This window comes from Lysobacter sp. A289 (assembly GCF_054072675.1).
Genome location: NZ_JBSVRN010000001.1, coordinates 1,485,095 through 1,938,367, shown reverse-complemented (window position 1 = coordinate 1,938,367; position 453,273 = coordinate 1,485,095). Strand labels below are relative to the sequence as shown.

415 protein-coding genes, 15 tRNA genes, 1 other RNA gene, 7 pseudogenes and 2 riboswitches (2 of these 440 only partly in view) are annotated in these 453,273 nt (G+C 65.1%); of the genes and pseudogenes, 292 read left to right on the top strand and 146 right to left on the bottom strand.

Annotated features, from left to right (window positions below; translation table 11 throughout):
* The 3 genes from sucC to ACW5DN_RS08960 all read left to right on the top strand — a co-directional run.
* A protein-coding gene (gene sucC / locus ACW5DN_RS08970) for an ADP-forming succinate--CoA ligase subunit beta (protein ID WP_456962345.1) crosses the window boundary here: on the top strand, positions 1-1,147 show its 3' portion. 17 nt of this gene lie to the left of the window's left edge; only the last 1,147 of its 1,164 coding nucleotides appear in the window; its start codon lies beyond the left edge, outside the window; the stop codon is at positions 1,145-1,147.
* Positions 1,148-1,171: 24 nt separating this feature from the next.
* The gene (gene sucD / locus ACW5DN_RS08965; protein ID WP_456962344.1) at positions 1,172-2,047 is read left to right on the top strand and encodes a succinate--CoA ligase subunit alpha; all 876 of its coding nucleotides are present in this window, start codon (positions 1,172-1,174) and stop codon (positions 2,045-2,047) included.
* Positions 2,048-2,221: 174 nt separating this feature from the next.
* Positions 2,222-3,901 (top strand): NAD+ synthase, encoded by a 1,680-nt coding sequence (locus tag ACW5DN_RS08960; protein ID WP_456962343.1) that lies wholly within the window; start codon positions 2,222-2,224, stop codon positions 3,899-3,901.
* A gap of 11 nt (positions 3,902-3,912) precedes the next feature.
* On the opposite strand, the gene ACW5DN_RS08955 is transcribed toward ACW5DN_RS08960, so the two are convergent.
* The gene (locus tag ACW5DN_RS08955) at positions 3,913-4,755 is read right to left on the bottom strand and encodes an outer membrane protein assembly factor BamD (RefSeq protein WP_456962342.1); all 843 of its coding nucleotides are present in this window, start codon (positions 4,753-4,755) and stop codon (positions 3,913-3,915) included.
* A gap of 81 nt (positions 4,756-4,836) precedes the next feature.
* On the opposite strand from ACW5DN_RS08955, the gene rluD reads away from it, so the two are divergent.
* From rluD to clpB, 3 genes are all read left to right on the top strand, one after another.
* On the top strand, positions 4,837-5,811 hold the full coding sequence (rluD, locus tag ACW5DN_RS08950) for a 23S rRNA pseudouridine(1911/1915/1917) synthase RluD (protein ID WP_456962341.1): 975 nt from the start codon (positions 4,837-4,839) through the stop codon (positions 5,809-5,811).
* A 131-nt stretch (positions 5,812-5,942) separates the two neighbouring features.
* Entirely contained in the window at positions 5,943-6,767 is an 825-nt protein-coding gene (pgeF, locus tag ACW5DN_RS08945) for a peptidoglycan editing factor PgeF (RefSeq protein WP_456962340.1), read from the top strand.
* A 364-nt stretch (positions 6,768-7,131) separates the two neighbouring features.
* Positions 7,132-9,717: an ATP-dependent chaperone ClpB gene (gene clpB / locus ACW5DN_RS08940; protein ID WP_456962339.1), complete on the top strand. Its 2,586-nt coding sequence runs from the start codon at positions 7,132-7,134 to the stop codon at positions 9,715-9,717.
* A 546-nt stretch (positions 9,718-10,263) separates the two neighbouring features.
* On the opposite strand, the gene ACW5DN_RS08935 is transcribed toward clpB, so the two are convergent.
* A complete protein-coding gene (locus tag ACW5DN_RS08935; protein WP_456962338.1) occupies positions 10,264-12,648 on the bottom strand; it encodes a TonB-dependent receptor plug domain-containing protein in 2,385 nt (794 codons plus the stop codon).
* Between the two features lie 157 nt (positions 12,649-12,805).
* Positions 12,806-14,509 carry a YbaL family putative K(+) efflux transporter gene (ybaL, locus tag ACW5DN_RS08930; protein ID WP_456962337.1) on the bottom strand — a complete coding sequence of 568 codons (1,704 nt, stop codon included), beginning with the start codon at positions 14,507-14,509 and terminating at the stop codon, positions 12,806-12,808.
* A gap of 100 nt (positions 14,510-14,609) precedes the next feature.
* Here ybaL and ACW5DN_RS08925 point away from each other — a divergent pair, with 100 nt between their 5' ends.
* Positions 14,610-16,511, top strand: coding sequence for an ABC-F family ATP-binding cassette domain-containing protein (locus ACW5DN_RS08925; RefSeq protein ID WP_456962336.1), 1,902 nt, complete (start codon positions 14,610-14,612; stop codon positions 16,509-16,511).
* A 68-nt stretch (positions 16,512-16,579) separates the two neighbouring features.
* On the opposite strand, the gene ACW5DN_RS08920 is transcribed toward ACW5DN_RS08925, so the two are convergent.
* Positions 16,580-17,290 (bottom strand): SIMPL domain-containing protein, encoded by a 711-nt coding sequence (locus ACW5DN_RS08920; RefSeq protein WP_456962335.1) that lies wholly within the window; start codon positions 17,288-17,290, stop codon positions 16,580-16,582.
* 161 nt (positions 17,291-17,451) lie between these two features.
* On the opposite strand from ACW5DN_RS08920, the gene ACW5DN_RS08915 reads away from it, so the two are divergent.
* From ACW5DN_RS08915 to ACW5DN_RS08810, 22 genes are all read left to right on the top strand, one after another.
* Positions 17,452-18,666 (top strand): cation:proton antiporter, encoded by a 1,215-nt coding sequence (locus tag ACW5DN_RS08915; protein ID WP_456962334.1) that lies wholly within the window; start codon positions 17,452-17,454, stop codon positions 18,664-18,666.
* A gap of 168 nt (positions 18,667-18,834) precedes the next feature.
* On the top strand, positions 18,835-19,173 hold the full coding sequence (locus tag ACW5DN_RS08910; RefSeq protein WP_456962333.1) for an FmdB family zinc ribbon protein: 339 nt from the start codon (positions 18,835-18,837) through the stop codon (positions 19,171-19,173).
* A gap of 133 nt (positions 19,174-19,306) precedes the next feature.
* Positions 19,307-21,103: an aspartate--tRNA ligase gene (aspS, locus tag ACW5DN_RS08905; protein WP_456962332.1), complete on the top strand. Its 1,797-nt coding sequence runs from the start codon at positions 19,307-19,309 to the stop codon at positions 21,101-21,103.
* Positions 21,104-21,652: an N-acetyltransferase family protein gene (locus tag ACW5DN_RS08900; RefSeq protein WP_456962331.1), complete on the top strand. Its 549-nt coding sequence runs from the start codon at positions 21,104-21,106 to the stop codon at positions 21,650-21,652.
* A gap of 158 nt (positions 21,653-21,810) precedes the next feature.
* The gene (locus ACW5DN_RS08895; RefSeq protein WP_456962330.1) at positions 21,811-22,353 is read left to right on the top strand and encodes a DUF3016 domain-containing protein; all 543 of its coding nucleotides are present in this window, start codon (positions 21,811-21,813) and stop codon (positions 22,351-22,353) included.
* Positions 22,353-23,024: an alpha/beta hydrolase gene (locus ACW5DN_RS08890; protein ID WP_456962329.1), complete on the top strand. Its 672-nt coding sequence runs from the start codon at positions 22,353-22,355 to the stop codon at positions 23,022-23,024. Before ACW5DN_RS08895 ends, ACW5DN_RS08890 begins: the two co-directional genes overlap by 1 nt.
* Positions 23,025-23,096: 72 nt before the next feature.
* Positions 23,097-23,828 (top strand): YebC/PmpR family DNA-binding transcriptional regulator, encoded by a 732-nt coding sequence (locus tag ACW5DN_RS08885; RefSeq protein WP_456962328.1) that lies wholly within the window; start codon positions 23,097-23,099, stop codon positions 23,826-23,828.
* A 17-nt stretch (positions 23,829-23,845) separates the two neighbouring features.
* Positions 23,846-24,373, top strand: coding sequence for a crossover junction endodeoxyribonuclease RuvC (ruvC, locus tag ACW5DN_RS08880; RefSeq protein ID WP_456962327.1), 528 nt, complete (start codon positions 23,846-23,848; stop codon positions 24,371-24,373).
* A 13-nt stretch (positions 24,374-24,386) separates the two neighbouring features.
* Positions 24,387-24,983, top strand: coding sequence for a Holliday junction branch migration protein RuvA (ruvA, locus tag ACW5DN_RS08875; protein WP_456962326.1), 597 nt, complete (start codon positions 24,387-24,389; stop codon positions 24,981-24,983).
* Positions 24,984-25,088: 105 nt separating this feature from the next.
* A complete protein-coding gene (locus tag ACW5DN_RS08870) occupies positions 25,089-26,942 on the top strand; it encodes a potassium transporter Kup (protein ID WP_456963011.1) in 1,854 nt (617 codons plus the stop codon).
* A 26-nt stretch (positions 26,943-26,968) separates the two neighbouring features.
* The gene (gene ruvB, locus ACW5DN_RS08865) at positions 26,969-28,021 is read left to right on the top strand and encodes a Holliday junction branch migration DNA helicase RuvB (protein ID WP_456962325.1); all 1,053 of its coding nucleotides are present in this window, start codon (positions 26,969-26,971) and stop codon (positions 28,019-28,021) included.
* A gap of 40 nt (positions 28,022-28,061) precedes the next feature.
* A complete protein-coding gene (gene ybgC / locus ACW5DN_RS08860; RefSeq protein WP_456963010.1) occupies positions 28,062-28,484 on the top strand; it encodes a tol-pal system-associated acyl-CoA thioesterase in 423 nt (140 codons plus the stop codon).
* A 74-nt stretch (positions 28,485-28,558) separates the two neighbouring features.
* Positions 28,559-29,341 (top strand): protein TolQ, encoded by a 783-nt coding sequence (tolQ, locus tag ACW5DN_RS08855; protein WP_456962324.1) that lies wholly within the window; start codon positions 28,559-28,561, stop codon positions 29,339-29,341.
* A 107-nt stretch (positions 29,342-29,448) separates the two neighbouring features.
* Positions 29,449-29,889, top strand: coding sequence for a protein TolR (gene tolR, locus ACW5DN_RS08850; RefSeq protein ID WP_456962323.1), 441 nt, complete (start codon positions 29,449-29,451; stop codon positions 29,887-29,889).
* Positions 29,886-30,866: a cell envelope integrity protein TolA gene (locus tag ACW5DN_RS08845; RefSeq protein ID WP_456962322.1), complete on the top strand. Its 981-nt coding sequence runs from the start codon at positions 29,886-29,888 to the stop codon at positions 30,864-30,866. Before tolR ends, ACW5DN_RS08845 begins: the two co-directional genes overlap by 4 nt.
* A 104-nt stretch (positions 30,867-30,970) precedes the next feature.
* Positions 30,971-32,305 carry a Tol-Pal system beta propeller repeat protein TolB gene (gene tolB / locus ACW5DN_RS08840; RefSeq protein ID WP_456962321.1) on the top strand — a complete coding sequence of 445 codons (1,335 nt, stop codon included), beginning with the start codon at positions 30,971-30,973 and terminating at the stop codon, positions 32,303-32,305.
* Positions 32,306-32,387: 82 nt separating this feature from the next.
* Entirely contained in the window at positions 32,388-32,900 is a 513-nt protein-coding gene (gene pal / locus ACW5DN_RS08835) for a peptidoglycan-associated lipoprotein Pal (RefSeq protein ID WP_456962320.1), read from the top strand.
* A 15-nt stretch (positions 32,901-32,915) separates the two neighbouring features.
* The gene (gene ybgF, locus ACW5DN_RS08830; protein ID WP_456962319.1) at positions 32,916-33,743 is read left to right on the top strand and encodes a tol-pal system protein YbgF; all 828 of its coding nucleotides are present in this window, start codon (positions 32,916-32,918) and stop codon (positions 33,741-33,743) included.
* A 47-nt stretch (positions 33,744-33,790) separates the two neighbouring features.
* Positions 33,791-34,468: a 7-carboxy-7-deazaguanine synthase QueE gene (gene queE / locus ACW5DN_RS08825; RefSeq protein ID WP_456962318.1), complete on the top strand. Its 678-nt coding sequence runs from the start codon at positions 33,791-33,793 to the stop codon at positions 34,466-34,468.
* A 42-nt stretch (positions 34,469-34,510) separates the two neighbouring features.
* On the top strand, positions 34,511-35,188 hold the full coding sequence (gene queC, locus ACW5DN_RS08820; RefSeq protein WP_456962317.1) for a 7-cyano-7-deazaguanine synthase QueC: 678 nt from the start codon (positions 34,511-34,513) through the stop codon (positions 35,186-35,188).
* 75 nt (positions 35,189-35,263) lie between these two features.
* Positions 35,264-35,339, top strand: a tRNA-Lys gene (locus tag ACW5DN_RS08815).
* A gap of 240 nt (positions 35,340-35,579) precedes the next feature.
* Entirely contained in the window at positions 35,580-36,125 is a 546-nt protein-coding gene (locus ACW5DN_RS08810; RefSeq protein WP_456962316.1) for a hypothetical protein, read from the top strand.
* 69 nt (positions 36,126-36,194) lie between these two features.
* Here ACW5DN_RS08810 and recQ read toward each other — a convergent pair whose 3' ends face one another.
* Both recQ and ACW5DN_RS08800 read right to left on the bottom strand, forming a co-directional pair.
* Positions 36,195-38,021, bottom strand: coding sequence for a DNA helicase RecQ (gene recQ / locus ACW5DN_RS08805; RefSeq protein WP_456962315.1), 1,827 nt, complete (start codon positions 38,019-38,021; stop codon positions 36,195-36,197).
* Positions 38,022-38,620: 599 nt separating this feature from the next.
* Positions 38,621-39,190, bottom strand: a complete 570-nt coding sequence (locus ACW5DN_RS08800) for a Dps family protein (protein WP_456962314.1) — start codon at positions 39,188-39,190, stop codon at positions 38,621-38,623.
* A gap of 82 nt (positions 39,191-39,272) precedes the next feature.
* Between ACW5DN_RS08800 and hrpA the strand changes: the two genes are divergently transcribed.
* Complete coding sequence (gene hrpA / locus ACW5DN_RS08795; protein WP_456962313.1) at positions 39,273-43,385, top strand: ATP-dependent RNA helicase HrpA; 4,113 nt, start codon at positions 39,273-39,275, stop codon at positions 43,383-43,385.
* A gap of 42 nt (positions 43,386-43,427) precedes the next feature.
* Here hrpA and ACW5DN_RS08790 read toward each other — a convergent pair whose 3' ends face one another.
* Entirely contained in the window at positions 43,428-43,946 is a 519-nt protein-coding gene (locus ACW5DN_RS08790) for a hypothetical protein (protein WP_456962312.1), read from the bottom strand.
* Between the two features lie 69 nt (positions 43,947-44,015).
* Here ACW5DN_RS08790 and ACW5DN_RS08785 point away from each other — a divergent pair, with 69 nt between their 5' ends.
* Positions 44,016-46,226: a RelA/SpoT family protein gene (locus ACW5DN_RS08785; RefSeq protein ID WP_456962311.1), complete on the top strand. Its 2,211-nt coding sequence runs from the start codon at positions 44,016-44,018 to the stop codon at positions 46,224-46,226.
* 36 nt (positions 46,227-46,262) lie between these two features.
* On the top strand, positions 46,263-47,780 hold the full coding sequence (locus ACW5DN_RS08780) for a hypothetical protein (protein ID WP_456962310.1): 1,518 nt from the start codon (positions 46,263-46,265) through the stop codon (positions 47,778-47,780).
* Here the strand turns inward: ACW5DN_RS08780 and ACW5DN_RS08775 are convergent.
* A complete protein-coding gene (locus ACW5DN_RS08775; RefSeq protein ID WP_456962309.1) occupies positions 47,777-49,879 on the bottom strand; it encodes a glycosyltransferase in 2,103 nt (700 codons plus the stop codon). The two genes, ACW5DN_RS08780 and ACW5DN_RS08775, sit on opposite strands and share 4 nt — an antisense overlap.
* Positions 49,880-50,035: 156 nt before the next feature.
* On the opposite strand from ACW5DN_RS08775, the gene mrcB reads away from it, so the two are divergent.
* Genes mrcB through tsaB form a run of 4 tightly spaced genes read left to right on the top strand, consistent with a single transcriptional unit; the run spans position 50,036 to position 55,823 of the window.
* Positions 50,036-52,462: a penicillin-binding protein 1B gene (mrcB, locus tag ACW5DN_RS08770; protein ID WP_456962307.1), complete on the top strand. Its 2,427-nt coding sequence runs from the start codon at positions 50,036-50,038 to the stop codon at positions 52,460-52,462.
* Positions 52,459-52,968, top strand: a complete 510-nt coding sequence (locus ACW5DN_RS08765; protein WP_456962306.1) for a tetratricopeptide repeat protein — start codon at positions 52,459-52,461, stop codon at positions 52,966-52,968. The genes mrcB and ACW5DN_RS08765 overlap by 4 nt, the downstream gene beginning before the upstream one ends.
* A 3-nt stretch (positions 52,969-52,971) precedes the next feature.
* Positions 52,972-55,059, top strand: coding sequence for an ATP-dependent DNA helicase (locus ACW5DN_RS08760; RefSeq protein WP_456962305.1), 2,088 nt, complete (start codon positions 52,972-52,974; stop codon positions 55,057-55,059).
* A gap of 14 nt (positions 55,060-55,073) precedes the next feature.
* Positions 55,074-55,823: a tRNA (adenosine(37)-N6)-threonylcarbamoyltransferase complex dimerization subunit type 1 TsaB gene (gene tsaB / locus ACW5DN_RS08755; protein WP_456963009.1), complete on the top strand. Its 750-nt coding sequence runs from the start codon at positions 55,074-55,076 to the stop codon at positions 55,821-55,823.
* Here the strand turns inward: tsaB and ACW5DN_RS08750 are convergent.
* Entirely contained in the window at positions 55,820-56,689 is an 870-nt protein-coding gene (locus ACW5DN_RS08750; RefSeq protein ID WP_456962304.1) for an energy transducer TonB, read from the bottom strand. The two genes, tsaB and ACW5DN_RS08750, sit on opposite strands and share 4 nt — an antisense overlap.
* A complete protein-coding gene (gene gshB / locus ACW5DN_RS08745) occupies positions 56,686-57,642 on the bottom strand; it encodes a glutathione synthase (protein WP_456962303.1) in 957 nt (318 codons plus the stop codon). The genes ACW5DN_RS08750 and gshB overlap by 4 nt, the downstream gene beginning before the upstream one ends.
* Positions 57,643-57,839: 197 nt before the next feature.
* On the opposite strand from gshB, the gene pilG reads away from it, so the two are divergent.
* The 5 genes and pseudogenes from pilG to ACW5DN_RS08720 form a co-directional block, all read left to right on the top strand.
* On the top strand, positions 57,840-58,241 hold the full coding sequence (gene pilG, locus ACW5DN_RS08740; protein ID WP_456962302.1) for a twitching motility response regulator PilG: 402 nt from the start codon (positions 57,840-57,842) through the stop codon (positions 58,239-58,241).
* A gap of 19 nt (positions 58,242-58,260) precedes the next feature.
* On the top strand, positions 58,261-58,626 hold the full coding sequence (locus ACW5DN_RS08735; protein ID WP_456962301.1) for a response regulator: 366 nt from the start codon (positions 58,261-58,263) through the stop codon (positions 58,624-58,626).
* Positions 58,623-59,183: pseudogene (locus ACW5DN_RS08730) on the top strand (chemotaxis protein CheW); the annotation flags it as partial. The gene ACW5DN_RS08735 and the pseudogene ACW5DN_RS08730, both read left to right, overlap by 4 nt.
* A gap of 67 nt (positions 59,184-59,250) precedes the next feature.
* Complete coding sequence (locus tag ACW5DN_RS08725) at positions 59,251-61,272, top strand: methyl-accepting chemotaxis protein (RefSeq protein WP_456962300.1); 2,022 nt, start codon at positions 59,251-59,253, stop codon at positions 61,270-61,272.
* An 88-nt stretch (positions 61,273-61,360) separates the two neighbouring features.
* Positions 61,361-64,214: pseudogene (locus tag ACW5DN_RS08720) on the top strand (Hpt domain-containing protein); the annotation flags it as partial.
* A 339-nt stretch (positions 64,215-64,553) separates the two neighbouring features.
* Here the strand turns inward: ACW5DN_RS08720 and ACW5DN_RS08715 are convergent.
* Positions 64,554-64,733, bottom strand: a pseudogene (locus ACW5DN_RS08715) (pentapeptide repeat-containing protein); the annotation flags it as partial.
* On the opposite strand from ACW5DN_RS08715, the gene ACW5DN_RS08710 reads away from it, so the two are divergent.
* The 4 genes and pseudogenes from ACW5DN_RS08710 to ACW5DN_RS08695 all read left to right on the top strand — a co-directional run bounded on the left by ACW5DN_RS08710 (position 64,677) and on the right by ACW5DN_RS08695 (position 69,339).
* Positions 64,677-65,165, top strand: a complete 489-nt coding sequence (locus ACW5DN_RS08710; protein ID WP_456963008.1) for a pentapeptide repeat-containing protein — start codon at positions 64,677-64,679, stop codon at positions 65,163-65,165. The pseudogene ACW5DN_RS08715 and the gene ACW5DN_RS08710 overlap by 57 nt on opposite strands.
* A pseudogene (locus ACW5DN_RS08705) lies at positions 65,117-67,597 on the top strand (response regulator); the annotation flags it as partial. The gene ACW5DN_RS08710 and the pseudogene ACW5DN_RS08705, both read left to right, overlap by 49 nt.
* Positions 67,587-68,807, top strand: coding sequence for a chemotaxis protein CheB (locus tag ACW5DN_RS08700; RefSeq protein ID WP_456962299.1), 1,221 nt, complete (start codon positions 67,587-67,589; stop codon positions 68,805-68,807). The pseudogene ACW5DN_RS08705 and the gene ACW5DN_RS08700, both read left to right, overlap by 11 nt.
* Before the next feature lie 10 nt (positions 68,808-68,817).
* On the top strand, positions 68,818-69,339 hold the full coding sequence (locus tag ACW5DN_RS08695) for a chemotaxis protein CheW (RefSeq protein ID WP_456962298.1): 522 nt from the start codon (positions 68,818-68,820) through the stop codon (positions 69,337-69,339).
* A gap of 30 nt (positions 69,340-69,369) precedes the next feature.
* On the opposite strand, the gene ACW5DN_RS08690 is transcribed toward ACW5DN_RS08695, so the two are convergent.
* Positions 69,370-70,116, bottom strand: coding sequence for a 16S rRNA (uracil(1498)-N(3))-methyltransferase (locus tag ACW5DN_RS08690; RefSeq protein ID WP_456962297.1), 747 nt, complete (start codon positions 70,114-70,116; stop codon positions 69,370-69,372).
* On the bottom strand, positions 70,107-71,522 hold the full coding sequence (bioA, locus tag ACW5DN_RS08685; protein ID WP_456962296.1) for an adenosylmethionine--8-amino-7-oxononanoate transaminase: 1,416 nt from the start codon (positions 71,520-71,522) through the stop codon (positions 70,107-70,109). Before bioA ends, ACW5DN_RS08690 begins: the two co-directional genes overlap by 10 nt.
* Positions 71,523-71,602: 80 nt before the next feature.
* Between bioA and nudE the strand changes: the two genes are divergently transcribed.
* The 13 genes from nudE (at position 71,603) to ACW5DN_RS08620 (ending at position 81,969) form a co-directional block, all read left to right on the top strand.
* A complete protein-coding gene (gene nudE / locus ACW5DN_RS08680) occupies positions 71,603-72,151 on the top strand; it encodes an ADP compounds hydrolase NudE (RefSeq protein ID WP_456962295.1) in 549 nt (182 codons plus the stop codon).
* The gene (gene cysQ / locus ACW5DN_RS08675; protein WP_456962294.1) at positions 72,148-72,954 is read left to right on the top strand and encodes a 3'(2'),5'-bisphosphate nucleotidase CysQ; all 807 of its coding nucleotides are present in this window, start codon (positions 72,148-72,150) and stop codon (positions 72,952-72,954) included. The genes nudE and cysQ overlap by 4 nt, the downstream gene beginning before the upstream one ends.
* A gap of 90 nt (positions 72,955-73,044) precedes the next feature.
* Entirely contained in the window at positions 73,045-73,755 is a 711-nt protein-coding gene (locus tag ACW5DN_RS08670) for a response regulator transcription factor (RefSeq protein WP_456962293.1), read from the top strand.
* Between the two features lies 1 nt (position 73,756).
* A complete protein-coding gene (locus ACW5DN_RS08665) occupies positions 73,757-75,061 on the top strand; it encodes a sensor histidine kinase (RefSeq protein ID WP_456962292.1) in 1,305 nt (434 codons plus the stop codon).
* 106 nt (positions 75,062-75,167) lie between these two features.
* The gene (locus ACW5DN_RS08660) at positions 75,168-76,127 is read left to right on the top strand and encodes an isoaspartyl peptidase/L-asparaginase family protein (protein ID WP_456963007.1); all 960 of its coding nucleotides are present in this window, start codon (positions 75,168-75,170) and stop codon (positions 76,125-76,127) included.
* Between the two features lie 240 nt (positions 76,128-76,367).
* Positions 76,368-76,748: a diacylglycerol kinase gene (locus tag ACW5DN_RS08655; RefSeq protein ID WP_456962291.1), complete on the top strand. Its 381-nt coding sequence runs from the start codon at positions 76,368-76,370 to the stop codon at positions 76,746-76,748.
* Between the two features lie 73 nt (positions 76,749-76,821).
* Positions 76,822-77,547 carry a TerC family protein gene (locus tag ACW5DN_RS08650; RefSeq protein ID WP_456963006.1) on the top strand — a complete coding sequence of 242 codons (726 nt, stop codon included), beginning with the start codon at positions 76,822-76,824 and terminating at the stop codon, positions 77,545-77,547.
* Between the two features lie 84 nt (positions 77,548-77,631).
* Positions 77,632-78,276 carry a LemA family protein gene (locus tag ACW5DN_RS08645; RefSeq protein WP_456962290.1) on the top strand — a complete coding sequence of 215 codons (645 nt, stop codon included), beginning with the start codon at positions 77,632-77,634 and terminating at the stop codon, positions 78,274-78,276.
* The gene (locus ACW5DN_RS08640; protein ID WP_456962289.1) at positions 78,269-79,243 is read left to right on the top strand and encodes a TPM domain-containing protein; all 975 of its coding nucleotides are present in this window, start codon (positions 78,269-78,271) and stop codon (positions 79,241-79,243) included. Before ACW5DN_RS08645 ends, ACW5DN_RS08640 begins: the two co-directional genes overlap by 8 nt.
* 10 nt (positions 79,244-79,253) lie before the next feature.
* Entirely contained in the window at positions 79,254-79,745 is a 492-nt protein-coding gene (locus ACW5DN_RS08635) for a TPM domain-containing protein (RefSeq protein WP_456963005.1), read from the top strand.
* 52 nt (positions 79,746-79,797) lie between these two features.
* A complete protein-coding gene (gene lgt / locus ACW5DN_RS08630) occupies positions 79,798-80,670 on the top strand; it encodes a prolipoprotein diacylglyceryl transferase (RefSeq protein ID WP_456962288.1) in 873 nt (290 codons plus the stop codon).
* A 1-nt stretch (position 80,671) separates the two neighbouring features.
* The gene (locus ACW5DN_RS08625) at positions 80,672-81,466 is read left to right on the top strand and encodes a thymidylate synthase (protein WP_456962287.1); all 795 of its coding nucleotides are present in this window, start codon (positions 80,672-80,674) and stop codon (positions 81,464-81,466) included.
* A complete protein-coding gene (locus ACW5DN_RS08620; protein ID WP_456963004.1) occupies positions 81,466-81,969 on the top strand; it encodes a dihydrofolate reductase in 504 nt (167 codons plus the stop codon). The genes ACW5DN_RS08625 and ACW5DN_RS08620 overlap by 1 nt, the downstream gene beginning before the upstream one ends.
* Before the next feature lie 30 nt (positions 81,970-81,999).
* Here ACW5DN_RS08620 and ACW5DN_RS08615 read toward each other — a convergent pair whose 3' ends face one another.
* The 9 genes from ACW5DN_RS08615 to ACW5DN_RS08575 all read right to left on the bottom strand — a co-directional run bounded on the left by ACW5DN_RS08615 (position 82,000) and on the right by ACW5DN_RS08575 (position 91,109).
* Positions 82,000-82,860, bottom strand: a complete 861-nt coding sequence (locus tag ACW5DN_RS08615) for a symmetrical bis(5'-nucleosyl)-tetraphosphatase (RefSeq protein WP_456962286.1) — start codon at positions 82,858-82,860, stop codon at positions 82,000-82,002.
* Between the two features lie 13 nt (positions 82,861-82,873).
* Positions 82,874-83,257, bottom strand: a complete 384-nt coding sequence (gene apaG / locus ACW5DN_RS08610) for a Co2+/Mg2+ efflux protein ApaG (RefSeq protein ID WP_456962285.1) — start codon at positions 83,255-83,257, stop codon at positions 82,874-82,876.
* Between the two features lie 46 nt (positions 83,258-83,303).
* Positions 83,304-84,170: a 16S rRNA (adenine(1518)-N(6)/adenine(1519)-N(6))-dimethyltransferase RsmA gene (gene rsmA, locus ACW5DN_RS08605; RefSeq protein ID WP_456962284.1), complete on the bottom strand. Its 867-nt coding sequence runs from the start codon at positions 84,168-84,170 to the stop codon at positions 83,304-83,306.
* The gene (gene pdxA, locus ACW5DN_RS08600; RefSeq protein WP_456962283.1) at positions 84,167-85,153 is read right to left on the bottom strand and encodes a 4-hydroxythreonine-4-phosphate dehydrogenase PdxA; all 987 of its coding nucleotides are present in this window, start codon (positions 85,151-85,153) and stop codon (positions 84,167-84,169) included. The genes rsmA and pdxA overlap by 4 nt, the downstream gene beginning before the upstream one ends.
* 1 nt (position 85,154) lies before the next feature.
* Positions 85,155-86,507 carry a peptidylprolyl isomerase gene (locus ACW5DN_RS08595; protein ID WP_456962282.1) on the bottom strand — a complete coding sequence of 451 codons (1,353 nt, stop codon included), beginning with the start codon at positions 86,505-86,507 and terminating at the stop codon, positions 85,155-85,157.
* The gene (gene lptD / locus ACW5DN_RS08590; RefSeq protein ID WP_456962281.1) at positions 86,504-88,864 is read right to left on the bottom strand and encodes an LPS assembly protein LptD; all 2,361 of its coding nucleotides are present in this window, start codon (positions 88,862-88,864) and stop codon (positions 86,504-86,506) included. The genes ACW5DN_RS08595 and lptD overlap by 4 nt, the downstream gene beginning before the upstream one ends.
* Before the next feature lie 147 nt (positions 88,865-89,011).
* The gene (locus tag ACW5DN_RS08585; RefSeq protein ID WP_456963003.1) at positions 89,012-89,935 is read right to left on the bottom strand and encodes a histone deacetylase family protein; all 924 of its coding nucleotides are present in this window, start codon (positions 89,933-89,935) and stop codon (positions 89,012-89,014) included.
* A 31-nt stretch (positions 89,936-89,966) separates the two neighbouring features.
* The gene (locus ACW5DN_RS08580; protein ID WP_456962280.1) at positions 89,967-90,521 is read right to left on the bottom strand and encodes a cob(I)yrinic acid a,c-diamide adenosyltransferase; all 555 of its coding nucleotides are present in this window, start codon (positions 90,519-90,521) and stop codon (positions 89,967-89,969) included.
* A gap of 9 nt (positions 90,522-90,530) precedes the next feature.
* Positions 90,531-91,109, bottom strand: coding sequence for a DUF6580 family putative transport protein (locus ACW5DN_RS08575; protein WP_456962279.1), 579 nt, complete (start codon positions 91,107-91,109; stop codon positions 90,531-90,533).
* Between the two features lie 42 nt (positions 91,110-91,151).
* Here ACW5DN_RS08575 and ubiH point away from each other — a divergent pair, with 42 nt between their 5' ends.
* Both ubiH and ACW5DN_RS08565 read left to right on the top strand, forming a co-directional pair.
* A complete protein-coding gene (gene ubiH, locus ACW5DN_RS08570) occupies positions 91,152-92,453 on the top strand; it encodes a 2-octaprenyl-6-methoxyphenyl hydroxylase (RefSeq protein ID WP_456962278.1) in 1,302 nt (433 codons plus the stop codon).
* The gene (locus ACW5DN_RS08565) at positions 92,450-93,649 is read left to right on the top strand and encodes an FAD-dependent oxidoreductase (RefSeq protein WP_456962277.1); all 1,200 of its coding nucleotides are present in this window, start codon (positions 92,450-92,452) and stop codon (positions 93,647-93,649) included. Before ubiH ends, ACW5DN_RS08565 begins: the two co-directional genes overlap by 4 nt.
* 15 nt (positions 93,650-93,664) lie before the next feature.
* Here ACW5DN_RS08565 and rlmM read toward each other — a convergent pair whose 3' ends face one another.
* From rlmM to ACW5DN_RS08545, 4 genes are read right to left on the bottom strand one after another with little or no spacing between them, the layout of a single operon-like run.
* Positions 93,665-94,735, bottom strand: a complete 1,071-nt coding sequence (gene rlmM / locus ACW5DN_RS08560; RefSeq protein WP_456962276.1) for a 23S rRNA (cytidine(2498)-2'-O)-methyltransferase RlmM — start codon at positions 94,733-94,735, stop codon at positions 93,665-93,667.
* A gap of 1 nt (position 94,736) precedes the next feature.
* Positions 94,737-95,312, bottom strand: a complete 576-nt coding sequence (locus ACW5DN_RS08555; protein WP_456962275.1) for a nucleoside deaminase — start codon at positions 95,310-95,312, stop codon at positions 94,737-94,739.
* A gap of 13 nt (positions 95,313-95,325) precedes the next feature.
* Complete coding sequence (locus tag ACW5DN_RS08550) at positions 95,326-95,673, bottom strand: hypothetical protein (RefSeq protein WP_456963002.1); 348 nt, start codon at positions 95,671-95,673, stop codon at positions 95,326-95,328.
* A 56-nt stretch (positions 95,674-95,729) separates the two neighbouring features.
* The gene (locus ACW5DN_RS08545; RefSeq protein WP_456962274.1) at positions 95,730-97,478 is read right to left on the bottom strand and encodes a glutamine--tRNA ligase/YqeY domain fusion protein; all 1,749 of its coding nucleotides are present in this window, start codon (positions 97,476-97,478) and stop codon (positions 95,730-95,732) included.
* A 151-nt stretch (positions 97,479-97,629) separates the two neighbouring features.
* Here ACW5DN_RS08545 and ACW5DN_RS08540 point away from each other — a divergent pair, with 151 nt between their 5' ends.
* Positions 97,630-97,905 carry a putative signal transducing protein gene (locus tag ACW5DN_RS08540; protein ID WP_456962273.1) on the top strand — a complete coding sequence of 92 codons (276 nt, stop codon included), beginning with the start codon at positions 97,630-97,632 and terminating at the stop codon, positions 97,903-97,905.
* 17 nt (positions 97,906-97,922) lie between these two features.
* On the opposite strand, the gene ACW5DN_RS08535 is transcribed toward ACW5DN_RS08540, so the two are convergent.
* From ACW5DN_RS08535 to ahpC, 3 genes are all read right to left on the bottom strand, one after another.
* Positions 97,923-98,849: a LysR substrate-binding domain-containing protein gene (locus ACW5DN_RS08535; protein ID WP_456962272.1), complete on the bottom strand. Its 927-nt coding sequence runs from the start codon at positions 98,847-98,849 to the stop codon at positions 97,923-97,925.
* Between the two features lie 69 nt (positions 98,850-98,918).
* Positions 98,919-100,523: an alkyl hydroperoxide reductase subunit F gene (gene ahpF, locus ACW5DN_RS08530; protein ID WP_456962271.1), complete on the bottom strand. Its 1,605-nt coding sequence runs from the start codon at positions 100,521-100,523 to the stop codon at positions 98,919-98,921.
* Between the two features lie 452 nt (positions 100,524-100,975).
* Positions 100,976-101,539 (bottom strand): alkyl hydroperoxide reductase subunit C, encoded by a 564-nt coding sequence (gene ahpC / locus ACW5DN_RS08525; RefSeq protein ID WP_456962270.1) that lies wholly within the window; start codon positions 101,537-101,539, stop codon positions 100,976-100,978.
* A 363-nt stretch (positions 101,540-101,902) separates the two neighbouring features.
* On the opposite strand from ahpC, the gene prmC reads away from it, so the two are divergent.
* Positions 101,903-102,727, top strand: a complete 825-nt coding sequence (gene prmC, locus ACW5DN_RS08520) for a peptide chain release factor N(5)-glutamine methyltransferase (protein ID WP_456962269.1) — start codon at positions 101,903-101,905, stop codon at positions 102,725-102,727.
* Positions 102,728-102,833: 106 nt separating this feature from the next.
* The gene (pip, locus tag ACW5DN_RS08515) at positions 102,834-103,775 is read left to right on the top strand and encodes a prolyl aminopeptidase (RefSeq protein WP_456962268.1); all 942 of its coding nucleotides are present in this window, start codon (positions 102,834-102,836) and stop codon (positions 103,773-103,775) included.
* A 7-nt stretch (positions 103,776-103,782) separates the two neighbouring features.
* Here the strand turns inward: pip and ACW5DN_RS08510 are convergent, their stop codons facing one another.
* From ACW5DN_RS08510 to ACW5DN_RS08500, 3 genes are read right to left on the bottom strand one after another with little or no spacing between them, the layout of a single operon-like run.
* Positions 103,783-104,340, bottom strand: a complete 558-nt coding sequence (locus tag ACW5DN_RS08510) for an NUDIX hydrolase (protein WP_456962267.1) — start codon at positions 104,338-104,340, stop codon at positions 103,783-103,785.
* Between the two features lie 44 nt (positions 104,341-104,384).
* Positions 104,385-105,311: a 5'-3' exonuclease gene (locus tag ACW5DN_RS08505; protein WP_456962266.1), complete on the bottom strand. Its 927-nt coding sequence runs from the start codon at positions 105,309-105,311 to the stop codon at positions 104,385-104,387.
* Positions 105,308-105,922: a nitroreductase family protein gene (locus ACW5DN_RS08500; RefSeq protein ID WP_456962265.1), complete on the bottom strand. Its 615-nt coding sequence runs from the start codon at positions 105,920-105,922 to the stop codon at positions 105,308-105,310. The genes ACW5DN_RS08505 and ACW5DN_RS08500 overlap by 4 nt, the downstream gene beginning before the upstream one ends.
* Before the next feature lie 139 nt (positions 105,923-106,061).
* On the opposite strand from ACW5DN_RS08500, the gene ACW5DN_RS08495 reads away from it, so the two are divergent.
* From ACW5DN_RS08495 to ACW5DN_RS08480, 4 genes are all read left to right on the top strand, one after another.
* Positions 106,062-108,437, top strand: a complete 2,376-nt coding sequence (locus ACW5DN_RS08495) for a DUF1631 family protein (RefSeq protein ID WP_456962264.1) — start codon at positions 106,062-106,064, stop codon at positions 108,435-108,437.
* A gap of 90 nt (positions 108,438-108,527) precedes the next feature.
* Positions 108,528-109,637, top strand: a complete 1,110-nt coding sequence (locus ACW5DN_RS08490) for an NAD(P) transhydrogenase subunit alpha (RefSeq protein WP_456962263.1) — start codon at positions 108,528-108,530, stop codon at positions 109,635-109,637.
* Positions 109,638-109,748: 111 nt separating this feature from the next.
* Positions 109,749-110,081, top strand: a complete 333-nt coding sequence (locus ACW5DN_RS08485; RefSeq protein ID WP_456962262.1) for an NAD(P) transhydrogenase subunit alpha — start codon at positions 109,749-109,751, stop codon at positions 110,079-110,081.
* Positions 110,081-111,502 (top strand): NAD(P)(+) transhydrogenase (Re/Si-specific) subunit beta, encoded by a 1,422-nt coding sequence (locus tag ACW5DN_RS08480; protein WP_456962261.1) that lies wholly within the window; start codon positions 110,081-110,083, stop codon positions 111,500-111,502. The genes ACW5DN_RS08485 and ACW5DN_RS08480 overlap by 1 nt, the downstream gene beginning before the upstream one ends.
* Positions 111,503-111,559: 57 nt before the next feature.
* Here ACW5DN_RS08480 and ACW5DN_RS08475 read toward each other — a convergent pair whose 3' ends face one another.
* Positions 111,560-111,994, bottom strand: coding sequence for a hypothetical protein (locus tag ACW5DN_RS08475; RefSeq protein ID WP_456962260.1), 435 nt, complete (start codon positions 111,992-111,994; stop codon positions 111,560-111,562).
* Between the two features lie 110 nt (positions 111,995-112,104).
* Here ACW5DN_RS08475 and sufT point away from each other — a divergent pair, with 110 nt between their 5' ends.
* Together sufT and ACW5DN_RS08465 are read left to right on the top strand one after the other, a co-directional pair.
* Positions 112,105-112,662 (top strand): putative Fe-S cluster assembly protein SufT, encoded by a 558-nt coding sequence (sufT, locus tag ACW5DN_RS08470; RefSeq protein WP_456962259.1) that lies wholly within the window; start codon positions 112,105-112,107, stop codon positions 112,660-112,662.
* A 169-nt stretch (positions 112,663-112,831) separates the two neighbouring features.
* On the top strand, positions 112,832-113,299 hold the full coding sequence (locus ACW5DN_RS08465) for a hypothetical protein (protein ID WP_456962258.1): 468 nt from the start codon (positions 112,832-112,834) through the stop codon (positions 113,297-113,299).
* On the opposite strand, the gene ACW5DN_RS08460 is transcribed toward ACW5DN_RS08465, so the two are convergent.
* From ACW5DN_RS08460 to wrbA, 3 genes are all read right to left on the bottom strand, one after another.
* Entirely contained in the window at positions 113,296-113,781 is a 486-nt protein-coding gene (locus ACW5DN_RS08460) for an asparaginase domain-containing protein (protein ID WP_456962257.1), read from the bottom strand. The two genes, ACW5DN_RS08465 and ACW5DN_RS08460, sit on opposite strands and share 4 nt — an antisense overlap.
* A 61-nt stretch (positions 113,782-113,842) precedes the next feature.
* Positions 113,843-114,214 carry a DUF2069 domain-containing protein gene (locus ACW5DN_RS08455; protein WP_456962256.1) on the bottom strand — a complete coding sequence of 124 codons (372 nt, stop codon included), beginning with the start codon at positions 114,212-114,214 and terminating at the stop codon, positions 113,843-113,845.
* A complete protein-coding gene (wrbA, locus tag ACW5DN_RS08450) occupies positions 114,211-114,801 on the bottom strand; it encodes an NAD(P)H:quinone oxidoreductase (RefSeq protein WP_456962255.1) in 591 nt (196 codons plus the stop codon). The genes ACW5DN_RS08455 and wrbA overlap by 4 nt, the downstream gene beginning before the upstream one ends.
* Before the next feature lie 74 nt (positions 114,802-114,875).
* On the opposite strand from wrbA, the gene ACW5DN_RS08445 reads away from it, so the two are divergent.
* Both ACW5DN_RS08445 and ACW5DN_RS08440 read left to right on the top strand, forming a co-directional pair.
* Positions 114,876-116,138, top strand: coding sequence for a YihY family inner membrane protein (locus ACW5DN_RS08445; protein ID WP_456962254.1), 1,263 nt, complete (start codon positions 114,876-114,878; stop codon positions 116,136-116,138).
* A gap of 3 nt (positions 116,139-116,141) precedes the next feature.
* Entirely contained in the window at positions 116,142-116,738 is a 597-nt protein-coding gene (locus ACW5DN_RS08440) for a TlpA family protein disulfide reductase (RefSeq protein WP_456962253.1), read from the top strand.
* A gap of 28 nt (positions 116,739-116,766) precedes the next feature.
* Here ACW5DN_RS08440 and ACW5DN_RS08435 read toward each other — a convergent pair whose 3' ends face one another.
* The 3 genes from ACW5DN_RS08435 to hemA are packed head-to-tail and all read right to left on the bottom strand — an operon-like array spanning position 116,767 to position 120,862.
* Positions 116,767-118,464, bottom strand: a complete 1,698-nt coding sequence (locus ACW5DN_RS08435; RefSeq protein ID WP_456962252.1) for an O-linked N-acetylglucosamine transferase, SPINDLY family protein — start codon at positions 118,462-118,464, stop codon at positions 116,767-116,769.
* A gap of 17 nt (positions 118,465-118,481) precedes the next feature.
* Positions 118,482-119,567 (bottom strand): peptide chain release factor 1, encoded by a 1,086-nt coding sequence (prfA, locus tag ACW5DN_RS08430; protein ID WP_456962251.1) that lies wholly within the window; start codon positions 119,565-119,567, stop codon positions 118,482-118,484.
* Positions 119,564-120,862 (bottom strand): glutamyl-tRNA reductase, encoded by a 1,299-nt coding sequence (gene hemA, locus ACW5DN_RS08425; RefSeq protein ID WP_456962250.1) that lies wholly within the window; start codon positions 120,860-120,862, stop codon positions 119,564-119,566. The genes prfA and hemA overlap by 4 nt, the downstream gene beginning before the upstream one ends.
* Positions 120,863-120,957: 95 nt before the next feature.
* Here hemA and ACW5DN_RS08420 point away from each other — a divergent pair, with 95 nt between their 5' ends.
* The 54 genes and pseudogenes from ACW5DN_RS08420 (at position 120,958) to ACW5DN_RS08155 (ending at position 163,321) form a co-directional block, all read left to right on the top strand.
* Entirely contained in the window at positions 120,958-122,649 is a 1,692-nt protein-coding gene (locus ACW5DN_RS08420; RefSeq protein ID WP_456962249.1) for a tetratricopeptide repeat protein, read from the top strand.
* Positions 122,646-123,317 (top strand): lipoprotein insertase outer membrane protein LolB, encoded by a 672-nt coding sequence (lolB, locus tag ACW5DN_RS08415; RefSeq protein ID WP_456962248.1) that lies wholly within the window; start codon positions 122,646-122,648, stop codon positions 123,315-123,317. Before ACW5DN_RS08420 ends, lolB begins: the two co-directional genes overlap by 4 nt.
* Positions 123,317-124,186: pseudogene (gene ispE, locus ACW5DN_RS08410) on the top strand (4-(cytidine 5'-diphospho)-2-C-methyl-D-erythritol kinase); the annotation flags it as partial. The gene lolB and the pseudogene ispE, both read left to right, overlap by 1 nt.
* A gap of 107 nt (positions 124,187-124,293) precedes the next feature.
* Positions 124,294-124,370 (top strand) — tRNA-Gln (locus ACW5DN_RS08405).
* Between the two features lie 42 nt (positions 124,371-124,412).
* Positions 124,413-125,378, top strand: a complete 966-nt coding sequence (locus ACW5DN_RS08400) for a ribose-phosphate diphosphokinase (RefSeq protein ID WP_456962247.1) — start codon at positions 124,413-124,415, stop codon at positions 125,376-125,378.
* A 116-nt stretch (positions 125,379-125,494) separates the two neighbouring features.
* Positions 125,495-126,157, top strand: a complete 663-nt coding sequence (locus tag ACW5DN_RS08395) for a 50S ribosomal protein L25/general stress protein Ctc (protein WP_456962246.1) — start codon at positions 125,495-125,497, stop codon at positions 126,155-126,157.
* A gap of 75 nt (positions 126,158-126,232) precedes the next feature.
* Positions 126,233-126,814, top strand: a complete 582-nt coding sequence (pth, locus tag ACW5DN_RS08390; RefSeq protein WP_456962245.1) for an aminoacyl-tRNA hydrolase — start codon at positions 126,233-126,235, stop codon at positions 126,812-126,814.
* A 34-nt stretch (positions 126,815-126,848) separates the two neighbouring features.
* On the top strand, positions 126,849-127,940 hold the full coding sequence (gene ychF, locus ACW5DN_RS08385; protein WP_456962244.1) for a redox-regulated ATPase YchF: 1,092 nt from the start codon (positions 126,849-126,851) through the stop codon (positions 127,938-127,940).
* 69 nt (positions 127,941-128,009) lie between these two features.
* Positions 128,010-128,095: transfer RNA gene (locus tag ACW5DN_RS08380), tRNA-Tyr, on the top strand.
* 62 nt (positions 128,096-128,157) lie between these two features.
* A tRNA-Gly gene (locus ACW5DN_RS08375) sits at positions 128,158-128,231 on the top strand.
* Positions 128,232-128,266: 35 nt separating this feature from the next.
* Positions 128,267-128,342, top strand: a tRNA-Thr gene (locus ACW5DN_RS08370).
* Between the two features lie 45 nt (positions 128,343-128,387).
* A complete protein-coding gene (gene tuf / locus ACW5DN_RS08365; protein WP_456962243.1) occupies positions 128,388-129,578 on the top strand; it encodes an elongation factor Tu in 1,191 nt (396 codons plus the stop codon).
* Positions 129,579-129,685: 107 nt separating this feature from the next.
* A tRNA-Trp gene (locus tag ACW5DN_RS08360) sits at positions 129,686-129,761 on the top strand.
* Positions 129,762-129,776: 15 nt separating this feature from the next.
* Positions 129,777-130,154, top strand: coding sequence for a preprotein translocase subunit SecE (gene secE / locus ACW5DN_RS08355; protein ID WP_456962242.1), 378 nt, complete (start codon positions 129,777-129,779; stop codon positions 130,152-130,154).
* 13 nt (positions 130,155-130,167) lie between these two features.
* The gene (gene nusG, locus ACW5DN_RS08350) at positions 130,168-130,776 is read left to right on the top strand and encodes a transcription termination/antitermination protein NusG (protein ID WP_456962241.1); all 609 of its coding nucleotides are present in this window, start codon (positions 130,168-130,170) and stop codon (positions 130,774-130,776) included.
* 101 nt (positions 130,777-130,877) lie between these two features.
* The gene (gene rplK, locus ACW5DN_RS08345) at positions 130,878-131,306 is read left to right on the top strand and encodes a 50S ribosomal protein L11 (protein WP_456962240.1); all 429 of its coding nucleotides are present in this window, start codon (positions 130,878-130,880) and stop codon (positions 131,304-131,306) included.
* Positions 131,307-131,310: 4 nt separating this feature from the next.
* Positions 131,311-132,009: a 50S ribosomal protein L1 gene (rplA, locus tag ACW5DN_RS08340; RefSeq protein WP_456962239.1), complete on the top strand. Its 699-nt coding sequence runs from the start codon at positions 131,311-131,313 to the stop codon at positions 132,007-132,009.
* Between the two features lie 360 nt (positions 132,010-132,369).
* Positions 132,370-132,894 (top strand): 50S ribosomal protein L10, encoded by a 525-nt coding sequence (gene rplJ / locus ACW5DN_RS08335; protein ID WP_456962238.1) that lies wholly within the window; start codon positions 132,370-132,372, stop codon positions 132,892-132,894.
* 86 nt (positions 132,895-132,980) lie between these two features.
* Positions 132,981-133,355, top strand: coding sequence for a 50S ribosomal protein L7/L12 (gene rplL / locus ACW5DN_RS08330; RefSeq protein ID WP_456962237.1), 375 nt, complete (start codon positions 132,981-132,983; stop codon positions 133,353-133,355).
* Between the two features lie 282 nt (positions 133,356-133,637).
* Positions 133,638-137,801: a DNA-directed RNA polymerase subunit beta gene (gene rpoB, locus ACW5DN_RS08325; RefSeq protein ID WP_456963001.1), complete on the top strand. Its 4,164-nt coding sequence runs from the start codon at positions 133,638-133,640 to the stop codon at positions 137,799-137,801.
* Between the two features lie 97 nt (positions 137,802-137,898).
* Positions 137,899-142,128, top strand: a complete 4,230-nt coding sequence (gene rpoC / locus ACW5DN_RS08320) for a DNA-directed RNA polymerase subunit beta' (protein WP_456962236.1) — start codon at positions 137,899-137,901, stop codon at positions 142,126-142,128.
* A 277-nt stretch (positions 142,129-142,405) separates the two neighbouring features.
* Positions 142,406-142,780 carry a 30S ribosomal protein S12 gene (rpsL, locus tag ACW5DN_RS08315; protein ID WP_036196058.1) on the top strand — a complete coding sequence of 125 codons (375 nt, stop codon included), beginning with the start codon at positions 142,406-142,408 and terminating at the stop codon, positions 142,778-142,780.
* 12 nt (positions 142,781-142,792) lie between these two features.
* Positions 142,793-143,260 (top strand): 30S ribosomal protein S7, encoded by a 468-nt coding sequence (rpsG, locus tag ACW5DN_RS08310; RefSeq protein ID WP_456962235.1) that lies wholly within the window; start codon positions 142,793-142,795, stop codon positions 143,258-143,260.
* 138 nt (positions 143,261-143,398) lie between these two features.
* A complete protein-coding gene (gene fusA, locus ACW5DN_RS08305; RefSeq protein WP_456962234.1) occupies positions 143,399-145,489 on the top strand; it encodes an elongation factor G in 2,091 nt (696 codons plus the stop codon).
* A 69-nt stretch (positions 145,490-145,558) separates the two neighbouring features.
* Positions 145,559-146,749: an elongation factor Tu gene (gene tuf / locus ACW5DN_RS08300; RefSeq protein ID WP_456962233.1), complete on the top strand. Its 1,191-nt coding sequence runs from the start codon at positions 145,559-145,561 to the stop codon at positions 146,747-146,749.
* Between the two features lie 335 nt (positions 146,750-147,084).
* Positions 147,085-147,396, top strand: a complete 312-nt coding sequence (rpsJ, locus tag ACW5DN_RS08295) for a 30S ribosomal protein S10 (RefSeq protein ID WP_036196039.1) — start codon at positions 147,085-147,087, stop codon at positions 147,394-147,396.
* Positions 147,397-147,406: 10 nt separating this feature from the next.
* Positions 147,407-148,063, top strand: a complete 657-nt coding sequence (rplC, locus tag ACW5DN_RS08290; RefSeq protein ID WP_456962232.1) for a 50S ribosomal protein L3 — start codon at positions 147,407-147,409, stop codon at positions 148,061-148,063.
* Positions 148,060-148,671: a 50S ribosomal protein L4 gene (rplD, locus tag ACW5DN_RS08285; protein WP_456962231.1), complete on the top strand. Its 612-nt coding sequence runs from the start codon at positions 148,060-148,062 to the stop codon at positions 148,669-148,671. Before rplC ends, rplD begins: the two co-directional genes overlap by 4 nt.
* The gene (gene rplW / locus ACW5DN_RS08280; RefSeq protein ID WP_036196034.1) at positions 148,668-148,964 is read left to right on the top strand and encodes a 50S ribosomal protein L23; all 297 of its coding nucleotides are present in this window, start codon (positions 148,668-148,670) and stop codon (positions 148,962-148,964) included. The genes rplD and rplW overlap by 4 nt, the downstream gene beginning before the upstream one ends.
* Positions 148,965-148,974: 10 nt before the next feature.
* The gene (rplB, locus tag ACW5DN_RS08275) at positions 148,975-149,802 is read left to right on the top strand and encodes a 50S ribosomal protein L2 (RefSeq protein ID WP_456962230.1); all 828 of its coding nucleotides are present in this window, start codon (positions 148,975-148,977) and stop codon (positions 149,800-149,802) included.
* A 6-nt stretch (positions 149,803-149,808) separates the two neighbouring features.
* Positions 149,809-150,075, top strand: a complete 267-nt coding sequence (gene rpsS / locus ACW5DN_RS08270) for a 30S ribosomal protein S19 (protein ID WP_456962229.1) — start codon at positions 149,809-149,811, stop codon at positions 150,073-150,075.
* A gap of 10 nt (positions 150,076-150,085) precedes the next feature.
* Complete coding sequence (gene rplV, locus ACW5DN_RS08265; RefSeq protein ID WP_456962228.1) at positions 150,086-150,433, top strand: 50S ribosomal protein L22; 348 nt, start codon at positions 150,086-150,088, stop codon at positions 150,431-150,433.
* A gap of 2 nt (positions 150,434-150,435) precedes the next feature.
* A complete protein-coding gene (rpsC, locus tag ACW5DN_RS08260; RefSeq protein WP_456962227.1) occupies positions 150,436-151,161 on the top strand; it encodes a 30S ribosomal protein S3 in 726 nt (241 codons plus the stop codon).
* A 6-nt stretch (positions 151,162-151,167) separates the two neighbouring features.
* A complete protein-coding gene (gene rplP, locus ACW5DN_RS08255; RefSeq protein ID WP_456962226.1) occupies positions 151,168-151,581 on the top strand; it encodes a 50S ribosomal protein L16 in 414 nt (137 codons plus the stop codon).
* On the top strand, positions 151,581-151,796 hold the full coding sequence (rpmC, locus tag ACW5DN_RS08250) for a 50S ribosomal protein L29 (RefSeq protein WP_456962225.1): 216 nt from the start codon (positions 151,581-151,583) through the stop codon (positions 151,794-151,796). The genes rplP and rpmC overlap by 1 nt, the downstream gene beginning before the upstream one ends.
* A gap of 9 nt (positions 151,797-151,805) precedes the next feature.
* Positions 151,806-152,075, top strand: a complete 270-nt coding sequence (gene rpsQ / locus ACW5DN_RS08245; protein WP_456962224.1) for a 30S ribosomal protein S17 — start codon at positions 151,806-151,808, stop codon at positions 152,073-152,075.
* 16 nt (positions 152,076-152,091) lie between these two features.
* Positions 152,092-152,460, top strand: coding sequence for a 50S ribosomal protein L14 (gene rplN / locus ACW5DN_RS08240; RefSeq protein ID WP_193985941.1), 369 nt, complete (start codon positions 152,092-152,094; stop codon positions 152,458-152,460).
* 14 nt (positions 152,461-152,474) lie between these two features.
* Positions 152,475-152,789: a 50S ribosomal protein L24 gene (gene rplX / locus ACW5DN_RS08235; RefSeq protein ID WP_456962223.1), complete on the top strand. Its 315-nt coding sequence runs from the start codon at positions 152,475-152,477 to the stop codon at positions 152,787-152,789.
* An 11-nt stretch (positions 152,790-152,800) separates the two neighbouring features.
* Positions 152,801-153,340 (top strand): 50S ribosomal protein L5, encoded by a 540-nt coding sequence (gene rplE / locus ACW5DN_RS08230; protein WP_456962222.1) that lies wholly within the window; start codon positions 152,801-152,803, stop codon positions 153,338-153,340.
* Between the two features lie 28 nt (positions 153,341-153,368).
* Entirely contained in the window at positions 153,369-153,674 is a 306-nt protein-coding gene (rpsN, locus tag ACW5DN_RS08225) for a 30S ribosomal protein S14 (RefSeq protein WP_456962221.1), read from the top strand.
* Between the two features lie 137 nt (positions 153,675-153,811).
* Positions 153,812-154,210, top strand: coding sequence for a 30S ribosomal protein S8 (rpsH, locus tag ACW5DN_RS08220; RefSeq protein WP_456962220.1), 399 nt, complete (start codon positions 153,812-153,814; stop codon positions 154,208-154,210).
* Positions 154,211-154,223: 13 nt separating this feature from the next.
* On the top strand, positions 154,224-154,751 hold the full coding sequence (gene rplF / locus ACW5DN_RS08215; RefSeq protein ID WP_456962219.1) for a 50S ribosomal protein L6: 528 nt from the start codon (positions 154,224-154,226) through the stop codon (positions 154,749-154,751).
* 94 nt (positions 154,752-154,845) lie between these two features.
* Positions 154,846-155,199: a 50S ribosomal protein L18 gene (gene rplR, locus ACW5DN_RS08210; RefSeq protein ID WP_456962218.1), complete on the top strand. Its 354-nt coding sequence runs from the start codon at positions 154,846-154,848 to the stop codon at positions 155,197-155,199.
* A gap of 140 nt (positions 155,200-155,339) precedes the next feature.
* Entirely contained in the window at positions 155,340-155,870 is a 531-nt protein-coding gene (rpsE, locus tag ACW5DN_RS08205) for a 30S ribosomal protein S5 (protein ID WP_456962217.1), read from the top strand.
* The gene (gene rpmD / locus ACW5DN_RS08200) at positions 155,863-156,078 is read left to right on the top strand and encodes a 50S ribosomal protein L30 (protein WP_456962216.1); all 216 of its coding nucleotides are present in this window, start codon (positions 155,863-155,865) and stop codon (positions 156,076-156,078) included. The genes rpsE and rpmD overlap by 8 nt, the downstream gene beginning before the upstream one ends.
* Positions 156,078-156,521, top strand: a complete 444-nt coding sequence (rplO, locus tag ACW5DN_RS08195) for a 50S ribosomal protein L15 (RefSeq protein ID WP_456963000.1) — start codon at positions 156,078-156,080, stop codon at positions 156,519-156,521. The genes rpmD and rplO overlap by 1 nt, the downstream gene beginning before the upstream one ends.
* 28 nt (positions 156,522-156,549) lie before the next feature.
* Positions 156,550-157,884, top strand: a complete 1,335-nt coding sequence (secY, locus tag ACW5DN_RS08190) for a preprotein translocase subunit SecY (RefSeq protein ID WP_456962999.1) — start codon at positions 156,550-156,552, stop codon at positions 157,882-157,884.
* A 404-nt stretch (positions 157,885-158,288) separates the two neighbouring features.
* Positions 158,289-158,645 carry a 30S ribosomal protein S13 gene (gene rpsM, locus ACW5DN_RS08185; protein WP_456962215.1) on the top strand — a complete coding sequence of 119 codons (357 nt, stop codon included), beginning with the start codon at positions 158,289-158,291 and terminating at the stop codon, positions 158,643-158,645.
* Positions 158,646-158,655: 10 nt separating this feature from the next.
* Complete coding sequence (gene rpsK, locus ACW5DN_RS08180; RefSeq protein WP_456962214.1) at positions 158,656-159,048, top strand: 30S ribosomal protein S11; 393 nt, start codon at positions 158,656-158,658, stop codon at positions 159,046-159,048.
* 14 nt (positions 159,049-159,062) lie between these two features.
* Positions 159,063-159,692 carry a 30S ribosomal protein S4 gene (gene rpsD, locus ACW5DN_RS08175; protein ID WP_456962213.1) on the top strand — a complete coding sequence of 210 codons (630 nt, stop codon included), beginning with the start codon at positions 159,063-159,065 and terminating at the stop codon, positions 159,690-159,692.
* Between the two features lie 57 nt (positions 159,693-159,749).
* Positions 159,750-160,748 (top strand): DNA-directed RNA polymerase subunit alpha, encoded by a 999-nt coding sequence (locus tag ACW5DN_RS08170; RefSeq protein ID WP_456962212.1) that lies wholly within the window; start codon positions 159,750-159,752, stop codon positions 160,746-160,748.
* A gap of 15 nt (positions 160,749-160,763) precedes the next feature.
* Positions 160,764-161,138, top strand: coding sequence for a 50S ribosomal protein L17 (gene rplQ / locus ACW5DN_RS08165; protein ID WP_036196002.1), 375 nt, complete (start codon positions 160,764-160,766; stop codon positions 161,136-161,138).
* Between the two features lie 196 nt (positions 161,139-161,334).
* Positions 161,335-161,838: a disulfide bond formation protein B gene (locus ACW5DN_RS08160; RefSeq protein ID WP_456962998.1), complete on the top strand. Its 504-nt coding sequence runs from the start codon at positions 161,335-161,337 to the stop codon at positions 161,836-161,838.
* 94 nt (positions 161,839-161,932) lie between these two features.
* Positions 161,933-163,321: a class II 3-deoxy-7-phosphoheptulonate synthase gene (locus ACW5DN_RS08155; protein WP_456962211.1), complete on the top strand. Its 1,389-nt coding sequence runs from the start codon at positions 161,933-161,935 to the stop codon at positions 163,319-163,321.
* A 111-nt stretch (positions 163,322-163,432) separates the two neighbouring features.
* Here ACW5DN_RS08155 and typA read toward each other — a convergent pair whose 3' ends face one another.
* Positions 163,433-165,259: a translational GTPase TypA gene (typA, locus tag ACW5DN_RS08150; RefSeq protein WP_456962210.1), complete on the bottom strand. Its 1,827-nt coding sequence runs from the start codon at positions 165,257-165,259 to the stop codon at positions 163,433-163,435.
* A gap of 149 nt (positions 165,260-165,408) precedes the next feature.
* Between typA and ACW5DN_RS08145 the strand changes: the two genes are divergently transcribed.
* The 4 genes from ACW5DN_RS08145 to prpC all read left to right on the top strand — a co-directional run bounded on the left by ACW5DN_RS08145 (position 165,409) and on the right by prpC (position 169,520).
* Positions 165,409-165,909: a peptidylprolyl isomerase gene (locus ACW5DN_RS08145; RefSeq protein ID WP_456962209.1), complete on the top strand. Its 501-nt coding sequence runs from the start codon at positions 165,409-165,411 to the stop codon at positions 165,907-165,909.
* 89 nt (positions 165,910-165,998) lie between these two features.
* Positions 165,999-167,204, top strand: a complete 1,206-nt coding sequence (locus tag ACW5DN_RS08140) for an aminotransferase class I/II-fold pyridoxal phosphate-dependent enzyme (protein WP_456962208.1) — start codon at positions 165,999-166,001, stop codon at positions 167,202-167,204.
* A 78-nt stretch (positions 167,205-167,282) separates the two neighbouring features.
* The gene (locus ACW5DN_RS08135; protein WP_456962207.1) at positions 167,283-168,269 is read left to right on the top strand and encodes a malate dehydrogenase; all 987 of its coding nucleotides are present in this window, start codon (positions 167,283-167,285) and stop codon (positions 168,267-168,269) included.
* 99 nt (positions 168,270-168,368) lie between these two features.
* Entirely contained in the window at positions 168,369-169,520 is a 1,152-nt protein-coding gene (gene prpC, locus ACW5DN_RS08130; RefSeq protein WP_456962206.1) for a bifunctional 2-methylcitrate synthase/citrate synthase, read from the top strand.
* 112 nt (positions 169,521-169,632) lie between these two features.
* On the opposite strand, the gene ACW5DN_RS08125 is transcribed toward prpC, so the two are convergent.
* From ACW5DN_RS08125 to ACW5DN_RS08115, 3 genes are all read right to left on the bottom strand, one after another.
* The gene (locus tag ACW5DN_RS08125; RefSeq protein ID WP_456962205.1) at positions 169,633-170,244 is read right to left on the bottom strand and encodes a glutathione S-transferase N-terminal domain-containing protein; all 612 of its coding nucleotides are present in this window, start codon (positions 170,242-170,244) and stop codon (positions 169,633-169,635) included.
* Between the two features lie 118 nt (positions 170,245-170,362).
* A complete protein-coding gene (locus tag ACW5DN_RS08120; RefSeq protein ID WP_456962204.1) occupies positions 170,363-170,821 on the bottom strand; it encodes a cell wall hydrolase in 459 nt (152 codons plus the stop codon).
* Between the two features lie 381 nt (positions 170,822-171,202).
* Entirely contained in the window at positions 171,203-173,239 is a 2,037-nt protein-coding gene (locus ACW5DN_RS08115) for an oxidoreductase (protein ID WP_456962203.1), read from the bottom strand.
* 183 nt (positions 173,240-173,422) lie between these two features.
* Here ACW5DN_RS08115 and ACW5DN_RS08110 point away from each other — a divergent pair, with 183 nt between their 5' ends.
* From ACW5DN_RS08110 to ACW5DN_RS08095, 4 genes are all read left to right on the top strand, one after another.
* A complete protein-coding gene (locus ACW5DN_RS08110) occupies positions 173,423-174,871 on the top strand; it encodes a bifunctional 2-methylcitrate dehydratase/aconitate hydratase (RefSeq protein WP_456962202.1) in 1,449 nt (482 codons plus the stop codon).
* 182 nt (positions 174,872-175,053) lie between these two features.
* Positions 175,054-176,181: an OmpA family protein gene (locus ACW5DN_RS08105; protein ID WP_456962201.1), complete on the top strand. Its 1,128-nt coding sequence runs from the start codon at positions 175,054-175,056 to the stop codon at positions 176,179-176,181.
* Positions 176,182-176,404: 223 nt separating this feature from the next.
* Positions 176,405-177,493, top strand: a complete 1,089-nt coding sequence (locus ACW5DN_RS08100) for an OmpA family protein (protein ID WP_456962200.1) — start codon at positions 176,405-176,407, stop codon at positions 177,491-177,493.
* Between the two features lie 194 nt (positions 177,494-177,687).
* Positions 177,688-178,467, top strand: a complete 780-nt coding sequence (locus tag ACW5DN_RS08095) for a hypothetical protein (protein ID WP_456962199.1) — start codon at positions 177,688-177,690, stop codon at positions 178,465-178,467.
* Between the two features lie 80 nt (positions 178,468-178,547).
* On the opposite strand, the gene kbl is transcribed toward ACW5DN_RS08095, so the two are convergent.
* On the bottom strand, positions 178,548-179,741 hold the full coding sequence (gene kbl, locus ACW5DN_RS08090; RefSeq protein ID WP_456962198.1) for a glycine C-acetyltransferase: 1,194 nt from the start codon (positions 179,739-179,741) through the stop codon (positions 178,548-178,550).
* A 69-nt stretch (positions 179,742-179,810) separates the two neighbouring features.
* Entirely contained in the window at positions 179,811-180,845 is a 1,035-nt protein-coding gene (gene tdh / locus ACW5DN_RS08085; protein WP_456962997.1) for an L-threonine 3-dehydrogenase, read from the bottom strand.
* 178 nt (positions 180,846-181,023) lie between these two features.
* Between tdh and ACW5DN_RS08080 the strand changes: the two genes are divergently transcribed.
* The 10 genes from ACW5DN_RS08080 (at position 181,024) to ACW5DN_RS08035 (ending at position 194,320) form a co-directional block, all read left to right on the top strand.
* The gene (locus tag ACW5DN_RS08080) at positions 181,024-183,201 is read left to right on the top strand and encodes a S46 family peptidase (protein ID WP_456962197.1); all 2,178 of its coding nucleotides are present in this window, start codon (positions 181,024-181,026) and stop codon (positions 183,199-183,201) included.
* Positions 183,194-185,410 carry a S46 family peptidase gene (locus ACW5DN_RS08075; RefSeq protein WP_456962196.1) on the top strand — a complete coding sequence of 739 codons (2,217 nt, stop codon included), beginning with the start codon at positions 183,194-183,196 and terminating at the stop codon, positions 185,408-185,410. The genes ACW5DN_RS08080 and ACW5DN_RS08075 overlap by 8 nt, the downstream gene beginning before the upstream one ends.
* Positions 185,411-185,545: 135 nt before the next feature.
* Positions 185,546-187,708, top strand: a complete 2,163-nt coding sequence (locus ACW5DN_RS08070) for a S46 family peptidase (protein ID WP_456962195.1) — start codon at positions 185,546-185,548, stop codon at positions 187,706-187,708.
* Between the two features lie 10 nt (positions 187,709-187,718).
* On the top strand, positions 187,719-188,360 hold the full coding sequence (locus ACW5DN_RS08065) for a histidine phosphatase family protein (RefSeq protein ID WP_456962194.1): 642 nt from the start codon (positions 187,719-187,721) through the stop codon (positions 188,358-188,360).
* Between the two features lie 35 nt (positions 188,361-188,395).
* Complete coding sequence (folC, locus tag ACW5DN_RS08060) at positions 188,396-189,739, top strand: bifunctional tetrahydrofolate synthase/dihydrofolate synthase (protein WP_456962996.1); 1,344 nt, start codon at positions 188,396-188,398, stop codon at positions 189,737-189,739.
* Positions 189,740-189,823: 84 nt separating this feature from the next.
* Positions 189,824-190,813: an SPOR domain-containing protein gene (locus ACW5DN_RS08055; protein WP_456962193.1), complete on the top strand. Its 990-nt coding sequence runs from the start codon at positions 189,824-189,826 to the stop codon at positions 190,811-190,813.
* A gap of 19 nt (positions 190,814-190,832) precedes the next feature.
* Positions 190,833-191,423 (top strand): CvpA family protein, encoded by a 591-nt coding sequence (locus ACW5DN_RS08050; protein ID WP_456962192.1) that lies wholly within the window; start codon positions 190,833-190,835, stop codon positions 191,421-191,423.
* Between the two features lie 71 nt (positions 191,424-191,494).
* Positions 191,495-192,964 carry an amidophosphoribosyltransferase gene (gene purF / locus ACW5DN_RS08045; RefSeq protein ID WP_456962191.1) on the top strand — a complete coding sequence of 490 codons (1,470 nt, stop codon included), beginning with the start codon at positions 191,495-191,497 and terminating at the stop codon, positions 192,962-192,964.
* On the top strand, positions 192,961-193,806 hold the full coding sequence (locus ACW5DN_RS08040; protein WP_456962190.1) for a ferritin-like domain-containing protein: 846 nt from the start codon (positions 192,961-192,963) through the stop codon (positions 193,804-193,806). Before purF ends, ACW5DN_RS08040 begins: the two co-directional genes overlap by 4 nt.
* 52 nt (positions 193,807-193,858) lie before the next feature.
* On the top strand, positions 193,859-194,320 hold the full coding sequence (locus ACW5DN_RS08035; RefSeq protein WP_456962189.1) for a COG3650 family protein: 462 nt from the start codon (positions 193,859-193,861) through the stop codon (positions 194,318-194,320).
* Positions 194,321-194,429: 109 nt separating this feature from the next.
* Here ACW5DN_RS08035 and lpxH read toward each other — a convergent pair whose 3' ends face one another.
* Positions 194,430-195,164 (bottom strand): UDP-2,3-diacylglucosamine diphosphatase, encoded by a 735-nt coding sequence (gene lpxH, locus ACW5DN_RS08030; protein ID WP_456962188.1) that lies wholly within the window; start codon positions 195,162-195,164, stop codon positions 194,430-194,432.
* 91 nt (positions 195,165-195,255) lie between these two features.
* On the opposite strand from lpxH, the gene gltX reads away from it, so the two are divergent.
* The gene (gene gltX / locus ACW5DN_RS08025; RefSeq protein WP_456962187.1) at positions 195,256-196,662 is read left to right on the top strand and encodes a glutamate--tRNA ligase; all 1,407 of its coding nucleotides are present in this window, start codon (positions 195,256-195,258) and stop codon (positions 196,660-196,662) included.
* A gap of 37 nt (positions 196,663-196,699) precedes the next feature.
* On the top strand, positions 196,700-197,188 hold the full coding sequence (locus ACW5DN_RS08020; protein WP_456962186.1) for a transcriptional repressor: 489 nt from the start codon (positions 196,700-196,702) through the stop codon (positions 197,186-197,188).
* Between the two features lie 6 nt (positions 197,189-197,194).
* Here ACW5DN_RS08020 and ACW5DN_RS08015 read toward each other — a convergent pair whose 3' ends face one another.
* A complete protein-coding gene (locus ACW5DN_RS08015) occupies positions 197,195-199,411 on the bottom strand; it encodes a TonB-dependent receptor domain-containing protein (protein WP_456962185.1) in 2,217 nt (738 codons plus the stop codon).
* Positions 199,412-199,496: 85 nt separating this feature from the next.
* Here ACW5DN_RS08015 and ACW5DN_RS08010 point away from each other — a divergent pair, with 85 nt between their 5' ends.
* A complete protein-coding gene (locus tag ACW5DN_RS08010) occupies positions 199,497-199,904 on the top strand; it encodes a MerC domain-containing protein (RefSeq protein WP_456962184.1) in 408 nt (135 codons plus the stop codon).
* 138 nt (positions 199,905-200,042) lie between these two features.
* On the top strand, positions 200,043-200,234 hold the full coding sequence (locus ACW5DN_RS08005; RefSeq protein WP_456962183.1) for a 30S ribosomal protein THX: 192 nt from the start codon (positions 200,043-200,045) through the stop codon (positions 200,232-200,234).
* A gap of 80 nt (positions 200,235-200,314) precedes the next feature.
* On the opposite strand, the gene ACW5DN_RS08000 is transcribed toward ACW5DN_RS08005, so the two are convergent.
* The 3 genes from ACW5DN_RS08000 to hutI are packed head-to-tail and all read right to left on the bottom strand — an operon-like array spanning position 200,315 to position 203,344.
* Positions 200,315-201,064 (bottom strand): ABC transporter ATP-binding protein, encoded by a 750-nt coding sequence (locus tag ACW5DN_RS08000; protein ID WP_456962182.1) that lies wholly within the window; start codon positions 201,062-201,064, stop codon positions 200,315-200,317.
* Positions 201,061-202,095, bottom strand: a complete 1,035-nt coding sequence (locus ACW5DN_RS07995; RefSeq protein WP_456962181.1) for a hypothetical protein — start codon at positions 202,093-202,095, stop codon at positions 201,061-201,063. The genes ACW5DN_RS08000 and ACW5DN_RS07995 overlap by 4 nt, the downstream gene beginning before the upstream one ends.
* 55 nt (positions 202,096-202,150) lie before the next feature.
* Entirely contained in the window at positions 202,151-203,344 is a 1,194-nt protein-coding gene (hutI, locus tag ACW5DN_RS07990; RefSeq protein WP_456962995.1) for an imidazolonepropionase, read from the bottom strand.
* A gap of 144 nt (positions 203,345-203,488) precedes the next feature.
* On the opposite strand from hutI, the gene ACW5DN_RS07985 reads away from it, so the two are divergent.
* Positions 203,489-204,835 (top strand): formimidoylglutamate deiminase, encoded by a 1,347-nt coding sequence (locus ACW5DN_RS07985; protein ID WP_456962180.1) that lies wholly within the window; start codon positions 203,489-203,491, stop codon positions 204,833-204,835.
* Positions 204,836-204,856: 21 nt separating this feature from the next.
* Here the strand turns inward: ACW5DN_RS07985 and ACW5DN_RS07980 are convergent, their stop codons facing one another.
* The 3 genes from ACW5DN_RS07980 to ACW5DN_RS07970 are packed head-to-tail and all read right to left on the bottom strand — an operon-like array spanning position 204,857 to position 208,234.
* Positions 204,857-205,360 (bottom strand): methylated-DNA--[protein]-cysteine S-methyltransferase, encoded by a 504-nt coding sequence (locus ACW5DN_RS07980; protein ID WP_456962179.1) that lies wholly within the window; start codon positions 205,358-205,360, stop codon positions 204,857-204,859.
* Complete coding sequence (locus ACW5DN_RS07975) at positions 205,357-206,901, bottom strand: AlkA N-terminal domain-containing protein (protein WP_456962178.1); 1,545 nt, start codon at positions 206,899-206,901, stop codon at positions 205,357-205,359. The genes ACW5DN_RS07980 and ACW5DN_RS07975 overlap by 4 nt, the downstream gene beginning before the upstream one ends.
* Before the next feature lie 49 nt (positions 206,902-206,950).
* The gene (locus ACW5DN_RS07970; protein ID WP_456962177.1) at positions 206,951-208,234 is read right to left on the bottom strand and encodes an alkaline phosphatase family protein; all 1,284 of its coding nucleotides are present in this window, start codon (positions 208,232-208,234) and stop codon (positions 206,951-206,953) included.
* A 149-nt stretch (positions 208,235-208,383) separates the two neighbouring features.
* Between ACW5DN_RS07970 and ACW5DN_RS07965 the strand changes: the two genes are divergently transcribed.
* From ACW5DN_RS07965 to ACW5DN_RS07955, 3 genes are all read left to right on the top strand, one after another.
* Positions 208,384-208,779 carry a hypothetical protein gene (locus ACW5DN_RS07965; RefSeq protein ID WP_456962176.1) on the top strand — a complete coding sequence of 132 codons (396 nt, stop codon included), beginning with the start codon at positions 208,384-208,386 and terminating at the stop codon, positions 208,777-208,779.
* 106 nt (positions 208,780-208,885) lie between these two features.
* A complete protein-coding gene (hutU, locus tag ACW5DN_RS07960) occupies positions 208,886-210,568 on the top strand; it encodes a urocanate hydratase (RefSeq protein ID WP_456962175.1) in 1,683 nt (560 codons plus the stop codon).
* Positions 210,569-210,629: 61 nt separating this feature from the next.
* Positions 210,630-211,067 (top strand): hypothetical protein, encoded by a 438-nt coding sequence (locus ACW5DN_RS07955; protein ID WP_456962174.1) that lies wholly within the window; start codon positions 210,630-210,632, stop codon positions 211,065-211,067.
* Positions 211,068-211,149: 82 nt separating this feature from the next.
* Here ACW5DN_RS07955 and ACW5DN_RS07950 read toward each other — a convergent pair whose 3' ends face one another.
* Positions 211,150-211,512, bottom strand: a complete 363-nt coding sequence (locus ACW5DN_RS07950; protein WP_456962173.1) for a DUF1428 domain-containing protein — start codon at positions 211,510-211,512, stop codon at positions 211,150-211,152.
* A gap of 201 nt (positions 211,513-211,713) precedes the next feature.
* On the opposite strand from ACW5DN_RS07950, the gene ACW5DN_RS07945 reads away from it, so the two are divergent.
* Positions 211,714-212,421 carry a glutathione binding-like protein gene (locus tag ACW5DN_RS07945; protein ID WP_456962172.1) on the top strand — a complete coding sequence of 236 codons (708 nt, stop codon included), beginning with the start codon at positions 211,714-211,716 and terminating at the stop codon, positions 212,419-212,421.
* 31 nt (positions 212,422-212,452) lie between these two features.
* Here ACW5DN_RS07945 and ACW5DN_RS07940 read toward each other — a convergent pair whose 3' ends face one another.
* Genes ACW5DN_RS07940 through ACW5DN_RS07925 form a run of 4 tightly spaced genes read right to left on the bottom strand, consistent with a single transcriptional unit; the run spans position 212,453 to position 215,973 of the window.
* Positions 212,453-212,968, bottom strand: coding sequence for a DUF2894 domain-containing protein (locus tag ACW5DN_RS07940; RefSeq protein WP_456962171.1), 516 nt, complete (start codon positions 212,966-212,968; stop codon positions 212,453-212,455).
* A complete protein-coding gene (locus ACW5DN_RS07935) occupies positions 212,958-213,605 on the bottom strand; it encodes an OmpA family protein (protein WP_456962170.1) in 648 nt (215 codons plus the stop codon). Before ACW5DN_RS07935 ends, ACW5DN_RS07940 begins: the two co-directional genes overlap by 11 nt.
* Before the next feature lie 5 nt (positions 213,606-213,610).
* On the bottom strand, positions 213,611-215,239 hold the full coding sequence (locus ACW5DN_RS07930; RefSeq protein ID WP_456962169.1) for a DUF802 domain-containing protein: 1,629 nt from the start codon (positions 215,237-215,239) through the stop codon (positions 213,611-213,613).
* Between the two features lie 11 nt (positions 215,240-215,250).
* Entirely contained in the window at positions 215,251-215,973 is a 723-nt protein-coding gene (locus tag ACW5DN_RS07925; protein ID WP_456962168.1) for a DUF3348 domain-containing protein, read from the bottom strand.
* A gap of 191 nt (positions 215,974-216,164) precedes the next feature.
* Here ACW5DN_RS07925 and ACW5DN_RS07920 point away from each other — a divergent pair, with 191 nt between their 5' ends.
* Positions 216,165-217,817, top strand: a complete 1,653-nt coding sequence (locus ACW5DN_RS07920) for a M28 family metallopeptidase (protein ID WP_456962167.1) — start codon at positions 216,165-216,167, stop codon at positions 217,815-217,817.
* A 22-nt stretch (positions 217,818-217,839) separates the two neighbouring features.
* Here ACW5DN_RS07920 and ACW5DN_RS07915 read toward each other — a convergent pair whose 3' ends face one another.
* Positions 217,840-219,198 (bottom strand): Gfo/Idh/MocA family protein, encoded by a 1,359-nt coding sequence (locus tag ACW5DN_RS07915; protein WP_456962166.1) that lies wholly within the window; start codon positions 219,196-219,198, stop codon positions 217,840-217,842.
* Positions 219,199-219,361: 163 nt separating this feature from the next.
* Between ACW5DN_RS07915 and ACW5DN_RS07910 the strand changes: the two genes are divergently transcribed.
* On the top strand, positions 219,362-220,069 hold the full coding sequence (locus tag ACW5DN_RS07910; protein WP_456962165.1) for an HAD family hydrolase: 708 nt from the start codon (positions 219,362-219,364) through the stop codon (positions 220,067-220,069).
* A gap of 72 nt (positions 220,070-220,141) precedes the next feature.
* Here ACW5DN_RS07910 and htpG read toward each other — a convergent pair whose 3' ends face one another.
* Positions 220,142-222,046: a molecular chaperone HtpG gene (htpG, locus tag ACW5DN_RS07905; protein ID WP_456962164.1), complete on the bottom strand. Its 1,905-nt coding sequence runs from the start codon at positions 222,044-222,046 to the stop codon at positions 220,142-220,144.
* Between the two features lie 184 nt (positions 222,047-222,230).
* On the opposite strand from htpG, the gene ACW5DN_RS07900 reads away from it, so the two are divergent.
* Both ACW5DN_RS07900 and ACW5DN_RS07895 read left to right on the top strand, forming a co-directional pair.
* Positions 222,231-222,782 (top strand): LemA family protein, encoded by a 552-nt coding sequence (locus tag ACW5DN_RS07900; RefSeq protein WP_456962163.1) that lies wholly within the window; start codon positions 222,231-222,233, stop codon positions 222,780-222,782.
* Positions 222,779-224,509 carry a DUF2207 domain-containing protein gene (locus ACW5DN_RS07895; protein WP_456962162.1) on the top strand — a complete coding sequence of 577 codons (1,731 nt, stop codon included), beginning with the start codon at positions 222,779-222,781 and terminating at the stop codon, positions 224,507-224,509. Before ACW5DN_RS07900 ends, ACW5DN_RS07895 begins: the two co-directional genes overlap by 4 nt.
* A gap of 20 nt (positions 224,510-224,529) precedes the next feature.
* Here the strand turns inward: ACW5DN_RS07895 and upp are convergent, their stop codons facing one another.
* Positions 224,530-225,165: a uracil phosphoribosyltransferase gene (gene upp / locus ACW5DN_RS07890; protein WP_456962161.1), complete on the bottom strand. Its 636-nt coding sequence runs from the start codon at positions 225,163-225,165 to the stop codon at positions 224,530-224,532.
* A gap of 116 nt (positions 225,166-225,281) precedes the next feature.
* On the opposite strand from upp, the gene ACW5DN_RS07885 reads away from it, so the two are divergent.
* On the top strand, positions 225,282-226,775 hold the full coding sequence (locus tag ACW5DN_RS07885; protein ID WP_456962160.1) for an amino acid permease: 1,494 nt from the start codon (positions 225,282-225,284) through the stop codon (positions 226,773-226,775).
* On the opposite strand, the gene ACW5DN_RS07880 is transcribed toward ACW5DN_RS07885, so the two are convergent.
* A complete protein-coding gene (locus ACW5DN_RS07880; protein WP_456962159.1) occupies positions 226,728-227,024 on the bottom strand; it encodes a GIY-YIG nuclease family protein in 297 nt (98 codons plus the stop codon). The two genes, ACW5DN_RS07885 and ACW5DN_RS07880, sit on opposite strands and share 48 nt — an antisense overlap.
* A gap of 114 nt (positions 227,025-227,138) precedes the next feature.
* Here ACW5DN_RS07880 and ACW5DN_RS07875 point away from each other — a divergent pair, with 114 nt between their 5' ends.
* Together ACW5DN_RS07875 and ACW5DN_RS07870 are read left to right on the top strand one after the other, a co-directional pair.
* Positions 227,139-228,227 (top strand): hypothetical protein, encoded by a 1,089-nt coding sequence (locus ACW5DN_RS07875; RefSeq protein ID WP_456962158.1) that lies wholly within the window; start codon positions 227,139-227,141, stop codon positions 228,225-228,227.
* A gap of 125 nt (positions 228,228-228,352) precedes the next feature.
* Positions 228,353-229,141: a BON domain-containing protein gene (locus tag ACW5DN_RS07870; RefSeq protein ID WP_456962157.1), complete on the top strand. Its 789-nt coding sequence runs from the start codon at positions 228,353-228,355 to the stop codon at positions 229,139-229,141.
* A gap of 28 nt (positions 229,142-229,169) precedes the next feature.
* Here the strand turns inward: ACW5DN_RS07870 and ACW5DN_RS07865 are convergent, their stop codons facing one another.
* On the bottom strand, positions 229,170-229,397 hold the full coding sequence (locus ACW5DN_RS07865; RefSeq protein WP_456962156.1) for an RNA-binding S4 domain-containing protein: 228 nt from the start codon (positions 229,395-229,397) through the stop codon (positions 229,170-229,172).
* Between the two features lie 90 nt (positions 229,398-229,487).
* Between ACW5DN_RS07865 and dbpA the strand changes: the two genes are divergently transcribed.
* Positions 229,488-230,882 carry an ATP-dependent RNA helicase DbpA gene (gene dbpA, locus ACW5DN_RS07860; RefSeq protein WP_456962155.1) on the top strand — a complete coding sequence of 465 codons (1,395 nt, stop codon included), beginning with the start codon at positions 229,488-229,490 and terminating at the stop codon, positions 230,880-230,882.
* Positions 230,883-230,894: 12 nt separating this feature from the next.
* On the opposite strand, the gene ACW5DN_RS07855 is transcribed toward dbpA, so the two are convergent.
* Together ACW5DN_RS07855 and ACW5DN_RS07850 are read right to left on the bottom strand one after the other, a co-directional pair.
* Positions 230,895-231,287, bottom strand: coding sequence for a DoxX family protein (locus ACW5DN_RS07855; RefSeq protein WP_456962154.1), 393 nt, complete (start codon positions 231,285-231,287; stop codon positions 230,895-230,897).
* Between the two features lie 60 nt (positions 231,288-231,347).
* Positions 231,348-232,295: a DMT family transporter gene (locus tag ACW5DN_RS07850; protein WP_456962153.1), complete on the bottom strand. Its 948-nt coding sequence runs from the start codon at positions 232,293-232,295 to the stop codon at positions 231,348-231,350.
* Positions 232,296-232,405: 110 nt separating this feature from the next.
* On the opposite strand from ACW5DN_RS07850, the gene ACW5DN_RS07845 reads away from it, so the two are divergent.
* Complete coding sequence (locus ACW5DN_RS07845; RefSeq protein WP_456962152.1) at positions 232,406-233,311, top strand: DMT family transporter; 906 nt, start codon at positions 232,406-232,408, stop codon at positions 233,309-233,311.
* A gap of 21 nt (positions 233,312-233,332) precedes the next feature.
* On the opposite strand, the gene ACW5DN_RS07840 is transcribed toward ACW5DN_RS07845, so the two are convergent.
* Positions 233,333-234,184, bottom strand: a complete 852-nt coding sequence (locus tag ACW5DN_RS07840) for a DUF72 domain-containing protein (protein WP_456962151.1) — start codon at positions 234,182-234,184, stop codon at positions 233,333-233,335.
* Between the two features lie 80 nt (positions 234,185-234,264).
* Positions 234,265-234,564 carry a hypothetical protein gene (locus ACW5DN_RS07835; protein WP_456962150.1) on the bottom strand — a complete coding sequence of 100 codons (300 nt, stop codon included), beginning with the start codon at positions 234,562-234,564 and terminating at the stop codon, positions 234,265-234,267.
* Positions 234,565-234,687: 123 nt separating this feature from the next.
* Between ACW5DN_RS07835 and speG the strand changes: the two genes are divergently transcribed.
* Entirely contained in the window at positions 234,688-235,302 is a 615-nt protein-coding gene (gene speG, locus ACW5DN_RS07830; RefSeq protein WP_456962149.1) for a spermidine N1-acetyltransferase, read from the top strand.
* An 8-nt stretch (positions 235,303-235,310) separates the two neighbouring features.
* On the opposite strand, the gene ACW5DN_RS07825 is transcribed toward speG, so the two are convergent.
* From ACW5DN_RS07825 to ACW5DN_RS07815, 3 genes are all read right to left on the bottom strand, one after another.
* Positions 235,311-236,222 carry a peptidylprolyl isomerase gene (locus tag ACW5DN_RS07825; RefSeq protein ID WP_456962994.1) on the bottom strand — a complete coding sequence of 304 codons (912 nt, stop codon included), beginning with the start codon at positions 236,220-236,222 and terminating at the stop codon, positions 235,311-235,313.
* 128 nt (positions 236,223-236,350) lie between these two features.
* A complete protein-coding gene (locus ACW5DN_RS07820) occupies positions 236,351-237,598 on the bottom strand; it encodes a polyhydroxyalkanoate depolymerase (RefSeq protein ID WP_456962148.1) in 1,248 nt (415 codons plus the stop codon).
* An 85-nt stretch (positions 237,599-237,683) separates the two neighbouring features.
* Positions 237,684-238,292 carry a class I SAM-dependent DNA methyltransferase gene (locus tag ACW5DN_RS07815; RefSeq protein ID WP_456962147.1) on the bottom strand — a complete coding sequence of 203 codons (609 nt, stop codon included), beginning with the start codon at positions 238,290-238,292 and terminating at the stop codon, positions 237,684-237,686.
* Between the two features lie 130 nt (positions 238,293-238,422).
* Between ACW5DN_RS07815 and ACW5DN_RS07810 the strand changes: the two genes are divergently transcribed.
* Complete coding sequence (locus ACW5DN_RS07810) at positions 238,423-238,845, top strand: CopD family protein (protein ID WP_456962146.1); 423 nt, start codon at positions 238,423-238,425, stop codon at positions 238,843-238,845.
* Between the two features lie 22 nt (positions 238,846-238,867).
* On the opposite strand, the gene ACW5DN_RS07805 is transcribed toward ACW5DN_RS07810, so the two are convergent.
* Positions 238,868-240,562 carry an alkaline phosphatase gene (locus ACW5DN_RS07805; RefSeq protein ID WP_456962145.1) on the bottom strand — a complete coding sequence of 565 codons (1,695 nt, stop codon included), beginning with the start codon at positions 240,560-240,562 and terminating at the stop codon, positions 238,868-238,870.
* 60 nt (positions 240,563-240,622) lie between these two features.
* Positions 240,623-241,111, bottom strand: a complete 489-nt coding sequence (locus tag ACW5DN_RS07800; RefSeq protein ID WP_456962144.1) for an NUDIX hydrolase — start codon at positions 241,109-241,111, stop codon at positions 240,623-240,625.
* 311 nt (positions 241,112-241,422) lie between these two features.
* On the opposite strand from ACW5DN_RS07800, the gene ACW5DN_RS07795 reads away from it, so the two are divergent.
* The gene (locus tag ACW5DN_RS07795) at positions 241,423-241,914 is read left to right on the top strand and encodes an acyl-CoA thioesterase (RefSeq protein WP_456962143.1); all 492 of its coding nucleotides are present in this window, start codon (positions 241,423-241,425) and stop codon (positions 241,912-241,914) included.
* Positions 241,915-241,984: 70 nt separating this feature from the next.
* Here the strand turns inward: ACW5DN_RS07795 and ACW5DN_RS07790 are convergent, their stop codons facing one another.
* Both ACW5DN_RS07790 and ACW5DN_RS07785 read right to left on the bottom strand, forming a co-directional pair.
* Positions 241,985-242,644 carry a C40 family peptidase gene (locus ACW5DN_RS07790; RefSeq protein WP_456962142.1) on the bottom strand — a complete coding sequence of 220 codons (660 nt, stop codon included), beginning with the start codon at positions 242,642-242,644 and terminating at the stop codon, positions 241,985-241,987.
* Positions 242,645-242,762: 118 nt separating this feature from the next.
* A complete protein-coding gene (locus tag ACW5DN_RS07785) occupies positions 242,763-243,344 on the bottom strand; it encodes a C40 family peptidase (protein WP_456962141.1) in 582 nt (193 codons plus the stop codon).
* 106 nt (positions 243,345-243,450) lie between these two features.
* Here ACW5DN_RS07785 and ACW5DN_RS07780 point away from each other — a divergent pair, with 106 nt between their 5' ends.
* The 5 genes from ACW5DN_RS07780 to hutG all read left to right on the top strand — a co-directional run bounded on the left by ACW5DN_RS07780 (position 243,451) and on the right by hutG (position 248,726).
* Positions 243,451-243,930 (top strand): FKBP-type peptidyl-prolyl cis-trans isomerase, encoded by a 480-nt coding sequence (locus ACW5DN_RS07780; RefSeq protein WP_456962140.1) that lies wholly within the window; start codon positions 243,451-243,453, stop codon positions 243,928-243,930.
* Positions 243,931-243,969: 39 nt separating this feature from the next.
* A complete protein-coding gene (locus ACW5DN_RS07775) occupies positions 243,970-245,202 on the top strand; it encodes a DUF418 domain-containing protein (RefSeq protein WP_456962139.1) in 1,233 nt (410 codons plus the stop codon).
* A 47-nt stretch (positions 245,203-245,249) separates the two neighbouring features.
* The gene (locus ACW5DN_RS07770; RefSeq protein ID WP_456962138.1) at positions 245,250-246,506 is read left to right on the top strand and encodes an NAD(P)/FAD-dependent oxidoreductase; all 1,257 of its coding nucleotides are present in this window, start codon (positions 245,250-245,252) and stop codon (positions 246,504-246,506) included.
* 73 nt (positions 246,507-246,579) lie between these two features.
* Positions 246,580-247,923 carry a glutathione-disulfide reductase gene (gene gorA, locus ACW5DN_RS07765; protein ID WP_456962137.1) on the top strand — a complete coding sequence of 448 codons (1,344 nt, stop codon included), beginning with the start codon at positions 246,580-246,582 and terminating at the stop codon, positions 247,921-247,923.
* Positions 247,924-247,946: 23 nt separating this feature from the next.
* Positions 247,947-248,726, top strand: coding sequence for an N-formylglutamate deformylase (gene hutG, locus ACW5DN_RS07760; protein WP_456962993.1), 780 nt, complete (start codon positions 247,947-247,949; stop codon positions 248,724-248,726).
* 155 nt (positions 248,727-248,881) lie between these two features.
* On the opposite strand, the gene parE is transcribed toward hutG, so the two are convergent.
* Entirely contained in the window at positions 248,882-250,801 is a 1,920-nt protein-coding gene (gene parE / locus ACW5DN_RS07755; RefSeq protein ID WP_456962136.1) for a DNA topoisomerase IV subunit B, read from the bottom strand.
* A 223-nt stretch (positions 250,802-251,024) separates the two neighbouring features.
* Here parE and ACW5DN_RS07750 point away from each other — a divergent pair, with 223 nt between their 5' ends.
* From ACW5DN_RS07750 to ACW5DN_RS07710, 9 genes are all read left to right on the top strand, one after another.
* Positions 251,025-251,297, top strand: a complete 273-nt coding sequence (locus ACW5DN_RS07750) for a hypothetical protein (RefSeq protein WP_456962135.1) — start codon at positions 251,025-251,027, stop codon at positions 251,295-251,297.
* Between the two features lie 121 nt (positions 251,298-251,418).
* A complete protein-coding gene (locus ACW5DN_RS07745) occupies positions 251,419-253,107 on the top strand; it encodes a CTP synthase (protein WP_456962134.1) in 1,689 nt (562 codons plus the stop codon).
* A complete protein-coding gene (kdsA, locus tag ACW5DN_RS07740) occupies positions 253,104-253,937 on the top strand; it encodes a 3-deoxy-8-phosphooctulonate synthase (protein WP_456962133.1) in 834 nt (277 codons plus the stop codon). Before ACW5DN_RS07745 ends, kdsA begins: the two co-directional genes overlap by 4 nt.
* Before the next feature lie 18 nt (positions 253,938-253,955).
* Positions 253,956-255,242, top strand: coding sequence for a phosphopyruvate hydratase (gene eno / locus ACW5DN_RS07735; protein ID WP_456962132.1), 1,287 nt, complete (start codon positions 253,956-253,958; stop codon positions 255,240-255,242).
* Positions 255,243-255,250: 8 nt separating this feature from the next.
* Positions 255,251-255,568, top strand: coding sequence for a cell division protein FtsB (ftsB, locus tag ACW5DN_RS07730; RefSeq protein ID WP_456962131.1), 318 nt, complete (start codon positions 255,251-255,253; stop codon positions 255,566-255,568).
* Positions 255,569-255,621: 53 nt separating this feature from the next.
* Positions 255,622-256,323 (top strand): 2-C-methyl-D-erythritol 4-phosphate cytidylyltransferase, encoded by a 702-nt coding sequence (gene ispD, locus ACW5DN_RS07725; RefSeq protein WP_456962130.1) that lies wholly within the window; start codon positions 255,622-255,624, stop codon positions 256,321-256,323.
* Positions 256,324-256,345: 22 nt separating this feature from the next.
* Complete coding sequence (gene ispF, locus ACW5DN_RS07720) at positions 256,346-256,849, top strand: 2-C-methyl-D-erythritol 2,4-cyclodiphosphate synthase (protein ID WP_456962129.1); 504 nt, start codon at positions 256,346-256,348, stop codon at positions 256,847-256,849.
* On the top strand, positions 256,846-257,934 hold the full coding sequence (gene truD, locus ACW5DN_RS07715; protein WP_456962128.1) for a tRNA pseudouridine(13) synthase TruD: 1,089 nt from the start codon (positions 256,846-256,848) through the stop codon (positions 257,932-257,934). Before ispF ends, truD begins: the two co-directional genes overlap by 4 nt.
* Before the next feature lie 181 nt (positions 257,935-258,115).
* Positions 258,116-258,343: a hypothetical protein gene (locus ACW5DN_RS07710; protein ID WP_456962127.1), complete on the top strand. Its 228-nt coding sequence runs from the start codon at positions 258,116-258,118 to the stop codon at positions 258,341-258,343.
* Between the two features lie 19 nt (positions 258,344-258,362).
* Here the strand turns inward: ACW5DN_RS07710 and ACW5DN_RS07705 are convergent, their stop codons facing one another.
* Positions 258,363-258,920: a Smr/MutS family protein gene (locus ACW5DN_RS07705; protein ID WP_456962126.1), complete on the bottom strand. Its 558-nt coding sequence runs from the start codon at positions 258,918-258,920 to the stop codon at positions 258,363-258,365.
* A gap of 250 nt (positions 258,921-259,170) precedes the next feature.
* On the opposite strand from ACW5DN_RS07705, the gene surE reads away from it, so the two are divergent.
* The 4 genes from surE (at position 259,171) to ACW5DN_RS07685 (ending at position 262,129) form a co-directional block, all read left to right on the top strand.
* Positions 259,171-259,974, top strand: a complete 804-nt coding sequence (gene surE, locus ACW5DN_RS07700; RefSeq protein ID WP_456962125.1) for a 5'/3'-nucleotidase SurE — start codon at positions 259,171-259,173, stop codon at positions 259,972-259,974.
* On the top strand, positions 259,971-260,648 hold the full coding sequence (locus ACW5DN_RS07695) for a protein-L-isoaspartate(D-aspartate) O-methyltransferase (RefSeq protein WP_456962124.1): 678 nt from the start codon (positions 259,971-259,973) through the stop codon (positions 260,646-260,648). The genes surE and ACW5DN_RS07695 overlap by 4 nt, the downstream gene beginning before the upstream one ends.
* 5 nt (positions 260,649-260,653) lie before the next feature.
* On the top strand, positions 260,654-261,313 hold the full coding sequence (locus tag ACW5DN_RS07690; protein ID WP_456962123.1) for an exopolysaccharide biosynthesis protein: 660 nt from the start codon (positions 260,654-260,656) through the stop codon (positions 261,311-261,313).
* A gap of 84 nt (positions 261,314-261,397) precedes the next feature.
* Complete coding sequence (locus tag ACW5DN_RS07685) at positions 261,398-262,129, top strand: peptidoglycan DD-metalloendopeptidase family protein (RefSeq protein ID WP_456962122.1); 732 nt, start codon at positions 261,398-261,400, stop codon at positions 262,127-262,129.
* Between the two features lie 32 nt (positions 262,130-262,161).
* On the opposite strand, the gene ACW5DN_RS07680 is transcribed toward ACW5DN_RS07685, so the two are convergent.
* Positions 262,162-262,536, bottom strand: coding sequence for an Mth938-like domain-containing protein (locus ACW5DN_RS07680; protein ID WP_456962121.1), 375 nt, complete (start codon positions 262,534-262,536; stop codon positions 262,162-262,164).
* 38 nt (positions 262,537-262,574) lie between these two features.
* Positions 262,575-262,880, bottom strand: a complete 306-nt coding sequence (gene yhbY / locus ACW5DN_RS07675) for a ribosome assembly RNA-binding protein YhbY (protein ID WP_456962120.1) — start codon at positions 262,878-262,880, stop codon at positions 262,575-262,577.
* A gap of 79 nt (positions 262,881-262,959) precedes the next feature.
* Between yhbY and rlmE the strand changes: the two genes are divergently transcribed.
* From rlmE to ACW5DN_RS07630, 9 genes and pseudogenes are all read left to right on the top strand, one after another.
* Entirely contained in the window at positions 262,960-263,592 is a 633-nt protein-coding gene (rlmE, locus tag ACW5DN_RS07670) for a 23S rRNA (uridine(2552)-2'-O)-methyltransferase RlmE (protein WP_456962119.1), read from the top strand.
* Between the two features lie 123 nt (positions 263,593-263,715).
* Positions 263,716-265,575 (top strand): ATP-dependent zinc metalloprotease FtsH, encoded by a 1,860-nt coding sequence (ftsH, locus tag ACW5DN_RS07665; RefSeq protein WP_456962992.1) that lies wholly within the window; start codon positions 263,716-263,718, stop codon positions 265,573-265,575.
* An 80-nt stretch (positions 265,576-265,655) separates the two neighbouring features.
* Positions 265,656-266,510, top strand: coding sequence for a dihydropteroate synthase (folP, locus tag ACW5DN_RS07660; protein WP_456962118.1), 855 nt, complete (start codon positions 265,656-265,658; stop codon positions 266,508-266,510).
* 386 nt (positions 266,511-266,896) lie between these two features.
* Positions 266,897-267,853 (top strand): tRNA (adenosine(37)-N6)-dimethylallyltransferase MiaA, encoded by a 957-nt coding sequence (gene miaA, locus ACW5DN_RS07655; RefSeq protein ID WP_456962117.1) that lies wholly within the window; start codon positions 266,897-266,899, stop codon positions 267,851-267,853.
* Between the two features lie 126 nt (positions 267,854-267,979).
* Positions 267,980-268,261: an RNA chaperone Hfq gene (gene hfq, locus ACW5DN_RS07650; RefSeq protein WP_456962116.1), complete on the top strand. Its 282-nt coding sequence runs from the start codon at positions 267,980-267,982 to the stop codon at positions 268,259-268,261.
* Positions 268,262-268,328: 67 nt separating this feature from the next.
* Positions 268,329-269,529: pseudogene (hflX, locus tag ACW5DN_RS07645) on the top strand (ribosome rescue GTPase HflX); the annotation flags it as partial.
* A gap of 203 nt (positions 269,530-269,732) precedes the next feature.
* Entirely contained in the window at positions 269,733-270,875 is a 1,143-nt protein-coding gene (gene hflK, locus ACW5DN_RS07640; RefSeq protein ID WP_456962115.1) for an FtsH protease activity modulator HflK, read from the top strand.
* Positions 270,872-271,735 (top strand): protease modulator HflC, encoded by an 864-nt coding sequence (gene hflC, locus ACW5DN_RS07635; RefSeq protein WP_456962114.1) that lies wholly within the window; start codon positions 270,872-270,874, stop codon positions 271,733-271,735. Before hflK ends, hflC begins: the two co-directional genes overlap by 4 nt.
* Positions 271,736-271,907: 172 nt before the next feature.
* The gene (locus ACW5DN_RS07630) at positions 271,908-273,200 is read left to right on the top strand and encodes an adenylosuccinate synthase (protein ID WP_456962113.1); all 1,293 of its coding nucleotides are present in this window, start codon (positions 271,908-271,910) and stop codon (positions 273,198-273,200) included.
* 28 nt (positions 273,201-273,228) lie between these two features.
* Here ACW5DN_RS07630 and ACW5DN_RS07625 read toward each other — a convergent pair whose 3' ends face one another.
* Together ACW5DN_RS07625 and ACW5DN_RS07620 are read right to left on the bottom strand one after the other, a co-directional pair.
* Positions 273,229-273,591 (bottom strand): response regulator, encoded by a 363-nt coding sequence (locus tag ACW5DN_RS07625; protein WP_456962112.1) that lies wholly within the window; start codon positions 273,589-273,591, stop codon positions 273,229-273,231.
* The gene (locus tag ACW5DN_RS07620; protein ID WP_456962111.1) at positions 273,588-277,577 is read right to left on the bottom strand and encodes a chemotaxis protein CheB; all 3,990 of its coding nucleotides are present in this window, start codon (positions 277,575-277,577) and stop codon (positions 273,588-273,590) included. Before ACW5DN_RS07620 ends, ACW5DN_RS07625 begins: the two co-directional genes overlap by 4 nt.
* 206 nt (positions 277,578-277,783) lie before the next feature.
* Between ACW5DN_RS07620 and ACW5DN_RS07615 the strand changes: the two genes are divergently transcribed.
* Both ACW5DN_RS07615 and ACW5DN_RS07610 read left to right on the top strand, forming a co-directional pair.
* Positions 277,784-278,890 (top strand): hypothetical protein, encoded by a 1,107-nt coding sequence (locus ACW5DN_RS07615; protein ID WP_456962110.1) that lies wholly within the window; start codon positions 277,784-277,786, stop codon positions 278,888-278,890.
* A gap of 45 nt (positions 278,891-278,935) precedes the next feature.
* Positions 278,936-279,844 carry an HNH endonuclease gene (locus ACW5DN_RS07610; protein ID WP_456962109.1) on the top strand — a complete coding sequence of 303 codons (909 nt, stop codon included), beginning with the start codon at positions 278,936-278,938 and terminating at the stop codon, positions 279,842-279,844.
* Positions 279,845-279,919: 75 nt separating this feature from the next.
* Here the strand turns inward: ACW5DN_RS07610 and ACW5DN_RS07605 are convergent, their stop codons facing one another.
* On the bottom strand, positions 279,920-280,270 hold the full coding sequence (locus tag ACW5DN_RS07605) for a nucleotide pyrophosphohydrolase (protein WP_456962108.1): 351 nt from the start codon (positions 280,268-280,270) through the stop codon (positions 279,920-279,922).
* Between the two features lie 38 nt (positions 280,271-280,308).
* Between ACW5DN_RS07605 and ACW5DN_RS07600 the strand changes: the two genes are divergently transcribed.
* Positions 280,309-280,722, top strand: coding sequence for a VOC family protein (locus tag ACW5DN_RS07600; RefSeq protein WP_456962107.1), 414 nt, complete (start codon positions 280,309-280,311; stop codon positions 280,720-280,722).
* Positions 280,723-280,754: 32 nt separating this feature from the next.
* On the opposite strand, the gene ACW5DN_RS07595 is transcribed toward ACW5DN_RS07600, so the two are convergent.
* Genes ACW5DN_RS07595 through ACW5DN_RS07580 form a run of 4 tightly spaced genes read right to left on the bottom strand, consistent with a single transcriptional unit; the run spans position 280,755 to position 285,665 of the window.
* The gene (locus ACW5DN_RS07595) at positions 280,755-281,765 is read right to left on the bottom strand and encodes a DJ-1/PfpI family protein (protein WP_456962106.1); all 1,011 of its coding nucleotides are present in this window, start codon (positions 281,763-281,765) and stop codon (positions 280,755-280,757) included.
* A gap of 38 nt (positions 281,766-281,803) precedes the next feature.
* Positions 281,804-283,267 (bottom strand): M64 family metallopeptidase, encoded by a 1,464-nt coding sequence (locus tag ACW5DN_RS07590; protein WP_456962105.1) that lies wholly within the window; start codon positions 283,265-283,267, stop codon positions 281,804-281,806.
* 47 nt (positions 283,268-283,314) lie between these two features.
* The gene (locus ACW5DN_RS07585) at positions 283,315-285,186 is read right to left on the bottom strand and encodes an FUSC family protein (protein WP_456962104.1); all 1,872 of its coding nucleotides are present in this window, start codon (positions 285,184-285,186) and stop codon (positions 283,315-283,317) included.
* A 41-nt stretch (positions 285,187-285,227) separates the two neighbouring features.
* Positions 285,228-285,665 (bottom strand): type II toxin-antitoxin system death-on-curing family toxin, encoded by a 438-nt coding sequence (locus ACW5DN_RS07580; protein WP_456962991.1) that lies wholly within the window; start codon positions 285,663-285,665, stop codon positions 285,228-285,230.
* A gap of 71 nt (positions 285,666-285,736) precedes the next feature.
* Between ACW5DN_RS07580 and ACW5DN_RS07575 the strand changes: the two genes are divergently transcribed.
* Both ACW5DN_RS07575 and ACW5DN_RS07570 read left to right on the top strand, forming a co-directional pair.
* Positions 285,737-286,006, top strand: coding sequence for a hypothetical protein (locus tag ACW5DN_RS07575; RefSeq protein ID WP_456962103.1), 270 nt, complete (start codon positions 285,737-285,739; stop codon positions 286,004-286,006).
* 107 nt (positions 286,007-286,113) lie between these two features.
* On the top strand, positions 286,114-288,084 hold the full coding sequence (locus tag ACW5DN_RS07570) for a hypothetical protein (protein ID WP_456962102.1): 1,971 nt from the start codon (positions 286,114-286,116) through the stop codon (positions 288,082-288,084).
* Between the two features lie 96 nt (positions 288,085-288,180).
* On the opposite strand, the gene gcvP is transcribed toward ACW5DN_RS07570, so the two are convergent.
* Positions 288,181-291,111: an aminomethyl-transferring glycine dehydrogenase gene (gene gcvP / locus ACW5DN_RS07565; protein ID WP_456962101.1), complete on the bottom strand. Its 2,931-nt coding sequence runs from the start codon at positions 291,109-291,111 to the stop codon at positions 288,181-288,183.
* A gap of 42 nt (positions 291,112-291,153) precedes the next feature.
* A riboswitch (glycine riboswitch) is annotated at positions 291,154-291,260 on the bottom strand.
* Positions 291,261-291,360, bottom strand: a riboswitch (glycine riboswitch).
* A gap of 119 nt (positions 291,361-291,479) precedes the next feature.
* On the opposite strand from gcvP, the gene ACW5DN_RS07560 reads away from it, so the two are divergent.
* Complete coding sequence (locus ACW5DN_RS07560; RefSeq protein ID WP_456962100.1) at positions 291,480-292,745, top strand: multidrug effflux MFS transporter; 1,266 nt, start codon at positions 291,480-291,482, stop codon at positions 292,743-292,745.
* 99 nt (positions 292,746-292,844) lie between these two features.
* Here the strand turns inward: ACW5DN_RS07560 and ACW5DN_RS07555 are convergent, their stop codons facing one another.
* A complete protein-coding gene (locus tag ACW5DN_RS07555; protein WP_456962099.1) occupies positions 292,845-294,899 on the bottom strand; it encodes a M2 family metallopeptidase in 2,055 nt (684 codons plus the stop codon).
* Between the two features lie 581 nt (positions 294,900-295,480).
* Here ACW5DN_RS07555 and ACW5DN_RS07550 point away from each other — a divergent pair.
* The 6 genes from ACW5DN_RS07550 to ACW5DN_RS07525 all read left to right on the top strand — a co-directional run bounded on the left by ACW5DN_RS07550 (position 295,481) and on the right by ACW5DN_RS07525 (position 300,497).
* Entirely contained in the window at positions 295,481-295,789 is a 309-nt protein-coding gene (locus ACW5DN_RS07550; RefSeq protein WP_456962098.1) for a hypothetical protein, read from the top strand.
* 102 nt (positions 295,790-295,891) lie between these two features.
* Positions 295,892-296,188, top strand: coding sequence for a hypothetical protein (locus ACW5DN_RS07545; protein ID WP_456962097.1), 297 nt, complete (start codon positions 295,892-295,894; stop codon positions 296,186-296,188).
* A 104-nt stretch (positions 296,189-296,292) separates the two neighbouring features.
* Complete coding sequence (locus tag ACW5DN_RS07540) at positions 296,293-296,664, top strand: hypothetical protein (protein ID WP_456962096.1); 372 nt, start codon at positions 296,293-296,295, stop codon at positions 296,662-296,664.
* Between the two features lie 89 nt (positions 296,665-296,753).
* Positions 296,754-298,406 carry a DUF4384 domain-containing protein gene (locus tag ACW5DN_RS07535; RefSeq protein WP_456962095.1) on the top strand — a complete coding sequence of 551 codons (1,653 nt, stop codon included), beginning with the start codon at positions 296,754-296,756 and terminating at the stop codon, positions 298,404-298,406.
* A gap of 28 nt (positions 298,407-298,434) precedes the next feature.
* A complete protein-coding gene (locus tag ACW5DN_RS07530; RefSeq protein WP_456962094.1) occupies positions 298,435-299,673 on the top strand; it encodes a tetratricopeptide repeat protein in 1,239 nt (412 codons plus the stop codon).
* 50 nt (positions 299,674-299,723) lie between these two features.
* Positions 299,724-300,497: a pentapeptide repeat-containing protein gene (locus ACW5DN_RS07525; protein WP_456962093.1), complete on the top strand. Its 774-nt coding sequence runs from the start codon at positions 299,724-299,726 to the stop codon at positions 300,495-300,497.
* A 64-nt stretch (positions 300,498-300,561) separates the two neighbouring features.
* Here the strand turns inward: ACW5DN_RS07525 and ACW5DN_RS07520 are convergent, their stop codons facing one another.
* The 5 genes from ACW5DN_RS07520 to ACW5DN_RS07500 all read right to left on the bottom strand — a co-directional run bounded on the left by ACW5DN_RS07520 (position 300,562) and on the right by ACW5DN_RS07500 (position 303,702).
* Positions 300,562-301,035, bottom strand: a complete 474-nt coding sequence (locus tag ACW5DN_RS07520) for a hypothetical protein (RefSeq protein ID WP_456962092.1) — start codon at positions 301,033-301,035, stop codon at positions 300,562-300,564.
* A 46-nt stretch (positions 301,036-301,081) separates the two neighbouring features.
* A complete protein-coding gene (gene minE, locus ACW5DN_RS07515) occupies positions 301,082-301,357 on the bottom strand; it encodes a cell division topological specificity factor MinE (RefSeq protein WP_456962091.1) in 276 nt (91 codons plus the stop codon).
* Between the two features lie 2 nt (positions 301,358-301,359).
* Entirely contained in the window at positions 301,360-302,169 is an 810-nt protein-coding gene (gene minD, locus ACW5DN_RS07510) for a septum site-determining protein MinD (RefSeq protein WP_456962990.1), read from the bottom strand.
* 136 nt (positions 302,170-302,305) lie between these two features.
* On the bottom strand, positions 302,306-303,100 hold the full coding sequence (gene minC, locus ACW5DN_RS07505; protein WP_456962090.1) for a septum site-determining protein MinC: 795 nt from the start codon (positions 303,098-303,100) through the stop codon (positions 302,306-302,308).
* A complete protein-coding gene (locus ACW5DN_RS07500; RefSeq protein ID WP_456962089.1) occupies positions 303,097-303,702 on the bottom strand; it encodes a GNAT family N-acetyltransferase in 606 nt (201 codons plus the stop codon). The genes minC and ACW5DN_RS07500 overlap by 4 nt, the downstream gene beginning before the upstream one ends.
* Before the next feature lie 169 nt (positions 303,703-303,871).
* On the opposite strand from ACW5DN_RS07500, the gene ACW5DN_RS07495 reads away from it, so the two are divergent.
* From ACW5DN_RS07495 to ACW5DN_RS07475, 5 genes are all read left to right on the top strand, one after another.
* Entirely contained in the window at positions 303,872-305,077 is a 1,206-nt protein-coding gene (locus tag ACW5DN_RS07495; protein WP_456962088.1) for a sensor histidine kinase, read from the top strand.
* Positions 305,074-305,754 (top strand): response regulator, encoded by a 681-nt coding sequence (locus tag ACW5DN_RS07490; RefSeq protein WP_456962087.1) that lies wholly within the window; start codon positions 305,074-305,076, stop codon positions 305,752-305,754. Before ACW5DN_RS07495 ends, ACW5DN_RS07490 begins: the two co-directional genes overlap by 4 nt.
* 119 nt (positions 305,755-305,873) lie before the next feature.
* Entirely contained in the window at positions 305,874-307,046 is a 1,173-nt protein-coding gene (locus tag ACW5DN_RS07485) for a polyketide cyclase (RefSeq protein WP_456962086.1), read from the top strand.
* A 110-nt stretch (positions 307,047-307,156) separates the two neighbouring features.
* On the top strand, positions 307,157-307,534 hold the full coding sequence (locus ACW5DN_RS07480; protein ID WP_456962085.1) for a DUF423 domain-containing protein: 378 nt from the start codon (positions 307,157-307,159) through the stop codon (positions 307,532-307,534).
* A 1-nt stretch (position 307,535) separates the two neighbouring features.
* Positions 307,536-308,210 carry a DNA-3-methyladenine glycosylase family protein gene (locus ACW5DN_RS07475; RefSeq protein WP_456962084.1) on the top strand — a complete coding sequence of 225 codons (675 nt, stop codon included), beginning with the start codon at positions 307,536-307,538 and terminating at the stop codon, positions 308,208-308,210.
* Between the two features lie 16 nt (positions 308,211-308,226).
* Here the strand turns inward: ACW5DN_RS07475 and ACW5DN_RS07470 are convergent, their stop codons facing one another.
* The 5 genes and pseudogenes from ACW5DN_RS07470 to ACW5DN_RS07450 all read right to left on the bottom strand — a co-directional run bounded on the left by ACW5DN_RS07470 (position 308,227) and on the right by ACW5DN_RS07450 (position 311,686).
* Positions 308,227-309,051: a M15 family metallopeptidase gene (locus ACW5DN_RS07470; RefSeq protein ID WP_456962083.1), complete on the bottom strand. Its 825-nt coding sequence runs from the start codon at positions 309,049-309,051 to the stop codon at positions 308,227-308,229.
* Positions 309,052-309,115: 64 nt separating this feature from the next.
* Positions 309,116-310,465: an alpha/beta fold hydrolase gene (locus tag ACW5DN_RS07465; RefSeq protein ID WP_456962082.1), complete on the bottom strand. Its 1,350-nt coding sequence runs from the start codon at positions 310,463-310,465 to the stop codon at positions 309,116-309,118.
* A 1-nt stretch (position 310,466) separates the two neighbouring features.
* Positions 310,467-310,646, bottom strand: coding sequence for a DUF4177 domain-containing protein (locus ACW5DN_RS07460; RefSeq protein ID WP_456963067.1), 180 nt, complete (start codon positions 310,644-310,646; stop codon positions 310,467-310,469).
* A 27-nt stretch (positions 310,647-310,673) separates the two neighbouring features.
* Positions 310,674-310,739: pseudogene (locus tag ACW5DN_RS07455) on the bottom strand (Arc family DNA binding domain-containing protein); the annotation flags it as partial.
* An 11-nt stretch (positions 310,740-310,750) separates the two neighbouring features.
* A complete protein-coding gene (locus tag ACW5DN_RS07450; protein WP_456962081.1) occupies positions 310,751-311,686 on the bottom strand; it encodes a hypothetical protein in 936 nt (311 codons plus the stop codon).
* Positions 311,687-311,806: 120 nt separating this feature from the next.
* On the opposite strand from ACW5DN_RS07450, the gene purT reads away from it, so the two are divergent.
* Together purT and ACW5DN_RS07440 are read left to right on the top strand one after the other, a co-directional pair.
* On the top strand, positions 311,807-313,087 hold the full coding sequence (gene purT / locus ACW5DN_RS07445; RefSeq protein WP_456962080.1) for a formate-dependent phosphoribosylglycinamide formyltransferase: 1,281 nt from the start codon (positions 311,807-311,809) through the stop codon (positions 313,085-313,087).
* Positions 313,088-313,154: 67 nt separating this feature from the next.
* Entirely contained in the window at positions 313,155-313,484 is a 330-nt protein-coding gene (locus ACW5DN_RS07440) for a hypothetical protein (RefSeq protein ID WP_456962079.1), read from the top strand.
* A 29-nt stretch (positions 313,485-313,513) separates the two neighbouring features.
* Here ACW5DN_RS07440 and ACW5DN_RS07435 read toward each other — a convergent pair whose 3' ends face one another.
* Genes ACW5DN_RS07435 through ACW5DN_RS07415 form a run of 5 tightly spaced genes read right to left on the bottom strand, consistent with a single transcriptional unit; the run spans position 313,514 to position 318,015 of the window.
* Positions 313,514-314,791, bottom strand: a complete 1,278-nt coding sequence (locus ACW5DN_RS07435; RefSeq protein WP_456962078.1) for an endonuclease/exonuclease/phosphatase family protein — start codon at positions 314,789-314,791, stop codon at positions 313,514-313,516.
* Positions 314,788-315,543, bottom strand: coding sequence for an arginyltransferase (locus tag ACW5DN_RS07430; protein WP_456962077.1), 756 nt, complete (start codon positions 315,541-315,543; stop codon positions 314,788-314,790). Before ACW5DN_RS07430 ends, ACW5DN_RS07435 begins: the two co-directional genes overlap by 4 nt.
* A 39-nt stretch (positions 315,544-315,582) precedes the next feature.
* Positions 315,583-316,458: a hypothetical protein gene (locus tag ACW5DN_RS07425; protein WP_456962076.1), complete on the bottom strand. Its 876-nt coding sequence runs from the start codon at positions 316,456-316,458 to the stop codon at positions 315,583-315,585.
* A gap of 10 nt (positions 316,459-316,468) precedes the next feature.
* The gene (gene tesB / locus ACW5DN_RS07420; RefSeq protein ID WP_456962075.1) at positions 316,469-317,365 is read right to left on the bottom strand and encodes an acyl-CoA thioesterase II; all 897 of its coding nucleotides are present in this window, start codon (positions 317,363-317,365) and stop codon (positions 316,469-316,471) included.
* Positions 317,366-317,394: 29 nt separating this feature from the next.
* Entirely contained in the window at positions 317,395-318,015 is a 621-nt protein-coding gene (locus ACW5DN_RS07415) for an N-acetylmuramoyl-L-alanine amidase (RefSeq protein ID WP_456962074.1), read from the bottom strand.
* Positions 318,016-318,107: 92 nt separating this feature from the next.
* Here ACW5DN_RS07415 and ACW5DN_RS07410 point away from each other — a divergent pair, with 92 nt between their 5' ends.
* The 3 genes from ACW5DN_RS07410 (at position 318,108) to ACW5DN_RS07400 (ending at position 322,841) form a co-directional block, all read left to right on the top strand.
* Entirely contained in the window at positions 318,108-318,671 is a 564-nt protein-coding gene (locus ACW5DN_RS07410) for a hypothetical protein (protein ID WP_456962073.1), read from the top strand.
* Positions 318,668-320,935, top strand: a complete 2,268-nt coding sequence (gene rlmKL / locus ACW5DN_RS07405) for a bifunctional 23S rRNA (guanine(2069)-N(7))-methyltransferase RlmK/23S rRNA (guanine(2445)-N(2))-methyltransferase RlmL (RefSeq protein WP_456962072.1) — start codon at positions 318,668-318,670, stop codon at positions 320,933-320,935. The genes ACW5DN_RS07410 and rlmKL overlap by 4 nt, the downstream gene beginning before the upstream one ends.
* Before the next feature lie 97 nt (positions 320,936-321,032).
* The gene (locus tag ACW5DN_RS07400; RefSeq protein ID WP_456962071.1) at positions 321,033-322,841 is read left to right on the top strand and encodes an amidohydrolase family protein; all 1,809 of its coding nucleotides are present in this window, start codon (positions 321,033-321,035) and stop codon (positions 322,839-322,841) included.
* Positions 322,842-322,907: 66 nt separating this feature from the next.
* On the opposite strand, the gene aqpZ is transcribed toward ACW5DN_RS07400, so the two are convergent.
* The 4 genes from aqpZ to ACW5DN_RS07380 form a co-directional block, all read right to left on the bottom strand.
* Positions 322,908-323,645 carry an aquaporin Z gene (gene aqpZ, locus ACW5DN_RS07395; protein ID WP_456962070.1) on the bottom strand — a complete coding sequence of 246 codons (738 nt, stop codon included), beginning with the start codon at positions 323,643-323,645 and terminating at the stop codon, positions 322,908-322,910.
* Between the two features lie 58 nt (positions 323,646-323,703).
* A complete protein-coding gene (locus tag ACW5DN_RS07390; RefSeq protein ID WP_456962069.1) occupies positions 323,704-324,138 on the bottom strand; it encodes a hypothetical protein in 435 nt (144 codons plus the stop codon).
* A 176-nt stretch (positions 324,139-324,314) separates the two neighbouring features.
* Positions 324,315-327,839 carry a transcription-repair coupling factor gene (mfd, locus tag ACW5DN_RS07385; protein ID WP_456962068.1) on the bottom strand — a complete coding sequence of 1,175 codons (3,525 nt, stop codon included), beginning with the start codon at positions 327,837-327,839 and terminating at the stop codon, positions 324,315-324,317.
* Positions 327,840-327,923: 84 nt separating this feature from the next.
* Positions 327,924-328,472, bottom strand: coding sequence for a GNAT family N-acetyltransferase (locus ACW5DN_RS07380; RefSeq protein ID WP_456962067.1), 549 nt, complete (start codon positions 328,470-328,472; stop codon positions 327,924-327,926).
* A gap of 149 nt (positions 328,473-328,621) precedes the next feature.
* On the opposite strand from ACW5DN_RS07380, the gene ACW5DN_RS07375 reads away from it, so the two are divergent.
* The gene (locus ACW5DN_RS07375) at positions 328,622-329,542 is read left to right on the top strand and encodes a cation diffusion facilitator family transporter (protein WP_456962066.1); all 921 of its coding nucleotides are present in this window, start codon (positions 328,622-328,624) and stop codon (positions 329,540-329,542) included.
* A 69-nt stretch (positions 329,543-329,611) separates the two neighbouring features.
* Here ACW5DN_RS07375 and ACW5DN_RS07370 read toward each other — a convergent pair whose 3' ends face one another.
* Complete coding sequence (locus ACW5DN_RS07370; protein WP_456962065.1) at positions 329,612-330,469, bottom strand: 23S rRNA (adenine(2030)-N(6))-methyltransferase RlmJ; 858 nt, start codon at positions 330,467-330,469, stop codon at positions 329,612-329,614.
* Positions 330,470-330,552: 83 nt separating this feature from the next.
* Between ACW5DN_RS07370 and creB the strand changes: the two genes are divergently transcribed.
* From creB to ACW5DN_RS07350, 4 genes are all read left to right on the top strand, one after another.
* Complete coding sequence (gene creB / locus ACW5DN_RS07365; protein WP_456962064.1) at positions 330,553-331,227, top strand: two-component system response regulator CreB; 675 nt, start codon at positions 330,553-330,555, stop codon at positions 331,225-331,227.
* A 45-nt stretch (positions 331,228-331,272) separates the two neighbouring features.
* The gene (gene creC / locus ACW5DN_RS07360) at positions 331,273-332,700 is read left to right on the top strand and encodes a two-component system sensor histidine kinase CreC (protein ID WP_456962063.1); all 1,428 of its coding nucleotides are present in this window, start codon (positions 331,273-331,275) and stop codon (positions 332,698-332,700) included.
* Positions 332,701-332,786: 86 nt separating this feature from the next.
* Entirely contained in the window at positions 332,787-334,172 is a 1,386-nt protein-coding gene (creD, locus tag ACW5DN_RS07355) for a cell envelope integrity protein CreD (protein WP_456962062.1), read from the top strand.
* Positions 334,173-334,344: 172 nt separating this feature from the next.
* Entirely contained in the window at positions 334,345-334,953 is a 609-nt protein-coding gene (locus ACW5DN_RS07350; RefSeq protein WP_456962061.1) for a GNAT family N-acetyltransferase, read from the top strand.
* A gap of 55 nt (positions 334,954-335,008) precedes the next feature.
* Here ACW5DN_RS07350 and ACW5DN_RS07345 read toward each other — a convergent pair whose 3' ends face one another.
* Both ACW5DN_RS07345 and ACW5DN_RS07340 read right to left on the bottom strand, forming a co-directional pair.
* The gene (locus ACW5DN_RS07345) at positions 335,009-335,557 is read right to left on the bottom strand and encodes a phosphatase PAP2 family protein (protein WP_456962060.1); all 549 of its coding nucleotides are present in this window, start codon (positions 335,555-335,557) and stop codon (positions 335,009-335,011) included.
* Positions 335,517-336,680: a glycosyltransferase family 4 protein gene (locus ACW5DN_RS07340; RefSeq protein WP_456962059.1), complete on the bottom strand. Its 1,164-nt coding sequence runs from the start codon at positions 336,678-336,680 to the stop codon at positions 335,517-335,519. The genes ACW5DN_RS07345 and ACW5DN_RS07340 overlap by 41 nt, the downstream gene beginning before the upstream one ends.
* 165 nt (positions 336,681-336,845) lie before the next feature.
* Between ACW5DN_RS07340 and ACW5DN_RS07335 the strand changes: the two genes are divergently transcribed.
* Together ACW5DN_RS07335 and mdoH are read left to right on the top strand one after the other, a co-directional pair.
* Positions 336,846-338,396 carry a glucan biosynthesis protein gene (locus tag ACW5DN_RS07335; protein WP_456962058.1) on the top strand — a complete coding sequence of 517 codons (1,551 nt, stop codon included), beginning with the start codon at positions 336,846-336,848 and terminating at the stop codon, positions 338,394-338,396.
* On the top strand, positions 338,393-340,363 hold the full coding sequence (gene mdoH, locus ACW5DN_RS07330; RefSeq protein ID WP_456962057.1) for a glucans biosynthesis glucosyltransferase MdoH: 1,971 nt from the start codon (positions 338,393-338,395) through the stop codon (positions 340,361-340,363). The genes ACW5DN_RS07335 and mdoH overlap by 4 nt, the downstream gene beginning before the upstream one ends.
* A 24-nt stretch (positions 340,364-340,387) precedes the next feature.
* On the opposite strand, the gene ACW5DN_RS07325 is transcribed toward mdoH, so the two are convergent.
* The 5 genes from ACW5DN_RS07325 to ACW5DN_RS07305 form a co-directional block, all read right to left on the bottom strand.
* Complete coding sequence (locus ACW5DN_RS07325; protein ID WP_456962056.1) at positions 340,388-341,917, bottom strand: Ppx/GppA phosphatase family protein; 1,530 nt, start codon at positions 341,915-341,917, stop codon at positions 340,388-340,390.
* Positions 341,918-341,934: 17 nt separating this feature from the next.
* Positions 341,935-344,055, bottom strand: coding sequence for a polyphosphate kinase 1 (gene ppk1, locus ACW5DN_RS07320; protein ID WP_456962989.1), 2,121 nt, complete (start codon positions 344,053-344,055; stop codon positions 341,935-341,937).
* Positions 344,056-344,132: 77 nt separating this feature from the next.
* Positions 344,133-345,533: a phosphate regulon sensor histidine kinase PhoR gene (locus ACW5DN_RS07315; protein WP_456962055.1), complete on the bottom strand. Its 1,401-nt coding sequence runs from the start codon at positions 345,531-345,533 to the stop codon at positions 344,133-344,135.
* A 66-nt stretch (positions 345,534-345,599) separates the two neighbouring features.
* Positions 345,600-346,307 (bottom strand): phosphate regulon transcriptional regulator PhoB, encoded by a 708-nt coding sequence (gene phoB, locus ACW5DN_RS07310; protein ID WP_456962054.1) that lies wholly within the window; start codon positions 346,305-346,307, stop codon positions 345,600-345,602.
* 126 nt (positions 346,308-346,433) lie between these two features.
* Positions 346,434-348,068 carry a M48 family metalloprotease gene (locus tag ACW5DN_RS07305; protein WP_456962053.1) on the bottom strand — a complete coding sequence of 545 codons (1,635 nt, stop codon included), beginning with the start codon at positions 348,066-348,068 and terminating at the stop codon, positions 346,434-346,436.
* Between the two features lie 229 nt (positions 348,069-348,297).
* Between ACW5DN_RS07305 and grxC the strand changes: the two genes are divergently transcribed.
* The 3 genes from grxC to ACW5DN_RS07290 all read left to right on the top strand — a co-directional run bounded on the left by grxC (position 348,298) and on the right by ACW5DN_RS07290 (position 351,253).
* Positions 348,298-348,591, top strand: coding sequence for a glutaredoxin 3 (gene grxC / locus ACW5DN_RS07300; RefSeq protein ID WP_456962052.1), 294 nt, complete (start codon positions 348,298-348,300; stop codon positions 348,589-348,591).
* 135 nt (positions 348,592-348,726) lie between these two features.
* A complete protein-coding gene (locus ACW5DN_RS07295; protein WP_456962051.1) occupies positions 348,727-349,734 on the top strand; it encodes an isocitrate dehydrogenase in 1,008 nt (335 codons plus the stop codon).
* Between the two features lie 187 nt (positions 349,735-349,921).
* Positions 349,922-351,253 (top strand): Na+/H+ antiporter NhaC family protein, encoded by a 1,332-nt coding sequence (locus ACW5DN_RS07290; RefSeq protein WP_456962050.1) that lies wholly within the window; start codon positions 349,922-349,924, stop codon positions 351,251-351,253.
* 77 nt (positions 351,254-351,330) lie between these two features.
* On the opposite strand, the gene ACW5DN_RS07285 is transcribed toward ACW5DN_RS07290, so the two are convergent.
* Positions 351,331-352,086: a Bax inhibitor-1/YccA family protein gene (locus tag ACW5DN_RS07285; protein ID WP_456962049.1), complete on the bottom strand. Its 756-nt coding sequence runs from the start codon at positions 352,084-352,086 to the stop codon at positions 351,331-351,333.
* A gap of 133 nt (positions 352,087-352,219) precedes the next feature.
* On the opposite strand from ACW5DN_RS07285, the gene ACW5DN_RS07280 reads away from it, so the two are divergent.
* From ACW5DN_RS07280 to ACW5DN_RS07220, 13 genes are all read left to right on the top strand, one after another.
* Positions 352,220-352,296: transfer RNA gene (locus tag ACW5DN_RS07280), tRNA-Pro, on the top strand.
* Positions 352,297-352,328: 32 nt separating this feature from the next.
* Positions 352,329-352,405 (top strand) — tRNA-Arg (locus ACW5DN_RS07275).
* 33 nt (positions 352,406-352,438) lie between these two features.
* Positions 352,439-352,515: transfer RNA gene (locus tag ACW5DN_RS07270), tRNA-His, on the top strand.
* A gap of 73 nt (positions 352,516-352,588) precedes the next feature.
* A tRNA-Lys gene (locus ACW5DN_RS07265) sits at positions 352,589-352,664 on the top strand.
* Between the two features lie 52 nt (positions 352,665-352,716).
* Positions 352,717-352,803: transfer RNA gene (locus ACW5DN_RS07260), tRNA-Leu, on the top strand.
* A 173-nt stretch (positions 352,804-352,976) separates the two neighbouring features.
* Positions 352,977-354,272, top strand: coding sequence for a trigger factor (tig, locus tag ACW5DN_RS07255; RefSeq protein WP_456962988.1), 1,296 nt, complete (start codon positions 352,977-352,979; stop codon positions 354,270-354,272).
* Between the two features lie 86 nt (positions 354,273-354,358).
* Positions 354,359-354,985: an ATP-dependent Clp endopeptidase proteolytic subunit ClpP gene (clpP, locus tag ACW5DN_RS07250; protein WP_456962048.1), complete on the top strand. Its 627-nt coding sequence runs from the start codon at positions 354,359-354,361 to the stop codon at positions 354,983-354,985.
* A gap of 205 nt (positions 354,986-355,190) precedes the next feature.
* Entirely contained in the window at positions 355,191-356,483 is a 1,293-nt protein-coding gene (clpX, locus tag ACW5DN_RS07245) for an ATP-dependent Clp protease ATP-binding subunit ClpX (protein ID WP_456962047.1), read from the top strand.
* A 220-nt stretch (positions 356,484-356,703) separates the two neighbouring features.
* On the top strand, positions 356,704-359,148 hold the full coding sequence (gene lon / locus ACW5DN_RS07240; protein ID WP_456962046.1) for an endopeptidase La: 2,445 nt from the start codon (positions 356,704-356,706) through the stop codon (positions 359,146-359,148).
* A 131-nt stretch (positions 359,149-359,279) separates the two neighbouring features.
* Positions 359,280-359,642 (top strand): HU family DNA-binding protein, encoded by a 363-nt coding sequence (locus ACW5DN_RS07235; RefSeq protein ID WP_456962045.1) that lies wholly within the window; start codon positions 359,280-359,282, stop codon positions 359,640-359,642.
* Between the two features lie 47 nt (positions 359,643-359,689).
* Positions 359,690-359,764, top strand: a tRNA-Val gene (locus ACW5DN_RS07230).
* Between the two features lie 28 nt (positions 359,765-359,792).
* A tRNA-Asp gene (locus tag ACW5DN_RS07225) sits at positions 359,793-359,869 on the top strand.
* Between the two features lie 118 nt (positions 359,870-359,987).
* Entirely contained in the window at positions 359,988-361,964 is a 1,977-nt protein-coding gene (locus tag ACW5DN_RS07220; RefSeq protein WP_456962044.1) for a peptidyl-prolyl cis-trans isomerase, read from the top strand.
* A gap of 75 nt (positions 361,965-362,039) precedes the next feature.
* Here ACW5DN_RS07220 and ACW5DN_RS07215 read toward each other — a convergent pair whose 3' ends face one another.
* From ACW5DN_RS07215 to gloB, 3 genes are all read right to left on the bottom strand, one after another.
* Positions 362,040-362,834 (bottom strand): enoyl-ACP reductase FabI, encoded by a 795-nt coding sequence (locus tag ACW5DN_RS07215; protein WP_456962043.1) that lies wholly within the window; start codon positions 362,832-362,834, stop codon positions 362,040-362,042.
* A 73-nt stretch (positions 362,835-362,907) separates the two neighbouring features.
* Positions 362,908-363,897: a lytic transglycosylase domain-containing protein gene (locus tag ACW5DN_RS07210; RefSeq protein ID WP_456962042.1), complete on the bottom strand. Its 990-nt coding sequence runs from the start codon at positions 363,895-363,897 to the stop codon at positions 362,908-362,910.
* The gene (gloB, locus tag ACW5DN_RS07205) at positions 363,894-364,676 is read right to left on the bottom strand and encodes a hydroxyacylglutathione hydrolase (RefSeq protein WP_456962041.1); all 783 of its coding nucleotides are present in this window, start codon (positions 364,674-364,676) and stop codon (positions 363,894-363,896) included. The genes ACW5DN_RS07210 and gloB overlap by 4 nt, the downstream gene beginning before the upstream one ends.
* Before the next feature lie 92 nt (positions 364,677-364,768).
* On the opposite strand from gloB, the gene ACW5DN_RS07200 reads away from it, so the two are divergent.
* The 3 genes from ACW5DN_RS07200 (at position 364,769) to dnaQ (ending at position 366,829) form a co-directional block, all read left to right on the top strand.
* Positions 364,769-365,455 (top strand): hypothetical protein, encoded by a 687-nt coding sequence (locus tag ACW5DN_RS07200; protein WP_456962040.1) that lies wholly within the window; start codon positions 364,769-364,771, stop codon positions 365,453-365,455.
* Between the two features lie 143 nt (positions 365,456-365,598).
* Positions 365,599-366,108 (top strand): ribonuclease HI, encoded by a 510-nt coding sequence (gene rnhA, locus ACW5DN_RS07195; protein WP_456962987.1) that lies wholly within the window; start codon positions 365,599-365,601, stop codon positions 366,106-366,108.
* Positions 366,047-366,829, top strand: coding sequence for a DNA polymerase III subunit epsilon (gene dnaQ, locus ACW5DN_RS07190; protein ID WP_456962986.1), 783 nt, complete (start codon positions 366,047-366,049; stop codon positions 366,827-366,829). Before rnhA ends, dnaQ begins: the two co-directional genes overlap by 62 nt.
* Here dnaQ and ACW5DN_RS07185 read toward each other — a convergent pair.
* Both ACW5DN_RS07185 and ACW5DN_RS07180 read right to left on the bottom strand, forming a co-directional pair.
* Positions 366,826-367,530: a PP2C family protein-serine/threonine phosphatase gene (locus tag ACW5DN_RS07185; protein WP_456962039.1), complete on the bottom strand. Its 705-nt coding sequence runs from the start codon at positions 367,528-367,530 to the stop codon at positions 366,826-366,828. The two genes, dnaQ and ACW5DN_RS07185, sit on opposite strands and share 4 nt — an antisense overlap.
* 172 nt (positions 367,531-367,702) lie before the next feature.
* Positions 367,703-367,793 (bottom strand) — tRNA-Ser (locus ACW5DN_RS07180).
* Positions 367,794-367,920: 127 nt separating this feature from the next.
* Between ACW5DN_RS07180 and ACW5DN_RS07175 the strand changes: the two genes are divergently transcribed.
* The gene (locus ACW5DN_RS07175; RefSeq protein ID WP_456962038.1) at positions 367,921-368,328 is read left to right on the top strand and encodes a DUF6165 family protein; all 408 of its coding nucleotides are present in this window, start codon (positions 367,921-367,923) and stop codon (positions 368,326-368,328) included.
* Here the strand turns inward: ACW5DN_RS07175 and ACW5DN_RS07170 are convergent.
* Complete coding sequence (locus ACW5DN_RS07170) at positions 368,304-369,392, bottom strand: glycosyltransferase family 9 protein (protein WP_456962985.1); 1,089 nt, start codon at positions 369,390-369,392, stop codon at positions 368,304-368,306. The two genes, ACW5DN_RS07175 and ACW5DN_RS07170, sit on opposite strands and share 25 nt — an antisense overlap.
* Positions 369,393-369,414: 22 nt before the next feature.
* Here ACW5DN_RS07170 and ACW5DN_RS07165 point away from each other — a divergent pair, with 22 nt between their 5' ends.
* Positions 369,415-370,164 carry a 3-deoxy-D-manno-octulosonic acid kinase gene (locus ACW5DN_RS07165; RefSeq protein WP_456962037.1) on the top strand — a complete coding sequence of 250 codons (750 nt, stop codon included), beginning with the start codon at positions 369,415-369,417 and terminating at the stop codon, positions 370,162-370,164.
* Position 370,165: 1 nt separating this feature from the next.
* On the top strand, positions 370,166-370,927 hold the full coding sequence (locus ACW5DN_RS07160) for an MBL fold metallo-hydrolase (protein ID WP_456962036.1): 762 nt from the start codon (positions 370,166-370,168) through the stop codon (positions 370,925-370,927).
* 50 nt (positions 370,928-370,977) lie between these two features.
* Here the strand turns inward: ACW5DN_RS07160 and ffs are convergent.
* An RNA gene (gene ffs / locus ACW5DN_RS07155) (signal recognition particle sRNA small type) lies at positions 370,978-371,074 on the bottom strand.
* Between the two features lie 25 nt (positions 371,075-371,099).
* Positions 371,100-371,192 (bottom strand) — tRNA-Ser (locus ACW5DN_RS07150).
* Positions 371,193-371,403: 211 nt separating this feature from the next.
* Between ACW5DN_RS07150 and dnaX the strand changes: the two genes are divergently transcribed.
* The 4 genes from dnaX to ACW5DN_RS07130 all read left to right on the top strand — a co-directional run bounded on the left by dnaX (position 371,404) and on the right by ACW5DN_RS07130 (position 374,637).
* Positions 371,404-373,158 carry a DNA polymerase III subunit gamma/tau gene (dnaX, locus tag ACW5DN_RS07145; RefSeq protein WP_456962035.1) on the top strand — a complete coding sequence of 585 codons (1,755 nt, stop codon included), beginning with the start codon at positions 371,404-371,406 and terminating at the stop codon, positions 373,156-373,158.
* 71 nt (positions 373,159-373,229) lie between these two features.
* Positions 373,230-373,550: a YbaB/EbfC family nucleoid-associated protein gene (locus tag ACW5DN_RS07140; protein WP_456962034.1), complete on the top strand. Its 321-nt coding sequence runs from the start codon at positions 373,230-373,232 to the stop codon at positions 373,548-373,550.
* A 55-nt stretch (positions 373,551-373,605) separates the two neighbouring features.
* The gene (gene recR, locus ACW5DN_RS07135) at positions 373,606-374,202 is read left to right on the top strand and encodes a recombination mediator RecR (protein ID WP_456962033.1); all 597 of its coding nucleotides are present in this window, start codon (positions 373,606-373,608) and stop codon (positions 374,200-374,202) included.
* An 81-nt stretch (positions 374,203-374,283) separates the two neighbouring features.
* Complete coding sequence (locus ACW5DN_RS07130; RefSeq protein WP_456962032.1) at positions 374,284-374,637, top strand: histidine triad nucleotide-binding protein; 354 nt, start codon at positions 374,284-374,286, stop codon at positions 374,635-374,637.
* A gap of 21 nt (positions 374,638-374,658) precedes the next feature.
* On the opposite strand, the gene ACW5DN_RS07125 is transcribed toward ACW5DN_RS07130, so the two are convergent.
* From ACW5DN_RS07125 to ACW5DN_RS07110, 4 genes are read right to left on the bottom strand one after another with little or no spacing between them, the layout of a single operon-like run.
* The gene (locus ACW5DN_RS07125) at positions 374,659-375,144 is read right to left on the bottom strand and encodes a Slp family lipoprotein (RefSeq protein WP_456962031.1); all 486 of its coding nucleotides are present in this window, start codon (positions 375,142-375,144) and stop codon (positions 374,659-374,661) included.
* A gap of 30 nt (positions 375,145-375,174) precedes the next feature.
* The gene (locus ACW5DN_RS07120; protein WP_456962030.1) at positions 375,175-377,163 is read right to left on the bottom strand and encodes a transglutaminase TgpA family protein; all 1,989 of its coding nucleotides are present in this window, start codon (positions 377,161-377,163) and stop codon (positions 375,175-375,177) included.
* Positions 377,156-378,124 carry a DUF58 domain-containing protein gene (locus tag ACW5DN_RS07115; RefSeq protein WP_456962029.1) on the bottom strand — a complete coding sequence of 323 codons (969 nt, stop codon included), beginning with the start codon at positions 378,122-378,124 and terminating at the stop codon, positions 377,156-377,158. The genes ACW5DN_RS07120 and ACW5DN_RS07115 overlap by 8 nt, the downstream gene beginning before the upstream one ends.
* A gap of 21 nt (positions 378,125-378,145) precedes the next feature.
* Complete coding sequence (locus ACW5DN_RS07110; RefSeq protein ID WP_456962028.1) at positions 378,146-379,126, bottom strand: AAA family ATPase; 981 nt, start codon at positions 379,124-379,126, stop codon at positions 378,146-378,148.
* A gap of 117 nt (positions 379,127-379,243) precedes the next feature.
* On the opposite strand from ACW5DN_RS07110, the gene ACW5DN_RS07105 reads away from it, so the two are divergent.
* Complete coding sequence (locus ACW5DN_RS07105) at positions 379,244-381,205, top strand: ArnT family glycosyltransferase (RefSeq protein ID WP_456962027.1); 1,962 nt, start codon at positions 379,244-379,246, stop codon at positions 381,203-381,205.
* Between the two features lie 46 nt (positions 381,206-381,251).
* Here the strand turns inward: ACW5DN_RS07105 and ACW5DN_RS07100 are convergent, their stop codons facing one another.
* Positions 381,252-381,626 (bottom strand): hypothetical protein, encoded by a 375-nt coding sequence (locus ACW5DN_RS07100; RefSeq protein ID WP_456962026.1) that lies wholly within the window; start codon positions 381,624-381,626, stop codon positions 381,252-381,254.
* A gap of 189 nt (positions 381,627-381,815) precedes the next feature.
* On the opposite strand from ACW5DN_RS07100, the gene ACW5DN_RS07095 reads away from it, so the two are divergent.
* The 13 genes from ACW5DN_RS07095 to ACW5DN_RS07035 all read left to right on the top strand — a co-directional run bounded on the left by ACW5DN_RS07095 (position 381,816) and on the right by ACW5DN_RS07035 (position 392,857).
* Positions 381,816-382,352, top strand: a complete 537-nt coding sequence (locus tag ACW5DN_RS07095) for a YceD family protein (RefSeq protein ID WP_456962025.1) — start codon at positions 381,816-381,818, stop codon at positions 382,350-382,352.
* A gap of 58 nt (positions 382,353-382,410) precedes the next feature.
* Positions 382,411-382,605 (top strand): 50S ribosomal protein L32, encoded by a 195-nt coding sequence (gene rpmF, locus ACW5DN_RS07090; protein WP_456962024.1) that lies wholly within the window; start codon positions 382,411-382,413, stop codon positions 382,603-382,605.
* A gap of 69 nt (positions 382,606-382,674) precedes the next feature.
* The gene (locus ACW5DN_RS07085; protein WP_456962023.1) at positions 382,675-383,655 is read left to right on the top strand and encodes a beta-ketoacyl-ACP synthase III; all 981 of its coding nucleotides are present in this window, start codon (positions 382,675-382,677) and stop codon (positions 383,653-383,655) included.
* Positions 383,656-383,808: 153 nt separating this feature from the next.
* Positions 383,809-384,768 (top strand): ACP S-malonyltransferase, encoded by a 960-nt coding sequence (gene fabD, locus ACW5DN_RS07080; RefSeq protein WP_456962022.1) that lies wholly within the window; start codon positions 383,809-383,811, stop codon positions 384,766-384,768.
* 55 nt (positions 384,769-384,823) lie between these two features.
* Positions 384,824-385,570, top strand: a complete 747-nt coding sequence (fabG, locus tag ACW5DN_RS07075; RefSeq protein WP_456962021.1) for a 3-oxoacyl-ACP reductase FabG — start codon at positions 384,824-384,826, stop codon at positions 385,568-385,570.
* Between the two features lie 105 nt (positions 385,571-385,675).
* Positions 385,676-385,915 carry an acyl carrier protein gene (gene acpP / locus ACW5DN_RS07070; protein ID WP_456962020.1) on the top strand — a complete coding sequence of 80 codons (240 nt, stop codon included), beginning with the start codon at positions 385,676-385,678 and terminating at the stop codon, positions 385,913-385,915.
* 159 nt (positions 385,916-386,074) lie between these two features.
* The gene (gene fabF / locus ACW5DN_RS07065; RefSeq protein ID WP_456962019.1) at positions 386,075-387,328 is read left to right on the top strand and encodes a beta-ketoacyl-ACP synthase II; all 1,254 of its coding nucleotides are present in this window, start codon (positions 386,075-386,077) and stop codon (positions 387,326-387,328) included.
* 47 nt (positions 387,329-387,375) lie between these two features.
* Complete coding sequence (locus ACW5DN_RS07060) at positions 387,376-388,806, top strand: aminodeoxychorismate synthase component I (protein WP_456962018.1); 1,431 nt, start codon at positions 387,376-387,378, stop codon at positions 388,804-388,806.
* Positions 388,807-388,928: 122 nt separating this feature from the next.
* A complete protein-coding gene (gene pabC / locus ACW5DN_RS07055) occupies positions 388,929-389,720 on the top strand; it encodes an aminodeoxychorismate lyase (protein ID WP_456962017.1) in 792 nt (263 codons plus the stop codon).
* The gene (gene mltG, locus ACW5DN_RS07050; protein ID WP_456962016.1) at positions 389,717-390,799 is read left to right on the top strand and encodes an endolytic transglycosylase MltG; all 1,083 of its coding nucleotides are present in this window, start codon (positions 389,717-389,719) and stop codon (positions 390,797-390,799) included. The genes pabC and mltG overlap by 4 nt, the downstream gene beginning before the upstream one ends.
* On the top strand, positions 390,796-391,434 hold the full coding sequence (gene tmk, locus ACW5DN_RS07045) for a dTMP kinase (RefSeq protein WP_456962015.1): 639 nt from the start codon (positions 390,796-390,798) through the stop codon (positions 391,432-391,434). Before mltG ends, tmk begins: the two co-directional genes overlap by 4 nt.
* Positions 391,431-392,504 carry a DNA polymerase III subunit delta' gene (locus ACW5DN_RS07040; RefSeq protein ID WP_456962014.1) on the top strand — a complete coding sequence of 358 codons (1,074 nt, stop codon included), beginning with the start codon at positions 391,431-391,433 and terminating at the stop codon, positions 392,502-392,504. The genes tmk and ACW5DN_RS07040 overlap by 4 nt, the downstream gene beginning before the upstream one ends.
* On the top strand, positions 392,501-392,857 hold the full coding sequence (locus ACW5DN_RS07035) for a PilZ domain-containing protein (RefSeq protein ID WP_456962013.1): 357 nt from the start codon (positions 392,501-392,503) through the stop codon (positions 392,855-392,857). The genes ACW5DN_RS07040 and ACW5DN_RS07035 overlap by 4 nt, the downstream gene beginning before the upstream one ends.
* A 29-nt stretch (positions 392,858-392,886) precedes the next feature.
* Here the strand turns inward: ACW5DN_RS07035 and ACW5DN_RS07030 are convergent, their stop codons facing one another.
* On the bottom strand, positions 392,887-394,956 hold the full coding sequence (locus tag ACW5DN_RS07030; RefSeq protein ID WP_456962012.1) for a 3-hydroxyacyl-CoA dehydrogenase NAD-binding domain-containing protein: 2,070 nt from the start codon (positions 394,954-394,956) through the stop codon (positions 392,887-392,889).
* Between the two features lie 221 nt (positions 394,957-395,177).
* Between ACW5DN_RS07030 and rpoE the strand changes: the two genes are divergently transcribed.
* The 9 genes from rpoE (at position 395,178) to recO (ending at position 403,939) form a co-directional block, all read left to right on the top strand.
* Complete coding sequence (gene rpoE / locus ACW5DN_RS07025) at positions 395,178-395,783, top strand: RNA polymerase sigma factor RpoE (RefSeq protein ID WP_456962011.1); 606 nt, start codon at positions 395,178-395,180, stop codon at positions 395,781-395,783.
* The gene (locus ACW5DN_RS07020) at positions 395,783-396,787 is read left to right on the top strand and encodes a sigma-E factor negative regulatory protein (protein WP_456962010.1); all 1,005 of its coding nucleotides are present in this window, start codon (positions 395,783-395,785) and stop codon (positions 396,785-396,787) included. Before rpoE ends, ACW5DN_RS07020 begins: the two co-directional genes overlap by 1 nt.
* A 108-nt stretch (positions 396,788-396,895) precedes the next feature.
* Positions 396,896-398,401: a Do family serine endopeptidase gene (locus ACW5DN_RS07015; RefSeq protein ID WP_456962009.1), complete on the top strand. Its 1,506-nt coding sequence runs from the start codon at positions 396,896-396,898 to the stop codon at positions 398,399-398,401.
* A 118-nt stretch (positions 398,402-398,519) separates the two neighbouring features.
* Positions 398,520-400,313 carry a translation elongation factor 4 gene (gene lepA, locus ACW5DN_RS07010; RefSeq protein ID WP_456962984.1) on the top strand — a complete coding sequence of 598 codons (1,794 nt, stop codon included), beginning with the start codon at positions 398,520-398,522 and terminating at the stop codon, positions 400,311-400,313.
* A gap of 23 nt (positions 400,314-400,336) precedes the next feature.
* Positions 400,337-401,122 carry a signal peptidase I gene (gene lepB, locus ACW5DN_RS07005; protein ID WP_456962008.1) on the top strand — a complete coding sequence of 262 codons (786 nt, stop codon included), beginning with the start codon at positions 400,337-400,339 and terminating at the stop codon, positions 401,120-401,122.
* Between the two features lie 45 nt (positions 401,123-401,167).
* Entirely contained in the window at positions 401,168-401,548 is a 381-nt protein-coding gene (locus ACW5DN_RS07000) for a DUF4845 domain-containing protein (protein ID WP_456962007.1), read from the top strand.
* Positions 401,549-401,558: 10 nt separating this feature from the next.
* Positions 401,559-402,221, top strand: coding sequence for a ribonuclease III (rnc, locus tag ACW5DN_RS06995; protein WP_456962006.1), 663 nt, complete (start codon positions 401,559-401,561; stop codon positions 402,219-402,221).
* A gap of 50 nt (positions 402,222-402,271) precedes the next feature.
* Complete coding sequence (era, locus tag ACW5DN_RS06990) at positions 402,272-403,177, top strand: GTPase Era (RefSeq protein ID WP_456962005.1); 906 nt, start codon at positions 402,272-402,274, stop codon at positions 403,175-403,177.
* Positions 403,178-403,210: 33 nt separating this feature from the next.
* A complete protein-coding gene (recO, locus tag ACW5DN_RS06985; RefSeq protein WP_456962004.1) occupies positions 403,211-403,939 on the top strand; it encodes a DNA repair protein RecO in 729 nt (242 codons plus the stop codon).
* Here the strand turns inward: recO and ACW5DN_RS06980 are convergent.
* A complete protein-coding gene (locus ACW5DN_RS06980; RefSeq protein WP_456962003.1) occupies positions 403,936-404,667 on the bottom strand; it encodes an Hpt domain-containing response regulator in 732 nt (243 codons plus the stop codon). The two genes, recO and ACW5DN_RS06980, sit on opposite strands and share 4 nt — an antisense overlap.
* Positions 404,668-404,722: 55 nt before the next feature.
* Here ACW5DN_RS06980 and ACW5DN_RS06975 point away from each other — a divergent pair, with 55 nt between their 5' ends.
* The 8 genes from ACW5DN_RS06975 to ACW5DN_RS06940 all read left to right on the top strand — a co-directional run bounded on the left by ACW5DN_RS06975 (position 404,723) and on the right by ACW5DN_RS06940 (position 413,660).
* On the top strand, positions 404,723-406,792 hold the full coding sequence (locus tag ACW5DN_RS06975) for a hypothetical protein (RefSeq protein WP_456962002.1): 2,070 nt from the start codon (positions 404,723-404,725) through the stop codon (positions 406,790-406,792).
* A gap of 75 nt (positions 406,793-406,867) precedes the next feature.
* Positions 406,868-407,485: a DUF1318 domain-containing protein gene (locus ACW5DN_RS06970; protein ID WP_456962001.1), complete on the top strand. Its 618-nt coding sequence runs from the start codon at positions 406,868-406,870 to the stop codon at positions 407,483-407,485.
* Positions 407,486-407,549: 64 nt separating this feature from the next.
* Positions 407,550-408,887, top strand: a complete 1,338-nt coding sequence (rlmD, locus tag ACW5DN_RS06965; RefSeq protein ID WP_456962000.1) for a 23S rRNA (uracil(1939)-C(5))-methyltransferase RlmD — start codon at positions 407,550-407,552, stop codon at positions 408,885-408,887.
* 6 nt (positions 408,888-408,893) lie between these two features.
* Positions 408,894-409,421, top strand: coding sequence for a CYTH domain-containing protein (locus ACW5DN_RS06960; RefSeq protein WP_456961999.1), 528 nt, complete (start codon positions 408,894-408,896; stop codon positions 409,419-409,421).
* Between the two features lie 54 nt (positions 409,422-409,475).
* On the top strand, positions 409,476-410,471 hold the full coding sequence (gene nagZ, locus ACW5DN_RS06955) for a beta-N-acetylhexosaminidase (protein ID WP_456961998.1): 996 nt from the start codon (positions 409,476-409,478) through the stop codon (positions 410,469-410,471).
* Positions 410,468-411,067, top strand: a complete 600-nt coding sequence (locus tag ACW5DN_RS06950) for a hypoxanthine-guanine phosphoribosyltransferase (RefSeq protein WP_456961997.1) — start codon at positions 410,468-410,470, stop codon at positions 411,065-411,067. Before nagZ ends, ACW5DN_RS06950 begins: the two co-directional genes overlap by 4 nt.
* Positions 411,068-411,070: 3 nt before the next feature.
* Positions 411,071-411,853, top strand: coding sequence for an S-methyl-5'-thioinosine phosphorylase (locus tag ACW5DN_RS06945; RefSeq protein WP_456961996.1), 783 nt, complete (start codon positions 411,071-411,073; stop codon positions 411,851-411,853).
* A gap of 118 nt (positions 411,854-411,971) precedes the next feature.
* Entirely contained in the window at positions 411,972-413,660 is a 1,689-nt protein-coding gene (locus ACW5DN_RS06940; RefSeq protein ID WP_456961995.1) for an acyl-CoA dehydrogenase family protein, read from the top strand.
* 64 nt (positions 413,661-413,724) lie between these two features.
* Here ACW5DN_RS06940 and ACW5DN_RS06935 read toward each other — a convergent pair whose 3' ends face one another.
* Positions 413,725-415,509, bottom strand: coding sequence for an ABC transporter transmembrane domain-containing protein (locus tag ACW5DN_RS06935; protein WP_456961994.1), 1,785 nt, complete (start codon positions 415,507-415,509; stop codon positions 413,725-413,727).
* 5 nt (positions 415,510-415,514) lie between these two features.
* Complete coding sequence (locus ACW5DN_RS06930; protein ID WP_456961993.1) at positions 415,515-416,159, bottom strand: IMPACT family protein; 645 nt, start codon at positions 416,157-416,159, stop codon at positions 415,515-415,517.
* A 111-nt stretch (positions 416,160-416,270) separates the two neighbouring features.
* On the opposite strand from ACW5DN_RS06930, the gene ACW5DN_RS06925 reads away from it, so the two are divergent.
* On the top strand, positions 416,271-419,222 hold the full coding sequence (locus ACW5DN_RS06925) for a putative bifunctional diguanylate cyclase/phosphodiesterase (RefSeq protein ID WP_456961992.1): 2,952 nt from the start codon (positions 416,271-416,273) through the stop codon (positions 419,220-419,222).
* A gap of 25 nt (positions 419,223-419,247) precedes the next feature.
* Here the strand turns inward: ACW5DN_RS06925 and trxA are convergent, their stop codons facing one another.
* Entirely contained in the window at positions 419,248-420,120 is an 873-nt protein-coding gene (gene trxA / locus ACW5DN_RS06920; protein WP_456961991.1) for a thioredoxin, read from the bottom strand.
* Between the two features lie 136 nt (positions 420,121-420,256).
* Between trxA and ACW5DN_RS06915 the strand changes: the two genes are divergently transcribed.
* Both ACW5DN_RS06915 and ACW5DN_RS06910 read left to right on the top strand, forming a co-directional pair.
* Positions 420,257-420,886, top strand: a complete 630-nt coding sequence (locus tag ACW5DN_RS06915) for a hypothetical protein (protein WP_456961990.1) — start codon at positions 420,257-420,259, stop codon at positions 420,884-420,886.
* Between the two features lie 11 nt (positions 420,887-420,897).
* Positions 420,898-421,116, top strand: coding sequence for a helix-turn-helix transcriptional regulator (locus ACW5DN_RS06910; RefSeq protein ID WP_456961989.1), 219 nt, complete (start codon positions 420,898-420,900; stop codon positions 421,114-421,116).
* Positions 421,117-421,148: 32 nt separating this feature from the next.
* Here ACW5DN_RS06910 and ACW5DN_RS06905 read toward each other — a convergent pair whose 3' ends face one another.
* From ACW5DN_RS06905 to ACW5DN_RS06895, 3 genes are all read right to left on the bottom strand, one after another.
* Positions 421,149-421,631 carry a TlpA family protein disulfide reductase gene (locus ACW5DN_RS06905; protein ID WP_456961988.1) on the bottom strand — a complete coding sequence of 161 codons (483 nt, stop codon included), beginning with the start codon at positions 421,629-421,631 and terminating at the stop codon, positions 421,149-421,151.
* Positions 421,628-422,944 (bottom strand): amidohydrolase family protein, encoded by a 1,317-nt coding sequence (locus ACW5DN_RS06900; protein WP_456961987.1) that lies wholly within the window; start codon positions 422,942-422,944, stop codon positions 421,628-421,630. Before ACW5DN_RS06900 ends, ACW5DN_RS06905 begins: the two co-directional genes overlap by 4 nt.
* A gap of 66 nt (positions 422,945-423,010) precedes the next feature.
* The gene (locus tag ACW5DN_RS06895; RefSeq protein ID WP_456961986.1) at positions 423,011-424,729 is read right to left on the bottom strand and encodes a diguanylate cyclase; all 1,719 of its coding nucleotides are present in this window, start codon (positions 424,727-424,729) and stop codon (positions 423,011-423,013) included.
* A gap of 158 nt (positions 424,730-424,887) precedes the next feature.
* Between ACW5DN_RS06895 and leuS the strand changes: the two genes are divergently transcribed.
* The 6 genes from leuS to rlmH all read left to right on the top strand — a co-directional run bounded on the left by leuS (position 424,888) and on the right by rlmH (position 431,235).
* Positions 424,888-427,677 carry a leucine--tRNA ligase gene (gene leuS, locus ACW5DN_RS06890; RefSeq protein ID WP_456962983.1) on the top strand — a complete coding sequence of 930 codons (2,790 nt, stop codon included), beginning with the start codon at positions 424,888-424,890 and terminating at the stop codon, positions 427,675-427,677.
* 112 nt (positions 427,678-427,789) lie between these two features.
* Complete coding sequence (locus ACW5DN_RS06885) at positions 427,790-428,461, top strand: LPS-assembly lipoprotein LptE (RefSeq protein WP_456961985.1); 672 nt, start codon at positions 427,790-427,792, stop codon at positions 428,459-428,461.
* A 2-nt stretch (positions 428,462-428,463) separates the two neighbouring features.
* Entirely contained in the window at positions 428,464-429,510 is a 1,047-nt protein-coding gene (gene holA / locus ACW5DN_RS06880; protein WP_456961984.1) for a DNA polymerase III subunit delta, read from the top strand.
* A gap of 67 nt (positions 429,511-429,577) precedes the next feature.
* Complete coding sequence (nadD, locus tag ACW5DN_RS06875) at positions 429,578-430,237, top strand: nicotinate-nucleotide adenylyltransferase (protein WP_456961983.1); 660 nt, start codon at positions 429,578-429,580, stop codon at positions 430,235-430,237.
* A 39-nt stretch (positions 430,238-430,276) separates the two neighbouring features.
* Positions 430,277-430,720, top strand: a complete 444-nt coding sequence (gene rsfS, locus ACW5DN_RS06870; protein ID WP_456961982.1) for a ribosome silencing factor — start codon at positions 430,277-430,279, stop codon at positions 430,718-430,720.
* 44 nt (positions 430,721-430,764) lie between these two features.
* Positions 430,765-431,235, top strand: coding sequence for a 23S rRNA (pseudouridine(1915)-N(3))-methyltransferase RlmH (gene rlmH / locus ACW5DN_RS06865; RefSeq protein ID WP_456961981.1), 471 nt, complete (start codon positions 430,765-430,767; stop codon positions 431,233-431,235).
* A gap of 13 nt (positions 431,236-431,248) precedes the next feature.
* Here the strand turns inward: rlmH and ACW5DN_RS06860 are convergent, their stop codons facing one another.
* Together ACW5DN_RS06860 and ACW5DN_RS06855 are read right to left on the bottom strand one after the other, a co-directional pair.
* On the bottom strand, positions 431,249-431,458 hold the full coding sequence (locus tag ACW5DN_RS06860; RefSeq protein ID WP_456961980.1) for a hypothetical protein: 210 nt from the start codon (positions 431,456-431,458) through the stop codon (positions 431,249-431,251).
* A 3-nt stretch (positions 431,459-431,461) separates the two neighbouring features.
* Positions 431,462-432,229 (bottom strand): SIMPL domain-containing protein, encoded by a 768-nt coding sequence (locus ACW5DN_RS06855; protein ID WP_456962982.1) that lies wholly within the window; start codon positions 432,227-432,229, stop codon positions 431,462-431,464.
* 132 nt (positions 432,230-432,361) lie between these two features.
* On the opposite strand from ACW5DN_RS06855, the gene ACW5DN_RS06850 reads away from it, so the two are divergent.
* From ACW5DN_RS06850 to tldD, 4 genes are all read left to right on the top strand, one after another.
* A complete protein-coding gene (locus ACW5DN_RS06850) occupies positions 432,362-432,967 on the top strand; it encodes a Maf family protein (protein WP_456961979.1) in 606 nt (201 codons plus the stop codon).
* The gene (gene rng, locus ACW5DN_RS06845; protein ID WP_456961978.1) at positions 432,964-434,469 is read left to right on the top strand and encodes a ribonuclease G; all 1,506 of its coding nucleotides are present in this window, start codon (positions 432,964-432,966) and stop codon (positions 434,467-434,469) included. The genes ACW5DN_RS06850 and rng overlap by 4 nt, the downstream gene beginning before the upstream one ends.
* A gap of 20 nt (positions 434,470-434,489) precedes the next feature.
* Complete coding sequence (locus ACW5DN_RS06840) at positions 434,490-438,374, top strand: YhdP family protein (RefSeq protein ID WP_456961977.1); 3,885 nt, start codon at positions 434,490-434,492, stop codon at positions 438,372-438,374.
* An 83-nt stretch (positions 438,375-438,457) separates the two neighbouring features.
* Positions 438,458-439,900, top strand: coding sequence for a metalloprotease TldD (tldD, locus tag ACW5DN_RS06835; protein ID WP_456961976.1), 1,443 nt, complete (start codon positions 438,458-438,460; stop codon positions 439,898-439,900).
* A gap of 26 nt (positions 439,901-439,926) precedes the next feature.
* On the opposite strand, the gene yjgA is transcribed toward tldD, so the two are convergent.
* Positions 439,927-440,499, bottom strand: a complete 573-nt coding sequence (yjgA, locus tag ACW5DN_RS06830; RefSeq protein WP_456961975.1) for a ribosome biogenesis factor YjgA — start codon at positions 440,497-440,499, stop codon at positions 439,927-439,929.
* A 112-nt stretch (positions 440,500-440,611) separates the two neighbouring features.
* On the opposite strand from yjgA, the gene pmbA reads away from it, so the two are divergent.
* Entirely contained in the window at positions 440,612-441,922 is a 1,311-nt protein-coding gene (gene pmbA, locus ACW5DN_RS06825) for a metalloprotease PmbA (protein WP_456962981.1), read from the top strand.
* Between the two features lie 159 nt (positions 441,923-442,081).
* Positions 442,082-442,417: a DUF4870 domain-containing protein gene (locus ACW5DN_RS06820; protein ID WP_456962980.1), complete on the top strand. Its 336-nt coding sequence runs from the start codon at positions 442,082-442,084 to the stop codon at positions 442,415-442,417.
* A gap of 111 nt (positions 442,418-442,528) precedes the next feature.
* On the opposite strand, the gene ACW5DN_RS06815 is transcribed toward ACW5DN_RS06820, so the two are convergent.
* The 7 genes from ACW5DN_RS06815 to ACW5DN_RS06785 all read right to left on the bottom strand — a co-directional run.
* Positions 442,529-443,857, bottom strand: a complete 1,329-nt coding sequence (locus ACW5DN_RS06815) for a M48 family metalloprotease (RefSeq protein WP_456961974.1) — start codon at positions 443,855-443,857, stop codon at positions 442,529-442,531.
* Positions 443,854-445,692, bottom strand: coding sequence for a CHASE2 domain-containing protein (locus tag ACW5DN_RS06810; RefSeq protein ID WP_456961973.1), 1,839 nt, complete (start codon positions 445,690-445,692; stop codon positions 443,854-443,856). Before ACW5DN_RS06810 ends, ACW5DN_RS06815 begins: the two co-directional genes overlap by 4 nt.
* A gap of 42 nt (positions 445,693-445,734) precedes the next feature.
* Entirely contained in the window at positions 445,735-447,555 is a 1,821-nt protein-coding gene (locus tag ACW5DN_RS06805) for a CHASE2 domain-containing protein (protein ID WP_456961972.1), read from the bottom strand.
* A gap of 38 nt (positions 447,556-447,593) precedes the next feature.
* Entirely contained in the window at positions 447,594-447,962 is a 369-nt protein-coding gene (locus ACW5DN_RS06800) for a hypothetical protein (RefSeq protein WP_456961971.1), read from the bottom strand.
* Between the two features lie 8 nt (positions 447,963-447,970).
* Entirely contained in the window at positions 447,971-449,464 is a 1,494-nt protein-coding gene (locus ACW5DN_RS06795; protein WP_456962979.1) for a vWA domain-containing protein, read from the bottom strand.
* Between the two features lie 92 nt (positions 449,465-449,556).
* Positions 449,557-452,271 carry a tetratricopeptide repeat protein gene (locus ACW5DN_RS06790; RefSeq protein ID WP_456961970.1) on the bottom strand — a complete coding sequence of 905 codons (2,715 nt, stop codon included), beginning with the start codon at positions 452,269-452,271 and terminating at the stop codon, positions 449,557-449,559.
* 46 nt (positions 452,272-452,317) lie between these two features.
* Positions 452,318-453,273, bottom strand: partial view of a tetratricopeptide repeat protein gene (locus ACW5DN_RS06785; RefSeq protein WP_456961969.1) — the 3' end only. 1,789 nt of this gene lie beyond the right edge of the window; only the last 956 of its 2,745 coding nucleotides appear in the window; the start codon falls outside the window, past its right edge; the stop codon is at positions 452,318-452,320.

Here is a 453,273-nt window from a genome sequence, read left to right as displayed (position 1 = left end):
CCAGGCAAAGCAGCTGTTTGCCGACTACGGCATTGCGGTGCCGGCCGGGCGCATTGCGCGCACTCCGGAAGAAGCGGTCGAAGCGGCCAAGTCCATCCCCGGCGACCTGTGGGTCGTCAAGGCGCAGATCCATGCCGGCGGTCGCGGCAAGGCCGGCGGCGTCAAGCTGGCCAGGACCTATGACGAAGTAAAGCAGTACGCCGCAGCGATGCTGGGCACCAAGATGGAAACCTACCAGACCGCTGGCGTCGAGTTGCCGATCGACACCGTGCTGGTGTGCGAAGGCACCGACATCGACAAGGAGCTGTACCTGTCGGTGCTGGTCGACCGCAGCACGCAGACGGTGACCTTCATCGCCTCCGCTGAAGGCGGCATGGAGATCGAGCAGGTCGCCCGCGAAAAGCCCGAGGCGATCAAGACCATCCACGTCAACTACGTGGAAGGCCTGCAGCCTTACCAGTGCCGCGCGCTGGGTTTCGACATGGGCCTCACCGCCAAGCAGTCCAATCAGCTGACCAAGATCATGATGGGGCTGTTCAAGCTGTTCCACGAGAAGGACCTGGCGCTGGTCGAGCTGAACCCGCTGGCAATCCTCACCGATGGCAACCTGGCGGTGCTGGACGGCAAGATCAACTCCGATGACAGCGCCACCTTCCGCCACGCCGACCTGGCCCAGATGCGCGACATCCGCCAGGAAGACGAGGCCGAGGTCAAGGCCAGCCAGCACGACCTGAACTACGTGACCATGGACGGCAACATCGGCTGCATGGTCAACGGCGCCGGCCTGGCGATGGCGACCATGGACGTGATCTCGCTCAATGGCGGCTCGCCGGCGAACTTCCTGGACGTTGGCGGCGGTGCCACCAAGGAGCGCGTGACCGAGGCGTTCAAGCTGATCCTGTCCAGCGACGATGTGAAGGCGATTTTCGTCAACATCTTCGGCGGCATTGTGCGTTGCGACATGATCGCCGAGGGCATCATCGCGGCGGTCAAGGAAGTCGACGTCAAGGTGCCGGTGATCGTGCGCCTGGCCGGTACCAACGTGGAAGCGGGCAAGGAGTTGCTGAAGAACTCCGGCCTTGCCATCACGCCGGCCGACGACATCAACGACGGCGCCCGCAAGGCCGTTGCCGCCGTTGCCGCCTGACACCCTCACCAGGATTCGATACACATGAGCGTTTTGATCAACAAGAACACCAAGGTGATCGTGCAGGGCTTCACCGGCTCGCAGGGCACCTTCCACGCCGAGCAGATGCTCGACTACGGCACCCAGGTCGTGGGTGGCGTGACTCCGGGCAAGGGCGGCACCACGCACCTGAACCTGCCGGTCTTCAACACCGTCGCCGATGCGGTCGACCAGACGGGCGCGGATGCGTCGGTCATCTACGTGCCGCCGGCGTTTGCCGCTGACGCGATCCTGGAAGCCGCCGATGCCGGCATCACCGTCATCGTGTGCATCACCGAGGGCATCCCGGTGCTGGACATGCTGCGGGTCAAGAACGTGCTGAACGACTACGACGACGTCGTGTTGATCGGCCCGAACTGCCCCGGCGTGATCACTCCCGGCGAGTGCAAGATCGGGATCATGCCCGGCCATATCCACACCGTCGGCAAGATCGGCATCGTGTCGCGTTCGGGCACCCTGACCTACGAGGCGGTCAAGCAGACCACTGACGTGGGCCTGGGCCAGTCGACCGTCATTGGTATTGGCGGCGACCCGATCCACGGCCTGGACTTCATCGATTGCCTGAAGCTGTTCCAGGACGATGAGCAGACCGAAGGCATCATCATGGTTGGCGAGATCGGCGGCAGCGCCGAGGAAGAAGCGGCCGAGTTCATCGCCCAGTACGTGACCAAGCCGGTGGTCGGCTTCATCGCCGGCGCCAGCGCCCCGGAAGGCAAGCGCATGGGCCACGCCGGTGCGATCGCCTCGGGCGGCCAGGGCACTGCGGCGGGCAAGTTTGCCGCGATGGAAAAGGCCGGCGTGACCACGGTCAAGTCGCCCGGTGACCTGGGCGCGGCGATTGCGAAGCGGCTGGCGAAGTAAGCCAGACTGGCAGGTAGCGAGAAAAAGGCCACCTTCGGGTGGCCTTTTTCGTAACGCCAACGGGGCTCCACCGTGCTCCGGTTCTGGAACAATGACGTCTTGACCGACACGGACCGGTGCTGGCGTGCATCTGCGAAGCACTGGTTCCCACTCCACATCCGGCAGAAGACTGACATGACCCAACCCCTCCGCATTGCACTGGCCCAGTTCGACTTCCCGGTCGGCGCGGTGGAAGACAACGCCAGCCGGATCATCACGTTCATCCATCAGGCACGCGATGAATACGGGGCCGACCTGGTGCTGTTCCCGGAGTTGGCGCTGTCCGGGTATCCGCCGGAGGACTTGCTGCTGCGTCCGGGCTTCCTGGCCGACTGCGATGCGGCGATGCGGCGGGTCGCGCTTGCGGCGACCGGGATCACCGCGGTGGTGGGCTGGCCGGAAACGGCCGGGGCGGTGGTCTACAACGCGGCCAGCATCCTGCGCGATGGACGCATCGAGCGGACCTATCGCAAGCGTGAGTTACCCAATTACGCGGTGTTCGACGAACGGCGCTATTTCGTGGTCGACCCGGACGGCGGTGACTGCGTGTTCGAGCTCAACGGGGTCCGGCTGGGACTGCTGATCTGCGAGGACTTATGGTTCCACGAGCCGCTAGCCTCCACGATTGCCGCCGGTGCGGAGCTGGTGTTGTCGATCAATGCCTCGCCGTTCGAACGCGACAAGCACGGCCGGCGTGTCACGTTGCTGGAGGAAGCGACCCGCGGTAGCGGCGTGCCGATTGCCTACCTCAACGGGGTTGGCGGCCAGGATGCGGTGGTGTTTGATGGCGATTCGATGGTGGCCGATGGCGACGGCCATGTGCATCCGCCGGCGGCGGCGTTCCAGGAGCAATGGCTGGTGGTCGATTTCGACCCGGCGCAGCGCCGTTTCCAGCCGGTGCTGTGGCCGCACGACGGCGATGAAAGCCGGGATGCGCTGGCCTGGCGCGCGGTGGTGTGCGGGACCCGGGACTATTGCCGGAAAAATGGCTTCGGCAAGGTCTGGCTGGGCTTGTCGGGTGGGCTGGATTCGGCCGTGTGCCTGGCCATTGCGGTGGACGCGCTGGGTGCGGACAACGTCACCGCCGTGCGGATGCCGTCGCGCTACACCGCCGATCTGTCCAACGACCTGGCGGCCGAGCAGTGCGAGCGGCAGGGTGTGCGGTTGCTGACGGTGCCGATCGAGAAGCCGTTCCAGGGCTACCTGGACGCACTGGCCGAGTTGTTCGAAGGCGAACCGGCCGACACCACTGAGGAGAACCTGCAGTCACGGACCCGCGGCGGGATCCTGATGGCATTGAGCAACAAGTTCGGTGGCCTGCTTCTGACCACCGGCAACAAGAGCGAGTACGCGGTCGGCTACGCGACCATTTACGGCGACATGGCCGGCGGCTACGCGCCGTTGAAGGACCTGTACAAGACCGAGGTATTCGCGCTGGCGCGTTGGCGCAATACGGTCGGTGACAGCATCGATGGCAGCGGGGCCATTCCGGGCGGGGCGGCTCCTGTCGAGGTCATCCCGGTCGGGGTAATCGAGCGGCCGCCATCGGCCGAGTTGCGCGCCGACCAAAAGGACCAGGACTCGTTGCCGCCGTACGACGTGCTCGACGCGATCCTGATGCGCTACGTGGACCAGGAACAATCGCGCGCCGAGATCATCGAAGCCGGCTTCGATGCCGCTACCGTCGCCAAGGTGTTGCGGTTGGTTCGGATCAGCGAATGGAAGCGCCACCAGGCCGCGCCCGGGCCGAAGGTGTCACGCCGCGCATTCGGTCGCGAACGCCGCTACCCCATCAGCAACGGATACAAGGGTTAGCGGAGGGCCCATCAGTTGTCGAGCGCGGACTTCTCGCCGGCAAACGGGTTTAGCTTGCGCCAGTCGCTGGGGAAGTCGGGCCAGTTTCCGCTCAGGTACGGATGGTCCGGTGCGTTCTGGGCCAGCACCCGGCGCGCATCGGCGGCGAGGGTCTCGTTGCCCAATCCCTCGTAAGCGGATGCCAGCGTCGCTACGGCGTCGTTCTGGTAAATGCTCTGCGGGTAGGTTTCCAGCAGGTAGGTCGCACGATCGGCAGCGGCGACGTAGGCGGTGCGGCGCAGGTAGTACAGGGCCGTTTCCAGCTCGTGTCGCGCAAAGGTATTGCGCAGCTCGGCCATGCGGTCACGTGCATCGGCGGCATAGCGGCTGTTGGGATAACGGCTGGTGACGATCGAGAAGTCGTTGTAGGCCTGGGTCGGGGTGGCCAGGTCGCGGCGGCTGGCGTCCAGCCGCCAAACCTTCTGCAGGAACACCGCGTCGCGGTTGGAGTTCACCAAGCCGCGCAGGTAGTACATGTAGGCGATGTTGCGGTGGGTCGGGTAGGTGCGGATGAAGCGGTCAATGCTGCTGATCGCCTCCTCGTGCGCGCCGGCCTTGTACTGCGCGTAGGCGGTCTCCATGAACGCCTGCTCGGTATACGGGCCATAGGGGTATTGGGCGATGAGGCCCCTGAAGGTGGTGGCGGCGACTGACCAGTTGCCGCGGATCATCGAGGCATGGGCCTTCTCGTAGAGCTGCTCCACCGACGCGTTTTCCGGTGCGTCCTTTTTCTTGAACATTGAGCAGCCAGAGCCGACGAACAGGACAACCAGCATCAGCGAAAGCAGGCGAATTGGGGAGGAACGATCGGTCATGGTCGGGATCAACGGGCGCCGGAGGCACGAAGCGCCGATAATAGCAGTCCCGCGCCGTGTGCCCTTAACCGTGTCCATCCAATGAGCCAACCTGCCATCTCCCTGCAGGCCGTCGTGCCTGATGCCGCCGCCGGACGTCGCTTCGATGCGGTGCTGGCGGAGCTGTTCCCGTCCTATTCGCGCAGCCGGCTGGCCAGCTGGATCAAGTCTGGGGAAGTCCTGCTGGACGGGCGTGAAGCGCGCCCGCGTGACCCGGTCCGCGGTGGCGAATCCGTCGTCCTGCATGCGGTGCCCGAGGTCCAGACCCGTTCCGAGGCTGAGGATATCCCGCTGCGGGTGCTGTTCGAGGACGAGCATGTGATCGTGATCGACAAGCCGGCGGGCCTGGTGGTGCATCCGGGCGCGGGCAACCCGGACGGCACCCTGGTCAACGCGCTGCTGTTCCGGCACCCGGAGCTGAACGCGCTGCCGCGGGCGGGCATCGTGCATCGCCTCGACAAGAACACCTCGGGGGTAATGGTGGTTGCGCGCAGCCTGGTCGCGCATACCGCGCTGGTCGCCCAGTTGTCGGCGCGCGACGTGCACCGGCAATACCTGGCCGTGGTGTCGGGGGCGCTGGTATCGGGCGGAACCGCAAACGCGCCGATCGACCGCCACCCGCGCGACCGGATCCGGATGGCGGTGCGCGAGGACGGCCGCGACGCGATCACCCATTACCGCCTGCGTGAGCGCTTCCGTGCCCACACCTTGTTGGAGTGCCGCCTGGAAACCGGTCGCACCCACCAGATCCGGGTGCACATGGCGCACCTGAAGCATCCGATCATCGGCGACTCGCTGTATGGCGGCTCGCTGAAACTGCCGCGCGGTGCCAGCGACGCGCTGGTCGAGGCACTGAAAGGATTCAAACGCCAGGCGTTGCATGCGGAGACGCTGGAGTTCGCGCATCCGCTGAGCGGTGAGCCGGTGCGCTGCAACGCGCCGATGCCGCCCGACATGCAGGCGTTGGTGAAGGCCTTGCAGGACGATACCCGCGAAGCCGCCGAGCGGGAACGCTGAGCGATGGCTGCGTGCCGGCCGAGCGCTTATCGTCTTGAACCCGTGAACGCGGCGGCACGTCTCCCTACGGTCGTCTTGGTGGCCGTCGGCGCGGACGTCGGCACTGATGGCCAGAATGGGCGGGCCCGGCCGTGAGCCGCGCCCTGTTGAAGGCCAATTGGCCCGCGCCGCGTGGCGTCCATGCTTTCACCACCTTGCGTCACGGCGCGGGCGGTTCGGTCGCACCGTTCGACACCTTCAACCTGGGCAACCGCGTCGCCGTCGACGGCGATGACCCGGAGCGGGTGGAGCGCAATCGCGCCGAGTTGATCGCGTTGGCTGGCTTGCCCTCGGCACCGCACTGGTTGCGGCAGGTGCACGGTGAGGGCGTATTCCGCGTCGGCGAGCCCCCTCACAACCAAACGGCGGGGCTTCCTCTCAGCTCTTCACACCCTTCGGGTGCCGCCGCGGGAGAGGAAAAAACGACCGAGCCCGAAGCCGATGCCGCGGTCACTTCCATGGCCGGTGCGGTACTCGCGATCCTGACCGCCGACTGCCTGCCGGTGCTGTTCTGTGCCGATGACGGCCGTGAGGTCGCGGCGGCCCACGCGGGCTGGCGCGGTCTGGCCGGGGGTGTACTGGAAGCCACCGTTGCGGCGATGCGGACGCCGCCTGCGCAAGTGATGGCATGGCTGGGCCCGGCTGCCGGCCCGGAAAACTACGAGATCGGTGTCGAAGTGCGCGATGCGTTCGTATCACAGGATCCGCGCGCTGAAACGGCTTTTGTCCCCACCCACCCGGGCCATTGGCGAGTCGATCTCTACGCGCTGGCGCGGCAGCGGCTGGCGGCGGTTGGCATCGCGTCGGGCCGCATCCACGGCGGCGGGTTGTGCACGATCACCGATCCGCAGCGCTTCTATTCGCACCGTCGCGACCAACGCACCGGGCGGATGGCGTCGCTGATCTGGATCGACTGAGTTCACCGCCTGAGCGCACCGAGCGGATCCGGGAGCGCATCGGCCGTTGGCTGCCCGTCCAGACGGAACTTCCCGGGTCAATCATCCCCATACCCATGCCTCCCCACGGCTGCTTGATGGATATCGGCAGCAGCGGAAAAATCTTGAATCTCCGGGTGCTGCGGCGTCGGATGGCACGTTCCGGCGCGAGGACCAATCAGGCCCCGTAAAGCGCATCCGTGCACACGGCCGTGGCCACCCGCATGCCAGCATTGGGTGGACGCGGTCGCTGGAAAGTGCAGGCAATGCTTGAACCCGGCTGCAACGATCCGCACTTCCTTTGCATCGTGGCCTTGTCGGCCGCCCGTACATGAGGAATCCCACCATGCGAATGGACAAGCTCACATCGCGCTTCCAGCAGGCGCTTGCCGACGCGCAGTCGCTGGCGGTCGGGCGCGATCACAACGTCATCGAGCCGGCGCACCTGCTGGTGGCGCTGATCGACCAGTCCGGCGGCAGCACCCGCCCGCTGCTGTCCCAGGCAGGGGTCAACGTGCCGGTGTTGCGCGAGCGATTGGGCGAGGCGCTGGACAAGCTGCCGACCGTCTCCGGTCAAGCGGGCAATGTCAGTGTCGGTAATGACTTGTCGCGGTTGCTCAACGTGACCGACAAATACGCCCAGCAGCGCGGCGACGCCTTCATTGCCAGCGAGCTGTTCGTGCTGGCGGCGCTGGAGGACGGCGGCGAGGTCGGCCGTGCGTTGAAGGCGGCGGGCGCCGAGAAGTCCCGTATCGAAGCGGCCATCGACAAGGTGCGTGGAGGCGAAACCGTGCAATCCGAGAATGCCGAAGACCAGCGCCAGGCGCTGGAGAAGTACACCATCGACCTGACCGCGCGCGCCGAGTCCGGCAAGCTCGATCCGGTGATCGGCCGCGACGAGGAGATCCGCCGCACCATCCAGGTGCTGCAACGGCGGACCAAGAACAACCCGGTGCTGATTGGTGCGCCCGGCGTCGGCAAGACCGCGATCGCAGAAGGCCTGGCCCAACGCATCATCAACAACGAGGTGCCCGAGGGCTTGCGCGGCAAGCGCGTGTTGTCGCTGGACATGGGCGCGCTGATTGCCGGGGCGAAATTCCGTGGCGAGTTCGAGGAGCGCCTGAAGGGCGTGCTGAGTGATCTGGCCAAGAACGAAGGCCAGGTGATCCTGTTCATCGACGAGTTGCACACCGTGGTCGGTGCCGGCAAGGCCGAGGGTTCGATGGACGCCGGCAACATGCTCAAGCCGGCACTGGCACGCGGCGAGTTGCACTGCATCGGTGCGACCACGCTGGACGAGTACCGAAAGTACATCGAGAAGGATGCCGCGCTGGAGCGCCGGTTTCAGAAAGTGCTGGTGGACGAGCCGTCGGTGGAGGACACCATCGCGATCCTGCGTGGGCTGAAGGAGAAGTACGCGGTCCACCACGGGGTGGAGATCACTGACCCGGCGGTCGTCGCCGCGGCGACCTTGAGCCACCGTTACATCGCCGACCGCCAGCTGCCCGACAAGGCGATCGACCTGATGGACGAGGCGGCCAGCCGGATCCGCATGGAGATCGATTCCAAGCCCGAGGAGCTGGACCGCAAGGAACGCCGGCTGATCCAGCTGAAGATCCAGCGCGAGGCGCTGAAGAAGGAAAAGGACGCCGCCAGCAAGCAGCGTCTTGCCGACCTGCAGGCCGAGATCGACGTGTTGGAGCGGGAGTTCAACGACCTGGAGGAAATCTGGAAGGCCGAGAAGGCGATGCTGCAGGGCGCGACGAAGATCAAGGAACAGATCGAGGCAGCCAAACTCGAGCTGGAAGCCGCACAGCGCAAGCAGGACTTCGCGAAGATGAGCGAGATCCAGTACGGCCGCCTGCCAGAGTTGGAGAAGCAGGCCAAGGCCGCGCACGAGGCCGAGACCCGGGGCTTCACCCTGTTGCAGGACAAGGTCACCGCGGAGGAGATCGCCGAGGTGGTCAGCCGCTGGACGGGCATTCCGGTGTCGAAGATGCTCGAAGGTGAGCGCGAGAAACTGCTGCAGATGGAGCAGCACCTGCACACCCGGGTGGTCGGCCAGGACGAGGCGATCAAGGTCGTGTCGGATTCGGTGCGGCGTTCGCGCGCTGGCCTGTCCGACCCGAATCGGCCATCAGGGTCATTCCTGTTCCTCGGCCCCACCGGTGTCGGCAAGACCGAGCTGTGCAAGGCGCTGGCGGAGTTCCTGTTCGACAGCGCCGACGCGATGATCCGGATCGACATGAGCGAGTTCATGGAGAAGCATTCGGTCAGCCGTCTGGTCGGCGCGCCGCCGGGCTACGTCGGCTACGAGGAGGGTGGTTACCTGACCGAGGCGGTGAGGCGGCGTCCGTACAGCGTGATCCTGCTGGACGAGGTCGAAAAAGCGCACCCGGATGTGTTCAACATCCTGCTGCAGGTGCTCGACGACGGCCGCCTGACCGACGGCCAGGGCCGCACCGTGGACTTCCGCAATACCGTGATCGTGATGACCAGCAACCTGGGCAGCCAGATGATCCAGGAGATGGACGCCGATGACACGCCTGAGGGCTACACCCAGATGAAGGCCGCGGTGATGGGCGTGGTGCAGAGCCACTTCCGGCCGGAGTTCATCAACCGGCTGGATGACATCGTGGTGTTCCATTCGCTGGACAAGCAGCAGATCCGCGAGATCGCCCGGATCCAGCTGCACGGTCTGGACAAGCGGCTGGCCGAGCGCGGGTTGACGCTCGAGTTGTCCGACAGCGCGCTGGCGCTGCTGGCCAATGTCGGCTTCGATCCGGTGTATGGCGCGCGGCCGTTGAAGCGGGCGATCCAGCAGCAGTTGGAGAACCCGTTGGCGACGAAGATCCTGTCGGGCGAGTTCGCCAGTGGTGAGGTCATCCACGTTGATGCCGAAGGTGGCGCGCTGGTGTTCCGGAAGGGGTGAGCGGCTGCGGTGTGCGGGTGCCGGCTGCGGGGAATAAGGCTTCGGTCGGGCGGGTGCCGGGCTGCGGGGGTAAGGCTTCGGCTGGGCGGGTGTCGGGCTGCGGGGGCGATTGCTCCACCCCTCGGTCAGGACGTCCTGTCCTGACTCGGGGCCGCAGGCCATCCATGGCCTGCTTTCCGCAATACCCCCACACCCCGACACCCGCGGAGAGTTGCGCTGGCTCCGGAAAGGAAAGCCGACAATCAATGACCGACGCGTCGTCCTGTCGGGGTATTGCGTAGAGCGGACATGGATGTCCGCGGCGGCGAGTCGGCCATGGATGGCCGATCGAGCCGAGGAGCAATGCCCCGGCAGGGCGTCGCTGCTGCCGAAGCCCGCAACCCAAAACCCCATTGCTCCCAGTACCCCAATCACCAATCACCAATCACCAATCACCAATCACCAATCACCAATCACCAATCACCGCGCCGGTTCGCGGTCGCACTTGAAAAAGCCTCCCCGCCAGAGGCAGGGAGGCTTCGTTTCACACACGTGTTGCGGAGGGTCTTACCAGCGGTAGCCCACCTTGGCGTACATGTAGGCGCCGTTGAAGCCGAACGGCGAGGCTGAGCTGTACGGGAACTGGCCGCTGGTCGAGTTGCCGAAGATGTTTTGCTCCGGATACTCGTTCAGCACGTTGTCGCCGCCCAAGGTGAAGCTCCAACGATCCAGGTGATAGGTCGCGGCCAGGTCGATCAGCCACTTGGGGTCGTAGGTCTGGTCGTTGTCAGCGTTGTTGGGTGTGGTCTCAAAGCTGCCGTAGCGCGTCGTGCCGGCCAGCAGGGTCCAGTCGCCCAGGTTCCAGGTGCCGTTGAGCACGAACTTGTCGCGCGGAAAACCCTTCTCGATCCGGCCCTGTTCGGCCCGGTCCAGTCGGTCCAGATCCAGGCCGCCGGTCTCCAGCTCCGGCGGATTGGGCGCGATGCGGGTGATCTCGGTTTTCGAGTAGTTGTAGCCGGCGGTCACGTCCAGGGTGCCGGCGGCCAGATCCCAACGGTAGCTGCCGAGGAAGTCTATGCCGCGGCTGCGGGTGTCGATGGCGTTGGTGAAGTAGCGACCACCGGTGACGCCGAAGATGCCGCGTGCCTCGAGGAAGTCGCGGACGTCATCGCCAGTGAGGTTGGACGACAGCACGATGCGGTCGTCGACATCAACCTGATAGGCATCGACGGTGACGTACAGGCGATCCACTGGCTGCAGCACCACGCCAAGACTGTAGGAGAGCGACTCCTCCGGCTGCAGCGGCTCGGCACCCAGGGCCTCGGCGATCGGGCTGGCGGCCGGGAAGGTGCGGATCTCGAACGGGTCGCTGATGCCGGCGATGAAAGTGGTGCTGGTGGTCTGGAAGTTCTGCTGCGACAGCGACGGCGCGCGGAAGCCGCTGGAGACGGTGCCGCGCAGGGCAACGGCGTCGCTGAACTCGTAACGCCCCGACAGCTTGAAGGAGGTCTGGTTGCCGAAGTCGCTGTAGTCCTCGTAACGCACCGCCGCGCCACCGGAGAAGCGGTCGGTGAGGTCGGCCTCAAGGTCGGCATACAGCGCGTAGCTGTCGCGCGAATAGTGGCCGGCATCGCTCGGGCGGTAGCCCGGAAAGCCCTGCGCGCCCGAGGCGATAGGCCGAGGCAGTGATCCCTGGCGCCAGGAGTCCGGCTCACCCGGGGATTGGTTCCATTTCTCTTCGCGGTACTCGGTACCCATCGCGAAGTTGACCGGGTAGGCCAGGCCCCAGTCGAACTGGCGGCTGAGGTCGAGGTTGACGATGTTCTGGGTCGTCTCCAGTGCGCCGGCGAAGAACGACGTCGGCGAACTTGGCCCAAGGCTGGCATTGAGCGAGTTGCGGGTGAAGAACTCCAGGTGGTTGTAGCCGTAGTTGTAGCTCAGGTCCCAGGCCCAGCCGGCGGTGTCGCCGCGCAACCCGGCCACCAGTGAGCGGTCATCGGCGATGTTGTTGATCTGCGGCACGAAGCCGTCGGGGTGGATCGAGGGAATGTTCTGGTTCGGATTGCCCGGTGCGCGGAAGAAGGCGAACGAGGTGATGTCGCGTTCGCTGGCCATGCCGAAGGCGTACAGGTCGATGGTGTCGGTCAACGGGATCTCGGAGTTGACCGAGAACGCCCAGTGCTCGACGGACGGATCGCCATAGACGAAGGCCTTCTGGCCGAGCTCGGGTTGGGTCGGGCTGGGCGTGCCCGCGAAAGGACGCGCGCGGTTGGTGAAGTCCTGCTCGCCGAACTGTCCGGCCAGGTGCAGGAAACCTTCCTCGCCGATCGTGATCCCGGCATCACCGGAAACCTGGTGCTGTTTGCCATCGCCAGCAGAGTACTGGCCGTAGCTCGCATCCAGGCTACCGCCGCTGCCGGCCCCCTTGAGGACGATGTTGACCACCCCGGCAATGGCATCGGAGCCGTATTGCGCTGAGGCGCCGTCGCGCAATACCTCGACCCGCTCGATCGCCGAGACCGGGATGGCGTTGAGGTCGACCGGGGACGAGCCGCGACCCTGGCTGCCGTTGACGTTGAGCAGCGCGGTAGTGTGGCGGCGCTTGCCGTTGACCAACACCAGCACCTGGTCGGGGGCGAGGCCACGCAGCTGTGCCGGCCGGATCGCGCTGGTGCCGTCGGTGACCGCCGGACGCGGGAAGTTGAGCGATGGCAACGCCCGCGACAACGCCGTGGCCAGTTCGGTGGTGCCGGTGGCCCGCAGCACCTCCGGGGTGATGATGTCGATCGGTGACGCCGACTCGGCGATGGTGCGGCCGGTCACCCGGGTGCCGGTGACGATCACCTGGTCAAGCGTGGTGGCGTCATCGACAGGGACGGTCGCGGTCTGGGCAAAGGCTCCGGGAGCGGCGAGTGCAACGGCGATGGCCAACTGCAGGCGGGTCGGGATCATGGTGGGTTCTCGGGGGGAAGACCGCAATGGCGGCGTTCCTTTGATTAACCCGAAATTAACGCTCTCGTCAAACCATCTTGATGGAACGATGGAAGGACGTTAATGGAACGACCGTTCTGACCTGCGCGTGCAACCAGGTGATCAGGCGCGATGGCCGTCAGGCGCGGCTGGTCCGTGGCAAGTGGTGATCACCCCGATAAGCCGGGGTGGCAATCACCATCTCGGCCAGGCTGTGGGCAAGTTCGCGCTCGGCCAGCACCACGCCGTCGGCGCCACGCTCCAACAGGTGCTTGACCTCCGCATCACTGTGCGCGCGTGCCAGCAAGGTCAGTGACGGGTTGATGGCACGCAGCTTGGCCATGGTCTCGCCCGCTTCCAGCGGCTGCGGGATCGCCAGGATCGCGATGGTGGCACGCTCGGGGTGGGCCTCTTCCAGTACCAGGTCGGCGGCCGCACTGCCGCGGATTGCCGGGATGCCCGCGGCGTGCGCGCGCTCGACGTGGTGGCTGCTGTCGTCGATGACGATCACCGGTATGTCGTGGCCACGCAGCAGCTTGACCAACTCGGTGCCGACGCTGCCGAAACCAATCACGATGGCGTGATCGCTCAGGTCCAGCGACGGGCCGGGCAGGGGTCCGGTTTCGACCTGCTCCTCGGCCAACCGGGTGTGCCTGGCTTGCCACCGATCGACCAACACGAAGATCAGCGGGTTGAGCATGATCGTGATCAGGGCGCCGGCCAGGACCAGATCCTGCGCTTCCTCATTCATGATCTGCAACGCGACGCCGAGGCCGGCGATGATGAAGGCGAACTCGCCGATCTGCGCCAGGCTGGCGGAGATGGTGATGGCGGTGACGTTGGGATAGCCGAACGCGCGCACGATCACGTACGCGGCCGCGGACTTGCCGAACAGGATGATCAGCACCGTCGCCAGCACGTGCAGCGGCTGCTCGATCAGGATCATCGGGTCGAACAACATCCCGACCGAGACGAAGAACAGCACCGCGAATGCATCGCGCAGCGGCAGCGAATCACTGGCGGCCTTGTGGCTGAGCTCGGACTCGTTGAGCAGCAGGCCGGCGAAGAACGCGCCCAGTGCAAACGACACCCCGAACAATTCCGCCGAGCCATAGGCCACGCCCAGCGCGATCGACAATACCGACAGGGTGAACAGCTCGCGCGAGCCGGTGCCGGCGGTGCGTTCCAATACCCAGGGGATCACCCGCCGGCCCACCACCATCATCACCGCGACGAAGGCTGCGACCTGCACCAGGGTCAGCAGAATAGCGACCACGATCGATCCAAAGGTGTGGGTTTGGCCGCCGACGGAAGGGTTGGTGATCTCGGCCAGCACCGGCATCAGCACCAGCGCGATCACGCAGGCCAGATCCTCCACGATCAGCCAGCCCACCGCGATCTTGCCGCGGTTGGTGTCCAGCAGGCGGCGGTCTTCCATCGCCCGCAGCAGCACCACGGTACTGGCAGTGGCGAGCGAGAAGCCGAACACCAGACCGTGCACGGTCGACCAGCCCATCAGCGCGGCCAGGCCCCAGCCGAGCAGGGTGGCGACGGTGATCTGGACCATGGCGCCGGGGATCGCGATCCACTTGACCGCCATCAGGTCCTTGACCGAGAAATGCAGGCCGACGCCGAACATCAGCAGCATCACGCCGATCTCGGCCAGTTGGTTGGCCAGGCCCTGGTCGCCGACGAAGCCGGGCGTGAACGGGCCGGCAACGATGCCGGCCGCCAGGTAACCCACCAATGGGGACAGCCGCAATCGATTCGCCAGCGCGCCGAACAGGAATGCCAGCAGCAGCCCCACGGCGATGATGCTGATCAGGTCGGTTTCGTGCAGCATCGGGGCTCCATTGGGCTTAGCCGACCAATCATGTAGGTCGTTGCCGGATCAGGCAAGCGATAACCTCGGCAGGTCGAGCCTGCACCCGTACAATGACCGCATGATTGCTTTCAAGGATTTTGCCCTCCGTCGCGGCGAACGGCTGCTGTTGTCCAAAGTCGACCTGGTACTGCAGGCCGGCTGGCGGGTGGGCGTGATTGGCCGGAACGGCAGCGGAAAGTCATCGTTGTTCGCCGCATTGCAGGGCCAATTGGAAGCCGACAAGGGCGATCTGGGTATTCCCAGCCGCGTCCGCATTGCCAGCGTCGCCCAGGAAACCCCGTCGCTGCCGGATCCGGCACTGGACTTCGTGCTGTCGGGAGACGCGCTGGTGCATGCGGCGATCCAGGCCGAGGCGCAGGCCGTCGCCAACGAGGACTGGGAAGCGGTCGCCACGGCCCACCACCGGCTGGAGGAGCTCAATGGCTACGACGCCAGCGCGCGCGCCGGCAAGTTGCTGCATGGCCTTGGGTTTGCCGCCGATACGCACGGACGCGCCGTCAGCACGTTCTCGGGCGGCTGGCGGGTGCGCCTGAACCTGGCCCGTGCGCTGATGACACCGTCGGATCTGTTGCTGCTCGATGAGCCGACCAACCATCTCGATCTGGATGCGGTGCTGTGGCTGGAACAGTGGTTGTTGAAATACCCCGGCACCTTGCTGCTGATCAGTCATGACCGTGAGTTCCTGGACGAGGTCACCAACCACACCCTGCACCTGCATGACGGCAAGGCCAAGCTGTACGCCGGCAACTACACCGCTTTTGAGCGTCAACGCGCCGAGCACCTGCGCCTGCAGCAGATCACCCACGTGAAGGCGCAGGCCGAACGTGCCCACCTGCAGAGCTTCATCGACCGGTTTGGCGCCAGCGCGACCAAGGCCAAGCAGGCGCAGTCGCGGGTCAAGCGCCTGGCCAAGATGGCCGGCACCGAGGCGGTGCGGATCGAGCGCGCGTTGCGGATCGAGTTTCCGGCCCCGGCCAAGCTGCCGCATGCGTTGTTGCGCCTGGCGCATGCCGATTGCGGCTACGTTGCGGCCGCTCCTGCAAAAGCGCGGGACGTCACCACCATTCTCCACGACGTCGGCTTCATCCTCGAAGCCGGCGACCGGGTGGCCTTGCTCGGCCCCAACGGTGCCGGCAAGTCGACGTTGGTCAAATCACTGGTGGGCGATCTGGATCTGCTGGCCGGGGAGCGCCATGGCCATCCCGACCTGCGGATTGGTTACTTCGCCCAGCACACGGTCGAGTCGCTGCGTGCCGGCACCAGCGCGATCGACCATATCGCCGATATCGCGCCGGGCGTGGCCACCCAGCAGTTGCGTGACTTCCTCGGTAAGTGGAATTTCCCGGGTGACCGCGCGTTCGAGACGGTCGATGTGTTCTCCGGCGGCGAGCGCGCGCGCCTGGCGCTGGCATTGATCGCCTGGCGCAAACCCAACGTGCTGTTGCTCGATGAGCCGACCAACCATCTGGACCTCGACATGCGCGAGGCACTGGCCGAGGCGCTGGCGGTGTTCGAGGGCGCAATCGTGCTGGTCTCGCATGATCGGCACCTGATCGGGCTGGTCTGCGACACCTTCTGGCGCGTCGCCGATGGCATCGCCCAACCGTTCGACGGTGATCTGGACGAATACGCGAGCTGGCTGCGCACGCGCGATAATTCCAATGATGGTCAGGGCCGGCCAGCGTCCGCTCCGGCTGCTGCCCAGGCGGCGGTCGCTTCACCGCCAACCAAGCCGCGCAAAGGCAAGGCCAATCCGTACAAACTCGCCAAGGCCGAGGAATGCGTAGCGGAGTTGGAGGCGCAGTTGACGGCGCTGGAAGCCGAGTTGGCCGACCCGACGGTGTATGCAGACGGCGGCGCCCGCGGCGTGGAGCTGGGCAAGCAGCAGGTACAGCGACGAGCCGAGCTGGAACAGGCCGAAGCCGAGCTTCTGACCTTGTACGAGGTCGACGCCGCCTGAGCACACTTCACCGGGTGGCCCGGGCATTTACGCCTGCGATCCTGACGACGTTTGGCCGTGGCCCGCCTTCAGTCGCGCAAGAAGTATTCCACCGTGGTCACCACCCGCACCCGCTTGACCTGCGGACTGCTCTGGTCACGGTCGGTGATGCTGACCACGCCCTGGTTGGCGCTGCGGATACCGCCCAGGCGCGAGTCGGAATCCTTGGCAAATTGCACCGCGGAATCGCGCGCGGCGGCGGTGGCTTCGGCAATCAGCGCTGGCTTGATGTCGTTGAGCTTGGTGTAGTCGAAGTCCGGCGCGCTGCCTTCGCCGATCATCACTCCCTGGCCGACCAGCTCGCCACTGCGGCGCAGCACGCTCAGCGCCTTGGGCACATCGTCGGTACGCAGGCTCACCGTGGTCGAGTAGCGGTAGCGCTCCGGTGGCCGGTTGTCGCCGTAGGCCCAAGCCCAGCGATCTTCCAGCCGTGGCGGGGAGACCACGATTTCCTCGGGTTTGAAGCCGGCCTCGGTGAAGAAGTCGCGGATGGCGGCGGTATTGGTTTCCAGCTGACGCTGGACTTCGGCCAGATCGTTGCCACCGACGCTGTGCGGCAGCGGCCAGACCACCCGGTCGGCCTCGACGATCTTCTCGGCCGAACCCTTGACGGTGACGTAGCGGTCGGCGGTCTTCAGCCTTTCCATGCCCTGGCCGGCCAACCAGCCGGCACCGGCCACGCCGAGGGCCAGCAGGGCGGCGGCAATCACAAGGGTGACGCGCGGCGGATGGGTGGACATCGGTACGGCTCCAGGACACGTGGAGCCGCAGCGTACCCGAACCGGGTGAATGCGGCATGGAGGCGGCAAGCATCAGTCAAGTCGCAACCGGGGGTTGCCAGCGACGGCGACCTGCGCCGACCATGCGCCGGAAGCATTCATTCCTCGCCACCGGCACGCGCATGACCAATGAGTTGATCTACCTGGTGTTGATATTCGGTTTGCTGGTGATCCCACGCGCGCTGCAGCGCTTCAAGGTTCCCGCTCCCATTACCTGCCTGCTACTGGGCGTGGGTGCGATGTTGCTGTGGGCCGATCGCGTCCACGACCCGGTCATCGTGCTGTTGTCGACACTGGGGATCTCGTCGTTGTTCCTGTTTGCCGGGCTGGAAGTCGAGCTGGCGTCCCTGCGCAAGGGGCTGGGCGGGCTGAGTGTCTACCTGCTGATGCGGGTAGCCTCGTTGAGTGCGGTGAGCTGGCTGGCGTGGCGTTACCTGGGCCTGGACTGGCAGCCGGCGGCGCTGGTGTCGCTGGCGCTGCTGACCCCTTCGACCGGGTTCATCCTGGACACGCTGGAACGGCTGGGTCTCAACGAGGAAGAGCGGTTCTGGGTCACCAGCAAGGCGATCGCCGGCGAGTTGCTGGCGCTGGCGGTGCTGTTCGTGGTGCTGCAGGCCGACGATCCGATGCAGTTGGGGATCTCGTCGCTGGTGATGCTGGCGATGATGGTCGGGCTGCCGTTGCTGTTCATCGCGCTGGGCCGCTGGGTGGTGCCGCACGCGCCGGGCTCGGAGTTCTCGTTGCTGGTGATGGTCGGGCTGGTCGCCGCTTTCATCACCTTCAAGTTGGGGGTGTATTACCTCGTCGGCGCATTTGTGGCCGGTCTGGTTGCCCGGCTGTTGCGGCTGCGCATGCCGCGACTGGCCTCGGACGAGAACATCCACGCGTTGCGGCTGTTTGCCACGTTTTTCGTGCCGATCTATTTCTTCCACGCCGGTACCGAGATCACCCGCGACGCGCTGACGTGGGAGGCGGCCGGACTGGGCGTCATGCTCACCGTGGTGTTTGTCCCGTTGCGGGTCGGACTGGTGTGGTTGCAGCGCCGGCTGATGTTTGGCGAGGCTCACAAGAGCAGCCTGAAGGTCTCCGTCGCGCTGGCGCCGACGCTGGTGTTCACCCTGGTGATCGCCACCATCCTGCACCAGCAGTTCCAGATATCCGGGACCCTGTTTGGCGGGTTGATCCTCTACACCACCCTCAATACCCTGCTGCCGTCGTTGGTGCTGCGCTCGCCCTTTGACGTCGACACCATCGAGCCCGGTTCCCGGCAGCACCCGGAAGACCGCATGCGTGGCGAGCCGACGCCGAACGGTTTTCCGCCGGCGACCAACACCTGAGCGTGGTTGCCGCTGTCGGGCGCAACCGCGATCGAACCGTCGCCGCCTTGAGTTGCCGGGATACGTCCCCAATATCGGTTCGGCTTGGGCCGTCTGGCCCCTTCCGCGTTGGCCGGGTCGCCAATTCCGCTTTGCCAGTGCATTGCCCAACCCCAAGGTCACGTCTCCATGCCGATCTATGCTTTCGAGTGCGCTGCTTGTGGCCACGATTTCGACCGCCTGCAGAAGTTGTCTGATGCCGATCCGACCGATTGCCCGGAATGTGGCAAACCGCAATTGAAGCGGCAGTTGACCGCGCCCCAGTTCCGTCTGTCCGGCACCGGTTGGTACGAGACCGACTTCAAGAAGGACGGCGAGAAGAAGCGCAACCTGGCCGGTGATGGTGGCAAGGACGCGACAACCACGGACGCCAAGTCCGACGCCAAGAACGAATCCAAAGCCGACGCGAAGCCTGCAGCCAGTGCAGCCGCGGCCAAGCCGGTGGAAAACAAGCCAGCGGCTGGCTGACGGTTGCGCACCGTTGCCGGGCGACGCAGCGCGACGGCCCGTCGCGGTGTCGGGTGTGACATCGCGCATTGCGCCACTAAACTAATGGGCCAGCCGGTTCGTGCCGGCGTGCCACTGCTGAACCGGAGCCCCCATGCGTACCCATTTTTGCGGCCTGATCGATGAATCCATGATCGGCCAGACCGTTACCTTGTGCGGCTGGGCCGATGTCGCCCGCGACCTGGGCGGCTTGTGCTTCATCGACCTACGCGACCATGAGGGCATCGTCCAGGTCGTCGCCGAGCCATCGGATGCGGCCGGCAATGCGGACGTCATCGCTGCTGCCGGACATGTGGGTTACGAGGATTGCCTGCGCGTCACCGGCGTGGTGCGCCAGCGCCAGGCGGTCAACAACAAGATCCGTACCGGCCAGGTAGAAGTGGTGGCCGCGGCCATCGAGGTGCTGAACAAGGCCGAGCCGCTGCCGTTCCACGCCCACGAGAACCCGGGCGAGGACATCCGCCTGAAGTACCGCTACCTGGATCTGCGCACGCCGGAGATGCAGCGCAAGTTGCGCACCCGGACCAAGCTGGTGCAGGCGCTGCGGCGCTGGCTGGACGCGCGCGACTTCCAGGACATCGAGACCCCGATCCTGACCAAGGCTACGCCGGAAGGCGCACGCGACTTCCTGGTGCCGGCGCGGATGCATCCGGGCGAGTTCTACGCGTTGCCGCAAAGCCCGCAGTTGTTCAAGCAGATCCTGATGGTGGCCGGCTTCGACCGCTACTACCAGATCGCGCGCTGCTTCCGTGACGAGGCCCTGCGCGCCGACCGCCAGCTCGAATTCACCCAACTGGACATGGAGTTCGCCTGGGTCGAGGAGCGCGACGTGCAGGACACCGCCGAAGCGCTGATCGGTGAGGTGTTCCGCGAGGTCATGGACGTCGACTTGGGCGAGTTTCCGCGCATCACCCATGCCGAGGCGATGCGCCGCTTCGGGTCTGACAAGCCGGACCTGCGCATCGAGATGGAATTCACCGACATCGCCGCGCTGGTCAAGGGCTGCGAGTTCAAGGTCTTCACCGACTGGGCCAATGCCGAGGACGGCCGCGTGGTCGCGTTGCGTGCCCCGGGCGCGGCGAAGCTGTCGCGCAAGCAGATCGACGAGGTCGGCGCGCACGCGGCCAAGTACGGCGCCAAGGGCGTGGCGTGGATGAAGGTCGAAGACCCGGTGAAGGGCCGCGAGGGCGTGAGCTCGCCGATCGCGAAGTTCCTCGACGACGCGACCCTTGCCGCGATCCTGCAGGCGACCGGCGCGCAGGCCGGCGACCTGGTTCTGTTCGGCGCGGCGGGCTACAACACTGCCTCGGACTTCATGGGCGCGGTGCGGCTCAAGCTGGGCAAGGACCTGGGGCTGGTGCGCGAAGGCTGGGCACCGTTGTGGGTGACTGATTTCCCGATGTTCGAGTGGGACGCGGAGGCCAGCCGCTACGTGGCCCTGCATCACCCGTTCACCGCGCCGGCGGTGGATGACGTCGCCGAGCTGAAGGCGAACGCGAAGACGGCGGTGTCGCGCGGCTACGACATGGTGCTCAACGGCAACGAGATCGGTGGCGGTTCGATCCGCATCCACCGCCCGGCGATGCAGTCGGCGGTGTTCGAACTGCTGGGTATCGACGCCGAGGAGGCGCAGGCCAAGTTCGGCTTCCTGCTCGACGCGCTCAAGTACGGCGCGCCGCCGCATGGCGGTATCGCGTTCGGCATCGACCGCATCGCCGCGTTGATGGCCGGCACCGAGTCGATCCGCGACGTGATCGCCTTCCCCAAGACCACCGGCGCGCAATGCATGATGACCGGCGCGCCGTCGCCGATCCCCGATGCCCAACTGGCCGAGGTGCACGTGTCGGTGCGGCCGAAGCCGGCGAAGGCCGACGAGCCCGCGGCAGGCTAGATGGGCACCAGTGCCGGGAATGCCGTCCCCGTCATCCGCCGCGCGACGCCGGCCGATGCAGAGGTGTTGTCGCAACTGGCCACCCGCACGTTCGTCGAGACCTTCGGCCATCTGTATCCGGACGCGGACCTGCAGGCGTTCCTGGCCGAGAGCTATGCGGTCGAACGCCAGCGCACGATCCTGGCCCATCCCGACTACGCGGTCTGGCTGCTGGAGCGCGAAGGCGAGGCAATCGGGCATGCCGCGGCCGGTCCGTGTGGCTTGCCGCATGCCGCGGCCCGTCCCGACGATGGCGAGCTCAAGCGCCTGTACCTGGTGCAAGGTGAGCAAAATGGCGGCTGGGGCGGCCGGCTGTTCCAAACCGCCCTGGACTGGCTGCAGCGCGACGGCCGGCGCACCCTGTGGATCGGGGTGTGGTCGCAGAACCTCGGCGCGCAACGCTTCTACGCACGCCACGGTTTCGAGCACGTGGGCGATTACGAGTTCGCGGTCGGCCGCGTGCGCGACCACGAATTCATCCTGCGGCGGCCCGCCGACTGGACCGGCTGAGCCCGACACCCCTGCAAGGAAGCTCTGATCAACTCAGACGCCAGGCCCCATATGAAGATCACCTTGTTGGGCGCGCACGGCGTAATCAGGGCTCTACACGCACGCTCGGTTAGAGTCTTTCGGTGATGCATCAATTTCGCCGTTACGAGGAGCCCGCCATGAACTTCCCGATCGCCACTGCGCTGGTTCTCGCGCTGTCGCTGGCCTTGGCGGGCTGTGCCACCACGCCGGTCATCAGTAGCGGCCCCGGGCAGCTGGCCGATGTCGGAGTGGTGCAGGTCGCGTGGCATGACCCGGCCGGGTTCCGGGAGATCACCCGTGGGCAGGATCGGGTCGACAGGCTGCGCGGCGTCTGGGTGCGGGAGTTGGCGCAGTACCTGCGGAGCGAGGCGGGGCCGCGCCTGCCACCGGGCGAGCGATTGCAGGTCACGTTCATCGACATCGACCGGGCCGGCGGGTACGAGCCTTGGCTTGGTTCGCGATACGACGATGTGCGGATCATGCGCGACATCTACCCGCCGCGGATCCGGCTGGAGTTCCAGCATTCGGGTGCGGACGGCCAGATAGTGGCCGAAGGGGAACAGCAACTGGTCGGCAGCGACTATCTGTCGCGGTCGACCGCCGGCCGCAACAGCGACTCGCTGCGGTACGAGAAACGACTGCTCGATGACTGGCTGCGAAGGCAGTTCAAGGGGCTGTAATGGCTGATACAGGTGGCGCTGCGGCGGAGCAGGGCGACACGGAGCAACCCGCCACGACAGCGACCGGGCGACGGGTGGTGCTTCTGCATGGGTTGTGGATGCCGCGGCTGTCGATGCACTGGCACGCCCGGCAGTTGCGTCGGGCCGGCTTCAATCCTGTCCTGGTCGGTTACGCGGGCATTGCCGGCGGCCCCGAGGCGGCGATATCGCGGTTGCGAGCGACCTTGCACGAGCCCTGCGACATCCTCGCCCACAGCCTGGGCGGGTTGATCGCGGTGCGGGCGCTGGAGCGGGATCCGGCGTTGCCGGTGCGGCGGGTGGTCTGTCTGGGCTCGCCGTTGTGCGGCAGCGCGGCGGCTCGCGGGATGGGCCGGTTCGGGCTGGGCAGTGCTTCGCTGGGGCGCAGCGCGGACCTGCTGCGCGATGGGTGTGGGCCATGGCAGGGGCCGGCGCAACTGGGCGTGGTGGCCGGCAACCTCGGCCTCGGGTTCGGGCGGGTGTTTGGCCGCTTCCCCGGCGGCAACGACGGCACCGTCGCGGTGGATGAAACCCGGCTGGCCGGCGAGTCCGACCACATTGTGTTGCCAACCAGCCACAGCGGCATGCTGCTATCGCCGGAGGTGTCCGCCCAGGCCATTCATTTCCTCGCCCACGGCCGGTTCGAGCATTGACGGCATTGCCGCCGGAGATCGCCGGTTCGAGTAAAGTAGCGGGCTGACACAGCACACTTAACGGACATTCTCATGGGTAGGGGACCGTCGATCGAGGGTCGCAAGAACGCCTCGGACGCCAAGCGCGGCAAGATTTTCACCAAGCTCATCCGCGAGATCTCGGTTTCCGCGCGAGCCGGCGGCAGTGACCCGGCGAGCAATCCGCGCCTGCGTACCGCGATCGAGAAGGCGTACGCCGCCAACATGACCAAGGACGTGGTCGAGCGGGCGGTCAAGAAGGCCAGCGGTGAGCTGGAAGGCGTCAACTACGAGGAGATCCGTTACGAGGGCTATGCCCCGGGCGGGGTCGCGGTGATCGTCGATTGCCTGACCGACAACAAGGTCCGCACCGTCGCCGATGTGCGCCACGCGTTCGGCAAGTTCGGCGGCAACCTGGGCACCGACGGGTCGGTTGCTTTCATGTTCCACAAGGTGGGCGTGCTGGGTTTCGCTGCCGGCGCAGACGAGGACGCGATCACCGAGGTGGCGATCGACAGCGGTGCCGACGATGTAGTGGTGTATCCGCCCGATGGCGCGATCGACGTACTGACCCCGGCTGACGCATTTGATGCGGTGAAGGCGGCGATGACCGGTGCCGGGCTGGAGCCTGCGCACGCCGAGGTCACCTTCCGTGCCGACAACGATATCGCGGTCGAGGGCGAGACCGCGCAACAGGTGGTCAAGCTGCTGGACTGGCTGGAAGACCTGGACGATGTGCAGGCGGTCTACTCCAATGCCGACTTGGGCGAGGACGCCTACGCCTGACGGCGTAAGCTTGCGACGTGATCAGAATCCTCGGTATCGACCCCGGTTCCCAGCGAACCGGCATCGGCGTGATCGACGTGGGCAACGATGGCCGTTGCAAATTTGTCCACTGCGAGGCACTGAAGTTGCTGGACGCGCCCGACTTCCCGTCGCGGCTGGGCTTGCTGTGCGAAGGCCTGGAGCGGGTGCTGGATGAGTGGCAACCGCATCAGGTGGCGATCGAGACCGTGTTCATGGGCAAGTCGGCGATGTCGGCCTTGAAGCTCGGCCATGCGCGTGGCGCGGCCCTGGTGACGGTGGTGCGGCGCAAGCTGGTGGTCAGCGAGTACGCGCCGCGGGTGATCAAGCAGTCACTGGTCGGTCGCGGCGCGGCAGACAAGTTGCAGGTGCAGCACATGGTCCGGCTGCTGTTGAACCTGGCCGACAGGAAGCTGCAGGCCGATGCCGCAGATGCATTGGCGGTCGCACTCACCCATGCTCACATGAGCGCAACCGCGATCCGCACCGGATTGGGCGTGGCTGATTTACGGAGACGTGGCACATGATTGGCAGGCAGGCATGATCGGTAGGCTCAAGGGAATCGTCATCCACAAGCAGCCGCCGTGGCTGGTGGTGGACGTCAACGGCGTGGGTTATGAGCTGGAGGCGCCGATGAGCACCTTCTACGACCTGCCCGAACTGGGCCGCGAGGTGTCGCTGTTTACCCACTACGCGCAGAAGGAAGACAGCGTCTCGTTGTACGGCTTTTTGCGCGATTCGGAGCGACGCCTGTTCCGCGAGGTGCAGAAGGTCAAGGGCATCGGCGCGAAGATCGCCCTGGCGGTTTTGTCCGGGGTCAGCGTCGACGAGTTCGCACGCATGGTCCAGGCCAGCGACGTCACCGCGCTGACCCGGGTCCCGGGCATCGGCAAGAAGACCGCCGAGCGCATGGTGGTGGAACTTCGCGATCGCGCCAGCGACATGACCGGCGGTGACGGCGTGGTCCTTTCCGGTGTGGATGTCGCGCGCGATCCGCAAAGCGAGGCGGTGATCGCCTTGCAACAATTGGGTTACAAGCCTGCCGACGCGACCCGCATGGTGCGCCAGGCGGCATCGGAGTCCGACGCCGACGCTGCCACCATCATCCGTAAGGCGTTACAGTCCGCGCTTCGCTGAGGCGCGTAGCCTCGCCAACGGCGCAGAACCGAGTTCCCGATGTCCCTACCTGCGATCAAGTCAGTGAGCAGCAAGACGGCCCGTGATGGCCACGATAAACCCGGGATGGCCGGCCTGGTGGTCGGCGCGATCGGGGTGGTGTTCGGCGATATCGGTACCAGCCCGCTGTACACGCTGAGGGAAGCCTTCAGCCCGCACTACGGCCTGGTCGCCAACCACGACACCGTGCTCGGCATCCTGTCGCTGGTGTTCTGGGCGCTGATGCTGGTGGTCACGCTGAAGTACGTGACCATCATCATGCGCGCCGACAACGAGGGCGAGGGCGGCATCATGGCGCTGATGGCATTGGCTCAGCGCACCCTGCCCAAGGGTTCGAAATCGGCCTACGGGGTCGGCATCCTCGGCGTATTTGGCGCGGCGCTGTTCTTCGGCGATGGCGTGATCACCCCGGCGATCTCGGTGCTGTCGGCGCTTGAGGGCCTGGAGGTCGTCGCCCCGCAGTTGAGCAAGTGGATCGTGCCATTGACGGTTCTGGTGCTGCTGGCGCTGTTCGCCAGCCAGCGGTTCGGTACCGAGAAGGTCGGCAAGGTGTTCGGGCCGATCACCGGCATGTGGTTCCTGGCGCTGGCGGCGCTGGGCGTGCTCAACATCATCCACGAGCCGGAAGTGCTGCATGCGATCAACCCGTGGTGGGCGGTGCAGTTCTTCCTCGACCACAGCCTGGGCGGCATCTTCATCCTCGGCGCCGTGGTGTTGGCGGTGACCGGCGGCGAGGCGATCTATACCGACATGGGTCACTTCGGCGCCAAGCCGATCCGCTATGGCTGGTACTTCTTCGTGCTGCCGGCGCTGATGCTGAACTACCTGGGGCAGGGCGCGCTGGTGCTGGAGGACCCGACCGCGATCCGCAATCCGTTCTACATCGGAGTGCCGGAATGGGGCCGGATGCCGATGATCGTGCTGGCGACCGCGGCCACCGTGATCGCCTCGCAGGCGGTGATCACCGGGGCGTTCTCGGTGACCCGGCAGGCGATGCAACTGGGCTACATCCCGCGCATGACGATCCGGCACACCTCGCGCGACACCATTGGCCAGATCTACATCCCGGGCATCAACTGGTCGATGATGGTGATCGTGATCCTGCTGGTGGTGAGCTTCGGCAGTTCCTCGAACCTGGCCACCGCCTACGGCATCTCGGTGTCGGGCACGATGCTGATCGACACCCTACTGCTGGCATTGGTCGCGCGTGCGTTGTGGCCAAGTTGGCGCTGGTGGGTGCTGCCGTGCTGCCTGCTGTTCCTGGTTGGCGACATCGCGTTCGTGATCGCCAATGGCGCCAAGATCCTGCAGGGCGGCTGGTTCCCGCTGGCGCTCGGCATCGTCCTGTTCACCCTGTTGCGGACCTGGCGCCGCGGCCGCCAGTTGCTGCGCGAGGAGATCCAGAAGGGCGGGATCCAGCTCGACAGTTTCCTGCCCGGGTTGATGCTGGCGCCGCCGGTGCGGGTGCCGGGCACGGCGGTCTTCCTGACTACAGACCCGGGCGTGGTGCCGCACGCGCTGATGCATAACCTCAAGCACAACAAGGTGTTGCATGAGCGCAATGTATTCCTGACCGTGGAGACGCTGTCGGTGCCATACGCGCCGATCGACAAGCGGCTGAAGATCACCGAGATCGGCGACGACTTCCACCGGGTGCTGATCCGGTTCGGGTTCATGGAAACGCCGGACGTGCCGGTGGCGCTGATGCGCAGTTGCGACCAGGACGGGATCTATTTCGATCCGATGGATACCACTTATTTCGCCAGCCACGAAACCGTAGTGGCCGCCGCGCACCGCGGAATGCCGGTATGGCGTGACCGCTTGTTCGTGTTCATGCATCGCAACGCGGCGCCGGCGACGAGCTTCTTCCGGATCCCGGGCAACCGATTGGTCGAGCTGGGAGCGCAGGTAGAGATCTAGGCCGTCCGCCATGCGACCATAGACGGATGAATGACGAGCGCATCATCGCTGCGGACCAGGCCTTCGGCGATGATGCCGTGGAGGCATCGATTCGCCCTAGGCGGCTGGACGAATACCTGGGCCAGGTCCCGGTCCGCGAGCAGATGACGATCTACATCGAGGCGGCCAAGGGGCGTAACGAGGCGCTCGACCATGTGCTGATCTTCGGGCCGCCCGGCTTGGGCAAGACCACGCTGAGCCATGTCATCGCCAATGAGCTGGGAGTCGGGCTGCGGCAGACGTCCGGGCCGGTGATCGAGAAGGCGGGCGACCTGGCCGCGTTGCTGACCAACCTGCAGCCGTTCGACGTGTTGTTCATCGACGAGATCCATCGGCTGTCGCCGGCGATCGAGGAGGTTCTGTATCCGGCGATGGAGGACTACCAGTTGGACATCATGATCGGCGAGGGTCCGGCCGCGCGGTCGATCAAGCTGGATCTGCCACCGTTCACCCTGATTGGCGCGACCACCCGGGCTGGGCTGCTGACTGCGCCGCTGCGCGACCGTTTCGGCATCGTCCAGCGGCTGGAGTTCTACAGCGCCCAGGAGCTGACCCGGATCGTCCGACGCTCGGCCGGGATCCTCGGGATCTCCTGCACGCCGGAGGGCGCTGCCGAGATCGCCAGGCGCTCGCGCGGTACGCCGCGTATCGCCAACCGGTTGCTGCGACGGGTGCGCGATTACGCCCAGGTTCGCGCCGGCGGTGATATCGACCTGGACACAGCCGGTGCCGCGATGGCGATGTTGAAGGTCGACCCGGAGGGCTTCGACGAACTGGACCGGCGTCTGCTGCGGACCATCATCGAGTCCTTCGACGGCGGTCCGGTCGGGGTCGAGTCGCTGGCTGCCGCACTCAGTGAAGAGCGCGGCACGCTGGAGGACGTGATCGAGCCGTACCTGATCCAGCAGGGGTACCTGATCCGCACCGCCCGCGGCCGGATGGCCTCGCCCAAGGCGTACCAGCATGTCGGCCTCACCCCGCGGGGCAACGACGGGGAACTGTTGCGCTCAACGCCGGTCGGAAGCACGGATAGCCAGTAGGGTCATCCTGGCCGACTGTCTCACTTGAGCCATCCCGGAGATTTCCGCTTTGCCTTTGTTCAGCCTCCCGATCCGCATTTACTGGGAAGATACCGATGCCGGCGGCGTGGTCTACCACGCGCGGTATGTCGCGTTCCTGGAACGCGCGCGGACCGAGTGGTTGCGCGAGCAGGGATACGGGCAGCAGCAGTTGCAGCTCGAGCATGGACTGGTATTTGCGGTGCGCGCCATGCAGGTCGATTTCCATCAGCCGGCGCGGTTGGACGACCTGTTGCAGGTGGACGCGTCATTGCAGCAATGCCGTCGCGCGAGTGCGGTGTTCGTGCAGCAGGTGCGGCGCGACGGTGAATTGTTGCTGGCCGCGACGGTGCGCGTGGCGGCGCTCGACACGCAGGGTTTTCGTCCCCGGGCGATCCCGCAACCACTGCTCGATGAGCTCACTGCGCTGCAAACGACGCAATAGCACGACCTGGCAACACGGCACTACCGACATTCATCCATCACAAGCCCGCGAGCGCGGGCAGCGGAGATCCAGGCATGACCCCATTGTTGAGCTTGTTGCAGGCCACCACCGTCGTCGAGCCATTGCCCCTGGACCCGGCCAGCGCAGTTGCCAGCACCGCAGCAGCCCTGCCTGGCGCGGTCGCGGGCGATGGCGGCGTCGACATGTTGCAGTTGGTACTGCACGCCTCGCTGCCGGTGCAGTTGGTGATGGTGTTGCTGCTGTTCGCCTCGGTGGCCTCGTGGGTGATCATCTTCCGCAAGACCAAGCTGCTTGGGCGCGCCGACCGTGAGGCGGAGACCTTCGAGGAGCGCTTCTGGTCGGGCACCGAGCTGAGCAAGCTCTATACCGGTGCGACCAGCCGCAACCGTGACACCGGCGGCATGGAATCGATCTTCGAGGCCGGCTTCCGCGAATTCTCGCGCCAGCGCCGCATCGCCGATGTCCGGATGCAGCTGGAAACCGCCCAGCGCGGGATGCGGGTGGCGACCGCGCGCGAACTGGACGGGTTGGAGCGCAACCTGGAGTTCCTGGCCAACGTTGGCTCGATTGCGCCGTATGTGGGCCTGTTCGGCACCGTGTGGGGGATCATGATCTCGTTCCAGGGCCTGGCCACGATGACCGAGGCGACCATTGCCAGCGTTGCTCCGGGCATCTCGGAGGCCTTGATCGCCACCGCGATGGGCCTGTTCGCGGCGATTCCGGCGGTATGGGCGTACAACCGCTTCGCCACCAAGGTCGAGCGCATCGCCGTGCGCTATGACGCCTTCGCCGAGGAGTTCTCCTCGATCCTGGAGCGGCAGGTGCCGCAGGAGTGATCCGGCGCCGGCCGAGCGCGTGACCGCAGGGTCGCGGCCGCACGCAATCCTGGCACCCATCGATCAACCCACCGTCCACTGAACTCGCCGCCACTCGGGAACACCGCATGTCCGTCTCCACCGGTCGCCGCCGCAAACGCAAACTCCAGTCCGAGATCAACGTCGTGCCCTATATCGACGTCATGCTGGTGCTGTTGATCATCTTCATGGTCACCGCGCCGCTGATGAACCTGGGCGTTGACATCGAGTTGCCCAAGTCCGATGCCAGGACCATCTCCCAGAACCAGGAGCCGGTGATTGTCAGCGTGGATGCCGACGGCAATTATTTCCTGACCCTGCAGGGCGCAGAGCAGGAAGCGCTGGGCGCGGAGGAGCTGTCGGCAAAGGTGGCCGCGTTCGTACGCAACAATCCCGGCGTGCCGGTATATGTGGCCGGTGACCGGGCCGCCAACTATGAAGTCGTGCTGCAGGCGATGGTACTGCTGCAGAACGCCGACGTGCCACGAGTCGGGTTGATGAGTGCGCCGTCGGAGACGGTGCGCAAGTGAGGGAAAGCCGCGCCGACAACCAACAGGCCATCGTGCAGGCGATCGTGCTGCATGTGGCGCTGTTCGCGCTGATGTTCGCCGGCATGTGGTGGACCCGCAGCGCCGTTCCCGTGTCGGCCGCCGGCTCGCCTATCGAGGCGGAGCTGATTGACCCCAACGCGTTGTCGGCGTCGATGCGCGAGGTGCTCAACGACCGGCCCGAGCCGGCCGAGGAGCCGCTGCCCGAACCGTTGCCCGAGCCCGAGCCGGTCGAGGAGGATGCCGCGCCGCTGCCGCAACCGGAGCCGGAGCCAATCCCCGAGGACGCGCCCACGCCGCCGCAATCGCAGCCGCAGGATTTCGTGGTCGAACCCGACACCGTGGAGCAGGACGAGGTCGTGGCCGAGCCGACGCCGACCCCGGCGGATGAGGAGAAGCTGCAGGAGGAGAAGCGGCGCCAGGCCCAGATCGACCTGACCGAGAAGAAACGCCAGGCCGAGGCGGAGCGTACGCGCCGCCTGGCCGCGCAGGCGGAAGAGCGCGAGAAGAAACTGGCGGAGATCCGTCGCCAGCGCGCCGCGGCCGCGCGCCAGGCGGAACTGGCGGAGCAAAAACTCAAGCAGATCGCCGCGGCCAGCGCGCTCGCCGAGTCCAGGGACAACAGCACTGCGAGCAGTGGCGCCAGTCCGCCGCCGGGCAACAACGGCACCGACACCGGGCTGGAAGCTCGTTATTCGGCAGCGCTGCAGGAGGCAATCCTGGCCAAGTGGACCCGTCCGGAAACCGTTCCTCTGGGTGCCAGGTGCCGCCTTGTCATCAAGCAGCTGCCCGGGGGCGAGGTGATGAGTGCCGACGTCTCGTCGCCATGTGCCTACGATGAACAGGGTCGCCGCTCGATCGAGGCCGCCGTGCTCAAGGCGCAGCCACTGCCCTACGCGGGCTTTGAGAGTGTGTTTGCGCGCACTTTGACGCTCAATTTCGAAGCGCGTGATCGCTGAGCCGCCCCAAAATTGCCGCGCCCGTTGCCTCCGCCGTGTTCAGCTTTGAGAAAGCGTTCACATGGATGCTGTTAAAACTTCAGCTTCTCCGTCAGGTCCTGCCGATGAAACGATTCACCCCAAGACTGGTCGCTTTGCTTGCGACCCTGGTTTTCATGATCAGCGCCCCGTTTGCTGCCTTCGCGCAGCAGCAGGGACTGGAACTGGACATCGTCGGCGGCAATGCCGCCGCGTTGCCGATCGCGGTGGTGCCGATGCCCTACCAGGGCAGTGCGACCGCGCCGGAGACCGATGTCGCGGCGGTGATCGCTGCCGACTTGAATCGCTCCGGCCAGTTCCGCAGCCTGCCCGAGTCCGACCTGGTCGAGCGACCCACCAGCGGCGCCGAGGTGAATTACCCGACCTGGCGTGCACTCAACCAGGACTACCTGGTGGTGGGACGGGTCGTGGACGGCGGCAGTGGCAGCTACCGGGTCGAGTACGAGCTGTTTGATGTCGCCACCCAGCAACGCCTGCTGGGCTTCGCGATGACCGCCCGGGCCAATGCGATGCGCGATGTCGCCCACCAGGTCGCCGACGCCATCTACGAGAAAATCCTCGGCGTGCCGGGTGCGTTCTTCACCCGTATCGCCTATATCACCGCCACCGGCGTGGGCCCGACGGCCAGCTTCTCGCTGATGGTCGCCGATTCGGACGGCTACAACCCGCAGACCGTGGTCAGCTCGCCCGAGCCGCTGATGTCGCCATCGTGGAGCCCGGACGGAAGCAAGTTGGCGTACGTCAGCTTCGAAAGCGGCAACTCGGCCATCTACATCCAGGACATCAATACCGGCAGCCGCGAGGTGGTGTCCAAGTTCCGTGGCATCAATGGCGCGCCGGCGTTCTCCCCGGATGGCAGCCGCCTGGCGTTGACGCTGTCGCGCAGTGGCAACCCGGAGATCTACGTGATGAACCTTGGCAGCCGCGCGCTGACCCAGCTGACCAACCATTTCGGCATCGATACCGAGCCGACCTGGAGCGCCGACGGCAGCTCGCTGTACTTCACCTCCGACCGCGGCGGTGCGCCGCAGATCTACCAGGTGTCCGCGGGCGGCGGCAGCGCCAGCCGGGTAACGTTCCAAGGCAACTACAATGCCAGCGCAACGGTTTCGATGGATGGCAGCAAGATTGCCGTCGCCCAGGGTGCGGGCAATACCTACCGCATCGCGATGATGGACTCGAGCCTGGGGTCGGCACGCTGGAGCACGCTTTCCCCCGGCTCATTGGACGAGTCACCCAGCTTTGCCCCAAATGGCGCGATGATCATCTATGCTGCTCGTGAAGGCACGCGTGGGGTGTTGTATGCCGTATCGTCCGATGGCCGGGTGCGCCAGCGTCTGGTACTGGCGGACGGCAACGTGCGCGAGCCAGCCTGGGGGCCATTCCGTACACCGCGCTGATGTCCTCCTGATCAGCTGACATCCTTTATCCACCGCGTTCTCCCACAGTTCCATCTGTCCCAGCCATGACGAGGAAACCATGATGAATACCACCACGCGTTTATTGATGACCGCTCTTTTTTGCGTCGCTGCAGTCGGCTGTTCCAAGAAGGTCAAGGAGGCTCCGCCGGAGACTCCGGTCACCACCGCCCCCGCCACCGACACCACCCCGACGATGCAGGGCGCGTATGGCCCCGGCGACCTGGATACCGATGCTTGCCTGCGCCAGCGCGTGGTGTACTTCGACCTGGATCGCGACGCGCTGCGTCCTGAGTTCCAGGCCCTGGTCGGCTGCCACGCCAAGTACTTGCGTGACCGTCCTTCCTCGCGCATGACCCTGGAAGGCCACGCCGATGAGCGCGGCAGCCGTGAGTACAACCTTGGCCTGGGCGAGCGTCGCGCCAATTCGGTGTCCTCGGCGGTCCAGGCCAACGGCGGCTCGGGCAGCCAGCAGACCGTGGTCAGCTACGGCGAAGAGCGTCCGGTATGCACCACCTCCAGTGAGGATTGCTGGGCCCAGAATCGTCGCGTCGAGATCATCTACACCGCGAAGTAATAAAGGCAATCCATGATGCGCAAGTTGTCAATTGCAATTGCGACATCGCTGGTTGCAGCGGCGGCCCTGGTGGCCGCCGCACCTGCTTCTGCCCAGCGCATGAGCCTGGCTGAGCGGGTGTCCCTGCTGGAACAGCAGGCGGGCAACAACCAGGCGACCGTCGACCTGTTACGCCAAGTCAACCTGCTCAAGGAAGAGGTGACCGCGCTGCGGTCCCAGGTCGAGCAGCTCCATCATCAGCAGGAACAGCTCCAAGGTACCGCCCGCGCCCAGTATCTCGATCTGGATGGCCGCATCAACCGGCTACAGGGCGGCGCTGGCACGTCGGAGTTGGGCACGCCGGGAGCGGCCCCTGCCAGCGACGTGGATCCTCAGGAATCCGATGCCGACGTGGCGGTTCCTGTCGACAGCACCCCGGCCATCTACGGAGATCCGGGCAAGCTGGACCAGACGGCCGGCGAGCGCGAGGCCTACGATGTCGCCTTTGACGCGTTGCGAACCGGCGAGTACGTCGAGTCGGCGCGACTGTTCCATTCCTTCCTTGGCCACTACCCGGGTGGGGCCTACGCGCCCAATGCGCTGTACTGGCTGGGCGAGAGCTACTACGTCACCCAGAACTACCAGCTCGCGCTGGAGCAGTTCGAGGCGTTGCTGCAGCGTTACCCGACCCATGACAAGGCGCCGGGCGCGATGCTCAAGGTGGGCCTGTCACAGCAGGGCCTGGAGCAGCCCGACGCGGCAGAGCGAACCCTCACCGAAGTTACCGAACGTTATCCCGGCACCGACGCCGCGCGGATTGCCGCTGACCGTCTGGGCGCCATCCAGCTCGGCCGCATCCAATAATGGAAACGGTCGCGGCAGGGCTTCGCTTGCTCGGCTAAAATGGCGCGATGAACGTTGTTCCCCCCCAGGCGCCCAACGCGGCGCCGGAGCGCTTGCGGCTTACCGAGATCTTCCTGTCGCTGCAGGGCGAGTCGCGCAGCATCGGCTGGCCCACGGTATTCGTGCGCCTGACCGGTTGCCCGTTGCGTTGCCAGTACTGCGATACCGCCTACGCCTTCCATGGTGGCCAGTGGTGGGACTACGACACCATCCTGGCCGAGGTGGCGCGCCACCAGACCCGCCACGTCTGTGTCACCGGCGGCGAACCGCTCGCCCAGAAGCGCTGCATCGGCCTGCTGCAGCGGCTGTGCGAGGCCGGTTACGAGGTGTCGTTGGAGACCTCCGGGTCGATCGACATCAGTCAGGTCGACGCGCGGGTTTCGCGGGTGCTGGACATCAAGACACCCGGGTCGGCCGAGGTCGATCGCAACTTGTGGAGCAACATCGCCCTGCTGACCGCGCACGACCAGATCAAGTTCGTGATCTGCTCGCGTGAGGACTACGACTGGGCGAAGACCGTGGTGGCCGAATACCGGTTGGACGGGATTTGCGACGTGATGTTCTCACCCAGTTTCAGCCAGATCAGTCCGCGTGAGCTGGCCGACTGGATCGTGGCCGACCATTTGCCGGTGCGCTTCCAGTTGCAGCTGCACAAGATCCTGTGGGATGACGAGCCCGGTCGCTGACCCGGACTCGTCTTTCCTTGTTGTCACTCAAGAAGACCAACCATGAAAAAAGCCGTTGTACTGCTCTCCGGGGGGATGGACTCCGCGGTCGTCGTCGCCATCGCCCGCGAACAGGGCTTTGCCGTGCACGCATTGAGCGTGAACTACGGCCAGCGCCACACCTCCGAGCTCGCCGCTGCCGCCCGCGTGGCGACATCACTGGGCGCGGTCGCGCACAAGGTCGTCAGCGTTGACCTGGGTGCCATCGGCGGCTCGGCGTTGACCGATGAGGCCATCGCAGTGCCGCTGGACGAGCCTGCGGGCGCCGACGCCATCCCGGTGACCTACGTGCCGGCACGCAACACGATCATGCTGTCGGTCGCACTCGGCTGGGCCGAGGTTCTCGACGCGGCCGACCTGTTCTGCGGCGTCAATGCCGTGGACTACTCGGGATATCCCGATTGCCGTCCCGAGTTCATCAGCGCTTTCGAGAAGCTCGCCAACCTGGCCACCAAGGCCGGTGTCGAAGGGCCCGGGCTGCACGTGCATGCACCATTGCAAACCATGAGCAAGGCCGACATCGTGCGTGAAGGCCTGCGCCTGGGGGTCGATTTCGCCGACACCGTATCGTGCTACAAGGCCGACGATGAGGGCCTTGCCTGCGGTCACTGCGACGCTTGCCGGTTGCGCGCGGCGGGCTTCGCCGGTGCCGGGGTTGCCGATCCGACCCGTTATGTCTGAACCCGCCCATGCGCCTCGCACCTGAGCGCCCAGTTGCGTTAGAATTCACGCCCCCGGCGCAAGGCCGGGTCGCGTGGGCCGTTAGCTCAGTCGGTAGAGCATCGGACTTTTAATCCGCTGGTCGATGGTTCGAATCCATCACGGCCCACCAATCAGATCAACGGCTTAGGCCGACTTCGCATTCGGCCTTCGTCGTTCTTGAATCGCGTAAACACGATCTAGTAACGGAACGCTCTCGGTGTGGCCAGTGCTCGACCAGGCTCGAACTGTCATAGCGCGTGGCGCGGTCGAGGAGGGTGGATACGTTGCTGAGGTAACATGCAAACGTTTGGGGATATAAACGTTTGAGCGCGCAGGGACTGCTTGCGCCCATTGATAAAGGCGCTTGCTGATGTCGAACAGGAACGACGCTGTCGTACATAACACCGAAGACAAGGGCTGGTGGTGCCATCACGGCTTGCAGCTAGAGCAAGCCTTCGTAGGGCTCTGCAACAGCCACCTGAAAATCCCAGCCATGGAGAATCCTGAAAAGGCCACGAATCCATATGCGCCTGACCTTGTTGTCGAGGGAGTCATTTCAGACTTGAAGGTGCAAAACACTCCATTTTTTGTCTCGTCCCGGTACGGCCTGGATCCAAGGCGCACCGTCACGTTCAATCGAAAGGACTACGAGCGCTACACAAACCTCTATCCCGACATCAACATTTATTTTTGGGTTGATTGGACGCAGACTGAGTCCAAGTACGGGAGAGTTGACTACTTGGCAGGTATCTACAGGCTCCCGTTTGCCCGAGTCGCCGGGTTGATCGAAGGCGGAGCGCCCGAGCACAATTACATCCACCGTATGAACGACACGCAAGGCAATGCGAAATCGTCGTTCCTCCTTGATCTAGGGCAGTTCGAAACTCTGCTTGAGAAGAGCTCTCGCTCTGCTTGACGGTGCTCCAGGTGTGGGGTAATCCGCTGGTCGATGGTTCGAATCCATCACGGCCCACCAGTTTTCGCATCACGCCACGTCGCAATCCAGCAACTGCTGCAGCACCGCCTCGCCATAGCGCTCCAGCTTGCTGGCGCCGATGCCGGGAATGTGGCTCAACTCGTCGAGGTCGCCGGGGTCGGATTCGGCAATGGCGCGCAGCGTTGCGTCGTGGAAGATCACGTAAGCGGGGACGTTCTGCTCGCGGGCCATTTCAGCGCGCCATCCACGCAGCGAGCGGAAGCGCGCCGCAGGCTCGGGGGCGAGGTCGATCGGCGCGGGTGCGGAGCCGCTGCGATTGCGGCGCCCAGCCGGTTTCGGCGCGTCCCGACGAAAGCGCAGTTGGCGCTCTCCGCGCAGCACCGGCCCGGCGTCATTGGTCAACCGGAATGCACCATGACGTTCGTGGTCGGCTTCCAGCAGTCCGGTGGCCACCAGTTGCCGGAACACGCTGCTCCATTGCCGCGCATCCAGGTGATCGCCGATCGCCCAGGTGCTGAGCTTGTCGTGGCCATGCTGCGTGACCTTGTCGGTCGCCGTGCCGCGTAACACGTCAATGACATGGCCGGCGCCAAACCGCTGTCCGGTTCGATAGACACACGACAAAGCCTTGCGCGCCACTTCGGTGGCGTCCCAGCTCTCCGGTGGATTCAGGCAGTTGTCGCAGTTGCCACAGGCGCCAGGATGGCTTTCCGCGAACCAGCCCAGCAGGGCCTGGCGGCGACACTGCGTCGACTCGCAGTAACCCAGCAAGGCATCCAGCTTGCGCAGCTCCAGTCGCTTGCGTTCGTCACTGGCCTCGCCCTGGTTGATCAGCATGCGCAGGTTGACCACGTCACCCAGGCCGTAATTCAGCCAGGCCTCGGCCGGTTCGCCATCGCGTCCGGCACGGCCGGTTTCCTGGTAGTAGCCCTCGATCGACTTGGGCAGGTCGACATGGGCGACAAAGCGCACGTCGGGTTTGTCGATGCCCATGCCAAACGCAATGGTGGCGACCATCACCACGCCGTCGGCTTGCAGGAAGCGGCGCTGATTGGCGGCGCGCTCGGCCGCGGGCATGCCGGCGTGGTATGGCAGGGCGTCGATGCCGGCTGCCTGCAGTTGCTCGGCGGTCTTGTCGACCCGCTTGCGTGAGAAGGCGTAGACGATGCCGCTGTCGCCGCGATGGTCGGCGAGGAAGTCCAGCAGGGCGCGCTGGCCGCTGCCGTCTTTCTGTGCGACCCGGTAGCGGATGTTGGGCCGGTCGAACGAGCTGACGAACTTGCGGGCATCTTCCAGTGCCAGGCGCTCGGCGATCTCGCGTCGGGTGGGCTCGTCGGCGGTAGCGGTCAGGGCGATGCGCGGGATGTCGGGCCAGCGCTCGTGCAGGATGGTCAGTTCACGGTATTCGCGGCGGAAGTCGTGGCCCCATTGGGAGACGCAGTGGGCTTCGTCGATCGCGAACAAGGCGATACCCGGGCCGGCATGAACGCGGTCGAGCAGGCTCAGGCAGCGGCCGCTCAGCAGGCGCTCGGGGGCGACGTAGAGCAGGTCGAGTTCGCCGGCGAGCAGCTCGCGTTCGATCTCGGCGGCGGTGGCGGCGTCGAGGGAGGAATTGAGGTAGGCCGCGCGCACGCCGAGCTGGCGCAGGGCTTCGACCTGGTCCTGCATCAGGGCGATCAGCGGTGAGACGACCACGCCGCAGCCGTTGCGCAGCAGGGCGGGGAGTTGGTAGCACAGCGACTTGCCGCCGCCGGTCGGCATGAGGACGAGGGCATCGCCGCCGTTGACCAGGCAGTCGATGATCTCGGCCTGTTCGCCGCGGAATTCCGGGTGGCCGAAGGTGGTGCGAAGCAGGTCGAGTGCGGCGTTTTCCATGCGTCACAGGGTAGCAAGCGCGGGTCTCGGGGATGCTCGGAGAAGTCCGCTTTGGTCGGTCGGGGCTTGCCTGATGGCTGGGGCGCGCATGAAAACAGCAACAGCAACAGCGGTGGAGTGCGTGGGCTTCGGTGGGGCGCCGCCCTGTCCGGGCATTGCTACTCGGTTCGGGCGGCCCGCTCCGCGGCCCGGCCCGGCGCAGCGCGCCGGGCGTTCGCACAGACGCGCGGCAGTGCCGCGCAGGCTGCCTGTGCTCACCCATGGCCGCACTCACCGCCGTGCGCCATCCATGGCGCACTCTCCGCAATACCCGGACAGGACGCCGCATCGGCGTTTGGATTTAGCGGCTTCGCTCTTTCTTGCCGAAAACGAGGGCAATTGGGCGGGAGTCGGGCTGGGGGGGATTGCGGAAAGCCGGCCATGGATGGCCGGCGGCCCCGAGTCAGGGCAGGGTGAGTGCAGGCCTGCTTGCGCGGCACTGCCGCGCGGCCTGCGCGAACGCCCGGCGCGCTGCGCCGGGCCGGACCGCGGAGCGGCCCTGATCGAGGGGAGTAGCAATCCCCCCCAGCCCGGCTCCCGCATCTACCGCGTAATCGGGCTTACTGCAGCAACGAACGCAACATCCAGGCGTACTTCTCGTGGGTGTGCAGACGCTGGGTCAGCAGGTCGACGGTCGGGTCGTCGCTGGCATCGTCGGCGGTCTTGAGCACCTTGCGCGCGGTGCGACAGACCGCTTCGTTGCCGACGGTCAGCTGGCGCACCATCTCCTTCCAGTCGGGGATGTCGGACAGGCCCGCCTCTTCCGGGATTGACGACAGTTCGATGAACTCGGCATACGAGCCCGGGGCGTTGTAGCCCAGCGCGCGAATGCGCTCGGCAATCTCGTCCAGCGCCGTCCATTGCTCGGTGTACTGGGTCTCGAACATCAAGTGCAGGGCGTTGAACATCGGCCCGGTGACGTTCCAGTGGAAGTTGTGGGTCTTCAGGTACAGCGTGTAAGCATCGGCAAGGAAGTGGGCCAGGCCGTCGGCGATCTTCTTGCGATCTGTATTGCTCAGGCCGATATCAATGGCTGGAGCGCCCGATGCCGGCTGGGCGGATGTCGCGGCCTTGTTCTTCTTGGCGGGTTTGGTGGCTTTGGTGGTCTTGCCGGGCTGGGATCTGGCCATGGTTTTTTCCTCTGGTGGATGTTGCGGTGACAATAGGGCACCGCGCACGCGGTTGAAATATGCAATTTCTTGCGAAGGATCAATGAAGCCTACCGGTGTTCCCGACAAGACGGCGTCACGACGCGTTGGTTCAAAGCCAGCTCGCTCATCACGGGCCGGCTCGACACCGCCTCGCCCGAAACCGGCCGACTCCAAACCGACCGGCGCTGACGCGGCCGCACTGGACCAGGCGCGCCGCAGCATTGACGCGACCCTGAGCCGGGATCGCGGTCGCCTGCATGGCCTGTGGTCGCGTTGGCGTGCAAAGCCATCCGACGTGACCGCGCGCGCCGCATTCGAGAAGGCCCGGGACAGCTCGCTCAGTCAGTGTCGCCAGCGCGCCGCCCAGTTGCCGCAAGTACCGGTCGATCCGTCGCTGCCGATTGCCAGCCAGGCCGAACGCATTGTCGCGCTGCTGCGTGGACACCAAGTGGTGGTGATTGCCGGTGAGACCGGCTCGGGCAAGACCACCCAGTTGCCGAAACTGTGCCTGGCGGCCGGGCGTGGCGCGGCTGGCATGATCGGTTGCACCCAGCCGCGCAGGATTGCCGCGCGAGCGGTCGCCAAACGCGTTGCCGAGGAGTTGCACACCCCGCTCGGCGGCCTGGTCGGCTACCAAGTGCGGTTCAACGAGAAGGTCAGTGAATCGACTGCGATCAAGTTCATGACCGATGGCATCCTGCTGGCCGAGATCCAGTCCGACCGCTGGTTGTCGCGCTACGACACGATCCTGATCGACGAGGCGCACGAGCGCAGCCTGAACATCGACTTCCTGCTCGGCTACCTCAAGCAGCTGTTGAAGAAACGTCGCGACCTGAAGGTCATCGTGACTTCGGCCACGATCGATACCACCCGGTTCTCCGAGCACTTCGATGACGCGCCGGTGGTTGACGTGGAGGGGCGCGGACATCCGGTGTCGGTGCGTTACCGGCCGCTGGAAGGTGAGGGTGACCGTGACGGCGAGCGCAGCATCAACGACGGCATCGTTGCCGCTTGCGATGAGATCACCAGTGAGGATCCTCGTGGCGATGTGCTGATTTTCCTGCCCGGTGAGCGCGAAATCCGCGATGCGCACCACGCGCTGGAGCGCCGCAAATACCGCCATACCGAGGTATTGCCGCTCTACGCGCGGCTGTCGGTGCGCGACCAGGACCGGGTGTTCAACCCGGGCCCGCAGCGGCGGATCGTGCTGGCCACCAACGTCGCGGAGACTTCCTTGACGGTGCCGCGGATCCGCTACGTGGTCGATCCCGGGGTGGCCCGGATCAAGCGTTACAGCCCGCGCAGCAAGCTGGATCGCCTGCGTATCGAGCCCGTCAGCCAGGCCAGTGCAGACCAGCGCAAGGGCCGCTGCGGGCGGGTGTCGGAGGGCACCTGCTACCGGCTCTACAGCGAGGCGGATTTCGAATCACGCCCGGCCTATACCGATCCTGAGATCCGCCGTGCTGCACTGGCCGGAGTAATCCTGCGGATGTTGTCATTGGGTCTGGGCGATATCGACGACTTTCCGTTCCTGGAGCCCCCCGAGCCGCGCGCGGTGGCCGATGGCTGGCAGCAACTGGGCGAGCTGGGGGCGGTGGAGGTCGCCAGCGACAAGGCCGCGCGCAACCAACTGACCGCAACCGGGCGATTGATGGCGCGGATGCCGGTGGACGTCAAATTGGCACGGATGCTGGTCGCCGCGAACGCCTGCGGTTGCCTGCGCGAGATGCTCGTGATCGCGTCGTTCCTCGGCATCCAGGACCCGCGCGAGCGTCCCGCCGACCAGCGTGCCGCCGCCGACAACGCCCACGTCCGGTTCGTTGACTACAACTCGGAGTTCGTCGGCACCCTGAAGCTGTGGGCGGCCTATCAGGAAACCCATGAAGCCTCCACCCAGTCGCAGCTACGGCGCTGGTGCGAGAAGAACTTCCTCGGTTTCCTGCGCATGCGCGAGTGGCGCGAACTTCACCGCCAGTTGAAACTGATGGCGGACGAACTCGGTTGGGTGCAGTCGTCGCACCAAACGCCGGAACTCGATGCCGGCGCCTACGCCAACCTGCATCGCGCGCTGATCGCCGGCCTGCCGACCCAGATCGGCCACCGGGTGCCGCCGGCCGAGAACAAGGCGCCCGGCAAGGGGCCCGGCACGAAACCCGGCGAACGCAAGCCGGCCGCGGTCTACGACGGCCCGCGCGGGCGCAAGTTCCAGCTGTTCCCGGGCTCCTGGCTGATCCGCAAGCCGCCGCCGTGGGTGCTGTCGGCGACCCTGCTCGACACCGAAAAAGTCTGGGCGATGAGCAACGCCTCGATTGAGCCGCAGTGGGCGATCGACGAGTTGCCGCACCTGCTCGCGCGTCGTCACCATGACCCGCGTTGGTCGCGCTCGCAGGGCCGGGTGCTGGGCAGCGAGCAGGTCAGCCTGTTCGGTCTGGTGCTGGCGCCCAAGCGTCCGATCCACTACGGCGGGCTGTACCCGCAGGAGAGCCGCGCGATCTTCGCTCGCGACGCATTGGTCACCGGTGAGATCAACACCCGCAGTGTGTTCCTGGCGCGCAACCTGGCGATGCTTGACAAGGCGCGCGAGGAGGAAGCCAAGCAGCGGCGCGCCGGACTGGTGGTCGACGAAGACTGGATGGCCGACTGGTATCTGCAGCGGTTGCCGCCCGATGTCCACAACGCCCAGGCACTGGATGCCTGGTACGGCAAGCTGCCGGCAACGCAGAAGGCCACGCTGGAGTGGGCGCTGGATGACCTGCTGGTCGGCGATGAGACCGATGCGACGCGCTTTCCACCACAGATCGCGTTGGGAGAAGCGCAGCTGACGGTCAGCTACCGCTTCGAGCCGGGTGCGCCCGATGACGGAATGACGGTTTCCGTCCCGCTGCACCTGCTCAACGCGCTGGATCCGGCGCGGTTGGGCTGGTTGGCGCCAGGTTTCACCCAGGACAAGGCCATCGCCCTGATCAAGAGTTTGCCCAAGGCCCAGCGTCGCAATTTCGTCCCCGTACCGGATTTCGCCAAGGCCTTTCACGAAGCGCACCCCGGGCCGGAGCCCGAGCCCTTGACCGGCGTGCTTGCGGGTTTCCTGAAGCAGATCACCGGCGCGGCAGTCACCGCCGACGAGTTTGACGAGTCCGGCCTGGAGCCGCACCTGCGCGTCAACCTGCGGCTGCTGGATGTGCCGGGCAAGCGCGGCGAAGCCGTGGTGCTGGCGGAGTCGCGTGACCTGGGCGAACTGCGCGAGCGCTTCGGGGAGCGCTCCACGCGCGCTTTCGCCGCACACGCTGCCGATGGCCTGGGCCAAAACGGGCTGGTCAGCTTCCCCGACGATGCCATCCCGGCCAGCTTGCCAGGCGCGGCAGGCATGCCGGCGTATCCGGCGCTGCACGATGACGGCGACAGCGTGTCGCTCCAGGTTCATGCGGAACGCGAGATCGCACTGCGGCATCACCCCGCTGGCGTGCGCCGGCTGCTGTGGCTGGCGCTGGGCGATGCGCGCAAGCAGGCACGCAAGCAATTGCCGATATCGGCCAAGACGGGTCTGTTATATGCCGCCATCGAGTCGGCCGCGCCGCGGGAGAAAGGCAGTCGCGATGGCGATCATCTGCGCACCGACCTGGTCGATGGCGCCTTTGCCGCGCTGGTGGCGGATGGGTTGGACGAGATCCGCGATATCGCGGCGTTCACGGCGCGCCGCGACGCCGTGGCCAAGCGGCTGTTCGCCGAATCCATGGAGCGCTTGCAGCAAGCGGAGATCATTCTTGCGGCGGTGTCGCAGGCGCGCGCCAGCCTGGAATCGCCGCTGATGGGTTGGGCGGGCGCCAATCTGGATGACATGCGTGGGCAGTTGGCGGGATTGACGCCGCCGGGATTCCTCGGCGACGTGCCAGCGCCGGCCCTGACCGAGTACCCGCGCTACCTGAAGGCCCTGGCGCTACGCGGGGAGCGTGCCTTGCGCGACCCGGTGCGTGATCAGGCTCGGATGCTGGAACTCAAGCCGTTCGCTGATGCGCTGGCGGCTGCAAACGCCAGCGGCGAAGCCGACACAACGCCGTGGCAGGCGTTGCGTTGGGACCTGGAAGAGCTGAGGGTGTCGCTGTTTGCCCAGGAGTTGGGGTCGCGCGGCGTGTCGCCGAAGAAGCTCGCCGCGCGCCTGGCGCGGTTACGTCCGTAGCGTGGACGACAATCGCGTGCCGGGCATACGTTGGCGGTCGGCCTACTTGACCCGCTCCACCTTCGCGCGGGTGTTGTAGCCCTCGACCCGCAGGTACCAGATACCGCCAAACATGCCGGGCGTGATGGTTATCTGGGGGTTGTCCAAATGCACGCCGACCAGCGATGCATTATTGGTCTGGCGCCACACCTGGCCGTTGTCCAGGGTGTACTTGAGACCTTCGCGGAATCCATCGAACTCGCCTTGCAGATGCGCGATCACCGGCTCGCTGGAGCGGTTGGCGGCGAATCCGCGTTGCTCCTGCTTTACCCGTTCCTCTGCGACCTTGGTGGCCTTGTCGGTCTCGGTATCCAGGGTGCGGTTGAGCCAGTTGTTCAGCTGGGTCAGTTGCACGGGCGTGAGCTGGTCAAGGCCGGCCGCCTGGAACTGCTCGGCGGTCATTTGCTGCTCGATCCGGGTGGCGTCCTGGGCCGACGCGAATGGGGCCAGCAGAAGCAGGCCGGCCAAGGCAATCGGACGGAGGCGATACAAGGCAGGGCCGTTGCGTTCAGTCGTTTGCATGAGTTGTTCCTGTGGGTGTTTGGCCGCTAGTGTAGACACTCTCCTGCACACAGATGAACCGATACCGCGATGAGCACTTCGCGACCCACTGCGCCCAAGGCGGGTGTTCCGGTGGCCAATGCGGCCGCGATCTCCGCGCCGGCAGCCGCGTTGGCGGCGTTGCTGGGGCAGGCGCCTGCAAACACCATTGAGCCGGCGTTGCTGGTGGCGATGGTGCAGGCGGTGGCAACGGACGCAACCGTCGCCGACGATCCACGCGACCCGCCCGACACGGTCGCGAAGATGCTGACGGCGCTGCAGCGACTGGGCGCCGATAGCGACAGCCTCGCCGCGGCGATCCTGCATACGTATCCCGGCCTGCAGGCGCGGATCAGTGAAACGCTCGAACGCGACTTCCCGTTGATTTGTGCCTTGCTGGAAGGCCAGCGTGCGGCCGGCCAGGTATGGGCGCTGCATGTCGAGCAACAGGGACGTGGCAGCAGTGAAGGTTTGCGCCGCTTGTTGCTGGCGATCGTGCGCGACATGCGGGGAGTGCCGATCCTGCTTTCCCGGCAGTTGGCCCGCATGCAGCAAGCCGATACGCTGCCAGCTGAGCGGCGTACCGCGTTGGCCACGCTCACCCGCGACATCCACGCTCCGCTGGCCAATCGACTGGGCATCTGGCAACTGAAATGGGAGCTGGAAGACCTCGCGTTCCGTTACCTGCATGAAGACACCTACCAGCAGATCGCACGTCTGCTGGCCGAGAAGCGCCGCGACCGGGAAAGCTACATCGACCAGGTCCAGAAGACCTTGCGCGCCGCACTGGGCGCCCACGGGCTGGAGGCCGATATTGCCGGCCGGCCAAAGCACATCTACAGCATCTGGAAGAAGATGCAGCGCAAGCAGGCGCCGATCAGCGAGCTGTACGACCTGCGTGCTGTACGCATCCTGGTCGACGACGTGGCGGCCTGCTACGCCGCGCTCGGAGTGGTGCACGCCACGTGGGTGCCGATCTCCAGCGAGTTCGATGACTACATCGCCCGGCCCAAGCGCAATGACTACCGCTCGCTGCACACCGCGGTGATCGGGCCGCAGGGCAAGACCCTGGAAGTGCAGATACGCACCTTCGACATGCACAGCCAGGCCGAGCTGGGCGTGGCGGCACACTGGCGCTACAAGGAAGGCAGCGGCGGCGACGCTGCATTCGATCGCAAAATCGCCTGGATGCGAAAACTGCTGGAACCGGCTGCCGGGACGGGTGCCGATGACGCGGCCCTGGCCGGCGAGCTGGATGCCGAGCTGGTCGAGGACCGGGTTTATGTGCTGACGCCCAAGGGCGAGGTGATCGACCTGCCGGTGGGTTCCACGCCGCTGGACTTCGCCTATCGGGTGCATACCGAGGTCGGACACCGTTGCCGCGGCGCCAAGGTGGATGGGCGCATCGTGCCGCTGGATCACCGGTTGAACAGTGGTGACCGGGTCGAGATCAAGACCGCCAAGACCGGCGAGCCGCGTCGTGACTGGCTGATCGAGTCCAACGGCTTCCTTGCCAGCAGCCGGTCGCGCGAGAAGGTGCGCAACTGGTTCCACAAGCTGGATCGTGGTCGCAACGAGATCGCCGGCAAGGAGTTGCTGGACAAGGAGCTGCGTCGGCTGGGTTTGCTGGGCGCCGACCTGGCACCGGCACGTGAGCGTTTTGCATTGGCCAACGATGGTGACCTGCACGTGCTGGTCGGCCTGGGTGACCTGGGGCCGCATCAGGTCGGCCGGATATTGCTGGAGCATGAACGTGCCAGGGCCACTCCCGCGCCGACCCCGGAGGTCGTCGCCGCCCCGGCCAGGCCGCCGCGCAACAAGGCGCGCGACTTTACCGTGCAGGGGCTCGACAACCTGCTGGTGCAACTGGGTCGTTGCTGCCAGCCGTTGCCCGGCGAGCCCATTGCCGGCTACCTGACCCGTGGGCGTGGCGTTACCGTGCACCGTGACAGCTGCGCGATGTTCCAGCGACTGGCCGAGAAGCAGCCCCAGCGCATCCTGCCGGTGGAGTGGGGTGCCAGTAGCGGTTACGAGGTGGATGTGGAAGTGGTCGCGGTGGATCGAAAATGGTTGCTCAAGGAGGTCACCAACGTGATTGCCCAGGCCAACGTGCATGTCGGCAGCATCCGCAGCGACCTGCAGCGAAACGGTGCCCGCGTCCGGATCCGGATGCGGCTGCGGGTAGGCGACTTCGGCCAGCTCTCGGCACTGTTGGGAAAGCTTTCCGCGCTACCCGGGGTGGAGCACGCCCAGCGCAGTTGATGCAAACCGGGTGACCGGGCGGACTATGCTGCTGTCATGCCTCTGCGCTCACCCCGAAACAATCGCAATGATGACCACAGGCCGCGCGTCCCTGCTTGGCATCGCTGGCTGGCATTGGCGTTGGCGGTGGGCGGGCTGTCAGTGTTGCTGTTGGCCCGCCAACCGATATCGCAGTGGTTGTGGCCGGACACGCGTGTCCAGCAATTACGCATCGATGCCGCCCAGGCGCTGCGAGCCGGAGAGCTGAGTCGCGCAGACGGGCGTGGCGCACGCGAGCTGTATGAAGCCGCGTTGGCGCTGGATCCCGATCGGATTGGTGCGCGCGACGGGCTGGCCGCGGTCGGCAACGCCGCATTGGCACGTGCCGGATCGGCAATTGACCAGGGACATTCGGCGGAAGCGCGCGACGCATTGCAGTTGGCCCGCGACCTGGCCGTGCCAACGGCGCAGGCCGATGCGCTGGAGGCGCGGCTGCGCAGGCTGGAAGTGGATGCCATCGGGGTGGATCGGCTGCTGAGCGAGGCGGTCGTGGCGCGCGGCATGGGTCATCTTGACGGCGATGCGGCTGCTGCGCTGCCATTGTTCGAGCGCGTGCTGGCACTGCAACCCAACAACATCGCGGCGTTGGAGGGCCGGGAGGACACCCTGGCCGACCTGCTGCAACAGGCGCGCAAGGCCGTGGGCGATGCCGAGTTCGGCCAGGCGGCGAGCCTGGTCGCGCGCGTGCAGGCGGTGGATCCCGGTCACGTCGACCTGCCACAAACCCTGGCCGAACTGGGAGCCGGGATCGAGCGTCGGCTGGCGAAAGCGGATGATGACCTGGCGCGAGGTGAGCTGGCGGCGGCGCTGGCTGGCTATGACCAGGTTGCGACGATCGATCCCGGCAACGCCGAGGCGGCTCGCGGTCGGATCCGGGTGGCCGATGCACATGCCGCACGCAGTCGACGCTACGCTGCCGACTTTCAGCTTCGGCCAGCGCAAGCCGAGTTGCTGGCGGCCGAGGCGATCGCACCGCAGGCTGCCGCGGTGGTCGCAGCGCGGCGATACCTGACCGAGGCGCGGGTGTCGCAGGCACGTTTCAACGATGGCGTGCCGTCCGCCGCCCAGCGCCGCCGCGTGCTTGACCTGCTGGCTGCTGCCGGGGCCGCTGAAGCGCGCGGCGACCTGCTGTTGCCGCCGGGCGAGAGCGCCTATGACAAGTTGCGCACCGCGCGCGCCATCGCACCGCAGGAGCCGGCGGTGCTCGCCATGGCGGCACGCCTGCGTCCGGCGGCCTGGAAGTGTTTTGAGCAGGCATCACCGCGCAACCAGCTGACGACCGCAGGCGCCTGCCTGGACGCCTACGCGGTGCTGGAAGGCGATGACGGCGCCGTGCGGAAAGCGCGCCGGCGGCTGGCATTGCGCTGGATTGCGGTGGGTGACGAGCGTCTGGGAGCAGGCGAGCTGCCGGCCGCGCGACACGCCCTGGACACGGCGCGCGCGCTGGATCCACTCGCAGAAGGCATGGAGGCTTTCGCCCACCGCGTGCGCGCCGCCTCGGTGGTGGCCGACTAGTCCCGACCCAACAGCACTTGTTGCACCACGGCGCGGCCAGCGTCCAGCGAGAAGTGCTGCTCGACGTTGGCGCGGCCGTTATCGCCCAGTTGTTGCCACAAGGCGCCGTCGTGATAAACGCGCAGGACGGCGGTGGCGAAATCGGCGGCATCGTCGGCCACCAGCACGTCCTGGCCGGCACGCAGATGCATGCCTTCGATCGCGCAGGTGGTGGCTACCACGGGCTGGCCATGAGCCATGGGCTGGTTGATCTTGCCTTTCACCCCCGCGCCGTAGCGCAGTGGTGCGACTGATAGCCGTACTTCGGCCAGGTACGGGGTCAGGTTGGGCACGTGTCCATGCACGATGACCCCCGGTGATGTCGCCAGTGCCGCAACCTCGGCGGTCACGTCGCCGCCGATGCAGTGGAATTGCAGATCCGGCTCATGGGCTCGCAGCAACGGCCAGACCGATTCGACGAACCAGCACACGGCGTCCACGTTGGGAGGATGGCGAAACCCGCCGACGAACATCAGGTCGCGGCGCTCCTCGAAAAGCAGGCCGTGGCCACCGCTGCTGTGCAGGTTGGACAGCACCTCCACACGGGCCCGCGGAGCGTCCTGGGACAGTAGTTTGCGCTCGACCTCGCTGACCACCAGCGTCGCGTCGCTGCGGGCGATGACGCCCAGCTCCAGGGTGCGGGTACGCTCGGCGGCGCGGGTCCGGGCCGGGTCGTTGGCCAGCTCGCCGCCCCGGCGCTCGCGCAGGTAGTGCAGGTCGACGGTATCGAGCACCACCCGCGCCTGCGGTGCGTACCTGCGCAGCAGTGGCAGCATCTCGCGCATCACGTAGTGGCGGCAGACGAGCACGCTGTAAAAGCGCGCGCCGTGCTCGGCCAGCCATTTCGGCAGCCGCGCTGCGAATGGCACGTACCAGACCTCGACCCCCAACTGCTGCAAGGTGCGGGTGTAGTCGCCATCGTGGTCGCGGTCGGCCGGCATGAACACCACGTGCGCGCCCTCCTCGCGCAACATGCGCATCAGGTTGACCAGTCGCAGCGACCCGGAGTCGCGGTCCGGACGCGGTGTGAGCGCGTCGATGACCAATACGGTGCGTGAGTACAGCCGGTCGGTCAGTCCAGCCGCGGCGGCGGTATGCCCAGGGTGGTCGGCCAGCAGTGCGTGCCAGCGCTCCCGGAAATACTGCTGGTTGCGCACCTGGTAGGCCTTGACGCCATGGCGCGTATCGGTGCCGGCGGTTGCGCCCTCGGCGTGCACCACCTTGGACGCGGGCTGGTACAGCACCTGCAACCCGCGTGTACGCACCTGCATGCCCAGGTCGGTGTCTTCGTAGAATGCCGGCGCGTAACGGTTGTCGAACCCGCCCAGTGATTCCAGCAGTTCCCGGGGCAGGGCGATGGCCGCGCCGGAGCAGTAGTCCACGCGGCGGACATAGTTGAAGGCGCAGTGGTCGGCGGCCTCCAGCCGGCCGAGCTTGTCGGCGGAGCCGTCCTTGCGCACGATGCCGCCGGCCTCCTGCAAGCGACCATCGGGATACAGCAGTTGCGCGCCGACCAGTCCGGTACCTGCATGCTCGTCGAAGGTCGCCAACAGCGCGTCCAGCCAGCCCGGTTGCGGAACCGTGTCGTTGTTGAGGAACACCACGAACTCGCCACGAGCCTTCGCCAGGCCGTCGTTGCAGGCGGCGACGAAACCGCCATTGTCGACACGGCGGAAGTAGCGTAGCCCGTCCACTTGCGTCAATGCTGTGGCCGTTTCGTCGGAGCTGCCGTCGTCGACGACGATGATCTCCACCGGCAACCCGGGCGGGTGCGTGGCCAGCGCGCGCAGGCACCCCAGGGTGTGCGGAAACTGGTTGTAGACGGGAATCACGATGCTGGCGACGGGCGCCTGGCTGGCAGGCACCGCGAAGCCGGCGAAAGGCGTCGGCGAGGGAAGGTACAGATCGCTGCGCGGCGCTGGCCGGCCCCGCCGCAGCTGCTTAAGCACGCGCTGCCACGAAGCATGAAGGCCCCGGGTTCGCAAACTGGTCAGCCCGCGTTGGATCAGGCCGGTGCTGCGATCGAACAGAAACCGCAGGTCGGCCCGCGACATCGCCATGCTTTACAACTCCGGCAGTAGGGAAAAGCGCGTCGTACGCTATCGCAACGGGCTGAACTGACGCCCAATTCACGCCAGTGCCCACGCTACGGGCGTCGGCTCGGGCTGCGTTAGACTTCAGTCCACGAGGGCACCGCCCTGTCATTGTCCCATGCCGTGGCCCGAATCGATTACGACGAAGACGATTTGAATTCCGACCACTCCAACTCCGACGAACATCGGACGCCGCAATGGCGCCGCCGCGTGGTGACCTGGGTGTTGGCGGCGATCGGGTTGGGGCTGGGGTTCCTGATCCCGTATTCGCTGTACCTCAACCACGAGGTCGGGGAGCGCTTCGACCAGCTCCGCTGGCAGTTGCCGACCCGGGTGTACGGCCGGCCGCTGGCGCTGGCGCCGGGTCTGGCGATGGACGCCGGCACGCTCAAGACCGAGTTGCGCGCCGCCGGTTATCACCTCGGCGACGGGCGCCGGGCCGGCAGCTATTCCAACGAAGGCACGCACTGGGTGATCTCCAGCCGCGGCTTCAACGACGTGGATGGGCCGGTTGCTCCCAGCCGGGTCGAGGTGACGGTGTCGGGCGGCAAGGTCACTGGTCTGCGCGCGGCCGGCGCCGATGAGGCGTTGAAGCTGGCCAGGCTGGACCCGGCCCGCATCGCGACCCTGTATGGCCAGCAGCAGCAGGAGCGTCGGCTGGTACAACTCGACGAAGTCCCCGAATTGCTGGTGACCGGCCTGCAGGCGGTCGAGGATCGGGATTTCGCCCACCACCACGGCATCGACCTGTCCGGCATGGCGCGGGCCGCCTGGGTCAACCTGCGCTCCGGCGAAGCACGCCAGGGCGCCAGCACGCTGACCCAGCAACTGGCGCGCAGTGGCCTGCTCGGGATCGGGCGCGAGCGCACCTACACCCGCAAGTTCAACGAGATCATCTACGCGTTGTTGATCGAGGCGCGTTACGACAAGCAGGTGATCCTGGAGGCCTATTTCAACCAGGTCTACCTGGGCCAGCGTGGCGCGCAGGCGATCCACGGCGTGGCGGCGGCAGCGGAGTTCTGGTTTGGCCGCGATCTGGCCGACATCAGCACCGAACAGATCGCCTTGCTGATCGGGATCGTGCGCGGACCGTCCTACTACGATCCGCGACGGCATCCCGATCGAGCCACCCAACGGCGTAATTTCGTGCTGGGCGAGATGCATGAAACCGGGCTGATCGACGACGCCGAGTACCAGCGTGCACGCGCCGCGCCGTTGGGCGTCACCGATCAACCTGGCAGCACCTCGGCCAACCGGTTCCCCGCCTATGTCGACCTGATGCGGCGTCAGCTGGCCCGGGACTATCCGGCCGACGCGCTGGCGGGCGCCGGGCTGAGCGTGATGACCGGGATGGCGCCATCGGCGCAGGCCTATGCGGAAAGCGCGGTCACCCACACCCTGGAAGCCCTGGACGGGAAAAACCGGCCGGACTTGCAGGCCGGGCTGGTGCTGACCGACGTCCATGACGGCGAAGTGCTGGCGGTGGTCGGCAGCGCGACCCCGGCGTTGCCTGGCTTCAACCGCGCGGTGGAGGCGCATCGTCCGGTGGGCTCGCTGATCAAACCGTTCGTGTACCTGCTCGCGCTGGCATCACCGGGCCAATGGTCGATGGCCAGCTGGGTCAGCGACGCCCCGGTAACGGTGGCGCTCAGCAACGGAAAACGCTGGGAACCGGGCAATTCCGATGGCCGCAGTCACGGCAGCGTGCGCCTGGTCGACGCGCTGGCGAACTCCTACAACCAGGCAACGGTGCGGGTCGGCATGCAGGTCGATCCGCGGCGGATCGCTGATCTGGTACAGACGCTGGCGGGGATCAAGGCCGAACCCAACCCGTCGCTGATCCTCGGTTCGCTCGACCAGAGCCCCTACGCGATGGCCCAGCTGTACCAGTTCCTTGCGTCCGGCGGCGAGATCCAGCCATTGCACCTGGTGCGTGGCGTGCTGGATACCGACGGTCGCGCGCTCAACCGTTACGACACCGCGCCGGCGCCGGCGCAAGCGGGCGATGCGGTGGCGGCGCGGTTGATCACGATCGCGTTGCAACGCGCGGTCTCCAACGGCACCGGTCAACAGCTGGTATCCGACGGACTCGGCCGGCTCAATGCGGCGGGCAAGACCGGTACCAGCAACGACAGCCGCGACAGCTGGTTCGCCGGCTATACCGGTGATCACCTGGCAGTGGTTTGGGTAGGCAACGACGACAACAAACCGACCGGGCTGTATGGCTCGACCGGCGGCATGCGGGTGTGGTCACGGTTGTTCAAGCACCTGCCCAGTGCATCGTTGACAGTGGGCGACGAGGGCCTGGACTGGCGCTGGGTGGTCGGGTCGAACACGACCGATGCCGGTTGTCCCGGCGCGCGCCGGTTTGCCTTCGTTGCCGGCTTTGCACCCGCCCACCAGCCTTGCCAGCCACCCGAGCCCGAGGTCGTGCCGGGGCAGGAACAGGGACAAGGCGGTTGGCGTGAGTGGTTCGGGTTTGGTCGCGACGATGACAAGCCCCAGCCCGAACCCGCCGACCAGTCGCTACCGCCACAGGAAACACGATGAACCTTCGTTTGCTGATTGCCGCCACGTTCGCACTGGTGCTCAGTGCTTGCTCCGCCGCCCCGGTGGTCGCTCCCGCGCCGTCGTTCGATCCGGTCGCCATGGTGAAAGCGATCCAGGCGGCCGGCGCCTCCGCAACCCCCGAGCTGGTCGTCAATCCCCTGGCCGGCGCACACGTCACCGACTTGCAGGCCCAAGCCCGCCAATTGCATGCGCAAGGCCACCACGCCGAAGCTGCGGTGATCCTCGACCAGGCCCTGGCCCTCGATCCGGGTGATCCGGAACTGCTGCAACAACGCGCCGAGGCCGCCGTGCTGCTGGGTGACCTGCCACAGGCCGAACGACTCGCGCGCCAGGCAATCACGATTGGCGCCGAAGTGGGCCCGCAGTGCCGGCGGCACTGGGAAACCGTGGTCCAGGTGCTGGCGGTGGAAGGCGAAACCGCGCAGCTCGCCCAGGCACGCCAGCAACGCGACGCGTGCACCGTCACTGCACCGCCGCGTTATTGACCGATGGACCACGCGACAAGTCGACTTGGCACCGCCAGCCGCGCCGCATTGAGCGAAGGCGGCGAGCTGGCGCGCAACATTGCCGCGTTCACGCCACGCAGCGCGCAGCAGGATTTTTCCGCCGCGATTGCGAATGCGTTCGAACACCGCGGCGTGCTGTTGGCAGAGGCCGGCACCGGTACCGGCAAGACCTTCGCCTACCTGGTTCCGGCGATCCTGTCCGGCCTGAAGACCATCGTGTCCACCGGCACCCGCGCGCTGCAGGACCAGCTCTACCATCGCGACTTGCCGCGGGTGCGCGACGCACTCGGCGTCGGCCTGAAGACCGCGTTGCTGAAAGGCCGATCCAACTACGTGTGCCATTACCGACTGCAGCAGGCCAAGGGCGAACCGCGCTTCCACAATCTCGCGATGGCCTCGCAGTTCCAGCGCATCGTGGCCTGGTCCAGTCGCACGCGGATGGGTGACATGGCCGAGCTGGAGGACCTGCCGGACGATTCGCCGCTGCTGCCAATGGTGACCTCCACCGCCGATAACTGCCTGGGCAGCGAGTGCCCGTTCTTCTCGGAGTGTTTCGTGGTCCAGGCGCGGCAACGTGCGCAGGCCGCCGACCTGGTGGTGGTCAACCATCACCTGCTGCTGGCCGACCTGGCGCTGAAGCAGGAAGGCTTCGGCGAGATACTGCCTGGTGCCCAGGCGTTCGTGGTCGACGAGGCGCACCAGCTGCCGGAGCTGGCGGCGCAATTTTTCGGTGAAGCGCTAAGCGCCCGGCCGTTGGTGGAGTTGGCCCGCGACGCGCTGGCCGAGTGCAAGCAAACCCCGGGGGCATTGGCCGTTCTGCAGGAGCCTACGCGCGCGCTGGAGCAGGCCGTGCGCCAGTTGCGCGCGTCAATGGACGAACTGCCGGTGCGGGGCACCCGTCGCCGTGCCGCCGAGGACGCCAACGCCGAGGCCGGACTGGATGATTTGCTGCAGGCGTTGCGTGACCTGCATGCCGCGTTGTTGCCACTGCGGGAGGCGGCGCCGGGTTTCGACAGTTGCACCGCGCGGGCCAGGGAGTTCGAGAAACGCCTGTTGCGTTGGCGTGATGCCGACGATGCAGGAGCTGTGGAAAACGTGGCGGATGCCGGGGTCGACAGTATCGATCCGTCGCCGTTCGCCCCGCAGCATGCTGATGTCCCGGTCGCTGACCCGGACGATCGCGGCCCGCTGCTGGACGGCAGCGAGCCCAGCGTGTTGTGGTACGAGCTGACCGCACGTGGTTTCCGCCTGAGCCGCACGCCGCTGGATGTCGCCGGCCCGTTGGCAGAGCACCGCGCACGTTCGCAGGCGGCGTGGGTATTCACTTCGGCCACGCTGGCGATCGGCGGCCGCTTCGAGCACTACGCCATCAAGCTGGGCTTGCATGAGCCAACCACGTTGCTGGCACCCAGCCCGTTCGACTGGCCGAAGCAAGCGTTGTGCTACCTACCCCCGGGGCTGCCCGAGCCGTCGGCGCGCCACTACACCGCCGCCATCGTGGAGGCGATCAAGCCTGTCCTGGAGGCGTCCGCAGGCCGTGCGTTCGTGTTGTTTGCTTCGCACCGGGCGCTGCGTGAGGCGGCCGAATTATTGCGCGGCGGCCCGTGGCCACTGTTCGTGCAGGGCGAGGGTCCGCGCTCGCTGCTGCTGGAGCGCTTCCGCGGGTCGGGTAACGGCGTGTTGCTGGGTGCCGCGAGTTTTCGCGAAGGCGTGGACGTGGCCGGCGATGCGCTCAGTGTGGTGATCATCGACAAACTGCCCTTTGGCGCGCCCGATGATCCGGTGTTCGAGGCCCGGCTGGAAGCGATCCGGCGCGACGGTGGCAACCCGTTCCGGGATGAACAACTGCCGCAGGCCGTCATTGCGCTCAAGCAGGGCGCCGGGCGCTTGATCCGCAGCGAGACCGACCGCGGTGTATTGGTGCTGTGCGATCCGCGGCTGTCGGCCAAGAGCTACGGGCGGGTGTTCCTGGACTCGTTGCCGCCGTTGCCAAAGACGCGGCGGATCGAGGAGGTGGAGGATTTTTTCGCATCACAGTCATCACTCCTGGCGGAGACCATCAATGAGTGAACAAGGCCGATGAGATGAAGCTGCTCGCGTTTGAACTGTCTACCGAGGGCTGCTCGGTCGCGTTGTGGATCGATGGCGAGGTGCATGAGCGTTTCGAGGTTGCGCCGCGCCGGCATGCCGAGCTTGCGTTGCCGTGGGCGGAAGCCTTGCTTGCGCAGGCGGGCCTGAAGAAGTCGCAGCTGGATGCAATCGCCGTCGGCCGCGGGCCGGGAGCATTCACCGGCGTGCGCCTGGCGATCGCCATTGGACAGGGCATCGCGTTGGCGCTGGATCGCCCGATTGTCCCGGTGTCCACGCTGGCCGCACTGGCGGCCGGGTATCGCCCGGCCGATGCTGCACTGCCCGGGGAGTTGGCCGACCGGCCCGGTGGCCACATCCTGGCGGCCATCGATGCGCGCATGGGCGAGATCTATTCCGGTGCGTTCGAGTGGCGCAGTGACGGACTCATCGCGATCAGCGAGGAGGTTGTCGTTGCCCCGGATGCGGCGCAATTGCCCTCCGGACCCGGCGACTGGCACGGGGTTGGCACCGGGTTTGCGGCTTGCAACGGCGCGTTGGGGTCACGCCTTGCTGCCAGGTTCGCGAGCATCGATGCGACGGCGTTGCCGCATGCCGCTGCGGTGGCCACGCTCGCGGCGGCGGCGTTGGCTCGCGGTGAGGGGGTCGCGCCGGAGCGGATTGAACCGGCCTACCTGCGCAATCACGTTGCCCTGACAACCGCTGAGCAAAAGGCGTTGCGGGCCTCGAAGCCGTCGAGTCCCTAACGGTCTTGCAGCTCGCCGTCCGGCAAGAACGCCCAGGTGCGGGTCACGTGCAGGATGTCGGGATCTTCATCGGTTGCCGGTAACGGCGCGTAGGGCTCGGCCAGCTTGGCAATCCGCAGGGCGGAAGCGTCCAACAGCGCGATGCCACTGCTCAGAACGATCTGCGAGTGCTCCACCGTGCCATCGCGGCGGATCCCGATACTGATGACCACCTGCCCGGCCAGCCGGCGCCGACGGGCCTCGTCGGGATAGTTGAGGTTGCCGACGCGCTCGACCCGGTCGACCCAGCCGCGCAAGTAGCTGGCCCAGGCGTATTCGGTGGTGCTGGCGGAAACGAACTTGCGCTTGGGACGCTTGGCATAGCGCTCGGAACGCAGGTGTATTTCCGCGGCCAGGCGGGCCATGGCGACGTCGCGATCGATCTTTTCCTGACCGGGTGGCAGCGGATGATCGCTGGCCTCGGGAGTTTCCTGCGCGGTGGCAACGGCGATCTCGCTACGGGTGCTGCTGATGACCCGTGCCCGCGATTGTGGTTGCGGGGCGGGTGACTGCGCGCGCAACTGGCGCTGGGCAATGCCCTCGGTGGCCTGTGGCAATGGCCCCGATTGGCTCTCGCTCGGGCGCGTGCTCTTGTCGTGTTCGCCGCCGCCGAGGTTGTTGGCCTGGGCCAGGAAGTCGGCTTGCTTCGGCGTCAGTGCGCTGCGGGTCTGGGTCAGGATCACGTCCAGGGTCGGGACTACCGGCGCCGCGCTTTCCAGCGCGAAGCCGACCCCGAGCAGCAGCATCCCATGGACAAGCAACGACAGAACCAGTGTCGCGCCCAGACGCTGTTGCTCACCGATCGCTGGCGCCGCTGCCACGCTCACGCTTCGGCAGCCGCCCGTGCCTCGATGGCATCGAACAGGCTGGCGGCGATGTTCAAGCCGAACTGTGCGTCCAGCTCGCGGATGCAGGTGGGACTGGTGACGTTGACCTCGGTCAGGTAGTCGCCGATCACGTCCAGGCCGACGAACAACATCCCGCGACGCTTCATCTGCGGTCCGACCTGGGCGGCAATCCAGCGGTCGCGCTCGCTCAGCGGACGGCCTTCGCCACGCCCGCCGGCGGCGAGGTTGCCACGGAACTCGTCGCCCTGCGGAATGCGCGCCAGACAGTAGTCGACCGGCACCCCGTCAACCAGCAGGATGCGCTTGTCGCCGGCGCTGATCTCGGGGATATAACGTTGCGCCATTGCCATGTGGGGCCCATCGCCGAGCAGGGTCTCCAGGATCACGTTGGTATTGGGATCGCCGTGGCCGACGCGGAAGATCGAGCGTCCGCCCATTCCGTCCAACGGCTTCAACACCGCCTGGCCCTGTTCGGCGATGAATGCCTTCAGTATTGCCTTGTCGCGGCTGACCACAGTAGGCGGGCAGCACTGCGGGAACAGCAATGCAGCCAGTTTTTCGTTGTAGTCGCGCAGCCCTTGCGGGTCGTTGACCACCAGCGCGCCGGCGTCCTGGGCGAGACTGAGGACCTGGGTGTCGTAGATGAATTCGTTGTCGACCGGTGGGTCCTTGCGCATCAACAGCACGTGGCCGGCGCCAAGGTCGACCTGGGTAGCCGCTTCCAGCTCGAACCAGTCGGCCGGGTCGTCGCGAACACGCAGCCGGGCCACCTTCGCTACCGCCTTGCCGTCGCGCAGGCCGAGCCCGCCCGGCACCACGTACCACAACCGGTGCGAACGCCGTTGGGCTTCCAGCAGCATGGCGAAGGTGGAGTCCTTGGCAATCTTGATCGACCCGATCGGGTCCATCACGACGACGATGTCGAGTGGCATGGCGACACTGGTTGTATGGAGTGGCAACGATGGTAGCAGGGGCTCCGGCAGATCGCCGCAGCGGCGCGCATTCATCTTGATCGCGAACATTTCCGTGCTTGACAGCTTGCATCTGGCTTGGAATAAAGGGAGCCTACGCAACGCGCCCGGGGATTTGGCATTGGCGCTTCGCATTGGGATATCGGGGATATTTGAAGATGCACGACGAGGTTCGCAGCGGCAGCCTTGATGGTTTGCGAGTCATGGTGATTGATGACTCCAAGACCATCCGCCGTACCGCCGAGACATTGCTCAAGCGTGAGGGTTGCCAAGTGGTGACCGCCACCGATGGCTTCGAGGCATTGGCAAAAATTGCCGACCAGCAGCCGCAGATCATCTTCGTGGATATCATGATGCCGCGCCTGGATGGCTACCAGACCTGCGCATTGATCAAGAACAACCAGGTTTTCAAGAGCACGCCGGTGATCATGCTCTCGTCCAAGGACGGCTTGTTCGACAAGGCGCGTGGCCGCATCGTGGGTTCCCAGCAGTACCTCACCAAACCATTTACGCGCGGGGAACTCCTCGACGCCATACGAACGCACGTCAACAACGCCTGACCGGGGGGTAAGGCATCCAATGGCACGTATTCTTCTGATCGAGGATTCGCCGACTGATACGGCGGTCCTGACCCAGTTGCTGGAACGCAACGGACATGAGGTACTCGCTTCGGGTAACGCCGAGGACGGCATCGATACCTGTCGCCGCGAGCAGCCAGACCTGGTCTTGATGGACGTGATCCTGCCGGGGATGAATGGCTTCCAGGCGACGCGCGCCTTGTCGCGCGATGAGGCCACCAAGGCCATCCCGGTATTGATCGTCAGCACCAAAGGCATGGAAACCGACAAGGCCTGGGGCCTGCGCCAGGGCGCCAGGGACTACATCGTCAAGCCACCACGCGAAGACGAGCTGATCGCGCGCATCAACGAGCTGTTGGGGCCGTGAACTACCCGGCGGCTACGGCGCCGGATCCGTTTGCGATCCTGGTCAACTACGAGCGGCGCAGCCTGGCGCATGTCGCCGGGCTGCCAGAGCAACTGGAAGCGCCAGGCCTGTGGCGCGGCGTGGGTTATCGCATAGGCAATCGTCGGCTCGCCTCCGGGTTTGACGAGGTCCTGGAGATCCTGCCGCTGCCCCAGGTCACACCGGTGCCGGGCGCGCGCTCATGGCTGTTGGGCCTGGCCAACGTACGCGGGAACCTGTTGCCGGTAGTAGACCTTCGCCAGTTCCTGGAAGGCGAGCGCACCGTGTTGCATGAAGCCCAGCGCATGTTGCTGGTGCGCCAGCCGGGCGGTGACGTTGCCGTGTTGATCGACGAGCTGTACGGCCAGCGCAGCTTCAACGAGTCCCAGCTGGAGGCGGCCGACGGCACCAACCCTGCCGCGCTGGTCGAGGGCCGTTATACCCATTTCATCAGCCGGGCTTACCGCCTGGGCGAGCATCTCTGGGGAGTGTTCAGCCTGGACCGGCTGGCCCGAACCCCGGAATTCAGACAGGCGGCCTTTGAACCGCTGCGTACCGAACTTCACGGCAACGAAACCCACGCCAGCAACGCACTTGAGGTTGAACATGAGCACTGAAATGAATTCCGTCGCCGGCAAGACCCGCAACATCGGGGTCAACACCTGGTTGATCGTGCTGGGTTTTTCGGTGCTGATTTTCGGCCTGAATACCGGTTATGCGACCTGGAAGGCCGCACGTCTGGGCGGCGCCAGTACCTCGGCCTCGAACCTGCAGGTGTTGTCGCAGCAGTTGGCGGTGCGAGGTCGTGAGGCCGTCGGTGGTGACCAGGCGGCGTTCACCTCGTTCAAGGCAACCAAGGCGGAAGTCGATGCGAACATCGGTGACCTGACCACGAACTTCGGGGACACCCCCGGGGTATCCGGGGCAATCGGTGATGTCAGCCAGACCTGGGCGCCGCTGGACAAAAGTGCACAGCAGGTAATCGCCAGCGAGAAGGCCGTGCTTGGCCTGGCCGGCAATGCCAACAGCTTCACCAGGCAGGTGCCGGACCTGCAGGCGCGGCTGGACGAGCTGGTCCGCGCGATGTCCGCCAGCGGCTCGCCATCGTCACAGGTCTATTACGCGCTGCGCCAGGTCGTGTTGTCGGGAACCATGGCCCGGCGGGTGACCGAGATCCGCGCCGGCGGAAGCAATGCCGAGGCCGCGGGCGAAGGCCTGGCCCGTGACGCCGCAGTGTTTGGAAACGTGTTGGCCGGCTTGCGCGATGGCGACGAAGGCACCGGCATCACCCCACTGAGCAACGCCAACGCCTTGAACGCACTGGGCCAGGCCGAAACGCTGTGGACGGCAATGAAGACCGACCTGGATGCGATCCTGGGAAGTTCGCAGAACCTGTTCCGCGCCCAGGCCGCGGCTGACGCGATCACCACCGGCTCTGACAAGTTGCTGTCCGAAAGTCGCTCGCTGTTTGATGCCTTCAATGCATTCGGCTCGTTGAAGGACACCAGCTTGCTGGGCAACTTGTGGGTATCCATCATCTCCGGCCTGATCGCATTGCTGGCGATTGTCGGACTACTGTTCTCGTTGAACCGGGCGCAGCACGCGCGCTACAGCACCAGCAAGGAACTCAACGACCGCAACCAGGAGGCGATCATGCGCCTGCTGGACGAAATGGGTTCGCTGGCGGAGGGCGATCTGACCGTCAAGGCGACCGTGACCGAAGACATGACCGGGGCAATCGCGGACTCCATCAACTTCGCCGTCGAGCAGCTGCGCAGCCTGGTACAGACCATTACCGATACCTCGGTCCAGGTCGCCTCCAGCGCCCAGGAAACCCAGGCCACCGCCATGCAGCTGGCCGACGCGGCGCAGCATCAGGCACAGGAGATTACTTCCGCCTCGGGTCGTATCAGCGAAATCGCCGCCAGTATCGACCAGGTCTCGAAGAACTCCGCGGAATCCGCCGACGTGGCGCAACGCTCGGTGCAGATCGCGACGGCCGGTGCCGGCGTCGTGCGCCAGACGATCCAGGGCATGGACAACATCCGTGACCAGATCCAGGAAACCTCAAAGCGCATCAAGCGGCTGGGTGAGTCCTCCCAGGAGATCGGCTCCATCGTCGAACTGATCAACGACATCTCCGAGCAGACCAACATCCTGGCGCTGAACGCAGCCATCCAGGCGGCTTCGGCCGGTGAGGCCGGCCGCGGGTTCGCGGTGGTGGCCGATGAAGTGCAGCGCCTGGCGGAACGCTCCTCCAATGCGACCAAGCGGATCGAGTCGCTGGTCCAGACCATTCAATCCGATACCAACGAGGCCGTCAGCTCGATGGAGCAGACCACCACCGAAGTCGTCTCCGGTGCGCGGCTGGCCGAGGATGCCGGTACCGCCCTGGGTGAGATCGAGAAGGTCTCGTCGGATCTGTCCGGATTGATCCAGGGGATCTCGACGGCCGCGCAACAGCAGTCTGGCGCGGCGGCCAACATCACCCAGACCATGAACACGATCCAGCAGATCACCTCGCAAACCACCGAGGGCGCCAACCAGACCGCGCAGTCGATTGGAAACCTGGCCCAACTGGCCGCTGATCTGCGGCGTTCGGTTGCCGACTTCAAGCTCCCGGCCTGAGGCGAAAATTGGATCGACGGATGAACAGCCTGACACCCGGTCGCTCGCAACCCTTGCGCCCGCTCGCTAACCAGTGGAGTGCTGCGTGATGACCGTGATGCGCGATGCGATCGACACCACCACGCTGGGTTGGATCAAGCCGGAGCTGGACGAGACCTTGCGCCAGGCGCGCCAGGAGATCGAGGCGTACGCCGAGTCGCCCGGCGACGGAAGCGCGATGCGGATCTGCGCCAGCCACCTGCACCAGGTCCACGGGACCTTGCGCATGGTGGAGCTGTACGCGCCGGCAATGGTGGCCGAGGAAATGGAGCGACTGGCCCTGGCCTTGCTCCATGGCGAGATCAGCGACCGCGACGACGCCTGCACGATGCTGATGCGCGGGGTGGTGCAGCTGCCCGATTACCTTGAGCGCTTGCAGGGTGGTCACCGGGATATTCCTATCGTATTGCTGCCGCTGCTCAACGAGTTGCGCGCCACGCGGGGTGAGGCCGGACTGAACGAAAGTGTCTTGTTCGCGCCGAATATGAACCGGCCGTTGCCGGTCGACTTGCCGGCACCCCAGCAGAATGCGGACACGATTCGCACCGGCCGGCAGCCGGCCAGTGAGAACCTCGTAGCGCTGGGCCGGGAGCTGGCGCAATGGCCCGAGAACGGCGCGCCGGCAGATGCCGCGCGGCTGGCCCAGTTGGTCGACGGCCTGCTTTCGGAAGTTTCGATCGAGCCGTTGCGGCGCATGCTGTGGGTCGCTTCCTCGGTTGCCGGTGCGTTGCGCGATGGCGCACTGCCTCCAACGCGCACCTTGCGCCTCGCCTTTGGCGGCGTGGAACGTGAGGCGCGGCAGCTGCTGGGCGAAACCGGTTACCGTGCACCGGGCGGCGAGCCCAGTGCCGAGCCGACCCGACAACTGCTGTACCACGTTGCCCATAGTGACGACGGCCATCCGGCGCTGGACAGCCTGCGCAAGACCTTCGAGCTGGATGCGGCGCCACCCACCGTATCGGAACTCGAGCACGCTCGAGGCAGCCTCAGCGGCCGCAATCGTGCGTTGCTGGACACCGTATCCAGCGCGCTCAAGGAAGACCTGCTGCGTGTGAAGGACGCACTCGATCTGCATCTGCGCACGGGTCAGACCGGGGTGGACGACCTGCGCCCGCAAGTGGAGACCCTTGGTCGGGTCAGCGACACCCTCGGCATGCTCGGGCTGGGAATCGCTCGCGGCGTGGTGGTGCAGCAACGCGATGCGATGCAGGAGATCGTCTCCGGCCAGCGCGCCGCGGAAGAATCCGTCTTGCTGGATGTCGCCGGCGCGCTTTTGTATGTGGACGCTTCGCTCGACGAGCAAGTCGCCCGGTTGGGATTGTCGGACGATCACGCCGACGAGGATCTGTTGGCGAGCGAGTCGCGCAAGATCCTCGAGGTCGTGGTGCGCGAGGCGATTGCGAACTTCGGTGACGCCCGCCAGTCGTTCGTAGCGTTCGTGGAGACCAACTGGGACCACGCTGAGCTGGTCGAGGTTCCGCGCCTGCTGGGGGAGGTCAGTGGTGCATTGCGCATCCTGGATTTCAACCTGCCGGCGGATTATCTGTTTGGCATACAACGTTATGTCGAAGTCGAGCTGATCGACCGAAAACGTGTCCCCAACGGGAAGCAGCTGGACACCATGGCCGACGCCCTGGCCAGTGTCGAGTACTACCTGGAAGCGTTGCGCGAGCAGCGGCCCAGCCGCGACCGCATCCTGGAAATCGCCCGTCATAGCCTGGCGACGCTGGGCTACTGGCCGGTGCCGACACCGCTCGACGCCGACCAGGCCGCGACGCCATCACCGCTGTCATCCCGCGATGAGGACGAGGCCGCCGCCGCGATAGACCGGTTGTCGATCGATGCCCCAGCGATGCACGAGACCCCGGAACCGGAGTCGACCGCGCCGACAGTCACGTCCGGGCTGGTGGCGCACGACCCCGAATCGGTCGTGCTGGTAGGCCGAGGTGTCGATGGTTTTGGAAGTAACGATGACATCGACGATGAGATCCGCGAAGTCTTCCTGGAGGAACTGGAGGAGGAGATCGGTAATCTGGGGACACAGCTGTCCGTCTGGCGGCAAACGCCGGAAAACATGGAGCAGCTGCGCTCGTTGCGTCGCGTCTTCCATACCCTCAAGGGCAGCGGCCGCCTGGTCGGGGCCAGCACACTGGGTGAGTTCAGCTGGAAGATCGAGAATGTCCTCAACCGCGTACTGGAAGGCACGCGCTTGGCCAGCCCCGCGGTGGTGGCGATCGTCGATGAAGCCCACGCCGCCCTGCCGCAGTTGCACGCAGCGCTGCAAGGGGTCGGGACGATCACCGCCGATCTCGAGGGCATCCAGTCCGTGGCTGATCGGATCGCCGACGGCGAGGAAGTCTTCCATACCCCGACCGTCGCGACGGGCGGGGAGGCGGACGGCGCGGCGGATATGGGTGCCGCCAGTGAAGCCGAAGGCGACGCGCATGACGTGGTGCCGGAGACCGACGGACTCGAAGCTCCAGCACTGCCCGAGGAGCCGTCCGGAATTCCCGCTTCGGTTGACCCGGTGTTGCTGGAGATCCTCGGTACCGAAGTCACCGGGCACCTGGGCACGATCCACGATTGGCTGAGCGCTTCCCAGGATTACCCGCAGCCGGCTGATGACCAGTTGCAGCGTGCGATCCACACCCTCAACGGCGCGTTCGCGATGACGGAAGTGCCCGTCATCACCGAGATCACCACGCCCGCAGAAGCCTATGTCCGGCGACTGTTGGCAACCGGGTTGCCAGCCACGGTCGAGGGTGTCGCGGCGATCTCGGGGGTTGCGACCGCCGTCGCCAGCACGCTTGCCGCGCTGCAGTCGGACCGGCCGCGGGTGCCGGAGTTCGCCGGCGTGGCCGAGCAGATGCGGGCATTGCGCGACAGCCTTCCCGATGCCCGGGCATCGGGGCCGCTGGTCGACATCGACGTACCACTGCCGGCAATGGCCACCAGCGGGATATCGATGGTCGATCTGACCCCCTATGCGGGTGATGACGACACCGCGTTGGCGGACGAAATCGCGCTGATTGACGCCGAGCGCGCCGGGTTGGAGCGGGTCGAAGCCGAACGGATCGAAGCCGAACGGATCGAAGTCGAACGGATCGAAGCCGAACGGATCGAAGCCGAACGAATCGAAGCCGAACGAATCGAAGCCGAACGAATCGAAGCCGAACGAATCGAAGCCGAACGAATCGAAGCCGAACGAATCGAAGCCGAACGAATCGAAGCCGAACGAATCGAAGGCGAGCGGATCGTAGCCGAGCGGATCGTAGCCGAGCGGATCGTAGCCGAGCGGGTTGAAGCCGAACGGATCGAAGTCGAGCAGACCGAAGCCGAGCGGATCGAAGCCGAGCGGATCGAAGCTGAGCGGATCGAAGCTGAGCGGATCGAAGCTGAGCGGATCGAAGCTGAGCGGATCGAAGCTGAGCGGATCGAAGCTGAGCGGATCGAAGCTGAGCGGATCGAAGCTGAGCGGATCGAGGCTGAGCGGATCGAGGCTGAGCGGATCGAGGCTGAGCGGATCGAAGCTGAGCGGATCGAAGCTGAGCGGATCGAAGCTGAGCGGATCGAGGCTGAGCGGATCGAGGCTGAGCGGATCGAGGCTGAGCGGATCGAGGCCGAGGAAGCGGCAGAATACGCCGCGCTCGAGATCGAATACGCAGAGCAAGCAGCCAAGGCTGCGCTTGAAAGTGCTGAAACAGAAGCCGCGCTCGAGGCGGCGCCGGTCGAGATCGCCAGCTCCGGGGTGGAGGAATCCGCCCTCGTACCATCGGGTCAGGATGAACTGCCAGCCGAGGCCGTTGAGCCATCGTCTGATGTCGATGTCGATGTCGATGTCGCTGAAGCGGTAGCACGGCTCGATACCATCAGCCGGATCGAGGATCCCGATCAGGATCTGGACCTGACCGACCTGGATCCCGAACTGGTCGATATCTTCGTCGAAGAAGGCATTGACCTGCTCGACCATGCCGACTCTTTGTTGGCAGCGCTGCGCGACAGCCCCGAGGAACGCGAGCCGCTGGTCGGCTTGCAACGCGACCTGCATACGCTCAAGGGCGGTGCGCGCATGGCCGGGATCATGGCCGTTGGCGAACTCGGCCATGTCATGGAATCGCTGCTGGAAGCGGTGGTCGAACAGCGCCGTGAACTCGGCAGCGATGGCGTGCCGTTGCTGGAGCGCGGGTTCGACCGCCTGCACGCGATGGTCACCCGGGTCGGCGGACGTCGCGCCATCGCGATGCCGGATCTTTTGATCGCCGAATTTGAAGCGCGTTCCCGCGGCGAAAGCAGGGATGCCGCGGTCTTCGTTGTGGAGCCGAGTAGCGACACGGCGGCGACGGCACCCCAGGCAGAAGCGCCCGGCAGCACCACCAGTGCGACGCTTGCGCCATTGTCGGCGCCCATTGATGACCAGCAGCAAGACGACGATGACGATATCGTCGTGCGCGCGCCGCAGGAGCAGGTGCGTATTCGCGCCGACCTGCTTGACCGGCTGGTCAACTACGCCGGTGAAGTGGCGATCTACCGGGCCCGGTTGGAACAGCAGCTGGGCGCGTTCCGCGGCGCCATCTCGGAAATGGCGGCAACCAATACCCGTATGCGTGACCAGCTGCGCCGGCTGGAGATGGAGACCGAGGCGCAGATCGTCGCCCGCTATCAACGTGAGGCCGAAGAGGGTGACTCGGTTTTCGATCCACTCGAACTGGATCGTTTCTCCACCTTGCAGCAGCTCTCACGGGCGCTGTCGGAATCGGCCGCCGATCAGGGCAGCCTGCAGCTCACCCTGGACGACCTGACGCGTCAGTACGAAACCTTGTTGCTGCAGCAGTCGCGGGTCAGTTCAGACCTTCAGGAAGGCCTCATGCGCACCCGCATGGTGCCCTTCGATGGCCTGCTGCCACGCCTGCGACGCGTGATCCGCCAGGCCTCCGGTGAGCTCGGCAAGCAGGTGTTGCTGAAGCTGGACGGCTCCAGCGGCGAGCTGGATCGCAACGTGCTGGAACGTATGACCGCGCCACTGGAGCACATGCTGCGCAATGCCATCGCGCACGGGCTGGAAACCCCGGCGGAGCGCAAGCAAGCCGGCAAGCCCGAAGAAGGCACCGTCCATATCCTGATCCGCCGCGAAGGATCGGAGGTGGTGCTGGAGATCGCCGACGACGGGCGCGGACTGGATCGGGCGAGCATCCGTCGCCGCGGCGAGGAACGCGGACTGATCCGCAGCGATGCGGTGCTGAGCAATTTCGACCTCGATGCGCTGATTCTTGAGCCGGGATTCTCGACTGCGGACTCCGTCAGCCGCCTGTCCGGACGGGGCGTCGGCATGGACGTGGTTGCCAACGAGGTCCGGCAGCTGGGCGGTACCCTGGACATCCAGTCGGAGTCCGGCAAGGGCACCACCTTCGTCCTGCGCCTGCCGCAGACGCTGGCGGTCACCCAGGCGGTGTTCGTGAAGATTGGCGAGGTCAACTTCGCGGTGCCGATCGCATCGATCCGCGGTGTATCCCGCATAGCGCGCGAGGAACTGGTCGACGCCGATGGCCAGCCACGCGATGCCACCTACCGTTACGGCGGCGAGGACTACGTGGTTCACGACCTCGGCCAGCTGTCGGGCCACGGCCCGGCGAAGGCGGAAGGCCAGTTGCAGATGCCGCTGTTGCTGGTTCGCTCCGGCGACCTGCGGGTTGCGGTGCTGGTCGACCAGGTCATCGGCAACCGGGAAATCGTGGTCAAGCCCGTTGGGCCGCAGGTGGCTTCGCTGCCTGGCATCTTCGGCGCGACCATCATGGGCGACGGCAGCGTCGTGGTAATCCTCGATATCGCTCCGTTGGTGCGTCGCCAGGCGGCGTTGCCCGCCGACTACTCCGGCAACGTGACGGAAGTGGTGGAAGCCCGCTCGGTGCCGCTGGTGATGGTGGTGGATGACTCGGTGACCATGCGCAAGGTCAGCGGTCGGGTCCTGGAACGGCACAACTTCGAGGTGGCGACGGCAAAGGACGGCATCGACGCGTTGGAGCGGATGGCCGATGTCGTACCCGACCTGATGTTGCTGGACATCGAGATGCCACGCATGGATGGTTACGAGTTGGCGACCCACATGAAGGCCGATCCACGGCTGAGAGACATCCCGATCGTGATGATCACCTCGCGCACCGGGGACAAGCATCGCCAGCGCGCGATGGATATCGGGGTTGATCGCTACCTCGGCAAGCCTTACCAGGAACCCGAACTGATGCGCAATGTCTATGAGCTGCTCGGGATCGAAGTGCGCCATGACGGCTGAATCGCGGCGGGCGGCACTGTTGGCCAGTCCCGGGTTGGCCTGTGATCGCCTGCGCGAAGTACTGGGCTTGGCCGGCCTGGAATGCGTACTGGAAGGCGATCCACTGGATCTTGACCCTGCAACCTTGACGGAGGCTGCGCCGAAGGTGGTGCTGGTTGCGTTGGACCCGTCGACGGAGGATGCGCTGGACCGGTTCGATGCGGTGCTGTTTGATTCCGATGTCGAGGTCATCTACGAGGAAGCCGAGTTGGCTGGCAACCGCGATGGCTGGGAGGTCGCGCGTTGGCAACGCCACCTGATCGCCAAGCTGCAACGGCACGGTGACGTGCTGCCGGCGGGTACCGAGCCTGGCGAGATGGAAGCGCCCGCATCCGTCGAGGTCGTGGTCACGGCCGATGTCGCGCCGACAGTTCCCACGGAACAACCGGAACAACCGGAAGGGCTGAATCTGTCAGATCAGTTCGATCCGGTGCTTGCGGAAATTACAGATGTCCCGGTGGCGGCGCCTGCACCGGACCGGGCCGGCGTGAACGATCGCCCGGCAGAGCTGAGTCTCGACGACGGATCCGTGGCACTTGAAGTGGCCAGTGAGTCAACCATCAAAGACCGGTTCCAGCGCGATCTGGGTGACCTGGAGCGGCGTATCTCCGGCCTTGAGCTGGTCGATGACACGCCCGTCAAAGGTGCCGAGCAGGCACGTGGGGCGGTACTGGTACTTGCGGGATTGGGAGGCCCCGATGCGGTCCGGCAGTTGTTGGGCGGGATAGCGGAAGGGTTCCCGCGGCCGATATTGGTCCAGCAGCATCTGGCCGGTGCGCGTTACGACAAGTTGGTCGCACAGATGCAACGTGCGACCGCGTTGCCGGTGCGGCTTGCCGAACCCGGTCAGTTTGCCCATGCCGGGATCGTCTACATCCTGCCCGACTCGATCGGCGTGGATGTCAGCGATAGCGGGATCCGCTTCAACCAGGAAGGGGATCTGATCGCGTCCATGCCATCGTCGGACAGTGCCATATTGTTGCTGAGCGGCAGTGATGCCTCCCAGGTCGATGCAGTCTTGAACCACGGCTGGGCCGGTGCCCTGGTGGCGGGACAGGCCGCGGATGGCTGTTATGACGCCGACGCGTCCAATGCGCTGGCCGCGCGTGGCGGCGACGTCGCTTCGCCGGCGGAACTTGCCGTGAAACTGTCACGGCGCTGGCCGTCCTGAGGAACCCGATATGTCAAATCATTCTCACGTGGAAGCCACCGTCGCCGACCAATCCCGGAGTGAGGACGTCGAGCAGGATGTCCGTGGGGTACTGATCCAGATCGCTGGCGCACGACTGCTGCTGCCCAACGCCACCATCGCCGAGGTGATGTCCTTTGCTCCGCCTGAACCGCTGGAAGAGGCACCGGACTGGTTGATCGGCCTGACCCGCTGGCGTGGCTGGCAGGTGCCCCTGATTGGTTTCTCGACGCTGGCCGGGGTGGCGCAGGAGCAAGGCGGGTTGAGCAGCAAGGTGCTGGTACTGAAGGCGCTGGGCGGCGTTTCGAAAACGCCCTATTTCGCCATCCTCAGCCAGGGATTTCCACGTCTGGTGACGGTGTCACGCACCCATCTGGAAGTTGATGCCGACGATGAATTGCCGGCCATGGTTCAGGCGCGGGTGAAGCTCAACGAAGATGACGCCTACGTGCCGGATCTGGAGGCTGTCGAGTCGCTGATCGCCGAGACGCTGGCGCGCAACCAGGCCGCCTGAGCTGGCACGGTCACCGCTCTGGTGACTCATTCAGGTGCCGGCCAGGTCGCCGAAGCGGGCCTGGAGTGCGGCAATCGTGGCCAGGCCGGCGGTTTCGGTGCGCAGGATTCGCGGTCCCAGACGCAGGCCCTGGAAGCCCGCCTGAGCGAACTGCTGCTGGTCATTGTCTGACCATCCGCCTTCCGGCCCGATCGCAAGTACCAGGGTCTGGTTGGTGTCGAGTTCCATCCGGGAAAAAGCAAGCGGACCGTCAGGATCAAGGACCAGCCTGCGCCGGTCATCGGCGCACAGTGCGCCCAAGGCATCGGCCAGCGCTACGGGTGGGGCCACCACCGGCACCACCGCGCGGCCGCTCTGCTCGCAAGCGGCGATGACCACCGCGGACCAATGCGCCAAGCGTTTTCCCGCACGCGCCTGATCGAGCTTGACCTCGCTGCGCTGGGAGATGATCGGGTGGATCGCGGCGACGCCCAACTCTGTCGCTTTTTGCATGATCAAGTCCATCTTTTCGCCGCGCGCGATGCCTTGCAGCAGGATGATCCGCAGCGGTGACTCGCACGCCACCGTGCGGGCCTCGCCAATCAATACCCGCAGCTGGCGCTTGCCCACCGCAACGACCTGCGCCGGGTAATCGTGTCCGTCTCCGTTGAACAACGTGCACGTATCACCGACGCCAAGGCGCAACACCCGCGCCAGATGCACGGCGGGGCCCTCCGGCAGCGCCAGTTCCGTCCCCGGCAACAGGGGCTGGTCGACATGTACCCGGGTCAGGCGCACCCGGCCTCCGTTATGGCCTGGTCGATCACCTCACGGGTGGTGTTGGCCAACAGTTGCAGGGCATCCTCGTCCACGGTGTATGGCGGCATCCAATATACGATATCGCCCAGCGGGCGCAGCAATACCCCCCGCTCGAGTGCTGCTCGGTAAGTGCGTAAGCCAATGCGTGCCGCGGGGTCGAAGGGGGTCGCCTTGTTGCCGTTCCTGGTCAACTCGAAAGCGACGATCATCCCGGTCTGGCGCAGGTCGGCGACGTGGGGGTGGTCGTCCAGCGGAGCCGCCAGTTCCGCCATGCGCGCGGCAGTGACCTGGTTGCGTGCGATCACGTCGTCGGACTCGAAGATGTCCAGCGTGGCAAGCGCCGCGGCGCACCCGAGCGGATTTCCGGTGTAACTGTGCGAGTGCAGGAATGCGCGCTCGCGCGAGTCATCCAGGAAGCCGTCGTACAGCTCCTGGGTCGCCAGCACGGCTGCCAATGGCATGGTGCCACCGGTCAGGCCTTTCGACAGGCACATCAGGTCCGGTGCAATGCCGGCCTGCTCGCAGGCAAACATGGTTCCGGTACGACCAAAGCCGACCGCGACTTCATCGGCAATCAGGAATATCCCGTGCACGTCGCATAGCTCGCGTGCTCGCTTGAGGTAGACCGGGTCGTGCATGCGCATGCCGCCGGCGCACTGCACCAGCGGCTCCAGGATCAATGCGCAGATCTCGCCGGCGTGGTGATCGAGCAGCCGGGCGAGCGCGTCGGCGGCATCTTCGGCGTGGCTGGCCGCGCTTTGCCCGGGTCGTGCCAGGTAGGCGTCGGGTGAGGGTGCAAACACCGCCTCGGTCAACAACGGCGCATAGACGCGCCGATACAGCGGAACGTCGCCGACGGCGAGGGCGCCGAGGGTCTCGCCATGGTAGCCACCCTCCAATGCGGCGAACTTGGTCCGGCGCAGCTCGCCGCGGTTGCGGAACCAGTGGAATGCCATCTTCAGCGCAACCTCGACGCCGGACGAGCCGTTGTCGGCATAGAACACCTTGGTCATCGGGGGCCGGCCGGGCTCGCGTGGCGCCAGGGCAAGCAGCCGTTCGGCCAGCTCCACTGCGGGGGCATGGGAGCAACCGGCGAGGATCACATGCTCCAGGGTGTTGGCCTGCCTGCAGATGGCGGCCGCCAGGCGTGGCTCGGCATGGCCGAAGAGGTTGGTCCACCAACTGCTGCCGGCGTCCAGGTAACGACGGCCGTCGCGACCGACCAGCCACGGTCCCTCGCCGCGCTCTATGGCGAGCAAGGGCAGGGTGTCGGGGTGCTCGCGCATCTGCGTGCATGGGTGCCACAGCACCGCCAGGTCGCGTGCGCGCCAGCTCCCGTCCTCGTTTTCGGAGTTGTCCGTGTCGCCGCCGCGCTCTGCTAGCATCGTCGTATCGTGAGTCTTCTCTATCATTCGTCCATTATCGCGCGTCCCGCGAGTCCGGTTTCCGTCACCGGTGTCACGCCATGACCCGGAGGCTGCCGGTCATCCATGGCATCGAGGAAGACGACAGCGGGCCGTACCGGCTTGAGCATCTCGACCTGGAGTTCAGCAACGGCGAGCGGCGACGCTTCCAGCGCCTGCACGGTCGCGGCCATGGCGCGGTCGTGGTGGTGCCAATGCTCGATGCGGACACTGTATTGCTGGTGCGCGAGTACGCCGCCGGTGTGCATCGCTACGAGCTGGGTCTGGTCAAGGGGCGGATCGATGCAGGCGAGGTGCCGGTGCAGGCGGCCGACCGCGAGTTGAAGGAGGAGGCTGGGTACGGCGCGCGGTCGTTGACCGTGCTGCGCGAGTTGACCCTGGCTCCGACCTACATGAGCCATGCGACTCATCTAGTGCTCGCGCGCGACCTGTATCCCGAGCGCCTGGCGGGCGATGAGCCGGAACCGCTGGAACTGGTGCCGTGGAAGATCGACTCGTTGCACGAGCTGATCCTTCGCGACGATTTTTCCGAGGGCCGCAGCATCGCCGCATTGTTCATCGCCCGGGAATGGCTGAGAATGCATGGATGAGCATTGATCACGATCTGCGCGAAGCGGTGATTAGCGTGGCGCAGGCCGCCGCGACCTGCATCCTGGACGTTTACCAGAGTCCGTTCATGGTCGATCACAAAGCGGACCAGTCGCCATTGACCGCCGCCGACCTTGCCGCCCACCATTGCATCGTGGCCGGGTTGACCCGACTGACCCCGGACATACCGGTGCTGTCGGAAGAGTCAAAACAGCTCCCGGCGACCGAGCGCCTGCGCTGGTCGCGGCTGTGGCTGGTCGACCCGTTGGATGGCACCCGCGAGTTCGTCAAGCGCAATGGTGAGTTCAGTGTCAACATCGCGCTGATCGAACATGGGGTGGCGACCTGGGGCGTGGTCCAGGCACCCACCACCGGTGCGGTGTGGCATGGCGGCGATGGGTTGGGCGCGTTCAAGCGCGGCGACGATGGCATCGACCAGCCGCTGCATGTACGCCGCCCCGCGACGGCACCACTGCGGGTTGCCGCCAGTCGGTCCCATCGCGACCAACGTACCGCGACGTTCATCGAACGCATGGGGCCGGTGGAGCCGGTTGGCCTGGGGTCGTCACTGAAATTCTGCCGTTTGGCCGAGGGTGCGATCGACGTCTATCCGCGTTTTGGTCCCACGAGCGAATGGGACACCGCAGCAGGTCAGGCGGTGTTGGAGGGCGCGGGCGGTGGCGTCGTTGACCTGCAAGGCCGGCCGTTTCGCTACAACCAACGCGATACGTTGCTCAACGGGGCGTTCATCGCACTTGGCGATACCGCGTTGCCCTGGCGTCAGTGGGACGGCAGCGACGGCTGATCCTCGACGGGTAATCTTCGACGGCTGATCTTCACGAAACGTCTACGTGCCGGTCGGCAGTCTTCACAAAACTGAAGACAGGAGCGACTCATGCAGGGTACGCAGGATGGAGGGTTGGTCCTCATCGTGGAGGACAACCGCAATATTTCCGAGATGGTGGGCGAATACCTGGAAGGTCGCGGCTTCGAGGTGGATTTTGCCGCTGACGGGCTGGACGGCTACCGGCTTGCGGCTGAGAACAGCTACGACGTGATCGTGCTCGACCTGATGTTGCCGCGCCTGGACGGGATCGAGGTCTGCAAGCGCTTGCGCGAAGAAGCGCGCAAGTCGACGCCGGTCTTGATGTTGACCGCACGCGACACCCTGGACGAGAAACTCAAGGGGTTGTCCTCCGGCGCCGATGACTACCTCACCAAACCGTTCGCGATCCAGGAGCTGGAGGCGCGTTTGCGCGCGCTGATCCGCCGTGATCGTCGCCAGGTGGGCGGCGAGGTGCTGAAGGTGGCCGATCTGGTGCTGGATCCGGCCAGCTTGAGAGTGACCCGCGGTGGCAGCGAGCTGCAGTTATCGCCCATCGGACTGCGCCTGCTGACGATCCTGATGCGTGAATCGCCCCGCGTGGTAAGCCGCCAGGAGATCGAACGCGAGATCTGGGGCAACGGGCTGCCTGACTCCGATACTTTGAGGAGCCACCTGTACAACCTGCGCAAGACAATCGACAAACCGTTCGACAAGCAACTTCTGCATACGGTGCAATCGGCAGGTTATCGGGTGGCGGATATCTCACAACAGCCGGAATGACATGGCAAAAGTTGCCGTGACCGAAGGCCTGCCACGCCGAATCAAGCTGGCCTTCATCCTGCAGGCCGTCGTGGCCAGCATCGTTATCACTGCAGGTGTGGTGCTCACGGGTATTGCCGTGCGCGACACCATCCTGGGTGAGCGGATGCAGCGTGAGGCCGACACGTTTTGGGTCGGCCGGGCGGCGAGCCCGGCATTTCCATTGCCGCGGACCTCCACCATGGCGGGGTATGTCGATCCGGCCGCTCCGGGCGACCGCACCGCGCCCCGGTATCTGCGCGAGTTGGCGCCGGGCCGATACCGGGTCGCAGTGCCCGGCGCTCCGGAGCAGTTCGAAGAGGTGTTGGTCGATCGCCGCCCGCAAGGCACTTTCTACCTGGTCTTCCAGGCGGGGCACATTGATCGCGCCATCGGCCTTACCGGCCTGGTGTCGTTGATCCTGTCGTTGCTGGTGACCTACCTGGTATCGTGGCTGACCTACCGCACGTCCAAGCGACTGGTGGCTCCGGTCGGTTGGCTGGCCAACGTGGTAACGCGATGGGACCCGCGCGACCCCGACGCCAGCCTGATCAAGCCCCACAACCTGCCGGTCGAAGCGGGCAGCGAAGTACGCGAACTATCCCGCGCGCTGGTCGGTTTGGCCGACCGGGTAGCGGATTTCGTCGAGCGCGAGCGTGACTTTACCCGCGACGCCAGCCACGAACTGCGCACACCGTTGACGGTGATCCGGGTGGCCACCGACATGATGCTCGGTGACCCGGATACCCACCCCACGACATTGCGTTCGCTGGCCCGCGTGCAGAGGGCCGGACGTGACATGGAGGCCGTGATCGACGCCTTCCTGATCCTGGCTCGCGAAGCCGACGTGGCGCCACAAAGCATCCAGTTCGATGTACGCGACATCGTCCAGGAACAAGTGGAGCGCATCCGTCCCATGCTTCGCGACAAGCCGGTCGCGATCGAGGTGGTCGACAATGGCGGGCCGCAATTATTCGGTCCGCCGCACGTGTTGGCGGTGATGGTGGGCAACCTGCTCAGCAACGCCGTCCAGTTCACCGATCACGGCAACATCGAGGTGCGGCTGGAGGCAGCCAGTGTGGAGATTCGCGATAGCGGCATCGGCATGGACGCGCAAACGATCGCCAAGGCGTTCGCCCCGTTCTATCGGCACGATACCTCGCGCGAGGGTGGGCGGGGCATGGGGCTGTCGATCGCGCGCCGGCTTGGCGAACGCATGGGCTGGCCGGTGAGCCTGGGCAGCCTGCCGGGACAGGGCACCATTGCGACCATCCGGTTTCTCGGCTAGCCGCTGGGCAGGCGGTCCGGTCGCGCTATCCTCGGCGCCTGATACCACGGAGTCGACCATGCGCCCACTTTTCCTCGCACCCGTCCTGCTGCTCGCGTTGACCGCCATGAATGTCCACGCACAACAGCCCGTGGCGGAGACCGCGACCACCTCCAAGACCGCGCTGGTGATCCACGGCGGCGCCGGTTACGTGCCGCGTGAGTCGCTCAGCGCTGATGACGAGAAGGCGGCGCGGGCCGATCTTGGCCGGGCGCTGGATGCGGGTCACGGGGTTCTCGCGGCCGGAGGCAGTGCCCTGGATGCCGTCCAGGCGGCGATCAAGGTGCTGGAAGACTCGCCGCGCTTCAACGCCGGCAAGGGCGCGGTATTCAACGCGCAAGGTGGCCATGAGCTGGATGCGTCGATCATGGAAGGCCACACCCGGCGTGCCGGGGCGGTTGCCGGCGTGACCACCGTGCGCCACCCGATCAACCTGGCGCGAGCGGTGATGGAGCACAGCAAGCACGTGATGCTGGCCGGTGAGGGTGCCGAAGCGTTCGCTGATACGCAGCCCGGGATCGAGCGGGTGTCCAATGACTGGTTCGATACGGAGCGCCGTCGTCGCGCACTCGAAAAGGCACAGGCGGCGGTTGGCGACGATACGCCCGGCCAGTATTTCGGCACCGTTGGTGCGGTCGCGCTGGACCAGCATGGCCACATTGCCGCGGCGACCAGCACTGGTGGCATGACCAACAAGAAGTGGGGGCGGATCGGTGACGCCCCGATCATTGGTGCCGGCACCTGGGCCGATGAGCACTGTGGCGTGTCCGGTACCGGCTGGGGTGAGTTCTATATCCGCAATGCGGTCGCCCACGATATTTGCGCGCGCGTGGCCTACCGCGGCGATTCGTTGGCCGAAGCGGCTGAAGAGGTCGTCAACCGGATTGTCCCCGCCGCTGGCGGTGACGGCGGCGCGATCGCGCTTGATAGCAAAGGCAATATCGCGATGCCGTTCAACACCGGCACCATGTACCGCGCCTGGATCAAGCCGGACGGAAGTCGTGGCATTGCGATCTTCGAGCAATAGCGCCTCGCGACGGCCACTACCGCAGCGTCGGGAGGCCGTGTGTAGGGTTCTGGTGGGTTCCGAGCCGACGGTATCGCGATCGTTGTGGCAAAATTGGTGGCTTGGCGTGGCCTTGGTTGCGTCTACCCGGAAATTTCCGGGTGAACTTCCGCGAATGGCTCCCTGGATGTTACCGAGCCCCTACTGATGCCGACCCTATGCTGATCCACGAGACCTCGATTCACGGGCAACGTCACTGAGATGGCTGATCAGATCGGCCATCTGCCACGCGGCCCCGGCCGCGTGCTGAAAGCAGCCAGGTGGTCGTTGCAGGGGCTTGCTGCGGCGTGGCTGCATGAGTCCTCGTTCCGTCTGGAAGTCTGTCTGTTCGTGGTGCTCGCTCCGCTGGGCTGGTGGCTGGGCCAGACTCCTGTCGAGCAGGTGTTGCTGATTGGGTCAATGCTGCTGGTGTTGAGTGTCGAACTGCTCAATTCGGCGGTCGAGGCGGTGATCGAGCGGTATGGAGCACAGTTCCACGAGCTGTCGGGCCGGGCCAAGGACATGGGGTCGGCTGCGGTGTTCGTGCTGATGCTGAACGTGGCACTGACCTGGGCGCTGATCGTCGGGCCGAGATGGTTCTGATTAACCCCGCCCGGTCGTAGTGGCGCCGTAGAACACTTTTATTCAACTGACATGGGACACACGCGTGCCTGAGATGCTGATGGATCCGGAAGTCTGGATCACCCTGATTACGCTGAGCTCGATCGAGATCGTGCTGGGCATCGATAACCTGGTGTTTATTTCGATCGCGGTCAGCCGGTTGCCGGCGGAAACCCGAGAGCGGGCGCGCAAGATCGGCATCGCGGTCGCTTGCATCAGCCGTATCTGCTTGTTGCTGGTCCTGGCATGGTTGGCCGGACTGACCAGCGATCTGTTCCAGCTGTTTGGCCGGGGTATTTCGGTACGCGACCTGGTGTTGATCCTGGGCGGCGCGTTCTTGCTGGTGAAGGGCGTCATGGAGATCCGTGACTCGATCCGTGGAGAAGCCGAATCGGATGACATCCACACCCGGCCAGCGGTCTCGTTCGGGATGGTGCTGGCGCAGATCGCCGTGATCGATATCGTGTTTTCGCTGGACTCGGTGATCGCGGCGGTCGGCATGGCCAACCAGACCTGGATCATGGTCTGCGCGATCCTGTTGGCCGTGGTGGTGATGTTGGTGGCCGCCACGCCGCTGGGGCGCTTCATCGATCGTAATCCGACCGTCAAGATGCTCGCCCTGGCATTCATCGTGTTGATCGGCGTGTACCTGATCCTGGAAGGCTTCGGGATCCATGTCTCGAAGGGCTACATCTATGGGGCGATGGGGTTCTCGGCGCTGGTCGAGGTGTTGAACCTGGCGGCCAAGCGTCGCGCCGCCAGGCAGCAACTGCACCACTAGGCGCGCCTTCTTCACCCGGCGTCTATTGCATGGTGCGGTCGGCGGTGGTGCAATGCCGACCATCATCGGGAAAGGAGTCGTGCCATGCGAATCGTGCTTGTGCTGGCGGCTGCAATGCTGCTCAGTGGTTGCGGTTACAACACCATCCAGCAGAAGGATGAAGCCGTTTCCGCCGCCTGGTCACAAGTCCTGAACGTGTACAAGCGTCGGGCCGACCTGGTGCCCAACCTGGTGGCTACGGTGCAGGGCTATGCGTCCCATGAGCAACGGGTGCTGACCGAAGTCACCGAAGCGCGCTCGCGGGTTGGCAGCATCAATGTCGATGCCGGCGATGCGGCGTCACTGGAGCAGTTCCAGCAGGCGCAGGGACAGTTGCAAAGTGCGATCGGCCGGTTGTTGATGGTCAGCGAGAACTATCCGCAGTTGAAGGCCGACCAGAACTTCCTGCAATTGCAGGCGCAGTTGGAGGGCACCGAGAACCGGATCACGGTCGAGCGCCAGCGTTACATCGAGTCGGTGCAGGACTACAACACCTTCATCCGCCAGTTCCCGACCAACCTCACGGCGATGGTGTTCGGGTACGACACCAAGCCGAACTTCTCGGTGGACAACGAGGCGCAGATTCGACAGCCGCCGACGGTTGATTTCAGCCAGCCGGGCGCCACTCCTGCGACCGCGCCGACCCAATCGGAGCCTGTACAGCCGGAGCCTGCGCCGGCGAATGGCTGACGATAGCGCCATCGCCATCGTCGCGGTTACGGCAGTCGTCACTCCACGTTTGTCGCATGGCCTGGCCGGGGTGTTGCGGCCCTGGCTGGTGATCGTACTGCTGCTGGTATCGGGCTTGCTGTCGGCGCAGGACCTCGCACCAATTCCGGCGCTGGATTCGCCCGTGGTGGATACCACCGACACCCTCGATGCGGCCACCCGCCAGCAGCTGGTGGCCCAGGCACTGGCGTTGCAACAACGCAAGGGCAGCCAGTTGCAGGTGTTGATGGTGCCCACCACAATGCCGGAAGACATTGCGCAATATGCGGTGCGTGCCTATGACCAGTGGCAGCTCGGCCGCGAGAAAGTCGATGACGGCGTGCTGCTGGTGGTTGCCCGGGATGACCGCCGGGTCCGGATCGAGGTCGGCTACGGCCTTGAGGGCGCGATTCCCGATGCGACCTCGATGCGGGTGATCCAGGAATACCTGGTGCCACGGTTCCGCGAGGGCGATTACGCCGGTGGGATCGTCGCCGCTACGGGCGCGCTGACCAAGCTGATCGACGGCGAACCATTGCCGGCACCCATGGCCGACACGCCGTCTCGTCGCGATGACGGTGGTGGTGGTTGGCTGTTTGCGGTGTTCGCGGCCTTCATTGCCGCCCAGGTCGCACGAGGGGTATTCAGCGGTGCATCCCGTCCAGTGCGCGGCGGATTGGTGGCGGCCGCTGCCGGTGGTGTTGCCTGGTTGCTGTCGTCGTTGCTGCTGGTGGGCGGCATCGGGGCGGTCATCGGCCTGCTGTTTGGACTGGGCAGCGGTGGCGGTGGGCGATTTGCGCGACACCACGGCATTGGTGGATTCGGTGGGATCGGTGGTGGCGGGTGGGGCGGCGGAGGCCTTGGCGGCGGAGGCGGTTTCGGCGGCGGCGGAGGCTGGGGTGGTGGTGGTGGCATGAGCGGAGGCGGCGGCGCCTCGGGCAGCTGGTGACGACATGCTGATGCGAATGCTCAGGCACCTGTTTGCACCTTCCACGCGGCGGTTGTTTCCGGCCGAGCGCTTGCAACGCATCACCGCTGCGGTCGCCGACAGCGAGCAGCACCATAGTGCAGAGATATGTTTTGCGGTCGAGTCGGGACTGTCGATCCGCGCGGTCTTGGCGGGACAGTCGGCGCGCGACCGGGCGCAGGAAGTGTTTGCGCAACTCGGCGTATGGGATACGCAAGGCAACAATGGCGTGTTGCTGTACCTGTTGCTGGCGGACCATCGCATCGAACTGGTCGCTGATCGCGGCTTCGACGGCCGCGTTGCCCCGGAGCAATGGCGGGGTGTCTGCGAGTTGATCGAGGAGCACCTCAAGGCCGGTGAACCCGAAACCGCCATCGTGCGCGGCATCGAGGCGATATCGGTACTGGTGGCCGGGCATTTTGCGCGCGATCCGGAAGATGAGGATCGCGACGAGCTGCCGAACCGACCCCACGTGCTGGACTGAGACTGAGCGGGCACAATAGATTGACTGTCATCGACCGGGAACCACACGCTTCATGATCATCCTGCACCAGATCAATCCAATCGCTTTCAGCCTCGGGCCGCTGCAGGTTCACTGGTACGGCATCATGTACCTGCTGGGGTTTGGCCTCGCCTGGTGGTTGGGCTTGCGCCGCATCCGCGCCGGCCGATTGCCGGGGGTCAACGAGCAGGCGTTTGGCGACCTGCTGTTTTACGGCATGCTCGGGGTGGTGCTGGGCGGGCGCATCGGCTACGTCCTGTTTTACGGGTTCAGCGACCTGCTGGATGACCCGTTGATGCTGCTGCGCATCTGGGAAGGCGGGATGAGCTTCCATGGCGGCTTGCTCGGCGTTGCCGCGGCCGGGTACTGGTGGTCGCGCAAGCAGGGCCTGCATTTCTTCGATGTGGCCGACTTTGTCGTGCCCCTGGTGCCGGCGGGACTGGGACTGGGCCGGCTGGGCAACTACATTGGCGGCGAGTTGTGGGGCAAGGTCACCGATGGTGGCTGGGGCGTGTTGTTCCCGCGTGCGCCGGAGTTTGCCGGCTGGAGCAGCGAGCAACTGCAGGCGCAGTTTGCCAGTGGGGCCCTGGACCAGTTCGCCCGCCATCCCTCGCAGCTGTACCAGACCGTGCTGGAGGGTTTGGTGACGTTCTGCATCGTGTGGTGGTTCTCGCGCAAGCCGCGGCCACGCTATGCCGTGTCCGGACTGTTCCTGGTGCTGTACGGCAGCTTCCGGTTCCTGGTCGAATTCGTGCGGGTACCCGACGTGCAACTGGGCTACCTGGCGTTCGGCTGGCTGACCATGGGCCAGCTGTTGAGCGTGCCGTTGATTGCCCTGGGCCTGTTCTGGCTGTGGCGTTCACGTCGCTCACCGACGGTGCAGCCACAGCCACTTCCGGAGGCCTGACATGCGCCAATACCTGGAGCTGCTGGGTCACGTGCTAGAGCACGGCACCGAAAAATCCGATCGCACCGGCACCGGCACCCGCAGCGTATTTGGTTGGCAGATGCGCTTTGACCTGGCCAGGGGGTTCCCGCTGGTCACTACCAAGCAGCTGCATTTGCGCTCGATCGTGCACGAGTTGCTGTGGTTCCTGCAGGGACAGACCAATATCGCCTACCTGCGCGACAACAAGGTCAGGATCTGGGACGAATGGGCGGATCCGGACGGCGAGCTTGGCCCGATCTATGGCAAGCAGTGGCGTCGCTGGGCGGGGGCGGACGGCAAGGAGATCGACCAGATCGAATGGGTGGTGAATGAGATCAAGCGCAACCCCGATTCGCGCCGCTTGATCGTCTCGTCATGGAATGTCGCAGACCTGCCGGAAATGGCGTTGATGCCGTGCCATACACTGTTCCAGTTCTATGTCGTGGACGGCAAGCTCAGCTGCCAGCTGTACCAGCGCAGTGGCGACATCTTCCTGGGTGTGCCGTTCAACATCGCCAGCTACGCGCTGCTGACGCATATGGTGGCGCAGGTGTGCGGGCTGGAGGTCGGCGACTTCGTGCATACCCTGGGTGATGCCCACCTGTATTCCAACCACTATCAGCAGGCACGCGAGCAGTTGTCGCGCGAACCGCTCGCGCTGCCCCGGCTGCAGCTGAATCCGCAGGTGCAGGATATCTCCGGCTTCACCTATGCCGATATCGAGATACAGGGGTACGACCCGTTGCCGGCGATCAAGGCACCGGTGGCGGTGTGATCGTCGAACTGGTGCTGATTGCGGCACTGGATCGGCACCGCGCGATCGGTCGTGGCAACGACATGCCGTGGCGCCTGTCCGATGACCTCAGGCGTTTCAAGGCGCTGACGCTGGGCAAGCCGGTACTAATGGGACGTAAGACCGCCCAGTCGCTGGGACGTGCATTGCCGGGCCGAACCAACCTGGTGTTGACCCGGTCGGGCCTGGCGCCGTTTGACGGCATGCAACCGGTCGCATCGCTCGACGCGGCAATCGACCTGGTTTCCGGGGAGGCTGGCAGCGAGCTGTGGGTGATCGGCGGGGGTGAGATCTATGCCCTGTGCATGGCAGCGGCAGCGCGAATGCACCTGACCCATGTGGATACGGTGGTCGCGGATGCCGATGCTTTTTTCCCGGCGTTTGACCCACTGCAATGGCAGGTCACTAGCCGCGAGCGCCACCCGGCCGACCCCAAACATGCGTACGGTTTCGAATTTGTCGACTATCGCCGATCCGGCCCATAGGCGTGGCGGCTGGCGGCTGGCGGTTCGCGCTTAGCGCCGCGGACGCTGCCGCGGCTTTGGCGGATTGGCCGGTACATCCCGGCCGGGTACCTGGACGACGCGCAACTGGTCGGTATCAAGCTGTATTGCGGTGAGCTTGCCGCCCCATACCGCGCCGGTGTCGATCGCGTGCACGCCGTGGCCGATAAACAGCTCCAGTGCCGACCAATGACCGCAAACGATCTTCAGGTCACGCTCGACGCGGCCGGGTACCGCGTACCAGGGGTAGAGTCCCGGTGGCTGGGTGCCAGGGACCCCCTTGTCGTCGAATGAAATCCGGCCACGTGGCGAGCAATAACGCATTCGCGTAAGCAGGTTGATGATCGCGCGCTGGCGGTCGATTCCGGCCAGCCGCGGGTTCCAGACCGGCCCGTCGCCGTACATGTTCTTCAGCAACCGCGGGTACTGGTCGCCCCGCAGCAGCGCTTCGATTTCACGGCCGTGTTTCTCGGCCAGTTGGGTGGTCCATTTGGGAGCCAGACCGGCATGCACCATCATCCAGCCCAGTTCGCGGTCGACGTGAACCATTTCCTGCCTGCGCAGCCAATCCAGCAAGGTATCGCGGTCGTGGGCGAAGACGACACGCTGGAGGTCGGGATTGACTCGGCGCTGATCCTCCTCGCGACGCTCGCCGACCGCCAGCAATGACAGGTCATGGTTGCCCAATACCACCTGCACGTTGTCGCGCAGGGAGTGCACCAGGCGCAGCGTTTCCAGAGATTGGCCACCGCGATTGACCAGGTCGCCGCAGAACCACAAGCGGTCGCGGGCCGGATCGAAGGCGATTTTTTCCAGCAGTCGCTGGGTGATGTCGTAACAGCCCTGCAGATCACCGATTGCCCAAACACTCATGCCAGGCCCGCCATCAGTGCAGGGTGCGCGGCACAGTCAGCGTAAAGACAGGCACGGGGACGTCGAAGTGCGTGCCATCATCGGCGACCATCGCGTAACTGCCCTCCATCGTCCCCAGGTCGGTCTCCAGTACGGCCCCGGAGGTGTACTCGAAGCCTTCGCCTGGCCGCAGCCACGGCTGCTCCCCGACCACGCCTTCGCCCTCAACCTGCTGCACCTTGTTGTTGGCATCGGTGATCAGCCAGCGGCGCGAAATCAGCTGTGCCGGCACGGCGCCGCTGTTGCGGATCTGGATGGTGTAAGCAAAGACAAAGCGATCCTGCTCGGGCTCGGACTGGTCGTCGAGATAACGGGTGGCGACCTGGATGTCGAATGCGTAATCGGTGCGGTGTTCCATACTGACAGTGTAAGTCGTGGCCGGCTGGAGCGGGAGGCGGTTGTCGTCAGCGGACGAGCGAGTTGGCGAGGCGGATGAAATCAGCGACGTCGATCTGCTCGGCGCGTGCCTGCGGACTGATCCCGGCAGACTCCAGTGCGGTGGCGTCGCATAGCCGGGACAACGCGTTGCGCAAAGTCTTGCGGCGTTGCCCGAAGGCATCGCGAACGACGTGGGCAAACAGCTTCCGATCCCGGATGTCGATGCTGCCGGCGGCATGCGGCACCAGCCGCACGACGGCGGAGTCGATTTTTGGCGCGGGCCGGAATGCGCCCGGCGGCACCGGGAACAGCGGTGTCACCGTGCAGTAGGCCTGGAGCATCACGCTCAGCCGGCCGTAGATCTTGCTGCCAGGGCCGGCGGCCATGCGGTCTACCACTTCCTTTTGCAGCATGAACACCATGTCCCGGATCGACTGGGCGTGGTCGAGGGCATGGAACAGGATCGGCGATGACAGGTTGTACGGCAGGTTGCCCACCAATCGCAGTTGACGGTCGCCTGCGGGCCGCTGGGTCGATGCATCGGCAATGTCGGCGGCAAGCTCGCTGAAGTCGACCTGGAGCACGTCGCGGTTGATGACCGTCAACTCGCCATGGGCCCGCGCCGCGGCCGTCAGCGGGACAATCAGGTCGCGGTCGAACTCGATCACGGTCAGTTCGCCATGACGTTGCAGCAGCGGGAACGTGATGGCGCCCTGACCGGGACCAATCTCGACCAGCCGGTCACCCGGTTTGGGATTAACCGCCTGCACGATCTTGTCGATGATCGTGCGGTCATGCAGGAAGTTCTGGCCCAGGTGTTTCTTTGCCTTGGCCGAGAAGCCACCGGAAGACGCGTAGTGGTGTTCGCCAGACGGCGTGTGGGGGGTCGTCATGCTGTCAACCGGTGCTTGCGGGCCCTGGCGAGCTGGGCGCAATGATGCGCTGCGGCGAGCAGGCTGGATGGATCGGCAATACCCTTGCCGGCCAGATCGAGGGCGGTGCCGTGGTCGACGGCCACGCGGGGGTAGGGCAGGCCAAGGGTCAGGTTCACCGCCTGCTCGAAACCACTGAACTTGAGTACCGGCAAGCCCTGGTCGTGATACATCGCCAGCACCGCATCGAACCGGCGCAGTTTGTCCGGCAGGAATGCGGTATCGGCAGGTAGCGGGCCGATCAGGTTCATGCCTTCGGCGCGCAGCGTTGTCAGTACCGGTTCGATGACGTCGATCTCCTCATGCCCCATGTGGCCGGCTTCGCCCGCATGCGGGTTGAGCCCCAATACCGCGATGACCGGGGCGGCAATACCGAAATCCGCCATCATCGCCGCATGCACGATCCGCAGGGTGCGGGTCAGTGATTCGATGGTGATCGATTCGCTGACGGCATGCAGCGGCAGGTGGGTGGTGGCGAGCGCGACCCGCATGACCGGGTTGGCCAGCATCATCACTACCTCGCAGCCGGCCTGTTGGGCCAACAGTTCCGTGGTGCCGTTGTAAGAGATGCCGCCCTGGTTGATCACCGCCTTGTGCACCGGTCCGGTCACCACGCCATCGAATACACCTTGCAGGCAGCCGTCAGCGGCACGCCGTAGTGCATTGATCACGGCGTCGGCGTTGCGTGGGTCGGGGTGGCCGAACGCGACGCGTACGGCATTGGGAATGTCGACCAATGCCAGCTCTCCCGCCGCCCCGCTGGCCTGGTCTGGCGTGACCAGCCGTAGGGGCAGCCCGAGTGCGGCGGCGGCGGCCTGCAACGTGGGGCCATCGCCGAATGCGGTCAGTCGATAATCCCGCGACTGCTGCACCAGGCGCACGCACAGTTCGGGCCCGACGCCGGCCGGCTCGCCTGGAACCAGCGCAAGCCGGATCGAGGGCATCTCAGTCGCCGTCGGCGGGACTCACGGCAGCCGCGCTCTCCTGCTCGGCGGCTTGCACGGCCGCGGCGGCACCGGAGCGGAAGTCGACGAACGCCTCGCCACGCATTTCGCGCAGGAACCGGTTCCATTCGTCTTCAAGTTTGCGCTGACCGATGGTCTCGCGGACCTGGGCGCGCTCGGACTGCTCGCCAATATCGGCCTGCCGGACACCCGCGCGCTTGACGATGTGCCAGCCGGCCGCGGTGCGAAATGGTGCAGACACGCCGCCGTCGGCCAAGACGGCCACCTGGCTGCCGAAATCGGGGCCAAACTGGTCCTGGGTAAACCACCCCAGGTCGCCCCCGCGATTCTTGGAGCTTGGATCTTCAGAGTGCTCCCGCGCCAGTTGGGCAAAATCGGCGCCGCCGACAATGCGGGCGTGCAGGGTATCGGCTTCGGCCTTGGCCTGGGTATCGGTGGCGGTGGGGTCGACGCGGATCAGGATGTGACTGGCATTGTACTGCGTGGCCATCGCCGGATCGGAAGCGGATGCGGCGCGCACGCCCACCAACTGCAACAGCTGGAACCCGCTGGGACCGCGGATCGGATCGGTGATCTGGCCGGGGGAAAGACGGTTGACCATGTCCGTGAACGCGGCCGGGATTTCATTGGCCGCACGCCAGCCCAGGTCACCGCCTTCCAGGGCGTTGGGGCTGTCGGAATAGCGGACCGCCGCCGCGGCGAAATTCATGTCACCGCGTTCAATGACGCTCTTGATGCCTTCAATTTTGCCCTGCCCGGTACTGATTTGCTCCGGGGTGGCTCCCTCGGGCAATGCCACCAGGATGTGGGCCAGGTGGTATTGATCGCCTGTGACCTGCTGCGCCGCCATGGCGGCATCGACCTCGGCGTCACTGACCGACACCTGGCTTTGCGCAAGGCGCTGGCGCAAGCGCTGGACCAGCAATTCGTCGTGGATGGAGTCGCGGAACTGGGATAGCGACGTACCATCGCTGGCCAGTTGGGCCGCCAGTTGGTCGACGCTGGACTGATTTTGCGCAGCGATCGCCCCGATAGTCTGGTCGACCTCCTGGTCGGTCACGCGCACGCCGGTGCTCTTGGCCCGGGCGACCTGCAGCTTGAGCAGAACCAGCCGCTCGGCGACCTGGCGTTCAAGCACGTCGTCCGGAGGCAACTGGTCGGTCCGGCCGGCGTACTGGTTGCGGATATTGGCCAGCGCCCGATCCAGCTCGCTTTGCAGGATGACATCTTCATCAACCACTACGGCGATGCTGTCGATCGGCTCAAGTTGTTGTGCCTGGACGGGTGCCACAAGGAGCGCGCTGGCGAGGAGGCAGGCGAATAATTTCATCATGGGATCGGATCGAGGGAGTTGTCGTAATCGTCACCATCCAGAGAAGATGGCGGCACCAGATAAAGATCGTCACGATCATAGCCGAGGATAGCACGGCTCAATATATCCTCGGTCTTCTGGCCGGCCGAGCCCAGGCCCTTGAGCTCGAACTCCAGACGCAGGGAATCATCCAGGTCGCCGTTGCGCTCGCGGACGTAGCGTCGGGCGATCAGGCGCACGGCCATGCAGCAACTTTCCCACTGCACGCCGGCGATGGATTCGAGCAACTTGTCGTCTTCCAGCGAGTAGTAGTAGCGGCCGACCAGGCTCCAGTTCTGGTTGACCGGATACAGGAACGAGAAATCCACCTGCTCGGTGAGGTCGCGCCGGTATCGGTAGCCCAGGTTGACCACACCGACATCGCCGATCAGGTAGCGGGTGCGGATGCTGGCAAGATCCTCGCGGCGGTACTTCGGATCCCATTGATAGGCGGCATTGATGCTCCAGCGGTCGGTGGCGTAGAGCCCGACATCGGCGACCCAGGCCGACTTGCCGCGCTCGACGAGGTCTTCACCGGGTACCACCACGCGACTGTCGTCGAAATACTGGATCTGCCCCAGGCTGACCGACAAACGCTCGCGTCCGTCGTCCTGGCTGATCAGGCGGCTGGTGACGGCCGTCGTCAGCTGGTTGGCGTCGATCTGCCGGTCCGGGCCGGTATAGCGGTTGTCGCGGAACAGTTGTCCCCAACTGAACGTCATCGGATTGGTGTCGAAACGCGGCAGACCGCTCTGGTCCCGGTAGGGGACATTCAGGTAGTAGAGCCGCGGCTCCAGGGTGTGCAGGTAGGACTCGTTGCCGAAGCTGACCTCCCGGTCGAAGAACAAGCCGGCATCGACCGACGCGATCGGCAAGCTGCGCGTCGGCGCGTCGTCACCGCCATTGGCCGCCGCGAGGGCGTCGTCGAGCTGGTAGGCGGTATAACGCCAGGCCAGCTTGGGGGTGACGAACCACGCGGCGCCTTGCAACGGCATGCTGACGAAGGGTTTAAGGTCGAGCCGGCTGCCCTCGTTGCGGACCTCGTGGCGAAAGTGGACCGCTTCGGCATTGACGCCGACTTCGAACCAGCGGGCAAACGGTTGCGCCCAATTCAGATAGGCGCGGGGCAGCCGGTCATAGCGCAGGTTGCGTTCGGTCAGGGTGTAATCGGCAAGCTGGTTGTGGTCGGCCATCAGGCCGGCGTCCCAGTGCTGGCCGCGGCCGAACACGCCGACCTGGCTGCGGATCTGCCAGGTCGACTGGCCGTACAGGGTGTTGCTGGAGTCTTCCAGGTAATGGGTATCACTGACCCAGCCCAGGTTGGCCTGGGCACGCCATCCACCACCCAGCGCGTGCACCGCGTCGAACTTGAACTGGCCGCGGTCGTCTTCCGGCAGCGTTGCCCCGGCGATCGGTCGCCCTTGTTCGTCGTTGAGGTAACGCCCGGGTTCATCGCCAGGGAGCTTGTCCTTGGGCAGCCATTCTCCGGAAAGCTCGCCGCGTCCTCCCTCATACAGCCAGCGGAACTCGCCGCCCAGCTGGATGCCTCGATTGGTCATCAGCCGCGGCATCAAGGTGGCGTCGTAATTGGGTGCCAGGTTGAGGTAGATCGGCTGGCGCCAGTCGAAGCCATTGCGACCGGACACCCTGACCGACGGATACAGCAGGCCGGTGCGGCGGCGGTCGTCGATCGGGAACATCAGCCATGGCACGTACAGCACCGGCACGCTGCCAATCCGCACCGTGGCGTTGTGAGCCACGCCTATGCCCTCGGCGGTGTCAAAGTCAATCTGGCGGGCGCGCAGCTCCCAGCCGCGCTGCGATGGGGCGCAAGTGGAGTAGGTCGAGCTCATCAAGGAGCCCTGGTCTCCCTGCATCCTGATCCGTTCCGCGCCGCCATTGCCGCGCTGCTCGATCAACTGGTACCGCAGGTCCTCGATGGTGTGGGTGTCGGCCTCCTGGTCGCCGTGGGCCCGTTCGGCCACGATGCGCATCCCGGAATCCTGATAACGCACGCTGCCCTCGGCCACGTAGGTGCCGTCATCGCTGTTGTAGGACAGCTTGTCGGTGCCCAGGAACTGGTCGCCGCGATTGAGCTCCACATTGCCCTGGAAGACCGAAAGGTTGCTTTCAGTGGCGCTGAGCGCGTCACCGGCGATATTGGTCGGCTGGTCGACGCGCTCACCGTCGACGGGAGCCGAAGGCGGTGCCTCGATGAACGCCGGCACGGCGTCCTCGATCGGGCACAGCCGCCAGTTCACGGCGTCATCCGCCGCATGGGCGGGCAACGCCAGTGCGATGCACAACGACAATGGCAGCAAACGGAGAGTGTTGCGCACGTAGCGATCCGGGAATCCTGAAACGGCAGTTAGCTTGCCGCATCGACGGGATCGCGGCAACGAGGGTGTCGGCGGGGATGCTGCAGCATTCATGTTTGACCGCTTCTCGGAAAGTCGCATTAGGGATACGTCAACGGCCGTTATGGTTCAGTGCTCCAGCAGGGCGCCGACGTGGGCCAGGCTGCATTGTCGTAATGCTTCCAGGTCGTAACCGCCCTCCAGGGTGGATACCAGACGGCCGTCGGCGTGGCGGTCGGCAATCTCGCGCAACTGCCCGGTCAGCCAACCAAAGTCGTCGGCCTGCAGGCGAAGGCCGGCCAGCGGGTCGCGCCAATGAGCGTCGAAACCGGCCGATATGAACACCATCTGGGGCCTGAAACCAGCGACGGCGGGCAACAGGTGCTCCCGCCATGCTGCGCGGAACACATCGCCATCGGCCGCTTCCGGCAACGGCCAGTTGAGTATGTTGCCGATGCCGCGTTCACTGGCCAGCCCCGTATGCGGATACAGCGAGGACTGGTGGGAGGAGACGTACATCACGCGCTCATCGGCCTGGAAGATCGCCTGGGTACCGTTGCCGTGATGGACGTCAAAATCGATCACCGCCACCCGCCGCAAACCGTACTGTTCGCATGCGTGAGCTGCGGCAACGGCAACGTTGTTGAACAGGCAGAAGCCCATCGCAACCCGGTCGGTGGCGTGGTGTCCGGGAGGGCGGACAGCACAAAATGCACGGCTGGTCTGTCCGGACATCAACGCATCAACCGCCGCGATACCTGCCCCGGCGGCATGCAACGCCGCTTGCGCCGAGCCGGCGCCGAGCAGCGTGTCCTGGTCGAGAGCGACGGGTGCAGCATCCGGCAGGACCACGGTATCGAGCACTTGGCGCAGCAGGCCGGGATGGTGGACGCGGAGCAGTTGGCTGCGGGTGGCAGCGGGTGCTTGGTGCCACGGCAGGCCCGGCCAAGCGCCGCTGATCGCTTCGATGACGGCCTGCAGGCGAGCGGGGTTCTCGGGAATGTCGGCGCCCGGCAGGTGCCTGAGACAGGCTTGGTGGGTATACAGGCGCAGGCCGGCTGCATTCACGACCGCGGCCATCGGCTCAGGTCTTGCGACGCTCGTGCTGCCATGTGACTTCACCGTGGCCACTGGCGCGGGCCAGGACGCGACACAGGACGAACAACAGGTCCGACAGCCGGTTCAGGTAGCGCACCGCTTCGGGCCGGACGCTCTCGTCGCGTGACAGCGTGATGGTGGCGCGCTCGGCGCGACGCACCACGGTGCGGGCGACGTGGCACCGTGCCGAGGCCTCGCCACCGCCGGGAAGAATGAACTCTTTCAAGGCGGGCAGGTCCTGGTTGAACTGATCCAAATGTTGTTCCAGGCGGTCCACGTCGGCATCGGTGATCGCCGCGTGGCCAGGAATGCACAGCTCACCGCCCAGGTCGAATAGCTGGTGCTGGATTGCCAGCAGCAAGGTCCGGATATTGTCGGGGACGTCACTGGCGAGGACTACTCCAATGGCCGAGTTGGCTTCGTCGATGGTGCCGTAGGCATTGACCCGCGCCGAGTCCTTGGCCACCCGGCTGCCGTCACCCAGTCCGGTGGAGCCATCGTCACCGGTTCTGGTGTAGATCCTGGAGAGACGATTGCCCACGGTCGCCAATCAGACCGTCTGTGCGTGCAGCGCGGGAAGGCGCGAGCGCAGCAGCGCGAAACCGCCGAACAGGATTGCCGAGTAGAACAACGTACCCAGCACCGACCACTGGAAGAACGGGATGCCGGCGGCATAGGCAGCAGTCAGTCCGGCCACCGTCTTGGGATACATCGGATCGGCCAGGAACGCGCCGAAATTGGTGATCACGAAGAACAGTACCGAGCCCGCCAGCGAGTAACCCAGCACGGTGCCGCCGCGAACCTTGCCGCGCAGCCCAAAGCCCATCGCTGCGGTCAATACGATGCAGCCGTAAACCAGCCAGATGCCGATGCCGTTGAACCAACTCGCATACAAGCCGCCATTGAGCGACGCCAGCACCAGATCCGACAGGAACAGGCCAATCAACGGCACCAGCAACGCCCAACTGCGGCTGGCGAAATAGGCGCCGCCAAACAATGCGATTGCAGTGACCGGCGAGAAGTTCGGTGGATGTGGCAACACCCGGGTGAGCGCGGCGAGCAGGATCAGGCCGACCAGCACCAATGGGCCGACGGCGAGCAGGGAAGCAGGGGATTGGGAAGGTTTCATCGTGATCTGGGTGCGGGACGACGGAGCCGTTAGCATAGCGCAATGGCTGCCAGTTCCCGATCCGTCGAAACCCTGCCCGAAGAGGCTTGCGTGCTTCCTGCGGCGTCGCATGATGTGTTGATCATTGGCGGTGGCCTGGTGGGCTCCAGCCTGGCAATCGCGCTGGAACAGGTGGGGGTCGACGTGGGCCTGGTGGAGGCCGTGGCGCCGGCAGCACCGTCGACAGCCGCGCAGTCGAGCGTTTTCGATGAGCGCAACCTCAGCTTCGCCGAAGCGACCGTGAATGCGCTGACGGCGCTGGGAGTGATGCAGGAGCTGCGTGCGCCGGGCGGGGCGATCGAACGGATCCATGTCAGCCGTCGCGGGGATTTCGGACGCAGTCTGCTGCGTGCCTGCGACCATGGCCGCAGCGAATTTGGCCGGGTGGTGGTCGCACGCGATTTTGGCCAGGCGCTGGAAGCACGGCTGTCCGGACTGTCCGGGTTGACCCGCTATCGTCCGGCGCGTTTCCAGGCGCTGGAACCGGACGAGGAAGGGTTTCGTGTGGTCCGGATTACCGACGACAGCGGTGAGCAGATGTTGCGCGCGCAATTGCTGGTCGGTGCGGATGGCACGCGCAGTGCGGTGCGCGAGAGCCTGGGTATCGGCACCAAGGTGCATGACTACCAGCAGACCCTGTTCGTTACCCGGATGCGGCCCGAACGAGCGCCCGACGGCACCGCCTATGAACGTCTGGGTGCATCCGGTCCGACCGCCTTGCTGCCGCGTGGTGATCGTCATTACGGATTGGTGCACGCGGTTGCACGCGACGATGCGGAGGCGGTCGCGGCGCTGGACGAGGCCGCGTTCCTGGCGCGAGTGCAGGCGGCGTTTGGCTGGCGGGCCGGACGTTTCCTGGCGTGTGGCCCGCGGGTGGCTTACCCGGCCGTCCGGGTGCTGGCCGACCGCACCCACGCCCACCGCGCGTTGTTGGTGGGTAACGCGGCGCAGACCATCCATCCCCTGGGTGCGCAGGGCTTCAATCTGGGATTGCGTGATGCGCTGATGCTTGCCGAACTTGTTGAAACCGCGCGCCGTGCGGACCCGATGGCCGATTGCGGCGCCGCCAGCCTGCTGGCCTCCCATGCGCAGCGGCGTGCGCAGGATCGCCGGCGGACGCTTGAGTTTTCCGACGGACTGACACGGATCACGACGAACCCATCGCCACTGCTGCGGCCGCTTCGCAGCCTCGGACTGCTGGCGATCGATCAACTGCCGTCCTTGCAGGCGAGCCTCGTGGCCGGCGCGTTGGGCTACCGCGGTGACGTGCCCGCGTTGTCACGTCGCCGGGTGGATGACGCATGAGTCGGCGCGGGATACTCGATGCGGTGGTGGTGGGTGCCGGCGTGGTCGGCTCCGCCGCGGCGTTGGCGCTCGCCCTGCGCGGGTTGCGCGTGGCATTGGTGGAAAACCGCCAGCCGGCCCCATGGCGACGCGATGCACCAGATCTGCGGGTGTTTGCCTTCGCGCCCGACAACGCGGGTTTGCTGGATCGGCTGGGCGTATGGAATGCGATCACCAGCGCCCGCATCCAGCCCTACCGCGAGATGCGTGTCTGGGACGCGGCTGGCGGCGCGCCGCTGGTATTTGATGCCGACCAACTGGCGCGGCGTGAGCTGGGCTGGATTGTCGAGAACGGATTGCTGGTTGACCGACTCTGGAGCGCCTTGCCGGGGGCCGGGGTGCAGCTGCTTTGCCCCGAGCAGGTCACGTCACTGGAGCAGGACGCAGACAGCGTGAATCTCGGCTTGGCATCGGGCGGTCGCCTGCGCGCACGCTTGCTGGTCGCCGCCGACGGTGCCGATTCACAGCTGCGCGCACTGGCCGGGATCGATGCCCCGCGGCACGACTACCACCAGCGCGGGTTGGTGGGTTTCATCCAGCATGAGCGTGCGCATCAAGCGACTTGCTGGCAACGGTTCCTGCCGGGCGGGCCGCTGGCGTTCCTGCCATTCAGCGACACCGATGATGGCAAGCCGCGCAGCTCGATCGTCTGGAGCCTGCCGGAAAGCGAGGCGGCACGACTGTTGGCGGTCGATGACAAGACGTTCCTGGCCGAACTTGGGCGGGCGTTCGACGGGCCGCTCGGAGGGCTGCTGGCGGTGTCGAAGCGGGCGGCGTTTCCACTGCGCCGGCAACTGGCCGCCACCCAGTTGGCCGGACGCATGGTGCTGGTGGGCGACGCCGCGCACGCGGTTCACCCGTTGGCCGGGCAGGGCGTGAACCTGGGGTTGCGTGATGTTGCCGGCCTGGATGCGATGCTGGCCGGGATGACTGTGGGCGATGGCGACCCCGGGGCGGGCAGTCGCCTGCAACGCTGGAACCGCCAGCGCCGAAGCGAAAACACGATTTCCGCTTATGGTTTCGAGATGATCAACCGGGTGTTTTCCAACGACTCGCTCGCGCCCACGCTGTTGCGCGGGCACTTGCTCGGCCTGGCCGGGCGCATGCCGCCGCTGACCCGGGCACTGTGGCGTCACGCGGCCGGGCTGCGGGACTGATGGTGGTTGTCTGTATCAGCGCTTGGGCATCGCCAGTACGGTGATTTCTTCACGGTCGTGAAACAACTGGCGGGCACGGATGACCATCGGCCGGTGGGTCTGGTGCTCGAAGGCTTCCAGGCAGATCCGGGTTTCCTCCCAGCGCTTCTTCATCGGCAGCTTCAGGTTGAACACCGCGTACTTGCACCAGCCTTCGCGAAACCAGGTCGCCATGCGGTCGGCGACCCGGCGCGGTTGTTCGACCATGTCGCAGACCATCCAGTCGACCGGGCGTCGCGGTTGCCACTGGAACCCGTCGGCGCGTATGTGTTCGACCCGGCCGCTTTCCAGCAATTGCTCGCGCATCGGGCCGTTGTCGACCGCGGTGACCAGCATGCCGTGGCGCACCATCACCCAGCTCCAACCGCCCGGCGCCGCGCCTAGGTCGACGGCCTGCATGTTGTCGCGTAGCAACCCCTTGCGTTCGTTGTCGTCCAGCAGCGTCAGCAGCGCCTCTTCCAGCTTGAGTGCGGATCGGCTCGGGGCGTCGGCGTGCATCCGCAGCCGCGGGATTCCCAGCGGCCATGGCGAACTGTCCGCCGGGGTGCTTGTGGCCAGGACAAGGTGGTGGCCACCCAGGAAGACCACGTGCAGCCGTGGCCGGCGCAGGTCCTCCTTCGCGCTGAGCCAACCGGCCTTGCGCAGTGCCGGGCGCAGAGCGTTGCCGAAGCTGCGGGCCAGCCCGGCCAGCGGCTTGCCGGCATCCGAATCGGGATGCTCGACCCACAAGTCCCCAAATCGGGGTTGGCCCTGATTCGCATTGGGCAGCTCTGCCAGCGCAGCGAGCAGCGGGCTGATCCGGTCGGTGGGATCCAGCGCGCGCAAGTCGGCCAATCGCAGCAGCTTCTGGCGGGCGAAGACCAGTTGTTCCAATGGCACCGCACGCGAAAGCGCCAGCGCGTCGGCGGTAATGAACTCGACATAGCCGTTGCCGCGTTCGGCGCGTGCATAACCCGATACACCGGCAAAGCCGGCACGCTCGGTGAGCTCGGCAGCCAGTTCCGGTTCGAATCCGGCGCGGCACCAGCAAAAAAGTGCGTCGGCCATGTCAGTACCCGACCCCGCCGAGTTGCGCATAGCTGGCCAGTACTTCGCGTGCGGCAGTTCGATGCAGGTCGCGCACGACCGCGATGCCGCGTCGCTCCAGCTCACCCACCCAGTCGCTGGGCAACGGGCCTTCGTCGAACTCGGTCAGCTCCTCAACGTCCTCGCTGCGTGCGCCGATCAGCAACCGGTCGATGCCGGCCCAGATCGTCGCCCCATAGCACTGGCAGCAGGGTTGCGCGGACGTCGCCAGGGTGATTGGACCGGCGCTGACCCCGGGTTCCACCTCGTTGAGACGGCTGCGTTGGGTGCGTTGCTGGGCCAGCATGTAAGCCATGGTTTCAGCATGTGCCAGCGAACAAGCCTGGGGGACCACCCGGTTGACCCCGATGGCGAGGATGCGGTCTTCGCGGTCGAACACCACCGCACCAAACGGACCGCCGCTGCGGGCGTCGATGTTGCGTCGGGACAGGTCGATTGCCAGCGCGACCTTGGCGTCGTCACCGGTGTAGGCGGCGGCGGTATCGATCGCCCCGTGGACCCAGACCGGCAAGGTCAGGTGGATTTGTGCGTACAGCATCGGCAGGTCTCCATTATTTCAACCGGGCCCGGTTACTGCCCTGGCACCGGTTGTTCACGCATTGGCAACTGCTGATCGCCGGGAACCCGCAGACCGAAGCCATACCGCTGCTCGCGCATTGTGCCTGCACGGCGGCGGGGTCGGTCGGGCTGTCGAGGTTGACGCATGCAGGGTAGTAGCCACAGCAGTTGCCGACGTCCTTTACCGTGCAATCGGCATCGCTCTGGCAGCTGCGGTCGATCTGGACCGGGTTGCTGGCGACGATCCGCCCGACACCGCTGGTGGGTGGCGTCGACGAAGGCGGCTCGCCGTCGGCCGTGGATGGCGTGCTGCAGCCGACCAGCATCAACAGCATCAGCATCCAGGGCACGAAAAATCCCGGGACGCGCTTGCTCTGTCTTGCTGGCAGTCCGTGGTTCAAACCTTGTTGGCCCAGATGTCGCGCAAGGTGACACTGCGGTTGAACACCGGCTTGCCGGGCGCATGATCGCGGCGATCGGCAACAAAGTAGCCCACGCGCTCGAACTGGAAGGCCTGCTCCGGCGCCGCCAGGACCACCGAGGGCTCCACCTGCCCGATCACGGTGCGGCACGAGTCGGGGTTCAGGTGATCCTGGTAGGTCTTGCCGTCATCGTCGTTGTCCGGGTTGGGCACCACGAACAGGCGGTCGTACAGGCGGATTTCCGTGGCGATCGCGTTGCGGGCACAGACCCAGTGGATGGTGCCCTTGATCTTGCGGTTCGCGCCTTCCATGCCGGGCCGGGATTCGGGGTCGAGGGTGGCATGCACTTCGATCACCTGTCCCTGCTCATCGCGCACCACATCGGTGCAACGCACGATACCGGCACCGCGCAAGCGCACTTCACCACCCGTGACCAGGCGTTTGAATCCCTTGGGAGGCACTTCGGCGAAATCTTCTCGCTCGATCCACAACGCGTTCGAGAATGGCACCTGACGCGAACCGAAGCCTTCATCCTTGGGGTGGTTGGGGAAGGTGAGCGACTCGGCATGGTCGTCGGGCAGGTTGTCGATGATCAGCTTCAACGGATCCAGTACCGCCATCCGACGGGCCGCAGTGGCATCCAGGTCCTCGCGCAGGCAGCCTTCCAGTACCGAGAAATCGATCATCGAGTTCTGCTTGCTGACACCCAGCCGGTCGACGAACAGGCGCACAGACGAGGGCGTGTAGCCACGGCGGCGCAGTCCCAGCAAGGTGGGCATGCGCGGGTCGTCCCAGCCATCGACCAGCCCGGACTGCACCAGCGCCATCAGCTTGCGCTTGCTCATCACGGTGTAGTTGATGTTGAGGCGCGAGAACTCGATTTGGCGTGGCTTTGCGGCCTCCAGCGGCAGGCCGTTGGAGGTCAGCGGCTTCAGCAGGTTGGGGTGGCCGGCCAGGTCGACCTGATCCACGCACCAGTCATACAGGGGGCGGTGGTCTTCGAATTCCAGCGTGCACAACGAATGGGTGATGCCCTCGATTGCATCACCCAGTGCATGGGCGTAGTCGTACATCGGGTAGATGCACCACGCGTTGCCGGTGTTCTGGTGCGGCACGTGCTTGATCCGGTAGATCGCCGGGTCACGCAGGTTGATGTTGCCGCTGGCCATGTCGATCTTCGCCCGCAGGGTGCGCGCGCCGTCGGGGAACTCCCCGGCACGCATGCGGCGGAACAGGTCGAGGTTCTCGTCGATGCTGCGGTCGCGGAACGGCGATGGCCTTCCGGGCTCGGTCAGGCTGCCGCGGTACTCGCGTATCTGGTCGGCGCTGAGGTCGCAGACAAAGGCATCGCCCTGGGCGACCAGCTTTTCCGCCGCCAGGTAATACACCTCGAAATAGTCGGATGAGTGGCGCAGTTCATTCCACTGGAAGCCCAGCCATTGCACGTCTTCCTGGATCGCGGCGACGTACTCGAGGTCTTCGCGCGTCGGGTTGGTGTCGTCCAGGCGCAGGTTGCACACACCGCCGAATTCATCGGCGATGCCGAAATCCAGGCAGATCGCCTTGGCATGGCCAATGTGCAGGTAGCCGTTGGGCTCGGGTGGGAAGCGGGTCTTGATCGCCGTGTGCTTGTCGCTGGCGATGTCGTCGCGGACGATCTGGCGGACGAAGTCCTGCTTGACGGGTGTACCCGGATCAATGGTGGGGGACGTGGACTCAGACATGCGGCGCATCGGGGAGACGAAGGGGAAGCGACAAGTCTAGCCGGTGTCACGGCACGGTTCCCGTTGTTGTCACGGCATTGTCGTGGTGCGCGGTATGCTCGGCTGCAATGGCATCACGCCTATTACATCACGCCTATTGTGGAGCGCACCGATGAGGGTCGTATATGAAGCCGCCGGGATCATTGACGCCCATCTGATCCGTCACGCGCTGGAAGCGGCGGAGATTCCGGTGTTCATCAAGGGCGAAGCCTTGCTGGGCGGCATGGGCGAGCTTCCGATGTTCGGCCTGGTTCAGGTCTGTGTGCCGGAAGCGGCCTGGCGGACGGCGCGCGAGGTGGTGGAAACGGTCGGTCTGGGCGCACCAGTCGCGCTGGGCGAATCGGATCAGGACCATTGGCAGGCAGGCGCCGCACCCGCGGTGGGATGAAAGCGGCTGCCGCGTGTTCAGCCGAGCGCTGGGCCAGGCTTCGGCGCTTCCAGCAGCGCGGCTGGCAATCGGCGCAAGCCTTGTGCGACCTGTTCCAGCAGCGGGCCCATTGCGGAGGTCTTGCGCCATACCATCGCGATGCGGCGGTGCGGCGCTTCACCCCTGAAGGGCAGTAGCGCGATATCCGGAGACGGCGGCACCGGCGGCTGGGTCGCCAGTACCGGCAGCAACGTCAGGCCGACCCCGGCGGCCACCATCTGTCGCAAGGTCTCCAGACTGGTCGCACGAAAGCCGTCACGCTCCCCGGCGCCGGCCATCCGGCAGACATCCAGCGCCTGGTCGCGCAGGCAATGGCCTTCTTCCAGCAACAGCAGCGGGACATGGTCAAGGTCGCTGATCGCCAGCGATTTTCGCGCTGCCAACGGATGTGCGCGGGGCACCGCCAGCAGGAAAGGTTCATCAAACAGCGGTTGCACATGCAACTGCTCGTCGTGGACCGGCAGCGCGAGCAGGGCCGCGTCCAGTCGCCCTTCGTGCAGGCGTGCGAGCAGGGCGTCGGTTTTCTCCTCCACCAACAGCAATTCGAGCCGGGGGAAATGCTCGCGCAGTGGCGGTAGCACGTGCGGCAGCAGGTAGGGGCCGAGGGTCGGGAACATGCCCAGGCGGATACTGCCGGCCTCCGGGTCCTGGCTGCGACGGGCGATCTGGGTCATCTGTTCGACATTGGCCAGCGCCGTGCGTGCGCGCTCGACGATCTCGCGGCCGATCGGGGTCAGCATCACCTTGCGGGGTGCGCGCTCGAACAGCACCACTCCCAGTTCCTCCTCCAGTTTCCTGATCTGGGTGGACAGGGTGGGCTGGCTGACGAAGCTGGCCGCCGCCGCGCGACCGAAGTGCCGGTGCTCGGCCAGTGCCACCAGGTATTTTAGATCGCGCAGGTTCATGGCGGTGCCTCGATCACGCCGCGTCGCGCCGGCTTGGCAGAGCCGGTGCGACGCGACGCGTGGGTCAGATCAGACGACCGCGGCTTCTGGCTGCGGCACGGAGTGGGCGGTTGCCGGGGCCGGCGTCCGGATCAGATGATCGAACGCGCTCAGGGCAGCCGTGGAGCCCGCCCCCATCGCGATCACGATCTGCTTGTACGGCACCGTGGTCGCGTCGCCGGCGGCGAACACGCCCGGCATCGAGGTGCCGCCGCGCTCGTCGATGACGATTTCGCCGCGAGGGGACAGTTCCAGGTCGCCCTTCAGCCAGTCGGTGTTGGGCAGCAGTCCGATCTGCACGAAGATGCCGTCCAGGTCGACCTGGTGGACTTGCTCGCTCACGCGATCCTTGTAGACCAGTGTCGTGACCTTCTTGCCGTCGCCCAACACCTCGGTGCTCAAGGCGCTGACGATGATGGTCACGTTGGGCAGGCTGCGCAGCTTGCGTTGCAGGACTTCGTCGGCACGCAACTGGCTGTCGAACTCGACCAGGGTGACGTGCTTGACGATGCCGGCCAGGTCGATCGCGGCCTCGACGCCGGAGTTGCCGCCGCCGATCACCGCCACGTCCTTGCCCTTGTACAGCGGGCCATCGCAATGCGGGCAATAGGCGACGCCCTTGTTGCGATATTCCTCCTCGCCGGGCACGCCCATCTGCCGCCACCGCGCGCCGGTGGACAAGACCACGCTGCGTGATTTCAGCGACGCGCCGTTGGCCAGTTGCACCTCCACCAGGCCGCCGGGTTCGCTCGCCGGGATCAGCTTGGTCGCGCGCTGCAGGTTCATGATGTCGACGTCGTATTCCCTTACGTGCTGCTCCAGCGCAGTGGCCAGCTTGGGGCCTTCGGTGTAGGTGACCGAGATGAAGTTCTCGATCGCCATCGTGTCCAGTACCTGGCCGCCAAAACGCTCGGCCGCCACGCCGGTGCGGATGCCCTTGCGCGCGGCATAGACCGCTGCCGCCGCGCCGGCCGGACCGCCGCCGATCACCAGTACCTCGAACGGCGCCTTGGTCTTGATCTCCTCGGCTGCGCGTTGCCCGGCACCGGTGTCCAGCCGGGCGACGATCTGCTCGACCGTCATTCGGCCGGTGTCGAAGGCTTCACCGTTGAGCAGCACGGTCGGCACCGACATGATCTCGCGCACCTCGACCTCGTCCTGGAACAGCGCGCCGTCGATCGCGACGTGGTGGATGTTGGGGTTCAGCACGCTCATCAGGTTCAGCGCCTGCACCGTGTCCGGGCAGCTCTGGCACGACAGCGACATGAAGGTCTCGAAGCGGTACTCGCCTTCCAGGTCGCGGATCTGGTTGGCTTCTTCCTCGGAGATCTTCGCCGGATGGCCGCCAACCCACAGCAGCGCCAGCACCAGCGAGGTGAACTCGTGGCCCATCGGGATCGCGGCAAAGCCGACGCTGACGTCGGTACCGATGCGGTTGATCGTGAACGACGGCTTGCGCGGCTGCGAATCGTCGCGGCGCAGGCTGATCTTGTCGGACAGCGCGGCGATGTCGTTGAGCAGGGTGTCGAGCTCCTGCGACTTGTCGCCATCGTCGAGCGAGGCGACCAGCTCGATCGGCTGGATCAGCTTCTCGAGATAGCCCTTCAATTGGGCCTTGAGGTTGTTGTCAAGCATGGTAATGGCTCCATGAAGGCGAAAAATGGTGGCTCGGGTGCTTGCAGAAGCGGCCTGGGGCGAGGGGGAGGGAGCCGGGGGAGAGTGTTCCGGCAACGTCCCAGGCCGCTGATGCAAGCAACCGGGTAAGCAGGGTGCGGATTCCGGTGGGCCGGATCGACGCGGCGGAGGGCCGGGCGACTTGCGCCCGGACTCCGTGTCACATGAAGCGTGGTGCAGACCTTGGAGAAGCCCTGACCAGCTCGCTTTTGCAGCGACCGTCACTCCCGTAGGGATCGTCACTCCCGCGCAGGCGGGAGTCCAAGGACGTTGCCAATCGACGACTTGACGTCCATGGATCCCCGCCTTCGCGGGGATGACGGTTTGCTGTCAGATGACGGTGTGCTGCCAGGTGACAGTTTGTTGCGGGGTGACGATCCGTTGCCGGGTAACGGCAACGGATCAGGCGATCCTTAGATCTTGCCGACCAGGTCCAGTGACGGCTCCAGGGTCTTCTCGCCTTCCTTCCACTTGGCCGGGCAGACCTCGTTCGGGTGGGCGGCGACGTACTGGGCGGCCTTGACCTTGCGCAGCAGTTCGGACGCGTCGCGGCCGATGCCGCCGGCGTTGATCTCGATGATCTGGATCTTGCCGTCCGGGTCGATCACGAAGGTGCCGCGATCGGCCAGGCCGACGTCCTCGATCATCACCTCGAAGTTGCGGGTAATGGTGCCGGTCGGGTCGCCGACCATCGTGTACTCGATCTTCTTGATCGCCTCGGAGCTGTCGTGCCACGCCTTGTGGGCGAAGTGGGTGTCGGTGGAGACGCTGTAGATCTCCACGCCCAGCTTCTGGAACTCGGCGTAGTTCTCGGCCAGGTCTTCCAGCTCGGTCGGGCAGACGAAGGTGAAGTCGGCCGGGTAGAAGAATACGACCGACCACTTGCCCTTCAGGTCAGCGTCGGAGACTTCAATGAACTTGCCGTTCTTGAACGCCTGGGCCGTAAACGGCTTGATTTCGGTATTGATCAGAGACATCAATGGATCCTCGGGTTGGTGGATGAACAGGAGAGAGTGAAGCCATCATAGATCGGCCATTCCGATTGTTCAAATCGATTGAATTTATCATTGTAATAGATAGAAACTATCAATAGAGCGCTGATACCTGACATCGATGGCAGTGGGCGGATCACGTCTGGATCCCGGAGTGTGCGCCGTGGGCGCAGCCGGTGGAGTACCAGCACACTCCAGTCCAGATCGCGGTGATCCGCTCGTTTATCAAGTGAAGTCGTGCCATTTCGCCGCTCAACCCACGCTTTTTGCGGAACGCCGCAGGGTTGTCTCCGGTACGATGCGGCAGGTTAAACACACCGATTTGAAACACGCCGATGCTGGAGTCCGATGGCACGCATAGATCACACACTGCGCGCGGCACGGTCGGGAACCGAGCCCGGCGAGGCGGAGTTGTTGCTCGCCCACGTGCTGGGGCGGCCCCGAAGCTGGCTGTATGCCCATGGCGACGACTCTTTGGACAAGGAGGCATCGGCGCGGTTCGACGACTTGCTTGCACGTCGCCGCGCGGGCGAGCCGGTGGCCTACCTGCTTGGCCAGCGGGGGTTCCGGGACTTCGACCTGCGGGTGGCCCCGGCAGTGCTGATCCCGCGACCCGAGACCGAGTTACTGGTCGAGCTGGCATTGGATCGATTGCCCGACACAGAGCGGGTTTCGATTGCGGACCTGGGCACCGGTAGCGGTGCCATCGCGATTGCCTTGGCACGTGAACGGCCACTGGCGCGCGTGGTTGCCACCGATGCCAGTGCGGATGCGCTGCAGGTCGCGATCGACAATGCGGGGCGGTTGGGCGTGCCGAACATCGAGTTTTCACAGGGGGATTGGCTGACCCCGCTTGCCGGCGCAAGCTTCGACTTGATCGCAAGCAATCCGCCTTACATCGCCCAGGCCGATGTCCATCTGGGCCAGGGCGATTTGCGTTTCGAGCCGCGCGAGGCGCTGGTCTCCGGCGAAGACGGACTGGACGCGCTGCGGGTAATCACCCGCGATGCGCCGCGGCACCTGGTGCCGGGTGGCTGGCTGCTGCTGGAGCATGGTTGGAACCAGGGCGAACGCGTACGCGGGCTGCTGCGTGAGGCCGGGCTGGCCGAGGTGGCGACGTTCGCCGACCTGGAGCAGCGCGATCGCACCAGCCTGGGTCGCAAGCCGGATTGAACCGGTTGGCAGGCCGGCATCGCGGGTTGGCGCACCGGTCGGCTCGGGGAGTGCGGCAACGGTGAGGCCTCGTTAGACTCAAGCCATCTTTCCAGCGAGCGTCAGCATGCGCAGCCTATACCCCGAGATCCAGCCCTACGACACCGGCACCATCGAGGTCGATGAACGGCACACCTTGTACTACGAGCAGTGCGGCAACCCCGACGGCAAGCCGGTGGTGTTGCTGCACGGTGGCCCGGGCGGTGGTTGCAGCAGCAAGATGCGACGCTTCCACGATCCGGCCAGGTACCGGATCATCCTGTTCGACCAGCGCGGCAGCGGCCGCTCGACGCCGCCCGCCGACCTGGTGAACAACACCACCTGGCACCTGGTGGAGGACATCGAGAAGCTGCGGGTCAAGTTGGGCGTGGACCGGTGGCAGGTGTTCGGTGGCAGTTGGGGCTCGACGCTGGCACTGGCCTACGCCGAGAAACATCCCAAGCGGGTGACCGAGCTGGTTCTGCGCGGGATCTTCATGCTACGGCGCTGGGAGCTGGAGTGGTTCTACCAGGAAGGTGCCAGCCGGCTGTTCCCGGAGGCCTGGCAGCACTATGTGCAGGCGATCCCCGAGGTCGAGCGCCACGACCTGATCAGTGCGTTCCACCGTCGACTGACCAGCAGCGACGAGAAGACCCGCTTGGCCGCCGCCAGGGCCTGGAGCGTTTGGGAAGGCGCGACCAGCTTCCTGCATGTCGATGAGGATTTCGCCAGCAGCCACGAAGACCCGCAGTTCGCCCTCGCGTTTGCCCGGATCGAGAACCACTATTTCGTCAACAGCGGCTTCTTCGAGGTTGACGACCAGTTGCTGCGTGACATCGGCAACATCGCCGATATTCCCGGCATCATCGTGCATGGCCGCTATGACGTGGTCTGCCCGGTGCAAAACGCCTGGGACCTTCACCAGGCCTGGCCGAAGGCCGAGTTGTCGATCAGTCCGGCCTCGGGCCATTCGGCATTCGAGGCTGAAAACGTCGATGCGCTGGTACGTGCGACCGACGGCTTTGCCTAGCTCGCGCTCAGGCCGGGTTGGCGGGTGAACCGTCCGGGTTGCGATCAATCATCCACAGCCCGGCCCACAGTTTCAGGTCCAGTTCGAAGCCTTCGCGCTGCTTCTGCATCAACCACTCCGGGACCTGCGGGCGCGGGATCTTGTGCACGGTGATGTCTTCGTTGTCGACGCCGCCGCCTTCGCCGACCTTGACCAGGTCCGACGCACGCACGAACGCGATGCGCTCGCTGCTCATCCCCGAAGAGGTTGGTCCGGTGAGCAGCACCTCAACACGACCGGGCTCCCAGCCGGTTTCCTCGACCAGCTCCCGATGCGCCGCGCTGGCCAGGGTGTCCTCGGCATGGTCATCGCCGACCAGCCCGGCGGGCATCTCGATGGTGCGGGCGCCGAGCGGCACCCGGTATTGCTCCACGAACAGCACGTGGTCATCGGGCGTGACGGCGATGATGATCACCGCCATGCCGTTGCCGTGGGTGCGCTCGGCATACTCCCAGCGGCCGCGACGGACCATGCGCAGCCATTGGCCGTCGTAGAGGATTTCGGGAGTTTCGTCGTGATCGGTCATGGTTCGATGCTAACCGCGCCTTGCCGCGAAAACACGGTTTGCCTTCAGGCGGGGGCGAATTCAAGGCCTGCGGCGTTGTAGAGCCGGCGGCGGGTCATCGGGCCGAAGCGCAGGCCATTGCACAAGGCCCCCAGGGTCGCGCCATCGGCGGTGTTGCGGAGGAAATGTTCCTGGCTGCCCTCCAACGCCACGTCGCAGGCGATGGTGGACAGTTGCCGACATAGCAGGGCTTGCTCGCGATGCATCCGCAGCCGTTGCGCGCAAGCTTTGGCCCCACGCAGGCGCAGGAACGGGACTTCCTCGACGCGTTCGAGCAGGGCGTCCAGGGTGTCAAAGTGCGCCAGCAATGCCGCGGCGGTTTTTGCGCCGATCCCCGGTACCCCGGGAATGTTGTCCACCGCATCGCCGCACAGCGCCAGGTAGTCGGCCATCTGCCGCGCCTGTACCCCGTGCCGGGCCGGCACCCCGTCCGCGCCCCAGCGCTGGCCACGGGCAAAATCCCACTGCTCGTCGTGCTCGCCAAGCAGTTGCGACAGGTCCTTGTCAGCAGACACGATCACCGACCGGAAACCGTGCGCCCGTGCCTGTACGCAGGCGCTGCCGATCAGGTCGTCGGCTTCGTAATGGCGGTGCCCCAGTACGCTCAGCCCGAGTGCCGCGCACAAGGCCCGGCACTGCCCGAACTGGCGCCTGAGCTCTTCCGGTGCGGGGTCGCGGTTGGCCTTGTAGGCGGGATACAGCAGGTTGCGAAAACACGAATCCAGTGCTTCGTCGAAGGCCACCGCGATGTGCTGCGGCCGGGCCCGATCAAGCAGCTCCAGCAGGAATCGGGCGAAGCCGTGCACCGCGTTGGTTGGCCAGTCGTCGGCGTCGCGGAACTCATCGGGCATCGAGTGCCAGGCCCGGAACACGTACAAGCTGGCGTCGACCAGATAAAGGGTGCGGGTGGGCGCGGCGGTCGAAGCGCTCAAGGTGTCCACTGGGTGAGCAGCTCGGCGGGATCGGGGCGCTTGCGTTCAGGCGCTTGGCGGGAAGGAGTCCCCAGGTGGATGAAACCGATAACGTGTTCCGTTTCGTCCAGGCCCAGCAGGCTGGCCACGCCACGGTCGTAGGCGGCCCAGCCAGTCAGCCAGCAGCCACCGAAGCCGATTGCCTGCGCAGCCTGCAACAACGCAAAACCGGTGCAGCCTGCGGTGAGCAGGCGTTCCTGTGCGGGGATCTTTTCATCCGGCCCCAGTCGGGCGACCAGGGCCACGATCACCGGGGCATGCAGGTAGCGATCGCGATCCTTGGCGATAGCCGCTTCGCTTGCTTGCGGGTCGGCGGCCAGGTGACGCATCGCCAGTTGCTCGCCGAATACGCGACGTGCCTCGCCGCGGATGGATACAAACCGAAACGGCACCCGGGCGCCGTGGTCGGGCACGCGTGTCGCGCTGCCCAGCAGGCGCAGCAAGGTAGCCGGGTCGGGTCCCGGCTCGCCCAGCAGCATGAAAGGCACCGAGCGGCGGGCGTCCAGCGGCGCCAACGGATTGGATGACTGTGAAGGGCTAGTGTGATAGGTGTTGGGGTGGTTTGCGGACATGCATCACAGTTTGATGAAGGTAATAATCGGCTGACGTATCTTGCCACTAAGCTGCATAGTGCGTCCGTTGGGGACGAGTCAGCGTCACGCCAGTCTCGGAGTAGACGTGCCTATCCAACCATCCCGTGGCGTCAACGCCGTGCCAACTGATCCTACCCGGGTGCTTGAGCAGATCAAGCGACTGGTGCTGGAGCATTTGGGTGGGCTGCCTGGGGAGTTCTACGGGCCGATCGAGGAGACGTTGAATGCCGCAGCCATGGGTGGCGATGACGCCCATGCCGGGCAAGTCGTCTATCAGAGCCAGTCTGCATTGTGGGTGTTGCGCCAACACCATGCAGCCCAGGTGATGCGTTACCGGCAGCAAATCGCTCAGGGGTTTGACGATTTCCGCTCGCCGCACGCTCGCAATCAAGGCGACCAACCATTGGGCTTGGTCGAGGACACCCAGATCGATTTCCACCTGGCGGGGCAAGCGCTCGTCACGGTGCTTCAGCAGCATTTTGACGAGCCGCTGGAGGTGATGGACCGGCGCCTGGGACTGCTGGCCGCTGCGCTTGGCGTGGAATCCACCATTAACCCGATCGGCCCGCTACGGCTGGCCAACACCTTCGTGGAGACCTTTAGCGACGAGCAGATCCCCGAGATCCTGCGCGGGCATCTGTTTGGCCATTACCAACACGAGCTGATCCGGACGCTGGACGAGATATACGCCAAGGCCAATACCCTGTTGGCAGCGGCGGGCTATGGCGTGGGGCAGGTGCCTCGCCGACCATCCGTTTCCGCCGGGCCGCGGTCGCCGGCGCCATCGGGCCAAGGCCAGTTGAGTCATGGTGAATTGGGTCATGGCGAATCCGGCCATGCGGATGGGTTCGACGGACGAGGCGGACGAAACTACGATGGTCACGGCCACGCAGACCACATCGGGCATGGTGGACACGGTGGGTACGACCATCAGGAGGGCGACGGTCGCGTAGCGGAGTCAGATCAGGGTTACGGACGTCATGGCCCAGCAGGCCAGTCAGAGCAGGCAGGCCATGGCCATCGCGGTCAGGCTGGCGCCGGTGCAAATACCGGCGGCAATTCCGCTACGCCGCACGAATTGGGTGAGCTTCGCAGCATGCTGCATGCCTGGCGAGAGGGGGCTTTGAACCGCCCCGCTGAGCCGGCCAACCATGCCAAGGCGGGCGCTTCGTCGCAATGGCACGAGTTGCGGCTCGATGAGGTGGTCAGTGTCGCCTCGCTGTTGCAGGCCGAGCCCGCCGATGCCTTCGCCCGTGCGCTGGCGGGCTCCGGGACACTGGCCGATGTGATCCGGCAACAACTCAGCGGTGGTTCGCGCCGGTTGGGACTGGATCCGCAGCGGATCCGCTTCAGCACCGAAGACGAGGATGCGATCGACCTGGTCGGGCTGGTGTTCGACTCGCTGTTCCACAGCCAGCAATTCGAGGCTCCGGCGCGGCGGGTGTACGCGCGCCTGGTGTTGCCTTTTGTCAAGGTGGCGTTGACGGACCAGCAGCTGTTCGTGCAGCCGGCGCATCCCGCGCGGCGACTGTTCGACTCGATCACCGAGGCGATCGCCGGCAATCGCGGCGAGACCGCCCATGAGCGTGAGCTGCTGGATCGGGCGACCGCTATCTCGCAACGCGTGGTCGCCGAGTACAACGAGGATCTGGCGATCTTCGAGATCGCCCATCATGAGCTGGACACGATGTTGCAGCAGCAACGGCGACGCATCGAATTGCAGGCCGAGCGCGCGGCGAAGGCGACCTATGGTCGCGAGCGGCTGAACCACGCGCGCGAGTACACCGACACCTTGTTGTCGCGGCGTCTCGCCGCTCCGCCGTTGAGCCCTGCCGTGGCCGAGTTCCTGAGTACGACCTGGCGGCACCATCTGGTCCAGGTGCTGCTGCGTGAAGGTCCCGACAGCGAGCAGTTGGTCGAGGCGGTAGCGCTGGGCGACTCGTTGGTGGAGGCAGACCGGATCGCCGCGGAAGGCCGTGGTCGCGATCTCGCCCGCCACCTGCTGGCAATAGAGCCGGCGATCAGCACCTGCCTGGCCAGCTCCGGGCTGGGTCACAGCGCTGCCGAGCATGGTTTGGCGGTATTGGTGAAAGGGTTGGTCTATCCCAACACGCCACGCGATCTGCATCCAGCGCCCGCCAGTGAGGCCGAGGAGGACGCGCAGGAGAAGCATCTGTGGCTGGACAAGGGGGAGCGACTGGAATTCGATCCCTCCCAAGCCGATCAACTGCGTTCGCTGGCCGTGGGCAGCTGGTTGCAAGTGACCGATATCCGGGGCAACTCCAGCGCGGCGAAGATTGCCTGGGTCAGTCCGGTCACCGGGCGCCGGCTGTTGGTCAGCCGTCGGGGCGTGCGGCTGTTGGTGGCGTCCGTCGAGGAGCTGGCGATGCTCGCCGGGGTCGGCCGATTGCGGACGGGTTGTGAGCCGACGGCTTTCGAGCAGGCGATGCAACACGTGCGGGTGCAGCTCGATCGGGCCGCCCATACCCACTGAACACCTGGTTGGGACTTCGCCGCCGAGGGCGCATCGCGTTGACGAGGGTCATTGGTTACGATGATCCAACCTCGGCAAGGAAGTATGTGCATGACCGCGACGGCGATAACCATTGGCGTGGCAAGCGAGACTGCCCCCGGCGAACGCCGTGTTGCGTTGATCCCTGAAACAGCGAAAAAACTCACTGCTGCCGGTGCCAAGGTGCGCATGCAACGTGGTGCAGGGTTGCGAGCAGGCTTCGACGATGAGGCTTACCGGCAAGCCGGGGTTGAGCTGATGGATGATGCCGAGTCCGCGCTGCGCGATGCGGACCTGGTCCTGTGCGTACAGGCACCGCCGGTGGAATTGCTGGGGCAGTTGCGCGATGGTGCCGCGCTGGTCGGACAGCTCGCCCCGCAGGCAGACGCGGCGCGCGCCGAAGCAATCACCTCGCGCGGGTTGCTGGCCTTCCCGCTGGAGCGCCTGCCTCGAACCACCCGCGCGCAGGCGATGGACGTGCTCAGCTCGCAGGCCGGCATGGCCGGTTACAAGGCCATGTTGATCGCCGCCCAGCTCAGTCCGCGTTTCTTCCCGATGCTGACTACCGCGGCGGGAACCATCCGGCCCTCCAAGGTGCTGGTGGTCGGGGCGGGGGTGGCCGGCCTGCAGGCGATCGCGACCGCCAGGCGCCTGGGCGCACAGGTGGAGGGTTTTGATGTCCGTCCTGAAACCCGCGAGCAAATCGAATCATTGGGAGCCAAGTTCCTCGATCTGGGGGTCAGCGCGGCGGGCGAGGGCGGGTATGCGCGTGCACTGACCGATGAGGAGCGCGCCGAGCAGCAGCGTCGGCTTGGCGAACACCTCAGGGTGGTGGATGTCCTGGTCACCACGGCGGCCGTACCTGGCCGGCCTGCGCCGAAGATCATCAGCGAGGCCATGGTGGCGGGAATGAAAACCGGGAGCGTGATCGTCGACCTGGCCGCCGAGACCGGTGGCAACTGCGAGTCGACCCGGCCGGGCGAGACCATCCAGGCGGACGGCGTCACCATCGCCGGGCCGCTTGACCTGGCCAGCAGTGGTGCGACCCACGCCAGCGAGATGTTTGCCCGCAACGTATTCAACTTCGTCGGCCTGTTCCTTGTCGACGGAGCCACCCAATTCGACTGGGACGATGAATTGCTGGCGAAAACCGTGTGGCCGGAACGACCAGAGGCGGTGTAACCACGGCGATGGCCCGCGCTATCGCGAGCCGCTTCAATGTGTGCCGGACGCTTGGGTGAGCGCGTCCGCGACACGGTTATGATGCGACCAACACCTTGCGGAGAAGCAACGATGGGCGATGGACTGATGGGGCTCTATATCTTCATGCTGGCGGCGATTGCCGGCCACGTGATCATCGCCCGGGTGCCGGTCATCCTGCACACCCCGCTGATGTCTGGCTCCAACTTCATCCATGGCATCGTGCTGGTCGGCGCGATGGTGGTGTTGGGCCATGCGGACACCACGGTTGAGAAGGTCATTGGTTTCGTCGCGGTATTGCTCGGTGCGGGCAATGCCGCTGGCGGTTACGTGGTGACCGAACGCATGCTGGACATGTTCAAGCCCAGCAAGCCGGCCGCAAAATCCGGCGATCACTCCGACGATCAGCCAGGTGGCCCGGCGTGATGGCTGACGGGTGGCAATCGCTGTTGGCGGCGAGCAGTTACTTCATCGCCGCAACCTTGTTCCTGCTTGGTTTGCAGCGGATGGCCTCGCCACGCACCGCGCGTAGTGGCATCCGGTGGGCGGGCGTCGGGATGGTAGTGGCGACGGCCGCGACTTTCCTGCTGCCGGGGCTGCACAACTTCGAGCTGATCGTGGTCGCGTTGGTGATTGGCACGGTTGCCGCGTGGGTTTCCGGGCGCAAGGTGGCGATCACCGACATGCCGCAGATGGTGGCGCTCTACAACGGCATGGGCGGCGGCGCGGCGGCGGGGATTGGCGCGGTGGAGTTGCTGAAATTCTCGTCAATGACGTCGGGCCAGCCGGCCGCGGCATCCGCCGACGCCGTGACGCCGGTGCTGTCGGTGTTGGTGCTGGCGGTATTGGGCGCGGCCATTGGCGCGGTATCGCTGTCGGGCTCGGTGATCGCGTGGGCCAAGCTCGATGGGAGGCTGGACAGGCGGGTGGTGTTTCCGGCCCAGCAGCTGCTCAGCGCCGTGGTCTTCATCGCGATGCTGGTGGCCGGTGGCTGGGCGGTGGTGTCGCTGGAGGTGCCGGTGATCATCGCGTTCTTCGCCTTGGCGCTGCTGCTGGGCGTGTTGATGACACTGCCGATCGGCGGGGCCGACATGCCGGTGGTGATCTCGCTGTACAACGCCTTGACCGGCCTGGCCGTCGCGTTCGAGGGTTTCGTGCTCGGCAACCAGGCGCTGATCATTGCCGGCACCATGGTCGGTGCGGCCGGCATGTTGTTGACGCGGCTGATGGCCAAGGCGATGAACCGGCCAATCAGTGGGGTGCTGTTTTCCCACTTTGGCGGCGGTGGTGAGGCACAGGAGATTGACGGCACGCAGAAGCCGATCGAGGCTGGGGATGTCGCCGCGATGATGGCGTATGCCGAGCGGGTGGTGATCGTGCCCGGCTACGGCATGGCGGTGGCCCAGGCGCAGCACAAGGTGTGGGAGCTGAGCCAGAAGCTGATCGAGCGCGGGGTCAAGGTGAAGTTCGCGATCCATCCGGTTGCCGGCCGGATGCCCGGCCACATGAACGTGTTGCTGGCCGAGGCAGGCGTGCCGTACGACTTGATCGTCGACATGGACGATATCAACCCGGAGTTTCCGCAGACCGACGTGGCACTCGTGATTGGCGCCAACGACGTGGTCAACCCGGTGGCGAAAACTGACCCCGCCAGCCCGATTTACGGCATGCCGATCCTGGACGTGATGAATGCCAGGAACGCAGTGGTGATCAAGCGCGGCAAGGGCACCGGCTTCGCGGGTATCGAGAACGCGCTGTTCTATGCCGACAACACCAGGATGCTGTACGGCGATGGCGCGGAGATGGTCGGCGCACTGGTGTCGGAGCTCAAGGCGCTGGACGGCTGAGGCATCGGGCCGCGCAAGAACGACCTGGTTTGGCGAGGCAGCCCGTCAGGAGTTCGCTCAGCGGGTGGTCAGCGCAGCCACCAGCAACGCCAGCGACAGCCAGGCCAGATCCGCAGCGTCGTTGGCCAGCCCCGCCAGGGTCCACGCGTGGTGGAAACCCAGCCGGGTGGCCGAATCCCACGGCAGCAGGCCCAGCATCGCGCCCAGGTGGGAGGCAATGATGCCCCAGTTGGCCAATGCCACGATCGCGGCCGTGGACAGCACCGCCAGCAGCATGCGCCCCACGCCCGCACGCCAACCACCCAGGCGCAGGATCACGGCGACGTCCAGTGCGCCCACGACCGCCATCCAGCTCTTCTGGGAGTCGGTGTAGACGGCCAGCATCACCCAGATTGCAGCGAACCCGCAGATGCCCAGCCCCAACAGCAGGCGCGAAAGTGCCCAGTGCGAGAGCCGGAACCTGCGGTCAGTCAATCGTGAGGATGGAGCCATGGAAAGGGATGTCGAGTCGGGCCGCCGTGCAGCATAGCGGGCGCGCGACCAATGGCATATTGGACTAGAATGGTGCTAATTCCAGAAAGCCGGTCTTGGCGGCCTCCCACATGTATTCACGCAACAGCGAACCGGTCCGTTTCGAGCGCGACTGTCCTGCCGTATTGGTCCCCCAGGGTGACGTGGTCAACTTGCCCGCCGGCACCACGGGTTACATCACCCAAAGCCTGGGAGGCAGTTACACCGTATTCGTGGATGGCAACCTGTTTCGTATCGCCGGGGAAGACGCAGATGCCATTGGCAAGGAGCCTCCCGAACCGCTGGAGCTTGCCGATGGCGCGGATGAAGGCGCTGTCGAGGAACTGGTGTGGAAGCAGTTGCGGACCTGTTTCGACCCCGAGATTCCGATCAACGTGGTCGATCTGGGGCTGATCTACGAGGCCACCGTAAAGGCGCATCCGCAACAAGCGGGACAGCGGCTGGTCGAGGTCAGGATGACCCTGACCGCTCCGGGTTGTGGCATGGGTGAGATCCTGGTGGCGGACGTCAGTGACAAGCTCAAGATGATTCCGACGGTCACCGAAACCGACGTGGAGCTGGTGTTCGAGCCACCTTGGAACCGCCACATGATGTCCGAGGCCGCCCAGCTCGAGACCGGGATGCTTTGAGGCTTGATCACCCGCTGCGTTCCGTCGAACGCTGATGGGTGACGGTTCCATGACTCCCTGCATCCTGGGCATGCTGTAGCGTGTATTTTTTCCAGCGTTTGTGGAGGAGCCCATGCATGGCCCATACCCTTTTTTTCGCGCCGGGCTTGCGGTCGCATTGGTCGCTGGCATGAGCGCTTGCGCCGTGGCGACGGGGAATCCGGAGCCGCAGGACCTGACGCCGGTGCCAACGGTGGATGACGCCGTTGCGTTACCGGCAGTCACGCCGGCTCCGACAAAGCTCGGCGAACTAACCGGTGAAGGCCCCTACCAGCGCTTCATCGTGAAGTATCGCGATGGCAGCGTTGCGGCGCAAAGCCCGGCAGCCGCGCGCGCCCAGCTGGAAGCCAGTGCTGCCGCCAGTGGTCTGCACGGGGCTGCGACGGGCCAACCATTGCAACTGGATTGGCAGCGCCGCCTGGCGGTGGGTGCCGACGTATTCACCACGTCGCGTCCATTGGACCGGCAAGAGGCGGCGGCCCTGATGGCGCAGTTCGGCTCGGATCCACAGGTTGAATACATCGAGATCGACGGCGTTGCGACGATCCAGCAGGGGTCGAAGGTGCCGCCGCCGGAACCGATTGGCGGCGACCTTTAGAGCGCCTCGAACCGGTTCGCTTCGACGTTCTTGCGCACCTTGGTCGGGTCCCAGATACGACCGTTCATGGCGATATAGACCCCGGCCGGCAGCGATTGCACCGCGCCGACGGCGGTGCCGATATTGAACTGGGCGTCGGAGCCACGGAATCGTGCGGGGTTCAGCGCACCGGTCAGCACGATGGCCTTGCCGGGGATGCTGGCCAGTACCTTCGCCGTCTCCACCATCGAGTCGGTGCCGTGGGTGACCAGCACGCAGCGCGCGTCCTGTGCCGCAATCGTTGCCCGGATCAGCTCGCGGTCATCGTGGGTGATATGCAGCGAATCCTTGCGCAGGATCGGGATCACCCGATAGCGGAACGCGACCCCCAGATCCTCCAGGATCAGTCCGATCTGTGGCTCGCCGATCTGGTAATCCGACTTGTCGTCAAAATAGATCTTGTCGATCGTGCCGCCGGTGGTGACGATGCAGAGTTGGTCCATGGGGCTTCGCGTTGCGGGTTGACCGACGATTATAGGCACCGGCGTTGCCAGGGTGGCAGGTCTACGAGCGCCTCGCTCCGAATCGTGCACGCAGCCCAGGCAGGTTTGCGGCGAATATCACCACCAGTGCCAGCAAGGTTTCCATCAAGGCGAACCCCAGCTCGGCCGGGCGTGTCCATGCCGCCATGATCCCGTGGCTGAACCAGGCCAGCGCCAGTACCGAAGCCCAGAACCCGGCCGTGCGCCAGCCAAACCATGCCGCGATCCCCAGCGCCAACGGCGGCAACCCAAATACGGTCAAGGCGACCCAATCGCGCGCCGGCGCAAACCATGCCGCATACAGCACCGCCAATCCGATCAAGCCAAACACCAGCGACATCGAGCGGGCCGGATGCGACCGTGTTGTGGTCTCGGGTTCGCGCGGCGTACTCATCCCAGCCTCCCGGCAATCATCGCGACCCGCTTGCCGAGCGCCCGCGCCAGGTGCGCTTCCTCGTCGCTGATTGGCCGGTCATCGCCCGTGCCAGTGACGTGGCTGGCGCCGTATGGTGTGCCGCCGGTTTGGGTGGTACTGAGCAGCGGCTCGGTAAACGGGATCCCCACCAGCAGGCAGCCGTGGTGCAGCAGCGGCACCATCATTGTCAGCAGGGTCGACTCCTGACCGCCGTGCATGGTGGTGGTGGAGGTGAACACCGCCGCCGGCTTGCCCACCAGGGTGCCGCTCGCCCATTGCCCGCCCAGCCCGTCCAGCCAGTGCTTGAGCGGCGCGGCCATGTTGCCGAAGCGGGTCGGGCTGCCAATCACCAGCCCGGCGCATTCCTCCAGGTCGCGAGGTTCCACGTAGGGCGCTCCATCCTCCGGCACCGATGGTGCGACCGCCTGGGTGACTGCGCTGACCGGCGGCACCGTGCGCAGCCGGGCACTCATGCCCGGGATCTCGCCGATCCCGCGTGCAATCTGCCGCGCCAACCGTGCGACCGCCCCGTTGCGGCTGTAGTAAAGCACCAGAATTTCCGCCATTAGCCTTGCGCACCCAGCATCAAAGCGCTCAAGGATAGAGGAAGCCGCTGCCGTCATCAGTTAACCTGCTGTGGATGGAACCACTGGACTCCCTCAACCGCTGGAGCGAGCGCGTGCGCGATCGCCCGCGCGTGCTCAGCTTCCTGCGCTTTCTTGGCAGGCGAGTGCTGGGCGACAACCTGTTCCAGGCCGCCGGCGCGTTGTCGTACACCACCGTATTCGCCTTGGTGCCGCTGTCGATGGTGGTCTTCGGGGTGCTGTCCGGATTCCCGGTGTTCGCCGAGTGGAGCGAGCGGCTGAGTGATTACATCTTCTCCAACTTCGTGCCGTCCGCGGCGCGCTCGGTGGAGGGGTACCTGTTGCAGTTCTCCAGCAATGCCGGCCAGCTCACCACGGCGGGCATTGTCGCCTTGGTGGTGTCGGTGCTGATTACCCTGAACGGCGTGGAAGTCACGTTCAACCGGATCTGGCGGGTCAAGGCGACCCGGCCCAAGGTCGGTCGCTTCCTGGTGTACTGGACCGTGCTGACGCTGGGGGCCATCATTGCGGCGGCCAGCCTGGCGGTGTCGGCGCGTTTCTTCTCGCTGTCGGTTTTCGACACCACCGCCGGGCACGCCTTGGAAGTGGTGATGCTGCAGGTGGCGCCGATGGTGTTGGAACTGATTGCATTCTCGGCGATCTATCGCGTCGTCCCCCATCGCACCGTGCAGTGGAGGCATGCGATTGCCGGCGCGGTGCTGGCCACCTGCCTGTTCGAACTGGTTCGCTGGGGGTTGGGGGTGTACCTGGGCACCTTCGGCAACTACTCGCGGATCTACGGCACCGTCGCGTTCGTGCCGATCTTCATGATGTGGATATTCCTGAGCTGGGTGGGTGTGTTGCTGGGCGCATCGCTGGCCTCGTCCAGTTCTGCATTCCGCTATCAACCGGTATCGATGCGCCTGCCGGTTGGATACGAGATATACGGCTTGATGCGGCTGTTGGCGCGTTTCAACGAGGCGCGCGAACGCGGGGAGGGGCTGCATAGCGAGGATATCCAGCGCCTGGAACCGATCCTGACCGACGCGCTGATCCAGGAAATGCTTGCCCAGCTAGGCGGGATCAATGTGGTGCGGCGCGCCGACGACGGACAGTGGCTACTTGCCCGGGACCTCGACAACCTGGCACTGGGCGAGATCTACGAGGCCTGCCAGCTGCGCATCCCGATCGCGGAGGTGCACTTGCCGTGCCGGGACGATGCCTTGGGCAAGTCCGCGGTCGCCGCCCTGGATGATTTGCGGATACCCTTGCGCGACCTGCTCAAACGCCGGGTTTCCACCATCCATGCCGAGGACTGAACCATGACCCGAATGAGCGCTGCCGTATTACTGGTTGCGGTACTGCTGGCAAGCCTGCTCGTCGCCTGCCAGCCCGCCGGGGACCCCGCGACCGAGTCGGTTGTTGCGTCGCCGTCGCCGGAGTCGACGGTGGCTGTGCCGGACTCGCCAGGCACGGAAGTGACCACGCCAGGACAGGCCGCGCCGCCAGCAGACGCGGCCAATGTTCCGGTCTTGCAGGTCACCACCATCGATGGCGCCCCTTACGATCTGGCCGACCATCGTGGCAAGTGGGTGGTGGTGAATTTCTGGGCCACCTGGTGCCGGCCGTGCCTGGAGGAGATGCCGGAGCTGTCTGCCCTGGATGCGATGCGCCAGCACATCGAGGTGATCGGATTGGCGTACGAGGACATCCAGCCGGCGGACTTGAAGGCATTCCTGGCGGAGCACCCGGTGGTGTACCCGATCACCATCGTCGATACCTACGATCCGCCGGTCGGCTTTGACACCCCGCGTGGGTTGCCGATGACCTACCTGATCGCGCCCGACGGCAGCGTGGCCAAAAAGATCCTTGGCCCGGTCACCGCCAAGGAGATCGAGGCGCTGATTGCCGCTACGTAAGCGGCACCGATGGAGATGGTGCGGTGCCTCAGCCGGCGCTCATCGCGAGCACCGCCGACGCGAAATCGCTGGCGAAGCCGTCCATGTCGAACACATCGCTATCGCGGCGACGCTGATCCAGCCTGGACCGGACCGTATCCAACTGTCGGGGGTTGCGACCCAACTCAATGGCGCGGGCGATGAACGACCGGTCGTCGAGCATGTTCATCTCATCCATCCCGAGATGGTGGTTGAGGCTACCGGCGACGCGTGAAGCGAAGGTCTGACCGGGCCGGGTCAGTACCGGGCAGCCGGCCCACAGCGCGTCAGAGGCGGTGGTATGGGCGTTATACGGCTCGGTATCTAGAAACAGGTCGGCGTGGCGAAGGCGCGCAAGATAGTCCGCATGCGGTTGCTTGGCCATGAACACCAGGCGTTGGGGGTCAACGCCTTCGGCCTGGGCCACCGCCCGTAACCGCTGGTCGGCATGACCCGGTCCGGACAGTAACCACAGCACGCTGCCGGGGACGCCATGCAACACCGCCAACGCACGCTTCACGCTGTGGGGGTTGAGCTTGTAGCTGTTGTTGAAGCAGCAGAACACAACACCGTTGCCATCGATTCGCGGCGGCAGGCCGCACTCGGCGCGCGGCGGTGGCGGCGCGACTTCGCGTGTGGTGTCGGAGGGCTGGAAGCAGCGGGGCAGGCGGACCACCTTTTCGCTGAAATGCGGTGCCAGCGATTCGGGCAGGACGAACCCATCCGCCAGCACGAAGTCGATCCAGGGCGCACCCGAGGTTCCCGGGTAGGCGAGCCAGTTGACCTGTACCGGTGCCGGCCGCATCGCCAGGACTTCCGGCGCGCCGCCGCCGCCCCAGCCGCGCAGGTCGAACAGCACGTCGATCCGGGCCTCCCGGATGGCCTCCGCGACGTCGGCATGACGGCGTCCGGCGACGTCATGCAACCGGGTCGCCCGACCGAGTCGCTCCCGGATCGGACTGCCATCGTCGGGATTGAGGGCGAACAGGTGAACGTCGATCCGCGCCTGGGTGGCCAGCGCTTCGAGTAGGGCTACCGTCAGCAGACCGGTCGGGTGGGCGCCAAACCCGTTCGACAACAAGCCGGCCCGCACCGGCCTGCTACTGGCGTGGATGGGTTGGCGCGTGGACAGCGGTCGCACGGCACGAGCGATGCTGGCCGAGCGCAGGCGGGCGCAGTGAAGTTGCTCGGCGGCGGTGCTGTCCTCGCTCAGGAACGCGAATGGTTCGATCGCGGCCTGTCCGCGGCGGACGGCGTCGCGAACCTGGGCCGACAGCCGGTCCAGATCGCGCCAATCGCACAGCTTGCGGCGCCAGGCCAGCAAATAGGCGGCCAGTTGGGGTTCGCCGGGGGCGAGGACATGGGCGCGTGCGTAGGCATCTGCGGCCGCTTCGGCCTCACCGATGTCTTCCAGTACATGGCCCAGCCAGACGGCGATGCCGGGATGGTCGGGCGCGTTGCGTGCCGCGGCGCGCAGGCTGGCCGCAGCCTGGGCGCGGTTGCCTTGCATCCATTGTGCGCGGCCCAGGCGCGCCAGTGCTTCAGGATGTCCCGGACGCAATGCCAGTGCACGCTGGCAGGCCGCCTCGCCGGCCTTGGCGTCGCCGGCGTCCAGTTCAGCTTCCGCCAGGACGATCCATGCCATCGGGTTGTGCGGTTCGCGGGCCACCGCTCGGCGCAGGTCATGGCCCTGGTCGATGGGCGGCATGGCTCAAGTCCCCTGCTTCATTCGCTGTGGGTCAGTCGCGCCAGTTCATCGGCCTGGTGCTCCTGCTGGAGCCGCTCCACCAGTCCATCCAGATCGCCGGTCAGGATGTTGGGCAGGTCGTACAAGGTCAGCCCCTCGATCCGGTGGTCGGTGATCCGGCCCTGCGGATAGTTGTAGGTGCGGATGCGTTGGCTGCGGTCGCCACTGCCAACTTGCAGCTTGCGGTCCTGGGCAATCGCGGTGGCGGCTTTGCTGGCCTGCTGCTCGGCCAGGGTGGCGCGCAGGCGCTTCATCGCGGTGTCGCGGTTGGCGTGCTGGCTGCGCTCGGTCTGGCTTTCCACCACGATGCCGCTGGGCAGATGGGTGATGCGGATTGCCGAGTCGGTCTTGTTGACGTGCTGGCCGCCAGCGCCGGAAGAGCGGAAAGTGTCGACCCGCAGGTCGGCCGGGTTGATCTCGATCGGCTCACCTTCGGGTTCCACCGCGATGATCGCGACGGTGGCCGCCGAGGTGTGGATGCGGCCCTGGGACTCGGTCTCGGGCACGCGCTGGACCCGATGGGTGCCCGATTCGAACTTCAGCCTGGAGTAGGCGCCGCGGCCTTCGACGCGGGCGATGACCTCCTTGAAGCCGCCGTGCTCGCCTTGGCTCGCCGATTCGACCTCGACCCGCCAACCGTGGCGCTCGGCGTAGCGCGAGTACATCCGGAACAGGTCGCCGGCGAAGATCGCCGCTTCGTCGCCGCCGGTGCCGGCGCGGACTTCCAGGTAGAGATCGCCGTCATCGCGCGGGTCTTTCGGGACCAGGTGGGCGAGCAGCTCGGCGTCCAGCTGGTGCAGGCGTTCGGTGGCGGCGGTGATCTCCTCGTCGGCCAACTCGCGCAGTTCCGGGTCGTCACGCATGGCCTGGGCGGCGGCGAGATCGGCGTTGGCCGCGGTCTCGTTGGCCAGTGCGATGGCAACCGGCTCCAGTTGCGAGAACTCGCGCGAGAGCTGGCGGAAACGCTGGTTGTCGCCGATCACGCCGGGATCGGCGAGCAGGCGCTCCAGCTCCTCGCGCCGTTCGACGAGGGCTTCGAGCTTGCGGCGCAGGCTTGGGGTCATGGGTTCTCGTCGTCCGGGGTGCTGCCGTCGATCGGGAACAGCTTGTCGGTGGCCCGTGCCAGCTCCGTGTCTCCGGTCCAGGCGGCCTCGCGCAAAGCGATGGTTGGGGCATGCAACAGCCGGTTGGTCAGCGTGTGGGCGAGGAAGTCGAGTACGGCGGAAGGCTCCTCGCCGGCAGCCAGCTGCGCTTTGGCTTTCGCCAATGCCTCGGCCCGGGCCGCTTCGCCATGGGCGCGCAGGCGCTTGAGCGGGGCGGTGCGGGTACGACCGATCATCGATTCCATGAAGCGGGCGACCTGCACCTCGACGATCGCCTCTGCTTGATTGGCGGCCTCGCGGCGCCCCTGACGATTGTCCTCGATCGATCGTTCCAGATCATCGACGGTGTAGAGATAGACATCGCGCAGGCTGGCGACATCGGCAGCGATGTCGCGCGGCACCGCCAGGTCGAGCAGCAGCATCGGTCGATGTTTGCGCGTGGCCAGCGCGGTGGCGACTTGTTCGCGATGCAGGATCGGCTCGCGCGCGGCAGTGGCCGATAGCACGATGTCGGCCTCGGACAGGTGCCGGTCCAGCTCCGCCAGCGGCAGGGCGACCCCGCCGTGGCGACTGGCCAGCGCTTGCGCGTGCGCCAGGGTGCGGTTGGCGACCAGCAGCCGCTTGACCTTGGCGTGCACCAGATGGCGCGCGGCCAGCTCGATGGTCTCGCCGGCACCGATCAGCAGCACGGTCGAATCTTCCAGCGCAGCGAATGATTCCTGTGCCAGGCGCACTGCAGTCGAGGCAACCGACACCGGATTGGCACCGATGCGGGTGTCGGTGCGCGCACGTTTGGCGGTAGTGAAGGTGTGCTGGAACAGCCCGTCCAGCCGGGTGCCCAGACTGCCGGCCGCGCGTGCGCTGGCCCAGGCATCCTTCACCTGGCCGAGGATCTGTGGCTCGCCCAGGACCAGTGAGTCCAGTCCGGTGGCGACCCGGAACAGGTGCCGGACCGCGTCCGCATCGGCATGCCGGTACAAATAATCGTGCAGCGCATCGCCGGAGCCGCCAAACTCACCAGGACAATTGGCCAGCCAGTTGGCTACGGCTTGGCCATCGTCGGTACTGACCGCATAAATCTCGGTCCGGTTGCAGGTCGACAACAACGCGACTTCCTGGACCTGGGACAGCGCGCGAAGGGACGCAAGCGCCGCCGGCAAGGTCTCAGCCGAAAACGCCACCCGCTCGCGCAGGCTGACCGGCGCGGTCTGGTGGTTGATGCCGAGAACATGCAAATTGGTTGTCGCCGAACTCATTGAAGATGCGTTACCGGTTCAGGTGCTTGCGATAAGCTGCTGGCTGCCGAAGGTCGGTATTCTACCGGCCCCGTGGAACGAGGATCCCGAATCCGATGCCAGCTGCCTTGCGCGCACTCGCCGCCAGTGCCGTCATTGTCGCCTTGCTGGGGCTGGTGGCGCCCGTCGGCCGAGCGTCCGAACCGGTCTTGGCGCCGGTCGATGACCCGGTCGTAGGTACGCTGGAGCCCTTGCTGGCCGCCGAGTTTGCACTGCAGGCGGGGAAGCTGGAGCAAGCCTCGCATTGGTATCTGGCAGCCGCGCTGGCCGCCGATGATGTCGCCTTGACCGAGCGGGCGACCCGCATCGCATTGTTGGCCCGTGACGAGCAAGCGGCCGGTCGCCTGCTGACACTGTGGCGCGAGCAGGGTGCCGAGGGAGTCGACTTGCTGGCCGCCGAAGCGGCCCTGGCGCTGCGTCGGGGCAACGAACGCAGTGCGCGCGGGTACCTGGTTCGACTGCTGGCCACGCCCGGGGATGAGGGCTGGCGCCAGGCGCTGAGCGTGATCGCCGCCGGAGCGCGTGACCCCGAGCAGGCTGCCGAGGTATTGGAAGCGCTGGTCAGGCAAGGTCGTATTCCGCCCCGTCTGCAAGCCTGGCTGGCGTTTGGTGGACTTGCCCAGAGGCTTGAGCAGCCGGCGCTGGCGAAGCGCATCGTCGCAGAAGTGGTCAAGCGGTTCCCGGGTGAGCCACGGGTGGCGCTATTGCATGCCAGCCAACTGCGCGAGGCGAACCAGGACGATCAGGCGCGCGACGTGCTGGACTCGGTGGCCGCCCGTGCGGAAGGTGATGCTGACCTGCGGCTGGCGATCGCCTACGAATACGACGCGCTGGGAGATCTCGATGCCGCCGCCGCGACCCTGGCTCGCGGACCACAGGACGACCATACCTACGCGTTGCGTGCTTCGCTGCTCGCCCGGGACCAGGACAACGCGGCATTGACCGCGTTGTACGACGAACTGCGCGCCACAGCCAATGCGCCGGATCCGCAGCGGCGCCTGCTGCTGGGCCAGATGGCCGAGTTTCTTGATCGCTTCGATGAGGCGCTGGGCTGGTACCAGGATGTGCCTGGCGGCCCGCAGCGCTGGCCGGCCCGCCTGCGCAGCGCCAAGGTGTTGTATGAGATGGGCCGGGGCGAAGAGGGGTTCAAGCTGCTGCGTGAGGTCCAGGCCAATGCAAGAGCACCCGATGACATCCGTCGCGACGCCTATCTGCTGGAGGCGTCGTTGCATGACAAAGGCCAGGACCCGGTGAGCGAGAAGGACGCGTTCTCGCGCGGCCTGGCGGCTTTCCCGGATGACCTGGAGATCCTCTACGCCCGTGCCTTGAGCTGGGAACGCGGTGACGATATCGCCCGTGCCGAGGCCGATTTGCGCAGGATCCTGGTGATCGAGCCGGAATCGGTCGCCGCGTTGAACGCCTTGGGTTACACCCTTGCCGACCGCACCGATCGCTATCAGGAGGCGCTGGAGCTGATCAATCGAGCGCGCGCAGCACAACCGGACAACGCGGCGATCATCGACAGTTACGGCTGGGTCCTGTATCGGCTCGGCCGAACCGAGGAGGCACTGGGTGAGCTGCGCCAGGCATTCGCGTTGCAGAAGGATGCGGAAGTCGCCGCTCACCTGGCTGAGGTGCTGTGGGCGCTGGGCAGGCATGACGAGGCACGCAAGTATTTCGAGGAAGCGCGTCAGCTGGATCCGGACAATCGCTCCTTGCAGCGGGCGCTCGAGAACACCGGTACATGAGCCTGCGTCACGGCATTGCGGCGTTGCTGGTGCTGCTGCTGGCGGCCTGTGTCGCCGCGCCGGTGCGGCCGGACCTTGGCCCGGCACAGCTCGCCGCCGCCGAGGCCGCCCAGCAGGCACGCGAGCAGACGGTGCGTGCGCAGCAGAACTGGTCGTTGATCGGCCGTATCGGGGTGTCCAATGACGGCAAAGGCGGCAGTGGCCGGATCGACTGGACCCAGACCGGACCGCGTTACCACATCGCCCTCAGCGCCCCGGTCACCCGGCAGAGCTGGCACCTTTCTGGTGGTGCCGGTGCTGCACGCCTGGAAGGCCTGGAAGGCGGGCCACGAACCGGCCCCGACGCACGCATGCTGCTGTTGAGCATCACCGGCTGGGACATCCCGGTGGTGGCATTGGCCGAATGGGCGCGCGGTGCCCGGGCGCAGGCGTTGGGCCCCGCACGGATCCAGTACGGCAGCAATGGCCTGCCGTGGCGGATTGAACAGGACGGGTGGGCAATCGAGTACGAATGGCCGCAAGCGGCCGCCTCGACCGGAACCGGCGCACTGCCTTCCCGCGTTGACGCGGTTCGTGGCAACGCACGGGTGAAATTGATCATCGACCAATGGCGCCGTGATCAGGGCGGCACCGATGGCGTGGGTGGCGAGCTGCCGCCGGCGACTTGATGGGCGCCTCTCTGGCCGGATTGGCGGCGAGCTGGAGCGCATGGCCGGCGCCGGCCAAGCTCAACCTGTTCCTGCGCATCCCGGGTCGCCGCGCGGATGGCTACCATCTGCTGCAAACGGTGTTCCGGTTGCTGGACTGGGGCGATACGGTTCACCTGCGTGTGCGCCCTGACGGTCGGATCATCCGTCACGGCGCATCGGCGACCGGCGTGGACGAGGCGGATGACCTGGCGGTCATCGCCGCAAGGCACCTGCAGGCGCTTGCAGGCACGCGGCTGGGTGCGGACATCCGGGTCGAGAAGAAGATTCCCGTGGGCGGAGGGTTTGGCGGTGGCTCGTCCGATGCAGCCACCGTGTTGCTCGCACTGGATCATTTGTGGGGTACCGGGCTGGGGCTGGAGAGGCTTGCCGCACTTGGTTTGCAGTTGGGCGCCGATGTGCCGGTGTTCGTGCGCGGCCACAACGCCTGGGGCGAAGGCGTGGGTGAATTGCTGACGCCGGTTCCGTTGCCGCCCGCGTGGTACCTGCTGGCCGACCCGGGAGTCAGGGTATCGACTGCCGAGCTGTTCCAATCCCCGGAATTGACGCGCGATGCCCGGGCCGCGACAATGTCCGACTTCGTTTCGGGTGTACCGCTCGGGAACGCGTTCGAGCCAGTGCTACGCAGCCGCGAACCAGCCATCGAGGCCATGTTCGCAACGTTGGCGCGTCATGGCTCGCCGCGCTTGACCGGGTCCGGCAGTGGTTGCTTTGTCGAGTTCGCCGACCGCGAACCTGCCCAGGCTGCGCTGACGGCGCTGCCATCGGGCATCAAGGCCTGGCTGGCACCGGGTGCGGTACGGTCGCCGTTGCATGTCGCTGTCGAGGCGGCCGCTGGATGCGGTCTGGATACAAGTGGTCAGGTACCAGTACGCAGTTGGCAAGACGAATCGGATACAGCGCGTTAGATAAACGAGTCACCCACAACCAGTTTTACAGGGGCGTCGCCAAGAGGCCCAAGGCACCAGGTTTTGATCCTGGCATTCGTAGGTTCGAATCCTACCGCCCCTGCCAACCCTGAAACACACCCGCCGCAAGGCCGGAGCTACGCGGAACATGTCTGTCCAAACTGATCGCAACTTGCTGGTCTTCTCCGGCAATGCCAACCGCCCCCTGGCCGAGGCGGTCTGCAAGGAGCTGGGCATTCGTCTGGGAAAAGCGCTGGTCAGCAGCTTCTCCGATGGCGAAGTCCAGGTCGAGATCGAGGAGAACGTCCGTCGGCAAGAGGTCTTCGTGATCCAGCCGACCTGCGCGCCCAGCGCGGAGAACCTGGTCGAGCTGCTGGTCCTGATCGATGCGCTCAAGCGGGCCTCGGTCAGCAGCGTGACCGCGGTGGTGCCGTATTTCGGTTACGCGCGGCAGGATCGCCGGCCGCGCTCCTCGCGGGTTCCGATCACCGCCAAGGTGGCGGCCAAGATGTTCAACTCGGTGGATTGCGACCGGGTGCTGACGATCGACCTGCATGCCGACCAGATCCAGGGGTTCTTCGACATCCCGGTCGACAATGTCTATGCGTCCCCGCTGCTGCTGGCCGATATCTGGCGTGCGCACGGCACCGACAACCTGATCGTGGTCAGCCCTGATGTGGGCGGCGTGGTTCGCGCCAGGGCCATCGCCAAGCGCCTGGACGATGCCGACCTGGCGATCATCGACAAACGTCGCCCGCGCGCCAATGTCTCCACGGTGATGAATATCATTGGTGACGTCTCCGGCAAGATCTGCGTGCTGGTCGACGATATCGTCGATACCGCCGGTACCCTGTGCGCTGCCGCTGCCGCGCTCAAGGCGCAAGGCGCGGTCAAGGTCGTGGCTTACTGCACCCACGCGGTGCTGTCGGGCCCGGCCATCAGCAATATCCGCAACTCCGAGCTGGACGAGCTGGTGGTAACCGATACCATTCCGTTGACCGACGCGGCGCGCGAGTGTGGCCGGGTACGTCAGCTCAGTGTCGCCGAGCTGCTGGCCGAGACGATCCGCCGCATCGCCGGCGGCGAGTCGGTCAGTTCGCTGTACGTCGACTGATCCCATCGTGCAGTCACGGGTATCCACCGTGCCTGCAACCAACGCTCACCTGGTCGCGGGTGAGCGTCCCTGCCGCCGCGAGGCGGCTCAATGCAAGTCCAAAGTGAGTAAACACAATGTCTGAGCACACCATCAAGGCCACTGGCCGGAGCGTCGAGGGGAAGGGTGCGAGCCGCCGCCTGCGTCGTGCCGGTTCCATCCCGGCCATTATCTATGGCGGCAAGTCCGATCCGATGCCGGTCCAACTGGACCAGGAAAAGATCTGGGTCGCCAGCCAGAACGAGTGGTTCTATTCGTCCATCCTGTCGATCGATGTTGACGGCAAGTCCGAGAGCGTGCTGTTGCGCGATATGCAGCGTCACCCGTTCAAGCAGATCATCATGCATCTGGACTTCCTGCGTATCGACGCCAACGAAACCCTGCGTGCACCGGTACAGCTGCATTTCACCAACGAGGACACCTCGCCGGCCGGCAAGGCCAACGACGTGATCGTGATGAAGGAGCTGACCCAGGTCGAAGTGGTCTGCCTGCCCAAGGATCTGCCGCCGTACATTGAAGTGGACCTGGGTGCGTTGGAGCTGGGCGACATCATCCATCTGTCGCAGGTCAAGTTGCCCGAGGGGATCGAGATCCCGAGCCTGGCGCTGGGCCCCGATTTCGACGTTCCCGTCGTCGTGGCGCGCAAGGGCCGGGTCGAAGTCGAAGAAGTGGTCGAGGGCGAAGACGAGGCCGAAGCGGCCGAAGTGCCTGCAGCCAAGGTCGAGAAGGACCAGGAGTAAGCCTGCGGTTCATCGGGGTGCCTGCTTTTACAAAGCGGTCTGCAGGCGCCCCGGTACGCGGCTTGTTCGCCTTCGATGGCCGGTTTGCGCCTCATCGTCGGGCTGGGGAATCCCGGGCCCGAACACCTCCGGACCCGGCACAATGCCGGGTTCTGGTTTGTTGACGCCCTGGCGGAGAAGCTCGGCGTCAGCTTCCGTCTGGATGCCAAATTGTTCGGTCAGTCCGTGAAGGTCGAGATTGCTGGTGAACAGGTCTGGCTGTTGAAGCCCGCTACCTTCATGAACCTGTCGGGCAAGTCGGTCACCGCAGCGCTGCGTTACTGGAAAATCGAGCCCGACCAGGCGCTGCTGGTACACGATGACCTGGATCTTCCGCCCGGTACCGCGCGGTTGAAGTTCGATGGTGGCCACGGTGGCCAGAACGGCTTGCGCGACACCATGCGCCTGCTGGGTCACGGGCAATTCCACCGGCTGAGGATGGGCATCGGGCACCCCGGGTACAAGGATCTGGTCACCCCCTGGGTGCTGGGCCGGCCGGGACGTGACGACGAGACGCTGATCCTGCGCGCAATCGATGATGCGATCGAGGTGTTGCCATTGGCGATCAGCGGCGATTTCAACGAGGCCATGAAGCGGCTGCATACGCCGCGCGCCTGAGTTCCACCCCTTCAACGAAAGTGAGTACATCGTCATGGGCATCAAATGCGGCATCGTTGGTTTGCCTAACGTCGGCAAGTCGACCCTCTTCAATGCCCTGACCAAGGCCGGCATCGCGGCGGCCAACTTCCCGTTCTGCACGATTGAGCCCAACGTTGGCGTGGTGCCGGTGCCCGACCCGCGGCTGAATGCGCTGGCGGAGATCGTGCAGCCACAAAAATGCATCCCGACCGCGGTCGAGTTCGTTGACATTGCCGGGCTGGTTGCCGGTGCGGCCAGTGGCGAAGGGTTGGGCAACAAGTTCCTCGCCCACATCCGCGAGGTCGACGCGATCACCCACGTGGTGCGGTGTTTCGACAACGACGACGTGATCCACGTCAATAACAAGATCGACCCGATCGCCGACATCGAGACCATCGACACCGAACTGGCGCTGGCCGACCTGGAAAGCGTCGAGAAGGCTTTGCAGCGCGCCGAACGCACTGCCAAGACGGGCGACAAGGACGCCAAGGTGCGGGTCGAGGTTCTGGCGCGGGTGCGCGACGGCCTGGATGCCGGCAAACCGGCCCGTGCGCTGGCGTTGTCCGAAGACGACCGGTTGGCGGTACGCGACCTGTTCCTGCTGACCCTGAAGCCGGTGATGTACGTCGCCAACGTGCTTGAGGACGGCTTCGAGAACAACCCGCATCTTGATGCCGTTCGCGCGCGGGCGGTGACCGAGGGCGCCGAGGTGGTGCCGGTATCGGCGGCGATCGAAGAGGAGTTGAGCCAGCTCGACGACGCCGATCGCGACGAGTTCCTGACCGACCTGGGCCTGGACGAGCCGGGTTTGAACCGCGTGATCCGCGCCGCCTACAAGCTGCTGGGGTTGCAAACCTATTTCACCGCAGGCGTGAAGGAGGTCCGGGCCTGGACGGTGAAGGCCGGATCCACCGCGCCGCAGGCGGCCGCGGTCATCCATACCGATTTCGAGAAGGGGTTCATCCGCGCCGAAACCATCGGCTACGACGACTTCATCCAGCACCGGGGCGAGGCAGGTGCCCGTGACGCCGGCCGGTTGCGCAAGGAGGGCAAGGAATACCTCGTGCAGGAGGGTGACGTGCTGCACTTCCTGTTCAACGTCTGAATCGTGCAAAGTTTTATCCCGCTTCCCGTTGACATCCGTTCCAGACCCCGCCAGAATTGCGGGCTCTTTGGAGGGATACCCAAGCGGCCAACGGGGGCAGACTGTAAATCTGCTGGCTTACGCCTTCGGTGGTTCGAATCCACCTCCCTCCACCACAAGCAATAAATCGATAGACTTACCATCCGTCGACGCAGTACCCAAGCAGGTTTGGTCCGGCGCGGGAGTAGTTCAATGGTAGAACCTCAGCCTTCCAAGCTGATGGTGCGGGTTCGATCCCCGTCTCCCGCTCCATTGCTGCCGCGACGTTCATCCTGCTGGAACAACTTGCTCACGTAGCTCAGTCGGTAGAGCACCTCCTTGGTAAGGAGGAGGTCACTGGTTCGATTCCAGTCGTGAGCACCACATTTTTCAACGATCCACACCGTCCCATAACGAGAAGCGACAGTCATGGCCAAGGGTAAATTCGAGCGCACCAAGCCGCACGTGAACGTCGGCACGATCGGTCACGTTGACCACGGCAAGACCACGTTGACCGCGGCGTTGACCAAGGTCGGTGCCGAGCGTTTCGGGGGCGAGTTCAGCGCGTACGACGCGATTGACCGCGCCCCGGAAGAGAAGGCGCGCGGCATCACCATCTCGACCTCGCACGTCGAGTACGAATCCCCGAATCGCCACTATGCGCACGTCGATTGCCCGGGACACGCCGACTATGTGAAGAACATGATCACCGGTGCGGCGCAGATGGACGGCGCGATCCTGGTGTGTTCGGCTGCGGATGGCCCGATGCCGCAGACCCGCGAGCACATCCTGCTGGCCCGCCAGGTGGGCGTGCCGTACATCGTGGTCTACCTGAACAAGGCGGACATGGTGGACGACGCCGAGCTGCTTGAGCTGGTGGACATGGAAGTGCGCGAGCTGCTGAGCAAGTACGAGTTCCCCGGCGACGACACCCCGATCGTGATCGGTTCGGCGCTGAAGGCGCTGGAAGGTGACCAGAGCGATATCGGCGTGCCGTCGATCATCAAGCTGGTGGACGCGCTGGACAGCTGGATCCCGGAGCCGGAGCGCGACGTGGACAAGGCGTTCCTGATGCCGGTCGAGGACGTGTTCTCGATCTCCGGTCGCGGTACCGTGGTGACCGGCCGCATCGAGCGCGGCATCATCAAGGTCGGCGAAGAGATCGAGATCGTCGGTATCCGTCCGACCGTGAAGACGACCGTGACCGGCGTGGAGATGTTCCGCAAGCTGCTCGACCAGGGCCAGGCGGGCGATAACGCCGGTCTGCTGCTGCGCGGCACCAAGCGTGACGACGTGGAGCGCGGCCAGGTGCTGTGCAAGCCCGGTTCGATCAAGCCGCACACCCAGTTCGAAGGTGAGGTGTACATCCTGAGCAAGGACGAGGGCGGCCGTCACACGCCGTTCTTCAAGGGCTACCGTCCGCAGTTCTACTTCCGCACCACCGACGTGACCGGCGCCTGCGAGCTGCCCGAAGGCGTGGAGATGGTGATGCCGGGCGACAACGTGAAGATGGTGGTCGAGTTGATCAACCCGATCGCGATGGACGAAGGCCTGCGTTTCGCGATCCGTGAAGGTGGCCGTACCGTCGGCGCCGGCGTGGTCGCCAAGATCATCAAGTAATCGCAATACGGCAGGTCGCATTGTTGCGAGCGACCTGCCGATACCACAAGCATCAATCCCGGCAGGGCGGCGTCAGCCGCCGTTGCCTTTTTCAGAACCAGTCAAATACGCCAGTAGCTCAATTGGCAGAGCAGCGGTCTCCAAAACCGCAGGTTGGGGGTTCAAGTCCCTCCTGGCGTGCCAAATGCGGAAGGTCGATTGAACAGCAAGGCTGAACAACACAAGTCCGCCGACGCCGGCGATATCCTGAAGTACGTGGTGGCGGTGCTCCTGGTCGTCGCCGGTATCTTTGCGTTCTACTGGTTCGAGCAGTTGCCGGGCGCGTTGCGCGCCTTGTTCGTGGCCGCGGGCCTGGTCGCCGGTGTGGTGGTCTTCCTGAGCAGCCACCTGGGTGGGCAAACCCTGGGGTTCCTCTCGGAGTCACGCTTCGAGTTGCGCAAGGTGGTCTGGCCAAAGCGCCAGGAAGCAACGCGCACCACGTGGGTGGTGGTTTTGGCAGTCGTGATCCTGAGCCTGATCATGGCCGGGTTCGACGTGGTCATACAGGCGGCCGTGAAATGGCTACTGGGACGCTGAGGAGATGACACAGGTGCAGACGCCAGACAACAACACGGGCAATGACGGCGGCGACGCGAACAGCGACAAGCGTTGGTACGTCGTCCACGCCTATTCGGGCTTCGAGAAAACCGTCGCGCAGGCTCTGCGCGACCGGATCCAGCGCGAGGAAATGCAGGATCGCTTTGGCGATGTGCTGGTGCCGACCGAAGAGATCGTGGAGATGCGTGCCGGACAGAAGCGCCGCTCCGAGCGCAAGTTCTTCCCGGGTTACGTGCTGGTGCAGATCAAGACGAACGACGAAAGTGGCATTCCGCGGATCGACAGCGAGTGTTGGCATCTGATCAAGGAGACCCCGAAGGTAATGGGTTTCATCGGTGGCACCGCCGACAGGCCGTTGCCGATCGCCGATCACGAAGCCGCCGCAATCCTGGACCGGGTGCAGGAAGGCGTCGAGAAGCCGCGGCCGAAGGTGTTGTTCGAAGCCGGGCAGATGGTTCGCGTGGTTGACGGTCCGTTCAATGACTTCAACGGCGTGGTCGAGGAAATCAATTACGAGAAGAGCCGCCTGCGCGTCGCAGTGCTGATCTTCGGTCGCTCGACTCCGGTCGAGCTGGAATTCGGTCAGGTCGAGAAGGCCTGACGGCAACAGATTCGCCGGGACGAGTGGTTCGCCCCGGCAACAACCGCGAGGAGCCCGTGGTCGAAAGATTCACTGGCGTCCGCACTCGCAGGAGCTGAGTAATGGCAAAGAAAGTAGTTGGTTATATCAAGCTGCAGGTCAAGGCCGGTCAGGCCAACCCGTCGCCGCCGGTGGGCCCAGCCCTCGGTCAGCGCGGTCTGAACATCATGGAGTTCTGCAAGGCATTCAACGCGGCGACGTCGAAGTTGGAGCCGGGATTGCCGACGCCGGTGATCATCACCGCGTACTCCGACCGCACCTTCACCTTCATCACCAAGAGCACCCCGGCCGCCGTGCTGCTCAAGAAGGCTGCTGGCGTCACGGCGGGCTCCAAACGCCCCAACACCGAGAAGGTCGGCAAGATCAGCCGTGCCCAGATCGAGGAGATCGCCAAGATGAAGGAGGCCGATTTGACTGCGGCTGACCTTGAAGCGGCGGTGCGGACGATTGCGGGTTCTGCCCGCAGCATGGGTTTGACGGTGGAGGGCTGAGACCATGGCAATGAGCAAGCGCAAGAAAGCAATCAAGGCGGCCATCGAGCCGGGCAAGTCCTACGCCTTTGGTGATGCCATCAAGATCGTCAAGACTGCGACCAAGACCAAGTTCGTCGAGTCCGTTGATGTCGCCGTACGCCTGGGCGTGGATGCCAAGAAGTCCGACCAGCAGGTGCGCGGCTCGACCGTGCTGCCAGCAGGTACCGGCAAGACCGTGCGCGTAGCGGTGTTCGCGCCGGCCGGTGCCAAGGCCGACGAGGCCCTGGCCGCTGGTGCCGAGGCTGTGGGCATGGATGACCTGGCCGAGAAGATGCAGGCAGGTGACTTGAACTACGACGTGGTCATCGCCACCCCGGACGCAATGCGCGTGGTCGGTAAGCTGGGCCAGCTGCTCGGCCCACGGGGCCTGATGCCCAACCCGAAGGTCGGCACCGTATCGCCGAACCCGGGTGAGGCGGTCAAGAACGCCAAGGGCGGCCAGGTTCGTTATCGCACCGACAAGGCCGGCATCATCCACTGCACGATTGGCAAGGCCGATTTCGACGATGCTTCGCTCAAGGGCAACCTGGAAGCGCTGCTGATGGATCTGATCAAGGCCAAGCCGGCGACGGCCAAGGGTCACTTCCTGCAGAAGATTTCGGTCAGCTCCACCATGGGCCCCGGCGTTGCCGTGGACCAGGGAACGCTGATCCTGAAGTAACGCAAGAATTTTGAGGGCATCGCCAAGGCTTCGGCCGCGGCGATAGCCGTCAAAGACCGTAGGCGCGGTCAGCGCGTGACGACGACGGGCACGGAAGCTCCTCACTGGCAGGGAATCGCCGTCGTCACCAGCGGGACTGCTTAATCCGGTTTCAGGTGGAGTCGCCGCAAGGACTTCACCGAGCCGGGCCTGCGTAGATGGTTGCCGACCCTCCAGACGTGTTTTTGCAAGTGTTGTCTTGGAAACGGCTACCACCCGGAGTGCCGCTTGCGGCATTCCCGGCATCGGGCCAAACGATGCCGACCGAGGACCGCTCCCGTGCATTTTGTGCGGGACGGAGTTGAAGTACGGAGGAGTGCAATGGCTCTTAATCTGACCCAGAAGCAGGAAGTCGTTGCCGAACTGGCCGAGGTCGCCGGCAAGGCGCACTCGCTGGTCGCCGCGGAGTACGTGGGTCTTACCGTCAGTCAATTGACTGACATGCGCAAGAAAGCCCGTGAGTCGGGCGTGTACTTGAAGGTTGCCAAGAACACGCTGGTCTCCCGTGCAGTGGAAAACACCGGTTACGCCGTCATCGCCGACGAGCTGACCGGTCCGCTGCTGTATGCCTTCTCGCAGGAAGATCCCGGTGCCGCGGGACGTCTGATCAAGGAGTTCGCGAAAGCGAACGACAAGTTGAAGCCGCGCCTGGTGTCGTTGGGCGGGCAGTTGTACCCGGGCTCCCATGTGGATGTCCTGGCGTCACTGCCGACCCGCGACCAAGCGCTGTCGATGCTGCTCAGCGTCATGTCCCAGCCCGCCACCATGCTGGTCCGCTTGCTCAGCGAACCGGCCTCGCAGGTCACCCGCGTCGTCAATGCGGCTGGCCAGGCGAAGGCGGCCTGAGGCCAACAGTTCGGTTTACGTTTTCCAGTCTTGAAACGCAGTACGACAATCAAGTCGTTTCCAATCTAGATAATCGAGGTTTTACAATGTCCCTGTCCAACGAACAGATCATCGAAGCGATCGCTGAAAAGTCCCTCATGGAAGTGATGGAGCTGGTGAAGGCGATGGAAGAGAAGTTCGGCGTGTCCGCCGCTGCCCCCGTGGCCGCTGCCGGTCCGGCCGCTGCTTCTGCCGCCCCGGCGGAAGAGCAGACCGAGTTCACCGTGACCCTGAAGGCCACCGGTGAGAAGAAGGTCGAGGTCATCAAGGTGGTCCGTGCGATCACCGGCCTGGGCTTGAAGGAAGCCAAGGACCTGGTCGAAGGCGCGCCGAAGGATGTGAAGGAAGGCGTGTCGAAGGACGAAGCCGCCAAGCTGAAGAAGGACCTTGAAACCGCTGGCGCCACCGTCGAAGTAAAGTAAGCAGTACTTGCGTCGCCGGGTAACATGGGCGACCAGCCAAGGCTGGGGGCGAAAGCCCCCGGCCTTTGGCCGTTGTTGCGGCATCTGCAATACCAGGTAACGAGTTGGTAGTTGGAAGTAGCAGGAGATGGCGTGCTGGTGCCGGCAATACCAGCGACTTCCCACTGGCAATTTTGCATTGTTCTTGCATCTCCCTATTCACGTATCCCCCAGGCTCGCGGACGCGCGACCCGATGCACACCGAGGCGGTAGCTCACCATGACCACAGCTTCCAAGACGACCATGAGCTCCAAGGTCCATTATTCATTCACTGAAAAGAAGCGCATCCGCAAGGACTTCGGCAAGAGCCGTTCGATCCTCGAGGTGCCGTTCCTGCTGGCAATCCAGGTCGATTCCTATCGCCGGTTCCTGCAGGAAGACGTGCCCCAGGCCAAGCGCAAGGAGCGCGGCCTGCATGCGGCGCTGAAGTCGGTGTTCCCGATCGCCAGCTACAGCGGCAACGCGGCGCTGGAATATGTCGGCTACAAACTGGGTGAGCCCGCGTTCGACGAACGCGAGTGCCGCCAGCGTGGCATGAGCTACGGCGCCCCGCTGCGCGTGACCGTGCGCCTGGTGATCTACGACCGTGAGTCGTCGACCAAGGCGATCAAGTATGTGAAGGAGCAGGAGGTCTACATGGGCGAGATCCCGCTCATGACCGGCAACGGCACCTTCATCGTCAATGGCACCGAGCGCGTCATCGTCTCCCAGCTGCACCGCAGCCCGGGCGTGTTCTTCGACCATGACCGCGGCAAGACCCACAGCTCGGGCAAGCTGCTTTACAGTGCGCGCGTGATTCCGTACCGCGGCTCGTGGCTGGACTTCGAGTTCGACCCCAAGGACGCGCTGTTCACCCGTATCGATCGTCGCCGCAAGTTGCCGGTGACCATTCTGTTGCGGGCGCTGGGCTACAACGACGAGGAAATGCTGGCCGAGTTCTTCGAGGTCAACACGTTCCACATCGATCCCACCGAGGGCGTCCAGCTTGAGCTGGTTGCCGAGCGTCTGCGCGGCGAGACCCTGGACTTCGACCTGGCCGATGGTGACAAGGTCATCGTCGAGGCCGGCCGCCGCATCACCGCGCGCCACGTCAAGCAGCTGGAGGCGTCGGGTATCGATGCACTGGCGGTGCCGGACGAGTACCTGGTCGGTCGCACCCTGTCCCACGATGTGGTCGATACCAGCACCGGCGAGCTGATTGCCGCGGCCAACGACGAGATCACCGAAGAGCAGCTGGAGCTGTTCCGCAAGGGTGGTATCGAGGTGGTCGGCACGATCTGGACCAACGACCTGGATCGCGGCGCGTTCATCTCCAACACGCTGCGGATCGACCCCAGCAAGACCCAGTTGGAGGCATTGGTCGAGATCTACCGGATGATGCGTCCGGGCGAGCCGCCGACCAAGGATGCCGCGCAGAACCTGTTCCACAACCTGTTCTTCACCTTCGATCGCTACGACCTGTCGGCCGTGGGCCGGATGAAGTTCAACCGTCGCATCGGTCGCAAGGAAGTCACCGGCGCCTCGGTGCTGTATGACGCCCGCTACTTCTCGCTGCGCAAGGATGAAGACTCCAAGCGGCTGGCGGCCGAGATCGGTGAAGGCTCCGACATCCTCGACGTGTTGAAGGTGCTGACCGAGATCCGCAACGGTCGCGGCATCGTTGATGACATCGACCACCTCGGCAACCGTCGGGTGCGTTCGGTGGGCGAGATGGCCGAGAACACCTTCCGCGTCGGTCTGGTCCGGGTGGAGCGTGCGGTCAAGGAGCGCCTGTCGATGGCCGAGGCCGATGGCCTGACCCCGCAGGACCTGATCAACGCCAAGCCGGTGGCGGCCGCGGTCAAGGAGTTCTTCGGCTCCTCGCAGCTGTCGCAGTTCATGGATCAGAACAACCCGCTGTCGGAAGTCACCCACAAGCGCCGCGTGTCGGCTCTTGGGCCGGGCGGCCTGACCCGCGAGCGTGCCGGATTCGAGGTGCGCGACGTGCACCCGACCCATTACGGCCGCGTGTGCACCATCGAAACCCCGGAAGGCCCGAACATCGGTCTGATCAACTCGCTGGCGGTGTTTGCCCGCACCAACGAGTACGGCTTCCTGGAGACGCCGTACCGCAAGGTGGTGGATGGCAAGGTCACCGACGACGTCGAGTACCTGTCGGCGATCGAGGAGAACGAGTACGTCATCGCCCAGGCTAACGCGCCGCAGGATGACAAGGGCGTGTTGTCGGAGCTGTTCGTCGACTGCCGCTACCAGGGCGAGTCGATGCTCAAGCCGCCCGCCGAGGTCCACTTCATGGACGTCTCGCCAATGCAGACGGTGTCGGTTGCCGCGGCGCTGGTGCCGTTCCTGGAGCACGATGACGCGAACCGCGCACTGATGGGCGCGAACATGCAGCGCCAGGCCGTGCCGACCCTGCGTTCGCAGAAACCGCTGGTGGGTACCGGTATCGAGCGCGCCGTGGCGCGTGACTCGGGCGTGACCGTGAACGCGTTGCGCGGCGGCACGATCGAGCAGATCGATGCGGCGCGCATCGTGGTCAAGGTCAACGAGGACGAGATCAGCAGCGAGACCGATGCCGGTGTCGATATCTACAACCTGATCAAGTACACCCGTTCCAACCAGAACACCTGCATCAACCAGACCCCGCTGGTCAACGTGGGCGATGTGATCGCCCGCGGCGACGTGCTGGCCGATGGTCCCTCGACCGATATCGGCGAGCTGGCCCTGGGCCAGAACATGCTGATCGCGTTCATGCCGTGGAACGGCTACAACTTCGAGGATTCCATCCTGCTGTCGGAGCGGGTGGTGCAGGAGGATCGTTACACCACGATCCACATCGAGGAGTTGACCGCGGTAGCGCGTGACACCAAGTTGGGGCCGGAGGAGATTTCTGCCGACATTCCCAACGTCTCCGAAGAGGCATTGAATCGCCTTGACGAGTCCGGTGTGGTCTACATCGGCGCCGAAGTGCGCGCCGGCGACATCCTGGTCGGCAAGGTCACGCCCAAGGGCGAGAGCCAGCTGACCCCGGAAGAGAAGCTGCTGCGCGCGATCTTCGGCGAGAAGGCCAGCGACGTGAAGGACAGCTCGCTGCGCGTGCCGCCGGGCATGGACGGCAACGTCATCGACGTGCAGGTCTTTACCCGTGACGGCATCGAGAAGGACAAGCGCGCCAAGCAGATCGAGGAATCGGAGGTTCGCCGGGTCAAGAAGGACTTCGACGATCAGTTCCGCATCCTCGAGGCGGCGATCTACAGCCGTCTGCGCAGCCAGTTGATCGGCAAGGTTGCCAATGGCGGTTCCGGACTGAAGAAGGGCGAGACCGTGACCAGCCTGGTGCTGGACGGACTGTCCCGCAAGGACTGGTTCAGCCTGCGCATGAAGGACGAGTCGGCCGTCGAGGCGATCGAGCGCGCGCAGAAGCAGATCGACGTGCACGAGAAGGAATTCGAGCGCCGGTTCGCCGACAAGCGCGCCAAGATCACCCAGGGCGATGACCTCGCACCGGGCGTGCTGAAGATGGTCAAGGTATTCCTGGCAGTGAAGCGCCGGATCCAGCCAGGCGACAAGATGGCCGGCCGCCACGGCAACAAGGGTGTGGTCTCGACCATCGTGCCGGTGCAGGACATGCCGTACATGGCCAACGGCGAGACGATCGACATCGTGCTCAACCCGCTGGGCGTACCGAGCCGAATGAACATCGGCCAGGTGCTGGAAGTCCATCTGGGCTGGGCGGCCAAGGGGCTGGGAGAGAAGATCCAGCGGATGCTCGACGCGCAGGCCAAGGTGACCGAACTGCGCAAGTTCCTCGACGAGATCTACAACCACGACGTCAAGCTGCACGGACAGCGGGTCGACCTCAAGCAGTTCAGTGACCAGGAGTTGATGGCACTGGCAGGCAACCTGACCGACGGCGTGCCGATGGCGACACCGGTGTTCGACGGTGCCGAAGAGCTGGAGATCAAGAAGATGCTTGAGCTGGCGGACCTGCCGATCAGCGGCCAGACCACCTTGCATGACGGCCGTACCGGTGAGGCGTTCGACCGCCAGGTCACCGTGGGCTACATGCACATGCTGAAGCTGAACCATCTCGTCGACGACAAGATGCATGCCCGTTCGACCGGGCCGTACTCGCTCGTCACCCAGCAGCCGCTGGGCGGCAAGGCGCAGTTCGGCGGCCAGCGCTTCGGCGAGATGGAAGTCTGGGCACTGGAAGCCTACGGTGCGGCCTACACGTTGCAGGAGATGCTGACGGTGAAGTCCGATGACGTGCAGGGACGCAACCAGATGTACAAGAACATCGTCGATGGCGAGTACGAAATGGTGGCCGGAATGCCGGAGTCCTTCAACGTGCTGGTGAAGGAAATCCGTTCGCTCGCGATCAACATGGAGCTGGAAGAGAACTGAGAAAAACGGAGCGGTGAACGCCGCGCACCGCGCGTTCCCCGCTCCGAGTCGGTAATCCCAGCCCCTTGACGATTTACTCCTCCACGGAGAAAGAAAAATGAAAGACCTGCTCAACCTTTTCAACCAGCAGCGTCCGGCGCTCAACTTCGACGCGATCAAGATCGCGTTGGCGTCGCCGGACCTGATTCGTTCGTGGTCCTTCGGCGAGGTCAAGAAGCCCGAGACCATCAACTACCGCACCTTCAAGCCCGAGCGCGATGGCCTGTTTTGTGCCGCGATCTTCGGGCCGGTCAAGGACTACGAGTGCCTGTGCGGCAAGTACAAGCGCATGAAGCACCGTGGCGTTGTGTGCGAGAAGTGCGGCACCGAGGTCACCCTGGCCAAGGTTCGCCGCGAGCGCATGGGCCACATCGACCTGGCGTCGCCGGTCGCGCACATCTGGTTCCTGAAGTCGCTGCCCAGCCGCATTGGTTTGATGCTGGACATGACCCTGCGCGACATCGAGCGGATCCTGTACTTCGAGGCGTTCGTCGTCACCGAGCCGGGCCTGACCCCGTTCGAGCGTGGCCAGCTGCTCAACGAAGAGCAGTACATGCAAGCACGCCAGGAGCACAGCGATGACTTCGACGCCGCGATGGGCGCCGAGGCGGTCTATGACCTGCTGCGCACCCTCGACCTGCCGGGCGAGATGGTGCAGCTGAAGGAAGACATCGCCGCCACCGGCTCGGAAACCAAGCTCAAGCGCCTGACCAAGCGGGTCAAGCTGGTCGAGGCGTTCCTGGAGTCCGGCAACAAGCCCGAGTGGATGATCATGACGGTGCTGCCGGTGCTGCCGCCGGACCTGCGTCCGTTGGTGCCGCTGGACGGTGGCCGCTTCGCGACCTCCGACCTCAATGATCTGTACCGCCGCGTCATCAACCGCAACAATCGCCTGCGCCGCCTGCTGGAGCTCAATGCGCCGGAAATCATCGTGCGCAACGAGAAGCGCATGCTGCAGGAGTCGGTGGATGCGCTGATGGACAACGGCCGCCGCGGCCGCGCCATCACCGGTACCAACAAGCGCCCGCTGAAGTCGCTGGCCGACATGATCAAGGGCAAGCAGGGCCGGTTCCGCCAGAACCTGCTGGGCAAGCGCGTCGACTACTCCGGTCGTTCCGTCATCGTGGTCGGTCCGTACCTCAAGCTGCACCAGTGCGGCCTGCCGAAGAAGATGGCGCTGGAGCTGTTCAAGCCCTTCATCTTCGCCAAGCTGCAGCGTCAGGGCCTGGCCACCACCATCAAGGCGGCCAAGAAGCTGGTCGAGCGTGAAGAGGCCGAGGTCTGGGACATCCTGGAAGAGGTGATCCGCGAGCATCCGGTGCTGTTGAACCGTGCTCCGACCCTGCATCGCCTGGGCATCCAGGCGTTCGAGCCGGTGCTGATCGAAGGCAAGGCAATCCAGCTGCATCCGCTGGTCTGCACCGCGTTCAACGCCGACTTCGATGGTGACCAGATGGCCGTCCACGTGCCGCTCTCGCTGGAAGCCCAGCTGGAAGCGCGTGCGCTGATGATGGCGTCCAACAACATCCTGAGCCCCGCCAACGGCGAGCCGATCATCGTGCCGTCGCAGGACGTCGTGCTGGGCCTGTATTACATGACCCGCGGCCTGGAGAACAAGAAGGGCGAGGGCATGGCGTTCGCCAACGTGTCCGAGGTCAAGCGTGCCTACGACAACCGCGTGGTGGAACTGCACGCCAAGGTCAAGGTGCGGATCACCGAGTCGGTGGTCCAGGAAGACAGCGAGGCCGGTAAAGGCGAGCGCGTGACCAGGACCTCCATCGTCGACACCACCGTCGGCCGGGCGTTGCTACAGGAAATCCTGCCCGACGGCCTGCCGTTTGTGTTGGCCAACGTCGAGTTGACCAAGAAGAACATCAGCCGCCTGATCAACTCCAGCTATCGCCTGCTGGGCTTGAAGGACACGGTCGTGTTCGCCGACCAGCTGATGTACACCGGCTTTGCCTACGCGACCCGCGCCGGTGTCTCCATCGGCATCGATGACATGCTCATCCCGGATGCCAAGAAGGGCATCCTGGAGGAGGCCGAAACCGAGGTCCTGGAAATCCAGGAGCAGTACCAGTCGGGTCTGGTCACCGCCGGCGAGCGTTACAACAAGGTCGTCGATATCTGGTCGCGCACCAATGAGCGCGTGGCCAAGGCCATGATGGACACGATCGGCACCGAGAAGGTCCAGAATGCGAAGGGCGAAACGATCGACCAGAAGTCGATGAACTCGGTCTACATCATGGCCGACTCCGGCGCCCGTGGTTCGCAGGCGCAGATCCGCCAGCTGGCCGGCATGCGTGGCCTGATGGCCAAGCCTGACGGCTCCATCATCGAGACGCCGATCACCGCGAACTTCCGTGAAGGCCTCAACGTCCTGCAGTACTTCATCTCGACCCACGGTGCACGAAAGGGTTTGGCCGATACCGCGTTGAAGACCGCGAACTCCGGTTACCTGACCCGTCGCCTGGTCGACGTGGCGCAGGACGTGGTGATCACCGAGGACGATTGCGGCACGCTCGATGGCCTGATGATGACCCCGATCGTTGAAGGCGGTGACGTGGTCGAGCCGTTGCGTGACCGTGTACTGGGTCGCGTCGTGGCCGAGGATGTGTTCCTGCCGGGCAATGACGACGATCCGATCGTCACCCGCAACACGCTGCTGGACGAGGCCTGGGTACAGAAGCTCGAAGACGCCAGCGTGCAGCTGATCAAGGTGCGTTCGACCATCACCTGCCAGTCCTCGTTCGGTGTATGTGCCAGCTGCTACGGCCGTGACCTCGGTCGCGGACACATCGTCAACCATGGCGAGGCGGTGGGCGTGGTGGCGGCGCAGTCGATTGGTGAGCCGGGTACCCAGCTGACCATGCGTACGTTCCACATTGGTGGTGCGGCATCGCGAGCGGCGGCGATCGACAACGTGACCGTCAAGACCACCGGTTCGATCAAGTTCAACAACCTCAAGCACATCGAGCACGGTGCCGGCCACGTGGTGGCGGTATCACGCTCGGGCGAGTTGTCGGTGCTTGACGTCCACGGCCGCGAGCGCGAGCGTTACAAGCTGCCGTACGGCGCGACCATCGACGTCAAGGATGGCGCGGAAATCAAGGCCGGCCAGCAGGTCGCGCACTGGGACCCGCATAACCATCCGATCGTGTCGGAAGTGGCCGGTTTCGTCCGCTTCGTGGACTTCGTCGACGGCATCACCGTGATCGAGAAGACCGATGAGCTGACCGGCCTGGCGTCGCGCGAGATCACCGATCCGAAGCGCCGCGGTTCCGCGTCCAAGGATCTGCGTCCGATCGTGCGCATCGTCGACAAGAATGGTGATGACCTGGTCATTCCCGGTTCCGACCTGCCTGCGCAGTACCAGTTGCCGCCGCGCTCGGTGGTCAACCTGCAGGACGGTGCACCGGTGGGCGTTGGCGACGTAGTGGCCAAAATTCCGCAAGAGGCGTCCAAGACCCGCGATATCACCGGTGGTCTGCCACGCGTCGCCGATCTGTTCGAGGCGCGCAAGCCGAAGGATCCGGCAATCCTGGCCGAGCGTTCGGGCATGGTCAGTTTCGGCAAGGAAACCAAGGGCAAGCAGCGCCTGGTGATCACCGATTCCGATGGCACCGAGCACGAGGAGCTGATTCCCAAGTACCGCCAGATCATCGTGTTCGAAGGTGAGCACGTCGAAAAGGGCGAGACCGTGGTGGACGGCGAGCCGACTCCGCAGGATATCTTGCGCTTGCTGGGTGTCGAGCCGCTGGCCGTCTACCTGACCAAGGAGATCCAGGACGTGTACCGCCTGCAGGGCGTGAAGATCAACGACAAGCACATCGAGGTGATCGTCCGGCAGATGCTGCGCAAGGTCGAGATTACCGACCAGGGCGACAGCAAGTTCCTGCACGGCGAGCAGGTCGAGCGCCAGCGCTTCGTCGAAGAGCACGCCAAGGTTCTCGCGGCCGACGGGATTGTCCCGCAGTACAACCCGGTCTTGCTGGGTATCACCAAGGCATCGCTGGCGACCGAGTCGTTCATCTCGGCGGCGTCGTTCCAGGAGACCACGCGCGTGCTCACTGAAGCCGCCGTGCGCGGTACCCGTGACAACCTGCGCGGCCTGAAGGAAAACGTGATTGTGGGTCGTTTGATCCCGGCCGGTACCGGATTGGCGTACCACGCGCAGCGTCGCAAGAACGCGTCGGGATTGACCGACTCGGAGATGGAGGCGCTGTCGGCGCCAGTGGCGCCCGAAGCGGCCGCGACCGATGTCGGCGAGGAGTCCAGCGCTTCGTAATACCGTAGTGTCGTGGTGGCTCCCAGGAGCCACCCCAGATCACCAAATGAGGTGCAAGGAGCGCCTCGTGTTGGGCCCAGGGCAGGGCGGGATCAGGAATGTTCGCGGGGCCGGGAGGATAATTTCCGGCTTCCGCGGTTTCGTGCTGAATGTGTTTGACGGCAACGTTGAACGCAAGCTATACTTTTCGGTCTCGGTAAGTCGAGTGAGCTCGGCTTCCCGTTCGTTTTCACAGAGGCGCGGCATTCTTGGCCGGCCTCTCACCAAAGAGCTCCAGATGGCGACGATCAATCAGCTGGTCCGCAAGCCGCGGCAGGCAGCGACATATAACAGTGCCTCACCGGCGCTCGAGAACTGCCCGCAGCGCCGTGGTGTGTGCACACGTGTGTACACCACCACCCCGAAAAAGCCGAACTCGGCAATGCGCAAGGTGGCCAAGGTGCGCCTGACCAACGGTTACGAGGTCATCTCGTACATCGGCGGTGAGGGGCACAACCTGCAGGAGCACTCCGTGGTACTGATTCGTGGCGGCCGCGTCAAGGATCTGCCAGGTGTCCGTTATCACACCGTGCGCGGTGCGCTCGATGCCGCCGGCGTCGCCAAGCGTCGCCAGCGCCGTTCCAAGTACGGCGCCAAGCGCCCGAAGTCCTGAGGAATTTGACTCATGTCGCGTAAAGGTTCCGCACCGCAGCGCTCGATCCTGCCTGATCCAAAGCATGGCAGCGAGACGATCGCGCGATTCATCAATATGGTCATGTACAGCGGCAAGAAGTCCGTCGCCGAGAGGATCGTCTATGGCGCCATGGACGTGATCGGGGAGAAAAACCCGAACGCGCTGGAAGTCGTGGAAAAGGCGTTGGCCAATATTTCACCGGCGGTCGAGGTCAAGTCGCGCCGCGTGGGTGGTTCCACCTACCAGGTGCCGGTCGAAGTGCGCGCGTCGCGTCGCGTCGCCCTGGCGATGCGCTGGTTGATCGACGCTGCGCGCAAGCGCGGCGAGAACACCATGCCGCGCAAGCTCGCTGCAGAATTGCTCGACGCTGCGGAAAGCCGTGGCGGTGCTGTCAAGAAGCGTGAAGAAACCCACCGCATGGCAGAGGCGAACAAGGCGTTCGCACACTACCGCTGGTGATTCGGGTGCCTTGATAACGAGGCATTCGAAAGCAGCAAATCAAGTCCGATGGCAGCCCAGGCTGCCTGAGCGAACCGGGTGCCGCCATCAGGCGGCGTCCGGCCTTCTAGAAATCGTAAACCTAAACGAGAGGGTACCGTGGCTCGCACCACTCCCATCGAACGCTATCGCAATTTCGGCATCATGGCCCACATTGATGCCGGAAAGACCACCACCACCGAACGCATCCTGTTCTATACCGGTGTCAACCATAAGCTTGGCGAAACCCACGAGGGTGCCGCCACCATGGACTGGATGGAGCAGGAGCAGGAACGCGGCATCACGATCACGTCGGCCGCGACGACTGCTTTCTGGAGCGGCATGGACAAGTCCATGCAGCAGCATCGGCTGAACATCATCGACACCCCCGGGCACGTCGACTTCACTATCGAAGTGGAGCGTTCGCTGCGCGTGCTCGATGGTGCGGTGTTCGTGCTTTGTGCAGTGGGTGGCGTGCAGCCGCAGTCCGAGACCGTTTGGCGCCAGGCCAACAAGTATTCGGTGCCGCGCCTTGCATTCATCAACAAGATGGATCGCACCGGTGCCAACTTCAACAAGGTCGTCGGTCAGCTGAAGAGCCGTCTGGGCGCCTATCCGGTGCCGATGCAGGTGCCAGTTGGCGCCGAAGAGGGCTTCGACGGGGTGATCGACCTGGTCAAGATGAAGGCGATCCACTGGGATACCGCCTCGCAGGGCACGGTGTTCGAGTACGGCGAGATTCCGGCCGAGCTCCTCGACGAGGCCACCGCGGCCCGTAGCTTCATGGTCGAGGCAGCCGCCGAGGCCAGCGAAGAGCTGATGGACAAGTACCTCAATGACGGTGAACTGTCGGAGGCAGAGATCATCGCCGGCTTGCGCGAGCGGACCTTGAAGGTGGAAGTGATTCCGGTCTTCTGTGGTACCGCGTTCAAGAACAAGGGCGTCCAGGCGATGCTCGACGGGGTGATCGAGTTGCTGCCGTCGCCAGTCGACGTGCCGCCGGTTCCGGGCATCGATGACGACGAGAAAGAGGCGCATCGCGAAGCATCCGACACTGCGCCGTTTTCCGCGCTCGCCTTCAAGATCATGACCGATCCGTTTGTTGGCTCGCTGACGTTCTTCCGGGTCTATTCGGGCGTGCTCAATTCGGGCGACCAGGTCTACAACCCGGTCAAGTCGAAGAAGGAGCGCGTCGGCCGTATCCTGCAGATGCACTCCAATGATCGCCACGAGATCAAGGAAGTGCGCGCGGGCGATATTGCCGCTGCGGTCGGCCTGAAGGACGTCACCACCGGCGATACGATGTGCGCGGTCGATCACATCATCACGCTGGAGCGGATGATCTTCCCGGAGCCGGTCATCTCGATGGCGGTGGAGCCCAAGACCAAGGCCGACCAGGAAAAGATGGGCATGGCGCTGGGCCGTCTGGCGCAGGAGGATCCGACCTTCCGCGTGCATACCGACGAGGAATCCGGCCAGACCATCATCTCCGGCATGGGCGAGTTGCACCTGGACGTCCTGGTGGATCGCATGCGCCGCGAGTTCAACGTCGAAGCCAACGTCGGCAAGCCGCAGGTGGCTTACCGCGAGACCATCCGCAAGGCGGTCAAGGCCGAAGGCAAGTTCGTGCGTCAGTCCGGCGGCAAGGGCCAGTTCGGTCATGTCTGGCTTGAAATCGAGCCCGGCGAGACCGGCAGCGGTTACGTCTTCGAAAACGGCGTGGTGGGTGGCGTGGTGCCGAAGGAGTACATCCCGGCGGTCGACAAGGGCATCCAGGAAGTGATCGCCAATGGCCTGCTGGCCGGCTACCCGATCGTTGACGTCAAGGTGAAGCTGGTTGACGGCTCGTATCACGAGGTCGATTCTTCTGAAATGGCGTTCAAGATCGCCGGTTCGATGGGCTTCAAGGAAGGCTTCCACAAGGCCAATCCGGTGTTGCTGGAGCCGATGATGAAGGTCGAGATCGTGACGCCGGAGGATTACCTCGGTGACGTGATGGGCGATGTCAGTCGGCGCCGCGGCATCCTGCAGGGTCAGGAAGACACTCCGTCGGGCAAGATCATCGACGCGACCTTGCCGCTGGGCGAGATGTTCGGTTACGCGACCAGCCTGCGTTCAATGTCGCAAGGCCGCGCGACCTTCACGATGGAGTTCGATCACTACGCCCAGGCACCGAGCAATATCGCCGAGGCCGTGGTCAAGAAAAACTGACGTATTGGCCGGCGCTCGCCGCCGGCCAGCTCCCAACCAGCTCATTAAACGATTTCAGAGGTAACAATCATGGCGAAGGGTAAGTTCGAGCGCACCAAGCCGCACGTGAACGTCGGCACGATCGGTCACGTTGACCACGGCAAGACCACGTTGACCGCGGCGTTGACCAAGGTCGGTGCCGAGCGTTTCGGTGGCGAGTTCAGCGCGTACGACGCGATTGACCGGGCCCCGGAAGAGAAGGCGCGCGGCATCACCATCTCGACCTCGCACGTCGAGTACGAATCCCCGAATCGCCACTACGCGCACGTCGATTGCCCGGGACACGCCGACTATGTGAAGAACATGATCACCGGTGCGGCGCAGATGGACGGCGCGATCCTGGTGTGTTCGGCCGCGGACGGCCCGATGCCGCAGACGCGCGAGCACATCCTGCTGGCCCGCCAGGTGGGCGTGCCGTACATCGTGGTCTACCTGAACAAGGCGGACATGGTGGACGACGCCGAGCTGCTTGAGCTGGTGGACATGGAAGTGCGCGAGCTGCTGAGCAAGTACGAGTTCCCCGGCGACGACACCCCGATCGTGATCGGTTCGGCGCTGAAGGCGCTGGAAGGTGACCAGAGCGATATCGGCATTCCGTCGATCATCAAGCTGGTGGACGCGCTGGACACCTGGATCCCGGAGCCGGTGCGCGACGTGGACAAGGCGTTCCTGATGCCGGTCGAGGACGTGTTCTCGATCTCCGGTCGCGGCACCGTGGTGACCGGCCGTATCGAGCGCGGCATCATCAAGGTCGGCGAAGAGATCGAGATCGTCGGTATCCGTCCGACCGTCAAGACGACCGTGACCGGTGTGGAGATGTTCCGCAAGCTGCTCGACCAGGGCCAGGCGGGCGACAACGCCGGCCTGCTGCTGCGCGGCACCAAGCGTGACGACGTCGAGCGCGGCCAGGTGCTGTGCAAGCCGGGCTCGATCAAGCCGCACACCCAGTTTGAGGGTGAGGTGTACATCCTGAGCAAGGACGAGGGCGGCCGCCACACGCCGTTCTTCAAGGGCTACCGTCCGCAGTTCTACTTCCGCACCACCGACGTGACCGGCGCCTGCGAGCTGCCCGAAGGCGTGGAGATGGTGATGCCGGGCGACAATGTGAAGATGGTGGTCGAGTTGATCAACCCGATCGCGATGGACGAAGGCCTGCGTTTCGCCATCCGTGAAGGTGGTCGTACCGTCGGCGCCGGCGTGGTCGCCAAGATCATCAAGTAATGCCTGGTATCCAGTAAAGATTTGGTAATACCGCGTCATCCCGCTGGGTCGGGGTGGCGTCTACCGCGAAAAGAGGAGCAGGAAGCGCCTCGTGTTCGCCCGACAGGGAAATGTCGCGTGACAAGATCGTTGGCAGTGCCGGATATCCCGGCGCTGCTTGACGGCACCATGGCACGCGCTTTATACTTTTCTGTCTGGCAGGCCGGGAAACCGGCCTGCCTTGCTTTGCTAAGGATTTCCGCCTTCGGATTGTCTACCGCCGGCGGGATCGTTTCCATCGGGGTTCGGTGCACCTAGCCACCGGCCCGTCGCTCTTTAAACCAAGGAACACCGTCATGGCGGACCAAAAGATCCGGATTCGGCTGAAGGCATACGATCATCGTCTGATCGACCGCTCAGCCAGCGAGATCGTCGAGACGGCAAAACGGACCGGCGCGCAAGTGCGTGGCCCGATCCCGTTGCCGACCAAGATCGAGCGCTTCACCATTCTTACTTCTCCGCACGTCGACAAGGACGCGCGTGACCAGTACGAGACCCGCACGCACAAGCGCGTGCTCGACATCGTCGACCCCAACGACAAGACCGTGGACGCGCTGATGAAGCTCGAGCTCGCGGCGGGCGTTGACGTACAGATCAAGCTGACCTGAGGACCTGACCATGACGGCGAAGAAATATTCGTTGGGCATCGTCGGCCGCAAGGCCGGCATGAGCCGGTTTTTCACCGAGGATGGCAGGTCCATTCCGGTGACGCTGATCGAAGCGACCCCGAACCGGATCACCCAAATCAAGACCCCCGATACCGATGGCTACAGCGCGGTGCAGGTTACCGTTGGCGTACGCCGTGCGGCGCTGATCAACAAGCCCGCCGCTGGTCACCTGGCCAAGGCTAAGGTCGACGCTGGCCGAGGCTTGTGGGAGTTCCGCGTTGCCGACGACAAGCTCGGTGACTTCAACGTGGGCGGCGAGATCAAGGCCGACATCTTTGAGGTCGGCCAAGTGGTCGATGTCCAGGGCGTGACCAAGGGCAAGGGCTTCCAGGGCACCATCAAGCGCTGGAACTTCGCCATGGGCGACGCGACCCACGGTAACTCGCTGTCGCATCGCTCGCCGGGTTCCATCGGCCAGCGGCAGACGCCGGGTCGCGTGTTCCCGGGCAAAAAGATGTCCGGTCACATGGGCTTCGTGCAGCAGAGTACCCAGGGCCTGGAAGTGGTCAAGGTCGACGCCGAACGCGGCTTGATCGCGATCAAGGGCGCAGTACCAGGCGCGCCGGGCGGCGACGTGATCGTTCGCCCGACGACCAAGGGAGTATGACGATGGAACTTGCCATCAATAACAGCAGCGAGAAGTTGTCGGTTTCCGACGATATCTTCGGCCGCGAGTTCAGTGAAGACCTGGTCCATCAGGTCGTCGTTGCCTACCGCAACGCCGGTCGCAGCGGTACCAAGGCGCAGAAGACCCGTTCGCAGGTTGCCGGCACCACCAAGAAGTCGAAGAACCAGAAGGGCGGTGGCGCTCGCCACGGCGCGCTGACGGCTCCGATCTTCCGCGGCGGCGGCGTCACTTTTGCGGCCCAGCCGCGAAGCTTCGCGCAGAAGGTCAATCGCAAGATGTACCGCGCCGCGATGGCTTCGATCCTGTCCGAGCTTAACCGCCAGGGCCGGATCACGGTCGTCGACAAGCTCGAGCTGGACTCGCCGAAGACCTCGGGCATGATCGCGATGCTCAAAGGCCTGGAAGCCGGTCGTCGCCCGTTGCTGGTCACCGAGGATGCCACCGAGAATCTGTACCTCTCGGCGCGCAACTTGCCGTATGTCGAGGTTCGTGACGTGCAGGGCCTGGATCCGGTTGCGCTGGTTGGCGCCGATACGGTCGTGGTCACCACCGAGGCGATCAAGAAGATTCAGGAGTGGCTGGCATGAACGACGCCAAGCTCTACAACGTGATTCGTGCGCCGCGCGTGTCCGAGAAGACCGCGCGCCTGCAGGAAGTTTCCAATCAATACGTCTTCGAAGTGGCGACGACGGCAACCAAGGCTGACATCAAGGTTGCAGTCGAGAAGCTGTTCGACGTCAAGGTCGAGGCGGTCAACGTGCTCAACGTGAAGGGCAAAGCAAAAGCCTTCAAGTTCCGCATGGGCCGTCGCCCCGACTGGCGCAAGGCATACGTGACGCTGGCCGATGGCCAGTCGATCGACGTTATGGCCAAGGCTTGAGGATCGACCCATGGCATTGATGACATTCAAACCCACTTCACCCGGCCGTCGCTCGATGGTTCGGGTGGTGACGCCCGACCTGCACAAGGGTGCGCCGTACGCGCCGTTGCTCGAGAAGAAGAGCAAGACCGGTGGCCGCAACCATCACGGCCGGACCACTACCCGGCATATCGGTGGTGGTCACAAGCAGCACTACCGCATCGTCGATTTCAAGCGCAACAAGGAAGGCATTCCGGCGCGCGTGGAGCGGATCGAATACGATCCCAACCGCACCGCCCACCTGGCCCTGTTGTGCTATGTCGATGGCGAGCGTCGCTACATCATTGCTCCCAAGGGGCTGAAAGCCGGCGACCAGGTAATTGCGGGTCGTGATGCACCCATCCGCACCGGCAACACACTGCCGCTGAGCAACATCCCGGTGGGTTCCACCGTGCATTGCATCGAGATGAAGCCGGGCAAGGGCGCACAGATTGCACGCGCTGCCGGCGCCGGCGTCCAGCTGGTCGCACGTGAGCAGGGCTACGCCACGCTACGTCTTCGTTCTGGCGAGATGCGCAAGGTTGCAGTCGATTGCCGGGCCACCATCGGCGAAGTCGGCAACGATGAGCACAGCCTGCAGAAGCTCGGCAAGGCCGGCGCGAAGCGCTGGCGCGGTATCAGGCCGACCGTTCGCGGCGCGGCGATGAACCCGGTGGATCATCCGCACGGTGGTGGTGAGGCCAAGGCTGGCCAGGGCAACCCGCATCCGGTCACCCCATGGGGTGTGCCGACCAAGGGCTACAAGACGCGGCACAACAAGCGTACGCAGCAGTTCATCGTTCGCGATCGCAGGAGCTAATCGGCAATGGCACGTTCACTGAAAAAAGGTCCGTTCGTTGACCACCACCTGATCAAGAAGGTGGAGGCCGCGGCCAACAACAAACGCCCGATCAAGACCTGGTCGCGTCGCTCGATGGTGTTGCCGGAAATGGTGGGTTTCACCATTGCGGTGCACAACGGCCGCAACCACATCCCGGTGCTGGTCAACGAGAACATGGTTGGCCACAAGCTCGGCGAATTCTCCCTGACGCGCACCTTCAAGGGTCACGTCGGCGACAAGAAGAGCCGATAAGGAGATGACCATGGAAGCTAAAGCCATCCTGCGCAGTGCGCGTATCTCCGCCCAGAAGGCCCGGTTGGTTGCCAACCAGGTGCGCGGCCTTACCGCCGAGAGCGCCGTCAATCAGCTCAAGTTCTCGGACAAGAAAGCCGCCGACCTGATCCGCAAGGTTCTGGAGTCTGCGATCGCCAATGCCGAGAACAACCAGGGCGCCGATATCGACGAGCTCAAGGTCACCACCATCATGGTTGACGAGGGTCCGACCCTGAAGCGCTTCATGGCGCGGGCAAAGGGTCGCGGCACCCGCATTCTCAAGCGTACCAGCCACATTACTGTGGTCGTGGGCGCCGGCAAGCAAGGCGGAGTCTGATTATGGGTCACAAAGTTCATCCCACCGGCATCCGCCTGGGTATCTCCAAGGATTGGAATTCCAAGTGGTTTGCCGGCAAGAAGCAGTACGCCGAGTACCTGATCGCCGACCTCAAGGTCCGCGAGATGTTGCGCAAGAAGCTGGCCCAGGCCGGAATTTCGAAGATTCTCATCGAGCGTCCGGCCAACAACGCCCGCGTGACCATCCACACCGCCCGTCCGGGCGTGGTGATCGGCAAGCGTGGTGAGGATATCGACAAGCTGCGCAAGGAAGTCAGCGACATGATGGGCGTCCCGGCGCACATCAACGTCACCGAGGTCCGCAAGCCGGAGCTCGACGCGCAGCTGGTGGCTGAGTCGATCGCGCAGCAGTTGGAGCGCCGCATCATGTTCCGCCGCGCCATGAAGCGTGCGGTTGGCAATGCGATGCGCCTGGGCGCGCTGGGCATCAAGGTCAATGTTGGTGGTCGGCTCAATGGTGCCGAAATCGCGCGTTCGGAGTGGTACCGCGAGGGTCGCGTGCCGCTGCACACCCTGCGCGCCGATATCGACTACGGCTTCGCAGAAGCCAAAACGACGTACGGCATCATTGGTATCAAAGTGTGGGTCTACCGGGGCGAGATCTTTGATTTTTCCCAGGTTGGCCAGGAAAAGCCGGACGACAGTCCGCGCAGTGATCGCGGCGACCGCCGCGACCGTGCGCCCCGTCCGCCGCGCGAACAGAGGTAACGGATCATGTTGCAACCAAAACGAACCAAGTACCGGAAGGTACACAAGGGCCGCAACGACGGCCTGGCTTGGAGCGGCAATGCCGTCAGCTTCGGCGAGTACGGCCTGAAGTCGACCGCGCACGGCCAGATCACCGCTCGCCAGATCGAGGCCGCGCGCCGTTCCATCAGTCGCTACGTCAAGCGTGGCGGCAAGATGTGGATCCGCGTGTTCCCCGACAAGCCGATCACCAAGAAGCCGATCGAAGTGCGTATGGGTAAGGGCAAGGGCAGCGTCGAGTACTGGGTCGCGCTGATCCAGCCCGGACGCGTGATCTACGAGATCGAAGGTGTGGCAGAGGACGTGGCGCGCGAAGCGTTCCGCCTGGCCGCCGCCAAGCTTTCGGTCACCACCACTTTCGTGACGCGGACGGTGCGCTGATGGAACTCAATAAACTGCGAGAGAAGTCGGCTGACGAGCTCAAGGCCCACTTGACCGACCTGCACAAGGAGGGCTTCGCCCTTCGCATGCAGCAGGTGACCGGCCAGCTGACCAAGACCCACGAGACCCGTCGGGTGCGTCGCGAGATTGCTCGCGTCAACACCCTGATCGGCGAGGCTCAAGCGAGCCCGGCCGACTCGGGCGAGAAGAAGTAAGGACCCGCCATGACCGACAACAATACAGAGAAGGCGCTGCGCACGGTCGAAGGACGCGTGGTCAGCAACAAGATGGACAAGACCATCACCGTGCTCGTCGAGCGCCAGGTCAAGCACGCGTTGTACGGCAAGTACATCCGTCGCTCGTCCAAGCTGCACGCACACGACGGGGATAATTCCTGCAACGAGGGCGACGTGGTCCGGATCTCCGAGATCGCGCCGATGTCGAAAACCAAGAACTGGCGACTGGTGGAAATTGTCACCCGTGCGGCCGAATAACGAGGAGGGCTGAACCATGATCCAGATGCAAAGCTATCTCACCGTGGCCGACAACTCCGGTGCCAAGGAAGTGATGTGCATCAAGGTGCTCGGTGGCTCCAAGCGCCGTTACGCCGCGATCGGCGACGTCATCAAGGTGACCGTCAAGGATGCGATCCCGCGGGGCAAGGTCAAGAAGGGCGATGTCTATGACGCCGTCGTGGTGCGTACCCGCAAGGGCGTGCGCCGTCCGGATGGCTCATTGATCCGCTTCGACGGCAATGCCGCGGTTCTGCTGAACAACAAGCAGGAACCGATTGGCACCCGTATCTTCGGGCCCGTGACCCGTGAACTGCGTTCCGAGAAGTTCATGAAGATCGTCTCGCTCGCCCCAGAAGTGCTCTGAGCGGAGGAATTGACATGAACCGTATCAAGAAGGGCGATCAAGTAATCGTCACTGCCGGCAAGGACAAGGGCAAGAAAGGTGATGTGGTGCGAGTGGCAGGGGACAAGGTCCTGGTGTCCAACATCAACATCATCAAGCGCCACACCAAGCCGAATCCACAAGCCGGCCAGCCTGGCGGCGTGATCGAGCGTGAGGCGCCGATCCATATTTCCAACGTCATGCTGTTCAACCAGGCTTCCGGCAAGGGTGAGCGCATCGGTATCAAGGTGCTGGAGGATGGACGCAAATTGCGTGTGTTCCGCTCCAGCGGTGAGGCGGTCGACGCCTGAGGAATGCTGAAATGACACGGCTTGAAAAATTTTACAAAGAAGAAGTGGTGCCGTCGCTGACCGAGAAGTTCGGTTACACGAACCCGATGCAGGTGCCGCGCGTCTCCAAGATCACCCTGAACATGGGTGTGGGCGAGGCGGCCACCAACAAGAAAGTGCTCGAGAACGCCGTCGCCGACATGGCGAAGATCTGCGGGCAGAAGCCGATCGTGACCAACAGCCGCGTGTCCGTGGCGTCGTTCAAGATCCGCGATGGCTGGCCGATCGGCTGCAAGGTCACGTTGCGCCGGGCCAAGATGTTCGAGTTCCTGGATCGCCTGATCAACGTCTCGCTGCCGCGCGTGCGCGATTTCCGTGGCGTGTCGGCCAAGTCTTTCGATGGCCGCGGCAACTACAACATGGGCGTCAAGGAACAGATCATCTTCCCGGAAATCGATTACGACCAGGTTGATGCGCTGCGCGGCATGGACATCGCGATCACCACGACCGCGAACACCGATGCCGAAGCCCGCGCACTGCTGGAAGCGTTCCGCTTCCCGTTCCGCACCTAACACCACGCACTGATTCGAGGATCCACACATGGCAAAGACCTCCATGGTCAACCGCGACATCAAGCGGGCCAAGCTGGCCGCGAAGTACGCGGTCAAGCGCGAAGAGCTGAAGAAGATCATCTCCAGCGTCAGCGCTACGTACGAAGAAAAGGAAGAGGCGGTGGTCAAGCTGCAGAAGCTGCCACGCGACTCGTCCCCCAGCCGGCAGCGCAATCGCTGTGCCCTGACCGGGCGCTCGCGCGGCGTCTATGCAAAGTTCGGCCTGGGTCGCAACAAATTGCGTGAAGCCACCATGCGCGGAGACGTGCCGGGGCTTCGCAAGGCCAGCTGGTAATTGATTGTCAAACAGAGCCGATAAGTCTGCTAGACTTACCGGCTCCAAAAGTTCCACGCGTCACGGCGGTTCAGCCGCGGCGTCACAACTGAATTCGCAATTGAGCGGATATCGGTGCACTCATCAGGTAATTACACATGAGCATGACTGATCCCATCGCCGATATGTTCGTCCGCATCAGGAATGCGGCGGCGGTCGGCAAGCCCACGGTGAAAATGCCGTCGTCCAACATCAAGGTGGCCATCGCCAAGGTCTTGAAGGACGAGGGTTACATCCTGGCTGCCAACGTCAGCGACATCGGCGGCGGCAAGAACGAACTGCAGATCGAGCTGAAGTATTACGAAGGCAAGCCGGTGATCGAGCAGCTCAAGCGCTTCTCCCGCTCCGGGCTACGCCAGTACCGCGGCAAGGACGACTTGCCACGGGTCCTGAACGGCCTTGGTGTGTCCATCATCTCCACCTCGAAAGGCATCATGACCGACACCCAGGCGCGCCAGCAGGGCGTCGGCGGTGAAGTCCTGTGCTTCGTGGCTTAAGGGAGTAACGACTATGTCCCGAATTGCCAAGAAGCCGATTGCCCTTCCCAAGGGTGTCGAGCTCAACGTCCAGTCCGACAGCGTCACCGTCAAGGGGCCCAAGGGCTCGTTGTCGATCGCCAAGCCGACCGATATCGAGATCAAGATCGAAGACGGCCACGCGCTGCTCTCGACCCAGGATGTCGAGCGCATCGCGCTGACCGGCACGCTGCGGTCGATCATTGCCAACATGGTGCAAGGCGTCTCCGAAGGCTTTGAGCGCAAGCTTGAGCTGGTCGGTGTTGGCTACCGCGCCGCGATGCAGGGAAAAGACCTGAGCCTGTCGCTTGGTTTCTCCCATCCGGTAACGTTTGCCTCCCCCGACGGCATCACCATCAGTACGCCTACCCAGACCGAAGTTCTGGTGCAGGGCACTGACAAGCAACGCGTCGGTGAGGTGGCCGCCAAGATTCGCGGTTTCCGTCCGCCGGAGCCCTACAAGGGCAAGGGCGTGAAGTACGCCGGGGAAACCATCATTCGCAAGGAAGCCAAGAAGGCGTAAGTTCGCCGCGGATCCGTCCGCAAGCACCCGGCCATTCGTGGCAGGACTTCTGAACAAAATCGCTCCCTTGGTAGTTTTTCGAGAACCCAGACTAATGAACAAGAATACTGCCCGCCTGCGTCGCGCCAAGTCGACCCGCAGCCACATCCGCAAGCTCGGCGTGCCTCGCCTGTCGGTTCTGCGTACCGGCCAGCACATGTACGCCCAGGTCTTTACCGCCGATGGTTCCGCGGTGCTGGCTGCGGCCTCGACCACCCAGATCGCGGTTCGTGAAGGCTTGAAAGGCCTGAAGAATGCCGAAGCCGCCGCCAAGGTGGGTCAGGCGATTGCCGCCGCCGCCAAGGCTGCGGGTATCGAGAAGGTCGCCTTTGACCGCTCGGGCTATCGCTATCACGGCCGCATCAAGGCGTTGGCTGACGCCGCGCGCGAAGGTGGGCTGCAGTTCTGATACGGCTTGCCCGTAGTACTCCTGCCGACGCGGGTTGCGTCGGGCGTGCCGGTGGGTTCCCGCTGTCACGCACCACCTGATCGACTCAACAACGATAAGCGGCCACGCCGCAAATTATTTTCCATTTCCAGGAATCAAACATGGCTAACGAACGTGATTCGCGCGGACGCGGCAGGCGCGAAGAAATAGACGACGGAATGATCGAGAAGTTGATCACGGTCAACCGCGTCAGCAAGACTGTTAAGGGTGGCCGCCAGTTCACCTTCACCGCACTGACCGTCGTCGGTGACGGCGCTGGCAAGGTCGGCTTCGGTTACGGCAAGGCCCGCGAAGTGCCCATGGCGATCCAGAAGTCGATGGAATATGCCCGCAAGGACATGAAGCACGTCGACCTCAACAACGGCACCTTGTGGCATTCGGTGAAGTCCGGCCACGGAGCGGCTCGGGTCTACATGCAGCCCGCTTCGGAAGGTACCGGGGTCATCGCCGGCGGCGCGATGCGCGCCGTGCTCGAGGCGGTCGGGGTGAAAGACGTGTTGGCCAAGGCCATTGGTTCCCGCAACCCGATCAACCTGGTTCGCGCGACGCTGATCGGTCTCGGTCAGATGCATTCGCCCGCCAAGATCGCGGCAAAGCGCGGCAAGAAGGTCGAGGATCTGCAACATGGTTAAGTCGACTGAGAACAAAACCGATGCGCCCAAGGGCGGTACCGTCAAGGTGCGCCTGGTCAAGGGACTGCGCGGGACCCAGGGACGCCATCGCCTTTCGGTGAAGGCGCTCGGGCTGCGCAAGATCAATGACATGCGCGAACTTAAGGACAGCCCCCAGGTCCGTGGCCTGATCAACACGGTCCATTACCTGGTCCGGGTCGAGGAGTAATCATCATGCGTCTCAATACACTATCGCCCGCAGAGGGTGCCCGCGAAGACCGCAAGCGCGTCGGACGCGGTATCGGTTCGGGACTGGGCAAGACCGCGGGTCGCGGCCACAAGGGTTCCTTCGCGCGTTCGGGCAAGGGCAAGATCCGGGCCGGTTTCGAAGGCGGCCAGATGCCAATGCATATCCGGTTGCCGAAGGTCGGTTTCCGCAGCAAGACCAAGAACGACACCGCCGAAGTGATGCTGTACCAGCTCGATCAGCTGGATGCCGGCGATATCGATTTCGCGATGTTGCGCGCGGCCAAGCTGGTGCCGAGCACTGCCAAGCGGGCCAAGCTGGTCGTGAAGGGCGAAGTGACCAAGAAGTTCGTATTCAAGGGTGTGCTTGCCACTGCCGGTGCCAAGGCTGCGGTCGAAGCGGCCGGCGGCAAGGTCGAGGAGTAAGTCGGGCATGGCGCGCAGCAGTAACGCGATGAGCGGCGTAGGCGGAGGGCTCGGGAAGTTCACCGAGCTTCGCCAGCGTCTGATGTTCGTGGTTGGTGCACTGCTGGTGTATCGCGTCGGCTGCTACATCCCGGTGCCCGGGGTAAACCCGGAAGCCATGCTGCGCCTGATGGAAACCCAGGAAGGCACCATCGTCGACATGTTCAACATGTTCTCCGGTGGTGCGCTGGAGCGCTTCAGCCTGTTCGCACTGAACGTGATGCCGTACATCTCGGCGTCCATCATCATGCAGTTGATGGTGCAGATACTGCCCAGCCTGAAGGCGGTCCAGAAAGAGGGTGAATCGGGTCGGCGCAAGATCACCCAATGGTCGCGGCTGGGTGCAATCCCGCTGGCGGTTTTCCAGGCTTGGGGCATCGCCACTGCATTGCAGGCCGGAGGTGCGAGCCAGGGGATCCCGGTGGTCTACAGCCCCGGCGCAGGATTTGTACTGACGGCGGTGATTTCCCTGACAGCCGGCACCATGTTCCTGATGTGGGTGGGTGAACAGGTGACCGAGCGCGGCATCGGCAACGGCGTTTCGCTGATCATCTTCGCCGGTATCGTCGCCGGGTTGCCTTCGGCCGTACTGAACATGTTTGAGCAGGTTCGCAACGGCGAGATGGGTACGCTGACCGCAATGTCGGTGGCCGCCATCGTGCTGGGCGTGACCTACTTCGTGGTGTTCGTGGAGAGCGGGCAACGTCGGATAACGGTTAATTATGCGAGGCGCCAGGGTGGCCGCAACGCATACATGAACCAGTCATCCTTCCTGCCGCTCAAGCTGAACATGTCCGGCGTCATCCCACCGATTTTCGCCTCAAGCATCGTGATGTTTCCGGCGACTGCGGCAACTTGGTTCAGCCAGGGTGATTCCTCGTCGTTCATGCTCAAGGTCAGTCAGTGGCTGAACCCGGGTGAACCGTTGCATCTGCTGATCTATGGTGGTCTGATCGCGGGCTTTACGTTCTTCTATACTGCGCTGGTCTTCAACTCGCAGGAAACCGCTGACAACCTCAAGAAGTCCGGCGCCCTGATTCCTGGCATTCGGCCCGGCAAGGCGACTGCCGACTATGTTGACGGGGTGTTGACGCGGCTGACTGCGGCCGGCGCGGCATATCTCGTGCTGGTCTGTTTGCTGCCGGAGTTGATGCGCGCGAAAATGGGGATATCCTTCTATTTTGGCGGTACCTCGTTGCTCATCGTTGTGGTGGTGGTAATGGACTTCATCTCGCAGATCCAGGCGCACTTGATGTCACACCAGTACGAGAGCTTGCTCAAGAAGGCAAATCTCAAGGGATCCAAGAGCGGCCTCGCCCGCTGATGGTTCCCTGGTCGTCCGGCACGCTGCCGGATGCCCAAACGTGACAAGGCGACCGGGTTCAACGTCCGGATCGCTGATACAGGCAACACGGAGCACGGGGCTACCACACCCCGGTTCCAGCAGGGCGACTCGTGCGGTGTCTCGCGCGCGGGTGGGTTCGGACCGATCTGCGCGCCAGAGTAGCGCGCGGTGTCGGGGAGGGCGGCTTGACACCGCGCGCCTCGGCAGTTCGAACTCGTCGCCGGAGCATGGGCACACTCCCCATGCCGTCGCAACGCAACGCTTCGGCGTGGCGGGGCTTCCTATTAACCCGAGACCTTGATAAAATTTCCGATTCACTTTTTCAGTGAACCTCTCTACCGGGTTGTCAGGATCCGGTTGCCAAACCAGTTGGAGATCGCGTTATGGCGCGTATTGCGGGCGTCAACCTGCCTGCCCAGAAGCACGTCTGGGTCGGGTTGCAAAGCATTTACGGCATTGGCCGTACTCGTTCCAAGCAAGTGTGCGATTCAGCCGGCGTTACCGCGTCGACCAAGATCCGCGACTTGTCCGAGCCCGAGGTCGAGCGTTTGCGCGGCGAAATCGGCAAGTTCGTCGTCGAGGGTGATCTGCGTCGCGAGATCGGCATGTCGATCAAGCGCCTGATGGACCTGAGCTGCTACCGCGGCCTGCGGCATCGCCGTGGCCTGCCGTTGCGTGGCCAGCGTACCAAAACCAACGCACGTACCCGGAAGGGTCCGCGTCGGGCCATCAGGAAGTAAGGGGTAGATCATGGCCAAGCCAACCGCTACGAAAACGAAGAAGAAGATCAAGCGCGTCGTCACCGACGGCATCGCCCACGTCCACGCTTCGTTCAACAACACCATCATCACGATCACCGACCGCCAGGGCAATGCATTGTCGTGGGCGACTTCGGGCGGCGCGGGCTTCCGCGGTTCGCGCAAGTCGACCCCGTTTGCCGCCCAGGTGGCCGCCGAGAAGGCCGGCCGCGCTGCGCTGGATTACGGCGTCAAGTCGCTGGAAGTGCGTATCAAGGGCCCGGGTCCGGGTCGGGAGTCCGCCGTTCGTTCGTTGAACAACGTCGGCTACAAGATCATCAACATCATCGACGTGACGCCAATTCCGCACAACGGTTGCCGCCCGCCGAAAAAGCGTCGCGTCTGAGGAGCTGAAGAAGAATGGCTCGTTATATTGGTCCTACCTGCAAGCTCGCCCGTCGCGAAGGCGTCGACCTCGGTCTGAAGTCGCCGTCACGTGCACTCGATTCCAAGTGCAAGCTTGAGCAGAAGCCCGGTCAACATGGCGCGACGCTTCGTCGCGGCAAGATGTCCGATTACGCAAACCAGCTCCGTGAAAAGCAGAAGGTCAAGCGCGTTTATGGCTTGCTGGAACGCCAGTTCCGGAACTACTACAAGAAGGCTGCGGCCAAGCGGGGCAACACGGGTGAAATCCTGTTGCAGCTCCTCGAGACCCGCCTGGACAACGTCGTGTACCGCATGGGGTTTGCAGTGACCCGTCCGGCGGCTCGCCAGTTGGTCTCGCACCGCGGCGTTACCGTCAACGGCAAGTCGGTCAACCTGCCGTCCTACCAGATCAAGGCAGGCGATGCGGTGGTGCTGTCAGAACGCGCGCAGAAGCAGTTGCGCGTGCAGGAGTCGCTGACCGTGTCACAGCAGATGGACCTGTCGCCAGCCTGGATCGAGGTGGACGGCAAGAAGTTCACCGGCGTGTTCAAAGCGGTACCGGATCGCGCCGATTTGCCTGCCGACATCAACGAAGCGCTGATCATCGAGCTGTACTCGAAGTAATTCATCTGTTCTTGAGCTGCGGGCCCCAGGCCCCAGGCTCACAGGAGACTCCACAACATGACGGTTACCGCCAATCAGGTACTGCGCCCACGCGGTCCCCAGATCGAAAGCCTTTCTGGCAACCGCGCCAAGGTCGTCATTGAACCGCTCGAGCGGGGCTATGGCCACACCCTGGGCAACGCGTTGCGCCGCGTGCTGCTGTCGTCGATTCCGGGTTTTGCCATCACCGAAGTCGCGATCGAAGGCGTGCTGCACGAGTACACCACGGTCGAGGGGTTGCAGGAGGATGTACTTGAAGTCCTGCTCAACCTCAAGGACGTCGCCGTCCGCATGCACACTGGCGAATCGGCGACCCTGTCGCTGAGCAGCCAGGGCCCAGGCGTCGTGACCGCGGCCGACATCAAGACCGACCACAACGTCGAAGTCATCAACGGCGACCACGTGATCGCCCACTTGACCAAGGACGCGTCGCTCAAGATGGAAATCAAGGTCGAACGTGGCTATGGATACCAGCCGGCGACTGCGCGTCGCCGTCCGGACGAGGAGACCCGCACGATTGGTCTTCTGATGCTGGATGCGAGTTTCAGCCCGATTCGTCGCGTCGCCTATTCGGTCGAAGCTGCCCGGGTCGAGCAGCGTACCGATCTGGACAAGCTGATCCTGGACATCGAGACCAACGGCACGATCGACGCCGAGGAAGCCGTTCGCACGGCCGCCGAGATCCTGAGCGACCAGTTGTCGGTGTTTGGTGATTTCACCCAGCGCGAACGCGGTGCTCCCAAGACGGCTCCCACTGGCATCGATCCGGTTCTGTTGCGTCCTATCGACGACCTGGAGCTCACCGTGCGCTCGGCCAACTGCCTCAAGGCCGAGAGTATTTACTACGTCGGTGATTTGATCCAGAAGACCGAAGTCGAATTGCTGAAGACGCCGAACCTCGGCAAGAAGTCGCTCACCGAGATCAAGGAAGTGCTTGCCCAGCGCGGCCTGTCGCTCGGTATGAAGCTCGAAAACTGGCCGCCAGCGGGTATCGCCTCGCACGGCATGATGGGCTAAACAGGAAACAAGACCATGCGCCACCAGAAATCAGGACGCAAGTTCAACCGTACCAGTGCCCATCGCGATGCGATGTTCACCAATATGGCCGCGTCGCTCATCAAGCACGGAGCGATCCGTACCACCCTGCCAAAGGCCAAGGAGCTGCGCCGCGTAGCGGAGCCGCTGATCACCCTGGCCAAGACCGATGGGGTGGCCAACCGCCGCCTTGCCTTCTCGCGCTTGCGTGACAAGGAAGCGGTCGGCACGTTGTTTGTCGAGCTGGGCCCGCGTTACAACGCGCGTCCAGGCGGCTACCTGCGCATCCTCAAGTGCGGGTTCCGCGCTGGCGACAATGCGCCGATGGCCTACGTTGAACTGGTCGATCGTCCGCAAGCAGTCGCGGAGTAGTCGACCGGAGAATCGATGGGTGGCCTTCGCCGCCCGGTCGATGACGTAATACCCCGGCTTGGTGCCGGGGTTTTTGCGTTCAGCGGGCATCACCGCCGTTCGTCGTGTCACGGGCTTTCTGGCCGGTGCAGGAGGTACTGGTGTGGATTGCACATTGCATGGCGGCTACAAATCCGTATTGTGTCGATCCATGACTATGCCAACCAACCCCGTTTCGCAGTTTCGCCTCCGCTTCCTGCTCGGCTTTGTTGCCTGCGCCGGACTGATCGGTTACGCGCTGTATACGCAGTTTTATGGCGGCTTGCTGCCGTGCCCGCTGTGCATCTTCCAGCGCGTCGCGTTTGCTGGGCTGGGCCTGGTATTTCTTGTTGGCGGCTTGCATGGGCCAGGGAGCATCTTCGGGCGGCGCGCGTATGGCGTGATTGCGTTGATGGTGGCAGGGGTGGGGATCGCGATCGCGGGTAATCACGTACGCCTGCAGCACCTGCCTGCCGATCAAGTCCCGGCTTGCGGTCCGGGCCTGGATTACATGCTCGAGGCAATGCCGATCAGCGGCGTCGTGCGCCGGGTAATGACCGGCTCGGGTGAGTGCGCAGAGATCGATTGGTCGCTGTTCGGTTTGTCGATGCCAACCTGGAGTTTGATGGCATTCGTGGTGCTTGCGCTGTGGGCGGTGTTCGCTGGGTTTCGGCGTTCGTGATGGGTCTTGGCGCGACCGTCGACTGCGCGCATTGCAAGGCGCGTCGTCGACGTGGATGATGCAATGCTGCTCTGCAATATAGCTGTCTGACCCAATGTCGAGTCCCGACCGTAACCTCCATCCCGTCAACTTGCCCGCCAACTGGGCCCCTGAGTCCTGGCGCGGGATGAAGGCGTTGCAGCAGCCGCGCTACGACGATACCGACGAGCTGGCCGGCGTGCTGCAGGAGCTGCGTGCGCTACCGCCACTGGTAACGTCCTGGGAGATCCTCGCGCTCAAACAGCAAGTTGCCGATGCACAGGACGGTAAATGCTTCTTGCTGCAGGGAGGTGATTGCGCCGAGACCTTCGATGCCTGCTCCTCGGACGTGATTTCAAACCGGCTCAAGGTGTTGTTGCAGATGAGCCTGGTGTTGGTGCATGGGTTGCGCAAACCCGTGGTGCGCGTTGGGCGGTTTGCGGGTCAGTACGCCAAGCCACGGTCGGCCGATACCCAAACCATCGACGGCGTGACCGTTCCCTGCTACCGCGGTGACATGGTAAACGCGCCGGAATTCAATGCCGTCGCCCGGCGGCCCGACCCTCGCCGCATGGTCAAGGCGCATGCGCGCTCGGCGATGACGATGAATTTCGTGCGCGCGTTGATCGATGGCGGTTTTGCAGACCTCCGGCATCCTGAATACTGGAATCTCGACTGGGTGGGGCATTCGCCGCTGGCGAACGAGTATCGACAAATGGTCGAGTCGATCGGCGGTGCGGTGCGTTTCATGGAAACGCTGTCCGGCGGTTCGGTCAGGAACCTGGAGCGGGTGGATTTTTACACCTCGCACGAAGCGTTGTTGTTGCCGTATGAGGAGTCAGTGACCCGGCAGGTGCCGCGGCATTGGGGCTGGTTCAACCTAGGTACCCATTTCCCGTGGATCGGCATGCGTACGGCAGCGGTCGATGGCGCCCACGTCGAGTACTTCCGCGGCATCCGCAACCCGATCGCGCTGAAGGTTGGGCCGTCGACTACCCCGGACCAGTTGCTGCGGGTCGTCGATGTGCTGAACCCCGAGAACGAGGCCGGCAAGCTCACCCTGATCCACCGGATGGGCGCGGCGAATATTGCCGATAGCCTGCCGCCGCTGCTGGACACGATTCGACGGGATGGGCGACGGGTGTTGTGGGTTTGCGATCCGATGCACGGCAATACCGAAGCGACCACCAACGGCTACAAGACCCGTCGTTTTGCGAACATCGGCAGCGAGCTGGAGCAGGCGTTCGACTTGCATGCTGCCGCGGGCACGCGTTTGGGCGGCGTGCACCTGGAGCTTACCGGCGAGGATGTCACCGAGTGCCTGGGCGGCGCACGTGATCTGACCGAGGTCGACCTGGAGCGTGCCTATCGCTCTACCGTCGATCCGCGCCTGAATTATGAGCAGGCGCTGGAAGTGGCGATGCTGATCGTGCGCAAGCAGGCGCAGTTGACCGCGGCAGGTTAGGCGCCTCGCCCCGATCCGTTCGGAACCATCTTCACCAAAAAGCCGCCCGGACTGGGCGGCTTTTTCATCGGCCCGGCACGAAAATGCCGGGCCGTACCGTGCACGGGTCGGTCAGCCGCGGCTCGCGCGCTTCCGGTCGTTCTCGGTCAGATGCTTCTTGCGCAGGCGGATTTCCATCGGCGTGACTTCCACCAACTCATCGTCCTCGATGAAATCCAGTGCCTGTTCCAGCGTGTACTTGATCGCGGGTGTCAGCTTGATTGCATCATCCTTGCCCGAGGCGCGCATGTTGGTCAGCGGCTTGGTCTTGATGGCATTGACCGTGAGGTCGTTATCCTTGGAGTGGATGCCGATCAGCTGGCCTTCGTACACGTTGTCGCCTTCTGCAGCGAACAGTTTGCCGCGCTCTTCCAGTGGCCCCAGCGAGTAGGCAGGAGTGGCACCGGCGGAATTGGAGATCATTACGCCATTGGAGCGCTTGGCGATCGCGCCGACCGCGCGCGGACCGTAATGGTCGAACACATGGAACAGCAGGCCGGTGCCCTGGGTCAGCGTCTTGAACTCGTTCTGGAAGCCGATCAGTCCGCGGGCGGGGATCATGTAATCCAGCCGCACGCGTCCCTTGCCGTCGGATTCCATGTTTTTCAGCTGGCCCTTGCGGATGCCCAGCTTCTCCATGACGCCGCCCTGGTGCTGCTCTTCGATGTCGACCACGAGTTGCTCGACCGGCTCCATCGTCTGGCCATCGATTTCCTTGATGATGACTTCCGGGCGCGACACCGCCAGCTCGAAGCCCTCGCGCCGCATCGTCTCGATCAGGACCGACAGGTGCAGCTCACCGCGACCGGAGACCAGGAACTTGTCCGGATCCGAGCCTTCCTCGACCTTCAACGCGACGTTGTGCAGGGTCTCGCGCTCCAGCCGTTCACGGATCTGGCGGCTAGTGATGAACTTGCCGCCACTGAAGTCCTTGCGACCGGCGAACGGCGAGTTGTTGACCTGGAAGGTCATGCTGATGGTCGGCTCGTCCACGGTCAGCGCGGGCAGGGCTTCCGGCGCGTCCACCGCGCACAGGGTGTCGGAAATGCTCAGGCCCTGGACGCCTGAAATGGCGATGATGTCACCAGCCTCGGCTTCCTCGACCTCGACCCGCTCCAGACCCATGAACCCGAGTACCTGCAGTACCTTGCCCTGGCGCTTCTTGCCTTCCCGGTCAATGACAGTGATCGGCATGTTGGTGCGGACCTTGCCGCGCTGGATGCGCCCGACGCCGATCAGACCGACGAAGTTGTTGTAGTCCAGCTGGCTGATGAGCATCTGGAACGGGCCATCCGGATCGACCTGCGGCGGCGAGACGTGCTGCATGATCGACTCGTACAGCGGGGTCATGTCGCCGCTGCGAACGCTGTCGTCGAGCCCTGCATAACCATGCAGCGCTGAGGCATACACGATAGGGAAGTCGAGCTGCTCGTTGGTGGCGCCGAGCTTGTCGAACAGGTCGAACACCTGGTCGATCACCCAGTCCGGGCGTGCGCCTGGCCGGTCGATCTTGTTGACCACCACGATCGGCTTGAAGCCCATCGCGAACGCCTTCTGGGTCACGAAGCGGGTCTGCGGCATCGGTCCGTCCATCGCATCGACCAGGATCAGCACCGAGTCGACCATCGACAGCACGCGCTCGACCTCGCCGCCGAAGTCGGCGTGTCCCGGGGTGTCGACGATGTTGATGCGGTTGCCCTGCCAGGTGATGGCGGTGTTCTTGGACAGGATCGTGATGCCACGTTCCTTTTCCTGATCGTTGCTGTCCATCACGCGCTCGGCGAGCATGGTGCGTTCGGAGAACGTGCCGGACTGCTTGAGCAGGCAATCGACGAGGGTGGTCTTGCCGTGGTCGACGTGGGCGACGATGGCGATATTGCGCAGGCGTTCGATGGACATGGGGACGGGCGCCAGAGGCGCTTCTTTTCGATAGGGAAGTCGACCAGTATATCCCTATGCAATAGATGCGCGAGGATTGATTGGCCGTGGGTTAAACTTGGCGGTCTGGCGTTCACCTAGATACGCCCCCACAGATTCCGGAGTAATCCATGACCCTGACCGCCACCTTTGATACCGAACGCGGCCCGATCCGCGTCGAGCTTGCCGCCGACAAGGCGCCGCTGACGGTTGCGAATTTCGTCAACCTGGCCAAGCGCGGTTACTATGACGGCCTGAACTTCCACCGCGTCCTGAACGACTTCATGGTTCAGGGCGGCTGCCCCCAGGGCACCGGTACCGGCGGCCCGGGTTACCGCTTCGAGGACGAGGCCAGCAACGGTCTGGGTCACGAGCGCGGCGTGTTGTCGATGGCCAACGCGGGTCCGGGCACCAATGGCAGCCAGTTCTTCATCACCCACGTGCCGTGCCCATGGCTGGACGGCAAGCACACCGTGTTCGGCAAGGTGCTCGAGGGCCAGGACATCGTGGACAGCGTCAAGCAGGGCGACAAGATCAACGCGGTCACGCTTGAAGGCGATGTTGATACCGCGCTGGCCGCCAAGGCCGACCGTGTCGCGGACTGGAACAAGACCCTGGACGCCAACGCGTAAGCAGGCGGTAAACCGATGGCGTGACGTCCGCGGCGGACCACCGTCGCTGGCGTCCACCGCATGATCCGATTTTCCACGAGGTTGTTGCGATGCCCCAGTTTGCCCGCCGTATCGGTCGCGCCCGCCCCAGTGCGATCATGCAGGTCTCGGAGAAAGCCAAGCGTTTGAAAGCCGAAGGCCGCGATATCATCAGTTTCTCGATTGGCGTGCCGAACTTCCTGCCGGGTGAGCATGTCTACCAGGCCGCCCGCGATTCGCTGGCAAGCGACAGCGGCCAGTACGGCAGCAATCGGGGATCGGATGCCTTGCTGGATGCGTTTCTTGCGCATATCGGCAAGATCGGGTTGACCGGCTATACCCGTTCCAATCTCGGCGTCGGCATCGGTGCCAAGCAGGTGCTGTACAACCTGGCCGAGGCGCTGCTCGACGAGGGCGACACGATCGCCTTCGCGGTGCCGTACTGGACCAGCTACCTGGACATTGCGCAGATCGTCAATGCCAAGGTCGAACTGCTGCCGTGCCCGCCGGAGCAGGACTACAAGCTCACCCCCGGGCAACTGGAAGCCGCGCTGGAAAAGAAGCCGCGGGTGTTCCTGTTCAATAACCCGTCCAACCCCACCGGCATGGTGTACGGCCAGGACGAGATCTCGGCGCTGGCCGATGTGCTGGTGCGTTATCCCGACACCTGGGTCATCACCGATGACATCTACAACCGCATGGTGTTTGACGGGCTGGGTTACCACAACTTCGTCCACGCCCGTCCCGAATTGCGCGACCGGGTGATCTTCGTCGACTCGCTGTCCAAGACCTACGGCATGCCGGGCTGGCGGGTCGGCCTGTTGGCCGGGCCCGAGTCGGTCGCCAAGGCGGTGGCGACGCTCAATTCCAACCACATCACCAGCATCCCCGAGGCGGCCCAGGTCGCGGCGATCGCGGCATTCACCGGTCCGCAGGACGTGCCGGAAGCCAAGTGCAAGGAGTTCCAGGCCAAGCGCGACCAAGTGATGCAGGCGCTGGATGTGATTCCGGGGTTGGTGTGTCCGCGCCCGCAAGGGGCGTTCTATGCGTTCCCGGACGTCAGCGTGGCGTTTGGCAAGACCCACGCGCCCAGCGGCCTGAAGGTCGATGATGACCTGTCGTTGTGCAGCGCGCTGCTGGAGGCCAAGGGCGTGGCCTGCGTGCCCGGGTCGGCGTTCGGTGAGCCGCGTGCCATGCGTATCAGTTACACCTGTCCGACGCCGCAGCTGGCGCCGGGTTTGCAGCGTATCCAGGAATTTTTTGCCGAATTGCGCTGAGCCGCAGGGTGGGCCGTGGCCCACCATCTCCCACGCGGTGGGCCAAGGCCCGCCCACGATGCATTGAGGATCCAAACCATGAAACAACCCGTCCGCGTTGCCGTTACCGGTGCTGCCGGCCAGATCGGCTATTCCCTGCTGTTCCGTATTGCCTCAGGCGAGATGCTCGGCAAGGACCAGCCGGTCATCCTGCAGATGCTGGAGCTTCCGATGGAGAAGGCCCAGGCCGCGCTGAAGGGCGTGATGATGGAGCTGGAAGACTGCGCGTTCCCGCTGTTGGCCGGCATGGTTGGCACCGATGATGCCGAGGTCGCGTTCAAGGATGCCGACATCGCGCTGCTGGTAGGCGCGCGTCCACGCGGCCCCGGTATGGAGCGCAAGGACCTGCTGTTGGAGAACGCGAAGATCTTCACCGCCCAGGGCGCGGCGTTGAACAAGGTCGCCAGTCGCGACGTCAAGGTGTTGGTGGTCGGCAACCCGGCCAACACCAATGCCTATATCGCGATGAAGTCGGCGCCCGACCTGAAGCCGAAAAACTTCACTGCGATGCTGCGGCTGGACCACAACCGCGCGCTGTCGCAACTGGCCAGCAAGGCCGGTGTGTCGGTTGGCGATATCGAGAAGTTCACCGTCTGGGGCAACCACAGCTCGACCATGTACCCCGATTACCGCTTCGCCACCGTCAATGGCGCGTCGCTGAAGGACAAGATCAGTGATGCCGACTGGAATGCCGACACCTTCATCCCGGTGGTGGCCAAGCGCGGCGCGGCGATCATCGAGGCGCGTGGCCTGTCATCGGCCGCCTCGGCGGCCAATGCAGCCATCTGCCACATCCGCGATTGGGTGCTCGGCAGCGATGGCGCCTGGGTGACGATGGGCGTGCCGTCCGATGGCAGCTACGGCATCCCCGAAGGCGTTATCTACGGCGTCCCGGTGACTACCAAAGCTGGCGAGTACACGCGGGTCGAAGGTCTGGAAATCGATGCTTTCAGTCGTGAGCGGATGGACAAAACCCTGGCCGAGCTCGAGGAAGAGCGGGCCGGCGTCGCCCATTTGCTGGACTGAGCGCGCCACACCTTGATGCGCAACGCGACCAGCACAAGCCGCGGGTCGTAATCATGCCGCTACTTCCAACCGGAAGGGGTGGCTAAAAGAGGAACCGAGATGAGCGAGAACACCAACACCTTGCCGAAGCCGAAGAAATCGGTGGCCCTGTCGGGCACTGCCGCCGGCAACACCGCGCTGTGTACCGTCGGCCGTAGCGGCAACGACCTGCATTACCGTGGTTACGACATCAAGGATCTGGCGACGAAGTCGACCTTCGAGGAAGTCGCCCACCTGCTGGTGCATGGCGCCCTGCCGACCACCGCCCAGTTGACCGCCTACAAGACCAAGCTGCAGCGCCTTCGCGGCTTGCCGGCGCTGGTTACCGAAGCGCTGGAGCTGGTCCCCGCCAATGCCCACCCGATGGACGTGCTGCGTACCGGCTGCTCGATGCTCGGTACGGTATTGCCAGAGCGCGACACCCACGCAGCGTCCGAGGCGCGTGACATCGCCGACCGGCTGATCGCCAGTTTCGGTTCGATGTTGCTGTATTGGTGGCAGTTCACCCACAACGGCCGCCGGATCGACGTGGAGACCGAGGACGACTCGGTTGCCGGGCACTTCCTGCACCTGCTGCACGGCGCGCCGCCAAGCGCGCTGCACGCTGACGCGCTGGACAAGTCGCTGGTGCTGTATGCCGAGCACGAGTTCAATGCCTCCACGTTTGCCGGTCGCGTGATTGCCGGTACCGGCTCGGATATGTACTCCTGCCTGACCGGTGCGATCGGCGCGTTGCGTGGACCCAAACACGGCGGCGCGAATGAGGTGGCGATGGACATCATCTCGCGCTACGCCACTGCTGATGAGGCGGAGGCCGACATCCGCGCGCGAGTGGAACGCAAGGAGATCGTGATCGGCTTCGGTCATCCGGTCTACACCGTCGGAGACCCGCGCAATCCGATCATCAAGGAGATCTCGCGCCAGTTGTGCGCCGAAGGTGGAAATCAGGTTCTGTTCGACGTGTCCGAGCGCATCGAGAACCTGATGATGGACACCAAGAAGATGTTCCCGAACCTGGATTGGTACAGCGCGTCGGCGTACCACATGCTGGGCATCCCGACCGCGATGTTCACGCCGTTGTTCGTGATCGCCCGCACCACAGGCTGGAGCGCGCACGTGATCGAGCAGCGTGAGGACGGCAAGATCATTCGTCCCAGCGCGAACTACGTCGGGCCGGAAGATCGCGACTACGTGGAGATCAGCCAGCGCTGAGGGGGTTGTGCAGTGCCCCGGCATGGGGCGCTACACGTGAAATGGAAACGCCGCGCGGTTGCGCGGCGTTTCTGCTTCTGGCCAGTCCAGGTTGGCAGCCAGTCCGGTCGGCTCAGCTCAGCCCTTCGGCCTTCAGCGCCGCCTGTACGCCGGCATCGGCTTCCATCCGCGACTTGAATGCCGTCAGGTTGTCCAGGCCGGACAAGTCGATGTCAACTGCGCCGGCCCAGCGCAGGGTGATGTACAGATAGGGGTCGGCGAAACTGCGGAAGCCCACCAACCACTGCTTGCCGTCGAGCTGCGTATCGGCGCGCTCGAACAGGCCGCGCAGCCGCTTCTTTGCGGCGTCCTTGACGGCATCGTGCTGGCTGGCGTCCGCGTGGAACGCACCTGGACTGAACAGCGGCACGAAGGCGGGGTGCAGGTCCGCATTGACAAACGCCAGCCAGCGAGTCGCCTGGGCACGCTGCCGGGCACTGCCATCGCCGGCCAAGCCTGCATCGGGGTAGCGATCGGCGATGTAGCCCATGATGGCGGCATTCTGGGTCAGCTGGAAATCACCCTCGACCAGAGCGGGTACGGCGCCGACCGGGTTGATCGCCCGGTATTCCGGCGACTTCATCGCCTCGGCGGTCATTACCTGGAATTCGAATGGCTGGCCGGTCCATTGCAGCGCAATGTGGTCGGCGGTAGAGCAGGCACCGGGCTTGGTATAGAGCTTCATGCGATCTCCGGAGTGGGAATAAGCGAAAGACGGGCCGATGCCATGGCACCGACCCGTCCGTTGATTATCCGCCGTCGATCGTAATCCTGCGTTACGGGCCGCCCGCGAACCGGGCGCGTCAGGAGCCCTGTGGGGCCAGGTTCTGTACCTTCAGGAAGGTGTGGTCACCGATGGTGGCGACCTGGTAGGCATTGCGCCAGTTTGGGCTGGCGATCGCGAGCGCGGCAAAATGGCTTGCCTCGGGTACGATCTCGCGGCGCTCGCCGGCCGGCAACGCCCAGTTGCGCTGTGCTTCCAGTGCAATGGTGACCGACTCGGCCCAGGCCTCGGTATTGCTCAGGCGCATGTTGGGTGACACCAGGGAGGGCGCGAACTGCTTACGCGCAGTCACCACCTCGCACACACTGTCGCCCCAGATGCCGCTGTCGCGACGGCGCAATGCCACTTCGGCGACCGCCTGCTGTCCCTGGATCGACTGATCACGGGCTTCCAGGTACAAGGTGGTGCTCAAGCACAGCGAGTCTGCGCTTTGTGGTGACAGTACCGAGGCCAACCACAAAATCCAGGCCAGTTTCATGACGAACTCCTTGCTCCGTTGCGCCGACGTGCCTTGCCCACCGCGGTAAGGCGGAGACCGGAGCATCGCTGGCATCGCGTACTGGGGAGGCTGCGGCTCTCTGGCGCGCTTTGCCCCTTCACCTGACCTCAGCTGAGTGCGGGCCGGCGTGGGTGTCACCTGCGTGGTGACTCGAAAGTTGCGGCACGGTAGCGGTCATAATTTAAATCCAGCCTGAACAGCTATCCCCGTTCAGCTTGGAAAAATCATGATTCAGTCACGCAGGAATTGTTCAGAACCAGCACCAGCGACGTTCTGGGGACGCGCGCGGCCGCCGTCGCCGAGATCCCTGTTCAGCTTTATCACTTGCCGTGGCCGACAGGAAAACACCGCAAATGCGCGCTAAAAAGACGCTGCCAGCCGGCTTCCCTGTTCAATCGCCCGTTTGGCATCCAGCTCGACAGCACGGTCCGCGCCACCAATCACGTGCACCTGGCCCGGATGCCCGATCAACTGCGCTTGCAAAGGCTTGAAGGGCTCTTGTCCCGCGCACACCACGACCTGATCCACCGCCAGGGTCTGCTCGACATTGCCGACGCGGATCCGCAGGCCCTGATCATCGACCCCGAGGTATTCCACCGCGCCCAGCATGTGGACGTGCTTGGCTTTCAACGTTGCCCGATGGATCCAGCCGGTGGTCTTGCCCAGGCGGGCACCCAACTTGCCGGCACTGCGCTGCAATAGCCAGACCTCGCGCGCGGCGGGTTCCGGCTTCGCGCTTACAAGACCGCCCCGATTGTCGGTGTAGGCCAGGTCGACACCCCATTCGTCTCGCCAACGATCCGCATTCAAGCTCGGCGATTCACCCTGATGGATCAGGAATTCGGCAACATCAAAGCCAATGCCGCCGGCACCGATGATCGCGACCTTGCGTCCCACCGTCACGTGGCCACCCAGCACCTCCAGGTAGCTGACAACCTTGGGATGCCCGGCACCGGGGAAGTCTACTTTCCGCGGGACCACGCCGGTGGCCAGCACGACGTGTTCGAAACCGGCCAGCGCTTCCGCGTCAACATGCGTCTGCAAACGCAACTCCACGCCGGTCAGCTCGATCTGGCGCCCGTAGTAACGCAATGTCTCGTGGAATTCCTCCTTGCCCGGAATCTGCTTGGCGAGGTTGAACTGGCCGCCGATCTCGCTGGCGGCATCAAACAAGGTCACCTGGTGCCCACGCTGGGCGGCGATCGTCGCGCATGCCAGACCAGCAGGACCGGCGCCGACCACGGCGATCTTCCTGGCCGCGGTGGTCGATGGATAGTTCAACTCGGTCTCCGCGCAGGCCCGCGGGTTGACCAGGCAGCTCGCGCGCTGGTTGGCGAATACATGATCCAGACAGGCCTGGTTGCAGGCGATACAGGTGTTGATCTCGTCGCTGCGTCGGGCCTGCGCCTTCGCCACCCATTGCGGGTCGGCCAGCAGTGGCCGCGCCATCGACACCATGTCGGCCTCGCCGGCGGCAAGAATATGCTCGGCGGTTTCGGGCATGTTGATCCGGTTGGTGGTGACCAGTGGCACTGCGACCTCGGGCTTCAGGCGCGCGGTGATGCCGGCGAACGCGCCGCGCGGCACCGAGGTGGCGATCGTCGGCACCCGTGCCTCGTGCCAGCCGATGCCGGTGTTGATAAGTGTCGCGCCCGCAGCCTGGACCGCGCGTGCCTGGGCGACAACCTCGTCCCAGGCCAGGCCGCCGTCGACCAGGTCGATCATCGACAGCCGGTAGATCAGGATGAAATCAGGCCCACAGGCCTCGCGGATGCGGCGGACGATCTCGACCGCGAAACGCATCCGCCGCGTTGCATCACCGCCGAACGCATCGTCGCGCCTGTTGGTGCGCGGCGCGGTGAACTGGTTGAGCAGGTAGCCCTCCGAACCCATCACCTCGACGCCGTCATATCCGGCATCGCGAGCGAGCCGGGCGGTGTCGACGAACGCGTCGATCTGGCGCTCGACCGCGCGGGCCGACAACGCGCGCGGAGTGAATGGGTTGATCGGCGACTTGATCCGCGACGGCGCCACCTGCAGCGGGTGGTAGCCGTAGCGGCCGGCGTGCAGGACCTGCAGGCAGATGCGGCTGCCATGGGCGTGCACGGCATCGGTGACCTGGCGGTGCTTGCGCGCCTGCCACGACCAGCCCAGCGTGCCACCGAACGGCTTGAGCCAGCCGACGATGTTGGGCGAGAAGCCGCCGGTGACGATCAGCCCGACCCCGCCGGCGGCGTGCTCGGCAAAGTAGGCGGCAAGCTTCGGGAAGTCGCGCGCCTGATCCTCCAACCCGGTGTGCATCGATCCCATCAGTACCCGGTTCGGCAGGGTGCAAAACCCCAGGTCGAGCGGAGTGAACAGGTGGGGGTAGAGCGGGTGTGGATCGGTGGGCAGCATGGGAGTACGTCGGCGTATGGATGCATCACGATGCCGGGAAAGCCGGTGCCCGGCAAGCAGCCGGAAGAGGCCGCGATTGGTGAGCCGGGAAAGACCGCATGGACGCACGGCAAAGGTGAGTGCAAGCCGCGGCCGTGCCGATCTGGCAAAATGAACGGCTCCCCCCTGATCGGATCCTTTTGTATGAGTCAGCACGACATCCGTTCCACCGTCCGTCCGACCCCCGACCAGCCGATGCTCGACATCGCCGAGTACGTCACCGGTTACCGGATCGATTCCACCGAGGCCTACGACACCGCGCGCTACATGCTGCTGGATTCGCTGGCCTGCGCCGCACTGGCGATGGATCACGAGGAATGCGTGAAGCACCTCGGGCCGCTGGTGCCTGGTGCGGAGATGAAGGGCGGAGCCCGGGTGCCCTATACCTCCCATGAGCTCGACCCCGTCCAGGCCGCCTACAACATCGGCGTGCAGATCCGCTGGCTCGACTTCAACGACACCTGGCTGGCCGCCGAGTGGGGCCATCCGTCCGACAACCTGGGCGCGATCCTGGGCGTCGCCGATTACCTGGGCCGCAAGGCCGAAGCTGATGGCGGCAAGGCACTGACGGTCAAGGACGTGCTGGGGTACGCGATCAAGGCCCACGAGATCCAGGGTGGCTACGCGATCAAGAACTCGTTCAACCGGGTCGGCCTGGACCACGTGATCCTGGTTCGTCTGGCCTCGACCGCGGTGGCCACCAAGATGCTTGGCGGCGACAAGGAAGCGATCTGGACCGCGGTTTCGCACAGCTGGATCGACAACGGCATGCTGCGCACCTACCGCCACGCGCCCAACACCGGGCCGCGCAAGAGCTGGGCTGCCGGGGATGCCTGCCGCCGCGCCGTCACCCATGCACTGAACGCCGTGAAGGGCGTGGTCGGTTACCCAAGCGCGCTGAGCGTACCGACCTGGGGCTTCTATGACATCGCCTTCCAGGGCAAGCAGTTCGAGTTCGAGCGTCCGTTCGGCAGCTATGTGATGGAGAACGTCCTGTTCAAGATCAGCTTCCCGGCCGAATTCCACGCCCAGACCGCCGTCGAGTGCGCGATGAAGCTGCACGAGCAGGTCAAGGACCGAATCGAGGACATCGAGCGCATCGAGCTGCAGACCCAGGAAGCCGGGGTGCGGATCATCGACAAGACCGGCCCGCTGCACAACTATGCCGATCGCGACCATTGCCTGCAGTACATGGTGGCCGTACCGTTGATCTTCGGCCGCCTGGTCGCCGACGATTACAGCGATGCGGTGGCCGCCGATTCGCGCATCGATGCGCTGCGCGCCAAGATGACGGTCAGCGAGAACGAACAATTCACCAAGGACTACTTTGACCCGGCCAAGCGCTATATCGGCAACTCGGTGCAGGTGTTCTTCAAGGACGGCAGCAGTACCGAGAAGGTCTCGATCGATTTCCCGATCGGCCATCGCAAGCGTCGCGACGAAGGCATTCCGGTGCTGATGAAGAAGTTCGAGGCGGCCGTGCGCGGCAAGTTGCCAGCGGCGAAGGCCGACCGTCTGGTGGCGCTGGCGGCGGCTCCCGATGAGCTGGAAGCAATGCCGATCACCGAGCTGATGGCTTTGTTCGCTAGCTGAATAGCGGCTGAGGACGAGACGCCGTCTGCGGAACTTGGACGGATGTTAGGCGTTTGTTAACACCACCTTCACGTGGCCGAACCTAACCTCTCCCTCGATGGCGTCATACCGGCTGCCGTCTTGAACGGTACGGAATCACGCAGAAGCGGTTTCCTGATTTAGAACCAATACGGAGATACCCAATGAATAAGAAACTTCTCTGCGCCGCCTTGCTGGGTGGCTTGACTGTTGCAGGCGCGGCCAACGCGCAGGACTTCGATGATCGCTGGTACCTCACCGGCTCAGCGGGCATGAATATCCAGGACAGCAATCGGGACACCAGCAACGCCCCATTTGCAGCGATCGGTGTTGGCAAGTACTTGAACCCCAACTGGTCGCTGGACGGCGAGCTGAACTACCAGAACCCGAATGTCGAGCGCAACCGGGATTTGAACTGGAGCCAGTACGGTATTTCATTCGACCTGCGCCGCCACTTCCTGGCCGAGGGTCGCAGTTGGAACCCATATGTAGTGATGGGCCTTGGTTACCAGCGCTCCGAAGAGGAGTACGCGCCGCAGGACGTGGGTAGCAACAGCCCCAACGGTCCTTTCCAGCGCGAAGATGGCCACGTGGCCGGCAAGATCGGTTTTGGTGCGCAGGGTGACGTCGGCCGGGTGAAGATCCGCACCGAGTTGGCCTATCGCATTGATGCCGACGACGACAGCATTGGCGCGTTCATGACCGACGACGTGCCGCGTGACGACGGTGCTGACTGGTTCGGTGACGTGCTGGCCTCCGTTGGCGTAGTCGTGCCGCTGGGTCCGGAGCCGGTTGCCCCGGTTGCCCCTGCCCCGGTTGCTCCGAGCTGCGCGGACCTGGATGACGACGGCGACGGCGTCAACAACTGTGACGACAAGTGCCCGGATTCGCAGGCTGGCCAGACCATTGGTCCGGACGGTTGCCCGGTGCCGGTCTCGATCGACCTGAAGGGCGTGAACTTCGACTTCGACAAGTCGACCCTGCGTCCGGACGCGGTTGCGATCCTGAGCGAGGCGGTACAGATCCTGCAGCGTTACCCCGACCTGAAGGTCGAGGTTGCCGGTCATACCGACTCCAAGGGTACCGACGCGTACAACCAGCCGCTGTCGGAGCGTCGCGCCACCGCGGTGTATGACTACCTGAGCAGCAACGGTGTCGACGCCTCGCGCATGGTGGGCCCGAACGGTTACGGCGAGAGCCGCCCGATCGCGCCGAACACCAACCCGGACGGTTCGGATAATCCGGAAGGTCGTGCGCAGAACCGCCGCACCGAGTTGAACGTGCAGAACTAAGCACGTTGCCGTTACCGGTGGCGCTTTGACGCCGCCAATGCAACAAGCGAAGCCCGGCCATGTGCCGGGCTTCGTGTAATTTAACGCTGTTAATAAAGCGTCATGGGTGTGTATCATCAGGCGCCAGCGGTGCGACCAGCCTGCCGGTGTGCACTGCAGTTCCACCAGTTACGGCAGAGTTCGCCAAAAACCCCCCTGTTGTCCTTAGTAAGGAGTGTGAGTTATGAAAATTCGCCTGTTGAGCACGGCGTTGCTTGCCGGCCTGGCGTTTGCGTCGGCAGCAAATGCGCAGGATTTCGATGATCGCTGGTACCTGACCGGATCGACCGGCTTCAATCTCCAGGACACCAAGCGTGAAACGAACGATGCCCCGTTCGTGACGTTGGGCGTGGGCAAGTTTGTCAGCCCCACTTGGTCGGTTGATGGTGAGTTGAACTACCAGAACCCCAATTTCGACGCCAACCAGGACATGAACTGGAGCCAGTACGGCGTTTCGCTTGACCTGCGTCGTCACTTCCTGACGGAGGGTCGCAGCTGGAACCCGTATGCCCTGTTTGGCCTGGGTTACCAGCGCTCGGAAGAGGAATACGACAACTTCCCCAGTGCGAACTCGCCCGGTGAGCGCGAAGACGGCAACTTCGCGGCAAAGGTCGGTTTCGGCCTCCAGGGCGACGTGGGTCGCGTCGGTGTGCGTACCGAACTGGCCTACCGTGCCGATTTCGACGATCAGAGCGTGGCGGCCCCCAATGAAGACTGGTTCGGCGATGTGCTGGCCTCCGTTGGCGTAATCGTGCCGCTGGGTCCGGAGCCGGTTGCCGCGGTTGCCCCGGCCCCGGTTGCTCCGAGCTGCGCGGACCTGGATGACGACGGCGACGGCGTCAACAACTGTGACGACAAGTGCCCGGATTCGCAGGCTGGCCAGACCATTGGTCCGGACGGTTGCCCGGTGCCGGTCTCGATCGACCTGAAGGGCGTGAACTTCGACTTCGACAAGTCGACCCTGCGTCCGGACGCGGTTGCGATCCTGAGCGAGGCGGTGCAGATCCTGCAGCGTTACCCCGACCTGAAGGTCGAGGTTGCCGGTCATACCGATTCCAAGGGTACCGACGCGTACAACCAGTCGCTGTCGGAGCGTCGCGCCACCGCGGTGTATGACTACCTGAGCAGCAACGGTGTCGACGCCTCGCGCATGGTGGGCCCGAACGGTTACGGCGAGAGCCGCCCGATCGCGCCGAACACCAACCCGGACGGTTCGGATAATCCGGAAGGTCGTGCACAGAACCGCCGCACCGAGTTGAACGTGCAGAACTAAGCACGAAACAGCTACAGGTGGCTGTTCGCAGCCATCGATGTGAGACACACAAAGCCCGGCCAAGTGCCGGGCTTTGTTTTTGTGCGGTGACGTGCCCTGACCGTGTCGTGGCTGGTTGTTCGCATTGGGGCGCGCGCTTACACTGACGTGCGTCGTGCGGGGTGCCAGCCCCCGGTTTCCCAAGGAGATGAGTCATGTTGCGTGCTGCCGTCGTAATGGTGCTGTTGTCGTCCGCCGGCTTGGCGCACGCGCAGGATTCCATCCAGTGTGGCGCCCTGGTCGCGCCCCAGGCAATGTCGGTGCAGCCGACCGTGATCGCACCGGTAATCGCCGAGTTCGGTGCCCCGCGCCACCAGTTGGGGGCGCCAACGGGAGTACTGTCCCAAGCCTTGGGCGAATCGCTGGCGGTTGACCAGGTGCTGTTCCGCCTCCAGGTCGAGCGTTGCGGTGTTGTCGCCAGCGTGATCCCGGCAGCACCGCCGGTGAGTCCTCCCCTTGCCGACACCGGCGCCGCAGTTGGTGTTGCCGCGCCCGTCGCCACCGTCGTGCCGGCAACCGCCAGCACTGCGATGCCGACGGCAGCCGATCCGGCGGCCTATAAGCCCCGTACCGAATTCGACAATACCCCGTGGCGGTTCAACATGAACCAGAACGGCGAGCAGATGACGGCGGATGCCTTCGCGGCGTGGATGGAGTCCAAGGGCGTGCGCGTGGCCAAGGGTGCGGCACCCAAACCGGTGGCGGCAGTGCCGGTCAGCGGTGTCGCGGTGGATGGCTCGATCGTGGTGCCCGCCGGAGAAGCTCCTGCAGTGACGGCGCCCGAAACAGCAACTTCCGAAATGACCGCTGCCAGCGCGACGCCAGTCGAAGCACCCACCACTGAAACGGCGGTGCCCGAAACGCCATCGCCCGACGCCTCAACGTTGCCAGTTGAAGCGCCGACAGAGGCGATTGAACCGGACGAGGGCGGTTAACCGTCGCGTAATTCAAGCGACAGGCTTCACACTCGACAACGGCCGCTCATGCGGCCGTTGCTTCATTGGTCGGGATGGGATCAACCCTTGATGACGCCCAGCTCGCGACCGATACCGGTGAACGCGGCAATGGCCCGATCCAGGTGCTCGCGCGTATGCGCCGCGCTGATCTGGGTGCGGATGCGTGCCTTTCCCTGTGGCACCACCGGGAAGAAGAACCCGATCGCATAGATGCCTTCTTCCAACAGGCGCTCAGCAAATTTCTGTGCCAGCGGGGCATCGTGCAGCATGACCGGGACGATCGGGTGGGTGCCGGGCTGGATTTCGAAACCGGCGCTGTTCATCTGCTCGCGGAAGTACGCGGTATTCGCGGCCAGTTGCTCGCGCAGGTCGCCGGCAGCATCCAGCATCTCGAACGCCTTGATGCCGGCAGCAACCACGTGCGGCGGCAACGAGTTGGAGAACAGGTACGGCCGCGAACGCTGGCGCAGCAGTTCGATGACCTCCTTCTTCGCCGTGGTGAAGCCACCCACTGCCCCGCCCATGGCCTTGCCCAGGGTGCCGGTGAAGATGTCGATCTTGTCCAGCACGCCCTTGACCTCGGCTGAGCCGCGGCCGGTGGCGCCAAGGAAGCCGGTCGCGTGGCATTCGTCGATGTGCACCAGCGCACCGTATTTTTTCGCTAGCGCGCAGATCTCGTCCAGTGGCGCGATGAAGCCATCCATCGAGAACACGCCATCAGTGGTAATCAGCTTGGTCTTGCAGCCCGCGGCATCGGCCGCCTGCAGCTGGCTTTCCAGATCGGTCATGTCGCAGTTGGCGTAACGGAAGCGCTGCGCCTTGCACAGGCGCACGCCATCGATGATCGAGGCATGGTTGAGGCTGTCGGAGATGACCGCATCATCGGGGCCGAGCAGCGGCTCGAACAAGCCGCCGTTGGCGTCGAAGCACGCCGCATAGAGGATGGTGTCCTCGGTGCCGAAGAACGTGGCGATGGTCTGCTCGAGCTGCTTGTGCAAGTCCTGGGTACCGCAGATGAAGCGCACCGACGCCATGCCGAAGCCGTGGCTGTCCAACGCGTCCTTGGCGGCTTGGATCAGGTCAGGATGGTCGGCCAGGCCAAGGTAGTTGTTCGCGCAGAAGTTCAATACCGTCCGGCCATCGGCCAGCGTGATCTCGGCCGATTGCGGGCCGGTAATGATGCGTTCGGCCTTGAACAGGCCCTGCTCGCGGATGGTTTCGAGTTCGTGGATGTAACCGGTCGTCAGTGACATGAAGTGCTCCGCGTAGGGCGGGTCACGGCCCGCCATGATGTGTGTCGGCGGGTCAGTGCCCGCCTCGAATCAGTTCCAGCTGAGCACGATCTTGCCGGACTTGCCGGCTTCCATCAGGTCGAAACCCTGCTGGAACTCGTCCACCGGCAACTGGTGAGTCAAGGCCTTGCCAAGCGGGAAGCCGCCCAACACCAGTTGGGTCATCTTGTACCAGGTCTCGTACATCTTCCGGCCGTACATGCCGTGCAGGGTGAGGCCCTTGAAGATGATCTTGTCCCAGTCCGCGCCGGCGCCCTGGGGCATGATGCCAAGCATCGCGATCTTGCCGCCGTGGTACATGCAATCGAGCATGTCGTTGAACGCGCGCGGGTTGCCGCTCATCTCCAGGCCGACATCGAAACCCTCCATGTGGAGGTCCTTCATCACGTCCTTGAGTGAGGTGTTCGCGACGTTGACCACGCGCGTCGCGCCCATGTCGGCCGCAAGCTTCAACCGGTAGTCGTTGACGTCGGTGACCACCACGTTGCGCGCGCCGATGTGCTTGCAGATGCCGGCGGCAATGATGCCGATCGGGCCGGCACCGGTGATCAGTACGTCCTCGCCGACCACGTCGAACTCCAGTGCACAGTGTGCGGCGTTGCCGTAGGGATCGAAGAACGCGGCCAGTTCGCTGGGGATCTGGTCCGGGATCGGCCACAGGTTGGTCGCCGGCATCACGATGTATTCGGCGAACGCGCCGTCGCGATTGACCCCGATGCCGACCGTGTTGGGGCACAGATGCTGACGGCCGCCTCGGCAATTGCGGCAATGGCCGCAGACGATGTGGCCCTCGGCCGACACCCGCTGGCCGACCTTGTAGCCGGTCACGCCCGGGCCGACCTCGACGATCCGTCCGACGAATTCGTGGCCGATCACCAGTCCCGGCTTGATCGTGCGCTGGCTCCACTCGTCCCACAGGTAGATGTGCAGGTCGGTGCCGCAGATCGCAGTTTTCTCGACCTTGATCAGCACCTCGTTGGCGCCGGCTTCCGGCACCGGTACCTCCTCCATCCAGATGCCTTTGGTGGCTTCGCGCTTGACCAGCGCCCTCATGGTTTGCGGGATCGGGCGCTGGGTGGGTTGGGCTGCGATAGAGGGCATTTCGGGCCTGGCGGAGTCTGACGAGTGAGACGCCAATTGTACCGCTGCGGTGTTATTCATCCGTGGCGTGACCGTTGGCGGTTGCCGACAGTGGCCTGCTTTGCCTATGGTCAACGGTTCGAACATGAATACCGGGGCCAACATGAACCTTCGAATATTGCCCGTGGCGCTGATTGTCGCGTTCGCGTCCACTGCCGCAGTTGCCGACGAGGGCATGTGGCAACCCAAACAAATGCCCGAGCTGGCCGCGCAGCTGAAAGCGCGCGGATTGCAGATGGATCCCGCCGCGTTGTCCAACCTGGCCGGCAAACCGCTCAACGCGGTCATCAGCCTGGGCGGTTGCACCGCGAGTTTCGTCTCGCCCCAGGGCCTGGTGGTGACCAACCATCATTGCGGCTACGGCGCGATCCAGTACAACTCCACCCCCGAGCGCGACCTGCTGGCCAACGGCTTTGTTGCCAAGACCCTGGCCGAGGAATTGCCGGCCGAGCCCAACGCGCGCATCTACGTCACCCAGGACATCCGCGACGTAACCGAGCAGGTCACCGCCGATCTGGAAGGGCTGGACGGCAAGGCACGTTTCGACACCATCGAGGCGCGCAACAAGGCATTGGTGGCCGAGTGCGAGCAACCCGGCGGCCTGCGTTGCAACGTCTACAGCTTCAACGGTGGCCTGCAGTTCTCGCTGATCCGGCAGCTGGAGATCCGCGACGTGCGGCTGGTGTATGCCCCACCGGATTCGATCGGCAAGTTCGGTGGCGACGAAGACAACTTCGAATGGCCGCGCCACACCGGCGACTGGGGCTTCCTGCGTGCCTATGTGGGTGCCGATGGCAAGCCGGCCGCGTACTCGAGGGACAACGTGCCGTACCAGCCCGAGAGCTGGTTGACGGTGTCGCAACAGCCGTTGCTGGAAGGTGATTACGTGATGGTGACCGGCTATCCGGGCTCCACCAATCGCTACCGTCTGCCGGGCGAGATACGGCAGGCGATCGAATGGCGCTACCCGACAATGATTGCCTACTTCGGCGATTACCTCGCGGCGATTGAGCGGAACACCAAGGGCGACAAAGCGGCGGCATTGAAGTACGCCTCCACGGTGGCGGGCGTCAACAACGTGCTCAAGCTGTATCAGGGAAACCTGGACGGGTTTGCCCAGATGGACGATCCGGTCGGGATGAAGCAGGCCCGCGAGCAGGCACTGGAGGCCTGGCTGGCCGAACGCGGCGCGCAGGGCGAGGCACCGCTGGAAGCCATCGATGCGCTGGAAAAAGAGCTGGCAAACGCACGCACGACCCGCGAACGTGATTTGTGGTTCGACAGTGCGGTTGGCGGTGGGCTGAGCGGGGTGGCCGTGAGCCTCTATCGCAACGCGATCGAGCAAGCCAAGCCTGACGCAGAGCGCCGCGTCGGATACCAGGACCGTGATGCGCCACGCATTGCCGGCCGCCTGACCGCGTTCGACAAGCGCTATGACCCCAAGGTCGACAAGGCCTTGATGGCGCTGCGCCTGACACGATATGCCGAGCGCGTGCCGGCGGCGCAGCGGGTACCGGAGCTGGACCAGTGGCTGGGCATCGGTGCCGATGACAAGACCATTGCCGGCCTCGATGCCAAGCTGGACACCTTGTACGCAAGCTCCACGCTCGACGATGTTGACGCCCGCCTGAAGTGGCTGGAGGCCGACAAGGCCGCCATCGAAGCCTCCGATGATGCGGCGCTGGATTTCGCGGTGGCGATGATGCCGGCGTTGCTGCGGATGGAGGCCGCCGACGAAGCACTCAGCGGCCGGATCTCGGCGCTGCGTCCGCAATACATGCAGGCGATGATCGATTTCAACCAGTCCCAGGGCAAGCCGGTGTACCCGGACGCGAACAGCTCGTTGCGGATCACCTTTGGCACCGTGCGCGGTTATTCCCCGCGTGATGGCGTCGAGATGGTCCCGTTCACCACCCTGGATGGCATCGTCGCCAAGACCACCGGCGAGGAGCCGTTCATCACCCCGCAGGCCGAGCTGGATGCGATTGCCGCAGGCAAGGGTGCGCAGTACCGGATGGAATCGCTGGGTGACGTGCCGGTCAACTTCCTCAGCGACGTGGACACCACCGGCGGCAACTCCGGTTCGCCCACGCTCAACGCCAATGGCGAACTGGTGGGCCTGTTGTTCGATGGCAACTACGAAAGCCTCAGCGCCGGCTGGATCTTCAACCCGGAGCTGACCCGTTCGATCCACGTCGACACGCGCTACATGCGCTGGGTGATGGACGAGGTCGACCATGCCGACCGCCTGCTGGAGGAAATGGGGCTGCCACATGACTGACCATCGTCTGGTGGGATGCGGGGCATTCCCGCGCATCGGCTCGGCCGGCAAGTCGCTGCGGCTGGCGGTGCTGGCCGCGGTCGCGGCATCGTGCGCGACCTTCGCCGCCCACGCCGACGAAGGCATGTGGTTGCCGTCGCAACTGCCGCAGGTCGCCACCCAACTGCGCGATGCCGGCTTTGAAGGCGACCCGGCGGCGCTGGCCGACCTGACCCGGCCACCGATGAACGCGGTGGTCAAGGTCGGTGGTGGTACCGGAGCATTCGTGTCCGCGGATGGCTTGCTGCTGACCAACCACCATGTTGCGTTCGGCGTGATCCAGTACAACGCCAGCGCCGAGCGTGACCTGATCGAGGAGGGCTTCATCGCCGCCGACCGTGCCGGCGAGCTGCCGGCCAGCCCGGACTTCCGGGTCCGGGTGACGACCGGCTTCGACAAGATCACCGACCGTATCGTGGCCAATGCGAAGGGCAAGCATGGACGTGCCTACTTTGACGCGATCGACGCGGCCGAGAAGGCGGTCGTGGCCGAGTGCGAGCAGGTCGCGGGTAACCGGTGCAGCGTCGCCAACATGCATTACGGTGCCGATTTCTACCTGATCACCCAGCTGGAACTGCGCGACGTGCGGCTGGTCTATGCGCCGCCCGATGCGATTGGCGGGTTTGGCGGGGAGGTCGACAATTTCATGTGGCCACGCCACAGCGGTGACTTCACCTTGCTGCGGGCCTATGTGGGCCCCGACGGTCACCCGGCCGCCTACTCGACCGACAACGTGCCTTTCACGCCGCCGGCCCACCTGCAGGTCGCGACCGAGCCCGTCGTCGCCGGCGACTTTGCGATGCTGGCCGGTTACCCGGGCCGAACCTACCGGCACCGGATGGCGTCGGAGTTCGAGAGCCAGGTCGAATGGCAGTTGCCGTCGCGGATCGCACTGTACGACGGACTGATCACGACCATCGAAGCGGCCATTGCCGGCGACGCCGATGCCAGGGTTCGTTACGCATCGACCCTGGCTGGCCTGGAGAACGGTCTCAAGCGTGCCCAGGGTGAACTGGATGGTCTGGCCGTGAGCAACGCGGTTGCCGTGCGCCGTGCCGACCAGCAGGCCATGCTGGATTGGCTTGACACGCAGCCGGATGCGGTGGCGACCAGGGGCGACATCGCCGCCGCGCAGGCGGTCCTGGAGGACGCCAGCAGCGTGCGTGAGCGCGACCAGCTGTTGAGCACGATCATCCGGCGGACCCAGTTGCTCGATTCCGCCGTGACCTTGCAGCGGCTCGCCCTGGAACGTGGCAAGCCTGACCCGCAGCGCGAGTCGGGCTACCAGCAACGCGACGAAGCCTTGATAGAAGGCGGACTGAAGCAAGTCCAGCGCCGTTACGTGGAGTCGGTGGAAAAGGCGATCCTGGCGGACCTGCTGGCCCAGTACAACGCGTTGCCTGCCGCGCAACACGTGGCCGAGTTCGACGCGGTGTTTGGCACCACGCCGGACGCGGTCAACGCCAGCCTCGATGCCATGTATGCCGGTTCGGGACTGGATCAGGAAGCTGCGCGGCTGGCGTGGTTCCATGCCGATCCGGCCACGGTGGCCGCGGCGGATGATCCCTTGCTGCAAGTCGCCGCGGCACTGATGCCGGCAATCATGCGCATGGAAGCCGAAGACAAGGCCCGCGCCGGCGAGTTGCTGCGCCTGCGCCCGGCCTACATGCGCGCGCTGATTGGCTACCGCCAGTCACGCGGCGAGGCGGTGTATCCCGATGCCAACTCCACCTTGCGGGTGAGCTACGGCCAGGTCAGCACGATGGAGCCAGGTGATGGCGTGCGTTACCTGCCGTTGACGACGGTCGAGGGGATCGTCGAGAAGCACACCGGGCAGGCCCCGTTCGATGCGCCCAAGCCGTTGCTGGATGCCATCGCCGAGGGCGACTTCGGCAGCGCCATGGATCCGGAGCTGGGCACCCAGACGGTCAACTTCATGACCAACCTGGACACGACGGGGGGCAATTCCGGCTCACCGATATTGGATGCGCGCGGGCAGTTGATCGGCTTGCACTTCGACAGCAACTGGGAAGCGGTCAGTGCCAGCTGGATGTTCGATCCACGCTACAAACGGGCGATCCACGTCGACCTGCGTTACATGCGGTGGTTGTTGGCCAAGGTCTACCCCGCGCCGTATTTGCTGGAAGAAATGAATTTGCCGGTGCAGTGAAGCCAACCGGCGGATCGCAACGGCGTCAAGGTGGGTCCGGCCCAGTCGGTCATGGCTACGCGCGTGCGAGCTCGGGCTGGGGGCTAGACTCGGGTATCGATTGTTGGATTTTCTATTTTTCTTCGGAGTGAATGCATGCGTTATTCGGTGTTGGCCGCAGCCATTGCGCTGGCGGCGGTGGTGGGGTCGGCGACGGCCGGTGAGGGGATGTGGGTGCCGCAGCAATTGCCGCAGATCTCCGATGCGTTGCAGAAAGCGGGCTTGGAGTTGCCACCGGAGCAGTTGGCGAACCTGACCGGCGACCCGATGGGCGCGGTGGTATCGCTGGGCGGCTGCACCGCCAGCTTCGTGTCGCCGCAAGGACTGGTGGTGACCAACCACCACTGCGCCTATGGCGCGATCCAGCTCAACTCGACGCCGGAAAACAACCTGATCCAGGACGGGTTCAATGCTGCAACCCCGGCCCAGGAGTTGTCCGCAGGACCCAACGCGCGCATCTATGCGCTTGATTCGATCCAGGAGGTCACCGCCCAGGTCCAGGCCGCGATTGACGCCGCTCCCGACGCGCTTGGTCGCGCCCAGGCGCTGGAGAAGACCCAGAAGCGACTGGTCGCCGACTGCGAGTCCGATCCGGGTTTTCGCTGCCAGTTCTACAGTTTCTCCGGCGGCAACAGCTACCGGTTGTTCAAGAACCTGGAGATCAAGGATGTGCGGCTGGTGTACGCGCCGCCCAACAGCATCGGCAGTTTCGGTGGCGACGTGGACAACTGGATGTGGCCGCGCCATACCGGTGACTTCTCGTTCTACCGCGCTTATGTCGGCAAGGACGGCAAGCCGGCGGCGTATTCGCAGGACAACGTGCCCTACCAGCCGGTGCATTGGCTGAAGTTCGCCAGCCAGCCATTGGAGATCGGCGACTTCGTGATGGTGGCAGGCTATCCGGGGCGTACCGCGCGCTATGCGCTGGCCGAGGAGTTCGACCAGACCGCGCAGTGGACGTATCCGACCGTCAAGGCGCACTACCAGGCGCTGGCGGATATGGTCGAGACGGCCGGTGCGCGCGATGAAGCCATCAAGGTCAAGTACGCCAGCACCATCCGTGGCTGGCAGAACACGATGAAGAATTACGGCGGTCAGCTGGAGGGTTTCGAACGGATCGATGCCAGCAAGACCAAGCACGCCGAAGAGGCGGCGGTACTGGATTGGCTGCGCGGACAAGGTGCCGAAGGCGAGGGCGCGCTGGCGGCACACGCGACCTTGCTGGAGCTGAACGAGGCCGACAATGCAACCCGCGACCGTGACCTGGTGTTTGGTCAGTTGCGCCGCACCGGAGTGATTGGCGCCGCGGTGGGTCTGTACCGGTTTGCGATCGAGGCCGACAAGCCCGACGCCGAGCGCGAGGCCGGCTATCAGGAGCGCGACCTGGTGAGGTTCGAGGGCTCACTGGAGCAGATGGAGCGCCGCTACGACGCCGGCATGGATCGTCAGTTGCAGCAGTACTGGCTGCGCGAATATGTCGACTTGCCGCAGGCGCAACATATCGCTGCGTTGGACGCGTGGTTGGGTGGCAATGACGAGGCAGCGGTACAGGCGGCACTGGACCGGCTGGCAAAGACCGGGCTGGGTGACCTGGACACGCGCCTGGCGTTGTTGAAGGCCGATCGTGCCGCCATCGAGGCCAGTGCCGATCCGGCCTTGCAGCTCGCGGTGGCGGTGATGCCGGCGATACTGGCCAGCGAGGAACAGACCGAGACCCGTCAAGGCGACGCGTTGTTGGCGCGACCGGCGTACCTGCAGGCTGTCGCGGACTACAAGGCCAGCCAGGATGAGTCGGTGTATCCGGATGCGAACTCATCGCTGCGGATCACCTTCGGCAACGTGCAGGGCTACACCAAGCCCGATGGCACCCGACTGCCGCCGTTCACGACCCTGGAACAGGTGGCCGCCAAGGCCACCGGTGTGGAGCCGTTCAATGCCCCGCAGGCGCAGCTCGATGCGATCGCGGCGAAGAACCACGGCGGTCTGGCCAGTGACGAGCTTGGTACGGTGCCGGTCAACTTCATGGCCGACCTGGACATTACCGGTGGCAATTCCGGCTCGCCGGTAATGGACGCGCGCGGTGAGTTGGTCGGTTTGGTGTTCGACATGAACTGGGAGAGCGTCAGCTCCAACTGGGTATTCGATCCGGCCATGACCCGGGTGATCGCCGTCGACGGCCGCTATCTGCGCTGGATCATGCAGGAAGTATTCCCGGCGCCGCAGGTACTGCAGGAACTGGGCGCGCCCGAGCAGGAGTGAACCGGTCGCCATGAAGATCCTGCTTGCCCGTCACGGGGAAACGCGCTGGAACGCGGAAGGCCGCTACCAGGGCCAGGCCGATATTCCGCTGTCGGAGATCGGTGAGAGTCAGGCCCGCGCGTTGGGAGAGCGGCTGCGCGAGGTGTCCATCACCCGCGCGGTGGCCTCGCCGTTGTCACGCGCCCGGCGCACCGCCGAGTGGGCGCTCGGTGATCGCGCCGGGATGCTGGCGATCGACCCGGACTTCAGCGAGATCGCCCACGGCACCTGGGAAGGACTGCTGGCGAGCGAGATTGGCGAGCGTGATCCCGACCGGTTGCGCGCCTGGCGGGACGCCCCGCACGAGGTGCTGATGCCGCAGGGCGAGTCACTGCAGCACGTATTCGACCGCGCCTGGCGTGCGCTGCTCCGCGCGGGCGATGGCCTGGGCGACGACGACACCCTGTTGGTGGTCGCCCACGATGCGGTTAATCGGGTCCTGCTATGCCATGTGCTGGGCATACCGCTGCGCCGGCTGTGGGGTTTTCGCCAGGCACCGACCACGTTGAACCTGCTGGAAGGTCTGGATATCGACCATCTCGACGTGGTTCGCCTGAACGATTGCAGTCACCACACCGCGCTGTTCGGCGAGGCAGTGCATCGCGCGCTGTAAGCGTGGATCATGTCCATCCCGCGCCCATCCCCGGCCTGCGACCCTCGGCAATGAACCTGACCCAATGGCTCGAGCGGATCGAGCGTCTGCATCCCAAGTCGATCGACATGGGCCTGGAGCGTGTGCGACAGGTTGCCGGCCAGTTGGGCCTGGGGCGGCCGGCGCGCGAGGTCATCACCGTGGGCGGTACCAACGGCAAGGGATCGACCGTCGCATTCATCGAGGCGATTGCACGCGCCGCGGCCTGGAAGGTAGGTAGCTACACGTCACCGCACCTGTGGCGCTATAACGAGCGGGTACGCATCGACGGCGCCTTGGCCAGCGATGCCGACATCGTCGCGGCATTCGAGGCGATCGAGGCCGCCCGTGGCGAGGTATTGCTGACGTATTTCGAGTACGGCACGCTGGCAGCGCTGTGGTTGTTCGAGCGTGCCGGGCTGGACTTGGCGATCCTCGAGGTAGGCCTGGGCGGACGGCTGGATGCGACCAACATCGTCGACCCCGACGTGGCGGTCATCACCACCGTGGACCTGGACCATCAGGATTACCTGGGTAATGACCGCGAGACGATCGGCCGCGAGAAGGCCGGGATTGCGCGCGGATGGAAACCACTGGTGCTGGGCGATGACGATCCACCGTCCAGCGTGCTCCGCCACGCGTACGCGATTGGCGCCTCGACGATCCGGATCGGTTGCGACTTTTTCGTTGACCTCGCCAGCACTGATCCGGCCGGTGATGATGCTGCAGTCGACGCTGACACCGTGTCGCCCGGGCATTGGCGCTGGCGTGAGGTGGGTTGCCGAATCGACTTGCCATTGCCGCGGATGGCGGCCCCTGTGCAGCTGCGCAATGCGGCTATTGCGATCGCCGCATTGCGCGCGCTGGAGTCGCCGCCATCGGTGGCCGCGATGATCCGCGGCGTGGAAACCGCGGATATTCCCGGCCGCCTGCAACGCTTCGTACGCGACGGCGTGGAGCTGGTGGTCGATGTCGGCCACAACCCGCAGGCAGCGCGCGAGCTGGCCGGGTGGTTGCGCGCCGCGCCGCTGACGGCCGCCGGCGCCACCCACGCGGTGTATGCCGCGCTGGCCGACAAGGACGTGGTTGCGGTGGTCGGGGCATTGGCCGAAGTGATTGATCACTGGCACCTGGCCGGGCTGGTCGAGCAGGCTCCACGCGGAATCGCGGTGGAGGATTTCGCCGTGCGTCTGGTGGGCACCGAGGCCGCCTCGGGCAGCTGCCACGCCAGTGTTCCGGACGCTATCGTCGCCGCTCGCAACCAGGCACGAGCGGGTGACCGGATACTGATATTCGGTTCGTTCCATACGGCAGCGGCGGCGTTGGCCGTCCTGGACCCGGCCGCCACCGCACCAGTCTGAACACCACCGGCCAACACGCACGGCTGCCTGGCGGCACACGCGTATAATCGGCCGGGCTCCTCACCTTGTTGCTTGCGAGATCCGATGGAACCTGCCTTGAAACAGCGCCTGATCGGCGCCGCCGTGCTGGTCGCGATCGCGGTAATCTTTCTGCCGATGCTGATCAAGGGCCCGGCGCCAGAGAGCGGCGTGTCCGATGTCCCGCTGGAGATGCCGAATGCGCCCGAGGGCGAGTTCGAAACCCGAGAGCTGCCGTTGGTCACGCCCGCGGCTGCCGATGGATCCAGCGTGACCGGCCTGGGCGCCCGTCCGGTGGATCCTGCCGATGACGGCAACTTGCCGACGGTGGATACCCGGGCGGCAGATACCGGGGCCGCCGACAGCGGCAGCGTCGATGCCGCACCGGGCGCGGACGGTAATTACGTCGTCAGCTTTGGCAGCTATGCCAGCGCTGGCGATGCCAAGCGGGTGGTAGAGGCGCTGCGCAACGCACAGCTGCCGGGCTACCAGGAGACCACGACCACCGGCGGCCGTACGCTGTACCGGGTGCGAGTCGGACCGTACCAGTCACGCGCCGCCGCCGAGGCCGGTCGACTGGGTGCCGCGCGTGTGCGTGACGACGTCGGCTCCAAAGTGGTCGTATTGAATGCCGATGCCGCCGAAGCGGAAAAAAAGCCAGTTGCCGCGACCGAGCCAGCTGTTTCGAAGCCAGTACCACCGCCGGCTGAAGAACCCACCCCGGTAGCCAGCAAGCCCGCCACGCCTGCTTCACCCAAACCGGTCGCAGCCGCCAAGCCCGCGGATCCTACTCCCGCAGATCCCACCCCAGCAGCCAGCGCGGTGGGCTTTGCCGTCCAGTTGGGGGCATTTGCCAGCCACGCGGACGCCACCAAGTTGCGTGATCGCGCGCGCTCTCTGGGTTTGAGTGCCTTTGTCGAAACCGTCACCACCGACAAGGGCCCGTTGAACCGGGTACAGATCGGACCGGTGGCCGATCGCGCCGCGGCCGAGAAGCTCAAGGCGCAGGCGGCAGCCAAGCTGGGCATCACCGGTTTCGTCCACTCGCACCCGTGAGGGCTGAGTGGTTGCTGCGATGAGTCCAATCGACTGGGTGTTGCTGGCAATCGTTGGCGTGTCCGCGCTATTGGGCCTGATGCGGGGCTTGATTGGCGTATTGGCTTCGCTGGCGGCGTGGGTGCTGGCGGGTTGGGCGGCATTCCAGTTCGGCGCGCAAGTCGCGTTGATGTTGGCTCGCGATGTTGAGCCAGGTGCGGGCCATTTGTTTGCCGGCTATGCGCTGGCGTTCATCGTGGTGCTGCTGGTGGTTGGACTGGTGGGTTGGGCGGTTCGCAAGATGATCCATTCCGTCGGCCTGTCGGGGCCGGATCGGATGCTGGGCCTGCTGCTGGGCGTCGCGCGCGGGGCGTTTATTGCTTGCGCGCTGCTGCTGCTGCTCGGGCTGACCGAGTTGCCCCGCGAGAAGTCGTGGCAGGATTCCCAACTGGTGCCGGTGTTCATTCCGGGCGCGCAAATGATGCAGGCCTGGCTGCCGCAGTGGGTCGCCAGCCAGGTGGACCTGCGCGGCGACTCGGACGCGCCGGCATTGATTTCACCGGGCCGGATACAGGCACTGCCGGCGCTGCCAATGCCGGTCTTGCCTGGACCGGCGGACGACCCGGGATAATTTAGGGCAACCTTCGCGCTCGCCAGAGCTTCTGTTTTTCGCAACAACCCCAGCAACCAGGACACACAGCCATGTGCGGCATTATCGGAATCGTCGGCCACAACGACGTCGCGGCTCAGCTTTACGACGGACTGATGGTGCTCCAGCATCGTGGCCAGGACGCGGCCGGCATCGCCGTCGCCGACGGCAGGCACCTTCGGTTGCGCAAGGGCAGCGGGCTGGTCAGCGACGTGCTCGACGACGTCTCGATGCGACGCCTGGTCGGTCATGTCGGCATCGGCCATTGCCGCTACCCGACCGCAGGAAGCGAAGGGGATGACGAAGCCCAGCCTTTCTACGTCAATTCCCCTTATGGCATCGCGCTGGCGCACAACGGCAACCTGATCAATGCCGATGACCTGCGCCGCGAGGTCTTCCAGCAGGATCGCCGCAACGTCAACACCGAGTCCGACTCGGAAGTGTTGTTGAACGTGTTTGCGCATGAGCTGGGCAACGGCGAGGCGCCCTCACCGGAAACCGCGTTCAAGGCGGTCACCGGGGTGTACCGGCGTTGCGTCGGTGGCTACGCGGTGGTCGCAGCCGTGCTGGGCTTGGGGCTGGTGGCCTTCCGCGACCCCAACGGCATCCGGCCCCTGGTGCTGGGCAAGCGCACCGGCGCCAATGGCGATGAGTACGCGGTGGCGTCCGAGTCGGTGGCGTTCGACCTGACCGGCTTCCAGCGGGTGCGCGACGTGTTGCCCGGCGAAGCGGTGGTGATCACCGCTGACGGTGTACTGCATGCCCGCCAATGCGCGACGCCCGGCGTGCATACACCGTGCATCTTCGAGTACGTGTACTTCGCCCGGCCCGACTCGATGATCGACGACATTTCGGTGCACAAGGCACGGATGCGGATGGGCCAGAAGCTGGGCGAGAAAATCCTGCGCCTGCGCCCGGATCATGACATCGACACGGTGATACCGATCCCCGACTCCTCGCGTGACGCGGCGCTGGAAGTGGCCAACGTGATGGGAGTGAAGTACCGCGAAGGCTTCATCAAGAACCGGTACGTCGGCCGTACTTTCATCATGCCGGGTCAGGAGCAGCGTGCCAGGTCGGTGCGCCGCAAGCTCAACCCGATCCCGCTGGAGTTCCGCAACCGGGTCGTGTTGCTGGTCGACGATTCGATCGTGCGGGGTACCACCTCGCGCCAGATCGTGCAGATGGCGCGGGAAGCGGGTGCGCGCAAGGTCTACCTGGCTTCGGCAGCGCCGCCGGTGCGCCACCCCAATATCTACGGCATCGACATGCCGACTCGCGAGGAGCTGATCGCCCATCAGCGCTCCGAGGACGAGATCGAGAAATTGCTGGGTTGTGACTGGTTGATCTACCAGGACCTGGCCGACCTTGAGGACGCGGTTTCGGGGCCGAAGCACCGGCTGGAAAATTTCGACTCCTCGTGCTTCGACGGCGACTACGTGACCGGCACCGAGGCCGACTATTTCGAGCGGGTCAAACGCCTGCGCTCGGATGAGGCGAAGACCACGCGCCGGGCTTCGTGACCGGTAGCGTGGCCTCGCACGACCTGTTCCAGGCGGCGCGCGCCTGCCTGGATGCGGCCACGGCGCACGACAAGGTCGCCGCGACCGTGGCGGCAGGCGAGGCCTTCCGGTGTGGGACGTTGATGATTCCGCCATCGTCGCCGCCGCCAATGCCGATCGGCATGCCCGGACGCCCGCTGCGGCCGGTGCTGGTGTCGCCGCGCCAGTTGCCCAAACGCGGCTTCGGCACGGACGCGGGGCGCGCGGCATTCATCCATGCCATCGCGCACATCGAGTTCAATGCCATCGATCTGGCCTGGGACGCGGTGTATCGATTCCGCGGGCTGCCACCGGCGTTCTACGGGGACTGGGTCGGCGTGGCGGTGGACGAGGCGCGGCATTTCACGCTGCTGCGCAATCGCCTGCAGGAGCTGGGTTACGACTACGGCGACTTCGACGCCCACAACGGCTTGTGGGAGATGGCGGTGAAGACCGCGCACGACGGCCTGACCCGGATGGCGTTGGTGCCGCGGGTGCTGGAGGCGCGGGGGCTGGACGTGACCCCGGGCATGATCGACAAGCTACGCGGGCTGGGCGACCACGCCACCGTTGAAATCCTGGAGGTGATCCTGCGCGAAGAGGTCGCCCACGTGGCCGCCGGCTCGCGCTGGTTCCGCTGGTATTGCGCGCGCGCCGGGGTCGCACCGGGAGCGACGTTCCGCCAGCTGTTAGGTGAGTACGCCCGCGATGTCCTGTACGGGCCCTTCAACCTGCAGGCGCGCAGCGAGGCGGGATTTGACGAGGAAGAATTGGCGATGTTGCTGGACGCGGTGGAAGGCCGGGCCGCAGTCACCGGGCGTTGATCGGAACCTGCTAGTTTCCGGGATCCATCTGACTGGCCAATGGAGACACTCCATGATGAAGATTCGCCCGCTGTTGTTGCTGTCGATCTCCGCGTGCACGGCAGCCGCCCTGCTGGGCTGTCAACCGCAATCGCCGACTCCGGCGGACACCACGCCGGCCGTCGTCAGCTCTGCGAATACGGCCATCGACGCTCCGGCGGTGAATGAACCGGACCGGCCGATCAGCCGGTTGCACGCACGTGGCAACGAACCGTTCTGGTCGGTAAAGGTCGATGGCGACACGCTGACCTACACCACGCCCGAGATGCAACCGGGCAAGCAGCTGACCGCCGAGCGCAGTGACCACGCCGCAGGTGTCACCTTCAACGGCACCGACGGTGACAAGGCCTTCGTCCTGGACGTCACGGGCGGGCAGTGCCAGGACTCGATGTCGGGCGAAATGTTCGAGTACACGTCTTCGTTCACCTACGGCGACACTGAAATGACCGGCTGCGCAGATGCGGGTTCCGAATGACCCGTAACGCCGATGCCGTCCCATTGCGCTGAGGCGTCGGCCCTGGTTTCGTAGCACTGGTTTCGTAGCCCTGCTTTCGTAGCTGTGTTCCAGTGTCCCGATTCGGGGGCTATCCCAGCGATTCCAGCGCATGGCCTTCGCGGGTCACGCGCAGCACCGAACCTTGTTCGTACCAGTCGCCCAGCACGATCCGCTCGCAGGCGCGGCCGGCAACTTCGCTTGAGTGCACTGCCGGCCGATGGGTGTGGCCGTGGATCATGGTGTCGATGCCGAAGCGGGTGAAGGTTTCCGCGACCGTTGCCGGCGCGACGTCGGTGATGGTCTCCATCGTCCCTTCCGACTTCAGCCCTGACTGGTGCGCCTTGCTGGCCGCTCGCGCCTGCTGCGCGAATGCCAGGCGGGCGGGCAATGGCTGGGACAGAAATTGCGCCTGCCACGCCGGGTTGCGGGTATGGGCGCGGAACTGCTGGTAGGCGAGATCATCGGTGCACAGGGTGTCGCCATGCAACAACAGGGTGGGGCGGCCATATAGCACCACCACACTGGGGTCGGGCAGGATCGCCATACCGGCATGTCGCGCATAATCGTTGCCCAGCAGGAAATCGCGGTTGCCGTGCATGAACGCCACCGGGGTTCCCGCCGCGCTCACCGCCTGCAGCTCGCGGGCGACGAAGGCGCCGGTATCGGACGGATCGTCGTCACCGACCCAGGCTTCAAACAGGTCGCCGAGGATATACAACGCGTCGGCGCCGGCGGCTTCCTCGCGCAGGAAACGGCCGAACAGCTCGGTGATCTGCGGTCGCTCGGCGTCGAGGTGGAGGTCGGAGATGAAGAGCGTGGTCATTGCGGCATTGTAGTGGGCGAAACCGTCCGTCCCGCACGGTCGGCAGCGGCAGCGGCTAAAATCGACGGACACCTACCTGGAGTTGTCCCGCATGAGCTGCCGCACCCGCTTCGCCCCCAGCCCGACTGGTTACCTGCACATCGGCGGGGCACGTACTGCGTTGTACTGCTGGCTGGAGGCGCGTCGTCGCGGTGGCGAGTTCATCCTGCGGATCGAGGACACCGATCGCGAGCGCAGCACCCAGGCCGCAATCGACGCCATCCTGCAGGCGATGCAATGGCTGGGGCTGGATTTTGATGAAGGCCCGATCTACCAGACCCATCGGCTGGAGCGTTACCGCGAGGTGGCCGAGCAATTGGTCGCCTCCGGTCACGCGTATTACGCCTACGAGACCAAGGCCGAGTTGGAGGCCATGCGCGAGGCCCTGGTCGCCGCCAATGAGAAGCCGCGCTACAACGGCGCCTACCGCGACCAGGACGCGGGCTACCGCGAGGATCCCAACCGGGTCATCCGCTTCAGGAATCCGCGCGATGGCGTGGTCGCCTGGGACGACAAGGTCAAGGGCCGGATCGAGATCAGCAACACCGAGTTGGATGACCTGGTGATATTCCGTCCAGATGGTTACGCGACCTACAACTTCGCCGTCGTGGTGGACGATCTCGACATGGGCATCACCGATGTCGTGCGCGGCGATGACCACGTCAACAACACCCCGCGCCAGATCAACATCTACCAGGCCCTCGGTGCGACGGTGCCGCACTTCGCCCACCTGCCGATGATCCTGGATCCGGAAGGCGCCAAGCTGTCCAAGCGCACCGGCGCGGCGGATGTCATCGAGTATCGCGATGCCGGCTACCTGCCGCACGCGTTGCTCAACTACCTGGCGCGCCTGGGTTGGTCGCACGGCGACCAGGAGATCTTCTCGATCGACGAGATGAAGTCGCTGTTCGATCTCAAGGATGTCCACTCCAAGCCCGCACGGCTGGATCCGGCCAAGCTGGGCTGGCTCAACCAGCAATACCTCAAGAGCGACGACCCGGTCGCCGTCGGCAAGCACCTGCAATGGCACCTGCAACAACAGGGGTTCGACCTGGACAAAGGGCCGGCGGCGGCCGATATCGTGGTGGCCCTGCGCGACCGCGTGCAAACCCTGAAGGAGATGGCCGAGCGCGCCGCGGTCTGGTTTGGTCCGCTGCTCGAATACGACGAAGCCGCAGTCGCCAAACACCTCAAGCCGGCGGCGCGTGCACCTTTGGCCGGTGCGCGTGAACGGCTCGCCGCGTTGCCGGAATGGACCGCCGACAATGTTGGCGTCGCCCTGCACGAGACCGCCGCCGCATTGGAGCTGGGCATGGGCAAGGTTGCCCAGCCGCTACGGGTGGCGATCACCGGCACCCAGGTCAGCCCGGATATCTCGCACACGGTGTACCTGGCCGGACAGGTCGAGGCGCTGAAGCGGATCGATGCGGCCCTTGATAAAGTGGCGGTCGAGACCTAGATCATGCAGCAACGAAAGGTCATATGAGGTTCTGGCCATGACCCGCGCCCACGTCTGCACCGATCCAAAACACCACGTCCACGATGGCGATGCCTTCGTGCGCGAGGTCGAGCGTGTCTGCGCGCAACGCAACCTGCGCCTGACGCCGCTGCGGGCAAGCGCGTTGCGCCTGATCGCCGACGCCGGCCGGCCCATGAAGGCTTACGAGCTGCTCGACCAGATGAAGGTGACCCATGACGCCGCCGCACCGCCGACGGTCTATCGTGCGCTGGACTTCCTGTTCGAGCACGGCTTCATCCACAAGCTGTCCTCGATCAACGCCTTTGTCGGCTGCCATCACCCTGGTGGCGAGCAACACGCGGTGCCATTCCTGATCTGCGACAACTGCCAGTCCGCCACCGAGCTGGAAGACGACTCCATCGTGGAGGCATTGGAAAAGCGTGCCCGCGCCCTGGGCTTCCTGCCCCGCGCACAGACCCTGGAAGTCCACGGCCTGTGCGCCCAGTGCGCCAGGGAAGCGGCGTAGCTGCGTTCAGAAGAACGCGCGCACGCCAAACGCGATACCTCGGCCGGGCAGCGGCGACAGGTCCTTCAGGAACGAGGTGTGCGGGCGTGCTTCCTCGTCGAGCAGGTTGCTGCCGTCCAGGAAGATCTCCCATGCGTTGCCATGCGCGGTGTCCACGTGCCAGGCCAGGTGCGCGTCGACCAGGGTGTAGCCCGGCGTGGCGGTTTCATCCGCAGCCACGTGATCCTGCTTCATGTAACGCACGGCACCCACGGAGGCGCGCCACGGACCCTGGTCCCAGCGAAGCTCGCTGCCGACGCGGGCCGGGGCGATGCGTGGCAGGTTGCCGTCCAGTGCGATCCGGGCGGAGTGCCCATGGACGTGTTCGCCGTGGAATACGCGCAGATCGACATCGCGGCTGCCGCCCTCGTCCAGCTCGCCACGCACGATGTCGCCAAACACGCGAAGGTCCCATGCACCGCTGGCGTTGTCGGCCAGCATGACCGTCGCTTCGGCCTCCATTCCGTGGAAGCGCGCATCCGCCTGGTTCCACAGGTGGACGGTGGTGCCGCCATCGGTCAGCGTCGTGCCCGGATCGCGCAACGACTCCAGCGTGCTCAGGTAGATGAAATCGTCGTACTGGATCGTGTAGGCGGCCAGGCCCAGTTGCACGCGTTCGCCGTGCCAGCGGAAGCCGAGCTCGAGCCGGTTCGCGGTTTCCACCTCAAGGGCGTCATCGCCGATCTCGATCGTGCCGGTCGCCACGTGCAAGCCGTTGGAGTAGAGCTCCTCGGCGGTCGGTACGCGTTGCGCGCGATCCAGGCCCATCGACAGGTGGAACGTGTCGTTGACCTCCCACTTCACCGCAGCCGACGCGCTTTGGGCCTCGAACTTACGAGAGGTGCGCCGTTCCGGCGCCAAGGCCTGCGCGGCGGAATCAATCCGGTTGCGGTCGTGGCGGGCACCAAGCTCCAGCTTGACCGGGCCGAAGTTGCGCTCGCCGATCCAGAACAGGCCGGTGTCGCGACCCTCGGTGGCCGGAACGAAGGCCTCTGCGCCTACCGCGTTGAAGTCGCGCTCCGACAGCTGCACTCCGAACGCGCCACGCCATGCGCCCCATGGCTTGTGTACCAGCTCCAGGCGCGCTTCCTTGCTGGTGTTGTCGAATACCGTTCCGACATCGTGGCCTTCGAATTCGGTATGGGTGTACTCGGTATTGGCGAACTTCAGCCGCAACGACTCGAACATGCCGACCTCGTCCAGGCCGGCCCGCAGCTCCGAGCGGCGCTGGTCCATGACGATGCGGACGGCGTCTTCGCCGTGCTCATCTTCGTCATGCGCGTCATGATCGTGCCCGTGGTCATGACCGTCGTCAGCGCCGTGGGAATGGCCCGGCACGCCGTAGCGCGTGTTGAACAGCGATTGGCCGATACCGATGAAGCCGCGCTCGCCGATCCATGACACGCCCAATGCGCCGCTGTCGGTACGTACGGCGCTGTTGGGCAGGGTGCCGGCAGTGGACGGGTCCGGGGTTTCGCCTTCCTCGGCCAGTTGGCGCGCACTTTCGGGGAAGCCGGGAATGTCGTAGTCGCCGGTCTCGCGATGCAGCGCGTCGACATGAAACACCAGATTTCCCGATGCCGACGTGCCGTCCAGCCGCAGCATCCCGGTCTTCTCGTCATTGACGCTGCCGGCGCGCAGTTCGGCGCGGCCCTGCAGCGGTGCGGTGGTGACCGTCTCGGGGATGCGGCCGTCGATCACATTGACCGCCCCGCCGATGGCGCCGCTGCCGTAAAGCAGGGTGGAAGGGCCTTTCAGGACTTCGATCTGCTCGGCGAGGAATGGCTCGATACTGACGGCATGATCGGCACTGAGGGTCGATACATCGCCGGCGCCAAGCCCATCGCTGAGAACCTGGACCCGGGCGCCATCGAAGCCGCGGATGATCGGCCGGCCGACGCCGGGGCCAAAGTAGGACGACTGCACGCCGGGGAGCTTGTTCACCGTTTCCCCCAGAGAGTTGGCCTTGGCGGCATCAAGTCGCTCACCGGCCAATATCTCCACGGGGTGAACCAGATCCTCGGCGGTGGCGGGCAGCAGGTTGGCGCGTACTTTCACGGCGCTCAGGTCGGTCGGCTGGTGGTCGTGGGGGGGCACGCTGGGCGGCTCGGCGGCGAACGCCGGCAGGGCGATGGCCAGCGCGGCAACCAGTGGCAGCTGACGGGGGAACGAGCGTTTGGGCATAAGAATCGGCTACAGTGGCGTGGACGGAGAGTCGTAATGTTATAGTATAACAATGCGAACTCATCCCCCATAGGTCACGGTCCCCATGTCTCCACAAACCCGCCGCACACTCGATCGCCTCGGCGCTTACGGCTCAATCCTGTGCGCCATCCATTGCGCACTGTTACCGGTGGTGATCGCCTTGTTGCCCGCGTTGGGGCTGATCAGCATGGGCAACGACCGCTTTGAACAGGCATTCGTGGTCTTTGCAACATTGTTGGGGCTGTTCAGCCTGATCCAGGGTTATCGACGCCATGGCGTCGTCCGTGCGTTGGGGTTGTTGATCCCCGGCTTGCTGGTGCTGTGGCTGGCGGTGTTGTACGCGCCGCTGCACCACAGCCTGGTTCCGCACGCGATCGCAATGACCTTTGGCGGCACCCTGGTCGGGTTGGCACATGTGGCCAATCTGCGGCTGAACCACAGTCACGTCCACGACGCCAGCTGCGCGCATTGACGGTTCGCTGGCGATAATCGGCGTGTTACGCTACGCAGCTTCCCGCTGCCACGTGCGGCCTGGTGCTCCGCGCCGGCGCCCGCGCCTCATGGGCGGGTTTATCGCTAGTTTTCCATCTATACATCCGGGAGCAACATCATGGGCAAGGGCGACCGTAAAACCGCCAAGGGCAAGCGCTTCAACTCCAGCTACGGCAACTCCCGCTCGGCCGTAACCAAGGCCACCGGCACCGCCGCCGCGCCAGTGGTGAAGAAGTCCGCTGCCAGCAAGGCTGTCAGCAAGGCCGCAACGAAGAAAGTCGTGGCCAAGAAGACCGTCTCCAAGGAGTAAGCATCGGCGCATTGCCGGTGTGACTGAAAAGCCCCGCATTGCGGGGCTTTTTCATGGGCGGGGAAAGGGTGGGCGCGGGCTCATGCAAGTGCCGCTACCATCGCCTGCTCCAGCGACTGGGCCGGATCGCTGCGGATTGCCGCCAAGGCGTGACGGTCCCAATCGCAATGTAGGCGGCCCTCCACCAGCAGCACGGCGCGGTCGATGAAACGCTCGGCGACATCCAGTGAGTGGGTGGACAGCAGCACGGTCGTACCGTGTTCGCGGGTCAACGTCTGCAGGTGCTGCTTGAGCGTCCACGCACTCGGCGGATCCAGTCCGTTCAGCGGTTCATCCAATACCAGCAGGGGCGGCTCGCCGAGCAGGCCCAGCGTGATGCCGAGCTTCTGCCTGGTTCCCAGCGAGTACTGACCTATGGGTCGGTCGAGTACTGGCGATAGTTTGAATGCATCGGCGAGCAGTACGCTTGCCTCCGGAATGCCGTCCAGTCCACGCGTAGCTGAGAACAGCCGCAGGGCTTCGCGGCCGGTCAGCAACGTCGGCAGGAGGGTCGGATCGATTGCGAAGCCGAGCTGCGACTTCGCGCGTCGAGGGTCAAGGGCCATGTCGATGCCGTCGACCAGCACCTGGCCGGTAGTCGGTGCCTGCCCGCCGACCAGGCATTGCAGCAAGGTGCTCTTGCCCGAGCCATTGGGCCCAATCAAGGCTACGAATTCGCCGCATGGAAGCTGCAGGTTGATGTCGTGCAGCACCGGCTGTCGCGGATGGTAACCAAAGTGCAACCGATTGAGCTGCAGGGCCGGAGACCGGTCGGAGGACGTGTTTGTCATCGTGTATGAATCCTCGAATCCCGGAACAATCGCCACGCCGCCGGTAGCGCAGGAATGGCCACCAATACGACCAACACCGACCAGCCGACCAGCAACATCCACGAGTGCGCCGCCCCGGAGACCAGCACGCCGCATGTCGACGCACACGCACAGGCGAACAGTGGATAACGCCGCGTCGCGCGACGTTGACGCGATGGATCTGCGGGAGTTGCGCGCAACAAGGTGCTAGCCGATGCCGCAATCCGAACCCACGCGCGCAGCACCAGTCCAAGCCAGGTGGCGGATAACAGGAATACCAGCAGCCCCAACAGGAGCAGCGGTGACGCGCCCACGGGGAGCAATATCAATGCCGCGCATGCCGGCATGGCGCTTGCGCCGGTCCGCCAGCGGAGCCGCACCTCGCGCCGCTGCCAGTCGGACAGGTGTGGCAACTGACGGTCCTGCAACCACTCGGTGTTGAAAAATGCCCGGCGGGTACGGACATGGACGTGAGCGAACCCGGCAATGACCGTGTGTGGTCGACGTAACACAACGACCAGCGCCCCAGTGGCGCCAAGGACAACCGCCAGCGCAGCGCAACTGCTGGCAAAGCCGATACCGCCATGCGCACCCAGCGCGATGAGTGCGCTCAGGGCCAATGCCAGTGCCAGCAGGTAGAGCGCCGTGACGGTGCCGGCGACGATGCACAACGCAATCACTACGCTGCGGGGATCGATGGGCATCGCCGCCCACCATCCTTGGTGCAGTCGCGCGGCAACGGCCTGCAGTCGCGCGTTGACCAGCACATAGCAGCCGATGCCGACGATCAATGCGCACAGCAGCGGCCAGTTCAGCAGTGGCGTCAACAGAGACTGGCTTGCGGCGGCAAAAGAGGTGTCGTTGGCGCGGGGCCAGCCGGCGCCCAGCGCGGTGGCAAACCCCAGTCCCAACCCGATCAGCGCTACCGGTATCCACACCGACGTCAGCCGGCGACGCAGGATGATCGCAGACTCGGCAAACCAGGGGTGCCACGAAGGGATCAGGGACGACATGCGGGCTTGGATCACAGGGAACCGGGCGGCTTGGAAAGCGACTCGAGTCCGCCGGTCACGTCAGTCGTATCCCGCCGGCATGGACGGTTTGCGCCAGGTCGCCGCCGAGCCAATACCCCAGCTCGGAAGGATGGTTGATCCGCCATTGCACGAAGTCCGCCCGGGCACCGACTTCCAGCACGCCGCGATCGTGCAGGCCCAGCGCGCGCGCCGCGTGCACGGTGGCGCCGCGCAGTGCCTGCTCCGGTGTCAGCCGGAAGTGGGTGCAGGCTAGTTGCATCGCCTGGCGCAGCGACATCAGCGGCGAGGTGCCGGGGTTGCAGTCGGTGGCGACGGCCATGGCCACGGCATGCTCGCGAAGGGCATCCAGCGGCGGCAGGGTGGTCTCGCGCAGTACATGGAACGCGCCCGGGAGCAGCACCGCGACGGCGCCGGCATCCGCCATCGCACGGATGCCGGCGTCACTGCTGTGCTCAATATGGTCGGCCGACAAGCCACCGAACTCGGCCACCAGTCCGGCACCGCCCAGGTCGCTCAGCTGGTCGGCGTGCAGTTTGACCGACAGGCCGAGCGCGCGCGCAGCCTTGAACACGCGGCGAGTCTGTTCCGGGTTGAAACCGATGCCTTCGCAGAATGCATCGACCGCGTCGACCAGGCCCTCGGCGTGCAACTGCGGCATCCACTCGATCACCGCGTCGATGTAGTCATCGCTGCGGCCCTTGAACTCCGGCGGCAACGCATGAGCGGCGAGATAAGTGGTGCGCACGGTGATGCCCAGGATGTCGCCGATCTGCCGTGCAACCCGCAACATCTTGCGTTCGTTGTCGAAGTCCAGGCCGTAGCCGGATTTGATCTCCACGGTGGTCGCGCCATCGGCCAGCAATGCGCGCGCGCGCGGCAACGATTGTCTTAACAGCTCGGCTTCGTCGGCCTCTCGCACCGCGCGCACGGTGGACAGGATGCCGCCGCCTGCCTGGGCGATCTCCTGGTAGCTGGCACCCTGCAGGCGCTGCTCGAATTCGCGCGCGCGGTCACCGGCAAATACCAGGTGGGTGTGGCAATCGACCAGGCCGGGGGTGATCCAGCCATCGGCCCGGACGACCTCCCGTGCCAGCAGCGATGGCTCGCTTGGCAGGTCGCTGACCGCACCGGCATAGGTGATGAGACCGTCCTTCCAACCCAGTGCGCCGTCGGTGATCTCGCCGTAACCGGTGTCGCCAACCAGGGTCGCCAACGAGGCGCCAATCATCAGTACATCCCATCGAGAGTCGGGGTCGGTGTGGTCATCGGGGCGGAGGCGTGCGTGCGGCGTTGTGTGATGTGTGCTCATGGCCCCATTGTAAGGAGACCGCCGGCGGTCGCCAGATCGGTGTCGACGCGCCACAATCGGGGCATGAGAACGATTCCAAACGCCAGAATTTGGCACCCCGATGGTTGGCGGGATGGCGTCAAGCTCGACGTCGACATACACGGCCACATCACCCGCAGGCAACACGGCGGTACCACCGACCAGCGCGTGTTGCCGGGAGTTGCCAACCTGCATTCGCACGCGTTCCAGCGTGCGATGGCGGGCATGGCCGAGCGCCAGACCAACCCCGATGACTCGTTCTGGACCTGGCGCGAGGCGATGTATCGCTTCGCCGGCCGCTTCACGCCCGAAGCGCTGCACGCGGTGGCGGCGCAGTTGTACAGCGAGATGCTGGAAGCGGGTTACACCACGGTTTGCGAGTTCCACTACCTGCACCACGCGCCCGATGGCAAGCCCTATGCGGACCCTGCGGCGATGTCGCGTGCGTTGATCGCCGCGGCGCACGACGTGGGCATCCGCATGACCCTGCTGCCAGTGCTGTACATGACCGGTGGCTTTGACGGACGCGCACTCGATGCACGGCAGAAGCGGTTTGGCCACGACGTGGAAAGCTACCTGCGGCTACTCGACACCTTGCGTACCGAGCAGAACTCCATGCTGAAGGTCGGCTGCGCGTTGCACAGCTTGCGCGCGGTGCCGGAGCAGGCGATGAAAGAGGTCATCGCGGCATTGCCGGGTGACAGCCGCATCCACATCCATATTGCCGAGCAGACCGCGGAGGTCGACGAGTGCCTGCAGCTGCGCGGCGCGCGGCCGGTGCAATGGCTGCTCGACCATGCCGGCGTCGACCGGCGCTGGACCCTGGTGCATGCGACCCACCTGGACGACGCCGAGTTGGCTGGCATCGCTGAATCGGGCGCCACCGTTGCACTGTGTCCGACCACCGAGGCGAACCTCGGCGACGGGCTGTTCCGGCTGGCCGACTACATCGGCGCCGGAGGCCGCTGGGGCATCGGGTCGGACTCCAACATCTCGGTATCGCCGGTCGAGGAGCTGCGTTGGCTGGAGTACGGCCAGAGGTTGTCCACGCGGCGGCGCAATATCGCCGTGACCAGCGCGTCCCCGAGCGTGGGTGAAACCCTGGTGCATGGCGCGGCCGCCAGCGCCGCCGACTCGACCGGCCATGCGATCGGCCGCCTGGCCGAGGGTGAGTTTGCCGACGCGGTGGTGCTGGACGTCGGCGCGCCGCAATTTATCGGTGCCCGGGACGAGGACGCGATTGATCGATGGGTGTTTGCCGGCAACCGCCCGCTGGTGCGCGAGACCTGGGTGGACGGTCGATGCGTGGTCGAGAACGGTCGTCACTTCCATGCCGACGCCATCCTTTCGCATTGCCGAAGCGAAATCGAGCAGATGCTCGCCGACGCTTGACTCGCGGGCCGGGCAGGTCGGTCAGGCGGAGGCAAACAGGTCGACGCGCGGCAGCACCCCTTCCAACTCCAGCAGGAACTGCTTGGTCGGCAGGCCACCGCCGAAGCCGGTCAGGCTGCCGTCGGCGCCGATCACGCGGTGGCAGGGCAGTACGATCGGCAGCGGGTTGCGGCCATTGGCTCCGCCGACGGCACGCATGGCCGTCGGCCGGCCGACGCGGCCAGCGAGTTGCGCGTAGCTGACGGTCTCGCCGTAGGGAATCGTCGCCAGGGTGAACCAGACTTCACGTTGGAATTCCGTGCCGCGTGGTGCCAGCGGCAGGTCGAAGCGCTCGCGTTCGCCGCGGAAGTACTCGTCCAGTTGCGCATGCGTTGCGTCGAGTACCGCATGCTCGCCTTCCGTCCAATCGTCGCTGCGCTTGATGTGATGGCGCGATTGCTGGAACTCGACCAGTCGCAGGCCGTCGTCGTCGGCGGCCAGCAGCAGCGGGCCGACCGGGCTGTCGATGGTGGTGTAGGTGGTCATGGGAGGGCTCCGGGTTCGGGCACGGTGTCGCGCCACAGGTGGATCACCGAGTACGCGCGCCAGGGACGCCACGCCTCGGCGCGCGCGAGCAGCTTGCGGGCGGTCAGCGGCGTCGCATCATCGCTGGCCACGCGGCGCAGGATCAGGTCCTCGGCGGGGAACGCATCGGGGTGGCCGAGCGCACGCATCGCGATGTAGTGCGCGGTCCACGGCCCGATGCCCGGTAGCGCGACCCAGCGTGCGACGAAATCCTCCAACGTGCGTTCGGGCCGGAAGTCCACCCGGCCATCAAGCAGCGCGCGAGCCAGGTTGCGGATCGTTTCAGCACGCGCGCGGGTGACGCCGATCGTTGACAGGTCGGCATCGGCCAAGGCTTCGGCGGTCGGGAAGACGTGCTCCAGACCCGGTGCGAACGGCGCGTCCAGCGGCTGCCCGTACCGGTGCGCCAATCGCGTGGCCAGCGTGCGTGCCGCGGCCACGCTGACCTGCTGTCCGAGCACCGCGCGCACCGCGATCTCGAAGCCATCCCAGCCGCTGGGCAGGCGCAGGCCGGGACGTTTGTGCAGCAATGGCCGCAGCTTCGGATCGGCCGACAAGGTGGTGGCAATGGTCTGCGGGTCGGCGTCCAGATCGAACATCCGCCGCAGCCGCGCGACGATCGACAGCAGCCGCGTCGAACCCACGCCGTGTACCTGCAGTCGCAACGCGTGGGCGCCACCCGGCCAGGCGCTGATCCGCAGCCAGCCCGGCGGCGCCAGAGGGGTGTCGTCGGGCGGCGCGATCACCCGTGCATAACTGTCGCCATCGACCACTTCCACGCCGGGCAGCGCGCGGGTGCCGAGGAACGCCAGCATCGACGCGAAATCGTAGGGCGGGCGGTAGCCCAGTCGCAAGGTCAGTACCTGACTTTCATTGTTGTTGTCGCTGTCACGCGGAAGCTTGCGCAGCTCGCGTGGCGCCATCCGGTAAGCCTCGCGGAACGTGGTGTTGAAGCGGCGCAGGCTGCCGAACCCTGCCGCCATCGCGACTTCGGTGACCGGCAGCGTGGTTTCGGTCAGCAGCTGTTTGGCGAACAACAGCCGCCGGGTGGCGTGCACCCCAAGCGGCGCGGCGCCCAGATGCTCGACGAACAAACGCCGCAGTTGCCGCTCGCCCAGACCGACGCGGTCGGCCAGCGTCGCCAGTGGCGCATCGGCCAGCGCGCCCTGCTCGATCAGCCTGAGCGCGCGTGCCACCGTCGCATCGCCACGGTTCCAGCCGTCGTCACCGGGGGATAATTCCGGCCGGCAGCGCAGGCAGGGCCGGAACCCGGCGGATTCCGCCGCCGCGGCACTGCGGTAATAGTTCACGTTTTCGCGCTTGGGGACCGGTGCCGGGCACACCGGCCGGCAATAGATCCCGGTGCTGGTGACGGCGGTGAAGAACAGTCCGTCGAAACGCGCGTCGCGGCTTAGTCGTGCCTGCTCGCAGACGCGTACGTCAGGCGTGCCTGGCGCTTCGGCGATGGCGGTGGGGATTACGTCAGCATTGGGCGAGGACATGGGTGCAGGCTAGCACCGGCCCGGGCGTCAAACTCGCCGGATTCGGACATCAATACTGGCGGGCGGCAGGCTTCAATGTGCTCATGGCGTCATCGTCGGCATCGTTTTTTGCGGGCGCCACGTCGATGAGTTCCATCAACAAGGGATACACGTCGATATTGTCGAATGCCGGCACCTGTGCGCCTTCCAGGAATGCCGGGCCGCGGGCGATGAAAATCGCGCGCATCGATGGCAGTGCCGGGTCGAATCCGTGCGAGCCGCGGGTTCCTGCATCTTTGCGGCTGGCAATCCATTCGGTCCGAAGCGCATCCCAGCCTTCCTCCATCTGGCAGACAATCGGTGGGATGCGTGGATGGGTGCCGTAGTGCCAGCGCGCCGGCAGGTCGGCCTTGCGCCAGCACTGATAATGCGGATGCGTGCCCAACAGTTGTGCCTCGGCCATCGCGGTGCGCCCGGGCAAGGGTGCAAAACCAACCGATTGGCCTGCGGTCACCATCGTCGCGTCGGCCGGGTCCACCATGTCCTCGATGGCCACGTGCTGGTCCGGCGGTACCGCTGCCATGCCGTGGTCGGACACCACCATCAGGTTGACCTGGGAAGCCAGTCCGCGCGCGGCCAGGCCGTCGAGCAGCCGGCCGATCTGCGCGTCGACCTCGCGGATCGCTTCGTGGACTTCCGGCGAGTCCGGCCCGTGCCGATGGCCGGCGCTGTCCACGGCTTCGAAATACAGCGTGACAAAGCGCGGACGGGAGGATGCCGGCTTCGCCAGCCAACCCAGCACCGTGTCGACCCGCACGTCCATTGCCAGATCCGAGTCGAACGGCAACCATTGCGTCGCCTGCACGCCGGTGATGGGCGCCTCGCTACCGGGCCAGAACAACGTCGCGGCAGGTAGCCCCGCATTCTCGGTCGATACCCAGGCCGGCACGCCGTCATCCCACCAGCGTCCGTCGCTGACTGCTTCCCGATTGCCGAGGCTGAAATCCCCCAGCGTCGCGTCATGCATCGTGTTGTGGACAATGCCGTGATGGTCCGGGCGCAGGCCGGTGACGATCGAGTAATGGTTCGGGAAGGTCAGGCTGGGGTAGGACGGGTTCATCCATTCCGCCTGGACGCCTTCGCCCGCCAACCGGGTCAGGTTCGGCGTGATGCCCAGTTCCAGGTAATCGGCGCGGAAGCCGTCGATCGAGACCAGCACGACCGTGGCTGGCGGAGCGATGGCCGGCTCATCGGGACGCGTGGCCTGCGAGCCGGGGAACGTGCCGCAAGCCACCAGTGACAGGGCAGAAAGAGTGAGCAGGACGGCTCGTGCCGCCGATTTGATCGAATGCATGAGTCAATCCTAGCGATGCGATGTTGCAACTCGAAGTGCCGAAAGACTGAAAACCCCATGAATATGGTTCGTGCCATACCCGCATACACAACACGGCGGGCGTAGGGTAAAGGTTGATCCAGCCCCTCTGGCAACCTCGTGGTGACATCATGAAAATCCTGGCCCTGATTGTATTGATCGCCCTGCCGGTCTGCGTCGCACAGGCCGGTGAACCCGTACCTGCCAGCGCTCAAGCCGTGGCGGCGCAGGCCGAAGTGAGCGAGCGTGATGCCCGCCACAATTGCATGCGATATACCGGCAGCCATATTGTCCGGAGCAGAACCGGGCGTGCTGAGCGCGTAGCGCGTGCCGATGACACGGGTCGTGCGGATGCGGATCACGAGCAGATGGATCACGAGCAGATGGATCATCAGCGCGTCGCCTCGCTCGAGCCGGAGGATTGCGTGAATGCCAATGGCCGTGTCTATAGCCGCTCCGACCTGAGCCGCACCGGTGAGGTGGATCTTGCCGATGCACTGCGCAAGCTCGACCCCGCCATCCGCTGACCCCAGCACGCAGAAAAACGGACTTCGTTACTCGGCGCCAGCGCCCGGCCGCCTGTCGGGTGCGGTGCGATAATGGGACTTTCCGTCTTCGTACAGGAAGTTGCCGATGTCCACCCCAGCAGCTCACACGCGTGTCGACCCCAGCCGTGTCATCCGTGCCCCACGCGGCAACCAGCTCACCTGCAAGTCGTGGCTGACCGAAGCCCCATACCGGATGCTGCAGAACAACCTGGACGCAGAGGTCGCCGAGAACCCGACCGAACTGGTGGTCTACGGCGGCATCGGCCGCGCCGCGCGCGACTGGGAGTCGTACGACGCGATTCTGGAATCGCTGCGGAACCTTGAAGACGACGAGACCCTGTTGGTGCAATCCGGCAAGCCGGTCGGCATCTTCCGCACCCACCCCGACGCCCCGCGCGTGTTGATCGCCAACTCCAATCTCGTCCCGCACTGGGCGACCTGGGAGCACTTCAACGAGCTCGATAAGAAGGGCCTGATGATGTACGGCCAGATGACTGCTGGCAGCTGGATCTACATCGGTAGCCAGGGCATCGTCCAGGGCACCTACGAGACCTTCGTCGAGATGGGTCGCCAACATTACGACGGCGATCTCAAGGGTAAGTGGATCCTGACCGCCGGCCTGGGCGGCATGGGCGGCGCGCAGCCGCTGGCGGCCAGCCTGGCCGGCGCCTGCAGCCTCAACATCGAGTGCCAGCAAAGCCGCATCGACATGCGCCTGAAGACCCGCTACGTCGACGAGCAGGCGAGCGACCTGGATGACGCGCTGGCCCGTATCGCCAAGTACACCGCCGCCGGCGAAGCCAAGTCGATTGCGTTGCTGGGCAACGCCGCGGAGATCCTGCCGCAGCTGATTGAGCGCGGCGTGCACCCCGACGCCGTCACCGACCAGACCAGCGCCCACGACCCCGTGCACGGCTACCTGCCGATCGGCTGGAGCGTGGAGCAGTGGCTCACCGGGCAGAAGCAGAACCCCGAGAAAGTCCGCGACGCCGCCAAGCAATCCATGCGTGTCCACGTCGAAGCGATGCTCGCATTCGAGAAGATGGGCATCCCCACCTTCGACTACGGCAACAACATCCGCCAGATGGCGTTTGACGAAGGCTGCACGAACGCCTTCGACTTCCCCGGTTTCGTGCCCGCCTACGTGCGCCCGCTGTTCTGCAAGGGCATCGGCCCGTTCCGCTGGGTGGCGCTGTCCGGCGACCCCGAGGACATCTACAAGACCGACGCCAAGGTCAAGGAACTGATCCCCGACGACGCCCACCTGCACAACTGGCTGGACATGGCCCGCGACCGGATCGAGTTCCAGGGCCTGCCCGCGCGCATCTGCTGGGTCGGCCTTGGCCTGCGCGACAAGCTCGGCCTGGCGTTCAACGAGATGGTGCGCAACGGCGAGCTGAAAGCGCCGGTGGTGATTGGCCGCGACCACCTCGACAGCGGCTCGGTGGCGTCACCCAACCGCGAGACCGAGTCGATGATGGACGGCAGCGACGCCGTGTCCGATTGGCCACTGCTCAACGCCATGCTCAACGTGGCTGGCGGCGCGACCTGGGTCAGCCTGCACCACGGCGGTGGCGTCGGCATGGGCTACTCGCAACACAGCGGCATCGTCATCGTCTGCGATGGCAGCGAGGCCGCCGACAAGCGCATCGCCCGTGTGTTGTGGAACGACCCGGCCACCGGCGTGATGAGGCATGCGGACGCGGGTTATGAGATCGCGAAGGCGTGTGCGAAGGAGCAGGGGTTGAAGCTGCCGATGGCTAAGTAGTAAGCGCTAAGATCACCTCGGCATCGATCCGATGCCCGAAAACCGGTTTGGGGAGAAGCACATGAACGCACCTGTCATGACGCGTCCGGCCTGGTTCTGGGTCGTGGCCGTGCTGGCGTTGCTGTGGAACCTGTTTGGCTTGGCGATGTTCTACCTGCAGTACACGATGACACCTGACCAGTTGGCGCAGTTGCCCGAGGCCCAACGCAGCCTGCAGGAGGGATTCCCCGACTGGCTGTGGGCGCTCAACTGCGCGGCCGTCGTCGCGGGCACGCTGGGCTCGATCCTGCTGATGATGGGCAGGCGGCTGGCGCTGCCGGTGTTCTGGGTGTCGCTGGTCGCGGTGGTAGTGCTGTTCGGCTATTGCCTGTTTCCCGGCCGCATGCTCGAGGTGCTGGGCGCCGCTCAGTCGCTGCCGATGCCGATCCTGGTCACCGTGATTGCCATATTGCTGATCTGGTTCGCGCGCTGGTCGATCGCGCGCGGCTGGCTGGCATAAGAAGCTCCGATGAACCGGGGCGGGCTTTCAGGAAAGTAAGCCTGCCCCGGGTTTTGCCATCGACGAGGCCGGGCGCGCGGGATCAGCGCGACCCCAGCTCCACGACCGGTTGGAACCCGCCATAGATCATCCGCGCGCCGTCGAACGGCATCGGGTTGGTCTCCGGATCCATCCGCGGGTCTTTCATCATCTTCTCCATGCCGGCGTCGCGGGTCGGCTTGTCGGGCCATTCGATCCAGGAGAAGACAATCGTCTCGTCTTCCTTGCCCTGCACCGCGCGCTGGAAGTCGGTCTGCTTGCCGGCCGGGACGTCGTCGCCCCAGCACTCGACCACGCGGGTGGCGCCGTATTCCATGAACACCGAATCGCCGGTTTTGGCGTGGTCGATAAATTTCTGCTTGTTCGCGGTCGGAACCGCGATGACGAAGCCGTCGATGTAGGACATGTCGTGTCTCCTTCTTTGCGGGGGGTGTCGTTAAACGACGAACGACGGGGCGGGAAATCGACACCCGTCAGTACCGGCAGGCCAGTTTGCCGGATGGTCATGCTGGCGCAGACATGGCGACGGTCCGTTCCATCCGGGGCTGTGCCAATCCAGACCGACCGTTCTAAGCTGGGCCATTCCAGACATTGACCAGGAGTCGCCGTGCCCGACCTGTCCGCCTTCCCGATCACCCGCCGTTGGCCGGCGCAACATCCCGAGCGCATCCAGCTGTACTCGCTCAATACGCCCAACGGGGTGAAGGCCTCGATCATGCTCGAGGAGACCGGGCTGGCGTACGAGCCGCATCTGGTCGACATCATGCAGGACGAGAGCCACACGCCGGAGTTCCTGTCGCTCAACCCCAACGGCAAGATCCCCGCGATCATCGATCCGGATGGGCCGGGCGGGGAGCCGCTGGGATTGTTCGAGTCCGGCGCGATCCTGCTGTACCTGGCCGACAAGACCGGCCGTTTCATCCCTGCCGATCCGGCGAGGCGCTGGGAGACCATCCAGTGGGTGTTCTTCCAGATGGCGTCGATCGGTCCGATGTTCGGCCAGCTCGGGTTCTTCAGCAAGTACGCCGGCAAGGACATCGAGGATCCGCGCCCACTGCAACGCTACGTCGACGAATCCAGGCGCCTGCTCGGCGTGCTCGATGCGCGACTCGACGGCCGTACGTGGCTGATGGGTGACGACTACACCATCGCCGACATCGCGACCCTGGGCTGGGTGAACAACCTGATCACGTTCTACGAGGCGCGCGAGCTGGTCGGCTATGACGGCTTTGCCCATGTCGATGCCTGGTTGCAGCGTGGACTGGCGCGCCCGGCCGTCCAGCGTGGGCTTGCGATCCCGTCGCGCGAGGAATAAGGCAGGTCTGCGTGGCGATGCCGGATCGTCCCTAGGGGCGCCGGGGTTTCGTGCGCTTGCGCGGGCGGGTCTTGCCGCTGGCCCTGCGGGCTGCGGTGGGTGCTTCCAGCACGCCATCCTCCTGCAATTGCTCCATCCACGACAGCGCATCGACGTAGCCGATGAAGTGCTGCAGATAGCCCGGTGAGGCGTCGTGCATCAGACGCATCGCGCGGTGGAGCAGGGCGCTGGAATGCAGTGGGCCGGCATCCTCGGGGACCGCAGCCAGGGATCGGCGCAGTTGGCTGTCGGTGCGGACGCGATTCCACAGTTGCTGGAACTCGGCCAATACCGGTAGCGCTGCGTGGGTCGGCGGTGCCGAGGCTGCCGCGTGGTCCGGTTTGGGAAGCGGTTCGGCGGATCCGCGAGTCGCGTCGATATGGTCGAGCAATGCGCGCAGCGGGCTGGGTGCCGGGACGTCGGCGCTTTCTCCCGGGCCCACGTGGTCGGCACCTTGCGCGCGCCGGGCGTTGAGCTGCGTGCGGACGTCGGTCGCCTTACCCGGCATCGGGCGCTGAGCTCGTTTCGGACCGGGGAATCGGGGCGATTTCCACGCGGCGGTTCTTCGCCCGCCCGGCTTCGTCGGCGTTGGAGCTGACCGGTTGCTCGGCCCCGAATGCGGCGGCGAACACCGATGAGGCCGGTACGCCATCGGCGATCAGGCTGCGGGTAACGGTCATGGCGCGCGCGGCGGACAGTTCCAGGTTGTCGGCGAAGCGGCGGTTGCTGCCCAGCACCGGCCGGTCATCGGTGAAGCCGCTCACCATCAGGATCTCATCGCGCGATTGCAGGTAGTCCGACAGCGGCGCGGCAATACTCCGCAGGATGTCGCGGCCTTTGGGCTGGAGCTGGTCGGAGTTGAGCGCGAACAGCACGCTGCCGCTGATCCCGATGCGGCCGTTGATGACGGTGACACGACCGGTAGCCAACGGTGCGGCAAGGGCCTGCTCCAGGGTCTTTAGCCGTTGTGCTTCGGCCTGGCGTTGCCTGACCGCTTCGTCCAGTTGGTTGGACAGCTGCAACTGCACGCCGATGACGCCGGCCAGGATAAGCACGAACGCACCCAGCAGCACCGACATCAGGTCCCCAAACGCGGCCCAGGTGGTCGAGGTGGATTCGTCATCCAGTTCGATCTCGTCGCTCATCCGGCTTACGCCTCGGCCGCGATGCGCGAGGCGGCAAGGTGTTGCAGCTCGCCGATGATCTGCTTCTGCGACAGCAGGCTCAGGTCGACGACCTCCCGCGCCTGGGCGACGTAGTAGGCCAGTTGCTCGTCGCTGCGGGTCATCGACTTGTCGAGTGCGGTCTCGATGTGCTGCAGGCGCTCGGCCAGGGCGTCGGTCGACGTGCCGAACACCTGCACTGCCGCGCCGAAGGCATCGCCGAGGTTGGCCACTTCGACCGCGCCGGCGCTGACACGCGCCGCCGCGGTGGACTGCTCGGTGGAGGCGTGGTTGACGGCATTCAGCAACGTTTCAAGCGAGCCCAGCAGACGGGTGCGCTCTTCGACCATCCCGCCGAACGCGTCGGCCCATTGCACCAGCCGCTGCTGGTCGCGGGACTCCATCTGCGTTTGCAGCTCCGCATGTGCTTGCTGCAGGACGTTGACGAGCGCGCCGGCACGATCATCGAAGTTTGTCGCGGCGTTGGCCAGCGCCTGCTCGTTGCGGGCCGCGAGCTGTTCGTTGAGGGTTTGCTGGCGTGCCAGCGTGCCGCCCAGATCAGCGATGAGGGTGTTGTTGGCTTGCTGCTGCTCGGCCACGGCGGCGGTCCAGTGCTCGGCGGCGGCGCTGGTCACTGTCTCGATGCCGGTCGACAGTCCGTCCAGTTGCTGCTGTACCGCCTGGCTGACCTGGGTATGCAGTGATGCGGTTTCGCGCGCGAGGCCGGCCATCGTGGTTGCCACCACCGGTTGCAGCGCGGCAACGACGGCTTGGGCGTTGTCGCTGACGCCGGTCTTCAGGGACTGCTCCAGCGAGGAGGCCAGGCGCACATGGGACGCCTCGGCGCGGGCGTGGAATTCCTGTTGCTGGGTGGCCAGCCGTTCGCTGGCGGTGAGGTTGTGCTGCTCAAGGCTGGTCATCATCGACTGCAGCCGGTCGACCAGTGTTGGCATCAACGCGGTCTGTTGTTGCAGCAGTTGGAAGGCTTCGTCACGCCGCCAGGCTTGTGAGTGCGGGCGCAGGGTGGTCGCGATTTCCACGTCGAGCTGCTGCACCGCCTGCAGCCGTTCGCGCCGGCACAACGCGGACAACAGGCCAAGCATTGCCGAGCTGGCCACGCCAGCGATCGAGGTGCCGAACGCAAACGCCAAGCCCTTTACCGGTGCGCCCAGGGAGCCGCGGATCGCCTCCAGATCACTCGCGCTTTCCAGCGCCAGGCCAGTGCCGCGGAGGGTCGCCATCATTCCCATCAGCGTGCCAAGCATGCCCAGCAGCACCAGCAGGCCGACCAGATACGGTGTCAACGCCGGCCCGGGTAGCGGCACGCGCTCACCTTCAATCCGCAGCCGCACCGCATTGCGCAGGCTTGGATCCAGACGGCCGAGCCAGTCGCCGAGTTCGGACACGGCGCTGGCGGCGTCTGCCATCGCGCGTGTCAGCGTGGCACTGGCGTGGCGGTAGCGATGCAACTCCAGCGCGCCGGCGAGGTAACCGGCGCCGATCATCACGGTGACCCCGACCCCGAGCAGGTTGGTGCCGACATAACCCGCACCGATCCAGCCCACGGCGAGCAGACCGAGCAGGAACACGACAAACAGAAGGACATTTTTGGGCATTGGGGTTCCAGCTATCGGGTGCGAAGCGCTGCAAGCAGGCCTTCAACAGGGTGAAAACGCAGTTCCAGTTCGGCCAGCAGCAGGCCCTGCACGTCCTTGTGGAACCTCTCCAGCCAGGCGTCGGGTTGGACGGCGCTGCTGACAGCGGAGGCTTCCGGGTCGGCCAACGGGCTCTGGCCGGCTGCGTGCAGGCGGGAAAAGTGTTGTCCCAGCAGGGCCGGCACGGTAGCCAGCAAGGTGTTCTCGCGTGGACTCAAGGTCTGTTCCATGACCGCATCGACTTCCGCGAGCCGGGCCAGATCGACCGACTCGCGCGTGAGCCGGTCGCGCAGCTGGCCGCGCAGACGACCGGTCGCCGCCTGCATCGTCCGCTGCAGGTCCAGATAACGGCCACCAACGGCGGTGTAATCCACCACCGCATCGTCCACGCCGGAACCGGATGCGCTCGTCTCGAGCGCAGCCGATGCCTGGACAATGGCCTTCACCAACGCGGTGCGAACGCGCGCGCATTCGGATGCCTCGCTGCCGTCAAAATCCGGCACCTCGGTAGCGGCGGCGGGAACCCGGCCATCCAGTGCCCGGGACAGGGCAACCGCGCGGTTCCAGTCGATCCATTGACTCAGTCGATCCGACAACGTGTGCCTGGACGGCTGGATGTCGGCATCGGTGAGACGAACCAACAGGCGGATGAATGCCGGGCCGGGAACGGGCGTCCGTGGAGGTGCCTTGGCCATGGTTTGCTGCGGCATAATCGCTGCGGCATGACCGCTTCGGAAAACCGGTAATTTTACATGCTTCCTGCACGGAGCCAGGAATGAACAGGCTCTCCGGTGCCGGCGGGTTCCACGTGGCAGCTAACGGGATAGCTCCCAAAGCGAGCGGTGCTAGCATCAGCCGGTCAACCGCCTCCGCACAGGTAGCTACCTTGAAACGATTGCTCCTTTCCGCGCTTGTCCTGCCCGCGTGCTCGTTCGCATTTGCCGCCGACCTGCCGACATTCAATCCGCAACAACTGTCGGATGAAGTGAAAGCTTTCTCTTCCGATGCGTTCGAGGGTCGGGCACCCGCGACTCCAGCGGAAGCCAGGACCGTCGACTACATCGTCAACGGGATGAAAGACGCAGGCCTCGAGCCCGGCGGCGACCTGAAGGACGGCAAGCGTGCGTGGACCCAGGCGGTGCCGCTGGCGCGCAGCAATATCGTTGGCGTACCAACGCTGACGCTGACCGTGGACGGCAAAGCGCGAGCACTGACCCAGGGTGAGGAAATCGCGATCCGCGCACCGATGGATGGCTCCACCTCCGTTGACGTCAAGGACGCGCCGCTGGTGTTTGTCGGCTATGGCGTCAGCGCACCGGAGCGCGACTGGGACGACTACAAGGGGCTGGACCTGCACGGCAAGATTGCGGTGGTGCTGGTCAACGACCCGGATTTCGAGACCGGCGAGGGCGACTTTGGTGGCCCGGCGATGACCTACTACGGCCGCTGGACTTACAAGTATGAAGAGGCCGCGCGGCGCGGTGCCGTCGGCATGCTGGTGGTGCATGAGACGGCGCCGGCGTCCTACGGTTGGGACACGGTGAAGAACTCCAATACCAACACCATGTTCGATATCGTGCGCGACCAGCCGGCTGAAGCGCATGTCCAACTGGAAGGCTGGATCCAGCGCGACCTGGCGGTCGAGATGTTCGAGCAGGCGGGGTTGGACTTCGCCGAGCTGAAAAAACAGGCGCAGACGCGCGCGTTCCAGCCGGTGGCTCTGGAGGGCGAAAGCCTGTCGGCCAACTTCAAGGTCGACTCCGAAGTCATCACTTCGCAGAACGTGGTCGGCCGCCTCGAGGGCAGCACGCATCCCGACCAAACCGTTATGTACACCGCGCACTGGGACCACCTGGGCATCGGTGAGCCCGATGCCACCGGTGACCGCATCTACAACGGCGCGGTGGACAACGCTACCGGCGTGGTCGCCTTGATCGCATTGGCGCGCGCTTTTACCGAGGCACCGCAGCCTGAGCGTTCGGTCGTGTTCCTGGCCGTGACCGCCGAGGAAAAAGGCCTGCTGGGGTCAGAGTATTACGCCGCCAACCCGCTCTATCCACTGGCCACCACCGCAGGCGTGTTGAATGCCGATGCGCTGAGCCCGCATGGCCCGTCACGCAATTTCACCATATCGGGCAACGCCAAGCTGGGTTTGCTGGATGCCATGGTCACGGACGCCAAAGCGTTTGACATGGTCTATACGCCCGATCCCAAGCCGGAGGCCGGCTACTTCTTCCGCTCCGATCACTTCTCGTTTGCCAAGCGTGGTGTGCCGGCGGTGTCGTTCGGCGCGGGCAACGACCTGATCGATGGCGGCGTGGAGGCCGGCAAGGTATTCGAAGACCAGTACACGAGCCAGCACTATCACCAGCCATCCGACGAATGGCAGGCCGACTGGCCCTTCACCGGCATGGCGCGCGACCTTCAGTTGTTGTACGTGGTGGGCAACGACCTGGCCAACTCGCAACGATGGCCCGACTGGAGCAAGGACTCCGAGTTCCGCGGCACCCGTGACGAGACGGCCACGCAGCGGAAATAAAATCCAAGCCGGGGGAGTGACGTCAATAACCGGTATCCAGCGCGAAGATCGGTTTGCGGTTCTTCCACCGGCCCTCGGTGAAGTCCGGGAAGTCGAGGGTCTCGAAGTTCCCGGCAATCGATTGCTCCGACAATGGGGTGATCGCGCTCCAGGTAACGGCGTCGTAGATGTCGATCGGCATCGCGTCGCCGGCTTTCAAAGCCTCCACGAAGCCGTTGAGTACGAACCAGTCCATCCCGCCGTGTCCCGCGCCCGCCGCGGTCTCGGCATATTTCTTCCACAGTGGATGGTCGTACTTGCGGAACCATTCCTGGGCGTCGTCCCATTTGTGTGGCGGGCTTTTGCCCTCGATGTGGACGCCTTTGTTGACGTCCATCCACAATCCTTCGGTGCCCTGCACGCGGAAGCCGAGCGAGTAGGGACGCGGTAGCGAGACGTCCAGTGTCAACACGATGGTCTCGCCGTTCTCGCAGGCGATCTGGGTGGTGATCACGTCGCCACGGGCGAACTCGAGTGTTGCGTTGGGATGGTTTGGGCCGGCCTTGTCGACGATGTAGTCGTGCAGGCCACGGGCCTTGCTGGCGAACGAGTTGATCCGGGTAAACCGGTTGCCACGATTGATATTGGCAAAGTGCGCGCACGGCCCGATGCCATGGCTGGGATACAGGTCGCCGTTGCGGTCGATCGAATGCTGCGTCCGCCAGCGCGCCTCCGACCAGCCCTTGTCGCCGTACTCCACGCCACTGTCGTACGGCTCGTCGGGGTTGCCGGAGTTGAAACCCACCCCGCGCAGGTCGTGCTGGTAGCCGCCCTGCAGATGAACGATCTCGCCGAACACGCCCTGGCGAGCCATGTTGAGCGCTGCCATCACGTCGCGGCGGTAGCAGACGTTCTCCAGCAGCATGTAGGGCGTGCCGGTTTTCTGCTGTGTGCGCAGCACGTCCCAGTGGTCCTGCAGGGTGATGCCGGCGACCACCTCGCAACCGACAGGTATTTTTGCCTGCATCGCGTCGATCGCCATGGGCGCGTGCCATTCCCACGGTGTGGCGATGATCACACCGTCCAGGTCATCCATCTCCAGCAATCCGCGGTAGGCATGCACATCGCCGTCGGCGCCAAAGGTCTTCGGCTTCGGCTTGCCGGCCTTCTCGATTGCCGCAACGGCGCGGCCCAGCATGATCGGTTCGATATCACACAGCGCAACCAGGTCGACATCACTGCGTCCCAGCAGCGAACCCATCAGGCTCTGGCCACGCAAGCCGGTACCGATCATGCCTAGCCGCAGCTTGCTGCGCGGTCGGGCAAAGGCGGGCGTCCAAACCCCGGCAGCAGCCAGGGTGCCGCCGGCGATGCCGGTAATCAGGAATTCGCGACGTTTCATGCTTCCGGTACCGTTTTTTGAGGCGGTCGACAATATAGCTTGTCGACACCGTCGTGAAATTGGCCTCCATCCGTAAAGCCGGGGCTGCTGCCACGCCTGGAGGGCGAGCAGACACCGTGTTTACGGGCACCCGGGCAGGGTGGTGGAAACACAGGCGAACCCCATGCTGAAGCCCGAACCTCACAGCGACGTCGTATTTCTGCTCGACGTCGACAATACCTTGCTCGACAACGATGGCTTCAAGGCCGAACTTGACGCACGCTTGGTGCGTGACTTCGGGGCCGACGACGCCGCTCGCTACTGGTCGCTTTACGACAGCGTTCGCGAGGATCTTGGCTATGCCGATTACCTCGCGACCTTGCAGGCCTTCCGTGAGGGTCTGGACGCGGATCCGGACCTGTTGCAGATGTCCGACTTCCTGCTTGAGTACCCGTTTGCGCAGCGCCTTTACCCCGAAGCGCTGGAGGTGGTCAGGCATCTGCACACGCTCGGCACGCCGGTGGTGTTGTCCGATGGCGACGTGGTATTCCAGCCGCGCAAGGTCCAGCGTTCTGGCCTTTGGGACGCCTTGCACGGCCGGGTGCTGATCTACCTGCACAAGCAGCACATGCTCGACGCGGTGCAACGCCGGTTTCCGGCGCGCCATTACGTGATGGTCGATGACAAGCCGCGACTGCTGGCCGAGATGAAGCAGGTCATGGGTGCGCGCCTGACCACGGTGTTCGTCAGCCAGGGCCATTACGCCGATGAAGCGATCGGAAAGACCTTCGTGCCGCCACCCGATATCGTGGTGGAACGGATCGGCGAACTGGTCGGTTTCGCGCTGGAGCGCTTTGTCCCGGCCCGCACGCCGAAGATCGGCGGCAAGTAGCCCCATGAAAAAACCCGCCGGAGGCCGGCGGGTTTGGAGGTCGCTGGATCCCCGCTTTCGCGGGGATGTTGGTCAGCCCAGCAACACCCGGTTCATCCGCTGCACGAATGCGGCAGGATCGGGCAGCGGTGCGCCGGCGGCGATCTCGGCCTGCTCCAGCAGCAGCGTGGCCAGGTCCTGCGCCTTGGCATCGTCGGTTTCCGCCTCGACCCGATTGAGCAGTTCGTGCTGCGGATTGATCTCCAGCGTCGGCTTGCTTTCGGGCAGTTCCTGGCCGGCTTCGCGCATCAGTCGGGCGAAATGCGGGGCCATGTCGTAGTCGGCCAACGCCAGGCAGGAAGGCGAGTCGGTGAGACGGGCGGACACGCGCACGTCGCTGACGCGGTCGCCCAGCAGGGTCTTGAGCCTGGCCACCAGCGGTTCCGCGGATTTGACGGCCGCGTCCTGCCTGGCCTTGTCATCCTCGTCCAGCGGCAACTCGCCCTTGGCGACGTTCTGCAACTTCTTGCCGTCGTACTCGTGCAGCGAGCCGAGCATCCACTCGTCGATGCGGTCGGACATCAACAGCACTTCGACTCCCTTGGCCTTGAATGCCTCCAACTGCGGGCTTCCGAATGCGGCGGCATGGCTCTCCGCGGTGATGAACCAGATGGTGTCCTGGCCTTCGGTCATGCGGCCGATGTAATCGTCCAGCGAGACCGTCTGCTTGCTGCCCTCGGCCTTGGTGGAAGCGAAGCGAAGCAGCTTGGCGATGCGTTCGCGGTTGCCGACATCCTCGCCGATGCCTTCCTTGAGCGTGTTGCCAAAGGCCTTGTAGAAAGTGGTGAACTTCTCGGGCTCGTTGCGTGCCAGCGACTCGATCAGGTCCAGCACCCGCTTCACGCAGCTGGCCTTGATGCGCTCCAGCTGGCGGTTGTGCTGCAGCAACTCGCGGCTGACGTTGAGCGGCAGGTCGTCGGCATCGATCACTCCGCGCACGAAACGCAGGTAATTGGGCAGCAGCTCCTCGGCGGCGTCCATCACGAACACGCGCTTGATGTAGAGCTTCAGCCCCTTGCGCTCGTCGCGCCCGCCCATCATCAGGTCGAACGGCGGCTGCGACGGCAAGTACAGCAGCGTGGTGAAACTCTGGTTGCCTTCGACGCGGTTGTGCGACCACGCCAACGCATCATTGAAGTCGTGGCCGAGTGACTTGTAGAAGCCCTGGTATTCCTCGTCGGAAATCTCCGACTTGGGCTTGGTCCACAGCGCGGAGGCGGCGTTTACGGTTTCCCATTCGTCGGCCGCCGTGGCGTCTTCGTTCTTGTCGTCGTCGCTTTCGTCCTTGTCGGCCACTTCCTTGGGCATCCGGATCGGGAAGGCAACGTGGTCGGAGTAGCGGTTGATCAGCGAGCGCAGCTTCCAGTCGGCAAGGAACTCGTCCTCATCGGCTTTAAGGTGCAGTACCACGGTGGTGCCACGCTCGGCCAGCTCGACCGGCTCCAGGGTGTATTCACCCTTGCCGTCGCTCTCCCACTTCACCCCGCCGCTCGCCGGCGCGTCGGCGCGGCGGGTCAACACGGTGACCTTGTCGGCAACCACGTAGGCCGAATAGAAGCCCACGCCAAACTGACCGATCAAGCGGGCGTCGGCCTTCTGCTCGTTCCCCATCGCGGCCAGGAAGCGGCGTGTGCCGGAGCTGGCGATAGTGCCGATGTTGGCCACGACTTCATCGCGGCTCATGCCGATGCCGTTGTCGCGGATGGTGATGGTGCGGGCGTCCTTGTCACAGCTGACGTCGATATGCAGCTCGCCATCGCCAGCGGTCATCTCCGGGTGGGCGATCGCCTCGAAGCGCAACTTGTCGCAGGCGTCGGAGGCGTTGGAGATCAGCTCGCGCAGGAAGATCTCCTTGTGCGAATACAGCGAGTGCGTGACCAGATGCAGGACCTGGGCGACTTCGGCTTCAAATTGGCGGGTTTCGGTGCTTGCGTTCATGCGTAGAGGTCCATTGGCGCGAAAACAGATTGGTCAGCCAGTGAACGTGGGTGTGCGTGAGGCGAAATCAAGCCGGACGGCATGATCGGCCGTGACTCGAGTCGGCTCGTCATTGGCCGCTGCCTCCCGCATGTGCCAATAATCGGCGGCTGAAAGGATGGTTGCAAAAATCGGGGAGTGGCTGATGGGATGGGTGCTGATGCTGGTAGTCCTGGCCCTGCTGGCCTGGGCAGTGGTGGCCTTCAACCGCCTGGTGCGGTTGCGGAATCTGGTGCGGGCGGGCTGGGCCGACATCGACGTGCAGTTGCTGCGCCGACATGATCTGGTGCCGATGCTGGTGGAGGCGGTGCGGGGTTACGCCAATCATGAAAAGGCGACCCTCGACAGCGTGACGGCGTTGCGCGGGCAGGCGATGCAGACGCAGTCCCCGGCGCAGCTGGCCGGCATCGAGCACGCGCTGGAGCAGGGCGTCGTCCGGTTGCTGTTGTTGCAGGAGGCCTATCCGGACCTGAAGGCCAGCGGGAACTTCCTGCAGTTACAGCGCGATCTGGTGGAGGTGGAAGATCATCTCCAATACGCGCGGCGCTTTTACAACGGCGCGGTTCGCGAACTCAATGATGCGGTACAGAAGTTTCCAGACCTGTTGGTGGCGCGCGGTTTCGGATTCGCCGAAGCGGAGTTTTTTGAAGCCGGTGAGGGCAGTCGCGCCGTGCCGAAAGTGGAGACGTTGCGATGAGGCATTTGCTGGGCGTGTTGATGGGTTTGGCGTGGGTGCTGGGCCTGTGGCCGGCCGTGGCAAACGCGCAGGAACGGATCCTCGGCTTCGACAGCGATATCACGGTGCTTGCCGACGGCGGGCTGGAAGTCGTCGAGACAATCCGCGTACGGGCCGAAGGCAAGCAGATCCGCCGCGGTATCTACCGGGATTTTCCGACCCGCTACAAGGACCGGGCCGGCAACCGGGTTGTGGTGGATTTCAAGCTGCTCGGGATCAAGCGCGATGGTCGGCCGGAACCCGGTTTCACCGAGCGCATCGACAACGGGGTGCGCATCAACACCGGCGATGACGCGTTGCTGCCGGTGCCGGCTGAGATCACCTACACGATCCGCTATCGCACTTCCCGGCAGATGGGCTTCTTCGATTCCCACGACGAGCTGTACTGGAATGCGACCGGTCTGGGCTGGGCGTTTCCGATAGAGCAAGTCACCGCGCGGGTGCATCTGCCCGTGGCCGTGCCGGCTTCGCAGTTGAAGGCGGAGGCCTATACGGGACGCGCCGGGGCGAAGGGCCAGGATCACCAGGCGTCGGTCAACGACGCCGGCGAGGCGGAATACCGGACTACCCGTGCTTTGGCACCGGGCGAGGGGATCACGATCGTGCTGGCGTTCCCCAAGGGCATCGTTGCGGCGCCGGACACGATGCAGCAGCTGGGTTGGCTGTTGAAAGACAACAGCGGTGTATTGATCGCGCTGATCGGACTGGCGGGCCTGCTGGTGTTCTACCTGCATCGTTGGCATCGGCGGGGTCGTGATCCGGAGCCGGGCTCGATTTTTCCGCAGTACGAGCCGCCGGAAGGCTGGTCGCCGGCGGAGCTGCGTTTCCTGCGCAAGATGGCCTACGACAATCGCTGTTTTTCCTCTGACCTGGTCGACATGGCGGTGCATGGCGGGCTGAGCATCCACAACGAGGGCGGGAAGGATTGGCAGCTGAAACGCGAGGCCGACAGCGAGACCGCAGAGTTGTCCGCCACCCAGCGCGAGCTGGAGAAAAAACTGTTCTCGGCCGGTGACGAACTGATCCTGACCGACAAAAATGCCGGCACCATCGGCGGGGCCCGGCGGGATCACCAGCAGGCCTTGATGAAGCGACTGAAGCCCGACTATTACGTCAGCAACACCCGCACCGTGGTCATCGGTGTCGCGGCGTCCGTCGCTTACGGGGCGCTCGCGTTCATCGTGTCCGGCGGTCACGGGGTGTTCCTGATCATTCTGCTGTTGGTACTGGCGCTGGGCGCACATATTGCTGCGGGCCATCTGATGCCGGCGCCGACTGCAAAGGGTCGCGCGCTGCTGGACCGGGTCGAGGGACTGCGTCTGTATCTGGGCGTGGCCGAGCGCGACGAACTGCGCGTGATGCAGGCACCGGGCGAGGCACCGCCGCTGGATGCGCAGCGTTACCAAGCCCTGTTGCCCTATGCGTTGGCGTTGGACGTGGAGGATGCCTGGACGGCGAAATTCACCGCCGCCGTGGGTGCGGCTGCAGCGGCCGCTGCAGCCGGAGCGATGCACTGGTATCGCAGCAGCTCCTCACTGGCCAATCTGGGCGACATGAACCGCGCACTAGGCAGCGCGCTGAACCGGCAGATCTCCTCGTCCGCTACGCCGCCGGGCAGCAGCTCGGGCAGTGGCGGTGGTGGCTTTTCCGGCGGCGGTGGCGGCGGAGGAGGGGGCGGCGGGCGGTAAGCCGATGGCAGGGCCCGTTCTCAGTCCGCGCGGGTGCCGAAGATCTTGTCGCCGGCATCGCCCAGCCCGGGCAGGATGTAGCCGCGCTCGTTCAGGCGCTCGTCGATCGAGGCGGTATAGATCTCCAGGTCTGGATGCGCCGCCTCGACCGCGCGCAGGCCTTCGGGCGCGGCGACCAGGAACAGGCCCTTGATGCGCGTTGCGCCGGCGGCCTTGAGCATGTCGACGGTGGCGATCAGCGTGCCGCCGGTTGCCAGCATCGGGTCGAGGATCAGTGCGGTGCGATCGGACATGTTGCCGACCAGCTTCTCGTAATAGGTGACCGCGCCCAGGGTCTGCTCATCGCGTTGCAGGCCGACCACGCTGACCTTGGCCGCCGGGATCATTTCCAACACGCCCGGCAGCATCCCGATGCCGGCGCGCAGGATCGGCACCAGGGTGATCTTGCGGCCCTTGATCCGGCGTATCCGGATGGGAGCTCCGGCCCATCCTTCCACCTCGACCGATTCGGTTTCCAGGTCGGCCGTCGCTTCGTAGGTCAGCAGCGTGGCGACCTCGGACGACAGTTCGCGGAACGACTTGGTGCTGTTGTCTGCGCGACGCAGCAGGCCGAGTTTGTGTTGCACCAGCGGATGATGGACTTCGACGATTTTCATTGACCCAAGTGTGCCATGGCCTTGGTCACTTTCGCCCCGGGTGAAAATCGCTATAGGCTGGTTCGTTGCCAATCCGCAGCCGTCACGGCCGGTCGGCCCCAGCCAGGATCCCGAGCATGAGTCTGTTCCGCACCAAATCCATCGAGCAATCCATGGCCGATGCGGCCGAGCCCGGCCACCAGCTCAAGCGTTCGCTGAGCACCTGGGACCTGATGATCCTGGGTGTGGCGGTGGCGGTCGGTGCGGGAATCTTCTCGGTCGGGGCGCGCGCGGCAGGCAGCTTCGCAGGGCCGGCGGTGACGCTGTCGTTCGTGCTTGCGGCCGTGACCTGTGCGCTGGCGATCATGTGTTACGCGGAGTTCGCCTCCACCATCCCGGTTGCGGGCAGTGCCTACACCTATACCTACGCAACCATGGGCGAGTTGTTGGCGTGGATCATCGGCTGGGACCTGATCCTGGAGTTGCTGACCGCCGGCGCGGTGATCGCCAAGTACTGGGGTATTTACCTGAGCACGGTGTTCGACCTGTTCGATGTGCACATACCCACCACCATCGACGTATTTGGGCTGGGGATGGATTGGGGGCCGCTGTTCATCGTCGCGGTGTTCACCGCATTGCTGATCCAGGGCACCCAGTTGTCGGCCCGGGTCAACAACGTGTTCACCCTGATCAAGGTCGGCATCGTGCTGTTCGTCATCGTGGTCGGTTTCACGTACCTGAAAATGGAGAACTTCACCCCGTTCGTGCCGCCGGCAGTGCCAACCGGTGGAGGTGATTCGGATGTGTGGTCGCAATCGCTGGTGTCATGGGCCACGGGCGCGGCGCCGGCCCAGTACGGTGTTGCCGGCGTGCTGTCGGGGGCGGCGCTGGTGTTCTTCGCTTTCATCGGCTTTGACGTCGTCGCCACCTCGGCCGAGGAGGTCAAGGATCCGCAGAAGACCTTGCCGCGCGGCATCTTCGGCGGACTGGCGCTGGTGAGTGTGCTGTACATACTGGTATCGCTGGCGCTGACGGGAATGGTGCCGTACACGGTACTGGCGGCGGCGGAGAATCCATCGCTGGCCACCGCATTCGTTGCCGTGGGCGCCGATTGGGCCGCGCAAGTGATCTCGGTGGGGATCCTGATCGGGCTGACGACGGTCATCATGGTGTTGCTGCTGGGCCTGTCCCGTGTGCTGTTGGCGATGAGTCGCGACGGGTTGTTGCCGCGCTGGCTCGCAGTGACCTCCGACCAGCGCCATACACCGGTGCGCCTGCAACTGATCAGCGGCGCGGCGGTCGCGTTGCTGGCGGGCTTCACCAACGTGGAAATACTGGAAGAGATGATCAACATCGGCACCCTGTCCGCGTTCGTACTGGTCAGCGTCGGAGTGGTGGTGTTGCGCCACAAACGCCCCGACCTGACCCGCGGCTACAAGGTGCCGTTCTCACCCGTGCTGCCCATCGTCTCGGCGCTGCTGTGTACGTATCTGATGCTCAACCTGACCACGTTGACCTGGGTGCGGTTCGTGGTCTGGTTGGCGGTTGGCTTTGCCATCTACTTCCTCTACGGGCGGCGCCATTCACGGGTCGGGATGCGTGAGAGAGGGGAGATCGGGCGCGACGGATAGGTTTGCCTCGCCGCATAACGCGCGTTTGCGGGCGGCGCTGAGTTGCTTGATGGCGTATTCGGCGCGGCTGGCGCTGCTGCGGTCGGGGTGCTCGAACCGGGCCATCAGTCGTACCGGAGGGTGCGCGCGGGTATAGCGCGCACCTTTGCCCGCCAGATGCTGGGCATAACGACGCTCCACATCGATGGCGATGCCGGTATACAGGCTGCCGTCGCGGCACTCGATCAGGTAGACGTACCAGCAGGTCATCGGCGCAGTGTAACGAGGACGGCCGATGAGCGAAAAATGTTCATCCGGCGTTGAGCCGCGTGCATCCCATGCACCCTAAACTGGGCCTCCATCCTGACTGTCGGTTTTTCGCGCATGTCCAAGCCCCGGTGCCTCGCCGCGATCTGCGTGACGTTGTTATTGGCGGCCTGCAACCTGCAGGCGCCGGTTGACGCCACCGCGCCGGTCACCGAGACCCGCGCAGATGCCGCCGTGGAACCGCCGGGCGGAGCGGTATCGGATGCGACGGTCGCCGTACCGGTGGCGCCGGTGCGGATCAGCGAGCGGGTGGAAACCGACTGGCAACCAATGGCATTGACCGCCGGTGAAGCATGGATCAGTTGCGACTCGGATTATGCCGATGGCGAAGGTCAGCCTTTGCTCTCGCTGGGCTATTCGGTAATGCGCAGGTCGCTGGCCCGGTGCAGCGATCCCGGGCTGTTGCGGTTGCGCTACCAAGGCAAGATATCCAGTGAATTCACTGCTCTGGTCGAACGTGTGGTGGAGCTTGCCGACACCCTGGGCATCGACAAGCGCATCCTCGACATCGACTCCACCGGTGGCCAGATCGAGCAGGCAATCCGGGTCGGCGACCTGATTGGTGGCTCGGGCTGGACGGTCTGGGTGCGCGAGGACGCCGTCTGTCACAGCTCTTGCGTGCTGGTGCTGGCGGCCGGGGACATGCGGATGATTGCCGGCAAGGTCGGGATACACCGGATGATCCGGATCGGGTCAAAAGCCACCTCACGCGCCGAGCTGCAGCAGGAACTGGAAGAAGTCCACGCCCAAGTGCGCGAATACCTGCAGCGGAACGGGGTGGCGTTTGCCGTCGCGGACTTGATGATGACCGTCCCCAACCGTCGCTTGCGCCTGCTGACCGATGACGAGTTGGAACTGTACGGATTGAACGGCCTGAACGCGGTGGAGGATGACCTGCAGCGCATCCAGTTGACCCGCCAGTGCGGCGAAGCGTTCGTCCAGCGCAAGGATGCGTTTTACCGGGCTTTCGAACGTGAATGCCAGGCTCCCGGTGGGGAGGTGGGGGTAATGGGCGAATGTGCCCAGCAATTGCGCCACCGTTTCGGTTTCCCGGACAGCGAGTGCCCGACGCAGAGCCCGTTGTCCGAATACGACTCGGCGCTGGAAATGCCCGACGACGTGCTCAACGGCAATCCGACGTCATAACCAATACAGCCGACTAACACAACCGCCACATTGCGTTAATACCCGTTGCCCCATCTTCCAAGGTGCGGCTTGCGGTGACGTGCCAGCAGGCTCGGTGCATCCAACGCAACGGAAGGAGGTGACCGGTGCAAGACAGGAACAGGAACGTCGGCAATGATCTCAAGGCGATGGCCCAGGACGTCGTCGACATGGGCGCGCAATGGGTTCAGTCGGGGCGTGAATGGATGGACGAACGGAGAGACGGGATGACCAACCGTAACCAGGCTCCCCATGGATCGCGACGAGACCAGAACCAGTACCGGCATGACGCCAACCCCCGTTCTCGCGCGGATCAGCCGGAACGTGAGGCTGGCCCCGGCTATGCCGGCGCTGGGCCGGATACGTATCTGGGCGAAAACGTGACCCGCCACGCCCAGCGCTATGCCGTGCCTGGCGACACCCAGCCCGACTATTACGACCGCCCGGGTTACAGCCAGACGGCTTACGACGGAGCAGACTATCGCGGGCCGCAGCGGCGCAGCTACAGCGGCATGGGGCCCAAAAACTATGTTCGTTCCGACAGTCGCATCAACGAGGATCTGTGCGAGCGGCTGAGCCAGGATCACGATGTGGACGCCAGCGACATCGAGGTCAAGGTTGTCGATGGCACCGCGACGCTGGACGGTACGGTCGCGCAACGCTGGATGAAACATCGCGCCGAGGATCTGGCGGATGCCTGCAGCGGCGTGCGCCACGTGGAGAACCGGATCCGCGTACTGACGGCGGCCGATGGTGATGAGCGGCAGCCCTGGTCGTCCGGGACGGCCAGTGCGCAGGCTGCACCGGATGCCGCTCGTAGCGCCGGTGTCGCCAGCGATCGCGGTGGCACTGCATCAGGCAGCAGCACGCCAGGAGGCAGCACGACGAGCGGATAAGCCGCGTCGCGTCGCCGGGCACGACCGGTCAGGACGCCGGGATCACCCTGATTTCGGCGTCTCCCAAGGTGACAACCTGGCCCACGCGGATCTTGCAGGTCTTGCGCAACTCGGTCACGCCATCCACGGCGACGGCACCGCTGGCGACCATGGCCTTGCCGGCGCCGCCGCTATCGCATAGCCCGGCCAGTTTGAGCAACTGGTTGAGTTCGACATGGTCGTGGGCGGGATCGAGTTCGAAATCGGATGCTTGCATCTGCGGCTCAGTCAGCGGGGAGGATGCAGGGTCGCAGCCGGCATGAACGTGCGCAATACCTGACCGGCCGGCAACCTGCGATCATGGCGCATGACCCAGACTGCCACCGACCCGTCCTTCGCTTCGCTATCGCTGCCCACGAGCCTGATGCAGGGCGTCGAGGCGCTGGGATACCGGCAGCTGACCCCGATCCAGGCGCAGTCGTTACCGGCGATCCTGGACGGCCGTGACGTAATTGCGCAAGCGCCCACCGGCAGCGGCAAGACCGCGGCGTTCGGTCTGGGCCTGTTGCACCGCCTGGATCCGGCCCGGATCCAGACCCAGGCATTGGTGCTGTGCCCCACGCGCGAACTGGCCGATCAGGTCGGCAAGCAACTGCGCAAACTGGCGCTGGGTATCCCCAACTTGAAGGTGTCGGTGCTGTGCGGAGGCATGGCGCTGGGGCCGCAGCTGGCGTCACTGGCGACCCACGACCCGCAGGTGGTGGTCGGCACGCCCGGACGCATCCAGGAACTGCTGCGCAAGAAGGCGCTGCATCTTCGCGGAGTGCGAACGCTGGTGTTGGATGAGGCCGACCGGATGCTCGACATGGGCTTCGAGGAGCCGATCCGGGAGATCGTCGGCAAGACCCCGAAGGATCGTCAAAGCCTGCTGTTCTCGGCGACCTTTCCCGATGCCATCCGCGGGCTGGCGAACGCGATGCTGCAGCAGCCACTGGAAATCACCGTGGAAGCGGCCGAAAGCCAGGCCCCGATCCAGCAGCTTTTCTACGAGGTCGAGTCCGCGCGCAAGACGCCGTTGCTGGCCGCGTTGCTGCTTGAGTTCCGTCCCGAGTCCTGCGTGGTGTTCTGCAATATGCGCCGCGATACCGCCGAGGTGGTCACGTCGCTTGAGCACTACGGTTTCACCGCGCTGGCCCTGCATGGCGACATGGAGCAGCGCGATCGCGACGAGATCCTGGTGCGCTTCGCCAACCGCAGTTGCAGCGTACTGGTCGCCAGCGATGTCGCCGCGCGTGGGCTTGACGTCGAGGACCTGGCAGCGGTGGTCAATTACGAGCTGCCGACCGATCCGGACATCTACGTGCACCGCATCGGCCGCACCGGTCGTGCAGGCAAGGATGGATTGGCCCTGAGTCTGTGCGCGCCGCGCGAAGTACCCCGTGCGCTGGCGATTGCCGAACATACGGGTACCGCACTGGCTTGGCGACGCGGCACACCATTGGCCGGCAAGGCCTCCGGGGTGAAGCCAGCGGCCATGGTTACCCTGCGGATCGATGCCGGGCGCACCGACAAGTTGCGACCCGGCGATATCGTCGGCGCATTGACCGGCGATGCCGGTCTGGCGGCCTCGGCAGTGGGCAAGATCGACGTCTTCGCAACCCGTTCCTACGTCGCCATTGCCCGCAACCAGGCCGACACCGCGCTGGCGCAGTTGCGTGCAGGAAAAATCAAGGGTCGCCGCTTCCGGGTCAACCGGATCTAGGCGGGTTTGCGGCTATCGGCCGTTGACGCTGAACCGTCCCGGGCCAAGCAACGCGATCGCCAGCCCGGTGACAAAGTACATCCCCTGCAGTTCCAGTGCCCAGCCGCCACCGCTCATGCTGCCCAGTTGACCGGCATGAACGAGAACGACGGCGACGATCATGTTGATGGCAATCAGCAGCCCACCGATTCGGGCGTAGAAGCCGATCAGGACCATCAACGGCGCTACCACCTCGCCGATCAGTACCGCGTAGCCCAGGAAGCCGGGTAGGCCGCGCGCCTCGACCATGCCGGTGATGGACGCCAGACCGCCGTCAAGTTTGGAGAGTCCATGGAGCAGGATCAGTAGCCCCAAAGCGACCCGCAGGAACAGTTTGGCGAGATCTTGCTGCAGCGCTGGATTCATCGGAGCGATCCTGGTCGGGAGGAGGGGACAAGCATACGTTTGATTCTGCTGGTTTCACGGTTACTCCACCACGCTCTTGGATTCCGCCGTCACCAGCATCTCGGGGTGCTCGACCCGGCGCGGCTTGCCCAGCAGCGGATGGACGAACACTGCCGACAGGATGATCGTCACGCCCAGGTAGAAATACATCGTCAGTTCGTGCTGTTCACCCAATAGCAAAATGGCCAGCACGATGGCGTAGACCGGCTCCAGGTTGACGGCGAGCTGGGCGGAGAAGGCGCTCATGTGGCGCAATGCAACCAGCGACAGCGCGAACGGAAGCAGTGTGCAGACCAGCGCCAGCACCAGTAACAGGACCATATCGCGGGTCCCGGGCATCACCAGCAAGTCGCCGGAGAAGGCGGGAAACACCAGCGGCATCACCGGCGCCAATGCCGTCAACGCAAGGGTGCCGGCGCCCAGTTCCAACGCGGTGACCGTCAACGGATCGGCGTGGTGGACCAGTCGTTTGTTGAGCGAGCCGAACAGGGCCACGAACAAGGCCGACAGCGCACCCACGGCAATGCCGATCCGCATGTCGGCAGGGACTCCGCCGACGATCAGCGCGACGCCGGGCAACACGCCAACGCCCAGGGCCAGGTCGCGTCGATTGAATCGGGTACGTGCCAGGCTGGGTTCGATCAGCGCGGTGAACACCGTGGCCAGTGCCATGCAGGTTGCACCGACCGAGGCGTTGGCCAGTTTGATCGCGCCGTAGAAGGTCAGCCAGTGCAAGGCCACCAGCACGCCGATGCCGGCGTAGGCCCAGAACAGCCTCGCCGGCATCGCGCGCAGCCCGCGCCAGACCCTGGGCAGCAAGGCCAGCGCGACCACCACGATCAACATCCGTGTCCACACCAGGGGCAGGGCCGGAAGCGTGATCAACTTGCCGAGGATCGCCGTGAACCCCCACAGCAGCACGCAGAAGTGGATCTGCAGGAACGCCTTGTTGTGCGGAGTCATCGGCATGGCGTGATGGGTGGTGGGGTTGCGGTCAGAACCGGCAATTATGCGCTTGCGATGGCGGGGCAGTGGAGGACAATAGCGGCTCGATTCAAGCCAGACCGGTCCATCGCGCCATGCCCACCACACAAGCCTGCGTTGCCGACCTTCCCGTTACCGCCACGTCGGAGCGTGCCTGGCTGGCGCCGCTGGAGCTGGTCGCGCTGGCCGCGATCTGGGGTGTGTCGTTCATGTTCCAGCGCGTTGCCGCGCCCGAGTTTGGCACTGCGGTGCTGTCGGAATTGCGGCTTGCGTTTGGCGCCCTGGTACTGCTGCCGTTCCTGTGGCGCGGGCGTGCAGCCTTCCCGGTCAGGGCCTGGCCAAAAGTGATCCTGCTGGGCGCGATCAACTGCGCGATCCCGTTTGCCCTGTTCGCCTGGGCCGCCCAGCACGCGCCCGCCGGTATCAGTGCGATTGCCAATGCCACCGCGGTGTTGTTCACCGCCCTGATAGGCTTTTTGTTCTTCGCCGAGAAAATCGGGGTACGCCGGGCGATCGCCTTGCTGGTGGGGTTTGTCGGCGTGGCCGTGCTGGCCAGTGGTGAGACTGCCGGCGCCAGCATCGGCTGGGCGGTTGCGGCGGGCTGTACGGCATCGTTCCTGTATGGCGTTGGTGGGCACATGCTGCGCCGCTACTTCTCGGGCATGCCACAGGCCGCATTGGCCGCGGCGACCCTCGGGGCATCGGCCCTGCTGACGTTGCCGTTCGCGGTCGCACAATGGCCGGCACAATCGGTATCGATGAACGCGTGGCTGTCGGCCATCCTGCTCGGGGTGCTGTGCACCGGCGCGGCCTATGCGGTGTATTACCGGCTGGTGCAGCGCATCGGGGCCAGCCGCGCGGTCACGGTCACCTACCTGGTGCCGCTGTTCGCGGTCGGCTGGGCATGGTGGTTGCTGGACGAGCCGGTGACCTTGTCGATGGGAGTCGCCGGCGCGCTGATCATGGGTAGCGTGGCGATCAGCCAGAAAGCCCGCAAGTGATGGGCACGCCCTGGTGTCGGATCAGTTGCGAAGCTGCTCGATCAGCGCCATCGCGGCGGCGGGGTTGCGGCGCTTGGCCGCGCTGATGAAGAAGACGAATACGTCGCGCGGCTTGTCCGTCACGATGGCGGTCGGGCCGATCCGCGGCACATCCCCGGGTTCACGCCCATCGGCCCAGATGCGCGCGCGCCTGGCCCAAAGCGCCAACTCTTCGGCGCTGTAGCCGCTGCTGAGCCCGGCTTGCGAGCGCATCAGCCGTAGGTACACGAAATCCGCGGTCACGTCGGCAAACGACGGGTACTCCCTGGAGTCGGTGAACACGGTGGCCATGCCGCGGCTGCGAACCATCGCGAGGTAGTTGGCATCGACGAAATCGGGCGCGCGTACGTCCAGTACGTGGCGCAACGGATGCCCGTCGACCTGGGGCGGCAGCAGGTCGAGGAACCTCTCGAAGTCGTCATGGGCGAGTTGGGTGCCCCGGTCGAACTGCCAGACAATGGGACCCAGACGGTCGCCCAGGGCGGTGATGTCGGCAAGAAAACCTTCCACCTGGCCACCAGCGTTGGCCAGCACGCGCGACTGCATGATCCGCTTGGGTGCCTTGAGCGAGAACACGAAGCCCGCAGGAGTCTCGCTGGCCCAGCGCGCATAGGTTTCGGGCTTCTGGGTGCCGTAATAGGTGCCGTTGATCTCGATCGCGCTGAGCTGGCGACTGGCGTATTCGAGCTCTCGGCGCTGGACCAGCCCGGCGGGATAGAAGCCGCCGCGCCAGGGCTCGTACGTCCAGCCGCCGATGCCGACCCTGATGCCGTCGATTGCATTCACTGCGTCGGCGGTCGCGGCAAACAGGTCGTCGTGGTCTTGGCGGCTCATGGGGACCAGTCGAGGGCGAGTGTCCAAAGGATAGCGCCGTGATGTTAACTGGCCGTTCCGGGTCGTCGGTGGTTGCGCTGTTATTGCTCCGCTTCGGCGCTCTCGAACTCGACCAGTACCTCCAGATCAAACGCCAAGGCCTCCACGGTCTCGCGCACCTTCTCCGCAGTGGCGTTGTCGGGCGCCTCGATCTCCAATACATGGGTGCCCGGACCCATGTTGTCGATCAAGCCGGCCGAGCTGGAGTCGGGGTCATCCATGTGCGGCATCAGGTCGGAGATTTCCTCGACGTGTTCGATGCCTGGAATGCCGGTCAGCAGGTCGGCGATCGCGCGCGCATCGTCTTCGCTGCCGGTGATTCGGATACGTAACTGGGGCATGGCAGCGGTCTCTGGTGTGGGGGTGTCAGGCTAGGCAGGCGGCGGCCAAGATGGCGTGACGGACGGCATGATCGCCGCGGCATCCTCACCTGCATTGGCCTTCGACTCGTTTAGGCTGGGGCCATGGAACCCAATAAGAATCCGCGCGAAACCCCGGTGGCACCGGTCGTGACCCTGCGCCCGCTTGAGCGCAGCGACCTGCATTTCGTCCACGTCCTGAACAATAACCGCAGCGTAATGGGCTACTGGTTCGAGGAGCCGTACGAGTCGTTCGTCGAGCTGGAAGAGCTCTACCGCAAGCACATCCATGACCAGTCCGAGCGGCGCTTCATCGCCGAGCACCAGTTCACCACCGGACACGATTCCAGCGGGCAGGCAATCGAGGCCCCGGCGCACGAGCGCGTAGGCCTGGTCGAGCTGGTGGAGATCGACCACCTGCACCGCCGCGCCGAGTTCCTGATCATGATCACCCCGGAGCATCAGGGCCGTGGCTTCGCCAAGGCCGCCACCCGCAGCGCCATCAACTACGCGTTCCGGGTGCTCAACCTGTACAAGCTGTACTTGCTGGTGGACGTCGACAACGCCGCGGCGATCCGGGTCTACGAAGGCGCAGGCTTCAAACGCGAGGGCGTGCTGGTGGATGAATTTTTCAGCGATGGCCGCTACCGCAGCGTGATCCGGATGTGCATGTTCCAGCACGAGGTGCTGGGCAGCGAAGTTACCCGACGCGACGGTTGAGGTCGTGGCTACGGGGTGACGGCAGGCGCTTGCCGGGTTGGCAGCAGCACGTTGCACAGGTCGATATGCCCGGCCGATACCTTGTACCAGTCGCCACCGCGGTTGCGGCGCGCTTCGGTGACCGCATCGAAGGTCGGGCTGTCGGTCCGCAGCAACTGCGGCGTGCTGCGTGCATCTGCGGGGACCTCGCTGGCCAACTGGATCTTGTTGATCGCGGTACGCCTGTCACGGTCCTCGTAGACACCCATGGGCTCCGGTCCGCGCGGGATCACCGATAGCAGTTCCATGCCGTCGATCACACGCCCGACCAGGGTGATGTTGCGATCAAGCTGGCGCGGCGACTGGCCGGTGACCACGTACAGTTCGGCGCCGGTGCTGGAGTCGGCCGCCATCGCCCGCCCGGCACCGAGTGCGCCGTAGCAATGCGCCATCCATGCGGTCTTGCCCTCGGGGTCACGCGCCGCAGGGAAGCCCGCGACAAACCCCACTTGCGGCGCCCAGCCGTCAACGTCGGGCAGGACACGGAAGTCCAAACCCACCGACGAACGCTCGAACTCGGCCGGCAACTGTGTCTTGGCGGTGCCTAGCGACTTGGCGTTGGCCGCGTCCGCATCGGGATCGCCAAACTGGACCACGAAGTTGTCCTGCGAACGGTAGATGCTGAGCCCGTCCCAGAAGCCTTCCTTCGCCAGCGTGGTGATGTTGCCGACGTGTTGCGGAGCGAACTGCGGCGCCAATTCGATCACCACCCGCCCACCAGCGACCTGCATGTACAGGGTGTTGGCCGGGTCAGGTGTGCGCCAGTGCTCCGCCGGCGAGGCGTCGAGGATGTCCTGGACCGATGGCGGTGTTGCCTGGCGCGCCGCCTCGGTGGTTTCCGGCTCCTGCGCGGTTGCTGCGAACGTACAAGTGAGAAACAAGGCGGTCGCTAGCAGGCGTGGTTTGGGCACGGTAGGGCTCTCGGGGTCGGTGATACTCGGTGATGCCGATTCTGGCTGAATCCCCGAGCGTCCGCCACCGACCGGCACGGGTGGGAAGAACGTGCGCCTCAGTCCGCATACCTGGCGATGAAGTCGCGTACCTGCGGGTAGACCTGCCCACGCCAGCGGCGACCGCTGAAGATGCCGTAGTGACCAGCGCCCTCAATGGTGGCGTGGTCCCGGTCGCGTTCGTTGATCCCGGTGCACAGTGCGTGCGCGGCGCGGGTCTGGCCCTGGCCGGAGATGTCATCCAGCTCGCCCTCGATGGTCAGCAGCGCGGTGTCCTTGATCGCCCCCGGGTCGACCCGCTCGCCCGCCACATCCCACAAGCCGCGTGGCAGCAGGTGTTGCTGGAACACCACCTGGACCGTGTCCAGGTAATACTGGGCCGGCATGTCGAGCACCGCGTTGTACTCATCGTAGAAGCGGCGGTGTGACTGGGCAGCGTCCAGGTCGCCGTTGAGCAGGTCCTGGTAGAAGTCCCAATAGGATTGCGCATGGCGCTCCGGATTCATCGCCATGAATCCACTGTGCTGCAGGAAGCCCGGGTAGACCTTGCGACCGTGGCCGGGATAGTTCCGCGGGACCTCGTGGATCAGGTTGTCCTGGAACCACGACAGCGGCTTGTGGACCGCCAGGTCGTTGACCTGGGTCGGACTCTCGCGCGGGTCGATCGGCCCGCCCATCATCACCATCGAGCGCGGGGTGGCTTCGCCGCGCGCCGCCATCAGCGAGATCGCCGCCAGTACCGGCACGGTCGGCTGGCACACGCTGATCACATGCAGGTTGTCGGCACCGATGGTGCGGATGAACTCCTCGATGTAGGCAACGTAGTCGTCCAGCCCGAACGTGCCCTCACCGGCATCCACCATGCGTGCGTCGGTCCAGTCGGTGATGTAGACCTTGTGGTCGCGCAGCAGGGTGGTGACGGTATCGCGCAACAGGGTGCTGTGATGGCCCGACAGCGGTGCGACCACCAGCACCGGCGGTTGCCCCTTCAACTCGCGGATGTTGTCCGCATCGTCGGCGTAGCGCTTGAACCGCAGCAGCCGGCAGAACGGCTTGTGCAGCATTTCGCGCTCGATCACCGGGTAGGCGGTGCCGTCGATATCGACGGAATGGATGCCGAACTCGGGCTTCTCGTAGTCCTTGCCCATGCGGTACAGCAGCTCGCAGCCCGCCGCGAGCTGGCTGGCGCCGGGCAAGGACCCCGCGAAGTTGCTGGGAGTACTGAGCATTTTCGCGCTGGCATCGGCCCAATAGGTCATGGGAGCCATCCACGCGCGACCCCATTCGTGCATCTGGTAAAGCGGCATGTGAAGCCTTCGTTGGTAATGTTGCGCTGCAGCGTAGCGGATCGAGCGTGCGAAAACGTGAACCGGGGGACGCAGGTCACCTTCTTCAGGCCGGCAACTCCAGTGCGGCGGCGTCAGCGCATCGCTCCGGGCTTAGCCAAAGGTGGGAGCCCAGGGCCTGCAGACCGATACGTGCGAAGCGTTTTCTATAGAAACTGGCCGGTCGTGCCTTGAAGCCATCGGTGTCACCGTCGATCCCGTCGCTGCGGGTGAAGGTTTCCAGGAAGGCGATGCCGCCGCAAAGGTCGGCCAATGCCGGCAGGCCACGGTCCAGTTCACGACTTGGCAGGTAGTGCAGTACGTCGCTGCACACCAGCAGGTCGACCGGCGCGCAGGGGCGCAGGTGCTCGAAGTCGGCGAAACGTGCGTAGTGCAGGTTGCGCCGCGGACCAAACCGGGTGATGGCGTACTGGCTGCTGTCAAAGCCCAGGTACTGCAGGTTCGGCCGCAACTTCAACAACGGCGCGCGCCAGCCGCCTTCACCGCAGCCGATATCGAGCACGCTGCGGATCGGGCGTTCCAGGTGGTATTCAGCGGTAGCTACCGCCATGGCGACCTTGCGTGAGAGCCTTGCGGGCCCGCTGATCGCCTTGTCGCCCGAGGTGCGGTTGCGGTACCACTGGTCGAAATAGGCTTGGTCGTACTGCTTGGTCATGGGCTTTGCTGCGGCAGTGGAGAGTCAGGATGAAAGCGACGCGGTCGCATGGCCAGGTCGGCACTGCGTCGTGTCATCCTAGCCGACGACATGCCAAACACGCGCCCAACCCACCGAGGATCTCGACTGCATGAATGCCTATCTCTGGACGAAGACGTTCCACCTTGTATTCGTGATCGCCTGGATGGCAGCGGTGTTCTACCTGCCGCGGATCCTGGTCAACATCGCCGAGGCAGGTGATGAGCCGTCGGTGCGTTCCCGGCTGACCCTGATGGGCAAGCGGCTGTATCGCTTTGGCCACCTGATGTTCGGGCTGGCGGTGATCCTGGGTTTGGCGCTGTGGATGCATTTCGGGATCAGCGGCGCCTGGCTGCACGCCAAACTGCTGCTGGTGGTGGTGCTGCTGGGTTACTACATCGTCAGCGGTCGTTGGCTGAAGGGTGTGGATGCCGGCCGTCAGTTGCCCTCGTCCAGGGCATTGCGCTGGTTCAATGAAGTCCCGGTAGTGCTGTTGATCATGATCGTCTGGCTGGTGCTGGCCAAGCCGTTCTAGCCAGCACCCGTCATTACGCGCCTCAGTCTGCGGTGAGGGCGTCCGCCACCGGCAACTCCACCGGCACGCCGTCGGCGTTGCAGTTGCCGGCATCGCACACGGCCTGGCGCAGATGCGGGGTGGACTGCAGCAGGAAGTGGAAGATGGTGTTCTGCTCCACGCTGCCACGCACCGCCGTGCTGCCGGGGCCGCTTGCCCAGATGCCGACGTCGTCGCCGCCATGGGATTCGGAGCTGGTGGGGACCAGTGCTTCCTGCATGTAGTCGGGTGCGGCGGTGTCGACGTCGGTCAGGTCCGGCCGGCCGATCGCGGCAGAATAATCCTTCGGGCCGTGCGGGAAGGTCTTGGGGCCGGCGGCCTGGCGGTCGCTGGCGCCGGTATAGCCGGGTCCGTTGGCATAGCTGAGCGTGGTGTAGGGCATGCCGCGGGCGTCTTGCGCCAGCTCCAGCTCACCGTCCTTGTCGGCTTCGCGGACCTTGCCGAGGATCGGGTTGCCGCGCGCCGGGTAGCCGACAAAGCTGAGGGTATGGGCGTGATCGGCGGTGACCATGATGAGGGTGTCATCGGTCGACGTCAGCAGGGCCGCCTCCTCGACCGCCTGGCTCATGGCAATGGTGTCGGTCAGCGCCCGGTAGGCATTGCCGTCATGGTGGGCATGGTCGATCCGGCCTGCCTCGACCAGCAACACGTAGCCGTTGGGATTGCCGGCCAGGCGACTGATCGCGGCGCGGGTCATTTCCGCCAGGCTCGGCTCACCAGCGGCGTCATCGGGGCGGTCGTTTTCGTATTGCATGTGGCTTGGCTCGAACAGTCCCAGCAGTGGTGCACCGGCAGGCGCGGCCGCAAACTGCGCCGCGTTCCACACGTAGGCGCCGTCAGGATGGCGCTGCTGCCAGGTGGCGATCAGGTCATGACCGTCCTCGCGTCGGCCGGACTTGTCGGGGTATTCGGGGTCCACCTGGTCCGTACGCATGAAATTGGTGCGGCCGCCGCCCATCAGCACGTCCAGGCCATTGCCGTACGGCGACTCGATCATCTGGCGAGCGATATCGATGCAGCCGGCAGCCTTCGCCTCGTCCGACATCGCGGCATCACTCTCCCAGTTGCGGCTGGCCGAATGGCTGGCCGTCGCTGCCGGGGTTGCATGGGTGGTTCGGGCGGTGGTGACCACACCGGTAGCCATGCCGCTGGCGGCTGCCAACTCCCACAGGGTGGCCATCGGTGCCGCCAGCCCGCCTGCGCAGTCGCCGAATTTGGCGGATTGGCCAATGCTGATCACCCCGGCGCGGGTCTTTACCCCGGTGGCCATCGCACTCATGGTGCCTGCCGAGTCGGGGGTTTGCTGGTCGGTGTTGTAGGTCTTGCTCAACGCCGTGGCGGGGAAATGCTCCCAGCTCAGCCGGTTGCGTTCGCCCGGCGTGCCTTTGAGCTGGCCTTCGAGAATGCGCGCGGCGGCCACCGTTGGCAGGCTCATCCCGTCGCCGACAAACAGGATCACGTTCTTTGCCTGGCCTTCCATCGCGCCGCGCTCGGCGGCCTGGGCTGCGCCATCAAGGAACCACCAGGCGGCCGTCTCGCCCTGCGGGTGCTCGATCGACGGCACGCTGACCTGGTGGATGGCGTCGGCGACAGAAGTGCGCGTGGGTGAGGTCGTCGCGCAGGCGGCGACGAGCAGGGTAGGAGCCAGGACGAGGCAGGCACTGCGCAGTGTGGACATCGGTAGGACCCTTGATCGGAATGCTCCGATTATGCCGGGTAACCATTGCACCGATGCGACCTACGCTCGCGAGTATCGCCACGAGACCATGGCGCCGTCCTGGTAGGGCATCACGCCGTGGAACGCGAGTGGGTTGCCGTCGAAGATCAGCGGCAGGAACTCGCGGTCGCCTTCCCACATTGGAAGTTCGTGCAGGCGTTCAACCGGCACCCACTCCAGGGATCCCTCGACGTTGCTGGTGAACGGCGTGCCGCTGAACCGGGTGATCAGGAACACGAAGCCGAACCAGTCCTCGCCATTGGGACCGAAACCGGGCCAGCTGATGGTCCCGCGCAGGCTGAGCTGGTCGCACTCGATGCCGGCCTCCTCGAAAATCTCCCGACGCATGCCGGCGACCACGTCCTCGTCGGCTTCAAGCTTGCCGCCCAGTCCGTTGTATTTGCCCAGGTGCTGGTCGTCGGCGCGCGCGTTGCGGTGGACCAGCAGCACTTCGCGGCCGTCGGGCGACAACACGTAGCCGAGGGTGGCAACGATGGGGCAATAGGGCATCAGTCGGCCGCCTTGCGTTGTTCGGCCCGGGTCGCGCCCGCCGCACGCCGGATCGCGGCCAGCGGACCGGCGTGATCCGCGTGGGCATGGCTATGCAGGAAGTTCGACATGTGGGAAGTGGCCGTTGGGCACGACAGTGTCGGCGATCGTGCCCGCCGCGGCCAGATCGCAGCGCACGAAACCGGTGTTTGATCGGATGTGCGCATAATCAGCAATGGAAAGCATGCAACAAGGGAGAGGTAGATGACGGCATTCGTTCACGACGGTTCCGCCGATGCCATCCGGTTCGACGCTACTCGCGGGTTGCCGGCATGAAGGGCCAGCAACGCGAGTTGACGATGCGCTTCCTCGCCGAGCCGGCCGACGTCAACTACGGCGGCAAGGTCCATGGCGGGGTGGTGATGAAGTGGATCGACCAGGCCGGCTATGCCGCGGCGGTCGGCTGGAGCGGTACCTACAGCGTGACCGTGGCGGTCGGCGGGATCCGCTTCGTGGCCCCGATCCGGATCAGCGACCTGGTCACGGTGCGCACCCAACTGGTCCATACCGGCACCAGCAGCATGCACTTCGCGGTCGAGGTCAGCGCGCGCGACCCGATGGGCGGCGAGCCACGCCTGTGCACCCATTGCGTGATCGTGTTCGTCGCGCTCGATGGCGTCGAGGGCAAGCCGTCCCGGGTGCCGGACTGGACGCCGGCCGGCGAGCATGACCGCAAGCTGGCCGAGTATGCGATGCAGGTGATGGAATTGAGCAAGGGGATCGAGCAGACGGTCGAACGCTACCGGTTGGCCGGGGAACCGTAGGAGCGCGCTCCGGATACGACAAGGCCGCCCGAGGGGCGGCCTTCGCTTGCGACCAGACGGCTGGACGAACTCAGATCCCGGCGACCCGGCGTGCCTGCAGGTACTTGCCGCTCCAGTAGCCGCTGTCGAGGTCGGACACCATCACGTCCTTGCCGGTGCTTGGCGCGTGTACGAAGCGACCTTCGCCGAGGTAGATGCCGACGTGGTCGACCCTGCCGCGACGGCCGAAAAACACCAGGTCGCCTTCGGCCAGCTCGGATTTATCGGTGACCGGCTCGCCAGCATTGGCTTGTTCGCGCGAGACTCGCGGCAGGTCGATACCCAACGCGTTCTGGAACACGTAACTGACCAGTCCGCTGCAGTCGAACCCCTTGTCGGGCGAGGTGCCGCCCCAACGGTACGGGGTGCCCAACAGGGTCAGTGTGCGTTGCAGGAGGGTTTTGGCCTCTCTGTCGAGCGGCGTGTAATCGGCAGCGGCGGCGGCGGTCTTGCCCGATGCCAGCATGCCGCTGATATCGCCGGCCAGGCTGAGTGCGCGATCAGGCAAGGTCATCGCGTCGGGCATCAACACCGGCATCTCGATGGATCCAGGCCCCGGCGCCGCTTCGGTGGCGAACGCGGGCATCATCGCAACGGACAACATGCAGCCCAGCAGGAAGCGATAGAGGGCGGATGCGCGGCGTGAAGAGGTGCAAGCGGTACGGCCTTGGCCGTGGTTCTGAATTGTCACGCGGTCATCACTTTGTGATCCAACGAGGGATGATGCACGTGAAAGCGGCGTGATGGGTTTAGATGTCGTTAAAGATTTGTGAATAAGAAGGAACGCAGTTCACGTTTTTACCGACCGATCAGCGAACCACCCGTTTTGCGCCGCTGTAATGGTCGCGCCAGTAGTAACCGTCCAGATGGTCCAGCCGCACCGTGCCGCCGTTGCTGGGTGCATGCACGAAACGACCGTTTCCCACGTAGATGCCGACGTGACTGACGTGACCGCCGCTGCCGAAAAAAACCAGGTCTCCGGCCGTCAGTTGTTTGGGCTTGATGCGTGGCCCCTGATAGGCGGCCAGCGCGCTGGAAGTGCGCGGCAGGTCGATCTGCAACATGTCCTGGTAGACATAGTTGACCAGCCCGCTGCAGTCGAAGCCCGACTGCGGAGTATTGCCGCCCCATTTATATGGCGTGCCCACCAGGCTGATCGCGCGCATCAATACCGCGTTGGAGGCCGCAGGATTGGCCGGGGCTACTACCGTCCAATCGTGCGAACTGGGCGGTGGCGCAGTGCTGCGAACGCTCTGTTCGCCCCCGCCGCAACTGGCCAGCAACACCCCGGCAAGCGACAGTAAAAGCAACCGTGTCCATTGCGCTGGCAGGCTTTGCGCTGGCGCAAGGGCGATGATCCCGGGATAATGCGCGGCTTTCGTCATCCTCATAGCTTCGCTGCTGGCGCGGATGGCGGCAACCATCCGCCGCGGCCAGGCATCTGGTGCCATCCGCGTTGCGATGCATCCCTACCGTCCCGCCCATCTGAGTCATGCCATGAAAATCGAGAAAGATCGCGTTGTCAGCTTCCACTATTCCGTCGCCGAGCAAGGCAAGGAATCCCTCGAGAGTTCGGAAGGGCGCGAGCCGCTGATGATCCTGGTCGGCCACGGCAATATCATTCCCGGCCTGGAGCAGGCGATGGAAGGCCACGAAGCCGGCGAGAAATTCACCGCCGACGTGGTCGCCGCACAGGCCTACGGCGAGGCCCAGCCCGGGTTGACCCAGCGGGTGCCGAAAAAGTATTTCAAGAACACCCGCCTGGCGCCGGGGATGCAGGTCGCGCTGCAGACCAAGTTCGGCCCGCGCCCGGTGACGGTGCAGAAGGTCGGCATGAGCGTGGTCGACGTCGACCTCAACCATCCCATGGCCGGCAAGGACCTGCGCTTCGATATCGAGATCGTCGATGTTCGCGAGGCCAGCGCCGAGGAAATCGACCACGGTCACGTCCACGGCGACGGCGGTCACCAGCACTGACCGCAGCATCGGTTGGCCGCCTGGCCCCGGAGTAGCGTCATGAGTTCCACCGTGTTGGCGCCAATGGCGCCGTCGGAACGGATCGACAGCCTGGACGTGTTGCGCGGGCTGGCGCTGCTCGGCATTGCGTTGATGAATGTCGAGTATTTCACTGCGCCGCTGGTGGGGATGGAACAAGGCATCGGTCCCGGGCAACGCGGGTTGGACTGGCTGGCGGATGCGTTTGTCTACGTGTTCGTGCGTGGCAAGTTCTGGACCCTGTTCTCGCTGCTGTTCGGGATGGGGTTCGCGATCATGCTCGATCGTGCGCAGTCCGCAGGCCGCAGTTTCGCGCCGTTGTATCTGCGACGGACGTTCGGCCTGCTGTTGATCGGCCTGGCCCACGCGTGGTTGATCTGGGCCGGCGACATCCTGGTGTCGTACGCGGTGACTGCGGTGGCACTGCTGTTGTTCCGGCACACCGCGACCGGCGATCTGTGGAAGTGGGGTGCCGGCTTGTGGGCGGTACTGGTGGGAGTGATGCTGCTGGGCGGGGCGGCGATGATGCTCGACGGTGACGTCGCCTCGGGCCCGGATGCCGTCCAGGGCGCGGTAGCGGTGGAAGCCCTGCGCGACGCCGAGGTTGCCGCGTACTCCGCCGGCAGTTACGCCGAGGCAATCGCGGTGCGATGGCGTTATTTCGCCCATGTGCTGGGCCTCAACGTATTCCTGATCCCGCTGGTATTGGGCATGTTCCTGCTGGGCGCCTGGTTGGTGCGCAGTGGCGCGATCGGGCGGCCGCAGGCCCATCGCCGGTTATGGGTGTCGTTGGCCTGGTTCGGTGGCCTGGCCGGCCTGGCGCTCACCGCGGCCAGTCTCGCAATCGATAGTGACCCTGGCGGCACCCGGCCCAGTGGCGAGCAGGTCGTGGCGATGACGTTGCACATGGCCGGTGCGCCGTTGATGTCGCTGGCGTATGTGGCGGTGGTGGTGTTGGCATTGCATCGCGCGACATGGTTGCGCGTGTTCGCGCCGGCTGGGCGGATGGCGTTGACCCAGTACCTGGCGCAATCGGTCATCGGCACCCTGGTGTTCTATGGCTACGGACTGGGGCTGTGGGGCGAGGTTTCGCGGGCGTGGCAAGTGCTTGGCGTGTTGCTTGTATTCGGCGTGCAGCTGCTGGCCAGCAACTGGTGGCTGGGGCGGTTCCGCTACGGTCCGCTGGAATGGCTGTGGCGAGCCTTCAGCTATTGGCAGTGGCCACCGATGCGGCGTTCGATAGGCGTTCAATAGATCCCGCGGCGGTCTCCGGTGACGGATTGACCGCGTAAACTGGCGTCATGGAGCATCACGAAGACGTGGTCGTGGTCGGTGCCGGAGTGATCGGCCTGGCCTCGGCGCTGGCCCTGCTGGAGGCGGGACGCGGCGTGCGCGTGATCGAAGCCGGGCAGATCGGTAGCGGCAGCTCGCACGGCAACTGCGGCACCATCACTCCCAGCCATGCGCCACCGCTTGCCGCGCCGGGAATGGTGCGCACGGCGTTGGCGATGATGCTGCGTCCCGATGCCCCGCTGTACATCCGTCCGCGCGTGGATACGGCGCTGTGGCGCTGGCTGTGGCGCTTCGCCGGGCGTTGCAACCGGGACGACTGGGAAGCCAGCGCACGGTCCAAGTCCTCGTTGTTGAACGACTCCCGGGCGCGCCTGGTGCAGTGGGTGGAGGGCTACTCGATGGCCTGCGAGTTTTCCCAGTCCGGTGAGGACTATGTCTATCGAAACGCGCAGTCGTTCGAGGACGGCCAGAAGGAGCTGGGCTTTTTGCGGGAGCTGGGCGTGGCGGTGGAGGTATTTGCCGGCCCGGATTACCAGACCATGGAGCCGGCGGTGAAACCCGGTGTCGCCGGCGCGATCCGTTTCTCCGGCGACGCGGTGTTGCGGCCGGACCGTTACGTGGACGAGCTGGCGCGCGTGGTTCGCGAGCATGGCGGGGTAATCGACGAGCAATGTGCGTTGCTGTCCTTGGAAGAAGGTCGCGATGGCCTGACCGTCCACACCGGCCAGGGAATCGTGCATGCCAGGGAGGTAGTGATCGCTACCGGTGCCTGGTCACCGCGACTGGCGCAGGCGATTGGAACCGCGTGGCTGGGCGCGGCGATGCAACCGGGCAAGGGTTACTCGATCACCTACTCACCGCCGACACTGGTGCCCAGGCGGCCGTTGGTGCTGCGCGAGCGCTCGGTCTGCGTGACCACGTGGGAGAGTGGCTTCCGGCTCGGTAGCACGATGGAGTTCAGCGGCTTCGACGACAGCCTCAACCCGTCCCGTTTGGCGGCGCTGGAGCGCGGCGCTGGCGAATACCTGCGCGAGCCCGTTGGTGCCCAGGTGCGCGAGCGCTGGTGTGGCTGGCGGCCAATGAGCTGCGACGACATCCCGATCATCGGTCGCGCACCCGGCTATCGACGGCTGTGGCTGGCGACCGGCCACGGCATGATGGGGGTCAGCATGAGTGCCGGGACCGGGCAGCTGGTTGCCGATTTGATGACCGGGCGCGCGCCGGCCGTCGATCCCACGCCATTTGTACCCGACCGGTTCGTGTAGCGGGCCGATCGGGCTGACACTGGCCTGACATCCGCCGCGGCAAGATGGCGAGGCCATCCAGAAGGAGTGATCCATGCAACAAGACTTCGACCTGATCGTGATCGGTGGCGGCTCGGGTGGCCTGGCCGGCGCATTTCGCGCCGCCGAGCACGGTGCCAGCGTGGCATTGCTGGAGCCCGGCCCACTGGGCGGGACTTGTGTCAACGCCGGCTGCGTCCCCAAGAAGGCAATGTGGCTGGCGGCCGACGTCGCCCAGAAGCTGGTGACTGCCAAGGCGCTGGGCTTTGCAGTGAAGGACTGCGCGCTCGACTGGCCGACTTTCATTGCCCATCGCCAACGCTATATCGGCAATATCCACGAGAGCTACCGTACGCGACTGGACAAAGCCGGCATCGCCGCGTTGCCGGTTCGCGCCCGCTTGCGGGACGCGAACACCGTGCAATGCGAGGACGGCGTGGTCTTGCGGGCACGGCGGTTGCTCATCGCCACCGGTGGCCATGCCCGCAAGCCTGATATCCCCGGCGCCGAGCTGGGCGGCACGTCGGACGATTTTTTCCATTGGTGCGCGCCGCCGCCGCGGGTCGCGCTGATCGGCGGTGGTTATGTCGCGGTCGAACTGGCGGGTGTGTTGCAAGCGTTGGGCAGCAAGGTCGAGCTGTTTGTCCGTGGCTCGCGATTGATCCAGAGCTTTGACCAGGAGCTGTCCACGCAGTTGGCCGAGGATTACCGCCAGGCCGGCATCCACCTGCATTTCAACTGTGAGGTGACGGCGCTGGAAAAGACCGGTGAGGGCATCCGCGTCCGTGGTCAAGGCGCAAGCCACGAGGGCTTCGATCAAGTGCTGTTTGCCACCGGACGCCGGCCCAATACCGAGGCGCTGGGGCTGGATGCGGCCGGAGTCGCCATCGATGAGCGTGGCCACATCGTCGTGGACGAGCGTCATGCGAGCTCGGCGGCCAGCGTCTTCGCGGTCGGCGACGTCACCGCCAATCTCCCACTGACGCCGGTCGCAATCGCCGCCGCGCGGCGGCTGATGGATCGGCTGTATGCCGGGCGGGATGCGCCATTGGACCAGGACGATATCCCCACGGTGGTATTCACTCATCCACCGATTGGCAAGGTCGGGCTGACCGAAGAAAAAGCACGGGAGAAGTACGGCGACGAGGTTCATGTCGCCCGCGCCAGCTTCAGGCCGATGTTGCAGGCGCTGGTCGACGCGCCGCAGCGCAGCGTGTTCAAGCTGGTCTGCGTAGGCGACGAGCGTCGGGTGGTTGGCATTCACCTGCTGGGCGAGGCGGCCGACGAGATCCTGCAAGGCTTCGCGGTGGCGCTCAAACGCGGTCTCACGCTGGCTGATCTGAGCGACACCGTGGCCATCCATCCGACCAGCGCCGAAGAAGTCGTGCTGATGGGTTGAGCAAGACCCAATACACTACGGTCATGGATATTTTTGAACTCCACCGGGGCAGTGCGCCTTTGCTGGTGAGCCTGCCCCACGATGGCAGTGCGATCCCGGACTCGCTGGCCGCGGCGATGACACCGGAGGCCAGAAACGCCCCGGATACCGATTGGCATGTGTCGCGCCTGTACGCGTTTGCACGCGAGTTGGGTGCATCGGTATTGGTGCCCAGGTACTCCCGCTACGTGGTCGATCTCAACCGGCCGGCCGATGACACCTCATTGTATCCAGGGCAAAACACCACTGGCCTGTGCCCGACGACTCGCTTCAATGGCGAGCCGGTGTACCTGCCCGGTCAGGAGCCCACGGCCGTTGGGGTTGCTGCGCGGATCGAGCAGTACTGGCAGCCATACCATGCCGCGTTGGCTGGCGAACTCAAGCGGATCCGCGACGAGCATGGCCGTGCACTGCTGTGGGAGGGCCACTCGATCCGGGGCAGCGAATTGCCGTTCCTGTTCGAAGGACGACTCCCCGACCTCAACCTCGGCACCGCGACCGGCACCAGTTGCTCGCCGCTGCAGCAGGCGCAACTGGAAGCGGTGCTTGCCGGGCAGGATGAGTACGACTGGGTTGCCAACGGGCGCTTCAAGGGCGGTCACATCACCCGTCACTACGGCGACCCCGCTCGCGGGATCGACGCGGTGCAGTTGGAGATCAGCCAGCGCTGCTACATGGACGAGGAGTCGCGGGAGTACCAGGAAGGCAAGGCGACACGGTTGCAGCTCGTTTTACGCCGGCTCCTTGAGGCCGCCCTTGGTTGACGGGTGGTGTATTACGCCGTTGGCTAATACACCTAATACACCCTACGTTCCGATTGCTTCGGTTGCCGGGGAATCGTAGGGCGCAATAAGCAAAGCGCATTGCGCCGCACGCACGAGCCGAACGAACCAACCAATCCCGTCGGCCCGCGTTGCCGTCACACCTCGAGTGTCGCCAGGTCACCCTTGTCTTCAAGCCACGCCTTGCGGTCGCCGGCACGTTTGCGGGCCAGCAGCATGTCCATCAGCGCGTGGGTCGCCTGCGCATCATCGACGGTCAATTGCACCAATCGGCGGGTGTCGGGGTGGACGGTCGATTCGCGCAACTGCGACGGGTTCATTTCGCCCAGGCCCTTGAAGCGAGTGACGTGGACGGCGCCCGACGAGCCCTTCTTGCGTTGCGCTTTCTCGCGTTCGATCTTCTCCAGCAGGATCCGTTTTTCCTCCTCGTCCAAGGCGTAGAACACCTGCTTGCCGAGGTCGATCCGGAACAACGGCGGCATTGCCACGAACACGTGGCCGGCGGCTACCAGGGCGGGAAAGTGCTGCAGGAACAAGGCGCACAGCAGGGTCGCGATGTGCAGGCCGTCGGAGTCCGCGTCGGCCAGGATGATGACCTTGCCGTAACGCAGGCCGGTGATGTCGTCCTTGCCGGGGTCGCAGCCGATCGCGACCGCCAGGTCGTGGACTTCCTGCGAGGCCAGCACGCTGCCCGAGGCGACCTCCCAGGTGTTCAGGATCTTGCCGCGCAACGGCAGGATCGCCTGGAAATCCTTGTCGCGGGCCTGCCGGGCGCTGCCACCTGCCGAGTCGCCTTCGACCAGGAACAGCTCGGTGCGCGACAGGTCCTGGCTGATGCAATCGGCCAGCTTCCCGGGCAACGCCGGTCCCTGGGTGACCTTCTTGCGGGTGATCTGCTTTTCCGTTTTCAGTCGTGCGCTGGCACGCTCGATCGCCAGTTGGGCGATCTTCTCGCCCAGTTCGACGTTCTGGTTCAGCCACAGGGTGAAGGCGTCCTGCGCGGCGGCTTCCACGAAGCCGGCTGCCTGGCGCGAGCTCAGTCGTTCCTTGGTCTGGCCACTGAACTGCGGGTCCAGCAATTTGATGCTGAGCACGAAGGCGACCCGGTCCCAGACATCCTCCGGCGCCAGCTTGACGCCGCGGGGGAGCAGGCTGCGGATATCGCAGAACGCGCGCAATGCATCGGTGAACCCGCTGCGCAAGCCATTGACATGGGTGCCGTGCTGCGCGGTCGGGATCAGGTTGACGTAACTTTCCTGTACCAGCTCGCCGTCCGGTGCCCAGGCCACTGCCCAGTCCACGGTCTCGGTGTCCTTGCTGGAGCTGCCAAGGAACAATTCGGGCGGCAGCAGCTCGCGCTTGGGCTGGTCGGCGCTCAACTCGTCGAGCAGGTAGTCGCTCAGGCCGTCCCGGTAATGCCATTCGACGTTCTCGCCGCTGGCAATGTCATTCAGCCTTACCGTCAAGCCGGGGCACAGCACCGCCTTGGCCCGCAGCAGGTGCTTCAACGAGCGCAGGTTGAACTTGGACGTGTCGAAGTACTTCGGGTCGGGCCAGAAATGCAGCCGGGTGCCGGTGTTCTTCCTGCCGACACTGCCGACCACTTCCAGCGGTGAGGCGCGGTCGCCATCGGCGAAACTGATCCGGTACTCGTTGCCACCGCGCTTGATATACAGATCCAGCCGGGTCGACAACGCGTTGACCACGCTGACGCCGACACCGTGCAAGCCGCCGGAGAACGCATAGTTCTTGTGGTTGAATTTTCCGCCCGCGTGCAGCCGGGTCATGATCAACTCGACGCCGGGAATACCTTCCTCCGGGTGGATATCGACCGGCATCCCGCGCCCGTCATCGCTGATCTCGCAGCTGCCGTCGGCATGCATGACCACCTCGACGGTCTTCGCGTGACCGCCCAGCGCTTCGTCGACCGCATTGTCGATCACCTCCTGCGCCAAGTGGTTCGGGCGGGTGGTGTCGGTGTACATGCCCGGGCGACGTCGGACGGGGTCCAGGCCGGAAAGGACTTCGATATCAGCGGCGTTGTAACTGTTGTTCATCAAGTGGTCGATTGCGCGCAGCGGGCGGGAAAGAGAAATGGGTGAAAGCTCGCCAGAATGCGTGGCGCCACCCGTAATGGTCAAGGTGAGGGTGCACCGGGACATCCCGGTGGCGGTCAATTCCGGCGTGTTCAGGCAAGGGCATGGCGTCAGGCGGTAGGGTCGCCAGGTCGCGTGGGGGAGCGGCAACGCATCCCACAACCCGCTCACGGAGATCCTACTGATGAATATTCGCAAGCTCCTGTTGCCGATGGCGATCGCAACGTTGATCGCCGCCCCTGCCGCCTTCGCCCAGAGTGCCGACGCCGATGCTCAGGCCGCAGCCGCTGCCGCGCAGGCCACCAACTCGGCGGCAGATGCCCCCAAGCCGGCCAAGGCTGTGGAGAAGGCGAGCACGGATGCCAATGCGGCGGAAAACACCGACGCGGACGCCAAGGCTGAGCAGAAGTACGAAGACCAGCCGGTGGAACCGGAAGAGGAAGACTGGCGCAGCTGACGGGCGATCAGCGCGTTCCGGACGCCCCGCTGGTCGGGGCGTTCGGCTTTTTCGGGGAGCGAGCGGTCGCGGTGCGAGCGTCCAGCTTGTAAACTACGGCTTTCCAGCGGCAGTAAAACGCATGACTCCCCTGATTTTCGTCACCGGTGGCGTGGTGTCTTCGCTCGGCAAGGGCATTGCGGCGGCCTCACTGGCAGCCATCCTCGAAGCCCGCGGCTTGCGCGTGACGATGATGAAGCTCGATCCGTATATCAACGTCGATCCGGGCACGATGAGTCCGTTCCAGCACGGCGAGGTGTATGTCACCGACGACGGCGCGGAGACCGACCTGGACCTGGGTCACTACGAGCGTTACGTGCGCACCCGCCTGAGCCGCAAGAACTCCATCACCACCGGTCGGATCTACGAAAACGTGATCCGCAAGGAGCGCCGCGGCGACTACCTGGGCGGTACCGTACAGGTGATCCCGCACATCACCGACGAGATCAAGCGCGGTATTTTCGACGCGACCGACGGCTTTGATGTCGGCCTGGTCGAGATTGGCGGGACGGTGGGTGATATCGAGTCGCTGCCATTCCTTGAGGCAATCCGACAGATCCGCACCGAGCGCGGCCCCGAGAAGGCGCTGTTCATGCACCTGACCCTGGTGCCGTTTATCGCTGCTGCCGGCGAGCTGAAGACCAAGCCGACCCAGCATTCGGTCAAGGAATTACGCTCCATCGGTATCCAGCCGGACATCCTGGTGTGCCGCTCCGAGCAACCGTTGCCCGACAACGAGCGTCGCAAAATCGCGCTGTTCACCAGCGTGTCCGAGCGTGCGGTGATTACCGCGGTTGACCTGGACAACATCTACAGGATGCCCGCCCGCTTCCAGGAGCAAGGGCTGGACGACCTGATCGTGGAACGCCTGCGGCTGGATGCCGGCCCCGCCGACATGTCCGAGTGGGATGCGGTGGTCGAGGCCGCGGAGCATCCAGTCGACGAAGTCACCATTGCGATCATCGGCAAGTACGTCGATCACCAGGATGCCTACAAGTCGGTGGGTGAAGCGCTCAAGCACGGCGGTTTGCGCCAGCGCACCAAGGTCAAGTTGAAATGGCTGGAGTCCAGCGATGTCGAGCGGCGTGGTGCCAGTGCGCTGGCCGGCGTCGATGGCATCCTGGTGCCCGGCGGCTTTGGTGACCGTGGTTTCGAGGGCAAGGTCCTGGGCGCCCGGCACGCGCGTGAGACCGGCATCCCGTATTTCGGGATCTGCTATGGCATGCAGGCCGCGGTGGTCGATTACGCCCGTGCCGTCGCCGGCCTGGAAGGCGCCAACAGCACCGAAAACGACAAGTCCACCCCGCATCCGGTGATCGGGTTGATCACCGAATGGCGTACCGCGACCGGTGAGGTGGAACGGCGTAGCGAAGACGGTGACCTCGGCGGCACCATGCGGCTGGGCCTGCAGGAGCAGCGTCTGAAGCCGGGTACCCTGGCCCACGAGTTGTACGGCAAGGACGTGGTTGCCGAGCGCCACCGCCACCGCTACGAGTTCAACAACCGCTATCGCACCCAGTTGGAAGACGCTGGCCTGGTGATCAGCGCCAAGTCGATGGATGACCTGCTGGTGGAGATGATCGAGCTGCCGCGTGAGGTGCATCCCTGGTTCCTGGCGTGCCAGGCGCATCCTGAATTCCTGTCCACCCCGCGCGATGGCCACCCGCTGTTTGTTGGTTTCATCCGCGCCGCGCGCGAGCACAAACACAATGAAGACCGGGCCGCTGGCGAGAGCTCCGCTGTCGGCCTGCTGAAAGAGGCAAACGCATGAAGCTTTGTGGATTCGAAATCGGCCTTGACCGCCCGTTCTTCCTGATTGCCGGCCCCTGCGTGATCGAGTCGATGCAACTGCAACTCGACACCGCCGGCACGCTGAAGGAGATCACCGACGAGCTCGGCATCCCCTTCATCTTCAAGTCCAGCTTCGACAAGGCCAACCGCACCTCGGTGTCGGGCTTTCGCGGCCCGGGCATCGAGGAAGGATTGAAGGTGCTGGCCGAAGTAAAAAAGCAGATCGGCGTGCCAGTGTTGACCGACGTCCACGAGTACACCCCGATGGACGAGGTCGCCTCGGTGGTCGATGTGCTGCAGACGCCGGCGTTCCTGTGCCGGCAGACCGACTTCATCCAGAAGGTCGCCAGTGCCGGCAAGCCGGTCAACGTCAAGAAGGGCCAGTTCCTGTCGCCGTGGGAGATGAAGCACGTCGCCGACAAGGCGCTGGCCACCGGCAACACCGACATCATGGTCTGCGAGCGCGGTGCCAGCTTCGGCTACAACAACCTGGTCAGCGACATGCGCAGCCTTGCGGTGATGCGCGACACCGGCTGCCCGGTGGTGTTCGACGCGACCCATTCGGTGCAACTGCCCGGTGGCGCCGGCGGCAAGAGCGGCGGCCAGCGCGAGTTCGTGCCGGTGCTGTCGCGCGCGGCGATGGCGGTCGGCATTTCCGGCATCTTCATGGAAACCCATCCCAGGCCGGAAGAAGCCCTGTCCGACGGCCCCAATGCCTGGCCACTGGGCAAGATGCGCGCCCTGCTGGAAACGCTGATGGCCATTGACCAGGTCACCAAGCAACACGCATTCCTCGAATCCCAACCCTGAGACCTGCACAGACCCGACATGACCGAAATCGCCAAAGTCCACGCCCGTGAGATCCTCGACAGCCGCGGCAATCCGACCCTTGAGGCCGAAGTCACCCTGAGCGATGGCAGCTTCGGCCGCGCGATGGTGCCCTCGGGTGCGTCCACCGGTTCCAAGGAGGCGGTCGAGCTGCGCGACGGCGACAAGACCCGCTACCTCGGCAAGGGCGTGCGTACTGCGGTGGGCAACGTCAATACCGCGATCGCGAAGGCGATCACCGGCATGGATGCGTCCGACCAGGCGGGGATCGACAAGCGCCTGATCGACCTGGACGGCACCGACAACAAGGGCCGGCTGGGTGCGAATGCGCTGCTTGGGGTGTCGATGGCGAACGCCCATGCGATGGCCGCGTCGCGGAAACTGCCGCTGTGGAAATACCTGGCCGGTGACCGTGCCGCAGTACTGCCGGTGCCGATGATGAACATCATCAACGGTGGCGCACATGCCGACAACAACGTCGACCTGCAGGAGTTCATGATCCTGCCGGTCGGTTTCGACAGCTTCGCCGAAAGCCTGCGTGCCGGCACCGAGGTGTTCCACGCGCTCAAGTCGGTGCTCAAGGGGCGCGGCTTGTCGACGGCCGTTGGTGACGAAGGCGGCTTCGCACCCGACCTGCGCAGCAACGAGGAAGCGCTGGAAACCATCCTGGAGGCGATCGGCAAGGCTGGTTACCACGCAGGCGAGGATATCCTGCTCGGCCTCGACGTAGCGTCCAGCGAGTTCTACGAGAACGGCAAATACAACCTCACCGGCGAAGGCAAGCGGCTGACCAGCGAGCAGTTCGTCGACTTCCTCGCGGGCTGGTGCGCGCAGTACCCGATCATCAGCATCGAGGACGGCATGGACGAGAACGACTGGGACGGCTGGAAGCAGCTGACCGGGAAGCTGGGCAGCAAGGTGCAACTGGTCGGCGACGACCTGTTCGTGACCAACCCGCGCATCTTCCAGCAGGGCATCGACCAGCACGTCGCCAACGCGATCCTGATCAAGGTCAACCAGATCGGCACCCTGACCGAGACACTGGAGGCGATTGCCATGGCCGATCGTGCCGGTTACGCGGCGGTCGTGTCGCACCGCTCCGGCGAGACCGAGGACACCACCATCGCCGACATCGCGGTGGCGACCACTGCGACCCAGATCAAGACCGGCTCGCTGTGCCGCAGCGACCGGGTGGCCAAGTACAACCAGCTACTGCGGATCGAGGAGCAATTGGGCGCGGCCGCGCGTTACGCCGGTCGCGATGCGTTCGTGTCGCTGAAGCGCTGACCCCGCCCATGCGTTGGCTGGCGATATTGCTGCTGCTGTTGATCGCGATGTTGGCGTTCCTGCAATACCGTCTGTGGACCGGCGAGGGTGGTCGTGCTTCCGTCGCGGCGCTGGAGCAGGCCGTGGCGCAGCAAAATCGCGAGAACGCGGGCCTGCAGCAACGCAACGACGCGCTGCAGGCCGAGGTCGAAGACCTCAAGTCCGGTGAGGCGGCCGTCGAAGAGCGTGCACGCAGCGAACTGGGCATGATCAAGCCCGGCGAGACGTTCTACCGGGTGGTCGATCCGGCCGCGTCGGATCGACCGGATCCCGTCCCGGTCGATTGACTTTCACGCCGGTGATACGTCCCGGGCAACCTGCCGTCCCCCAGGAGTGACTGATGATCTGGACAGTGATACCGGCGGCGGGACGTGGCAGCCGGTTTGGCGGTGACATCCCCAAGCAATACCTGCAGGTCGCCGGTCGACCGCTGATCGAACATGCGCTGGATGTCCTGCTCGGCCATCCGCAAATCCATGGCGCGATGCTTGCGCTGGCGGTGGACGATGAACGCTGGCCCGGCTGGGCATCGTTGCACGGCAAGCCGGTGTTGCGCTGTATCGGCGGAGGTGAGCGCGCCGACTCGGTACTGGCCGCGCTGCAGGCATTGCCCGACGAGGTGGGTGAAGACGCATTGGTACTGGTGCACGACGCCGCGCGCCCCAACCTGGCCGCCGCCGACCTGGCGCGCCTGATCGAAGTGGCACAGGCCGACGCGGTTGGAGCGATTCTCGCTGCGCCGTTGCGCGATACCCTCAAGCGTGCCGATGCCGACACCAGGAGTATCGCGACCCAGCCACGGGAAGGTTTGTGGCGCGCGCTGACACCGCAGGCATTTCGCCGCGGCGCACTGACGGCTGCGCTGTTGCGTGCCCGCGCCGATGGCGTGGTGGTGACCGACGAGGCGATGGCGATGGAGCGCGTCGGTGCCTTCCCACGGTTGGTGGAAGGCCGGGAGGACAACCTCAAGGTGACAACGCCGGCCGATCTCGCCCTTGCCCGCTACCTGTTGTCCCGAGGTACTGCCCCAATCCCCGAGTGATCCGTTTCCGTTTCCGTTTCCGTTGTCGCAACCAGGACATTCCACATTGAATATTCGTATTGGCCAAGGTTACGACGTGCACGCGTTTGGCGATGGCGACCACGTGGTCATCGGCGGTATCCGGGTGCCACACGAGCGCGGCGTGCTGGCTCATTCCGATGGCGACGTGGTGATCCACGCCTTGTGCGACGCGATGCTTGGCGCGCTGGCGCTGGGCGATATAGGCACCCACTTCCCGCCCAGCGACCCGCAATGGAAAGGCGCCGACAGCCGTGCATTCCTGCGCCATTGCAACACCCTGATCGGCGAGCGTGGCTGGCGGGTGGGCAACGCAGACATCACCGTGATCTGCGAGCGTCCCCGGATCGGTCCGCATGCACAGGCCATGCGCGAGTTGCTGGCGGACGATCTTGGCTGCCAGATCGATGCGGTCAGCATCAAGGCCACCACCAGTGAAACACTGGGCTTCACCGGGCGTGGCGAAGGCCTCGCGGCGATGGCGGTTTGCCTGTTGCTGGGGCCATGAGCACTGCCGGGTCGAGTGCGGTAGCGATCATCGAGCCTTTGCGCGCGTCGGGCCCGCCGGTACTGAGTGCATGCATTCGCAGTACGCCGGAGGATTTCCGTGTCGAGGAGCTGCCGGGTTTCTCACCCAGTGGCAGTGGCGAGCACCTGCTGCTGACGGTCGAGAAGCGCGGCATGAACACCGCCTTTGCCGCCAGGTGCATTGCCCAATGGGCCGGTGTCAGCGAGATGGCCATTGGTTATGCGGGCTTGAAGGATCGCCATGCCGTGACCCGCCAGCGTTTCAGTGTCCACCTGCCGAAGAAGGTCGCCCCGGACCTGACGGCCCTGGATACCCCGGACTTGACGGTGCTCGACCACCACTGGCACGCGAAGAAACTGCCGCGTGGTGCGTTGGCCGGCAATCGCTTCGAGCTGGTGCTGCGCGACGTCCAGGGCGAGCGCGAGGCGATCGATGCCCGGCTGGCCACCATCGCCGCCGCGGGCGTCCCCAATTATTTTGGTGGACAACGCTTTGGGCATGGCGGCGACAACATCGCCCGGGCATTGACGATGTTCGCCGGCCGCAAGGTGCGGCGGGACCAGCGCGGCATGCTGCTGTCGGCGGCGCGCTCGGCGGTGTTCAATCAGTTGCTTTGTGCTCGCGTTGCCGCCGGGACCTGGAGCGGTCTGTCCGCCAGCGGCGACTCGCTGGATGGCGAGGTCTGGATGCTGGACGGCAGTCGCAGCGTGTTTGGCCCGCAGCCCTTCGACGCAACCCTTGCACAGCGACTGGCGGCCTTCGATATCCATCCCACGGGGCCGCTTTGGGGGCACGGTCCGTTACGCAGCACTGGCGAGGTCGCGGCGATGGAGCGACAGGTGTCGAGTGAATCGCCCGCGACGCAGCTATGCCTGGGGCTGGAGCAAGCCGGACTGAAGCAGGAGCGGCGCTGCCTGCGATTGCGGCCCGATGGCCTGGAATGGGATTGGCGCGATGCCGCTACCCTGGAATTGCGATTCCAACTGCCGCCCGGAACCTACGCGACCGTGGTGTTGGCAGAGCTGGGTGTGGTCACGGAACCGGGGTTCGCTGGCACCTACTGACGTCTGCAGGCCGGGTTGGGCCCCAATAGCGCGACCTGCCACCAATCCGGCTGCCGTTGATCGGAAAGTTCGTGGTGGCACTGGCGCTGGTCGCCAGGAGGGGTATACCGGAATCGGGAGCCGAGTGGATCGGACCCCAGACGCGACCCGCGTCCGGCCCCGAACCGTCGGGAGCTGCGTCATGAACCTCTTGTTGCGTATTGCACTGATGGCGGCACTGGTGAGCGGGCTGTCGGCCTGCGCCAGCATGGATGAGCAATCGGCGCGCGCCACGCCCCAAGCCGAGCCGCTGAATGCCGATCAGTTGTACATGTCCATGGTGGAACAGCTGGCCAGCCGTCGTGGCGTCAGGGTGATGTGGGTCAACCCACCACTGAACCCGGACGTGGAATCGCTCGCGGGCCAGTAGTTGGCAGGCGTGTTGCTGGCTAGCGCCGTCGCTGCCGTGACAGAACCACCACGACGGCGCCGGCGCCCCCTTGCGCGGGCGGTGGGGAATGGAATGCCAGGACACAGGAGCGGTGGCGCAACATGCGGTCGACCAGGTTCTTGAGCACCGGCGCACTGCTGCTGCTGAAATCCGACCGCTCCCGGCCCCCCTTGCCATGGATGATCCGCACGCAACCCAGGCCGTGACGGAGCGCATCGCCGAGGAACGCGCGCAGCAGGGCCTCGGCAGTCCGGGCATCGGTCCCGTGCAGGTCGAGCTCTTCCTGGGCGGCCATCTCACCGCGCCGCAATCGCTGCCAGGTGTCTGCCGGGAAGCTGTCGTGGCGGTAGGAGAGCGGGTCGTCGGCCTCCAATAGCGCCGCGTCCGACGGGTGGCGGAACTCGTCGCGGGCGTTGGCTTCGTCGCGTTCGGCCATTCGTGCACGCGGCTTGGGCCGTGGTGGGGCGGGTGCAGGCGCGCGTTCCGGCAAGATCCTCACCGCCCCGATGGCGCGGCGGAACAGTGCCGCATCGTCGTCATCGTGGGGGTCATTCATGGGCGCGTCCGGGGAACCGTCAACAAATCCTAACGCGGCAACGTGGTTGTGCAAGCGAGTGGGTCAAAAACGGGGGCAATGTCGATTCGCGGCTGAGCCGGTCACTACCTTCGGCTATCATGGTGGCTCAGTGCGAGGTCGATATTGCGGCCGAGGTCGCTGGTAGCAACGCCCATTCATGGCCGGCAGCGTCCGGCCTTCCTGTCCACCTATCTGTTGGCGCCTTGCGTGGCGCCCCCCAAGGGAGTTCATGCGAGTTCTGGTCAGCAACGACGACGGTGTCGACGCCCCGGGCATCCGCGTCCTCGCCGAAGGGCTGCGTGCCGCCGGGCATGACGTGGTGGTGGTGGCGCCCGACCGCGACCGTTCCGGCGCCAGCAATTCGCTCACCCTGGACATGCCGGTGCGCACGATGCGGCAGGACGACGGCAGCTGGCGGGTCTTTGGCACGCCGACCGATTGCGTGCACGTGGCGATCACCGGAATGCTGGAAGACGAGCCCGACATCGTGGTGTCGGGGATCAACAATGCCGCCAATCTTGGCGACGACGTGATTTATTCGGGCACCGTGGCGGCGGCGATGGAAGGCCGCTTCCTCGGGTTGCCGGCGGTCGCCGTGTCGCTGGTCACCTCGGATCATGTCGGGCGTCATTACGAGACCGCCGCGCGTGCCGCGGTCGAGATCATCGCCCGGCTGCGCACCGATCCGTTGCCGGCCGACACGATCCTGAACGTCAATGTGCCGGACTTGCCCTGGGATGAGATCCGCGGCTTCCAGGTCTGCCGGCTGGGTAACCGCCACCGCGCCGAAGCCTGCGTGCCGCAGACCGATCCGCGAGGACGTCATTGGTGGTGGATCGGCGCCGCCGGACCGGAGCAGGACGCCGGTCCCGGTACCGACTTCCACGCGGTGCACAGCGGGCATATCTCGATCACTCCGATCAAGGTCGACCTGACCCGTTACCAGGCGCTGGAGCAGGTCGCCAGTTGGGTCGACGGACTGGCGGCGTCGCTGCTGGATCGTACCGACGGGCATGACGAGGCATCACCGTGAACCTGCGGATGCGACTGCAACCGGAAGCACTCGGATCGGGCATGACTTCACAGCGCGTACGTGATCGTCTGGTTGATCGCCTGCGTGGCAATGGCATCACCGATGAGCGCGTGCTCAATGCGATCCGCACCGTGCCCCGGCACCTGTTTGTCGATGAGGCATTGGCCACCCGTGCCTATGAGGACACCGCGCTGCCCATTGGTCACGGCCAGACCATCTCCCAGCCCTGGGTGGTGGCGAAGATGACCCAGACGCTGCTGGAGACCCACCCGGCGAAGGTGCTGGAGATCGGCACTGGTTCGGGGTACCAGGCCGCGGTCCTGGCGGCGCTCGGCTTGGAAGTACACACCGTGGAGCGCATTGGTGAGCTGCTACGGACCGCGCGCAAGCGCTTCCGGCAGTTGGGCATGAACGTGCGCAGCAAGCATGACGACGGCCGCATCGGTTGGCCGGAAAATGGCCCCTTCGACGCCATCCTGGTCACGGCCGCGGCGCCGGCGCTGGTGGATGCGTTGACCGCGCAACTCGCGCCGGGCGGTTCGCTGGTCGCTCCGGTGGGCGCGGCCTCGTCGCAATCGCTGCTCAGGTTGTACAAGGATGCCAACGGCCGGATTAGCCAGGAATCACTGGGGCCAGTGGTGTTTGTGCCGCTTTTGTCTGGCCTGGTCGACTGACTGCCGTGACCCATCCAGACGCCCCGCAGGAAGCCCGCAATTCCGACGCAGTCGCGCTGGGAGAACAACTCGCCACGATTATCCGCAACTTGCCCGAGGACCAATTGACCCTGGGTGAGTTGCTGGCGGTGTTCGGGGACGAAGGCCTGCTGCTGCTGACCATATTGCTGACCCTGGTCTTCCTGATCCCGGTGTCGATCCCGGGGGTCAGCACGGTGTTCGGTGCGGTGATCCTGCTGGTCGGCATCAGTCGCCTGATGGGACGGCCTTTCTGGCTCCCGGAGAAGCTCAAGGCCAAGGCGCTGCCCGTCGAGAAACTGCGCCCGGGCCTGACCGCCGGGATGGTCTGGGTGGGGCGACTGGAGAAGATCAGTCGACCGCATCGGCTACGGGTGTTTGTCGATGGACGCGCGCAAGACGTATTCAACAATCTCGCCTTCATCCTGGCCGCCCTGTTGCTGATGGCACCGTTCGGATTCATCCCGTTCAGCAATACGCTACCGGGTCTGGCGCTGCTGTTTTACGCTGTGGGCATGATCCAGCGCGACGGCGGAGCGATGTTGCTTGGCCATTTGGCGAGCGTCGGGACAATTATCTACTTTGGCATCCTGATCGGCGGTGGTGGCATGGCGGCACACGAGTTGTTCCAGCGGCTCTCCGGTTGAGCCATCCATCGCCGGTTCGTGGCATCGATACTTGTCGCCAGCCGCATTGATCTGAACCACCTGGAAGACACAACAAGGCGAATGATGAAGTTGACTCTCCGTTTGTTCCTGCCCATCGCCGCGGCGCTTGCGCTTGCGGCCTGCTCCAGCACGGTGACCCGCGAGGGTGGGTCGGCTTCCACGCCAAAATACGGTGCCAGCAGCGTCGTCCAGCGTGGCGACACGCTGTACCGGATTGCCACGGAGAACGGAATCGCGATGCGCGACCTCGCGGCATGGAACGGTATTCCGGCGCCGTATACGATCTACCCCGGCCAGCGGCTGGTGCTGTACCCCAAGGCTGGTGTTGCCGGCAGCACGACGCGACCGACCAGCACAACCAAGCCCAAGCCTGTCGCTGCGGCACCTGCGCCCAGCAAGCCGACCAAGCCGCCGTTGAACAGTGGCGTGGCGTGGCGGTGGCCGGTCGACGGGCCGCTGCTGAATCGTTTCTCGGCGGGTGATCCAACCAAGCAGGGCGTCGATATCGGCGGCACCGCCGGTGCGCCGGTTCGTGCCGCGGGCGATGGCACCGTGGTGTATTCCGGATCCGGCCTGGTCGGTTACGGAGAGCTGATCATCATCAAGCACAACGAGCAGTGGCTGTCCGCCTACGGCCATAACCGCAACCGGATGGTCAAGGAAGGCACGAAGATCACTGCTGGCCAGCAGATCGCCGAACTGGGCCGCACCGGAGCGGCGCGCGACATGCTGCACTTCGAGATCCGCTACAACGGCAAGCCGGTCGATCCGCTGCAGTACCTGCCGCGCAAGTAAGTCCGGCAGGCGGATATCCGGCTGACAGTCCCTCAGCCGGCGAGGATGAAGCCGGCGACGACCTTGCGTCCTTCGCTTGCCAGTACGTTGAACGTGCGCGCCGCCGCGGCGTTGGTCATGACTTCCATGCCGACCCCGCGTGCCAGGCAGGCCGCTCTCGTGGCCGCCGACGGAAATACCTGCTGTTCTCCGGTGCCCAGCAGGATCACCTCCGGTTGCAGCTCCAGCAGGGGCGCAAGTTCCGCAGGCCCCAGCGAGGCGGCATCCGTCACTGCCCAAGTGTCCATCAGGTGATCGGGTGCAATCACGAAACTGTGGGTCAGCCGGAGGTTGTTGACCAGCGCGGAGACACCGTTGGCGGCGCGCAACGCAAATTCGTAATCGGGGCGTTCAAGGTTCAGTTCCATCGGCGCATGCTAGCAATCGGCCGGGGAAAATGCCGTTATCAGCTTCGCGGCAATACGATCTGGCGGTTGTCCTCGCTGGCCCGGTAGAGCACCGCGGTGTGGCCGATGCGTTGCACCAGGGCCGATTCGGTACGCGTGCAAAGCTCGCCAATCATCGCGTCACGCGCTTCCCGGTCGCTTGCCGCAATCTTGAGTTTGACCAGTTCATGATGTTCCAGGGCCAGGTCAAGCTCGGCCACCAGGGCGTCGGTGATCCCCTTGCCGCCCACCTGGAGCATGGCTTTGAGGTCGTGGGCCTGGCCGCGCAGGAACCGGGTCTGGGCGTTGGTCAGGACAGTAGCCATCAATGCACGCAAGTGAGGTTGGAAAGGCGCGCAGGGTACCATGGGGGCCCGTCATCCTCGCGATTTTTCGTCCCTCCCCATGGCTACCCGCAGCAAAAGCAGCCAGCGCTGGCTCAAGGAACACCATTCCGACCCCTTCGTGAAGAAGGCGCGTGCGGAAGGGTTGCGTTCACGCGCGGCCTACAAGCTGGAGGAGCTGGTCGAGCGTGACCGGCTGCTCAAGCCGGGCATGACCGTGGTCGACCTGGGCGCGGCGCCCGGCAGTTGGTCGCAATGGGTGCGAAAGGCACTGGGCGACAGCGGCCGGGTCATCGCACTGGACATCCTGGAGATGCCGTCGCTGGCAGGGGTGGAGTTCCTTCATGGGGATTTCAGGGAGGATGAGGTCTTATCCCAGCTGGTTGATTGCCTTGATGGAAAGCCGGTGGACCTTGTGCTGTCGGATATGGCCCCCAATAAGAGTGGTGTGGATGCGGTGGATATGCCGCGGGCGTTGTATCTGGCCGAACTGGCGATGGATTTCGCCGACCAGCACTTGCGCGTCGATGGTGCGTTCCTGATCAAGTTGTTCCAGGGCGTGGGTTTCGATGACTATGTGCGCGAGTTGCGACGGCGTTATGCCAAGGTCGCGATCCGCAAGCCGGAGGCGTCGCGCAAGCGTTCTCCGGAGGTGTACGCGCTGGCCCAGGGCAAGCGCGCGGAAATGAAATAACGTGGTCTGCTGTACTCGATACCCGGGGTTCCGGGCCTCTCGCACAAAAAACGTGAACCTTATTAAATGAACGACTTGGCCAAGAATCTGCTGCTCTGGGTGATCGTCGCCGTGGTGCTCATGGTGGTGTTCCAGACCTTCGGTCCGCGTACCAGCGCTCCCGCCGTGCCACTGGCCTACGATCAATTCGTCGAGCAGGTGCAGGCCGACAAGATCGAGAAGGTCAAGATCGCCGAGGATCGCACCACCATCACCGGCGAGCGCAAGGACGGCACGCCGTTCACGACCTTCAGCCCGGGTGACAAGGACCTGGTCAACGACCTGCTGCAGCACGGCGTGGTGATCGAGCAGGTGCCGCCTGGTGGCCCGTCGTTCTGGTCGATCCTGCTCAACTTCCTGCCCATCATCCTGATCATCGCGTTCTGGATTTTCGTGATGAAACAGATGCAGCAAGGCGGCGGCAAGGGTGCGATGAGCTTTGGCAAGTCGCGCGCCAAGTTGCAGGGCGAGGATCAGATCAAGGTGACCCTGGCCGATGTAGCCGGTTGCGACGAGGCGAAGGAAGAGGTCGGTGAACTGGTCGAGTTCCTGCGCGATCCGAGCCGGTTCCAGAAGCTGGGCGGCAAGATTCCGCGCGGCGTGCTGATGGTCGGCCCGCCCGGTACCGGCAAGACCTTGCTGGCGCGCGCGATCGCCGGCGAGGCCAAGGTGCCGTTCTTCGCGATCTCCGGTTCGGATTTCGTCGAGATGTTCGTCGGCGTCGGCGCCAGCCGCGTGCGCGACATGTTCGAGCAGGCCAAGAAGAGCGCGCCGTGCATCATCTTCATTGATGAGATCGACGCGGTCGGCCGTCATCGTGGTGCCGGTTTGGGCGGTGGTCACGACGAGCGCGAGCAGACCCTCAACCAGCTGCTGGTGGAGATGGACGGCTTCGAGGGTGGCGAGGGCGTGATCGTGATCGCCGCCACCAACCGTCCCGACGTGCTCGACCCCGCGTTGCTACGCCCGGGCCGTTTCGACCGCCAGGTCGTGGTCGGCCTGCCGGACGTGCGCGGCCGCGAGCAGATCCTGCGCGTGCACATGCGCAAGGTTCCCTTGGCCGATGACGTCGAGCCGATGACCATTGCCCGCGGAACCCCGGGCTTCAGCGGTGCGGACCTGGCCAACCTGGTCAACGAGGCCGCGCTGTTTGCGGCGCGCAGCAATGCCAATGAAGTCCGCATGGATCACTTCGACAAGGCGCGCGACAAGATCATGATGGGCGCGGAGCGGCGCTCGATGGCGATGAGCGAGGACGAGAAGAAGCTCACCGCGTATCACGAGGCCGGTCACGCCATCGTCGGCCGCGTGGTGCCGGAGCATGACCCGGTCTACAAGGTCACCATCATTCCCCGTGGCCGCGCGCTGGGCGTGACCATGTACCTGCCCGAAGGCGACAAGTACAGCTTCAACCGCACCGCAATCGAGTCGCAACTGGCGTCGCTGTATGGCGGACGGGTTGCCGAGGAGCTCATCTTTGGGGCTGACAAGGTCACCACTGGTGCTTCCAATGACATCGAGCGCGCAACCAAGATGGCCCGCAACATGGTCACCAAATGGGGCCTGAGCGACGAGATGGGGCCGATCTCCTACGGTGAGGAAGATGACGAGGTGTTCCTGGGCCGTTCGGTCACCCAGCACAAGAGTGTCTCCGACGACACCGCGCGCAGGATCGACGAGGTCGTCCGCGGCATCCTCGACAAGGCATTCCAGCGCACCACCGAGATCCTGACCAAGCACCTGCCCGAGCTGCACGTGATGGCCGATACGCTGTTGCAGTACGAGACCATCGACGCCCACCAGATCGACGACATCATGGCCGGGCGCACGCCGGGACCGCCGGCCGACTGGGAGAAGGACGCGGACAACGTGACCAAGGTGCCGCCTCCAAAGGATGACGCCAATACTCCCGGGCCGATCGGCGGGACCGCCGAGCAGACCTGAGCGGGTGTTGCCCCATGACACTTGCTGCGTGACACCTGAAAGGCCAGAGTTCGCTCTGGCCTTTTTTTATTGAGCAGCCGATGTTTGATACCGCTCCGACACTGGATTGCAACGGCCGATTGTTGCGCCTCGACCAGCCGCGCGTGATGGGCATCGTCAACGTCACCCCGGATTCGTTCTCCGACGGTGGACAGCACGACACCTTGGAGGCGGCGGTTGCACACGGCCTGCGGTTGGCCAGCGAGGGCGCGGACATCCTCGACATCGGCGGCGAGTCGACCCGCCCGGGTGCCGATGATGTTGCCGTCGAGGAAGAATTGCGCCGGGTGGTTCCGGTGGTCGAACGGCTGGCTCGCGAGACCACGCTGCCGATCAGCGTCGACACGTCCAAGCCCGAGGTCATGCGCGCGGCGGTGGAGGTCGGCGCCGGCTTGATCAATGATGTCTACGCGCTCCGCCAAGACGGCGCGCTCGCCACCGCCGCGGAACTCGGCGTGCCGGTGGTATTGATGCACATGCGCGGCGAGCCGCGAAGCATGCAGGAGGCCCCGCTTTACGACGACGTGGTTGCCGAGGTCCATCGTTTCCTGGCGGAACGCATTTTTTCCGCCGAAATGGCCGGGATTGCCAAAGCCCGGATCGTCATCGACCCCGGCTTTGGTTTCGGCAAGACTCTGGCCCACAACCTCGAGTTGCTGGCGCGGCTGGAACAGCTCGTGGAGCTGGGCGTGCCGGTGCTCGCGGGCCTGTCGCGCAAACGAGCCATTGCCGAATTGACCGGCCGGGAGCCAATGGAAGAACGGGTGAGCGGCTCGGTCGCTGCGCACCTGATCGCCGCGCAACGCGGTGCCCGGCTGGTGCGGGTGCACGATGTGGCCGCGACGGTGGATGCACTCAAGGTATGGAATGCAGTGGCGGCACTAGCCAAAAAATGACCAGGTTGATCGCAACCCTTGCGGAGTAAGCGGCTCCGATGGTTATCCACAAGTTGATCAGACGGCTTGTCCACAGCCCCTGTGCATAACCCGGGGGCTGAACCATCCAGGAAGGTACGTTAGGCTGGCCCCATTCGCGCCGCCACCGCGGCCGCTTTTTTTCTGACCAGTGTTGCCAATGACAGCCAGTGCACCGCTACTCATGCATGTTTTCCATCTAGCTTGTGGTCGTGATCCTGATCGGCATCATCGTGGTCAGCAAACTCGACCGCGAGCCGCCGCAGGAGATCCAGGTGTTGCACCAGCAGGTGCGAGCCTCGCTGCGTGAAACCGGATATTGATGCGGGGCCAGTCCCGCGTCCCATGACGAGCGTCGGCGGAGTGGCATGAACGATCCCCGCCCGCTGGCGATCGCACTGATGGGGCCGACCGCGTCGGGCAAGACAGCGCTCGCGCTGGACTGGGCCCAGCGCTTGGGTGGCGAGATTGTCAGCGTTGATTCGGCGCTGATCTACCGCGGTCTGGATATCGGCGCTGCCAAACCCGGCGTCGATGAAATGGCGGCCGTGCCGCACCATCTGATCGACCTGCGCGAGCCCTGGCAGCCGTACTCGGCTGCCGAGTTCGCCGTTGCCGGCCGCGCCGCGCTGGACGACATCGCCGCCCGTGGCAAGTTGCCGATCCTCGCCGGCGGCACCGGCTTGTATTTCCACGCCTTGTTGAAAGGGCTGTCGGCCATGCCGAGCGCCGATGCACCGACGCGCGCCCTGCTGGCGGCCGAGGCTGCCGAAGTGGGCTGGACCGCGATGCACGACCAGTTGGCGCGCATTGATCCACTGGCGGCGCAGCGCATCCACGCGACCGATGCGCAACGGATTCAGCGGGCGCTGGAGGTATACCGGCTGTCAGGACGGACCATCAGCGACTGGCAACGCGAACTGCCGCCGCCGCGCCTGCCATTCAGGGTGCTCAAGCTGGTGCTGGCCCCGCAGAACCGGGCCGTCCTGCATCAACGCATCGAGCGTCGTTTCGACCTGATGCTGGATGCCGGCTTCCTGGGGGAAGTCCAGCGCCTGCGCGCGATGCCCGAGTTGCAGGCGCATCCCGCTCCGCTGGAGTTGCCAGCATTGCGAGCGGTCGGTTACCGCCAGGCCTGGGAACATCTGGATGGCGCTTTCGATGCCGCCGGGTTCCGCGATCGCGCGATATACGCCACCCGTCAACTGGCCAAGCGTCAGCTGACCTGGCTGCGTGGCCAGCTGGATGCACGCTGGTTCGACCCGGCCACCCAGGTGGACGCGCTGGATACGGCACTGCGAATGTTCATCCGCCAACGCCACTGAGCCAGCCTGCGGCTACATGCGTTACCATCGCCCCATCGCTGCTGTGGGGTCGGTATTTGGCGATGGGACGGCTCCGCCAAACGGAGCGGCCAACCATAACTAGAAAGACAAGTTGGGGAAAATTTGATGTCCAAGGGACAATCTTTGCAGGATCCTTTCCTGAATGCGCTGCGTCGCGAACGCGTGCCGGTTTCGGTCTACCTGGTCAACGGCATCAAGCTGCAGGGCACGATCGAGTCGTTCGACCAGTTCGTGGTGCTGTTGCGCAATACCGTCAGCCAGATGGTCTACAAACACGCGATTTCCACCGTGGTGCCGGCGCGCAACGTCCGGGTCGGCCCCAGTGGCGGTTATGTCCAGCCGGGCGAAGGCGACGGTGAGCGCGCGCAGGACGCCGCCGTCGACTGACCTTGTGTTTGCCCGCCACGCACCCATCTGGTGGGCATGACCAGTCGATTCGCGGAGTCCGCAACCTTTGTTTGAACGCTCCCGCAAGGGTGAGAACGCCCTGTTGATCCAGCCCCACGCCGGTGGACCGCCCGACGAGGGCCAGTTGGAAGAGTTTGCCGAGCTCGCCCGTTCGGCCGGGGCCAACGTGGTGGCCACCCTGACCGCGCGCATTGATCGGCCCAATGCCGCGATCTTGATCGGCAGCGGCAAGCTGGAAGAAGTGCAGGCCGCCGCAGCGGCCAGCGGCGCTGACCTGGTGTTGGTCAACCACCCACTCAGCCCGGTCCAGGAGCGCAACCTGGAGCGTGCGTTGCAGTGCCGGGTGGTGGACCGCACCGGCCTGATCCTGGACATCTTCGCCCAGCGCGCCAGCAGCCACGATGGCAAGTTGCAGGTCGAGCTGGCCCAGCTCAAGCACATGTCGACCCGCCTGATCCGCGGCTGGACCCACCTGGAGCGCCAGCGCGGCGGCTCCATCGGGCTCCGTGGGCCAGGTGAGACCCAGTTGGAGACCGATCGCCGGTTGCTGCAAAAACGCCTGGAACAACTGCAAAAGCGCCTGCAGAAAGTCGAGGTGCAGCGCAACCAGATGCGTCGTGGCCGCGTCCGCAGCGAGTTGCCGCGGGTCGCCCTGGTCGGCTACACCAACGCCGGCAAGTCGACGCTGTTCAATGGATTGACCGGTGCCGGTGCCTACGCCGCCGACCAGCTGTTCGCCACCCTGGATCCGACCGTGCGCCGGATGGAATTGTCCGGCAGCGCCGTGGTGCTGGCCGATACCGTCGGTTTCGTCCGTGACTTGCCCCATGAGCTGGTCGCCGCGTTCCGCTCCACCTTGTCGGAGGCGCGCGAAGCAGACCTGCTGTTGCATGTCATCGATGCCGATGACCCGCTGCGGGACGAGCGGATCGCCCAGGTCAACGAGGTGCTGGCCGAGATTGGTGCCGGCGACCTCCCGCAGATCCTGGTATTCAACAAGATCGACCGGCTTGAACAGGTACGACCGCGGGTCGATCGGCCGGGTGAAGGCCACTCGCGGGTTTGGGTCTCGGCGCGCGATGGCGTTGGCCTGGATCTGTTGCCGGAAGTGATTGGCGAGGCGCTGCAGCTTCGCCACGTGACCGGCACAGTGGAACTGTCCTCAAGCGCAGGACGGCTGCGCGCCCGCCTGCACGAGCTGGGGGCAGTACGCGAGGAGCATGCCGCCGAGCACGGTTGGTCACTGCGGCTGGAAATCACCGAAGAAGACGTGCAACGGCTGTATACGCAGCCGCACGGCGATGCCCTGCAGCCACTGCTGGAGTCGCTGGAGCTCCCATCCGATACCGTTTGATCGCACGCTTGCTTGAGGCAAGCGCCGCCCCCACCTAGAATCATCGGTCGCCTGCCGGACAATGCAGGACGGCGTCTATCGACATTAGGAGCAGGCATGGCCTGGAACACCCCTGGCAGTGACAATTCCGGCAGCGGCCGGCCCCCCCGACAGCGCCGACCCGGCGGCAACGGTCTGGACGAGATCGTCGATCGCTTGCGCGGCCTGTTCGAAGGCGGCGGCAATGGCGGTAGCAACGGCATCGGGCGCTGGATCCTGCTGGTTTTCGTGCTGTGGCTGGTATTCAACAGCTTCGTGCTGGTGAACGAGCAGCAGCGTGGCACCGTGCTGCGGTTTGGCCACTACTCGCGCGTCCTGCAACCGGGGCCGCATTTCAAGTTGCCATGGCCGGTGGAGACGGTGATCAAGATCAACGCTACCGAGATCAAGACCTTCGGCACCAACGTGCCGGTGCTGACGAGTGACGAGAACATCGTCCAGGTCGAGATCAACGTCCAGTACCGGGTCAGCGATCCGTACAAGTACCTGTTCGGAACCCGTAACGCCGACGCCATGCTGAAGCAGGCATCACTCAGCACCGTCCGTGAGCAGGTGGGACGTTCCACGCTGGACACCGTGCTGGGCGCCCGCAACGCGCTGGCGGTGTCGGCAAGGGAGCAGTTGCAGGCCTCACTGGATGCCTACCGCACCGGGCTGGTCGTGACCGAACTGAGTCTTCCCAACGCGCGTCCGCCTGATGAGGTCAAGCCTGCGTTCGATGACGTCAACAGCGCCCAACAAGATAAGGACCGGCTGATCAGCGAGGCTGAGGCCTACGCTGCCCAGGTGGTTCCGGAGGCGCGCGGCCAGGCGGCACGCGTACGAACGGTTGCGGAGGGTTACAAGGCCGCGTCGGTCGCACGGGCAGAGGGTGACGCCGATCGCTTCTCGTTGCTGGTCGACGCCTACCATGATGCGCCGGAGGTCACCCGCAAGCGCTTGTGGCTGGAAACCGTGCAGGACGTCCTGTCGGGCAACCGCAAGGTCGTTGGCGGCGACTCACGCCAGCTGATCTACGTACCGATGGCCGAGGGCGCGGGTGGCGGCAACTCCACTTCCACCGGCACCTCGTCGGCGCCGCTGCTGACCCCCCAGTTGCTGGAATCCGGGGCGCTATCTGATCCGGCATCCAAGTCCGGCGGAGCCAATCGTAGCGATCGCAGCTCCAGACCCACTGGCCGCCCGGAGGTGAGCCGATGAAACATTCCGTATGGATTGCGATTGGCGTCGCCGCGCTGCTGCTGTTCATGGGCTCGACCTATGTCGTCCGTGAAGGCCAGATCGCCATGGTGCTCAACCTCGGACGTGTTGATCGCACCGGCCTGGAGCCGGGCCTGCACTTCAAATGGCCGCTGGTGGAAAACGCGATGGTGTTCGACCGCCGCCTGATGGTGCTTGACGCGGAGCCCGAGCGTTACCTGACCTCGGAGCGCAAGGACGTCAGCGTCGACTTCTTCACCGTCGGCATGATTGAGGATGTGCGCGCGTTCTATCGCGCCACCGGCGGCGACGAAAGTCTTGCCATCGACCGTCTTGCGCCGATCATCAAGGACTCGTTGCGTAACGAGATCAACGCCAGGACCCTGAAGGAAATCGTGTCTGGCGATCGTTCCGAGATCATCGAGCGGCAACTGGACGGGATCAATCAAGGTGCCGCCACGGTCGGGGTACGGATCATCGACCTGCGCATCAAGCAGATCGACCTGCCGACCGACAGCCAGGTGATCCAGGACGTTTATCGCCGCATGAGTGCGCAACGCCACCAGGTGGCCAGCCGCCTGCGTGCGGAAGGCGCCGAGCAGGCCCAGACCGTGCGGGCGCAAGCGGACCGGGAGCGGACGGTGATCATTGCCGAGGCGGAACGCGATGCACAGCGCCTGCGTGGACAAGGTGATGCCGAAGCGGCGACGACCTATGCCGAGGCGGCCAACAAGGACCCGGCGTTCTATGCGTTCCAGCGCAGTCTGGAAGCGTATCGCGACGCGTTCGACGATGGCCAGGGCGTGATCATGCTCGACAGCGAGGATGATTTCCTGCAGTACTTCGGTAACGACAGGTAAAGCCGGCCGGTCAGTTCACCCGGGACGGGTCACGGGGCTAGCCCTGTGACCCCGAAACCCGGATAATGCACAAAAGCCGGCTGGGGGCATTCCCCGTCCGGCTTTTTCTGTGTGTGGAAACCTTCCGCACAGTTGGCCGCGTCGGCCTCTCAATGCTTCAGGAGCATGCGTAATGGGTCAGTCAGTCGTCGTTCTCGGTGCCCAGTGGGGCGATGAAGGCAAGGGCAAGATCGTTGACCTGCTGACTACGCAGATCGGTGCGGTGGTGCGCTTCCAAGGCGGCCACAACGCCGGTCACACCCTGGTCATCAATGGCAAGAAGACCGTACTGCACCTGATCCCGTCGGGCATCCTGCGCGAAGGCGCGCTGTGCCTGATCGGCAACGGCGTGGTGCTGCATCCCGGCGCCCTGCAAAAAGAGATCGCCGAACTGGAGGCCGAAGGCGTCGAAGTGCGCTCGCGCCTCAAGATCAGCCCGGCGACGCCGCTGATCATGCCGTACCACATTGCCCTGGATCAGGCGCGTGAGAAGGCCGCCGGCGGCAAGGCCATCGGTACTACCGGTCGCGGCATCGGCCCGGCGTACGAGGACAAGGTCGCCCGCCGCGGCATCCGTGTCGCCGACCTGCATTACCCGGAGCAACTGGCCGAACTGCTGCGCAGCGCGCTGGATTACCACAACTTCGTGCTGACCAAGTACCTCGGTGTCGAGGCGGTGGACTTCCAGAAAACCCTCGATGAGGCGCTGGAATTCGGCGACTACGTCGAGCCGATGAAGTCCGACGTCGCCGGCATCCTGCACGATCTGCGCAAGCAGGGTGCACGGGTGCTGTACGAAGGCGCACAGGGTTCGCTGCTGGACATCGACCACGGCACCTACCCGTACGTGACCTCGTCCAACACCACCATTGGTGGCGCGCTGGCCGGTACCGGTGTCGGCGCCGATGCCATCGACTACGTGCTGGGCATTGCCAAGGCCTACGCGACCCGCGTCGGTAGCGGCCCGTTCCCGACAGAATTGCACGACGACGTTGGCCAGGGCCTGCGCGACCGCGGTCAGGAGTACGGCGCCACCACCGGTCGCCCGCGCCGCTGCGGCTGGATCGACATCGTCGCCCTCAAGCGTGCGGTCGCGATCAGCGGCATCAGCGGTCTGTGCATCACCAAGCTGGACATCCTGGACGGCATGCCGACCCTGAAGATGTGCATCGGCTACCAGTACCGCGGCAAGCAGACCGAGTACGCACCGCTCGATGCGCAGGGTTGGGACGAATGCGTGCCGGTCTACCTGGAGTTCCCGGGCTGGGAGGAGAGCACCCACGGCATCACCGAATGGGACAAGCTGCCGCCCGCCGCCCGCGCTTACCTGCGCGCGCTGGAAGAGCTCTCCGGCTGCCCACTGGCGATGGTTTCCACCGGCCCCGACCGTGACGCCAACATCGTGCTGCAAGACCCATGGGCGTAGACGCCGATGCACCGGTAGCCGTGCAACACTAGCAGCGCAACAGGGTCTTCACCGCCTGTTTCAGCTGTGCGACCACATACGGCTTCTGCAGCATTGGGCAGCCGTGGTAGTCGTCCGGCAGGCCGTCCTCGCCATAGCCGGAGGTGAACAGGAATGGGATGTCGCGCTCGCGCAGTGCCTGCGCCACCGGGAATACCTGCACTCCGGCCAGATTGATGTCGAGGATCGCACCGTCGATGGGCTCCGCCGTCGCCAGCGCGAGCGCGGTGGGCACCCGCGAGGCCTTGAGTACGCGATAACCGGCATCGACCAGGATGTCCTCGAGCATCATCGCCAGATGCATCTCGTCCTCGACGATCAGCAGACACCCGGGGGCGAGGACGGTGTTCACGATGGGCTCTCGATTTCCGCCAACGGCAACTCGATCCTGCAGGTCACGCCGGCCGGATCGAACTGCAGTGTCGCCTTGCCTTGCAGCTCGTATCCAAGCCCCTCGCTGATCAGGCGTGAACCAAAGCCCCGCCGGGTCGGTGGGGTGACCGGGGGCCCACCACTCTCGGTCCACAGCAGGTGCAGCCACGGCACCTGTTCGAACACGCGTGTCTCCCATCGCACCGCGACCCGCCCGTCGGGCACCGACAGCGCGCCGTACTTGGCCGCGTTGGTTGCCAACTCGTGCAGGGTCATGCTCAGTGCCAGAGCGGCCTTGGGGCTGAGCTTCAGCGCCGCGCCGCTCAACTGGACCCGGCTTTCGTTGTCATGCTGGTAGGGCGCCAGCTCGCTGAGCACGATTTCGCGCAGCCCCGCGCCGCTCCAGGCGTCGACGGCCAGCAGATTATGGGTGTTGGACAAAGCATGCAGGCGTGACAGGAACGTGGCGCGGAACTGGTCCAGATCCGTGGAGTTGGCCGCCGTCTGCTGCGCAATGGCCTGCACGCTGGCCAGGGTGTTCTTGACTCGATGGTTGAGCTCGCCCAGCAACAATTGCTGGTACTCGGCCGCGCGGTGACGTTCGCTGATGTCCTGCAGTATCGCCAGCACGCGGTCGGGCCTGCCGCCCGGATCGGTGAGCAGGGAGACACTGTTGTCGACCCAGACCTCCGATCCGTCGGGCCGCAGATAGCGTTTCTCGATCCGGAACGCTGGGCCGCCCTCCATCAGTGCGTGCAGCTGCCTCATGTAACCGGGCACGTCGTCGGGATGGGTAATGTCCTGTTTGCGCATCCCGGCGAGGGTTGCGGCACTGCGTTCCACGATGGTGCAGTAGGCCGGGTTGACTTGCAGGAACCGGCCGGTGGCGTCAATTTCGGCGATCCCGACCGTCGTCTGCTCGATCAGCTGCGCCAGGTGGCGCTGGCTGGCTTTCAACTCGGCATCGAAGCGTTGTCGCTCGCTGTTGTCGCGGGCGATCAACGACCCGGAGATGGCCGTGCCTTCCATGTCCAGCACCGGCGAACAAGTCACGGCGACCGGTACCCGACTGCCGTTCTGTCGCAGCCACTGCATTTCCACTTCGGTCGATCCGCGGTGCTTCGCGCATGCCTCCAGCAGTTGCCGGGTCTGCTCGGTGCTGTCGGGTGCCAGGAGCGAGAGCGATTGGCCAATCGCCTCGTTCGCCGTATGGCCCAGGATCCGCTCAGCACTGGCATTCCAACTGGTGATGGTGCCGTCCAGGCGATGGCCGATGATCATCTCCCGTGAGGAGTCGACAATTGCCGCCAACCGGGCGCGCTCGATCCGGTACTGCTGGCGTTCGCTGATGTCGACGAAGGTCAACACCACGCCGTCGATGACGTTGTCGACGGTGCGGTACGGGCGAATGCGCAACTGGAACAGCAGTCCGGAGTCGCTGGCCGGCAACTCGCGTTCGACCATGGCCAGGGTACGCAGCACCTGACCCGCGTCGTGCCGCAGGTCCGGGTAGTCGATCCGCGCGGCGATCTCGGTGATCGGCCGGCCGCGGTCGCTGTCGCGCAGGTGGTACACCGCGGTCATCGCCGGGGTGAAGTTGCTGACCCGCAACTGCGCGTCCAGGAACAGGGTCGCGATCTGGGTACTGTCGAGCAGGTTCTGCAGGTCGTTGTTGAGGTGGGCGAGGCTGTCGTTCTTGTCCTGGATTTCGGCGTTGACCGTCTGCAGCTCTTCGTTGATCGACTGCATCTCCTCCTTGGAGGTTTCCAGCTCTTCGTTGGACGATTGCAGCTCTTCGTTGACCGACTGGTACTCCTCGTTGGTCGACTTCATTTCCTCGCCGGTCATCGCCTGCTGCTCGATCGCGGCCTGCAACTCGGCGCGTGCGTTGGCCAGTTCGTCTTCCAGTCCCTGGACCACCGCGGTGCCGCGATCGTCGGAATGGTCGCTGTCGGTTTCGCCGGCCGGCACCGTTTCGATCTCGTCGAACGCCAGCACGCACAGCGGCACGCCGGCATCGCGGACGGGCAGCGGCACCGCGATCAGCCGCAGGCGTTGACGCTGGTCACCGATCGACACGCTCAAACCGCTCTGCAGTACCGGCTTGCCAGCGTCTACGGCCTGTTTTACCACGCTGCGCGCGGCCACCCGCAGGCCACGGTGCAATAACCCGAACAGGTTGAGGCTGGCCGCGCCCGCCGCCGGCTCCAGGTAGCGCCCGGTGTTGCCGGCGAAGCGCACGATGTCGTGCTGCTCGTCGATCACCACATAGGCTGGCGAGTACTTCTCCAGTGCGCGGCGTGCACCGAGGTCGATCCAGTCTTGGGCCCCGCTGCTGGCCCGCGTCTCGGCGCCGCGCTTCGGCGTCGTGTCGCTCGCCGGCTTACCGCGCTCGGGCAGCGCCGGTAAGCCGACCCCGCTGTTGGCACGGCGGGTGTAGAGGCGGTGACTCTTGCTGATCACGGTGAACAGCTTGGCGCTACGGCCAAGGCCCTCCGATGAGCCCAGCAGCAGGTAACCATCCGGCCGCAGCGCGTAATGGAAGGTCCGCAACAATTGTTCCTGCAGGTCGGAATTGAGGTAGATCAGCAGGTTGCGGCACGACACCAGATCCATGCGCGAGAACGGCGGATCCTTGATCGCGCTGTGCGGCGAGAACACGCACATCTCGCGGATCGACTTGGCCACGCACCAGTCGTCACCGTCGCGGGTGAACCAGCGCTCCTGACGCTGCTCGGAGACGCCAACCAGTGGTGACTTGTAGCGTCCCGCACGGGCAGCGCTGATCGCGCGGTCGTCGATGTCGGTGGCGAAAATCTGCACCTTCGGGTCGGCCTTGTCATGCAGATCCATGGCCTCCCTCAACGAGATGGCGATGGAATAAGCCTCCTCGCCGGTGGCGCAACCCGACACCCAGACCCGCACCACGTCGTCGGCGCCCTTGCTGGCCAGCAGCTTCGGGATCGCCGTGGTTTGCAACGTCTCGAAGGCCTTGGAGTCACGGAAGAACTCGGTGACTCCGATCAGCACCTCGCGGAACAATTGCTGGTGTTCCTCGGGGTGCCCGCGCAGATAATCAATATAAGCGGGCACCGTCTCGACCTGGACCACATGCATGCGGCGTTGGATGCGCCGGGTCAGGGTCTTCTCCTTGTATTGACTGAAGTCGTGCCCGACCTCGGCACGCAACAGGCGACAGATCGTGCGCAGGTGCGCGGCCAGGTCCTGGCGTTCACCGTCCGCGCCTTTGTGGCTGTCGGTGGCCCGCAGGTGCTGGAGGTGGGCGAGCAGCCGCGCCGGCATCTCCTCTACCGGCAGGATAGCGTCGACCAGGCCGGTGGCAGCGGCGCTGGCCGGCATGCCGGTCATCGCGACGTGGTCGAAGCCGGACTGGGCCAGAGTCAGTCCACCGCGTTCCTTGACTGCGCGCAGGCCACGGGCGCCATCACTGCCGGTGCCCGACAGCACGATGCACACCGCACAGTCGCCCTGATCCTGCGCCAGCGAAGTGAAAAACGTATTGATTGGCCAGCGGTGTTGCCGCGGTGGCGCTGGCTTGCTGACCGCCAGCGCGCCATCGGCGATCGTCAGGGTGGCGTCCGGTGGGATCACGTAGATGTGGTCGGCCTGCACCGGCTCGCCGTCGACGGCTTCCAGTACCGGCATCGCGGTGCCGCGACTGATCAGTTCGGTCAGCAAGCTGGTGTGCTGTGGCGCCAGGTGCTGGACCAGCACGAACCCCATACCGCTGTTGGCTGGCATCTGCGCGAAGAAGTTCTTGAAGGCCTCCAGCCCGCCGGCGGAAGCGCCTATGCCGACAATCAGCAGCGGCCCGGTGTCCGGTAACAACGCGGTCCCGGCGTCCGTCGCCCCAGCGTCCGGCCTTGCGGCCTGCTCGGGCGCGACAGCTACGCCGGCGGCGCCGGGGCCGGTGTCGCCCGAAGGCTTGGCGTTTTCTTGCGGCATACGGCGAGACATCGCACGGCGGGACGCCAGTATGCACGGACGCCGCGGGGGGGCGATGTGAATGGATGCGCCGGGAGGCGATCCACCGTGCCCCGTCCTGTAAAGTTGGTTTGTCTATTCGGGGACTGCCGCGACATGCTCAATGAACTTCCAGTGCGTAGCGAGGGCTGGGCTAAGGAGTGGGAAATCCCCGCTGGAGAATCCTAATGAACATCGAGATCTTGCAACATCACGTGGCGGACTATCTGGACAAGCTCGCCAGGCCCGAATCGGAGTACGCACAAACAATCCGCGAGCGTCGCCAACGTGTGACCTACTACCAATCGTGGACCGCCGACCGCCTGCGTTCGATGACGGCCGACGACCTGCTGGAGTACATGGCCAAACTGTGGGCCATGCTGATCTGGGGCAACAAGCAGTACGTCGTCGACAAGCTGATCGCCGACCACGGCTTGGATGTCGTCCGCGAGGAGATCGCGAACCTGCTCTGGAGTGATGCTCCGATCGACGCCCGTTGGGATCGTTTCCGGGCCCGCATCAAGGGGATGGGCCCTGCAATGATGAGCGAGTTGCTGGCGCATGTGCATCCGGGCAGGTATCTGCTTTGGAACCGTCGCGCTTATGTGGGTCTGAATTACCTCGGTGTGCCCGGCCTGCCCAAGTACAACTACCAACTGACCGGGAAAAAGTACCGCGAACTGTGCGCAGTCGGGGAAACACTGACCGCTCAGCTACGCGCCGCCGGGGTGAAGGATGCCGACTTTCTTGACGTGGATTACTTCATCTGGGAGGAGCTGCAGGTTGAGGAGAATCTGAGCAAGTTGGGGCACAAGGAATCCTCTGTGGAGATGTCGGAAGAGGTCGCCAAAGCCGACGAGGTGACTGCCGAGTTCATCCACAACGAGGTGAAGCAGAAGCTGGCCGATATAGGTCAGTGGCTGGGCTTCGCCAGCAAGACCGAGATCAAAGTGGCCGACGGCTCGGTGGTCGATACGGTGTGGGAATCGACCATCGGCAACATGGGCCGAGTGATCTACGTGTTCGAGGTCCAGACGAAAGGTTCGATCGACAGCCTGCTGATGAACCTGCTCAAGGCGCTCAACAACGCGGCCGTGCAGGGCATTGTGGCCGTGTCGGACGCAGCGCAGATCGAGAAGATAAAGAAGCATGCGGCCGGGGTCGCCGTTCTCCGCGAAAAGCTGCGGTATTGGGATTACACGGACGTACTTGCTACCCACGAGGCGCTGGAAGGTGTGAACGAATCGATCAACAAGCTCGGGCTGGTGCCGCAGGGGTTAGTGGGAGGTAATTAGGCCGTGCCGCCGATCCGAGAGCAGGATACTGAGGGGGGTGTTTTGATGGCTGAACAGAAGCGGCCTTTCCGAACCGAGCAGAGCTGGCCGGATGTCGTCGACTTGACCGCATTGCCGACGGTGGACGCATCTCCGGATCGCGCGAAGTACTGGCGTGTGCTCGACGCGTTGCGGATGCTTGGCGTTCCGAGCACCGTGGCCGAGGTGACGTCGTGGCTGAAACACAATGCGCCAGAAGCGGATTACTCCGATACCCGCGAGAACCTGACCCTGCTGACGGTCAACGACGCCAACCGTCGCCATTACGACTCATCGCGCCGCTTGTTCCGGAGTGATCAGGGTCATCCACGGGATGCGGTCTTCCGCTCAAAGGAAGGCAGAAGTGTTCGCTACCAGTCATATGATCTGGCCCGGCACGGCGTGTTCGATGTCCTTCGCACCGACGCAGGCGGCTTTGATGTGGTGGAAGTTATGCCGGGAGAACTGGCGAATGCGTATGCCTCGGCACAGAGTGATGTTGAAGCCGAGACGGAGTCCATTCAATCGCTGGCCGATGCGCGGTCAAAGGTGATGCGTGCAGTCGTCATGCGTCGTGGGCAGCGGGAGTTTCGCGATGGACTGTTGCGGGCTTATGGCGGCAGGTGCGCCATCTCCGGCTGCGCTGTCATGGATGTGCTGGAAGCTGCGCACATCGTCCCGTATCTGGGCGATCAGACGCAGCGAACAGACAACGGACTGCTTTTGCGAACGGACCTGCATACGGTGTTCGATCTGGGGCGCATCTGGATTGACGACACGATGCGGGTTCGGGTAGCCCCGGAGCTGGATGGATCAGAGTACGCAGCGCTCGACGGACGCAACTTGTCCCTGCCTGGGGAACACGCTGATCGCCCTCATCTTGCTCACCTAGAGCAACACCGAAAGGTTTGCCGCAGATCACGAGGACAATCATAGGAGTCATTTCCGGCCTCACTCCTACGGCTGTGCCCCTACCTGCGCCTGCATGAAGACTGGCAACGGTAGGTGCTACTACAACTCGGTGTACTTCGTAATCCGCCCCTTCGCCCGCTCCACCGGATACTTCTTCCCGTTGGCCTCCATCTTCCGCCATGCGGCGTCCACCGGGTCGATGCCCAGTTTGTCGGCCAGCTGCAGCAGGTAGAGCAGGACGTCGGCCAGTTCTTCGGCGACCTGCTCGCGCTTGTCGCCGGGCAGGTCGCGGCTCTGTGCTTCGGTCAACCACTGGAAGTGCTCCAGCAGTTCCGCCGCTTCCACCGACAGCGCGGCGGCCAGGTTCTTCGGGGAGTGGAACTGCCCCCATTCGCGCTTGCGGGCGAAATCGCGCAGGGCGGCTTGCAGTGCTTCGATGTCCTGGCTCATGTGAGGGGTCCGTGCGGTGTCCGGGCTATCCTAAACCCATGACCATTCCCTTCTCCCTCCAGCGCCTCGACCATGTTGTCCTGCGCGTCCGCGACGTGGCGGCGATGCAGGCGTTCTATTGCGATGTCCTCGGCTGCACGGTCGAGAAGCGGCAGGAGGCGATCGGCCTGTTGCAGTTGCGCGCGGGGGATTCGCTGATCGACCTGGTCGATGTCGAAGGCAAGCTCGGGCGCATGGGCGGTGCGGCGCCGGGGGCGGAGGGTCGCAACATGGACCACCTGTGCCTGCAGGTGCTGCCGTTTGACCGCGACGCCATCGCCGCCCACCTGCAGGCGCATGGCGTGCAGGTCGGCGAGTTCGGTTCGCGCTACGGCGCGATGGGCGAGGGGCCGTCGCAGTACCTGTCCGACCCGGAGGGCAATGTGGTGGAGCTCAAGGGGCCGCCGGACTGACCAGCGGTGTGTCGTTGCCGACCAGGGCTGTCCTAGCTCGCCGGTTCGTCCGCGTCGAGCGTCACCTCGAGCCCGAAGCCATCGGCGGTCTCGGATGGTGTGGGCGTGAAGCTCAGCACGACATGCCGGTTCTCCATCTCACCTTCCCAGCGATAGGTGCCGGCGCCCGGCATGCGGGTCCAGTCGCCTTCGGACTGGACGCCGTCGACGATCAACTGCATCAGGGTGTCCTGGGTGGCCGGGCTGGTGACTTCGTACTGTATGCGCCACGTCCGCTCGTCCCCGACGGAAACGCTGCGATCGAACTGGGTGCCCTCGGGCCAGACCACGTCCCGCAGTCCCGGCATATAGCGGTCGGCCATGCGACTGCGGACGAAGCCGCCTTCCGGCTGCCAGTCGTACTCCATGTGCAGGGCGGTGCTGCGGGCGACGTCGTTACCGCGCAGGCGGGCGACCACATGCAGGGCGGCGTCGAGGCCGGATGACAGGCCGGCGGAAGTGATGATCTTGCCGTTGTCGGTCCAGCGGACGTCGCGAACCACATCGATTTTGGGGTACTGGCGGGCGAGTTGATCGATGCGGGGAGTAAACGTGGTGGCTTGCAAGCCGTCCAGCAGTCCGGCGGCGCCGAGCACGTGGGCGCCGGTGCAGACCGACAGCACGTGCCGTGCGTTGCTCGCACGTGAGCGGATGAAGTCGAGCAGGACCGTGTCCTCCTGCGCGTCGCCGACATCGCCGCCCGGCACCAGCAACACATCGAACGCCGGGGCACTGGCGAAGTCATGGTCCGGGGTGACGCTGAGCCCCATCGCGGTGGTGATCGGCTTGCCGTCGCGCGTGAGGGTGACCACGCCGAACCCGGCCGTGCCGAAGACTTCGTAGGGGCCGGCGAAGTCGATGATCTGCACGCCGTCGAACAACACGATGCCGACGTTCACTTCGGGTTGGGAGCTGGGTGCATTGCCCGCGAAAGCCGGACGGGGCAGTGCAGATGAAAGCAACAGGGCGAGCACGATGCCGATTACGGCCGCTGGACTGCGCATGACTGAATCTCCATATGGGGTCGGGTCCGAGGGAAGGCTCAAGGGGCCGCCTGCGAATACAGGTCGATGATCTCCGCCACCGCATCGGCGCAGACCTGGCAGTAGGCGTCGCTGCGGTCGAACATCAGGCATTGCATCTGCGAGCGATAGTAGCCGGTCGCGGCGTAGTTGGCGCCCTCGAAGGCGCCGACGGCGGCCTTGTACGGTTCGTCGGCGAACAGTTGCTCGGTGTAGGCCAGCTCTTCGCGGAACAGGGCTTCCATCTCGGATTCGGGCCGCTTGTCGGCGCGTAGCTGGGCGCGGGTCTGCTGGAACTCGCGCTGGCGCGCTTCGTACTCGGTCTTTGGCCACGGGGTCGGCACCGGGGTCTCGGCGCGCACGTGGTGGCCCCATTTCAGTTGGGCAGGGTCGTGCAGGGCGGTGACGTTGGGTTCCCACGGTTCAACCTTGGCGTCGGTGGGCGCGTAGGCCACCGGCGAGGTGTAGTACTCGTCGGCGAGGCCGGCGAAGTGGTGGCTGAACTCGTGCACGAACAGGTAGTCGGCAAAGGCGTTGTCGGCCGCGGCGGTGCTGAATTGGCCGAAGATGCCGCCGCCGCCATAGGTCTGGTTGTTGACCAGGATCTCGATGAACTCGTTGGGCGCGTGCTGGGCGATCTCGCGCAGGGCGCGGTTGTCCAGCGCCAGCACGTAGCGCTCGCTGCCGAAGATGTCGTAGCGCGCACCGAGCGCAGACGGGTGGTAATCGCCGGTCGACGGGCGCGAGATGCCGGACTGCGGGGTCGGCGCCATCAGCGCCCAGACGTTGAAGTCGGCGGCGCGCTCCTTGAACGGCGAGACAGTGAACAGGTGGTCGCTCAGGCGCCGGGCGTCGGCGATGAATTTGTCGCGCTCGGCCTCGGTGTAGCCGTCGCCGAGGATCAGCAGGTCGACCTTTTGCGACGAGGGGCCGTTGTCGCGGATGGCGACGGGCTTGAGGGTGGAGGGCATGGTGTTGCGCTGGATGGTGAGAGCGGCGGGGTCGACGTCGATGCTCCAGACCGGCACGAAGGCGTTGGCGGCGTCGCGCTCGTAAATACGCACGGTGACGGGTTGGGCCGGCGTCGGGAAACGCAACGACTCCTGGAACCCACGCGATACGCTCCCGGCTTCCTCAGTAGTGCGCCATTCGGCGAAAACGGTACTGAAGCCGCGCGAGTACAGCAGCTCGCCGGTCGCGGCGTCGAGCACTTCGAACTTGTTGTTGCCGCGGTTGCTGTCGTCGATCGGCCGCGCCGGGTTGCCCGGCCAGGGCAGCGGTTCGATCACGATGCGGTCGAGCGCGTAGTGCTGCTCATTGGCGTCGCCGCTGTGCAGGTAGTCCAGCCGCATCGTCTGCGGCGCGGCGGTGGTGGCCACGGCATGGGCGACGGTACTGGCGGACGCGAACGGGAGGAGGCACAGCAGGGCGAGGCTGGTCAGCAGTCGTCGGGGCAGGCGCCGAGTCGTGGTGTGACGGAGCATGGGGTCACCCGGGTGATGGTTTCCCCGAGTCTATGGCCATGGCGCCTCTACGGGACAGGCTCGCGTGCGCCGACGTGCGACTCGCGCACCAGGCATTCACGCAGGTTGCGCAGCTCCGCCTCGAGCAACGACGGCATCGGGGCCAGTGACGGGGGCGTGCTGCCGTCGCGCACGGCGTCGGCGAGGGCATCGAGTGCCTGGTGCACGCGTGCTTCGCCATCGGCGGGGAAGATCGACGCGGCGGCCTCGCGCGCGGCGTCTCCGGCGAGGTGTTCCAGCGACCAGCAGGCCGACAGGGTGCGATAGGCGAGGCGCTCGGTGGCGGCGATCGCGGGCCAGCTGTGCTCGGCGGCGCGACGCTGCGGGCGCGAGGCGGCGAGGCTCTCCTCGTGCGCCTGGGCGAGGGCGAAGCTGGCGTGCTGGAGCTGGCGCCGCGCGTGCTTCGCGTCCATCGTGGTGACGGTGCCGGCGGCGAGGTGGACGACCACCGCGTCGACCGCCTGCAGGGCGTGGACCAGTTGTTCGGGAATCCGCGCGGTCGACGCGCGTGGCGGGATCAGCCGGAACACCAGCAGCGCCACCAGGCAACCGGCCAGGGTGTCGATGCCACGCGCCAAGAGGTAACTCCCGGGCGACGCCACCGGCTGCCCGCCGCTGGCGAGGGTCAGCGCCGCGCCGGTGATGAACACCACCGCCAGCGTGTAGTTGCGCACCACCACCATCTCGATGGTGAACTGCAGGGCCATCACCACCAGCGCCAGCCACAGGCCCTGCGGATGCGCGACGATGATCGCGCCGGCCAGCAGCAGCCCGACCCAGGTGCCAAGCAGGCGCTCGATGCTGCGTTGGAGCATCCGTAGCCAGTCGAAGCCCTGGTGGAGCATCAGCACCGCCGCAGCGACCGCCCAGTACGCGCGATCAAGGTGGACGGCCGCGCCGAGCGCACCGGCGACCACGGCCGCCACGCCGACGCGCAGGATCACCCGGCGCGAGTTGGAGCCGGGTTGCAATGCTTCCAGCAGGACGGCGCGGGTGCTGGGATGGCCCAGTGGTACCTCGTCGGTTGTGGAGCCGGGCAGTTCGCGCGGGTCGCGGACCTGTGCCAGCAGCCGGCGCAGGTCGTCGGACAGGTCAGCCGGCACCGGCGATTGCCGGCTGGCTGCGCCCATCGCCTCGGCGAAACGCAGGTGCAACTCATGGTTGAGAGTGCGCAGGCGGCCGAGCGTGCCGTCGGCGCGCACGTGCGCCGGCTGTTGGCTGACCAGCACCGACCACGCCCGGTGCAGGGTGAATGCCGCGCGGTGACGGGCCTGGCCTTCGCGGGCGCTGCCGATCGCCGCGACATAGTCGATCACCGCCGTGCCGGCGACCGAGACCGCGCTGCGTTCCGGGCCATGCGGCAGGAAAAGCGCGCCGCCCATGTGCGCCAGCCAGGCAAAGCCGCCACCGGCCAGGACCAGCGTTGCCGCGTGCAGCGGGGTCAGGTGCGCGGCCGGCATCGCGGTGCCCGCCGCGCAGGCCAGTGCGAACATGTAGGCGCCCGGCGGCCCGATCTGCAGGGCATTGCCCAGCCATGTGGCGAGCATGGCGATGAGCGCGACCATCGATACCGTCGCCCACGCCGACGTCCCCGCCCACAGCCCCAGACCGACCGCCAGCGCGAATGCCAATGCGATCACCGCCAGGTGCCTGGCGCGACTCAGGTAGGGCCGGCCGGCGCCGTACAACGCGGTGAATCCGCCGATGCCCGCCATCAGTCCGGCCGGCACGTCGCCAGCCAGCGCGCCGGCGACGACCGGCGCACCCATACAGGCACTGGCGCGCAATGCGAACAGCCAGCGTCGCGGCGTGGGCGGCTGGATGTCGAGCATGCCGCGCAGCATGCGGCGGGCGGATGACATCGGCGGCATGGTCGACATGCGGCGATTGTGGCCGATCATCGCCCGGCCGGCACGGCGACTCAGCCGCCGGCCATGCCCGCGTAACGCTTCGGCGGCTCGTGCACGCCGCTGGCTGGTTCAAGCTGGATGTGGCGACGCAGCCACGCGGCGAACTCGGCTTCCGGCATCGAGCCTTCGGCGAGGGCGAGCATTGAGGTGTACTTGTCCTCGTTGCTTGCGACCAAGGTGAAGCCATTGAGCTGCAGGAACACCCGATAGCAGACATGCGCGGTGCGCTTGTTGCCGTCCACGAACGGATGCTTGCGCGCCAGCTCGAACGCGAGGCTGGCGGCGAGGTCGGCCAGGTCGGGTGGCGGATCGCCATACGCATGGAGTTGTTGCGAGCGCGCCAGGGCCGAATCCAGCAACCCGGCGTCACGCAATTCGCTGCCGCCGCCATGCTCGGCGAGCTGGCGGTGGTGAAGGGGCAAGTGGTAAGTGCGCTGCCATGCAGGAATGAACATCCGGATTCACATCGGTTCACACGCCGCCCTCGTACCTTTGGGGGAATTCGCTTCCGGGAGCCACCATGTCCGACGAAACCCCCAAGACCCCGCTCGATCATGTCACCGACCTTGCGACCCAGCTCAAGGAGATGCGCCATTACTCGAAGAACAACGTCGAGTTACTGACGGCACAGTGGCTCAAGTTCGACGAAGGCAAGCTGAAGAAGCTCGGCGAGTCGAAGACCATCGAGGAGCTGATGACGCGCCAGGGCGAGTTCCACGACGCGCTGGAGGCGGCCATCACCGAACTCGACGAACTGGCGGAGGAACTGAAGCCGCCGCCGGAAACCTGAGACTCGCCTTACGGTAATCGCACAATAGTGCGCGGAAATTGTCCTCCCGGTATCATTTCCCCGGTGTAACTACTTCAATTTATTGACGTAAGTACGGGGAAGGGAAGATGAATCGATACGGATGGGTTGCACTGGTTGCGGTGCTGGCCTTGGGTGCCTGCAGTGGTGGTGGGGATGCATCGACCGATGGTGGCGACGCGACGGCGCGCGAAGGCGACCGTAGTTCGCTGCTGCCCCGGATCCTGGGCGGTGGCGATGGTGGTCACGACTTTGCGGAAATCCCGCAGGGCGCGTGGGCTGACCTGGTGCGGCAACTGAACCAAGCCGAAGATCTCGACGTGGCGGTCGCTGCGACCCGCGAGATCCTCGCGCGCGGCGGCATCGCCACCCGCGACGGTGAGAGCGAACTGGTGGCCGCGCATGCCCCCGCCGCTTCGTTCACGGTGACGCCACGGGAAACCGTGCACATGGCGATGGAAGCGCGCGACCGCGGCGTCCGCGCGCGCCTGGAAGTGGCCGAGTTCGCCCACATGCTGGCGTCTTTTGGCTGGGAGTTCCCGAATGCCCAGCAGTCCGGCAAAGCCCGGCAGCCCAACCGCGACATTGAGGACGAGTACACGCAAGAGCGTCGCCGTGAGGCACAACGCGAGGTGGCGCAGGCGCGGCAAGTCGCGCGCGAAGCCGAGGGGGCCGAATTCGAGGCTTGGGAGGATTCGGTGCTGGACGCGCCCCAAGCCCGCTCAAGCGAGGCGCGCGCGCGCGTCGAACGAGCCAACAAGGCCGTGCGCGACGCCACCAGCCGCGAGGCGAAGCAGGCGCAATCCGTGGTGCTGGCCGCACGCGAGGAACTGACCGCGGCGCGCGAAGAGCTGACCGCTGCGCGGGAAGCGGCGAACGCGGCGCGCGAAACCCTGCGCGAAGGACAGGACTCGCGCAAGGAGCGACGCGATGCGATGCGGCAGGCAGAGCGCCTCCAGAACGTCTACGCGAGCAAGGTCGGGCCCGAGTACGGGGCGGGCGAGGATTTCCAGCTTGCGCTCGAGCGCTGGGTGCAGGCGGCGGCCAAGGCGCCGGAGGATCCGGCCAGTTTCGTACCGCTGTTCATCACCGAGATGGCACGGCTGCAGGATCCGCCGGTCGACCTGGCCGATCCGCAGCGGCGTGCGCTGGGGCGCCCGGGTTCCGAGCTTCCGGTCAAGGGGGCTGGTCCACGTTCCGGGCAGACCCGCCTGTCGCTGCTGGAGATGCAGTTGATCCTGGCCGCATTCGACCGCGATGCCGGTACCGGCACCGACAAGGCGTTGGTGTCCAGCTTCGAGAAGGCCATCAACGGGAAACCGGAACAAGCGGCCAATGCCATCGCCATCGCCCGCGGGGTCGCCAGGGTTGCGTCGTCGCTGGCCGGTGAACCGCTGGACCTGGAGGTCGAGCCGAAGCAACTGCACCGGCCGGAAGACGAGGGCGTGCAGGTGAAGTTCACCGCCACCGGCGCCGCTGACGAAGCGGCGAGGCTGCACTGGCGCCTGGTCGCCGGCGCGCCCGTGCATGCGCAGTGGTCGCTGCGCAACAACGACTTCCAGCTGGAGGGCGCGCACCAGTCGGGCAGTCCCGCGCGGGTATCGTCGTCGGAATCCGAGGGCGACTACATCGTCGACATTCGCACCGAGTCCGGCCACCACGGGACCGAGGCACGCGGCTACGTGACCGCGTACGTCGGTGCCGAGGATCCGTCTTCGCCGTCGCTCGACGACTGGTGGAAGGAAGGCGTCAACCGCGGCTTCCAGCGGACTCCCGAGGAGCTGGCCGAGATGATCAATGAAGGGATGCCTCGCAACCGCGGCTTCCTGCGGACCCCCGAGGAGCTGCAGCAGATGCTCGCCGCTTGGCTCGAGAAGACCTCCACGCCCAGGGCCTATGCCAGCGTCGAGGTCTCGTATCACTGCGCGAACCCGACCACGATCCATCTCTATGTCACCGATCCGGTCGCGGACGGTGGCGGCGATGGCGGCGATGCCTGCACGTTCACCTTCGCGACCAGGGACGCATTCCTGGAGTGGCGGGAGGCAAACGGCGGCTGAGTACGGCCACCGGGCGGCGGCGCGGAAATACTATCCAGCGCCGAGGACACAGCCCGGCGCCCCCGGTTCGGGGGCGTCAGCTTTTTTGAAAACGGATCAGGATACGTTCGGCTCGCTGAACGCCTCGATCTCGCCTTCGAACTCGTTGATCGGCACGCAACTGCAGAACACGTTCTTGTCGCCATAGATGTTGTCGACGCGGGCGACCGGCGGCCAGTATTTCTGCTGCTTGAGCACCGCCAGCGGAAACGCGGCCAACTCGCGCGGGTAGGCGTGGGTCCACTCGCTGGCGCTGACTTGGGCGGCGGTGTGCGGGGCGTGCTTGAGCGGGTTGTCCTCGCGGTCGAGCTTGCCGTCGGCGATCGCGCGGATCTCTTCGCGGATCTGGATCATCGCGTTGATGAAGCGGTCCAGTTCGTGCAGCGACTCGCTCTCGGTCGGTTCCACCATCAGGGTGCCGGCGACCGGGAAGCTCAGGGTTGGGGCGTGGAAGCCGAAGTCGACCAGACGCTTGGCGACGTCCTCGGCGGACACACCGGTGGTCTTCTCCAGCGGGCGCAGGTCGAGGATGCATTCGTGAGCGACCAGGCCGTTGCGGCCGGTGTACAGGGTCGGGTAGTGCGGAGCCAAGCGCTTTGAGACGTAGTTGGCGTTGAGCATGGCGATCTGGCTGGCTTTGCGCAGGCCCTGTGTGCCCATCAGGGTGATGTACATCCAGCTGATCGGCAGGATGCTGGCGCTGCCGAACGTGGCGGCGCTGACCATGCCACCGGTGGCGATGGGAGTGCCTTCCGCCGTGCTTCGGACAGTCTCTCCGGCAGGGGAGTAGGCACGAGGCAGGTAGGGGGCCAGGTGCGACTTGACCGCGCAGGGGCCGACGCCGGGGCCGCCGCCGCCGTGGGGAATGCAGAAGGTCTTGTGCAGGTTGAGGTGGGACACGTCCGAACCCCACTTGCCCGGCTTGGCCAGGCCGACCATGGCGTTCATGTTGGCGCCGTCGGTGTAGACCTGGCCGCCGTGCTGGTGGACGATCTCGCAGATCTCGACCACGTCTTCCTCGAACACGCCGTGGGTCGACGGGTAGGTGATCATCAAGGCAGCGATCCGGTCGCTGTATTTTTCGGCCTTGGCGCGGATGTCCTCGACGTCGACATTGCCGTTCGCATCGCACTTGGTCACCACCACCTTCAGCCCGCACAACTGCGACGAGGCGGGGTTGGTGCCGTGGGCGGACTCGGGAATCAGGCAGATGTCACGCTGCTCCTGCCCATTGGCGCGATGGTAGGCACGGATCGCCAGCAGCCCGGCGTACTCGCCCTGGGCGCCGGAGTTGGGCTGCAGGCTGACCGCGTCGTAGCCGGTGATTTCCACCAGCATGGCTTCCAGTCCGTCGATCAACTCCTTGTAGCCAAGCGCCTGGCCGGCCGGTGCCAGTGGGTGGATGTTGGCGAACTCCGGCCAGGTGATCGGGATCATCTCGGCGGTGGCGTTGAGCTTCATGGTGCAGCTGCCCAGCGGGATCATGGTGCGATCCATTGCCAGATCCTTGTCGGACAGGGCGCGCATGTAGCGCAGCATCTCGTGCTCGCTGTGGTGGGTGTTGAATACCGGGTGGGTCATGAACTCACTTTGGCGCAGCAACGCGGCAGGCAGCGCGTCGGTGGTCTGCGCGTCGAGCGCGTCGACGTCGGTGATCTGCACGCCGAACAGACCGGCGACGGCGATCACGTCCTCGCGGGTGGTGGTCTCATCGAAGCTGATCCCGACGCTGCCCCGGTCGATGACCCGCAGGTTGATGTGCGCGCCCTGGGCCCGATGGTGCAACTCGGCGGCATCGATGCCGGTAACGTGCAGCGTGTCGAAGAAGTTATCGCTGACGGCGACCCCGGCCTTGCGCAGCACGCCGGCCAGGATCGCGGCCAAGCGGTGGGTTAGGCGGGCGATGCGGGTCAGGCCTTCGGGGCCGTGGTAGACCGCGTACATCGACGCCATCACCGCCAGCAATACCTGCGCGGTGCAGATGTTGGAGGTCGCCTTCTCGCGGCGGATGTGCTGCTCGCGGGTCTGCAGGGTCAGCCGATAGGCGGTGTTGCCCTCGACATCGACCGACACGCCAATCAGGCGACCGGGCATCGAACGCTTGTACGCATCCCGGCACGCCATGAAGGCGGCATGCGGGCCGCCGAAGCCGAACGGCACCCCAAAGCGCTGGGTGTTGCCGACCACGATATCCGCGCCCCAATCGCCGGGCGAGGCCAGCAGGGTCAGGGCGAGCAGGTCGGTTGCCACGCAGACGATGCCGCCGCGCGCGTGCACCGCCTCGGCCAGCGCGGCGTAGTCGTTCGCCGCGCCGAAGGTGTCGGGGTATTGCAGCAACACGCCGAAGGCCTCGACGTCGGCGGCGGTGGCGTCATCGCCGACCACCAGCTCGATCTCCAGCGGCTCCGCGCGGGTGCGCATCACTTCCAGGGTCTGCGGATGCACGCCGTTGGATACGAAGAACACATTGGTCTTGGCGCGGCTGGAGCGGCGCGCCAGGGTCATCGCCTCGGCGGCGGCGGTGGCCTCGTCAAGCAGCGAGGCGTTGGCGATCTCCATGCCGGTCAGGTCGGCGCACATGGTCTGGAAGTTGATCAGCGCCTCCATCCGGCCTTGCGAGATCTCGGCCTGGTACGGGGTGTAGGCGGTGTACCAGCCCGGGTTCTCCAGGATGTTGCGAAGGATGACGTTGGGGGTGTGGGTGCCGTAATAGCCTTGGCCGATGAAGCTGCGAAAAACCTGGTTACGGTCCGCGATGGTGCGGATCATGGCGATCGCATCCACCTCGGTTACGGCGTCTGGCAGCGCCAGCGATTCCGGCGAGCGGATTGAGGCTGGCACGATGGCATCGGTGAAGGCTTCCAGCGACTCGTGGCCGACGGTGCGCAGCATCTGCGCGACCTCGGTGTCGTTGGGGCCGATGTGACGTGAGACGAAGGCGTCGTGGTGCTCAAGCGCGCGCAGGGAGGATTGGGTGTCGTGGCTCATGGCAGGGGCGTCCGAAGGCTACGTGCGTGCCGCACGCGGGCGCCCCTCTGTCCTTTTGCCTGAGAGTTTTGGAAGCGCGATCCGATACCACGGGACTGCTGCGCTTCACGCACCTTCGGCGCCGGATTCAACCGGTCTCTCCAGAGTTGTCACAACCGGTGGTACGGGAGCCTGAGCGATTACGGGCGTTGCGCCTTCGGCAGCGGGCCAGGCCTGCAGGGCATGGGCCGCTTCTCCCACCGGTTGTTTGCAGCTAGTGGTTCGCAGTTACCTCGGGATTATAAGCGGTTGCACGGACGGCCGGGCGCGCTTCGTCTGCGCGAGTGCAAAGCCGTACCATGAGGGCCCCTCGAATCCCTGGGATTTCCGTGCGTTCATTGCAATCGGCTGGCGGCTTGCGCCGGCTAACCTTCATCCTGGCCGGACTGTCCATGTTCGGCCCGTTCGCGATCGACACCATCTTCCCCGCGTTCCCGGCGATGGGGGTCGAGTTCGGCGCGGACAAACTGGCAATGCAGCAGACCATCAGTGTCTACCTGATTGCCTATGCAGTGACCAGCTTGCTGCATGGGCCGCTTTCGGATGCGTTGGGGCGGCGCAAGGTGATCCTGGGTGGCTTGACGATATTCACCCTCGCCTCGGTGGGCTGTGCACTGTCGACCGACCTGACGACGCTGCTGGTGTTCCGTGCGGTGCAGGGATTGTCGGCCGGTGTGGGCCTGATCGTGGGTCGGGCGGTGATTCGCGACGTGCTGCACGGCGATGACGCGCAACGCTTGATGAGCCAGGTATCGATGATCTTTGGCATCGCGCCGGCGATCGCACCGGTCATTGGCGGCTGGATACTGGGTTGGAGCCACTGGTCGATGATTTTCTGGTTCCTGGTGGTGTTCTCGGTGGTGCTGCTGGGCGTGACCTGGCGGATGCTGCCGGAAACCCATCCGGTCCAGGCACGCTTGCCGATGGTGCCGTCGCGGCTGTGGCGCGACTATCTCGCGATCCTGCTCAACCCCCGCTTCCAGCGACTGGCCGCGTGCGCGGCGCTTAATTTCGCTGCGTTGTTCCTGTTTATCGCCTCGGCGCCGGCGTTCGTGCTCGACTTGTTGCAGCGCCACGGGCAACCCATGGATGAAGGGGATTTCGGCTGGTTCTTCATCCCCATGATTGGCGGGATGGTGGCGGGTGCCTATCTGTCCGGCCGAGCCGCGGGCAGGATCAGTGGGTCAAGGTTGGTGGCGATCGGTTTCTCGGTGTCCGGAGTCGCCGTTGCGCTGGGGCTGGGCTACAACCTATGGACCGATACTCCACAAATGCCCTGGGCGATCATCCCGATCAGCCTCAATGCGTTCGGCATCGCTTTGGTGTTCCCGATCGTGACCCTGGCCATCCTGGACATGTATCCGCGCATGCGTGGCGCAGCCTCGTCACTGCAGGCATTCACCTCGCTGGTGCTGAACGCAGTGATTGCCGGCGTGGTTTCGCCGTGGCTCAGCCATAGCGCGTTGTGGCTGGCGCTGGCGGCAGCGGTGTTGGTATTCACGGGCTGGTTGTTCTGGCTGTGGGAGTCGCTATCGGCGCGGACTGCCGCGGGCAACAGCCATGGCGCGGGCAGGATGCCAAACGAGTCGATCTGACCGGCCGTTGGGCCGGTCAGATGTCACACGACAAAGGCCGGCTTGCGCCGGCCTTTGTCGTTCCTGCTGCCCGGATCGCCGGGTGATGAGTATCGCGACTCAGTTGTCGGTATCGGCCTCAGGTGGCATGTCGGCCTCGGGTTCGGCTTCCGCCTTTGCTGCGGGCTCGGATCCAGGCGTGGACACGGCGGCGGCCGCCGTCGCGCTGGGCTGCCAACCGCAGGTACCGCCTTCGTTTTGTTGCTTCAGCCAGCCTTGCAGCGGGGCGAAATACTCCAAAATCGCGGACGCGTCCATCTGCTCGCCACCGGTCAATTCCTTCAGGGTCTGCTGCCACGGCTGGCTGGCGCCCTTGCTCAACATCGCCTGCAGCTTCTCACCCGCCGCCGTGCTGCCGTAGATGCTGCACTCGTGCAGCGGGCCGGTGTAGCCGGCCGCATCGCACAGTGACTTGTAGAACTGGAATTGCAGGACGTGGGCGAGGAAATAGCGCGTGTACGGAGTGTTACCCGGCACATGGTATTTGGCGCCCGGATCGAAGAACTCCTCGCCGCGTTCCTGCACCGGCGCCACGCCCTGATATTTGGCCTTCAGGTCCCACCAGGCCTGATTGTATTGATCCGGCGTGATTGAACCGTCGAAGACGCCCCAGCGCCAACGGTCGATCATCAGCCCGAACGGCAGGAACGCGACCTTGGACAGTGCCATGCGCATCTGGGCATTGATCAGTGCCTCCTCGCCCTGCTGCTGGGCATCGACCAGGCCGATCGACTCCAGGTATTTCGGCGTCATCGCCAGTACCACGGTGTCGCCGATTGCCTCGTGGAAACCGTCGTGGGCGCCGGTCTGGAAGATCGGCGGCAGATCGTTATAGGCCATGTAGTAATACACGTGGCCCAGCTCGTGATAGATCGTGGTGAAATCTTCCTCGTTGGGGTGGATGCACATCTTGGTGCGCACATCGCCTTCCATGTTCATGTCCCACGCGCTGGCGTGGCAGACCACGTCGCGGTCGCGCGGTTTGATGAACTGCGCCTTCTCCCAGTAGCTGTCGGGCAGTTTTTGCAAGCCCAGCGAGACGTAGAAGTCCTCGGCACGCTTGGTCATCTGTTTCGCCGAGGCGTCCAGTGCATCCTGCTCAAGCTGGGCCAGCGCGGCCGGACTGCGTTCGCCGGTGTACTGGGCGAGCTTCTGGGAGTGGATCTGGCGGTAGCGAGACTCCAGGGACGTGGTGATGTCGAGGCTGCCGGCATTCTCGTATGGCGCGACGATGTCCCACAAATTGCTCCAGTCCTGCTGCCACATGTTGCCCATCAAGTGCGCTGGCAACATGCCGCCGGCGACCTCGGCCTTGTCAGGGCCGTACTGGGTGGCCATCCGGGTGCGGGTATAGCAGTGCAGTTGCTCGTACAGCGGTTTGACCTGACTCCACAACCGGTCGGTTTCCGCTGCCAGTTCGACCGGACTCATGTCATAGCCCGAACGCCACATCTCGCCGGCATCGGCGAAGCCCATCTCATCGGCGCCCTTGTTCACCAACTCCACGAAACGCACGTAATCCTTGCGCATCGGCTGGGAAATCGTGTGCCAGCCGCGCCACGCGTCGAGTTGGGCGTCGTAATCGCGGCTGTTGCGCAGCACCTCTTCCAGCGCACCGAGTTGGCGACACTGTTTGGCATCACCTTCGCCGGTGCAGTACTCGCCGGCGCCGTAGATGCCTTCCATCTTGGTTGCTATGCGCGTCAGTTCGGCCAGTTCTGCCGGATCCGACGGTGCCGGCATCGAGGTGGAGAGCTTCAGCAGCTGGATCGCGCGTGCGGTTTCCGGCGACATTTGCTGGCCTTCGAAGCGCTTGGCCTGCTTGATCCAGGCGTTGAGCTGGGTCAGGTAGCGCTCGTTGGACTTGGCCGCCAGCAGTTGGGTGTCGTCGCTTATGTAGGTGGAGGACAGCCACTGCGGCGTGGTCAGCTCGGGGTACATCGCCTTGATCTCGGCATTGACCCGGGCGACGAACTGATCCGCCGTCTCGTCGGCCGGCGCGGCGGCTGTGGCAGCCGGGTGGGTTTCGCCAGGAATGGGGGATTTGTCGCAGCCGGCAAGCCCGAACACGGCCGCAGTAACGCTGATCGCCAGTAATGCGCGTGCGAGTTTCATCTGGGGAAGCTCCCTTTTGCATGAAGCGCGTGCGTCGCGCCGAACTTCAGAAGGCTAGAGACACCTCAAGCGCCGCGCAAGCGGGCATCAGGATGCGCCGCAAGAGCGGCCAACGCGTTGGGTGTGTCTCCATCGCTGCCTGGGGGCGCCGTCGGCAATGCGGGCGGCAGTCCGCTCAGATTGTGATGACTGACGCAAAATGTCACTTTGCCTTGAGCCGGGGAAAATGCCGCTTCTGCCGCTAGGGGAGATGGCAATAGAGGGGTTTTGCGTTGCAGCGGTCGCCAAGCATGCGTGCCGTTTGCGCTTAAAGTCGCTTAAGTTCCATTAAATTCTCTAAAAGTCAGATAAAGCGTAGATAAAGCATCACTGTAAATGCGGGTTTGAGAAGCCTGAATCACTCGTTTAGGTAGGGCCGGATGTCACAAAAAATTGATTTGACACCTCGATAGTTAACAGGAAGGGTGACGCTGAGCGGCAGGTTTTGATCCGGATGCTTGCTTGCGTATTTACCCGGTACGACTCACCCGGGACGACTCACCCGGGACGACTCACCTGGAGCGACAACGATGAGGAACGGCATGAAAAATACGGCTCGAATCCTGGCTATGACGGCAGCCCTGACGGTTGCGGCATCTGGGTCCGTCTTTGCGCAGAAGCAAGTCGTGATCAGTGGCAGCAACTCGCAGACGGTCAATGTCTCGGGAAGCATCAGCAACGAGGCGCGATCCGGCGCCACCGCCCAGGTCAACATCGGATCAATCAGCGGTAGCAAGGCCAAAGTCGGTAGCAATAGCCAAACGGTTTCGGTGAGTGGTTCGATCCACAACCAGGCCTCGGGCTCCGGCTCCAGGGCCATCATCAACATCGGTTCGGTCAGCGACGAATAACCGCACCTCCACCGCCTCCCATGTCAGGCCCGCCTGGGAGTGGTTTGCCAAAGGGCCAATGGCATGCGTACCCCCCTTTACCCAGAAGATGAGGAAATACCCATGAAGAAGTCATACGTGCTGTTGATCGCCGCCGCTGTATTGATGTCGAGCACCGCCTATGCCGAAGTGAAAATCGGTGGCAACAATACGCAGAAGACCAACGTCAAAGGTGCCATCGCCAACTCCGCGGTGGGTGCCTTGACCACGGCGACCCAAAACGTCTCGTCCAACAAGGGCAACGTCAAGATTGGTGGCAACAACACGCAGACCACCGACGTCATGGGCGCGATCGCCAACAGCGCGGTTGGTGCCGGGTCGAAAGCCGAGCAGAACGTTTCGTCGAACGAAGGCGAATAAACCTTGCTGATCAACGTCGCACGCATCGTGCGTCGATAGATGGCGGGGCGGCCGGCAGTGATGGCTGCCCCGCCCAGTGAGGTTGTAAATGAGGAGCAAATCGCATGAGCATGCTCACAATCAGCATCCGTACCGCCGGGCTGGCGCTGGCACTTACTGTCCTGGCGCCGCTGGCACAGGCGCAGCAGTCGGACGTCACCCCGCGTCGCGGGATCGACCCATGGGACAGGGCCAAGGTCAGCCAGGTCCAGGCCAAGCGTTGGCTCGGTTTTGGCACGCGACAGACCGCTGAGGACACCCAGGTCATCAATAGCGGGCCAGGTGGTGCCAAGACCTGCATCACCAATGTGGGCACCGTCACGCAATCGCCCACCACGGTCGGCAGTTTCACCCCGCGTTATGGCCCCAGCCCACGCGGCCAGCAGCAAGAGCGGGTAGTGGTGGTCAACGGCAGCGTGATCAACGTCTGCAAGTAGACGCCCCCGCCACATCAAGTGCATGTGCGCCGGATCCCGGTCGAGAGCGCTTGGGCGACATTTCCTTTCGACACGGATAAACACGACGGATGACAAAACTACAGGGGCACGCGCACACGGCGCGCGCGGGAGTAAAAGTGGTGGCGATGGCCGCTGCGGTGACGTTGCTGGCCGGTTGCAGCACGCTGGGCAAGAACGGCCCCCGCAAGCACACCGACTTCTACAACCAGATTGGGGTCGAGAACCAGCCAGTGGTGTGGCCCGTGCGTTCGGTCAGCAACTTCAACGACTCGCTGTCGTGCATGGATCGGATGCTGCGTGACAACCACATCAACCCGGTCACCATTACTTCCAAGACCATTCCGGATGCTTCCGGCAAGGTCTACGTTGCTGCGACGGATATGTTGATCACGTCATTGTCGGAGATGTCGCGACTGAGCAACACGTTCCGTTTTGTCGACTATGAGGTAAATCCGCTCAGCCAGGACACCGTGCAGACGCTCAGCGGTCTGATGTTGCAGAACAACCAGATGATGATTTCGATGCCGCAGCTGTACATATCCGGCGCAATCAGCTTCATGGACCAGAACGTCATGATCGACCGCCGCGGCCTGGGCGCCGCTTCCGAGGATGCTGAAATCGGCTGGTCCCGCGACCTGGCCGGCAGCGTCATGGGGATGGATTTCCACCTCGGCGACTTCATCAGCCGCACCCTGATCCCCGGTATCCATTCGGCGAACGAAATCACCATTGCCAACAAGGGTGCCGGTATTGATGTCGGCGGACGGATCAAGAAGGCTGGCGTGCAGATTGAGATCGGCAGCGATTTCTCGCAGGGCGTTGGCCCCGCCGCGCGGACCTTGATCGACCTGAGCATGATCGAATTGGTCGGCAAGTGGGCTCGGGTGCCGTACTGGCAATGCCTCGCGCTCGACCAGGCCCATCCCGAATTCCAGCGTCAATTGCGTCAGTGGTACCTGGAAATGGACGAAACCCAGCGGGTGGCGTTTTTTCAGCGTGGGCTGCGGGCACAAGGCTATTACACGGTCGACCCGACCCCACGCCTGATCACTGCAGAGTTGCGCAACGCAATCCAGCGCTTCCAGCTTGATCAAGGCGTGCTGGCATCGGGCCAGCTGAGCTTTGAAACCTATGAGCACCTCGCTCGTGACTACGTCCGCAGCGATGGGGATGGCCACTTCGTGAAGGTCGGGTGGGGCGATACCGGCGTGACCGCGAGCCATTTGCCAGTCGCCTCCCGCAGTGAGCCCAGGAATGGTGCCCCCGTGCTGGGCTCGACCAAGCCGCGTCCGCCGCAGGTCGACATCACCTTGCCGACACCCGGCAACGCGCGTCCGCTGGGTGAACTGCTTTCGTTCAACATCAGCGTCGACCGGACCGCGTACTTGCAGTGCTACTACCAGGATGCAAAAGGCACGATTGCGCAGATCTACCCCAATCCGTTGCAGCCGTCCGGTGTAATCGAAGGCAATCGCGCGCTGATGGTGCCCGATATTGGTAATCCGCAGAGTTTCGCGATCGAGCTGACGGCGCCGGGCACCGAGGAACTGCGCTGCCTGACCAGTCCGCTCGATCCCTCGTCGCTGCTGCCGGCCCAACTGCAGGCGCCGGTACTGACGCCCATCGACGCGGTATCGCTGGATGCGGTGGAGCAGGCGTTCCGGTCGGCGGTCGGGGCCAGGGTTGGCGCGGGCAGTGCGCAATGGTCGGTTACACCATGACTGCGGCGGGCCTGCGATGATCGGTTGGGTGATCGCAGGCGATCGGCGTGGCACCCTGTTTTGGGGCGCCGCGTTGCTGATCGGGCTGGTCGCTGTGGTTCATGCGGAGATCGTGCCGGTAACGCCACCGTTGGTGCCCGCAGCTCCGCAAATTCCGGAGTCCCCGGAAACTGCAGTCGGCACGTCGAGCATGGTCTCCACCGCAGGCATGGGGGCGGAGATCGTGCCGCCTCGCCCCAAGCCGGTCGGTGCTGCCCCCACGGCGGCCGGGGAAGTAGCCCCTTCGCCGGACTTGGCGCTCCCCGCGCCGCCGTCCAGCAGCAATATCGTTTGGCCGTCGAACCCCGCCGGGATCGAACCCGCGAGCGACGATAGCGCGGTCGTGATGGACACTCCGGGGGTGGAGGGTGGCGCCGTGATGCCGATGGAAGCTGCGGCGGAAGTCGTGGCGGGATCGGATGATCCATTGCAGCAGGCGCTGGCGGCCTATCGGGGCGATGCGGATCCGCGCAGTTACGCCGAGGCGGCGCGTTGGTTCAAGGTTGCTGCTGACGCAGGTGACCGCCGAGCGGCAATGGCATTCGCCTACCTGCAAGGACTCGGTCTGGGCGTGGCGCGAGATCCGGCCGCCGCGCGGCGCAGCCTGCAGCAGATCAGTGCCGCTGGCGTCGCGCGGGCCGACTACCTGCTCTCGCTGCTGTTTGCTGCCGAGCGACGTCGCGGTGGCGAGAAGCAGCAGGCCGCACTACGTGAGCGGGCGGCCCGTGGCGGTGATGGCGTCGCTCAAAATGCCATGGGTGTGCACTATCAGTTACAAGGCGACCGCACCACGGCGCAAATGTGGTACCAGCGTGCAGTCGACAATGGCAGCGCGGCTGCCAAGCTCAATCTCGCCAGTCTGGCGCGCGGCGATGAAGCCCGTCGACAAGTCGAGGCCGGTGCCGAGGCGGCCGCCGACGGTGATGCCGAGTCCCTGTACGCGCTGGCCCGTCGCTACCATCGCGGCGATGGCGTGCCTGTCGATTATGGCAAGGCCTTACGGCTGTACCGGGATGCAGCGGCGCAGGGCAGCAAGCCTGCCTTGCAAATGCTTGGCCTGATCCAGGCGCGTACGCTCCCCGGTGGTGGCTTCGACCCGACCTGGATGCGGCAGTTGGCTTCCGCGGCTGTGGGCCAGTCGGGAGGCAACCTGGTTTCCAACATCACTTCGGCCGCGCAGCCGCGACTCGACGACCCGTTGGCCGGACTTTCCGATCTCGGCCTCTGACTTCCACTGAATATTTTCCCCGCTCAGTGGGCCCCCGACAGGAGCATTCCGTGACCTTCCATAACCAGACCCGCCACAACCAGACCCCCCACAACCAGACCCCCCACAACCAGACCCGCCTTAACCACACCGAGGCTAGTCAGACCGCTCGCAGCCGTTCTTGTCTCATGCTCGCGTTTGGCGGACTCCTGTTGGCCTCACTGGCGATGCCGGCACTTGCCCAGAGCGTGGATATCGACGCCGACGGCAACGTCAGGATCGACGCGGGCGACGGTACCGTGATCCAGGCCGGTGCCGCCGGAACCGAGGTGCGCACGCACGGAGCCACGGTGGAGGCGAGCGGCCAGCAAAACCTGTCTTCGCGCACCGGCAACTATCAAACCGATGGCGACAACACCCAACACACGCATGTCAACGATGGCCAGGTCAGCGTCCAAGGCGATGGCGGCGTGCACATCATGAGTGCCGGCGGCGGTCGAGCAACCAGCACCGTCAATGGACGGACCACAACGTCGTCTTCGTCCTCGGAGCGCGGTGGGCCGACGAGCTACGCCAACCAGGATCTGGCCGGGAGAGATTTCGCCGGCCGGCGACTGGCGGGCGTGACGTTCGTCAACGCCCACTTGGGTGGCGCCAGCTTCCGTGATGCGATCCTGGTCGAAGCCAACTTCGCCAATGCCAATCTGGATAGCGTCGACTTCCGCGGGGCCAACCTGCAAGACGCCACGCTGACCAATGCGCTGCTGTCGGGCGCGCGTTTCGAAGGCGCGACCTGGGTTGACGGCCGTATCTGTGGCAGTGGCTCCGTTGGCGTTTGCCGCTGAGCGAGCCGAGCCGAGCCGTACGTCCGCTCGCCTGCGTGGCCACGCCTGACCGCGGTCAGGGTATCTAGACGATCAGGCGCCGGTGCGGCAGCTCGACCAGCCCGCGCTGGGCCAACCAGTGCCAAGCACTATCGGAGTCGCGTTCAAAATACGCCCGCGCCGAGCCGAGCCTGAAGGTGTAGCCCCACGCGTCCATGTCGGCCAGTATGCGATCGCGGCCGACATCGGGCAGCTCGTCGCCCAGTAACGCCTGCAACACGCAAACCGCATCCTCCTCATCAATGGAGTCGGTGGCGTCGGTGTGCACGGCAGCGCGACGCTCGGGCGGCAACACGATCAGGTGCGCCGCCTCATGCAGCAACGAGTGCACTGGCGTATCGGCGCGGGCATGGACGGTGGCGCCGATCAGTCCGGCCTCACAGTCGCCCCAATAGCTCCCCGGAATGGGCTCGCCATCGGCAACCTTTGCCAATTGCAGTCCATACCGTGCCAGTAACGCGGCAGGAGCGGCGAAGCCGGTGTCAGCAAGCGTGAGCATCGGGTCTTGTCCGAAGTCCTTGTCCGGACAATGCGTCGTGTTCAGTTTAGCCGTTGGCGAACGCCCGTGATTCGGCTTTTTCGGGCAGGCAGACCGAGATATCCAGCACCTTGTTGTCGCCTTCGCCCATCAGGTCGACCTTGACCGCATCGACGTCGACGTTGACGTATTTCCGGATCACCTCGAGCAATTCGCGTTGCAGCATCGGCAGGTAGTCGGGTCCGCCACGGGTGGCGCGCTCGTGGGCAACGATGATCCGCAAGCGGTCCTTGGCGACCGAAGCCGTCTGCTTCTTGACCAGCAGGAAATCGAACAAACCCATGTCTATCCTCCGAACATTTTGCTGAAGAAACCCTTTTTCTCGGGGTTCACAAACCGCATTGGACGGGTGTCGCCAAGCAACCTGGCAACGGCGTCATCGTAGGCCTGTGCCGCGTCGGTCTCGTTGTCGAGGATGACCGGCTCGCCCTTGTTGGAAGCGTGCAGGACGTCGGTGGACTCGGGGATGACGCCAATCGTCTTCAAACCCAGGATTTCCTCCACGTCACCGATGCTCAGCATCTCACCGGACTCTACCCGTTTGGGGCTGTAGCGGGTCAGCAGCAGGTGTTCCTTGACCCGCTCGCCGTTCTCGGCGCGGCGGGTCTTGGACGCCAGCAAGCCCAGGATGCGGTCGGAGTCGCGCACCGAGGAGACTTCCGGGTTGACCACCACGACCGCCTGGTCCGCAAAATACATTGACAGGTAAGCACCTTTTTCGATGCCGGCGGGGGAGTCGCAGACGATGTAGTCGAAGTCGTCGGCGGCCAGATCGTCCAGGACCTTCTGCACGCCTTCAACCGTCAGCGCATCCTTGTCCCGGGTCTGCGAGGCGGCCAGCACGTACAGGTTCTCGAAACGCTTGTCGCGGATCAGTGACTGCTTCAGGGTCGACTCGCCATTGACCACGTTGACGAAGTCGTACACCACGCGTCGCTCGCAACCCATGATCAGGTCCAGGTTGCGCAAGCCGACGTCGAAGTCGATGACGGCCACCTTGTGGCCGCGGCGTGCGAGCCCACAGGCGAGGCTGGCGCTGGTAGTGGTCTTGCCCACGCCCCCCTTGCCCGAGGTGACAACGATGATTTCGGCCAAGTTCAAATCCTCCAGTTCATGGGTGCTGCGGGGGAATGCATCGATGTAGTGTCTGCAGCGCCCGCCGAGATGCCAGGCCGCCTGCAACTGCCCGGTTGCCGATTGGGCGCAACGCGACAGCATGCACGGTTTTCGCTCACGGTGTGTCCAGTGCGGCCAGCTGCAATTGTCCGTCTTGCAGCCAGGCCTGGACGGCGCGACCACGCAACTCCGTCGGAATGTCTTCCAGTACCTTGTAGTGGCCCGCGATGGCGATCAGTTCGGCATGGAACTCGCGACAGAAAATGCGTGCCTGTTCATTGCCCTGGGCGCCGGCGAGGGCGCGACCGCGTAACGGGCCATAAATGTGGACGGAGCCGTCGGCAATCACTTCTGCACCAGCACTGACGCCGGTCAGCACGGTGAGGTCGCGGTGATCTGCGTAGACCTGCTGGCCGGAACGAACCAGCGTCGCATGGATCATTCCCGGGCTTGCCTTGCTTGTGGCCGCCTTCGCAGGAGTTGCTGGTTGCGGGGCCGCCTTTTCACGCGGCGGGGCCGCCGCTGGCACCGCGGCCGGTGAAGCTGCGGGTGAGGTCTCGTCCCCGCGCTCGTACTGGGCGCGGAACTTGGCCAGAAGCGGCAAGCCAAGGGCATCCGCCAGCTGCTCGGTATCACTGGAACCATAAGCCAGGGCGACCGGTAGTACGCCTGCTTGGCGCAACCCGTCCATCAGCGCACCCGCGGTGGCCAGGTCGGGCATCTGGCCCAACCCGCCAAAATCGATCACCACGGCCGCGTTCTTGAACAGGTTGGGCGCGCGTTGCACCCGGCTGCGCATTTCCTCGGTCAACCTGGGGACATCCAGCGAGCGTATGCGCAGGTTGGCAATTCCGACCTGGCCGATCTTGAGCTCACCGGCGGGCTCGTAATCCGTCACCGCCGTGCTCAACGGTTGGTCCCGGTCAGTCGTGCCGCCAGGTCTTTGCCGGGCAGCGTGCGTGGGCGAGCCCATGGCAGGCTTGGCAGGTTCTCGCCATAGGCCTGGCGGATCCAGGCGTAGCTGCACAATTGCTTCATCAGCATTGCCGCGCGCAGCCCGGTGCCGTCCATGACGTGTTGCCCGACTTCGCGGAATCCGAAACTGCCGTGGAACAACAGCACCGGATCGCTGGAACCATCCAGGAAGATCTCGCAAGCCATCTGTGGGTAGCGCAATTCCGCATAGCTTTGGGCATCGGCATAGAACGCCCGGCCGACACCGCCGCCGCGTCGGCGGCTGGCCACTACGATGCGGTCAATGTAGAAAAAACCCGGGTGGCGTTGGCAGAACCAGCGGAAATTGCTGCTGTCATGCGAGGCATGGCTGCCCATCCCGATCAGGAAACCGGCCAGGGTGCCGTCACGCTCGGCGACACGGAAATACTCGGCCGTTTCGAAGAAATGGCGCAATCGCCCGGCGTCCAGTGGCAGGATCGCAGGTCCGGCAGCGTTGTTGAGGGCAAGGACGGAATCCAGCTCGTGCTCAAGCACGTCGCGGACAACGATCGACATTCCGGGCTCCAAGGGTTGTTACTTCACGTGGGGTCGCGTTTCCAGGGCCAATTATCGCATGGGTCCCGGCGTGCGGCGAACAGATTTCAATCGACCGATGCGGCCCGGCCCGCATTCAGCATGACTTTCGACGCCCCCTCATGCCACCCGATGCCGGTAGCATGCGGTGATGCTGAGCCGCCTTAACCACAGCCGACTGTTGCGCTTCGCCGGCCTCCTCACGTGGGGCATGGTCGGGCTGTGGCCGATTCAGCTATGGCTGGCTCCGGGCGGGCTGGAATTCCTGCCGGCTGTCAGCGGCCAACCGTTTTATCTGCTGATCGCGCGTTGGGTCGCTTTGTACCTGACTTTCGGCGGCGCGTACTGGTGGCTGACCCGCGACCTCGGGCCGCGCCGCACCGACTACCTGTCCCTTGTCCTGCTGCTGGTGCTGACGATCTGCGCGGTGGGCATCAGTTATCTGTCGCGTACCGGTCTGGGCAGTGTCCTGCTGATGGTGGTGGCTGGACTGCTGCCATGGCTGTTATCGCTGCGGGTGGGAGTGGGTTGGCTGGTCGGGGGCAACCTTGCGATCACGCCGGCGTTTGTCGCGTTGGGCATGCCGGTGCTGGTGGCCTTGATGCAGTCGCTGGCATATATGGGGTTTTCCAGTCTGGTGTTTGTCACCGCGCTGGTGGCCCGACAACAGGCACAGGCCCGTGAGGAACAACGTCAGTTGAATGCCGAGTTGCATGCCACGCGCCTGCTGTTGGCAGAAAGCGCGCGAATCAATGAGCGCACCCGCATCTCCCGTGAGCTGCATGATTTGCTGGGTCACCACCTGACGGCGTTGAGCCTGAACCTGGAAGTTGCCGGCCATCTGACCGATGGCCGGGCGAAGGAGCACGTCGTCCAGGCCCATACCCTGGCTCGCTTGCTGCTGACGGACGTGCGCGAAGCGGTCAGCCATTTGCGGGTGGAAAAGGCGATTGACCTTGCGCTGACCCTGCGTCCGTTGGCCGAGAATATCTTCACCCCGAAGATCCACATGGATATCGAGGAGCCGCTGACCGTTGACGATCCCGAGCGCGCACATGTGCTGTTGCGTTGCACCCAGGAGATCATCACCAACGCGGTGCGCCATGCGGGTGCCGACCATCTGTGGATCCATTTGAGGCGCGAAGATGGATGCATCGTGATGACGGCGCGCGACGATGGGCGAGGTGCCGGCCAGGTCGCCATCGGCAACGGACTGCACGGCATGCGCGAACGCCTCGCCCAGTGCGGGGGTGATTTGACCATTGAAACCCGGCCACAGGCAGGCTTCCGCCTGCATCTTGTGTTGCCGCTGTCGGCAGACGCTGTGGCGGCTACTCGCGAAGGAGTGAATGCATGACCCCCAATCCGATCAAACCCCGTGATCCGGACAAGCCGATAACCGTCCTGATCGTCGATGACCAGACCCTGGTTCGCCAGGGAGTGCGATCGCTGCTGGAACTGGCCGAGGGCATCGAGGTGGTTGCCGAGGCTGGCGACGGCAAGCACGCGGTCGAGCTCATACCGCAGATCCAGCCCGACGTGGTGCTGATGGACATGAGGATGCCGGTGATGTCGGGGCTGGAAGCGCTGCAGGAGCTGGCCCGCCGAGGCCAGCTGCCGCCAACGATCATCCTGACCACGTTTGATGACGACCAGATGGTGCTGGCGGGGATCAAGGCCGGGGCCAAGGGCTACATGCTCAAGGATGTGTCACTGGAGCAACTGGTTGGAGCGATCCAGACGGTGGCCGGTGGCGGCTCTCTGGTCCAACCGGCAATGAGCCAGCGCCTGCTGTCGGGGCTGGAACACATGCGCAACGAGTTCGTCAGCCTGGATCGGCCCGATCCGTTGACCGAACGCGAGACGGAAATACTGCGATTGATGGCGGGAGGGTTTTCCAACAAGGAGATCGCCAATTCGCTGGGAGTGGCCGAAGGCACCATCAAAAACCACGTCTCCAACATCCTGTCCAAGCTGGGCGTGCGCGATCGTACGAGAGCGGTGCTGAAGGCATTTGAGCTGCAGTTGGTGTAAATACCGGACAATTTCGTGATTCTTGTGACCTGGCTGGCATGCGACAGACCCGTTTTCCTTGCTAGGATTACGGGTCTGCCCCCCGTCCCATTCCGGGTCTGGCCCTGGAGAGAACCTGTATGACCCGTTTGATCGAATTCCTGATTTCGCTGGCAATCGTGGCCGTGGCGTTTCTCGTCATCGGTTTCTTCCTGCCATCCACCCGTCACATCCAGCAGTCGGTGGAGACCAATCGAAAGATCACGATTGTCTATGACACCCTCAACAGCTTTGCCCGTTTCGACGATTGGAACGTGCTTCCGCTGCGGGATCCAGAGATGGATATCAAGCTTACCGGCCCGGACAGCGGGATTGGCGCGCAGTTGGACTACAGCTCTGATGCGAAGGGCGTGGGCGACGGCAGCTGGAAGCTGGTGGACAGCCAGCCGCGCAAAAGCGTGAGCTTCGAGGTCGTCAACAACGAGCCTGGCAGCAACAAGCGCACCAGCTACATACTGGAGCCGACCGGACGCAGCAATCGCAACGTCAAGATCACCCAGATCTACGACGTTGATTACGGCATGAACCTGTTTGGTCGCTATGCCGGCATGTATGTCACCAGCGGCATGGGTGATCGCATGAAGATGAGCCTGAACCGGTTCAGCAACATGCTCGCTGCGGTGCCGAACTACGACTATGCGGAACTCAGCAAGGACAACCCGGAGATGGCTCCGAAGGTGATCGAGCGGCCGGCGGTCAACATGCTGATAGTCGGTGCGGCCGTGGAGCGCAACAACGACGTGGTCCAGCGCACGATGAAGAACAACATGCAGTGGATCGAGAAGGTCATGAAGGCCAATGATCTCGAACCTGCGGGCCCGGTGCGCATCATCACCAACGAGTTTGGTGCCGAAACCTATGCGTTCGATGTTGCCCAGCCGGTGCGCAAGGCCGGCAGTGGCGCGGACAAGAAGCCGGCTGCCGACGAGACGGACGGCGACGAGAGCGAAGACGATGCCGGCGCGGATGCCGCCGATATCGCCGCCGCCAATGCCGCGCCAGGCCCGGCGGTGAAGCTGGACATCAAGCTGGAAGGCCCGGTGACCCATGTGTTCGAGGCGCCCGCCAAGGTGGCCATGGTTCCGTTTGTCGGTCATATGGCCAACATGCCCAAGGTGCGTGATGCCCTGCGCGCCTGGGTGATGACCCGCGGCGACGAAACCGCTGGACGTCCGTACGAGGCCTGGATCAACGGTATCGACAAGGGCTTTACCGAGGAAGGCGATTTCGAGGTGTACTGGACGCTGCGCTAAGCAGACGCTGTACCCAACCTGAGATGCGCCGCGGATCCCGCGGCGCATTTTTTTTGGATGCCGTGATGGGCAGGCCTGCTATCTTGAGCGACCTGTCGCGAGACCATTGAATGATCCCGACCGCTGATCCAACCCGGGTCGCCCGGCCCCTGCGGGCACTTGCCGCACTGGGCGCAGTGCTCGCCGCCACCTCGGTCGCACTGTTCGCCTACGCCGCCCATTCCGCCGAGCCTGAGGTCCAGGCGAGCCTGCACTCGGCGGCGCTGTTCGCGTTCGGCCACGGCATCGCGCTGGCCGCGCTGGCCCCGATTGCAAGGCGGCGACTGGCGGCGATCGCGCTGGGGATGCTGTTGCTTGGCACGCTGCTGTTTTCCGGCAGCCTGGCCAGTGCGCACGGGTTCGGCACACCGACCTCGCTCGCACCGCTGGGCGGCGGCCTGATGATCCTCGCCTGGCTGCTGTGGGCGGCCGACAGCGTGAGGCGCTGAGATGCCACGGCATTCGCGCGGATTCGATACCGCGGCGGCGCATGCCCACCTGGCCCGGCGCGATCGCAAGCTGGGCAGCTGGATGCGCCAGATCGGCGTGATCGACCCCGATCCCCGCTGGCGCAAGTCGTTCGACCCGGTCGATGCGCTGGCCCGCGCGATCCTCTACCAGCAGCTCAGCGGGAAGGCCGCGGCGACGATCGTCGGACGCGTCGAGGCGGCGATCGAAAGCGACCGCTTCCACTGCGACACCCTCGGCCGTTGCGACGATCCGACCCTGCGCGCCTGCGGTGTGTCCGGCAACAAGCTGCTGGCGTTGCGCGACCTGGCCTTGCGCGAGGCGGCCGGCGAGATTCCGACCTTGCGGCGGATGGCGACGATGGACAATGACGCGATCATCGACGCGCTGGTGCCGGTGCGCGGTATCGGCCGTTGGACCGTCGAGATGATGTTGATGTTCCGTCTCGGTCGCCCCGATGTACTGCCGATCGACGACCTCGGCATCCGCAAGGGCGCTCAGATGGTCGACAAGCTCGAGGTGATGCCGAAGCCGAAGCAACTCGCGCAACTCGGTGAACGCTGGGGGCCATACCGCAGCTACGCCAGCTTCTACTTGTGGAAGATCGCCGATTTCGCGGTCGAGGCGAAGGCGCCGACCAAGCGCTCGCAGGACTGAGCCGGACTCCGTCTGGTCATTCGGTTTTTTGGGGAGCCCAGCGCCAGTGCCACGGCTCGTAGACGATGCCGTGGGGATTGTCGCGGGGGTAGCTCATGGCGAAGCCGTGGCCGCCGGCGGTGGCGGTCAGCCAGTCGAACGCGGGCGTCTGTTCGAAGTTCTCCTCGGCCGGCGGTTCGCCCGGGGTGCCGATGTCGAGGGCAAAGCCTGAGTGGTGCTCGCTGTAGCCGGGCGCGGCATTGACCCGCAGGATCTCCGGGACGGCTTGCCCACGCGCGAGTTTTCTCTCGAAGATGCCCAGCTGGTAGTCATGGCTGCGATAGCCCGAGATCGCATCCAGCACCACGCCTGCGCGGCTAGCGGCCTCACGCAGGTGGGTCCACGCACGGGCGGCGCCGGCGCGCAGCCACAACGGCCGCCGGTAGCGGTCCAGGCCGGCCAGGGTGAGCCAGCCCGGCTCGGCTACCAGCGGCAGGCCGGTGCGCTCGCCATAGCCGTCATCCAGGCCGAGTGCGTCCAGCCGTTCACGCAGGCCGTCCAAGGGCAGTTCCTCCGGCTGGAGCCGGCTCGACCAGGCGAGGCCTGGATGGAGCACGCCGCGCTGCTTCGCCAGCACCTCCAGGGCCGCCGTGACGCCGGGCTCCCGGGTCAACCGGGGAATCAATGGCACAAGGCCTTCGGTCAGTTGCGCCGCGAGATAGCGGCCATCGCGCTTGCGTCGCAGTATGTAGTTCGCGCGCGACAGGATGCGGGCATCGTGGTTGCTGCGCGCACGCAGCAGCCCGCTGGGCCACAGTTCGACCTTCGGGGTGTTGATCAGCAGCTTGGGTTGGCCACGCATGTCGGTCAGGTTAGATCGGTGCGGCCGATGGTGCCAATCCGGACTCTTCCCGCGAACCCGCCGCTCACTGCTTGATCCACGCCGCGATGTCGTTGATCAGTGTTGCATCCACGTGCCCGGGGGTCTGGTAGTCCTGGATTGAGCCGCGTCCTTCGCCGGCGATACCCAGATGGTTTACCAACGGGTAGTACTTGAAGATCACGTTGTCGCGGTCGGACAGGGCGCTCTTCCACAAACGCCAGTCGGTGTCGATTACCTGGAAATCCCGGCCGCCCTGCAGCAGCAGTATTGGCAGGTTGCTGGCGAGTGCATCGGCGACTGGATCAATGCGGTCGAAGCCGCGCCAGTAGGCGACCGGCAAGCCCAGCGGAGTGTCGGTCGCCTGCATCGGCTGGTCACTGCGGATCCGGGCGATGCTGGCGTCGAGTTCATCCAGGAAGTCCTGCTCGGCCGGGCCAATGGAACCATCGGCATTGAACAAGTAGCGGTTCTGTTCCGGCAGCAAGTCCAGCAGCGGGCGTGCCGGTGTGGCCAGCATGATCAGACCGGCAACGTGTCCGGAATGCGCGGCAATGCGTGGCGCCAACATCGCACCCTGGCTATGGCCGAGCACGTAGACGCGCGCCGGGTCGATGCCGTCGGTGGCGCGCAGTGCGGCGACCGCAGCGACGGCGTCATCGGTGGTTTCCTCGTCCACCTCGTAGTCGCCATCGGCGAAATCCTGCGGTCGCGCCTTGCTGCGCTTGTCATAGCGAAGTACCGCGATGCCGTGTGATGCCAAGCCGCGGGCGATGTCCAGGAACGGCCGGTTGGGGCCGACGGTCTCGTTTCGATCCTGCGGGCCGGAGCCATGTACCAGCACCACCCCAGGCACTCGCTGGCCCGTATTGGCGACGCTCCGGGGCATGGCAAGCGTGCCAGGCAAGGTCTTGTCACTTTCACCGACGCTGAAATCGCGTTCGATGAACGTCGCATCCGCGGCCAGTGGTGGCACCGGGGTGGCTTTTGCGGCCGGCTGGACCAGGAACCCGGCAATCCTGCCTTCGGCGGTGATGACGATCTGCGCGATCACGCCGGCGTCCCCGTAGTCCAGCGGCATGACGACGATATGCATGCCGTCGTGCTGGGTGACGGTGGCTTCACCGCGGCCGCCAGCGGGGCCGAGCTGGACGGGCAATTGCTCCCACACCAGCTTGAGCTTCTCGACCGGCACCGATGTCGCCATCCGGTCGGTGAATGTGGCCTCGGCGGCGGCGTAGTCGCCGGCATCCAGTTGGTCGAGAAACCGGGAGGCGATGGCCTGCGGGTCGAGCACAGCCGCGGCGGGCGTGGTGTCGGTCGCGGCGGTTGCGACACGGGCCGGCAGGCTGGCAAGCAGCAGCGAGAGCCCCAGTGCAATCATTGCCGCGCGCATGTCAGGCCGCCCGCTTGAGGATCAAGCGTACCTGGTCGAATGGGTTGACCTGGTTGGCCGCTACCAGTTCCCAGCCTTCCTGGCCGAGGCGGTTGAGCTCTTCTTGCAGGCGCTCGGTCATTGATGGCCCCAGCATGTTGGGGTTCATCTCCACCACTTCGTAGATCCACGGTGTGCTCATGGGTTGGTTTCCTTGCTGGAAGGTGCCGGGCAGTCGGCCGGCCTTGCGTAACGCGTCTGGTAAAACATACTCGATCTGCGCGTTGAGGCTGCGGCGTGGCCTCGTCAGGGCGTGATCCGGTACAGCGGTGCGGGAATGAATTCGCCGGTCGCATACAGGCTGCGGCCATCGGCGGTCCAGCCCAGTGCTTCGGCCTGCGGCAACCACGGCAACAGGCTGGTGCGGGGCTGATGGGTCACGGCATCGGCCCAGTCGCCACCCTCGGTACGCGGGTACAGCAGCAGGTAGCGGTAGGTCATCACCGCCAGGGTGGTGCGGTCTGGTGATACCGAGGCAGCGGTGACCTGGCTGCCCAATGGCGTTCGTCCTGCCGCTTCGGTCGGCGTCTGGCCGGTGCGCGTGGCAGAGGGCACCCCCGCCAGCGTGCCGACCCGGGTTGCGGTGAGCAGCTCCCGCTCCGGTGGCTTCAGCGGTAGTACGAACAGCTCTGGCGGCTGGCGCTTCTTGGAAACCAGCAGGATTTCGCCGCGCTCGGGATCCACCGTGACCGCCTCGCAATCGGACGGCCCGTCGGGCCAGCGGAAGGCGATCGACCAGGCGGGTTTCAGGCGCGCGTTGGTGAGCGTCGCCGGTTCCTCGATCACGTGCAGCTGCAGGCTGTGGCGCAAACCACCGTTGTCGCCGGTGTCGGCGATCAGCAGGTAACGCTTGCCACCGAACTCGAACGCTTCCATGTCCTCCCAATCGGTCTTGGTCACGCCTTCGATGGTGTAGGTCGCCAGCCGACGGCCGCTGGTGCTCACGGCGAACAGTCGCGCCGGATTGCCACCATCGTCATGCATCCACAACACGTCCGGGTGCAGCGATGAGGCGGCCAGGCCGCTGATCTCATCGAGCTGCATGTCCAGCAGGACGCCGCTCATGCGCGCTTCGGTGGCATGGGTGGTGGCATCGTCGGAACGCGTGCAAGCCGGGACCAGCAGCGCCAGCAAGGCGGCGATGGTGATTCGCGACAGCAATAACGGCAGGCGAGGGCGCATACCGGAAGGATCGCATGCGCCTGCCGTCGCAGGAAACGCGGTACCGCGACCGATTGGCGGAAGTTAGACTGCCTCGACATATTGGACACAGCTGTCCTCATCGACCGGTATCACCCATCCATGCCTGAAACCACGACTGAAACCCCGACACAAACCCAGAGCAAGACCGCGCAGCCCGGTGTCGAAACCGGCTCCGTCAGCCTTGGTACCCCGTTGTCACCGCATGCGTTCCGCGTGTTGCTGCTTGGCTCTGGCGAACTGGGCAAGGAGCTGGCGATCGAGTTGCAACGCTTTGGCGTTGAGGTGATTGCGGTCGATCGCTATGCCGACGCCCCGGCGATGCAGGTGGCCCACCGCAGCCACGTGATCGACATGCTGGACGGAGCCGCCATCCGCGCCGTGGTCGCCGCGGAGCAGCCACAGCTGATCGTCCCGGAAATCGAGGCCATCGCTACCCAGACCCTGGTCGAGCTCGAACTCGGCGAGCCCGGCCGGCGTCCCGACGGCCGCCCGATGCGGGTGATCCCGACCGCCCGCGCGGCGCAGTTGACCATGGATCGCGAGGGCATCCGCCGGCTGGCGGCGGAAACCCTTGGGGTCGCCACGTCGCCCTACCGCTTCGTTGATACCCTGGCCGACTACCGCGTCGCGGTCGCGCAGATCGGCCTGCCGTGCGTGGTCAAGCCGGTGATGTCGTCGTCAGGCAAGGGCCAATCGCTGGTGCGCTCCCAGGCCGATATCGACAACGCCTGGGAGTACGCCCAAACCGGAGGACGTACTGGCGCGGGGCGCGTGATCGTGGAGGGGTTTGTCGATTTCGAATACGAGATCACCCTGCTGACCGTGCGCCATGCCGGTGGCACCACGTTCTGCGCGCCCATCGGGCACACCCAGGTGGACGGCGATTACCGTGAGAGCTGGCAGCCACAGCCGATGTCGGCGCTGGCGCTGGAGCGTGCGCAGGCGATGGCTAAGGCGGTCAGCGATGACCTCGGTGGCTGGGGCGTGTTTGGCATGGAGTTTTTCATTAAGGGTGATGAGGTCTGGTTCAGCGAGGTTTCCCCGCGGCCGCATGACACTGGGCTGGTGACCCAGATCGGACAGGACCTGAGCGAGTTCGCCCTGCACGCACGTGCGATCCTGGGGCTGCCAATACCGGTGATCCGCAGTCATCCCGCTTCCGCCTCCTGTGCGGTCTTGGCGCACGGGCACGGTGTGCCGGTGTTTCACGGAGTCGATGCGGCCTTGGCCCAGCCCGACACCCAACTGCGCCTGTTCGGCAAGCCGCGAGTCGAGGGCCAGCGCCGGGTCGCGGTGACGCTGGCGTTGGGTGAGGATGTCGAACAGGCCCGCGAGAAGGCGCGCCATGCCGCCGCGCAGTTGCGGGTAGAGCTGCGCTGAGCGGCCAGGAAAATTCGGGTGTGAACCACCCAACCATCCAACCACCACCAACGCACCAGGAGTCCCGATGGACGACCACAACGGATATGCCGTGTTCTTCTTTCCACAAGCGCTGGAGGCGCTGGGTGAAGCGATAAAACCCTACCTGGGCGAGGGCAAGGCCGGCGTCCACGTAGTCTGTCGCGAAGTCGATACCGGCGGTTCGATGATCAAGATGACTCTTGACGGGCGCACCAGCGCCGGGGAGTCGATCGAGCTGGAGTTGATGGTGCCTGGCAGCATGGTGCGAATGATCGCATCGGCCCGCAGCGAAGAGGCTTTCGGGTTTGGCCCCAGGGTCGCGGTGCCGGTGGCAGTGCCGGCCACCGGGGAAGAAGAGCCGAAGCCTCCGGCCTGAGCCAGGCGGCTTCGGCCGCTTGCGTCGACTTACCGGGGCACGACCACATCCAGCCATACCAGGTGATGGTCGCTTGCCGCGGCGATAGCGCTTCCCGGCTCGCCAGTGACGGGCCAGAAAACCCCGCCATCGGATATCCGCAGATCCCTTGATGGCAGCACGTAATCCAGTCGAAGTGTGCCTCCCTTGGGTCCGAAGTCGCCGGTGTGGGTGGCGACATCGCCATTGCGCGGGAGGGCCCGCTCACCCGCCCGTTCGATCGCGCCGTTGCTGCGGGGCACGAAGCTGGCGTTGACCCGGGGGTTGTCCAGCAATTGCGCGATGGCACCGGGTACGCCATCGCCATCGACAGGGTCGGCGTTGTAGTCGCCGACGATCACGAACCGCGCATCGCCGGGCAGTCCTCCGCAGCGGCCACGGTCGTCGCACAACCACGGCGTGTCGCCCGACGAGATGTACTCGGCCCACAGGCGGATTTCATCGGCATTGCGCAATCCGTTGCGGTTCTCGGGGCCATCGAATACCGGCGGGGTCGGGTGGGCCGCCAGCAGGTGGACGGTGCCCATCGGGGTGGCGATCGGTACGTCCCAATGCGATTTGGATGACAGGCGCAACTGCGACCAGACCTGCGGTGGATACCATGACTCGCCGCTACGCGGATCACGCGGTGCCCGGGCGTCTGGCATGGCATTCCACTTCAGACGCTGGAAGCTGCGTACCGCGGCTGGGTCAATCGGGTACCGCGAGAGCACCAGCATCCCGTACTGGCCGGGATGCAAACCGTAACCCCAGGCATCGTTGCCGCGGTCACGGCCGGTTCCGCCGACCTCGCCGTTGCTGTCCAGGTCCAGCGCACTGGGTACGCCGGTATTGACCGGGGCGAGATAGCGATAGGGGTAGTGCAGTGGCTCGCCGCCCCCGGGTTGGCTGAGCTCCAGATAATTTTGCTGGAACAGATCGGCCGCTTGTCCGGCCGGGTCGTAGTCGAACTCGTTGAGCAGCACGACGTCGGGGCGCACACGTTGCAGCACCGCTGCGATCTTGCTCGCGTGCTCGTCGTTGGCTGACAGCTGTTGCACCAGGCCACCGGCGGACTCGTGGTACAGCGAGGTGTTGTAGGTCGCCACGCGCAGGGTGCTGTCGTTCATTGATTCGGTCATGTTGTCAGCCCAGGCGTCTGGGTCGCCGTGGATGGCGACCCGAACGCAGCCGGCCGTGGCAAGGGCCACCAGCACGATGGCGAGGATCAATGCGCCCTGAGGTCGACGGCGGCGCAACGGAAGTAATCGGTATCGCGGCAGTGTCATTCAGCAGCTCCATCATCATTCAAATCGTGCCAATTACGCCCGTCGAACTGCTCCAACGGACGGAACCGGCGCTTGTAGTCCATTTTCGGGTGGGTCGCGATCCAGTAGCCCAGGTACAGATAACGGTGCTGCTGGCTGTGGGCCCATTGCAGTTGCTTGAGGATCGCCAACGTTCCCAGTCCACGCTGGTGTTCCCGCGGATCGTAGAAGGTATACACCGCCGACAACGCGTCCTCGATGACATCGGTCACCGCGACTGCCAGCAGCCGGCCTGGACCATGTGCTTCCGGCTCGCGCAACTCGATGAAGCGACCGGTGTTCCACAGCCCGCCGAGGAACTGGTCGAACTCGGTGGCACCGTGCCCATCCATGCCTCCGTCCTTGTGGCGCGCGGCAAGGTAACGCTGGTATAGCGCCAACTGCTCATCGGTGCGCTCGGCTGGCAGTACCCGCATTTCCACTCGCGCGTTGCGCGCCAGGCAGCGGCGTTGACTGCGATCGGGGCGGAAGCGCTCCACCGGGATCCGCACCGCGACACAGGCTTGGCAACCCTGGCAATGCGGCCGGTAGACGATACCGCCGGAACGACGAAATCCCCAGCCCAGGGCCATCGGATAGCGCTGGGCCAATTGCGGATCGCACGGATCCAGCACCAGGTCACGTGCAATCCGCTGCGGCCAGTAGCCACAGGGGTGTTCGGCGGTGTGGAACAGCCGCAGGTCGTCGAGGTTCCGGCGTGGATCGTTGCCCATGGCACCAGCATAGCGCTGCCCCCGACCGTAGGGGCAGCTCTAGAACTGCATCAAACCGCGACTTTCGACGTGCTTGATGACGTCGTCCACTTGCCACTGACCATCGTCATGGCGCGAGACCTCCAGCGTCTTGTAGCTGGCCCAGCCCCGGTGGTGATAGGCGGTGATCTGGACCGTGCCGCGGTCCGGTGCCGCCGGCCGGAATACCGCCACATCAAGAATCGTTGCCAGCTGCCCGGAGGCGCGGTGGCGGCTGCCCTGATCCTCGTCGGCAATCTCGACACATGCCGTGGCCGGCACCAGGGTTGGCTTGGCAGCAGGCAGGGAGGCAATGAGGGCGGGTGACGCATCGCCGCCGTCGACTCCCAGGCACGCGACCGGGGTGTCGACGCTGCCCAGCTCGCTGGCGAACACGACGCGGGCAACGGGAGCCAGGGTCGCGGCGATGGAGCCGTCGAACGGAGGGACGGCAAGCTGCGGCTCAACGGCGACGGACGGCGGCGCGGGAGGCTGGTTGATGGTGTGGATCATGCCGGCGACCATCACTGCCGCGATCAACCCGAGCAGGCCCAGCTTGATGCGCGTCAGTCGCTTGCGGGCGGGCGTCTTGTGGGCAAGTTGGACGGCGGTGCGGAACGTTGGCATGGCATAGCCATGCTCGTCGTGGCTGCCGGGGCGGGTGGAGTCGATCAAGCCGCCCTGTCGCAACAAGGTGCGCGCCTGGGCCTGCTGGTCGGAGCGCACGACCCACACCGCCGACTCCGGCGCGGATGGGTCGGAATAGCTGAAATGGCGGCGCCGACTGCCCTTGTAGGATCGCCCATTGGTGATACGGACCTCGATCCCCGCTTCGCGCAACAAGGTTGCGACACCTTCGGCGTTCTCCAACCTGGGGCTGCTGAAAACCTTGCGCATCGGCGAACCTTCAGCCCCTGGCCGGGACGTGGGCCGCGGCAGCCGCGTCGGGCACCACGCGGATCAGGCCTTCCTGCGCGGTACTGGCGACCAGCCGGCCGCCGCGATCGAAGATCTGGCCCCGGGCCAACCCGCGCGACCCCTGCGCGCTGGGACTGTCGATCGAGTACAGCAGCCATTCGTCGGCGCGGAACGGCCGGTGGAACCACAGCGCGTGATCCAGTGACGCCATCTGGACGTTGGGCTGGTAGTAACTGATGCCATGCGGAAAAGTCGCCGTGCCCAGCAGTTGGAAGTCGGAGGCATAGGCAAGCAGTGCGCGGTGCAGCTCCGGCGCGTCGCCGACCCGCTCGGTCAGCCGGAACCAGACTTGCTGATGCGGCGGTCGCTTGGGTGGATTTAGCTCGTCGCGCGGGTAGACGTGGCGGAACTCGAACGGCCCCTCCCGCGACAGCCAGCGCTGGATCTTGATCGGCAGCGTCGCCATGACCTTCTCCGGCACTGCAGGTGACGACTCGATGTCCTCGGGCATCGGCACCGATGGCATCGACAGCTGGTGCTCGGCGCCCGGTTCCACGTCCTGGAACGAGGCGGCCATGAAGAATATCACCTGCCCGTGCTGGATCGCGGTGACCCGGCGGACCGAGAAACTGCCGCCATCGCGGGTGCGGTCGATCTGGTAGACGATCGGTGCGTTGATATCGCCGGCGCGCAGGAAGTAGGCATGCAGCGAGTGCGCGGCGCGATCACTGACCAAGGTCTCGCGCGCCGCCGACAGCGCCTGCCCCAGTACCTGTCCACCAAACACAAATTTGGTGCCGATGTCGCGGCTCTGGCCACGGAACAGGTTGTCTTCCAGGCGTTCCAGCGAAAGCAGGTCGATCAGCTCGGAAACGGGAGGAGTCATGCAGGAGCGCCGGTACGGGAAGCCGGCAATTATAGCGGGAGCACGTTACCGGAACGGACGGCCCGGCCCGGCAGGCGCTCCAGCGTGGTGGCCTGCAGCAGCTGGTGCCACGGAAAGCGCGGTCCCGGGTCGCGTTTGCGCGGTACTTGCAAGCCGGGGTTGTCACTTGCCACGACCGAGGCGGTGTCGAGGTCTTCATGGCCGGCGATCCATCGCAGCGCGGGGTGGGTAGCGCAAAGCCCGGTCAACAGTTGGACCAATCCGGCAAGCTGCGCGTCGGTGTACGCCTCGTCCATCGCCTGGTGGCGCGAGTCCAGCCAATCGGGGTAGCGGCCGGTGTTGACCAGCTCGATCCCGATCGAGCGCGGGTTGTAACCCTGGGTATGGTGGGCGACGCGCGTGGTGGCCACGTACTGCTGCACGCTGCCGTCGCGGTCGATATAGAAGTGGCCACTGTTGCCAGTGCCAGACTGCGGATACAGCACCCGCTCGCCATAGGCACGGGCCATCGCCAGGTCGGGCAGCTCGGTGCAGTGGATCACCACCAGGTCGACCTCGCCGCGCGAACGAGCCTCCAGCAGATCCTGGTATGGCAACGGCCGCGCCACGATTGCCGGTGATATGGAGGATGGCGGAAACTCGGTCGACATGGCGCGGATGCTAGCATCGCGAACCCCAGCTCCCGCTGCGTGCCACGTGATTTTCGCCGTGGCGGCGGCACTCTCACACCCGGACCCAACCCATGCGCGGACATTGCATCCTTTCCCACGGCTTCGAGAGCGGTCCGGAGGCGACCAAGGTCACCGCATTGGCGACGGTTGCCGAGCAGCTCGGCTGGTCGGTCGAGCGGCCGGACTATACCGACCTGGACGTCAGGCGCTCGGTCAGCGAGCTGGGTGATGTTCCGGGCAGGCTGCGGCGGCTGATCGACCTGGCGCGCAATGCGGCAACGCGTGGCCCCGTGGTGCTGGCCGGGTCCAGCCTGGGCGCCTATGTCTCCGGACTGGCATCGCTGCAGGTGCCGGTCGCCGGATTGTTCCTGATGGCGCCGCCGATCCGGATGGGCGAGGCCAACCCGATGGAGGCGGCCGATGTTCCCACCAGCATCATCCATGGCTGGGATGATGAGCTGATTCCTGCGGCCGAGGTGGTCAAATGGGCTGCCGCCCGACGGGCACGGCTGTTGTTGGTCGATGACAGCCATCGCCTGTCTGGTCATGTCGACGCCAGCGTCGTGGCGTTCCGTGCGCTGCTGGCCACGCTGGCACCGTCGTCATTGGCATCAGCGTCGCAGGCCGTCCGATGAAGTTCTTCGCCAGCTGCGGCAAGGGCCTGGAGTACCTGCTGGCTGACGAGATGCTGGCGCTGGGCTGCAGCCACGCCACTGCGACCATGGCGGGCGTGAACGTCCAGGGCACGGCGCTGGACGCCCAACGCGCGGTGCTGTGGTCCCGCCTGGCCAGCCGCGTGCTGTGGCCCATCGCCGAGTTTGAATGCGGCGATGAGCAAGCCCTGTATGCCGGGGTGTCGGAAATCGCATGGACGGAGCACTTGCATGACGGCGACACCATCGCGGTGGACGCGCATGTCTCGGGCACCGGCCTGACCCATGCGCGCTTCGCCGCGCAGCGGGTCAAGGACGCGGTGGTGGATGTGATGCGCGATGCCACCGGAGTGCGTCCGAGCGTCGATGTCGAGACCCCGGACCTGCGCGTGAACCTGGTGGTGCGCAAGGGTCGCGCGATTGTCTCGATTGATCTGGGCGGTGGTCCGTTGCACCGCCGTGGCTGGCGTCAGCACCAGGGTGAGGCGCCGCTGAAGGAGAACCTCGCGGCGGCGGTCTTGCTGCGCGGACACTGGCCACAGGTGTATGCCGATGGCGGCGGCTTGCTCGACCCGATGTGCGGCAGTGGCACGCTGTTGATCGAGGGCGCGCTGATGGCGGCCGACGTGGCGCCGGGGCTGTTGCGCCATGGCGGTTTCGTGCCCACGCGCTGGAAGGAGTTCGATGCGGAGCAGTGGCGCGAGCTGACCGATGACGCGCGTCGACGCGAGGCCGCCGGCCGTGCCGTGTTGCGGCCGGTGTTCTTCGGTCGCGACAACGACCCGCAGGCGATCCGCGCCGCGCAGGACAACGAGGTGCTGGCGGGGCTGGCCGGAGTGATTCGTTGGGAGGACGCGGCCATTGAAGGGCTGCGCCTTGGTTCGATTCCTTTGGTCCGGCAATCCCACGACGATGCTGCTTCGGAGCAGTCCGAACCGCCAGGCGACGTGCCGGAGCCATCGCCGAACGAAGCCGGGCCCTGGTCGCGAGCGAAGCAGAAGCCGCGCCCGCCGGGCGGCTTGGTCGTGTGCAATCCGCCCTACGACCTGCGTCTGGCGGCCGATCCGGCGCTGTACCGCGCGCTGGGCGACGCGCTCAAGCGGGCAGTGCCGGAGTGGCGCGCCAGCCTGTTGTGCGGCGATGCCGAACTTGCCCATGCCACCGGCCTGCGGGCGCTGAAGAAGTACCAGCTGTTCAATGGCGCGATTGAATGCACCTTGATCACAGTGGATCCGGTTGCCCCGCCGCAGCGCGAGCAAAAGCCCGGCGAGCCGGCGCCGGCGCTGAGTGATGGCGCCCAGATGGTGGCCAACCGGCTGCGCAAGAACCTGCGCAAGCTCAAGGCCTGGCGCCAGCGCGAAGGCGTTACCTGCTTCCGTGCCTACGACGCCGACCTGCCCGAGTATTCCGCCGCGATCGACGTGTACCAGACCGATGAAGCCACGCCGCGCACCTTCTTGCACGTGCAGGAATACGCCGCGCCGGACGACATCCCCGAGCCGGTGCAGCGGCGCCGCTTGAACGAGTTGCTGGCTGCGGCGCGTGAGGTGTTCGCGGTCTCACACGAACAGGTCGCGCTGAAGACCCGAAGTCGGGGCAAGGGCGGCTCCAAGTACGGCCGGTTCGACCAACGGGGCGAGTTCATCAGCGTGCGGGAAGGTGATGCCCGGCTGCGGGTGAACCTGTTCGATTATCTCGACACTGGATTGTTCCTGGATCATCGGCCGCTGCGCCGCCGGATCGGGGAAGAGGCAGAAGACACGCGCTTCCTGAATCTGTTTGGCTATACCGGCGCGGCCACCATCCAGGCCGCCGTCGGGCGCGCCCGGCAGACGACCACCGTTGACCTGTCACCGACCTATCTGCAGTGGTGCGCGGACAACCTTGCCGAGAACGGTTTTGGCGGGACCCGGCACCGGCTCGTGCAGGCCGACGCGGTGTCATGGCTGGAGACGGAGCAGGCCGAGTACGACCTGATCTTCTGCGACCCGCCGACGTTCTCGAACTCCAAGCGTGCCGATGATTTCGATATCCAGGTTAGCCACATTCGCCTGCTGCGGGCGGCGGTGGGTCGTTTGTCGCGTGACGGTGTCTTGTATTTTTCCAACAATTTCCGCCGCTTCAAGCTGGACGAGGCGGCCGTGGCCGAGTTCGCGACGTGTGAGGAGATCAGCGCCGAAACAATTCCGCCCGACTTCGCCCGCCACGCACGCATCCATCGCTGCTGGAAGTTGTCGCGGGGATAAGTAGGAGGCCTGCGGCGGCGGCGGTGCATCAGGCGTACCCGCGCTATTTCTATGTGAACATCAGCAAGAGTTTCTGAGTCTGCAAGGGGATTGGAACGTGAAGTATTTGAACCTGTGGCGGGTCGCATCGCTCGTCACTGTCGTGGCCATTGGCTTGTCCGGCCCGGCTGCGGCACGTGACAAGGGTGAGACCATCGCGATTACCCACGCGACTGTCTTCGATGGCAGTGGTGCGGCTCCCTATCCGGCCACCGTCCTGATCCGCGACCAGCGGATCGTCGGCGTGGATCCAGGCCTGAAGGTGCCCAAGGGGGCAGTGGTGGTGGATGCCGCCGGCAAGACATTGATGCCGGGCCTGTTCGACCTGCACACGCACTGGACACCCAATTCCAGTCCCTCGTCCAGCGCCGTGTTGTCCGGCGTATATCTGGCGGCAGGCGTGACCACGGTCAACGACTTCCACCAGGCACCGGAGTCCTATGCACCTCGCCGGGATTGGTTGGCAACCATGGTTGCCCCGCACGTCAATTTTGCCGCGCGCATGAGCACGCCGCTTGGTCATGGCGCCGACTGGGCCGATCCCGCCACCACGCGCTGGGTCAACTCGCCCGAGGCGGCACGCAACGCGGTGCGTGCGCTGCTGCCGTATCGCCCGAACCTGATCAAGGTCTTCACCGACGGCTGGCGCTACGGCCACATGCCGGACAACACCAGCATGGATCCGTGGACCCTGGCCGCGCTGGTTGAGGAGGCGCATGCCAACGGGCTCAAGGTCGCTACCCATACCGTCACCGTCGCGCGCGCCGGATTTGCAGGCGATGCAAAGGTCGACCTGATCGCGCACAGCATCCAGGACCGCGTGTTGGATGCCGATACCATTGCCAGGTTCAAGGCAGGCGGCACCTATTACGCTCCGACCCTGACGGTGTACGAGCCGATCAGGATGGGGCAAAGCGCGCCCGTTGATCCTCAGGATCCGAAGCTGCTCAGTCGCCAGCGCAACTTCATCACCGCGATGGAAAACGTACGCCTGCTGCACGAGGCTGGTGTACCCATCGCACTGGGTACCGATGCCGGCATGCCCGGCACGCCACACGGCGCAGCCACCCTGCGCGAGCTTGAATTGCTGGTGCAGGCCGGCCTGACCCCGGCCGAGGCGTTGCTGGCCGGAACCGCCACCAGCGCTGCCGCCATGGGGCTGCAGGACGACCGTGGCCGGATTGCCAAGGGCCAGCGCGCCGATTTGTTGCTGGTCGATGGCAAGCCGTGGCAGGACATCGCAGACATAAAGCGGCTCAGCCGTGTCTGGCTGGATGGCCAGTTGGTGCATGGTCCTGGCGTGAACCTGCCGGCGAGCAACTCGCGCCGCTACCCGGAGCCGACAGCGATCGGGTCGCTGGTGGACGACTTCGAGCGCGCCGACCAGCGCACGGCGCTGGACACGCTGCGCACCGATGACAACGACGGTGGCAACGACCGCACGTGGCAGCTGACGCGGGTGGTGCCACGCGCGGATGGCGGCCACGCGTTGCGGACGATGGCGCGCATGTCCAGCAAGGAGCGCGCGTATGCCTCCGTAGTGGTGCCGCTGAGCCGTGGGTCGGTGCGCCCGGTGGACCTGCGCGACTTCCGTGGGGTGCGTTTCGACATTCGCGGCGAAGACGGCAGCCACGCGCTGATGGTGAAAGGCCTGGAAGGCGGACGCTGGAAAGCCGATATTCCCGTGCAGCCCCAATGGCAGAAGGTCACAGTCGATTTCAGCCAGCTCCAGTACGCGCCCTATCGCGTGGTTGAGGGCGAATCGAGGCCATGGGCGGGCGACGATGTCACCGACCTGCAGTTCATCGTCAACGGGGAAGGTGCCCGCATGCCGTGGTTCGAACTGGACAATGTGCAGTTCTATTGAGCACCCGTCGCTGGCGACTGGTCCGGGCTTGGGCGGGGTCGCGTTGACGGTGCTGTCGGTTGCCTGTCAGGGGTTGCCGACCACTTCCGTCCGGTCATTGCCAAGCCAGCGGTAGATCACGCCACCGAGCAGGCCGCCAAGCAATGGCGCCAGCCAGAACAGCCAGAGCTGGCTGATCGCACCAGAACCGGCGAACAGGGCCACGCCGGTCGAGCGTGCCGGGTTCACCGAGGTATTGGTGACTGGAATACTGATCAGGTGGATCAACGTCAGCGCCAGGCCAATCGCGATGCCAGCGAAGCCCACAGGCGCGCGGCCATGGGTCGCTCCCATGATCACGATCAGGAAAAATGCGGTGAGTACCACCTCACACAGGAAGGCTGCGGCAACGGAGTAGCCACCGGGGGACAGCGCGCCGTAGCCATTGCTGGCGAATGTCCCGGCCGCGCTCGGGTCGATGCTGAAGCCGCTGGCACCGCTGGCGATCTGCAGCAGTATCCAGCCGGCCGCGATTGCGCCCACCACCTGTGCCACGACGTAGGGCACCACGTCCTTGATCGGGAATCGGTCGCCGGCCCACAGACCCAGCGTGACGGCCGGGTTGAAATGGCCACCCGACACGTGGCCGAATGCATACACCCCGGTAAGCACGGTCAAGCCGAACGCCAGCGCCACCCCGAGATAGCCGATGCCGAACTGGTAGCCGTCGGCACCGACCACATGCGCCGCCAGTACCGCGCTGCCACACCCACCAAGAACCAGCCAGAACGTGCCGAGTAATTCGGCGGCGAGTCGTCGCGTCATCATGCTTCCCTCAGGTATTTAACATGCCGGCCGCGATCTGAAGCCCGTGGTCGAACCGCTATTGCTCCGCGGCGATGGTGTCGATTGGCCTGGATGAGAAGTCCAGGCCACGCGCCAGCTGGAACATCTTGTCGAGCTGCTCGCCGGGCCCGGCCTGCAACCATATGTGAGCGGTGCGGCCGTCATTGAGTTCGACCAGGGTCTCGCGCGCCTCGACGTCGGGTTGGCCGACCAGTTCGGCGCGATACCAGCGGATCTCCTGGCCGTTGATGACATCGGCCTCCTCGCGGTTGCCACGCTTGGGATCGAACGCGGCTTCGTTGGAAATGTACATTCCGAACGCTTCGGAACCGTCGCTGCGCAATGCACGGCAGAAGTCCGACTCGCCCATGCCGCGATGCTCCCAGGTCAGGTCCGTATCACCCGGCAACTGTGGGCATGACCCCGGATCCTGCGCTTGCGCCGCGCCGGCGGCAAAAAGTAGCAAAGACAAGCAAAACATGCGCCTGGCCATTTGGTATCCCCCCTGATCTTGCGGCGATGTGCCGCAATTGATGCCACAGCCCGGTATTCATGGGCTGGCAGTCCGACCCTAAAGCAGAAGCGAGGCGTTGACAAACCTTTTGCTTGAGTGCATGAACGCCTGGCCGCAGCGTGGGCGGGAATTGGTCACGGGCGCAGTGCAATCAGCAAACCGCGTGCGCTGGCGAGCCGGGCACCGGCATCGGGCAGGTCCAGGGTCAGCCGCAGCTTGTCCGGGCCGTCCATGCGGTACAGCTTCGATTGCCCCTGAATCAGCTTGATGATCGCCATCGGGTCGACATTGGGCTTGTCGACGAACTGTATGCGGCCACCCTTCTCACCAATGTCCAGCTTGCTGATGCCCAGCTCGGTGGCCTGCAGCTTCAGCGCGGCGATCGCAAACAGATGCTTGGTCGGGGTGGGCAACAAGCCGAAACGGTCGATCATCTCGACCTGCAATTCACGTAGTTGCTCGTCGTCCCGGGCACCGGAGATACGCTTGTACAGCGTCAGGCGGGTGTGCACGTCGGGCAGGTAGTCGTCCGGGATCAGGGCCGGGACGTGCAGTTCCACGTCGGCGCCACGGTCGTGCGTGCCATCGATGTCGGGCAGCTTGCCCTGGCGGATGCTGCGCACCGCGCGCTCCAGCAATTCGGTGTATAGACTGAAACCGATCTCGGCCATCTGCCCGCTCTGGTCCTCGCCCAGCAGCTCGCCGGCGCCGCGGATCTCCAGGTCGTGGGTGGCCAGGGTGAAGCCGGCGCCCAGCTCGTCCATCGCCGCGATCGCGTCCAGCCGTTTCTTCGCATCGGCGCTGATCGAGCGTTGGTCGGGAACCACCAGGTAGGCATAGGCGCGGTGATGGGAACGCCCGACCCGGCCGCGCAGCTGATGCAACTGCGCCAGACCGAACTTGTCGGCGCGGTTCATGATGATGGTGTTGGCATTGGGGATGTCGATGCCGGACTCGATGATCGTCGTGCACAGCAACACGTTGAAGCGCTGCTTGTGGAAGTCGAGCATCACCCGCTCCAGCTCACGCTCGGGCATCTGGCCATGGGCAATCCCGATGCGTGCCTCGGGCACCAGCGCCTCGAGCTCGCGCTGCATGCGGCCGATGCTTTCCACATCGTTGTGCAGGAAGTAGACCTGCCCGCCGCGCGAGATCTCGCGCTGGAACGCCTCGCGCAACTGGCTGTCGTCCCACGGCACCACGAAGGTCTGCACCGCCATCCGGTGTGCCGGCGCAGTGGCGATGATGGACAGGTCGCGCAGTCCGGCCATCGCCATGTTGAGCGTGCGTGGGATCGGGGTGGCGGTCAGGGTCAGCAGGTGGACGTTGGCGCGCATCGCCTTCAACGCCTCCTTCTGGCGCACGCCGAAGCGCTGCTCCTCATCGACGATCACCAGCCCCAGATCCTTGAAGTGCACGTCCTTCTGCAGCAGCCGATGGGTGCCGATGACGACGTCGATCGTTCCGTCGGCAGCCTTCTCCAGTTCGGCCTTGATCTGCTTGGTCGACTTGAACCGCGAAAGCACCTCGACCTTCAGCGGCCAGTCGGCGAAGCGGTCGCGCATGGTGTTGTAGTGCTGCTCGGCCAGTAGGGTGGTCGGCACCAGGACTGCGACCTGCTTGCCCGCAGCCGCGGCGGCGAACGCGGCGCGCACCGCGACCTCGGTCTTGCCGAAGCCCACGTCGCCGCAGACCACCCGATCCATCGGCTGACTGGATTGCAGGTCGCGCAGCACCGCCTCGATCGCCGCATGCTGGTCGGGGGTTTCCTCGAACGGGAACGCGGCCGCGAATGGCTCGTACATCGCCCGGTCCAGATCGATCGCCAGTCCTGCGCGTGCCTGACGCCTGGCCTGGATCTCCAGCAACTCGGCAGCGACATCGCGGACTTTTTCCTGCGCCTTCTTCTTCGCCTTGCTCCACTGCTCGCCACCCAGCGAGTGCAGCGGCGCGGTCTCCACCGACGCGCCGGAATACCGGTTGATCAGGTGCAACTGGCCGACCGGCACGTACAGGCGGTCGCCCTTGGCGTACTCGATTTCCAGGTATTCGTTCTTCTCGCCGCCGGCCTCCAGCGTGACCAGACCGCGATAACGACCGACACCGTGGTCCTCGTGGACGATCGGCGCGCCCTCGGACAGTTCGCCCAGGTCGCGGACGATCGCTTCCGGTTCGCGCCCGGCGCGCTTGCGCCGGCGTGGCTGGCTGGCGCGTTCGGGAAACAGCTGGCGCTCGGTGAGAACCGCCAGCGCGGGCTCGGTCAGGGCGAAGCCGTCGTCCAGTGGCGCGACCGCGATGGCGAAACGCGACAGGTCGGTTTGTTCCGCCAGTGGCAGCAGCCCGGCGAAGCTGGGCCAGTCCGGCAGCACGTCCGGCTGCAGTTCGGCCGCTTGCAGGATCTCCAGCAGCGCCTCGCGTCGTCCGGGTGAATCCGCCGCGACCAGCACCCGTCCCGGATAACTGCCCAGAAACGATTTCAACTCGCCGGCCGGAATCTGGTCGCGTGCGGCAATCGGCAACGCGGGCGCCGGTTGACTGGCCAGTGCCTGTGCGCGCTCGCGTTGCGGATGGCCTTCGCCGCAGACCTCGATGCGCACACCCTGATTGAGGCGTTCGCGCAGCGCGTCCGGCGACAGGTACAAGGCGTCCGGCGCAAGTAGCGGGCGTTCCAGGTCGTGGCGACGCTGCTCGTAGCGCTCACCGGTGTGGCGCCAGAACACCTCGGCGGCCTCGGCAGCACCCTCACCGAGCAGCGGCAGGGTGTTCTCGGCGAGATAATCGAACAGCGTCGCGGTCTGCTCGAAGAACAGCGGCAGGTAGTACTCGATGCCCGACGGCGCGGTCCCGGCTTTCAGGTCCTGGTAGAGCGCGCTGCGCCGCGTGTCCAGGTCGAAACGCTCGCGCAATGCGTCCAGTGCGTGCTTCAGCGATGCCTCGTCCAGTGGCAGCTCGCGGCCCGGCAACAGATGCACCGCGTCGATCTTGTCGAACGAGCGCTGGGTCTCCGGATCGAAGCCGCGGATGGTGTCGATCTCGTCGTCCAGCAGCTCGACCCGGAATGGCTGGTTCGCGCCCATCGGATAAACGTCCAGCAGGCCGCCGCGCACGGCGAAATCGCCCGGGTCGAGCACTTGCGGCACGTGCCGGTAGCCGGCCGATTCCAGTCGACGCTTTTCCGCCTCCAGGTCAAGCCGTTGGCCGACTTGCACATCGAAGCTGCCACCGACCACATGGCGTAGCGGCGCAAGGCGTTGCAGCAAAGTCTGAACCGGCACCACCACGATGCCGCGCTGCAGTTTCGGCAGCCGGTTCAACGTCGCCAAACGTTGGCTGACGATTTCCGGGTGCGGACTGAAGTGGTCGTAGGGCAGCGTTTCCCAGTCGGGAAAATGCAGTACCGGAAGCGGCGGTGGTGCCTTGCCAGTGGCCGCGTCACCGCGCGGATCCGAAGCGGGAATCCCCAACAGCGTGCGCAGGTCCGATTCCAGCTGTAGCGCGGCGTGATTGTCGCGCGCGACAACCAGCAGCGGACCGTCGTGAGCCGTTGCGGCGCAGGCGATGTGGAAGGCGAGGGCCGAGGGCGAGACCGGCGCGCGCCACCAAGCGCGCTGCTGGCCTGCCTTGGGCAGCGGCGGGGCAGGAAATATGGGGAAGGGCATCAGGTGCAGGATTTTAGCCGATCACGCCGTTGCCGGGCATAACCCCGGGGCGATGACCGACGACACGCGCTCAATCGTTGCCAGTCAACCCTTGGCGACCGGCTTGAGATCCAACATCACCCGCACCAGACCGTCTTGCTGGGATTCGCGGGTAAATCCAAGTGACTGGGCCAACGACAGCATCGGCAGGTTGTGTTCGAAGACATCGCCGTAGATTCGCTCCAACTGCTTGCTCCGGGCCCACTTCACCAGTCGGGTCATCAGGTACCGCCCCAGGCCCATGCCGGCGATATAGTGGCTGACGAGTATTGCGAATTCCGCGTCACGGCCGTTGGGGTCAATGAATATCCGTGCCACGGCGCCGACCAACGCCTCCCCGGGCGGCAGTGGCTCGGCGGCTACCAGGGCGAATTCTGTCTTGGGGTTCAACCGGGTGAAGCGCTCGATCGTCTCTGCTGACATCCCCCGTACCGAATGCAGGAACCGCTGCCGCACCTCTTCGGGCTGCAACAACGAAAAGCCCGCGCGCAAAGGCTCCGCGTCCTCTGGGCGGATTGGGCGGATCAGCAGTTCACGTCCGTTGGGCAGGCGTTGCCGCTCGTGCCACGGAGGAAGTCTTTCTCGGGAGCTCATGCGGAGGATATTGCCATAGTCGGTGTAAACATTTGCTTCACCCGGAAATCACGTCAACCCTACGTTTGCCGGTTCGTTCAGGCCTGTTGATCACGGATATCGCCATCGCCAATGCTAGAATTCCGCCGCTATTCATTGAGGATCGAACCATGGCTGGTGGCGGTGATTCAACCCGGGCGATCTACTTCGCGCTGGGTGCCAACTTCCTGATCGCGGTTGCCAAGGGCTTGGCCGCATTCTTTACCGGCTCCAGCGCGATGTTGGCCGAGACCGTCCACTCGCTGGCTGACTGCGGCAACCAGGGCCTGTTGCTGCTGGGCCTGAAGCAGGCCAAACAGCCGCCGTCGCCCGAATATCCGCTGGGTTACGGCCGGGCGATTTATTTCTGGTCGTTCCTGGTCGCGGTGATGCTGTTCACCGTTGGCGGGATGTTCTCGTTGTACGAGGGCATCCACAAACTGCAGGCGCCCGTTGACCCGGGTGGCAGCAGCCTGTGGTGGGCGGTCGGCGTATTGACTTTCGGCATCATTGTCGAGGGCATCTCGATGAGGGCCTGCCTGCATGAGGTCAACAAGTCGCGTGGCCAGCGCAGCCTCTGGCGCTGGTTCCGCGAGAGCCGCCAGGCTGAGCTGGTGGTGATCTTTGGGGAGGACCTGGCAGCGTTGCTGGGGCTGATGTTCGCGCTGGTCGCCGTCGTCGCCACCATGGTGACCGGCAATCCGATGTGGGACGCAATCGGCACGATCGGCATTGGTGCGTTGTTGATCATCGTGGCGGTCTTCGTGGCCATCGAGATCAAGGCAATGCTGATCGGACAAAGCGTAGACCCGGAACGCGAGCGTCAGATCCGGCAATTTCTGGACGGCCGCCCCGAGCTCACCCGGGTGATCAGCTTGATCACGATGCAACTGGGCAACCAGGTGATGGTGTCGGTGCAGGCGCAGATGCGTGAGAGCGGCAGCGTCAACAACCTGGTGGCCGAGATCAACACGGTGGAGGTGGCGATGAAGCAGGCCTTCCCCGAGGTGCGCTGGAGCTTCTTCGAGCCGGACGTGCGTACCGGCGCTTGAGGGCGCGTCCCCGGGCACCCGACCCGGGCGCCGGGCCAGGCGCATCCGGCCCCGGCCCCGTGGCGATGGCTAACTGGCCTGCTTCAGCCATTGCACCCGCGATGATGAGCCGGCCTCGCCCAGTACCTGCTGCAGCAAGGGCATCACGGTGGCCAGGGTCTGATCCAGTTGCCACGGTGGGTTGAGCAGCAGCATCCCGCTGCCGTTCATTCGCAGCGGGGAATCGTCCGGGTGCACCATCAGCTCGGCCAGTAGCGACGACTTCACCGGCAGCGCGGCGGCGCGGCGGAAGAACTGGTTCAGCGAGCGGCGCAGCTTGACCGGATACCACACCGCGTAGCTGGCATGCGGCCAGCGCACCAGCGCCTCGCGTACCGCGCCGATGATGTGGTCGAACTCCTGCAGTTGGGCCTCGTAGGGCGGGTCGATCAGCACCAGTCCGCGGTTGAAACGCACCTCCCCGAACTTCGGCGGCAGCAGGGCTTTCATGGCTTCGTAACCGTCGCGTGCATGCACCGCGACGCGTGGGTCGGCGGCGAAATTGGCCTTCAATTGCGCGGCTTCCTCGGGCAGCAACTCGCAGGCCGCGATCCGGTCGCCCTCGCGCAGCGCGTGCGCCAGCAGCCACGGCGAGCCGGGATAGCTGGCATTGCCGTGTTCGCTGCGACAGGCCTTCACGGCGGCCAGGTAGCGGGTGATGACCGGGTGCCGCGGCGCTTCGGCGAGCAGCCGGCCGATGCCGCCCTCGGCCTCGCCGGTGCGCTGGGCGGAGTTGCTGTCGAGCGCGTACAGGCCGCGCCCGGCATGGGTGTCGAGCGCAAACAGCGGTGCCGGCTTGGAGGTCAGCGCGTCGCACAGCGCCAATATGGTGACGTGCTTGAAGACGTCGGCATGGTTGCCGGCGTGGAAGGCGTGGCGATAGTTCATCGCGACAGGATATCCCGGCGGCGGGGTGCGCGGCTGGCTTATCCTGTCGTGGCCGGCTCTTGCCGCCATCCCCGATCCCGCCCATGCCCCGCATCCTCCTGGTTGAAGACGAGACCGCGATTGCCGAGACGCTGCAATATGCCTTGCGCGCCGAAGGTTTCGAGTCCGTGCTATGCCTGACCGGTGGCGAGGCGCTGCGGCTGGTGGCCGGGCAGACCTTCGATCTGGCCGTACTCGACATCGGCCTGCCCGACATCAGCGGTTTCGCGTTATGCCGCGAGCTGCGCCGCAACAGCTCGATGCCGGTGATCTTCCTGACCGCGCAGGGTGCCGAAGCCGACCGCATCCTCGGGCTGGAGATCGGTGCCGACGATTACGTGACCAAGCCGTTCTCACCCCGCGAGCTGGTGGCGCGGGTGAGGGCAGTGCTGCGGCGTGGCCAGACATCGACGTCCGCCGTGCCCGCGGCGGAGGCCTTCAACCACGACGCGGTAGGAAAGTGCATCCGGTTCCGCGGACACATGCTGGACTTGACCCGTTACGAGTACGGGCTGCTGGCTGCGTTGTTGCAGCGGCCCGGGGCGATCCTGTCGCGGGCACAGTTGATGGATCGGGTCTGGGGCGATGCGCTGGAAAGCGGCGACCGCACGGTCGACACCCACATCAAGACGCTGCGGGCAAAGTTGCGCGAGGTGGATCCGTCGGCCGATCCGATCCGCACCCATCGCGGGCTGGGTTACTCGCTGGAGGTCGCGTGACTGGGGTTAGAGCTTGGGCCAGAGCGGCGCAATGAGGCGAATGTCTTGAACATCGGGTTGCGGATTTTCCTCGGCTATTTCCTGATCGTCGCCCTGACCGGGCTGCTGGTGGTGCAGGTGTTCGTCCAGCAGGTCAAGCCCGGGGTGCGCCAGGCGATGGAGGACACGCTGGTGGATACCGCCAATGTCCTGGCCGAACTGGCGACCGACGACCTGCAGGCCGGGCATATCGCCGATGGGGCGTTCGCCCGGCGCGTGCGGGCGGTGGCCAAACGCGACTTCGGCGCCAGCATCTGGGGTTTCGACAAGCACCACGGTAGCTACCGGGTCTACGTCACCGACGCGCGGGGCGTGGTCGTGTTCGACAGCAGCGGCACGGCGCTGGGAGCGGACTACTCACGCTGGAATGATGTGCGCCGGACGCTGGACGGGCACTACGGTGCGCGCTCCAGTCGGAGTGATCCGGCCGATGAAAACTCCACGGTGATGCATGTCGCCGCCCCGATTCGCGACGCGGACGGCACCCTCATCGGCGTGCTGACCGTGGCCAAACCCAACAGCACCTTGATGCCGTTCATCGAGCGCGGGCAGGCTGTGGTGTTGGGGTGGGGCGCGGTGCTGCTGGGCGCAGCCCTGTTGATCGGCCTGACGGCCGCCGGGTGGTTGTCGCGCCAGCTTGCCGGGCTGCGGCGTTATGCCCATGCGGTCACCGCAGGCGAGCGCGCGATTCCTCCACGCGCAGCGGGCGAGTTCGGCGAACTGGGTGCCGCGCTGGAAACCATGCGCGTCCGGCTCGAGGGCAAGCAGTATGTCGAGCACTACGTGCACAGCCTGACCCACGAAATGAAGGGGCCGCTGGCGGCGATCCTGGGCAGCGCGGAACTGCTGGAGGCGCCGATGCCCGATGTCGACCGCGCGCGCTTTGCCGCCAGTATCCGGACCCAGGCCGACCGCTTGGCGCAGATGATCGACAAGCTGCTCGCCTTGGCCGAAGTGGAGCATCGGCAGCGGATCGAGCAACCCGAGCCGGTCGACATGGCACGACTGGCCGCTGATGTCGCCGGGCTTTGCGCGTCACGCCTGCTTCGCGCGGCCGTCGAGTTGCGGCTGGAGACGGCCGCGGCGACGGTCAGCGGCGATGCGTTCCTGCTTCGTCAGGCGCTGGTCAACCTGGTCGACAACGCGGTGGATTTCGCCCCGGTCGGCAGCGTGGTCGAGCTGCGTTTGCGGAGCGAGGGCGCCGAGGTCGTCGTCGAGGTCGCCGATCGCGGTTCGGGCGTTCCCGACTATGCAGCGCAACGGGTGTTCGAGCGGTTCTATTCGCTGCCGCGCCCGGCAGGCGGCAGTCGCAGCAGTGGGCTGGGGTTGTGCTTCGTAGCGGAAGTCGCGGCCTTGCACGGCGGACGGGTCACCCTCGGCAATCGCGCGGGCGGTGGTGCGCTGGCAACACTGGTGCTGCCGGCGACCGGGTAACGCTTCACCTTCGCTTCACCGTGGCCCCATCGTCCGCACATGCGCGCCATCGATGCTGCCGTTGGTTGCCACGACGGGAGTGCGAAATGCGACTTTGGATGAAGATGGTGTTGGTGCTGGGGATGACCCTGGCGATCCTGGTGCCGTTGACGATGGTGCGCGGGGTGGTCCACGAGCGACAGGAGTACCGGCGCCAGGCGGTGGTTGACATCGCCCGCAGTTACGCCGGCCAGCAGTGGTTCGCGGGGCCGGTGCTGGTGGTGCCGTATCGGCAGTTGGTTGAGGTCGAGGAGCCCGATGCGAACGGCGTGGTGCGAAGGGTGCGCCGGATGCAGGAGAGCCAGTGGACGTTTTTTCCCAGCACGTTGGTTGTCGACGGAGACCTCAAGCCGGGCATCCGCCGACGCGGGCTGCATGAGGTCCGGGTGTACGAGTGGCATGGGAGCGCGCAGGCTTCGTTCGATCTGGAGATCCCGGCTGATCCCGGCCCGGAGCAGGCGCGCCGGATCGGCCAGCCCTACCTGGGTTACGCGATCGGCGATGTGCGCGGGCTGGTAGGTACCCCGGTGCTGAAGGTCGATGGCCGCAGTGTGAGTCTGGAGCAGGGCCGGGGCTATCGTCGCGGCGAGGGCCTGCATGTGCGGCTGGGGGTGCCGGCATCGGGTGAGACTCGCACCGTGAGCACCCGCCTGGACTTCGTGCTGGCCGGCACCGAACGTCTGGCGCTGGTCCCGCTGGGTCATCAGAACCGGTTCTCGCTGGGTTCGAGCTGGCCGCATCCGAGTTTCGAAGGCAGCTCGCCCCGCACCCGGACCATCGACGGCCGTGGCTTCCAGGCGGAGTGGGATATTCCCGGCCTGGCCAGCAACGCGCAGCGAAGCTTCCTGGAAGGTATGGCGGCCGACCGGGCGCGGGCCGGCGCCAGCGGCGCGGAGGATGGATCTGCCGGAGTGGAAAGTGTCGGCGTGTCGCTGGTCGACCCGGTCGATGTATACGCCAAGACCGATCGCGCGACCAAGTACGGCCTGCTGTTCGTACTGCTGACCTTCATCGGGTTCTTCATTTTCGAGCTGACCCGGCAGTTGCCGATCCACCCGATCCAGTACGGCCTGGTCGGGCTCGCGCTGGCGATGTTCTTCCTGCTGCTGCTCAGCCTGAGCGAGCACTTCAAGTTCGGCTGGTCCTACCTGGCCGCCGGGGTCGCCTGTATCGGCCTGATCACGTTCTATCTCAGCGCGGTCCTGCGAAGCGTGCGGCGGGCGCTGGGCTTCGCCGTGATGCTGGCCACCCTGTATGCCGCGCTCTATGGATTGCTGGTGTCGGAAGACAACGCGCTGGTGCTGGGATCGGGCTTGCTGTTCGTAGTCCTGGCCGCGCTGATGACGATCACCCGCAAGGTGGACTGGTACCAGTTGGCCGGCCGTCCGTTGGCGCGTCCGCGGCGGTCCGGGCCGAGCTTGGGCGAGGGCTGATCCTCGTGACCGCCGGCGCCCCAGGGGAGGCGCCGGCGGTTTCCGGACGGATGACCCGGATGGCCTTCCCCGCATTGGATTGCCGTTTACACGACCGTAAGCTGCGCACGTACTGTCACTGATGGGCGCGCATCCCCTAGACCAAAAGAGGCCGCTGAGCATGATGTCCGGCATGACCCCGCTCACCGAATCCGCATCTCGCCATACAGACCACCCGACGCTGAGGGCACTGGTCGTGCACAGCGTAGTCGGCGCGGCGATCCGACCGTTCCTTGGCGATATCGCGCAGTTGCGGGCCACGGTGCTCTGCGACTGGCCGAACCTGTATGACGGCGATGTCGCCAGCCAGGCCCGGCACCTGCAGGTCTACCTGGACTCCTGGCGCAGCATTGCGATCCTGGTGTCCGATGGTGCCCGGTTGGTGGGCGTGTCGATCGGTTTGCCGTTGGGCGATGCGCGCGAATCGTTGCGCCACGTGTTCGCTCCGGCAGGGCGCGAGGTCGGCCGGGCCTTCCATTTTGGCGGATCGGTGTTGCTGCCGGCGTATCGCGGACGCGGCCTGGGCCATCGTTTCTTCGATGAGCGCGAGTCGCATGCGCGCGCACTGGGCGGCTTTGAGACGACGACGTTCCGCACGGTCGAGCGCGCCGTCGACGATCCGCGCCGGCCTCCGTTTGGCCGCAGTCTGGAACCGTTCTGGCACAAGCGCGGCTACCGTCGGTGCGAGGGTCTGCCGCAAAACCTCGCGACCTGGTCGCGTCCGCTGGAACGCAACTTCTAGCTACGGGTGGCGAATCTGCATCAACGCGATCGCGATCGCCACGCCCTGCATGACTTCAGGCCAGCAGGGATATCCGCGGCACCCACAGCGCCACTCCGGCCAGGCCACTGCCGATCACGATGGCAGCCAGCACGTCGCTGGGGTAGTGGAGGCCCAGTACCACCCGGGAAGCCGCGACGGCAGCGGTGAACGGCGCCAAAACCCACGCCAGCACCGGGTAATGCGCGATTGCGACCAGGCTGAAGGCGACCGCATGCAAGGTGTGTCCGGACGGGAAACTGAACTCGTCCAACGGCGCAACCCACGCCTGGATCCGCTGGTCGCTGGCAAACGGCCGTGGACGGCGGGTCCATCGCTTGAGCAGTTTGTACAGGCCCAGTGCGACCAGCCCGGTCACCGCCAGGTGGATCGATGCGGCCAGTCCGTCGATGCCGTCGACGAGGATCATCATCGTCATCAGCAGGTACCAGAACATCCCGTCGCCAAGCCGGCTGACTGCGGCGAATGTGGCCCGCGAAATGCCACCACTACCCAGCTGGTTGAGCTTCAGGCACCAGCCTGACTCATCGGCGACCAGACGTTGATGCCAGCGCAATCGACTCATCCTTCCTCCTCGCGACCAGGTCGCGCAGCAATGCATCGAAATCCCGTGCGACCTGTTGCGGTTGCAAGCTCATGACGGCCTCGCGCCCGCGTCGGGCCATGTCGGCGCGCTGTTGGGCATCGCCGCCGATGTTCACGGCCGCGGCAATGAACCCCGCGTCGTCGCCATCGTCGATCGCTGCGCCGTGCACGCCGTCTCGCAGATGCTCACGGGCGGCGCCGTAATTGAATGCGACCGGTGGCACGCCACTGGCCATGGCTTCCAGGGTGACGTTGCCGAAGGTTTCGCTGTGGCTCGGGAACAGGAACAGGTCGCCACTGGCAAAGTGGCGGGCGAGTTCCTTGCCGCGCTGTACGCCACAGAAGATGAAGTCGGGATGCTCGCGCTCCAGGCGGCTCCGCTCCGGTCCGTCCCCGACCCAGACGAAGCGCGCGCGTGGGTGGGCTTCCTGCAAGCGCCGGTACGCCCGTATGGCCAGGTCGAGGTTCTTTTCCGGGGCAATCCGGCCGACATGGATGGCGACCGGGTCGTCCGGGCCAGCGCCCCATTGCGCGCGCAGCGTCGGGTCGCGGCTGTCGGGGGTGAAGCGGTTGCAATCGACCGCCCTCGGCAGGCGCCGCACCTGCCGGAAGCCTTGTGATCGCAGGAGGCCGGCCAGCTCGTGGGTGGGCACCAGGGTGGCGTCGGCGCGGTTGTGGAAGTGGCGCATCCAGCGCAATGCGGCGCTGCCGAGCCAGGCGAACCCGTAGTCGCGCATGTAATGGTCGAAGCGGGTATGCAGGCCGGTTGCGGCGGGGATTCCCAGTTGCCGCGCCGCGCGTAGCGCCGACCAGCCCAATGGCCCTTCGGTGGCGATATAGATGGCGTCCGGTGGCATTGCGCGCCAGTGCCTGATCAACGCACGGGTCGCCGGCAGGCCGATCTGCAAGCCGGAGTAGCGCGGTAGCGGCACGCCACGGATCAACAGTTCGTGGTCTGCCGACTGGCGGTCTCCGGTCTGTCGCGGCCGTACCAGGCCGACCTCGTGACCCAGTTCGCGCAGTCCGTGCTCCAGGTCCCGCACGGTCAAGGCGACGCCGTTGACCTCCGGTGGATAGGTCTCGGTGACGATCGCGTAGCGCATCGGAGGCCTCCGCCTGAGTGCGCCCAGCGTGCCGCGGTGAGGTGAACCGACGATGGCAAAAATATGACGATGATGTGACATCAGCGGGTGACGCATCGACGTGTTTGCCGGACATTAATGGGCGATTCGATAGGCTGTGCCGATCCCTGTTTCCGGTAAACCCCCTTGCGCCGACGCGAACTGCTGATCGCGGGTCTCACGCTGCCCCTTGTCGCCTTGCCAGGCGTGGGGAAGCCGTCGCCGTTGCGAGCCCTTGCCGGCGACGTTCCGGTGCAAGACCCATTGGCGCCTTCCTTCACCCCGGACACCGTGCCGGGGCTGGCCCGCGCGCTTGCCGCGCAACCTTTCCAGCCCGCTGCCGGGAAGTTGCCGGACTCGCTGCGCAGTATCGGTTATGACCAGTACCGGGAGATCCGCTTCGATCCCAGGCAGGCGTTATGGCGCGGACAGGGAAGGTCGTTCCAGGCGGAATTCTTCCATCGTGCGTTCCTGTTCGGGCAGCGGGTGGACATCCACCAGGTGGCCGATGGCATGGCCACACCGATCGTCTACCAGCCGGGAATGTTCAGCTTCGGCTCGGCGCCGGCAACTGTCGAAACGGATCTCGGTTTTGCCGGCTTCCGCCTGCATGCGCCGATCAACACCCCCGACTATTTCGACGAGGTCTGCGCCTTCCTTGGTGCGAGCTATTTCCGTGCGGTCGCCCAGGGACAGCGGTATGGATTGTCCGCGCGCGGGCTGGCGTTGCGCACCGGCGATCCGGCCGGCGAGGAGTTCCCGGTCTTCAAGGCGTTCTGGATCGAGCGCCCCGAGCCTGGCGCAGGGCAGATCGTGGTGCATGCGCTGATGGACAGCCCCAGTGTCGCGGGTGCTTTTGCCTTTGTGATCCATCCCGGCCAGGAGACCGTATTCGACGTCAGTGCGCGCCTGTACCCGCGCGTGGCGCTTTCCCTAGCAGGCATTGCACCGCTGACCAGCATGTTCCAGTTCGACGCCAGTGATCGGGTCGGTATCGATGACTACCGCAGTGCGGTGCATGACTCCGGCGGGCTGGCATTGGATACCGCCAGCGGTGAGCAACTGTGGCGACCGTTGTGCAATCCCGTGGCGCTGCAGGAAAGCACCTTTGACGATGACAGCCCGCGCGGCTTCGGGCTGATGCAGCGCAAGCGCAGATTTTCAGACTACGGCGACAGTGAAGCCCAGTACGAACGTCGCCCGAGCCTGTGGGTGGAGCCGGTGGGTGACTGGGGCAGGGGCAGCGTGCACCTGTTCGAGCTGCCCACCGCGGACGAGTACCACGACAACATCGTCGCGTTCTGGCGCCCGTCGCAACCGCTGGCGGCAGGCCGCGAGCATCGCTTCGACTATCGCCTGCACTGGTGCGACCGACGCGGCGACCAGACAGCGCTGGCAAAGACCGAGCGCACTCGGATCGGGGCCGCCCCGAAGGGCGCCCGACAGGTCGTGATCGACCTGGCCGGAGGCGGGTTGGCGAGCCTGAACGAATCCGCCTTGCCGCGAGCCGAAGTACACGTCAGTCACGGCCAGGTCACTAACATTGTCGCCCATGCCAGCCCCGAGACGGGCGGCTGGCGCTTGGCGTTCGAGCTGCACCCCGGTGACGAGCCGTTGGTGGAGTTGCGCGCCCGGTTGCTGTCCCAGGACGGCAACCCCCTTTCGGAAACATGGATTTACCGATGGACCCGATCATGATGAACACATCTTCCCTTGCCGACGCCCACCAGGCGCGGCCACTGTTGCCAGCCGAAGCGCCATTGCCGATGCCGGTGCAATCGTTCCAGGAGGCCGAGCCGGCCGCCGCCACGTTGCCCGGCAGCCCCTCCGGGATCGTCTGGCGCCGTGCATGGATACTTGGTGGCACCGCCGGACTGACCCTGTTGGCGACCTACCAGCTGTGGTGGGCCTTGCGTGGCGGCGGACTGGGTGCGCTGGAAGGGCTGACCCTGGTCCTGTTCGCTTGCCTGTTCGTCTGGGTTGCGCAGAGTTTCATGAGCGCCCTGTCCGGCTTTGCATTGATCGTCAATGATTACCGTCGCCGCGGCGGGCTGGGCTTGATTGATGCCGGGCCACTGCCCGCGCTGACCACGCGCACCGCGCTGTTGATGCCGACCTACAACGAGGATCCGGAGCGGTTGATGGCCGGGCTGGAGGCAATCTGCGAATCGGTGATTGCCACCGGCCGTGCGGCTTCGTTTGATTTTTTTGTACTCAGTGACACCACCCGCAGCGAGCTCCAGCAGCGGGAGTTGGCAGCGTTCCAGGCATTGCGGGGTCGCCTGGGCGGACAGGTGAACCTGTTTTACCGACATCGTCCCGACAACCTGGAGCGCAAGGCCGGCAACATCGCCGAGTGGGTCAAGCGTTTTGGCGCCGCGTACCCGCACATGCTGATCCTCGATGCCGACAGCCTGATGACCGGCAAGGCGGTGGTCAGGCTGGCGATGGCAATGGAGCGCAACCCCGGGGTCGGGTTGATCCAGACCCTGCCGGTGGTGGTCAACGGCAGTACCGTGTTTGCGCGCATGCAGCAGTTCGCCGGCCGCGTGTACGGCCCGGTGCTGGCGCGTGGCAATGCCTGGTGGCATGGCACCGAGGGCAACTACTGGGGCCACAATGCGATCATCCGTACCGCGGCATTTGCCGTCGATGCCGGCCTGCCTAAGCTGGAGGGCGGGCGCCCGTTTGGCGGCAGTATCCTCAGCCATGACTTCGTGGAGGCGGCTTTGTTGCGCCGCGGCGGTTGGTCGGTGCACCTGATCCCGGGCCTGGGCGGCAGCTATGAAGAAGGCCCGCCCTCACTGACCGACATGCTGGTGCGCGACCGCCGTTGGTGCCAAGGCAACCTGCAGCACGCAGGTGTGTTGCCTGCACGTGGATTGCACTGGGTCAGTCGCTGGCACCTGCTGACCGGCATCGGGCATTACATCACCGCGCCCTTGTGGGGGATGCTGATGCTCATCGGCCTGGTGATGACCATGGCGAATTCGGGCTTGCGCCTGCATGAGCTGGTGCTCCCCGGTCTGGCATCGTCCGCGAACTGGGCGGGGCCAGGCGATGGTGAGCGCTTCTTGTGGGTCTTCGTGCTGACCATGTCGTTGTTGCTGGGCCCCAAATTATTGGGCTTCCTGCTGACCTTGGTCGACCCGTGGGCGCGTCGCAGCTGTGGCGGAGCCTTGCGGTTGACGCTGGGGGTGCTGGTGGAAACGGTGCTGACCACGTTGATGGCGCCGGTGACGATGTGCCTGCAGTCGCGCGGTGTGGCCGAGGTGTTGATGGGGCGTGATTCCGGTTGGGAAAGCCAGCGCCGTGACGATGGCACGTTGTCGCGAACCGAGTTGCTGCAACGCTACGGTGGGGTGACGGCCTGCGGGCTGGTGGGCGCGGTATGGAGCTATGCGGTCTCACCCTCTTTGATGTTGTGGATGTCGCCGGTGCTGCTTGGGCTGGTGGTTTCGATGCCGCTGGTCGCGTTGACCGCAGCGCCGATACCGGGCCGCCGCTTGCGGCACCTCGGACTGTTCCTGACTCCCGAGGAGGTCGTGCCGCCGCCGGTGCTTGCCCGTGCGCAGGCGCTGCGCGGATCGCTGGTCCGGTGCGCGGACCTTCCCGGTCTGGCGCCGGCGGAGACGACGTCGGAATTGGAGCCGCACCCGGTGTAGGGCGCGTGGGCGCTGCACGCGTGCCTAGGTTGCTTCGACGCTCAGGGTGATGCCCAGCGCGGCGATGTCGTCAGGCTCGCCATCCAGGTCCGCGCGCAGCAACGGACGTGCCTGCAGCCAGCGTTGGGCAAAGGTCAGGGTCAGGCAATCCGCGCTGGCATGAGCGTTGAGTTGCGGAATCGGGTCGGCCTCATGCGCGCGGTGGATCAGCACAGCCAGCCGAAGCAACGCCGAGGTGTGGCGAACGGCAGGCAGCAGGCGGTCGGGCAGGGCGTCGAACACGTGCTTGGGGATCTTGCGCCGCTGGGTGCGTACCAGCGCCGCCAGGAACTGCTGCTGCTGCCGCGAAAAACCGGCGATGTCGGTGTACTCGACCACATACGCGCTGTGCACGTGGTACTGGCTGTGGGCGATCGTCAGCCCCAGCTCATGCAGGCGCGCCGCCCGGACCAGCATCAGCCGGTCGTCGACGTCCAATTCCCAGACCTCCGCGAGTTGATCGAACAACCGCAGCGCGGTGGCCTCCACGCGCGCGGCCTGGGCGGTGTCGATCCCGTAGCGCACCATCAGGGCAGCCACCGAGGCGTCGCGCGGATCATCCGCGCCGCCGCGACCGATCATGTCGTGCAACACGCCCTCGCGCAGCGCGGCCTTGCTGGTCGCCAGCCGCTGCAAGCCGAGCGCATCAAAAGCCGCTTCCAGTACCAGGACGCCCCCGGCAATCACCTCGCGGCGCTCGCTGGACAGCCCGGGTAGCTTGATCGCCCCGATGCTGCCGGCCTGCAGCAAGCGGTCGCGCACCTGGGGCAGGGCATCGACGAGGATGGCGCCCTTGCTCAATTTCATTGCGGCGCAGATCTCTCCGATGGCCTTGTTGGTCCCGGAAGTGCCGATCGCATCATCCCAGCCCACGGCGCGGTAGGTGGAGGCGAACTGCTGGAACTCGGCGGTGACCTCGATCAACGCCTCACGCCAGCGTTTGCCGGTGAGCTTTCCGTCGCCGAAATAGCGCCGCGTGGTGGCAACACAGCCCAACTGCAGGCTCTCGCGTTCGATCGCCTCGAAGCCGCTGCCGATGATGCATTCGGTGGAGCCGCCACCGATGTCGAGCACCAGTCGCAACTGGCCTGGCTTGGAAGGTTGCGCGTGGGCGACACCCAGGTAGATCAGTCGGGCTTCCTCGCGGCCGGCGACCACCTCGATCCCGTGGCCCAGTGCGCTCTCTGCCGGCATCAGGAACGCCTGCGGGACGGCAAGGCGGCGCACGGTATTGGTCGCGATCGCCCGTACGCGTTGCGGCGGGATGTCGCGGATGCGCTGGCCAAAACGCGACAGGCACGCGTAGGCACGTTGGCGGACCTCGGCCGATAGCGCGCCGCGGCCATCCAGGCCTTCGGCCAGCCGTACGCTCTCGCGCAGGCGGTCGACGACCCGCAGCTGTCCCAGAAGATACTGGGCAACCACCATGTGGAAGCTGTTGGAGCCCAGGTCGATCGCGGCCAGCAGGTCGCCATCGCGTAACGGCATGGCCGCGGTCGGGAAGATGTCCGGCATGTCGCGATGATCCCTGGTCAGCACAACTTGGCCAACAGGCAAGCCTGGGCCGAGTGGGGTGGTTGATGATCGAGCCGCGGCACCCGCGCGTAGTCACCATCGGACTGCAACGACCAGGCGTTGAGGTTGTCGTCCAGGTAGTTGTTCAGGGTTTCATCGAACACCCGCTCGGCCAGACCCGGGTCGAGGATCGGAAAGCAGGTCTCGACCCGCCGCAGCAAGTTGCGCTCCAGCCAGTCGGCGCTGGCGCAGAACAGTTCTGGCTGGCCATCATTGCCGAACCAGTAGACCCGGCCATGCTCCAGGAATCGCCCGACGATGGAACGCACCCGGATGTTCTCGCTGACGCCCGGCACACCCGGGCGCAGGGTGCAGGCGCCGCGCACGATGAGGTCGATCTGCACGCCCGCCTGCGATGCGCGATACAGCGCGCGTATCACCCGCGGCTCATTGAGTGCGTTCATCCGGGCGATGATCCGGCCGGGCTTGCCCGCCCGCGCATTCGCGGTTTCGCGATCGATCCGCTGCAGTACCCCGGCATGCAGGGTGAAAGGCGATTGCAACAGGCGCTTGAGGGTCATCGACGGCGCCAGTCCGGACAGCTGCTGGAAGATCAGGTGGACATCGTTGCCGATCTCGGGGTGGGCGGTGATCAGGCCGATGTCGGTGTAGAGCCTGGCCGTTCCGGCGTGGTAGTTGCCGGTGCCCAGGTGCACGTAACGACGCAGCTTCCGGCCTTCGCGCCGGACCACCAGCAGCATCTTGGCGTGGGTCTTGTAACCGACCACGCCGTAGACGACCTGTACCCCGGCTTCTTGCAGGCGGTCGGCGAAACCCAGGTTGGCCTCTTCGTCAAAACGTGCACGCAACTCGACCACGGCGGTGACGTCCTTGCCGTTGCGGGCAGCCTGGATCAGCGCCTCCACGATCGAGGAATCCTTGCCCGAGCGGTACAGGGTCTGCTTGATCGCCAGTACTGCCGGATCCTCGGCCGCCTGGCGCAGCATGTCCAGCACCGGCGTGAACGCATCGAAGGGGTGGTGCAGCAGCACGTCATTTTTGGCCAAGGTGGCAAAAATGCGATCGCTGCCCGGTAGCTGACGCGGCTGGAATGGCGGGAATTTCAGGTCGGGGCGCTCGACCAGGTCGTACACCTGGATCACCCGGTTGAGGTTGACCGGGCCTTTTATCCGGTAGACCGCATTGGCGGGCAGGTCGAACTTGTCCAGCAGGTTGCGCACGATCGGGGCCGGACATTGCTCGGCGATCTCCAACCGCACCGCGCGCAGGTAGCCACGGCCAACCAGCTCGTCGCGCAGGGCCAGGGCGATGTTGTCCACCTCCTCCTCGTCGACCAACAGCTCGGAATTGCGGGTGACCCGGAACTGGTATGCGCCCTTGATCTCCATTCCCGGGAACAACTCGCCAACGAAGCTCGACAGCACCGCCGACAGGAACACGAAGTCATTCGGCCCGCCGCTGATCTTTTGCGGAACCTGGATGATTCGTGGCAGCGAGCGCGGCGCACGCACGATCGCCAGGTCGCCTTTGCGGCCGAATGCATCCTGGCCACTCAACACCACCACGATATTGAGCGACTTGTTGAGGATTTTCGGGAACGGGTGTGCCGGATCCAGCCCCAGCGGCGACAGTACCGGCATGACTTCATTGCGGAAGTACGCGCGCAGCCAGCGGGTTTGACGGGCATTCCAACTGCCGCGGGCAAGAACCCGTACGCCAGCGGCATCGAGCTGCGGTCGCAACACCGTGTTCCAGCAATCGTACTGGGCGTCGACCAGTTCGGCGGCACGGTCATGGATGCGCGCCAGCACCGCGTTTGGCGACAGGCCATCGGGGCCGGCGACCAGTCCCAGGTCCTGTGCGTGCTGCAAGGTGCCGGCACGGATCTCGAAGAACTCGTCCAGGTTGGTGCAACTGATGCACAGGTATTTGAGGCGCTCCAACAAGGGCACCTGTGAATCCTGCGCCTGTGCGAGCACGCGGAAGTTGAAGTCCAGTTGGGACAATTCGCGATTGAAGTACAGCGACGGGTCCCGAAGCGGGTCGTTGCGGGCCACGTCGGTATACAGGCCGACATCGAGTGGCGCGTGCTCGGGTGCGACCTGGTCCAGCGGGATGTGCGTGGGCGGTGTGGGCTCGCCTTTCCGGTCTTCCGGCGCCGGGTTGGCCGGCAAGAGGTCATTGGCTGGGGTATTCATGCATGCAACTCGTTGGCGTGCTGGCCGCCGTGTGATGTCTCGCGCGGACGTACCCGCTCCGCGCCGAAGTGGCAGGCAAAAATACTGCCACGGCCGACCTCGCTGGTGATCTCCAGGCGCGCCTGGTGGAGCTGCAGTATGTGCTTGACGATGGCCAGCCCCAGGCCGGTACCACCGCTCTCGCGCGAGCGGCTGGTCGAGACCCGGTAGAAGCGCTCGGTGATTCGTGGCAAGTGTGCTGCCGGAATTCCGTAACCGCTGTCGCGAACTTCAAGCACGATTCCATCCGACACGAGTCCAGCCGGTACGATCCGCTGCGGCGCGACATCGAGTCCCGGACTGGATGCACGGGTGGTGCGCAAGCTGATCACCACCTCCCCACCGGCTGGCGTGTAACGCACCGCGTTGCTTACCAGGTTGGAGAACGCGCTGTGCAACTCCTTGCCCGATCCCAACAGGTCCAGGCCCGCGCTGTCATCCACGCTGATGTGATGCCGGCCCTGGCTCAGTGCGACGGCCTCGCGCTTGAGGGTGGTCAGCATCGCGTCCATCGATACCGGTTCTTCCACCGGCAAGCTGTCCTGCGACTCCAGCCGTGACAAGGTCAACAGGTCTTCTACCAGCTGCGCCATGCGTTGCGACTGGCGTTGCATCTCGGTGAATATGGGCGCCAGCTCCGGGTGCTCGTCCTGCTCGATCATGTCCAGGTACCCATGGATGACGGTCAACGGGGTACGCAGCTCGTGGGAGACATTGGCGACGAAGTCCCGGCGCATCTGCTCCAGCTGTAGCAATCGGCTGACGTCGCGCGCGACCAGCAACCACAGGTTCTCAGAATACGGGATCAGGCGCAGGCTCAGGCGCATCGATGGACGGGTCGGGGCCGCTACCTCAAGCGACTCGGCATGGCGACCGGCCGCGAGCCAGTGGGCAAGCGGCAACGGTTGCATCCGTTGCACCAGTGGCAGGCCGATATCGACGGGGTAATGCAGTCCCAGCAATGGCGAACTGGACTCGTTGAACCACAGTATTCGCTGACTGTTGCGATCGACCACCACGATGGCATCGGGCAGCGCGGCGGCCGCGGCGCGATAGGCGCGCAACATCTCCACCAGCCGTCGCTTGCGGCCGCGCATTTCGGCTTGGCCGCGGTACAGCATCCGATCCAGTTCGTTCCACGGGCCAGGCCCGCCGGGCGGCGGCTGCCGCAGGCGCGCGCTCAGTCGTGACAGCACCCGGTGCAGACGCCAGTAATGCCAGCCCACCAAGGTCAGCGCGGCCACGGTCACGACCGGCCACGGATAACCGATTGCCAAGCCAAACGCGGCCGTAATGGCAAGGAAAAGGCACAGCAGGCCAATCGTGCGGAACCAGGCAGTGCGTACGCGCGAAGTCATGGCCTGAGTATCCAACAGATGATGTTGTGGTGCAGCGCAGGGCGGTCAGATCCGCCCATTACCGCGTCAACAGTCGGCGGACACGGAAAACCGGTATCCGGTGCCGCGGACGGTCTGGATCATGCCGTCCAGCGTGTACGGCTCCAGGGTCTTGCGCAGGCGGCGGATGTGCACGTCCACGGTGCGCTCCTCCACGTATACGCTGCCGCCCCAGACATGATCCAGCAGCTGGCTGCGCGAATACACCCGCTCGGCGTGAGTCATGAAGAAGTGCAAAAGGCGATACTCGGTGGGTCCGATCTGTACCGGTTGTTCCTCGCCGCCGACAGTGGCGAAGACGCGATGGGCGGCACCGTCGATGCGCAATGATCCGGCACGGATACTGCCGTCCTCGTCATCCTCGCGTGAGCGACGCAGTACCGCACGGATACGGGCCAACAGCTCACGGGCCGAAAACGGCTTGACCACGTAGTCGTCGACGCCGGCCTCCAGGCCGCCGACACGGTCGTTCTCCTCACCACGAGCGGTCAACATGATGATCGGTACCTCCCGGGTCAACGCGTCCTTGCGCCAGCGTCGCGCCAGTTCCAGGCCGCTGGTTCCGGGCAGCATCCAGTCCAGCAGGATCAGGTCGGGCACGCGGTCTGCGATCGCGGCCTGGGCCTGGCGCGCATCCCCGGCATGAACCGGGTTGTAGTCCCCCTTGCGCAGGGCAAAGGCGACCATGTCCCGGATGGCGGGTTCGTCTTCGACAATCAGGATGTGTTTTTGCACGGCTCACCAGTGACGAGGAGTGGTCGCCGGGATCAATTGCTCATCGACCGTGGATCCCGGAGTCACCCCAGTACACTACCGTTTAGTTACAGGCGCATGACAGCGTCTTGCCGCGGCCCGCCCTGCCTAGCGGCGGTCAAATACCTGGTCGTGGATGCCCTGGCGATGGAGCTCCAGCACGATTGGTGTGATCTGGGCGATTCGCGCCTCGATCCTGGCGCGGGCGTAGTAATCAACCTCGGGGCGCTTTTTCAGGGTGTTCAGCTGGACCAGCGCCTGTTCGGCCCGGCCGCTCAGGAACGTCGCTTCGGCATAGGCTTCGCCGGCGCGGATCGGCTCGCCGGCGATCTCGCTGGCGCGGGCGAACGTGTGCTGGAAGGCCGGATCCGTCGCCGAGCGTGACAGCAGTGGTCGCAGTATTGCCTGTGCGCGCTTGCCGGCATCGACCGTGTTGCGCTCCAGCAGGGCGTCGGCCCAGGTCAGCGCAACGGCGCGGTTGTTGGGCGCGCGTCGGAGCAGCTCGCCAAAACGTGCGTCGGCGGCCTCCTGGTGACCGCTGCGCGATTCCGCTTCCGCCAGCCCAAGGCTCAACCACAGCTCGCCCGGCCGTTCCGTCAGCAAGCTCGCCAGCAGCTTGGCGGCCGCCGCCGGTTCATTGGCGCGCAATCGTGCGATGGCCAGTCCATAACGCTGCGCCTCGTCCAGCGTGCCGCGCTTGGTCATCTGCTCGTATTCGCGGATTGCCGCGCGCGGGCTGTCGGCGCTGAGCACGCGCAGGCGCTCCTGGGCAAAACCAAACAGGCCCGTGCCCTTGCCGCTGTGCGCCGGCGCGCCGATCGTCAGGCCGTCGGGCAACAATGGGTTGTCGGTTGCGATTGGGCTGGACAGGAAGCCGCCCGGCGATTCTTCGACCCGGCCCGCCCGTGCTTTCGCCTCGCTGATGCGGGTGGTCGTGACCGGGTGGGTCATCAGGTAGCCGGGGATGTCGTAGGCGCCGGCCGCATTGACCCGTGATTTCGCCTGCATGGTGGTGAAGAAGTCGGCCATTGCCAGCGGGTCGTAACCGGCGCGGGCGAGGGTCTGGATACCGATCCGGTCGGCCTCGTGTTCATTGGAACGGGTGTAGTTGATCTGGCGCTGCTGGGCCAGGCCCATCGCCGAAACGATTGCCGCCTGGGTCGCTTCGCCGGATGAATCGCCCCCGGCCGCCTGGGCCGCCACGACCGCCCCCAGCATCGCCAGCAGGATCGGCAACTGGTCGCGCTGGGCCCGCTCGACCCCGCGCAGCACGTGCTGCTGGGTGACGTGGGAAATCTCGTGGGCCATTACCCCGGCGACTTCATCCTCGCGCTCGGCCGCCAGCACCAGACCGGCGTTGACGCCGATATAGCCGCCGAGCGTGGCAAACGCGTTGATCTGGCGATCGCTCATCATGAAAAACGTGAAGGGCTGTTGCGGGCGGTCGCTGCTGGCGCCCAGCCGGGTACCAAGCGAAGTGAGCCAGTTGTCCACCAGAGGATCGGCCAGAATGTAGTCGTAGTGGCGCAGTTGCGCCAACATCATCGCGCCGTATTCCTCCTGCTGGTGGGGCGTCAGCAGCTCACCGGCGGAGGAGCCGATGTCCGGCAAGGAGTCCTGCGCAGGCGCGCAGACACTGGCCAAGGCCAATGTGACGACGGTGGAAAGCACGATGATGCGGCGCAAGCGGAACTCCTGGGGCCGGCCACCGTTGCATGGCCGAAGGGTCGATAATGGCAGCATGCCGATGATCGGGCCGGGCCGAATGAATCCGCGGTTAATTGGCCTGAACGATGCGCCGGGGGCTGCGGGTGCCGCCGACTTGCGAACACGGGCTGTTGAACCCATCTCCCAATTGCCTGCGTGGCAAGCGATGGCGATGGGTTGGACAATGCCCGTTCGCCGGAGTTCACCACCCGGGCCCGTTGCATCCGGGTTTTGCCTACACCGAATTCACCACAGGAGAACCGACTTGAACACCGATCTGAACCAGGTTGACCCCGCTTCCAACCCGATCGTGATCTACACCAGCGCGGCCTGCTCGTACTGCGTCGCCGCCAAGAACTTCCTCAAGAGCAAGGGCCGCGAGTGGACCGAGGTTCGCATTGACCTGGATTCCGCTGCCCGCGAGAAAATGATGGGTTTGACCAAGCGCACCAGCGTGCCGCAAATCTTCGTCGGCGACACCCATGTGGGCGGCTTCGACGAGATGATGGCGCTGCAGCGCGAGGGCAAGCTGGAGCCCTTGCTGGATGGCGCGGCGTAGCGGATTCACTGACGATATCTGGTGGCTGGCGCCCTCCGGGCGCCCATCCAATGGGCGTTTGCGGCATAATTGCAGGGATAACCACCCGGCGCAGCGTCTTGCACGGCGCGCCCATCAGATGGAAGAAGATCCCCAATGACACAGACAATCACGGTGATCCGTGGCGACGGCATCGGTCCTGAAATCATGGACGCCACCCTGTACGTGCTCGACGCGATGAAGCTTGGCCTGCAGTACGAGTTTGCCGATGCCGGCCTGGTCGCGATGGAAAAGACCGGCGAGCTGCTGCCAGCGGCGACCATGGACTCGATCCGCAAGAACCGCGTTGCCCTGAAGAGCCCGCTGACCACTCCCGTCGGCGGTGGCTTTTCCTCGATCAACGTCGAGTTGCGCAAGCGCTTCGACCTGTACGCCAACGTGCGGCCGGCCAAGTCCTTCCCCAATACCAGGTCGCGCTTCCCGACCGGCGTGGACGTAATCACCGTCCGCGAGAATACCGAGGGCGCCTACAGCGCCGAAGGGCAGGAAACCGCGGCCGACGGCCAGAGCGCGACCTCGATCACCCGCACCACCCGCAAGGGTTCGGAGCGGATCGTGCGTTATGCGTTCGAGCTGGCGGTCAAGACCGGACGCAAGAAGGTCACCGTGGTGCACAAGGCCAACATCCTCAAGTCGACCTCGGGCCTGTTCCTGAAGACCGCGCGTGAAGTCGCCGCGCAGTTCCCGCAGATCGAGTGCGAGGAAATGATCGTCGACAACACCTGCATGCAATTGGTGATGCGCCCGGAACAGTTCGACGTGATCGTGACCACCAACTTGTTCGGTGACATCATCTCCGACCTGTGCGCCGGCCTGATTGGCGGGCTGGGGCTGACTCCGGGTGCCAACATCGGTGCCGATGCGGCGATCTTCGAGGCCGTGCACGGCACCGCGCCCGATATCGCCGGACAGGGCAAGGCGAATCCGTGCGCGCTATTGATGGGTGCCTCCCAGATGCTTGACCACCTGGGCATGACCGACAAGGCCGTAGCGATCCGCGCGGCGATCGTGGCGACCCTGGAGGCCGGTGACAACCTGACTGCCGACCTGGGTGGCAGCGGCACCACCATGGGCTTTGCCAAGGCGATCGCCAGCCGGCTGTGATCCAACCAGATTTTTTTTAGTCCGTCGTGTTGATTCGGACCCAGCGGGGCGTCTTGGACGCCCCGCTTTTTTATGTCTGGCCGCTTTTTATGTTCGGGTGGTGATATCCAGCATTCCATCCCTGTGCTCGACAGCCGTCGGAGCAGCCGGCACACTTCGCGATTGATTATTCCATCCGAATAAAGCGATGAATGACTCCCCACCTGCCGTGGCCACTGCGTCCCCCAGCGCACTGGCGCTGACCCCGTTGATGTTGTTCCTCGTGTTGTTCTTCGGCGCCGGCCTGTATTTCACCGCGCAGGGCGAGGCGATGGGCTTCTACCAGTTGCGCGCCCCGGTCGCGATTTTGCCGGCGTTGGCGCTCGGTGCCTGGTTGGCCTGGCGCCGTGGGATCAAGCCGGTCGACACCCTGCTGGAGGGGATGGGCCACAGCAACGTGATGCTGATGGTGCTGGTGTTCCTGCTGGCCGGCGCGTTTGCAAGCGTGACCAGGGCGATCGGCGCGGTCGATGCGGTGGTTGCGCTTGGCCTGGGCGCATTGCCGCCGGCGATGATCCTGCCAGGGTTGTTCCTGGTCGCCGGTTTCGTGTCACTGTCGATTGGGACCTCGGTGGGCACGATCGCCGCGGTGGTGCCGATCTCGATTGGCCTGGCTGATGCCGCCGGACTCGACAAGGCGCTGGTGCTGGGTGCGGTGGTCGGCGGCGCCATGTTCGGCGACAACCTGTCGATCATTTCCGACACCACCATCGCCGCGACCCGCAGCCAGGGGTGCCGGATGAGCGACAAGTTCCGGGAGAACTTCAAGATTGCGTTGCCGGCGGCGCTGGCGACGGCCGCACTGCTGGCGGTGGTCGGTGACGCCGCGCCAATCAGTGCGCCCGAAGCCGCCACGGCCTGGCTGGTGCTGCCGTACCTGGTGGTGTTGGTACTCGCCCTGCTCGGGCTCGACGTGGTGCTGGTGCTCGGCTTGGGGTTGTTGGTGGCCGGCGTGTTCGGCTACGTGCTGGCCGACGACTATGACGTGATCAGCTTCGCCAACGACATCTATGCCGGCTTTGAGAGCATGGTCGAGATCACCTTGTTGTCAATCCTGATTGGTGGCCTCGCGGCGCTGATCAAGGCCAACGGTGGCCTGGATTGGCTCGCCGCGACCATTGCCCGGTTTGCCGGCGGGCACACCGGCCGTCGCGCCGGTGAAATCAGCATTGCGGCGCTGGCGGCCGGCGGCGACGCGCTCACCGCCAACAACACGGTCGCGATCCTGGTCAGCGGCGATCTCGCCAGGGATATCGCCCAACGCCATGGCATCCCCCCGCGCCGGGCGGCCAGCGTGCTCGACATCTTTTCCTGCGTCGTCCAGGGCGTGCTGCCCTACGGCGCGCAGATCCTGCTGGCTGGCTCGCTGGCCGGGCTGTCGCCGCTGCTGATTGCCGGCAAGGTATGGTATTGCTGGCTGCTGGCGCTGGTCGCGATCGGCTTCATGCTGTGGCCGAGCCGGGGTAGGGCGGTTCACTAGCAGGCACGAAAAAAGGGGCGCCGAAGCACCCCTTTTTTCCTTTCCAGCGGGCTTTCTTGTCCCGGCGCGCGCTGAAATCAGCGCGATTGCAGCTTCGACAGCAGCCGCAGGAACTCGATGTACAGCCACACCAGGGTGACGATCAGGCCGAACGCGCCATACCACTCCATGTACTTCGGCGCGCCCTTCTCGATGCCGGCCTCGATGAAGTCGAAGTCCATCACCAGGTTCAATGCCGCGATCACCACCACCACCAGGCTGAAGCCGATCCCGACCAGGCCCGACTCGTGGATCATCGGGATCTGGATGCCGAACATGCCCAGCACCATGCTGGCCATGTAGACCAGGAAGATGCCGCCGGTCGCGGCGACCAGGCCCATCTTGAAGTTTTCCGTCACCTTGATCAGTCCGGAGCGATAGGCGAACAACATCGCGAACAGGGTGCCGAAGGTCAGCAGCACCGCCTGCATCACGATGCCTTCGTACAGATAGCTGTACTGCGCCGAGATCGCACCCAGGAACAATCCCTCGACCAAGGCATACAGAGGTGCACTGATCGGTGCCCACTCCTTCTTGAAGATGGTGACCATCGCCAGCACCAGGCCGCCGATCAGGCCACCCCATATGTAGGGCCCCGCGCCAACGATCCCTGCCGGGGTCGCCACCTGGCTCCAGGCGAATGCGGCCGTCAACACACACAGCAACAGCAGCAGGCCGGTCTTGTTGACCGTCCCGTTCAGGGTCATTACGTTGCCATCGTCGCGAACGATCGCGCCGCTGCCAAGATCGAGGAAGGTCGACTCCTTGAGAGCCGGATTGCCACTACGGATCATGCAAGCCCCCTGGGGCGTTTTGTCAGTGGCCCAGCATACACGCAGCAAGCGGGTTTGAAGTTGACAGCAGCACAACCGGGGCACAGAATGGCCGGCCTTCTGCAGCGCCGCGTGCGTTTGCCGAAGCCCGGATCGGGGCATAGCGCAGTCTGGTAGCGCATCTGGTTTGGGACCAGAGGGTCGGGGGTTCGAATCCCTCTGCCCCGACCACTTGGTAAACGGCGCCGGTATCATGTTCGCAGGCGCCCGTAGCTCAACCGGATAGAGCACTAGCCTTCTAAGCCAGTGGTTGCAGGTTCGAGTCCTGCCGGGCGCACCAGTCATGCGACAATAGCTTCACGTTTTTGCTGTGGTGGATGTAGCTCAGTTGGTTAGAGCATCGGATTGTGATTCCGAGGGTCGCGGGTTCGAGTCCCGTCTTCCACCCCACTGTTTTTTGCACGGATTGTTCCTGTACAATTTCGTGCCGCACAAGCTCCATGCAGTAGTGCCACGTCACAGCGGGCCGTTAGCTCAGTTGGTAGAGCAGTTGACTCTTAATCAATAGGTCGAAGGTTCGAATCCTTCACGGCCCACCAGTAATATCAGGCACTCGGGATCGCTCCGGGTGCCTTTTTTCTTTGCCTCCCAGCGAAAGTGGCGGAATTGGTAGACGCCCTGGCTTTAGGTGCCAGTGAGGGTGACCTCGTGGGGGTTCGAGTCCCCCCTTTCGCACCAATGCAGCGCAATCGGGTTGTCGATGCGCCCGCGTGCAGTCGGCCCAAAAGACTGGCAGCGACGGCCCAAATCCGCCAGACTATTACGTTACGCTGCTTGCGGGGCCTCGGCCTTCGGTGGCCGCAGATCAACCTTATCGTGCCGTGGCGGTTGCCGCGGTGTCAGGAGTGAATATGCAAGTTTCGGTCGAATCGCTCGGTACCCTTGAACGCCGCATGACCTTCAATCTCCCGGCTGACCGGTTTGAGAGCGAAGTGGGTGGTCGCCTGCGCGAGATCGCGCGTGGCGCAAAGATCAAGGGTTTCCGCCCCGGCAGGATTCCGGCCAAGGTGATCGAGCAGCGCTTCGGCAAGCAGGTTCGCGCCGAGGTGCTCGACGGCCTGGTGCGCTCCAGCTTCGGCGAAGCGGTACGCGAGCAGTCGCTGCAGATTGCCGGCAACCCGGCCATCGAACCGGCCAACGACGCGGATGACCTGGCGTACGTCGCGACCTTCGAGGTGGTACCGGACTTCGGTGATGTCGACGTGGCAAAGCTCAACGTGACGCGCCACACCTCGGAGGTGAAGGACGACGATATCGACACCATGATCGCCAACCTGCGCCTGCAACGACGCACCTGGGACGTGGTTGAGCGCGGCGCAAAGGCCGATGACGCGGTCGAACTGGAGACGTTCTCCACCGTCGATGGCGAGCGGATGCCGGCTGAGGGTGTCGAGCGCGGAACCACCGTTATCGGATCCGGCACGATGATGCCGGCGATCGAGTCGGCCCTGGTGGGAATGAAGGCGGGCGAACAGAAGCAGGCGCAGATCGAGTTCCCGGCCGATTGGCGGGTGCCGCAGTTTGCCGGCAAGACGGTTGCCGTCGACCTGAAGGTGGGCAAGGTGTCGGAGCCGAACCTGCCGGAAGTGGACGAGGCATTCATCAAGAGCTTCGGCATCAACAGTGGTGAACCGGAACAGTTCCGCAGCGACATCCGCAGCAACCTGGAGCGCGAGCTCAAGGGTGCGTTGATGAACCGTCTGCGGCGCGAGGTGGGCGAGCAGTTGGTCGCCGCCTACTCGGAAACGGAGATGCCTCCCAAGCTGGTCGAGAACGAGGCACGCGACATGGCCAACCAGGCCCTGGAGCAGGCGCGCCGCCAGGGGGGCAATGCCGAGTTGCCTGTCGATGCCCATCAGCAGTTCCTGGAGCCGGCACGCAAGCGGGTCCTGGTGGGCCTGCTGGTCGGAGAGGTCGCACGTCGCAACGAGCTCAAGCTGGATCCCAAGCGGGTCAACGAGACGCTCAACCTGATTGCCTCCACCTACGAGGAGCCGCAGCAGGTGATCGAGCTGTACCGCAATGATCGCCAGCTGATGTCCGGTTTGCAGGGCCGGGTGATGGAGGAGCAGGTGATCGACTGGATCGCCGAGCGTGCGCAGCACACCGAGCAGCCACTGGCCTTCACCGACGCGATCCGCCAGTAGTATTCCCCGGCGCGTCTTGCGCTTTGGCCTGGTCGGCCCCAAGTCGACTGGGCCAACTCCTACAACAGCAGCCAAGGTTCGTCTCGATGGATAACAAGACCCAAGCCCTCAACCTCGTTCCGATGGTGGTCGAACAGACCAGCCGCGGCGAGCGCGCCTATGACATCTATTCGCGGCTGCTGAAGGAGCGGGTGATCTTCCTGGTCGGTCCGATCGACGACCACGTGGCGAACGTCATCGTTGCCCAGATGCTGTTCCTGGAGGCCGAGAACCCTGAAAAGGACATCAGCCTCTACATCAACTCACCCGGTGGCGTGGTCACCGCCGGCATGGCGATCTACGACACCATGCAGTACATCCGCCCGGACGTGAGCACGATCTGCGTCGGCCAGGCGGCCTCGATGGGGGCGCTGTTGCTGGCATCGGGCGCGAAGGGCAAGCGTTACGCGCTGCCCAACTCGCGGGTGATGATCCACCAGCCGCTCGGCGGCTTCCAGGGCCAGGCCAGCGACATCGAGATCCACGCCCGCGAGATCCTGGCGTTGAAGCAGAAGCTCAACGAGGTGCTGTCCAGGCACACCGGCCAGGCGCTGGAGACGATTGCGCGTGATACCGAACGCGACAACTTCAAGGGCGCCGAGGCAGCGCGCGACTACGGGCTGATCGACGAGGTGTTGGAGCGGCGCCCGGAAGAGTCGATCCAGGCCAATTGACCGCACGATCCGCATCCCGCAGATGGCGCCCGGCCGAGCTTGGATGGGCCGCTAACCCGCTGATTCCCGGACGATTTATTAGCACGGAACCACGCCGGAAGCGGCTTGGTACGCTGTGCTATTCTCGGGCCGAAGCACTCTGGCTATGCCGCGACGCGATGGTCGCGCCACGGCGTATCCGGCAAATGATCATTCAGGCAAGCGCATGACCGATGACCGACAGGGCCGGAGCACCGGCGACAGCAACAAAATTCTCTATTGCTCGTTCTGTGGCAAGAGCCAGCATGAGGTGCGCAAGCTGATTGCGGGCCCCAGCGTGTTCGTCTGCGACGAATGCGTGGAGCTGTGCAACGACATCATCCGCGAGGAGCTTGAGGAAAAGGCCCAGTCGGCGCGCAGTCACCTGCCCAAGCCGAAGGAGATCCTGGAGGTCCTGAACGAGTACGTGATCGGCCAGACGCGTGCCAAACGCACCCTCGCGGTCGCCGTGTACAACCACTACAAGCGTATCGAGAGCCGGCAGAAGAACGACGACGTCGAGCTGGCCAAGTCGAACATCCTGCTGGTCGGGCCCACCGGCTCAGGCAAGACATTGCTGGCCGAGACGCTGGCGCGGATGCTCAACGTGCCGTTCACGATGGCGGATGCGACGACCCTGACCGAAGCCGGGTATGTCGGCGAAGATGTCGAGAACATCATCCAGAAGCTGCTGCAAAAGTGCGACTACGACGTCGACAAGGCGCAGCAGGGCATCGTCTACATCGACGAGATCGACAAGATCTCGCGCAAGTCCGACAACCCGTCCATCACCCGGGACGTCTCGGGCGAGGGTGTGCAGCAGGCATTGCTGAAGCTGATCGAGGGCACCGTGGCCAGCGTGCCGCCGCAGGGCGGGCGCAAGCACCCGCAGCAGGAATTCCTGCAGGTCGATACCCGCAACATCCTGTTTATCGTCGGCGGTGCGTTCGCCGGGCTGGACAAGATCATCCAGCAGCGCAGCACCGAGTCCGGCGGGATTGGCTTTGGCGCCAAGGTCAAGTCCAGCGAGCGCAAGATCGAGATCGGCAAGGTGCTGGCCGAAGTTGAACCCGAGGACCTGATCAAGTTCGGCCTGATTCCCGAGTTCGTTGGCCGGCTGCCGGTGGTGGCGACGCTGGAGGAGCTGGACGAAGCGGCGCTGATCACGATCTTGACCGAGCCCAAGAACGCGATCACCAAGCAGTTCAGGAAGCTGTTCGACATGGAAGGCGTTGAGCTTGAATTCCGTCCCGACGCCCTGGTCTCGATCGCGCGCAAGGCGCTCAAGCGCAAGACCGGCGCGCGCGGACTGCGCACGATCGTCGAGTCGGCGTTGCTGGACACGATGTATGAGTTGCCGTCGCTGGAGAACGTCAGCAAGGTCGTGGTGGATGAGTCCGTCATCGAGCACAAGACCGAGCCCTACCTGATTTACGAAGCGCCGCCGGTGGCGCCGCAGAAGGCAGCGGCGGGCGACTGAACCGGCGCAATCCCCGAGTTTCTCCAGGTCAGCCGCTTGCCCATGCAAGCGGCTGATTTGTTTGGGGGTTTGGTGTCCAGTGCGACCCAGGCGGCACCGGTTCTCTTGCAACCTTCCGCGCCGGCCCCCATAACCCAGTCCATGACCGGCAAATCCGGTGCATCCTCTTTTTTCCGACCGTGCCCGATCGGCACGGCTGTCTGTACGACCCGGAGTTCCCATGACCCAATCCACTGATATCCAGCCCCCCGCGGGCGAACTGCTCAACTTGCCGGTGTTGCCGCTACGCGATGTCGTCGTGTTCCCGCACATGGTGATTCCGCTGTTTGTCGGGCGCGACAAGTCGATCCAGGCACTCGATCAGGCCATGGCGGCGGACAAGCAGATCCTGCTGGTCGCGCAGAAGAGTGCGGAGACCGACGACCCCGGCGCCGAGGATCTGTTCGAGATCGGCACCCTGGCTCATGTGTTGCAGCTGCTGAAGCTGCCCGACGGCACCATCAAGGTGTTGGTGGAGGGCGTGTCGCGGGTGCGGGTCGAACAGATCGTGGCGGTGGACGGCACGCTCACCGGGCAGGCTCGCGTCATTGCGCCGGAAACCGATCGCGATGAACGTGAGATCGAGGCGATCATGCGCTCGCTGATGGGCTTGTTCGAGCAATACGTCAAGACCAACCGCAAGCTGCCACCAGAGCTGATGCAGACCTTGTCGGGCATCGAGGAGCCCGGTCGCCTGGCCGACACCATCGCCGCCCATCTTGGAGCACGGGTCAGTGACAAGCAGACGCTGCTGGAAACCCACGGCATCGGCGCCCGGATGGAGCAGCTGGTGGGCCTGGTTGACGGTGAGATTGATGTCCAGCAGCTGGAGAAGCGCATCCGTGGCCGGGTCAAGGGCCAGATGGAGAAGAGCCAGCGCGAGTACTACCTCAACGAGCAGATGAAGGCGATCCAGAAGGAACTGGGCGACATCGACGACGCGCCCAACGACATCGAGGAGCTGACCCGGAAGATTGCCGCGGCCGGCATGCCCAAGCCGGTGGAGGCAAAGGCCAAGTCCGAGCTCAACAAGCTCAAGCAGATGTCACCGATGTCGGCCGAGGCCGCGGTGGTGCGCAACTACCTGGACTGGGTGCTGGGAGTGCCGTGGAAGAAGCGCAGCAAGGTACGCAAGGATCTGTCGGCGGCCCAGGATGTGCTGGACGCGGATCATTTCGGGCTGGAGAAGGTCAAGGAACGCATCCTTGAGTACCTGGCGGTGCAGACGCGGGTGAAGCGGATGAAGGGCGCCATCTTGTGCCTGGTCGGGCCACCGGGCGTGGGCAAGACCTCGTTGGGCCAATCGATCGCGCGGGCGACCAACCGCAAGTTCGTGCGCATGTCGCTGGGCGGAGTGCGCGATGAGGCCGAGATCCGTGGCCATCGTCGGACCTATGTCGGTTCCATGCCGGGCCGGGTGGTGCAGAACCTGAGCAAGGCAGGCACCAAGAATCCGTTGTTCATGCTCGACGAGATCGACAAGATGTCGATGGATTTCCGCGGCGATCCGTCCTCGGCGTTGCTGGAGGTGCTTGATCCCGAGCAGAACCACGCCTTCAACGATCACTACCTGGAAGTTGACCTGGACCTGAGCGAAGTGATGTTCGTGGCCACCTCCAACACCCTCAACATCCCGGGCCCGTTGCTCGACCGGATGGAGGTGATCCGGATCCCCGGTTACACCGAGGAGGAGAAGCTCAGTATCGCCATGCGCTACCTGCTGCCCAAGCAACTCACGGCCAACGGACTGAAGCCTGGCGAGTTGAAGGTTGCCGAATCGGCGGTGCGCGACATCGTGCGTTATTACACGCGCGAAGCCGGCGTCCGCAATCTGGAGCGGGAGATCGGCAAGATCTGCCGCAAGGTGGTCAAGGATATTGCGCTCGCCGGCCCGAAGCCCACTGCCAGGAAGACGGCACTCACCGTCAGTTCGAAGAATCTGGACAAGTACCTGGGCGTTCGCAAGTTCGACTTCGGGCGCGCCGAGGAACACAACGAAATCGGACTGGTCACCGGCCTTGCATGGACCGAGGTTGGCGGCGAGTTGTTGCAGGTGGAGACCACGCTGGTGCCGGGCAAGGGTCAGCTGCTGCTGACCGGCCAGCTGGGTGATGTCATGAAGGAGTCGGCTTCGGCGGCGCTGTCGGTGGTGCGTGCGCGCACCGAGCGGTTGGGGATCGACCTGGATTTCCTGCACAAGCAGGATGTCCACATTCACGTGCCCGAAGGCGCGACGCCCAAGGACGGCCCCAGCGCCGGGATCGCGATAACGACGGCATTGGTGTCGACCCTGACCAGGAACCCGGTCAGGGCCGAGGTGGCGATGACCGGTGAAATCACCCTGCGCGGCCGCGTCCTGCCGATCGGTGGTCTCAAGGAAAAGCTGCTGGCGGCGCTGCGCGGTGGGATCACCACAGTGATCATCCCGGAGGAGAACAAGAAGGATCTGGTCGATTTGCCCAAGAGCGTGACCGATGGCCTCAAAATCCTGACCGCACGCTGGATCGACGAAGTGCTCGATATCGCTCTGGAGCGTCCCCTCGTGCCCATGGCGCCGCCCCAGCAGGATGGCCCCCCGCCACCCTCAAAACGCAAGCCTGTCACGCGTGCTGACGTCAAGCATTGATTGTCCAGGTTGCCGAATATTACGCAAAACGGGCTGAAACCCGCGTCGTTGCTGGGTTTCCGCCTTGCGTGAGTAAAACCCCACTGGTATAACGACGGGGAGCCACATCGCATGGCCCACGCGGGACTGTGATGCGGCAAGGTCGATCGGGGTGCTGCTGCGCGCGGTGGCATTCCGATTCTCAATTTCGCGGTTCTCGATCCGCTCAGGAGTCCAAACGCATGAATAAGGGTGATTTTGTTGCTGCCGTCGCCGACGCTGCAGAACTGTCCAAGACCGACGCTGCCAGCGCCGTGGACGCCATGGTCAGCGTCATTACCAAAACGCTGAAGAAGGGCGACACGATCACATTGGTTGGCTTCGGCACGTTCCAGGTTCGCGAGCGCGCTGCTCGTCAGGGCCGCAACCCGAAGACCGGCGAAGCCATCAAGATCAAGGCATCGAAAAATCCGGCTTTCAAGGCTGGCAAAGCACTAAAAGACGCTGTAAACTAAGTGGCTCGCCCGCCGATGCGCATGTTCTGGCATCGGCACTGCACGCAGGGTGCTTAGCTCAGTGGTAGAGCGTCTCCTTTACACGGAGAGGGTCGGGGGTTCGAAACCCTCAGCACCCACCAAGCACCGGGTTGACAGAGTTCCAAGTGCGGAGTGGTAGTTCAGTTGGTTAGAATGCTGGCCTGTCACGCCGGAGGTCGCGGGTTCGAGTCCCGTCCACTCCGCCATTTATACCCAGGCCCCTCGAGCGATCGAGGGGCCTGTTTTTTTTAGCATGGGGTGGCCCGACTTTCGGAGCGCAAGCACGCTAAACTGTAGGGCTTCCGCACTCGACGCGACGGGATCATGCTGCAAAAACTCCGAGACAAGACTTCTGGCTGGATCGCCATGGCGATCATGGGCGTGTTGATCGTCCCCTTCGCCCTGTTTGGACTGGACCAGTACATGGTCCAGGGCGGCAGCTCCACCGTGGCCGTCATCAAGGCACCGCCTGCCTGGTGGACGTCGGCTCCGTCGTTCTGGCCGGTGTCGGTGTTGTGGCGGCAAGAGGAGATCACGACCAACGAGTTCCAGGACCAGTTCCAGCGGGTGCGCCAGCAGCAACGCGCAGCACAGGGCGACGCGTTTGACTCACGCGATTTCGCGGAGACCTCCAACAAGCTCGCGGTCCTGGATGCATTGGTGAATCAGCGCGTCCAGACCATGGCCGCCGACGCATCAGGCATTGCCATCAGTGATGCGATGGTGCGCAACGAGATCCAGCAGATCCCGGCCTTTCAGGTCGACGGCAAGTTCGATCCCCAGCGTTACCAGCTTGCGCTGGCGTCGCAGGTGCCCGCGCAGTCGCCGGCACAGTTCGATGCGATGGTGCGCCAAAGCCTGAAGCAAAGCCTGCTGGCCAACGCGATCGCCGGCAGCAACTTCATTACCAACAGCGAGATGGCACGCCTGGTCAAGCTGATGGGCGAGCGGCGTGACGTGAGCCTGGTGGTCGTGCCGGCACCGGAAGCGTCCGCTGCGGATGCCGCGCCGACGCCGGCCGAGATCCAGGCGTGGTACGACGCGCATGCGGTCGATTACATTGCGCCCGAGAGCGTCTCTGTCGAATACATTTCGTTGGATCGCAACGCGATGCCGGAACCGCCACCAGCCGACGAGGCGAGCTTGCGCCAGCTCTACGAAGAGCAGCAGGACAAGTTCGCCGAGCCGGAGCAGCGTCTTGCATCGCACATCTTGTTGCAGGTCGACGAAGGCGCGGACGCCACAGCGGTAGAGGCCCAGGCGGGTGAACTTGCTGCCAAGGCCCGCGCGGAAGGGGCCGACTTCGCCGCGCTCGCGGAGGCCAACAGTGATGACAGTGGCTCCAAGGCAAGCGGCGGGGATCTGGGCTGGATTGGCAAAGGCATGATGCCCGGTGCCGTCGAGGACGCGCTGTTCGCACTGGAATCTGGCCAGGTCAGCGAGCCCGTCAGGAGCGAGTTTGGCTGGCATGTGATCAAGTTGCGTGAGGTCAAGGCTGGCGCGCGGGAATCCTTCGAGGAGGTCCGTGATGCATTGGCGCTCGAGCAGGTCACCGCGGAACGTGACCGCATGTTCAACGACCTGTCCAGCCGCGTTGTCGATGCGGTGTTGCGAAGCCCCGGTGTGCTTGAGCCGGCGGCGGAGGCGGCGAACCTTTCAGTCCAGCAGTTGGGTTCGTTCACCGAACTGGCCAGCGAAGGCTTGGCAGCGAATCCGGCGCTCAAGCGTGCGGCGTTCTCCGAGACGTTGGTCCAGGATGGCACCGTCAGCGATCCGATCGAGATCGAGCCCGGGCACAATGTGTGGCTCCGGGTGACAGGTCACCAGCCCGAGCATGCACGACCACTGGATGAGGTGCGCAACGACGTGGTCGCGGCCCTCCAGGCTAATCAGGCGCAGCAGGCGGCTGCCAAGCGTGCGGAGACCCTGCTGGCGCGGTTGGATGGTGGTGAGTCCCTTGTCGCGTTGGTGGCTGCCGAGCAATTGCCCGAGCCACAGGTGATCCCCGGGGTGCCGCGCGGCGCACCGCTGATTGCTGACGGCGTGTCGGAAGCAATTTTCGCCGTGCAGGCAGCTGCCGAAGGAAAGGTTGCCGGTGGCTACGACGTGCTGGACGACAACCGGATTGTCCTGTTTACCGTGGACAAGGTGGTGGCGGGGAGTGACGATCAATTTCCGCCGCAACAGCGCGAGATCATGCGGCAACAGCTCTCCCAGGTGGCCGGGATCGAGGATATGCAGGCGTTGATCAAGACGTTGCGTCAGCGGATGCAGGTCAAGGTGATCGAGCAGAACCTGTAAAAAAGGATCTAGTCCGGCCTGGCGCCGGACTGGATCCCGTGGTTTCAGTTCGCGCTGCTTTAAGTTCCCGGTGCTTCAGTCGGCGTCGCCGACTCCGGTCATGCCCAGGATGTTGTAGCCCGAATCGACGTACACTACGTCGCCGGTAATGCCTGCTGCCAGGTCCGAACACAGGAACGCCGCGGTGTTGCCGACGTCCTCGATGGTGACCGTGCGGCGCAGCGGCGCGTTCTTCTCGAACTGGCCGAGCATCTTGCGGAAATTGGAGATACCCGCAGCCGACAACGTCTTGATAGGACCGGCGGAGATGGCATTGACGCGCGTGCCTTCCGGTCCCAGGTTGAGTGCGAGGTAGCGAACCGTCGCCTCCAGGCTGGCCTTGGCCACGCCCATCACGTTGTAATTTTGCAGCGCACGCACGGCGCCCAGGTAGCTGAGGGTCAGGATCGCCCCGTTGCGGCCGGCCATCAGCGGGCGGGCGGCCTTGGAGATGGCCGCCAGCGAATAGGCCGAGATGTCGTGGGCCACGGCCCAGTTCTCGCGGGTCAAACCGTCCAGGAACTCACCCTCGATCGCCTCGCGCGGGGCGAATGCGATGGCATGGATGAGGATGTCGAACCCGTCCCAGCGCTGGCCGAGTTGCTCGAAACAGGCGGCAATCTGCTCGTCACTGGACACGTCCAGCGGAAGCACGATGTCGCTGCCCAGTGCGGCGGCGGCTTTCTCGACCCGCGGGCGCATCTTGTCGTTGAGGTAAGTGAAGGCCAGTTCCGCGCCTTCGCGATGCATCGCCTCGGCGATGCCGCTGGCGATCGAGCGTTCGCTGGCGATGCCGGTAATCAGCGCGCGCTTGCCTTGAAGAAAACCCATGGTGGCTCCTGGTTGACCTGGGCCGCGACCGGGGCGGTCGGGCAACCTCTTATTGTACCCATGCCGCCAATGCCTAATTCAGGCTGGTGGCCAGTACCAGCAAGCGAACCGGTGTGTCGCCGGCATGGCTGATCCGGCCATCACGGAACACCGGATTGAGGCGAGCCAGGCGTTTGGGATCCTGGTCGTTGCGCGCAGCCCAATCCGAAATTGCGTGTACGTTCTTGGCCACGGGCATCGCCTTCAAGTGCGGCACCGGCCGATCCATTGCCTTTACCCAGGGGTCCCGGTCGTCGGCATCGCCAAGGACGCAGGCCAGAGCGTGCAGCTTGCGCACGTAGGCGTGGGTGATGTCCGGTAGTCCCGGCAGCGCTGCGGGGTCTGCGTCACGCGCGACCTGGCCGCCCTTGTCGAGCGCGGAAAATATCCGGTACTCGCCGGCGTTGTAGGCCATCACCGCCAGGCGCCAGTCACCGGCGAACATACCGTGCAGGGTTTTCAGGTAGCGCACTGCAGCGCGGGTGGAATCCACTGGCGACAGGCGCCCGTCGTACCCCTTGCGGATTGATACATCGTGGCTGCGCGCGGTGAGCTTGATCATCTGCCACAGGCCGGCCGGCCCCTGGGGGCTGCGTGCCTCGGGGCGATAGCCACTCTCCACAAACGGGATGAGGGCGTACTCGCTGGGCAGATCCGCGTCGCGAACGGCGTCCAGCACGTAGCCGAACAGCAGCAATGTATCGTCACCGGGCGAGGCCAGGCGCTTGGGTGCGGCAGCGTAGTGCTTGCTCCAGCGTGCGCTGACGTCGGTTCCGCAGGTTGGATCAGCCAGGCCCGCCCGGAACTGCTGGTAAATATCCAGTCCGCTGCGAGGGGTGATTGCGGCGCTACTGGCCGACTTGGCTGCAGCAGGGCCCGCTGCAGCAGCTGTCGTTCCGGGGTTGCTCGGGCCTGCGCTCACTGGCACTGCCAGCGACATCGCCAGCAACGTCGCCAACAGGGCGCGCGCGCGGCGGGATGCGCCGTCTTTGAGCCGGCCCTCAAGACAGGGGGGCCGGCTCATCCGCCGAACCCGTCTTTCCATTGTCGCAATCCTGCGAACACCTCTATCGTGTCGCTTGGCGCTCGACCCAGCCTTTGTTGTACGGCGGCGACCACGGCCGGCTCCGTGCAACGCAGGAACGGATTGCATGCCAGTTCGCTGGTGATCGTGCTGGGCAGGCTTGGCTTGGCGGCATCGCGCATGGACTGGACTTCCAGGATACGGCGCTGGAGCGCCGTGTTGTTGGGTTCGACCACGCGCGCAAACGCCGCGTTGGACAAGGTGTATTCGTGGCCGCAACAAACCCGCGTCGGCCCCGGCAGGCTGGCCAAACGGGACAGTGACTGGTGCATTTGCAACGGACTACCTTCGAAAAGACGCCCGCAACCCAGGCTGAACAAGGTGTCGCCGCTGAACAAGAGGGGGTCACTGGCGGCGATGTCGGCGCAGAAATAGGCCAGGTGGCTGGTGGTATGGCCCGGTACCGCGATCGTCTCGAAACGACGCGCGCCGAGGGTGAACTGGTCGCCATCGGCCACGCGGATCGTCGCCAGCTCGATTCGGGGGTCATGGGCCGCGACCACCGGCAGGTCGGGCCAGCGCGCCAGCAGGTCGGCCACTCCGCCGACATGGTCATGATGGTGGTGGGTCAGCAGGATCCCGGTAGGCGACATGCCGGTATCGGCGGCGGTGAACACCGGGCCAGCCTGGCCGGGATCGATGACCAGGCTGCCGCCAGTGCCGTCATCCAGCAGCCAGATGTAGTTGTCGTTGAATGCAGGCAGGGCTTGCAGAAGCATCCACGGACTCCTTCGGGTTGTCGGTGGCGTGCTGCGCAATGCCGCACAATGCAGAGCCTGCCAAACCACCGACGATGCGAGAATCCGCGACCATGCCTGCGTTCAACCACCATCGTCAACTCCAGCCGAGCGAGCCTCACGGCCTCGGCTGGTTTGGCAGTGAAGCCGGAGGCGGGCTGTTGGCAGCGGAAACCGCTGCGGTCAAGCGCGTCCTGGCTGCGTGTCCGGCCATGCCCTGGCTCTGGATCGGGGTGCCGGCGGCGGCGCCCCCGGCCGCCGGTCGTCGTGGGGTTGTGCTGCACCGCCACCAGCACGATCTGGTCGGAACTGTGCGCTGTGCATTGCCATTGCCGCTGGCCACAGAGACCTGCGGGGCGGTGTTGCTGCAGCACGCGCTCGATGATGGAGATGGTGGTCTGGCATTGCTGGATGAGTGCGCGCGCGTGTTGGCACCGGGCGGCACGCTCTGGTTGGCGACCCTCAATCCTTGGACGCCGTATCGTCTTCGCTGGGTCGGCGCTGGCTTGCGGGCCCGCGATCCCGGTCGATGGCAACGGGTGCTACGGCAAACCGGTTTTTCCGGCAGTTCGATCCGGTTGCAATGGCTGGGCCCGCATTGGCGCGTCGGTACTGGCGAGACCGGGGTGGCTGCCGTCGACCGGTTTCGCGCGGCGATGGCGTTCACGGTAAGCAAGCGGGTGCTGGCGTCAGTAACGCCCACGCCGCTGCGTCAGTTGCGCTGGCAAGCGGGACGCTGGTCTGCGGGTGGAACTGGCTGACTTGAGGCTGCGCGTGTTGACCACCCGTGACAACGCTCGGCAGGTCGGCAGCAGCAGGTGATGGTCTGGATCGTCACCCTGGGGCAGACCTGCTCGCCGTGCTCGGTGATAATGCCCCGATGACTGAAGATATCTGCGACACCATGGAAAAAACGTCCGCCGCCGGACACACTGTCGACGCGTCCGCCCCGGTCACCCGTAGCGTACAGATCCATACCGATGGCGCCTGCCTGGGCAACCCGGGACCGGGCGGCTGGGCGGCCTTGTTGCGGTGCAATGGGGTTGAGCGTGAACTGACTGGCGGTGAAGCGGACACCACCAACAACCGCATGGAGTTGATGGCGGCCATCGCCGCACTGGAGGCGCTCCGCGGCCCATGCGTGGTCACCCTGCATACCGATTCCCAGTACGTCCGCCAGGGCATCACCCAGTGGATGGCCAACTGGGTGCGCCGTGGCTGGAAGACGGCGGCCGGCGCGCCGGTCAAGAACCGCGACCTGTGGGAGCGCCTGCAAGCGGCGACGGTGGCTCATCGGATTGATTGGCGATGGGTGAAGGGCCATTCCGGTGATCCGGACAACGAACGTGTCGATGACCTGGCACGCGACGAGGCCACCCGCTTCAAGGGCCGCCCAAGCAATATGGTGGGCTGAGATGTCACTTCGCCAGGTCGTGCTTGATACCGAAACCACAGGACTGAGCTGGGAGCGCGGCAACCGGGTGGTCGAGATCGGTTGCGTCGAGTTCCTCGAGCGGCGCCCAAGCGGGCGTACGTTCCACCGTTACCTAAAGCCTGACTGCCAGTTTGAGCCGGGGGCGCAGGAAGTCACCGGCCTGACCCTGGAGTTCCTGGCCGACAAACCCGCTTTCGCGGACATCGTCGATGAATTCATTGCCTTCATCGACGGTGCCGAGCTGGTGATCCATAACGCGGCCTTCGACGTCGGCTTCCTGGACAACGAGCTGCGGCTGGTCGGTGGCGGCCACGGCCGCCTGGGCGACCGCTGCGCGATCGAGGACACGTTGCTGCTGGCCCGCCGACGCTTCCCGGGGCAACGCAACTCACTCGATGCGCTCTGCCGGCGGCTTGGCGTGGACAATGCGCACCGCCAGTTGCACGGCGCGTTGCTGGACGCGCAACTGCTGGCCGAAGTCTATATCGGACTGACGTCGGGACAGGAAGAGATCGGGTTTGCCAGCTCGCAGCCGGCACCGGGAGCGGTCGCGGCAGTGCTGTTCAAGCCGGATGATTCGATGCGGTCGCGGCCGTCGGTCGTGGTGCAGGCCGATGAGCTGGCTGCGCACGAGGTGCGACTGCAAAGCCTGCGCAAACGGGCCGGTGTAGCGGTGTGGGATGCCGCCGAGCCCGTCTAGTGGCTGCGGACCAGGATCGCAGTGATGTTGTCGGAGCCACCGCCATCCAGCGCGGCCGCCACCAGGGTGTCGACGCATTCCTGGGCGCTGCAGTCGGCGTGGGCAAGGACCTGCGCAATCTGCTGGTCGTCGACTTCCTCGGTCAACCCGTCGCTGCACAGCAGCAACTGCATGCCCGGCAGCAACTCACCCGAGAGGCTGGCGACATCCAGGCTGCTGGGGCCGGTCACTCCGAGCGCCTGGGTGACAACGTTGCGGTGAGGATGATGGCGGGCCTGTTCGCGGGTTATGGCGCCGGTCGAGATCAGCTCCTGCACGTAACTGTGATCCCTGGAGAGCTGGGTCAACTGGCCATCACGCCATAGGTAGATCCGGCTGTCGCCTACCCAGACCACCTCGAACCGGGCACCAATGACGCGTGCTGCAACCACGGTAGTTCCCATGGGCAGCGCGTCGCGTCGCCGTTGCGAGGCGCGGATGATTTCCTCGTCGGCGATGCGGATGGCCTGGGCGAGTGGGGTGCCATCGCGGATTTCACGCACGATGGTCTCGCGCGCCAGTGCGCTGGCGACTTCGCCATACTCGTGCCCGCCCATGCCGTCGGCCACCAACCACAGGCCCAGTTCGCTGTCGCCGTAATAGCTGTCTTCGTTGAGTTCACGACGCAGGCCAGGGTGCGTCAGGTGTCCGAATTCGATCATGGGTTGATCATGCAGATCCTGTTGTCGAAAACCCTTCGCAGAATAAAACGGAATGATCGTCGTTAGCCGGCCAGTGACGGGCAGCAGCGGGGCAGCACAAGGACGTCCGAGTCCGGGAAGACAACCAGTTTGTCAGCAAAAAGGGCTGTCAGGACAGCCCTTTTGCGATATCTGGCGGAGAGGGGGGGATTCGAACCCCCGGTACGCTATAAACGTACGCCTGATTTCGAATCAGGTACATTCGACCACTCTGCCACCTCTCCGGTGCCACTACCGTGAAACTCCGGTCGTGGGGGCGCAATGATACGGGCCGCAGCGCGGGTCGACAAGCTGCCTGCGTTCCGCTGGTCGACGCTAGACTGGTAGTTCCCCCTTATCCCGGTTTGCCCCATGTCTGAAATCCTGGTTCCCGTTTCATTCGGTGAGTTGCTTGACAAGATTGCGATCCTGACCATCAAGTCCGAGCGCATGACCGATGCCGCCAAGCTGGCGAACATCCACAACGAGCTGTCGGCGCTGCAGAAGACCTGGTTGGCGCACCCTGCGGCCGACAAGGACGTGATTCGCCTGCGCGCGGAACTCAAGGCAGTCAACGAGCGCCTGTGGGTCATCGAGGACGACATCCGGATCAAGGAGAAGGCGCAGCAGTTCGACGCCGACTTCATCAAACTGGCCCGCAGCGTCTATTTCGAGAATGACGAGCGCGCCCGTCTCAAGCGCGAGATCAACCTTGCCCTGGGATCTTCGTATGTCGAGGAGAAGTCCTACCAAGACTACAGGGGCAGCGACACGCCCTGACCGCCGCCCGGGTGGTCGGTGAGGAAGCGTTCAAACGCCGCGACCGCATCGTCGACGCTGACCAGGTCCATCACTCCCTCCTGCTCGATCTTGCTGCCCCAGCGGAGCTGGCTGGCAGGTTTGCCTCGATACTTGCGCGCGGCGTCGTCATAGCGGTCCACGCAGTAACGGCGATCACTGTAGGGGCCGCTGCGGGCCGGATTGCTGGCCGCGTGCAGGCCGAGGACTTTGGTCCCCATCGCGTTGGCGATGTGCATCGGGCCGGAGTCGGGGGTCATCACCAGGTCGGCGCGTTCCAGCAGCGCCGGCAATTGTTTCAGGGTGTCCTTGCCTACCAGATCCAGCGCGTCACCGCGCATCGCGGCGGTGATGGCGTCAGTGGTCTGGCGCTCCAACTCGCTGCGTCCGCCGCACAGCACCACTCGCCACCCGCGGGCGATCGCGTGATCGGCAACGGCGGCGTGGCGGTCGGGCCGCCAGTTGCGCAGGACATGGCTGGCGCACGGCGAGATCATCAGGGTCGGGGTGTCGTCGGTGGGCCATTGCGCGCCGGCCCATTGCCGTGCCTGGTCGGGTACCGGCAAATCCCATTGCACCCGGGTCTGGGTCAGCCCGAGGGGCTCGCAAAAGCTGCCGATGGCATCGAGTACGTGGATGCCCGGCCGGTCAGGGATACGCCGGTTGACGAACATGCCATGCCCGTCCCGGGAGCGCGCCGGGTCATAGCCCACGCGCATCGAGGCCGGGATGACGGCCGACAACAGGTTGGCGCGTGCGGCCACCTGCATCTGCAGTAATACGTCGAAGGTCGGGTTGTCGATCGGGCCCCGGCGCAATCGGCGGTACAGCGCCAGCATGCCGCCGATTCCGGACTTCTTGTCGTATTCGATGAACTCCACACCCGGCAGTCCCTCCAGCAAGCGCTGTTCTGTCTTGCCGATGACCCAGCTCAGCCGCGTTTCCGGCCATGCCGCCTGCAGGGTTCGCACCAATGGCACGACGTGGGTGACGTCGCCCAGCGCGGACAAGCGCAGCAGGCAGATGGAAGCAGGTGCAGGAGGGATGCTAATTGCTAGACTCCGGAGGATGACTGGGTATGACGCCGCCGAGGGACTGACACCATTCCATGAAGATGGCGGGTATGGCGCGATTTTGTTCGACATTACGCGTGTCCGGCAAGCGCAACCCGAATGGTTCATTCCTGCAGCGTGGGAGGGCCAGGCGCGGCCGGTCGATAGTGGCGGTCGCGGCGGTGCCTGGTTTGTCGACGCGCCGTTTGGGCCAGCCGTGCTGCGACGTTACCTGCGCGGCGGCATGGTCGCCAAGCTCAGCCGTGATCGTTATGTGTGGCAGGGCGCCGCCCGTACCCGCAGTTTTGCCGAGTTCCGGCTGTCGCGCGCGATGATCGACAAGGGCGTGCCAGTGCCATCGCCGATCGCCGCAATGTATCGGCGAGAAGGCGCGCTGTATCGGTGCGCGATCCTGATCGAACGCATCCCGAACGTGCGCAGCCTGGCCGATCGCGTGCTGGTGGCTGGCAGTGATGCGCCATGGGAGGAGGCCGGACGATTGATTGCCCGCGCCCATCGTGCGGGCCTGGATCATGCGGACCTCAACGCCCATAACCTGATGTTTGATCCGGCCGGGCGTGGCTGGGTCATCGACCTGGATCGCAGCCAGATAATGATTCCCGCGACCCGTTGGCGCGAGCGCAACCTGGCCCGGCTCAAGCGCTCGCTGCTGAAACTGCGCGGGCCACGCGAGGTCGTCGCGGTCGAGCGCGATTTTGTCCGCCTGCGCGATGCCTACGATCGCATCTGGGCGCGGGGCTACTGAGGTGGGTTGGGCCTTGCGGTTCCAGGGTGTCGGCAACTCCTCCGCGGTCGCGTTGGGCTCGGCCATGGCGACGATCGAGCACGATGGCGCGCCATGGCTGACCATCGACTGCGGCGGCGAAGGTTTGACCGCTTATCTCGCCCATTACGGGCAGATGCCGCGCGCGTTGTTCATCACCCACACCCATCTCGATCACGTCGGCGGTTTCGAGCGTCTGTTCGTGGGCAGCTATTTTGATGAGGCGCGTCGTGGGCGGGTACGCCTGTACGTGCCGGCCAAACTGGTGCCATTGCTGCACCAGCGTGTCGGCGACTACCCCAATGCGCTGGCCGAGGGTGGGGCCAATTTCTGGGATGCGTTCCAGGTAATTCCGGTTGGCGAGGCGTTCTGGCATGACGGTGTGCGGCTGGAGGTATTCCCGGTCCGTCATCACTGGCCCGATACGGCATTCGGCCTGCGCCTGCATGGCAGCCTGGTCTGGACGGGAGACACCCGTCCGATCCCGGAAATGCTGGCCACGATGGCCGACGCCGACGAGTTGGTCGCCCACGACTGTGCACTCCAAGGAAACCCGTCCCATAGCGGCATTGACGACCTGGAGCGGGAGTACCCGGGTGAACTGCTGGCGCGTTGCCTGCTCTACCACTACGGCAGCCTGCGCGAAGGTGCGCTGCTCGCCGAACGCGGTTACCGGGTCGGCACGCCGGGCGAACTGGTCGCGCTGCGCGACACCACCGCACTGCGGGCCGAAGCGACGCCGTAGCGGCCGCGAAATGGATTGCCCTAAACAGGCGCTGCCCCAAAAAGGCGGTGGCCCCGCCGGCTGACCTCGGCACCCGCGTCAGTCAATACCGTTGCTGCCTTCCGGCCCTGGCGGAGTTTTCGACCTAGCGTCGCGAGGGGCCGACAGGGCCACCATGGACAATTGCAATATCTGGCGGAGAGAGGGGGATTCGAACCCCCGAAGCGCGGTTTAGACGCTTACACACTTTCCAGGCGTGCTCCTTCAACCACTCGGACACCTCTCCGCATCTGAACCGCTCAGACCCCGCCACGACGTCCAGTCGGTAGTGGGCCGCAAAGTCTAGCGGTGCCGGGACTCGCGGACAAGTCGCACGTTGCGCTGGGTCGTCGCCCCGCCGCGATGGAGGATCCGGTCGTGGCACAATGGCCCGAACCGGTTGCACGCTGCTGTCATGGCGTTGCGACCCTTTCCTCCGGACTTGCCCAAGGTTATTGATGTCCTACCTCGTCCTCGCCCGCAAGTGGCGGCCCAAGCGCTTCGCAGAACTGGTGGGGCAGGAGCATGTGGTCCGGGCGCTCACCAACGCGCTCGACACCGGCCGGGTCCATCACGCCTTCCTGTTTTCCGGTACCCGTGGGGTCGGAAAGACCACCATTGCGCGGATTTTCGCCAAGTCGCTCAACTGCGAGCGCGGCACCTCGGCTGAACCGTGCGGGGAATGCAATGCCTGCAAGGACATCGATGCCGGCCGCTTCATCGACCTGCTGGAGATCGACGCAGCGTCCAACACCGGCGTCGATGACGTCCGCGAGCTGATCGACAACGCCCAGTACATGCCGTCACGCGGACGGGTCAAGGTGTACCTGATCGATGAAGTCCACATGCTTTCCAAGTCGGCCTTCAATGCGCTGTTGAAGACGCTGGAGGAGCCGCCCGGGCACGTGAAGTTCCTGCTGGCCACCACCGACCCGCAGAAGCTGCCGGTGACGGTGTTGTCGCGCTGCCTGCAGTTCAACCTCAAGCGCCTGGACGAGGATCAGATCAGTGGCCAGATCGACAAGATCCTGGGCGCCGAGGGCATCGCGGTGGAGCCAGGCGCGGTGCGCCAGATCAGCAAGGCCGCCGACGGCAGCCTGCGCGACGGATTGTCGTTGCTTGACCAGGCCATTGCCTACACTGGCGGCCAGCTGACGGACGCCGCCGTAGCCACCATGCTCGGGACGGTCGACCAGACCCGGGTTGGCGCGCTGCTGACGGCGCTGGCCGGTGGCGATGGTGAGGCGTTGCTGGCCGAAGTGGCGATATTGGCGGAGTTCTCGCCGGACTGGGCTGGGGTGCTGGAAGCGCTGGCCGAGGCGATGCACCGGATCCAGGTGCGACAGCTGGTGCCCGGCGCGGCGGTCGAAGCCGACGGTGTCGATGTCGATTCGCTGGCCGCCGCCATTCCGGCCGAGCTGGTGCAATTGTGGTACCAGATGGCAATCAATGGCCGTCGCGATCTTGCGCTCGCACCCAGCCTGCGCGCGGGGTTCGAGATGAGCGTGTTGCGGATGCTCGCGTTCCGCCCGGCAGGCCCGGCGGCGAGCCGTGAGGTGGCGACCACGCCAGCGCGTAGTGAGCCAGTTTCCCGTCCTGGGCCCGTGACAGCCGAGTCTGGGTCGAAGCTCGGAGCCGGTCAGACGGCCGCCATCCCTCCGGAAGTCTCCTACCCGGTTGCAGTCAAATCGGAAGCGGAACACCCGGCCAGCGCGAACTCGGTATCGGAGCCTGAGCCGACACCGACACCGACACCGACACCGGTCTCGACGACCCTGGCGCGAACATCGCAGCCACCGTCCGATGCCACCGCCATCGACGACGCCGCTGCCTGGCACGCCTGGGTCATGGCCAGCAGCCTCAAGGGCCCTGCGCGGGTGTTGGCCGAGCACGTCGGCTTCATCGCCTGCAGCGACGGCGTGCTGACGCTGGCGCTGGCGTCGGTCGATGAATTGCTGAACAAACCGGCGTTGGTACGGCAGATCGCCGAAGCATTGGCGCCGGCCCTGGGCCGCGTTCCAGAAATTCAATTCCAGTCCATGACTGGCGCCGATGGGCCGGTGTCGCTGAACCAGCGCAACGAACGCGCGCGCGACGAACGACAGGCGGCGGCGGAACAGGCATTCCTGAACGATGCCCAGGTGCAGGCGTTGATCAGCCAGCATGGCGCGAAGGTGGTACCCGATTCGATCCGGCCGTTTGACGATGCCTGACCCGCGACCTTGACGATTGCGGGCGGCACCACAATCTAACCAGTTGTCCATAACCGAAACGAGTAGACGAAATGCGTGGAAATATTGCCCAACTCATGCAGCAAGCGCAGCAGATGCAAGAAAATATGCAGCGTGCGCAGGAAGAGCTCGCCAACGTCGAGGTCACCGGCAACGCTGGCGGCGGCATGGTCAGCGTGACCCTGACCGGCCGCATGGAGTGCCGCAAGGTACGCATCGATCCGAGCGTGATCAGCGACGCGGAGATGACCGAGGACCTGGTTGCTGCGGCCATCAACGATGCCGTCAACAAGGTCAACGCGGCCTCGCAGGACAAGATGGGTTCGGCCACCGCCGGCATGCAGTTGCCGCCGGGGATGAAGTTGCCGTTCTGATCATGCCTGTTCTGATCATGTCGTTGCGATCAAGCCGAAGCCGGGCGGACTTTCGATGAGCTCGCCGCTGCTGGAACAATTGATCGAAGCGCTGCGGGTGTTGCCCGGGGTAGGCCAGAAGTCCGCGCAACGCATGGCGTACCACCTGCTGGAGCGCGAGCGCGACGGCGGCCAGCGGCTGTCCGCGGCGCTGGCGGTGGCGATGACAAAGATTGGCCACTGCGCACGTTGCCGCGACTTCAGCGAGGATGACGTGTGTCCGACCTGTGCCAGTGCCTCGCGCGATGTCCACCAGCTGTGCGTGGTGGAAACCCCGGCCGATCGTCTCGCCATCGAGCAGGCGACCGGCTACCGGGGCCTGTATTACGTATTGCAGGGCCGGCTCAGTCCCCTTGACGGTATCGGCCCGGCCGAGCTGGGCCTGGACCGGCTGGACGCACGACTGGCCGAAGGCGAGGTGTCGGAGCTGATCATCGCGACGAACCCGACGGTGGAAGGCGAGGCAACCGCGCATTACGTGGGCCAGATTGCGCGCCAGCACGCGGTGCATCCCAGTCGCCTGACCTACGGGGTGCCGCTGGGCGGCGAGTTGGAATATGTCGATCGCGGCACCTTGTCGCATGCCTTCGGCAGCCGCAGTGAGATGACCTGAGCCGACATGCGGCGAGCTGGGTGACAATGGCCCATCACTTAAGGTCCATTACCCCAGCCCATTACCCCATGGAGTCGCGCCATGACTGACCAGACCATCTTCGGCAAGATCATCCGCCGTGAATTGCCGGCCGATATCGTTTACGAGGACGAGCACCTGATCGCGTTTCGCGACATCGCCCCGCAAGCGCCGGTGCACGTGTTGTTCGTTCCCAAGACACCGGTCGCGACCCTCGATGACCTGACCGAGGCGCAGGCGGTGATCGTCGGCCGGCTTGCCCACGCGGCAGCGTCATACGCCAGGCGAGAAGGCCTGGCCGACGACGGTTATCGACTGGTGATGAACTGCAACGAGCATGGTGGCCAGACCGTGTTCCAGATCCATCTGCATTTGCTTGGCGGCGCGCCGCTGGGGCGGTTTGGCACGCCTGCGTGACGTCGCGCTACCGGGTGGTGCTTACCAATAGCCCCACCACGGCCACGGCGCCGGGCGGGTGATCACGTCCACCCGCTCGCGGACCGGCCACAGGTAGACCACGTCGGCGGCGACCCGCGGGAAGCGGTAGTCGTACTCGCCGATCCGTCGGGTTTCGTAACCGTCGATCCGGCCGGTAAAGGTCACTTCACGATTGACCTGGAACAATGCCGGGTCGTAGAAGCCTTCCCGGCACGCGATGAAGCGGCCACCGACGTCATCGGTGGCCCAATACGGCCGGGCCTGGACAGTGAGCCGGGTCGAAATCATCTCGAAACAGGTGCGGTTGGATTCCGGCTCGACCTGCACGATGCGTCCACCCCAGCGCACCAGCGCGCCGGTGCGATCGGCCGTGGTGGCGTCGCGCGGGCTGACCTGTGCGAACTCTCCCTGCAACGGCATTGGCTGGGTGGCACAACCAGCCAGCAGTGCGGTGGCAAACGCGAGCATGACAAGACGGATGTTCATGGGGTTTCTCCGGGTCGAAGGGCCGTGCAGTCAGCGCTTGCCGGGTGGACGGTGGGCTCGCAGCGCTCGAGCAAGCTCACGCGACTGCTGTGATGGGGGACGTTGTCCCGATGGAAGTCTAGCGTAACGCCAATTGCTGAAACGCTCGCTGAGCCGAAGCAACTCGTCGCGCGCTTGTGGATGGACACCGCCGACCCGCCGTGCCCATCGGCCTGCTGGCTCGTCGGGCTCGCGTCCCAGCCCCAGCCGCTGGTAGCGCTGACCCAACTGGTGCCAGGCACGCAATACCGGATCGGCTTGCCGTTCACCGCGGCGGCTCCACCAGGCCATCCACAACAGTGCCAACAGCGCCGCGACGACGAACAACAGGCCCAGCCGGGCGCCTGCCAGGTGTTCGATGCCAAGCGGGCGCAGCATCCTTGACTGACGCTGTGCATCGAAGCCGAGTACAAGATCATTCCAGCCTCGGCGCATCCAATCACCTGCCTGGGACAGGCTGCCGCCGTTGCCCAACATGCGGCCGAACAGGCCGCTGGTGCCACCGCCGGCCATCAGGTCGTCGACGGTGTCGTAAATCCGCTCCGGGGCGACCGCCGCGGTCGGGTCGACGCGTGTCCAGCCACGCCCGGACAGCCACACCTCGGCCCACGCGTGGGCGTCGGAGCGGCGTACCAGCCAATAATCGCCCAGCGGGTTGTGCCGGCCACCGACATAACCGGTAACCACGCGTGCGGGAATGCCGGCGCTGCGCATCAGGATCACGAAGGCAGAGCTGAAATGTTCGCAGAACCCTTCTTGCTGATCGAACAGGAACTCATCGGCCGAATGCCGCCCGGCGAGCGGGGTGCTGAGGGTGTAGGCGAAGTCCCGGCGTACCCAGTCCAGTGAACGCTGGACGATCCGGGCATCGTCATTGCCGGCTTCGGCACGCCACTGCCGGGCGAGGGCGCGGGTCCGCGGGTTGAACTGGTCGGGCAGGGCGAGTGCCGCCTCGCGCACTGTGGATGACAGCCGTGGCTCGAAATCGGCCGGTGGAGCGGATTGGATCCGCCAGCGGGTCAGCGAGCTCAGCGGGCGCGAGGCAAACAAACCGTAGGCATGGCCGAGCCGTGTGCCCTCGGGAGCGGCGAGCGGCAGGTCCAGCGCCAGCACCTGTCGACGCTCGGTGGGTTCAATCTCGACCTCATAGTCCCAGCGCTGTCCGGCAGGCGTTACCGCTGCCGCCGGTGAGCGGGTCAGCCGGCGCGACCGGGTCCAACTGCGCCCGTCGAAATCAACCAGCACCGGCCCGCGCCAATACATCTGCGACGTGGGTGGGGTGGCGCCGAAAAAATGCACGCGCAACGCTGGCGTGTCGTCGACCATCAGGTCGATCCATTGGCCGGGGCTCATCTCATCGGATAGTCCGGTACGCGCCAATGCACGCTCGGGCAGGCCCCACAACGGTGATGCCAGCCGTGGGAACAGCCAGAATGCGGCCAGCGCCAACGGCAGCCCGATCGCCAGCAGGCGACCAGTTCCGGCAAGCCGGCGGCGGACGTCCATATCGATCGTGTCCCCGGACTCCAGGTCGGCCAGCCGTTGCAGCGCACCCAGCGCCAGCACCGTCCCGACCAGGCTGAGCGCGAGCGTCAGCGGCCCCTGATCGAGCAGGAAGGCGGCGAACGGGCCAAACAGCGCAAACCCGACCAGGCTGCGCGCATCACGGACGGTGAAGGTCTCTGCCGGTTTCACCGCCAGCATGGCCGCCAGTACGGCGCAACCGGTGTCGCGGCCAACGCTGAATCCGGCGATGCTCAACAGTGCCGCCAACAGGCCGAACGCGAGTCCCAGCCGCCACACGACATGCAGCGGCTTGCGCCATGAAAGCGCGGTGACCAGCACGGCCGCCGATCCGGCCAGCCATCCCAACGGGGACGGCAGCTGCAACAGTAAGGGGAACAGGCAGGCGCCGGCAGCTGCCAGTGTCCAACGCCGGCTCCCCGGATCCAGCGCCCCTGCCAACGTTGACTCAGCCATGTGGCATCAGCGCTAGCGCGCGCAGGCAGTCGTGACGATGGATGGGGCCCTGCGCCGGTCCGATCGCAACCTGTCCGGGCAAGACCAGCCGATAGCGGCGGCCATCGCGCTCGGCTTCGTCCACCCAGCGTGCCAACCGTGCGATCCGCCGCTCACTGCCCAACGGTCCGGCGTGATGCCAGTCCAAGACAATGTCCGTGCCCAGCGGTTGTTCGTACTCACGCACCAGCAAGGTGTCGCGACGAGCCGAGGATTTCCACGCGATTGCTTGGCGGGAATCCCCACGACGGTAGTTGCGCAGGTGGTGGACATCATCGCCGCTGGGGTGCAGCCGGCTTTGCACACGGTCGCCGGATCCGGTCGGCAGCGCGGGCCCATCGGCTTCGGGCCGTGGGTACACCAGCAGCGGCGCCGGCGACCAGATGTAGCACCAGGCGCGCGCCAGGCCGAGCGGGCGAGTGGTGGCGATACGCAGCCGCCCCAAGTCCAACCAGCCACGCTGGAGGGTGGGTACGGGCAACTGTGCCTGGCCGTGACTCGGATCCAGGTTGAGCACGGCCGAGGGGGGCCCCGTGTCGTCGCCGGCGTCGATGCGCTCCAGCGTCAATTGCAGGCCACGCCGCCTGCGCCCGTCATCGGCCTGGGCATGCAACCGCAGCAACAGGTCGGTGCCTGCCGGAACCGGCTCCGCATCAATGGCCACGATCGCCAGACCAGTCAACTGCAACTGGGCGGCCACCAGGCTGGCCAGTCCGGCGCCGGCCAGTAACAACCCCAGCAGCAGGGCCGGGTTGTTGTTGTAGTTCAACGCGCCCAGCAACATCGTGACCAGCAGCACCGCATAGAAGAGGCCGAATCGGGTCGGCAATACGTACACGCGGCGCCGATCGAAGTGCGCGGGTAGCGTTTCGGGTTCCCGTGGACGGGTCCAGCCCAATGCCCAGCGGTGCCAACGTCGCATCAGCGGTCCCGACATCACCGATCAGTCCACGGCGACCGTATGCAGGATGGATTTTGCCAGCGCGGCGTCACTGCCGGCGTCGGCCTCGGCGACCAGACGATGCGCCGCGACGGCCGCGAACAGCGTCTGGACGTCTTCAGGACGGGCATGGTCGCGGCCCAGCAACAGCGCATGGGCCCGGGCCGCGCGCAGCAACGCCAGCCCGGCGCGTGGCGACAGCCCGACCCGTACTCCAGGATGCTTGCGGCTGCGGGCAAGCAGTGCTTGCACGTAGTCGACCAGTGCAGTGCTGGCATGCACCTCGATGACCGCATTGCGGATGGCGATGACGTCGTCCCGGGTCAGTCGTGGCTGGGCCTGGGCAATCAGCGCACGGCGATCGCGGCCGGCGAGCAGCTCGCGTTCCGCTTCCTGTCCGGGGTAGCCAAGCGTGAGACGCAGCAGGAAGCGGTCAAGCTGGGAATCGGGTAACGGGTAGGTGCCGGCCAGGTCGACCGGGTTCTGGGTGGCGATCACGAAAAACGGGTCGGGCAGGGCATGGGTGGTGCCGTCGATGCTGACCTGGTGCTCGGCCATCGCCTCCAGCAGCGCACTCTGGGTGCGGGGCGGGGCGCGGTTGATCTCGTCGGCGAGCAGTACCTGGGTGAATACCGGTCCTGGATGGAACTCGAAGCGTCTCGCCTGCGGGTCAAACACGGACACGCCCACGATGTCCGCCGGCAGCAGGTCGGAAGTGAACTGCACGCGCTGGAACTCCAACCCGAGGGTCGCGGCCAACGCATGGGCGAGGGTGGTCTTGCCAAGCCCGGGCAGATCCTCGATCAACAAATGGCCCTGCGAGAGCAATGAGACAAATGCCAGCCGCACCTCGAGGGATTTGCCCAGTACCAGTGAATTGACCTGCGCCTGGGCATCGTCAAGCGCATTTCGCAGTGTGTCCGGTAGCATGCGTGCCTTCGCCGAACCGATGCCGGCATCGATTGCCGGGGTGGATACCGCCATGGTGCTCTCCGGGAGTTGCCCAAACCGATGAATGCCAAACTTGGGCGGTGTCGTGGGTCGGGCCGCCGATCGCGGCCCGTATCGTCATCGCAACGAGTGTAACGAGGTCGCAACCCCATGCGCGTAGTCCAATCGCCCCAGTTCCCGCTGTCGGAATCTTCGTTCGGCGCTGACTCGCCGCAGCCAGGCTCGCCACCCGATGGCGCGGGAGCGGCACGACGTTGGTTCTGGAGCCTGTTCGCAGTCGTGCTGGCGCTGAAAATCCTGGTGGCGGCGAGGTTGCCGCCGTTCGTCGATGAGACTTTCTACTGGCTTGAGGGTCAGCACCTCGCGCCGGCGTACTCCGACTTGCCCGGCTTGACCGCATGGCTGTCGCGGCTGGGGGTGACCCTGGGAGGCAATACCGAGCTGGGGTTACGTCTGCCATTCCTGCTGATCGCGGCGGTGGTGCCGTGGCTGGTAGTGCGGATTACCCGGCGGGAGTACGGCGAGACTTTCGGTTGGCAGGCGGGGTGCTTTGCCTTGTTGTTGCCGTTGTCCGGCACCTTGGGCCTGCTGGCCCTGCCCGATGCGGCGATGGCAGTGGCAACGTTGTTGTGCGTGGACGCGGGAGCGAAACTGCTGCGGCAGGTCGACGCAGGCGCCGCGTTGGAATTGGCGGCGGGCCTGTCGATCGGAGCGCTGAGCCACTACCGGTTCATTGCCGTGATCGGTGTCGGCCTGCTGGCGCTGTTGCTCATCGCCGATGGCCGCAAGGTCCTGCGCGATGCCCGTACCTGGACCGCGGTTGCGATCGGTGCGGCGGCGTGGGCACCGCTGGTGGCATGGAACCTGGACAACTCCGACGCCGGCCTGCGATTCCAACTGGTCGACCGGCACCCGTGGGCATTCCATTTCGACGGCGTTTTGTTCATTGCGATCCAGGCGCTGATGGTGACGCCGCTGTTGTTCGCGGCCCTGGCGATGGCGAGCTGGCGGGGGAGCAGGAGCGCGATGCCGGTGTCACGTTATTTTGCGCTGCTTGGCGGCCTGGTGGTGCTGGGTTTCTTTGCGCTGGGATTCTTCGCCGATACCGAACGGGTCAGCTTTCATTGGCCACTGCCGGGCTATCTGGCCCTGTTGCCGCTGTTGCCGGCCGTGCTGGCGGCCTGGCCGCGCTGGTTGCGCGTCGCGACCTGGGCAACGGCAGGACTGGGCTTGGTCGTGGTGCTGGGCTATTACGTTGCCGTCTCCATCCCTGCGGTGCGGGAACGCGCTGCCGTGGAAAAATGGTACCCATCCAATTTTGCCGGATGGGATGAGCTGGCCGAGACGGTGCGCTTTACCCGCGCGCAGATGCCGGCCGGCACCCGCATCGTGGCCGGCAGTTTCAAGGTGGGCGCAGAACTGGGCTTTGCCATGGGCAACGCGGAAATCCCGGTGCTCGACCACCCGCTCAACCACAAGCATGGTCGCGCACCGCAGTTGCGCTTGTGGAACCTGCAGACGACCGGACGTGCCGGCTGGGCAGCACAGTTCGGCAAGCCGTGGGGCGAGGTGCCGGTGCTGCTGGTAGAGGCGGTCACCGACGTGCCCTACAAGGACCTGCTGCGTCGTTACCACGATCTGTGCCGGATGGTGGGCCCATTGCCGCCGCCACAGGTGATCAACGTCGACCATGGCAGTCAACGCTTCATGCTGTTCAAGCTTGACCCCCAAGCCCCTGTCAGCGGTACCTGCGTTGCCCCGGCGATGGCCTGGATAGACCATCCGGTCGGCGGTGCCACGGTGGACAGCACGTTCGAAATCACCGGCTGGGCGTTCAAGGAAGGAGTGGGGCTGGAGCGCGTGGAGGTATTGCTGGACGGTCAACGGGTGGCGGACGTCGAGTATGGGCTGGACAGCCCCGGCGTGGCCGACTATTGGAAAATCAGCAACGACCCGAACCATCCTGCGGTCGGGTTTGCCGGACGCGTCAACCTGGGCGACGTGGAGCCAGGCCGCCATTGGCTCGGACTGCGCCTGCATGGCCCCGATGGCAGCGTGGAGGCGTGGTCGGAGCAGCCGCTGGAAGTCCTGCCACGCGAGACCGGCCAATAGCGGCCGGCGAATAGCGGCAGGGTTGCCGCCGCTCACTGCATCGAGCTCACTCCATCGAAGTGCGGGCCTGCTGGATCTGGGCCAGTTGTTGCTCGATCCGGGTGCCGGCCATCTCGATCGAGCCGCGCACCTCTTGCAATTCCTGCACACTTGCGCGCTGTCCATGTTCGCGTAACCAGATGCGCTGGCGCAGCATTTCACGCAGGGCGTCCTGGACCGGATCGGCGGCATCTTCGCCCACTACGGCGGTGATCTCCGCGCGTGCAGCGCGCAGGCGCGTCTCCAGCCTGTCGGCGGCATCCAGCAACTGCTGCATCTCGCGCTGGCGTCCATCGCCCGGGCGGCGTATCCGGACAATGATGAACGCCACGACGGAAGCAGCGGAGGCCAGCACAAGCAACAACGACAAAGGAGTGTTCACGGCGAGGATAATGGCTGGGCAGCGGTGGGATGGGCGTTCAGTCTGCCGTGCGTGCGTAAAGCGGGCAAACCCGCCGAACCGGCGTGCTCCCGTTTGGCGCGGCCATTGCCGGTAGATGCCCGGTTCCGGAGTCGGGCGGGGTTGCCGGGTTTGACACGCCAGCACGCGCTCCTTAACATTCTCGGGCTTATGTCCGCTGACGTGCCCAAAGTGACTGTACCCGAGGTTCTGGATGCGTGGCGCATGGTGGCAGCGCGTCGCGGTGTCGAGGGCCGCGTGCCGTTGGCAGCGTTGGTGCGATTGAGTGACAGCTTGGTGGATAGCGACGGTGACGTGAGCTATTCGCTGGATTTTGGCACTGACGAGCTGCGGATCCCGTATGTGGAGCTGCGCGCGCAGGCGTCGTTGCCGCTGCTGTGCCAGCGCAGTCTTGAGCGGTTCCTGTTCCCGGTGGCGATTGCGCAACGGCTTGGCTTGATCCGTGATGAAGCCGACGAGGCGGCATTGCCGGAGGGGTACGAGCCGCTGCTGGTGCCGCCCGACGGCATGCTGTCACCGGTTGCACTGGTCGAAGATGAGCTGATTCTGGCGATACCGGTGATACCGGTAAAGCCCGGAACAGAAGCAATGGAAGCAGATTGGCCGGCGCCTGCGGCCGACCTGGAGCGCGTCAACCCGTTCGCGGCGTTGTCGGCACTGAAAAGCAAGGCGGACAAGTCGAACTAGAACTTCGAGTTGTCCTTCGAATCAAGCGTTATTCACGGTTTTCCTTGGAGTTAAGATCATGGCTGTCCAGAAGTCCCGCGTTTCCCCGTCCAAGCGTGGCATGCGCCGCGGCCACGACTCGTTGACCAGCAAGCTGCTGTCCACCGACCCGACCACCGGCGAGATCCACGTCCGCCACCACGTCACCGCTGACGGTTACTACCGCGGCAAGAAGGTGATCAACACCCAGGCCAACGTTGCCGACGAAGAGTAAGCTGCCTCACGTGCGTTACATCGCCGCTGCCCGCGAAACACGCGTGCGGCGGCCGTCGCTGGAGTGGTGATGACTGATCGAATTTTCTCCCGCATTGCGGGCACTGGCAGCTATTTGCCGGAAAAAGTCCTGACCAATGCCGATCTGTCGAAGATCGTCGAGACCAGTGACGAATGGATTACGTCGCGCACCGGTATTCGCCAGCGCCATGTCGCGGCCGAGGGTGAGACCACCAGTGACTTGGCTTATCACGCCGCAGTGCGTGCCATGGAGGCGGCCGGGGTCGAGGCGTCTGAGCTGGATTTGATCGTGCTGGGCACGACCACGCCCGACATTATATTTCCGTCCACCGCCTGTCTGGTCCAGCACCGCCTGGGCGCCAACGGCTGTCCTGCATTCGACGTCAACGCCGCATGTTCAGGCTTCATCTACGGCTTGGCGGTCGCGGACCAGTTCATTCGCTCCGGTTCAGTGAAGACTGCGCTGGTGATCGGTGCGGAAACCCTGACCCGGATGCTGGACTGGACCGATCGCGCCACCTGCGTGCTGTTTGGCGATGGCGCCGGGGCAGTGGTACTGAAGGCCGACAGCGAAGCCGGCATCCTCAGTACCCACCTGCATGCCGACGGTGGCAAGAAAGAGTTGCTGTACAACCCGGTCGGGGTCTCGGTGGGCTTCAAGCCCGAGGAGCACAACGCCGGGGTGAAGGTGATGATGACCGGCAACGATGTGTTCAAGCACGCGGTCAAGGCGCTTGATGCGGTCGTTGAGGAAACCCTGGAGGCCAATGGCCTGGATCGCAGCCAGATCGACTGGTTGATCCCGCACCAGGCCAACCTGCGGATCATCGAGCTGACCGCCAGGCGGCTGGAGATGCCGATGGAGCGGGTGGTGGTCACCGTCGACAAGCACGGCAACACCTCATCGGGCTCAGTGCCGCTGGCATTGGACGAGGCGGTGCGTTCGGGCCGGGTAAAGCGCGGCCAACTGGTGCTGCTGGAGGCGTTCGGTGGCGGATTTACCTGGGGCTCGGCGCTCTTGCGCTATTGAGCGGGCAGTAATGACCGCAACCCCACGGCCCGGTCGGGCCGGATCCATGCTGATCGATGCCCTCCTGCCCGCGTCGTTGACTGTACGCCACGGTACAGACACCTCGCTGGGTTCACTCGTATCATGGTGTGTTCCATCCGCAGGGGACGTCGTGTGAGCGATTCTCAACACAGCGACCACCAACTCGCTTTCATCTTTCCAGGCCAAGGCTCGCAATCGCCCGGCATGCTCGGTGAGCTTGCCCGCGACCATCCGCTGGTGGTCGAGACGTTTGCCGAAGCCAGCGCCGGTGCCGGGGTCGATCTGTGGGCGTTGAGCCAGGACGAGTCCGCGCAGCAGCTCAACCAGACCGAATTCACCCAGCCGGCGTTGCTTGCGGCAGGCGTGGCGGTATGGCGCCTGTGGCAGTCGCGTGGCGGCGCGCGTCCGGCGCACTTGGCGGGCCATAGCCTGGGGGAGTACAGCGCCCTGGTGGCCGCCGGCGTGCTTGAGCTGGGCGAGGCGGCCAGACTGGTGCGCCTGCGCGGTCAGTTGATGCAGGACGCCGCACCCGCCGGCACCGGTGCGATGGCCGCGATACTGGGTGCCGACGACGTGCTGGTCGAACAGGTCTGCCAATCGGTCTCGGGCAAGGAGGTCGTGGTGCCGGCGAACTACAACTCGCCGGGCCAGATCGTGATTGGTGGCGATGCCGCCGCCGTCGACAAGGCCTTGGTGCAGCTGGCCGATCGAGGCGTCCGCAAGGCGGTCAAGCTGGCCGTCAGCGTGCCATCGCACACGCCGCTGATGCGCGACGCTGCGGATCGCCTGGCCAAGGCGATGGACGATATCCGTTGGCAGCCGGCGCGGTTGCCGGTGGTACACAACGTCGACGCCAAGGTGCACGAGGGCAGTGAGGCGATCCGTGATGCATTGGTGCGCCAGTTGTACCTGCCGGTGCAGTGGACCCGCTGTATGCAGGCACTGGCCGAGTACGGTGCGCGGCGGTTCGTCGAGTGCGGTCCCGGCAAGGTGCTCACCGGGCTGGCCAAGCGGATCGACAAGACGCTGGAAGCGCGCTCGATCGGCACGGCGGTTGATTTCGAAGCCACCCTGGCCGATTGGAAACAATAGCCACTCATTCGCGGGCTGCCGGCAATGGCGCCTGCCAAGAAGGAAGACAAAAGACATGAGCAAGCAACCACTCAGCGGCGAGATCGCGCTTGTCACCGGTGCCAGTCGCGGCATTGGTGCCGCGATTGCCGACGAACTGGCGGCCCAGGGCGCGACCGTGATCGGCACCGCCACCAGCGAGCGCGGCGCCAACGCGATTGCGGAGCGTCTGGCCGGGCACGGCGGGCACGGCCGCGTCGTTGACGTGGTCGACGCCGCGGCAACCTCTGCGCTGATCGACAGCATCGGCAAAGACATCGGCGCGATCTCGATTTTGGTCAACAATGCCGGCATCACCCGCGACAACCTGTTGTTGCGCATGAAGGACGAGGACTGGCAGGCGGTGATCGACACCAACCTGAGCAGCGTCTATCGCACTTCCAAGGCGGTGATGCGCTCGATGATGAAGGCGCGTCGCGGCCGTATCGTCAATATCGCGTCGGTCATCGGCGCGACCGGCAACGCAGGCCAGGCCAACTACGCAGCGGCGAAGGCGGGCATCATCGCGTTCAGCAAGTCGCTGGCCAAGGAGATTGGCAGCCGTGGGATCACCGTCAACGTGGTCGCCCCCGGCTTCATTGACACCGACATGACCCGCGCACTGCCGGAGGATGCCAAAAACGCGATGCTGGGCCAGATTGCGTTGGGTCGTTTCGGCGAGCCGGCCGACATCGCACGGGCGGTGGCGTTTCTCGCCGGACCGTCTGCGGCCTACATCACCGGTGAGACCCTGCACGTGAACGGCGGAATGTACATGTCGTAGTTCCGCGACAGGCAACCGTAACCAAAGGGCTCCGCGATCGTCGCGAAGCTCTCGATTCCACTACACTATTCCATCGAATATCCCGTCCGGGAGGAGTGAATACCAATGAGCAGCATCGAAGAACGCGTCAAGAAAATCGTGGTCGAGCAACTGGGCGTCAAGGAAGACGAGGTCACCAACAACGCCTCGTTCGTTGACGATCTCGGCGCTGACTCCCTTGATACCGTCGAGCTGGTGATGGCGCTTGAAGAAGAGTTCGAGTGCGAGATCCCGGACGAGGAAGCCGAGAAGATCACCTCGGTGCAGCAGGCGATCGATTACGTGACGACCCACGTCAAGGCGTAACAGGGCCGCAGGTCGTGGTGCGACCGGTCCAGAACCGGCGCCCCATGCCCGGCAGCACCGACCGGGGCCGCATCACGCGGCCTTGAGTTTATCCAACGTACGAAACACGTCAGGCGCGTCATGGACCCCGTGACGGCGCGTCCGCAAGCGGAGTTCCCCATGTCCAATCGACCAGCCTCCAGCAGGCGCGTAGTCATCACCGGCCTTGGCATCGTCTCGCCGCTGGGTAACGACCTGGCCAGCAGCTGGGACGGCATCATCAATGGTCGCTCCGGCATTGGTCCGATCAGTCACTTCGACACCACCGGTTTCACCACCCGGATCGCCGGGCAGATCCATGACTTCGACGTCACCCATTGGGTGCCGACGAAGGATGCGAAGAAGATGGACCGCTTCATCCACTACGGCGTCGGTGCCTCATTGATGGCGCTGGCTGACTCCGGGCTGGAGATCGACGACGGCAACGCCGAGCGCATTGGCGCGTTGATAGGTTCAGGCATAGGCGGCATCCTTGGAATCGAGGAGCAGACCGCAAAATACCTGGCCGGCGGCCCACGCAAGATTTCACCGTTCTACGTGCCCAGCACGATCATCAACATGCTTCCCGGCCAGGTGTCGCTGCTGACCGGCATCAAGGGCCCCAATTTTTCCGCGGTCTCGGCTTGCGCGACCTCCAATCATTCGATCGGCATGGCGATGCGCCTGATCCAGTACGGCGATGCCGACGTGATGCTTGCCGGTGGCGCCGAGCGCGGTTCCTCGCCGACCTCAGTGGGCGGATTCTGCTCGATGAAGGCGATGTCGACCCGCAACGACGACCCCACCCGCGCCTCGCGCCCTTGGGACAAGGATCGCGACGGCTTCGTGCTCGGCGATGGCGCCGGCGTCCTGGTGCTGGAGGAGTACGAGCACGCCAAGGCCCGTGGCGCGCGGATTTATTGCGAGCTGGTCGGCTTCGGCGCCAGCTCCGATGCGTTCCACATGACCGCACCCAGCGAGGACGGCGAAGGGCCGGCACGCTGCATGGTTGCGGCAATGCGGGACGCGGGCGTCAATCCCGAACAGGTCGGGTATCTCAATGCGCATGGCACCTCGACCCCCTTGGGCGATCTTGCCGAGACCCTGGCGATCAAGCGCGCGTTCGGCGACCACGCCTACAAGACGATGGTGAGCTCGACCAAGTCGATGACCGGCCACTTATTGGGTGCGGCCGGCGGTGCCGAGGCGATCTTCTCGATCATGGCGCTGCATACCGGAATCATCCCGCCGACGATCAACCTGGAGGAGCCCGGCGAAGGCTGCGACCTGGATTACGTGCCGAATGTGGCGCGCGAGGCGAAGATCAATGTCGCCGTGTCCAATGGGTTCGGCTTCGGCGGCACCAATGGCACCCTGGTGTTCCAGCGGCTCTAACGGCATCCCGGACGCCGGTGCTCGATGGTGTCCAATCAACGATCAACATGGCCCTGACGTACCCGCTGGCTTCCCCGGTTGACCTGCTGGATCTGCATCGGCATGCACCCTCGCGCTACCCGCTGTTGCTGGAGTCCAGTGCCGCCGGCACCGTCCAGGGGCGTTGGGATGTGTTGCTGGCTGCCAATGGTGAATCGTTGCAGCTTGATCCCGATGGGCTGGTTCGCGACCAGCGCGGTGTCGTGGTCGGCGATGACTTCCTGCAGGCACTGGACAACGCTTGGCAAGCGGAACGGGTCGAGCCCGAACGCACCCGTTGGCCCTTCCGTGGCGGCTGGGCACTGTTGCTGGGTTATGAGCTGGCGGCCCAGATCGAGCCGGTGCTGAAGCTGCCGCCCGCGCCGGGTGGCTTGCCCGTGGCAGTGGCGATTCGTTGCCCGGCCGCAATATTGCGTGATCACGTCACCGGCGACTGCTTCGCATTGGCCGAGCCGGAATGTGGGGGCTTGCTTGAAACTATCGTGATCGATCTGGCTTCCCTGGCCGGACAGGCACCGATGTTCGCGTGGCAACCCCCATCATCGATTCGGGAGGATCCGCCACAGCGGTATCTCGACGGCGTCGCCCGGGTGCTTGACTACCTCGTTGCGGGTGATGTGTTCCAAGCCAATGTCTCGCGTGGTTGGTGCGCGTACTTTGATGCGCCGGTGGATCCGGCGGCGCTTTTCCAGCGACTGCGCAAGAATAATCCGGCACCGTTCGCCGGCATCTTCTCGGGTGCTGGCGTTGGCGCCGATGCGGATGCGGGTGCGACTTCATGCGGCGGTGCCGGTGACTGGTCCGTGGTCAGCGCTTCGCCGGAGCGACTGGTGTCGGTGCGCGGCGGCATGGTCGAAACCCGTCCCATCGCCGGTACCTGCGCGCGGGTAGCGGGTGACGACGACAGCGCCCGGATCAGCGAGTTGATCGCGCACCCCAAGGAGCGTGCGGAGCATGTGATGTTGATCGACCTGGAACGCAACGATCTTGGCCGGGTCTGTGTGCCCGGCAGCGTGGAGGTCGACGAGTTGATGGTGGTCGAGAGCTATGCCCACGTCCACCACATCGTCAGCAACGTGCGCGGTCGCTTGCGTGAGACAGTGACTCCAGGCGAGGTCATCCGCGCCGTGTTTCCGGGCGGAACCATCACCGGCTGCCCGAAGGTGCGTTGCATGCAGGTCATCGCCGAGCTCGAAGGCCAGGGCCGCGGCAGCTATACCGGCGCAATGGGCTGGCTTAACCGGGACGGCGACCTGGACCTCAATATCCTGATCCGTAGCGCGGAGATCGAGATGGACATGTTGCGCTTTCGCACCGGCGCCGGGATCGTGGTTGATTCCGATCCGGTCCGGGAGTTGGACGAGACCCGTGCCAAGGCGCGTGGAATGCTGCGCGCGCTCGGGTTTGGCGATGACAGTTGTAGTGGTACCCGGCAATGATGCGAACGACGGGCCCGGGCACGATTGACAGTGGCCGCGGAGGATCGTCAGGTCAGGGTGGTGGAGCGGCTGAGCCGCACGATGAGACGACGCGATTGTTCAGCGGCACCCGGCGCGTGGAGATGATCCGTGCAGACGACCGTGCGCTGATCTATGGCGATGGCCTGTTCGAGACCCTTCGCGCCCATCGTGGCAGCTTGCCGTGGTGGGACATGCATTGGGCCCGGCTGGAGCGTGGCGCACGCTGCCTGCAGATACCCACGCCGCCGGCGGCGCAGGTTCGCGACCAGGCCGAGCGCTTGCTTGATGGCGCCGACGGCGTGTTGAAGCTGCTGCTCAGCCGCGGCAGTGGCGGCCGTGGATACGCGCCACCGACCCACCCGCAGGCAAACTGGATGCTGTCGCTACACCCTTTGCCAGCACCGGCACCGACGCCGGGCCTGACCCTGCGCTGGTGCGATATCCGGCTGTCGATACAGCCGGCATTGGCCGGAATCAAACATTGCAACCGGCTCGAACAGGTGCTCGCACGCAGTGAATGGAACGACGTCGTCGCCGCCGACGAGGGCCTGATGTGCAGCATGGAGGGCGATGTGGTTTGCGCTACGGCGGCGAACCTGTTTGTACTGCACGGTGATCACTGGAGTACGCCGGAAGTGGATCGCTGCGGCGTTGCAGGCGTGTGTCGCCAGTGGTTGCTGGAGCGTTTTCCAATCCGGCAGGCCAGGTTGTCGCCGGCTGATGTCGAAACTGCCGATGCGATCGTCCTGACCAACGCGGTGCGGGGTATCCTGCCTGTCGTCCGGTTGGGCGAGCGCGGATGGCAGCCACACCCGATGGTGGCCCAGTGGCAGGATCGTCTCGCCGCCGAGCATCCCGCATTCGCCAAGCCGACAGGCACGGAGGTGTCGTGAGTCGTTCCCGCAAGCATCGTTTTGGTGCGTTTTTGCTGTTGATACTGGTGCTGTCGCTGATCGTCGCGGCGGTCGCGGGATTCTGGGCATGGCAACGCTACACCGCCTTCGCCACGACGCCGATTGCCGGCCTGCAGGAGGGCGACAGCGTGGTCATCGATCGTGGTGATTCGCTGCCGGTCGTGGTGGCCAAGCTGCGCCAGGCGGGCGTCCGCGAAGGCGGCGAGTACGAATGGCGCCTGCTGGCACGCCAACTCGGTGCCGCGTCCACGCTGCATGTGGGCGAGTACGCCCTCGACCCGGGCATCTCGCCGCAGGAGTTGCTGATCGCGATGGGACGGGGCGACATCATCCAGCATCGCTTCACGATCGTGGAGGGCTGGAACATCCGCGAGCTGCGGGCGGCATTGGCCAGCGCGGAGCCACTGGAGCACGCTGCAACCGGCCTCGATGCCGCCGCGCTGATGGAGGCGCTGAATTACCACGACGAGCATCCGGAAGGCCGGTTCCTGCCCGAGACCTACCTGTACAGTCGCGGTGACAGCGACCTGGACCTGTTGCGCCGCGCCCACGATGCGATGGATCAGGCATTGGCTGCCGCGTGGGAAGCGCGCGACCCCGAGATCGGCCTGGAAAGTCCCTATGAGATGCTGATCATGGCGTCGATCGTGGAGAAGGAAACCGGGATCGCATCCGAGCGCCCGCAGATTGCCGGAGTGTTCGAGCGCCGACTGAAAATCGGCATGAAGTTGCAGACCGATCCCACCGTCATCTATGGCATGGGTGCCGACTACGACGGCAATATCCGTCGCAGCGACCTGACTACCGACACCCCGTACAACACCTACACCCGCAGCGGACTGCCACCGACTCCGATTGCAATGCCCGGCGTGGATGCGCTGCAGGCGGTCGCCCATCCGGTATCGGGCGATGCGTTGTATTTCGTTGCCGTCGGCGATGGCAGCGGCCGCCACCTGTTTGGCAAGTCGCTGGCCGAACACCAGGCCAACGTGCGCAAGTACCTGCACAACTACCGCCAGCGCATGCGCCAAGCGCAGGACGCGAGCCCGACCCCATGAGCCTGCTGGTGCAACCGCGATTGTTGAGCCTGGAAGGCGGCGAGGGCGCCGGCAAGTCGACTGTGATGGCTGCGCTGGCCGAGGCGTTGCGGGTATCGGGAGCGTCGGTCGTATGCACCCGCGAGCCGGGGGGCACGCCGATGGCCGAGCAGATCCGCGACTTGCTGTTGCGCAGCGGCGATGAGCCGCACGCGCCGGAAACCGAGTTGTTGCTGATGTTCGCCGCGCGCTCGCAACATGTCCGCCAGCTGGTCCTGCCGGCGCTGCAGCGCGGCGCATGGGTGATCAGCGACCGATTTACCGATGCCAGCTATGCCTATCAGGGGGCGGCACGCGGCGGCGACCCGGATTTCATCACCGAGCTGGAGCGGCGCGTGGTGGGCATCGTCCCGGGCCTGACCCTGCTGCTCGATGTGCCGGTCCAACTCGGCCTGCAACGTGTGCGCGGGCGAGGAAACAGCGACCGGATCGAAGGTGAGGCCGACGATTTCTTCGAGCGCGTGCGCGGTGCCTACCTGGCACGCGCCGCGGCCGACCCGTCGCGGTTCCGGGTGATCGACGCCAGCCAGTCCCCCGCCGCCGTGGCGAGCGAAGCGATTGCCCACCTGCGTGCCTACCAGGCCGCATTGGCATGAGTGGGTTCGCGCCGTGGCAACAGAGCGTCTACGATCACGCCGCCAGCGCGATTGATGCCGGCCGCCTCGGTCATGGCCTGCTGTTCTGTGGCCCGGCCCGGCTGGGCAAGCTGGCGGTGGCCGAGCGTCTCGCCAAGCGCTTGTTGTGCCTGGATCGCGCGGCCGGTGGCGAGCCTTGCGAGGCGTGCCGCAGCTGCCGTCTGTTTGCGGTACGTTCGCAAACCGATCCGGTCGAGCTGCGTCCCGATGGCTCGTTGGCGCATCCTGGAGGACATACCGGCCATCCGGACTTCTCGCAGATCAGCTACGGCATCAATGACAAGGCGAAGCCCAAGCCCAAGTCGCGTTCCGAGATCGTGATCGAACAGATGCGCAAGCTCTCCGAGCGGATGGCCCTGAGCCCGCACTATGGCGAGGTCAAGATCGCGATCATCGAGCCGGCCGATGCGATCAACCATGCCGGTGCCAATGCCCTGCTCAAGACGCTGGAGGAACCGGTTCCTGGCCGCTATCTGTGGTTGGTCAGCGCCAATCCCTCGCGGCTGTCGGCGACCATTCGCAGTCGTTGCCAGAAGCTTGAGTTCCGCCTGCCACCGCAAAGTGAAGCCCTGGCCTGGTTGCAGCAACAGGGTCACGCACAGGTCAAGGCCGCCGAGGCGCTTGCTGCGGCCCGCGGCCATCCGGGTCTGGCCCACGAATGGCTGCAGGGAGACGGTCTGGATTTGCGGCGTCAGGTGGCAAGCGACCTGGAGCAGGTGGCCCGTGGTCAACTGGCCGTCGTCGAGACCGCGCAGCGCTGGGTGGCGGACGGCGATGCAGATCAGCGCCTGAGCTTCGCCGCCGACCTGGCCCTGACGATGGCCAGGCAAGCCGATGGCTTGACCGACCCGATGGGCACGCGCAGTCTGGCAACATGGTTTGACCGCGCCAATCGCGCACGCGGACTGTTGCGTACGACGGTTCGTGCCGATCTGGTGGTGGTTGAGTTGTTGATGGCCTGGCGCGTCGCACAAGCACGCCGGGCCGCCGGGAAACGTGGGGACAGCACTATGCAGGGGAAAGCGTCATGAGTGGAGCAGGTGGGGCGAGCCAGGGCATCGTGACCCTGGCAGTAAAGGACAAGGCGGCGCTATACAACGCCTACATGCCCTATATCCGCCATGGCGGCATCTTCGTACCGACGGCGAAGCGTTATTTCCTCGGTGACGAGGTGTTCCTGCTGTTGACCCTGCCCGAGTCCGGCGAGCGCCTGCCGGTGGCCGGCAAGGTCATCTGGGTAACGCCTGCCGGCGCCCAGGGTAATCGCCCGTCCGGCATCGGCATCCAGTTTGCCGATACCGCCGAAGGCGAAAGCCTGAAGGGCAAGATCGACGCGCTCCTGGCAGGCAGCCTGGAGGCGGAGCGCGCGACCCACACCATGTAGTCGGTCGCACCGTGTCAGCGGTGCAAGACTCATCGCAACGCGGCGGAGTCCCAGCCCGGTCGCGGTGCAAATCGATCGCCGTGTCGGGCTTGCAGCTGCTTGAGGCGCTCCAGCAACGCGTCCGCGCCGGTCTCGCGGATGTACTGGATCGGGCCACCCCGGAACGGCGCGAACCCGGTACCGAAGATCACCCCGGCATCCAGCAGGTCGGCATCGGCAACGACTCCGTCGTGCAGGCAGGCGACCGCCTCGTTGAGCATCGGCAGGATCAGGCGATCCTCGATGTCGGCGGGCGCTTCGTAATTCTCGGGCAATTCCGGCTTGATCGCCTTGCCGTCCTCCCACTTGTACAGCCCCTGCCCATCCTTCTTGCCGCGCTTGCCCGGCTCGGCCTGGGTGGCGAGCGCGTCGGGAACCTGCAGGCCGAGGAATGGCGACAGCTCCGCGCCGACCCCGGCCGCGACGTCCAGACCGACCGTGTCGACCAGTTCGATCGGTCCCATCGGCATGCCGAACTTCTCCGCTGCCTTGTCGATCGCCTTGCCGGGAATGCCTTCCGCGTAGGCGGTGACCGCTTCCAGCATGTATGGGAACAGCACCCGGTTGACCAGGAATCCCGGGGTTCCGGCCACCGGGACCGGCAGCTTGCCAATCGCCTTGCAGAAGGCGGCCAGGCGTTGCCGCGCTTCCGGGGACAGCCCGTCGTGGAGCACGATTTCGACCAGCGGCATCAGTGCCACCGGGTTGAAGTAGTGCAGTCCGGCGAACTGCGCCGGGCGCTGGATCCCATCGCGCAACTCAAGCAGCGGAATCGACGAGGTGTTGGTGACCAGCAACGCATCGGGCTTCATTTGCGGCTCCACCGCCGCGTACAGCTCGCGCTTGGCGGCCGGTTGCTCGATGATCGCCTCGATCACCAGGTCCGCCTTGCCCGCACCGTCGCCGGCAAGATCGCCTTTCAGTCGCGCTGCCACGGCCGGCCGCTGGGTCTCGTCCTTGACCTTCTTGGCGAACAGCTTGCCGGCGCGCTCCATCGCGGTGTCGATGTAGCGTTGCTCACGATCGTTGAGGGTGACCTGGAAGCCCTTGTAGGCCGACCATGCCGCGATGTCGCCGCCCATCACTCCGGCGCCGATCACGTGCACGTGGTTGATGCCGTGGTCTCCGCCGCCGGCGGATTTCAACCGCTCCTGCAGGAAGAACACCCGGATCAGGTTGCGCGCGGTCGGTGTCGAAGCGAGCTTGGCGACCGATTTGCGCTCGCCAGCCAGCCGCGCCTCGATTCCGCCGCCGGTGGTCTTCCATGTGTTGATCAATGCGTACGGCGCCGGGTAATGCTCCTTGCGGGCCTTGCGCGCGACCTGCTTGAGCAGCATCGGCGCCATCACCTGGCGCGCCGGCCAGGTGTTGCTCAGCCAGCCCATGGCGCGTTGCTTGAGCGGGCGCTTGCCACCGCGCAGCACCAACGTGGCGGCTGCATCGACCAGCGTCGCCTTGTCCGTGGTCTTGTCGATGAGCCCGTTCGCGCGTGCCGCCGAGGCCGACAAGGTGCGTCCGGTCAGCATCATGTCGAACGCCGCCGGCGCGCCGATCAATTTTGGCAATCGCACGCTGCCGCCCCAGCCCGGATAGATGCCGAGTTTGACCTCGGGCAGGCCGATCCGGGTCGAGGGATCCTTGCTGGCGACACGGTAGTCGCAAGCCAGGGCCAGCTCGGTGCCACCGCCCATGCAGAAGCCGTGGATCGCCGCGGCGGTAGGGCAGGGCAACCCGGCCACGCGCTGGAACACCTGCTGGCCACGCTTGAGTGCGCCGGCGACATTGCCTTGCTCGTCGAAGCTCCGGAACTCCTTGATGTCGGCGCCGGCGATGAAACCGCTGTCCTTGGCCGAGCGAAATACCACGCCCTTGGGCGGATCGCTGGCCAGCCGCTCCACCAGCGAGTCCAACTCGATCAGCACGTCCTGCGATAGCGAGTTGACGGCTTCGCCGGCACGGTCGAGCGCCAACACCAGGACGCCATCGGGGCGTACTTCTGCGTGCCAGTGCTGGACGCGCAAACCGGCGAATGTCGGCACTGCGGTGTCATGAGGGGCCATGCGGCACCATCCGTTCAAGTATGGATCAAGCCGCTATCATCCCGAGGTTGTTTGACCTGCGTCAAATAGGGCAACGTCGACACAGCTTGGACACCAATGGGCCGATGATGGTTGCGGTCGTGCCATGGCGCCCCAATCGTTGTGGTAATTGAACTTTCGTCCCGACAGGGTTGTCTCATTGCTTGGCCATGGCCGAGCTGACAGGAGTGCCGGCGCGCGGTATGGCCGAAAATGATCTGGACCAGGAACTGGTCAGGCGTGTGCAGCAGGGCGACAGCACTGCGTTCGATGCATTGGTGCTCAAGTACCAGCATCGGATCGTGGCGTTGATCGGCCGCTACATCTCTGACTGGAGTGAATGCCAGGACGTCGCCCAGGATGCATTCATGCGCGCTTATCGTGCGATGCCGAATTTTCGTGGCGATGCGCAGTTCTACACATGGTTGCACCGTATCGCCGTGAATACCGCCAAGAACCACCTGGTTGCGCAAAAACGTCGCCCGCCGACCGATGACATTGACGCTGGCGATGCCGAGCAATTCGATGTTGGTGTCCGCCTGCGTGACAACGACACCCCGGAACGCGAACTGATGCGCCACCAGGTGGAACAAACGGTGATGCGCGTGGTCGAAGGATTGCCGGAAGACCTGCGTGTGGCGATCAGCCTGCGCGAGGTCGATGGCCTGAGCTACGACGAGATCGCACAGAAAATGGAGTGTCCAATTGGAACCGTGCGCTCGCGGATTTTTCGTGCCCGCGAAGCGATCGATATCGAACTGCGCCCCCTGCTTGACCAGGACCACGACTCCCCGGAGCGGAAACAGTGATGCCGAATAGTCCAATCCATGATGCCGATCGCGAGACCCTCAGCGCGCTGTTTGATGGACAGTTGGAGGGCGACACGGCGCGTTTCGCGCTGAAGCGACTTGGGCACGATGCGCAGTGGCGGCGGACCTGCGGTCACTGGCAGCTGGCCGGTGATGTCTTGCGTGGAAACACAGGTGACCTGGCGCCGCCGGACTTCGCAGCGCGGGTGATGGCAGCGGTGGCGCGTGAATCGCGGGAAGCCATGCCCGCAGCGTCGACGCATTCCGTCGCCTCGGGGGCCGTGGCCACGGCTCGTCGACGCTGGATCGGCGGCGCGGCGCTGGCCGCCTCGGTCGCGATGGCGGCGTTGTTCGTCGTGCGTCCGTTGACCCAGACCGCCGCTCCGATGCTGGAAACATCGGCCCAGCAGGTCACCTCCAGCGGGGCAGCGGGCGGTTCAGCCACTGCCACGGCGGACGGCGTGGTTCCTGCACCGACGCTGCAGGCACCCACGCTGCAAGTCGCCAGCGTGCCGCAAGCGCCGTTGCCACAAACCGGGACTCTCGAACCCACGACCTCCACCGGAGGTGCTCCGGCAACCGCCGCAGCCGCGACCGCCATCGCGGTTGCCGAACTGCCGCGGCGTGCCAGTGAGCGTCGTTCGCGCGGACAATCCCAGCGCGCCGCTTTGCGTGGTGTGAAGCGCGAGGCACCGATGCAAGTGCTTGCCGCCGCGTCGGCCACGCCAGCCTCACCGCCGGTGATGCCCACGATGGCCGTGGCAGATGCGGCCGGCTCGTCGGTGCACCCGTTCCAGCCTCGCGGCGAGATTGCGTCGCGGCCTTGGCCGCGTGCGGCGTTACCCGATTACCCGATTGCCGGCGGAACCCTGACGGCCAGCTACGACGGTGACAGCGTTACCGAGCAGCCATCGCCGTCGTTTTATCCGTTCGAGCCGCAGGCGTTGCACGATGACGGGGCCGCCTCGCGATCGAGTTGGCCGCAGGCCACCGATTTGCCGTGACCTGAGCGTGGCCGTGACCCTGCGCGTGACTGCCGCCGCCGACACCGCCGTCGAGCCGGTCACCCACGACTCCGCACATACCCTTCCTCGCAACTTCAGGTCGATTCCATGAACCGTCCCTTTCGTTCCATTGCCTTGCTCGGCACGCTTGCCGCTGCCTTGCCCATCGCCTGCACGGCGCAGCAATCGCCGACGGTCGCGGTGGCGGCCTCGCAGGCAGTCACGCCGCCAACCGCACAGCCGATCGTCAGCGGCCTGCCGGATTTCACCGCACTGGTGAAGCGGGTTGGCCCGGCGGTGGTCAACATCAGCGCGGAGACCGCGCCGCGCCGCAGCAGCTCGCAGCAAGGGCTGCCCGATGGCGTTGAGGAGCTGTTCCGTCGCTTCGGGATGCCGTTCCCGGGCGCGCCGGGTGGACCGCACGGCCCACGCGGTGGCGCGACGTCGCTGGGCAGCGGGTTCGTGATTTCCGACGATGGCTACGTGCTGACCAACTTCCATGTGGTCGATGGGGCCGACACCGTCACCGTGACCTTGTCGGACCGCCGTGAGTTCCAGGCCGAGGTGGTCGGCAGCGACGAGCAATACGACATCGCGCTGCTGAAGATCGATGCCGACAACCTGCGCTGGCTGCGTCCGGGCCAGTCCTCGACACTGCAACCAGGCCAATGGGTGGTGGCGATTGGCTCGCCGTTTGGCCTGGATCATTCGGTGACCGCCGGGATCGTCAGCGCCGTCGGCCGCTCCAACCAGTATTCCGGCCAACAGTACGTGCCCTTCATCCAGACCGACGTGGCCATCAACCCGGGCAATTCCGGTGGCCCGCTGCTCAACACCTCCGGCGAGGTGGTCGGGATCAACTCGCAGATATTCTCCCGTTCCGGTGGCTACATGGGGGTCAGCTTCGCGATCCCGATCGACCTGGCAATGGGCGCGGTCGAGCAGATCAAGGCGACCGGCAAGGTCAGTCGCGGCATGCTCGGGGTCAACATCCAGGAGGTCAGCAACGTGGCTGCCGAGGCGATTGGTTTGCCCGACAGCCGTGGCGCGATGGTCAGCAATGTCCAGCCCGGCAGCGCCGCCGACAAGGCCGGTATCGAGCCCATGGACGTGATCCGCTCGTTCAATGGTGCCGAGGTGACCGATTTCAGTGACCTGCCGCCACTGGTAGGCGCGGTGGCTCCCGGCAGCAAGGCGAAGCTGGAGATATTCCGCGGCGGCAAGCTGCGCGAGATCGACCTGGTGGTTGGCGGGGACGAGTCGTTCGCCACCGCTGCGGCATCGGGTGGCAATTCCAGGGCGCCCTCTGCGACGACCTCGACGGGAGTCAATCCACTGGGTCTGGTGGCACGCGACCTGGCGGCGGGGCAACGGCAGCAGCTCGGCCTGAAGGACGATGAAGGCGTGCTGTTGGTCGGGGTCGATAACGAGTCGGCGCGTGCCGCGGGATTGCAGGCCGGAGACGTTGTCACCGCCATCGGTCGCAAGGCCGTGGGCAGCGTCGCGGCATTCAACCGCGAACTGGCCGGCACCAAGCCCGGTGAGACGGTGATGTTGCTGATCCAGCGCGGCAACGCCGTGCAGTTCAAGGCAGTGACGGCGCCCAAGGATTGAGTGCTGCATCGGGCGGGATGGCAGCAATGGCGGCCGGCCCCATGCGCACGGCCGGACGCCGCGGGTATGCGATAATCGCGTGTTGACCTCCCCCGGCCCAGAGCCCGTTGCCGCCCGCATGCAGCAGATACGAAATTTCTCCATCATCGCCCACGTCGACCACGGCAAGTCGACCCTGGCAGACCGCATCATCCATATGTGCGGCGGCCTGAGTTCGCGCGAGATGGAGGCCCAGGTGCTCGACACCAATCCGATCGAGCGCGAACGCGGGATCACCATCAAGTCGCAGTCGGTATCCGTGCCGTATACCGCGCGTGACGGCAAGACCTACCAGCTCAATTTCATCGACACGCCCGGCCACGTTGACTTCAGCTACGAGGTCAGCCGCTCGCTGGCCGCCTGCGAAGGCGCGCTGTTGGTGGTGGACGCCGCCCAGGGCGTGGAAGCGCAGTCGGTCGCCAACTGCTACACCGCCGTCGAGCAGGGCCTGGAAGTGGTGCCGGTGATCAACAAGATCGACCTTCCGACGGCCGATATCGATCGCGCCAAGGCCGAGATCGAGGCGGTGATCGGGATCGACGCCAGCGACGCGGTCGCGATCAGTGCCAAGACCGGGCTGAACGTCGAGGAAGTGCTGGAGGCGATCGTCACCCGCATCCCGCCGCCCCAGCCGCGCGACACCGACAAGCTGCAGGCGCTGATCATCGACTCGTGGTTCGACAACTACCTGGGCGTGGTCAGCCTGGTGCGGGTGATGCAGGGCGAGATCACCCCGGGCAGCAAGATCCTGGTGATGTCGACCGGTCGCACCCACCTGGTCGACAAAGTCGGCGTGTTCACCCCCAAGCGCAAGGACACGGCCAAGCTTGGCGCCGGCGAGGTAGGCTGGATCAACGCCTCGATCAAGAACGTGCACGGCGCCCCGGTCGGCGACACCCTGACCCTGGCCAGCGACCCGGCCAGCAAGCCGCTCCCGGGCTTTCAGGAAATGCAGCCGCGCGTTTTCGCGGGCCTGTTTCCGGTCGATGCGGACGATTACCCGGACCTGCGCGAAGCGCTCGACAAGCTGCGCCTGAACGATGCCGCGATGCGCTTCGAGCCCGAATCCTCCGAAGCGATGGGGTTTGGCTTCCGCTGTGGTTTCCTCGGCATGCTGCACATGGAGATCGTCCAGGAGCGGCTGGAACGCGAGTACGACCTCAACCTGATCAGCACCGCGCCCACCGTGGTCTACGAAGTGCTCAGGACCGATGGCGAGATCGTCTCGCTGGACAACCCGGCCAAGCTGCCGCCGTCCAACCTGATCGAGGAAGTCCGCGAACCGATCATCCGCGCGAACATCCTCACCCCGCCCGATTACGTCGGTAACGTGATCACCTTGTGCGAGGAAAAACGCGGCAACCAGATCGGCATCACCTACCTGGGCAGCCAGGTGCAGATCAGCTACGAGTTGCCGATGAGCGAGGTGGTGCTGGACTTCTTTGATCGCCTCAAATCCGTATCGCGTGGCTACGCATCGCTTGACTACCATTTCCTGCGTTTCCAGGCCGGCCCGTTCGTGCGCGTGGATACCCTGATCAACGGCGACAAGGTCGATGCCCTCAGCATCATTACCCATCGCGCGCACGCGGACCGGCGTGGCCGGGAGATCAGCGAGAAAATGCGCGAACTGATTCCGCGGCAGATGTTCGACGTGGCCATCCAGGCGGCAGTGGGTTCGCAGATCATCGCCCGCAGCACAGTCAAGGCGATGCGCAAGAACGTGCTGGCCAAATGCTACGGTGGCGACATTTCGCGCAAGAAGAAGCTGCTCGAGAAGCAAAAAGCCGGTAAGAAGCGGATGAAGCAGGTTGGTAACGTCGAGATCCCGCAGGAAGCGTTCCTGGCGGTACTGCAAGCCGACCACAAATAGTCGCAACACATTGAGGAAGACGCATGCGTTGGTTTGAAATTGCCCTGGTGACGTTCACCGTCGTGTCCGGCTTGGTGTGGCTGCTCGATAAATTGGTACTGGCTCGGCGCAGGGCCGCCTATCAGGGGCTGCTCGATGACGATGCCGAGCCGTGGTATGTCGATTATGCGAAGGCGTTCTTCCCTGTGTTACTGGCGGTATTGGTGCTGCGAAGCTTCATCGCCGAACCGTTCCGGATACCCTCCAATTCGATGATGCCGACCCTGCTGACCGGCGACTTCATCCTGGTCAACAAGTTCGCCTACGGCTTGCGCCTGCCGATCATCAACAAGAAATTCATCGATACCGGCGAGCCCGAGCGTGGCGACGTGGTGGTGTTCCATCCGCCGCATCATCCTGAGCAGGACTGGATCAAACGCGTGATCGGGCTGCCGGGTGACCGGATCGGCTATTACGACAACCAGGTCCATATCAACGGTGCTCCCGTCGCGTACGAATCACTGGGGAGCTACCAGGGCCATGGCAAGGGCACCCAGATGACTGGGGCCGAGGAGTTGCGTGAACAATTGCCGGGTCGCACGCACCTCGTGCTGGAGCGCACCAACCTGCCATTTACCGACCCCGCACAGGGTGAGTGGGTGGTGCCGGCCGGTCAGTATTTCGTGATGGGGGACAATCGCGACAATAGTGAAGACAGTCGATACTGGGGATTCCTGCCGGAGGAGAACCTGCGCGGCAAGGCGTTCCTGATCTGGATGAATATCGATGGGGGGATCAATTTCTCGCGCATCGGGCAGTCGATCCAGTAGGGTTCGGCAGCACGGTGTGCAACCAACAAAAGGGGAGCAACTGAAATGAAGCGTACGCAAGGTGGCATGACCCTGGTGGGGTTCATTATCGTTTTGGGGGTGGCTGGTGTGTTCATCTACATGGGGATGAAGGTGATTCCCATGTATTCGGAGTACTACTCGGTCAAGCAGGCCCTGGCTGGCCTGGAGAACGAAGCGGACATCGCCAGCCAATCGCCGGCAAAAATCAAGGACATGTTTTTCCGCCGTTTGTACATCAGCTACGCGGAAACGGTGAAGCCCGAGCACGTCAAGATCGTGCGCCAGGATTCCGGGTACCTGATCACGGTGGATTACGAAGTGCGCAAGCCGCTGATTGCCAACCTGGATGTGGTGGGCAAGTTCAGCACCGAGAAACAATTGCGGCGCGGCGTCGGGAACCCCTGACCGGGACCGGATGGTGACTGACCGGATTGGCCATGTTTTCGCGCGCACCGAGTTGCTGTCCCAGGCGCTGACCCATCGCAGTGCCGGTGCGCCGCATAACGAGCGGCTGGAATTCCTCGGTGACGGGCTGGTCAACCTGTTTGTTGCCGAAGCCCTGTACTTGCGTTGGCCACGAGCCGACGAGGGCGCGCTGACCCGCGCGCGCGCCGAACTGGTGCGCGAATCGGCTCTGGCGCCAATTGCGCGTGCGCTGGCACTGGGCGATCGGCTGACACTGGGCCCGGGGGAGATGAAGTCCGGCGGACATCGCCGCGATTCGATCCTGGCTGACGCCGTGGAGGCCCTGGTCGCGGCCATTTACCTGGACGCCGGGTTCGAGGCCTGCCGGGCCGTGGTGATGCCATGGTTCGCTGAGCAGATGGACGCGTTGCCGCCGCCGCACAAGGTCGGCAAGGACGCCAAGACGCGGCTGCAGGAATGGCTGCAAGGCCGGCAAAAGCCGTTGCCGGTATACCAGTTGATTGCCGAAAGCGGTGAGGATCACGCCAAGACCTTCCGGGTCAGCTGCACCCTTGGACAGCCGATGCTGGTGACCGAAGGTGAGGGCAATTCGCGTCGTGGCGCGGAGCAGGCGGCGGCGACGGCGGCATTGGCGGCCGTCACGGCGGCCTGAATCGGGTGGCGGTGGGCGACCGCTCACCTGTCTGGCTTTACAATCTCCCCATGAATCCATCGCACCGCAGCGGCCACGTCGCCGTCATTGGCCGTCCCAACGTCGGCAAATCCACCCTGACCAATGCCTTGGTTGGCGCCAAGGTGAGCATCGTCTCGTCCCGGCCACAAACCACCCGTCACCGTTTGCTGGGCATTGCCACCTTTGCCGACGGCCAACTGCTGTTGGTCGATACCCCCGGCCTGCATCGTGACCAGGGTAAATCCACCGCGACCGCCATGCATCGCTGGATGAATCGCGCGGCGCGCGGCGCGCTGGAAGGCGTGGATGCGGCGATGCTGGTGGTGCGTGCAGGCAAGTGGGAAGAGTCGGACAGCTTCGCCTACCAGGCGCTGCGCCACGCGGGTGTGCCGGTGATCTTGGTGGTCAACCAGATCGACCGGATGAAGGACAAGACCGACCTGTTGCCCTACCTGGCGCAGGTATCGGAAGGACGTGACTTTGCCGGGATCCATCCGATCTCCGCGCTCAAGCGCAAGGGCCTGGACCCGCTGGTCAAGCAGTTGCTGGGGCTGATGCCCGAGCAGGCGGCGCAGTATGCCGATGATGAGATTACCGACAAGAGCCAACGCTTCCTGGCCGGTGAACTGGTCCGCGAGCAGCTGATGCGCCAACTCGGCGAGGAGCTGCCGTATGCCACCACGGTGGAAATCGAGCGGTTCATCGTCGACGGCCCGCTGCTGCGGATCGGTGCGGTGATCTGGGTCGAGCGCGATGGCCAGAAGGCGATCGTGATCGGCAAGGGCGGTGAACGGCTGCGCGAGATCGGCACCCGGGCGCGGATACAGATGGAGCAACTGTTCGCGGCGAAAGTGTTCCTGGAAACCTGGGTCCGTGTACGCGAAGGCTGGTCGGATGACGAGGCCGCGCTGCGGGCGTTTGGCTACCACGACTGACACCATCATCCACGGTGGGACCTGCGAGTGGCCATGCGCCTGAACAAGGAACCCGCGTTTGTCCTGCATGCCCGCGCGTGGCGCGAGACCAGCTTGCTGGTCGAGGTTCTGAGCGCCAACCATGGCCGTTTGGGGCTGGTGGCGCGCGGCGTGCGCGGCGCACGGCAACATTCATTACGCGCGGCGTTGCAACCGTTGCAATGGATCGCCCTGGATGCCGTGCAGCAGGGCGAGCTGGCCCAGTTGCGCAGCGCCGAGGCACTGGATGCCGCGCCGCGCCTGACCGGCGAGGCGATGCTGGCGGGGTTCTACCTCAACGAATTGAGCTTGCGATTGACCCCGCGGGGTGAGCCGCAACCCGGGCTTTTCCTCGCCTACGCAGTCACCCGCGAGCGACTGCGTGCCACCGAGCCACTGGGATGGACGTTGCGGCGCTTCGAGCGTGACCTGTTGGAAGCGTTGGGCTACGGCCATGACTGGACGTGCGACAGCGATGGCGTCCCCATCGACCCGGCCGCCCGCTACCGGGTCGACCCTGAGCGTGGCCTGCAGCGGCTGCTCAGTGATCGTGGCCATGACGACCGCCGACAGGCCGCGACCGGGCGTGGACTGTTGTCACTGGCCGCCGACCAGTTGCCCGTGGACGACGACCTGCCGGGACTGCGGCGCGTGATGCGGGTACTGCTGGCCCATCACCTCGGGCCACGTGGCTTGAAGTCATGGGAGATGCTGGCGGCCCTGCCAAGGATCGGTCGACGCTAACGCAACCCGGCAAGCGTGGCTTGCGCCGCGGCATCGAAGCGGGAGATCGCCACCGTGGTTTCCGGGTCCTGCTGCAATGCCTGCACCGACGCGCCCAAGCGTGCCGCACCCACAAAACCGCAACTGGCGCGTAGCTTGTGCAACTCGTCGTGCAGTTGGTCAAGCTGGCCCGCGCCCGCCGCGGCCATGACCCGCTGGCGCACGGACGGAAGCTCGTCGCTGAAAAGCCGTCGCAGCGTCTCGATGTGGTGGCGATTGCCATTGAGTGCGGTGGCGGCGGCCTCGTCATCCCATAGCGGTGGGTTGTCGGTGGCATCGGTGGCCACTTCGATGTCGGTCCCGGTGTCGACCGCAAGCCCAAGCACCCGCCGCACCGCCGCTTGCAGGTGGGTGGACGACAAGGGTTTGACCAGGATCTCCTCGAAGCCTGCCAGCGCAAGTGCTTCCAGCACGGCCGGCTCGCGGGAGGCGGTGTGGGCGATCCCGGGGATGCCCGGGTGCAAGGCCTGCAGCCGGGCGAGCAATGCCGCCCCGGTGCCGTCGGGCAAGCTGGCATCGAGCAGCCACAGGTCGTACCGGCCCGTGTTGGCCAGCGCCAAGGCCTCCGCCATGTTGCCGGTGCAGTCCACCCGGGCCGGCAACGCGCCCACGGCAGCGGCGAGGAAGGCGGCGCTGGTCGGATCGTCCTCCACCAGCAAGACGCGGGGCAGGTCGGATGTCGTATTCATCGGGAACCCTGTCTTGGCTGGTTATGCTGCGACGATGGTTTTTTCGATACTACCCTTGCGACTGCGCCGTTTGTCCAGCGTTGCGGGCTTGCTGGTTCTGGCGAGACTGGTTCTTGCGAGACTGATGCTGGCGGCGCTGCTGGTGAGCGGTGCGGCACAGGCACGCTCGGTCACCGCGCACATCGATCGGGTCGATAGCGCGGTCGCCAACCTGCGCGGGGTGGAGGTGGAACTGTCGTGGCCAGCCGATGCACCGCAAGGGGCGCTGCGCTTGCAGGTGCGCGAGGCCGTGTCACCTGCGCTGGGTTATCGGTTCACAGGGCTGGACTGGCGCTGCCCGCTACAGCGCTTGGAAGCGGCAGACGGAGACAATAACCGGTGGCGCTGCACCGGCCCGGTGCTTGGCCACGGCAAGGTGATGCAGCTATCGGTCGTAATCGACGCAGCGTCGACCCATGCCAGGCTGTCGGACGGTGATCAACGGATCGAACTGCACCGCAGCGCGGCCCGGCCCGATGCCACCCGGATCGATCTGGTCCAGGTGCCGTTGGCCTGGGCCCAGGCGCTGGCGTCGCAGGCCTGGGAGGCGGCGCGAATCACCGGCGGCACCCTCGACAGCCAGTTGCTCATCACTGCGCCCGATGATGCTCCATTGCGGATCGCCGGTCCGCTCGCCCTGCATGCGGCCGGATTTGATACGCCCGATGGCACGATTGCCGCGGCAGGGCTGGAGGCGCGGCTGGATGTCGAGGCCCTGCTGGGTGACCGTGACCGCGTCAACGTCGCCGGTACCCTGGGAGACGGCGAGCTGCTGTTTGGCTCCACTTATGTGGCGTTGCAGCAGCGCCAGGTCGACTTGCTGGTGGCGGCGCAGCGGCAGGATGGACAGGGCTGGCAACTGCCGCGCCTGCAATGGCATGACCCCGGATTGCTGGTGGCCGACGCCACGGCGGCGTTTGACCTGGACGCCGGTCTGCAAGCCCTGGAGGCGCGCGTCCACGCACCGGTATTGGCACCGCTGCGGGACGGCTACCTGAGCGGCTGGCTTGGGATGGCGGGGCTGGAAGAGCTGGCGCTGAACGGCAGCGCCGATGCATGGGTGCGGATGGAGGAAGGGGCATTGGTCGAGGCTTCACTGTCGCTGCATGAGGTGAGCTTGACCGACCCGGACGACCGATTCGGCTTTCAAGGACTGGATGGCGACCTGCGCCTGTCCTCCGCTTCCACGGTGGACAGTGAGCTGCGCTGGCGGGGTGGCACGTTGCATGGCATTCCCTTCGGCGCGGCCTCGCTGCCCTTCACCAGTGATGCCGGAGCGTTGCGCCTGGCGGAACCGGTCGATCTGTCCATCCTGGGCGGCAATGCGCACTTCGATCACCTGCAGATCCGACCGCCGGCGGCCGATAGGGAGCTGGATATCCGCTTCGGCCTGGCGTTGCAGGCACTGGACATCGCGCAGCTGTCGGAGGCCCTGGATTGGCCGGCGTTCACTGGCCAGCTGAGCGGGACCATTCCCCATGCCAGCTACGTCGGTGACCGCTTGCAGTTCGATGGTGGCCTGAACGTGCAGTTGTTCGGCGGCGAAGTGGCGGTAACCGGCCTGTCGATGGAGCGTCCGTTCGGTGTACTGCCGACACTCTCGGCCGATATTGCCTTCAATGACATCGACCTGCTGTCGCTCACCGGCGCATTCGACTTTGGCAGCATCAGCGGCAAGCTTGACGGCAGCATCGCCGAGCTGCGACTGGTGGATTGGCAAGCGGTTTCCTTCTCGGCCCGCATTGCCACTGACCGCCATCGCGGCGTGCGCCAACGGATCAGCCAACGCGCCGTGCAGGATCTGACCAGCGTCGGCAACGCGTCGTTCGTGAACTCGCTGCAATCACAATTGATCGGCTTCTTCGACGACTTCGGCTATTCGAAGATCGGAATCGGCTGCACGCTGTCACGGGAGGTGTGCACGATGGACGGGATAGGTTCAGCGGGCGAGGGCTTTATACTCGTACGTGGCTCGGGCCTGCCGCGATTGACCGTGGTGGGCTTCAACCGCCGGGTCGATTGGCCGACGCTGGTCGAACGCCTCGCCGCGGTAGGCAAGGGTGACGTGAAGCCGGTAGTTGACTAGCGTGTTGTGGACTAGCGTGTAGTCGACTAGCGTAGCGTCGAATCCATATTCGGGGACTTCCCCAGGAGATAGCTCATGCGTCGTTGGATGGGAATTCCGGTTGCTGCGGTGATGATCACCGCCTGCGTCACGATCAATGTCTATTTCCCGGCCGCCGAGGCGCGCGAGGCGGCCAAGCAGTTCGTCGAGAAAGTTATCGGCGATCAATCCCAGCCCTCTACTCCGGTCGAAGAAGGCGACGGCGGGCCAAGCGCCATGCTGGATGCGGGCTTGCTCAAGCAGTTGGCTTCGCAGGTTGACGTGTACGCCTTGATCGGCATCGGCAGTGCACGCGCGCAGTCACCGGACATCAGTATCCAGACGCCGGCGATCCAGGCGATCCAGGCACGCATGGCCTCACGCTTCAACTCCAGCTTGCGCGCGGGTTTCGATGCCGGCGCGCTCGGGTTTGCGAGCGACGGCATGATCGTGGTCCGCGATGCTTCCAAGTTGGCGTTGAAGGACCGGGCCAAGGTCCAGCAGGCGGTGGCGGAAGACAATCGCGACCGCAATGCGGTGTACCGGGAAGTGGCGGTCGCCAACGGTCATCCAGAGTGGGAGTCGCAGATCCGCGAGGTGTTCGCCAAGCAGTGGATCGCCAGCGCACGCAGTGGCTGGTGGTACCAAAGCGGCGGTGCGTGGAAGCAGAAGTAGGGATTGCCGCGAGCCGCGCGATCGGGGCGCATCTGCGATAATGCGCGGCCCGGTTTCCTGCGTCTTGCCTGTGGCCCGCATTGATAAAACCCCCTTTGAGGCCGTAATCGACGGCATCACCCACGACGGCCGCGGTGTCGCTCATCTTGCGGACGGCAAGGCGATCTTCATCGCCGGTGCGTTGCCGGGCGAGCGGGTGATGGCAACCCGGACGGGTCGTCATCGCAGCTTCGACGAGGCCAGGACGGTAGAAGTGCTGGAGGCGGCGCCCGAGCGGGTTGAACCGCGATGCAGCCACTTTGGCACCTGCGGTGGCTGCGCCATGCAGCACTGGGCCCAGGACAAGCAGATCCTGGCCAAGCAAAACGTGTTGCTGGAAAATTTCCAGCGCATCGGTCACGTCACGCCCGAGCGCGTACTTGAGCCGTTGACCGGTGCGGCCTGGGGCTATCGCCGCAAGGGCCGGTTCTCGGTGCGCAGGGTCGACAAGAAGGGCAAGACACTGGTGGGGTTCCGGGAAACCGATGGGCGCTTTGTTGCCGATATTTCCCATTGCCACACCGTGATTCCGGCGATTGGCGAGAAGGTCGAGGCGCTGGGACTGTTGGTCGACAGCCTGCAGGCCCGTCGTGAAATCCCGCAGATCGAGTTCATCGCCGGCGACCCCACGCCGGACTTCAACGGCATCGCCCTGACCATCCGCCACATGCTCCCGTTGACGGCGGATGACCTTGCGGCACTGGTCGCCTTCGGCCAGCAGCACGAGTTTGCGATCTTCCTGCAACCCGGTGGGGTCGACAGTGTGCATCCGTTGTGGCCGCAGGATCCAAAGCTGGCTTTTCGCCTGCCGCAGTCGGACCTGGAGTTCGGGTTTCAGCCCTTGGACTTCATCCAGGTCAACGCCGGTCTCAATGGCAAGATGATCGACCTGGCGATCGAGTTGCTGGACGCGCGAGCGGATGACCGGGTGCTCGACCTGTTCTGCGGGCTGGGCAACTTCACCCTGCCGCTGGCGCGCTGCGTGCGCGAAGTGGTGGGGGTGGAAGGCGATGCGGGACTGGTCCAGCGTGCCCGCGACAACGCGGAGCACAACGCGATCGGCAATGCCAACTTCCACGCCGCGGATCTGGCCAGGGACCTCGGCGATCAACCATGGATGCGCGAAGGCTTCGACAAATTGCTGTTGGATCCACCGCGCTCGGGTGCCGATTTCGTGCTGACGCAGTTGCCGCTGGAGCAGTTCAAGCGGATCGTCTACGTGAGTTGCCATCCGGCGTCGCTGGCGCGTGATGCCGACTACCTGGTCAATCAACGAGGCTGGAAGTTGCGCGTGGCGGGGGTGATGGACATGTTCCCGCACACCGCCCATGTCGAGTCGATCGCGATGTTCGAGCCGGGCTGACAGCCGATGGCGATTGAAATCGAGCGCAAGTTCCTGGTCGTCGGCGATGGCTGGCGCGGCGCGGCAGACAAGGTGGTGCCGATGGCGCAGGGTTATCTCAACGACCTGGCGGCGATGGACGAGGCGGGCGCGGGCCGCGCGATGAAGGCTTCGGTGCGGGTGCGAATTGCCGACGACGCGGCCTGGCTCAACCTCAAGTCGCGCCAGTCGGGGCACACCCGGCAGGAGTTCGAGTATCCGATCCCGGTGGCCGATGGGCGCGCGCTGCTGGCGTTGAGCGTGGGCGGCCTGATCGACAAACGGCGGCATTACGTGCGTTTCGAGGGTCACCTGTGGGAGGTCGATGAATTCCTCGGCGACAACACCGGACTGGTGGTGGCCGAGATCGAGCTGGGACACGCCGATGAGGCCTTCGCGCACCCACCCTGGCTCGGCGCCGAGGTCACCGATGAGGTCCGCTACTACAACCTGGCGCTGGCCAATCGACCGTACACGCAGTGGAGCCAGGCGGAACTGCGCGCCCACCAGAGCTGATCAACTGCGCGACAATGGCGATATTGCCTTTCTTGACCTGTCCAGGAGTTTCCCATGCTCGTGATCGGCATTGCCGGCACCGAACTGACCGCGCAAGAGCGCGACTGGCTGCAGCACGATGCCTGCGCCGGCGTGATCCTGTTCACACGCAATTTTGCGTCCAGGGCACAAGTTGCCGAGCTGTCCCAGGCCATCCGCGCGGCCGCTCCACGCCCGCAACTGATCTGCGTGGACCAGGAGGGCGGCCGGGTACAACGCTTCCGTGACGGTTACAGCGCACTGTCGTCCTTGCAGGAGTTCGGCAGGCTGTTCGCGCGCGATCGCGAGGCGGCGTTGAAACTCGCCGGGGAGCACGCGTGGGTGATGGCGAGCGAGATCAAGGCCAGTGGCGTGGACCTCAGCTTTGCGCCGGTGGTCGACCTCGGCCGTGGCAACCGTGCGATCGGTGACCGGGCGTTTTCCGAAGATCCCACGATCGTCGCCGAGTTCACCAGGGCTTATGTGCGCGGCATGCATGAGGCCGGGATGGCGGCGACGCTCAAGCATTTCCCGGGCCATGGCTCGGTGCTTGAAGACACCCATTTTGACGATGCCGTCGACCCGCGCTCGCTGGACGAAATCCGGGCATCGGATCTGGTGCCCTTCGTCGCCGGCATCGAAGCCAGGGCCGACGCGGTGATGATGGCGCACGTGGTTTATCCGCAGGTTGCGCCGGAGCCGGCAGGGTATTCGAAGCGCTGGATCGAGGAGATCCTGCGCCAGGAAATGGGCTTCCGCGGGGTGGTGTTCTCCGATGACATCGGCATGGCCGCCGCGTTCTCGGCCGGAGGCGTCAAGCAACGCGTCGACCTGCACCTGGATGCCGGTTGCGACGTGGTCCTGGTCTGTCACCCTGAACTGGTCGAGGAGTCGTTGAAGGCGGTGGAAGGACGCAAGCTCAACACGATGGCCTTGGGCGGGCTGATTGGCGGCGGCCCGATGGGCTGGGACAACCTGCTCGCCGACGCCCGTTACCAGCGAAATCGGGACCGCCTGGAAGGGCTGGCATGACTACCCCCCTGTTGCGTGACGCGCTCGCCAATGCGGACCTGTTGTTTGACCGTGAAGCGCTGGAACGGGCAATCGCACGCATGGCCGTCGCCATACGCGCGGATTATGCCGACCCGAGCCTGAGCGGAGCGGAGCATTCCGATATCGACCCGGTCGATGCGCGCCCGGTCTACCTCACGGTGATGCACGGCGGCATGCCGTTTGCCGCGCAACTGGGGTTCGAGCTGGGTGCGCTGGGCCTGGACCTGGAGTTCGATTACCTGCACGCCACCCGCTACCGCGGCGCGATGACTGGCGGCGAGCTGGCCTGGAAGCACCGCCCGGCAACCTCGCTGCGCGGTCGCCGGGTGTTGTTGGTCGATGACATTTTCGACGAGGGCCACACCATGGCGGCGATTACCGCGTGGTGTCGCGAGCAAGGCGCGGCCGACGTGCGGATTGCCGCACTGGCAGTGAAAATCCACGACCGCTGCGTACCGGGCCTGCGTGCCGACTATGTCGGGATCGAGTTGCCGGACCGTTACGTGTTTGGTTACGGGATGGATTACCACGAGCAAGGCCGCAACCTGCCGGCCATCTACGCATTGAAGGATTGAGCCATGGACAAGCCCGTCGACAAGCCCATCGAACTTGCCGTCATCGGTGGTACCGGTCTTTACCGGTTGGCCGAGCTTGTCGATGTTGAATCGCACCAGCCGGCAACCCGTTTTGGCGTCCCCTCGGGGCCGGTGCGGGTCGGTACCCTGGACGGCCATCGGGTGGCATTCCTGGCCCGTCACGGAGAGGGCCATTCCCTGCCGCCCCACCGGATCAATTACCGCGCCAACCTCGCCGCGGTGCAGGCACTGGGCGCGCGCCGGGTGCTGGCGCTCAATACCGTCGGCGGCATCACCGAGCGCTTTGGGCCCGGAGTCCTGGGCTGCCCCGACCAGTTGATCGACTACACCTGGGGCCGGGTGTCGAGCCTGTGCGATGACAGCGCGGATGGAAGCGGGTGCGACGAGGTGCTGCATGTCGATTTCGGCGAGCCTTACACCCGGTCGCTGCGCCGCTTGCTGATCACCGCCGCGGCGCGCGCGGATATCGAGATGGTCGGCGCCGGCTGCTACGGCGCCACCCAGGGACCGCGACTGGAAACCCGCGCGGAGATTGCACGGATGCGGCGTGATGGCTGTGACCTGGTCGGCATGACCGGCATGCCCGAAGCCGGCCTGGCGCGCGAGATGGGGCTGGAGTACGCCTGCCTGGCGATCGTTGCCAACTGGGCCGCGGGTACGGGGCCCGATCCCGACGAGGTGATCACCTTGCAGGATGTTCTGGACAACGTTGCGAGGGCCTCGTCCAGCGTGCCGGCGCTGTTGCGCCAGCTGCTGGACAGCTAGTAGCAGGCGGCCGCGGCCAGGATTTGCAAGGACCCCGCTGCGGCGGGGTTTCCTGATGGCAGGGCAGCGGCGGTTGCGGTGCGCTAGATTCGTGGCTCAGCCGTGACCGGAGTCGGCAATGAAGCCGCCATCGTTTGACAGCTCGACCTACCAGACCCACCAGGTCGAGAACCAGCCGCCGGCGTTCGCGCCGCGCGACCTGTGGCGTGAGGACGTGGTCCTGCGTGAGGCCGCTGCGGCGGAAGGCGCCGGCGCTTACCTGGAGCCGCTGGGCACCTACGGAGACTTGGCCGGCAGCCACCTGTACGAGTGGGCGTTCGATGCCCACCGTGACCGGCCGCGGCTGCGTGGCTACGATCGGTTCGGGCATCGTATCGACCGGGTGGAGTTCCACCCCGCGTACCACGCCCTGATGCAGGCCGCGATCGAGCACGGTGTCGCCGGTTTGTCGTGGCGTGACCCGCAACCCGGGGCGCATGTCGCGCGCGCCGCGTTGAGCTACCTGCACCATCAGGTCGAGCCCGGTACCAGTTGCCCGCTGACCATGACCCACGCTGCGGTGGCGGTGCTGCGCCGCGAACCCGCGTTGGCGGAATGGGCGGACAAGGCCGCCGCCCCGCATTACGACTCGCGCGAGCTGCCGATCGGCGACAAGGCCGGCGTCACCATCGGCATGGGCATGACCGAGAAGCAGGGCGGCAGTGACGTGCGCAGCAACACCACCGTCGCCATGGCGCTACCCGATACCGGCGAGCCGTCCGCGGCACCGACGTACCGGCTGGTCGGACACAAATGGTTCTTCTCGGCACCGATGAGCGACGGCTTTCTGGTGTTGGCGCAGGCGCCGGGCGGCTTGAGCTGCTTCCTGATGCCGCGCCGGTTGGCCGATGGCAGCAAGAACGCGTTCCGCTTGATGCGCCTGAAAGACAAGCTGGGTGACTGGTCCAACGCGTCTGCGGAAGTCGAGTTCTGCGGTGCCCAGGCATGGCGGATCGGCGAGGAAGGCCGCGGTATCGCGACCATCCTGGAAATGGTGATGCTGACCCGCCTGGACTGCATGTTGGGCAGCGCAGCGCAGATGCGCATGTCCTTGGCGCAGGCGATCCATCATTGCCGCCATCGACGTGCCTTTGGCCAGCGACTGATTGACCAGCCGCTGATGCGCAACGTGCTCGCCGACCTGGCGATCGAGGCCGAAGCGGCGCTGGTGTTGTCGATGCGGGTCGCCCGCGCGGTTGATGCGGCGCCGCGCGATCCCGGCGAGGCGGCGCTGTCGCGCGTGGCCACGGCGATCGGAAAATACTGGATCTGCCGGCGCGCCCCGGCGTTCGTCAACGAGGCCCAGGAGTGTCTGGGCGGGAATGGCTATATCGAAGAATCGATCCTGCCGCGGTTGTACCGGCAAGCGCCGCTGAATTCGATCTGGGAAGGCAGCGGCAACATCCAGTGCCTGGATGTTCTGCGTGCGTTGTCGCGTGAGCCGGAAACCGCCGCTGCGTTGTGGGCGGAGCTGCAGCTTGCCGGCGATGGCCATCCCGACCATGCCGCCGCAGTCGACACCCTGCGCGCGCCGCTGCATGGCGAAGTCGTCGTCGACCCAGCTGGGGCCCGCCATTTCGTCGAGCGGCTGGCGCTGGCCCTGCAAGCCGGCATCCTGCTGCGCGCAGGCAGCCCTGCGGCGGAGGCGTTCTGCCGCAGCCGCCTGGGCGGTGCGCACGGACTGGCGATGGGCACGTTGCCGGCGGGCCTGCCGCTGGACGGCTTGATCGAGCGCGCGCTACCGGTCGAGGTCAGTACGTCAGGTTGAGCTGCATCCAGGCGGTGCTCGATGCCGATCTCGCCGTCACGAATTGCCGCAGGGTGGGGCGCGATCAATCCAGGAATTGCAGCTTGGCCAGCTCCGCGTACAGGCCGCCCTGGGCCAGCAACTGGTCATGGCTGCCTTCGGCGACCACGCGGCCATGGTCGAGCACCACGATGCGGTCGGCCTTCAACACCGTTGCCAGCCGGTGGGCGATGACCAGCGTCGTGCGGCCTTCCATCAGCGTGTCGAGTGCTTGTTGGACGGCGCGCTCGCTCTGCGCATCCAGCGCGCTGGTGGCCTCGTCGAGCAGCAGGATCGGGGCGTCCTTGAGCAACGCACGGGCAATGGCGATGCGTTGTTGCTGGCCACCAGACAGGCGCGCGCCGCGTTCGCCCAGTTCGGTATCCAGCCCTTGTGGCAGCGCCTGGATGAAGTCGGTGGCGTGGGCGGCCTCGACCGCGGCCTCCACATCGCCATCGCTGGCTTCCAGGCGGCCGTAGCGGATGTTGTCACGCGCGCTGGTGGCAAAGATGCTGGGCTGCTGCGACACCAGCGCCATTGCGCTGCGCAGTTTGCCCGGATCGAACTGGCGGATATCGATGCCATCCACGCTGATCGTGCCGCTGCGTGGGTCGTGGAAACGCAGCAACAACGACAACACCGTGCTCTTTCCCGCGCCCGACGGGCCGACCAGCGCTACCGTCTCGCCCGGTTGGATGTGCAGGCTGAAATCTTCCAGCGCCGGCCGGTCGGGACGCATCGGGTAGTGGAAGGTGACGTGATCCAGCTTGATCTCGCCGCGTACCGGTTGCGGTAGTGGCTGCGGATGCTCCGGCGCGGTGATCACCGAGGTTTCCTCCAGCAGCTCGCTGATGCGTCCCATGCCGCCGGATGCTCGCTGGATCTCGTTCCAGACCTCCGCCAGCGAGCCAATCGAGCCGCCGCCGATCAGTGCATACAACACGAACTGGCCCAGCGTGCCGGCGCTCATGTTGCCGTCCATCACGTCGTGTGCGCCCGACCACAGCACCAGCGTGATCGCGCCGAATACCAGCATGATCGCGATCGCAGTCACCCAGGCCTGGGCCTGGATGCGGCGGCGCGCGGTGGCCACGGCAATCTTGAGCGAATCGCGGAAACGACCCAGCTCGTAGGACTCGCGGACATGCGCCTGCACCGTGCCCACGGCACCCAGGGTCTCGTTGGCCATCGTGTTCGCATCGGCAACGCGGTCCTGGCTGGCACGGGAGATCTTCTTCAGCCGGCGACCGCCGACCACGATCGGCAACACCGCCAGCGGGATGCCGACCAGCGCGTAGGCCGCCAGGTGCGGGCTGCTGACAAACAGCATCACGATGCTGCCAACGAAGGTCACCAGGCTGCGCAGGGCGACCGACATACTGGTGGCGATCAGGCTGCGCAGCAGCTCGGCATCCGCCGTCAGCCGCGAGACCAGTTCGCCGCTGCGGCTGCGGTCGTGGAAGCTGGCGTCCAGGGTGATCAGGTGCGAGTACAGGCGCTCGCGCAGGTCGGCAACCACGCGTTCGCCCAGCAAGGACACGAAAAAGAAACGGGCCGCCGTCGCCAGTGCCAGTGCCACGGCCACCGCGAACAGCAGCATGAAGGCCTGGTCGATGGCGCTGCCGCCGCCTTGGGCAAAGCCCTTGTCGATCATCGTCTTGAACGCGATCGGCAGGCTCAACGTGGCCGCTGACGAGCACGCCAGCGCCACCAGCCAGCCACTGAACAAGCCGGTGTGCTTGCGCACGAAGGGCCACAAGGTTTGCAGGCTGCCGATGGAGGGTTTGGGTCGGGTTTCCGGGCTGGGGGCGGACGCGGTATTGGCAGTCATGGCGACTATTGTCCGCTATCGATGGGGTGCGCGTCGCGCTGCTGCAGCCGCGCACGATCGCGGGTGGCATCGCGCAAATGGCTTGTCAGTGCCCCCAGTTGGCGCGCGGGCAGGCGCAGTTGCAGGACACTGCCGCCGGCATGGAACCGCTCGTCGAGCTTGTCCACCTGATACGCGACCAGAGCGGCGTGAACCGCGCCGGTGTCGGCGAAATCAAATGCAAGCTGGCAGTGGATGTACTCGATCAGCTCGCGGCGCGGAGCGGTTCGCAGGCATTCGGCGGCACAACCGCCATACGCACGCACCAGGCCACCGGCTCCCAGCTTGATGCCGCCAAACCACCGGGTCACCACGGCGATGACCTGATCCAGCCCCTGGCCGTCAATCGCGGCGAGAATGGGCCGTCCGGCGGTTCCGGCGGGTTCGCCATCATCGCTGGAACGGTACAGGCCGCCGATCCGGTACGCCCAACAGTTGTGGTTTGCGGTAGCGTCGGCGACTTCGGTGACGAAGGCCAGCGCGTCTTCCGGGGAGGCCACGGACGTGGCCAGGGCCAGGAACCGGCTGTTCTTGACCTCGATTGCATGGCGGACGGATCGAGCCAGGGTATGGCTGTTGGCAGTCTCGTTCATCGCCTGCAGGGTACCCATTGGCGATACCGACGCAAGGGCGTTGGTGGAGAACGGGCGCGAAGTCGGGTCGGCGCGTTATCCTGCGCGAATGAAACGGGGACGATATCGGTGCGAAGTACAGATGCCCAAATGACCAGTCTGCCTGACACGGCAGTCCAGGCAGGTTCAGGTGACGCGGATTCGCTGGCCGGCGCACTGCAGGCGGCGTTGCCTGGCTGCTCGCAGGTGGTGCTGCGCTGGCACGATGCCGATGGCCGGCCGGCCGGTTCGACGTCGATGGGCGTTGATGCGACTTTGGTGGCTCGCGCCGAGCGGGTACTGAAGGCTGGCCATGGCGACGATGGCGATCAGGATCATGGTGACGGCAGCCTGCGCCGGGTCGAGATGGGTTGGCATGGCGAAGCCGGGCCGGCGGCAATCGTGGCCGAGCTGGCCGAGCCGATGGCGCAACCCTTGCGGACGGGCTGGGAGGACCTGGCCAGGCGGATCGTCGATCTGCACATGCTCGCCGACATTGCGCAAGCGCGCGCGGAATCACTGGAGAAGTCCGAGCGGCTGCAGCAGGCGCTGTACGAGATCGCCGACCTGGCGGGTTCGGACCTTGAAATGGCCGACATGCTGCAGCGCATCCACGGCGTCGTCGCCGGCCTGATGGTTGCCGAGAACTTCTACATCGTGCTGTATGACGATGTGCGCGAGTGTTACCGGTTCCTGTATTTTGCCGACCGTATCGACACGTTCGTCCCTGACCCGGACCACGAGATACACGGTGAAAACACGCCCAACAGCCTGACCTTCGCGTTGTTGCGGCATGGCGATCCGGTACAGGGGCCTTCCGACTATGTCCGCGATCAGCTCGGCGTTGCCTCTGACAGCAACCACGGCCCCGACAGCGAGGACTGGCTGGGGGTGCTCCTTCGTCGTGATGACCGGGTGTGCGGCGCCATCGTGGTGCAAAGCTATGACCAGCCGCACAGCTATGGCGACGAGGAGCGGACGTTGCTGGTGTTCGTTGCCCAGCACATCCTCACCGCATTGGATCGCCACCAGGCCCGGGAGGAGCTGGAGCGTCGCGTCGAGGAGCGGACCCAGGCACTGCAGTTGAGCAACCGCGACCTGCAGGCGGAGATCGTCGAGCGTCAACGAGCCGAACGGCTGCAGCGCGCGTTGTTCCGGATTGCCGAGTTGTCGATTACCTCGGAGACTCTGGAACGCTTCTATGCCCAGGTCCACGATGTTGTGGGCGAGTTGTTGTATGCGCGAAATTTCTACATCGCGCTGTTGTCGAAGGAGGGTGACCGGCTCGAGTTCCCCTACTCCGTGGATGAGCGCGACATCGTCCGCGTCAACCGTCGGCTGGATCAGGGGATGACCGAGTACGTGATCTCCACCGGCATTGCATTGTTGGCGGACCGGAAGCGGATCAGCCAACTGGAGTCGCAAGGCCGCCTGCGTAGTCACGGCACCATGTCGCAATGCTGGCTGGGGGTGCCGCTCTACCGTGATGACAAGGTGGTCGGGGCGATTGCGGTGCAGAGTTACTCCCCCGCCATTGCCTTCACGGCGCGAGACCAGGACCTGCTGACGTTCGTGGCCAACCACATCAGTATCGGGCTGACCCGCAAGCAGTCCCAGGAGTGGCTGGTCGCCGCCCATGGGGAGCTCGAGCAACGGGTGCAATCACGTACGCGCGACTTGGCGATGGCCAACGCGGAGCTGCTCGAGCAGATTGGCGAGCGCCTGCGTGCCGAGCAGGAACTGACCTACCAGGCCCACCATGACGCGTTGACCGGCCTGCCAAACCGGACCCAGTTGCTGGATCGGATCTCCGCCGCGATCCGCACCGCGCAGTCCAACGCACAGTCGGTCGGAGAAAATGGGATTTCGCGTTCGTTCGCGTTGTTGTTCCTTGACCTGGACCGGTTCAAGCTGGTCAACGACAGCGTCGGCCACTCCGCCGGTGACGACCTGCTGGTGGAGGCCGGTCGGCGGATCGTGTCGGCCGTTCGCGGCGAGGACATGGTCGCCCGGCTGGGGGGCGACGAGTTCGCGATCCTGGTCAACGATATCGAAGGCCTGCACGTGGCCCAGGAACTCGCGCATCGCATCTTGTACCTGCTCGGCCGGCCTTACCTGGCCGCAGGCCGCGAGGTATTCCCTTCCGCCAGCCTGGGTATTGCCCTGTGGCATCCACGTCACCGTACCGGCGCGGAGTTGCTGCGCGATGCCGACGCGGCGATGTATCGCGCCAAGGCAAGTGGCCGTGACCGCTCGATCGTGTTCGACGAGGACATGCGCGAGGACGCGTTGCGGATCCTAGAGCTCGAGTCCAACTTGCGCCGCGCCATCAATGACGACAATTTCGTTGCCTACTACCAGCCGATCGTCAGGCTGGACGACATGAAGGTGATCGGGCATGAGGCATTGCTGCGGTGGCAGCATCCAAGCCGTGGTTTGCTGGCGCCGGGCGAGTTCATCGGCCTGGGCGAGGACAACGGCCTGATTGAAGAGGTCGACTGGCTGATGTACGCCCGGGTAATCGCGGGCCTGGCGAGTACCACGGGTGACGGGTATGTCTCGATCAACGTCTCGCCCCGGCATTTCCGCAACGGGGACTTTTCCGACCGCTTGCTGCGGCTGGCCGACAGTGCCGGCGCCGACCCGCGTCGGTTGCGCGTGGAGATCACCGAGGTGGCACTGCTGGACGACATGCCGCGCGCATTGCGGACCCTGCATGCGCTGCGCGAGCGCGGCGTACTGGCCCAACTGGATGATTTCGGTACTGGCTACTCGGCGCTGTCCTACCTGCATCGCTTCCCGATCGAGTGCCTGAAAATCGACCAGAGCTTCGTCGCTGGCCTGACCGGCGAGAACCAGGCGGGAAGCATCGCCGTGGTGCGTGCGATCCAGGCACTGGCCGGCGCCCTGGGCATCTACACCATCGGTGAAGGCATCGAGACCGAAGCGCAGCGCGACATCCTGCATGAACTGGGCTGTGGATCCGGGCAGGGCTATCTGCTGGGCCGTCCGGCGGAACAGATGCTGTCGACGGAGCAGCCGATTGTGATCGGTGTGCAGTGATCGGCATCGGCTGACCGATGCGGACTCAGAACAGCAACGAAGACATCCGGCGGCGGTAGCGGCTGACCAACACGGTATCGTCGGTGACCCGGAACGCGTCGATCAATGCGGTGCGGGGCAAGCCGTTGTCGAACGTGCGGTCGCGCGCCAGCATCTCGATGAACTGCTCCAGCGCGGCCTCGGGTTGCCCGGCGACGATGTGGCGCGCCCCCAGCAGATGGCGCGCACGCAGGTCATCGGGATTGCCCGCGACCGCCTGCTGCAGCACGTCCATGGCAGGCGCATCCTTTGCCAGTTTCTCGAACCCGAGCCGGGCACGCGCGAGCACGCTGCGGTCATCGGTCGCCAGATTGGCCGGCAGGGCATCCAGCAGGCGCGTCGCCTCGTCGCCATCGCCGGTTTGCAGCAGCGCCACGGCAAGGTCGAGCTTGAGTTCGGCGTTGTCGGGCGCGTCCGCGACGGCTTCGCGCAGGCGCGCCACCTCGGCAACCGGGTCCAGCGGCACGACTTCGGGTTCGGTGTCATCGGCCGGCGGCGCCTCGCCCGGCTCGACGCCGTGTTGCTTGAGGAACTCGCGGATCTGGCCTTCGGGAATCACGCCCGGGAACCCGTCTGCGATCTGCCCGCCCTTGACCAGGAACACGGTCGGGATCGATCGCACCTGGAAGGCCTCGGCCAGCTGCGGTTGCTTGTCGACATCGACCTTGGCCAGCTCGAAGCTGCCGTGGTACTCGGCAGCCAGTTTTTCCAGCACCGGGCCAAGCTGCTTGCATGGCTCGCACCATTCGGCCCAGAAATCGACCAGCACCGGCGTCTGCATGGATTTCTGCAGAACGTCGGCCTCGAAACCCTCGGTGGTGGCGTCGAAGACGTGGGGGGCGGCAATGGCGTCAGGCATTTGGCGACTCGCGAATGAAGTTCAGTTCTAGATGGTGCCAGCACGGCTGATTCCAACCAAATGTAAAAAATAGTTGACATCGGGTCGTTCGAATGTAATGTGTAGTTTACATTTAGTCCGCTGGAGCGAACAAACAATGACCATACGTCGCTGGGGCAGCCTGGGTTTGTTGCTGTTGGCCATGTTCGCGTTCTGGTTGCTGCTGGCGAGCCCGGAGTCGCTGCTCGGGATCGATACCGGCAACGTCGGCATGGTGCTGCTGATCACGGTTGCGTGGGTGTCGCTCTTCGCGGCGAGCCGGTTGCCACGCGACACGGTCACCCAGGCAGCGTCGCCGGGCGAATGGAAGGCCTGGATCGGAACCGCGTTCATGGCCGCCGCGGTCGCCTACTTTGCGTCCAACGCGGATGTATTTCTTGCGGCGACGGTCTGGAACGATTCCGGCACCCGCCGGGTCGTACGCAACCTGGTGCTGTTGCTGATTGCATGGAACGTGCTGTCGAGCGTTCTTGCGACGCGCTGGAAAGGCGCCGTGGCAGAAGACGAGCGCGACCGCGAGATCGCTGCCAAGGCCGTTGGATGGGCGCGAACGGGACTGGTGGTTTTCGGTATCGGCCTGGCCGTCACGCTCGGCTTGTCACCGCCGGACCGGTTGCAGTGGGCGAGCCATCTGGTGATCGCCAACCTGCTGATCTTTGGGATGATGGCGAGCTGCCTGATCGAATACGTCGCGATCGCCGTGTTTTACTGGCGCGACCGGCATTGAGCCCGGCCAGGATGGCATCGACCCCGATAACAAACACCATCCGTGCCTTGCGCTTCGCCAATGGCGAGATGACCCAGCAGGTGTTGGCCGAGGCATGCGGGGTGACCCGGCAAACCATCATCGCGCTTGAGGCGGGCAAGTACGCGCCGTCGCTGGAACTGGCGTTTCGCATTGCGCACGCGTTCGATGTCGGTATCGACGAAGTTTTCCAATGGGCGCGGACAAAATAAACTGGACACGCGTGCGAGTGGAGGCGTACCAGTCAGCCTTGTTCGGCCAGCAGCATCCCGATCTCCGCACCCAGTTGCAGGTCGTCCACCAGACCGAAGTGCTGGGTACGAAGTCGGCCCTTGCGGTCGATCAGGCACAACGTCGGTGTGCCTTGCATCGCGTAGGTCTGCATCGTGAGCGGCAGTGGATGTGCGGCCGCATCGTCATCGCGATAGGCATCGACGCCTACGGGATAGTCGATCCGGTTCTCGCTCAGATACACCTGCAACGCGGCCGGGGCCATCACGTCGTGATGCTCGAACACGGTGTGCAGGCCGATGATTGCCAGCTCGGTATTGGCGAAGGTTGCGGCGATCTTCAGGCTCTGCGGCACCGCGTGTTGCACGCAACCCGGACAGAGCATCTGGAAGGCGTGCAGGAACACCGGCCGGCCACGTAGTGATGCCAAGCTCAAGCCGGGCTCGGCATTGAACCATCGCGAGACCGACCACGGCGGGGCAGGCAGGAGCGTCATTGCTTCTGGCTCGGCGCTGCGTCGGGTTGCTTGTAGACCACGCCATCCTTCATCACGAACGCGACGTCGAGCACGCGGTTGATATCTTCCACCGGGTTGCCCTTCACGGCGACGATGTCGGCGCGCTGGCCGGTTGCGATCACGCCCTGATCGTCGATCCCGAGCACCTCGGCAGCGCGGATCGTGGCCATCTGCAGCGCGACGGCGGCCGGGATGCCGGCCTCGACCAGGTAGACGAACTCGCGCGCGTTGTCGCCATGCGGGCCGACACCCATGTCGGTGCCAAAGGCCATCTTGACCCCGGCCTCGTACGCGCGTCCGGCCGTGGCCTGGATCAACGCGCCGATCCGGGCGGCCTTGGGCCGCACCACGTCGGGGAAGTAACCGTCGATCTTCGCCTTGTCAGCGACGAAGCGGCCGGCGTAGATGGTCGGGACATACCAGGTGCCCTTGCGCTTCATCAGCGCCATCACCTCGTCGCTCATGTAGGTGCCGTGCTCGATGCTGGTGACACCGGCCTCCACCGCGCGGCGCATGCCTTCCTCGCCGTGGGCGTGGGCGGCGACGCGGTAGCCGTAGTCCTTGGCGGTATCGACGATGGCCTGGATTTCGTCGACCCGGAACTGCGGCGCATCGCCGGACTTGGCATACGACAGCACGCCGCCGGTGGCCGTGATCTTGATCACGTCGCTGCCGTCCTTGTAGTGCTGGCGCACGGCCTGGCGGGCGTCATCGATCGAGTTGATCACGCCCTCGGTCGGGCCGGGCGGGCCGAGCAGGTGGGACAGGGTGGAGTTGTAGCCGTTGGTCGGGTCGGCGTGGCCACCGGTGGTGGCGATCGACTTGCCGGCGGCCCAGATCCGCGGACCGTCCACCAGGCCGTGGTTGATCGCGTCGCGCAGGTGCGGGGCAACGTCGCCACCGAGGTCGCGCACGCTGGTGAAGCCGGCCAGCAGGGTCTTGTTCGCATAGCCCACCGAGCGGAATGCGTAGTCGACGTCGTCCAGGCGGAAGCCTTCCGAGTAGCTGTCCGGGCTGGACTGGCTGCCCAGGTGCACGTGCAGGTCGGTCCAGCCCGGCGTGCAGGTGTGCCCCGACAGATCGATGCCGGCCGTGCCGGGGACGTCGGCGTGGCCGCTGATGATCTCGGCAATCCGGCCATCACGAACCAGCACGGTGTGCGGGCCGAGCACTTCACCGCTGCGGCTGTCGAACAGCTGGCCGCAGTGCAGGGCGGTTGGTGCGGGGGCGGTGTGGCCGGTGAAGGACAGGCAGGAAAGCGCGAGGGCGGTGCAAACCAGGCGAGCGGTCATGGACGGTGTCCGACGATGAGGATGACCCGATTGAAGCACGGCAGGACGAACGGCTGTTGGCAGCCGTCAGACCGTCGTGCTGTGATGCACTACGAGCCGGTTGCGTCCCTCCGCCTTGGCGCGATATAGCGCCTTGTCGGCCAATCCGATCAGTTCGGCAGGTGTACTGCCATCGACGGGGAATGTCGCCACGCCCAGTGACGCCGTGGTCGGCCCCAGGGTCTTGCGCAGGTGCACCACGGTGGTGGCAGCGATCGCGCTGCGGATTTCCTCCGCTCGCCGCCGGGCGTCCTCGGCGCTGGCTTCGGGCATCACCACAGTGAATTCCTCGCCGCCATACCGGCACACGATGTCCTCGCCGCGGGTGTGCTCCTGCAGGGTCTGCGCGATGGCCGTCAGCAGCGCGTCGCCGGCGGCATGGCCGTGTTCGTCGTTGAAGCGCTTGAAATTATCGACGTCCAGCATGATCACCGACAGGGGAAGCCCGCGCCGCTGGCAACGTTGCAGCTCGCGCTGGGTGTTGTCTTCCAGATAGCGGCGGTTGTACAGACCGGTGAGCGGGTCGCGCAGCGATTGCACCCGCAGCGACTCGCGCAGCTGCAGATTGATCATGGCCAGGCTCAACTGCTCGGCGACGGCTTCCACCACCTGCACGTCTTCGACGCCGCCGCCAGTGGCGCCGTTGACATGCAGCAGGCCCAGCGAGACGCCTTGGGCCATCAGCGGCACACATAGTGTCCAGCCATCCGGAGGCAGGTCTGCGATGTGGAGGTGACTGCAGTAGACGTTGCCCGGGCCGTGGCCGCTGCGATGGGTTTGACCGCGGCGGATGCCCCAACAAGCGGACGGCGTCCACACCAGGTCACTGGGAATCGTCTCGGTGCCGAACCCGGAAACGGCCTCGACCTGGTTCAACGACGAGCGCAGCACGTAGCAATGACCGCCAGTATTGGGCAACATTTGCGCGATCACCTCGGCGGTGACGTTGAGCGCTTCGTTCAGATCCTCACAGCTTTGCAAAATACCCGCATACGCGCCCAGCACGCGGCGCTGTTCGGACAATTGGCTGCGTTGCTCCAGCGATACGGCAAGCTCCCGCAGGGCATTGCGGGTGTCGCGCTCCAGTCTCCGGCTGCGTCGGTTTTCCCGCGTCAGGCCGCCCAGCAGCAGGCCCAGCAGTGCCAGCGGCAGCAGGATGCCCGCCACCACTCCGACGGTAGTGACGGTCGCAAGGGTAGACATGGTTTGCCGGCGCGTGAGTAGCAAGTGACGTTCGTGGCTCAGGACGGTACCGATGAGCGCGTCAATCTGTTGCATCTGGCCAAAGCCGGAGCTGTTGAGCCCCTCGCGCTGGGTTTCTGCCATGCCCAGATTCAGCTGCATGTCGACCAGCCGTTGCAGTTCGGCCATCCGGTCATCCACCCGCGTTTCCAGCTCCAGCGCACGAGCCTGCTGGTCCGGGTCGTCCTGGGTTCTGACCACCAATCGTGAAGTCGCGTCCCGGATCGCCGGAAGCGTGGCCTGGTATTCCATCAACAGCGAGTCGCGGTCACTGAGGCGGTAACCGCGTGCACTGGATTCCGCCGACCGGATCGAGGAGCGGATCGCCTCCGCCGTGCTGATTACCTGATAGCTGTGTTCCACCAGGTCGGTGCTGCGCGTGAAGTTGCGGATGCTCAGAACCATCGCCACGCCCACGCAAATCAGCACGACGACCGACAGCACGAAGGCCGGTATTCGATAAGGGCGTAGTTTGCTGGGTGGGAGGGTGTTGACAGGAACCATCTTTGCGGCTTTCTTCGGAGTAGGTTCAAGCTGTGCAACAAGTGTGCCATGACGGGTGTCAGGCCGGCTCGCGCGCCCGCATGGCAGGGTTTGTTGCGCTGCGGTAGGCTTTCCGATCCAACCATCTCCGGTCCCACGCCGTGCCCACTGAAGCTTCCATCGACCCCAGCACCCTCGATCACGGTGCCGCCAATGCCCACGGGTTCGACCCACAGGCCGTGGAGGCCGCCGCCCAGCGCTTCTGGGACGGTACGCGCGCGTTCGAGGCCGACGAGTCGTCCGACAAGCCCAAGTACTACTGCCTGTCGATGCTGCCGTACCCGTCGGGTGCGTTGCACATGGGCCACGTGCGCAACTACACGATCAGCGACGTGATCAGTCGATACAAGCGGATGACCGGCCACAACGTGCTACAGCCGATGGGTTGGGACGCGTTCGGCCTGCCAGCCGAGAATGCCGCGATCAAGAACCACACCGCACCGGCGAAGTGGACCTACGCCAACATCGAGCACATGAAGGCGCAGCTGCGACAGATGGGGTACGCGATCGACTGGTCGCGCGAGTTCGCCACCTGCGAGCCGTCGTACTACGTCCATGAGCAGCGCATGTTCGTGCGGCTGATGAAGCAGGGCCTGGCCTACCGCAAGAACTCGGTGGTGAACTGGGACCCGGTCGACCAGACCGTGCTGGCCAACGAGCAGGTCATCGATGGCCGCGGCTGGCGCACCGGCGCGCTGGTGGAGAAGCGTGAGATTCCGCAGTGGTTCCTGAAGATCACCGACTACGCGCAAGAGTTGCTCGACGGGCTGGACAACCTGCCGGGCTGGCCGGATGCGGTCAAGACCATGCAGCGCAACTGGATCGGCCGCAGTGAGGGGCTGGATATCCGCTTCGACGTGCGTGATGTCGACGGGCATGATGCCGACGGGGCGGAGCTGGAGCCGTTGACCGTGTTCACGACCCGGCCGGACACCTTGATGGGGGTGACGTTCGTCTCGATCGCCGCCGAGCATCCGCTGGCGACCCATGCTGCCGCCGGCAACAACGACCTGGCCGCGTTCATCACCGACCTGCGCAAGGGCGGTGTCAGCGAGGCGGAGCTGGAAACCCAGGAAAAGCGCGGCATGGACACCGGCTTGCGCGCGCTGCATCCGGTCACCGGCGAGCCGTTGCCGGTGTACGTCGCCAACTTCGTGCTGATGAACTATGGCACCGGCGCGGTGATGGCGGTGCCCGGCCACGACGAGCGCGACCACGAATTTGCCACGCACTACCAGTTGCCCGTCAAGCTGGTCATCGTGCCCGACTCGGTGCGCGATGCGCTGGTGGAAATCCGCCGTGACCTGGGCACGCATGCGGACCCGATGGCCAGCGCGCTGGGCCAGGCCGGTGCGACCGATGTCTACGACACCGGCGCGGCGGTGCAGGTGGTCGAGCAGTTCCAGCAGGGCCTCGCCAGCCAGGCGTATACCCAGCGCGGTTGGTTGGTGAACTCCGGCGAATACGACGGGATGGATTTCCAGCAGGCGTTTGATGCGTTGGCCACCAGGTTCGAGGCCGAAGGCCGGGGTGCGCGTCGGGTCAATTTCCGCCTGCGAGATTGGGGCGTGAGCCGCCAGCGCTACTGGGGCTGCCCGATCCCCGTGGTCTATTGCCAGGATTGTGGCGCCGTGCCGGTTCCGGAGGAGCAGCTGCCGGTGGTATTGCCCGAGGATGTCGCGTTCATGGGCACCGGCTCGCCGATCAAGGCCGACCCGGAATGGCGCAAGACCACCTGCCCGAGCTGCGGTAGCGCGGCCGAACGTGAGACCGACACCTTCGACACCTTCATGGAATCGAGCTGGTATTACGCGCGTTACACCTCGCCGGGCGCGGCCACCCAGGTCGACGAGCGCGCCAACCACTGGCTGCCGGTCGACCAGTACATCGGCGGCGTCGAACACGCGATCCTGCACCTGCTGTATTTCCGCTTCTACCACCGGCTGCTGCGCGACCAGGGCCTGGTCGACAGCGACGAGCCGGCGACCAACCTGCTGACCCAGGGCATGGTGATCGCCGAGACCTTCTATCGCGAAGAAGCCAACGGTGCGAAGGACTGGATCAACCCCGCCGACGTGTCGATCGTGCGAGATGAGCGTGGCCGCATTACCGGCGCGACGCTCAAGGCCGATGGCAGGCCGGTGGTGATCGGCGGCGTCGAGAAGATGTCCAAGTCCAAGAACAATGGCGTCGATCCTCGCCTGATGGTCGACAAGTTCGGTGCCGACACCGTGCGCCTGTTCTCGATGTTCGCCGCGCCGCCGGATCTGTCGCTGGAGTGGAACGAGGCCGGCGTGGAAGGCATGGCGCGGTTCCTACGCCGGTTCTGGCGCGAGGTGCTGAGCCATGTGGGGCAGCCCGACCATCCGTCGGTGAACGATCTGCTGAAGGCCGGCACGGTGCTGGACACGGCGCAGAAATCCCTGCGCCGGCAGCTGCATGCCACCATCCAGAAGGTGGGCGACGATTACGGTCGCCGCCACGCCTTCAATACCGCGATCGCCGCGCTGATGGAGCTGTTGAACCACGTCAGCCGGTTCAAGGACATGAGCGATGCGGGCCGGGCGGTACGCCACGAGGCGCTGCAGGCGATGGTGCTGCTGCTGAACCCGGTCACCCCGCACACCAGCCATGCCCTGTGGCAGGCGCTGGGCCACCCGGAGACGCTGCTGGAAGACGTCCCGTTCCCGCAGGTCGATCCTGCCGCGCTGACCCGCGACGCGCTGGTGATGGCGGTGCAGATCAATGGCAAGCTGCGCGGCACCATCGAAGTGCCGGTCAACCTGGACAAGGCCGAAATCGAGCAACTGGCGCTGGCCGAGCCGCACGTGGCCAAGTTCCTGGAGGGCCTGAGCGTGCGCAAAGTGATCGTAGTGCCGGGCAAGATCGTCAACATCGTGGCGGGCTGAGTGGTGGATCATCTGCCGTCGCTTTGTGCCGCGCCCGGTTCAGCCCGGCGTTGCTTTCATGCTTGATGCGCCCATCCGCGTGGGTCAGACTCGCACGATGATCCGAGCACTGATGTTTCTCGCCCTCGCACTGGCCTTGTCCGCCTGTGGTTTCCAGTTGCGCGACGCGCTGACATTGCCGGCCGGGATGGATCCGGTCAAGGTCGTCTCCAGCAGTCGTTACAGCCCGTTGGCCGAGTCGCTGGCCGCGTCGCTGGTACGCGCCGGCGCAACGCCGGCGACCGCGGCGACCGAAAACCCGGCGGTTCTGGAATTGAAGGCCGAGCGTTGGGGCGATACCCCGATCAGCGTGGATGCGCGTGGCCGTGCGCAGGAATTCAGCCTGCGCTACGCGGTCGTATTCGAGTTGCGCAATGGTGATGGCAGCTTGCTGGTGCCCGAACAGAATATCGAGATGTCCCGGGATTACATCTCGGTGCCGAACAACTCGATAGGCACCGAGGGCGAGCGCGATATCCTGGTGCGCGAGTTGCAACGTGAAATGGCGGCCTCGATACTGCGGCGCCTCGACACGGCCGCCAGCGGGACCATGGTGGGGGGTGGTGACCCTTCACAGGTATTCATCGAGACCACGGACGCGGCGCAGGCCGCGATGGACGCCGCCAATGCCGTTGCACCGTTGCCGCCCGCGCCGGTCAGCCCCCCAGCCGTTGAAACGCCGGTAACCGAAGAGCCTGCCGATACCGATCCGTCGGACGAGCCGGCTCCCCCGCGTCCGCGCTGACGATGGAGCTGAAACCCGAACAGCTGGTTGCCCAGCTCGCCTCCGGGTCGCTTGCCTCCGCCTACCTGATCGCCGGTTCCGAGCCTTTGCGCGTGCTGGAAGCGGCCGATGCAGTGCGTGCCGCTGCCCGTGCCCAGGGGGTCGCCGAACGTGAGGTGTTCGAGGCCGAAGGTAACCAGCGCGAGCCTGACTGGGCGGCGATGAAGGCAAGCCTCGGCGCGCCCAGCCTGTTCGCCAGCCGTCGCCTGATTGAGCTGCGCTTGCCCACTGGCAAGCCAGGCAAGGAGGGAGGGGCATTGATCAGTGAGTTTTGCGCCGATCCCCCGGCCGATGTCGTACTGCTGGTGACTACCGGTGAGTGGAGCAGGAAGCACACCGGTAAATGGAGTGATGCGATCGGCCGGATTGGCAAGATCGCGATTGCCTGGCCGGTCAAGCCGCACGAGTTGCCCGGCTGGGTCGAGCAGCGCCTGCGCTCCCGCGGCGTACGTGCCGATGCCGAAGCCGTGCAGCAGTTGATTGAGCGCATCGACGGCAACTTGTTGGCCGCTGCGCAAGAGATCGACAAGCTGGCGTTGTTGGCCATCGATGGAAGCCTCGATCTGGCGACGATGGAGTCGCTGGTCGCCGATGCGGCGCGCTTCGACGTGTTCCGGGTCATTGACGCCGCCATGAACGGCAACGCCGGCCAGCTGTCGCGGATGCTCGCCGGCTTGCGCGCGGAAGGTGTCGCGGTGCCGGCGTTGCTGGGCATGGTGGTGATGGAGCTGCAGCGCACCGCCGCACTGGCACGGATCCAGGCACGCGGGGGCAGCCTGGCCAGCGAGTTTAAGGCGCAGCGGATCTGGGATTCCAAGCAGCCGATGTACCACCGGGCGCTGCAACGCCACTCCGCCGCCCACTGGGACGCGTTTGTATCGCAGGTCGGGCGGGTCGACCGCATGGCCAAGGGGCGTGAGCCGGGCGATGCGTGGGTGGCACTGGAGCGCCTGCTGCTGGCGGTCGCGGAGCCGCGTGCCATCCATCTGCTGGCGCGCTCGAGTGCCTGAGCCGGGTGCCGCCGGAGTGGCAGCCACCGGAGCGGGCGCCGGTCTTGTTGACGGTTTAGCCGACGGTTTGGCTGTGTTCTACGGCGGCACGTTCGACCCCGTGCATTGTGGCCATTTGCAGGTCGCACGGCATGCGCGCGATCGTTTGGACGCCGTCATCCGCCTGATGCCAGCCGCCGATCCGCCGCACCGGGACGCGCCGGGTGCCAGTGCGCTCCAGCGAGCGCAGATGCTCGATCTGGCAGTGGCTGGCGAGTCCGGATTGCTGGTCGACCGCCGCGAGTTGGCCCGCAGCACGCCGTCGTACTCGATCGATACCCTGCGCGGCATTCGCGCCGAACTGGGGCCGCAAGCCCCCGTTGCCTTGCTGATTGGCGCTGACGGCCTGCTGGGCCTGCCCACCTGGAAAGAGTGGCAGGCGTTGTTCGAGCTCGCGCATTTCGTGGTTGCAGAGCGCCCCGCGGTCGACCTTGATCAAACGCTTCCCGGAACCCTGTCGACGTTCCTCCAGGACCGTTGGACAACGCATCCCGGAGCCCTGCGCGATGCTCCGGCAGGCCGTGTATGGCGCTTGCAGCAACCGCTTCACCCCGGATCGGCCACCGATGTACGTGCGCGAATCGCCGGTGGAGAACCGTGGCAAGCGCTGGTTCCGCCCGCCGTCGCCGGCTATATCGACCGTCACCGGTTGTATGCAAACGGGGTTGCCACCCCGGCTTCGTTATAATTCGACCCCCGCCAACCCACACCCAACCCAGAGCCTGCATTGACCAGTCAAGCCCAAGTCATCAAGACCCGCCTCCCCAGCCCCCCGCCCAGCGTGGACGACCTGCTGCAGACCGTGCGTGACGCGGTTGCCGAGCTGAAGGCCAAGGACTGCGTGGAAATCGACGTGCGCGGCAAGAGCAGCGTCACCGACTACATGGTGATTGCCTCGGGAACCTCGTCGCGGCACGTGAAGTCGATCGCCAATGAGGTGATCAAGTTCGTCAAGAAACTCGATGTGATGCCGATTGGCGTTGAGGGCGAGCGCGAGGCGGAATGGGTGCTGGTCGATCTTGGCGATGTCGTGGTGCACATCATGCTGCCGCGCGTGCGCGAATTCTATGCGCTGGAGCGGCTGTGGACGGTCGGTGACCAGCCGCCGGAAGCCATCGACGAGTATGGCGATGACCACCGCGGCGAGACCGACGCGGAAGACGGTCTCTAGCCCGCTATCGGGTCGATGGACGCCCCGCGTCGGAAACCGCTCGCATGAAGGCAAAGTTGATTGCAGTCGGCGAGCGTGCACCGCACTGGGTCGCTGAAGGGTTCGAGGACTACCGCAAGCGGTTGTCGCATTGGCTGCCGCTGGAATTGATCGAAATCCAGCCCGGGCTGCGCGGCAAGAACCATGACATCGCCCGCGCTACGGCCGATGAAGGCGCGCGCGTGCTGGCGGCGTTGCCCAAGTCACCGTTGGTAGTGACCCTGGACGGCCGCGGCAAGCCGTGGAGTTCGGAGCAGCTGGCACAACGACTGGAGCACTGGCGGGGGCAGGGGCGGGACCTGGCCCTGTTGATTGGCGGGCCCGAAGGCCACGCCGATGACGTGTTGGCCCGCGCCGACGAGTCGTGGTCGCTGGGCCCGCTGACCCTGCCGCACATGCTGGTGCGCCTGGTGGCCGCCGAGCAGCTGTACCGGGCCGCGGCGCTGCTGGTCAACCATCCGTACCACCGCGCGTAGCGGTAGGGCGGGTTCAGTTGCCGGCAGCGCCCGGGTCGGTCTCGGGTTTGCGACCCAGGCCGCCTTCATCGGGGTTGGGCGGCCTGCGTGGATCCGGCTGGCGGGCGTCGTGCTTGTCGCGTGGCTTCGGCTCGGCATAGCCGGCGTCGGCATCTTCGTCGCGTCCGGGTCCGTGCTTGTCGGGGTTCCGTGCCGGCGGCCGGTTGTTGTCGGGATTATTCATCGTTTACCTCCCCAGCTCGAAGACCACGTCCAGATTGACTGACAGCGTGTTCTCACCCGGCGAAACGGGAGCGTCGGCGCTGGCCTTCTCCATCCGTGCCATCGCCATCATCGGCACGGGTGGTCCGAAACCGCCATTGCCTTCGCTGATGCTGACGATGCGTCGCACCTTCATGTCCAGCGATTCGGCATACATCTGCGCCCGCGCACGGGCCGTATCGATCGCGCTCCGGCGGGCTTCGTCGTAAGCGGACTGTTTGTCGTCCACCTCGAAGCTGGGGCCGTGGATCTGGTTCGCACCGACGCTGGTCAGCGTACCGATGATGCTGCCCAGGTCACCGATGTCGCGCACGGTGATGTTGACGGTGTTTCGCGCCTCATAGCCAGTGATGGTCGGTGGCTGGTTGTCGGCGTACCGGTACTGCGGGTTCAGGCTGATCCCGCTGGTCTGGATGTCGCGTTCGGCGACCCCCGCCTTGCGAATCGCGGCGACCACCCGGGTCATCTGCTCGGCGTTGGCCTGCATCGCCGCTTCGGCGTCGGCGGCCTGCGTGACCACGCCGGTGGACAGACTGGCGATATCCGGCACGCGTTGCGCTTCGCCCCGGGCCGATACCGCCAGCAGGGTGCCGGTATTGGCGGGCATCGGTGCCCGGCTCGCCGGCATCGACGCGCGGGCGGACTGGGCGAGGCAAGGCATCGTGGTGGCCGCCAGGACGAGCGCAGTGGCGACGATCAAAGGGCGCAGTGTGGGTCGGTTTGGAAGTCGCATCGGACGCATGGTGTGCTCCTGAAAGGCAGGTATCAAGGGTCTGGGCCTGATGGTGAACACGCCGTGAGCCGTCTCCACCGATACCGGCCGCGTCGGCCGGCGCTCAGCCTGTACAGGTTATGCTTTCCCGGCATGATCCATCTTGCTTCCAGATCCCCCCGCCGCCGTGAGCTGCTTGCCCGGCTGGGCGTGCCATTCGAGGTGCTCCAGCTGGACGTGGCCGAGTGCCGGCGGCAAGACGAGGCGGCCGAGCCCTACGTGTGTCGCGTGGCCGGTGAGAAGGCCAGGGCCGGGTTGCTGGATCGTGCCGGCGACCCGGATGCATTGGTACTGGGTGCCGATACCGAAGTGGTGCTGGAAGGCGAAGTGTTCGGCAAACCGGCCGATGGCGCCAATGCTGCCGCGATGCTGCGACGCCTGTCTGGCCGCACCCACCAGGTAATCTCGGCGGTGTCGCTGGTCTCGACAAACCGGCAATTGCAGGCGGTGTCGATCTCCGAGGTCACCTTCGCGGTGCTGACGGAGGCCCGCATCCAGTCCTATGTCGCCGGCGGCGAGTCGTTTGGCAAGGCCGGTGGGTACGCCATCCAGGGCTTTGCTGAGACATTCGTGACACGTTTGGCCGGCAGTTATTCAGGGGTGATGGGTTTGCCGCTTTACGAGACCAGCTGTTTGTTGGCGCAGTTCGACCTGGGTTCGGCGTCGACTCCCGACGCGATCAGCGCGGAGGCGACATGAGCGAAGAAATACTGGTCAACGTGACGCCGCGCGAGACTCGGGTGGCGGTGGTCGAGAACGGCATGCTGCAGGAGCTGCATATCGAGCGTGGCTGGGCGCGCGGCGTGGTCGGCAACATCTACAAAGGCCGGGTGCAGCGGGTCATGCCGGGAATGCAGGCGGCGTTCATCGATATCGGGCTGGAGCGCGCGGCATTCCTGCATGCGGCCGATATCGTCAAGCCGACGCCGTTGGGTGATGGCGACGAGACCGACCTGCCAGCGGTCCCGACCCGGCCCATCTCCGAGCTGCTGCGCGAGGGCCAGGAAATCGTCGTGCAAGTGGTCAAGGACCCGATTGGTGGCAAGGGGGCACGCTTGTCCACCCAGATCAGCATTCCTTCGAGGTACCTGGTGCTGCTGCCCAATACCCGGGTGATCGGGGTGTCGGCGCGGATCGAGGACGAAGTCGAGCGCGCACGCCTGAAAGCACACGTCGCCGCCCTGACGCCGGGCGAGGACCTGCACGGATATATCGTGCGCACCAATGCGGAAGGCCAGCCAGAAGAGGCGTTGGGCGAGGATATTGCCTATCTCAGCCGGGTCTGGGAGCTGATCGGGGAGAAGTCCCGGAGTGCACGCGTCGGTGAATGCGTCTATGAGGACCTGACTCTGCCGCTGCGCGCGGTGCGCGACCTGATCCGGCGCGACGTGGAGAAGGTCAAGGTGGACTCGCGCGAAACCTTCGATCGGCTACGCGCGTTTGCGGCCCGGTTCATGGACTCCACCGGCGCCGCCGACGGCCCGGGGCTGGTGGAAAAGATCGAGCACTACGCCGGCGCCCGACCGATCTTCGACCTGTACGGGGTGGAGGACGAGATCCAGCGCGCGCTGGACAAGCAGGTACCGCTGAAATCCGGCGGCTACCTGGTGATCGACCAGACCGAGGCAATGACCACGGTCGACATCAACACCGGTTCTTTCCTGGGCCAGCGCAACCTGGAGGAGACGGTTTACCGCACCAACCTGGAGGCGGCGCAATCGGTCGCCCGGCAACTGCGGCTGCGCAACCTGGGCGGCATCATCATCATCGACTTCATCGACATGACCGATGCCGAACACAAGCGGCAAGTGCTGCGGACGCTGGAGAAATCGCTGGCCAAGGACCACGCCCGCACCACGGTGTATGACTTCTCGCCGCTGGGACTGGTGGAGATGACCCGCAAACGCACCACCGAAAGCCTGCAGCGACAACTGAGCGAGCCATGCCACGAATGCAACGGCCGCGGGACCCTGAAAACGCCTGAGACCGTGGTCTACGAGGTGTTTCGGGAGATCGTCCGGCAGGTGCGCCAGTTCGATGCCGAACGCCTGCTGGTGATTGCCTCTCCGAAGGTGGTCGCCAGGATCACCGATGAGGAGTCGGCGGCGGTGGCCGAGCTGGAGGAGTTCCTGGGCAAGTCGGTCCGGTTCCAGCCTGATGACCAGTACGCGCAGGAGCAGTTCGATGTCGTGCTGCTCTGACCGCCAACGCCAGCGCTGACATGCCGACTGCGTTGCGCCGTCGCTTGCGCCACGCCCGTCGCGGGCTTGGCTACGCCGTTGCCATCACGTTGGTGTTGGTGGCGCTGGTGCTCGGCCTGGCCAGTCAGGTGTTGCCGCTGGCCGAGCGCAACCCCGATCAGGTTGCGGCGTGGTTGAGCCAGCGCGCCGGTCGGCCGGTCGCCTTTGATGCGGTGGAGACGGCATGGACGCGCCGCGGGCCATTGCTGCAACTGGAGAACCTGCGCATTGGCAACGGCGAGCAGGCGTTTACCGTCGGCGACACCGAGATGCTGGTGTCGATCTACGCCGGCCTGCTGCCGGACATCCCGTTGTCGGAACTGCGCCTGCGCAACCTGGAGCTGACCGTGGAGCGCCTTGCTGACGGTCGCTGGCAGGTGCGCGGACTGCCTGGACAACAGCAAAGTGGTGGTGATCCGTTCCAGGCGCTGGAAGGCTTGGGCGAGTTGCAGGTGATCGACGGCGCGCTAAGAGTGCTGGCGGCGGATGTCGGCGTCGACATCACGGTGCCGCGGGTCGATTTGCGCCTGCAGGTCGATGCCGACCAGATCCGCGCCGGACTGCGCGCTTGGCCGCAGACGGTAGCGGGCGAGGTGGCCACGCCAATTGACTCGGTGTTGGCGTTCAACCGCCACAGCGGCGATGGGCGCGCTTACGCGGACGCGGATCGGGTGGATCTGACCGAATGGTCGCCGCTGCTGCGACTGGCTGGAGTCACGATACAAGGTGGCCAGGGGCGCGTTGAAGCCTGGATGACATTGCGCGACAAACGCGTCGCCATGGTGACCCTGGACACCCTGCTGGAGGACGTCACCCTGAGCGGCGCGCCGGTCGCATTGTCCGCCTCCGCCTCCGCCTCCGCCTCCGCGGACGCGCGTGCCCAGGGCGCCGCGGTTCCGGTGGCACGACTGGAGCGCTTTGAAGCCCGTGCACGCTGGCAACGGGTTGACGGTGGCTGGCGACTGGATGCGCCGGCCCTGAGGATCGACGCCGACAATCAGCAGCACGTGTTCGATGGCCTGCTGCTGGCCGGTGGGGACCATTACGCTTTGGTGGCCGACCGGCTCGGGCTGGCACCACTGGTCCGTATCGCGGCATTGAGTGACCGGCTGCCGACGCCGCTGCGGCGCTGGCTGCTGCAGGCACGCCCGTCGGGAACATTGCGCCAGGTCGAGTTGCATGGCCGTCGCGATGGACCGCTGCGCATGGCCGCGTCGATCGAAGCGCTGGAGTTCCAGCCGGTCGCCGACAGTCCGGGCCTGCGTGGCCTGGCGGGCAGGCTGGAAGGTGACGCGTCGGGTCTCAGCCTGCGGCTGGACAAGCGCCAGCCGGTGCAATTCGACTGGCCGCGGGGCTTCGGCATGGTTCACGAGATCCGCCTGGACGGGGTGATCACGGGCTGGCGTGAAGGCGACGGTTGGCAGGCAGGTACGGCCGGGCTGCGGGTCGATGGCGAGGACTTCGGTGCCGATGCGCGCGGCAGCCTGTGGTGGCAGGGGGACGGCACGCGACCCCGGATCGACCTCGCTGCGACGGTGGACGAGACGGCGGTGCCGGTGGCCAAAAAATTCTGGGTCCGCCACAAGATGCCGGAGTCGTTGGTGGAATGGCTTGATGGCGCGCTGGTGGCAGGAACCGTCGTTGGTGGTCGGGCGTTGATCTCGGGCGATCTCGACGATTGGCCGTTTGTCGACAACGACGGCCGCTTCGAAGCGCGCGCACGTATCACCGATGCCACCGTTGCCTTCCACGAAGGCTGGCCGGCGGCAAGCGGGCTGGATCTGGAAGCCAGCTTCATCGGCAACGGTTTCAGTCTCGATGGCCGGGGCACGCTGGCCGGCATCGAGGTCCCCGCGATCCACGCGGCCATTGACGATTACGGTGACGGTGCGCTGACCGTGGAAGCCAGCAGTAATGCCGATGTCGGCCAGTTGATCGGCCTGCTTCAAGACAGTCCGCTGCACGAACTTCAGCCCGAGACCTTCGATGCCATTACCGGCAGCGGTGCGGCCAAGACCGATTTCCAGTTGGTGCTGCCAATGGGGCGCGGCAAATTTTCGATCCGGGGTGCGGTCGCACTGAGCAATGCAAAACTCGCCGACCCGCGCTGGGATCTCGCCTTCGACGCGGTCAATGGGCAGGTGCGTTATTCGCGCAATGGTTTCAGCGCGCCGGAGCTGCGGGTTCGGCACGACGGGCGAGCGGGTACGCTTTCGTTGAGGGCCGGCGAGGGGCTGGTGCGTCACCCGGGGAATATTTTCGAAGGCAAGCTGGTCGCCACATTTGGCAGTGACGCCTTGCTGCAGCGCGCGCCTGAGCTGGTCTGGTTGGCACCCTACATGGACGGCCGGTCGCAATGGTCGGTCGAACTCACGGTACCCAAGTCGGCTGCGGGTCAATCGACGGCAACGCGGCTTCGGCTGGAATCGGATTTGCGCGGCACCGCGCTGAGCCTGCCCGAGCCATTGGCCAAGCCTGCCGACGAGGTGCTGGTGACGAGCGTGGAGACTCCGCTGCCTTTGGGCAGTGGCGAGATCCAGGTGGCCCTGGGCGACGTATTGGCCCTGCGTGCGCGCACCGTTGGTGGCAGTACCGGGGTGCGTGTGGAGCTGGGAAGCCGCGCCGTCCAGCAGGCGGCACCGGCATCGGGACTGGTGGTCAACGGACGCGCCGACACATTCGATGCGATCGGATGGGTCGGGATGGCACGCGGCGGTGGCGCCGGTAACAGTGCAATGGCGTTGCGACGCATGGATGTCACCGCCCGTCGCCTGCACCTGTTGGGAGGCAACTTCCCGCATACCCGGTTGCTGGCCGAGCCGGTTGCGAACGGCGCGACCCGCGTGCAGTTCGAAGGCGAGGCGTTGCGAGGCGATTTGCTGGTGCCGACGGCGGCCGGCGCCGTGGTGACCGGAAACTTCCAGCGGGTGCATTGGCAGCCCATCCCGGCGCCAACACCCGTGGCGTCGCCGACCTCGGTACCGGCCGTGACCACCGGCACGGCTGACGCCATCGATCCGCGTCGTATCCCACCCTTGTCGCTGGATATCGCCGACCTGGGCATCGACGGTGCCCGGCTGGGCACTGCGCTGGTGCGCACCCATTCCATGGCGAGCGGGCTGCAACTTGAGCGGTTGCAGATCCGTGCACCCGGGCAATCGATTGATGCCAGCGGCAGTTGGGTGGGAACCGGTGCAACCGCACGCACCCAACTCAGCGCCAAGCTGCAAAGTGAAGACCTGGGCCAGTTACTGGCCGACTTTGGTTTCGCCGCGCGGCTGGAAGGCGGTGAGGGAAGCGCGCAGCTGGAAGCCGGCTGGAGTGGAGGCCCGGCGCAATTCGGGGTGGCGTCGCTTGCCGGCCGTCTCCACCTGGATGTTCGCGATGGCCGGCTGCTCGAGGTCGAGCCGGGGGCGGGCCGTGTGCTCGGGCTGCTCAGCCTGGCCGAATTGCCACGGAGATTGACCCTGGATTTCGGTGACTTCTTCTTCAAGGGCTTCGCCTTCAACCAGGCCGGCGGTGATATCCGCTTCGCCGGTGGCGAGGCAAGCAGCGACAACCTGCGTATCGACGGGCCCGCCGCCCGGATCAATATCCACGGATCGGCCAACCTGCGCGCGAAGACCTTCAATCAGACCATCGAGGTACTGCCCAGGACGGGCACCCTGTTGACGGTGGCCGGTGCGCTCGCCGCCGGTCCGGTCGGCGCGGCAATCGGCGCCGCCGCCAATGCCGTTCTGCAAAAGCCGTTGGGGCAGATCAATGCCAAGACCTATCGGGTCACCGGCCCGTGGAGTGACCCAAAGGTCGAGGTCATCAGCCGCGAGCAGAGTCGGGTGGCCGACAAGCCGGTTCCAAACGGTTGAAGCGCGGGCCCATCGGCCGCATATCGTCTCTCGTTGCCGCGTTTTCCGGCGGTACTCCCCAATTTCCCCTATCCGAGCGCCCCATGACCTTACCGCTGCAACTTGCCGAATCCCGTCTCCTGTTGCCGGCCGGGCTTGACGCCAACGCACTGGAATCCACATTCGGCACCTTGCTCGGCCCCGGCATCGATTTTGGCGACCTGTACTTCCAGCACGCCCGGCGCGAGAGCTGGACGGTGGAAGACGGCATCGTCAAGGACGGCGCCCATTCCATCGAGCAGGGCGTGGGCGTGCGTGCGATCAGCGGCGAGAAGACCGGCTTTGCCTATTCAGACGAGATCAACAGTGCGGCGTTGATTGCCGCGTCCAGTTCTGCACGTGCGATCGCGCGTGACGGGAACTCGGTCACCACCCGGTCGCTGGTACGCAGCAACGCGCACGCGCTGTATGCGCCGGAGGATCCGATCGACTCGCTGGCCAACGAGGACAAGGTCGAGGCGCTGCGCCGGATCGACCAGCTGCTGCGCGCCGCCGACCCGCGGGTCAAGCAGGTGATGGTAAGCCTGTCCGGCGGCGTCGACACCGTGCTGATCGCACGCAGTGACGGCGTGCTGGCGGCCGACGTGCGCCCGTTGGTGCGCTTCAACGTGCGGGTCATCGTCGAGCACAATGGTCGCCGCGAGTCCGGTTCCACCGGTGGCGGTGGCCGCTACAGCTATGCCGAGTTGTTGGCCGACGGCAAGCCCGAGGCCTGGGGCCGGGAGGCGCTGCGTCAGGCATTGCTGAACCTGGAGGCGGTCGACGCGCCGGCCGGGGTGATGCCGGTGGTGCTTGGCAACGGCTGGCCCGGTGTGCTTTTGCACGAGGCCGTCGGCCACGGACTGGAAGGCGACTTCAACCGCAAGGGCACCAGTACCTACGCCGGCCGAATGGGGCAGCGCGTGGCTTCGCGCGGCGTCACCATCGTCGACGACGGCACCCTGCCGGGCCGCCGTGGCTCGCTCAACATCGACGACGAGGGTCAGCCGACCGAGTGCACCACCCTGATCGAGGACGGCGTGCTGGTCGGCTACATGCAGGACAGCCTCAACGCGCGGCTGATGGGCATGAAACCGACCGGCAACGGCCGCCGCGAATCCTTCGCCCACCTGCCAATGCCGCGCATGACCAACACCTACATGCTGGCCGGCACGCATGACCCGGAAGAGATGATCCGCTCGGTCAAGCGCGGCCTGTACGCGGTCAATTTCGGCGGCGGCCAGGTCGACATCACCAGCGGCAAGTATGTGTTCTCGGCGACCGAGGCCTACCTGATCGAGGACGGCAAGGTCACCGCGCCGGTCAAGGGCGCGACGCTGATTGGCAACGGCCCGGAGACCATGCAGAAGGTGCGTATGATCGGCCATGACCTCGCGCTGGATGAAGGTGTCGGCGTCTGCGGCAAGGACGGCCAGAGCGTTCCGGTCGGTGTTGGCCAGCCGTCACTGCTGATCGACGGCATCACGGTGGGCGGCACCCAGGCGTGAGCGCCTGCCGCCCGTCGGACGCGGTGCTAAAGCGTATCGCTGTCGTCGTCTGCGACAGGCGCGTCCTCACGGGCCGCGTCATCGGCCAGCATCATCGCCCGCAACTGCCGGAACAGCTCACGGAACGCGCGCGGCGGCTTGTTGCGCTTGCGCTCTTCCAGCGTGTTGCGCACCAGTTGCCGCAATCCCTGGCGGTCGGCATCGGGGTGCAGGTCGAGCAGCTCACCCAGCGCCACGTCACCTTCGGCCAGCAGGCGGTCGCGCCAGGCTTCGACCCGGTGCATCGCCGCGGTCTCACGACGAGCGGCGTCGCCTTTCTCGTCGAGTGCGTCGCGCAGCGCCTCCAGCGTCTGGTCATCTTCGCGGCGCAACTGCTTGGCCAGGAACGCCATTTGCCGCTTGTGCGCGATGTGGGAGGTGATCCGGCGCGCGTCACTGATGAGCGGCAACAGCGACTCGGGAACCGGCATCCGCGCCAGTTGGGCCTCCGTCAGGGCCACCAGTTGCTGGCCCAGCGTCAGTACCTCCAGCGCATCGCGACGCTGCTGGCTGCGGCTGTCGCCGCGAAATTCGCCGGTTTCTTCGTCTTTGCCACGCATCTTCAACATCCACGTCATTTCGAATTGCAAGGATAAGACATTGAACGACATCACTCCCGTCCCCGTTGACGCGGCCGTGCCGGCCGACACCGCCAGTTCTGCCCGCCTGGACATGCTCGCCGGGCTGTCCGCACGCTTGCTTGAGCGCGCGCAGGCCAATGGCGCCGACCAGGCTGAGGTGTCCTGTTCCGAAGATACCGGGCTCAACGTCAATGTCAGGATGGGCGAGGTCGAGACCGTCGAGTCGACCCGTGACCGCGGCATCGCGGTGACCGTCTACTTCGGTGGCCGCAAGGGCAGCGCCTCCACCGCCGACCTGCAAGAGGAAAGCCTGGCCGCGACCGTCGATCAGGCCTGCGCGATTGCGCGCCACACCGAGCACGACCCGGCGGCGGGATTGGCCGATGCGGCGCTGATGGCGACCGATATCCGCGAGTTCGACAGTTGGCACCCATGGGCGATCGAAGCCGACCAGGCCATCGACCTCGCCTTGGCCTGCGAGCAGGCCGGCCGTGACCTCGACCCGCGCCTGGAAAACTCCGACGGCGCCTCGGTCGGCAGCGGCAGCAGCCTGTCGGTGTATGCCAATTCGCACGGCTTCGTCGGCCGCGAGCGCAGCACCCACCACAGCCTTGGTTGCGCGCTGATTGCCGGCCGTGGCGCGGACATGCAGCGCGATGGCTGGTACAGCATCGCGCTGGCAGCCGACGAGCTGGAGTCGGCGGCAGCGATCGGCCGCAAGGCGGCGCAGCGGGCGTTGTCGCGACTGGCTCCGCGACAGATCGCGACCGGCCAGTACCCGGTGTTGTTCTCGGCGGAGATGGCCCGTTCGCTGATCGGCCACCTGCTCGGAGCGGTCTCCGGTGGCGCGTTGTACCGTCGCGCGAGCTTCCTGCTCGACAGCGCCGGCACCCAGCTGTTTCCCGACTGGTTCGCGATCGACGAGCGGCCGTTCCTGCCGCGCGGTTTCCGCTCGGCGTCGTTTGATGGCGAAGGCGTCGCTACCCGTGAGTCGGCATTGGTCACCGGCGGCGTGTTGCAGCGCTATGTCCTGGGCAGTTATTCGGCGCGCCGACTCGGCTTGCAGACCACGGCCAACGCCGGCGGCGTGCACAACCTGCAGGTGGCAGCCAATAGCGGTGATTTCGACGCCATGCTGGCCGGCATGGGGTGTGGTTTGCTGGTCACCGAATTGATGGGGCAGGGCGTCAACAACATCACCGGCGATTATTCGCGCGGCGCGGCGGGCTTCTGGGTCGAGGACGGCAAGATCCAGTACCCGGTCGACGGCATCACCATTGCCGGCAACCTCAAGCAGATGTTCGCCGCAATCGAGGCGGTGGGCAGCGATGTCGACCCACGCTCGCACGTGCACACCGGTTCGATCCTGGTCGGCCGGATGACGGTGGCCGGCGAAGGCTGAGCGCCGGCCGGTTGACCTGCCAATGGGCAACCGACATGCTCCGCTGACGATTCGCCACGGGAGATTTGCATGAACGAGCACGAACAAGGCAACGATCCACTCGGCACGCCACAAGAGCCGGTTGATCAGGGTATTCCCGTGCAGCAGCGGCAGTGGGCGATGTTTTCCCATCTGTCGGCATTGACCGGCATCTTCACCGGTGGCCTGGGATGCATCCTGGGGCCGCTGATCATCTGGCTGGTTCAGAAAGACACCATGCCCTTCGTCGACGACCAGGCCAAGGAAGCGCTCAACTTCAACATCACCGTCGGCATCGTCACGCTGGGCCTGGTGGTGGTCGGGACTGTTCTGTTGGTGATCCTGATCGGCTTCCTGTTCTATTTTGCCGCCTTCGTGGTTGGGATCTACTGGCTGGTGATGACCGTGATCGCGACGATCAAGAGCAATGAGGGTGTCGCCTATCGTTATCCGATGACCCTGCGGCTGGTGAGCTGATTCCTGCGCTTGCCGTCGTGGCCGGCCGTTGAGGTCGGCCAGCATCCACGGGCCCGGGAGTGAATCCCCGGGCCCATTTTTGTTGGGTGGCCGGCAACTGGCGACTGGTAATCAGCGCCGGATCCGCTGGTCGATGTGATCCATCCGCGCGTCCAGCGGCGGGTGGGTGTGATACAGCTGTGACATGCGCGCAGGACGCGTGCCCAGCGCCGCCATTTTCTGCAGGATCGAGTAGAACGCCAGCGGGTCGAAACCGGCCCGGGCCAGATAGATCCCGGCGGCTTCATCGGCGCGGTACTCGGCATCGCGATCCAGGCTGCTCATCAATACCGCCGCGCCGTAACGGTTGACGTAGTCGCGGGCGAAATCGGCCGCAATGCCCCGTGCATGCACCTTCGACATGGCGATATCTTTGCCGACCTTCGCCACCTCCTGCTTGCGGATGACCTGGTAATGGTCGCGCTGGACTACGTGTCCCAGTTCGTGTGCGATCACCGCGGCCAGCTCGGCATCGCTGTCCAGCAGCCCATACAGGCCGCGGGTCACCAGGATGTAGCCGCCGGGCGCGGCGTAGGCGTTGATCTCGCCGTCGTCGATGACTCCGAAGGTCCACGGCAGATCCGGCCGCGCGGTCTGCGAAGCGACCCAGCCCCCGACCAGGTTGACCCGCTGCTGCGCTTCCGGGTTATCCCACAGCGGTGCGGCGCCCAACACCCGGCCGGCCAGTGCAGGGCCAAGCGCGAGCTCCTCGGCGGCGAGCTCGTCTTCGGACTTGCCGACCGCACGGTCGGCTACGCGCATTGCGTTGTCGACGATCGCCCCGCCGCCGAGCCTGGACAGCAGCCCGCGTGCCGCCGACAGAGTCGAGCGCTTCTCGGTCTGGGTGGCCTGGCCGCCAGCGCCACGCGCAGCGGCTGCGTCGGGGCCCCAGGCGATGCGTGCCGGTTGCCAGCCCTGGGTGCGGGCGTGCGCGGCCGCTGTCTGCGGGCTGACCCGGTAATTCTGCATGCGCGAGATTCCGGCGCTGTCGTAGCGCGCAGTGCGCAACGTACCTTCGTTGATGCCGCGCACGCTGGCCGTTTCGGTGATACGGCCTTTGCCGGAATTTCCGGCGAACAGCGCCTGCGCATTGGCCGCCGGAGTTTCGGCAGCGGCGCTTGCCACGCGCACGTCATTCACCCGCACGTAACCGCTGGCGCCATTGGCCAGGTGCAGCTGGTACCACAAGCCGTCCTGGCCGGTGATCCGGACGGCGGCGTTGCGTGACAGGGTCGCGATCTTGTCGGACTTGAAGTCGGGACTGCTGTGCACTTTCACGGAAGATTTGTGGACCACCGCCGGCATCTCCGGCGGTGAAGTGGCCGCGCCGGCAAGACTGCCGGCCACGATGAGCAGAGGGGACAGCAGCGCCGCGCCGATCCGTTTGGTGATGGTATTCATGCAGCTTCTCCATCGGGCACCGGGCCCGTGTGAACAAAGGTGTTGGCGGCCGCCAGCGGCCACTCGGGGAGTTGATTGAAATCCTGGCCAAGCAGGGCGCGCAGCTTCCGTCGGCGGCCTTCGCGTTCGGTGTCGTTGGTGCGGGCGATGGCAAGGCTGGTCGCGAGCTGCGCCCCGGCGGCCGGCGCGCGGTCGAACTCGACCAGTCGGGCATGCAGTGCGTCCATGTCGTTGCGTATGCGGTCGCGCAGTGCATCCTCGCCGGCCCCGTTCCACAGCAGCATGATGGTGTCATCGAGCATCCCGGTCATGACGTGCTTGCGTTCCACCACGCCGTCGATCATGACGATGCCATCGTGGGCGTACACGTAGCGGCGCAGGATGCGACGGTACTCCCGGCGCCGGGTCTTATACGCCCGCGACGACACGCTGGCGTCGGGCAGCAGGCGCAGCCTGACCACGGCGGTCCATGGCTCGGCGGCCGGGTCGTGGTCGGCGGTGTAATCGCTGTTGCCAGCTGCACGGCCACGCTGCACCCCCGAGTACAGTCGGCACACACCAAAACACAGGCTGACAAAACCAACGCTGGCGAAGATGTCAAGGAAGAACCCGAAGAAGGTCAGGCCGGCGAAGGCGAGCAGCAACAACACCGCGTTGATTGCCACGAACACCGAGTCGACGTCCTTGTGCGGTTGGCCGCGCCAGAACACCAGCGTGGTCAGTAGCGTCGCCAAGGCGGCAAGGACGTATTTCAGCCAGCCCGGTGGCATCCGGATCGCGGTCCCGGCGACCAGCGCCTCGGTGGCCTCGGCGAGTACTTCCACCCCTGGTGTCGCTCTACCTACCGGGGTTGGCTTGGCGTCGTTGACGCCGGCCGCGGTGAAGCCGACCAGTGCCAGCGTCCCTTTCAGCGACGGCAGTGGATCGGCGTCCGAATGGCAGATGGGGCGCCCTTCGACAATGTCAGCGGCGCTGGCATAGGGCAGTTGAGAATGGGTGCGCCAGTTGACCCGTAACAGCGGTCGTGTCGGGCGCGGTACATGCCCATCGGCCAACTCCGCCAGGCGCAACGGCAGCGCCGGAATATTCCAGCCGCCGACACCCAGGTACAGGCGGACATCCCGCACCACGCCGTCTTTGCCACGGTCGATGTTGACCAGCCCGCTGTGGGCAGTCATCGCATCGCCGTAGGGCAGTAACAGCGCTATCGGCGGTCCGGGCGAGGTCGCTTGTGCAGTGTCCGGGTAGGCACCGGGTGCGGCATCCGCGGTCAGCGTCGCGCGGGCGTCGAAGGCCGGATGCAGGCGTGAGGCAGCGAACAGGAACCGACCATCGCCGGCGCGGGCCATCGCATTGAGCAACCGGTCACCCTGCGGGTCCTGCGTCGAGGGATCGGCGAACAGGATGTCGAAACCGGCCCCGAGCACTCCGGCCCGGTCGAGGCCGTCGATCAGGTCCGCGTGGCGATCGCGGCTCCATGGCCAGCCGTCTTCCCCGAGGCTGCGGAAGTGTGCGATCGAACAGTCATCGATCTCGACCACGACCACCCGTCCCGACGGTGTGGGTTCCAGCGGGCGCCATTGCACCACCTGGTCGAAGATCGCGTCCTCGGCGGCGTCCAGCGAACGGTCATGGGTCCAGTCCCAGGCCAGCCAGGCGATCGCCACCAGCGCCAGCAAGGGGAAGAACGCGAAGCGCAGCTTCAGCGTCAGCCCCGCCAAAGGGCGCCGATAGCCACGCAGCACCACCGTCCAGGCGTCCATGGCCCAGACGCCCAGGGTGGCCATCGTGGTGTGGAACCATGCCAGCGTGACGCGATCGGGCCTGCGGGCCATTGCTTTACCTTCCTTGCCAGGCAGTATTTTTCATGCCGGTTGTCATTGCCCTCTATCAATAACCACATTCCGGGCTCGCAGAGGACATTCGCCCGGTGCGCGCAGCACCTCCCCCAGCGCGGTGCACACCCGGACGCGTGCGGTGGTGATGCATTCCTCGTCGTCGACGGCGGTGCTGACCACACAGGCCACGCGTACGCTGCCATCGTCGGGCAGCGCGGAGTCCTGTCCTGCCAGATAGGCGTGCAGCGCATCCAGTTCGCGGCGGGCCGAGGCGATCACCTGGTCGCGGTCGGTGCCGCCCCACAGCAGCACCGTCACATCCATCATCGAGTCCCAGAACCAGGTGTCGTACTCGACCACGCAATCCAGCGCGACCGCATCGGTGCCCTTGTACATGAACCGTCGCAGCCGCCGCCGGAACTCACGCAGGCGGCTTTCCAGCACCTTCGGATCCAGTCCCGGGTTGGGGACAAAGCGCAGCCGCGCCATCGCCAGCCAGGGATGCAGGTCGGGATCAAACGATTGCCGATAGTCGTCGTTGCCGATGGCATAGCCGCGCTGGGTGGTCGCGTACATCCGACAGAATCCGAAGCACAACGCGACAAAGCCGATCGCCGCGAAGATGTCCATGAACACCGCAAACCGGGTGACACCCACGTAGGCGAGCGCCAATAGCAGCAGGTTGCCGGCGATGAACATCTCGTCCATTTCCCAGGCGGGTTCACCGCGGAAGAACGCGTAGCCGGTCAACGCCACCAGCAGCGCGGCGAGCACGTACTTGAACCACGCCGGTGGCATCCAGATCGTGCGACTGGTCAGCAATGCCTCGACGGCCTCGGCGTGCACTTCGACCCCTGCCATTACCGGGTCGACCGGGGTCGGCTTGGCGTCGTTGAGGCCCGCGGCGGTATAGCCGACCAGCACCGTGCTGCCTTCCAGGTCGGGCGTCGGCACGTTGGGGTCGCCGCAGACGGGCTTGCCTTCCAGCAGGTCGACGGCGCTGATATTCGGAAGTTTGGTATCAGTGCGCCAGTCGATCCGGATCGTGTCGGGATAGCTGGCCAGCCGCGCGGTGTCCGCGCCCGCGGCCAGGCGCAACGGCAGCGACGGGATAGCCCAGTCACCGACCGTCACTCGTAGCGGGATGTCGCGCAGCACGCCATCGGCACTGCGCGTGACATTGACCAGCGCCGCGTTGCGAGCCATCGCCTCGCCATACGGCAACAACAAGGCGACCGTCGGGTCGTGTACCGGCTCATCGACGACCGGGAATGCCGCCGGCGCCTGGGATACGTGCAACGTCGAGCGGTGATCGTAATCCTGGTGCAGCCGGGTGGCGGCGAACACAAAGCGCCCTTGTCCGCCATCGGCCATAGCCTCCAGCACCGAGTCGGCCATCGGGTCACTCTGCGAGCGGTCGATGAACTGGACATCGAAACCTGCCGCACGCACCCCGGCGCGGTCGAGCAGGTCAAGCAGGTCGGCATGCCGCTGCCGGCTCCACGGCCAGCCGCCTTCGCCGCGCGCACGGTAGTACTCGATCGAGCAATCATCAATGGCGACAATCGCCACCTTTCCGGATGGTTTGGGCTCCCACAGTCGCAACGCGATGACCGTGTCGAAGATCGCATCCTCGGCGGAAACCAGGTGGCGTTGGTGCTGCCAGTCCCAGGCCAGCCATCCCAGCGCAAGCAGCGCCAGCAGGGGGTAGAACCAGAAGCCCAGACGCAGCGCCAGCCCGGCCAAGGGTCTCCGGTAGCCCTTTTCCACTTGCCCCCAACGCTCCACGAAGGTGTGGCCCAGGTTGGCCATCACCCCGTTGATGCGTGCCACTTGCCGTTGCAGGAAGTCCCGGATCACGTTCGTTCACCCGCCTCGTAGCGGCGCATCGGGTAGCGTCAGTTGTCGGAAGCCCCGTGCACTTTGATGGTCTGGCGCGCGAGGATGTTGCGTGACTGGTTGAGGATGTAGCGCACCTCGTAGGTGCCCGGCGCATCGGGCAACTTGAGTTTCAGCGGATTGCCGCTGCGGGTGCGGGTGTAGTTGAGTTCCTCCCTGCTGTCGGCGTCCGGCTCGGCGATGGCGATGTAATCGTCGGTGTAATCCGGTCCGGTCCAGTTCACCGTAATGGTCGAGCCCGCCGGCGCGGTCGCCGGGATCTCCAGCGTCGCCTCCACTGCCGTGACCTCGATGGTCTGGCGCGCGAGGATGTTGCGCGACTGGTTGAGGATGTAGCGCACCTCGTAGGTGCCCGGCGCATCGGGCAACTTGAGTTTCAGCGGATTGCCGCTGCGGGTGCGGGTGTAGTTGAGTTCCTCCCTGCTGTCGGCGTCCGGCTCGGCGANTAGGTGCCCGGCGCATCGGGCAACTTGAGTTTCAGCGGATTGCCGCTGCGGGTGCGGGTGTAGTTGAGTTCCTCCCTGCTGTCGGCGTCCGGCTCGGCGATGGCGATGTAATCGTCGGTGTAATCCGGTCCGGTCCAGTTCACCGTAATGGTCGAGCCCGCCGGCGCGGTCGCCGGGATCTCCAGCGTCGCCTCCACCGCCGTGACCTCGATGGCCTGGCGCTCCAGAATGTCGCGCGTCTTGTTCGAGATGTAACGAATCTCGTAGGTGCCAGTGGCATCGGGCAACTTGAGTTTCAGCGGATTGCCGCTCCTGGTGCGGGTGTAGTTGAGTTCCTTCCTGCTATCGGCATCGGGCTTGGCGATGGAGATGTAGTCGTCGGTCTCATCCGGACCGCTCCAGGTCACCCGCACTTCCGACCCTGCCAGTGCACTGGCAGGCGCTTCGAGCGTGGCTGCCAGCTCCACAATAATAGGCAGCGTCAGGCGGTTGCCACTGGGGCCGGTTTCGATCGCACCGGTGGCGGTGGCACCGTCAGACAGCCGCTTGACGGTCACATCGTGCACGCCGCGTGGGATCTTGGTTTCGACCGTGCCCGATTCGCTCGACTCGAACAGGACTTCGCCAGTTGCTCCGTGCAGGACCGTCCAGGCCAGGCCGTCCTTGATCACCGGGCCGCCATCCTGATCGGTTGCGATCAACTTGATTGCAACCGTTTCAACCGGCGCGGGCTCCGGCTTCGACTCCGGCTTTGGTTCCGGCTTCGGTTCCACCGCTACGGCGCTGACTTGCTGCAGCGCCGCGCTCAGCTCGGCCGCATCGCTGGCCAGCAGCGAAATGCCGCCGGTGCGGTCGGCCATGCAACGCAACTGCTCCTTGGCGGTTTTCTCATCTTCGCCCAGACCGAAGCCGACGGTGTGTACGGTCAGGTCGACGCCATTTTTTTCCAGCGTCGCAGCCACCGTGCACGGGTCCAGTTTGCAAGTCTCCAGGCCATCGGACACCAGGATGACGGTCGCCTTGTTCTCGCTGTACTTCAGTGCCTCGGCGGCTTGTTGGACCGCCGCCGTCATCGGCGTCATGCCCTTGGGGTTGATGTCATTGACCGCCTTGCGGATGGCATCGCGGTCGGTGCCGACCTCGACCAGCGTCTCGATGTCCTTGCAGTCGCCCTTGCGGTTGTGGCCATAGGCGACCAGCCCGAGTCGACGGTTTGCCGGCAGATCATCGAGCAGGTCCGAGATGACTTCACGGGCAATGGTGATTCGCGCCACGCCATCGATCTGCGCCCACATCGAGCCGGACGCATCCAGTACCAGGATGGCATCTTCGGCGGGTGCGGCGGCGGGTTCCTGTGCCAGGGCCGGTGTGCCGGCGACGGCAAAAATCGCGGCGAATGCGGCAAGCAGTCGGCCTGAAATCATCATGTTTTCCCCAAGCGATTTGAATAGCTCCGCTTTACCGTATAGCACGGTCATGCGTCGCGACAAATGTGCGTGGGTCGTGCTCTGGAGTTTCAAGGCCCGGTCGAATGGTACTGCCGCGCCGTGAGGAGGCGTGCGTAAGCATCCTGCGTTTTTGGATCCTGCGCCCCGCGGGACTGCTCCAGTGCGGTATGTGCCTGCAGCAGCAGTGGTTCGGCAATGTCCCATTGCCCTTGTCGGGCCAACGATGCGCCCAGCAGGCTGCGCGCCTCGGCAATCGGCGAGTGATCGGCGGAGCGGGTCAGTTCGCGGATGCGCAGCGCCTCGCGGAACTGCACTTCGGCCGCCGCCGCATTGTCCATCTCCAGGAACAGTTCACCCAGATTCTTGATGCTGGTAGCGGTCCATGCGTGTTCTGCACCGACGCCCTCACGATAGATACCGATGGCTTGCCGGTAGAGTGGCTCGGCGTCGGCCGGGCGATCCCGGTCGCGATACAGGTTGGCGAGGTTGTTCAAGCTGTCGGCGACGAGCAGGTTGTCCTCGCCGAAGACCTTGCGTCGAATCACCAGCGCCTTGCGATAGGCCACTTCGGCCTCGTCGTAACGCCCCTGGCCGCGGAGCGCGCCGGCGAGGGTGTTCATGGTGTCGGCGACGCGGGAATGATCCTCGTCATAGAGCGCCAGGTGCATTGCCAATGCTTCGCGCGCCAGGGTCTCGGCTTCGGCAAAGCGTCGTTGCTCCCGCAGCAGGACAGCGAGGTTTTCGATGCTGTTGGCGATCCGCGGATGGATCGGGCCGAGGTTCTTGCGCCGCATCGCGAGTACTTCGCGATACAGGCTCTCGGCAGCGTCGGTCCGCCCCTGGTCACTCATCAGTGTCGCCAGGTTGTTCAAGCTGGAGACCACATCCGGATGCTGCTCGCCCAGTTGCGCGCGCCGCGTGGCGAGGGCTTGCTGGTACAGCAGTTCCGTCTCGTCGAGCTTGCCTTCGCGGCGCAGGACCGCGGCCAGGTCGTTGCGGATCCTGGCGACCTCAAGATGGTCGGGACCAAACAGTTCCAGACACTGCGCCAGCGCATCGCGCAGCAGATCCTCGGCTTGCTGGTAGTGTCCGCGCGCCCAGGCCAGCACGGCCAGGCTCTGCAGGCTCTGGGCAACATCGCGGTGGCGTGGACCGTATAGCTCCCGGCGCATTTCCAAGGATTGCTGCAGCAGGTCAGCGGCGGTGTCGTACTCGCCCAGGCGCACGTAGATGCCGCCCATGATGTGTTTCATCTGCGCCTGTACGGCAGGCTGGCTCGCCAGCCCGTCATCGAGTTTGGCGGCAGCACGGTCGAGCACCTCGCGCACGGTGACGTCTTCGCCCCGTGCCTGCGACGGGTCCGCCGATTCGAACATCTCAATTAGCAGGCCGGCCACCTCTTCGGCCTTGGCTGCCTCGGCTTCGGCCTTCGCCGCTGCGGCGTTCGCAAGGTCGCGCTCGTGGGCAATGCGGGACACGTGCAGAACCGACAGGGACAGGCTCGCCAGCAGTGCGATCGTTGCGGCGGCCACGCCCCAGCGGTGGCGGCGCACGAACAGCCCGGTACGGTAGGTCCACGTGGCGGGGCGGGCAGCAATAGCCTTACCACCCAGGTGACGCTTGATGTCGTCGGACAGTTTCCCGGCGGACGCGTAGCGGTGCTCGGGCTGCTTCTGCAACGCCTTCTGCACGATGCTGTCCAGATCGCCCTGCAACCGCCGCGCCAGCTGCGTCGGCGTGGTACCGCGCAGTGCGGCGACATCGCCGTCGATCTCGCGCGCGACCTCGCTCGGCGGTGCCGGGTCGTCCTCCAGGATCGCGCGTTCCAACTGCTCATGCGTCGCCGCGCCGGCAAACGGAAGCGAGCCGGTCAAAAGTTGGTATAGCAGGACGCCCAGGGCATAGATGTCGGCGGCGGTGGAGGCATGCTCGCCGCGGATCTGCTCGGGCGCGGCGTAGCGCGGTGTCAGCAGACGTTCGTCGTGTTGTGTCAGCCCTCCCTCGACGAGGCCATGGGTTGCGTTGGGAGCCTGCACGCCGACGCCGTGCGTACGCGGATGGTCTGCCGGCGCGTCTTCGTCGTCGATACCCGCTTCGATGATCCTGGCGATGCCAAAGTCGAGCAGCTTGATCGACGGTTGGCCGAGGTCGTCCTCCTCCACCATGACGTTGCCGGGCTTCAGGTCGCGATGGACCACCAGGTTGCGATGCGCGTAGGCGACCGCGGCACAGATGCTGCGAAACAACCCGAGCCGGGCCGGAAGATCCAGACGCTTGCGGTCGCAATAAGAGGTGATCGACTCACCCTCGACATGCTCCATGATGAAGTAGGGCCGCCCGTCGGGCAGGCTGCCACCGTCAAGCAGATAGGCGATACCGGGATGTTCCAGTTGCGCCAGGATGCGGCGCTCGTCGCGGAAGCGCGCAATCAGCCGGCTGCCGATCCGCTCGCGCACCACCTTGATCGCCACCTGCTGTTCAAACTGGCCGTCACAGCGTTCACCGAGGAACACCGTGCCCATGCCGCCGCGGCCGATCTCGCGGATGATGCGGTATACGCCGATCTGTTCGGGTTGCGAGGCCTGCCCCTGGCCGAGTGCGTCGCGCAGCTCGCCGAAGTACGAGTCGGCTTCGGCGTCCAGCGCCACCAGCCGCTCCACCTCGGCTTTCAGGTCGGCATCGTCTCCACACGCCTCGGCAATCCGCGCCGCGCGTTGATCGGGTGCAAGCTCATCCAGCGCGCCCAGGATCTCTTTTGCGCGTAGCCAGCGCTCGGTGTCCATCACCGGTGTTGCCGCCTGCGTGCCGCGGGTCGAGCGCAGGCGGCGCTCACGACGTTACGGAGGCCGGGGCGGTGGCTCGCGACGGCCCGGAAGGCTGCGTTGTTGGTGTCTTCCGGAGTTCCTGCAAGTCGGCAAGACGGGTCTTGGCAGCACGGGTGTGGGGGTCGTTCTCGCCAAGGGCCTGTTGCAAGGTCGCATACCCGGCTTTCAGCAGCGGTTCGGCGGCGTCCAGTTGACCCTGTGCTGCCAAAGCCTCGCCCAGCAGGCTTTGCGTGTCGGCCACTTTCCAGTGGTCGCCGGGAAGGTTCTTCTGGCGGATGCGCAGTGACTCGCGCAAGGCTTCTTCTGCGGCGCTTGCGTTGTCCGCGAGCAGGTACATCGCACCCTGGTTGCCGATCATGCTTGAGGTCCAGGGATGCTCTGCCCCCGCGGCCTCGCGGATGATGGCGATCGCCTCGCCATACAGCGGTTCGGCGCGCACGTAATCGCCTTGGCCGCGGTACAGGTTGGCCAGGTTGTTGAGGTTGACGGCAATGTGCGGGTGCCCCGGTTCCAGTGTCGCGCGACGCATGGCAAGCGCCTGCTGGAGCAGGGATTCGGCCTCGTCGTAGCGTTCCAGCCTGGTCAGCAGAGCCGCAAGCTGGCCCATGCCGGCTGCGACCTCGGGATGGTTGTCGTCAAACAGCTTGCGTGTCATCGCCAGCGATTCGCGCATCAGTGGTTCGGCTTCCGGGAAGCGTTGCCGTGTGGTCAACAGAACGCCGAGGTTGCTCAGCGTGGTGGCGAGGCTGGGATGAACTGGGCCCAGCAGCTCGCGTTGTTGGGCGAGGGCCAGGCGGTAGTACTTCTCGGCCTCCTCGAATTCGCCCTTGGCGACCAGCAGCACGGCCAGGGTGTTGCGGACGGCCATCAGGGCTTCGGGAGCGGCTCCAGGTGGCGTGCTGGCCGTGGCAAGGGCCGCGCGGAGCAATGTCTCGGCTTCGTCGTTTTTGCCCTGGCGCT

What these genes read in the sequence shown, in the direction of transcription:
- sucD (WP_456962344.1), top strand. Translation starts at nt 1,172, where the DNA reads ATGAGCGTTTTGATCAACAAGAACACCAAGGTGATCGTGCAGGGCTTC.
- ACW5DN_RS08960 (WP_456962343.1), top strand. Translation starts at nt 2,222, where the DNA reads ATGACCCAACCCCTCCGCATTGCACTGGCCCAGTTCGACTTCCCGGTC.
- ACW5DN_RS08955 (WP_456962342.1), bottom strand. Translation starts at nt 4,755, where the DNA reads ATGACCGATCGTTCCTCCCCAATTCGCCTGCTTTCGCTGATGCTGGTT.
- rluD (WP_456962341.1), top strand. Translation starts at nt 4,837, where the DNA reads ATGAGCCAACCTGCCATCTCCCTGCAGGCCGTCGTGCCTGATGCCGCC.
- clpB (WP_456962339.1), top strand. Translation starts at nt 7,132, where the DNA reads ATGCGAATGGACAAGCTCACATCGCGCTTCCAGCAGGCGCTTGCCGAC.
- ACW5DN_RS08935 (WP_456962338.1), bottom strand. Translation starts at nt 12,648, where the DNA reads ATGATCCCGACCCGCCTGCAGTTGGCCATCGCCGTTGCACTCGCCGCT.
- ybaL (WP_456962337.1), bottom strand. Translation starts at nt 14,509, where the DNA reads ATGCTGCACGAAACCGACCTGATCAGCATCATCGCCGTGGGGCTGCTG.
- ACW5DN_RS08925 (WP_456962336.1), top strand. Translation starts at nt 14,610, where the DNA reads ATGATTGCTTTCAAGGATTTTGCCCTCCGTCGCGGCGAACGGCTGCTG.
- ACW5DN_RS08920 (WP_456962335.1), bottom strand. Translation starts at nt 17,290, where the DNA reads ATGTCCACCCATCCGCCGCGCGTCACCCTTGTGATTGCCGCCGCCCTG.
- ACW5DN_RS08915 (WP_456962334.1), top strand. Translation starts at nt 17,452, where the DNA reads ATGACCAATGAGTTGATCTACCTGGTGTTGATATTCGGTTTGCTGGTG.
- ACW5DN_RS08910 (WP_456962333.1), top strand. Translation starts at nt 18,835, where the DNA reads ATGCCGATCTATGCTTTCGAGTGCGCTGCTTGTGGCCACGATTTCGAC.
- aspS (WP_456962332.1), top strand. Translation starts at nt 19,307, where the DNA reads ATGCGTACCCATTTTTGCGGCCTGATCGATGAATCCATGATCGGCCAG.
- ACW5DN_RS08900 (WP_456962331.1), top strand. Translation starts at nt 21,104, where the DNA reads ATGGGCACCAGTGCCGGGAATGCCGTCCCCGTCATCCGCCGCGCGACG.
- ACW5DN_RS08895 (WP_456962330.1), top strand. Translation starts at nt 21,811, where the DNA reads ATGAACTTCCCGATCGCCACTGCGCTGGTTCTCGCGCTGTCGCTGGCC.
- ACW5DN_RS08890 (WP_456962329.1), top strand. Translation starts at nt 22,353, where the DNA reads ATGGCTGATACAGGTGGCGCTGCGGCGGAGCAGGGCGACACGGAGCAA.
- ACW5DN_RS08885 (WP_456962328.1), top strand. Translation starts at nt 23,097, where the DNA reads ATGGGTAGGGGACCGTCGATCGAGGGTCGCAAGAACGCCTCGGACGCC.
- ruvA (WP_456962326.1), top strand. Translation starts at nt 24,387, where the DNA reads ATGATCGGTAGGCTCAAGGGAATCGTCATCCACAAGCAGCCGCCGTGG.
- ACW5DN_RS08870 (WP_456963011.1), top strand. Translation starts at nt 25,089, where the DNA reads ATGGCCGGCCTGGTGGTCGGCGCGATCGGGGTGGTGTTCGGCGATATC.
- ruvB (WP_456962325.1), top strand. Translation starts at nt 26,969, where the DNA reads ATGAATGACGAGCGCATCATCGCTGCGGACCAGGCCTTCGGCGATGAT.
- tolQ (WP_456962324.1), top strand. Translation starts at nt 28,559, where the DNA reads ATGACCCCATTGTTGAGCTTGTTGCAGGCCACCACCGTCGTCGAGCCA.
- tolR (WP_456962323.1), top strand. Translation starts at nt 29,449, where the DNA reads ATGTCCGTCTCCACCGGTCGCCGCCGCAAACGCAAACTCCAGTCCGAG.
- tolB (WP_456962321.1), top strand. Translation starts at nt 30,971, where the DNA reads ATGAAACGATTCACCCCAAGACTGGTCGCTTTGCTTGCGACCCTGGTT.
- pal (WP_456962320.1), top strand. Translation starts at nt 32,388, where the DNA reads ATGAATACCACCACGCGTTTATTGATGACCGCTCTTTTTTGCGTCGCT.
- ybgF (WP_456962319.1), top strand. Translation starts at nt 32,916, where the DNA reads ATGCGCAAGTTGTCAATTGCAATTGCGACATCGCTGGTTGCAGCGGCG.
- queE (WP_456962318.1), top strand. Translation starts at nt 33,791, where the DNA reads ATGAACGTTGTTCCCCCCCAGGCGCCCAACGCGGCGCCGGAGCGCTTG.
- queC (WP_456962317.1), top strand. Translation starts at nt 34,511, where the DNA reads ATGAAAAAAGCCGTTGTACTGCTCTCCGGGGGGATGGACTCCGCGGTC.
- ACW5DN_RS08810 (WP_456962316.1), top strand. Translation starts at nt 35,580, where the DNA reads ATGTCGAACAGGAACGACGCTGTCGTACATAACACCGAAGACAAGGGC.
- recQ (WP_456962315.1), bottom strand. Translation starts at nt 38,021, where the DNA reads ATGGAAAACGCCGCACTCGACCTGCTTCGCACCACCTTCGGCCACCCG.
- ACW5DN_RS08800 (WP_456962314.1), bottom strand. Translation starts at nt 39,190, where the DNA reads ATGGCCAGATCCCAGCCCGGCAAGACCACCAAAGCCACCAAACCCGCC.
- hrpA (WP_456962313.1), top strand. Translation starts at nt 39,273, where the DNA reads ATGAAGCCTACCGGTGTTCCCGACAAGACGGCGTCACGACGCGTTGGT.
- ACW5DN_RS08790 (WP_456962312.1), bottom strand. Translation starts at nt 43,946, where the DNA reads ATGCAAACGACTGAACGCAACGGCCCTGCCTTGTATCGCCTCCGTCCG.
- ACW5DN_RS08785 (WP_456962311.1), top strand. Translation starts at nt 44,016, where the DNA reads ATGAGCACTTCGCGACCCACTGCGCCCAAGGCGGGTGTTCCGGTGGCC.
- ACW5DN_RS08780 (WP_456962310.1), top strand. Translation starts at nt 46,263, where the DNA reads ATGCCTCTGCGCTCACCCCGAAACAATCGCAATGATGACCACAGGCCG.
- ACW5DN_RS08775 (WP_456962309.1), bottom strand. Translation starts at nt 49,879, where the DNA reads ATGGCGATGTCGCGGGCCGACCTGCGGTTTCTGTTCGATCGCAGCACC.
- ACW5DN_RS08765 (WP_456962306.1), top strand. Translation starts at nt 52,459, where the DNA reads ATGAACCTTCGTTTGCTGATTGCCGCCACGTTCGCACTGGTGCTCAGT.
- ACW5DN_RS08760 (WP_456962305.1), top strand. Translation starts at nt 52,972, where the DNA reads ATGGACCACGCGACAAGTCGACTTGGCACCGCCAGCCGCGCCGCATTG.
- tsaB (WP_456963009.1), top strand. Translation starts at nt 55,074, where the DNA reads ATGAAGCTGCTCGCGTTTGAACTGTCTACCGAGGGCTGCTCGGTCGCG.
- gshB (WP_456962303.1), bottom strand. Translation starts at nt 57,642, where the DNA reads ATGCCACTCGACATCGTCGTCGTGATGGACCCGATCGGGTCGATCAAG.
- pilG (WP_456962302.1), top strand. Translation starts at nt 57,840, where the DNA reads ATGCACGACGAGGTTCGCAGCGGCAGCCTTGATGGTTTGCGAGTCATG.
- ACW5DN_RS08735 (WP_456962301.1), top strand. Translation starts at nt 58,261, where the DNA reads ATGGCACGTATTCTTCTGATCGAGGATTCGCCGACTGATACGGCGGTC.
- ACW5DN_RS08725 (WP_456962300.1), top strand. Translation starts at nt 59,251, where the DNA reads ATGAGCACTGAAATGAATTCCGTCGCCGGCAAGACCCGCAACATCGGG.
- ACW5DN_RS08700 (WP_456962299.1), top strand. Translation starts at nt 67,587, where the DNA reads ATGACGGCTGAATCGCGGCGGGCGGCACTGTTGGCCAGTCCCGGGTTG.
- ACW5DN_RS08695 (WP_456962298.1), top strand. Translation starts at nt 68,818, where the DNA reads ATGTCAAATCATTCTCACGTGGAAGCCACCGTCGCCGACCAATCCCGG.
- bioA (WP_456962296.1), bottom strand. Translation starts at nt 71,522, where the DNA reads ATGCTAGCAGAGCGCGGCGGCGACACGGACAACTCCGAAAACGAGGAC.
- nudE (WP_456962295.1), top strand. Translation starts at nt 71,603, where the DNA reads ATGACCCGGAGGCTGCCGGTCATCCATGGCATCGAGGAAGACGACAGC.
- cysQ (WP_456962294.1), top strand. Translation starts at nt 72,148, where the DNA reads ATGAGCATTGATCACGATCTGCGCGAAGCGGTGATTAGCGTGGCGCAG.
- ACW5DN_RS08670 (WP_456962293.1), top strand. Translation starts at nt 73,045, where the DNA reads ATGCAGGGTACGCAGGATGGAGGGTTGGTCCTCATCGTGGAGGACAAC.
- ACW5DN_RS08665 (WP_456962292.1), top strand. Translation starts at nt 73,757, where the DNA reads ATGGCAAAAGTTGCCGTGACCGAAGGCCTGCCACGCCGAATCAAGCTG.
- ACW5DN_RS08660 (WP_456963007.1), top strand. Translation starts at nt 75,168, where the DNA reads ATGAATGTCCACGCACAACAGCCCGTGGCGGAGACCGCGACCACCTCC.
- ACW5DN_RS08655 (WP_456962291.1), top strand. Translation starts at nt 76,368, where the DNA reads ATGGCTGATCAGATCGGCCATCTGCCACGCGGCCCCGGCCGCGTGCTG.
- ACW5DN_RS08650 (WP_456963006.1), top strand. Translation starts at nt 76,822, where the DNA reads ATGCTGATGGATCCGGAAGTCTGGATCACCCTGATTACGCTGAGCTCG.
- ACW5DN_RS08645 (WP_456962290.1), top strand. Translation starts at nt 77,632, where the DNA reads ATGCGAATCGTGCTTGTGCTGGCGGCTGCAATGCTGCTCAGTGGTTGC.
- ACW5DN_RS08640 (WP_456962289.1), top strand. Translation starts at nt 78,269, where the DNA reads ATGGCTGACGATAGCGCCATCGCCATCGTCGCGGTTACGGCAGTCGTC.
- ACW5DN_RS08635 (WP_456963005.1), top strand. Translation starts at nt 79,254, where the DNA reads ATGCGAATGCTCAGGCACCTGTTTGCACCTTCCACGCGGCGGTTGTTT.
- lgt (WP_456962288.1), top strand. Translation starts at nt 79,798, where the DNA reads ATGATCATCCTGCACCAGATCAATCCAATCGCTTTCAGCCTCGGGCCG.
- ACW5DN_RS08625 (WP_456962287.1), top strand. Translation starts at nt 80,672, where the DNA reads ATGCGCCAATACCTGGAGCTGCTGGGTCACGTGCTAGAGCACGGCACC.
- ACW5DN_RS08615 (WP_456962286.1), bottom strand. Translation starts at nt 82,860, where the DNA reads ATGAGTGTTTGGGCAATCGGTGATCTGCAGGGCTGTTACGACATCACC.
- apaG (WP_456962285.1), bottom strand. Translation starts at nt 83,257, where the DNA reads ATGGAACACCGCACCGATTACGCATTCGACATCCAGGTCGCCACCCGT.
- rsmA (WP_456962284.1), bottom strand. Translation starts at nt 84,170, where the DNA reads ATGACGACCCCCCACACGCCGTCTGGCGAACACCACTACGCGTCTTCC.
- pdxA (WP_456962283.1), bottom strand. Translation starts at nt 85,153, where the DNA reads ATGCCCTCGATCCGGCTTGCGCTGGTTCCAGGCGAGCCGGCCGGCGTC.
- ACW5DN_RS08595 (WP_456962282.1), bottom strand. Translation starts at nt 86,507, where the DNA reads ATGATGAAATTATTCGCCTGCCTCCTCGCCAGCGCGCTCCTTGTGGCA.
- ACW5DN_RS08575 (WP_456962279.1), bottom strand. Translation starts at nt 91,109, where the DNA reads ATGAAACCTTCCCAATCCCCTGCTTCCCTGCTCGCCGTCGGCCCATTG.
- ubiH (WP_456962278.1), top strand. Translation starts at nt 91,152, where the DNA reads ATGGCTGCCAGTTCCCGATCCGTCGAAACCCTGCCCGAAGAGGCTTGC.
- ACW5DN_RS08565 (WP_456962277.1), top strand. Translation starts at nt 92,450, where the DNA reads ATGAGTCGGCGCGGGATACTCGATGCGGTGGTGGTGGGTGCCGGCGTG.
- rlmM (WP_456962276.1), bottom strand. Translation starts at nt 94,735, where the DNA reads ATGGCCGACGCACTTTTTTGCTGGTGCCGCGCCGGATTCGAACCGGAA.
- ACW5DN_RS08555 (WP_456962275.1), bottom strand. Translation starts at nt 95,312, where the DNA reads ATGCTGTACGCACAAATCCACCTGACCTTGCCGGTCTGGGTCCACGGG.
- ACW5DN_RS08550 (WP_456963002.1), bottom strand. Translation starts at nt 95,673, where the DNA reads ATGCTGATGCTGTTGATGCTGGTCGGCTGCAGCACGCCATCCACGGCC.
- ACW5DN_RS08545 (WP_456962274.1), bottom strand. Translation starts at nt 97,478, where the DNA reads ATGTCTGAGTCCACGTCCCCCACCATTGATCCGGGTACACCCGTCAAG.
- ACW5DN_RS08540 (WP_456962273.1), top strand. Translation starts at nt 97,630, where the DNA reads ATGAGGGTCGTATATGAAGCCGCCGGGATCATTGACGCCCATCTGATC.
- ACW5DN_RS08535 (WP_456962272.1), bottom strand. Translation starts at nt 98,849, where the DNA reads ATGAACCTGCGCGATCTAAAATACCTGGTGGCACTGGCCGAGCACCGG.
- ahpF (WP_456962271.1), bottom strand. Translation starts at nt 100,523, where the DNA reads ATGCTTGACAACAACCTCAAGGCCCAATTGAAGGGCTATCTCGAGAAG.
- ahpC (WP_456962270.1), bottom strand. Translation starts at nt 101,539, where the DNA reads ATGTCTCTGATCAATACCGAAATCAAGCCGTTTACGGCCCAGGCGTTC.
- prmC (WP_456962269.1), top strand. Translation starts at nt 101,903, where the DNA reads ATGGCACGCATAGATCACACACTGCGCGCGGCACGGTCGGGAACCGAG.
- pip (WP_456962268.1), top strand. Translation starts at nt 102,834, where the DNA reads ATGCGCAGCCTATACCCCGAGATCCAGCCCTACGACACCGGCACCATC.
- ACW5DN_RS08510 (WP_456962267.1), bottom strand. Translation starts at nt 104,340, where the DNA reads ATGACCGATCACGACGAAACTCCCGAAATCCTCTACGACGGCCAATGG.
- ACW5DN_RS08500 (WP_456962265.1), bottom strand. Translation starts at nt 105,922, where the DNA reads ATGTCCGCAAACCACCCCAACACCTATCACACTAGCCCTTCACAGTCA.
- ACW5DN_RS08490 (WP_456962263.1), top strand. Translation starts at nt 108,528, where the DNA reads ATGACCGCGACGGCGATAACCATTGGCGTGGCAAGCGAGACTGCCCCC.
- ACW5DN_RS08485 (WP_456962262.1), top strand. Translation starts at nt 109,749, where the DNA reads ATGGGCGATGGACTGATGGGGCTCTATATCTTCATGCTGGCGGCGATT.
- ACW5DN_RS08480 (WP_456962261.1), top strand. Translation starts at nt 110,081, where the DNA reads ATGGCTGACGGGTGGCAATCGCTGTTGGCGGCGAGCAGTTACTTCATC.
- ACW5DN_RS08475 (WP_456962260.1), bottom strand. Translation starts at nt 111,994, where the DNA reads ATGGCTCCATCCTCACGATTGACTGACCGCAGGTTCCGGCTCTCGCAC.
- sufT (WP_456962259.1), top strand. Translation starts at nt 112,105, where the DNA reads ATGTATTCACGCAACAGCGAACCGGTCCGTTTCGAGCGCGACTGTCCT.
- ACW5DN_RS08465 (WP_456962258.1), top strand. Translation starts at nt 112,832, where the DNA reads ATGAGCGCTTGCGCCGTGGCGACGGGGAATCCGGAGCCGCAGGACCTG.
- ACW5DN_RS08460 (WP_456962257.1), bottom strand. Translation starts at nt 113,781, where the DNA reads ATGGACCAACTCTGCATCGTCACCACCGGCGGCACGATCGACAAGATC.
- ACW5DN_RS08455 (WP_456962256.1), bottom strand. Translation starts at nt 114,214, where the DNA reads ATGAGTACGCCGCGCGAACCCGAGACCACAACACGGTCGCATCCGGCC.
- wrbA (WP_456962255.1), bottom strand. Translation starts at nt 114,801, where the DNA reads ATGGCGGAAATTCTGGTGCTTTACTACAGCCGCAACGGGGCGGTCGCA.
- ACW5DN_RS08445 (WP_456962254.1), top strand. Translation starts at nt 114,876, where the DNA reads ATGGAACCACTGGACTCCCTCAACCGCTGGAGCGAGCGCGTGCGCGAT.
- ACW5DN_RS08440 (WP_456962253.1), top strand. Translation starts at nt 116,142, where the DNA reads ATGACCCGAATGAGCGCTGCCGTATTACTGGTTGCGGTACTGCTGGCA.
- ACW5DN_RS08435 (WP_456962252.1), bottom strand. Translation starts at nt 118,464, where the DNA reads ATGCCGCCCATCGACCAGGGCCATGACCTGCGCCGAGCGGTGGCCCGC.
- prfA (WP_456962251.1), bottom strand. Translation starts at nt 119,567, where the DNA reads ATGACCCCAAGCCTGCGCCGCAAGCTCGAAGCCCTCGTCGAACGGCGC.
- hemA (WP_456962250.1), bottom strand. Translation starts at nt 120,862, where the DNA reads ATGAGTTCGGCGACAACCAATTTGCATGTTCTCGGCATCAACCACCAG.
- ACW5DN_RS08420 (WP_456962249.1), top strand. Translation starts at nt 120,958, where the DNA reads ATGCCAGCTGCCTTGCGCGCACTCGCCGCCAGTGCCGTCATTGTCGCC.
- lolB (WP_456962248.1), top strand. Translation starts at nt 122,646, where the DNA reads ATGAGCCTGCGTCACGGCATTGCGGCGTTGCTGGTGCTGCTGCTGGCG.
- ACW5DN_RS08400 (WP_456962247.1), top strand. Translation starts at nt 124,413, where the DNA reads ATGTCTGTCCAAACTGATCGCAACTTGCTGGTCTTCTCCGGCAATGCC.
- ACW5DN_RS08395 (WP_456962246.1), top strand. Translation starts at nt 125,495, where the DNA reads ATGTCTGAGCACACCATCAAGGCCACTGGCCGGAGCGTCGAGGGGAAG.
- pth (WP_456962245.1), top strand. Translation starts at nt 126,233, where the DNA reads ATGGCCGGTTTGCGCCTCATCGTCGGGCTGGGGAATCCCGGGCCCGAA.
- ychF (WP_456962244.1), top strand. Translation starts at nt 126,849, where the DNA reads ATGGGCATCAAATGCGGCATCGTTGGTTTGCCTAACGTCGGCAAGTCG.
- tuf (WP_456962243.1), top strand. Translation starts at nt 128,388, where the DNA reads ATGGCCAAGGGTAAATTCGAGCGCACCAAGCCGCACGTGAACGTCGGC.
- rplK (WP_456962240.1), top strand. Translation starts at nt 130,878, where the DNA reads ATGGCAAAGAAAGTAGTTGGTTATATCAAGCTGCAGGTCAAGGCCGGT.
- rplA (WP_456962239.1), top strand. Translation starts at nt 131,311, where the DNA reads ATGGCAATGAGCAAGCGCAAGAAAGCAATCAAGGCGGCCATCGAGCCG.
- rplJ (WP_456962238.1), top strand. Translation starts at nt 132,370, where the DNA reads ATGGCTCTTAATCTGACCCAGAAGCAGGAAGTCGTTGCCGAACTGGCC.
- rplL (WP_456962237.1), top strand. Translation starts at nt 132,981, where the DNA reads ATGTCCCTGTCCAACGAACAGATCATCGAAGCGATCGCTGAAAAGTCC.
- rpoB (WP_456963001.1), top strand. Translation starts at nt 133,638, where the DNA reads ATGAGCTCCAAGGTCCATTATTCATTCACTGAAAAGAAGCGCATCCGC.
- rpoC (WP_456962236.1), top strand. Translation starts at nt 137,899, where the DNA reads ATGAAAGACCTGCTCAACCTTTTCAACCAGCAGCGTCCGGCGCTCAAC.
- rpsL (WP_036196058.1), top strand. Translation starts at nt 142,406, where the DNA reads ATGGCGACGATCAATCAGCTGGTCCGCAAGCCGCGGCAGGCAGCGACA.
- rpsG (WP_456962235.1), top strand. Translation starts at nt 142,793, where the DNA reads ATGTCGCGTAAAGGTTCCGCACCGCAGCGCTCGATCCTGCCTGATCCA.
- tuf (WP_456962233.1), top strand. Translation starts at nt 145,559, where the DNA reads ATGGCGAAGGGTAAGTTCGAGCGCACCAAGCCGCACGTGAACGTCGGC.
- rpsJ (WP_036196039.1), top strand. Translation starts at nt 147,085, where the DNA reads ATGGCGGACCAAAAGATCCGGATTCGGCTGAAGGCATACGATCATCGT.
- rplC (WP_456962232.1), top strand. Translation starts at nt 147,407, where the DNA reads ATGACGGCGAAGAAATATTCGTTGGGCATCGTCGGCCGCAAGGCCGGC.
- rplD (WP_456962231.1), top strand. Translation starts at nt 148,060, where the DNA reads ATGACGATGGAACTTGCCATCAATAACAGCAGCGAGAAGTTGTCGGTT.
- rplW (WP_036196034.1), top strand. Translation starts at nt 148,668, where the DNA reads ATGAACGACGCCAAGCTCTACAACGTGATTCGTGCGCCGCGCGTGTCC.
- rplB (WP_456962230.1), top strand. Translation starts at nt 148,975, where the DNA reads ATGGCATTGATGACATTCAAACCCACTTCACCCGGCCGTCGCTCGATG.
- rpsS (WP_456962229.1), top strand. Translation starts at nt 149,809, where the DNA reads ATGGCACGTTCACTGAAAAAAGGTCCGTTCGTTGACCACCACCTGATC.
- rplV (WP_456962228.1), top strand. Translation starts at nt 150,086, where the DNA reads ATGGAAGCTAAAGCCATCCTGCGCAGTGCGCGTATCTCCGCCCAGAAG.
- rpsC (WP_456962227.1), top strand. Translation starts at nt 150,436, where the DNA reads ATGGGTCACAAAGTTCATCCCACCGGCATCCGCCTGGGTATCTCCAAG.
- rplP (WP_456962226.1), top strand. Translation starts at nt 151,168, where the DNA reads ATGTTGCAACCAAAACGAACCAAGTACCGGAAGGTACACAAGGGCCGC.
- rpmC (WP_456962225.1), top strand. Translation starts at nt 151,581, where the DNA reads ATGGAACTCAATAAACTGCGAGAGAAGTCGGCTGACGAGCTCAAGGCC.
- rpsQ (WP_456962224.1), top strand. Translation starts at nt 151,806, where the DNA reads ATGACCGACAACAATACAGAGAAGGCGCTGCGCACGGTCGAAGGACGC.
- rplN (WP_193985941.1), top strand. Translation starts at nt 152,092, where the DNA reads ATGATCCAGATGCAAAGCTATCTCACCGTGGCCGACAACTCCGGTGCC.
- rplX (WP_456962223.1), top strand. Translation starts at nt 152,475, where the DNA reads ATGAACCGTATCAAGAAGGGCGATCAAGTAATCGTCACTGCCGGCAAG.
- rplE (WP_456962222.1), top strand. Translation starts at nt 152,801, where the DNA reads ATGACACGGCTTGAAAAATTTTACAAAGAAGAAGTGGTGCCGTCGCTG.
- rpsN (WP_456962221.1), top strand. Translation starts at nt 153,369, where the DNA reads ATGGCAAAGACCTCCATGGTCAACCGCGACATCAAGCGGGCCAAGCTG.
- rpsH (WP_456962220.1), top strand. Translation starts at nt 153,812, where the DNA reads ATGAGCATGACTGATCCCATCGCCGATATGTTCGTCCGCATCAGGAAT.
- rplF (WP_456962219.1), top strand. Translation starts at nt 154,224, where the DNA reads ATGTCCCGAATTGCCAAGAAGCCGATTGCCCTTCCCAAGGGTGTCGAG.
- rplR (WP_456962218.1), top strand. Translation starts at nt 154,846, where the DNA reads ATGAACAAGAATACTGCCCGCCTGCGTCGCGCCAAGTCGACCCGCAGC.
- rpsE (WP_456962217.1), top strand. Translation starts at nt 155,340, where the DNA reads ATGGCTAACGAACGTGATTCGCGCGGACGCGGCAGGCGCGAAGAAATA.
- rpmD (WP_456962216.1), top strand. Translation starts at nt 155,863, where the DNA reads ATGGTTAAGTCGACTGAGAACAAAACCGATGCGCCCAAGGGCGGTACC.
- secY (WP_456962999.1), top strand. Translation starts at nt 156,550, where the DNA reads ATGAGCGGCGTAGGCGGAGGGCTCGGGAAGTTCACCGAGCTTCGCCAG.
- rpsM (WP_456962215.1), top strand. Translation starts at nt 158,289, where the DNA reads ATGGCGCGTATTGCGGGCGTCAACCTGCCTGCCCAGAAGCACGTCTGG.
- rpsK (WP_456962214.1), top strand. Translation starts at nt 158,656, where the DNA reads ATGGCCAAGCCAACCGCTACGAAAACGAAGAAGAAGATCAAGCGCGTC.
- rpsD (WP_456962213.1), top strand. Translation starts at nt 159,063, where the DNA reads ATGGCTCGTTATATTGGTCCTACCTGCAAGCTCGCCCGTCGCGAAGGC.
- ACW5DN_RS08170 (WP_456962212.1), top strand. Translation starts at nt 159,750, where the DNA reads ATGACGGTTACCGCCAATCAGGTACTGCGCCCACGCGGTCCCCAGATC.
- rplQ (WP_036196002.1), top strand. Translation starts at nt 160,764, where the DNA reads ATGCGCCACCAGAAATCAGGACGCAAGTTCAACCGTACCAGTGCCCAT.
- ACW5DN_RS08160 (WP_456962998.1), top strand. Translation starts at nt 161,335, where the DNA reads ATGCCAACCAACCCCGTTTCGCAGTTTCGCCTCCGCTTCCTGCTCGGC.
- ACW5DN_RS08155 (WP_456962211.1), top strand. Translation starts at nt 161,933, where the DNA reads ATGTCGAGTCCCGACCGTAACCTCCATCCCGTCAACTTGCCCGCCAAC.
- typA (WP_456962210.1), bottom strand. Translation starts at nt 165,259, where the DNA reads ATGTCCATCGAACGCCTGCGCAATATCGCCATCGTCGCCCACGTCGAC.
- ACW5DN_RS08145 (WP_456962209.1), top strand. Translation starts at nt 165,409, where the DNA reads ATGACCCTGACCGCCACCTTTGATACCGAACGCGGCCCGATCCGCGTC.
- ACW5DN_RS08140 (WP_456962208.1), top strand. Translation starts at nt 165,999, where the DNA reads ATGCCCCAGTTTGCCCGCCGTATCGGTCGCGCCCGCCCCAGTGCGATC.
- ACW5DN_RS08135 (WP_456962207.1), top strand. Translation starts at nt 167,283, where the DNA reads ATGAAACAACCCGTCCGCGTTGCCGTTACCGGTGCTGCCGGCCAGATC.
- prpC (WP_456962206.1), top strand. Translation starts at nt 168,369, where the DNA reads ATGAGCGAGAACACCAACACCTTGCCGAAGCCGAAGAAATCGGTGGCC.
- ACW5DN_RS08125 (WP_456962205.1), bottom strand. Translation starts at nt 170,244, where the DNA reads ATGAAGCTCTATACCAAGCCCGGTGCCTGCTCTACCGCCGACCACATT.
- ACW5DN_RS08120 (WP_456962204.1), bottom strand. Translation starts at nt 170,821, where the DNA reads ATGAAACTGGCCTGGATTTTGTGGTTGGCCTCGGTACTGTCACCACAA.
- ACW5DN_RS08115 (WP_456962203.1), bottom strand. Translation starts at nt 173,239, where the DNA reads ATGCTGCCCACCGATCCACACCCGCTCTACCCCCACCTGTTCACTCCG.
- ACW5DN_RS08110 (WP_456962202.1), top strand. Translation starts at nt 173,423, where the DNA reads ATGAGTCAGCACGACATCCGTTCCACCGTCCGTCCGACCCCCGACCAG.
- ACW5DN_RS08105 (WP_456962201.1), top strand. Translation starts at nt 175,054, where the DNA reads ATGAATAAGAAACTTCTCTGCGCCGCCTTGCTGGGTGGCTTGACTGTT.
- ACW5DN_RS08100 (WP_456962200.1), top strand. Translation starts at nt 176,405, where the DNA reads ATGAAAATTCGCCTGTTGAGCACGGCGTTGCTTGCCGGCCTGGCGTTT.
- ACW5DN_RS08095 (WP_456962199.1), top strand. Translation starts at nt 177,688, where the DNA reads ATGTTGCGTGCTGCCGTCGTAATGGTGCTGTTGTCGTCCGCCGGCTTG.
- kbl (WP_456962198.1), bottom strand. Translation starts at nt 179,741, where the DNA reads ATGTCACTGACGACCGGTTACATCCACGAACTCGAAACCATCCGCGAG.
- ACW5DN_RS08080 (WP_456962197.1), top strand. Translation starts at nt 181,024, where the DNA reads ATGAACCTTCGAATATTGCCCGTGGCGCTGATTGTCGCGTTCGCGTCC.
- ACW5DN_RS08075 (WP_456962196.1), top strand. Translation starts at nt 183,194, where the DNA reads ATGACTGACCATCGTCTGGTGGGATGCGGGGCATTCCCGCGCATCGGC.
- ACW5DN_RS08070 (WP_456962195.1), top strand. Translation starts at nt 185,546, where the DNA reads ATGCGTTATTCGGTGTTGGCCGCAGCCATTGCGCTGGCGGCGGTGGTG.
- ACW5DN_RS08065 (WP_456962194.1), top strand. Translation starts at nt 187,719, where the DNA reads ATGAAGATCCTGCTTGCCCGTCACGGGGAAACGCGCTGGAACGCGGAA.
- ACW5DN_RS08055 (WP_456962193.1), top strand. Translation starts at nt 189,824, where the DNA reads ATGGAACCTGCCTTGAAACAGCGCCTGATCGGCGCCGCCGTGCTGGTC.
- ACW5DN_RS08050 (WP_456962192.1), top strand. Translation starts at nt 190,833, where the DNA reads ATGAGTCCAATCGACTGGGTGTTGCTGGCAATCGTTGGCGTGTCCGCG.
- purF (WP_456962191.1), top strand. Translation starts at nt 191,495, where the DNA reads ATGTGCGGCATTATCGGAATCGTCGGCCACAACGACGTCGCGGCTCAG.
- ACW5DN_RS08035 (WP_456962189.1), top strand. Translation starts at nt 193,859, where the DNA reads ATGATGAAGATTCGCCCGCTGTTGTTGCTGTCGATCTCCGCGTGCACG.
- lpxH (WP_456962188.1), bottom strand. Translation starts at nt 195,164, where the DNA reads ATGACCACGCTCTTCATCTCCGACCTCCACCTCGACGCCGAGCGACCG.
- gltX (WP_456962187.1), top strand. Translation starts at nt 195,256, where the DNA reads ATGAGCTGCCGCACCCGCTTCGCCCCCAGCCCGACTGGTTACCTGCAC.
- ACW5DN_RS08020 (WP_456962186.1), top strand. Translation starts at nt 196,700, where the DNA reads ATGACCCGCGCCCACGTCTGCACCGATCCAAAACACCACGTCCACGAT.
- ACW5DN_RS08015 (WP_456962185.1), bottom strand. Translation starts at nt 199,411, where the DNA reads ATGCCCAAACGCTCGTTCCCCCGTCAGCTGCCACTGGTTGCCGCGCTG.
- ACW5DN_RS08010 (WP_456962184.1), top strand. Translation starts at nt 199,497, where the DNA reads ATGTCTCCACAAACCCGCCGCACACTCGATCGCCTCGGCGCTTACGGC.
- ACW5DN_RS08005 (WP_456962183.1), top strand. Translation starts at nt 200,043, where the DNA reads ATGGGCAAGGGCGACCGTAAAACCGCCAAGGGCAAGCGCTTCAACTCC.
- ACW5DN_RS08000 (WP_456962182.1), bottom strand. Translation starts at nt 201,064, where the DNA reads ATGACAAACACGTCCTCCGACCGGTCTCCGGCCCTGCAGCTCAATCGG.
- ACW5DN_RS07995 (WP_456962181.1), bottom strand. Translation starts at nt 202,095, where the DNA reads ATGTCGTCCCTGATCCCTTCGTGGCACCCCTGGTTTGCCGAGTCTGCG.
- hutI (WP_456962995.1), bottom strand. Translation starts at nt 203,344, where the DNA reads ATGATTGGCGCCTCGTTGGCGACCCTGGTTGGCGACACCGGTTACGGC.
- ACW5DN_RS07985 (WP_456962180.1), top strand. Translation starts at nt 203,489, where the DNA reads ATGAGAACGATTCCAAACGCCAGAATTTGGCACCCCGATGGTTGGCGG.
- ACW5DN_RS07980 (WP_456962179.1), bottom strand. Translation starts at nt 205,360, where the DNA reads ATGACCACCTACACCACCATCGACAGCCCGGTCGGCCCGCTGCTGCTG.
- ACW5DN_RS07975 (WP_456962178.1), bottom strand. Translation starts at nt 206,901, where the DNA reads ATGTCCTCGCCCAATGCTGACGTAATCCCCACCGCCATCGCCGAAGCG.
- ACW5DN_RS07970 (WP_456962177.1), bottom strand. Translation starts at nt 208,234, where the DNA reads ATGCATTCGATCAAATCGGCGGCACGAGCCGTCCTGCTCACTCTTTCT.
- ACW5DN_RS07965 (WP_456962176.1), top strand. Translation starts at nt 208,384, where the DNA reads ATGAAAATCCTGGCCCTGATTGTATTGATCGCCCTGCCGGTCTGCGTC.
- hutU (WP_456962175.1), top strand. Translation starts at nt 208,886, where the DNA reads ATGTCCACCCCAGCAGCTCACACGCGTGTCGACCCCAGCCGTGTCATC.
- ACW5DN_RS07955 (WP_456962174.1), top strand. Translation starts at nt 210,630, where the DNA reads ATGAACGCACCTGTCATGACGCGTCCGGCCTGGTTCTGGGTCGTGGCC.
- ACW5DN_RS07950 (WP_456962173.1), bottom strand. Translation starts at nt 211,512, where the DNA reads ATGTCCTACATCGACGGCTTCGTCATCGCGGTTCCGACCGCGAACAAG.
- ACW5DN_RS07940 (WP_456962171.1), bottom strand. Translation starts at nt 212,968, where the DNA reads ATGCCGGGTAAGGCGACCGACGTCCGCACGCAGCTCAACGCCCGGCGC.
- ACW5DN_RS07935 (WP_456962170.1), bottom strand. Translation starts at nt 213,605, where the DNA reads ATGAGCGACGAGATCGAACTGGATGACGAATCCACCTCGACCACCTGG.
- ACW5DN_RS07930 (WP_456962169.1), bottom strand. Translation starts at nt 215,239, where the DNA reads ATGCCCAAAAATGTCCTTCTGTTTGTCGTGTTCCTGCTCGGTCTGCTC.
- ACW5DN_RS07925 (WP_456962168.1), bottom strand. Translation starts at nt 215,973, where the DNA reads ATGGCCAAGGCACCTCCACGGACGCCCGTTCCCGGCCCGGCATTCATC.
- ACW5DN_RS07915 (WP_456962166.1), bottom strand. Translation starts at nt 219,198, where the DNA reads ATGAAACGTCGCGAATTCCTGATTACCGGCATCGCCGGCGGCACCCTG.
- ACW5DN_RS07910 (WP_456962165.1), top strand. Translation starts at nt 219,362, where the DNA reads ATGCTGAAGCCCGAACCTCACAGCGACGTCGTATTTCTGCTCGACGTC.
- htpG (WP_456962164.1), bottom strand. Translation starts at nt 222,046, where the DNA reads ATGAACGCAAGCACCGAAACCCGCCAATTTGAAGCCGAAGTCGCCCAG.
- ACW5DN_RS07900 (WP_456962163.1), top strand. Translation starts at nt 222,231, where the DNA reads ATGGGATGGGTGCTGATGCTGGTAGTCCTGGCCCTGCTGGCCTGGGCA.
- ACW5DN_RS07895 (WP_456962162.1), top strand. Translation starts at nt 222,779, where the DNA reads ATGAGGCATTTGCTGGGCGTGTTGATGGGTTTGGCGTGGGTGCTGGGC.
- upp (WP_456962161.1), bottom strand. Translation starts at nt 225,165, where the DNA reads ATGAAAATCGTCGAAGTCCATCATCCGCTGGTGCAACACAAACTCGGC.
- ACW5DN_RS07885 (WP_456962160.1), top strand. Translation starts at nt 225,282, where the DNA reads ATGAGTCTGTTCCGCACCAAATCCATCGAGCAATCCATGGCCGATGCG.
- ACW5DN_RS07880 (WP_456962159.1), bottom strand. Translation starts at nt 227,024, where the DNA reads ATGACCTGCTGGTACGTCTACCTGATCGAGTGCCGCGACGGCAGCCTG.
- ACW5DN_RS07875 (WP_456962158.1), top strand. Translation starts at nt 227,139, where the DNA reads ATGTCCAAGCCCCGGTGCCTCGCCGCGATCTGCGTGACGTTGTTATTG.
- ACW5DN_RS07865 (WP_456962156.1), bottom strand. Translation starts at nt 229,397, where the DNA reads ATGCAAGCATCCGATTTCGAACTCGATCCCGCCCACGACCATGTCGAA.
- dbpA (WP_456962155.1), top strand. Translation starts at nt 229,488, where the DNA reads ATGACCCAGACTGCCACCGACCCGTCCTTCGCTTCGCTATCGCTGCCC.
- ACW5DN_RS07855 (WP_456962154.1), bottom strand. Translation starts at nt 231,287, where the DNA reads ATGAATCCAGCGCTGCAGCAAGATCTCGCCAAACTGTTCCTGCGGGTC.
- ACW5DN_RS07850 (WP_456962153.1), bottom strand. Translation starts at nt 232,295, where the DNA reads ATGCCGATGACTCCGCACAACAAGGCGTTCCTGCAGATCCACTTCTGC.
- ACW5DN_RS07845 (WP_456962152.1), top strand. Translation starts at nt 232,406, where the DNA reads ATGCCCACCACACAAGCCTGCGTTGCCGACCTTCCCGTTACCGCCACG.
- ACW5DN_RS07840 (WP_456962151.1), bottom strand. Translation starts at nt 234,184, where the DNA reads ATGAGCCGCCAAGACCACGACGACCTGTTTGCCGCGACCGCCGACGCA.
- ACW5DN_RS07835 (WP_456962150.1), bottom strand. Translation starts at nt 234,564, where the DNA reads ATGCCCCAGTTACGTATCCGAATCACCGGCAGCGAAGACGATGCGCGC.
- speG (WP_456962149.1), top strand. Translation starts at nt 234,688, where the DNA reads ATGGAACCCAATAAGAATCCGCGCGAAACCCCGGTGGCACCGGTCGTG.
- ACW5DN_RS07820 (WP_456962148.1), bottom strand. Translation starts at nt 237,598, where the DNA reads ATGCCGCTTTACCAGATGCACGAATGGGGTCGCGCGTGGATGGCTCCC.
- ACW5DN_RS07815 (WP_456962147.1), bottom strand. Translation starts at nt 238,292, where the DNA reads ATGACCAAGCAGTACGACCAAGCCTATTTCGACCAGTGGTACCGCAAC.
- ACW5DN_RS07810 (WP_456962146.1), top strand. Translation starts at nt 238,423, where the DNA reads ATGAATGCCTATCTCTGGACGAAGACGTTCCACCTTGTATTCGTGATC.
- ACW5DN_RS07805 (WP_456962145.1), bottom strand. Translation starts at nt 240,562, where the DNA reads ATGTCCACACTGCGCAGTGCCTGCCTCGTCCTGGCTCCTACCCTGCTC.
- ACW5DN_RS07800 (WP_456962144.1), bottom strand. Translation starts at nt 241,111, where the DNA reads ATGCCCTATTGCCCCATCGTTGCCACCCTCGGCTACGTGTTGTCGCCC.
- ACW5DN_RS07795 (WP_456962143.1), top strand. Translation starts at nt 241,423, where the DNA reads ATGAAGGGCCAGCAACGCGAGTTGACGATGCGCTTCCTCGCCGAGCCG.
- ACW5DN_RS07785 (WP_456962141.1), bottom strand. Translation starts at nt 243,344, where the DNA reads ATGAGGATGACGAAAGCCGCGCATTATCCCGGGATCATCGCCCTTGCG.
- ACW5DN_RS07780 (WP_456962140.1), top strand. Translation starts at nt 243,451, where the DNA reads ATGAAAATCGAGAAAGATCGCGTTGTCAGCTTCCACTATTCCGTCGCC.
- ACW5DN_RS07775 (WP_456962139.1), top strand. Translation starts at nt 243,970, where the DNA reads ATGAGTTCCACCGTGTTGGCGCCAATGGCGCCGTCGGAACGGATCGAC.
- ACW5DN_RS07770 (WP_456962138.1), top strand. Translation starts at nt 245,250, where the DNA reads ATGGAGCATCACGAAGACGTGGTCGTGGTCGGTGCCGGAGTGATCGGC.
- gorA (WP_456962137.1), top strand. Translation starts at nt 246,580, where the DNA reads ATGCAACAAGACTTCGACCTGATCGTGATCGGTGGCGGCTCGGGTGGC.
- hutG (WP_456962993.1), top strand. Translation starts at nt 247,947, where the DNA reads ATGGATATTTTTGAACTCCACCGGGGCAGTGCGCCTTTGCTGGTGAGC.
- parE (WP_456962136.1), bottom strand. Translation starts at nt 250,801, where the DNA reads ATGAACAACAGTTACAACGCCGCTGATATCGAAGTCCTTTCCGGCCTG.
- ACW5DN_RS07750 (WP_456962135.1), top strand. Translation starts at nt 251,025, where the DNA reads ATGAATATTCGCAAGCTCCTGTTGCCGATGGCGATCGCAACGTTGATC.
- ACW5DN_RS07745 (WP_456962134.1), top strand. Translation starts at nt 251,419, where the DNA reads ATGACTCCCCTGATTTTCGTCACCGGTGGCGTGGTGTCTTCGCTCGGC.
- kdsA (WP_456962133.1), top strand. Translation starts at nt 253,104, where the DNA reads ATGAAGCTTTGTGGATTCGAAATCGGCCTTGACCGCCCGTTCTTCCTG.
- eno (WP_456962132.1), top strand. Translation starts at nt 253,956, where the DNA reads ATGACCGAAATCGCCAAAGTCCACGCCCGTGAGATCCTCGACAGCCGC.
- ftsB (WP_456962131.1), top strand. Translation starts at nt 255,251, where the DNA reads ATGCGTTGGCTGGCGATATTGCTGCTGCTGTTGATCGCGATGTTGGCG.
- ispD (WP_456962130.1), top strand. Translation starts at nt 255,622, where the DNA reads ATGATCTGGACAGTGATACCGGCGGCGGGACGTGGCAGCCGGTTTGGC.
- truD (WP_456962128.1), top strand. Translation starts at nt 256,846, where the DNA reads ATGAGCACTGCCGGGTCGAGTGCGGTAGCGATCATCGAGCCTTTGCGC.
- ACW5DN_RS07710 (WP_456962127.1), top strand. Translation starts at nt 258,116, where the DNA reads ATGAACCTCTTGTTGCGTATTGCACTGATGGCGGCACTGGTGAGCGGG.
- ACW5DN_RS07705 (WP_456962126.1), bottom strand. Translation starts at nt 258,920, where the DNA reads ATGAATGACCCCCACGATGACGACGATGCGGCACTGTTCCGCCGCGCC.
- surE (WP_456962125.1), top strand. Translation starts at nt 259,171, where the DNA reads ATGCGAGTTCTGGTCAGCAACGACGACGGTGTCGACGCCCCGGGCATC.
- ACW5DN_RS07685 (WP_456962122.1), top strand. Translation starts at nt 261,398, where the DNA reads ATGAAGTTGACTCTCCGTTTGTTCCTGCCCATCGCCGCGGCGCTTGCG.
- ACW5DN_RS07680 (WP_456962121.1), bottom strand. Translation starts at nt 262,536, where the DNA reads ATGGAACTGAACCTTGAACGCCCCGATTACGAATTTGCGTTGCGCGCC.
- yhbY (WP_456962120.1), bottom strand. Translation starts at nt 262,880, where the DNA reads ATGGCTACTGTCCTGACCAACGCCCAGACCCGGTTCCTGCGCGGCCAG.
- rlmE (WP_456962119.1), top strand. Translation starts at nt 262,960, where the DNA reads ATGGCTACCCGCAGCAAAAGCAGCCAGCGCTGGCTCAAGGAACACCAT.
- folP (WP_456962118.1), top strand. Translation starts at nt 265,656, where the DNA reads ATGTTTGATACCGCTCCGACACTGGATTGCAACGGCCGATTGTTGCGC.
- miaA (WP_456962117.1), top strand. Translation starts at nt 266,897, where the DNA reads ATGAACGATCCCCGCCCGCTGGCGATCGCACTGATGGGGCCGACCGCG.
- hfq (WP_456962116.1), top strand. Translation starts at nt 267,980, where the DNA reads ATGTCCAAGGGACAATCTTTGCAGGATCCTTTCCTGAATGCGCTGCGT.
- hflK (WP_456962115.1), top strand. Translation starts at nt 269,733, where the DNA reads ATGGCCTGGAACACCCCTGGCAGTGACAATTCCGGCAGCGGCCGGCCC.
- hflC (WP_456962114.1), top strand. Translation starts at nt 270,872, where the DNA reads ATGAAACATTCCGTATGGATTGCGATTGGCGTCGCCGCGCTGCTGCTG.
- ACW5DN_RS07630 (WP_456962113.1), top strand. Translation starts at nt 271,908, where the DNA reads ATGGGTCAGTCAGTCGTCGTTCTCGGTGCCCAGTGGGGCGATGAAGGC.
- ACW5DN_RS07620 (WP_456962111.1), bottom strand. Translation starts at nt 277,577, where the DNA reads ATGCCGCAAGAAAACGCCAAGCCTTCGGGCGACACCGGCCCCGGCGCC.
- ACW5DN_RS07615 (WP_456962110.1), top strand. Translation starts at nt 277,784, where the DNA reads ATGAACATCGAGATCTTGCAACATCACGTGGCGGACTATCTGGACAAG.
- ACW5DN_RS07610 (WP_456962109.1), top strand. Translation starts at nt 278,936, where the DNA reads ATGGCTGAACAGAAGCGGCCTTTCCGAACCGAGCAGAGCTGGCCGGAT.
- ACW5DN_RS07605 (WP_456962108.1), bottom strand. Translation starts at nt 280,270, where the DNA reads ATGAGCCAGGACATCGAAGCACTGCAAGCCGCCCTGCGCGATTTCGCC.
- ACW5DN_RS07600 (WP_456962107.1), top strand. Translation starts at nt 280,309, where the DNA reads ATGACCATTCCCTTCTCCCTCCAGCGCCTCGACCATGTTGTCCTGCGC.
- ACW5DN_RS07595 (WP_456962106.1), bottom strand. Translation starts at nt 281,765, where the DNA reads ATGCGCAGTCCAGCGGCCGTAATCGGCATCGTGCTCGCCCTGTTGCTT.
- ACW5DN_RS07590 (WP_456962105.1), bottom strand. Translation starts at nt 283,267, where the DNA reads ATGCTCCGTCACACCACGACTCGGCGCCTGCCCCGACGACTGCTGACC.
- ACW5DN_RS07585 (WP_456962104.1), bottom strand. Translation starts at nt 285,186, where the DNA reads ATGTCGACCATGCCGCCGATGTCATCCGCCCGCCGCATGCTGCGCGGC.
- ACW5DN_RS07575 (WP_456962103.1), top strand. Translation starts at nt 285,737, where the DNA reads ATGTCCGACGAAACCCCCAAGACCCCGCTCGATCATGTCACCGACCTT.
- ACW5DN_RS07570 (WP_456962102.1), top strand. Translation starts at nt 286,114, where the DNA reads ATGAATCGATACGGATGGGTTGCACTGGTTGCGGTGCTGGCCTTGGGT.
- gcvP (WP_456962101.1), bottom strand. Translation starts at nt 291,111, where the DNA reads ATGAGCCACGACACCCAATCCTCCCTGCGCGCGCTTGAGCACCACGAC.
- ACW5DN_RS07555 (WP_456962099.1), bottom strand. Translation starts at nt 294,899, where the DNA reads ATGAAACTCGCACGCGCATTACTGGCGATCAGCGTTACTGCGGCCGTG.
- ACW5DN_RS07550 (WP_456962098.1), top strand. Translation starts at nt 295,481, where the DNA reads ATGAAAAATACGGCTCGAATCCTGGCTATGACGGCAGCCCTGACGGTT.
- ACW5DN_RS07545 (WP_456962097.1), top strand. Translation starts at nt 295,892, where the DNA reads ATGAAGAAGTCATACGTGCTGTTGATCGCCGCCGCTGTATTGATGTCG.
- ACW5DN_RS07540 (WP_456962096.1), top strand. Translation starts at nt 296,293, where the DNA reads ATGAGCATGCTCACAATCAGCATCCGTACCGCCGGGCTGGCGCTGGCA.
- ACW5DN_RS07535 (WP_456962095.1), top strand. Translation starts at nt 296,754, where the DNA reads ATGACAAAACTACAGGGGCACGCGCACACGGCGCGCGCGGGAGTAAAA.
- ACW5DN_RS07520 (WP_456962092.1), bottom strand. Translation starts at nt 301,035, where the DNA reads ATGCTCACGCTTGCTGACACCGGCTTCGCCGCTCCTGCCGCGTTACTG.
- minE (WP_456962091.1), bottom strand. Translation starts at nt 301,357, where the DNA reads ATGGGTTTGTTCGATTTCCTGCTGGTCAAGAAGCAGACGGCTTCGGTC.
- ACW5DN_RS07500 (WP_456962089.1), bottom strand. Translation starts at nt 303,702, where the DNA reads ATGTCGATCGTTGTCCGCGACGTGCTTGAGCACGAGCTGGATTCCGTC.
- ACW5DN_RS07495 (WP_456962088.1), top strand. Translation starts at nt 303,872, where the DNA reads ATGCTGAGCCGCCTTAACCACAGCCGACTGTTGCGCTTCGCCGGCCTC.
- ACW5DN_RS07490 (WP_456962087.1), top strand. Translation starts at nt 305,074, where the DNA reads ATGACCCCCAATCCGATCAAACCCCGTGATCCGGACAAGCCGATAACC.
- ACW5DN_RS07485 (WP_456962086.1), top strand. Translation starts at nt 305,874, where the DNA reads ATGACCCGTTTGATCGAATTCCTGATTTCGCTGGCAATCGTGGCCGTG.
- ACW5DN_RS07480 (WP_456962085.1), top strand. Translation starts at nt 307,157, where the DNA reads ATGATCCCGACCGCTGATCCAACCCGGGTCGCCCGGCCCCTGCGGGCA.
- ACW5DN_RS07475 (WP_456962084.1), top strand. Translation starts at nt 307,536, where the DNA reads ATGCCACGGCATTCGCGCGGATTCGATACCGCGGCGGCGCATGCCCAC.
- ACW5DN_RS07470 (WP_456962083.1), bottom strand. Translation starts at nt 309,051, where the DNA reads ATGCGTGGCCAACCCAAGCTGCTGATCAACACCCCGAAGGTCGAACTG.
- ACW5DN_RS07465 (WP_456962082.1), bottom strand. Translation starts at nt 310,465, where the DNA reads ATGCGCGCGGCAATGATTGCACTGGGGCTCTCGCTGCTGCTTGCCAGC.
- ACW5DN_RS07460 (WP_456963067.1), bottom strand. Translation starts at nt 310,646, where the DNA reads ATGAGCACACCGTGGATCTACGAAGTGGTGGAGATGAACCCCAACATG.
- ACW5DN_RS07450 (WP_456962081.1), bottom strand. Translation starts at nt 311,686, where the DNA reads ATGCGCCCTCGCCTGCCGTTATTGCTGTCGCGAATCACCATCGCCGCC.
- purT (WP_456962080.1), top strand. Translation starts at nt 311,807, where the DNA reads ATGCCTGAAACCACGACTGAAACCCCGACACAAACCCAGAGCAAGACC.
- ACW5DN_RS07440 (WP_456962079.1), top strand. Translation starts at nt 313,155, where the DNA reads ATGGACGACCACAACGGATATGCCGTGTTCTTCTTTCCACAAGCGCTG.
- ACW5DN_RS07435 (WP_456962078.1), bottom strand. Translation starts at nt 314,791, where the DNA reads ATGACACTGCCGCGATACCGATTACTTCCGTTGCGCCGCCGTCGACCT.
- ACW5DN_RS07430 (WP_456962077.1), bottom strand. Translation starts at nt 315,543, where the DNA reads ATGGGCAACGATCCACGCCGGAACCTCGACGACCTGCGGCTGTTCCAC.
- ACW5DN_RS07425 (WP_456962076.1), bottom strand. Translation starts at nt 316,458, where the DNA reads ATGCGCAAGGTTTTCAGCAGCCCCAGGTTGGAGAACGCCGAAGGTGTC.
- tesB (WP_456962075.1), bottom strand. Translation starts at nt 317,365, where the DNA reads ATGACTCCTCCCGTTTCCGAGCTGATCGACCTGCTTTCGCTGGAACGC.
- ACW5DN_RS07415 (WP_456962074.1), bottom strand. Translation starts at nt 318,015, where the DNA reads ATGTCGACCGAGTTTCCGCCATCCTCCATATCACCGGCAATCGTGGCG.
- ACW5DN_RS07410 (WP_456962073.1), top strand. Translation starts at nt 318,108, where the DNA reads ATGCGCGGACATTGCATCCTTTCCCACGGCTTCGAGAGCGGTCCGGAG.
- rlmKL (WP_456962072.1), top strand. Translation starts at nt 318,668, where the DNA reads ATGAAGTTCTTCGCCAGCTGCGGCAAGGGCCTGGAGTACCTGCTGGCT.
- aqpZ (WP_456962070.1), bottom strand. Translation starts at nt 323,645, where the DNA reads ATGACGCGACGACTCGCCGCCGAATTACTCGGCACGTTCTGGCTGGTT.
- mfd (WP_456962068.1), bottom strand. Translation starts at nt 327,839, where the DNA reads ATGCCCTTCCCCATATTTCCTGCCCCGCCGCTGCCCAAGGCAGGCCAG.
- ACW5DN_RS07380 (WP_456962067.1), bottom strand. Translation starts at nt 328,472, where the DNA reads ATGAGCTCCCGAGAAAGACTTCCTCCGTGGCACGAGCGGCAACGCCTG.
- ACW5DN_RS07375 (WP_456962066.1), top strand. Translation starts at nt 328,622, where the DNA reads ATGGCTGGTGGCGGTGATTCAACCCGGGCGATCTACTTCGCGCTGGGT.
- ACW5DN_RS07370 (WP_456962065.1), bottom strand. Translation starts at nt 330,469, where the DNA reads ATGAACTATCGCCACGCCTTCCACGCCGGCAACCATGCCGACGTCTTC.
- creB (WP_456962064.1), top strand. Translation starts at nt 330,553, where the DNA reads ATGCCCCGCATCCTCCTGGTTGAAGACGAGACCGCGATTGCCGAGACG.
- creD (WP_456962062.1), top strand. Translation starts at nt 332,787, where the DNA reads ATGCGACTTTGGATGAAGATGGTGTTGGTGCTGGGGATGACCCTGGCG.
- ACW5DN_RS07350 (WP_456962061.1), top strand. Translation starts at nt 334,345, where the DNA reads ATGACCCCGCTCACCGAATCCGCATCTCGCCATACAGACCACCCGACG.
- ACW5DN_RS07345 (WP_456962060.1), bottom strand. Translation starts at nt 335,557, where the DNA reads ATGAGTCGATTGCGCTGGCATCAACGTCTGGTCGCCGATGAGTCAGGC.
- ACW5DN_RS07340 (WP_456962059.1), bottom strand. Translation starts at nt 336,680, where the DNA reads ATGCGCTACGCGATCGTCACCGAGACCTATCCACCGGAGGTCAACGGC.
- mdoH (WP_456962057.1), top strand. Translation starts at nt 338,393, where the DNA reads ATGATGAACACATCTTCCCTTGCCGACGCCCACCAGGCGCGGCCACTG.
- ACW5DN_RS07325 (WP_456962056.1), bottom strand. Translation starts at nt 341,917, where the DNA reads ATGCCGGACATCTTCCCGACCGCGGCCATGCCGTTACGCGATGGCGAC.
- ACW5DN_RS07315 (WP_456962055.1), bottom strand. Translation starts at nt 345,533, where the DNA reads ATGACTTCGCGCGTACGCACTGCCTGGTTCCGCACGATTGGCCTGCTG.
- ACW5DN_RS07305 (WP_456962053.1), bottom strand. Translation starts at nt 348,068, where the DNA reads ATGCTGCCATTATCGACCCTTCGGCCATGCAACGGTGGCCGGCCCCAG.
- ACW5DN_RS07295 (WP_456962051.1), top strand. Translation starts at nt 348,727, where the DNA reads ATGACACAGACAATCACGGTGATCCGTGGCGACGGCATCGGTCCTGAA.
- ACW5DN_RS07290 (WP_456962050.1), top strand. Translation starts at nt 349,922, where the DNA reads ATGAATGACTCCCCACCTGCCGTGGCCACTGCGTCCCCCAGCGCACTG.
- ACW5DN_RS07285 (WP_456962049.1), bottom strand. Translation starts at nt 352,086, where the DNA reads ATGATCCGTAGTGGCAATCCGGCTCTCAAGGAGTCGACCTTCCTCGAT.
- tig (WP_456962988.1), top strand. Translation starts at nt 352,977, where the DNA reads ATGCAAGTTTCGGTCGAATCGCTCGGTACCCTTGAACGCCGCATGACC.
- clpP (WP_456962048.1), top strand. Translation starts at nt 354,359, where the DNA reads ATGGATAACAAGACCCAAGCCCTCAACCTCGTTCCGATGGTGGTCGAA.
- clpX (WP_456962047.1), top strand. Translation starts at nt 355,191, where the DNA reads ATGACCGATGACCGACAGGGCCGGAGCACCGGCGACAGCAACAAAATT.
- lon (WP_456962046.1), top strand. Translation starts at nt 356,704, where the DNA reads ATGACCCAATCCACTGATATCCAGCCCCCCGCGGGCGAACTGCTCAAC.
- ACW5DN_RS07235 (WP_456962045.1), top strand. Translation starts at nt 359,280, where the DNA reads ATGCGGCAAGGTCGATCGGGGTGCTGCTGCGCGCGGTGGCATTCCGAT.
- ACW5DN_RS07220 (WP_456962044.1), top strand. Translation starts at nt 359,988, where the DNA reads ATGCTGCAAAAACTCCGAGACAAGACTTCTGGCTGGATCGCCATGGCG.
- ACW5DN_RS07215 (WP_456962043.1), bottom strand. Translation starts at nt 362,834, where the DNA reads ATGGGTTTTCTTCAAGGCAAGCGCGCGCTGATTACCGGCATCGCCAGC.
- ACW5DN_RS07210 (WP_456962042.1), bottom strand. Translation starts at nt 363,897, where the DNA reads ATGAGCCGGCCCCCCTGTCTTGAGGGCCGGCTCAAAGACGGCGCATCC.
- gloB (WP_456962041.1), bottom strand. Translation starts at nt 364,676, where the DNA reads ATGCTTCTGCAAGCCCTGCCTGCATTCAACGACAACTACATCTGGCTG.
- ACW5DN_RS07200 (WP_456962040.1), top strand. Translation starts at nt 364,769, where the DNA reads ATGCCTGCGTTCAACCACCATCGTCAACTCCAGCCGAGCGAGCCTCAC.
- rnhA (WP_456962987.1), top strand. Translation starts at nt 365,599, where the DNA reads ATGGAAAAAACGTCCGCCGCCGGACACACTGTCGACGCGTCCGCCCCG.
- dnaQ (WP_456962986.1), top strand. Translation starts at nt 366,047, where the DNA reads ATGACCTGGCACGCGACGAGGCCACCCGCTTCAAGGGCCGCCCAAGCA.
- ACW5DN_RS07185 (WP_456962039.1), bottom strand. Translation starts at nt 367,530, where the DNA reads ATGATCGAATTCGGACACCTGACGCACCCTGGCCTGCGTCGTGAACTC.
- ACW5DN_RS07175 (WP_456962038.1), top strand. Translation starts at nt 367,921, where the DNA reads ATGTCTGAAATCCTGGTTCCCGTTTCATTCGGTGAGTTGCTTGACAAG.
- ACW5DN_RS07165 (WP_456962037.1), top strand. Translation starts at nt 369,415, where the DNA reads ATGACTGGGTATGACGCCGCCGAGGGACTGACACCATTCCATGAAGAT.
- dnaX (WP_456962035.1), top strand. Translation starts at nt 371,404, where the DNA reads ATGTCCTACCTCGTCCTCGCCCGCAAGTGGCGGCCCAAGCGCTTCGCA.
- ACW5DN_RS07140 (WP_456962034.1), top strand. Translation starts at nt 373,230, where the DNA reads ATGCGTGGAAATATTGCCCAACTCATGCAGCAAGCGCAGCAGATGCAA.
- recR (WP_456962033.1), top strand. Translation starts at nt 373,606, where the DNA reads ATGAGCTCGCCGCTGCTGGAACAATTGATCGAAGCGCTGCGGGTGTTG.
- ACW5DN_RS07130 (WP_456962032.1), top strand. Translation starts at nt 374,284, where the DNA reads ATGACTGACCAGACCATCTTCGGCAAGATCATCCGCCGTGAATTGCCG.
- ACW5DN_RS07125 (WP_456962031.1), bottom strand. Translation starts at nt 375,144, where the DNA reads ATGAACATCCGTCTTGTCATGCTCGCGTTTGCCACCGCACTGCTGGCT.
- ACW5DN_RS07120 (WP_456962030.1), bottom strand. Translation starts at nt 377,163, where the DNA reads ATGGCTGAGTCAACGTTGGCAGGGGCGCTGGATCCGGGGAGCCGGCGT.
- ACW5DN_RS07115 (WP_456962029.1), bottom strand. Translation starts at nt 378,124, where the DNA reads ATGCGACGTTGGCACCGCTGGGCATTGGGCTGGACCCGTCCACGGGAA.
- ACW5DN_RS07110 (WP_456962028.1), bottom strand. Translation starts at nt 379,126, where the DNA reads ATGGCGGTATCCACCCCGGCAATCGATGCCGGCATCGGTTCGGCGAAG.
- ACW5DN_RS07105 (WP_456962027.1), top strand. Translation starts at nt 379,244, where the DNA reads ATGCGCGTAGTCCAATCGCCCCAGTTCCCGCTGTCGGAATCTTCGTTC.
- ACW5DN_RS07095 (WP_456962025.1), top strand. Translation starts at nt 381,816, where the DNA reads ATGTCCGCTGACGTGCCCAAAGTGACTGTACCCGAGGTTCTGGATGCG.
- rpmF (WP_456962024.1), top strand. Translation starts at nt 382,411, where the DNA reads ATGGCTGTCCAGAAGTCCCGCGTTTCCCCGTCCAAGCGTGGCATGCGC.
- ACW5DN_RS07085 (WP_456962023.1), top strand. Translation starts at nt 382,675, where the DNA reads ATGACTGATCGAATTTTCTCCCGCATTGCGGGCACTGGCAGCTATTTG.
- fabG (WP_456962021.1), top strand. Translation starts at nt 384,824, where the DNA reads ATGAGCAAGCAACCACTCAGCGGCGAGATCGCGCTTGTCACCGGTGCC.
- acpP (WP_456962020.1), top strand. Translation starts at nt 385,676, where the DNA reads ATGAGCAGCATCGAAGAACGCGTCAAGAAAATCGTGGTCGAGCAACTG.
- fabF (WP_456962019.1), top strand. Translation starts at nt 386,075, where the DNA reads ATGTCCAATCGACCAGCCTCCAGCAGGCGCGTAGTCATCACCGGCCTT.
- ACW5DN_RS07060 (WP_456962018.1), top strand. Translation starts at nt 387,376, where the DNA reads ATGGCCCTGACGTACCCGCTGGCTTCCCCGGTTGACCTGCTGGATCTG.
- pabC (WP_456962017.1), top strand. Translation starts at nt 388,929, where the DNA reads ATGATCCGTGCAGACGACCGTGCGCTGATCTATGGCGATGGCCTGTTC.
- tmk (WP_456962015.1), top strand. Translation starts at nt 390,796, where the DNA reads ATGAGCCTGCTGGTGCAACCGCGATTGTTGAGCCTGGAAGGCGGCGAG.
- ACW5DN_RS07040 (WP_456962014.1), top strand. Translation starts at nt 391,431, where the DNA reads ATGAGTGGGTTCGCGCCGTGGCAACAGAGCGTCTACGATCACGCCGCC.
- ACW5DN_RS07035 (WP_456962013.1), top strand. Translation starts at nt 392,501, where the DNA reads ATGAGTGGAGCAGGTGGGGCGAGCCAGGGCATCGTGACCCTGGCAGTA.
- ACW5DN_RS07030 (WP_456962012.1), bottom strand. Translation starts at nt 394,956, where the DNA reads ATGGCCCCTCATGACACCGCAGTGCCGACATTCGCCGGTTTGCGCGTC.
- rpoE (WP_456962011.1), top strand. Translation starts at nt 395,178, where the DNA reads ATGGCCGAAAATGATCTGGACCAGGAACTGGTCAGGCGTGTGCAGCAG.
- ACW5DN_RS07020 (WP_456962010.1), top strand. Translation starts at nt 395,783, where the DNA reads ATGCCGAATAGTCCAATCCATGATGCCGATCGCGAGACCCTCAGCGCG.
- ACW5DN_RS07015 (WP_456962009.1), top strand. Translation starts at nt 396,896, where the DNA reads ATGAACCGTCCCTTTCGTTCCATTGCCTTGCTCGGCACGCTTGCCGCT.
- lepA (WP_456962984.1), top strand. Translation starts at nt 398,520, where the DNA reads ATGCAGCAGATACGAAATTTCTCCATCATCGCCCACGTCGACCACGGC.
- lepB (WP_456962008.1), top strand. Translation starts at nt 400,337, where the DNA reads ATGCGTTGGTTTGAAATTGCCCTGGTGACGTTCACCGTCGTGTCCGGC.
- ACW5DN_RS07000 (WP_456962007.1), top strand. Translation starts at nt 401,168, where the DNA reads ATGAAGCGTACGCAAGGTGGCATGACCCTGGTGGGGTTCATTATCGTT.
- rnc (WP_456962006.1), top strand. Translation starts at nt 401,559, where the DNA reads ATGGTGACTGACCGGATTGGCCATGTTTTCGCGCGCACCGAGTTGCTG.
- era (WP_456962005.1), top strand. Translation starts at nt 402,272, where the DNA reads ATGAATCCATCGCACCGCAGCGGCCACGTCGCCGTCATTGGCCGTCCC.
- recO (WP_456962004.1), top strand. Translation starts at nt 403,211, where the DNA reads ATGCGCCTGAACAAGGAACCCGCGTTTGTCCTGCATGCCCGCGCGTGG.
- ACW5DN_RS06980 (WP_456962003.1), bottom strand. Translation starts at nt 404,667, where the DNA reads ATGAATACGACATCCGACCTGCCCCGCGTCTTGCTGGTGGAGGACGAT.
- ACW5DN_RS06970 (WP_456962001.1), top strand. Translation starts at nt 406,868, where the DNA reads ATGCGTCGTTGGATGGGAATTCCGGTTGCTGCGGTGATGATCACCGCC.
- ACW5DN_RS06960 (WP_456961999.1), top strand. Translation starts at nt 408,894, where the DNA reads ATGGCGATTGAAATCGAGCGCAAGTTCCTGGTCGTCGGCGATGGCTGG.
- nagZ (WP_456961998.1), top strand. Translation starts at nt 409,476, where the DNA reads ATGCTCGTGATCGGCATTGCCGGCACCGAACTGACCGCGCAAGAGCGC.
- ACW5DN_RS06950 (WP_456961997.1), top strand. Translation starts at nt 410,468, where the DNA reads ATGACTACCCCCCTGTTGCGTGACGCGCTCGCCAATGCGGACCTGTTG.
- ACW5DN_RS06945 (WP_456961996.1), top strand. Translation starts at nt 411,071, where the DNA reads ATGGACAAGCCCGTCGACAAGCCCATCGAACTTGCCGTCATCGGTGGT.
- ACW5DN_RS06940 (WP_456961995.1), top strand. Translation starts at nt 411,972, where the DNA reads ATGAAGCCGCCATCGTTTGACAGCTCGACCTACCAGACCCACCAGGTC.
- ACW5DN_RS06935 (WP_456961994.1), bottom strand. Translation starts at nt 415,509, where the DNA reads ATGACTGCCAATACCGCGTCCGCCCCCAGCCCGGAAACCCGACCCAAA.
- ACW5DN_RS06930 (WP_456961993.1), bottom strand. Translation starts at nt 416,159, where the DNA reads ATGGGTACCCTGCAGGCGATGAACGAGACTGCCAACAGCCATACCCTG.
- ACW5DN_RS06925 (WP_456961992.1), top strand. Translation starts at nt 416,271, where the DNA reads ATGACCAGTCTGCCTGACACGGCAGTCCAGGCAGGTTCAGGTGACGCG.
- trxA (WP_456961991.1), bottom strand. Translation starts at nt 420,120, where the DNA reads ATGCCTGACGCCATTGCCGCCCCCCACGTCTTCGACGCCACCACCGAG.
- ACW5DN_RS06915 (WP_456961990.1), top strand. Translation starts at nt 420,257, where the DNA reads ATGACCATACGTCGCTGGGGCAGCCTGGGTTTGTTGCTGTTGGCCATG.
- ACW5DN_RS06910 (WP_456961989.1), top strand. Translation starts at nt 420,898, where the DNA reads ATGGCATCGACCCCGATAACAAACACCATCCGTGCCTTGCGCTTCGCC.
- ACW5DN_RS06905 (WP_456961988.1), bottom strand. Translation starts at nt 421,631, where the DNA reads ATGACGCTCCTGCCTGCCCCGCCGTGGTCGGTCTCGCGATGGTTCAAT.
- ACW5DN_RS06900 (WP_456961987.1), bottom strand. Translation starts at nt 422,944, where the DNA reads ATGACCGCTCGCCTGGTTTGCACCGCCCTCGCGCTTTCCTGCCTGTCC.
- ACW5DN_RS06895 (WP_456961986.1), bottom strand. Translation starts at nt 424,729, where the DNA reads ATGGTTCCTGTCAACACCCTCCCACCCAGCAAACTACGCCCTTATCGA.
- ACW5DN_RS06885 (WP_456961985.1), top strand. Translation starts at nt 427,790, where the DNA reads ATGTTTCTCGCCCTCGCACTGGCCTTGTCCGCCTGTGGTTTCCAGTTG.
- holA (WP_456961984.1), top strand. Translation starts at nt 428,464, where the DNA reads ATGGAGCTGAAACCCGAACAGCTGGTTGCCCAGCTCGCCTCCGGGTCG.
- rlmH (WP_456961981.1), top strand. Translation starts at nt 430,765, where the DNA reads ATGAAGGCAAAGTTGATTGCAGTCGGCGAGCGTGCACCGCACTGGGTC.
- ACW5DN_RS06860 (WP_456961980.1), bottom strand. Translation starts at nt 431,458, where the DNA reads ATGAATAATCCCGACAACAACCGGCCGCCGGCACGGAACCCCGACAAG.
- ACW5DN_RS06855 (WP_456962982.1), bottom strand. Translation starts at nt 432,229, where the DNA reads ATGCGACTTCCAAACCGACCCACACTGCGCCCTTTGATCGTCGCCACT.
- ACW5DN_RS06850 (WP_456961979.1), top strand. Translation starts at nt 432,362, where the DNA reads ATGATCCATCTTGCTTCCAGATCCCCCCGCCGCCGTGAGCTGCTTGCC.
- rng (WP_456961978.1), top strand. Translation starts at nt 432,964, where the DNA reads ATGAGCGAAGAAATACTGGTCAACGTGACGCCGCGCGAGACTCGGGTG.
- ACW5DN_RS06840 (WP_456961977.1), top strand. Translation starts at nt 434,490, where the DNA reads ATGCCGACTGCGTTGCGCCGTCGCTTGCGCCACGCCCGTCGCGGGCTT.
- tldD (WP_456961976.1), top strand. Translation starts at nt 438,458, where the DNA reads ATGACCTTACCGCTGCAACTTGCCGAATCCCGTCTCCTGTTGCCGGCC.
- yjgA (WP_456961975.1), bottom strand. Translation starts at nt 440,499, where the DNA reads ATGCGTGGCAAAGACGAAGAAACCGGCGAATTTCGCGGCGACAGCCGC.
- pmbA (WP_456962981.1), top strand. Translation starts at nt 440,612, where the DNA reads ATGCTCGCCGGGCTGTCCGCACGCTTGCTTGAGCGCGCGCAGGCCAAT.
- ACW5DN_RS06820 (WP_456962980.1), top strand. Translation starts at nt 442,082, where the DNA reads ATGTTTTCCCATCTGTCGGCATTGACCGGCATCTTCACCGGTGGCCTG.
- ACW5DN_RS06815 (WP_456961974.1), bottom strand. Translation starts at nt 443,857, where the DNA reads ATGAATACCATCACCAAACGGATCGGCGCGGCGCTGCTGTCCCCTCTG.
- ACW5DN_RS06810 (WP_456961973.1), bottom strand. Translation starts at nt 445,692, where the DNA reads ATGGCCCGCAGGCCCGATCGCGTCACGCTGGCATGGTTCCACACCACG.
- ACW5DN_RS06790 (WP_456961970.1), bottom strand. Translation starts at nt 452,271, where the DNA reads ATGGACACCGAGCGCTGGCTACGCGCAAAAGAGATCCTGGGCGCGCTG.